General features: G+C 33.4%; 375 protein-coding genes, 27 pseudogenes, 1 riboswitch and 5 other annotated features (1 of these 408 cut by a window edge). Of the genes and pseudogenes, 105 read left to right on the forward strand and 297 right to left on the reverse strand.

Annotated elements, in window-relative coordinates:
• Both CQ058_RS00325 and CQ058_RS00330 read right to left on the reverse strand, forming a co-directional pair.
• Positions 1-226 carry the 5' portion of a DUF4180 domain-containing protein gene (locus CQ058_RS00325; RefSeq protein ID WP_002141909.1) on the reverse strand. 143 nt of this gene lie to the left of the window's left edge, so the window shows 226 of its 369 coding nt (coding positions 1-226); its start codon is at positions 224-226; the stop codon falls past the left edge of the window.
• A gap of 171 nt (positions 227-397) precedes the next feature.
• The gene (locus CQ058_RS00330; RefSeq protein ID WP_002189717.1) at positions 398-1,072 is read right to left on the reverse strand and encodes an HAD family hydrolase; all 675 of its coding nucleotides are present in this window, start codon (positions 1,070-1,072) and stop codon (positions 398-400) included.
• 534 nt (positions 1,073-1,606) lie between these two features.
• Here CQ058_RS00330 and CQ058_RS00335 point away from each other — a divergent pair.
• Together CQ058_RS00335 and CQ058_RS00340 are read left to right on the forward strand one after the other, a co-directional pair.
• Positions 1,607-2,272: a response regulator transcription factor gene (locus tag CQ058_RS00335; RefSeq protein ID WP_000800741.1), complete on the forward strand. Its 666-nt coding sequence runs from the start codon at positions 1,607-1,609 to the stop codon at positions 2,270-2,272.
• Positions 2,265-3,737: a sensor histidine kinase gene (locus tag CQ058_RS00340; RefSeq protein ID WP_002189716.1), complete on the forward strand. Its 1,473-nt coding sequence runs from the start codon at positions 2,265-2,267 to the stop codon at positions 3,735-3,737. The genes CQ058_RS00335 and CQ058_RS00340 overlap by 8 nt, the downstream gene beginning before the upstream one ends.
• 57 nt (positions 3,738-3,794) lie before the next feature.
• Here CQ058_RS00340 and CQ058_RS00345 read toward each other — a convergent pair whose 3' ends face one another.
• The gene (locus CQ058_RS00345; RefSeq protein ID WP_002189715.1) at positions 3,795-5,087 is read right to left on the reverse strand and encodes a hypothetical protein; all 1,293 of its coding nucleotides are present in this window, start codon (positions 5,085-5,087) and stop codon (positions 3,795-3,797) included.
• Between the two features lie 469 nt (positions 5,088-5,556).
• On the opposite strand from CQ058_RS00345, the gene bla (CQ058_RS00350) reads away from it, so the two are divergent.
• Positions 5,557-6,489: a class A beta-lactamase gene (bla, locus tag CQ058_RS00350; RefSeq protein WP_002192881.1), complete on the forward strand. Its 933-nt coding sequence runs from the start codon at positions 5,557-5,559 to the stop codon at positions 6,487-6,489.
• A 257-nt stretch (positions 6,490-6,746) separates the two neighbouring features.
• Here bla (CQ058_RS00350) and CQ058_RS00355 read toward each other — a convergent pair whose 3' ends face one another.
• Positions 6,747-7,424: an ABC transporter ATP-binding protein gene (locus tag CQ058_RS00355; protein ID WP_002189713.1), complete on the reverse strand. Its 678-nt coding sequence runs from the start codon at positions 7,422-7,424 to the stop codon at positions 6,747-6,749.
• A gap of 11 nt (positions 7,425-7,435) precedes the next feature.
• Positions 7,436-8,866 carry an ABC transporter permease gene (locus CQ058_RS00360; protein WP_002032327.1) on the reverse strand — a complete coding sequence of 477 codons (1,431 nt, stop codon included), beginning with the start codon at positions 8,864-8,866 and terminating at the stop codon, positions 7,436-7,438.
• 511 nt (positions 8,867-9,377) lie between these two features.
• Here CQ058_RS00360 and CQ058_RS00365 point away from each other — a divergent pair.
• From CQ058_RS00365 to CQ058_RS00375, 3 genes are all read left to right on the forward strand, one after another.
• A complete protein-coding gene (locus CQ058_RS00365) occupies positions 9,378-9,839 on the forward strand; it encodes a GNAT family N-acetyltransferase (RefSeq protein ID WP_002189710.1) in 462 nt (153 codons plus the stop codon).
• A 394-nt stretch (positions 9,840-10,233) separates the two neighbouring features.
• Positions 10,234-11,235, forward strand: coding sequence for an alpha/beta hydrolase (locus tag CQ058_RS00370; RefSeq protein WP_002189709.1), 1,002 nt, complete (start codon positions 10,234-10,236; stop codon positions 11,233-11,235).
• An 814-nt stretch (positions 11,236-12,049) separates the two neighbouring features.
• Positions 12,050-13,006: an alpha/beta hydrolase gene (locus tag CQ058_RS00375; protein WP_002127565.1), complete on the forward strand. Its 957-nt coding sequence runs from the start codon at positions 12,050-12,052 to the stop codon at positions 13,004-13,006.
• An 88-nt stretch (positions 13,007-13,094) separates the two neighbouring features.
• On the opposite strand, the gene CQ058_RS00380 is transcribed toward CQ058_RS00375, so the two are convergent.
• From CQ058_RS00380 to CQ058_RS00410, 8 genes and pseudogenes are all read right to left on the reverse strand, one after another.
• Positions 13,095-14,549, reverse strand: coding sequence for a pyridoxal phosphate-dependent decarboxylase family protein (locus CQ058_RS00380; protein WP_002189707.1), 1,455 nt, complete (start codon positions 14,547-14,549; stop codon positions 13,095-13,097).
• Between the two features lie 55 nt (positions 14,550-14,604).
• A complete protein-coding gene (locus tag CQ058_RS00385) occupies positions 14,605-21,618 on the reverse strand; it encodes a non-ribosomal peptide synthetase (protein ID WP_142396322.1) in 7,014 nt (2,337 codons plus the stop codon).
• 32 nt (positions 21,619-21,650) lie between these two features.
• Positions 21,651-22,628 carry a SagB/ThcOx family dehydrogenase gene (locus CQ058_RS00390; protein ID WP_002189705.1) on the reverse strand — a complete coding sequence of 326 codons (978 nt, stop codon included), beginning with the start codon at positions 22,626-22,628 and terminating at the stop codon, positions 21,651-21,653.
• A 527-nt stretch (positions 22,629-23,155) separates the two neighbouring features.
• A pseudogene (locus CQ058_RS33025) lies at positions 23,156-23,233 on the reverse strand (DM13 domain-containing protein); the annotation flags it as partial.
• A gap of 266 nt (positions 23,234-23,499) precedes the next feature.
• Complete coding sequence (pulA, locus tag CQ058_RS00395; RefSeq protein WP_105589369.1) at positions 23,500-26,070, reverse strand: type I pullulanase; 2,571 nt, start codon at positions 26,068-26,070, stop codon at positions 23,500-23,502.
• Positions 26,071-26,587: 517 nt separating this feature from the next.
• Complete coding sequence (locus CQ058_RS00400; RefSeq protein ID WP_105589371.1) at positions 26,588-28,291, reverse strand: M4 family metallopeptidase; 1,704 nt, start codon at positions 28,289-28,291, stop codon at positions 26,588-26,590.
• Positions 28,292-28,972: 681 nt separating this feature from the next.
• On the reverse strand, positions 28,973-30,919 hold the full coding sequence (locus CQ058_RS00405; protein ID WP_002189702.1) for a bifunctional metallophosphatase/5'-nucleotidase: 1,947 nt from the start codon (positions 30,917-30,919) through the stop codon (positions 28,973-28,975).
• A gap of 556 nt (positions 30,920-31,475) precedes the next feature.
• Positions 31,476-31,991 carry a DinB family protein gene (locus CQ058_RS00410; RefSeq protein ID WP_001091627.1) on the reverse strand — a complete coding sequence of 172 codons (516 nt, stop codon included), beginning with the start codon at positions 31,989-31,991 and terminating at the stop codon, positions 31,476-31,478.
• A 538-nt stretch (positions 31,992-32,529) separates the two neighbouring features.
• Between CQ058_RS00410 and secY the strand changes: the two genes are divergently transcribed.
• A complete protein-coding gene (gene secY, locus CQ058_RS00415) occupies positions 32,530-33,834 on the forward strand; it encodes a preprotein translocase subunit SecY (protein WP_002141891.1) in 1,305 nt (434 codons plus the stop codon).
• 81 nt (positions 33,835-33,915) lie between these two features.
• Positions 33,916-34,359, forward strand: a complete 444-nt coding sequence (locus tag CQ058_RS00420) for a carboxymuconolactone decarboxylase family protein (RefSeq protein WP_002189701.1) — start codon at positions 33,916-33,918, stop codon at positions 34,357-34,359.
• A gap of 215 nt (positions 34,360-34,574) precedes the next feature.
• Here the strand turns inward: CQ058_RS00420 and CQ058_RS00425 are convergent, their stop codons facing one another.
• Positions 34,575-35,492 (reverse strand): DMT family transporter, encoded by a 918-nt coding sequence (locus CQ058_RS00425; protein WP_002189699.1) that lies wholly within the window; start codon positions 35,490-35,492, stop codon positions 34,575-34,577.
• Between the two features lie 148 nt (positions 35,493-35,640).
• Here CQ058_RS00425 and pdxR point away from each other — a divergent pair, with 148 nt between their 5' ends.
• On the forward strand, positions 35,641-37,080 hold the full coding sequence (gene pdxR, locus CQ058_RS00430) for a MocR-like pyridoxine biosynthesis transcription factor PdxR (protein WP_105589373.1): 1,440 nt from the start codon (positions 35,641-35,643) through the stop codon (positions 37,078-37,080).
• Positions 37,081-37,420: 340 nt separating this feature from the next.
• Here the strand turns inward: pdxR and CQ058_RS00435 are convergent, their stop codons facing one another.
• The 4 genes from CQ058_RS00435 to CQ058_RS00450 all read right to left on the reverse strand — a co-directional run bounded on the left by CQ058_RS00435 (position 37,421) and on the right by CQ058_RS00450 (position 39,505).
• Positions 37,421-37,843, reverse strand: coding sequence for a DUF3995 domain-containing protein (locus CQ058_RS00435; RefSeq protein ID WP_002032296.1), 423 nt, complete (start codon positions 37,841-37,843; stop codon positions 37,421-37,423).
• Positions 37,844-38,010: 167 nt separating this feature from the next.
• Positions 38,011-38,544, reverse strand: coding sequence for a TetR/AcrR family transcriptional regulator (locus tag CQ058_RS00440; protein ID WP_002032294.1), 534 nt, complete (start codon positions 38,542-38,544; stop codon positions 38,011-38,013).
• A gap of 198 nt (positions 38,545-38,742) precedes the next feature.
• Positions 38,743-39,240 carry a DUF421 domain-containing protein gene (locus CQ058_RS00445; protein ID WP_002189697.1) on the reverse strand — a complete coding sequence of 166 codons (498 nt, stop codon included), beginning with the start codon at positions 39,238-39,240 and terminating at the stop codon, positions 38,743-38,745.
• Positions 39,224-39,505 (reverse strand): NmrA family NAD(P)-binding protein, encoded by a 282-nt coding sequence (locus tag CQ058_RS00450; RefSeq protein WP_002189695.1) that lies wholly within the window; start codon positions 39,503-39,505, stop codon positions 39,224-39,226. The genes CQ058_RS00445 and CQ058_RS00450 overlap by 17 nt, the downstream gene beginning before the upstream one ends.
• A 127-nt stretch (positions 39,506-39,632) precedes the next feature.
• Here CQ058_RS00450 and CQ058_RS32150 point away from each other — a divergent pair.
• Positions 39,633-39,874 (forward strand): annotated as a pseudogene (locus tag CQ058_RS32150) (hypothetical protein).
• A gap of 35 nt (positions 39,875-39,909) precedes the next feature.
• Here CQ058_RS32150 and CQ058_RS00460 read toward each other — a convergent pair.
• Positions 39,910-40,113, reverse strand: coding sequence for a hypothetical protein (locus CQ058_RS00460; protein ID WP_033709141.1), 204 nt, complete (start codon positions 40,111-40,113; stop codon positions 39,910-39,912).
• 398 nt (positions 40,114-40,511) lie between these two features.
• Here CQ058_RS00460 and CQ058_RS00465 point away from each other — a divergent pair, with 398 nt between their 5' ends.
• Positions 40,512-41,165 (forward strand): CPBP family intramembrane glutamic endopeptidase, encoded by a 654-nt coding sequence (locus CQ058_RS00465; protein WP_002013319.1) that lies wholly within the window; start codon positions 40,512-40,514, stop codon positions 41,163-41,165.
• Between the two features lie 174 nt (positions 41,166-41,339).
• On the opposite strand, the gene CQ058_RS00470 is transcribed toward CQ058_RS00465, so the two are convergent.
• The 3 genes from CQ058_RS00470 to CQ058_RS00480 all read right to left on the reverse strand — a co-directional run bounded on the left by CQ058_RS00470 (position 41,340) and on the right by CQ058_RS00480 (position 44,383).
• The gene (locus tag CQ058_RS00470) at positions 41,340-42,218 is read right to left on the reverse strand and encodes an SDR family oxidoreductase (protein ID WP_002032284.1); all 879 of its coding nucleotides are present in this window, start codon (positions 42,216-42,218) and stop codon (positions 41,340-41,342) included.
• Between the two features lie 134 nt (positions 42,219-42,352).
• Positions 42,353-42,769, reverse strand: a complete 417-nt coding sequence (locus tag CQ058_RS00475; protein ID WP_002127537.1) for a VOC family protein — start codon at positions 42,767-42,769, stop codon at positions 42,353-42,355.
• A gap of 243 nt (positions 42,770-43,012) precedes the next feature.
• Positions 43,013-44,383, reverse strand: a complete 1,371-nt coding sequence (locus CQ058_RS00480) for an aminotransferase-like domain-containing protein (protein ID WP_002189692.1) — start codon at positions 44,381-44,383, stop codon at positions 43,013-43,015.
• A 124-nt stretch (positions 44,384-44,507) separates the two neighbouring features.
• Here CQ058_RS00480 and CQ058_RS00485 point away from each other — a divergent pair.
• A pseudogene (locus tag CQ058_RS00485) lies at positions 44,508-45,445 on the forward strand (DMT family transporter).
• A gap of 17 nt (positions 45,446-45,462) precedes the next feature.
• On the forward strand, positions 45,463-47,154 hold the full coding sequence (locus tag CQ058_RS00490; protein ID WP_002189691.1) for a M3 family oligoendopeptidase: 1,692 nt from the start codon (positions 45,463-45,465) through the stop codon (positions 47,152-47,154).
• A 70-nt stretch (positions 47,155-47,224) separates the two neighbouring features.
• On the opposite strand, the gene CQ058_RS00495 is transcribed toward CQ058_RS00490, so the two are convergent.
• Entirely contained in the window at positions 47,225-48,301 is a 1,077-nt protein-coding gene (locus tag CQ058_RS00495) for a helix-turn-helix domain-containing protein (RefSeq protein ID WP_002189690.1), read from the reverse strand.
• A gap of 397 nt (positions 48,302-48,698) precedes the next feature.
• Between CQ058_RS00495 and CQ058_RS00500 the strand changes: the two are divergent.
• Positions 48,699-48,773 (forward strand): annotated as a pseudogene (locus tag CQ058_RS00500) (aminoglycoside phosphotransferase); the annotation flags it as partial.
• A 71-nt stretch (positions 48,774-48,844) separates the two neighbouring features.
• Here the strand turns inward: CQ058_RS00500 and CQ058_RS00505 are convergent.
• From CQ058_RS00505 to CQ058_RS00525, 5 genes are all read right to left on the reverse strand, one after another.
• On the reverse strand, positions 48,845-49,552 hold the full coding sequence (locus CQ058_RS00505) for a phosphotransferase family protein (RefSeq protein ID WP_002189689.1): 708 nt from the start codon (positions 49,550-49,552) through the stop codon (positions 48,845-48,847).
• Positions 49,553-49,668: 116 nt separating this feature from the next.
• On the reverse strand, positions 49,669-50,463 hold the full coding sequence (locus tag CQ058_RS00510) for a VOC family protein (RefSeq protein WP_002032275.1): 795 nt from the start codon (positions 50,461-50,463) through the stop codon (positions 49,669-49,671).
• 117 nt (positions 50,464-50,580) lie between these two features.
• Positions 50,581-51,414 (reverse strand): alpha/beta hydrolase, encoded by an 834-nt coding sequence (locus CQ058_RS00515; RefSeq protein WP_002032274.1) that lies wholly within the window; start codon positions 51,412-51,414, stop codon positions 50,581-50,583.
• A 136-nt stretch (positions 51,415-51,550) separates the two neighbouring features.
• Positions 51,551-52,303 carry a class I SAM-dependent methyltransferase gene (locus CQ058_RS00520; RefSeq protein ID WP_002189688.1) on the reverse strand — a complete coding sequence of 251 codons (753 nt, stop codon included), beginning with the start codon at positions 52,301-52,303 and terminating at the stop codon, positions 51,551-51,553.
• Between the two features lie 288 nt (positions 52,304-52,591).
• Positions 52,592-52,939 (reverse strand): winged helix-turn-helix transcriptional regulator, encoded by a 348-nt coding sequence (locus tag CQ058_RS00525; protein WP_002141868.1) that lies wholly within the window; start codon positions 52,937-52,939, stop codon positions 52,592-52,594.
• 186 nt (positions 52,940-53,125) lie between these two features.
• Between CQ058_RS00525 and CQ058_RS00530 the strand changes: the two genes are divergently transcribed.
• Positions 53,126-53,842, forward strand: coding sequence for an SDR family oxidoreductase (locus CQ058_RS00530; RefSeq protein WP_002032271.1), 717 nt, complete (start codon positions 53,126-53,128; stop codon positions 53,840-53,842).
• 42 nt (positions 53,843-53,884) lie between these two features.
• Here CQ058_RS00530 and CQ058_RS00535 read toward each other — a convergent pair whose 3' ends face one another.
• The 12 genes and pseudogenes from CQ058_RS00535 to CQ058_RS00590 form a co-directional block, all read right to left on the reverse strand.
• Complete coding sequence (locus tag CQ058_RS00535; protein ID WP_002032270.1) at positions 53,885-54,460, reverse strand: NUDIX hydrolase; 576 nt, start codon at positions 54,458-54,460, stop codon at positions 53,885-53,887.
• Positions 54,461-54,682: 222 nt separating this feature from the next.
• A complete protein-coding gene (locus CQ058_RS00540; protein WP_002189687.1) occupies positions 54,683-56,134 on the reverse strand; it encodes a serine hydrolase domain-containing protein in 1,452 nt (483 codons plus the stop codon).
• A 1-nt stretch (position 56,135) separates the two neighbouring features.
• Positions 56,136-56,651 carry a DUF1129 domain-containing protein gene (locus CQ058_RS00545; RefSeq protein WP_002189686.1) on the reverse strand — a complete coding sequence of 172 codons (516 nt, stop codon included), beginning with the start codon at positions 56,649-56,651 and terminating at the stop codon, positions 56,136-56,138.
• A complete protein-coding gene (locus CQ058_RS00550) occupies positions 56,648-56,989 on the reverse strand; it encodes a PadR family transcriptional regulator (RefSeq protein ID WP_002032268.1) in 342 nt (113 codons plus the stop codon). The genes CQ058_RS00545 and CQ058_RS00550 overlap by 4 nt, the downstream gene beginning before the upstream one ends.
• Positions 56,990-57,443: 454 nt before the next feature.
• Positions 57,444-60,614 carry an ATP-binding cassette domain-containing protein gene (locus CQ058_RS00555; protein WP_002192888.1) on the reverse strand — a complete coding sequence of 1,057 codons (3,171 nt, stop codon included), beginning with the start codon at positions 60,612-60,614 and terminating at the stop codon, positions 57,444-57,446.
• Between the two features lie 79 nt (positions 60,615-60,693).
• On the reverse strand, positions 60,694-61,173 hold the full coding sequence (locus CQ058_RS00560) for an SRPBCC family protein (protein ID WP_078177077.1): 480 nt from the start codon (positions 61,171-61,173) through the stop codon (positions 60,694-60,696).
• Positions 61,174-61,618: 445 nt separating this feature from the next.
• Complete coding sequence (locus CQ058_RS00565; RefSeq protein WP_033728073.1) at positions 61,619-62,182, reverse strand: class I SAM-dependent methyltransferase; 564 nt, start codon at positions 62,180-62,182, stop codon at positions 61,619-61,621.
• A gap of 192 nt (positions 62,183-62,374) precedes the next feature.
• Positions 62,375-63,223 (reverse strand): GNAT family N-acetyltransferase, encoded by an 849-nt coding sequence (locus CQ058_RS00570; RefSeq protein WP_002189682.1) that lies wholly within the window; start codon positions 63,221-63,223, stop codon positions 62,375-62,377.
• Positions 63,224-63,250: 27 nt separating this feature from the next.
• Entirely contained in the window at positions 63,251-63,991 is a 741-nt protein-coding gene (locus tag CQ058_RS00575; protein ID WP_002192889.1) for a class I SAM-dependent methyltransferase, read from the reverse strand.
• A 48-nt stretch (positions 63,992-64,039) separates the two neighbouring features.
• A complete protein-coding gene (gene mtnN / locus CQ058_RS00580; protein WP_002189680.1) occupies positions 64,040-64,750 on the reverse strand; it encodes a 5'-methylthioadenosine/S-adenosylhomocysteine nucleosidase in 711 nt (236 codons plus the stop codon).
• Between the two features lie 24 nt (positions 64,751-64,774).
• Positions 64,775-65,449: a DUF3885 domain-containing protein gene (locus CQ058_RS00585; protein ID WP_002189679.1), complete on the reverse strand. Its 675-nt coding sequence runs from the start codon at positions 65,447-65,449 to the stop codon at positions 64,775-64,777.
• Positions 65,450-65,474: 25 nt separating this feature from the next.
• Positions 65,475-65,597: pseudogene (locus CQ058_RS00590) on the reverse strand (HD domain-containing protein); the annotation flags it as partial.
• A gap of 197 nt (positions 65,598-65,794) precedes the next feature.
• On the opposite strand from CQ058_RS00590, the gene CQ058_RS00595 reads away from it, so the two are divergent.
• The 3 genes from CQ058_RS00595 to CQ058_RS00605 all read left to right on the forward strand — a co-directional run bounded on the left by CQ058_RS00595 (position 65,795) and on the right by CQ058_RS00605 (position 68,835).
• Positions 65,795-66,490 (forward strand): response regulator transcription factor, encoded by a 696-nt coding sequence (locus tag CQ058_RS00595; protein WP_002016575.1) that lies wholly within the window; start codon positions 65,795-65,797, stop codon positions 66,488-66,490.
• Complete coding sequence (locus tag CQ058_RS00600; protein WP_002085430.1) at positions 66,480-67,637, forward strand: sensor histidine kinase; 1,158 nt, start codon at positions 66,480-66,482, stop codon at positions 67,635-67,637. Before CQ058_RS00595 ends, CQ058_RS00600 begins: the two co-directional genes overlap by 11 nt.
• Before the next feature lie 181 nt (positions 67,638-67,818).
• Entirely contained in the window at positions 67,819-68,835 is a 1,017-nt protein-coding gene (locus tag CQ058_RS00605) for a D-alanyl-D-alanine carboxypeptidase family protein (protein WP_002141854.1), read from the forward strand.
• 57 nt (positions 68,836-68,892) lie between these two features.
• Here CQ058_RS00605 and CQ058_RS00610 read toward each other — a convergent pair whose 3' ends face one another.
• From CQ058_RS00610 to CQ058_RS00625, 4 genes are all read right to left on the reverse strand, one after another.
• The gene (locus CQ058_RS00610) at positions 68,893-69,351 is read right to left on the reverse strand and encodes a DinB family protein (RefSeq protein WP_033728072.1); all 459 of its coding nucleotides are present in this window, start codon (positions 69,349-69,351) and stop codon (positions 68,893-68,895) included.
• A gap of 70 nt (positions 69,352-69,421) precedes the next feature.
• Complete coding sequence (locus CQ058_RS00615) at positions 69,422-69,976, reverse strand: nucleoside/nucleotide kinase family protein (RefSeq protein WP_002192892.1); 555 nt, start codon at positions 69,974-69,976, stop codon at positions 69,422-69,424.
• Positions 69,977-69,998: 22 nt separating this feature from the next.
• A complete protein-coding gene (locus CQ058_RS00620; protein WP_105589376.1) occupies positions 69,999-70,538 on the reverse strand; it encodes a GNAT family N-acetyltransferase in 540 nt (179 codons plus the stop codon).
• Between the two features lie 124 nt (positions 70,539-70,662).
• Complete coding sequence (locus CQ058_RS00625) at positions 70,663-71,019, reverse strand: hypothetical protein (protein ID WP_002032241.1); 357 nt, start codon at positions 71,017-71,019, stop codon at positions 70,663-70,665.
• A 461-nt stretch (positions 71,020-71,480) separates the two neighbouring features.
• Between CQ058_RS00625 and CQ058_RS00630 the strand changes: the two genes are divergently transcribed.
• On the forward strand, positions 71,481-71,783 hold the full coding sequence (locus CQ058_RS00630) for a hypothetical protein (protein WP_012260953.1): 303 nt from the start codon (positions 71,481-71,483) through the stop codon (positions 71,781-71,783).
• Positions 71,784-71,890: 107 nt separating this feature from the next.
• Here the strand turns inward: CQ058_RS00630 and CQ058_RS00635 are convergent, their stop codons facing one another.
• Positions 71,891-72,271 carry a hypothetical protein gene (locus CQ058_RS00635; RefSeq protein WP_002127497.1) on the reverse strand — a complete coding sequence of 127 codons (381 nt, stop codon included), beginning with the start codon at positions 72,269-72,271 and terminating at the stop codon, positions 71,891-71,893.
• A gap of 166 nt (positions 72,272-72,437) precedes the next feature.
• Positions 72,438-72,608 (reverse strand): hypothetical protein, encoded by a 171-nt coding sequence (locus tag CQ058_RS31650; RefSeq protein ID WP_002189675.1) that lies wholly within the window; start codon positions 72,606-72,608, stop codon positions 72,438-72,440.
• 346 nt (positions 72,609-72,954) lie between these two features.
• Here CQ058_RS31650 and CQ058_RS00640 point away from each other — a divergent pair, with 346 nt between their 5' ends.
• Positions 72,955-73,323 (forward strand): FtsB family cell division protein, encoded by a 369-nt coding sequence (locus CQ058_RS00640; RefSeq protein WP_002189674.1) that lies wholly within the window; start codon positions 72,955-72,957, stop codon positions 73,321-73,323.
• A 197-nt stretch (positions 73,324-73,520) separates the two neighbouring features.
• Positions 73,521-73,577, forward strand: a pseudogene (locus CQ058_RS32155) (exosporium leader peptide-containing protein); the annotation flags it as partial.
• Between the two features lie 17 nt (positions 73,578-73,594).
• Here the strand turns inward: CQ058_RS32155 and CQ058_RS32160 are convergent.
• On the reverse strand, positions 73,595-73,825 hold the full coding sequence (locus CQ058_RS32160) for a hypothetical protein (protein ID WP_002189673.1): 231 nt from the start codon (positions 73,823-73,825) through the stop codon (positions 73,595-73,597).
• Between the two features lie 45 nt (positions 73,826-73,870).
• The gene (locus CQ058_RS32165; RefSeq protein ID WP_002085442.1) at positions 73,871-74,086 is read right to left on the reverse strand and encodes a hypothetical protein; all 216 of its coding nucleotides are present in this window, start codon (positions 74,084-74,086) and stop codon (positions 73,871-73,873) included.
• A 317-nt stretch (positions 74,087-74,403) separates the two neighbouring features.
• Here CQ058_RS32165 and CQ058_RS00650 point away from each other — a divergent pair, with 317 nt between their 5' ends.
• Complete coding sequence (locus tag CQ058_RS00650; RefSeq protein WP_002189672.1) at positions 74,404-74,601, forward strand: hypothetical protein; 198 nt, start codon at positions 74,404-74,406, stop codon at positions 74,599-74,601.
• A 443-nt stretch (positions 74,602-75,044) separates the two neighbouring features.
• On the opposite strand, the gene CQ058_RS00655 is transcribed toward CQ058_RS00650, so the two are convergent.
• The 13 genes from CQ058_RS00655 to CQ058_RS00715 all read right to left on the reverse strand — a co-directional run bounded on the left by CQ058_RS00655 (position 75,045) and on the right by CQ058_RS00715 (position 88,150).
• Entirely contained in the window at positions 75,045-76,985 is a 1,941-nt protein-coding gene (locus CQ058_RS00655) for an AMP-binding protein (protein WP_002189670.1), read from the reverse strand.
• 49 nt (positions 76,986-77,034) lie between these two features.
• Positions 77,035-78,576 carry an acyl-CoA carboxylase subunit beta gene (locus CQ058_RS00660; RefSeq protein ID WP_002017014.1) on the reverse strand — a complete coding sequence of 514 codons (1,542 nt, stop codon included), beginning with the start codon at positions 78,574-78,576 and terminating at the stop codon, positions 77,035-77,037.
• Positions 78,577-78,578: 2 nt separating this feature from the next.
• Positions 78,579-79,367: an enoyl-CoA hydratase gene (locus CQ058_RS00665; protein ID WP_002017012.1), complete on the reverse strand. Its 789-nt coding sequence runs from the start codon at positions 79,365-79,367 to the stop codon at positions 78,579-78,581.
• Positions 79,368-79,371: 4 nt separating this feature from the next.
• Positions 79,372-80,283, reverse strand: a complete 912-nt coding sequence (mvaB, locus tag CQ058_RS00670) for a hydroxymethylglutaryl-CoA lyase (RefSeq protein WP_002017011.1) — start codon at positions 80,281-80,283, stop codon at positions 79,372-79,374.
• Positions 80,284-80,304: 21 nt separating this feature from the next.
• Entirely contained in the window at positions 80,305-80,520 is a 216-nt protein-coding gene (locus CQ058_RS00675; protein WP_001985297.1) for an acetyl-CoA carboxylase biotin carboxyl carrier protein subunit, read from the reverse strand.
• A gap of 26 nt (positions 80,521-80,546) precedes the next feature.
• Positions 80,547-81,884: an acetyl-CoA carboxylase biotin carboxylase subunit gene (locus tag CQ058_RS00680; RefSeq protein WP_002189666.1), complete on the reverse strand. Its 1,338-nt coding sequence runs from the start codon at positions 81,882-81,884 to the stop codon at positions 80,547-80,549.
• A 15-nt stretch (positions 81,885-81,899) separates the two neighbouring features.
• Positions 81,900-83,045, reverse strand: a complete 1,146-nt coding sequence (locus CQ058_RS00685; RefSeq protein WP_002189664.1) for an acyl-CoA dehydrogenase — start codon at positions 83,043-83,045, stop codon at positions 81,900-81,902.
• Between the two features lie 216 nt (positions 83,046-83,261).
• Positions 83,262-84,230 carry a YbgA family protein gene (locus CQ058_RS00690; RefSeq protein WP_002189662.1) on the reverse strand — a complete coding sequence of 323 codons (969 nt, stop codon included), beginning with the start codon at positions 84,228-84,230 and terminating at the stop codon, positions 83,262-83,264.
• Between the two features lie 4 nt (positions 84,231-84,234).
• On the reverse strand, positions 84,235-84,888 hold the full coding sequence (locus CQ058_RS00695; protein WP_002065518.1) for a TetR/AcrR family transcriptional regulator: 654 nt from the start codon (positions 84,886-84,888) through the stop codon (positions 84,235-84,237).
• Positions 84,889-84,912: 24 nt separating this feature from the next.
• A complete protein-coding gene (locus CQ058_RS00700; RefSeq protein WP_002189660.1) occupies positions 84,913-85,932 on the reverse strand; it encodes an ABC transporter permease in 1,020 nt (339 codons plus the stop codon).
• A complete protein-coding gene (locus CQ058_RS00705; RefSeq protein ID WP_002189659.1) occupies positions 85,929-86,654 on the reverse strand; it encodes an ABC transporter ATP-binding protein in 726 nt (241 codons plus the stop codon). The genes CQ058_RS00700 and CQ058_RS00705 overlap by 4 nt, the downstream gene beginning before the upstream one ends.
• A gap of 185 nt (positions 86,655-86,839) precedes the next feature.
• Positions 86,840-87,091 (reverse strand): hypothetical protein, encoded by a 252-nt coding sequence (locus CQ058_RS00710; protein ID WP_002017002.1) that lies wholly within the window; start codon positions 87,089-87,091, stop codon positions 86,840-86,842.
• Between the two features lie 216 nt (positions 87,092-87,307).
• On the reverse strand, positions 87,308-88,150 hold the full coding sequence (locus CQ058_RS00715) for a metallophosphoesterase (protein WP_002189658.1): 843 nt from the start codon (positions 88,148-88,150) through the stop codon (positions 87,308-87,310).
• Positions 88,151-88,750: 600 nt separating this feature from the next.
• On the opposite strand from CQ058_RS00715, the gene CQ058_RS00720 reads away from it, so the two are divergent.
• Complete coding sequence (locus tag CQ058_RS00720; RefSeq protein ID WP_002189657.1) at positions 88,751-89,320, forward strand: hypothetical protein; 570 nt, start codon at positions 88,751-88,753, stop codon at positions 89,318-89,320.
• 421 nt (positions 89,321-89,741) lie between these two features.
• A complete protein-coding gene (locus CQ058_RS00725; RefSeq protein WP_002189656.1) occupies positions 89,742-91,157 on the forward strand; it encodes a phosphatidylinositol-specific phospholipase C in 1,416 nt (471 codons plus the stop codon).
• Positions 91,158-91,310: 153 nt separating this feature from the next.
• Here the strand turns inward: CQ058_RS00725 and CQ058_RS00730 are convergent, their stop codons facing one another.
• A complete protein-coding gene (locus tag CQ058_RS00730) occupies positions 91,311-92,687 on the reverse strand; it encodes a lytic polysaccharide monooxygenase (protein WP_002016996.1) in 1,377 nt (458 codons plus the stop codon).
• Positions 92,688-92,975: 288 nt separating this feature from the next.
• Positions 92,976-93,551: a TetR/AcrR family transcriptional regulator gene (locus CQ058_RS00735; RefSeq protein ID WP_002189654.1), complete on the reverse strand. Its 576-nt coding sequence runs from the start codon at positions 93,549-93,551 to the stop codon at positions 92,976-92,978.
• A 147-nt stretch (positions 93,552-93,698) separates the two neighbouring features.
• Between CQ058_RS00735 and CQ058_RS00740 the strand changes: the two genes are divergently transcribed.
• Complete coding sequence (locus CQ058_RS00740; protein ID WP_002189652.1) at positions 93,699-94,826, forward strand: alpha/beta fold hydrolase; 1,128 nt, start codon at positions 93,699-93,701, stop codon at positions 94,824-94,826.
• A 179-nt stretch (positions 94,827-95,005) separates the two neighbouring features.
• Here the strand turns inward: CQ058_RS00740 and CQ058_RS00745 are convergent, their stop codons facing one another.
• Complete coding sequence (locus CQ058_RS00745) at positions 95,006-95,233, reverse strand: ArsR family transcriptional regulator (protein WP_050551317.1); 228 nt, start codon at positions 95,231-95,233, stop codon at positions 95,006-95,008.
• A 1,085-nt stretch (positions 95,234-96,318) separates the two neighbouring features.
• On the opposite strand from CQ058_RS00745, the gene CQ058_RS00750 reads away from it, so the two are divergent.
• From CQ058_RS00750 to CQ058_RS00765, 4 genes are all read left to right on the forward strand, one after another.
• Positions 96,319-97,362, forward strand: a complete 1,044-nt coding sequence (locus CQ058_RS00750) for a Fic family protein (RefSeq protein WP_002016992.1) — start codon at positions 96,319-96,321, stop codon at positions 97,360-97,362.
• A gap of 828 nt (positions 97,363-98,190) precedes the next feature.
• On the forward strand, positions 98,191-99,699 hold the full coding sequence (locus tag CQ058_RS00755; RefSeq protein ID WP_002085466.1) for a spore germination protein: 1,509 nt from the start codon (positions 98,191-98,193) through the stop codon (positions 99,697-99,699).
• Positions 99,686-100,789 (forward strand): GerAB/ArcD/ProY family transporter, encoded by a 1,104-nt coding sequence (locus tag CQ058_RS00760; protein ID WP_002189651.1) that lies wholly within the window; start codon positions 99,686-99,688, stop codon positions 100,787-100,789. Before CQ058_RS00755 ends, CQ058_RS00760 begins: the two co-directional genes overlap by 14 nt.
• On the forward strand, positions 100,786-101,913 hold the full coding sequence (locus CQ058_RS00765) for a Ger(x)C family spore germination protein (protein WP_002189650.1): 1,128 nt from the start codon (positions 100,786-100,788) through the stop codon (positions 101,911-101,913). The genes CQ058_RS00760 and CQ058_RS00765 overlap by 4 nt, the downstream gene beginning before the upstream one ends.
• A 502-nt stretch (positions 101,914-102,415) precedes the next feature.
• Here CQ058_RS00765 and CQ058_RS00770 read toward each other — a convergent pair.
• Both CQ058_RS00770 and CQ058_RS00775 read right to left on the reverse strand, forming a co-directional pair.
• Positions 102,416-103,852 (reverse strand): MBL fold metallo-hydrolase, encoded by a 1,437-nt coding sequence (locus CQ058_RS00770; protein ID WP_002141829.1) that lies wholly within the window; start codon positions 103,850-103,852, stop codon positions 102,416-102,418.
• 66 nt (positions 103,853-103,918) lie between these two features.
• Entirely contained in the window at positions 103,919-105,118 is a 1,200-nt protein-coding gene (locus CQ058_RS00775; protein ID WP_105589378.1) for an NAD(P)/FAD-dependent oxidoreductase, read from the reverse strand.
• Positions 105,119-105,641: 523 nt separating this feature from the next.
• Here CQ058_RS00775 and CQ058_RS00780 point away from each other — a divergent pair.
• Entirely contained in the window at positions 105,642-105,896 is a 255-nt protein-coding gene (locus CQ058_RS00780) for a DUF5065 family protein (protein WP_078177185.1), read from the forward strand.
• Positions 105,897-106,577: 681 nt separating this feature from the next.
• On the opposite strand, the gene CQ058_RS00785 is transcribed toward CQ058_RS00780, so the two are convergent.
• The 6 genes and pseudogenes from CQ058_RS00785 to CQ058_RS00810 form a co-directional block, all read right to left on the reverse strand.
• Complete coding sequence (locus CQ058_RS00785; RefSeq protein ID WP_105589379.1) at positions 106,578-109,187, reverse strand: putative mucin/carbohydrate-binding domain-containing protein; 2,610 nt, start codon at positions 109,185-109,187, stop codon at positions 106,578-106,580.
• Between the two features lie 511 nt (positions 109,188-109,698).
• A complete protein-coding gene (gene hblA / locus CQ058_RS00790; protein WP_002016983.1) occupies positions 109,699-110,832 on the reverse strand; it encodes a hemolysin BL binding component B in 1,134 nt (377 codons plus the stop codon).
• A 31-nt stretch (positions 110,833-110,863) separates the two neighbouring features.
• Positions 110,864-112,093: a hemolysin BL lytic component L1 gene (gene hblD, locus CQ058_RS00795; protein WP_142396323.1), complete on the reverse strand. Its 1,230-nt coding sequence runs from the start codon at positions 112,091-112,093 to the stop codon at positions 110,864-110,866.
• Between the two features lie 62 nt (positions 112,094-112,155).
• A pseudogene (gene hblC, locus CQ058_RS00800) lies at positions 112,156-113,475 on the reverse strand (hemolysin BL lytic component L2).
• A gap of 699 nt (positions 113,476-114,174) precedes the next feature.
• Positions 114,175-115,101 carry a class A beta-lactamase Bla1 gene (bla, locus tag CQ058_RS00805; protein ID WP_372421631.1) on the reverse strand — a complete coding sequence of 309 codons (927 nt, stop codon included), beginning with the start codon at positions 115,099-115,101 and terminating at the stop codon, positions 114,175-114,177.
• A 282-nt stretch (positions 115,102-115,383) separates the two neighbouring features.
• Entirely contained in the window at positions 115,384-117,519 is a 2,136-nt protein-coding gene (locus CQ058_RS00810; RefSeq protein ID WP_002189644.1) for a peptidoglycan D,D-transpeptidase FtsI family protein, read from the reverse strand.
• A gap of 410 nt (positions 117,520-117,929) precedes the next feature.
• On the opposite strand from CQ058_RS00810, the gene CQ058_RS00815 reads away from it, so the two are divergent.
• Entirely contained in the window at positions 117,930-119,690 is a 1,761-nt protein-coding gene (locus tag CQ058_RS00815; RefSeq protein ID WP_002189643.1) for a peptidoglycan D,D-transpeptidase FtsI family protein, read from the forward strand.
• Positions 119,691-119,701: 11 nt separating this feature from the next.
• On the opposite strand, the gene CQ058_RS00820 is transcribed toward CQ058_RS00815, so the two are convergent.
• The 27 genes and pseudogenes from CQ058_RS00820 to CQ058_RS00955 all read right to left on the reverse strand — a co-directional run bounded on the left by CQ058_RS00820 (position 119,702) and on the right by CQ058_RS00955 (position 150,853).
• Positions 119,702-120,529 (reverse strand): SH3 domain-containing protein, encoded by an 828-nt coding sequence (locus CQ058_RS00820; RefSeq protein ID WP_002141814.1) that lies wholly within the window; start codon positions 120,527-120,529, stop codon positions 119,702-119,704.
• A complete protein-coding gene (locus CQ058_RS00825) occupies positions 120,519-121,052 on the reverse strand; it encodes an RNA polymerase sigma factor (RefSeq protein ID WP_002127457.1) in 534 nt (177 codons plus the stop codon). The genes CQ058_RS00820 and CQ058_RS00825 overlap by 11 nt, the downstream gene beginning before the upstream one ends.
• Positions 121,053-121,255: 203 nt before the next feature.
• On the reverse strand, positions 121,256-121,936 hold the full coding sequence (locus tag CQ058_RS00830; RefSeq protein ID WP_002189641.1) for a lipoprotein BA_5634 family protein: 681 nt from the start codon (positions 121,934-121,936) through the stop codon (positions 121,256-121,258).
• A 35-nt stretch (positions 121,937-121,971) separates the two neighbouring features.
• Positions 121,972-123,909, reverse strand: coding sequence for an FtsX-like permease family protein (locus tag CQ058_RS00835; protein ID WP_002192901.1), 1,938 nt, complete (start codon positions 123,907-123,909; stop codon positions 121,972-121,974).
• On the reverse strand, positions 123,884-124,654 hold the full coding sequence (locus tag CQ058_RS00840; RefSeq protein WP_105589381.1) for an ABC transporter ATP-binding protein: 771 nt from the start codon (positions 124,652-124,654) through the stop codon (positions 123,884-123,886). Before CQ058_RS00840 ends, CQ058_RS00835 begins: the two co-directional genes overlap by 26 nt.
• Before the next feature lie 128 nt (positions 124,655-124,782).
• On the reverse strand, positions 124,783-125,769 hold the full coding sequence (locus tag CQ058_RS00845; RefSeq protein WP_002017026.1) for a sensor histidine kinase: 987 nt from the start codon (positions 125,767-125,769) through the stop codon (positions 124,783-124,785).
• Positions 125,770-125,771: 2 nt separating this feature from the next.
• Positions 125,772-126,476, reverse strand: coding sequence for a response regulator transcription factor (locus tag CQ058_RS00850; protein ID WP_002085493.1), 705 nt, complete (start codon positions 126,474-126,476; stop codon positions 125,772-125,774).
• Between the two features lie 395 nt (positions 126,477-126,871).
• Positions 126,872-128,845, reverse strand: a complete 1,974-nt coding sequence (locus CQ058_RS00855; protein ID WP_002189639.1) for a penicillin-binding transpeptidase domain-containing protein — start codon at positions 128,843-128,845, stop codon at positions 126,872-126,874.
• 450 nt (positions 128,846-129,295) lie between these two features.
• Positions 129,296-129,889, reverse strand: coding sequence for an SGNH/GDSL hydrolase family protein (locus tag CQ058_RS00860; protein ID WP_002141809.1), 594 nt, complete (start codon positions 129,887-129,889; stop codon positions 129,296-129,298).
• 169 nt (positions 129,890-130,058) lie between these two features.
• Complete coding sequence (locus tag CQ058_RS00865; protein ID WP_002189638.1) at positions 130,059-131,090, reverse strand: VanZ family protein; 1,032 nt, start codon at positions 131,088-131,090, stop codon at positions 130,059-130,061.
• 162 nt (positions 131,091-131,252) lie between these two features.
• Positions 131,253-131,384, reverse strand: a pseudogene (locus tag CQ058_RS32170) (Fic family protein); the annotation flags it as partial.
• An 89-nt stretch (positions 131,385-131,473) separates the two neighbouring features.
• The gene (locus CQ058_RS00870; RefSeq protein ID WP_080019327.1) at positions 131,474-132,631 is read right to left on the reverse strand and encodes an acyltransferase family protein; all 1,158 of its coding nucleotides are present in this window, start codon (positions 132,629-132,631) and stop codon (positions 131,474-131,476) included.
• 142 nt (positions 132,632-132,773) lie between these two features.
• On the reverse strand, positions 132,774-133,289 hold the full coding sequence (locus tag CQ058_RS00875; protein WP_002141806.1) for a transglycosylase SLT domain-containing protein: 516 nt from the start codon (positions 133,287-133,289) through the stop codon (positions 132,774-132,776).
• 754 nt (positions 133,290-134,043) lie between these two features.
• Positions 134,044-135,357, reverse strand: a complete 1,314-nt coding sequence (locus CQ058_RS00880) for a D-alanyl-D-alanine carboxypeptidase family protein (RefSeq protein WP_002189637.1) — start codon at positions 135,355-135,357, stop codon at positions 134,044-134,046.
• Positions 135,358-135,805: 448 nt separating this feature from the next.
• Positions 135,806-136,108 (reverse strand): annotated as a pseudogene (locus CQ058_RS00890) (SDR family oxidoreductase); the annotation flags it as partial.
• 165 nt (positions 136,109-136,273) lie between these two features.
• Entirely contained in the window at positions 136,274-137,356 is a 1,083-nt protein-coding gene (locus CQ058_RS00895; protein ID WP_016101995.1) for a sensor histidine kinase, read from the reverse strand.
• The gene (locus tag CQ058_RS00900) at positions 137,353-138,039 is read right to left on the reverse strand and encodes a response regulator transcription factor (RefSeq protein WP_002189634.1); all 687 of its coding nucleotides are present in this window, start codon (positions 138,037-138,039) and stop codon (positions 137,353-137,355) included. Before CQ058_RS00900 ends, CQ058_RS00895 begins: the two co-directional genes overlap by 4 nt.
• 347 nt (positions 138,040-138,386) lie before the next feature.
• Entirely contained in the window at positions 138,387-139,553 is a 1,167-nt protein-coding gene (locus CQ058_RS00905; protein ID WP_002189633.1) for a hypothetical protein, read from the reverse strand.
• Between the two features lie 322 nt (positions 139,554-139,875).
• Positions 139,876-141,723, reverse strand: a complete 1,848-nt coding sequence (locus tag CQ058_RS00910) for an FtsX-like permease family protein (RefSeq protein WP_002189632.1) — start codon at positions 141,721-141,723, stop codon at positions 139,876-139,878.
• 16 nt (positions 141,724-141,739) lie between these two features.
• Positions 141,740-142,501, reverse strand: a complete 762-nt coding sequence (locus tag CQ058_RS00915; protein WP_002189631.1) for an ABC transporter ATP-binding protein — start codon at positions 142,499-142,501, stop codon at positions 141,740-141,742.
• Positions 142,502-143,145: 644 nt separating this feature from the next.
• Positions 143,146-143,298 (reverse strand): ATP-binding cassette domain-containing protein, encoded by a 153-nt coding sequence (locus CQ058_RS32660; RefSeq protein ID WP_002189630.1) that lies wholly within the window; start codon positions 143,296-143,298, stop codon positions 143,146-143,148.
• Between the two features lie 1,081 nt (positions 143,299-144,379).
• On the reverse strand, positions 144,380-145,123 hold the full coding sequence (locus CQ058_RS00930; RefSeq protein WP_002189629.1) for a lipoprotein BA_5634 family protein: 744 nt from the start codon (positions 145,121-145,123) through the stop codon (positions 144,380-144,382).
• Between the two features lie 31 nt (positions 145,124-145,154).
• Positions 145,155-147,125: an FtsX-like permease family protein gene (locus tag CQ058_RS00935; protein WP_002189628.1), complete on the reverse strand. Its 1,971-nt coding sequence runs from the start codon at positions 147,123-147,125 to the stop codon at positions 145,155-145,157.
• On the reverse strand, positions 147,100-147,870 hold the full coding sequence (locus CQ058_RS00940) for an ABC transporter ATP-binding protein (RefSeq protein WP_002189627.1): 771 nt from the start codon (positions 147,868-147,870) through the stop codon (positions 147,100-147,102). Before CQ058_RS00940 ends, CQ058_RS00935 begins: the two co-directional genes overlap by 26 nt.
• 143 nt (positions 147,871-148,013) lie before the next feature.
• Positions 148,014-149,000 carry a sensor histidine kinase gene (locus CQ058_RS00945; protein WP_002189626.1) on the reverse strand — a complete coding sequence of 329 codons (987 nt, stop codon included), beginning with the start codon at positions 148,998-149,000 and terminating at the stop codon, positions 148,014-148,016.
• Positions 149,000-149,704 carry a response regulator transcription factor gene (locus tag CQ058_RS00950; protein WP_002085517.1) on the reverse strand — a complete coding sequence of 235 codons (705 nt, stop codon included), beginning with the start codon at positions 149,702-149,704 and terminating at the stop codon, positions 149,000-149,002. Before CQ058_RS00950 ends, CQ058_RS00945 begins: the two co-directional genes overlap by 1 nt.
• A gap of 489 nt (positions 149,705-150,193) precedes the next feature.
• A complete protein-coding gene (locus CQ058_RS00955; RefSeq protein WP_002189625.1) occupies positions 150,194-150,853 on the reverse strand; it encodes a CatB-related O-acetyltransferase in 660 nt (219 codons plus the stop codon).
• 454 nt (positions 150,854-151,307) lie between these two features.
• Between CQ058_RS00955 and CQ058_RS00960 the strand changes: the two genes are divergently transcribed.
• Together CQ058_RS00960 and CQ058_RS00970 are read left to right on the forward strand one after the other, a co-directional pair.
• The gene (locus CQ058_RS00960; RefSeq protein ID WP_105589383.1) at positions 151,308-151,778 is read left to right on the forward strand and encodes a DUF5065 family protein; all 471 of its coding nucleotides are present in this window, start codon (positions 151,308-151,310) and stop codon (positions 151,776-151,778) included.
• Positions 151,779-152,693: 915 nt separating this feature from the next.
• Entirely contained in the window at positions 152,694-154,004 is a 1,311-nt protein-coding gene (locus tag CQ058_RS00970) for an exosporium leader peptide-containing protein (RefSeq protein WP_105589385.1), read from the forward strand.
• 664 nt (positions 154,005-154,668) lie between these two features.
• Here CQ058_RS00970 and pepD read toward each other — a convergent pair.
• Positions 154,669-156,138 (reverse strand): beta-Ala-His dipeptidase, encoded by a 1,470-nt coding sequence (gene pepD, locus CQ058_RS00975; protein WP_002189621.1) that lies wholly within the window; start codon positions 156,136-156,138, stop codon positions 154,669-154,671.
• A 217-nt stretch (positions 156,139-156,355) separates the two neighbouring features.
• Here pepD and CQ058_RS00980 point away from each other — a divergent pair, with 217 nt between their 5' ends.
• Positions 156,356-156,745, forward strand: coding sequence for a YxeA family protein (locus CQ058_RS00980; RefSeq protein WP_002189620.1), 390 nt, complete (start codon positions 156,356-156,358; stop codon positions 156,743-156,745).
• Positions 156,746-156,763: 18 nt separating this feature from the next.
• Here CQ058_RS00980 and spoIISB (CQ058_RS31655) read toward each other — a convergent pair whose 3' ends face one another.
• Positions 156,764-156,940 carry a stage II sporulation protein SB gene (gene spoIISB / locus CQ058_RS31655; protein WP_002189619.1) on the reverse strand — a complete coding sequence of 59 codons (177 nt, stop codon included), beginning with the start codon at positions 156,938-156,940 and terminating at the stop codon, positions 156,764-156,766.
• Between the two features lie 321 nt (positions 156,941-157,261).
• On the opposite strand from spoIISB (CQ058_RS31655), the gene CQ058_RS00995 reads away from it, so the two are divergent.
• Both CQ058_RS00995 and CQ058_RS01000 read left to right on the forward strand, forming a co-directional pair.
• A complete protein-coding gene (locus tag CQ058_RS00995; protein ID WP_002189617.1) occupies positions 157,262-157,792 on the forward strand; it encodes a hypothetical protein in 531 nt (176 codons plus the stop codon).
• A 26-nt stretch (positions 157,793-157,818) separates the two neighbouring features.
• A complete protein-coding gene (locus CQ058_RS01000) occupies positions 157,819-158,094 on the forward strand; it encodes a hypothetical protein (protein WP_002141783.1) in 276 nt (91 codons plus the stop codon).
• Positions 158,095-158,137: 43 nt separating this feature from the next.
• On the opposite strand, the gene spoIISB (CQ058_RS31415) is transcribed toward CQ058_RS01000, so the two are convergent.
• The 5 genes from spoIISB (CQ058_RS31415) to CQ058_RS01030 form a co-directional block, all read right to left on the reverse strand.
• Positions 158,138-158,314 carry a stage II sporulation protein SB gene (gene spoIISB / locus CQ058_RS31415; protein WP_002141782.1) on the reverse strand — a complete coding sequence of 59 codons (177 nt, stop codon included), beginning with the start codon at positions 158,312-158,314 and terminating at the stop codon, positions 158,138-158,140.
• Between the two features lie 75 nt (positions 158,315-158,389).
• A complete protein-coding gene (locus tag CQ058_RS01010; RefSeq protein ID WP_002069312.1) occupies positions 158,390-158,515 on the reverse strand; it encodes a hypothetical protein in 126 nt (41 codons plus the stop codon).
• Positions 158,516-158,627: 112 nt separating this feature from the next.
• Positions 158,628-159,368 (reverse strand): type II toxin-antitoxin system SpoIISA family toxin, encoded by a 741-nt coding sequence (locus CQ058_RS01015; RefSeq protein ID WP_002189615.1) that lies wholly within the window; start codon positions 159,366-159,368, stop codon positions 158,628-158,630.
• Between the two features lie 238 nt (positions 159,369-159,606).
• Positions 159,607-160,344 carry a 2,3-diphosphoglycerate-dependent phosphoglycerate mutase gene (gene gpmA / locus CQ058_RS01025; RefSeq protein WP_002189614.1) on the reverse strand — a complete coding sequence of 246 codons (738 nt, stop codon included), beginning with the start codon at positions 160,342-160,344 and terminating at the stop codon, positions 159,607-159,609.
• A gap of 153 nt (positions 160,345-160,497) precedes the next feature.
• On the reverse strand, positions 160,498-160,974 hold the full coding sequence (locus tag CQ058_RS01030) for a MarR family winged helix-turn-helix transcriptional regulator (protein ID WP_002017049.1): 477 nt from the start codon (positions 160,972-160,974) through the stop codon (positions 160,498-160,500).
• Between the two features lie 273 nt (positions 160,975-161,247).
• On the opposite strand from CQ058_RS01030, the gene CQ058_RS01035 reads away from it, so the two are divergent.
• Positions 161,248-161,880 carry a type 1 glutamine amidotransferase family protein gene (locus CQ058_RS01035; protein ID WP_002017047.1) on the forward strand — a complete coding sequence of 211 codons (633 nt, stop codon included), beginning with the start codon at positions 161,248-161,250 and terminating at the stop codon, positions 161,878-161,880.
• A 176-nt stretch (positions 161,881-162,056) separates the two neighbouring features.
• Here the strand turns inward: CQ058_RS01035 and CQ058_RS01040 are convergent, their stop codons facing one another.
• From CQ058_RS01040 to CQ058_RS01075, 8 genes and pseudogenes are all read right to left on the reverse strand, one after another.
• Entirely contained in the window at positions 162,057-162,470 is a 414-nt protein-coding gene (locus CQ058_RS01040; RefSeq protein WP_002012925.1) for a VOC family protein, read from the reverse strand.
• Between the two features lie 118 nt (positions 162,471-162,588).
• Positions 162,589-163,299: a class I SAM-dependent methyltransferase gene (locus tag CQ058_RS01045; protein WP_002189612.1), complete on the reverse strand. Its 711-nt coding sequence runs from the start codon at positions 163,297-163,299 to the stop codon at positions 162,589-162,591.
• A gap of 106 nt (positions 163,300-163,405) precedes the next feature.
• Positions 163,406-164,167, reverse strand: a complete 762-nt coding sequence (locus CQ058_RS01050; protein WP_033728066.1) for an ABC transporter ATP-binding protein — start codon at positions 164,165-164,167, stop codon at positions 163,406-163,408.
• Between the two features lie 12 nt (positions 164,168-164,179).
• Positions 164,180-166,519, reverse strand: a complete 2,340-nt coding sequence (locus CQ058_RS01055) for an ABC transporter permease (RefSeq protein ID WP_002189610.1) — start codon at positions 166,517-166,519, stop codon at positions 164,180-164,182.
• 6 nt (positions 166,520-166,525) lie between these two features.
• Positions 166,526-167,788 (reverse strand): MFS transporter, encoded by a 1,263-nt coding sequence (locus CQ058_RS01060; protein WP_258169442.1) that lies wholly within the window; start codon positions 167,786-167,788, stop codon positions 166,526-166,528.
• 46 nt (positions 167,789-167,834) lie between these two features.
• A complete protein-coding gene (locus tag CQ058_RS01065; protein ID WP_002069302.1) occupies positions 167,835-168,470 on the reverse strand; it encodes a TetR/AcrR family transcriptional regulator in 636 nt (211 codons plus the stop codon).
• Positions 168,471-168,726: 256 nt separating this feature from the next.
• Entirely contained in the window at positions 168,727-170,079 is a 1,353-nt protein-coding gene (locus CQ058_RS01070; RefSeq protein ID WP_002141774.1) for a DEAD/DEAH box helicase, read from the reverse strand.
• Between the two features lie 73 nt (positions 170,080-170,152).
• A pseudogene (locus tag CQ058_RS01075) lies at positions 170,153-170,417 on the reverse strand (hypothetical protein).
• 18 nt (positions 170,418-170,435) lie between these two features.
• On the opposite strand from CQ058_RS01075, the pseudogene CQ058_RS32175 reads away from it, so the two are divergent.
• Positions 170,436-170,624 (forward strand): annotated as a pseudogene (locus CQ058_RS32175) (hypothetical protein); the annotation flags it as partial.
• A gap of 211 nt (positions 170,625-170,835) precedes the next feature.
• On the opposite strand, the pseudogene CQ058_RS32180 reads toward CQ058_RS32175, so the two are convergent.
• From CQ058_RS32180 to CQ058_RS01095, 3 genes and pseudogenes are all read right to left on the reverse strand, one after another.
• Positions 170,836-171,037 (reverse strand): annotated as a pseudogene (locus CQ058_RS32180) (N-acetylmuramoyl-L-alanine amidase); the annotation flags it as partial.
• A 66-nt stretch (positions 171,038-171,103) separates the two neighbouring features.
• Positions 171,104-171,859 (reverse strand): exosporium leader peptide-containing protein, encoded by a 756-nt coding sequence (locus CQ058_RS32665; RefSeq protein ID WP_033728230.1) that lies wholly within the window; start codon positions 171,857-171,859, stop codon positions 171,104-171,106.
• 42 nt (positions 171,860-171,901) lie between these two features.
• Positions 171,902-172,910: pseudogene (locus tag CQ058_RS01095) on the reverse strand (N-acetylmuramoyl-L-alanine amidase); the annotation flags it as partial.
• 429 nt (positions 172,911-173,339) lie between these two features.
• Between CQ058_RS01095 and CQ058_RS01105 the strand changes: the two are divergent.
• Positions 173,340-173,669 (forward strand): YkvA family protein, encoded by a 330-nt coding sequence (locus CQ058_RS01105; RefSeq protein ID WP_002141768.1) that lies wholly within the window; start codon positions 173,340-173,342, stop codon positions 173,667-173,669.
• A 247-nt stretch (positions 173,670-173,916) separates the two neighbouring features.
• On the opposite strand, the gene CQ058_RS01110 is transcribed toward CQ058_RS01105, so the two are convergent.
• Complete coding sequence (locus CQ058_RS01110; RefSeq protein WP_000416118.1) at positions 173,917-174,129, reverse strand: hypothetical protein; 213 nt, start codon at positions 174,127-174,129, stop codon at positions 173,917-173,919.
• 343 nt (positions 174,130-174,472) lie between these two features.
• On the opposite strand from CQ058_RS01110, the gene CQ058_RS01115 reads away from it, so the two are divergent.
• Positions 174,473-174,610, forward strand: a complete 138-nt coding sequence (locus CQ058_RS01115; protein ID WP_002127410.1) for a DUF3956 domain-containing protein — start codon at positions 174,473-174,475, stop codon at positions 174,608-174,610.
• Positions 174,611-174,737: 127 nt separating this feature from the next.
• On the opposite strand, the gene CQ058_RS01120 is transcribed toward CQ058_RS01115, so the two are convergent.
• The 7 genes from CQ058_RS01120 to CQ058_RS01150 form a co-directional block, all read right to left on the reverse strand.
• Positions 174,738-176,321 (reverse strand): aminotransferase class V-fold PLP-dependent enzyme, encoded by a 1,584-nt coding sequence (locus tag CQ058_RS01120; protein WP_002141767.1) that lies wholly within the window; start codon positions 176,319-176,321, stop codon positions 174,738-174,740.
• Positions 176,322-176,390: 69 nt separating this feature from the next.
• Positions 176,391-176,939 carry a glycerol-3-phosphate 1-O-acyltransferase PlsY gene (plsY, locus tag CQ058_RS01125; protein WP_002085555.1) on the reverse strand — a complete coding sequence of 183 codons (549 nt, stop codon included), beginning with the start codon at positions 176,937-176,939 and terminating at the stop codon, positions 176,391-176,393.
• Between the two features lie 135 nt (positions 176,940-177,074).
• A complete protein-coding gene (locus tag CQ058_RS01130) occupies positions 177,075-177,974 on the reverse strand; it encodes a BadF/BadG/BcrA/BcrD ATPase family protein (RefSeq protein ID WP_002189607.1) in 900 nt (299 codons plus the stop codon).
• Between the two features lie 18 nt (positions 177,975-177,992).
• On the reverse strand, positions 177,993-179,144 hold the full coding sequence (anmK, locus tag CQ058_RS01135; protein WP_002189606.1) for an anhydro-N-acetylmuramic acid kinase AnmK: 1,152 nt from the start codon (positions 179,142-179,144) through the stop codon (positions 177,993-177,995).
• 32 nt (positions 179,145-179,176) lie between these two features.
• Positions 179,177-179,425 (reverse strand): hypothetical protein, encoded by a 249-nt coding sequence (locus CQ058_RS01140; RefSeq protein ID WP_002189605.1) that lies wholly within the window; start codon positions 179,423-179,425, stop codon positions 179,177-179,179.
• A gap of 78 nt (positions 179,426-179,503) precedes the next feature.
• The gene (locus CQ058_RS01145; protein WP_002136305.1) at positions 179,504-180,787 is read right to left on the reverse strand and encodes a PTS sugar transporter subunit IIC; all 1,284 of its coding nucleotides are present in this window, start codon (positions 180,785-180,787) and stop codon (positions 179,504-179,506) included.
• An 11-nt stretch (positions 180,788-180,798) separates the two neighbouring features.
• Entirely contained in the window at positions 180,799-181,104 is a 306-nt protein-coding gene (locus tag CQ058_RS01150; RefSeq protein ID WP_002189604.1) for a PTS sugar transporter subunit IIB, read from the reverse strand.
• Between the two features lie 226 nt (positions 181,105-181,330).
• Between CQ058_RS01150 and CQ058_RS01155 the strand changes: the two genes are divergently transcribed.
• Entirely contained in the window at positions 181,331-182,890 is a 1,560-nt protein-coding gene (locus tag CQ058_RS01155) for a glycoside hydrolase family 10-like protein (RefSeq protein ID WP_002035110.1), read from the forward strand.
• Between the two features lie 56 nt (positions 182,891-182,946).
• Here the strand turns inward: CQ058_RS01155 and CQ058_RS01160 are convergent, their stop codons facing one another.
• The 3 genes from CQ058_RS01160 to CQ058_RS01170 all read right to left on the reverse strand — a co-directional run bounded on the left by CQ058_RS01160 (position 182,947) and on the right by CQ058_RS01170 (position 185,859).
• The gene (locus CQ058_RS01160; protein WP_002035109.1) at positions 182,947-183,780 is read right to left on the reverse strand and encodes a DUF3974 domain-containing protein; all 834 of its coding nucleotides are present in this window, start codon (positions 183,778-183,780) and stop codon (positions 182,947-182,949) included.
• 24 nt (positions 183,781-183,804) lie between these two features.
• Complete coding sequence (locus CQ058_RS01165) at positions 183,805-184,917, reverse strand: toxic anion resistance protein (protein WP_002085564.1); 1,113 nt, start codon at positions 184,915-184,917, stop codon at positions 183,805-183,807.
• A 348-nt stretch (positions 184,918-185,265) separates the two neighbouring features.
• Positions 185,266-185,859, reverse strand: a complete 594-nt coding sequence (locus tag CQ058_RS01170) for an O-methyltransferase (protein ID WP_002085565.1) — start codon at positions 185,857-185,859, stop codon at positions 185,266-185,268.
• 305 nt (positions 185,860-186,164) lie between these two features.
• Between CQ058_RS01170 and CQ058_RS31660 the strand changes: the two genes are divergently transcribed.
• Positions 186,165-186,323 carry a hypothetical protein gene (locus CQ058_RS31660; protein WP_002085567.1) on the forward strand — a complete coding sequence of 53 codons (159 nt, stop codon included), beginning with the start codon at positions 186,165-186,167 and terminating at the stop codon, positions 186,321-186,323.
• Positions 186,324-186,358: 35 nt separating this feature from the next.
• Here the strand turns inward: CQ058_RS31660 and CQ058_RS01180 are convergent, their stop codons facing one another.
• The 3 genes from CQ058_RS01180 to CQ058_RS01190 all read right to left on the reverse strand — a co-directional run bounded on the left by CQ058_RS01180 (position 186,359) and on the right by CQ058_RS01190 (position 188,916).
• Positions 186,359-187,228, reverse strand: coding sequence for a sigma-70 family RNA polymerase sigma factor (locus CQ058_RS01180; RefSeq protein ID WP_002141760.1), 870 nt, complete (start codon positions 187,226-187,228; stop codon positions 186,359-186,361).
• Complete coding sequence (locus CQ058_RS01185; RefSeq protein WP_002141759.1) at positions 187,206-188,516, reverse strand: phytoene desaturase family protein; 1,311 nt, start codon at positions 188,514-188,516, stop codon at positions 187,206-187,208. Before CQ058_RS01185 ends, CQ058_RS01180 begins: the two co-directional genes overlap by 23 nt.
• A gap of 94 nt (positions 188,517-188,610) precedes the next feature.
• Positions 188,611-188,916 carry a luciferase domain-containing protein gene (locus tag CQ058_RS01190; protein ID WP_002035104.1) on the reverse strand — a complete coding sequence of 102 codons (306 nt, stop codon included), beginning with the start codon at positions 188,914-188,916 and terminating at the stop codon, positions 188,611-188,613.
• A gap of 205 nt (positions 188,917-189,121) precedes the next feature.
• On the opposite strand from CQ058_RS01190, the gene CQ058_RS01195 reads away from it, so the two are divergent.
• Entirely contained in the window at positions 189,122-190,510 is a 1,389-nt protein-coding gene (locus CQ058_RS01195; protein WP_105589386.1) for an HD domain-containing protein, read from the forward strand.
• A 293-nt stretch (positions 190,511-190,803) separates the two neighbouring features.
• Entirely contained in the window at positions 190,804-191,436 is a 633-nt protein-coding gene (locus CQ058_RS01200) for a cupin domain-containing protein (protein WP_002189603.1), read from the forward strand.
• A gap of 619 nt (positions 191,437-192,055) precedes the next feature.
• Here the strand turns inward: CQ058_RS01200 and CQ058_RS32670 are convergent.
• Positions 192,056-193,358: pseudogene (locus CQ058_RS32670) on the reverse strand (exosporium glycoprotein BclB-related protein).
• Between the two features lie 477 nt (positions 193,359-193,835).
• On the opposite strand from CQ058_RS32670, the gene CQ058_RS01210 reads away from it, so the two are divergent.
• Entirely contained in the window at positions 193,836-194,126 is a 291-nt protein-coding gene (locus CQ058_RS01210; RefSeq protein ID WP_002189596.1) for a DUF4183 domain-containing protein, read from the forward strand.
• 65 nt (positions 194,127-194,191) lie between these two features.
• Here CQ058_RS01210 and CQ058_RS01215 read toward each other — a convergent pair whose 3' ends face one another.
• Positions 194,192-195,247 (reverse strand): DUF4183 domain-containing protein, encoded by a 1,056-nt coding sequence (locus CQ058_RS01215; protein WP_105589388.1) that lies wholly within the window; start codon positions 195,245-195,247, stop codon positions 194,192-194,194.
• Positions 195,248-195,570: 323 nt separating this feature from the next.
• Here CQ058_RS01215 and CQ058_RS01220 point away from each other — a divergent pair.
• Positions 195,571-196,021, forward strand: a pseudogene (locus CQ058_RS01220) (BclA C-terminal domain-containing protein).
• 322 nt (positions 196,022-196,343) lie between these two features.
• On the opposite strand, the gene CQ058_RS01225 reads toward CQ058_RS01220, so the two are convergent.
• On the reverse strand, positions 196,344-196,901 hold the full coding sequence (locus CQ058_RS01225; RefSeq protein WP_002031987.1) for a helix-turn-helix domain-containing protein: 558 nt from the start codon (positions 196,899-196,901) through the stop codon (positions 196,344-196,346).
• A 117-nt stretch (positions 196,902-197,018) separates the two neighbouring features.
• Here CQ058_RS01225 and CQ058_RS01230 point away from each other — a divergent pair, with 117 nt between their 5' ends.
• Positions 197,019-197,603: a LysE family translocator gene (locus tag CQ058_RS01230; protein ID WP_002189594.1), complete on the forward strand. Its 585-nt coding sequence runs from the start codon at positions 197,019-197,021 to the stop codon at positions 197,601-197,603.
• Between the two features lie 174 nt (positions 197,604-197,777).
• Positions 197,778-198,638 (forward strand): hypothetical protein, encoded by an 861-nt coding sequence (locus CQ058_RS01235; protein ID WP_002031983.1) that lies wholly within the window; start codon positions 197,778-197,780, stop codon positions 198,636-198,638.
• Between the two features lie 709 nt (positions 198,639-199,347).
• On the opposite strand, the gene CQ058_RS01240 is transcribed toward CQ058_RS01235, so the two are convergent.
• Positions 199,348-199,878, reverse strand: coding sequence for a hypothetical protein (locus CQ058_RS01240; RefSeq protein WP_002031980.1), 531 nt, complete (start codon positions 199,876-199,878; stop codon positions 199,348-199,350).
• Between the two features lie 272 nt (positions 199,879-200,150).
• Positions 200,151-201,176, reverse strand: coding sequence for a YheC/YheD family endospore coat-associated protein (locus tag CQ058_RS01245; RefSeq protein ID WP_002012876.1), 1,026 nt, complete (start codon positions 201,174-201,176; stop codon positions 200,151-200,153).
• Between the two features lie 194 nt (positions 201,177-201,370).
• Here CQ058_RS01245 and CQ058_RS01250 point away from each other — a divergent pair, with 194 nt between their 5' ends.
• Positions 201,371-202,591, forward strand: coding sequence for an ATP-grasp domain-containing protein (locus tag CQ058_RS01250; RefSeq protein WP_002031975.1), 1,221 nt, complete (start codon positions 201,371-201,373; stop codon positions 202,589-202,591).
• Positions 202,592-202,853: 262 nt separating this feature from the next.
• Positions 202,854-203,141 carry a tyrosine-type recombinase/integrase gene (locus tag CQ058_RS01255; protein ID WP_206703300.1) on the forward strand — a complete coding sequence of 96 codons (288 nt, stop codon included), beginning with the start codon at positions 202,854-202,856 and terminating at the stop codon, positions 203,139-203,141.
• 65 nt (positions 203,142-203,206) lie between these two features.
• Here the strand turns inward: CQ058_RS01255 and CQ058_RS01260 are convergent, their stop codons facing one another.
• From CQ058_RS01260 to gabT, 6 genes are all read right to left on the reverse strand, one after another.
• Positions 203,207-205,003 carry an ABC transporter ATP-binding protein gene (locus CQ058_RS01260; RefSeq protein WP_105589389.1) on the reverse strand — a complete coding sequence of 599 codons (1,797 nt, stop codon included), beginning with the start codon at positions 205,001-205,003 and terminating at the stop codon, positions 203,207-203,209.
• Positions 204,996-206,750 carry an ABC transporter ATP-binding protein gene (locus CQ058_RS01265; RefSeq protein ID WP_002168397.1) on the reverse strand — a complete coding sequence of 585 codons (1,755 nt, stop codon included), beginning with the start codon at positions 206,748-206,750 and terminating at the stop codon, positions 204,996-204,998. Before CQ058_RS01265 ends, CQ058_RS01260 begins: the two co-directional genes overlap by 8 nt.
• A gap of 262 nt (positions 206,751-207,012) precedes the next feature.
• A complete protein-coding gene (locus tag CQ058_RS01270) occupies positions 207,013-207,609 on the reverse strand; it encodes a DUF1349 domain-containing protein (protein WP_002127357.1) in 597 nt (198 codons plus the stop codon).
• A 33-nt stretch (positions 207,610-207,642) separates the two neighbouring features.
• Positions 207,643-208,527 (reverse strand): GNAT family N-acetyltransferase, encoded by an 885-nt coding sequence (locus CQ058_RS01275; protein ID WP_002031966.1) that lies wholly within the window; start codon positions 208,525-208,527, stop codon positions 207,643-207,645.
• A 262-nt stretch (positions 208,528-208,789) separates the two neighbouring features.
• Positions 208,790-209,479 carry an MOSC domain-containing protein gene (locus tag CQ058_RS01280; RefSeq protein ID WP_002189591.1) on the reverse strand — a complete coding sequence of 230 codons (690 nt, stop codon included), beginning with the start codon at positions 209,477-209,479 and terminating at the stop codon, positions 208,790-208,792.
• A 14-nt stretch (positions 209,480-209,493) separates the two neighbouring features.
• A complete protein-coding gene (gabT, locus tag CQ058_RS01285) occupies positions 209,494-210,819 on the reverse strand; it encodes a 4-aminobutyrate--2-oxoglutarate transaminase (protein WP_002189590.1) in 1,326 nt (441 codons plus the stop codon).
• Positions 210,820-210,948: 129 nt separating this feature from the next.
• Between gabT and CQ058_RS01290 the strand changes: the two genes are divergently transcribed.
• Positions 210,949-211,851 carry a LysR family transcriptional regulator gene (locus tag CQ058_RS01290; protein ID WP_085960904.1) on the forward strand — a complete coding sequence of 301 codons (903 nt, stop codon included), beginning with the start codon at positions 210,949-210,951 and terminating at the stop codon, positions 211,849-211,851.
• Between the two features lie 307 nt (positions 211,852-212,158).
• Here the strand turns inward: CQ058_RS01290 and CQ058_RS01295 are convergent, their stop codons facing one another.
• Complete coding sequence (locus tag CQ058_RS01295; RefSeq protein ID WP_105589391.1) at positions 212,159-212,452, reverse strand: heterocycloanthracin/sonorensin family bacteriocin; 294 nt, start codon at positions 212,450-212,452, stop codon at positions 212,159-212,161.
• A 596-nt stretch (positions 212,453-213,048) separates the two neighbouring features.
• Here CQ058_RS01295 and CQ058_RS01300 point away from each other — a divergent pair.
• Positions 213,049-213,288, forward strand: a pseudogene (locus CQ058_RS01300) (hypothetical protein); the annotation flags it as partial.
• A 107-nt stretch (positions 213,289-213,395) separates the two neighbouring features.
• Here CQ058_RS01300 and CQ058_RS01305 read toward each other — a convergent pair.
• Positions 213,396-214,439 carry an aspartate-semialdehyde dehydrogenase gene (locus CQ058_RS01305; RefSeq protein ID WP_002189587.1) on the reverse strand — a complete coding sequence of 348 codons (1,044 nt, stop codon included), beginning with the start codon at positions 214,437-214,439 and terminating at the stop codon, positions 213,396-213,398.
• Positions 214,440-214,568: 129 nt separating this feature from the next.
• Between CQ058_RS01305 and CQ058_RS01310 the strand changes: the two genes are divergently transcribed.
• Positions 214,569-215,441 (forward strand): LysR family transcriptional regulator, encoded by an 873-nt coding sequence (locus CQ058_RS01310; RefSeq protein WP_105589393.1) that lies wholly within the window; start codon positions 214,569-214,571, stop codon positions 215,439-215,441.
• Positions 215,442-215,546: 105 nt separating this feature from the next.
• On the opposite strand, the gene CQ058_RS01315 is transcribed toward CQ058_RS01310, so the two are convergent.
• From CQ058_RS01315 to CQ058_RS01325, 3 genes are all read right to left on the reverse strand, one after another.
• Positions 215,547-216,152: a PRK06770 family protein gene (locus CQ058_RS01315; protein ID WP_002141740.1), complete on the reverse strand. Its 606-nt coding sequence runs from the start codon at positions 216,150-216,152 to the stop codon at positions 215,547-215,549.
• 268 nt (positions 216,153-216,420) lie between these two features.
• A complete protein-coding gene (locus CQ058_RS01320) occupies positions 216,421-217,080 on the reverse strand; it encodes a chloramphenicol acetyltransferase (protein ID WP_105589394.1) in 660 nt (219 codons plus the stop codon).
• Positions 217,080-217,976: a CPBP family intramembrane glutamic endopeptidase gene (locus tag CQ058_RS01325; RefSeq protein ID WP_105589396.1), complete on the reverse strand. Its 897-nt coding sequence runs from the start codon at positions 217,974-217,976 to the stop codon at positions 217,080-217,082. Before CQ058_RS01325 ends, CQ058_RS01320 begins: the two co-directional genes overlap by 1 nt.
• 382 nt (positions 217,977-218,358) lie before the next feature.
• Between CQ058_RS01325 and cspD the strand changes: the two genes are divergently transcribed.
• Positions 218,359-218,562 (forward strand): cold-shock protein CspD, encoded by a 204-nt coding sequence (gene cspD / locus CQ058_RS01330; protein ID WP_002012849.1) that lies wholly within the window; start codon positions 218,359-218,361, stop codon positions 218,560-218,562.
• An 86-nt stretch (positions 218,563-218,648) separates the two neighbouring features.
• The gene (locus CQ058_RS01335) at positions 218,649-218,834 is read left to right on the forward strand and encodes a cold-shock protein (protein ID WP_000286202.1); all 186 of its coding nucleotides are present in this window, start codon (positions 218,649-218,651) and stop codon (positions 218,832-218,834) included.
• A gap of 43 nt (positions 218,835-218,877) precedes the next feature.
• Here CQ058_RS01335 and CQ058_RS01340 read toward each other — a convergent pair whose 3' ends face one another.
• On the reverse strand, positions 218,878-219,429 hold the full coding sequence (locus CQ058_RS01340) for a GNAT family N-acetyltransferase (protein WP_002141737.1): 552 nt from the start codon (positions 219,427-219,429) through the stop codon (positions 218,878-218,880).
• A gap of 230 nt (positions 219,430-219,659) precedes the next feature.
• Here CQ058_RS01340 and CQ058_RS01345 point away from each other — a divergent pair, with 230 nt between their 5' ends.
• Positions 219,660-220,208 (forward strand): hypothetical protein, encoded by a 549-nt coding sequence (locus CQ058_RS01345; RefSeq protein WP_002127343.1) that lies wholly within the window; start codon positions 219,660-219,662, stop codon positions 220,206-220,208.
• 65 nt (positions 220,209-220,273) lie between these two features.
• Here the strand turns inward: CQ058_RS01345 and CQ058_RS01350 are convergent, their stop codons facing one another.
• The 5 genes from CQ058_RS01350 to CQ058_RS01375 form a co-directional block, all read right to left on the reverse strand.
• Complete coding sequence (locus tag CQ058_RS01350; RefSeq protein WP_002141735.1) at positions 220,274-221,674, reverse strand: protoporphyrinogen oxidase; 1,401 nt, start codon at positions 221,672-221,674, stop codon at positions 220,274-220,276.
• Between the two features lie 60 nt (positions 221,675-221,734).
• Positions 221,735-222,463, reverse strand: coding sequence for an alpha/beta fold hydrolase (locus CQ058_RS01355; RefSeq protein WP_002189571.1), 729 nt, complete (start codon positions 222,461-222,463; stop codon positions 221,735-221,737).
• Positions 222,464-222,577: 114 nt separating this feature from the next.
• Entirely contained in the window at positions 222,578-222,727 is a 150-nt protein-coding gene (locus CQ058_RS01360; RefSeq protein WP_002012842.1) for an aspartyl-phosphate phosphatase Spo0E family protein, read from the reverse strand.
• A gap of 241 nt (positions 222,728-222,968) precedes the next feature.
• On the reverse strand, positions 222,969-223,919 hold the full coding sequence (locus CQ058_RS01365; RefSeq protein WP_002189570.1) for a hypothetical protein: 951 nt from the start codon (positions 223,917-223,919) through the stop codon (positions 222,969-222,971).
• A 486-nt stretch (positions 223,920-224,405) separates the two neighbouring features.
• A complete protein-coding gene (locus tag CQ058_RS01375) occupies positions 224,406-225,023 on the reverse strand; it encodes a helix-turn-helix domain-containing protein (protein WP_002031957.1) in 618 nt (205 codons plus the stop codon).
• 114 nt (positions 225,024-225,137) lie between these two features.
• Here CQ058_RS01375 and CQ058_RS01380 point away from each other — a divergent pair, with 114 nt between their 5' ends.
• Positions 225,138-226,028 carry a DMT family transporter gene (locus tag CQ058_RS01380; RefSeq protein WP_002141731.1) on the forward strand — a complete coding sequence of 297 codons (891 nt, stop codon included), beginning with the start codon at positions 225,138-225,140 and terminating at the stop codon, positions 226,026-226,028.
• Positions 226,029-226,229: 201 nt separating this feature from the next.
• On the opposite strand, the gene CQ058_RS01385 is transcribed toward CQ058_RS01380, so the two are convergent.
• The 5 genes from CQ058_RS01385 to catA all read right to left on the reverse strand — a co-directional run bounded on the left by CQ058_RS01385 (position 226,230) and on the right by catA (position 230,521).
• The gene (locus CQ058_RS01385; RefSeq protein ID WP_002141730.1) at positions 226,230-227,135 is read right to left on the reverse strand and encodes a DUF2935 domain-containing protein; all 906 of its coding nucleotides are present in this window, start codon (positions 227,133-227,135) and stop codon (positions 226,230-226,232) included.
• Positions 227,136-227,440: 305 nt separating this feature from the next.
• The gene (locus CQ058_RS01390) at positions 227,441-227,953 is read right to left on the reverse strand and encodes a GNAT family N-acetyltransferase (protein ID WP_002168410.1); all 513 of its coding nucleotides are present in this window, start codon (positions 227,951-227,953) and stop codon (positions 227,441-227,443) included.
• A gap of 186 nt (positions 227,954-228,139) precedes the next feature.
• Complete coding sequence (locus CQ058_RS01395; RefSeq protein ID WP_176112605.1) at positions 228,140-229,084, reverse strand: GNAT family N-acetyltransferase; 945 nt, start codon at positions 229,082-229,084, stop codon at positions 228,140-228,142.
• Between the two features lie 37 nt (positions 229,085-229,121).
• Positions 229,122-229,646: a GNAT family N-acetyltransferase gene (locus CQ058_RS01400; protein WP_002127332.1), complete on the reverse strand. Its 525-nt coding sequence runs from the start codon at positions 229,644-229,646 to the stop codon at positions 229,122-229,124.
• 224 nt (positions 229,647-229,870) lie between these two features.
• Positions 229,871-230,521: a type A chloramphenicol O-acetyltransferase gene (gene catA / locus CQ058_RS01405; protein ID WP_002189569.1), complete on the reverse strand. Its 651-nt coding sequence runs from the start codon at positions 230,519-230,521 to the stop codon at positions 229,871-229,873.
• Positions 230,522-230,722: 201 nt separating this feature from the next.
• On the opposite strand from catA, the gene CQ058_RS01410 reads away from it, so the two are divergent.
• A complete protein-coding gene (locus CQ058_RS01410; RefSeq protein WP_002012828.1) occupies positions 230,723-230,905 on the forward strand; it encodes a DUF4021 domain-containing protein in 183 nt (60 codons plus the stop codon).
• A 48-nt stretch (positions 230,906-230,953) separates the two neighbouring features.
• Here the strand turns inward: CQ058_RS01410 and CQ058_RS01415 are convergent, their stop codons facing one another.
• Positions 230,954-233,185: an MMPL family transporter gene (locus CQ058_RS01415; protein ID WP_002189567.1), complete on the reverse strand. Its 2,232-nt coding sequence runs from the start codon at positions 233,183-233,185 to the stop codon at positions 230,954-230,956.
• A gap of 122 nt (positions 233,186-233,307) precedes the next feature.
• On the opposite strand from CQ058_RS01415, the gene CQ058_RS01420 reads away from it, so the two are divergent.
• Complete coding sequence (locus CQ058_RS01420) at positions 233,308-233,931, forward strand: TetR/AcrR family transcriptional regulator (protein ID WP_002127328.1); 624 nt, start codon at positions 233,308-233,310, stop codon at positions 233,929-233,931.
• 126 nt (positions 233,932-234,057) lie between these two features.
• Here CQ058_RS01420 and CQ058_RS01425 read toward each other — a convergent pair whose 3' ends face one another.
• Together CQ058_RS01425 and CQ058_RS01430 are read right to left on the reverse strand one after the other, a co-directional pair.
• Positions 234,058-234,711, reverse strand: coding sequence for an MBL fold metallo-hydrolase (locus CQ058_RS01425; protein ID WP_002012823.1), 654 nt, complete (start codon positions 234,709-234,711; stop codon positions 234,058-234,060).
• A gap of 82 nt (positions 234,712-234,793) precedes the next feature.
• Positions 234,794-235,186 (reverse strand): GNAT family N-acetyltransferase, encoded by a 393-nt coding sequence (locus tag CQ058_RS01430; RefSeq protein WP_002189565.1) that lies wholly within the window; start codon positions 235,184-235,186, stop codon positions 234,794-234,796.
• 673 nt (positions 235,187-235,859) lie between these two features.
• On the opposite strand from CQ058_RS01430, the gene CQ058_RS01440 reads away from it, so the two are divergent.
• Together CQ058_RS01440 and CQ058_RS01445 are read left to right on the forward strand one after the other, a co-directional pair.
• Positions 235,860-236,300, forward strand: a complete 441-nt coding sequence (locus CQ058_RS01440; RefSeq protein ID WP_002189564.1) for a MarR family winged helix-turn-helix transcriptional regulator — start codon at positions 235,860-235,862, stop codon at positions 236,298-236,300.
• A gap of 45 nt (positions 236,301-236,345) precedes the next feature.
• Complete coding sequence (locus CQ058_RS01445; RefSeq protein WP_002189563.1) at positions 236,346-237,167, forward strand: class I SAM-dependent methyltransferase; 822 nt, start codon at positions 236,346-236,348, stop codon at positions 237,165-237,167.
• Positions 237,168-237,543: 376 nt separating this feature from the next.
• Here CQ058_RS01445 and CQ058_RS01450 read toward each other — a convergent pair whose 3' ends face one another.
• From CQ058_RS01450 to CQ058_RS32195, 6 genes and pseudogenes are all read right to left on the reverse strand, one after another.
• Positions 237,544-238,047 carry a GNAT family N-acetyltransferase gene (locus CQ058_RS01450; RefSeq protein ID WP_002012819.1) on the reverse strand — a complete coding sequence of 168 codons (504 nt, stop codon included), beginning with the start codon at positions 238,045-238,047 and terminating at the stop codon, positions 237,544-237,546.
• 205 nt (positions 238,048-238,252) lie between these two features.
• On the reverse strand, positions 238,253-238,672 hold the full coding sequence (locus CQ058_RS01455) for a DMT family transporter (RefSeq protein ID WP_002192921.1): 420 nt from the start codon (positions 238,670-238,672) through the stop codon (positions 238,253-238,255).
• Between the two features lie 19 nt (positions 238,673-238,691).
• Positions 238,692-239,373, reverse strand: a pseudogene (locus tag CQ058_RS01460) (Crp/Fnr family transcriptional regulator).
• An 18-nt stretch (positions 239,374-239,391) separates the two neighbouring features.
• A complete protein-coding gene (locus CQ058_RS01465; protein ID WP_002127319.1) occupies positions 239,392-239,817 on the reverse strand; it encodes a DMT family transporter in 426 nt (141 codons plus the stop codon).
• A 181-nt stretch (positions 239,818-239,998) separates the two neighbouring features.
• A complete protein-coding gene (locus CQ058_RS01470) occupies positions 239,999-240,448 on the reverse strand; it encodes a DUF2798 domain-containing protein (protein ID WP_229180808.1) in 450 nt (149 codons plus the stop codon).
• Positions 240,366-240,602, reverse strand: coding sequence for a hypothetical protein (locus tag CQ058_RS32195; RefSeq protein WP_232301881.1), 237 nt, complete (start codon positions 240,600-240,602; stop codon positions 240,366-240,368). Before CQ058_RS32195 ends, CQ058_RS01470 begins: the two co-directional genes overlap by 83 nt.
• 111 nt (positions 240,603-240,713) lie before the next feature.
• Here CQ058_RS32195 and CQ058_RS01475 point away from each other — a divergent pair, with 111 nt between their 5' ends.
• The 3 genes from CQ058_RS01475 (at position 240,714) to CQ058_RS01485 (ending at position 243,078) form a co-directional block, all read left to right on the forward strand.
• Entirely contained in the window at positions 240,714-241,316 is a 603-nt protein-coding gene (locus CQ058_RS01475) for a DUF2441 domain-containing protein (protein ID WP_002185893.1), read from the forward strand.
• Between the two features lie 33 nt (positions 241,317-241,349).
• On the forward strand, positions 241,350-242,291 hold the full coding sequence (locus tag CQ058_RS01480) for a nucleoside hydrolase (protein WP_002189555.1): 942 nt from the start codon (positions 241,350-241,352) through the stop codon (positions 242,289-242,291).
• 136 nt (positions 242,292-242,427) lie between these two features.
• Positions 242,428-243,078, forward strand: a complete 651-nt coding sequence (locus tag CQ058_RS01485; RefSeq protein WP_033728062.1) for an SMI1/KNR4 family protein — start codon at positions 242,428-242,430, stop codon at positions 243,076-243,078.
• A gap of 97 nt (positions 243,079-243,175) precedes the next feature.
• On the opposite strand, the gene CQ058_RS01490 is transcribed toward CQ058_RS01485, so the two are convergent.
• Together CQ058_RS01490 and CQ058_RS01495 are read right to left on the reverse strand one after the other, a co-directional pair.
• On the reverse strand, positions 243,176-244,042 hold the full coding sequence (locus CQ058_RS01490) for an MBL fold metallo-hydrolase (protein ID WP_002189553.1): 867 nt from the start codon (positions 244,040-244,042) through the stop codon (positions 243,176-243,178).
• 383 nt (positions 244,043-244,425) lie between these two features.
• Positions 244,426-245,739 carry a hemolysin family protein gene (locus tag CQ058_RS01495; RefSeq protein WP_105589397.1) on the reverse strand — a complete coding sequence of 438 codons (1,314 nt, stop codon included), beginning with the start codon at positions 245,737-245,739 and terminating at the stop codon, positions 244,426-244,428.
• A gap of 525 nt (positions 245,740-246,264) precedes the next feature.
• Between CQ058_RS01495 and CQ058_RS01500 the strand changes: the two genes are divergently transcribed.
• Both CQ058_RS01500 and CQ058_RS01505 read left to right on the forward strand, forming a co-directional pair.
• Entirely contained in the window at positions 246,265-246,612 is a 348-nt protein-coding gene (locus tag CQ058_RS01500) for an ArsR/SmtB family transcription factor (protein WP_002109853.1), read from the forward strand.
• Position 246,613: 1 nt separating this feature from the next.
• Positions 246,614-249,115 (forward strand): heavy metal translocating P-type ATPase, encoded by a 2,502-nt coding sequence (locus CQ058_RS01505; protein WP_002141707.1) that lies wholly within the window; start codon positions 246,614-246,616, stop codon positions 249,113-249,115.
• A 166-nt stretch (positions 249,116-249,281) separates the two neighbouring features.
• Here the strand turns inward: CQ058_RS01505 and CQ058_RS01510 are convergent, their stop codons facing one another.
• Positions 249,282-249,740: a DUF7003 family protein gene (locus tag CQ058_RS01510; RefSeq protein WP_372362670.1), complete on the reverse strand. Its 459-nt coding sequence runs from the start codon at positions 249,738-249,740 to the stop codon at positions 249,282-249,284.
• A gap of 191 nt (positions 249,741-249,931) precedes the next feature.
• Here CQ058_RS01510 and CQ058_RS01515 point away from each other — a divergent pair, with 191 nt between their 5' ends.
• Entirely contained in the window at positions 249,932-250,669 is a 738-nt protein-coding gene (locus CQ058_RS01515; RefSeq protein WP_002141706.1) for a ZIP family metal transporter, read from the forward strand.
• An 81-nt stretch (positions 250,670-250,750) separates the two neighbouring features.
• Entirely contained in the window at positions 250,751-252,451 is a 1,701-nt protein-coding gene (locus CQ058_RS01520) for a pyruvate oxidase (protein ID WP_105589399.1), read from the forward strand.
• Between the two features lie 45 nt (positions 252,452-252,496).
• Here the strand turns inward: CQ058_RS01520 and CQ058_RS01525 are convergent, their stop codons facing one another.
• The 5 genes from CQ058_RS01525 to CQ058_RS01545 form a co-directional block, all read right to left on the reverse strand.
• Entirely contained in the window at positions 252,497-253,498 is a 1,002-nt protein-coding gene (locus CQ058_RS01525; RefSeq protein WP_002141703.1) for an ABC transporter permease subunit, read from the reverse strand.
• 1 nt (position 253,499) lies between these two features.
• Entirely contained in the window at positions 253,500-254,366 is an 867-nt protein-coding gene (locus CQ058_RS01530; protein ID WP_002141702.1) for an ABC transporter permease subunit, read from the reverse strand.
• A 224-nt stretch (positions 254,367-254,590) separates the two neighbouring features.
• On the reverse strand, positions 254,591-255,622 hold the full coding sequence (locus CQ058_RS01535) for an alpha/beta hydrolase (protein ID WP_105589433.1): 1,032 nt from the start codon (positions 255,620-255,622) through the stop codon (positions 254,591-254,593).
• Positions 255,623-255,856: 234 nt separating this feature from the next.
• The gene (locus CQ058_RS01540) at positions 255,857-257,740 is read right to left on the reverse strand and encodes an ABC transporter permease (protein WP_002141700.1); all 1,884 of its coding nucleotides are present in this window, start codon (positions 257,738-257,740) and stop codon (positions 255,857-255,859) included.
• A 13-nt stretch (positions 257,741-257,753) separates the two neighbouring features.
• Positions 257,754-258,521, reverse strand: a complete 768-nt coding sequence (locus tag CQ058_RS01545; RefSeq protein WP_002189549.1) for an ABC transporter ATP-binding protein — start codon at positions 258,519-258,521, stop codon at positions 257,754-257,756.
• A 389-nt stretch (positions 258,522-258,910) separates the two neighbouring features.
• Between CQ058_RS01545 and CQ058_RS01550 the strand changes: the two genes are divergently transcribed.
• Both CQ058_RS01550 and CQ058_RS01555 read left to right on the forward strand, forming a co-directional pair.
• Positions 258,911-259,393, forward strand: a complete 483-nt coding sequence (locus CQ058_RS01550; protein WP_002127302.1) for a DUF2975 domain-containing protein — start codon at positions 258,911-258,913, stop codon at positions 259,391-259,393.
• A 10-nt stretch (positions 259,394-259,403) separates the two neighbouring features.
• Positions 259,404-259,622, forward strand: coding sequence for a helix-turn-helix domain-containing protein (locus tag CQ058_RS01555; RefSeq protein WP_002127301.1), 219 nt, complete (start codon positions 259,404-259,406; stop codon positions 259,620-259,622).
• A gap of 165 nt (positions 259,623-259,787) precedes the next feature.
• On the opposite strand, the gene thrS is transcribed toward CQ058_RS01555, so the two are convergent.
• The 4 genes from thrS to CQ058_RS01580 all read right to left on the reverse strand — a co-directional run bounded on the left by thrS (position 259,788) and on the right by CQ058_RS01580 (position 264,864).
• A complete protein-coding gene (gene thrS, locus CQ058_RS01560; RefSeq protein WP_002192923.1) occupies positions 259,788-261,707 on the reverse strand; it encodes a threonine--tRNA ligase in 1,920 nt (639 codons plus the stop codon).
• Positions 261,708-261,751: 44 nt separating this feature from the next.
• Positions 261,752-261,974: a binding site (T-box leader), on the reverse strand.
• A 37-nt stretch (positions 261,975-262,011) separates the two neighbouring features.
• Positions 262,012-262,235, reverse strand: a binding site (T-box leader).
• 37 nt (positions 262,236-262,272) lie between these two features.
• Positions 262,273-262,496 (reverse strand) — a binding site (T-box leader).
• A 121-nt stretch (positions 262,497-262,617) separates the two neighbouring features.
• Positions 262,618-263,325: a pseudouridine synthase gene (locus CQ058_RS01565; protein ID WP_002141694.1), complete on the reverse strand. Its 708-nt coding sequence runs from the start codon at positions 263,323-263,325 to the stop codon at positions 262,618-262,620.
• Positions 263,326-263,769: 444 nt separating this feature from the next.
• Positions 263,770-264,135 carry a VOC family protein gene (locus CQ058_RS01575; protein WP_002031902.1) on the reverse strand — a complete coding sequence of 122 codons (366 nt, stop codon included), beginning with the start codon at positions 264,133-264,135 and terminating at the stop codon, positions 263,770-263,772.
• 99 nt (positions 264,136-264,234) lie between these two features.
• A complete protein-coding gene (locus tag CQ058_RS01580) occupies positions 264,235-264,864 on the reverse strand; it encodes a DUF4937 domain-containing protein (protein ID WP_002141692.1) in 630 nt (209 codons plus the stop codon).
• 428 nt (positions 264,865-265,292) lie between these two features.
• Positions 265,293-265,412: riboswitch (glycine riboswitch) on the forward strand.
• 107 nt (positions 265,413-265,519) lie between these two features.
• Here CQ058_RS01580 and CQ058_RS01585 point away from each other — a divergent pair.
• Positions 265,520-266,887 (forward strand): alanine/glycine:cation symporter family protein, encoded by a 1,368-nt coding sequence (locus CQ058_RS01585; RefSeq protein ID WP_002189544.1) that lies wholly within the window; start codon positions 265,520-265,522, stop codon positions 266,885-266,887.
• A gap of 48 nt (positions 266,888-266,935) precedes the next feature.
• Here CQ058_RS01585 and CQ058_RS01590 read toward each other — a convergent pair whose 3' ends face one another.
• Together CQ058_RS01590 and CQ058_RS01595 are read right to left on the reverse strand one after the other, a co-directional pair.
• Positions 266,936-267,466, reverse strand: coding sequence for a DinB family protein (locus CQ058_RS01590; protein ID WP_002189543.1), 531 nt, complete (start codon positions 267,464-267,466; stop codon positions 266,936-266,938).
• Between the two features lie 14 nt (positions 267,467-267,480).
• Complete coding sequence (locus tag CQ058_RS01595) at positions 267,481-268,248, reverse strand: DUF3891 family protein (RefSeq protein WP_002085720.1); 768 nt, start codon at positions 268,246-268,248, stop codon at positions 267,481-267,483.
• 204 nt (positions 268,249-268,452) lie between these two features.
• On the opposite strand from CQ058_RS01595, the gene CQ058_RS01600 reads away from it, so the two are divergent.
• Positions 268,453-268,725, forward strand: coding sequence for an HU family DNA-binding protein (locus tag CQ058_RS01600; protein ID WP_002012780.1), 273 nt, complete (start codon positions 268,453-268,455; stop codon positions 268,723-268,725).
• A 50-nt stretch (positions 268,726-268,775) separates the two neighbouring features.
• Here CQ058_RS01600 and CQ058_RS01605 read toward each other — a convergent pair whose 3' ends face one another.
• The 10 genes from CQ058_RS01605 to CQ058_RS01655 all read right to left on the reverse strand — a co-directional run bounded on the left by CQ058_RS01605 (position 268,776) and on the right by CQ058_RS01655 (position 285,416).
• Positions 268,776-269,318: a hypothetical protein gene (locus tag CQ058_RS01605; protein WP_002141688.1), complete on the reverse strand. Its 543-nt coding sequence runs from the start codon at positions 269,316-269,318 to the stop codon at positions 268,776-268,778.
• A gap of 36 nt (positions 269,319-269,354) precedes the next feature.
• Positions 269,355-270,104 (reverse strand): 4'-phosphopantetheinyl transferase Sfp, encoded by a 750-nt coding sequence (gene sfp, locus CQ058_RS01610; RefSeq protein WP_002141687.1) that lies wholly within the window; start codon positions 270,102-270,104, stop codon positions 269,355-269,357.
• A 64-nt stretch (positions 270,105-270,168) separates the two neighbouring features.
• Positions 270,169-271,611 (reverse strand): MDR family MFS transporter, encoded by a 1,443-nt coding sequence (locus tag CQ058_RS01615; protein WP_002141686.1) that lies wholly within the window; start codon positions 271,609-271,611, stop codon positions 270,169-270,171.
• The gene (locus CQ058_RS01620; protein WP_000184075.1) at positions 271,611-271,835 is read right to left on the reverse strand and encodes an MbtH family protein; all 225 of its coding nucleotides are present in this window, start codon (positions 271,833-271,835) and stop codon (positions 271,611-271,613) included. Before CQ058_RS01620 ends, CQ058_RS01615 begins: the two co-directional genes overlap by 1 nt.
• On the reverse strand, positions 271,832-278,992 hold the full coding sequence (locus tag CQ058_RS01625; protein WP_105589401.1) for an amino acid adenylation domain-containing protein: 7,161 nt from the start codon (positions 278,990-278,992) through the stop codon (positions 271,832-271,834). Before CQ058_RS01625 ends, CQ058_RS01620 begins: the two co-directional genes overlap by 4 nt.
• Positions 278,993-279,025: 33 nt before the next feature.
• Positions 279,026-279,919, reverse strand: coding sequence for an isochorismatase family protein (locus CQ058_RS01630; protein ID WP_002012770.1), 894 nt, complete (start codon positions 279,917-279,919; stop codon positions 279,026-279,028).
• A gap of 24 nt (positions 279,920-279,943) precedes the next feature.
• Positions 279,944-281,560 (reverse strand): (2,3-dihydroxybenzoyl)adenylate synthase, encoded by a 1,617-nt coding sequence (locus tag CQ058_RS01635; RefSeq protein ID WP_002192926.1) that lies wholly within the window; start codon positions 281,558-281,560, stop codon positions 279,944-279,946.
• Positions 281,561-281,572: 12 nt separating this feature from the next.
• Entirely contained in the window at positions 281,573-282,772 is a 1,200-nt protein-coding gene (gene dhbC / locus CQ058_RS01640; RefSeq protein WP_105589402.1) for an isochorismate synthase DhbC, read from the reverse strand.
• 26 nt (positions 282,773-282,798) lie between these two features.
• Positions 282,799-283,584: a 2,3-dihydro-2,3-dihydroxybenzoate dehydrogenase gene (dhbA, locus tag CQ058_RS01645; protein WP_002189539.1), complete on the reverse strand. Its 786-nt coding sequence runs from the start codon at positions 283,582-283,584 to the stop codon at positions 282,799-282,801.
• A 629-nt stretch (positions 283,585-284,213) separates the two neighbouring features.
• Complete coding sequence (locus CQ058_RS01655) at positions 284,214-285,416, reverse strand: L-lactate MFS transporter (protein ID WP_002085734.1); 1,203 nt, start codon at positions 285,414-285,416, stop codon at positions 284,214-284,216.
• A gap of 693 nt (positions 285,417-286,109) precedes the next feature.
• Between CQ058_RS01655 and CQ058_RS01660 the strand changes: the two genes are divergently transcribed.
• Complete coding sequence (locus tag CQ058_RS01660; RefSeq protein WP_002012762.1) at positions 286,110-286,295, forward strand: YkvS family protein; 186 nt, start codon at positions 286,110-286,112, stop codon at positions 286,293-286,295.
• A 63-nt stretch (positions 286,296-286,358) separates the two neighbouring features.
• On the opposite strand, the gene CQ058_RS01665 is transcribed toward CQ058_RS01660, so the two are convergent.
• A complete protein-coding gene (locus CQ058_RS01665) occupies positions 286,359-286,658 on the reverse strand; it encodes an ArsR/SmtB family transcription factor (RefSeq protein ID WP_002012759.1) in 300 nt (99 codons plus the stop codon).
• Between the two features lie 336 nt (positions 286,659-286,994).
• Here CQ058_RS01665 and CQ058_RS31665 point away from each other — a divergent pair, with 336 nt between their 5' ends.
• Positions 286,995-287,168 (forward strand): hypothetical protein, encoded by a 174-nt coding sequence (locus CQ058_RS31665; protein WP_002157923.1) that lies wholly within the window; start codon positions 286,995-286,997, stop codon positions 287,166-287,168.
• A gap of 160 nt (positions 287,169-287,328) precedes the next feature.
• Here CQ058_RS31665 and CQ058_RS01675 read toward each other — a convergent pair whose 3' ends face one another.
• From CQ058_RS01675 to CQ058_RS01690, 4 genes are all read right to left on the reverse strand, one after another.
• On the reverse strand, positions 287,329-290,418 hold the full coding sequence (locus tag CQ058_RS01675) for an AAA family ATPase (protein WP_002189537.1): 3,090 nt from the start codon (positions 290,416-290,418) through the stop codon (positions 287,329-287,331).
• Entirely contained in the window at positions 290,415-291,572 is a 1,158-nt protein-coding gene (locus CQ058_RS01680; protein WP_002012752.1) for an exonuclease SbcCD subunit D, read from the reverse strand. The genes CQ058_RS01675 and CQ058_RS01680 overlap by 4 nt, the downstream gene beginning before the upstream one ends.
• 15 nt (positions 291,573-291,587) lie before the next feature.
• Positions 291,588-291,827 carry a DUF2584 family protein gene (locus CQ058_RS01685; RefSeq protein WP_002085739.1) on the reverse strand — a complete coding sequence of 80 codons (240 nt, stop codon included), beginning with the start codon at positions 291,825-291,827 and terminating at the stop codon, positions 291,588-291,590.
• Between the two features lie 184 nt (positions 291,828-292,011).
• Positions 292,012-292,269 (reverse strand): hypothetical protein, encoded by a 258-nt coding sequence (locus CQ058_RS01690; protein ID WP_002012747.1) that lies wholly within the window; start codon positions 292,267-292,269, stop codon positions 292,012-292,014.
• 350 nt (positions 292,270-292,619) lie between these two features.
• Here CQ058_RS01690 and CQ058_RS01695 point away from each other — a divergent pair, with 350 nt between their 5' ends.
• Together CQ058_RS01695 and CQ058_RS01700 are read left to right on the forward strand one after the other, a co-directional pair.
• Positions 292,620-293,672, forward strand: coding sequence for an enoyl-CoA hydratase/isomerase family protein (locus CQ058_RS01695; protein ID WP_002065275.1), 1,053 nt, complete (start codon positions 292,620-292,622; stop codon positions 293,670-293,672).
• Between the two features lie 162 nt (positions 293,673-293,834).
• A complete protein-coding gene (locus CQ058_RS01700) occupies positions 293,835-294,464 on the forward strand; it encodes a LysE family translocator (protein WP_002189534.1) in 630 nt (209 codons plus the stop codon).
• 106 nt (positions 294,465-294,570) lie between these two features.
• Here CQ058_RS01700 and CQ058_RS01705 read toward each other — a convergent pair whose 3' ends face one another.
• The 8 genes and pseudogenes from CQ058_RS01705 to CQ058_RS01740 form a co-directional block, all read right to left on the reverse strand.
• Positions 294,571-296,031, reverse strand: a complete 1,461-nt coding sequence (locus CQ058_RS01705) for a CoA-acylating methylmalonate-semialdehyde dehydrogenase (protein WP_105589404.1) — start codon at positions 296,029-296,031, stop codon at positions 294,571-294,573.
• Between the two features lie 39 nt (positions 296,032-296,070).
• Positions 296,071-296,961: an NAD(P)-dependent oxidoreductase gene (locus tag CQ058_RS01710; RefSeq protein WP_002189532.1), complete on the reverse strand. Its 891-nt coding sequence runs from the start codon at positions 296,959-296,961 to the stop codon at positions 296,071-296,073.
• Positions 296,962-296,977: 16 nt separating this feature from the next.
• A complete protein-coding gene (locus CQ058_RS01715) occupies positions 296,978-298,687 on the reverse strand; it encodes an acyl-CoA dehydrogenase family protein (RefSeq protein WP_033709052.1) in 1,710 nt (569 codons plus the stop codon).
• Between the two features lie 155 nt (positions 298,688-298,842).
• A complete protein-coding gene (gene prpB, locus CQ058_RS01720) occupies positions 298,843-299,751 on the reverse strand; it encodes a methylisocitrate lyase (RefSeq protein WP_002031847.1) in 909 nt (302 codons plus the stop codon).
• 18 nt (positions 299,752-299,769) lie between these two features.
• The gene (prpD, locus tag CQ058_RS01725) at positions 299,770-301,206 is read right to left on the reverse strand and encodes a 2-methylcitrate dehydratase (RefSeq protein WP_002031844.1); all 1,437 of its coding nucleotides are present in this window, start codon (positions 301,204-301,206) and stop codon (positions 299,770-299,772) included.
• 98 nt (positions 301,207-301,304) lie between these two features.
• Positions 301,305-302,426: a citrate synthase gene (gene mmgD, locus CQ058_RS01730; protein WP_002127276.1), complete on the reverse strand. Its 1,122-nt coding sequence runs from the start codon at positions 302,424-302,426 to the stop codon at positions 301,305-301,307.
• Between the two features lie 415 nt (positions 302,427-302,841).
• A pseudogene (locus CQ058_RS01735) lies at positions 302,842-303,068 on the reverse strand (HesB/YadR/YfhF family protein).
• Complete coding sequence (locus CQ058_RS01740; protein ID WP_105589405.1) at positions 303,049-304,203, reverse strand: MFS transporter; 1,155 nt, start codon at positions 304,201-304,203, stop codon at positions 303,049-303,051. Before CQ058_RS01740 ends, CQ058_RS01735 begins: the two are co-directional and overlap by 20 nt.
• Positions 304,204-304,438: 235 nt before the next feature.
• Between CQ058_RS01740 and CQ058_RS01745 the strand changes: the two genes are divergently transcribed.
• The gene (locus CQ058_RS01745) at positions 304,439-304,717 is read left to right on the forward strand and encodes a hypothetical protein (RefSeq protein WP_002085760.1); all 279 of its coding nucleotides are present in this window, start codon (positions 304,439-304,441) and stop codon (positions 304,715-304,717) included.
• An 82-nt stretch (positions 304,718-304,799) separates the two neighbouring features.
• Here CQ058_RS01745 and CQ058_RS01750 read toward each other — a convergent pair whose 3' ends face one another.
• Positions 304,800-307,316, reverse strand: a complete 2,517-nt coding sequence (locus tag CQ058_RS01750; protein WP_033726853.1) for a PBP1A family penicillin-binding protein — start codon at positions 307,314-307,316, stop codon at positions 304,800-304,802.
• Between the two features lie 466 nt (positions 307,317-307,782).
• Here CQ058_RS01750 and CQ058_RS01755 point away from each other — a divergent pair, with 466 nt between their 5' ends.
• The gene (locus CQ058_RS01755) at positions 307,783-307,992 is read left to right on the forward strand and encodes a KTSC domain-containing protein (protein WP_002035375.1); all 210 of its coding nucleotides are present in this window, start codon (positions 307,783-307,785) and stop codon (positions 307,990-307,992) included.
• Positions 307,993-308,059: 67 nt separating this feature from the next.
• On the opposite strand, the gene CQ058_RS01760 is transcribed toward CQ058_RS01755, so the two are convergent.
• From CQ058_RS01760 to CQ058_RS01775, 4 genes are all read right to left on the reverse strand, one after another.
• Positions 308,060-308,281: a YqaE/Pmp3 family membrane protein gene (locus tag CQ058_RS01760; RefSeq protein WP_105589407.1), complete on the reverse strand. Its 222-nt coding sequence runs from the start codon at positions 308,279-308,281 to the stop codon at positions 308,060-308,062.
• Between the two features lie 300 nt (positions 308,282-308,581).
• Positions 308,582-309,241, reverse strand: coding sequence for a DUF6944 family repetitive protein (locus CQ058_RS01765; RefSeq protein ID WP_002035373.1), 660 nt, complete (start codon positions 309,239-309,241; stop codon positions 308,582-308,584).
• Between the two features lie 158 nt (positions 309,242-309,399).
• Positions 309,400-310,110: an SDR family oxidoreductase gene (locus CQ058_RS01770; RefSeq protein WP_002085764.1), complete on the reverse strand. Its 711-nt coding sequence runs from the start codon at positions 310,108-310,110 to the stop codon at positions 309,400-309,402.
• Between the two features lie 325 nt (positions 310,111-310,435).
• Positions 310,436-310,774 (reverse strand): hypothetical protein, encoded by a 339-nt coding sequence (locus tag CQ058_RS01775; RefSeq protein ID WP_002031841.1) that lies wholly within the window; start codon positions 310,772-310,774, stop codon positions 310,436-310,438.
• A 212-nt stretch (positions 310,775-310,986) separates the two neighbouring features.
• On the opposite strand from CQ058_RS01775, the gene gerPF reads away from it, so the two are divergent.
• A complete protein-coding gene (gerPF, locus tag CQ058_RS01780) occupies positions 310,987-311,202 on the forward strand; it encodes a spore germination protein GerPF (RefSeq protein ID WP_001141569.1) in 216 nt (71 codons plus the stop codon).
• 285 nt (positions 311,203-311,487) lie between these two features.
• Here gerPF and CQ058_RS01785 read toward each other — a convergent pair whose 3' ends face one another.
• The 4 genes from CQ058_RS01785 to CQ058_RS01800 form a co-directional block, all read right to left on the reverse strand.
• On the reverse strand, positions 311,488-311,823 hold the full coding sequence (locus CQ058_RS01785) for a YolD-like family protein (RefSeq protein WP_002085766.1): 336 nt from the start codon (positions 311,821-311,823) through the stop codon (positions 311,488-311,490).
• Between the two features lie 707 nt (positions 311,824-312,530).
• Complete coding sequence (locus tag CQ058_RS01790) at positions 312,531-312,752, reverse strand: hypothetical protein (protein ID WP_105589408.1); 222 nt, start codon at positions 312,750-312,752, stop codon at positions 312,531-312,533.
• A 532-nt stretch (positions 312,753-313,284) separates the two neighbouring features.
• Positions 313,285-314,136, reverse strand: coding sequence for a peptidylprolyl isomerase PrsA (locus CQ058_RS01795; RefSeq protein ID WP_002031835.1), 852 nt, complete (start codon positions 314,134-314,136; stop codon positions 313,285-313,287).
• A 143-nt stretch (positions 314,137-314,279) separates the two neighbouring features.
• The gene (locus CQ058_RS01800) at positions 314,280-315,275 is read right to left on the reverse strand and encodes a glycoside hydrolase family 25 protein (RefSeq protein WP_002031833.1); all 996 of its coding nucleotides are present in this window, start codon (positions 315,273-315,275) and stop codon (positions 314,280-314,282) included.
• Positions 315,276-315,842: 567 nt separating this feature from the next.
• Here CQ058_RS01800 and CQ058_RS01805 point away from each other — a divergent pair.
• Positions 315,843-316,037, forward strand: a complete 195-nt coding sequence (locus CQ058_RS01805) for a hypothetical protein (protein ID WP_002085768.1) — start codon at positions 315,843-315,845, stop codon at positions 316,035-316,037.
• A gap of 350 nt (positions 316,038-316,387) precedes the next feature.
• Here the strand turns inward: CQ058_RS01805 and CQ058_RS01810 are convergent, their stop codons facing one another.
• Positions 316,388-316,891, reverse strand: a complete 504-nt coding sequence (locus CQ058_RS01810; RefSeq protein WP_002012628.1) for a MepB family protein — start codon at positions 316,889-316,891, stop codon at positions 316,388-316,390.
• 220 nt (positions 316,892-317,111) lie between these two features.
• Here CQ058_RS01810 and CQ058_RS01815 point away from each other — a divergent pair, with 220 nt between their 5' ends.
• The gene (locus tag CQ058_RS01815; RefSeq protein WP_002031831.1) at positions 317,112-317,324 is read left to right on the forward strand and encodes a hypothetical protein; all 213 of its coding nucleotides are present in this window, start codon (positions 317,112-317,114) and stop codon (positions 317,322-317,324) included.
• Positions 317,325-317,416: 92 nt separating this feature from the next.
• Here CQ058_RS01815 and CQ058_RS01820 read toward each other — a convergent pair whose 3' ends face one another.
• The 4 genes and pseudogenes from CQ058_RS01820 to CQ058_RS01835 all read right to left on the reverse strand — a co-directional run bounded on the left by CQ058_RS01820 (position 317,417) and on the right by CQ058_RS01835 (position 320,430).
• Complete coding sequence (locus tag CQ058_RS01820; protein ID WP_002031830.1) at positions 317,417-317,974, reverse strand: C1q-like domain-containing protein; 558 nt, start codon at positions 317,972-317,974, stop codon at positions 317,417-317,419.
• Between the two features lie 136 nt (positions 317,975-318,110).
• The gene (locus CQ058_RS01825) at positions 318,111-318,686 is read right to left on the reverse strand and encodes a C1q-like domain-containing protein (protein ID WP_002031829.1); all 576 of its coding nucleotides are present in this window, start codon (positions 318,684-318,686) and stop codon (positions 318,111-318,113) included.
• Between the two features lie 820 nt (positions 318,687-319,506).
• Positions 319,507-319,692 (reverse strand): annotated as a pseudogene (locus CQ058_RS01830) (hypothetical protein); the annotation flags it as partial.
• 516 nt (positions 319,693-320,208) lie between these two features.
• Positions 320,209-320,430 carry a hypothetical protein gene (locus CQ058_RS01835; RefSeq protein WP_002189525.1) on the reverse strand — a complete coding sequence of 74 codons (222 nt, stop codon included), beginning with the start codon at positions 320,428-320,430 and terminating at the stop codon, positions 320,209-320,211.
• Between the two features lie 76 nt (positions 320,431-320,506).
• Between CQ058_RS01835 and CQ058_RS01840 the strand changes: the two genes are divergently transcribed.
• The 4 genes and pseudogenes from CQ058_RS01840 to CQ058_RS01850 all read left to right on the forward strand — a co-directional run bounded on the left by CQ058_RS01840 (position 320,507) and on the right by CQ058_RS01850 (position 322,971).
• On the forward strand, positions 320,507-321,115 hold the full coding sequence (locus tag CQ058_RS01840; protein ID WP_002012636.1) for a hypothetical protein: 609 nt from the start codon (positions 320,507-320,509) through the stop codon (positions 321,113-321,115).
• Positions 321,116-321,290: 175 nt separating this feature from the next.
• Positions 321,291-321,395 (forward strand): annotated as a pseudogene (locus tag CQ058_RS32840) (sunset domain-containing protein); the annotation flags it as partial.
• A gap of 134 nt (positions 321,396-321,529) precedes the next feature.
• The gene (locus CQ058_RS01845) at positions 321,530-322,540 is read left to right on the forward strand and encodes a WXG100 family type VII secretion target (protein WP_105589410.1); all 1,011 of its coding nucleotides are present in this window, start codon (positions 321,530-321,532) and stop codon (positions 322,538-322,540) included.
• Positions 322,540-322,971, forward strand: a complete 432-nt coding sequence (locus CQ058_RS01850) for an SMI1/KNR4 family protein (protein ID WP_033709048.1) — start codon at positions 322,540-322,542, stop codon at positions 322,969-322,971. Before CQ058_RS01845 ends, CQ058_RS01850 begins: the two co-directional genes overlap by 1 nt.
• 291 nt (positions 322,972-323,262) lie before the next feature.
• Here CQ058_RS01850 and CQ058_RS01855 read toward each other — a convergent pair.
• A pseudogene (locus CQ058_RS01855) lies at positions 323,263-323,682 on the reverse strand (N-acetylmuramoyl-L-alanine amidase); the annotation flags it as partial.
• Between the two features lie 5 nt (positions 323,683-323,687).
• Positions 323,688-323,783, reverse strand: a pseudogene (locus CQ058_RS01860) (DNA (cytosine-5-)-methyltransferase); the annotation flags it as partial.
• Positions 323,784-323,914: 131 nt separating this feature from the next.
• Here CQ058_RS01860 and CQ058_RS32675 point away from each other — a divergent pair.
• Positions 323,915-324,121: pseudogene (locus CQ058_RS32675) on the forward strand (exosporium leader peptide-containing protein); the annotation flags it as partial.
• Here the strand turns inward: CQ058_RS32675 and CQ058_RS01870 are convergent.
• Together CQ058_RS01870 and CQ058_RS32215 are read right to left on the reverse strand one after the other, a co-directional pair.
• Positions 324,105-324,542 (reverse strand): hypothetical protein, encoded by a 438-nt coding sequence (locus tag CQ058_RS01870; protein WP_105589414.1) that lies wholly within the window; start codon positions 324,540-324,542, stop codon positions 324,105-324,107. The pseudogene CQ058_RS32675 and the gene CQ058_RS01870 sit on opposite strands and share 17 nt — an antisense overlap.
• Positions 324,523-324,657: a hypothetical protein gene (locus tag CQ058_RS32215; protein WP_256491187.1), complete on the reverse strand. Its 135-nt coding sequence runs from the start codon at positions 324,655-324,657 to the stop codon at positions 324,523-324,525. The genes CQ058_RS01870 and CQ058_RS32215 overlap by 20 nt, the downstream gene beginning before the upstream one ends.
• A gap of 611 nt (positions 324,658-325,268) precedes the next feature.
• On the opposite strand from CQ058_RS32215, the pseudogene CQ058_RS32680 reads away from it, so the two are divergent.
• The 3 genes and pseudogenes from CQ058_RS32680 to CQ058_RS01885 all read left to right on the forward strand — a co-directional run bounded on the left by CQ058_RS32680 (position 325,269) and on the right by CQ058_RS01885 (position 327,406).
• Positions 325,269-325,592, forward strand: a pseudogene (locus tag CQ058_RS32680) (site-specific integrase).
• A 43-nt stretch (positions 325,593-325,635) separates the two neighbouring features.
• Entirely contained in the window at positions 325,636-325,950 is a 315-nt protein-coding gene (locus CQ058_RS01880) for a thioredoxin family protein (protein ID WP_105589415.1), read from the forward strand.
• A gap of 574 nt (positions 325,951-326,524) precedes the next feature.
• Positions 326,525-327,406 carry a cation diffusion facilitator family transporter gene (locus CQ058_RS01885; RefSeq protein WP_002189522.1) on the forward strand — a complete coding sequence of 294 codons (882 nt, stop codon included), beginning with the start codon at positions 326,525-326,527 and terminating at the stop codon, positions 327,404-327,406.
• Here CQ058_RS01885 and CQ058_RS01890 read toward each other — a convergent pair.
• The 5 genes from CQ058_RS01890 to CQ058_RS01910 all read right to left on the reverse strand — a co-directional run bounded on the left by CQ058_RS01890 (position 327,396) and on the right by CQ058_RS01910 (position 330,139).
• Positions 327,396-328,031, reverse strand: a complete 636-nt coding sequence (locus tag CQ058_RS01890) for a phosphatase PAP2 family protein (protein ID WP_002127255.1) — start codon at positions 328,029-328,031, stop codon at positions 327,396-327,398. The genes CQ058_RS01885 and CQ058_RS01890 overlap by 11 nt on opposite strands.
• Positions 328,032-328,108: 77 nt before the next feature.
• The gene (locus CQ058_RS01895) at positions 328,109-328,864 is read right to left on the reverse strand and encodes a sporulation protein (RefSeq protein WP_002189520.1); all 756 of its coding nucleotides are present in this window, start codon (positions 328,862-328,864) and stop codon (positions 328,109-328,111) included.
• Entirely contained in the window at positions 328,846-329,667 is an 822-nt protein-coding gene (locus CQ058_RS01900; RefSeq protein WP_105589417.1) for a serine/threonine protein kinase, read from the reverse strand. The genes CQ058_RS01895 and CQ058_RS01900 overlap by 19 nt, the downstream gene beginning before the upstream one ends.
• Positions 329,667-329,849: a hypothetical protein gene (locus CQ058_RS01905; protein ID WP_000473368.1), complete on the reverse strand. Its 183-nt coding sequence runs from the start codon at positions 329,847-329,849 to the stop codon at positions 329,667-329,669. Before CQ058_RS01905 ends, CQ058_RS01900 begins: the two co-directional genes overlap by 1 nt.
• Before the next feature lie 110 nt (positions 329,850-329,959).
• Positions 329,960-330,139 (reverse strand): YozD family protein, encoded by a 180-nt coding sequence (locus CQ058_RS01910; RefSeq protein ID WP_002012644.1) that lies wholly within the window; start codon positions 330,137-330,139, stop codon positions 329,960-329,962.
• 149 nt (positions 330,140-330,288) lie between these two features.
• On the opposite strand from CQ058_RS01910, the gene CQ058_RS01915 reads away from it, so the two are divergent.
• Positions 330,289-330,444: a DUF3930 family protein gene (locus tag CQ058_RS01915; RefSeq protein ID WP_002018281.1), complete on the forward strand. Its 156-nt coding sequence runs from the start codon at positions 330,289-330,291 to the stop codon at positions 330,442-330,444.
• Positions 330,445-330,448: 4 nt separating this feature from the next.
• Here CQ058_RS01915 and CQ058_RS01920 read toward each other — a convergent pair whose 3' ends face one another.
• From CQ058_RS01920 to CQ058_RS01965, 10 genes are all read right to left on the reverse strand, one after another.
• A complete protein-coding gene (locus CQ058_RS01920; RefSeq protein ID WP_002012647.1) occupies positions 330,449-331,111 on the reverse strand; it encodes a hypothetical protein in 663 nt (220 codons plus the stop codon).
• A 273-nt stretch (positions 331,112-331,384) separates the two neighbouring features.
• Positions 331,385-331,600 (reverse strand): YozE family protein, encoded by a 216-nt coding sequence (locus CQ058_RS01925; protein WP_002085796.1) that lies wholly within the window; start codon positions 331,598-331,600, stop codon positions 331,385-331,387.
• A 72-nt stretch (positions 331,601-331,672) separates the two neighbouring features.
• Positions 331,673-331,945 (reverse strand): YokU family protein, encoded by a 273-nt coding sequence (locus tag CQ058_RS01930; RefSeq protein WP_002085797.1) that lies wholly within the window; start codon positions 331,943-331,945, stop codon positions 331,673-331,675.
• Positions 331,942-333,360: a lysine 2,3-aminomutase gene (gene kamA / locus CQ058_RS01935; protein WP_002012651.1), complete on the reverse strand. Its 1,419-nt coding sequence runs from the start codon at positions 333,358-333,360 to the stop codon at positions 331,942-331,944. Before kamA ends, CQ058_RS01930 begins: the two co-directional genes overlap by 4 nt.
• 210 nt (positions 333,361-333,570) lie before the next feature.
• A complete protein-coding gene (gene rocR / locus CQ058_RS01940; protein ID WP_087955290.1) occupies positions 333,571-334,956 on the reverse strand; it encodes an arginine utilization transcriptional regulator RocR in 1,386 nt (461 codons plus the stop codon).
• Between the two features lie 178 nt (positions 334,957-335,134).
• Positions 335,135-336,034 carry a putative beta-lysine N-acetyltransferase gene (ablB, locus tag CQ058_RS01945; RefSeq protein WP_002189517.1) on the reverse strand — a complete coding sequence of 300 codons (900 nt, stop codon included), beginning with the start codon at positions 336,032-336,034 and terminating at the stop codon, positions 335,135-335,137.
• Positions 336,031-337,299, reverse strand: coding sequence for a peptidase (locus tag CQ058_RS01950; RefSeq protein WP_002141659.1), 1,269 nt, complete (start codon positions 337,297-337,299; stop codon positions 336,031-336,033). Before CQ058_RS01950 ends, ablB begins: the two co-directional genes overlap by 4 nt.
• Before the next feature lie 15 nt (positions 337,300-337,314).
• On the reverse strand, positions 337,315-337,977 hold the full coding sequence (locus CQ058_RS01955) for a CoA transferase subunit B (RefSeq protein ID WP_002127246.1): 663 nt from the start codon (positions 337,975-337,977) through the stop codon (positions 337,315-337,317).
• Positions 337,962-338,660, reverse strand: a complete 699-nt coding sequence (atoD, locus tag CQ058_RS01960) for an acetate CoA-transferase subunit alpha (RefSeq protein WP_002085805.1) — start codon at positions 338,658-338,660, stop codon at positions 337,962-337,964. Before atoD ends, CQ058_RS01955 begins: the two co-directional genes overlap by 16 nt.
• On the reverse strand, positions 338,657-339,967 hold the full coding sequence (locus CQ058_RS01965; RefSeq protein WP_002136137.1) for an aspartate aminotransferase family protein: 1,311 nt from the start codon (positions 339,965-339,967) through the stop codon (positions 338,657-338,659). The genes atoD and CQ058_RS01965 overlap by 4 nt, the downstream gene beginning before the upstream one ends.
• Before the next feature lie 801 nt (positions 339,968-340,768).
• On the opposite strand from CQ058_RS01965, the gene CQ058_RS01970 reads away from it, so the two are divergent.
• Positions 340,769-341,518 (forward strand): DUF4397 domain-containing protein, encoded by a 750-nt coding sequence (locus CQ058_RS01970; RefSeq protein WP_002012659.1) that lies wholly within the window; start codon positions 340,769-340,771, stop codon positions 341,516-341,518.
• A 33-nt stretch (positions 341,519-341,551) separates the two neighbouring features.
• Here CQ058_RS01970 and CQ058_RS01975 read toward each other — a convergent pair whose 3' ends face one another.
• A complete protein-coding gene (locus CQ058_RS01975; protein ID WP_002085809.1) occupies positions 341,552-342,670 on the reverse strand; it encodes a BA2291 family sporulation histidine kinase in 1,119 nt (372 codons plus the stop codon).
• 253 nt (positions 342,671-342,923) lie between these two features.
• Here CQ058_RS01975 and CQ058_RS01980 point away from each other — a divergent pair, with 253 nt between their 5' ends.
• On the forward strand, positions 342,924-343,316 hold the full coding sequence (locus CQ058_RS01980) for a YueI family protein (protein WP_002085811.1): 393 nt from the start codon (positions 342,924-342,926) through the stop codon (positions 343,314-343,316).
• Between the two features lie 120 nt (positions 343,317-343,436).
• Here the strand turns inward: CQ058_RS01980 and CQ058_RS01985 are convergent, their stop codons facing one another.
• A complete protein-coding gene (locus CQ058_RS01985; RefSeq protein ID WP_002085816.1) occupies positions 343,437-344,861 on the reverse strand; it encodes an aldehyde dehydrogenase family protein in 1,425 nt (474 codons plus the stop codon).
• Between the two features lie 143 nt (positions 344,862-345,004).
• Positions 345,005-346,360 (reverse strand): hemolysin family protein, encoded by a 1,356-nt coding sequence (locus tag CQ058_RS01990; protein WP_002127238.1) that lies wholly within the window; start codon positions 346,358-346,360, stop codon positions 345,005-345,007.
• A 363-nt stretch (positions 346,361-346,723) separates the two neighbouring features.
• Between CQ058_RS01990 and racA the strand changes: the two genes are divergently transcribed.
• Entirely contained in the window at positions 346,724-347,266 is a 543-nt protein-coding gene (racA, locus tag CQ058_RS01995) for a chromosome-anchoring protein RacA (protein WP_002189514.1), read from the forward strand.
• Between the two features lie 101 nt (positions 347,267-347,367).
• Here racA and CQ058_RS02000 read toward each other — a convergent pair whose 3' ends face one another.
• The 14 genes from CQ058_RS02000 to CQ058_RS02065 form a co-directional block, all read right to left on the reverse strand.
• The gene (locus CQ058_RS02000) at positions 347,368-347,964 is read right to left on the reverse strand and encodes a hypothetical protein (protein ID WP_002085820.1); all 597 of its coding nucleotides are present in this window, start codon (positions 347,962-347,964) and stop codon (positions 347,368-347,370) included.
• Positions 347,965-348,281: 317 nt separating this feature from the next.
• A complete protein-coding gene (locus CQ058_RS02005) occupies positions 348,282-350,132 on the reverse strand; it encodes a hypothetical protein (RefSeq protein ID WP_002189511.1) in 1,851 nt (616 codons plus the stop codon).
• Positions 350,122-351,939, reverse strand: a complete 1,818-nt coding sequence (locus tag CQ058_RS02010) for an AAA family ATPase (RefSeq protein ID WP_002189510.1) — start codon at positions 351,937-351,939, stop codon at positions 350,122-350,124. Before CQ058_RS02010 ends, CQ058_RS02005 begins: the two co-directional genes overlap by 11 nt.
• A 107-nt stretch (positions 351,940-352,046) precedes the next feature.
• Positions 352,047-352,307 carry a hypothetical protein gene (locus tag CQ058_RS02015; RefSeq protein ID WP_002085825.1) on the reverse strand — a complete coding sequence of 87 codons (261 nt, stop codon included), beginning with the start codon at positions 352,305-352,307 and terminating at the stop codon, positions 352,047-352,049.
• Positions 352,308-352,383: 76 nt separating this feature from the next.
• Complete coding sequence (locus CQ058_RS02020) at positions 352,384-353,811, reverse strand: basic amino acid/polyamine antiporter (protein WP_002189509.1); 1,428 nt, start codon at positions 353,809-353,811, stop codon at positions 352,384-352,386.
• 213 nt (positions 353,812-354,024) lie between these two features.
• Positions 354,025-355,536, reverse strand: coding sequence for an ABC transporter permease/substrate-binding protein (locus tag CQ058_RS02025; protein WP_002085827.1), 1,512 nt, complete (start codon positions 355,534-355,536; stop codon positions 354,025-354,027).
• A 3-nt stretch (positions 355,537-355,539) separates the two neighbouring features.
• Entirely contained in the window at positions 355,540-356,487 is a 948-nt protein-coding gene (locus CQ058_RS02030; protein WP_033709046.1) for an ABC transporter ATP-binding protein, read from the reverse strand.
• Between the two features lie 102 nt (positions 356,488-356,589).
• On the reverse strand, positions 356,590-357,147 hold the full coding sequence (locus CQ058_RS31670; RefSeq protein WP_002127228.1) for a YdcF family protein: 558 nt from the start codon (positions 357,145-357,147) through the stop codon (positions 356,590-356,592).
• Between the two features lie 63 nt (positions 357,148-357,210).
• Positions 357,211-358,440, reverse strand: coding sequence for an MFS transporter (locus tag CQ058_RS02040; protein ID WP_002189507.1), 1,230 nt, complete (start codon positions 358,438-358,440; stop codon positions 357,211-357,213).
• A 1-nt stretch (position 358,441) separates the two neighbouring features.
• On the reverse strand, positions 358,442-358,978 hold the full coding sequence (locus CQ058_RS02045) for an NADPH-dependent FMN reductase (RefSeq protein ID WP_002031805.1): 537 nt from the start codon (positions 358,976-358,978) through the stop codon (positions 358,442-358,444).
• 142 nt (positions 358,979-359,120) lie between these two features.
• Complete coding sequence (gene gnd / locus CQ058_RS02050) at positions 359,121-360,017, reverse strand: phosphogluconate dehydrogenase (NAD(+)-dependent, decarboxylating) (protein WP_002189506.1); 897 nt, start codon at positions 360,015-360,017, stop codon at positions 359,121-359,123.
• An 18-nt stretch (positions 360,018-360,035) separates the two neighbouring features.
• The gene (locus CQ058_RS02055) at positions 360,036-361,385 is read right to left on the reverse strand and encodes a GntP family permease (protein ID WP_002165883.1); all 1,350 of its coding nucleotides are present in this window, start codon (positions 361,383-361,385) and stop codon (positions 360,036-360,038) included.
• A 14-nt stretch (positions 361,386-361,399) separates the two neighbouring features.
• Positions 361,400-362,938 (reverse strand): gluconokinase, encoded by a 1,539-nt coding sequence (gene gntK / locus CQ058_RS02060; protein ID WP_105589418.1) that lies wholly within the window; start codon positions 362,936-362,938, stop codon positions 361,400-361,402.
• 491 nt (positions 362,939-363,429) lie between these two features.
• A complete protein-coding gene (locus CQ058_RS02065) occupies positions 363,430-363,891 on the reverse strand; it encodes a hypothetical protein (RefSeq protein ID WP_002189504.1) in 462 nt (153 codons plus the stop codon).
• A 209-nt stretch (positions 363,892-364,100) separates the two neighbouring features.
• Here CQ058_RS02065 and CQ058_RS02070 point away from each other — a divergent pair, with 209 nt between their 5' ends.
• Entirely contained in the window at positions 364,101-365,003 is a 903-nt protein-coding gene (locus tag CQ058_RS02070; protein WP_002012684.1) for an ABC transporter permease subunit, read from the forward strand.
• A complete protein-coding gene (locus CQ058_RS02075; protein ID WP_002189503.1) occupies positions 365,000-366,019 on the forward strand; it encodes an ABC transporter permease in 1,020 nt (339 codons plus the stop codon). Before CQ058_RS02070 ends, CQ058_RS02075 begins: the two co-directional genes overlap by 4 nt.
• A gap of 152 nt (positions 366,020-366,171) precedes the next feature.
• Here the strand turns inward: CQ058_RS02075 and adhP are convergent, their stop codons facing one another.
• The 5 genes from adhP to CQ058_RS02100 form a co-directional block, all read right to left on the reverse strand.
• Positions 366,172-367,209: an alcohol dehydrogenase AdhP gene (gene adhP / locus CQ058_RS02080; protein ID WP_002141642.1), complete on the reverse strand. Its 1,038-nt coding sequence runs from the start codon at positions 367,207-367,209 to the stop codon at positions 366,172-366,174.
• Positions 367,210-367,586: 377 nt separating this feature from the next.
• Entirely contained in the window at positions 367,587-368,441 is an 855-nt protein-coding gene (locus CQ058_RS02085) for a MurR/RpiR family transcriptional regulator (protein ID WP_002012688.1), read from the reverse strand.
• 276 nt (positions 368,442-368,717) lie between these two features.
• Positions 368,718-369,353: a response regulator gene (locus CQ058_RS02090; protein WP_002189502.1), complete on the reverse strand. Its 636-nt coding sequence runs from the start codon at positions 369,351-369,353 to the stop codon at positions 368,718-368,720.
• A 14-nt stretch (positions 369,354-369,367) separates the two neighbouring features.
• Positions 369,368-370,486 carry a GAF domain-containing sensor histidine kinase gene (locus tag CQ058_RS02095; protein ID WP_002141640.1) on the reverse strand — a complete coding sequence of 373 codons (1,119 nt, stop codon included), beginning with the start codon at positions 370,484-370,486 and terminating at the stop codon, positions 369,368-369,370.
• Between the two features lie 151 nt (positions 370,487-370,637).
• Positions 370,638-371,531, reverse strand: coding sequence for a mechanosensitive ion channel family protein (locus CQ058_RS02100; RefSeq protein WP_002141639.1), 894 nt, complete (start codon positions 371,529-371,531; stop codon positions 370,638-370,640).
• Positions 371,532-371,807: 276 nt separating this feature from the next.
• Between CQ058_RS02100 and CQ058_RS02105 the strand changes: the two are divergent.
• Positions 371,808-371,927 (forward strand): annotated as a pseudogene (locus CQ058_RS02105) (NUDIX hydrolase); the annotation flags it as partial.
• 35 nt (positions 371,928-371,962) lie between these two features.
• Here CQ058_RS02105 and CQ058_RS02110 read toward each other — a convergent pair.
• The 10 genes from CQ058_RS02110 to asnB form a co-directional block, all read right to left on the reverse strand.
• A complete protein-coding gene (locus CQ058_RS02110; protein ID WP_002141638.1) occupies positions 371,963-372,511 on the reverse strand; it encodes a cysteine hydrolase family protein in 549 nt (182 codons plus the stop codon).
• A gap of 239 nt (positions 372,512-372,750) precedes the next feature.
• The gene (locus CQ058_RS02115) at positions 372,751-372,933 is read right to left on the reverse strand and encodes a hypothetical protein (RefSeq protein ID WP_235713853.1); all 183 of its coding nucleotides are present in this window, start codon (positions 372,931-372,933) and stop codon (positions 372,751-372,753) included.
• 151 nt (positions 372,934-373,084) lie between these two features.
• Positions 373,085-373,573 (reverse strand): putative periplasmic lipoprotein, encoded by a 489-nt coding sequence (locus CQ058_RS02120; RefSeq protein WP_002141637.1) that lies wholly within the window; start codon positions 373,571-373,573, stop codon positions 373,085-373,087.
• A gap of 260 nt (positions 373,574-373,833) precedes the next feature.
• The gene (locus CQ058_RS02125; RefSeq protein ID WP_002012699.1) at positions 373,834-374,481 is read right to left on the reverse strand and encodes a nitroreductase family protein; all 648 of its coding nucleotides are present in this window, start codon (positions 374,479-374,481) and stop codon (positions 373,834-373,836) included.
• Positions 374,482-374,579: 98 nt separating this feature from the next.
• Positions 374,580-375,455: a D-amino-acid transaminase gene (gene dat, locus CQ058_RS02130; protein WP_002189501.1), complete on the reverse strand. Its 876-nt coding sequence runs from the start codon at positions 375,453-375,455 to the stop codon at positions 374,580-374,582.
• Between the two features lie 131 nt (positions 375,456-375,586).
• Positions 375,587-376,549, reverse strand: coding sequence for an ABC transporter substrate-binding protein (locus CQ058_RS02135; protein ID WP_105589420.1), 963 nt, complete (start codon positions 376,547-376,549; stop codon positions 375,587-375,589).
• Between the two features lie 233 nt (positions 376,550-376,782).
• Positions 376,783-377,784, reverse strand: coding sequence for an N-acetylmuramoyl-L-alanine amidase (locus CQ058_RS02140; protein ID WP_002141633.1), 1,002 nt, complete (start codon positions 377,782-377,784; stop codon positions 376,783-376,785).
• Positions 377,785-377,890: 106 nt separating this feature from the next.
• A complete protein-coding gene (locus tag CQ058_RS02145; RefSeq protein WP_078176649.1) occupies positions 377,891-378,226 on the reverse strand; it encodes a hypothetical protein in 336 nt (111 codons plus the stop codon).
• Between the two features lie 45 nt (positions 378,227-378,271).
• Positions 378,272-378,631: a GNAT family N-acetyltransferase gene (locus tag CQ058_RS02150; protein ID WP_002031711.1), complete on the reverse strand. Its 360-nt coding sequence runs from the start codon at positions 378,629-378,631 to the stop codon at positions 378,272-378,274.
• A gap of 91 nt (positions 378,632-378,722) precedes the next feature.
• The gene (gene asnB, locus CQ058_RS02155) at positions 378,723-380,624 is read right to left on the reverse strand and encodes an asparagine synthase (glutamine-hydrolyzing) (protein ID WP_002012706.1); all 1,902 of its coding nucleotides are present in this window, start codon (positions 380,622-380,624) and stop codon (positions 378,723-378,725) included.
• Between the two features lie 217 nt (positions 380,625-380,841).
• Between asnB and CQ058_RS02160 the strand changes: the two genes are divergently transcribed.
• Positions 380,842-381,309: an Hsp20/alpha crystallin family protein gene (locus tag CQ058_RS02160; protein WP_002012708.1), complete on the forward strand. Its 468-nt coding sequence runs from the start codon at positions 380,842-380,844 to the stop codon at positions 381,307-381,309.
• Between the two features lie 36 nt (positions 381,310-381,345).
• Here the strand turns inward: CQ058_RS02160 and CQ058_RS02165 are convergent, their stop codons facing one another.
• Entirely contained in the window at positions 381,346-381,933 is a 588-nt protein-coding gene (locus tag CQ058_RS02165; protein ID WP_002141632.1) for an SCO family protein, read from the reverse strand.
• Between the two features lie 323 nt (positions 381,934-382,256).
• Here CQ058_RS02165 and CQ058_RS02170 point away from each other — a divergent pair, with 323 nt between their 5' ends.
• The gene (locus CQ058_RS02170; protein ID WP_002189499.1) at positions 382,257-383,231 is read left to right on the forward strand and encodes an MBL fold metallo-hydrolase; all 975 of its coding nucleotides are present in this window, start codon (positions 382,257-382,259) and stop codon (positions 383,229-383,231) included.
• Positions 383,232-383,419: 188 nt separating this feature from the next.
• On the opposite strand, the gene CQ058_RS02175 is transcribed toward CQ058_RS02170, so the two are convergent.
• The 4 genes from CQ058_RS02175 to CQ058_RS02190 form a co-directional block, all read right to left on the reverse strand.
• Positions 383,420-384,262 (reverse strand): DegV family protein, encoded by an 843-nt coding sequence (locus tag CQ058_RS02175; RefSeq protein WP_033733157.1) that lies wholly within the window; start codon positions 384,260-384,262, stop codon positions 383,420-383,422.
• A gap of 153 nt (positions 384,263-384,415) precedes the next feature.
• Positions 384,416-384,667 (reverse strand): DUF2535 family protein, encoded by a 252-nt coding sequence (locus CQ058_RS02180; protein ID WP_002012715.1) that lies wholly within the window; start codon positions 384,665-384,667, stop codon positions 384,416-384,418.
• Between the two features lie 328 nt (positions 384,668-384,995).
• Positions 384,996-385,736 (reverse strand): twin-arginine translocase subunit TatC, encoded by a 741-nt coding sequence (gene tatC, locus CQ058_RS02185; RefSeq protein ID WP_033708120.1) that lies wholly within the window; start codon positions 385,734-385,736, stop codon positions 384,996-384,998.
• Between the two features lie 57 nt (positions 385,737-385,793).
• Positions 385,794-385,973: a twin-arginine translocase TatA/TatE family subunit gene (locus tag CQ058_RS02190; RefSeq protein ID WP_002012719.1), complete on the reverse strand. Its 180-nt coding sequence runs from the start codon at positions 385,971-385,973 to the stop codon at positions 385,794-385,796.
• A 209-nt stretch (positions 385,974-386,182) separates the two neighbouring features.
• On the opposite strand from CQ058_RS02190, the gene trhA reads away from it, so the two are divergent.
• Entirely contained in the window at positions 386,183-386,839 is a 657-nt protein-coding gene (trhA, locus tag CQ058_RS02195; RefSeq protein WP_002189496.1) for a PAQR family membrane homeostasis protein TrhA, read from the forward strand.
• 37 nt (positions 386,840-386,876) lie between these two features.
• Here the strand turns inward: trhA and CQ058_RS02200 are convergent, their stop codons facing one another.
• From CQ058_RS02200 to CQ058_RS02220, 5 genes are all read right to left on the reverse strand, one after another.
• Positions 386,877-387,596 (reverse strand): lysophospholipid acyltransferase family protein, encoded by a 720-nt coding sequence (locus tag CQ058_RS02200; protein WP_002189495.1) that lies wholly within the window; start codon positions 387,594-387,596, stop codon positions 386,877-386,879.
• A 111-nt stretch (positions 387,597-387,707) separates the two neighbouring features.
• Positions 387,708-388,343, reverse strand: a complete 636-nt coding sequence (locus CQ058_RS02205) for an FMN-dependent NADH-azoreductase (RefSeq protein WP_002189494.1) — start codon at positions 388,341-388,343, stop codon at positions 387,708-387,710.
• 238 nt (positions 388,344-388,581) lie between these two features.
• The gene (gene pbpC, locus CQ058_RS02210; protein ID WP_002189493.1) at positions 388,582-390,567 is read right to left on the reverse strand and encodes a penicillin-binding protein 3; all 1,986 of its coding nucleotides are present in this window, start codon (positions 390,565-390,567) and stop codon (positions 388,582-388,584) included.
• Positions 390,568-390,722: 155 nt separating this feature from the next.
• Entirely contained in the window at positions 390,723-391,211 is a 489-nt protein-coding gene (locus tag CQ058_RS02215) for a dihydrofolate reductase (protein ID WP_002031690.1), read from the reverse strand.
• 19 nt (positions 391,212-391,230) lie between these two features.
• Positions 391,231-392,187 carry a thymidylate synthase gene (locus CQ058_RS02220; RefSeq protein ID WP_002189492.1) on the reverse strand — a complete coding sequence of 319 codons (957 nt, stop codon included), beginning with the start codon at positions 392,185-392,187 and terminating at the stop codon, positions 391,231-391,233.
• Between the two features lie 198 nt (positions 392,188-392,385).
• On the opposite strand from CQ058_RS02220, the gene CQ058_RS02225 reads away from it, so the two are divergent.
• Together CQ058_RS02225 and tnpB are read left to right on the forward strand one after the other, a co-directional pair.
• The gene (locus CQ058_RS02225; protein ID WP_105589422.1) at positions 392,386-393,843 is read left to right on the forward strand and encodes a serine hydrolase; all 1,458 of its coding nucleotides are present in this window, start codon (positions 392,386-392,388) and stop codon (positions 393,841-393,843) included.
• A 265-nt stretch (positions 393,844-394,108) separates the two neighbouring features.
• Entirely contained in the window at positions 394,109-395,236 is a 1,128-nt protein-coding gene (tnpB, locus tag CQ058_RS02235) for an IS200/IS605 family element RNA-guided endonuclease TnpB (RefSeq protein ID WP_002189490.1), read from the forward strand.
• 150 nt (positions 395,237-395,386) lie between these two features.
• On the opposite strand, the gene CQ058_RS02240 is transcribed toward tnpB, so the two are convergent.
• From CQ058_RS02240 to CQ058_RS02280, 9 genes and pseudogenes are all read right to left on the reverse strand, one after another.
• Positions 395,387-395,668 (reverse strand): phosphatase PAP2 family protein, encoded by a 282-nt coding sequence (locus tag CQ058_RS02240; protein WP_002189485.1) that lies wholly within the window; start codon positions 395,666-395,668, stop codon positions 395,387-395,389.
• Positions 395,669-395,676: 8 nt separating this feature from the next.
• Positions 395,677-396,786, reverse strand: a complete 1,110-nt coding sequence (locus CQ058_RS02245; RefSeq protein ID WP_002136080.1) for an alpha/beta hydrolase — start codon at positions 396,784-396,786, stop codon at positions 395,677-395,679.
• A gap of 132 nt (positions 396,787-396,918) precedes the next feature.
• Entirely contained in the window at positions 396,919-397,800 is an 882-nt protein-coding gene (locus CQ058_RS02250; protein ID WP_002189484.1) for an AraC family transcriptional regulator, read from the reverse strand.
• A 139-nt stretch (positions 397,801-397,939) separates the two neighbouring features.
• Positions 397,940-398,872, reverse strand: coding sequence for an aminoglycoside phosphotransferase family protein (locus tag CQ058_RS02255; RefSeq protein ID WP_002193007.1), 933 nt, complete (start codon positions 398,870-398,872; stop codon positions 397,940-397,942).
• An 11-nt stretch (positions 398,873-398,883) separates the two neighbouring features.
• Positions 398,884-399,032 (reverse strand): annotated as a pseudogene (locus CQ058_RS33030) (VOC family protein); the annotation flags it as partial.
• A 43-nt stretch (positions 399,033-399,075) separates the two neighbouring features.
• The gene (locus CQ058_RS02265; RefSeq protein WP_181150751.1) at positions 399,076-399,711 is read right to left on the reverse strand and encodes an HAD family hydrolase; all 636 of its coding nucleotides are present in this window, start codon (positions 399,709-399,711) and stop codon (positions 399,076-399,078) included.
• 104 nt (positions 399,712-399,815) lie between these two features.
• Positions 399,816-400,403, reverse strand: coding sequence for a YpjP family protein (locus CQ058_RS02270; protein ID WP_002012605.1), 588 nt, complete (start codon positions 400,401-400,403; stop codon positions 399,816-399,818).
• A gap of 282 nt (positions 400,404-400,685) precedes the next feature.
• A complete protein-coding gene (locus tag CQ058_RS02275) occupies positions 400,686-401,885 on the reverse strand; it encodes an ABC transporter permease (protein ID WP_105589423.1) in 1,200 nt (399 codons plus the stop codon).
• Positions 401,878-402,588: an ABC transporter ATP-binding protein gene (locus CQ058_RS02280; protein ID WP_002012603.1), complete on the reverse strand. Its 711-nt coding sequence runs from the start codon at positions 402,586-402,588 to the stop codon at positions 401,878-401,880. Before CQ058_RS02280 ends, CQ058_RS02275 begins: the two co-directional genes overlap by 8 nt.
• A 171-nt stretch (positions 402,589-402,759) precedes the next feature.
• Between CQ058_RS02280 and CQ058_RS02285 the strand changes: the two genes are divergently transcribed.
• Complete coding sequence (locus CQ058_RS02285; RefSeq protein WP_078176659.1) at positions 402,760-403,287, forward strand: HAD-IIIA family hydrolase; 528 nt, start codon at positions 402,760-402,762, stop codon at positions 403,285-403,287.
• A gap of 55 nt (positions 403,288-403,342) precedes the next feature.
• Here CQ058_RS02285 and CQ058_RS02290 read toward each other — a convergent pair whose 3' ends face one another.
• The 6 genes from CQ058_RS02290 to CQ058_RS02320 all read right to left on the reverse strand — a co-directional run bounded on the left by CQ058_RS02290 (position 403,343) and on the right by CQ058_RS02320 (position 409,169).
• Positions 403,343-403,783 carry a GNAT family N-acetyltransferase gene (locus CQ058_RS02290; RefSeq protein ID WP_002085894.1) on the reverse strand — a complete coding sequence of 147 codons (441 nt, stop codon included), beginning with the start codon at positions 403,781-403,783 and terminating at the stop codon, positions 403,343-403,345.
• Entirely contained in the window at positions 403,780-404,253 is a 474-nt protein-coding gene (locus CQ058_RS02295) for an SAM-dependent methyltransferase (protein WP_002189477.1), read from the reverse strand. Before CQ058_RS02295 ends, CQ058_RS02290 begins: the two co-directional genes overlap by 4 nt.
• 88 nt (positions 404,254-404,341) lie before the next feature.
• Entirely contained in the window at positions 404,342-405,040 is a 699-nt protein-coding gene (locus CQ058_RS02300; RefSeq protein ID WP_105589425.1) for an aspartate/glutamate racemase family protein, read from the reverse strand.
• A gap of 147 nt (positions 405,041-405,187) precedes the next feature.
• Entirely contained in the window at positions 405,188-406,390 is a 1,203-nt protein-coding gene (locus CQ058_RS02305) for an iron-containing alcohol dehydrogenase (protein ID WP_105589426.1), read from the reverse strand.
• Between the two features lie 304 nt (positions 406,391-406,694).
• Entirely contained in the window at positions 406,695-408,134 is a 1,440-nt protein-coding gene (locus CQ058_RS02310; protein WP_105589428.1) for a GntP family permease, read from the reverse strand.
• Between the two features lie 369 nt (positions 408,135-408,503).
• Positions 408,504-409,169, reverse strand: coding sequence for an HAD family hydrolase (locus CQ058_RS02320; protein WP_002189474.1), 666 nt, complete (start codon positions 409,167-409,169; stop codon positions 408,504-408,506).
• 191 nt (positions 409,170-409,360) lie between these two features.
• On the opposite strand from CQ058_RS02320, the gene CQ058_RS02325 reads away from it, so the two are divergent.
• Together CQ058_RS02325 and CQ058_RS02330 are read left to right on the forward strand one after the other, a co-directional pair.
• The gene (locus CQ058_RS02325) at positions 409,361-410,158 is read left to right on the forward strand and encodes a lipid II flippase family protein (RefSeq protein WP_002189473.1); all 798 of its coding nucleotides are present in this window, start codon (positions 409,361-409,363) and stop codon (positions 410,156-410,158) included.
• Between the two features lie 33 nt (positions 410,159-410,191).
• Positions 410,192-410,767 (forward strand): nucleotidyltransferase family protein, encoded by a 576-nt coding sequence (locus CQ058_RS02330; RefSeq protein ID WP_105589430.1) that lies wholly within the window; start codon positions 410,192-410,194, stop codon positions 410,765-410,767.
• A 39-nt stretch (positions 410,768-410,806) separates the two neighbouring features.
• Here the strand turns inward: CQ058_RS02330 and CQ058_RS02335 are convergent, their stop codons facing one another.
• The 3 genes from CQ058_RS02335 to aspS form a co-directional block, all read right to left on the reverse strand.
• Entirely contained in the window at positions 410,807-411,682 is an 876-nt protein-coding gene (locus tag CQ058_RS02335) for an alpha/beta fold hydrolase (RefSeq protein WP_258169443.1), read from the reverse strand.
• 75 nt (positions 411,683-411,757) lie between these two features.
• Complete coding sequence (locus CQ058_RS02340) at positions 411,758-413,098, reverse strand: sodium-dependent transporter (protein WP_002189470.1); 1,341 nt, start codon at positions 413,096-413,098, stop codon at positions 411,758-411,760.
• Between the two features lie 116 nt (positions 413,099-413,214).
• Positions 413,215-413,463: a binding site (T-box leader), on the reverse strand.
• 168 nt (positions 413,464-413,631) lie between these two features.
• On the reverse strand, positions 413,632-414,930 hold the full coding sequence (gene aspS / locus CQ058_RS02345) for an aspartate--tRNA(Asn) ligase (RefSeq protein WP_002189469.1): 1,299 nt from the start codon (positions 414,928-414,930) through the stop codon (positions 413,632-413,634).
• A 105-nt stretch (positions 414,931-415,035) separates the two neighbouring features.
• Positions 415,036-415,247 (reverse strand) — a binding site (T-box leader).
• Positions 415,248-415,499: 252 nt separating this feature from the next.
• Here aspS and CQ058_RS02355 point away from each other — a divergent pair.
• A pseudogene (locus CQ058_RS02355) lies at positions 415,500-415,941 on the forward strand (hypothetical protein).
• Positions 415,942-416,082: the final 141 nt, after the last annotated feature.

Here is a 416,082-nt window from a genome sequence, read left to right on the forward strand (position 1 = left end):
CTCTGTAGTTTATAAACTTTTGAAGAATATCACCCGCAAGCCGTGTTTTTAAGTCAAAGAAGCTTTCACTTATTAATGATTTATTGATAGCAATCCGCTTTGAATCCACTTCATATTGAACTGTTGCCATGAGATCTAATGCAGATTGAACGTCGGATATTAATACTGTATCGTTTCTGACGACGGCAATATTTATTCCGCCAATTACTACTTTCTTTATTTCCATAGTCTCACCCCTCTATAATTTATAAAGTATATATTAAACACGCTGTGTAGCTCTTCATTAACACACATAAATGATTTGCCCCTGGCCCAATATCCTTTATATCCTCGTAAATAAATATTGTTTTAAAACTTCTCATACGGTCAATGAAATTAAGGGTAATCTATCTTTTTACTATTTTTGAAAATTTATCTCTCCACAATAACTTAATAAATTATCAAAAGAAGTAATCTCGGCATATGGTTTAGTGTCGGTATTATTCTTAATCACATTAGGATTGAACCATATGCCCTTTATATTTGCATTTTGACAACCGGCAATATCCTTTTCTAAGTCATCTCCAACAAATAGTACATCTTCTGATTGTACATTTAGCTTATTTAATGCTAGTTCGAATATACGTTTATCAGGTTTACTAAATCCCACTTCTTCAGAAATAATAATCGTATCAAAATACTCATTTAAACCCGTATCCATTATTTTAGCTTTTTGCCTCTGAGTTGAGCCATTTGTAATAATTCCAACTTTAAAGTGCCTCTTTATATGATTTAAGAAAAGAATAGTATTTTGGTCAATTGAAAAACATTTAGGCAAGTTTTCATTCCAAAAATCTTGGATATAATTGCGTGGCAATCTATATTTCGGCGCGAATTCATCAAATAATGATTCTAAAACTATTGTTTTATCACTAATGCCATATTCTCTTTTATCATATTCTTTGAATTTCTGTAACATATTGTTTTTGACTGTATCACTAACATCCTCATAACACTTCTCTAAAACTAATAAAAACAAGTTATCTACTGCCTTATCCCTATCAAGTAACGTATCATCTAAATCAAATAGCATCGCTTTATAACCCCTCAAATAATTTCACAACCTTTCTCGCATTATATAAATAATCCCTAGTTCGTACCTTTAAACTTTTGGTTTACCAAGAGAGTTGTTATTTATGTGAGAATAACGATCAAACAGAGTAAAGGATTTATTTTTACCTTCCAGGAGAATTAATTCTAGCCTTAGAATCCAGTTGTTTCTCTCCAGATCAATTAAACGCTCAACTACTTCGAATGTATTTCAAGTTCCTTCCTCTTCATTACAATGTAGCCATTCGCCGGATAAACTAGATAAAAAAACTCCAAAGCTTCTTTTATATTGAAATTCATTTCCTTTTCTCCTCTTGGTAAAGAAGTAAAAGTATATTTTCATACAATTCAAGAAATTACACCCATTTTACATTATTATACATTAGTTTCACTTAAATATTAATCGTTCATTTTATTGAACGTGGAGCTAACACAATAATCGCCTTGTGGAATCTCCTAATTTATCTCCACATAAACTCCAGATAGTAAGGCTATAATGACTACCAGAGGTGATATTATGAAAAACTATCATATCCTCGTGGTTGAGGACGATCAAGAAATTCAGGAATTAATTAAACAATTTTTAATGACACAACAGTATACAGTGGTAGTCGCATCAGATGGATTAGAGGGTATGACACAATTTAATAAGCAATCCTTTGATTTAATTCTTCTAGATGTAATGATGCCCAATCTTAATGGATTTGAAGTATCCAAGATGATTCGAAGTCAGTCAAACGTACCAATTATTATGCTAACTGCATTGGAAGAAGAGGAAGATCAAATGAAAGGGTTCGATCTTGGAATCGATGATTATATAACAAAACCCTTTTCGTTTCATGTTTTGATTAGACGAGTCGAAGCTGTACTTAGAAGAAGTTATGATAAAAATGTAAATAATCATTTGGTATTTAAAGAAGTGCGTATCGATGTTGATGCATATAGAGTATATGTAAATGACGTTGAAATTTTATTAACGACAAAAGAGTTTGAAATTCTACAACTACTATTTCAAAATGAGAGAAAAGTACTCACAAGAGAAAATATCGTAGAAAAAGTTTGGGGGTACGATTATTTTGGAGAAACACGAATAATTGATACACATATTAAAAACCTACGTAAAAAGTTAGCTATCCCTTATATTAAAACAATAAAGGGTATTGGTTATAAAATTGATGAATAGTATTGTGAAAATCATGAAGATGAAGCAAATTACTTATAAACTCTTTATGACTACCTCTCTCATTTTGTTATCCTTTGCAGTATTGATTTATTTAACTTTATACTTCTTTCTCCCTACGTTTTATGAGCAATACAAAACAGATCAACTTCAAACAGGGATAAAAGAAATCATTGATAAATCTAAAGATCTTACGTTTCAAGATGCGATACCACTTTTTGATGAATATGCAAAAAAAAATAATGCGATGCTTTATCTTCAAAATAATGAGGGAATAATTAAATACTCTCCTTCATTTTCTTTTACTCAAAATGGTTCGCAAACAACAGTAGTTACTAGAGCCACACGGTTCGAGAATGCAGGTACCCTTAGCAATTCATATAACGTTACGAAACCAATTCAATTCCAAGATGGTAGTTTAACGCTTATAGTCTTTGCTACATTTCAACCAATTGATGAAGCTTCACAGGTTTTAGTACGCTTTCTCCCCTATATTAGTATCATTGTACTCATAATTGGTGTAGGGAGTGCTTATTTCTATTCCAGGTTTATTACAAAACCACTTATTTATATTAATGAGGGTGCACAAAAGATGGCAAATTTAGATTTCTCCGAAAAAATTGAGGTTCGCTCTACAGATGAGTTAGGAGAACTATCTAATAGTTTGAATGACATGTCTATTAACTTACAACAAGCTATGTTTGATTTAAAAAAAGCAAATCAACAATTAAAAAATGATATTGAAAAAGAACGAGAAATAGAAACAAAACGCAGAGAGTTTTTTGCGATTGTAGCACATGAATTAAAGACCCCTCTTACTGTAATGAAAGGATACTTAGAAGGGATGATATACAATATTGGCCCTTATCAAAATCGTGATCAATATTTAAAGAAAAATCATCAAATTATTGAAAGTATGGAACAATTAGTTCGTGAAATTTTAAGCATGTCGAAATTAGAACAACACACCTTTAAACTAAAAGTAGAAGAAGTTAATCTTTCGAAGTTAATAGATACAATCACAAAAGATCTCGAATTTTTTGCTTCTCAAAAAAGCATCCAAATAATAAAAGAAATTGATTCTGATCTTTCTGTTTATACAGATCGTGTTCTTTTTGAAAAAGCATGTAAAAATATTATCCATAATGCGGTTATGTATTCACCACATAATGAAAAAGTCTATATAAAGTTAAGTGAGGATTCTAAACAAGGTCAAATCAAAATGCAAATTATGAATACAGGTGTCAATATTAAAGAAGAGGATATACAACAAATTTTCAAACCATTTTATCGAATTGAAAAATCAAGGAATCGAAATACTGGAGGAAGTGGTTTGGGGCTATATATTGTTAAACAAATTCTTGAAACGCTAGATATAAAATATTCTATAAAAAATATGGAACATAGTGTACAATTTTGCATGAACATTCCATTATCTAAACAAAAAACAAACAAACTCCCCTCTTAGTAGGACGAGTTTGTTTGTTTTTTGTAGTTTTAGTATTGATATTTTTCGAGTTACCTTTTAAGCAATATTGGGATTAGCTTTTTTACCAATCCACATACCTAAGCCCACCATGCCAAGCCAACAGCAAATTGCTAACATAAACATCAATCGTTGTACGGATAACCCTTCAATCTGCATTTGCCCCTTCCCAACAATTGTTTGGAAAAGTTGCGACCATTCGACATCGTAAAACACCCCTACTCCCACAATCACAATCAATATAAAAAATTGTAAAAATATATTCCCCATATTTCTCCATGTTGTGTAAATGAGTAAAGAAAGCTCTCTATGTGTAGCATTCACCATATATACTTTCATATTATTTTGAGAAGAAATACTATTAATGGCATAGCTCCCAAATGTAACGCTAAGGACTATAAATATTGGAGAATAAAACCCGAATATCATGATTAAAGTACTTACTAAAAACAAATGGATTAGATTAACTTTCTTAGCAGCTTTGATATCTAAAAATATGGACATCAAAATCCCTAATAGGTATGGTCCAACTACAATGAAAATACAGGTTAACATGTTATAGAAAGTAAAACTATAAAAAATACCCATCAAAAATAAATATCCATTTCCTAATCCAAGTAAAAATGATTCTGCCTTTAAGCGGATTGGTAAAGAAGATGAAAGTTTATGAAAGAACTTTCCTTTCAACAAACTCAAAAACATGAAACAAATAAGCGCTATAGAAAGTAGAAAAAAATAAAAAATATATTGTTCATTATTTATGTTACGACTTGTTCGAATCAAAAGAATAAGCATTGAGACAAAAAGAAACTTTCCTACAACCGATACGATGGAGATAGGTAAAAGCCCTTTGGCTAACTCTGTTCTCGGCATTTTTTTTATAGCAAAAAGGATACTGATTAAACAAATCCCATATATGCATGTTATCAGCGGCGGCGATAAAAAACTAATCGCTAACAATACGATTATTAGTAAAAGAAAAACGATACCAATAATAATCGCTTGTTGATTTTTATTATAAACCTTTCCCCCGCCTTCCACATGTAGAAACAATAAAGTACTCGTCATGGTAGAAATTGTACTAACTGCAAAACCAGAAAATAACGCACTTATTTCTAGCCATCTTGAACTCCATCCAAAGAAAGTAACACTAAGTAATGATACTATCAGAATAGAAACAGTCCAATATAAAGAGCGGTGAATCCCAGCCTTATTCACAATAGGTATCCAGATAAACACACCCGTCATATAAGTTGTATAAAACAAGATTGATGGCCAGTATCCCTCAAAGCCTTTCGAAATCTGTAATCCATAAACAATGTAAATAAGCATGGGTGTAAAGATAGTCGTTATTAGTAGACTAAATGTAGTTATACTTTGCACCACAAGTCTTTTTTGCTTTGTCGTATGTATCGTATAACACCTCACTTAAAATGAAATCAGTAGTTGTTATTACTTATTCTGTCCGGAACGAGGTTGTTATATATACGCAATCCAATTGAAATTCCCATTACGAGGTAAACTCAATCTAAATCCACATTAAATTAAGTGGCGTGCAGAAAAGGTGGATTTTGTGATTCTTATAAATAAAATTAATGGATATATTCAAAACCTTAATCATAAATGGAACAAATGTGTTACTTAGATTGTCTATTACGTATAAAAAAGGTGCTTTTGGTAGTTCTCTCATTTTGTAATGCAAGAAACACAAGATGAGTGCTATCTGGTACATTTGTTAATTGTATCGGTATGTAAAATACCTAAACAAAATCCATATATTCTTGAAAGAGGTTGAAAATGTATGCTAGTTTCAAAGAAGTTTTTTCACATCGCACATTATAAAAAGATGCTCCCTGTAGTATTACTTTCATGTGCAACGCTTATAGGCTGTTCCAATAGTAATATTCAATCCGAACCACCGAAACAAACCAAACAAGAAAATACAGGTAATCATTCTTTTGTAAAGCTTGAAAAAGAATATGATGCTAAACTTGGTATTTATGCATTGGACACAGGTACGAATCAAACTGTTACTTATCGTTCAGATGAACGGTTTGCATACGCATCTACCCACAAAGCCCTTGCTGTTGGAGCACTGTTACAAAAGAAATCAATAGAAGATTTAGATCAAAGAATTAAGTATACTAGCAAAGATCTTGTGAATTACAATCCAATTACTGAAAAATATGTAGATACAGGTATGACTCTTAAAGAGCTTGCGGATGCTTCCCTTCGATATAGCGATAATACTGCACAAAATCTTATTCTTAAGCAATTAGGTGGGCCAAGTGAATTCAAAAAATCACTGAGAGAAATAGGAGATACTGTCACAAATCCTGAACGTTTTGAACCAGAATTAAACGAAGTGCAGCCAGGAGACACTCGTGATACTAGTACCCCAAAGGCGTTAGCTACTAGTCTTCAAGCATACGCGCTAGGCGATATACTTTCCATTGAGAAACGGAACTTTTTAATAGATTTGATGAAAAGAAATACTACGGGGGACAACTTAATTCGTGCTGGAGTTCCAGGAGAATGGGAAGTAGCCGATAAGACCGGCTCTGGGTCTTATGGAACAAGGAATGATATTGCAATCATTTGGCCACCAAATAAAAAGCCAATTATTCTTGCGATACTTTCTAATCATGCGAAAGAAGATGCGAAATACGATGATAAACTTATTGCAGATGCAACTAAAATAGTGTTAGACAATTTAAAAGTAACGAATAAATAATTACTCCAAAGAATGACTTAGTTAAAATTCATATTTCATTTGAAGACCGTTGATATTGAAAGAGCACAAAAAAGAACCTGTAGAATATACTTCAAGTTCTTTTTCAAAAATTGTTAAAAAGGGAATAACAAACTATCTTAACAGTCAATACAGGGAGACCATTTTGATTATGGCTTGGTTATATTGTATATCAAATATAAACATTTGAAGAAACTGATTTCGAAAATTATGTGAATTAAAAAACTAGGGTGTTTATATTAAATTTCGTTTACTACCAACTTCTTCTTACTTAAATAGACTGCACGGTCTGATTTTTTAGCAACTTCCTGTGAGTGCGTCACAACAATAATACATTTATTTTCTTTATGTGCAAGTTCTTGAAACAGTTCTATTATATCCATTGCCGTTTCTTCGTCGAGGTTTCCTGTCGGCTCATCCGCAATCAGTAAATCAACATTACAAGATAACGCTCGAGCGATTGCAACACGCTGCTGTTGCCCGCCACTTAGTTGCAGAACATTTCGTTTCGCTTCTACTTCTGTAAGTCCTACTTTCTCTAATAATTCTAACGCCCTTGCCGTTTTATTTTGCACTTTAACACCTGTAATTTCCATTGCTGTTAAGACATTTTGAAGAGCAGTCATATAGGTAATCAAATTATAAGATTGGAAAATTACCGATACATTTTGATTACGGTACCGATCCAAACCAATTTTTCGAATATCCTTTCCATTAAATAGTACATAACCATTTTTAGGTATATCTAGCCCACAACCTAAGCTAAGAGTAGTGGTTTTACCAGATCCGGATGGTCCTAGAATCGTGTAGAAATGTCCTTTTTGAAAAGAAAAGTTAACATTTTCTAGTATCACTACTTTTTTTCCGTTACTTTCATAATAATAATCTAAGTTTTTAAATTGTAAAATCGTCTCCATATCGAGCCTCCTTATTCATCTTTTAAAAGAATTTGTTTTGGATTCAGGCGTAGAATAGATAATGCTGGAAGAAGCGTTGCTAATATAGCAATAGCTAGTCCAATCCCCCCCATTTTCCCTACATCTTCGCCTGTTACACTTACATTAATTTTATCAATTGGATCCTCTTTTTGATTTTGTACAGTTCCACCAGGTCCAGCTACCATTACAGTTCCATTTTGTGAGGTGTTTGTTTCTTCTCCTGCTGTAGCAATTTCACTCGAAAGTAAATTATTCCCTATGAATTGAGAAATTTTTGCTCCTGTTGTTATGGATAATCCAAATGCTAAAATAGCGATACATACTACTTCTACTACGAACTGCGCCATCAGTTTCCACTTTTTCTCTCCAATGGACAATAGAATCCCCATTTCCTTACGACGTGCTTTAATCGATAACATAATGATTAACCCTAAAATAATCGCACCTGCAATTGATACAATATAAATAATCATTTGAGAAGTAGATGAGATATTTTCGATAGGCCCAATCATTTGTTTGTACAACGAATCATGTGCATCTAATTTATAATAATTAAAATCAATATCAGATTTTTTTGCTTCTTCTTTAAATGCTTCAATGTTTTGTGGATCTTTCAAGAAATACACGACTTGAATGCTACTTATACCTTGATCTATTTCTAATTTTTTCATAGTTGAATGCGGCATATAAAGTTTATTAGCTGGATCCATTATAGGAGGGGCCTGTTGACCCATTGCTTGCTCATTCGTTTCGTAAATGCCGATAATTTCAACCTCGAGGGTTTCCTTCTTATCCCCTGATTGCACTTTAACTTTGTCTCCTACTTTCAAATTGTTTAATTCCGCTAATCGTTTTTCCATTAAAGCTACATTCTGATCTTTCATCTGTTCTGTAATTGGTTTCCCATCAATGATTTTACTTTTTCCATTCTTAAAGCTTTCTTGTAATGCAGTTTTGCGAACTCCCTCAATCATAAAAGAAGAATTCATATCTATTTCTGTACCGGAGCCTGAACCGCCTCGTACAGCCGCCATTCCCGCCTTACCTTTTCCTTCTTCTTCTCCTTCTGAAGCTCCTACTAGTTTAAGTCCATCAGAAATTCCGAGAGTGCTAGTTATGTAATTATAGTCTTTTACATACTTTGACTTCGCTAATTGATCTGCTTCTTTTGTATTAAGCTTCGGTGGATTAGGCATCTCTCCAGTTTCCCTAGCTTGTTGACCTAATTTGTCAAAATCAAGACTTAAAGTAACATCTGCACCGAGTTTTTTTCTTGCTGCATCAGCAGCTTTTTTTGATGCATTTTGGATTGTGAATCCTGCCAACACTAAATTTGTAACAATTAGGAAAACTGCCATCAAAATTAATGATGTTCCTACTCTTTTTTTCATACTGAGAATTGCTCGTTTCATAAAGTTCATTTTTTCTTACCTCCTTGATAACTTGTATTCTATATAGGTTATCTAGAGTCTATATGGAGCTAATCGGTAGTTTATCTAGAGATATAAGGAGTTTATGTGTAGTTATTCATTGACCTGGTCAAGAAAGACCGGAACACATATTCAAAAACGTAATCGTTTTGAATATTGGCAAGGAAGTTATGGCTTTAGATAGCATTGAATGAGAGCATACAAATCCATGCTTATTTCGTAATTTCTATACAAAAAATAAAACCACCCTATTTGGATGGTTATATGTGTGCTTGTTAAATATGAAAATTCATTAAAGAATATGGACTTTTATTGAAGTTGGTCGGATTCTCTAATAATAATATTGTGTTAAAAAGCCTAACTTATAATTTTATAAGTTAGGCTTTTATGCTATCTATAAGAAAAAGTTATAGAGACTCATAATATTTTATAATTTAACCTTTTGTATTTAAACAAGTAAAATAAAAGTAACAAGTGCATACATTAAGGAGGTTTTTTGATAGTGACAGAAACTATAACATTTAGGATTGCAACGGCAGATGATTTAGATGTAATTGTAAAAATGCTTGCTGATGATGTTTTAGGAAATAAAAGAGAGCGCTATGAAACACCACTCCCTGATAGTTATATAAGAGCATTTCATGCTATTGATTGTGATCCAAATAACGAGTTGATTGTAGCGTGTGATGGGACGGAGATTGTCGGTATTCAACAAATTACATTTACGCCTTACATTGTACGTCAAGGGGGGTGGAGAGCTACAATTGAGGGTGTACGGACAGCCTCATCAAAACGTGGTAAAGGTATAGGAAGTAAACTTATTAAATGGGCTATTCAACGTGCTAAATTACGGGGATGTCATTTAGTACAGTTAACAACAGATAAAGAACGACAAGAAGCTTTACACTTTTATAAGAAATTAGGTTTTAAAGATTCTCATGAAGGATTAAAACTCTTTCTCTAATGAATATAGCTATTTATATACCAAAAAGACGTATATTGTAAGGTTAATTAACTATAGGCTTCGAAAATTATGGTAACTATCACTGTATTAAATATACAAATTGACACCTTGTCTTTCATATAAATTACGTCACTTCAAAAGGTGTACCTTTTGATACGAAAATAAGCAAGTTAATGTTCTCTTTTATGAATGAGAATATTAACTTGCTTTTTAGGTTTTTGTAAAAGATATTTATAGTTTTATTTTATTGATAGCTTTATAATATAATATACAAATTCCCCACCTGTTTTATAATTCAAGCATCTACTATTAGGAAAAGAGAATATTTTACAATTAATTTACAGCATAAATTTTGTCCATCTTTTAGACGATATGTATTTTGGAGGAGGTTAATTTGATTTTTTCAAAACTCATTGATCGATACGCCTTGTATGATTTGCACAAAAAAAGAAGTGTAAAGTTTCAGTATACTTCTCTTTCTAACACCTCACTATATATAAAGGACATAGAATTTTTTTATAAAGTAAAACCATCTCATATTCATTTTAACATTAAGCATTTAAAACAAGAAAAGGAATACATGGTTGGACAATTCAAATATAAAAGCTCGGTTCAATCTGGTGATTCACGCAACGATTCTGTCACTGGGGAATTATTTTTACATAAAAGTGAAGATGCACCTCATGTCATCTTTGTTCATGGTTGGAGAATGGATTCTAACGAACGTGTAAAAAAAATATTCCACGACCATATGACCAACTTGAAGTGGAATATGTATTATTTCACTTTACCATATCATTTTGACAGAAAACCGAACCAATCCCTATACAGTGGAGAGTGCATGGTAAGTGCCAATGTTGAACGAACTGTAGAAGCAACTAAACAAGCGGTAGCTGATTTACGAACTTTGATCAAATGGATTAAAGCAAATAAAAATGGTCCCTTGATTTTAATAGGAATCAGTTTAGGTGGAGTTATTACTAACTTAACATCTCTTGTTGAACCAGAAATTGATGTGTTAGCATCCATTTTCTACGCGAATCGACTCTCTTATTCAATTTGGAAGACAAATCCAGGTAAATTTATTAGAGAAGACTTGGAACATCATGGTGTTACGTATGATGATTTAATAGCTTATTGGAAAATCACTGAACCGAGTCAAGCATTACCAAAAGTAAAAAAAGAAAATATTTTATTAATTTCAGGCAAGCATGATCTTTATGTGCATTCTGAGGATACGGACTATTTGTGGGAATCCTGGGAAAGACCTACGCGATATATTTATACATGTGGACATGCCGGGATTGTTCTTAAACGTAAAAAAATTGCAACTGATACTATCAATTTTATTCAGAATCGATTGAACTCCTCACACTTCCCCAAAGACATACCTTAAAGTGAGGGATTACTAAGTATAGAATCTTATACTTGTAATCTTTCATTTTATACCAAGTTCATTTCATATAGAAAAGGGTTACTCATCATTTTCACCAGGGGCTTATTTTTATAAAAAGAAATTATTGTTGTTTACCCTTTATATGCAATATTACATATAAAAATCTTTAATTGTTCTGTTATAATTTTAAGAGTAAATTATTCATCCATTAATTTACACCATCCATATCTACAGTTATGGAAACCCTAATTACATATAAAAAAGAGAAGAACCTTGGTGAGTTCTTCTCTTTTTTATATTTTTTTAAGATTACTATCCAAAGTAATTATTGCAATTACTTTAAGCTGGCTTTTGAATTATAAATTCTGATTTTCATACTTCTTCATGAGTCTAGATAAGAAAAAAGAATCTACTCCTTTTCTAGCCAAATAAAAGGAATTTTTTTAAACAGTTATTTTAATTTGTACTGTTCTCCTATATTAATGCCTGCCCATGAGTATTTCCCTGAATTATATATTAAGGAATGAAAATGTATTAATTCTTTCCGAGTATGAATTCGAATAGGTATCACTTGGTTTAATTAGAAGACTAAGTGTACATACATACAACGACATGAAAACACTTTGCTCCTAAATCCACTACTTGTATTATTGGTTGCGTGAAACTCCTTCTTGAGAAAGGCTTTAATTTCCGAATATTCTGTTGACTGTTATCGCATATCTAATTTACAATTCAATTGTGATATTTTTTCACAATTAAACTACTTAGAATACACTTCATTTATTCAAAAACAATTACAAATAGAGGTGCTAAAATGAAAACAAGAGTAAATCCAGAGTTATTACAAGGGTTAGAGATGTTTCCAAATCTCGATTTACACCCGGAAAACTTGCAATCAATCAGAGAAGGAATAGCTCAAATGAGACCACCTACCGTTGTTGATGAATCCCTTTCGTTAACAGATGAAGTCATTGTTGGACCTGATGATAATCCGTTACCATTAAGAATTTATCGTCCAAAATCAAATAATGAACCTTTACCTGTCTTATTATGGATACATGGTGGTGGTTATATCTTAGGGTCTATAGATGATAACGATGATACTTGTATGAGGTTTGCAAAAGAAGCTGGCTGTGTGGTCGTGTCTGTAGACTACCGATTAGCACCTGAACACCCTTACCCAGCACCAATTGAGGATTGTTATTCAGCTTTAAAATGGATTGCTGATAATGCGAAGTCATTAAACATTGATTCGAATCGAATTGGGGTTGCAGGAGTAAGCGCTGGAGGTGGACTAACAGCAGCATTATCATTATTAGCCCGAGATCGAAAATATCCTTCAATTTGTTTACAGATGCCACTCTATCCAATGATTGATGACCGAAATAATACACCTTCAGCGAATGAAATTAAAGAAGGATTTGTTTGGAATCAAAAGGCAAATGAAGCTGGTTGGAAAATGTATTTAGGAGAAATGTATGGAACAGATCAAATCCCTGTCTATGCAGCGCCTTCTCGAGCAGAGGATTATAGTGATTTACCATATACTTACACATTTGTTGGTCAATTAGATCCATTCCGCAGTGAAACATTAACCTATGTAAGCAAACTAGCGCAAGCTGGTGTTGATGTCGAGTTTCATTTATATCCAAATGCCTATCACTGGTTTGAAGGGTTAAATCCAAATGCCGATGTATCTATTTACGCTGTAAACGAAATGGTACAAGCAGTAAAGACTGGTTTCAAAAGAGTCTCTAAGGTTGAGGCTTAATCCCTTTACAAGAAAAACACTCGTAAATAGTATAATAGCCGATTCTCATTTAGAATCGGCTATTAATATGTAAAATTCACCTAATATATCAAGGTTGAGAAACAGATATAAGATGTTTAGGCGATGTGTTTATTTCCTCTGCCAACGCCTTAATGCTCATCATGATTTGAAGTATTTCTTCTAATGTTGTCCTCGGGTTGATAGAGCAAAGTCGAATTACTACTTTTTCTTTTAATTTAGTCGTACTTAGCATAGCAAATCCTCTTTGATTAATTTCTTCCACCAGTTTTTTGTTTATTTCATGAATTGTTTCTCTAGACGTTCGCTTACAAGGAATATAACGAAAAGTAACAATTCCTAATTGGGCAGGTGTTACTACTTCCCAATCTTTTTCTTTCCTTAAAAACTCTTCAACTTGTTCAGCCAACATAATGCCATGATCTATTGCCTCACGAAAAGCTGTGACTCCAAATGCTTTAAAAGAAAGCCATACCTTTAATGCCCTAAATCTACGAGAAAGTTCAATTCCACGCTCCCCAAAATTCACTTTTTCTTCTATATTAGTTTCCGTATCCTTAATATACTCTGGGATCATACGGAACGTTTTACTTAAATATTGGCTATTGCGAATGAGTACACAACCAACATCATAAGGCTGAAAAAGCCATTTATGCGGGTCTAACGTCAAAGAATCAGCACGATGAATTCCTCTTAACACCTCCCTTCCTTTTTCACTGAGAATTGCTGCAGCCCCATAAGCACCATCCGCGTGTAGCCATACATCTTCATCACCACATAGATCAGCCAATTCATCGAGGGAGTCCACCGCTCCGCAATTCGTTGTCCCTGCATTAGCAATAACACAAAATGGTTTTTTCCCTTTTAATCGATCTTCTTTTATTTGCTTTCTTAAAGTACTAACTGAAATTCTTAAATCTTCATCTGTTTCAATTCGGCAAATTTGATGATGTTTAAAACCTAATACTTTAAGTGCTCGATCTACAGAAAAATGAGTTTGGTTAGAAAAATACACAACCGCATTTTCTATGTCATTATTCAGCTTGACCTGTCTCGCTACAGTAAGTGCAGTCAAATTAGCCATGGAACCGCCACTGACAAATAGCCCTTCAGCTGAATCAGGGAATCCTAGCATTGATTTTAACCAGTTGATTGTCGTTAATTCAATTTGTTCAGCACCTGCACCTACTATCCAAGCCGTAGGAAATACATTAAACCCACTTGCTAAAAAATCTGCTATTACACCAACATAATTATTAGGACCTGGCACAAAAGCCATAAAATGAGGATGATCCACATGAGTAATTTGATTAAACACATTGTTATTAAGAAAATGAAGTAACTCTTTTGGATTAGATCCGTTTTCTGGAATCGTTTCAATTAGCTTGTCTCTAAAAATATTACTATCAATCGTTTCCGAAACTGGTTTACTTTTCAAATGATTCATATGATCAACAATCAAGTCCACCGCTTGATATCCTAACTGACGCATCTCTTCGGCTGATAACTGCAAGTTTTTTGTCATTTGGTTTACTCCTACTCTATTTAAAAAGGCGAGTTCTTGCTCGCCTTTTCATTTTTTATAATTTGTAATCACCGATTGCCTGTATTGGATTTTGAAGAATCATGTTGATTAACTGATGGATGTGATTCAATATTTCCTGTATTTTCTCCGCTTCATATACGGTTTGATCATATCCAAACTTTATTGTAAGTTTCTCTTCAGGGAAGCACATAATTCCATACTTTACATGAGGCTCATCAACAACTTCGTAATCTGTGATGGCAAAATTTCTGTTTTCATTTGAAGAAAAGATAGCTGAGTTAGTCGGATAGTTTTCAAAAACCCAAAGATGGTCAGTCAACTCAGTTTTTAATTCACTTTGTTTTTGTATATCAACAAATGAATAGTATGCATACTCATTACATTTCAATGTTTCTAGTTGTACTTTTTGCAGGAAGTCCACAAAAGATTGCGTTTCTGTCCATGCTAGTCGGATAGGCAAAACATTTGTGAACAGACCGAACATATTTTCAATCCCTTCTACTTCGGGGGGTCTAACTGATACTAGATTAGGTAATACTACTTCTCTCCTTCCGTTGTATTTGCCAAGCAATATTCCCCATACAGCTAGTAATGCCGAATTCATAGTTATATTGTTTTTAGTTACAAATGTCTGTAACTGATTAGTCAAATCCTTATCTAATGTTAAATCCATAAATGTAAAATTTAACCCTTCACTTTGAGTTGGTACTTTCTTTTTAGGAATACTAATTTTCCGATTGTATCCTGATAAATAATCCCGCCAAAAATGACGTGCTTTCTCATGATCTCGTGCTACAGTCCAATCTATGAATGTCTCAAAAGGTTTCACCATAGGTAACTCTGCCGTAGTTCCCGCATTTATTGTTTCATAGAGCTGGAATAATTCGTCTATCAAAATGCTGACGCTCCAACCATCACATAATAGATGATGGGAACTCCAAACCACCTTATGCTCGTTATTTTCTAGTTGGAATATACAGAGACGGGTCATGAGTTCATCATTTTTGAATCCTTGACTTAAATTTTCATTCATCCACTGGTCTAGGAATTCTTGCTGTTCTTGTTTCGTCATCTCAATCAAGTTTTTTATCTCTGAAATCATTTGAACATCATGTAGAACAGCTTGCCAAGGTTGTGCTTGTTCATCTTGCACAATTATCGTTCTTAAAGAATCATGACGATCAACTAATTGTTGGAAACACTGAATAAAGAGATTAATATCCAGCTCCCCCTCAAGTGCCCAAATTGTTTGTTCGAAATATGCATTTGTATCAGGTTCAGTCGCAGCATGTTCATAAATAACTTCCTGGAAAGGTGCCAATGGGTAAATACGTTCTATTTTTATTTTTGGCATTTTTTCTTGTATTTTGATAAGTGTATGTTGATTAAGTTGTTTATCTTTAACATTTAGTAATGTAACTTTATTATCGTTCATTTTGTTTACATCACTTGTTTGCGAATTTGGAAGATGATCAAGCTTTTTAACAAATTGAACCATGTCTCCTAATATAGGAAATGAAAATAAATTTTTTGGCTCCAGCTCAAATCCTTGTCTATACAGTCTGACGGAAACTTGAATCGCTTTTATCGAATCTCCACCTAAGGCAAAGAAATGATCATTTACTCCAATCCGATTTACTTTGAGTACTTCTTGCCAAACACTAGTTAATATTTTTTCCATTTCCGTTTTTGGAGCAATAAATACTTCATTTGTTTGTTTCTCCGGAGTAGGGAGCGCTTTTCTATCTAATTTCCCGTTTGGAGTCAAGGGCAATTGTTCCAAATAAACAAAATAAGAAGGAATCATGTAATCTGGCAAGTGATCTCGCAAATGCTTTCGAAGTTCTGTTGTGCTAATATTTTTCTCAGTTACCACATATGCGACTAAAAATTTTATACCATACTCATCTGTCTGATCAATCACTACTGCATGTTCGACTTGTTTGTAAGTGAGAAGACAATGGGCGATTTCTTCTAACTCTACTCGATATCCTTGAATTTTGACTTGATAATCTTGGCGGCCTAAAAATTCAATATATCCCTCAGGATGCATTTTTCCACAGTCTCCTGTCTTGTAAATAAGACCAAAATCAGGATGTGATACAAATGCTTCATTTGTTTTCTGTTCATCATTTAAATATCCTTTAGCAAGGCCCACTCCCCCGATATATAAATCTCCAATTACACCAACAGGGCACATTTTCTTTTCATAGTTCAACACATAATACGTTTGGTTTGCCAAAGGTATCCCGTATGGAATACTCTTCCAATGCGATTCCACCTGTTTGACCGGATAATAAATTGACCAAATCGATGCTTCTGTTGCTCCTCCGAGTGAAACTACTTCCGCAATCGGAAAATGTCGTTTTATTTTTTCTGGTAAAGAAAGTGGAATCCAATCTCCACTATGTAAAACTAAACGCAAGGAAGAATGTTCAAAATGAGAACCTACTTGATCTAATACCAAATCCATAATTGCAGGTACTGTATTCCAAATTGTAATTCCTCTACGTTCGACAGTACGGATTAATTCTTGCATGTCTCTTGGGTCACGAATCATTACCAACATTGCACCTGTGCTTAACGTTCCGAAAATATCGTATACAGATAAGTCAAAACACATAGAAGAAATACCAATAATACGATCATCTTCATTTACCTGATATTTTTGATTAATATCTTGAATGGTATTTGCAACCGCTTGGTGAGTAATAATTACTCCTTTCGGTTTCCCTGTACTTCCTGAAGTGTAGATAATATAGGCAAGATCTTCCGGACCAGCAATAGCAGGCATATCTTCTGTTGTGTATAATGACAAGTGGTTTTCTGCATAAAGACTAGGTTCTAATAAAAGTTTGCATGAGCTATTTTCTAAAATATATGTTTGGCGATCTGAAGGATGGTCGGGATCAATCGGAACATAAGCGGCACCTGCTTTTAAAATACCTATCATATTAGCAATTGTGTCAACTCGTCTTTGTGCTAAAAGACCAACCTTGTCACCTAGACCAATTCCTTGTTCTTTTAAAAAGTGCGCAACTTGATTGGAGCGCTTATGAAGCTCCGAGTATGTTAAGTAGTCTTGTTCAAAAACTACTGCTACTTCATCCGGTGTACGTTTTACTTGGTCTGTAAATAATTGATATAAAGTAGTCGACGGTATTTTTTCTGTTGTCTCATTGTATTGCTCAATTAAAGCGTGGTCTAACTCTTTCATCTGCAAAGATGTTACGTCACTTTGTTTCACTAATTGTTCCAATAAGTCAACAAATTGGTGAAACATCGCTTCTATCACATCAACATCAAACAATTCTTCAACATAGTTCCAGCTAATTAATAACTCTCCATTTTTTTCAATTACCACATTATCCAAATACACTTGTGGAGTCCGAGCATGAATATGGCGAAGTGAACCAAGTTGTTCCCAAGCAAAAGCCCCCGCACCTGCTAGCATCGAGGTGAAAACAATTGGCATAACTGCTTTTGGCGTCATTTGATGATATCGAGTAAAATCTCGAATGAAATTAACTCCATCGTAATGGCGATGTTCGAGACCATCTAATAAAGTAGATTGCGTTTCTTTTACTCTAGTAAAGAAAGATTGATCTGGATTCACATCAACATCCAACAAGATGAGTGAAGTGAAATCTCCCACAATTTGCTCTACTTCTTCATGAACAGGATAACGGTTAAATACAGTCAAATTAATTGCCAATCGACGTTGATTACTCCAATATGCCAATACATCACCATATATTGTACAAAGCAGAGCCGAAGGAGTTACTTCTTTCTCTTGTGCTAACTTTCGTAGCTTTGTCCATATTTCATTGTCCAGGATCTTATTAAGTGATTGAAACTTAGGAGTAGCAATCTCTGCTGGATCCTTTTTTAACAGCAAAGAAGGCGCAAACGGAAAGTCAGGAAGCTTACTTGTCCAATAATCTTTTGCTGTTTTATATTCTGTACTTTGTTCCAGTTCATCATAGATAAACATGTAATCTTGAAAATCAAAAGATAGAGGTTCTAACCTTTGCTCTGGTTTATAATAATAATGAAACAAATCCTGTCCAACGATGTTCATGCTTGCTCCGTCCATTAATAAAGCATCGTATCGAAAACATAATAAATACGTGTCTTCTTTTAAAAGAAAGGCTTTTAATTCAAACAAAGGCCATTGCCCTAAAGGAAATACATGATTAGTCATTCGAGAACGTTCTTCTTGTAAGCGAGCATTTTGATTCCTATCATCTAAATCTATGAGACTTACTATTTCAATCTCGTAATCAGGAACGCTTTGTAATATTTGCTGTTCTCCCTCTGGTAAAATTACAGCTCGTAACATCGGATGACGTTGAATTACCTTTTGAAAACTTTTTGAAAGACGATTGATATTCAATTCTGTTTCATATTCAAAATAAGTTTGAGGTGAAATACCACTTAATTCAAACTGTGAATTCCGTCCTAACATGTACGCTGTCTGAACCTCTGTTAAGGGAAATGGCTTAGACAAATCTTTAACATGGGTTGGTCTATTTTCAAAGTTTTCCGTTTTATGCTCTAACTTTACACAAGTACTAAGTTGAGCAATCGTGGGATGCTTAAAAAAATCTGTTGTACTTATTTTTAAGCAGTCTTTTCTTAATAAATTAATTACCTGAAGTGCTTTAATCGATTCTCCTTTTAAAGCAAAAAAATTATCATGAATACCGATTCCCTCAAGCTCCATAACTTTTTCCCATGCATGCACCAATTTTTGTTCAATTTCATTGTGCGGGGCAACGTATGGAATTGATACATAATCTGTTTGTGTTATATCTAATAACCTTTTCCTATCTACTTTCCCATTTGGATTCAACGGAATCTCTTCCACCTGAATCATTTTTTCAGGAATCATAAACTCAGGTAATTTATCACTTAAATATTTTCTGATTTCATCAAAAGAGACCTTATTATCCGATACATAGTACGCAGCTAATAATTTCCTATTTCCATATACTTGATCAACAACGATAGCTTGGTTTATTTCTGGATATTCCCTTAACTGGCTTTCGATCTCTCTTAATTCAATCCGATATCCCCGAATTTTTACTTGATGATCCATTCGACCTAGATATTCAAGTTCTCCATTAGGCAACCAACGAACGAGATCACCCGTATGATACATCATTTCTCCTGCCGTAAAGGGACTCGGTACAAACTTTTCATCTGTCAGTTTAGATTTCCCAAGATACCCTCGTGCTACCGCCACGCCACCAATGCAGAGTTCACCCGGAATTCCAAATGGTTTTAATTGACCATACTTATTCAATATATAGGAATGATAATTCGGGTTGGGACTTCCAATCGTAACTTCTTTGGCAGAGCTCAAATCCTTTACTGTTGCACAAATGGTTGTTTCTGTAGGACCATAAATATTTAAAATTGTCGCTTCACTGATGCATCGAATTTTTTCAACCAAATCAATGGAAAATGCTTCTCCCGCTAACAAAATAGATTTTAAATCTTTTAGAAAATTTGCCCCTTCTGGATCACTCAAAATCACTTCCATTCGCGATGGCGTTGATTCCCATAAATCCACCTTATGTTCTTTGACCAAATAAGCTAATTCTTTTGTTGCGAACTGATCCTCTGTAGCAATAACTACTTTCGAACCTTGTGTTAAAGGCAGACATATTTCTAACAAGGAGATATCAAAAGATACACTAGCAAGAAACAAGAATGACTGATTATCTTTTACTTTTTCTCTCATTACACTTAAAAAATGGACAAGAGATTTCTGTTCTACCATTACCCCTTTTGGATTCCCTGTCGATCCCGATGTGTAAATAACATAAGCTAAATCATTAGGATAACTTTCTCGAACTAAATTACTTTCCTCATCACCTTGGAAGAGATATTCCTCATCAAGATACAGCACTTCACCCGCAAATTGCGGCAATTCTACTTCTGTTCGCTTGCTCAGTAAACATTTCGCTTGACTATCTTGTAACATATATTCAATTCGTTCATTTGGATAGTTAGGATCGATTGGTAAATACGCTGCTCCTGCTTTTAAAATCCCCACCATGCCAATGATCATTTCCAATGACCGATCTACCATAACCCCAATAATACTTTCTTTGGAAACACCTTTACTTTGAAGAATAGAGGCCAATTGATTTGCTTTCTTATTCAATTCTCTATATGTCAAAGATTGATCATTACAAACAACAGCAATTTGATCTGGGGTTTTTAACACTTGTTCCTCAAACAAATTTTGAAATGATTGAGACAATTCTATGTCCGCCTGACCTTGATTCAATTCTTCTAGCAACTCTTTCTCTTCTTCTGAAATGATACAAATATCTTTCACAGCCAAATTCGAATTTGTTGACACTTGCTTTAAAACATAAAGATATGAATTTGCAAACTGTTGCAAAGAAGAGAATGAATGAGACTTGAAAGAAATTTGAACTTCAAATTCATTATGTATTTCATTCCATTTTCTTTGTATCCAGATGGCTAAATTATTCTCTGCATATTCTTCTATCGAATTTTTATTATGTAATCCTTCCATCCCAATAACAATTTGAAAAGGAGTTAAATGGTGTTTCGCTAATAATTCAGAGAGTGGATAACTCTGATTGTCATACCCGAATAAAGTCGTTTGTTCAATCTGATTTACTACTTGTTTAAAGCTGTGATGCGGATGGATTTCACTTCCTAAAGGAATCAACTTATTAAGATTCTCGCTTTGTTCAATATTCTTTTCAATTACAGGAATACCAATAGTAATCTTTTCTTGATCTGTATAGTGTGCCAAACAAATCCTTAACGCGGCCTGTAACCAGCTAAATAATAATAAATCTTGAGACTTAATTACTTTTTGTATACTTTTACTAAACTCTACATTCATTATGACTTGAACGTGCTCGCAAGGATTTTCTTTATTTAGTTGGTAACCGCTATTAAATACAGAAAAATCGAGAACCTCGGAAGATAACTGCTCCTTCCAAAAAGCCTCTACCCCTTTATTTTCATGAATCGAACTTCGATCTTTAATGTGCATTTTTATCTTTATCCCCCTAATATTCATTTCATCTATTCGTTAATTTCCAAGCCAACTTCAAGCCCATGGAGAAATACTTGATGGTTATCCAAACATAAAAATTGCTGAATCTCTTCAAATTTCATATGACCAACTGAACAAACGCCTAAATTCAATGTCTCAGCCACCATATTTAAGGTAGCAGTGATAATACCAGACTCAATACAAGCAAATAAATATCCATCTGAACCGTATTTCGGGATGGAAGCGTTCGCATTATAAACCAAATAAACTGAAAAGGCAGACTGAGTAAATAAATCTTGGTTAATTGACTCATGATCACTTTTGATTACTTGATCAATATTATTTACAATAACAAGACAGTTTTTTGATGGGTTATAATAATAAAACCCAGCTTTCATACCTTCTATACGTTTTGGTTTTATATAAATAAAGATATCAATAGGGTAGAGTCCGCCTGCACTTGCGTAATGATAGTATATATTTTCTTTCCTAACCTGTTTTAGAGTTGATATGAATTGGGAAAATTCTAAAAAACTAATATGTTTTTTCATATCAAATTGGCGACAAGACCTACGTTCCTTGATTATAGTGGGTAACTCATTTGTTGTTTCAAGTTGAATTTCGGTTGACCGCACAGCATGGTGTGTTCGATTCAATTGTTCACTCATATACTTATCTAAATCTTCTTTAGAAAAGCGAATCTGGTTGCTATATGGATTCGGAAAAATCTTTTCTTGTGTGGAAAATACTTCTCTTGGGGGTAATATGTTACTTACTAACACACGATTTTTTATCATAAGCTCTATTGTTTTTTGTGTCTCTTCTACATTTCCTAACGAAAAGTGCTCTACTAGTTCACTAATTTTCACACCTTTTTGAGTCAAAAAATAAAACTCAGGAAACCATTCAGACAGAACGCCTGCAAATCTTGTTTCTCCTATCAAAATTTCATTATGCAACTTCTCCCAATGCTTAATAGGAGACCAGTAATAAATTTGCTCGCTCATATAACCCTCCATAAATGTTTTACTTATTTTCAAAATACAATTTTCTAATCTACAAAAATAATCTTTAGATTCTGCCCCTTGTCTCATAGTGATTATAAATACATGTACTTCAACGAAGCTTGAGAATAATAAAATAACTTTTTCTTCATTAAATTTTTTTATTTCATCATAAAAAATGATTTTTTATTAGACATTTCACATCCTTTCCCATAGTAATCCTATAAGGTATAAACCATTTAGAACATTAAGAATTTTCATGTATTTCCAATGTGAAATTATTGTAATGGATTGGAAAGCAGATGGAAATAGTTATTAAACAAAATAATATTGAGAAAGTTTTATTTGTTATAGCGATAAAATTTTCTAATGAGATTTATTACAAATAGATTAAGAAAAGAATTTGAAATTTTCCTTTAGAAGTTAGTGTAAAAATGCACATACTATTACATACAAGTGAGTTACTAACATATCGTATTTAAAATAGAGAAAAGACACCATTTAAGGTGTCTTTTCTCTATTTTAATTCCATATACTTTTGCATCTTTGCTATTTTTTAAACGATTTGTAGGAATTAATACAACTCGAACATCTAGCCCGTTAGATGTTCGAATATATAATAAAAATTATATAAATTAAGAATGTGCTTCAGATAATTTTATAAATAAATACAAAGATATCTTCTCCTCCTACTGTAACAATAGCAATAATCTCTTGTCTATTTTCGTTATTAAATTGTAATATAATTACAGTATGTGAAATTATATTACTTTAACTTTAAAAGCGAAGTGAAAACAACCTTCACTTCGCTTTTTTCATTTGCAATCCCTATTCAATTTGCTCAATTCAGTATATACTTTCACATTATTTGCTTTTATTTAATCGGTTTCTCTGTTTTTAAAACTAGTGAACTTAATGCAGGAACTTTAATTTTATTGTCATGGACAACGTAAAGTGTTTTACTTCCCGCCTGATTCTCGTTTACTAGCACTTTCCATGGACCTTTCGATGGAAGTGTTATGTCAACGGCTTCCCTATTTGCATTGTGAGCCACCATAAAGTATTCGCTTTTATTCCCACTTCCCTTTCCATCTATTGTATAAGCTACAACATTTTTGGGAACATCGATAAAAGCTACATACTTTTTAATTTGCTCTGCAGAAGTCATACGAAAAGCTGGGTATTTTTTGCGTAAATCTATTAAGCCCTTCATATACTCTCCTTCATTATTAAATGCTGCACGGCGTAACCAATCCATCTGGTTAATAGAATCAGGAGATTTGTAACTATTATGATCACCATATTTTGTGCGCATAAACTCTTGTCCTGCATGTAAGAATGGAATACCTTGTGATGTTAATAAAATAGAAGAAGATAATTTATGCATTTGTTTTCGCATTTCTTCACTGTCACCTGAATTAGTCAACTCAAGTTTATCCCATAAAGTATGATTGTCATGTGCTTCCACATAAGTTAGCACCTGCTCCGGATCTTGATAAGTAGACGAATTTGTATCATAGTCAATACCAGCTGTAATGCCTTTTTTAATACGGTCTTCCATGTTTTGCTTTCCATTTACAAAACCATTTTCTTTCTCCTCAAATACACTACCTTTCAATCCATCACGAATATTATCGTTAAAATGAGCAATCCCTTTCATTTTCTCCGCATTTTTTTGATTTGCTTTCAATTCAGCTGCAAGAGGTGTATTTAAATCCCAGCCTTCTCCATGCAGAATAATAGAAGGATCAATTTGATTAACAGCTTTACGTATCTCATTCATCGTTTCATAATCATGAATACCCATTAAATCAAAACGGAACCCATCTAAATTGTATTCTTTTGCCCAGTATGTGACGGAATCTACCATAAATTTTCTCATCATCTTTCGTTCTGAAGCGGTATCATTCCCTACTCCAGTTCCATTTGCTAATGTTCCGTCTTCATTGTAACGATAATAGTAACCTGGAACTAACTTATGAAAATTTGATTCAGCAGCATTATACATATGGTTATATACTACGTCCATCACAACACGAAGATTATTATCATGCAATGTTTGAATCATTTGCTTTAATTCAGTTATTCGAACAGTTGGCTCAAAAGGATTTGTAGAATAGGAGCCCTCTGGGACGTTGAAATTTTTCGGATCATATCCCCAGTTATATTGTGGTTCATTTAAATTCTCTTCATTTACTGAAGCATAATCAAATATCGGTAAAAACTGAACGTGAGTAACACCAAGATCTTTCATATGATCAAGTCCTGTTTTTACACCTTCAGGCCCTTTTGTTCCTTTTTCTGTTACACCTAAATATTTTCCTTTTTGCTTAATACCACTTTCAGGTTGAATGGAAAGATCGCGTACATGTAATTCATAAATAATAGCATCTTCCGGATTTTTAAATTTTGGCTTTTTGTTTGCTTTCCATTTTTTCGGATTTGTTTCTTCTAAATCAACAACTGCACCTTTATCTCCATTTACAGAAGCAGCACGCACATACGGATCAACCACTTCAGTCCACTTATCCCCAATTTTCACCTTATACGTATAAAAGAGACCTTTTTGGTTCCCTTTAAGTTCTGCTTTCCAAGTTCCCTTTTCACCTTGTTGCATGTTTATTTCAGTACCTATTTTATCGCTCCATTTTTTATATGTAACTAACTTCGCTTCACTCGCAGTAGGAGCCCATAAACGGAACTTTGTATGTTGCGGAGTATATATATTCCCTAAATCATTACCACCATAATAAAATAAATTATCAAATTCCTCGCTACGAATGACTTTACCGATTTCAGTATTCGCATCAGCTAAGTTTGCTATTTTAACTTGGTATGTTTGTTTTAAATCAATTTTCTGTTCCGTAATTATTTTAACCTTATTAGTAATATCTCCACTATTTTTATCATAAGGACTAATTCCCTTAATTTTAACGCCTTCAATTTCAATTTTCTGTTCCTTACTATTAAACGGAACATTAGTCGTTACAGTAATTTCATTAAAACTATCAATAGTAGCTTTTTGAATTGAGAGATCCGAAGAAGGCTTAGAGTTATATATTTTTTCATCACCCGAAAGGATCCATACTTCAGCACGACCATCCCTTATATTTTCAACCCAGTGATCACCTCCATCTTTTTCCCATTCATTGGTACGAACTATAAATCCTACACGATTATAGTCACCATCTATTTTTATCTTAGCGTATTTTCCAAATTCATCTTCACCAGTAAATTCATAAGATTTACCGTTTGCATTTTCTCCCCATACCCAAAGATTCCAGTCTTTTGTATTTCCAGATTTCTCTTTGTAATGAATGATAACTTCAGTTGTTTTCGAATTTGAAACTGCCTTCACACTCTGAAAAGAGAAAACAGATGATAACATAACGATTATGGCAAGTAATAAAAATGATTTGTTAATTAATCTTTTTGTCATTTGCACCACATACACCCTTTCTTTAAATATTACGAAAAATTTATTATGCTCATACTACGAAACACGGTTTAAATTAATCTAGGAATCTCTTTTACTTCACCTCCATATTGGCTATTTTTACGTATGTATTTCAATGATCTTTTAATACGAAAATCAAATATAAGATGGAAATAACCCTTACGAAAACGTTTGCATTAAAACTCAAAAAAATAGATTTGTTTATTCCTTCTTATAGTTGTAAATACTAAAAGATCAGGGAAATCATTTTAAAGCAATCGTTTGTTATCGCTTTCATTCTATAGCACTTACTATTAAAAGGTCAATATATTATTAATATTCTGTTTTTATATCCTTGAAATCTTATATATTTGTCGTAACTTATTGAAGATAGATGCCTGATTATTGCTTAGTAATTTTATTTTCACTAATACATTGCTACGTAAAAAATCAGCTAATATCCTTAAAATGACATTAGCTGATTTTCATAATGTATTAATATACGAATGGAAACTATATTTCTAACTTACTTAATTTTTGCTGCATCAAATGCCTTTTGAACTGCTTGAACTTCAGCTGTATTCGCACCATATTTATTAGTTGCCACTCGAATACATGCTGATTTCAATTCTTTGAAATTAGATGTCATGTTTAACTCATCTGTATTTGCATAATAGAAAATATCAAACATTTTATCTTCACCAATTCCTTTAACAGTTACTCCGTTATGAGTTCCGCCTTTTGCAATGAGATACGCAACTTTATTAATAATACTTGAATTAAAATGAACGCCACCTTGATCCCATCCATTAAAATCGTTAAATTCACTGTAATCATCTGGATACGGTACTCCAAGTGAAGATGGAACAGAAGCTGGGTTTTCCATATCACGGAAAACAGATCCAGTTTGTTCGCCCATTGTCCAGTTAAAGCTTCCATTATTTACGTATTTCTCAATAGATGTTCCCATAATATCAGATAGCGCCTCATTAATCGCACCAGATTCACCGTAATATTCAAGATTAGATTCGCTAGAAGTAACAGCATGTGTAAATTCATGTCCAGCTACGTCATATGCCTTGACAATAGGATCGCCATATACAAGCATACTTCCATTATTAGCACTTAATGCATTTTGCCAATTTTTCGGATCGTTCGTATCTTCAGAATCCCAAGCATGTACAACTGAAACTACCTTTTGTCCCTTATTATCAAAACTATTACGCTTATATTTATCTTTATAAAAATCAAATACCTTTGTTGCTAAGTAATGAGCACTTACTGCTTTTGAATCGTTAAATGTTGTTGAAGTGCTGGTTGCTAGTGTACCAGGATAATAGCTTTCTTCTTTAGTAATATCTCTGTAATTCACATCATATGTTTCAATTCCTTGCCCTCTTGTATAATCAGCAAGTGCATATTTGCCATTACTTTGTTTAGAAATACCAAATGAACGAGATATACCTAAATCATCTTTTCCTGTTCCAGTTAATGATGTAAGACTACTTTTTTTACTTTCCTTTAAAGCTCCAACTAGTTTTTCACTTGTTTTTAAGTTAGATTCTTGTACCATATTTTTTAACATATCACCATTTTGTGCATTTACTAAATAAGTTCCGGAAACATAGTTTGGTGTTGCCGCTTCAAAGGTAACTTGGTATGCATTGCTAGCTTGTCCATTATTTTCATCAACAAAAATAACTTCCTTAACTTCTGGCTCAGAAATAAACTTGATATCGTTCCCGTACTTCGTATAAATATATTGTTTCGCTCCATCTTTTGATAGATTAATAGGCTTTTTCAATTCTTCTTGTTTTAAATTTTGCGCGCTATCGCCTGAAACACTTTTAATAACACCCTTATTATCTACGTGTGCAGTTAATTGATGGCCATATACTTCTTTTCCTTCGTATGTTTGCTGCATACGCACAAGTGTTGTTCCATCATACGAACCACGTTTTTGAAGAACTTTATAATCTACTCCTGTTTCTCCATTGACTTGATTTGGAGAAAGAGCTTGTTCAGCTTTCTCCTTAAGAGCATCTTTTACTACATTCTCTGGTGTTTTTTTTGACGGTTGTGTAAGTTCACCTGAACGGAATGAGTCCTCCTGAATTTGAACTTGAAGTTGATCTGTTTCCTCTGCATGACCTATTCCGTATGGTGCCACAGCTGTTAAAGCTAATCCTGTTGTTAATGCTACCTTAGTTAATGTCTTTGTGTTTTTCATTTTTTCACCTCGTATAATTTTTGAAATAGAAAGCTTGTACAAAGTATACTGTCTATTTATGTCGAAAAAAAGAGAAAATACAAAATTTATGTAATATTATGCAAAATTACATATATGTGGTCGATAAAATAAAAAATGAGCCCTTTTAGGTGCTCATCCAATTGGTTAGTCGTTAATTATCTATATTCATTCTAATCAAAGTACACTTATATCTTATTAACAACATAAAAAACCACTCTTTACTATTTTAAGAATTGTAGTCAAATACTTTAGTGAGGTGAGGCAACGCATATACAAGTTAGATTTTTCAATATAATTTTGTTATTTATGTCTATAGCTGCATGGATTGTAACGTTTTGAGACTGCTGAAGTCTTATATGAGTTTCATCTTGTCAAAAATATCTTTCAAAGATAAATTTGTCTCCCCATTTAAATATAGAAAAGGACATATCTATTGCATGTTATTAACTTAAGGTATGTTCTTTTAAAGCATATTATAAATATACATAGTGAGAAATGAAACAATAATTATTCAAATGAAAAACCCCCTGAATTTTTAAAACAATCCAGGGGGTTTTTTACCGATGATTCTCTATATTTCCATACCAATCACAAACTTTTTTAGGATAATGGTATGTCCAAGTTTAATAGTTTTTTGCACGAGAGCCATCTTTTTTATATTTATTTAATTATCCTACTAAGTTTTTTGTAAAATTCACCTTTTCTTTTTACATGATTAAACTGATTTGGATTAATATTAGCTTTTTGTGAGAGTGCTACAATCTCTTCTTTTGTAATTGAATCTTTAGTATTTATAGATGCTATATTTGTATATTTTCCATCTTCTGTTTTTGGGATTTCTAAAATCCCTTTATTTACAAGATCAACTACAGCCTTATGCTCTGAAGAATGTGTATCTACACCAGTAATTTTCCAATTATGCATAACTTTTGGCGTGTATACACCGTTCTTTACCTCTTTTAAATATGTAATAGCAAGGTTACGAATGGTTCCACCTGTTTCTCCGAATGCATTCTCTTGTTTAGATGACCAAGTTTGTTCAAATTTACGTCCCTCTAAAGCTCCCCCTTTTGCCTGAAGAGCCTCCATTCTATACGCATTCATTCCTAGCGTCATAACATCGCTCATTTTGATTGGTTTATTTGTACGAATAGAGCGTAAATTTGTAATTCTACTACCATATGGTTTTGTTAAGTCAATTTCGTATTTTACGCCTCCAAAGAAATCGTTCGTACTGTATTTAGACGCACGACGGTTTTTATCAAAGCTAACTGTTACATCTCCGGCACGAGATGAGTTAAAATATCCTGCTGCCCATTCCATATAGTTTTTTAAATCTTTTCCAGTTATCTTATATACTGTAATTTCTCCCAAAGCATATTGATAATTATAAGCAATATCTTTCTTCTTTATAGGACCTATATCCAAACGGGCATAATCATTATCAATTTGATGGGCTACTACATCCGCCTTACTGTAATGGAGCATGACTTCATGAAAGAAATCTGATAAAGGTGTCTCTTGAATCTGCACACTTGGAATACCCTTTATTTCATTTTCAGGAACAAGGTTTCTACCCTTTAATCGGGCGACTACAACATTTGCATCTCCTCTCGCATACTCATGAAACGGTGTTAGTGTTTCTTCAAGTGTAGAATCAGATAATACTGTAGTTCCATCAGCATTTTTTACAGGTATAGCGGTAGCTGTTTTATCTTTTAAAACAAGCTTCCCATCTTGCTTTGTAAAAGTAAGGTCAATACGTGAAATATGCGTTCCGTATTTATCTGGTTCTGTAATAATTACGCCATTTACAACTTCTTTTTTTACAAGTTTATGCATATGAGCCGCAAAAATAGCGCTTAGTTCCGGACAAGCATTCGCAATATCTTGAACACCAGTACCTGGGATTCCATTCTCATTTTCTAGTCCCATATGCATAACCCCTACCATTACATCTACTTTATCTTCTAATTCTTTAATAGCCTTTTTTGTCTCTTCTACTGGATTTTTCACTACTAAACCATCCAAATGATCTGTCCCTTTTTCAAAATCACTAATCATTGGTGTATTCATACCAATAATCCCGACTTTAATTCCACCTTTTTCAACAATCGTATATGCAGGAAGAAAATGCTCTCCATTTTCCTTATAAATATTTCCTGCTAACGTCTTTCCCTTGTATTGCTCACTAACTTTTTTCAATGTATCTAATCCAAAGTTGAATTCATGATTTCCAAATGCCCAGGCGTCATATCCCATTGTATTCATTGCTACCATCATTGGCGATTGTGGCTTATCGTTGAATAATTCTACTGAGTTTCCTTGAATTGTATCCCCGGCATCTACTAATATGGTATTTGGATTTTCTTGACGTACCTTCTTTATAACCGTATAAAGCTGCGTCAAACTTCCACTCATATTTGCTCCGTCAAGCGCATAATCCCAAGGCATAAATCTACCATGAATATCTGCAGTACCTAACAATGTAATATTAACATTAGATTCCTCAGCCTTAGAAATAGCTGGTTTGACTGTTACTGCTGTTACAAGAAGCATAAGAATAATAAAATTGCATACATAGTTCTTCCATTTCATTTTTTGCATAATAACAATATTTCTCCCCTTTTTGTACTGTCATAAAGTTGCTTGAACTTTAAAAATGTAACTTATTATTCAGAGAAATTCAACTACAAAAGATAATTTTGGAGGTGGTTTTGCTGTGAAAATATAGAGAATAAAATGCATATATCCCCTAACAGAATAGTATTTTATCGTTTTCTAATAAAATACTTCTTCCTCCAACGTGTGAAGAGCGCTAAACCCACGGTAGATGTATATGTACTTTCAAAATTTTGGACATACAACTCATTTCCGGATTTTATTTCTAATTTTTTCCTTCTATATGAAAATACTGAGATCACTTCCAAAAATAATAACCCCGCTCTTCATTTAAGACGGGGTTACACTTATACAGCAAATCGGATTCAGATTTTTTTCAAATGTTCGTTTCCTCTTCAGGAGTAAAATCTGCTAGTTTCGTATTTTTTTCTGCTTATTGGTTGCTTTCAACTAAATTCATCATAATTTTAATCAGGACTTGTATTTTATCACTCGAACCCTTGATGCTATCCCAAATCGCTCAATAAATAGATAATGATTTTTACTTTTCAACTCCACAAAGCAATTTTATCTCTTTAATTTGTTCTATATGACGCTGTTCATGCAAATAGATCAGTTCTATCCACTGATCAAGAAGTAATTCTCCAAGAGCTGGATGCGTCACTGATTTTTTCGCTAATATAGATTCATCTTCTATTGTACTCAGGAAACGCATCAATTCTTTTCTAGAGTCGTTTAACAAATCAACCATTTGCTGCACTTCAAATGGTTCTATACTTGGTTCAATCATTTCTGGGGCTATAAATTTTATCGATCTATCTAATAAAATAGTGTGAATTTCTTTACGCTCATTTAAGATACTATCCATCTTTTTTAATCCCGATGAAATAACTGTTATAACTCTCTCATCTAATAAAACTAAGTGATGACAAACTTGTGCTATACTCCATTTATCCTTATCTGGTTTCCTATTAAATTGAGCATCACTTAACAAAGTAATTTCCTCAAATAATTGATTTCTAGTTTCATAAAACTTGTCATTTACAAATGTATTCATGTGAATTCTCCTTTCGCTAGAACCTACATACTTAAATTCCTACGCTAGAAATATTCTCTATGGAAAAAAGATTTTCCTTCACTATTATTCCAATCCAATCTTTTCTTTCTTTAGTAGGTTCTCTAATTCATGCTGAAATGTATGAGTTCTCTCAACATCCTTGAAGATTTCCTTGAGGTTATTATGCGCTACAGCTACATCATAATACTTTCAACGGAATCCTTTCAATATAACTACATAAAACGTTCCTAATTATCAATCTAGCATTAAATATATGTAAAAAATCACTCTATTCATTCATTTTTAATGCTTATGTATGTACATTTGTTAATTTATTAGTTATATTATGGGTATTGAATGATTACGAAAAGTTAATAAATCGCTTGTATAACACCTTATATTTTTTTATATCCGTGAAAACTACAAAATGTATAAAATTCCATTTGTCAAATGAATTTAATGCGGAAGGAGGTTTGTGGTTACTTCATCGGGATATAATAATCAGTTTTGAACTGATAAAAATATAGGAGGCGACATAATGTTTCGTACGATTTCAAATTTCATGAGAGTAGCTGAGATAAGAAACAAAATTCTTTTTACACTAGCGATGCTAATTGTTTTTCGAATTGGCACGTTTATTCCAGTTCCTCATACTAACGCAGAGGTATTAAAAGTACAAGATCAAGCCAACGTTTTAGGTATGCTAAACGTATTTGGCGGAGGAGCACTGCAACACTTCTCAATCTTTGCTGTAGGTATCACACCATATATTACAGCTTCTATCATTGTACAATTACTACAAATGGACGTTGTACCTAAATTTACAGAATGGGCAAAGCAAGGAGAAATGGGCCGTAAGAAATCAGCTCAATTTACTCGCTACTTTACAATCATTCTCGCATTCATACAATCCATTGGGATGTCTTATGGTTTTAATAATATAGCAGGTGGACAATTAATTACAGATCAAAGCTGGACTACATACTTATTTATTGCGACAGTTTTAACTGCTGGTACTGCATTTTTACTTTGGTTAGGTGAACAAATTACCGCTAATGGCGTTGGTAATGGAATCTCAATGATTATCTTCGCAGGACTTGTTGCGGCGATTCCAAATGTCGCTAATCAAATTTATTTGCAACAATTCCAAAACGCAGGCGATCAGTTATTTATGCACATAATAAAAATGGTTTTAATTGGACTCGTAATTTTAGCGATAGTTGTTGGTGTTATTTACATTCAACAAGCTGTTCGAAAAATACCGATTCAATATGCAAAAGCTGTTTCAGGAAACAATCAATATCAAGGAGCAAAAAATACTCATTTACCTCTTAAAGTAAATAGTGCAGGTGTAATTCCTGTTATCTTTGCTTCAGCCTTTTTAATGACGCCGCGTACAATTGCGCAGCTCTTCCCTGACTCGAGCGTATCTAAATGGCTAATTGCGAATCTTGATTTTGCACATCCGTTTGGAATGGCGCTTTATGTTGGTCTTATCGTTGCTTTCACATACTTCTATGCATTTATTCAAGTAAACCCTGAACAAATGGCTGAGAATTTGAAAAAGCAAAACGGATATGTCCCGGGTATTCGCCCAGGTAAATCTACAGAACAGTATGTAACAAAAATTTTATACCGTTTAACATTTATCGGTGCGATTTTCTTAGGAGCAATTTCAATATTACCGCTCGTATTCACGAAAATCGCAACATTACCACCTTCTGCCCAAATCGGTGGCACAAGCTTACTTATCATCGTAGGTGTAGCATTAGAAACGATGAAGACGCTCGAAAGTCAGCTTGTGAAACGTCATTATAAAGGATTTATTAAAAAAGTAAATTAATTATGAAAACACACTAGAAGTCCCTATCGCGACCTAGTGTGTTTTTATTATAAAAACTTATAATAACGGAGGTTTTGTCTTATGAGTCAAAGAATGTCTTATTATGATATTTCGCCTGATGGTATGAAAATTATGATGGATATGGAGAAATACACGAAGAAATCTTCAATTAATCGAGCTGTTAGAGAGCTTATAAAAATTAGAGTCTCTCAAATTAACGGCTGTGCTTATTGTATCGATATGCATACTTCTGACGCCCGAAAATTGGGTGAAACCGAGCAAAGAATTTATTGCTTAAATGCTTGGGATGATTGTGATTTTTATACTCCTGAAGAAAAAGTTGCTCTGGAACTATCGGAGCATATTACTCTCATTCCTACTAAAAGAGTTCCTGAAAATCTATATAACCGAGTACGTGAACACTTTGACGAAAAACAATATGTTGACCTTGTGTTAATCATTAATCAAATAAACAATTGGAATCGAATTTCTATCGCAATGGGCAATACCGTAATAAAAAAATAACACTTATCCACCAAACAATATGCGACCGATTTAGTTAAGTGTAAAATAAAATACACCCTATATAAAAACACAGTTGGTTATTTCTCCAACTGTGTTTTTGATTCTACTATCCCTAATCTATATTCTAATGTGTTAATCACTTTCTCTAAATTAACTATTTTTCCTTCTAAAGTTTGAATACGTTTTCCGCTGTTTTCTACATCATTAAACTTTAACTACATCTCTTTTTTTAACAACCTTCCTTGCTTAAAATAAACTCCAAGTGTAGAACGATTCGCTAAAAATACACCAATCAAGATTAAACAAGCTCCAATTCCCATTGCAGGATTTAATGGTTCTCCTAATACAAAATAACCTACAATAACAGCGATTAATGGGGATACATACAACCATGTTGATGGAAATATTGGATTTGTTTTTGATAAGAGCCAATAATATAAACCGTGCCCACCGATTGATCCTACAAATATGAGATATACAATTGGCCATTGTACATTCCAAGATGTTAAGACTGTTAGATTAGGCTGTTCCATTATAATAGATACAATTAATAACAAGATTCCCCCATAAAACATTTGAATACCGTTAATCAGAAAAGGTGATACGTCAGGCGAATTTGAAAGTATTTCTTTTGAATAAATAGAACCTATTCCGTAAAATAGTTGCCCAACTATTATGACAAGGCATGCAATACTCCATATGAAAGTAAGTTCTTGATGCATGCCAGGTAAAGATATAAATAAAACTCCTGTAAGTGCTATGAATAAAGCCAAAAACTGTTCTCGTTGTAATTTTGTTTTATTTTTCTTTGATTGTAGCAATAAAATCATCATTGGGGCTGTTGCAGAAAGCACTGCTGCTAATCCAGAAGAAATATGCTGTTCTGCCCAATATAACGTTGCGAATGTCATAAATGTTAAACAAAAGCCAGCGCCCATAATACGCTTTGATAATAAATAAGGCATAACACGCTTTTTCTTTAACTTAAAAATAGTAATGAGAATAAGACCGGCCAAAAAGAAGCGAATTCCAGCTGAAAATAACGGCGGTGCACCTGCCTCAATTCCGATTTTTATCGTTAAAAATGTTGTTCCAAAGATGATACATACTAAAATATAATTTAAAATGACCATTTTCCTTCCTCCTTTTTACTCTTGAAATGAGTATAGAGGATATGGTGTATAACAGTGTATCCGAGCATATAACAGTTGAATGAAAATATAGTTGATTGTCAGACTATTTTTCGCTTTAATTAAATTAAAAAGAAAAACAGGTGATTCTATGAAGATAGTACTACGTAAAGAATCCAACATACCATATTACCAACAAATATATATGCAAATTGTTGAGAGAATTCAAAGCGGGATGCTTTCGCATGGCGATTACCTCCCTTCTTTACGTGCTATGGCCGATGATTTGCAAATTAGTTTATTAACTGTTCGTAAAGCTTATAAACAGTTAGAAACGAAAGGTTATATACGAATTGAACAAGGAAAAGGTGCCTATATACATAAACGTGTGAACAAAGATTTCAAACCAATTCCATATCAATGGCAACAAACGAAATCCATTAATGTTATGCGTTCTCAATATGTAATGAACCAACATCGTAAATATTTTGATTTTTCACAGGCTGTCCTTTATCCACGTTTATTACCAAATCCGTTTCTTTCAGATGAAATGCACAAATTACTTAATAAGGATCAAATGATACTGGCAACATATGGACCTGTTCAAGGTGACAAAGAACTTAGAGTGGAAATAACAAACTACTTAAAAGAACACCAACAAGTAGTTACAGATCCATCTCAATTATTAATTACAAGTGGTGCCCAGCAAGGAATTGATTTAATCGTCCAAACATTATTAAAACCTGGAGACATAGTGTTAGTAGAAAGTCCGTGTTACGGAGCGGCGCTTGATGTATTTGTTAATAAAGGAGTTCAAATTATCCCTGTTAGTTTTGATAACAACGGCATTCGCTCAGATTTAATCGATGATATTTGTCAAAGAAAGAATCCTGTTTTGTTATATGTGAATCCTACTTTTCAGAATCCAACGGGCACAGTAATGAGTAAAGAAAGAAGAATGGAACTTGTAGAACTAGCAGAGCTTTATCAATTTTTCATTTTAGAGGATGATTCTTTCGGAGAGATATATTTTGAGGATTTTAAAATTCCCCCTCCAATAAAAAGCTTTGATACAAATGGTCATGTTATATATTTAAAAGGATTTAGTAAAACGTTAGCACCAGGTCTTCGCATCGCGGCACTTGCAGCTGAAGGTCCTATCTTTGAATGGTTATACGCCGTTAAGGCTTCGATGGATATTGGTAGTCCCTTATTGACACAAAAAGCACTACTTCCTTTTTTACGCGCGGAACGAATGAAAAATCATTTAGAAAAATTACGGACTGCTTTACAAATTAGACGCGATTTAACAATTGATATATTATCTCCATTAAAAGAATTAGAATTTGAAATACCTAATGGAGGATTTAACTTATGGGTTACACTCCCTCAGTCAATCGATCCTTTTACATTATTACAAAAAGCGAATGAAGTAGATGTTTCTTTTTTACCCGGCACAGCTTGTCTGATAAACCATGAAAATCAATATAATCATTTACGAATTAGTTATTCAATGTTAAATGAAAAAGATATGTTGATTGGATTAGAAAGATTACATGATACAATTGCCAAGTTTAAATCAATGATTTAAACTCTAAAACAACAACTAACCTCTTATTCACACAATAAAAAACCAACACTTTAAAATTTTATTAAAAGTCAAGATATAAGCTGAACCTATTATTAATAGTGAATTCTTATCTAATGTCATACATTATATGTATAAAAATTAAAAGGATAGAAGAGCTTGAATAAATTCGCCCTATCTATCCTCTTTTTAAACACAAATGACTAATCATAGCGGACTTCGCTGTCAACAGAACCTGTATTGCTCTATTGCTATGCTCAAACTTCTTTTTATTACTACTTGTTCAATAAGAGGTGTTTTCTTCCTGCATAAAATTTATTTTATAGGGAATTCATTATACTTATTAAAACAACAACATGATATAGACAAAACCAAAGAATAAACATAATGGACTATAGAACCAAGTGTCATATCTAGCAAACTGAGAATGTTTAATTTTTTTGAAAAATCCAACAAACTTAAAATCACCAATTGCCCTAATAATGAAAACTAAAGCACAGACAGTACTTCCGATTTTAGATAAACTATTTGCTTCGAACCCCTGCAAATAACCTACTTGAACAACAATAATGACACTAGCTAATAGAATAAGAATGGCTACGAATAATGTTCCCCATATTCTCGGAGTAAAAGCAGGCTTATGTTCTCCCTCTTTTACTGGGATAACAGCAGCAGAACCCCATCGACCTCCAAAAGCCCAATAAATATGCAAAAAACTGATAAACCACAGAAGCCCCACAGCTACTACTATTAATAGTAATTTCATTTATTCGCCCCCAATTTCGTAACTTCAAAGATAACATACACTACCGTATGTTATAGTGAAAATTTTGTCCCTTCAGGTTTTATAACCATATTAGGGACATTTATTATCGAATAATCAATTATGCCTCAGCATAATTCTGTGACATCCGCCGGAGGCTTTCACTTCTTTCAGTGGATGTTTGGACACCCGCTGAAAGAAGTGAAAAGCTCAACCATTTTATCAATATCAAAATTAGGATTTGCTTCAAACCTTGTCATCCATCCTACATACGTTAAATAGGCAAGTCTCGCTCGATCAATTGATTCAGTTTCGTCTACGCCCATTTTTTGATACAATTTTGCAACACAAGAAATTCTTTGTTCTTCTATATCTACTAAACGTGTTGCCACAACAGGATCATATTTAGCCCAAGCATAAATACCATTCTCAATTTTTTTATCTCGATTAAAACTAATCTGTAATAGCTGTTCTAAAGAGGCATCCTGTTGCTCCATACTTTGAACAATCAGCTTTGTTGCATGCACTTCCCAAAAGTCGAGCATAGAATCTAAAAGCTCTTGATGGTCACGAAAATAGTGATAGAAGCTTCCTTTGCTTATTTTTAGCAATCGAGCAAGTGCTTCAATGCGAACTTTATGTATACCTTCATTAGCTAATTGTTGTAATCCTACTTTTATCCAGTCTTCTCTCGTTAATTGCATATTATCTCTCCAATAAAATACGCTAGCGTATGTTTTACGTTAGATTACTACTATTCTCATTTTTTGTCAATTATTCATTCTGTTTATTTTTATGAACTTTAACGTTGTTGTTAATCGTAATATTGATCGTCATCACCCTCGATAAATTAGATAACACGAAAGTCCCTTTATGTACAAGAAGCGCTTTTTAGTCTAAAACTATTTTTTCAGATTACATTGCTCTAGAAGCTTTTCTAGCATTTCCAAAGTAACTGGTTGTGCCTTGGTAGTTAGTTGATACCCAATCCGTCCATTCGTTTCTACAGTTGCTTGTTGTAAATTCTTGATTTCATGTATGCCTTTTTCTCTCAGATGCATAAATAATTGTTGTTCTGACATTTTCGCGCGTAATAAATTCTTTTTTAAGATTTCTCCGTTTTCTATAACAATAATGCTAGTTCCATTTAGAAACTTTTCTACTTTTCGTGATTTCAATTCAAAAAAATGAATAATAAGTAAAACACCCGCAAAAATAAACGCAGCAAAAATAGATGGGCCTACTTTCCTACTTAATATAGGTTCTACAATAATACGTCCTATAGAAACCACAATAATAATTTCAGCTCTCGTCATTTGGCTAACAGATTTACTACCTGTCAATTTTAAAACAATAATTCCAGTGAGGATTAAAATAATGCTTTCAAAAAGTATATTCATTACAGCCCAATCCTTTAATAGTGAATGTTACTAGTATTCCCATTAAAGGATTTTTATGATATTTTAAAGTATCCATTCTCTTTACGTGCCTTATTCTTTGAAGCACCTCTCTCCCAGCTAGTACTGGTAAAGCATCAACTTTCTTCATTGCTTCTACTTGTGATTCGTTACGAATCATTGCATACACAGTATGACCTTCTTTTATTAGCATTGGTATTAAAGAACGTGCTATTACACCTGTTGCACCTGCTACAAAAATTTCCAAATGTGTTTCTTCTTATTTTGAATATCATAATTGATACGAGACATATATAAGCTATGTATAATAATCAATATGAAAGATTCATCCAAAATTAAAGCTATAATGTTGGCTAGCAACCAATAGTGATAACATGATAATTGAATTTGATGGATATGGAATTAATGAGTATGTTATTGGTCATAACTGTTCTATCAGTAAGTTAAAAAAATGTATTTTAACGTAAAAAATGAAGAGTTATCTAATGAGGAGCTTATAAATTTATTTTGTGTACGTTATCATTTTGAAAACATTCCAAAGTCATTACAAGAAGACATTAAGAGTGATGTCGTCATTGACTTAGATACGGGCTATATTTATATCCCTAATAGATAACAATAATCCAGTAAACTAAAATGGTTTAATGTAACTTACGATTCAGACAAAAATTTAATACAATAAGTAATTGCCCAAATGGAAGTCGCGAATTGAGTGACAAAATACATTGTCCATTCAAAAGAAGTCAGTTTTCTCTCTCGTTTAATTTTCTTTAAGTATCTGTAAAATATTAATGTACTCAAAAACATAAGTAATAAAGAGAATTGTTGTAAATCATCGACTATACGTACCGCCATAGACTCCATCACTCTCCTATACAAAATATAGACTATACTTTAAGGATATCATTTTTTTGGTAATGATTCCCTATATATTTAATGAAGTTAAAAAGTGTTTTATGCGATATATGTGTAAAGATAATAAAGTTGTTTAATTTTGTTCTTAGAAATACATTAATCGCCTACTCATAAATTTGATGGGCGATTATTATTTTTGTTTAATAATTGCTTTATTTCAATCACGACATTAATAATAGGTTTTGGTCTAAATGATTCTTGCAAGGAATCTCCTAATCTTGGACTTACTGATTTGGAAAAATAAAATTATTATGATCGTCTCAATTACCATTATTTTGGAGAACAATGTGCTATTATATATTCGTAATCAATGAAATAATAAGAAAGAAGGGGCTGTTGTGGAAACAAAGATTATAGAAACAGAGAAGAAAATTGATTCAAAATCCCTTTTGGCTTTGGGATTATTAATTATTTCCGGGATTGTATATCAACTTTTCGCAGTGTTAGGAGATAATATACCTGAAGTATTGGGAATGATTCTTGAAGCTTTATGGAATCTTGTATTATGTGGAATTATAGGATACTATTTTTTAGGAAAAATATCATTAGAGCAATTTAAACATTTTAATATCAAGACATTACTTTGGGGTTTGCCTTTAACAATTATCGTAGGTATGGCTTCCAACTTAATATTCAGTTACATTTTTGAACCTGCAACTAAAAATTCCGTTGCTGAAGTAATAAGTATTTCTATGATTTTATTCCGTGTACCCTTTATGTTAATGGGTGAAGAGTTGATTTGCACTAATATAATTATCGCATTACAAAAATTAGGATTAAAATTTGGCACTGCATCATTAATATGTAGTTTGTTGTTCGCTTTGTGGCATATTCCAGCTTATGGTTTTGTGCCAATGCAGTTATTAATAACTATAATCCCAATTAGATTAGCACTAAATTATATATGGAAAAATTCAAAAAGTATTTGGGTAAGTTGGATTTGTCACTTTATTTTTGACTGTATTTCATTTGTACCAATGCTTTTTAAATAACTATTTTATCCCTCTATTTGTGGGCAGTAAACGCCCAATTGGTGAAGGCTAATAATCAGTGGAGAATGGACACCTCCACACTGATTAAAGTTTCACTTTATTTTTAAGAGGACTTTATTATTTATGTACAGTATAAAGAAAAAGAGCACTCAGCTATTGAGTGCTCTAAAAACATTAATTTTGATTCAAAACATTCTCCTCAAAATATTTCCCCCAATCTGGGCGTCTTCCATCCATATCTGTAAATCCATACTCTCTTCCTAATTCCCATGAACTTAACGCTCGTCCCGTTTTTTCATGAACATTTGGATCACTTGCTAAAGCTGCTACTGCTCTTCCAACAAAGAAAGGAGTTTCTGATGCGATAAAATGAGGGTCTTGTTTAGCTCCTTCTCGCCAATTCTCCTCTGTTACACCAAATATATCTAACATCGCTTCTGAACGAAGGAATCCTGGACTAACTGCGACAGCTGTAATATTGTGTTGTTCTAAATCTTTCGCCATAGCTTCTGCTAAATGAATTGTTGAGACTTTTGCTAAACTATAGTACAAATTACCTCGATATTGATAATCGACTCCATCTGTAATTTCAATAACAAGTCCCATTTTATTTTTCACCATTAATGGTACACCGTAATGGCTTGTCATTATATGAGAATGAACAGCTCTTTGTTGCATAAGTAGTCCGTTATGTAGATTGTGTTCCCAGAAAGGTTTCTCCCATTCCGTTAAAGGATCGCCGCCCCAAACATCGTTTACTAAAATATCAAGCTGTCCATTTTGTTCGTCTTGAATCTTTGTAAATAATGCTTTAATATCTTCTTCTACCGTATGATCAACACGAACTGCGATTCCTTTTCCGCCTTGCTTTGTAACAAGCTCTGCCGTTTCTTCAATCGTTTCAGTTCTTCCCATACAGGATAAATTCCCTTTTGTACTTCTTCCTGTTACATATACAGTTGCACCGGCTTCACCAAGCATCATCGCAATACCTCTTCCGGCGCCTCGTGTTGCTCCGGCCACAACTGCTACTTTACCTTGTAATGGTTTCATGTGATTCTCCTTACTCTTTATAATCAAGTATAATTATTTTCGGTACCCCGTTCTGATTTTAAGAAGGGGTTAAAATAATATTAATTAAATTTGATTAGCATTGCACCCTATGCTTCGTTGTGCAGCAGCGAAGTTCATGCTTTTTTGTTCGAAATCAGCACATCTAAATAGTGCTGATTGTACATAACGCCTAATATGTTTCCGAAGGGATCAACTACGGAAGCCGTGATGAATCCCACGCCGCGCTCTGTAGGTGCCTCATACTCTTTTGCTCCCATAGACAGTAGCTTATTGAAAGTTGCTGTTACATCATCAACATGCCAGTACACTATAGAGCCAGATGGGCCGGTCACTGAATCAGCTGGCGCATAACGGCTATCGATTAAACCTAGCTCGTGTTGGTAGTCGCCAATGCGAAATTCGGCATATCCTGGACGTTCAAAGTATGGTTCACTTCCTAATAGGTCAGCGTACCATTTCTTTGCGGCTGCTAGATTATCTGTCCAAAAACTAACTGTGGTTAGCCCTCGTAATGTCTGTGTATTGCTCATAATCGATCTCCTCCATAATGTTGAGTAATATTTCCACATACTAAAACGAAATAACACCTTCTGAATTACCTTTAATTCACATATAAATAACCCATTCTCTTATCCACATTCAAGAAAATGCCCTTTTAATGGAAGATCATGAACGTAACGATTTTTTTGTAATTAAACAATAATATTGTGAATCAATAAGAGCAATACATACAAACAAGGCTATTCTATTCAAAACACGCCCCCTCATAATTTTTATTCTTTTTTGAACTGAAAATCTACACGGTTCATTCGCTTTATTTCCTCACTTACTTTGCGAATCCCTTCTTCAATCTTGTCTTCTTTTACATTTGATACATTTAACTTTAACAATCTCTCTTTATGAAAGTTACTTAAATAATTTTTATCAATAGAATCTATACTTATTTGACTCTTGCTTAAATTTTTAATAAATGTGTCCGTGACTATATTTTTTTTCAACTGTAAACAAGTGTGTATTCCAATTGGATCTACTGTTCTAGAAGTAAACAAATGTGGATTTTCATTTTGAACACCTTCTACTACTGCCGCTAGTTTTTTTGACCTATTGTAGTAAGATGCTTTTATTTTATGTTTATGCCGATCAAACATTCCGCTCTTTATGTAAATTTCTAAAGCAGCTTGCGAAATCATAGGACTATCGATATCTAAAATCTTTTTATACTTATAAAAGGCATCTGCAATGGATTGCGGGATGACTGCAACACCGACTCGCAATCCAGGAAAGATGATCTTCGAATAACTTTTTAAATATATAACATGATTACAATTATCTTGGCTGTAAAACGGATCTACTTTTGAATCAGTTTCTAAATCTGCTAAATAGTCGTCTTCTACTATAAATACATTATATTTCTTCGCAAGTTTAATAATCTTTTCTCTCTCTTTTTTAGAATACGAAGTTCCAAGTGGATGATGAAATCTTGGAGTTGTATAAAAGAATTTAATTTTTTCTGTGCTGAATATCCGCTCTAGTTCATTTAAATCTATCCCCTCATGCGTACGCTTAATTCCGATTACAGGAATGTTATTTGTTTCTACATATTCAATATATAAATGGTAACTTGGCTGTTCAATTAGAATCATATTATGTTCATTCGGAAATGGTATTGAAGTTAATATAGCAAGCGCCTGCTGCACACCTGACGTTATAAATATATTATCTTCCTTCGTGAAAACTTGATAGTTTGCTAACTGTTTTTGCACAACCGAAATTAAAGATGGTAACCCTTTCGGTGTTCCGTATATAAACAAATCATTCTTATAGGTATCAATCGCTTTATTAATGCAATGCTGAAAATCTAAGTATGGAAAAACATCTGGATCTGGGGCCGAAGAAGCGAAATCAATAATCTCGTTACTTTCTATGTAACTTCCAGATTTCTTAACAACGTAGTATCCACTTTGAGGTACAGAATAAATAATATGACGCTTTTCCAATTCATGCAGCGCTCGTATTACAGTCGCCTTATTACATTCATATTGTGTAACAAGCGACCGTATAGACGGTAATTTCTTTCCTTCTTTTATCTCACCATTTTGAATCATACTTTCTAAGTCGTTCAAAACATGTAAATATTTATACATCATTACACCTCCTATTTTTTTGTACCGGTACAGTTTGTATTTGTTCACATTGTAGCACTAGATCAGAAGGATTACTATGTACGTATACTGGCCAGTAAGAAATCAACTACTATGAGGTGGAATTATGACAAATACAACAAAAGCATATATATCAGCATTACTCTATTCATTTATTATTGGGTTTTCATTTATGTTTGTGAAACTAGCACTAACCATTACGAGTCCTCTTGATACTCTGGCTCACCGTTTTACAGTTGCCTTCATAGCAGCAACCATTCCGGTTATTTTCGGTTTTGTAAAGTTAAATATATCATTTAAAAACATACTTACACTTTTACCACTCGCAATATTTTATCCAGCATTGTTCTTTGCTTTCCAAGCATTTGGCTTAGTATATACAAGTTCATCTGAAGCTGGAATTATACAAGCAGCGATCCCTATATTTACGATGATACTAGCTTCCTATTTTTTAAAAGAATATACGAATACATGGCAAAAAACATCAGTATGTATTTCTGTCATAGGTGTCATTTATATATTTGTTATGAATGGTATAGGGGCTCATGAAACGAGCTTTATCGGTGTTATTCTCATTTTATTATCGGCATTATCATCTGCTTGCTACAATGTATTAGCTCGAAAAATGACAAAGAAATTCAAGCTGATGGATTTAACATACACAATGACAGCAATCGGTTTTATTAGTTTTAATTTCATCGCAATCATTGACCATATGAACAAAGGTACAATAACTGTATACTTTAAGCCATTTACGAATGGAACATTCCTTATCTCCATTTTATATTTAGGATTACTATCTTCCTTACTGACAGCATTATTATTAAACTATTCATTATCTTATATTGAAGCAGCCAAAATAAGTGTTTTTAGCAACTTATCTACACTTATTACCATTATCGCAGGCGTTGTATTCTTACACGAGCAAATTGCCTACTATCATATTGTCGGTACACTTATGATTGTTCTTGGAGTAATAGGCACAAATTTTCTAGAAAAAAAGGAATCATAGCGAAAAAGAAGAATACCTCCTTGAGTAAATAAAAAGTGAGGGGTAAATAATGCAGAACTCTAATACGATCGATATCCGTAATATACATGAGCTAGAGAACGAATTATCTACTTTATTAAGTAAACCCATTTCTTCAGGAGAAGATTTAGAAAATTGGCTGAAAATACAGTCGAAATTAATATGGGAAATCGAAGAACAATTGAGATCACACTATATTGACTTTCAATGTAATACAGATAACAAAGAAATAAAAGATACGTTTGAATATGATCAACAATATGTAAGGCCTCTTTTGAAACGTTATCAAAATTCCTTTGATAATAAATATTTAGAGTCACCATTTCGAATGCAACTTGATCCAAAAACTTATAGCTTACTAGATAAAAAAATAAAAAATGCGCAAACATTATTTTGTGAAAAGAACATTGATTTAGAAGTAAAAGAAGACAAATTAGTAACCGAGTACTTCGAAATTACAGGCAGTTTGACTGCACTATGGGATGGCGAAGAAAAAACAATTACTGAACTACAGTCTTACTTACAAAATCCGAATCGTGATATACGAAAAAAAGCAAAAACGCTCATTTCTGAAAAATTTTTATCTGTTGAAAATAATTTACAACATATTTTAAATGAATTAATTGCAATCCGTCACCAAAAGGCAAAAAACATTCAATTAGATAATTATCGTGATTATATGTTTAAAAAACATGAACGTTTTGATTATACGGCTGATGATTGCTATGAACTTGCAGAATCCGTTCGTAAATACGTTGTGCCACTTATTGATAATATATTTAATGAGAAAAAAGCTGAACTTCAAGTAGATACACTTCGTCCGTGGGATCTAAAAGCAGCCGCACCAAATCAAAAAGTATTAAAACCCATTGAAGACGAGGGTGATTTAATCGAAAAAAGTTCTCATATTTTACAAAAACTAGACCCAGAATTTTCTGCATTATTGAGCCGTATGCATAAAAATGATTGCTTAGATTTAGAAAATCGTAAAGGAAAAGCACCTGGAGGATTTTGCGAACACTTACCTGCTTCTCAATTATCTTTTATTTTTATGAATCTCAATCATACACATTATGATGTTACTACTTTCCTCCATGAAATGGGCCATAGTATTCATAATGAATGTATGAAGCAGCTAAAGCTACAAAAATATTTAGAAATCCCTTCAGAATCAGCTGAGCTAGCCAGCATGACAATGGAATTGTTTTCGATGGAGTATTGGGATACATTTTATGAGAATACAGAAGAATTTATAAAAGCAAAATTAGATTTCTTTAAAGATATTGTTAAGTATTTACCACAAATGCTTATCGTTGATCAATTCCAACATTGGATGTATGAAAATCCAAATCATACTGCTAAAGAAAGAAATGAAAAATATTTAGAATTACATAACACTTACCAATCGAATGTGGTAAATATTGAAGGTTATGAAAACTGGATAGCAACTGGCTGGTTACCTGTACTACACATATTCGAAATACCATTCTATTATATCGAATATGCAATCGCGCAACTTGGTGCATTGCAAATGTATAAACAATATAAAGAGAATCCTAAACAAGCACTACAAAATTACAAAAAAGCATTATCTCTAGGTAGCTCTGAATCCTTACCAGAGGTATATGAAGCAGCTGGAATTCGTTTTGATTTTTCTAGTGAGACAATAAAAGAATTAATGGCATTTGTAGAAGAGGAATTAAATTTACTTGAACAAATATAAGTAAAAAAGATGCACCTATACTTTTAGGTGCATCTTTTTTACTGTATTCTCTTCTAATTAGTTTCAATTTTCATCTCGCTTTATTAATAAGCTCTATATATTGTAGGTCCCCATATCCTATTGTTGGAAAAAGATTAAACAACCTTTTTAGTAACTCTTGTGTTGGTAAATCTTTATTTTTGGAGATATACTTTACTACTACATTATTTTCTTTTAGCATCTCTAAATATAAATCTATCGCCTGATACATTACAGGTAGTATCTCATGAGATGGCTTTTTATGATTTACTAGAACTTCATTGTAAACAGAAAAATAGTTCCCTAATTCAAGTTCAATTTGACTTACTTTAAATTCATCCTCTCTGAAGCTATTTAAGTATACTTTTCCCTTATAATCAGACTGTTCAAGGTAAGAAAGTACGGTAAGTAGATTCATTTGGCAAAACATATCCTCACCAAACCATAAAACGATACATTTATACTCTTTTTTAAAAAGATTCTCTAAAGGATGAATAACCTTTTTCATATAATTTTCTACAGTACCTTGATGTCCTTCTGCCCTTGTTTTAATAAACTCATCATCAAAAATCTGTGCAGTAGTCGCATTTACACACATAGCTTCATTAAATGGAGCGTAATCAGACTCTCCCATTAGTCTTTCACTTTTAAATTCTTCATACATAAATTGACCATTTAATATGTTTAGTACATCTTTATCAAACAGCTCACTCTTCGCATTTCGTAACTGATTAACTTCAATTTTTCTAGAAAAATTCATTCTATCCCACTCCTTTCCATCATTGATTGAGAGTTTAATAAATGATTGAACCGGTATTTTGTTAAGTTGGAATTTTCCTGGGGTTATACCAAAAACAGTTTTAAATGCTCTACTATAAGCCTCTTGCGAAGAGTAATCGTAATCAAATGCGATATCAATTATCTTTCTATCATTCGTCAAATCTTCCGTTGATAAATACAATCTTCTAAGAAGAATATATCGTCTAATACTTATCCCTGTTACTTGATGAAATTTAAACGAACAGAAGTAAGGAGAATACCCCATATAATCAGATAATTCATCTAATGAAAACTCCTTTTTTAAATTGCCCTCAATCCATTCAATCATTAGCTGTATATGTTCATTCATTTATCTCCCTCCTCACTAAATATTATAAGAAGTATCCTCTTCTTTCTTTTGATATTTCTTGTGGTTTATAACATTAACCACCCTCTAGAACCTTTAAATATCATATGTAATTACTCATTTCATATTTTTTCAGCTATCTTATTTTGTCATACATTTACTTAACTTTCCAATAAAGTGAAACTTTAATCAGTGGGGAGTTTGTTCCTCCCCACTGATTATTATCCCATACTAATCGGACTTTTACGGGATAAATCTTTTTTAAAGGATTCTACCAAATAAAACACGAAATTTGTAAGTTAAGGAACTAGTAGTTTTGTGAGTGGAAAATTTATGTTTGGAAAGAAAGTTAAAATGAATAATATAGAAAAAGAGATACTTAAACTAATTAATAAACTATATCCAAATGATTGATTTTCAAGACTGTGAAAAACATTTTTACATATTCGATTTAGCTGTTCCAGTCTATAGCGCGAAATGAGTAAAAAAATAAATGATCCACTATTTTAATAGGGATCAAAATAAATACTTGAAAACATCTTTTATTTACAGAGGTGTACTCTCTGCCAATCTAGCTGCGCTAATAATAGGAGCCCACTGGAAAATTTCATCTCTTAATAGACCTGTTTTTTTGCAATACATATGTAAATACATTTCAGCTAATTCCACTGAATTCTGTGAATACAATAAGTATGTCCGAAACACATCTGCACGAATATCACCTGAACTAGCATCAACCCAATCTATAATATTCACATCACCATTACTCATAATTACATTAAACGGATGAAAATCACCATGACATACTCTAGGTTCAAATGTGATTGAATCTAACTTTTTTAATATATTTCCCTTTTGTTTTTCATCCAGATCATGTACGGAGTTAATTTGACGATAAAGCCTTTCTTCCATCGGTTCTATTTCATCCGAGCTCACAGATATAGCATGAATTTTTTGTTGTATACTTACACAAATACTTATGAAATACTCCGCTTTACTCAAATTATTAAGCAAAAGCTCACCAACACTTTCCCCTTCTACATATTCCATAATAATAGCTTGTCTACCTTGTATCTCTGTAACTTCAAATACTTTAGGAACGTGTAAACCACATGAATATGCATACTTTTGTTTTCGTGCTTCGTATAGAGATTCTGTATTAGGGAGGTATTCTTTAAACAATTTCACAACTTTATTATCACAAAGATAAATTTCAGCCGTATTTCCTTTGGCTATCGGATTTCCTAGATTCAATTCATTTCTCTCCTTACAGTAAATTAGAATAACGCCTTATAGTCCTCTATAAATTCAATGTAATTATACTGAAACCCTTCTTCATGAAAATGAAAAAAACTTACCCCTCCCTATAATTATATAGAAAGTGGTAAGTCTAATTTTCTAGGAATATCGGAATGAAACTCCGGTGTATGCAAAACAGAAAATGAATACCCTTGTTGAATAAACAATACTTCAGTATGTTTACTTTCAAATGGAACACCATTTTTCTTAAAGTTATTTTGGATTTGTTGTAAAAACGCATGATCCGGTGTTCCGAATGAAACATGTACTTTCGGTGGTAAAGCTTTCATCGCGATTGGAATCCACGGTCGCTGCCACCAGGTTGCAACGATATATGCAGTGCCACCTATAACAAAGTTGAAAATATCCCCATCTTCCTTCGTTTTCATGTCTAGATTTGATTTCAACCATTCCGTAAATACAGGTACACTTTTAACCGGAAGACCAATTTCCCTTACGTATAAAATGTTTAACGGTGAATGCGGGACTATTACCTCTTCTTTAACATAACTATGTGCGATAATTTCGAGAAGATTTCCATCACCATCTTTAAAGTATAAATTGAATAGACCGCTCTCCTCACCAATTGTATGACCATCTTTCCATTTCACAATGAGTAATCCAGACTCTTTAAGCCATTTTGCCGTTTCATGAAATTTTGAATATGGGATCTCAAAAGCGAAATGCGCAGGTGCAATTGCTTCATACACTTCTTGAAAACTAATTGTTGTATACGGTGTTACTTCAAATTGAATATATGATGCGGTTTCTTTTTTTATTGGAAAAGATAATATGTCTTTATAGACTTGTTTTACCCCTTCTATAGAAACCGTTTGTAGTTTTATATCTGATATATGTGTAATCACTTTACATTCCCCCTTGTTTCTTATTATCTATTCTTATTGTATTACACTTATAAATAGATAAAATCAAACCGAAGGGTGGATTTTCCGTGTAAAAACTACAACTTTAGTATGAATATGTTAGCTCCAATTACTTTTTATTTCCTCTATAACAACTTCTGGTTTATCCCAGTGTAACAAATGTGTAGTATCAAAGATTAATTTTACTTTCGCGCCAGTTTTTAACTTGAAAATTTTTACTGTCTTTTCTCTATAATCATCCCATATCTGCGGTAGTGTAGCTCGAAGTAATACAATATTAGATGGTAACTTCTCGTAAATATCTATCGTTTCATCTTTATGCATACCTCTTATTATATTACCAGCTGTTGTACCTCTCGCATGCCAACATACTTTATTATCCATTTCAATCCCTAGATCTTTTACAGCAACTTCTAATAATGGAGACCACCTAGTATATGCTTCTTTTTCACTTTTGAAAAATCCATCCCAATTATTAAAAATATATTCTTCAAAATCTTTTTCGTAATACGCGATTTCCTCTTCAAGCGTTTCTTCTTGAAGCCTTTTTGTTTGATATCCTCCATCAATAAGAATGCTTCCTAGTACTTTTTCTGGATTATTTAATAAATAAAATAGTGCTACAAAACTTCCCCACGAATGTGATAAAAAATAGAAATGTTCAATTCTCAGTTCATTTATTATTTCATTTAACCAGTTTGCTAAATTCAGCATCTCACAATCTTCCGTTCTTTCAAAGGGCGGTGTTTTACCATGCCCAGGTGCATCAATGGAGATAAATCTATACTCTTCCTTTAATTCCTCTGCAATTTCTATAAAACTTAAACTCGTACTACCTAACCCATGTAAACAAAAGATAACGGGCTTTTCATTATTTCCCCACTCAGTAATATGCGCGTTTATTTTTTCGTTGTTAATATAGTAACGTTTCAAAATAATTATCCCCTATATTTCAATTTTTAGATTACCACTTTACCTATTTCTATGATTTTTAAGTTTCCCCTGCATTCTTTTCCACAAAAAAAGCTGATTTTCTTTTAAAGAAAATCAGCTTTTACGTTAAAATACACTATGATTTAACAGCAATAATCATAAACCTTTTTGAATTCGTACGAATACCTTTTTCGGAACTATTAGCGTCAATGAACTTTTGTAAAATATTAAAGTCCTCTTCTTTTTCTCCAAATCTAGGAATAATAGGCGTATGTTTTAATAAGAAAATAAGATCCTCAGGAGTACTGTAATAATCAGTAACATCATATTCACGTACTTGTACGAGTTCAAATCCTGCACTAATAAGTTCACCTATATAATTATCTTTTAACGTACCATCTCTTTCACCTAAACATTGCCCTCTACCAAATGCTTCTTTAAGATTTAATTTATCATGTTCGCTAACTTGTTGTGTTAAGAAAAAAGCACCTTTTTTCATTACTTTTGCCAATTCAGGTGCTACAAACGGCGCATGACAACTTGAAGTAATATCAAAATGAGCATGCGGAAACGTTAAAAATTCCGAATCCATTTGAAGAAATTCAACATTTTGTACACCTGCTTTATTCAAATTGGAATGTGCTGTTTTGATCATTCCTTTAGAGTTATCTATTCCAATCAGTAATGCAGCTGAAGATGCTATTTTTAATATATTCTCTCCTCCACCTGTGCCAACATCAAGTAGAATATCTGATGGTTTACATCTTTCTTGCACTTCGCCATAAAAGTCCCAAGTGTCACCTACAGTTTCACACTTTAGCTTACTAAAGTCCCACCCATTTAATCGTCCCACTTTATCATAAAAACTTTTATACTCTAATTCATTCATGTTATTATTTCCCCTTTGTAAAAATGCATTAACTGTTTAGATGATTCTCGAAATAGACTCATAGTTGATATTATCGTGAAAGGGCCTACGTCTTCTTTTATATCTGCTACGCATTTTTTCAGCCCCGAACAACTAGTTACTTCGAACGATACAGCATTTCATCTATATTACTTCATCTGGAAGACTGCATATATAATAACCTATAACACTATTTAATTATATATTATAAAATACAAATTACTAAAACGATATGTTTCGACAAACCCCCATTTAGTTTACATAATAATATTATAGTTTGTTTTTATCGATATATTCTAAATGTCCTCTTCCCCAACCACACATACTATCCAAAACAATACTGACTGTTTTTCCATGCTCAGTTAAGCTATATTCCACTTTAGGTGGTATTTCTTGATAAATTTCGCGTTTTATTAGTTGATCGTGCTCTAATTCACGAAGCTGCTTCGCTAATGTTCCTTGAGAAATGCCTGGCATTAATCGCTTTAATTCACCAAACCGTTTCGTTCCATCTGTTAATAATATAAATAAAATGAGTGGCTTCCATTTCCCACCGATTATTTGTAATGTCGCTATTACCCCTTTTAATTTCGGTTCCTCTAAATTCACTTTCCTCACCACTCCCCTCAAATCATAAATTATAATGAGTAATTTTTTATATTATGTATCCATATAACAAGCGATTAGTACGAAATTTGCGACTATGTACATATAAAGTGCGTACTTTTCACTTGCAATCTTTTAGCGAATAATAAAAGCATAGCAGTTTTATTTTAAAGTTTTTATTAAAGGAGGGGCTAAAATATGTCTATTACTACATTAAAAGATACTCGTATCGTTATCATTGGTGGAAGCTCTGGTATTGGATTAGTAACAGCAAAACAAGCAATCGAACAAGGCGCACATGTTATTATTGCAGGACGCTCGGAAGAAAAATTAAAAATTTCTCGAGAATTAATAAATAACAACCATCTTCAAACTTATGTATTGGATAATCAAAATAAAGAGCAATTACAAGATTTTTTCAAGACAGTTGGGAATTTTGATCATTTATTCACACCGGGAGCCTCTTACACACTTGGACCAATAACCGCTACAGAGGAAATTGCTGAAAGCAGCTTTATCGGAAAGTTTTGGCCACAATATTACGCCGTAAAATATGCGATTCCTTTTCTTTCAAACTCTGGATCTATCGTGTTAATGTCCGGTGCATTTAGTCAAAGACCACTTAAAGGTGCACCTGCTTATGGCGCTTGTAATGGTGCTATTGAAAGCTTAGGGAAAGCTTTAGCTGTTGAATTAGCTCCTATTAGAGTTAATGTTGTTTCTCCTGGAACGATACGAAGAGAGAATGAACAAAGTGAGAAAAGACTAGCTGCTTATGAAGATTATAAATCTCTTTCTCTTGTACAGAGACCTGGGTATAATGATGAAATTGCACATACTGTCCTGTATTTAATGCAAAATGGTTTTACTACAGGTAATGTATTATTTCCTGATGGAGGATACACATACCATTAAATTATTAGCAACAAAAGCCCCTTATTAAGGTGGCTTTTGTTGCTAATTTAGAAACTGCTGAAGTAATACAGGATCCTTTTTTAAAAGTTCTGCTAAAAACAAAAGTTGAGGAAAAGGTTGTAAGATTAACTCCTTATCCATTTTTTCTTTCAATATAGCCATTCCACCTTGCTTAATATAATCGTTTAGTGTTATTTCCTTACTACAAATTAGCCTAATATCACTTACTGAAAGTAATAATAGTCCGTTTGTTTCAGAAGATGGATTTGGTTCATTTTCTGAATGTGCAATATACATAATAGATAAAGTTTCATATGGACTATCAATAATTAATATTGGAGCGACTTCATTTTCTACTTTTATTTTCTTTGATTGTGCATTCCAATTCTCTTTGTAGTATGTACTTGGTGAACTCAATATAGTAATATCAATAGCAGCTTCTTCTTTCACTTCTCTTTTAGCGGTTTCTACTGCTGTCTCATTGTTTTCTTTATGGCCTCCCAGCCTTACTACACCTAATGTATCGCCTTTTCTTGTTGGACCAACTTGAAAAATAAATAGATTATTATAAAGAACATACGCGCCAGATGTTCTTACTTCTCTATTAATATCTATCAAAATTTCCCCTCCAAATCATTAAAACATTATGAAACACTACTATTTAGATTTGCATGTCTACTAAGTTTAATTTATGGTCTGTTGCAACCTTTAAAAGGAATGCAATTTTTAGATTTTGGGATTTACATCTACTTCGAAACTCAACTTTATCTTAAATATTGACATTGTGTGAGAGTCAACTATTTTTAACAACTTTAATTATATTTCTTTAATTATTTATCCTTATACTTTCTTGCTCCTCAGGGCTATAAATATTGATATTAGTCCGTTCACAGCTAATAATATTACTGTAATACTAGCGAGTAAAGCTACATCTGCTGCAAACAATTTAATCGTATGCCACGGTGAATTTGTGCAATAAATAAGAAGTGGGATCAAAATACTAGATAATAGTAGAAATATACTCCCAACGAACAGCCAAGTTTGTTTTTTACAAGTTTTCTTACGTTTATACTTTTTCATTAACATAATTGATGTAATAATGAGTGAGAGTGTGACTATCGACATAACAATTTGTGTGAATGGTATGTTTTTAGGGATATCACCAGGTTTTTCCCCATTCAAAATACTAATAATCCCCTTTTTCAATACCGTTAGTGCTGTTTCTTCTAATACATGATTTTTATTCGTTAAAATCACACCAGCCCAGCCACTTTTATTTAAAGTAAACATTTCTGCACGAGCATCAGGCGTTGATCCTGAATGCCAAACCATCGTTTCGCTTACATTTATATTTGTTGTTCTTAATCCAAACCCATAACTTTTTTCTGAATTTATTTTATAAAGCGGTGATAGATAAAGATCCATGCTTTCTTTCTTTAAAAATCGAGTGTGGTCTTGGTGATTCAAAAACATTATAAATTGAATCATATCTTCCAAATTTGCGGTAATATAACCATACGGTGCTCCAGCATTATCATAAGACACTACACTTTTTCTTGGTATACCAAACAACGACTGATAACCTGTTAAATAGCCTTTTTCATATGCACTTTCTTTATTTGCCGCTGCGCCATTCATTTTTAAAGGCTGAAAAACATGCTTTTCTATATATGAAGAATATGTTTCATTTGTGACTGCCTCAATAAGGGCACCAAGTATCATATAATTTGCATTACTATATTGATATTCTTCCCCTGGTGGGGCATTTAATTTTACTTTTGAAAGTTTCATTACATTTTCCTTTAATGCTTTAGAACTCTTCAATTGTTTATCTGATAATGCTAAGCCTTCATATGTGTTTATTCCACTTGTATGAGTTAGTAGATGTTGGATTGTTATATTTGAAGTTGATTGTGTATCTTTTAGTTTAAACGAAGGAAGATGTTGTTGAACTGAATCCTCTAATTTTATTTTTTTATCTTCTATTAACTTGACTATAGCTAAAGCTGTTAAAGATTTACTTATTGAGCCAATCGCAAATGGGGTTTTACTAGTTACCTTTTTTTCAGACTCCCCAGTAATCCCCCATGTTTTTGTAAAGAATACATCTTTATGATGTACAATTGCAACGGAAGCTCCAGGAATGTTCTGTTCCTTTATAAATTTTTCAATATACTTATCTAATGTAACTTTAATATTTTGCTGAGCATAAACTTTTGGATGTGCAATACATAACATTAATACATTACAAACTATACAAATTAGAAACAATTTATATTTCGATATCTTCATCTTAATGTACTTCGGATAACTTTCTTTTTTTATAAATTACTAAAATTATAGATATTAATAAAGAAACCATTAAACTAATCATTATTAATATAGAGTTCCACCATTGATTTTCTGCTATTCGATATAAAAGATTAAAATTAAAGTTATTTTCACTGTTGGTTGGATTAAGGGATTCAGTTAAAAATATTGAAAGTGTAGTTTGTGAAATGAGGTATGTAATAAATGCGACGAATATGCCAATTATGATTAATGTATTAGATTTTTTATTTATATTTTGAAGTTGTTTCATTTTCACTCGCAGATCAATTTCATTTATCTCCAAAAAGTCTTGAACAAATAATTGAGGCGTTCCTAGGTCATTTATACTTTCCTCACCATGTTCACGACATTCTTGAATATGCTCTAATATTTGTTGCTTAATATTTTCCCTTTCTTCTAAGCTGATATCGTATTGCTTTAATTCCTTAAGTACATCAGTTAAAAATTGATTTTCTTTACCGTTTAATTCATTCCTCATTTCAGAAGGTCTCCTTTCAAACCACTTTTTAATAATGTTTGAATATCAGATTGCAATTCTAACCACTCATTAATTTTCTTCTCAAGACGTATTTTCCCGTTTTCATTAATTTCATAATAGATTCTAACTTTACCACTGTCTGTTACTTCTTGATAAGTATTTACCCACTCTTGATTTTTTAACTTAGTTAAAATAGGGTAAATACTTCCTACTCCTTTCAATTTTAAATTGTGTACTTCAAGTTCTTTCATAATTTCATAACCATAACTTTTCTTTTTCGACAAAATAGATAACACACACATTTCTAAATGACCTTTAATTAAACTTGTTTTGTCCATAGGATAAATTTAACAGAAATATATACTTCATTCAAGTATATATTTCTGTTAAATTTAAAAATTCTAATAATTATACAATCACTAAAAAAGTAGCATATTCCTTTTGCTATTATCCAAATAACCTAAATTATTATCCCGAAAAAACATTTTTATACGTCAATAATTATATAATAAATGATTATAATTAACGATTTAAAACTAACTCTCGCAGATAAATGTATTTACATCTTAGAAAGACTAACAAAACTTAAACATAAATGCCAACCTGTAATACCTTTCAGTTTAAAATTTAAGAATAATTTATATTGGTATTACAAATAGATTTTTCTTGCTCTATTATCTATCTACCTTAACACGTTTAAAGAAACTCTTCTTCAACATAAAAACTCATTTGCAGATTATTGCAAATGAGTTTTTAATCCCTAACTGACCACTATTTTTTATTCTTCTTAATTTAATTATTTTTCTCAAGACATTCATAAACTGCCATCATTTCTCGCTTATTCAACTCACGAATTCGATTAAATATTAGAATGTCTGCAACATCCTCAGTTCGTAAGCTTTCATCCACAACATCACTAACTTTTCCGGTTAACCATGTTTGCACATCTATTCCATCAACGATTTCTTTAAGCCCTTCATCATTAATACCACTTGCATTACAAGTTATACATGGAATTGTTAATTTAAACACGCCATCATGTAGATTATCTTCGGTTATAACTTTCTTACCGTTACAGAATGGACACTGGTTGCTTTTTTTAATTTTATTAATTTGGGTAACTAATTTTTTGTAACCAAATGCTTCGTATACATATGTTAGTTTTTTATATTTACCATTTGTGAAATACTTATCTATAATGGTTTCTCTTGTTTCATAAACATTAGGAAAATCACAAATAGTTACTTGATTGTTGAAGCAAATGGATTCTATATTTCCTTTTATTTCATCCCAGAATGGTAAAACATTTTGTAACACCATTTCATAATTTGAAAAGCTTGCTTGTTCTAATTCAAACATTTTCAGTGCGACTTGTATATTTCTAGGTAATAAAGAAACATCTTCTGTCATAATCATATCGTCACCTACGATAGATTTCAATTTGACGAGTACAGGCAAATCTCCTACAATTTTTAATACTTCGTTAAGCGGCTGATTAATAATTTCACGAATATCTGTATCTCCAAAATTAAGTGGTTTGTGGTGATTTAATAAAGTCCCCTTACAAATTGGACATTTCATCATTTCTTTAGAAGTCTTAATATCTTCTTTAATAGCTGCTTTTGAAATAACAATATACCCGCCAATAATCGTATTAAATCCTACCCATGTTCTACGTGTCTTTCCTTTCTTATCATAAAAGGACTTATCAAAATAGCCGTACCAAAATGTATGTTTTTCTTCCTCAGACATATCATTATAGCTCTTTGACAAATCATGACCAAGCTCATTTTTAATTTCTTCAAATAGAAATTCTATTTTTTCATATTGATAAAATTTTAATACTTTCATGATTTCCGGATCGAATAGACCATCCCAAAATGGAACATTTTTATCTTGAATTGTAATTTCTTTATCAAAAACTTCAATTTGAAGACGTCCCGAACATGATGGGCAATGATTATCCTGAGAATAGAAATCGAAGCTTCTCGTATCTTTATTAGTCGGATGAGCAGCTACAATATGATTGATCAATCCACCAATTTCATATAAGAAACTATATTGACTATACAAATGTCTTTCGAGATCAATAGCAACAACAGCTGCCATTGTATCAGATTCATATTCACCATAAATTAATCGTGCCATTGATGATAAGCTTTTTAAAATACCACCCTTATAAACGTTTTCAGCATTTTTAAAATAGTTAATATGATTTTCTTTTAAATAGTGAACTCCTTCTTTACGCTTAAGCGTTGAAGAAATGTGTATTTGTTCAGCATTATTCACACTTCTTTTTTGACGATAATAATCCTCATGACTTACTACATCAAGATGCTCTATAGATTCAAGCTGTCTTTTTCCAAAATCGACAATATAATCAGAACTTTCTAGCATGTAACTGTTATGCTCAATCATTATGATAGAGACTGATTCATCTTGTAATATCCCTCTAACACTATCTATAAATTGATTTAAAATATTTTGCGATAAACCTTTTGAAGGCTCATCAAAAATAAACAATGTATGTGGATTTCTTGTTTTTGCAAATAACTCAGAAACTAAATGAACACATTGAAACTCACCCGTTGATAATGTTTGTGTTTTTCGTTCTAATGTTAAATAGCCCAGTCCTAATTTGATTAGTAGGCTCAAGCGTTTATACGCAATATCTTCGTTTGGAATTTCATCAATAATATCCTCAATTGAGCGCTCAAAAATATCATCAATTTCTTCACTATACTTTGTCAGTTTCTTTTTAATATCTAAGAAAGTTGCTACAGTTGATCGACTTGTAATCGATTGGTTTCGATCTTGCCCTACCATAACTAGTTTATCTTTTGGATATCGTTTCAAGAAATCTGTAGCTAAACACTCATTGACAAGTGTAGATTTCCCGCATCCAGACTCTCCTGTAACAGTTACAAGTCTATTTTTAGGAATCTGAAACTCAGTCATTTGGATATTTCGGCAATATAATTCATGGAATGTATAATATTCTGTTGGCATTTTGTAATTTCGTTCCGATAGTATTGGCTTTGGCCTTGGTGATTCTTTCACGATTTGTCCACCATATTTTCCGCTACCAGGTCCGAAGAACAATTGCTCATCTGTTGTATCCAGTACTGTATCTGAATGATCAATGAGCCAGATTTGATTTTTACACCCTAATTGCTTGATCTCTTCTAATATTTGTAACAATGTTTCATTATCAAGCCCCACGGAAATCTCATCAATAATAATTACAGCATTTTCACTTACTGCCATGAATTCAGCTAAGTAAAGTCGTGTTAATTCTCCACCTGACAACGTACCCATAATTCGATTTAATGTTAAATAACCAATGTTCATATTGATAATATTTTGCAGTATATGTTGTTTTGCTTCACTAATATTTAATTCTTCTGCTAGTGAAAGAATAGATTCAACACTTAAATCGTTAATATCCGAAATTGTATGTGATTCAGCAAATAACTCAATAGTACGTTGTTCAACTTCTTCACTATAACGTTTCCCCTTACATTTTTTACACTCAATATTTTTAGTAGTACCACGCCCTTTACAGCCAGCACACCAACCTAATTGATTATTAAATGAAAAGACTTCAGGAGAAAGATTAAATTCTTCCGCTAATTTTTCACGAATCTCTTTAAAAACACCTGTATGAGTACCAATCGTCGAACGCGGATTGGAAGAAATTGATGATTTCCCTAAAAAAAGTACTAAAGGCATTTCTTCCATTTTAATTGCACTAAAATTAGTTTCCATAATATTAGGAAATAAATATTGATATTCAGCCTTTGGCAATAAGGAAACTAGACGCTTCTTTGATTCTTCACCAATTGTTTGACAAAGAGTTGTTTTTCCAGATCCAGATAAACCAGCAATACCAAGTGATTTATTAAACGGAATAACAGTATCAAGTTTATTTATGTTATTAGCAATTAATTGATTTACTTTCATATTAACCTCTATTCTTATTGTTTTTAAAAATCATTTTTATAAGATAATAATTACATAATAAATACCATGAATTTAATCCCTAATCTTTCAACTCATCAACCTTAACCTTATAATTATCAAACCAATATTCCCACTCATCTTTTGAAAACACCTTCTCTTCTCCTTCTAAAACGGAAGAAAAAAGATCTAAACAAATATGCCAACCAGCTATATCTTTTGGTGTATGATCAGTTAATTCATGAATGTATTCTTTAAGTAGTAAAAGAGCACCATTTTTCTCTTTATGTATTTCAAATCGGACACGATCTTTATCCCATGTGAATTCAAGTACTGAATTTAGTTGGCACTCTAAAATATCAATATTTAAAAATGAACCATCCATCATGTCGAACTTTATAATTCCACCTGTTTTAAGGTTTTCAATCTGTAAATTAGACATCCATTTTTTAAGCTTGCTGTTTTCAGTTAAAACAGACCAAACTTCCTCTATTGTATTGGGAAATTGGCGTTCAAATTTTATAATATAGCCATCAATTTGTTTCTCTATTTCAGCCAACATATTTATTTCCTCCTACTCTTGTACAGAATGTATGTTCCTGTTTTATTTTACACGAACTTATGTATAAAAGAAATCTCTATGGCAATGAAATATTAATTTAATGTGTGAATGGTATCTTGAACATTGATTGATTTATTATATATTCTCTCCATGTGTTTATTACAATAGGCGTACCTCAACATTTCCGCAAAAAAATTCAACATGAGAAAACGTTGATTTATTTACTTTATATGATATTTCCATTAAATATTTAAAAGCAATTTTCTTTAAGATAAATGGTGTTAATAAGAGCTAATATAGTATTCAAATCAAGTTATGTAATGTTCAAAATCACTTATTATGTATGTCTAATTCCTTGCTAAACGTAGGTTTACAAAGCAAATAAAAAAAGCCGCATTTGCGACTCATGAACTGATAGAACTAACACCTATTTTAGGTGAATGACTTACCTTTTAATCGCGTCAACAATTAGCGATGGAAAACCAAGTTTATCGCCTCTATTTCTAGAATCATACCTTTTCGAACGGAAAATAACGCCGTCATTCGCATCCCATTCTGTGTAATAAAATTGACCATTTTCATCACAATATTCAAGTAAAACTACCTCAAATCCAGCAATTTCAAACATTTTCGTTAATGTTTTATAATTATGTACGATTTTATGGCTTGCAGCTGGGTGGTCTTTCGGGCCAGGGCCGCCTATTTGAACTATATTTTGGTAGGTTTCATCTCGGAAAAATGCATCAGGCACTCCGCACCGAATATGACCTGATGGCTTTAAAAATTTATAGCAAATTTCAGCTGCTTTTACACCTTCTTCAAAAGTAAGATGTTCCCATACATGCTCTGCTAAAATAGCTGAAATGGAATTGTATTCAAATCTTTCTTCCCAAGTGGTATTGTCTAGTAAATTAAGTTCATCTTCTTGCGTTTGAACCCAACCTGGATTATTATTAAATACTCCAGCTCCGACTACTACTTTAATTTCGTCTTGCTTAATTGCCATCACTTTCACCTCATAAATCTTTTAATGTATTAATATATTCTATGTTTACTATACATTTTCCTTTTTCAACTAAAGTGCCAGTTAGCTCAATAAGATAGGTAACAAAACTTCTGTTGTTTTTACTTATCCTCCCACATACAGCAAAAACGTTTATAGTGCAAAATAAAAAGCGAAAAGAATAATTCCCTCCGCTTTTTATAGCAATAAATACATTTCATATTGTGCTAAAGAATTCTTTTCAAATCCAGATTTCTTTAAAAACCCTTCCAGTAAATTGTTGTTTGGGAACCCAATTGATAAACTTGATAACTTTAATTCTTCACTTGCTACCTGTAATAATTTCGTCCCAACACCAATATTTCTATAATCTTTGTCTATGAAAATAAAACTAATTTTTCCTTGTTCATTTACACATACAGAACCTTTTATATCACTATCAACATATGCACCGTAAAATGTATGATTTGTTTTTTCGATATAATCAATATCATTTTGCCAATTTATATGGAAGCTTAGCCATTTCTGAATTTCAACTTTAAATGTTGGAAATTCTAATTGTTTTACTTCAATACTTTTATTACCTTTATTCATTATTTTAGTTAAATCATTTAAATTATAATAAGAAAGATCATATACTTTTTCATAACCTAATTTGTTATAAAAATGAATCGCCCGATCGTTTCCTACAATAACTTCAAGAAAAAGCTGCTTACATTTATTTTGTGTCGCTTCTTCTTTATGTAACTCAAATAACTTTTGACTTACACCAATGCCTCGAAATTCTGGATGAACAGCTAATGTTCCGCAGCGCATTGTTTTTATACTTTCATATACCTTAATACCACCAAGTATTACACCAACAGATTTGTCACCGTCTAAAGCAAGAAAGGAGTGTTCTAGCGAATTCCCTTCTGGCCCAAAAAATCTTTTTATAAAATCTTCTTTTGAAACTTCCAGTTTAATGATGTAATCTGAAAATCCATCCTTAAAAGCTTTATACACTAAATCTATACTTACTTCACTACATCTTTTGTATTGAATCATATAAGTATAATCCCCCGCTTTGACTTGTTATAAACTGCATTCAAATACATGAAATGAATTACCTTCACCATATCCATCTTTTATTTCATGAACAACAATTTGACTAAACCCATTAGTAATAAGTATATTTTCAAATTCTTTTAAATTATATAGTCTTATAGGAAAATCCATAATCTCAGTTTCTTTTATTTTCTCATCATGAATGATTTCATATTTCAGTATAATATTTAGAAGTTTTTGCGCCTTATCATATGAAACTTTTCTATACTCAACAATTAATTCATTGTTAATTTCTTTTCTATTTGTCTCTATCCAATCTAAAATTTGTTCTGTCTCACTTCCACCTTGTACAATTGTCAGAAGTAATTTGCCATTTTCCTTTAAGTTGTTTTTCATATTTTGAAGACTATTGTCTACTAAATTATTTGGTAAAAGTGAAAATGAACCGATAGGAATCATAATAAGATCGTATTTTTTATCACTATGATATTCTTCTATTCTTCCTTGTGACACAACCGGTTTTAAGTTTAATTTTTCTGCTTTATCTTTACAAACTTTAAGCATATCTTTCGAAATATCGAACCCTTCTATATTCACACCATTTTGCATAAAGGGAATTAACATTCTACCATTTCCGCACATTGGTTCTAACACATGTATATTTTTATCTTTTGCAAAAGAAAGATAAAAATCCAATTCTTTTCCGGCTGCAATTGATTTATCACTTTCATATATCTTTGTACAAAGTTCTCCATAATACGTATGCAATTATAATTCACCTCTTAATTTGAAATGAGCGGGATATTCCCCCTCTTGTTATCTATTGTTAACTACAGTAATCTCATAAACACGTACAAAAGTAATTAAATGCTCACACGCTCGTTCACATGCTAACATTTTAAAAACCTTTTGTTCTTCTTTCGTTTTGTCATTCGCTTGATCTGAGGCAGCTTTTAAACATAGAAATGGTTTGTTATTTACACGACATACATAAGCAAATGCTGCCACTTCTTGATCAACGGCTAAAGCACCGTATACAGTATGAAGTAAATACCTCATTTCTGAACTTCGAATACGTTGATCTCCAGATAGAAATGTACCAAAATGGACCGGGTCATACGAACGCAATTTCTTCATTCGTTTTACGAGTGATTTAGTTGTTTCAATAGGTGCTGTTCTACCATCATATAGATTAAAACTATCTTCTCCTGAACCAGCCGCTGTAACATCATGCTGCAAAGTATTAAGAGCTACAACGATGTGTCCATTTTTCACCTTATCTGATAAACTCCCGCAAATCCCTGTCATAAATAACTGGTCTGGCTGGAATTCACTTATTAATAGTTGTACACAACTAGCACAACTTACTTTACCGACACCAGTTACAACTGAAATAACTTCTAATTCATTAATAGAATGAAAATGAAATTCCCAAGCTGCTATTTTTTCTACACGCTCACTTGGATAATGTTGATGCAAATACGTAAGCTCTGGTTCCCATGCAGATACAATTGCGATCCTTTTCATTACACACTTCACTTCCTCCTATTTTCATGTAAATAAGTCATCTATACTCTCTCGTTCATATTCTGGTATCCACTCTTTATACTTCACATATAAATCCCGTATCTTTTCTTTATTCTTCGCAATTACTTCACATCCTCTATCATCATAAATAAACATGATAATATCCTTTGTTACATTTATAAAAAATACATCTGGATATGAAATTTCTTTTTTTCGCCCTAGACGTGGACGTAGGTCAGGGAAATCTTCATGATTAGCTGCTTGAATAAGCGGTTCATATTTAATATCTTCTGCAAAACATTGTAAAGAAAATTGATATGTACAATATAAGTCAGCTTCTTCATCTTCAAATAGAAAAGGTAATGTTTCTTGTCTAATATGAAACTTTAAACCGCTCTTTTTAATAAATCTATTGTATACATTTATTTTCTGCAGATTTTTTATATTTTCCTGTTTAAATCGATAAACATTTGTGATTAAAAAGACGGTATCTTCTTTTGAAAATATATCTTTAAATAGATTTTTATTATACCTATATAGTTGTGTGAAATATTCCATATTATACGTGTTACCATCTTCTTTGAATTGATATTTATCTTTCCCAAAATCAAAATGAAGATGATTTTCCCACTGAGAGTATATGTACGGTACTAAAGTAACTCCTGGAAATATTTGATTCATATATTCTTTAAATTGCATTTTCATACCCTTTCTACTCTACAATTTCTTTTAAATTCCGAATTGAATGTTTATATGTAAATTCTTTATTGTATTTTAATAGAAAAGCTTTAATATCATTTTCTATTTTTCCAGTTGGAGTAAATGAATATATATCATTATATAACATAGCAAGTCCCCCTTATAACTATCTTTCAGTATAATGTGGAGTTTAAATATCCTTCTTATTTTATATTCGTTATGAATGTTTTAATTCCTTTTTAATACGATACATGAAATTTTATGTAGAAACATTACTACAAAATACATAAATGTTTGATATTATAGTAATGTTGATTAATTGTAAGGAAAGGAACTAACTATAAAATGAATAAAAACATATTAATTATTGATGATGATAAAGATATTGTAGAATTACTGGCTGTTTATTTACGAAATGAAGGCTATAACATTTATAAAGCTTATGATGGTGATGAAGCATTACAAATGATATGTACATATGAAGTTGACCTTATGCTTTTAGATATTATGATGCCAAAACGAAACGGATTGGAAGTTTGTCAAGAAGTGCGTGAAAATAATACTGTACCTATCCTTATGCTTAGTGCAAAGGCTGAAGATATGGATAAAATTTTAGGACTTATGACCGGCGCAGATGATTATATGATTAAACCGTTTAATCCACTAGAATTAGTGGCTAGAGTGAAAGCTTTATTACGAAGATCCTCTTTCCAAAATGCTACTTCCCAAAAGAATGAAGATGGTATTATTCGTATTCGTTCTGTTGAAATACATAAACATAATCATACTGTTAAAGTAAATGGAGAATATATTAAACTCACCTCTATCGAATTTGATATTTTATATTTACTAGCGAGTAATACTGGAAGAGTATTTAGCTCTGAAGAGATATTCGAACGAGTTTGGAATGAAGACGGTTATGGTTCTAATAAAACGGTAATGGTCCATATTAGTAATTTACGCGATAAACTTGAAACCGTAATGAATGGTGAAAAACTAATTCATACGGTTTGGGGAGTAGGATATAAAATTGAGAAATGAAGCATTTGATATATTAAAAGATATACCAAAGTGGAAGCTTATTTTTTGGCTTTTATTAGCTATCACTCTTACACCAATTACCGAATTAATTATATTTCGCCTCGTAACGAGTGTAATTGAGAGTTCACTTACTCTAAGCGAACTAGGAAAAGAATTCATTAGAATTTTTGGCCATGAAAAATATATTGGATTAAAAGAGTCTTTATGGATGATGATTGTATCTTATTTGTTTTTATTTTCTATTTTCTCATCCTATTTATACATTTTTTATCGTCATGAAAGAAAGGTTTACTATGAAACTTGTATAAAAAAAATGATTGAAGAGATTCGGTATATTGCAAGTGGAAACTTTAATCATAAAGTTTCCATCGTACACCATAATTATTTAGAAGAACTGGCAACTGGGGTCAATCAAATTATTGAGCAATTAAAAGTATCAATTGATGAAGAAAGACAGGCAGAACAAGCAAAAAGCGAACTTATTACAAATGTATCACATGATTTACGAACCCCTCTTACATCTATAGTTGGATACGTAAATTTAATCCATCATGATAATTATAGAGATGAAGTAGAATTACGATACTATATTCAAGTCATTTACGATAAAGTAACCCGTCTTAATGCATTAATGAATGACTTGTTTGAATATACACGTGTTCAAAATAAAGAGTTAAGTTTATATTCTGCTCCCATTGATATTGTAGAATTGCTTGGACAATTAACTGTCCAATTTCGGATACAGCTTCAAGAAGCTAATATTGAATGTCGCCCTTCTTTCCCATCTCAAAAGCTAATGGTACTAGCTGATGGGGATAAATTAGTACGTGTGTTTGAAAATCTAATCATAAACGCTATTACTTATGGAAATGATGGAGATCATATTGATATTACCGCTTACGAAAGCAATAACATGATTACAATTGATATAACAAATTACGGACAACCTATCCCTAGTACTGATTTACCTCATATTTTTGAACGTTTTTATCGTGTTGAAAAATCACGTTCAACAAACACTGGTGGATCTGGGCTCGGATTAGCAATTGCAAAAAGTATTGTTGAATTGCATAAAGGAACAATTGAAGTATATAGCGATGATAAAAAAACAACTTTCACTGTAAAATTACTCCCTTATAAAGCTTAATACCACATATTTATAGGTTCAATTTTTTATCATATAAGAAATTGAACCTTTTATATTCCATTAATATCCAAAATTTAATAATCCTTTATAATTCTTTAGAAATTCTTTACCTTTTCTTTCTTCCTAATTAAGCATTCCTTTTTACAATAATATTATTGATGTAATATTAGGAGGATCGCTAATGCAATTCTTGAAAAAAATAACAGTTTTATTATTATCTTTTCTTATTACTGCACTTATCGTTTTATATTTTTATCTTTATGTAAATGGTCCAATTATTCAAGCTAAATCAGCTATTTTAATAGATACTAATTCTGGTGAGATTGTTTATAAAAAAAATGAAGAAACTCCTATACAATCAGCTACTTTATCTAAATTAATGACAGAGTATATCGCACTGGAACAACTGAATGAAGGGAAAATACAGTTAGATGAATTAGTAAAAATAAGTAACGAAGTTTTCCGAGCAGAAACGAGTCCTATACAAGTAACTTCGAAAGATAAAACGACGGTTCGTGATTTACTTCATGCATTGTTTTTGACAGGGAATAATCGTTCCGCACTTGCCCTTGCAGAACACATTGCTGGAAACGAAGATAACTTTACACTTTTAATGAATGACAAAGCAAAACAACTAAAGTTATCACAACCATCCCCGTTTCTAAATGCTACTGGAATTAATAACGATACGAATAAACAATCAACTACAACATCGATAGACGTCGCTAAACTAGCAACACAATTAGTAAAAGACTTTCCAGATGTATTGAATGTTACGAAACTAACCTCTTACCAATTTACCTTCAAAGATTCAAAAGTTTTCAATACAAATAAAATGATATATTCCCTTAATAAAAACATTAAACTCCAAGGTGTTGACGGCTTACAAACTAGTTTTTCAACTAATGGTAATTATAGTTTTGTCAGTACAGCCACACGAGGAGATACTAGACTTATTTCAGTAATATTAGACGCCGGTGATGAAAACAGTACTTTTATTGAAACAAAAAAGTTACTTCAGTACGGTTTTGATCCTTCCTCGTACTCTGCACTCCAAGCTTTTAAAGATGCTGTTACATCTTGGACAATATTGTTTCAGTTTAAAAATTTAATCATACAAACGATTATGATCTTTTTCATCATTACAATCTTAATGTTTTTATATATACGTCAAAAAAAAGCCGAGGATTTTAACTAAAAATTCTCTTTAATATAAAAACCGACTTGCAATACAAATGCAAGTCGGCCTCTAAATTTATAATCCCCTTCCAATTAAATTTGCTGAAACAGGCTGAAGATTTAGTTCTCTCGCCCATATAGATAGCTGGCCAATGTGATGAATTTCATGCACAATTACATGTCGTAACACTTCTCCGTATGTATATATTTTGTCTGTCCACGAAGCTTTTAATATCTTATATTCTAGGTCACCAGACCATATTTGCAAAAACTCTTCTAATTCTCGTCGATATGAATCAGATAGCGCTTTCACTTTTTTGATTGATTGATAATCTTTAAACTGTGGTTCGTTATCCTCTTTTTCTTGAAGCGCACTAATCCAGCTATACTCAACATCTACAATATGGAAAAGTGTTTCTAAAATACTCCCAACACCTCCAACACGTTTGCGAAGCAATTCTTCCTTTGTAAGTTGTTCACACCATTTAAACCAATCATCTCTTACTTGCCAATTGTAATAAAATAGCGTTTTCAAATTGAAGCACCCCACTTTTTTATATAGCCATAAATGTTCCATTCGTATATGATTCATTTTTCAATCAACTTTACAAAATCACATTTCTTCTACTGAATTCCTCTACTATTTGCACAACTATTTCATTTACACATAAAGATCCATCCAAAACGATATCTGAATTCGGCTTTACTGTATTAATCGCCTCTAAATAAGCTTTTCTCGCATGTGTTATATAGTGTTTTAGATCATTATGTATTTCACTAATTTTATCTTCTGTAAAGTCACGCAAAATCCTCCTAGCCATCGCAATATCTAAAGGGGTGTCAATAAATATAGTTATATCTATTAATTCCCGCATTTCACTATTTAAGTAAGCAAAGGGATAATCTACTATAATATAGTCTAAATTACTATTTTGTAGTAGATGCTGAATATCTGCAATTAATGGTGTTAGTACCCATTCATCGTAATTAGCTCCATCATCAATCCATTTGCAAATATCAACCGGACAGTTATCAAATTTATATCTATCAAAATATAGAGCCTTTGATTTTTTCAACTCATGAGCTAAACTTTCTGTAATGGTAGTTTTACCGCCCCCTGAAACAGCTGCAATTGAAATTATTTTTGTTTTTTTATTCACGATTCCCACCAAACCCCTTTTGTTAACATAATATAATTATAAAACACTTTTTTTTATTGTTCCATTCATATTCTAACATACTCATTTCCCATAAATTCCAATACGTTTCTCCTACTTTTTTTGACTCTCTTAATAAACCTTCTTTTACAAAACCTATTCTTTCGTAACAAGAAATAGCTGACTTATTAAAGTCATAAACACCAAGAGTTACTCTATGTAGTTTTAATTCTTCAAAAGCAATACGAAGTACGGCTTTCATCATATGTTTCCCTATAGAACGCCCTCTCATTTTCGTATTACCAACTAGCACTTTTCCAATTCTAGCAGACTTATTTATATTATCTATTTGTCCAAGAGAAATATGACCAATAACTGCTTTAGTCTCTTCATCCATTATTTTGAATGCCAGTGTGTTTGCACTTTCTGTATATTTCTCTAATTGCTGTTCATTTAAAGGATATGTACATGCATTTCCCGACCATTGTATTAAAAATTCTTCGGAATTAATCCAATTTATTAATTGTTTGAAATCAGATCTTGTAAATTGTTTCAGCTTGATCACTCTCATTCTCCTTTCACACAAACTTTTATACACCTTCAAATTTATTTCTATATGAAAAATATATTCCCTTTTAAACAAAATAAAAAGCCATTCATAAGAATGGCTTAGCATCAATAAAGTATAATTAATCTTTATTTGCTACGTCAACACCGTTAAAATCAAACTCATCAGTAACAGTTGTAGCAGGTGGTAAAATTGCTTCAATTTTACAAAGAGATATAATTGCTGCAACTGAACCAGGAATAGCAGCTAGCTTAACAACATCGCAAGTTACCGAAGAAACAGTACCTATATAAGTACGTCCTTCAGTGTTAATTCGCACTGTTTTATTAATTAATTTTTTAAGCTCATCTCTAATTCCTTGTACACAAGAGCTGTCACATTTCTCATTCTTTTCCTTTTTACACTCTTCAAAAATGTCCCAACAATCATCATGCTTACACGTACATTTCTTTCTACAATTATTAAATCGAGAACCCAAAACCTCACCCCCTAATCCTTTCTACTAGTAAAGTATGTCCAATAGCTTAAAAGTGTACGAGACAAAAGCATAGAAACAAAAAAACAAACACTTGTACTAAACCTTCTTATTTATACTTTTAATAAGCCGGCTCCTTGAATAGGGACCACCTTTTCCTATTACTTCACATATACATAGGCTTTGTTCGCAGTGATATGGTGTATTTTTCCTTTACCATTGTGAAATATACATTCAGAAAAGCGTACTCCAAAATAAGATATTATTTAAAATCTTAACGTTTCCTTCAACAAGTGTTTGTTGATTAATATCATAACCAGTAGTTCTCTCAACTATCTCTTGAAAATTAGCATAGTTTGTATGAATTCTATATCTAGTAGAAAGCACTCTATCATATAAAGGTAAAATAATAGGTTAATAAACAAGCCATTCTTTTACTAAAACATAGAATAGTATGAATCCTATTGAAGGGAGGTATAAAAGAATGTCCTGGAAAAATGATTGCTGGAGTTCTAAGAAAAAGCATTGTTGTGATGACTGGTGGAAATCTAAAGAAAAGAATCATTGTGATGATGATTGGAGTTCTAAGGAAAAGCATTGTAATGATGATTGGTGGAAATCTAAAGAAAAGAATCATTGTGATAATGATTGGAGTTCTAAACGAAATAAGTGTCGTTGTAAATGTTTCTTTATTTGTTGTCATTGTAAAAGAAAAAATTGGTAACATTTTCAATATCGACTTAAAAGAGAGAACATGTCTTTTGTGACCGATAAATACTAGAATGTAATATACAAAAAGCTGACTAAGTATAGTCAGCTTTTTGTCAATGAACACGTAGAGATTTATTTTAATATAGTTCTTATTAGAAAAGGATTATTTTATATAGATTACTATAAGCATCCATAAAGCCAAGGCGCCAATGATAGCGAGCGCTATACGTGTAGATAGTACCCTTAATTCAAAGTCTGTTTTCTTGGAGGGTTCAGGATATGCAATTATGTAGATTCCCTTTAATAATGCAAGCCATGCAATAACCGTTAGGAACCCCTGCCAGTTGAATACCCATACATTATGTAGGATTACACTACCTAACCCTAGGAAAATCGATAGAAAACCATACATAATACCAAATCCTCTGTCTTCAACCACTAATTTTTTCAATTCACGTAGTACCGATGGACGTACGAAAAGTATTCCCGATACGATAACCGTTATCCATCCCCAAAACAATCCTAAAAAAGTACTAGTTTCCATTATTAGTTCACTCCCCTCAATTATTTATATTTCAGATATTCCCCCCTTTAGAACAATTCCAACATCTTTATATATAGGCTAAATTCTGCTCTTTTTTAATACAATCATGGCATATTCTATGCCCATCCTTAATCACCTCATTTCTCTACAAAATGAAATTTTTATATCATTCTTCATCATCATCTATCCGAATCAACCGAAGTCGCTTTGTACTATTACCGTACACTTTTTCATAGCTTGGAGCTAACATGCACCAAAGCCAATATAATGATTGATTCGCCTTTTCACTAACCTCTAAAATTGTCCCCTCTGTAATAAAATGATCACCTTGATACAATGTATACTCGCTTGTCCCATGGAATCATCATTATTCCCCTCCCTATTAAAATAGCGTTTTGTTTCAAATAATGCTCTCATTAATTTGGACGCATTTACCAGTATATTTACCAAAAAATTCATGATATCGTTAACTAGTCGAGTACGTCATTACTTGACGATTACCCTTAGGAGCCCCCGCAGACAATCGGGGTTCCTTTTATTTAAATAAGGATTTTGTTTAAATAAGGATTTTGTTTAAACTTTACAAAACTCACCTATATTAAACTATCTTCTAAAATTCCCATTGAACATTTATAATACTTTTAAACGGTTTAAATTCTACAATCAGTAATGGAGGCATTTTAATGGGAAACATCCCAAAAATATCATCACAACAATCAAATCCTAAGATACCCTCACAGCAAGTGAACGCTAACACCAAACAAGGTAATAATAAAAAAACAAGACGCCGTATTATAACTACTTTAGCTTTTATATTACCTATAATTTTTGTCCTTCAATATTCTCTTAATAACCAGCAAGAAATGATTAAAGAGAAACAAATCACGGTTAATACGGAGCAACAAAAATTATCTTCTTTAAAGAAGGATGGTCATACCCTTAAAAATGATGTTAAAGTTTTAACAGGTAGTGAAGAAGAAGTTTTAAAATTCGCAAGGAAGCTGTATGGATTTTCCAAACCGAATGAAACTATATTTCAAATAACTGAATAAAATTACACTGTATTATCCAAAAGGCGATATGAAGATAATCGCCTTTTTATATTTAATTTCTAAAGTAATCATACTAATCTCTCTTTCTATCAAATAACTATTTTGTTTAATTTATTAAAATACAACCGCTTGTCCATTTCACTTTGCTCTATCATTACATTTACTATTAGTAATACGATTTTTAGAGGTGATATATAATGGACGAGTTTTTATCTTTTGCTGCACTTAATCCGGGTTCTATTGGGCCTACACTTCCACCTGTTCCACCCTTTCAATTCCCTTCCGGTCCTACTGGTTCTACTGGATCAACCGGACCAACTGGACCAACTGGACCAACCGGACCAACCGGACCAACTGGACCAACCGGACCAACCGGACCAACTGGACCAACTGGTTCTACCGGATCAACCGGACCAACTGGTTCTACCGGACCAACCGGACCAACCGGATTTAATCTTCCTGCTGGGCCTGCATCTATTACTTTGACTTCTAACGAAACCACAGCATGTGTATCCACTCAAGGAAATAATACTTTATTTTTTTCGGGTCAAGTATTAGTAAACGGTAGTCCTACTCCAGGAGTAGTGGTCAGTTTTTCATTTAGTAACCCTTCTCTTGCTTTCATGGTTCCTCTTGCGGTCATTACCAATGCTTCAGGTAACTTTACCGCTGTATTTCTAGCCGCTAATGGGCCTGGAACAGTAACCGTTACTGCTTCACTTCTTGATTCTCCTGGAACAATGGCTAGCGTCACTATTACCATTGTGAATTGTCCGTAACGGTTTTATTTTTAAGGACTAAGCAATATCTAATAAGATGAGCACTGATTTACAGTGCTCTTTTTTATCATTGGGATGTTCCTTTCAAATGAAATTTCGTAACACCCTACTAAAATAACGCTTTTATTAAGAACTAATGATCTTTATATTTCTTAAGCTTGTCAGCACAAGTAATTTTTATAATTAGTTAAATTCTCAATATAGTTTGTGTATATAATTCCATTCAAAGATACATAATACCCACGTAACTATTTAAAAATACTTTGTTTTTATATCTAAGTTCAAAAAGGAGCTACATAACATGGATAAAAAAGATTTATTAAGTCAACAACTTGATTCTGTGTCATTAGATGCGCTGAATACCCCTAGTAAGGCCCAAGAACAACTGCAAGAAACCTCTCAGGAGGCACATAATTCAAACAAAAAGGACAGTACTCAAGCTTTACATGGCGAAGATTTACCAATTTCAGATGTATATAGAACAACGAACAAACAGTAAATTTAAAAGGGAAAAAATCTTAAGAACGAGTGAACTTAATTCTTTTCCCTTTTCCTATTTAAATAACACTTTTATATGAAACCCGTACACATTTTTGACACATCCACTATCACAATCTCCTAAAAATTCGTGATAATATTAATTTGTCGGATACGCCAAATTTCGACATTGAACGACAATAATATCTCCCTTATTGAATCCCTGTCCCCCAGGGATTTCTCCTTTTATTCATTACTTTTTTCTTCACTAAATTTTCATTCTTAACAAAATTCAATCACTCCATTGAATAGACAGCTATAGTATCCTATTTTGATAAAAACTAAAAACAAACAGATATACTTAACACTAATAGTAGATTTTTTAACTTCAAATTTACTTTTTCTCTCTTATCTTTTTGTAAACATTAAAAATGAGCTCTATTTACATAGAGCTCATTCGTAATTTTATAGTTTGCTAGACTGTAACCCCTGAATAAACGGAACTACTTCAGGATTTACAAGTGACGATAAATCTCCTAACTCTTTTCCTAAGTAAGCTGCTTTAATAACACGTCGCATTACTTTAGAATTTCGTGTTTTTGGTAAATCTTCTACAACGTGGATGTCTTTTGGACATAAAGCTTTACCAATATGAGAGTTTACTAAACTCATTAATTCTTTCTTTAATTCTCTTGAGAATGTTACACCATCTCGTAATACAACAAAACAATGACAAACTTCTCCTTTTACATCATCCGGTACACCAACTGCCGCTGCTTCTATTACATCATTATGTTTCACAAGAATAGATTCATATTCAGCAGGCCCAATACGTTTCCCTGCAATATTTAGCGTATCGTCTGAACGTCCTGTGATGATGTATTGCTCACCGTCATAAATGACCCAGTCACCATGAACCCACTTATTTTCAAAGCGTGACCAATATGTGTTTACATAACGTTCATCATCTTCCCAGAAACTTTTCGTCATACCTACCCAAGGTTTTTCTAAACATAATTCTCCGACTTCATCTCGAATTGGTTTACCTTGATCATCAAGTACAACCGCTGCCATTCCTGGTAAAGATGCGTTAAAACTAATCGGTGCGATCGGCTTAATTAGGACATTCCCGAAAATCCCACCTGAAATTTCAGTTCCACCTGAATAGTTACAAATTGGTACTTTACCTTTACCAACTGTATTAAATAACCACATCCATGGGTCTGGATTCCAAGGTTCTCCTGTTGATGCGAATACTTCTAAACTCTTTAACGAGTGTTTATTTACATATTCATCACCTTTTGCCATTAATGCACGGATTAACGTTGGTGAAATACCGAGATGAGTAATTTCATATTTATCGACTGTCTCCCATAAGCGGTCTGCTTCTGGAAAATCTGGGACACCTTCATACATAACCATTGTTGCGCCATTAATTAAAGAGCCGAATAGTAAAAATGGTCCCATCATCCAGCCCATATCAGTTACCCATAATACTCGGTCGCCTTGTTTTATATTCATTCCAAACCCTGCATCAAATGCAGATTTTAGCGGGAAACCAGCATGTGTGTGTACTGTCCCCTTCGGCTTACCAGTCGTTCCAGATGTATATATAAGCATTAATGGATCATCACTGTTCATTTCTTCAGCATGTATAAATGGTTTTTCTTTTTCTAACGTACTCCATGAAAAATCATAATTATGCGGTGTAAAATCATTTCCTGCATGACGAACAATTACCACCTTTTCAACAGTTGGACAATGTTCACAAGCTTTATCTACTTCATCTTTTAATGAAACAATTTTCCCACGGCGTGAAAAGCCATCTGCGGTAATAACCATTTTTGAACCAGCCGCTTGTACACGTGTCATTACTGCATCAGCAGCAAAACCTGAGAATATTGGTGAAATAATCGCTCCAATTTTCATTACCGCTAACATAGCAACAACTGTTTCAGGAATCATTGGCATGTAAATTGTTACACGATCACCTTTTTCAATACCAGCATGTTTCAAACCGTTGGCAACACGGCTTACCCAGCTGTCAAGCTCTTCATATGTAAATGATTTCGAAGTTCCGTTTTCCCCTTCATACATAAGTGCTGCTTGTGTTTTCGTTTTATCGTCTGCAAGCCAGCGAGATAAAGCAGATTCTACAACGTTACAAGTTCCCTCAGTATACCACTGTGCAAACGGTGTACCATTTTCTAAATCTAACACTTCTGTATATGGTTTCATCCACTGATAGCCAACTGCTCTCTCAGCTTCTCCCCAAAACCAAGCTGTTTCTTCAATTGACTTATTATAAAAAGCTTCGTAATCTTCATAGCCTAATGATTTCATCCAACCAAATAAACGCGTTTTTTCTTTATATTCTTCTGCTGGAAACCAAACTGCTTGTTTCAATGTTTTCCCCTCCTTGATTTTTTGAGCAAGAAAGCCCTAAATAGGGCTTTTAAACTGGATATACAGGATGTTTACGATCCGTGAATACTTGATATTTACTCATATACATTTCGAATCGTCCTTTTAGCTCTTCACGTAAATTGTTTGGATGAACAATACCATCAATCACCATCTCAGATGCTAAACGGTAAATATCAATATCTTTCTTATACTCTTCTCGTTTTTCAGCAATAAAGCTTGCACGCTCTTCTTCTGGTAAAGCTGCAATCTTATTTGCATATACAGCATTGACCGCTGCTTCTGGACCCATTACTGCAATAGAAGCTGTTGGTAATGCTAAGCAGCAATCTGGTTCAAACGCTGGACCTGCCATTGCATATAAGCCAGCTCCATATGCTTTTCGAACGACGATAGAAATTTTCGGTACAGTTGCTTCACTCATTGCAGAGATCATTTTTGCACCGTGACGAATAATTCCGGCACGTTCTACTTTTGTACCAATCATAAATCCAGGTACATCTGCAAGGAATAATAATGGAATATGGTATGCATCGCATAAATTTATAAACTTCGCTGCTTTATCAGCTGAATCGTGGAATAATACGCCGCCCTTCATACGCGGCTGATTTGCAATAATGCCAATTGGCTTACCATCAATGCGTGCTAAACCTGTAATTAGTTCTTGAGCAAATAATTTTTTCACTTCAAAGAAAGAACCTTCATCAATAATTCTGTTAATGAGATCTTTCATATTGAAAGGAGCATTTTGATTTTCTGGAATGATTTCTTCTAACGTTTTATCGAACTGTTTCGGTTCTTGAGGTGTAATCAAAGGAGTCTTTTCTAAATAGTTACTTGGAAAATAAGAAATATATTGTCTTGCTTGCGTAATTGCATCTTCTTCTGTTTTACATAAAACATCTCCGCATCCTGATACTGAGCAATGCATACGTGCTCCGCCCATTTCTTCTAAAGTTACCTTCTCACCGATAACCATTTCAGCCATACGCGGAGACCCTAAATACATAGAAGCATTTCCTTCAACCATCATAACAACGTCACAAAATGCTGGAATATACGCACCACCAGCTGCTGAAGGTCCAAATAATAAACAAATTTGTGGCACTTTTCCAGATAATTTCACTTGGTTATAAAAAATTCTTCCCGCACCGCGGCGTCCAGGGAACATTTCAACTTGATCTGTAATACGTGCCCCAGCAGAGTCAACTAAATAAAATAACGGTACACGTAATTTCTCAGCCGTTTCTTGAATACGCAAAATCTTTTCAACTGTACGTGCTCCCCATGATCCAGCCTTAACAGTTGAATCATTTGCCATTACGCACGCAGTGCGACCATGTATTTTACCAGTTGCAGTTACAACGCCGTCAGCTGGTAACCCGGTTTGTTCACAATTTGCAAATAATGCATCTTCCACATATTCACCATTATCGAATAAAAGAGCTAAACGATCTCGAACAAAAAGTTTTCCTTTTGCTTTGTTTTGTTCATGATATTTCGGTGCCCCGCCTTGCTTAATTGTTTCAACTCGTTCTTCAAATGAATTAGATTGTTGTTTTTGATCTAACATATTTACTCCCCCTTATACATTGGTTTGCGTTTTTCCTTGAATGCCTGTAATCCTTCTAATCTATCTTTCGTATGGATTACGCCCTCATACGCCTGTTTTTCCATTTGTAAGCCGGTATGTAAATCTACTTGAATACCATTTGAAATTGCTTCTTTTGCTAATCGAACAGCAATTGGACCATTTTTAGCAATTCGATCTGCAATTTCAATTGCTTTCTCTTCTAGTAAATCAGCTGGTACTACGAATTCTACTAAACCATATTCTTTCGCTTCTTGCGCCGAAATACGTCTTCCTGTATAAATTAATTCTTTTGCTCTACCGACTCCAATTAATCTCGGTAAACGCTGCGTACCACCTGCTCCAGGTATAATTGCAAGAGAAGTTTCAGTAAGACCTAGACTCGCAGTGTCAGAAGCAATTCTAAAATCACAAGCTAAGCTTAATTCAGTACCTCCACCAAGTGCGATTCCATTAATAGCAGCAATAACTGGTTGTGGTAATTGTTCCACCATCTCCATAGTAGAACGAATCATACCCACAGCATGGCGAACTTGTTCTTCACTCATGTTGGCACGCTCTTTTAGATCAGCACCAGCGCAAAATGCTTTTTCGCCATCCCCTGTTAAAATAACAACGCGCGTATTTGATTCTTCGTTTATTTGAGTTAATATAGTTTGTAATTCTTCTAATAATGCCAAGGATAATGAGTTTGCTTGTCTTTCACGATTTAACGAAATCTTTACAACGTGCGGTGTAACATAGTCAACTGAAATGTTTTGTAATTGTAGCATCTTCTCACCTACTTATCGTTTTATGTTGAAGCGCTCTATACACATGACTCGGTAATTGGATATTCAACTTACTTTGAATAAACTGACTCGCTCTCAATAACTTTTCTTCATCAATATTAGTTTGGACTCCCAGCTTATGGAGCATATGCACTAAGTCATCAGTAGCAACATTACCCGATGCTCCTGGTGCATAAGGACATCCTCCGAGTCCACCACAAGAACTATCAAACGTTGTAATACCATATTCTAAAGACTTAACTACATTCGCCAGAGCCATTCCATACGTATTATGAAAATGCATTGCAAACTGCGAAGCATCATACTTCTTTAATAGATGTTCTAATACTTGTTCTACTTGTAATGGATTCGCTACACCAATCGTGTCACCGAGAGAAACTTCATAAATGCCGTATGAAAATAGTTGATTACATATTTCGTCAACTGCTGTGGCACTTATATCCCCTTCATAAGGACATCCAAATACAGTAGAAACATAGCCTCGTACCTTTTTACCTTCGAACGTTGCCTGTTTTGTTATATCTTCAATTACAGCTAATGCTTCTTTAATAGATTTATTAATATTACTTTTATTGTGAGATTCACTTGCTGATAAAAAAACATTCACCTCATCTACATTTTGCAAAAAAGCTCGTTCCAAACCATTTTGATTTGGAACAAGCGCTGCATATGTAACATTTGGATCCCTTTTTAGCTCAGAAAATACATCACTTGCATCTGCTAATGCAGGAACCCATTTAGGGTGAACGAATGAGGAAACTTCAACGTACGACAATCCCGCTTCTGTAAGTAGTTGAATCCATTTTACTTTATCTTTTGTGCCAACAATCTTTTTTTCATTCTGTAAGCCATCACGTGGCCCGACTTCTTTAATGACAGCAAAATTAGGTAGTTTCAATTCGCTTCCCCCTATATCTCCCTATTCAATTTCTAGTAATACATCTCCTTCATTTACAAAATCGCCTTCTTGTACGTTAATTTTCATAACAGTTCCGGCTTCTTCTGAAACGATTGGAATTTCCATTTTCATAGATTCCAAAATGACGACATCCTGCTCTTCCTCTACTGTATCTCCTACTCCTACAACAATCTTCCAAACATTTCCTGCCATCGATGCATATACTTTCGTCATCATTTTTTCCCCCTTAATATTCATAAATCTTACTTTTTAACAAGTTGTTTCGTTACAAAACCCGTTGTATAAATACCACTTTTGAACACATCGTCTCCGAGTACTTGCAGTAACATTGGTGTGTTTGTTTTAATACCTTCTATTTTTAACTCTTCTAGAGCAATTTTTAATTTTGAAATCGCTTCTTCACGAGTTTCACCATGTGCGATTACTTTCGCAATCATTGGATCATAGAAAGGTGTAATCGTTACTTGATTCTCCAAAAAGTGATCAATACGTATATTTGTCGGTAACGTTAAATCTGTAATTTTCCCAGGTGATGGGAAGAATGTTTTCGGATCTTCTGCGTAAATACGAGCCTCAATGGCATGACCACTACGTTTTACATCATCCTGTGTAAATGATAGCTTCTCACCATATGCGATAAGTAATTGTTGTTCAACTAAGTCTAACCCAGTAATTTCTTCTGTAACTGGATGTTCTACTTGTAATCTTGTATTCATTTCTAAGAAATAAAAGTTCTTTTGATCATCTACAAGAAACTCAACTGTACCTGCATTTGTATAACCAAGTGCTTTAGCAGCTTGTACAGCAACTTCTCCCATAGCCTTTCGTGTACCCTCATCTAAAAATGGTGAAGGTGCTTCTTCAATTACTTTTTGATTTCGGCGCTGCACTGAACATTCGCGTTCCCATAAATACACTGTATTACCATGTGTATCTGCTAAAAGCTGAATTTCAATATGATGTGCATCTGCTATATAGCGCTCTAAATACATTTCTCCGTTACCAAAGAAATTTTGCGCTCTTGTTTTATTACTTTCAAATGCTTTGGTGAGCGTTTGCTCAGTTTCCATCAACTGCATTCCAATGCCTCCGCCGCCCGCGGATGCCTTAAGCATTAATGGATAACCAATTTGTTTCGCAATTTCAATTGCTTCTTCAGCAGTTTCAATATTTGTAGTAATGCCTGGAACTACTGGCACATCTGCTGCTTGCATCGCTATACGTGACTCAATTTTACTTCCCATCTTAGTAATGATTTCTTCTGAAGGACCGATAAATACGATTCCTTCTTCTTTACAGCGAATCGGAAAAGATGGATTCTCTGATAATAATCCGTACCCCGGATGGATTGCTTCAGCATGTGTCTTCTTAGCTATTTCAATAATTTTTTCAAGGTTTAAATAGCTTTCTTGGACACGCGGACCGCCTACTAAGTAAGCTTCATTTGCCAATTTTACATGAAGGGCATTTTCATCAGCCTCAGAATAAATAGCAACGGTACGAATGCCAAGTTTTTGACAAGTTTTCATAATGCGAACTGCGATTTCCCCGCGATTAGCAATTAATATTTTTTGAAACATAGTGACTCCTCCTTTTTATCTACATCCTAAATGTCTTGCAATTACGAGACGTTGAATTTCAGAAGTTCCTTCACCAATTTCTAAAAGTTTTGCATCACGAATATATCGTTCAACTTCATATTCACGCATATAGCCATATCCACCATGAATTTGTACTGCATGATTTGCTATACGACTTGCAGCTTCAGATGCAAACAACTTTGCCATAGCCGCTTCTTTACCGAAAGGTTTATCGTTATCTTTTAACCAAGCTGCTTTATGTACTAAATTACGCGCTAATTCTACTTCAGTCGCCATATCAGCCAATTTAAATTGAATCGCTTGGAAATTAGAAATCGATTTTCCAAATTGTTGACGTTCTTTCGCATATTGCAATGCACGTTCAAATGCAGATTGTGCAATACCTACTGCTAATGCTGCAATTGAAATACGTCCTCCATCAAGTGTATATAAGAATTGTTTAAATCCTTTATTTACATCACCAAGAATATTTTCTTTCGGTACACGTACACCATCAAGTACGATTTCACAAGTATTAGAAGCACGAACACCCATCTTATCGTAAGGGCTTGAAATCGTTAATCCTTCACTAGTAGTCGGTACGATAAATGCAGAAATACGTTTTTTACCATTGTCTTCAAAACCGTTGATAGCGGTTACAATAATTGTATTTGCATACTCTGCGTTTGTAATCCAGCACTTTTCACCACTAATAACATATTCATCGCCATCTAAAATTGCTTTCGTTTGTGTGCCCCCTGCATCAGATCCAGCATTTGGCTCCGTTAATCCGAAAGCACCTAACGTTTTACCTGACGCCATTGGAACTAAAAATTTCTGTTTTTGTTCTTCTGTACCGAAATAATAAATTGGAGAAGCACCTAATGAAATTGTTGCAGCATAGCTTAAACCTGTTCCACCACAAGCACGACCAATCTCTTCAACAGCTAACGCGTACGATAACGTATCGCCACCTGAACCTCCATACTCTTCCGGGAATGGGATACCTAATAATCCCAGTTCGCCCATTTTTTGAAATGTTTCATATGGAAATTCCGCAGTTTTGTCATAATATACAGCTTTCGGTGCGATTTCCTTTTCAGCAAAATCACGTACCATTTCTTTAATCATTTGTTTTTCGCGAGTTAGAGTAAATTCCATTCCGCTACACACCCCTTATCGAATATTGAGTTTCGACAGCGTGCGAGTTTCTACTACAAACATTACTTCTTAAAAGACACGAATATTAGTTAGACAATTGCTATAATTCTGTCATAACTTAATTTTAAAACAGATTCTGTACCAATGCACAAAAAAATTCCTACATTGTTCTACAACAACATAGGAGGTTTTGTGTCGAATTATGTAATTTATTGTTTAATAATCTCTACCTTTTCCCGAATCAGAAATTTCTACTAACCCTTCAGGGTATGGTTCGAAATATGTTTGTCTTAATAAATACTTTTCATCAAATCGAATGGCCCATGTTTTTAAAATTACAAGTAAACTACTAAGTGGGATTTTCTTTTCAGAATACTTCTGTAACAGCTCTAAAAAATGATCTTTTTCTTGTTTTTTTAGCTTTGTTTTAAAATATCCGAAAATGTGCTCACATACATTTACATTCGATGTATAGCGAGGCGCGCGAATAAATAATTTATATAAAGTCTTCTCATAGTTATCAAATACGACTTCAATTGTTTCATTTTTTTGATTTGCAATAATACGCCCTAATTCTTTTTGTTTCACCTGATTATATGCCATAAATAAATACTTATAATCTGATTGAAACGCTACGAGTTCTTTTATGTTTTTAGTATGTTTAATCATTTTGTAATGCGCGATTGTAAACAATCTTGTAAAGAAATGCTCTCTAATAATAAAATTCGACAATCTACCTTCTTCTTCAATTGGAAGATGCGAAAATTTTTTTATTACTGCTCCGCCAAATAATCCAGTTCCTTTTCCTTTTACTGGTCCTTTTTCAAAACCAGAATAGATTTTCACATCACGAGTTCCGCAACTTGGCGAACGATTCTTCAAAATAAAACCGTCAACTTCAGGTAATGTTTGTAAAAACTCATTTGAAAATTGCTCCATTTTTTCAGTTACGTCTTCTCGTGTTGACGGTTGCACAAGCCTATTCGTACCGTTTTTTTCTACAATACGTATCGTTTCACGAGGAGTCCCTAAACCAATTTCTACTTCAGGACATACAGGTATAAATGTAACAAATGGCTGCAAGTTTCGAATTGTTAAATCTGGAACCATCTCTCCATTATAACGACAGGCATCAAATTCTAAACATTTACTTACAACAATTATCGGTTTAGCAAATTGTCGCATCACATTACCTCCGTGGCGTTAGTCCATACAAAATAAATTGAATCGTATTTTCAATTTCCACTTCATCGTCCCATTTCTCTTCCGGCAATAATAAAAACCTCGTTAAGAGCAACCCTAATACAGCTGATAAAGTAAGACGTAATACAGAAGAAGGCGGAAGTTCAATAATTTCCCCTTCTTCTTGAAACTTAGCAATCAGCTTTTTAAAATGTACAAGCAGTTCTGTTTCTATTAATTGTTGTATTTCACTTTTTAGTTCTGGCTGAAATGGTACTTCTTGAATTAATATTTTTATCATTGGAAAGTGCTTTTTAGCAAATTCAAATCTATTTTGAATTATTACTCTTAAAAGCACTTCATACGATTCATACTCTGTTTTAAATATTTCTTTTGCAAAGGCTTGTACGAAAAATGGTGCAGCGAACTTTGTTAAGGTCGGCATCACGACTGCAAACAATAAATCTTTTTTCGTTTTATAGTAGCGGAAGATTGTTCCTTCCGCTACACCAGCTCGCTTTGCAATTTCACTCGTTGAAGTTGAGGCGTACCCTTTTTCTCCAAACATATCAACAGCTGCCTCTAATATACGCATTTGACGTTCATTACGTTTATCAGTATTCGTTGCGGCAACTAATTCTTCCAGCCAATCCTTCTTCATTTATTGTGCTCCTTTTTATCATCATTATATTTTGCGATGTTTCTTTAATGCAAATACATTTCCTACTGCAAATAATAGTGAAAAAAGTAGTAATACAGTAAGATCTAATGCAATCTCTGTAAACCCTTGATTCCGAATCATTACTTGTCTCATAGCGTCAGCACCATATGTGAGTGGAAATAATTTACCTAACATTTGTAACCATGTATTCATGGATTCCATTGGAAACAACCCAGAAAAGAAAACTTGTGGCACGATAACAAGCGGTATAAATTGAATCATTTGAAATTCATTATTTGCGTATGCCGATAAAAATGTGCCTAATGTTAGTGCAGTTAAAGAAAGCATACATGTTATAAGTAGCGTTAGCCATATTGAGCCAGCTACATATAAATCTAAAATATAAACTGAAAAACTTACAATTATAATAGATTGTATAAATGCAAAGATTCCAAAACCAATAATATATCCTACAACTATTTCCCATCTTCTCACTGGTGTGGACAATAATCTCTCTAATGTACCACTTAAACGTTCTCTTACAAAAGATACTCCGGACAATATAAATACAAAGAAAAATGTAAAGAAACCAATTAATACGGGACCAAGCCCATCAAACATCGTAATGTCTTTAGAGCCATGTAAATAATCCACTTCAGGCTTCATCATTGATACATTATTCTTCTCTGTACTCTTTTGCAATACTTGAAGTACCGCACGGTTTTTTGATGAATCACTGCCTTCTAATAGAAGATTCATTTTTCCATTTTCTAAATGAATTACTGCATCTACCTTTTGCTTTTCTAATTCCGAAATTGCTTTGTCTTTACTATATTCATAAATTGATGCTTCTTGATTTTTCATTGCTTTTACTATAGGAGCAGGTACATCGACTACAGCAATATGCGGTATATAGTCTTTTTGTGTAAATACTAGCGACAATAACCAAAGTAATAACATTGGTGCCCCAAACATCATTGCTAAAGAACGCTTATCTCGAAAAAATTGACGAATGATACGGATGACTACACCATTAACTCTCATGATTCAATCACTCCTTCTAACATAAAGACATCTTCAATTCGTCCAGAAGATGTTTGTTTTTTCAATTCCTCCGGTGTGCCAATCGCAACTAAATTCCCTTCTCTAATTAGCCCTAGACGTTCGCAAAACTCAGCTTCATCCATAATGTGCGTTGTTACAATAATAGTTGTTCCTTTCTTTTTAAGGTCATAAAACTTCTCCCAAATCGATTTTCGAAGTAGAGGATCTATCCCAACTGTTGGCTCATCTAAAATTAATATTTCTGGTTCATGAAGGAGTGCTATCGCCAATGATAAACGTTTTTTCATTCCACCTGAAAAATGCTGTACTTGCTTTTTCATATGCTCTGATAATTGCACAAGTTCAAAAACTTCTACGATTCTCTCTTTCTTACGCTTACCTTTTAACCCATACATCGTTGCAATAAAATCTGCATTTTCATATGCCGATAGTTCTTCGTATAATGCATCAGCCTGAGCCATATAACCAATTATTTTCATTTCATTTAGATTAGGCATGTTTGTATTAAAAACAATTACATCCCCTGTAGTTGACTCATTAATACCTGCAATCATTTTAATGAGTGTTGTTTTCCCTGATCCGGAAGGTCCAACCAAGCCAAAAATTTCTGCTTTTTCTACTTGCAGCGAAAGGTTATGCAAAACTTCTTTTTTCCCAAAACTTTTTGATACATCTCGTAAAATAATTGAAGGTTGGTGCACTAAAAATCCCCCCTTTTCTTTAAAATGAGTGAGTACTCACTTTTATTTTACTCTCGAATTATTATATGTCAAACTTTTCAAACATATATTTTTTCTGTTATTTACTAAATCAATGAAACAGAGTCGACATTAGAATATCTTTTCTTAAAGTCGACTCTGTTTCATTGTGAATTATTCGATTTTTGTTATGTTTTTAAATTTAAATACCTTCTAATTCTAGCAACATCTAATGAATATTCGATAACTATTTGCTGTATTGGTAATATAACCGTTTCCGGATATAAATGTGCATATTGTAACGTTTCTGCATACTTTTCCAACCGTTTTTCTAAATACTTTACAATTTGCTCAGGATGACTTACTAATAAAGACGTACTATAATAATGAATTTGCTCCTCAATCGCCGTATATTCTTCAATTTCAAATTCTTTATGCATTTGTACACCCCTTTATATTTTTAATATTGCTTAATAATAACTATTTTAACTCGACTAATTTTTAAGTTTTTTGATTATTTACACTATAACAAACTCAATAGGTCAAATTTTGTTACTTTATGTAACGTTGAAAAATTTTAACAAAATTGTAATGGAAACTTGTACTCAAGAAAAACTACCTTTAAATTATTCTCCTGAACAAAAAAGCCGTACAGATTAATTTAACTGCACGACTACAATCTCAGGTCTATTAAAAACTCTTTGCGGAATGATACTATTGCCTAATCCTCTACTAACTATCATAGACGTATTTTGTTGTTCATATAAACCCGCTGTATATTTGGGCAGTATTCCTTGATTAGGAGCAACTAATCCCCCGATAAAAGGTAACCGAACTTGTCCCCCATGTGCATGACCCGATAACACTAAATCTACTTTCTCCTCAGCATACTCTTCTAGAAATTCAGGCCTATGGGATAATAATACATTATACCTATCTGGCAGCGTTTCAATTTTTGCTTTTACAATTGCATCTTTTACAATACTTCCTTCATCAATATCTCCAGTATTAAATTCCGGATCATCAATTCCTAACAAGTTTATTTCGTGTCCTCCCTTTTGTATTATTACATGTTCATTTCTTAAAACAGTGACATGCTGTTTCTTTAATTTTTTTTCTAAACTGTTATATTTTCCTGACCATTTTTCATGATTTCCTGTCACAAAATATACCGGATATTCCTTCACAAGTTCTCGTATTACTTGCATACTCATTTCTGCATCGTACGATTTACTGTCTATTAAATCACCCGTAATAGCAATAATATCTGGATTTATGCTTTTTACTTTTTGAATTAAAACGTCTTGATTATCACCAAATTTTTTATTATGTAAATCTGAAATTTGTAGTATTTTATATCCTTTAAAAGAAGAGGGAATTTTACTAGAGGTTATTTTAACCTCAGTTATACTTATTAAATTGTTTTGTAAATATAAAAAGATACTAATGCCTACTAATATACCAATAATTAATATGATTCTTTTAATCTTCTTGTTCATACTTCCTCCTAAAATCTTAATCAGTACTACAGTTCACAATAAATATTACGTGCCCTTCGCATTCAGAATAACTGAAATTTTTTAATTGATTTGTAGTATTTGTTATAGTTTTATACGCCACTTATAAAATTTTTCAATCGCATGCGTGTATGATGTCATGCTCATTTTTCAGTAATTTTATAGCAGATCACTGGAATCTCTTCATAATATTAACATTTATCTTACTTAGTTTGATAACTATATCATGATAATTCCTATAGTTTTTTATAAAAATATTGTGTACTTTTCTCGAAGTATATACGACATTTGATTACAAATATATTATTACCACTACGATTTTAATTTGTTTAAAACGTACAAAGAGAGAATTGAAACACTAAATTGCCTTATGAAAAGGTATTACTGTATTATTTATTAGAAAATTGAAAAAATATGTGTAGATAGCTATCATTGTAAGTGCATATATAATTAACTTTAATTTCCTGACATAATTTCACATAATTCTTAAACTAGTTTTTTGCGTGCATTATGAAATAAAATATTGCCCCATGTCAGTCTTTAAAAAATTATATATCATAACTTTAAGGGAGGAAGAAAACTATGAAGATGAAAAGAAAAATCATGATGACGACAGCACTTGCAGCTACATTGGCTACAGGTGCACTACCAAGTACATCAGTGTTTGCTGCTGAAAAAGAGGCTCCTATCCAAAAAGAAGAGACACAGATGAGTATTCAACCATTTGCACAAAATAATTTGGAAACAGCAGTTAAAGCTGCCTTAAATGGTCCAGAAGTTAAAAAAATTAAAGTATTTGAGCATGAATTTAATGTAAAACCAATTGAAGTAGTAAATTTAGGTGGCGGTAAAACATATGTTAAGGGACAAATTTCTCATCATTTAAGTTTTCGTCCAGATGATCAATTTTATTATGAGTTTACAGTGCAAGATGGAAAGGTAATAGATAAGCCTGTATTTAATATTGATAGAGGTGGTTGGACACCTTTTGCCGCTCCACTTTTATCAATTCTTGCTGCGTATAATGGGATTCCAGTTAATCCAAATGATTTAAATACACTTGGTCAACAGATTGGAAAAGTGATAGATGGAAGCTGGGAACATGCAGCCCAATCTATCGCAACTGTAGTTAGTTTAAGTTTTAATGAGTAGAATTTCTTAATTTTTGTTAGCCTAACAGAGTCCCATTTTTCATAAGTAACCTTGTTATAAAAAATTCTGAAACAGCTATAAATAGATTTTTACCACTCAGTCACATTATCTTGATTTGTTAACCACCTTATCATTCATTATATGTCACAAAATAGAAGTCTTTTTTAAGACTTCTGTTTTGTTTGTATACAGTACAGCGGAAAGTTTGTTTTTTACCTATCTATGCTTCAATTCTTTAAGAATCCGTTTGACTATTAGATACAATTTATTACAACAAACTATTAAAATCTCAAATAACTTCCTACCCTATTTTGATTTTTTCAAACACAAAAATTCATTACTTTAAGAATGAAAACAATAGATGTAGTAAAAAATCATCTTGTTTTATTATATCTATTGTTTAAAAGTCAGGAGAGATAAAATGAACAAAATAAAAATGAGGAATTTTTTTAAAATTAGTATCCTTACTTGTTTCACACTAGCAAGTTTAAGTACACCATCTACTATTTTTGCTGATAGTCATCCAGGTTATTCCTATGAATCCAATATAGGCTATCAAAACCCAGCATGGATGTCGAAAGTAGCAGATTCAACAAAATTGAGTGAAATATCTATTCCAGGGACTCACGGTACAATGGCTTTACATGGAGCAAGTTTTCTTGATGAAAATTTGACAAGAAATCAAACTATGAGTCTACCACAACAATTAAATTCCGGAATTCGATATGTAGATATGCGTGTTAAACGTGTAAAAGATTCTTTTGCAATGTACCATGGGATTGTAAATCAAAAAGCAATGTTTGAAGATGTATTAAAAGAGGCAATTCAATTTTTAAAAGATCATCCTACAGAAACAATTTTAATGCGCTTAAAAGAAGAAACTACTCCTGAAAGTGGCTCACTATCATTCGAGGAAATACTTAATAAATACAAAGACCTTAATTCTTCCTATTTTTGGGATCCGAGTTCTGTACCAACTTCAAAAAGAAATAACCCTACTCTAGGAGACATCCGAGGGAAAATTGTAATCTTACAAAACTTTACAGCCTCTCAGCAATATGGTATTAATTACGATAGCTTAAATATACAAGATACATTTGAAATTGAAAACGGACCAGACGGAATGTATGAAAAATGGAATGCGGTGAGAACCCAACTTCAAAATGCAAATAATAATTTTAACAATGATAAAATCTATCTTAACCATTTTAGTGGCACAGGTGGTGCTGCTGCATTATTAAATAATGTTTATCCTTGGTTTGTTGCAAGTGGTAAAGAGAGCAGAAATACTGATAGTAACCCCAAGATGATTCAAAAAGCTACAACTAATGCGTGGGAAGATTTCCCTCGTGATATAAATGGTCAAGTATTTTATGGTGGAATGAATACACTTGGGACCGAACTCTTGCAACAAGGTGGAATTAAACATTCTGGTATTATCGCAGCTGATTTTCCTGGTCCAGGTTTAATTGATAGTATCATTAAATTAAATGGTATACATTCGAATGAAAAAGAAATATTAATTTCGCAAATTTCATCCGAATCTAGCCCTTTGTCCGGACAACAAAATCGATCCAGTCAAAACTTTAAAATTGATAGTTTACCTGTAGGTACTAAGGAATTAAAATGGATTATTGAGCCTTCAGAAAAAGATCATCCTTCTTCTATCTCTTTCAATGTAATGATTGACGTTTCTCTAGGTACAGATTCTACTCGTTGGAAAAATATTTCACATGGATCTAGGACTGAAGCTTATACGAATACTAAATATTATATTGCAAGCCCACTTGGTGCCACTAACAAATTTACAGTGAAAATATACGCTATTACAAATTAAAAAATAAAGAATCCCAATGGAATTCCTTTTTGATGGAATACCATTGGGGTTCTTTAATAATTTCATTTCGTATATATTGGGATGAAGAGTAAAAATTGCACCCCTGTTCCGGTATTGCACATAGAATAAGTGATAACTACCCTTTTCCACTGATCATTTATTTAAAACTGGCTTCCAAAGCGATAGTGCAAAAATCCAATTTGGATCGCCGTTCCCTTGATAACTTTGAATCGCTTCATACACTTTTCCCTCATGTACTACTTTATCACCTTTATTGTATGCTTTTCTTGCATCCCATTTTTCATAAGTAGAGTCCTCTAGTTTTGTTGCTACAGTTAAAACATCACTTCTACTAGACTCATTTCCAGCTAAATCAACCGCCGTCACTACATATTTATACGATGTATTAGTTTTTAAATCTTTATCCATAAAGGATGTATTATCCGCTGTCCCAATTTTATTCATAACCCCAGTGCTTTCTCTATATACAACATAATGATCAACACCTACATTATCTTCAGACGCACTCCACATCAAATCAACAGTTGTCGCTGTTGTACCCATACTATGTAATCCTTTTGGTTGAGTCGGAGCCTCTTTATCTGGAGTTTCATTTGTTGTCTTAACCTTTAGTTTTTCACTTTCTTTTGATATGTTTCCAGCAGCGTCTAATGCCTTTATTGTATAGGTATATTCCGTATTTGCTTTTAGTTTTTTATCAGTAAAAGTTGTACCTGGTACCGTACCAATTACTTCTCCATTACGTAACACTTGATATTCTTTTACGCCTATATTATCATTTGAGGCCTTCCATGTTAGTTCAACACTATTGGCAGAAACTTTAGACGCATTTAATCCAGTTGGTTGACTTGGAGCTACTGTATCGGGAGCTTCATTATTTACTAGATTTACATCAATTACATTATAAAACGCATTTGACGTATCTGCTACATCCCATACAGCTAAAATAACATGATAACCATTGCGATCAGTTGGTACATTAATTGTATGTGTTAAATTATTTGATGCTGCCGAACCGTCATGTTTCACAGTTCCAATTGGTTCTAATTCAGCACGTGTTAATGGTTTATTAGGATCCCATCCCTTTTTGGTAATGTAATAATGCCATTTACTTGTAGAATGTGCCGCTGTGTATTTCCATGTAAATGTATTTGCTCCCCCCTTTATTGTGTTTTTGAACCAGCGATTTGATGTTTGTTGGTCAAGAATCCCTCCAAACAGTCCTCCTGCCGAAGCGATTTTCCCATCAATCGGTCCACCATCTGGGAATCCTTTAGGTGCTTCTAGACTTTGAGGTTCGTACATTACATTTCCACAATTTAAATTTAATGCTCCATAATTCTGACTACATAAAGCAGCACGACTACTCGGCTTTTCAACAAACCCATGTGCATATGCACTTTGAGGAATCATTGTAATTGCCGTCACCCCTACAGCTAAAACACAAGCACCAATTCCTTTTTTACTTTTTCTTAATCTTTCTAACTTAGATGTTAACTTCAAATTCATACTCGTCCCCCCAATATATTGTTTATGCTAATATAATAGCAATATAGGGATAAACGAACAAATCACCTACTAATATATTAATAGTTCAATAACATAAACACATTTAGTTTATTTATTAACCTGATATGGGGCTAAATTAAGCAAATTAATTCTATTTTGTAACATTATGTAGTAAAGAGTTTATTAAAAACCAATAAAGATTCACAAAAAATCCAAATATCGATTACTTAATTTTTTACAACCACACCCCACACGATAACTACATTATTAAGCAGGTTTCATGATTTATTACATTCTCTCGCCACCTGACAAAATCAGATCAAAAACATATCCCTGCATATTATCGATTAGTTCAACCACATCTGGATTTTTATCGTTGCTCAGCGACCAATTGATTGACACCATTGCGTTTGCTGTATACAACTGAGCTACAAAGTCAATCGGCACACTTACTTCAACCTGCTGCTCTTTCAAATAGGAATAGCAGGCATTATATAAAATGGATTCTAATTCTAAACGTAAATCCGCTGAGGGAACACGTACATGGAGTAAAGTTGCAACCTCTTTTTTTCGCGCTGAGATCTTATCGGTTATCATATTAATAGCTTGAGCCACATTTCCATTCTCTATTAATGCGAAACGAAATTCAATTTCTTCCTTGAACCAGCAGACATAATTTTGCACTAATTTTTCCAAAAGATCATATTTATCTGCAAAATGGCTGTAAAATGTGGACTTACTCACCATAGCATGTATGCAAATATCTTTAGTTGTAATTCGCCCAAACTCTTTTTCGTTCAAGAGGGTAATAAGTGTATTAGAAATATTTTTCTTCGTTTTATAAACGCGAACATCCTCTTCCATTAATAATCAATCTCCTTCCCAAAGTTGCTTATCAAACCATTTATATCCTTATGGTTCGATTTCGTACTTCTTACCCTTTCCTGCTTGTTGTTTCTTTAATATACTTCTCTTATCCTTACCTTGTAGTCAAATATAAGGAGGGATTTTATGTTTAAACAGTATGTAAACAACGAACAGTTCAATTTGCAAATTAACCGTTTTTTCAACGATTTCTATCAAGACGATGAGCGGGCAAATCAGGATTTGCAAGCCATCATCCCAAGACTTACAGACACGGACAGCTGGTATAACACTTGGATAGAATATGCAGCAATGCGGGAGCATCAGAAAGACTTCGATCTGGCTTCGGTTTATTATCAGGCTGCCGAGTTTTATATGGAATCATCCGATCCAAAAAAAGAAAAAGTGTACCAAAAATACCGTGAAACTTTTTATAAGGGCTTTCATGACTTTGAGTATGAAACCTATCAAATTCCTTATGAAGATTCCTATCTTCCTGCAATCAAATTCATGACACCAGGCGCATGTAATACACTACTTTTCTTTGGAGGCTACGATTCCTACATGGAGGAAATGATGAAGATGATGAACTACCTCATAGGAAGCAATTATAATATTATAGTTTTTGATGGACCTGGACAAGGAACAGCACTGAAAAACGGCTTAAAATTCATCCACAACTGGGAGAAGCCCGTTTCCACAGTCATTGACTATTTCAAACTTGACCGTGTTAGTATTCTCGGAGCTTCTTGGGGCGGCTACTTGGCAATGCGTGTCGCCGCTTTTGAAAAACGAATCGACAAAGTCATCGCCTTTAATATTTTTTATAGTGGCCTTGATGCACTCAAGATGCGCATGCCGGATAATATCTGGAATAAATTGACCACGCTTCTGGCTACTAATGAAGCTGACAAAATTAATACCATGTTTAAACAAATGATGGCTACCAGCATCGACCTGAACTGGAAAGTTAAAAAAGGTATGGAAAATACAGGTGAAAAAACGCCATTTAACTTACTTAAAAACTTTGAAAAACATACGATGGCAGGAATCGGTCAGTTCATAAATCAAGAAGTATTGCTCCTGGCTGGTGAAGACGATCAGTACGTTCCAATTAGCCGATTACCGCAAATCGAATCGGAGCTATGTAATGCAGCCTCCATCACTTCTGTAGTTTTCACTAAGAAAACTGGTGGTGAACAACATTGTCAGGCTGGTCATCGTCACTTAGCTTTTGATGAAATTAAAAGATTTTTGCGACATAAATTATATTGAAAAATATGAAGCGTTTTAGCACTTTCAAAATTTTTCTTTTATTAGCACATTAGAACATGGTGACCATCGTGTCACTACTCAAAAAGACTGATATTATTTTCATAAAAGAAATCCCCCACGTATTTGTGGGGGATTATTCTGCGTTTTACTTATAATGAAATATGTGAAGTTTTGTTTATTTACAAACCTAAAATTCCAACAATCTGACTCGCCTTTAGATTAGTAATATAATAGTACATCTCTAAACCCTTTTTTTCAGCCTTTAGCACCTTACCCCTCATTTTCGATAAATGTTGGGAAACAGTGGATTGTGGAATTTTTAAAAGCTTCGTCAATTGTGTAACATTACATTTTTTATACTGAATTAACTCGTTTATAATTATTCTTACTAAATCAAACAAAAAAATTTGAGTAGCCCCCTATTTATTGCACTAATTATAACTAGAGCTAGCCCTTTCCTTTTCTTTAAATTCCTACTTTAACTAGAACATACAGACGTTAAGTGATATGAATTCATTTTATAATGGGGGAATTTTTCACCTTTTCTAAACAACTTATTATATTATTTTTATCTAATAAGGCACAGAAACAAATTAAAAAACTTTAGTGCTCCTGAAAATCTTCTTGAGGAAAAACGTTTTTAGGGTGAAACGTTTTTCAGGATACTTTCATACTGACTCTTTTCCTTAAAATGTTTCTGTACCTAATATTTAAATTAACTTATGTCAAAATATTTCGCAATACAAGCGCTAAATGCTACATGGATATATAGAAAATGACACTTTTTATGAGCATACCCCATCAAATACTTATATTAAATATAGAAAGTCACCTTAATATTATTAAATTTGTTAAATTAAATAATGAAAATGGAGAATACTAACTTTATAATTGTCACAATTTAATTTATATATCTACTCTTTTATTACTCGTAAAAACCATTTGATAATTCCTTCAATATTAATTTATGAAATGCAGAGACCATCTAAAGCAACAATTTTCTTACATTAGATTGTTTTTCTATTTAATTTATTTTGTCGAAAAAAGTCGATATTTTCATATTTTTTTCATTTAATTATTGTACATTTGCACATTTAATGTTAGGATTATGCCTATTCAAATTAGATCCTATTGATTCCTCTTTAAGATTTCTTTATTTTATTTGTGAAAATTAGTTACTTTCTAGTAAATTCCCAGCAATAATACAGCAAACTACACTAATAATAATTCTAAAATTATATTTTCATCTCGTAAATTCATAAAAATGAATTTAAGTCAAACTATATTTTCTATCTGTGTATATTCATTCTTTATTCAAACATGATTAATCATAAGTTCTAACTCGTTAATCAAATTTAAATAACAATTTTGATTCTAAAATAAGTTCAAAATCAAAATAAATATATTGTTATTTCAAAATAATGTTGTAAACTATCTTTAGAATGGAAAGATTTATGTAACAGCATGTTAAGGGGTTACAGGGGGAATAAAAATGAGAAATTTTTTCGATGACAAGTATAAAAATATTGAATTAAAAAGGAGACTATTAAATATAATCAGTGAAATTAGTGAATTAAAAGGAAAATTAGCTGCTTATCAGGAACAAAATCCTGATATATTTACTAGCTTAGAAAAAACCATACCACTTCATTACATAAAAAACTTTACTACTACCTATGAAGATATAAAAGTCCCAAATAAAAGATTAAAAGAACTTATATTAGATGATATAGTACCTCAAAATATTTCGGAAGATGCTATCTTTTGTTTTTATCAAACACTTACTTTTGTACATAAGAATTCCTGTGATTTATTAATCAATCCAGAGACTATACAGGAATTACATTTTCAATTAATACATTACATTACCTCTGACAGTGCCAAATGGCGCGAAAAACCGTTTACTATTCCAGGTATTCCTGAAAACGGAATGCACTTAAATAGTTACCGCATTCTTCCACATGAGCTTATTCCACAAGTAATGGAACAATTATGTGATCAATATAACTCATTAAATTCTAGTAAGGGCCATCATTCACTTTTATTAATAGCTCGTTTTATATTTAATTTTTATTGCATAGTCCCTTTTAATCAGGGTAACGGCAGATTGGCACTTATGTTAATGCAATTGCTATTAATTAAGAGTGGAAATACATTTGTAAAATATGTATGTCTGGATAAATACATTAAGAAAAATGAATCTGAATATTACAATTCGATTTATAAATCTTCGGTAAATTGGTACTGCGAGGAACATAATAGTAGCTTTTGGTTAAAAACGTTTTTAACTATTATATTAGAGGCGTACAAAGATCTTCATAATACAGTTCTAGATTCTATATGTAAGCATACTAAAGTGGAGAGAATTCAGGATTTTATCCTTAAACAAAAACAACCCTTTACTAAGGAGTGTATTCGTAACACATATCCAGACATAGCAGAGAGTACAATCAGTAAGGCTTTAAATTCCTTGCAATTGTTTGGCCATATTAAGCTAGTGACAAAAGGAAGAAATGCTAGTTGGATTAAAGTTTAACTATACTTGTAAAACACTTACAGTTCAAAAAAGAAAATTATAACTTTATCATTTAAATTCATGCCTTTGGACTCTTATTCATTGAATTTCACTTTAATATATTAAGCTATTATTGCTAATTCCTACAAAACGTTTTATAGGAATATTTGTCGAAAAAAGTCGTATTTTACTATTTTTTCTTTATTTTCTGGTTGTAAACGTTTTATTTTCATGTTACCATCTTAATCAAACAATAGATGGTAATAAAAATGAAAATATTTCTTTCCCTTAGAAACATATAAACGTACGGTCATATCAAGAAAATAAGGCCAAAGAAATATTTGATACCTATCCAAATTACCAATAGGAATTTTGCCGCATTAACTTTCTGTTATTTCAGAATAAAACTTCACATTTTGTCCCTAAACAAAATTTGTTAGCGTGCAAAATTCAAATACACTAAAACACCCAAATAAATGAAATGTCCTTTTTTATTGAGCATTGAGGTATGAAAAAATAATTCTTCCTACAAAATTCAGCTGAGTAACATAAAGACATCTAAATTACTACCTTTATCGCCATCTATTGTTGAAAACAGATTTACCAACTATTAAAAAGAACCTATCAAGGGTTCTTTTTTATTATAATCATTCAAATTTCACTTCTATCTTGATACTTAGATTTCTACACAAATTACATCTACTTTTTTACTCTCAATTATTGAATTTATAATATAGTACTTCAATTTTAGTTATTCTTGATCTCAATCCGTTTAAATTAGTGAATAAAATTCAAACATATAAAAATAATAACTACAACTAATCGTTATATATTAAAGAGGTGTCAATTTTGTCCTTAAATGAAAAGACCCTAGAAACAAAGACAGATAAAACCATTGAAAAAATCCAAACAAGTAACTTAAAAGAACTTAAAAATACATTAGATAACATCTTTGATATTAGTGCAGATTTGATTGAACATCCTTTGCAATTAAAAACAAACACGAATATTTTACTATATTATTTTGAAGGCCTTACAGATGGTGTTGCATTAAAAGGAAATGTTGTTACACCATTATTACAAGAAGTGAATGAAGACAGTCAAATATTTAATTCTAATATTATTGCTACTCATACCAAAATAGTATATACGTGGAATGAAATTAAAGAAGGATTACTTGAGGGACAATGTGTACTGTTTATGGAAGGAGAAAAGAGGTCCCTTCTAATAAATACAAAAGGCTGGGCAGAAAGAGCGATTCAAGAACCCATTTCAGAAGTTACTATTAAAGGCTCACATGATGGGTTTATTGAGAATGCCACAAAAAACATAGGCTTAATTCGTCGATATATTCCTTCTACTGAATTGAAAATTAAAAAAATGACAATTGGAGAACGCGCCACTTCTTTAGTCTATTTAATTTACTTAGGGGATGTAGCAAACGAAGATGTGGTCCAAGAAATAGAAACTAGAATCTGTAAAATTAAAACGGATGCGGTATTGAGCATTGGAGAACTATCTAATTTTACAAAGGATCAAAATTGGACTCCTTTTCCACAGGCTTATTTAAGTGAACGCCCAGATGCCATTTCTAATCATATACTTGATGGAAAAGTAGCAGTGTTAATTGATAGATCTCCTGGTGCGATGATTGTCCCAATGAATTTAATTGGATTTTTTCAGACTCCAGATGATTATAATATACATTGGCTCATTGCATCATTTTTTCGCTTATTACGATTTGCAGGATTTATTATAGCTATTTTTTTACCCGCAATTTATATTGCTATAGTCTCTTTTCACTTTGAAATCATTCCTTTAGATCTATACACTTCTATTGCAACGTCAAGAGTTAAAGTCCCTTTCTCTCCTTTATTGGAAGCTTTTATAATGGAAATCACACTAGAAATGCTACGTGAAGCTGGTATTCGCTTACCACAACCAATTGGACAAACAATTGGAATTGTTGGAGGGATTGTAATTGGGCAGGCGGCTGTTCAAGCTGGTCTTGTGAGTAACGTTATGGTTATTATCGTATCTATTACCGCCATTGCATCATTTATTGTTTCTAATTATGATTTATCAAGTTGTATTCGGCTTATTCGTTTTCCAATGATGTTATTAGCCTATTTTTATGGGATTGTAGGTATTGTTAGTGGATTAATGCTCTTATTTGCTCATTTTGTTTCATTAACTTCCTATGGTTCACCATATGGATTGCCAATTGCACCATTTCGTCTCCAAGAGTTAAAAGATTCTTTTGTAAGATTTCCTATTTCCATGATCACCACCCGCTCGAGTACAGGACAGCCGGAACAAAAAAAGAAAAAAGAAGGTGGTTCGCATGGGGAATCTTAAATTTCAAAACATAACTTTATTTGAATTTATTGTTTTCATCCATTCACTGCAACTTGCATCGGGTATGTTAATTATGCCAAGCCCACTTGCTACTACCGCTGGCACAGATGGCTGGATTTCTATCATTCTGGGATGGATGGTTACTTCTATAATTGGCGTATTTATTGTATTAATGTTACAAAAAAGTCCTAGCAAAAATTTCTCACAGATTTTAAAAACATACTTTGGTAAATGGCTAGGAACAATTTTTCTTCTTTTATATGCCTTTTATCTATTTTTTGCTGGTTTTAATACTTTATTAAAGGCAACTGACATTATAAAAGTGTGGATATTCCCTTCCACTCCTGCTTTTCAAATCGCCATATTATTACTATTGCCTTTTATTATTTTATCATTGAGTGGGATAAGGGCTCTTACTAGTTATTCTATGCTTGTTTTCTTCTTCACTGCTTGGATGCCACTATTTCTTCTGTTTTCATTAAAGAGTAACTACAATCCTTTACACCTACTACCTATTTTTAAAGATGGCATATCCCCTATTGTAAAGGCAACAAAAGAAACAATTACCCCTTATGCTGGCTTAGAAATTGCATATTTTATTTATCCGTTCTTACAAAAAAAACAAAAAGCCATAAAAGGAATACTAATAGCGAATACTGGAACCATGTTTTTCTATCTATATGTGACTATTCTTTCTTATATATACTTTAGTCCGGAGGGGATAAAAGACGTAATTTGGCCAGTATTTCATTTGTTAAAAGGGGTTCGTTTTTCATTCATAGAACGATTAGAAATTATATATATCGCTTACTATTTGATTGTATTTTCTACTACAATATATCCGTATTTATTTTTCAGTTTTGAATCTGTGACCATTTTACTTCAAAAAAATGCTCGCAATTGGGTGCTCGTTAGTTTTATGTTTTTAATAGTCGGCTTATTTATTTTTCTAAATCCCGACGTGGATCAATATTTGTTTATATATTCTCTTATGGATATCTTAAATATCATTTTTTTTATTCTATTACCAATCTTTTTTTTCGCATACAGCATTCTTTTCACTTGGTTAACTAGGAGGAAACAACTTTGATTCGAAAATGGATATGGATTGTAACTTGTTGTGTATGTTTAATCGGTTGTAGTCAAAGAATCCCTCTTGAACAGGTTTCATTAATCCTGTTAATCGCCTTAGATAGAACTTCTAATGGAGACATAAAAGTGGGCACAAGCATACCACTCTTTCATCATAAACAGCAAAGAAGTACTATAGAGCAATGGACGCGGGCATCCACTGTATATAATGGATTCAGTAAAATAGATACGAAGTTAACGGGCTATATGACAGCCTCAAAAGCTGAAATCATTTTAATTGGGAAAAAATTGGCCCAAGAAGCAAATTGGATGCAGGAGCTTGATTCTTCTTACCGTGATCCTTACGCTACCATTAATGCTAAAGTAGTACTTGTTGATGGACCTGTAGAAGAAATTTTCACAATTAATAAGCCCGATAAACCATCACTACCATCTTACATAAGTAGTGTAATCGAATCCTCCATTCAAAATAATCAATCCGTTTCTTCCACGATTCAACAATTAATGAGAGAAAAAAATGAAGAAGGAATGACACAAGCTGTTCCAGTTATAAAAAAAACAAAGAATGAAATCGACACGGTAGGAATTGCACTTTTAGATCGACAAGGTAAATATTTAAGCCGTATCCCTAAAAAAAATGTTAAGTTCTTCAATCTTTTAAATAAGCCCAAAAATAAAGGCCGGATGATACTACACCTTGTGCTTCCACCTAAAAAATCCAGCCAAAAACCAAACACTTCTATATTAATACAGAATGCGACTAGGAAAATAGATGTTAATTTTCAAAAAGGAAAGTTTGTATTTAATTTCGATATAAACGCTAATGTAGCTGTAATAGAAAAAACTAACGCACATTTAATTAAGGAGCATTATGATAATAAAAAAAACATACATAATTTAGAAAATGAGGTTCAAAAAGAAATTAATGAGAAATTACAAAATATGTTGTATGAATTACAAAAGAATAAAATTGATCCTATCGGATTATCGTTATATGCTAGAGCTTTTCAATATAACGAGTGGAAAAAAATAAAAGGAAATTGGTTGCAAGCGTTAGCAGAGGCTAAAATAAATGTAAAGACACACGTCAAAATAAAAGATACTGGGACCATTAGAAATTAGATTAGCCTATTCTTTTATTTGACAGCATTTCTCAGTCGAATTTCCCTTCCTCAATAATTATGATATAAAAGACGCTAATTCAAAGAAAAATCTTTCGGTTAAATGCTAACCAATAGATTTTTCTTTTTTCTCTAACCAGTTCTTTTAAAAGGGCAACAATTTAACTACGGTAATCAAGTACAAGTTTCTAATTTAAGGAATTTAAGAACTTATAACTCTATTGCAGTAAACATGCCAGATACCATTATCAAAGCCGAAATTCCTAAGTTAAGGGGTTTCGGCTTTTTGAGTTCGTTCGAATATCTTAGTTTTAGTTTTATGTACTTTGATAGAATAGATACACATCAGCATATTTGTGCTTAATTTTATCGTTTAATGCGGCTTTAATAAATCATTTTTAGTTTATATATCCCATACTGATAGCAATTGAATTTTATTATTTATCCCCTTAGATTATTTCAAATGATTCTATTTTCTTTCCATTTGACTCTTTTGATATATTTCAAATTTCTTGATTACATGTTGTATAGGGGAGCCCTTCTTTTTTCCACGTAAGAAATCCTCCCTTTAAATTAACTACTTTCTTTATATCAGCTTTTTGTAAAATGCTAGCTGCTATAGCGGAACGTAACCCCGTTCGACATTGTAAAACTATTGGACAATTTTTCGGTACATCATCTAGCCGTTCAAGTAGATTACCTAAAGTGATATGTATTGCATCATGAAGATGTCCTTCATCCCACTCTTTTTTACTACGCACATCGATAACCTTTACACTTCCATCTTTTATTAACGGATATAATTCATTTGATGTTTTTTCCTTATAAATCTCTAAACTATGGAATCTTTGAATTACCTTTGAAGGTGCAAAAGCAATAATATTATCTAAGCCAATGGACTCAAAGTCTCTAATAACTTCCTCCACTTTAACATTTTCCGCATCTAAAATTATTAAAGTTTCTTTTTTATAATCTAATATCCCCCCACACCAAGTTGTGAAAGAATTGTTATAAGGTATGTTAATTGACTTCTCGATGTGGCCAGCAGCAAAACACTCTACATCCCTTATATCAACTATTTGCTGAACACCCCTCATCACTTCTTGAAGTTCTTCTATTATATAAATAGCAGTAATCTCTCTCTTCTTACGAGTTGGTGGACCATACTTATTTAAATGCTTCATTAATGGAAAATACTTTGGAGGCTCTGGCTGTCCCGTCAATAAATTCGATATAAAATTATCTTCATCATTACATTGAAACGCCCAATTAAACATCTTTTCATAACCTAATGTGGAAGTTGGAATTGCTCCTAATGCTTTTCCACATGCACTTCCTGCACCATGTGATGGCCATATTTGCAAATAATCGGGGAATATTTTTATTTTTTGTATAGAATCAAATAATTGTTTCGCTCCTATTTTTGCGGTATCTTTAATACCAACAGCAATTTCTAATAAATCGGGTCTACCTATATCTCCTACAAATATAAAATCACCTGTGAATATTCCTATCGGTTTATCATTCATATAATTATTTTGACTTGTATCGGTTACTAAAAAGGAAATACTTTCAGGCGTATGCCCTGGGGTATGAATGACATTGAATTTTATATGACCAACCTTAAACTCTGTTCCCTCTCTAACCAAATTGTATCGGCCCTCGTTAAGATTTTGATATTTCCAATCACTATCTCCTTCATCTGATACATATAAATTTGCATTAAAAAGAAGGGAAAGTTCTCTAGACCCAGATAGAAAATCTGCATGAATATGAGTCTCAGCCGCAGCAATTACTTCCATTCCCTCTTTCTTAGCAAATTCTATATATTGTTCTATATAGCGGCTGGGATCAATAACAATTGCTACGCCTTCCTTCTGACAACCAACTAAATAGGAAGCATGAGCTAATTTTTCATCATAAAAATATTTTAAAAGCATAGCTATTCCCTCCAAATGCTTATTTCAAATTACTTCTCGGTTGTTACAACAACTCTCTATCTTTCCTTATAGAATCCCTTTCAACATTAAATTCCAATACATATAGGGCAACATATACCTTTTAAGTAAAAACATACTATACCGTTCTTTCGCTTGATTAAACGGAAACGTTTCTTGAGGCTCATGTTCATAGTTAAATTCAGCGAGTATAAGACTTTTATATCCTGTAACAATCGGACAGGATGTATACCCATCATAATTAGCCTGCAAATCTCTTCCATTAAGTACGTCCAAAATATTTTGTTTTAAGACAGGTATTTGTTTTCGAATTGCCGCTCCAGTTTTAGATGTAGGTAAATTGGTACAATCTCCAATTCCAAAAATATTCTTATATTTTACATGCTGCAAAGTATAAGGACTTATATCTACCCACCCCTGATAATCACTTATCTCACTTTCTTTAATAAAGTTAGGTGGCCCCATTGGTGGAACAACATGTATCATACTATATGGTACTGTTTCTCGTTTCAGTGTTTGCGTATCTTCAAAAATTGCTTCTCTCTTTTCAGCGATAATTTCTACTAAGTTTTTATTATAGTTCGTTATAATTTGCTTTCTTTCTAGTACTTGTTCTAATGTTTCAGCATAACGCGGTACCTGAAATATGTTAGCGTTCGCAGAATAAAACATTACTTCACTTCTGTTTTTCAAACCGCCATTACAAAAATACTCTTCTGCTAAATACATAATTTTTTGTGGGGCGCCACCACATTTAATAGGAGTATTGGGGTGGGTAAAAATCGCATTTCCTCCTTTGAATTTTTCAATTTCTCTCCAAGTAGAATCAACATATTTATAAGAATAATTGCTACAAACCCCATTGGTCCCAATAGACTCCTTTAAGCCTTTAATACCACCCCAATTTATTTGTATACCGGCTGCTACAATAAGAATCTCATATTCAAGTAGCATTCCATCATCTAAAAGTATCTTATTTTGATCTGGAAACAACTTAACAACACTTTTAGGAATCCACGTTGCTCCTTTTGGAATAAGTGATTCTTGATCACGCATCGTACATTCCTTTGAAACAATTCCTCCCCCAACTAAACTCCATAGTGGTTGGAAGTAATGTTTTTTAGATGAATCGATAATAGCTATACTTTCTTTCAATAGGGATACATTTCGTAACAAATGTGCAGTAGAAGATAGTCCTGCAGTCCCAGCGCCAATCACAATAATTTTATAATTATCTCTGGTCTTCATTATCCTCTTCCTATCTGAATTTAATTTTTAAGTTAACTAATTATTAGCCTTATTTCATCGTAGTAACAATATTATAAGATAAAAATACTATTATTTTATCTTATTAAAACGAATATTCCGTTAACTTCATCCGTCGACATTACTATATGCGTAAATCCCTTATGTTACTTCTTTAATTTGTTTCAAACTCTACAAACTTTACATTTCTCAATATTAGCCTGTATCCTATCTCACTTTAATGACATTACACTTCTATAGATAATGAAATGCAAGTTTCTTTGGTATGGTTTGTCCATCCTCCTTTTCAGGAGATAGACAAAAACAATCTTATTCCAATAGCTATATTACCTATTCTTTTTTGAATCTTTGTTATAAATATCTATACATGCATTTGAGAACGTCTTTGTTGTTTTTCCAGTCCCTCAATAATGTGAGAATTGCTATTACCATATTTCCCGTAGCCTTTGATTTATAGGGAGCTGAAAATAGTACATACCAACCCGACTGGAATATTGAACACCTCATAACAGGAGATACTTTCTACTTAACTCAACGTTTTGGTAGAGCGCATTTTGGTGCCAAAATGAAGATTTTCAAGGTTCACCCTGACGGTACTTTACAACGCTTTATTACAATTGAACCAGAATTTATTACTACGCCTAAAGGGTTAGAAATTTGGAGAACACCAATTACAAATGTATATACTAAAGGGACATATATTGCAGTAATTAAGTATAACGGAGAATTTACCTACTCAAATCATTTTCAAATTAATTAACTCTTTCCTACTCAATAGCTAGAATTGATTAATTAGGTAGCTATGAAGAATTAAGATCTTAACCAGCTTTAATTGGATTTTACCTTTTTTAATATAAACACATTTTACTTTTAATAGAAGTAAGTTAACTATTATATCCACCTACTCTTCGTATGCAATATTGCATACGAAGGGCCTTAAATATTTTGGTATACTATGCATGTGGATTTTTCATCCAAAATTCCACTCAAACGCATATTTATGTATATGCCGACCCTAATTGCTAAAAGTGAGAAGAATGTTATTCATTCTTCTCACTTTTTTTATTTAAAATGTGTGCTTGTACTTAGGTCTTTAGATATTTTACATTTTGAATCTTAATACTAATCCACGTATGTGAATTTCCTTATAAAAATAAACTCCAAAATAGAATTAATCTTCCAAATTCCACCTATGGAGTCAGTTGTTTTCTAAAAAACATTCCAGCGTTTTTATCAATTGATTTTAGAATAGTTAAATAATAATACCGTATACAAGCTCTGCATAAATTATTCATTTTCTTTTATATAATACCTACCTTTTTACTTCTAATAAATCATTAAACATTGGATTATATTTCACTTTTATATAAATAAAAGCCAAATAGCCGTTCATAATGAACGACTATTTAGCATCTTACTAATAATTTGAATGTTCTTCATGTTAATCTATTTTGTTTAATCCCGTAGAAGTAACTTGATAGGTTCTTTTTTTACCTATATATTCTTGTTTATTATTCTCAAGGTTAATAAGTGTAGCCCGTGTCTTTTCCTTTACTGCTTCCCCTTCTATATGGGTAAACTCGATATAATCTCCCACTTTGACTGGCACAGTTTGTCTTTCAGCAGTTTGCTGTCTATTTCCCACTATTTCCTTATTGTACACAACACTACCGGATGAATTCTGTACTTTGATACTTGCATACGTATTATTAAAATAAGAATGTGGTACGCCTGCTTCTAAATTCACCTGCATTTTCTCTGTTACCCTATTATAATCTACTTTTGCGATTTCTCTATCACTATATCCCTTTAAAGACCAACCAAATTGATTTCCGTCTAAAACCGTTGCTTCTGGCATCTTTTCTACTTTCTTCAGACCTTCTTTTGTAACTTCGTACATTGCTTTTTTTCCAAAGCTCTCTTGTTTACTGTTGTCTACATTTGTGAAAGTAGCTCTATGCACACCTTCTAAATGTGTTAACTCAATATAATCGCCTACTTTAACTGGAACTTTTTGCAATTCAGCATTTTGTTGTTTGTTTCCATAAATGTCTTTCTTGTATACTACTTTCCCTGATGCATTTTGTACTTTAATACTCGCATATGTTTCATTAAAATAATGATGTGGTACGCCTGTTTTTAAGTCAACTTGCATTTCTTCTGTCGACTTATTGAAATTGATTTTAGCAAACTCGAAATCACTAATTCCTTTTAGTGACCATGCAAATTGATTTCCATCTAAAATTGTTACTTCTGGCATTTTTTCTACTTTCTTCAAGCCTTCTTTTGTGACTTCATACATTGCTTTTTTTCCAAAGCTTTCTTGTTTACTGTTGTCTACATTTGTGAAAGTAGCTCTATGCACACCTTCTAAATGTGTTAACTCAATATAATCGCCTACTTTGACTGGAACTTTTTGCGATTCAGCATTTTGTTGCTTGTTTCCATAAATGTCTTTCTTGTATACTACTTTTCCTGATGCATTTTGCACTTTAATACTCGCATATGTTTCATTAAAATAATGATGCGGTTCGCCTGCTTTTAAGTCAATTTGCATTTCTTCTGTCGACTTATTGAAATTGATTTTAGCAAATTCGAAATCACTAATCCCTTTTAGTGACCATGCAAATTGGCTTCCTTCTAAAATATTATTTTCATTAGGCACATCTGGTTTAATTGGATTAGAATCCGTACCCTTCCAAATCTCTGCTGTTAAAATTGGATATCCTAATGCAGCCACTTTTTGAATGGTATCGTTATTTGGACGCAATCCCCACTTCTCAAAGAAAGGTATCAAATTTTGTTTGGCTACTTTTGATGCCGAAATCATAAATAATTGTTTTTTATTTTCATCAGTTTGTGGAAGTTCACTTGAAGACATGTCTCTATACAATTGATGCAATTTAGGATAGAAGTCCTCTCCATATGCTAACTGTAGTTGCCAAAGCATAACAAGCTTAACAAAAACATCACTAACTTCGTCATAATTTTTATTAGGTTGTTCTAAGTATTGAAATGCCTTAGTATAAGCGCCCTCCTGTTGCAATCTAAAAGATTGATTAGATGTAAATGCTTTTTCTACAGAAAGGCTGTAAATATTATTTTGTACTTCTGTCATATTATAAAACTTCCAAGGTGATTGCTGTCTCAAATGCCCTGCCTCATGCCAAGGACCCCAGCCATCTTTTATAAATTTATTAATATTTAACACGTATTGGATTGCATCTCCTACATATGCGGTTCGATAAGAAGTTGCATACATATAATAATCGGGAGAATGATTTTCTTCTACGTAATGAATATAATGTTTATCTACTTGTTCCTCGGATAAACCAGCTACTTTGTCTTGAATTCGAGTAGCTTCATCCATCTTTTTTAAGAGTTGTACAGGATCTGTATTAGAACCTAACAAATATTTCTTAACACGTGCAGGGCTGGCCGTAATTAATACACGTTCTCCTTTTAACTCCACTGCATGTGCATTGGGATATTGGTCCAGCATGTTTATTAAATCTTGTTTCGTATGCTTTCCTAGTTCAAAAAAAGGAGTAGTCGTTCCACCTGTTGTGACTGTTGTTCGAATGGTACCACCTTGTTGTTTATTATAAAAATAAATCATCCCCCCATTTGGAGATTGGATTGTGTTTATACCAGGTTTTAATGTAAATGATTTTATTTTAGAGTCTTCTCTCCAAGAAGCATCATACGAATACGTTCCAATGTATGCTTGAATATTTTGATTTCCTTCTACATTAATCGTTATTTGTTCATTTGGCTTTGCATATAAACCAGTGGGTTCATATGGACTAAATGCCATACTTTTTCTTTCCTGTTGTTTCAGTACCTCAACATCCCCTTTTCCTGGGACTGTATATATTCTGTTTTCTGATTTAACTGACTTTTCCTCTTGCAGTGATGTCGATATTTTTTTTTGCTGCTTTGTTTCCTCTGCAAAGACATCTGATGAAGAAACCATTCCAGTCGTAAGCATAGTTACTGTAGCGGTAGCTGCAAGTATTTTTCTAGTTTTATATTTTGAGTTATTCCCCATATTATCTCCCTCATTTTCCCTTAGTACATTTAAGGATTATTATTTTATTTATTACGTTTTTACACCAAAAATTTTTTACGCTATTTATGTTGTATCTAATACTCTATTTTTTCTCATAATAGTCTCCTTTTCTTTATTTCTAATTGTTTATAAATGTTATTTGATGACACATAAAATAACAACTTTACGATAAACTCATCAATAACAACCTATTATGTTTTGATTTAGTATTCTTAACTTCCATCTAATTGTATAAAAGTATTCAATTAGGAAAATAAGAATATAAAGCTCACTAATCATAGATTAGGTTTTATGGAAAAATTCATAAAAATCATTCACCTTAAAAATTCAAACTTGTATAACTACTTTCTACATATAGGATGGAATTATAAAAATATTTCAATAAAATAAAAGACAGAGGCCTGATGATACCTCCGTCTTTTCAATTTATAAAGAACAAAAAATCATTTTATAACTGTATAAATGCCCTTGCAACAAATACTGTATTCCGCTATTTTTTTGAAGAAACAGGATCCATTTTTAATGTTTTTATCCCTTCTTTTAATGTAAACGCATCCGCTCTCAATGTTTTCCAACTATCTTTCGCTGCATTCAAATTAGGTTTTAGGAATTTGAATTTATTTTGATCCGCTTTTTGGGATGCTTTATCAATATGACTAAGCACTCCCGAATATTGAGAATCTAAATCATGCCATTGTGCAGACATATAGGTAAGTGCATTAATAGCCGATCCAATCGCATTGTGCATTTCATTAATATTATTATACGCAACACCAACTACACGATTTAATGTTACTTTATAATCTATAGTCTGACGTAATTGTGCTAACAACGGCTCTAACGTACCTAAATTATTTCTTGCTACCCCTATCATTACACCACCAGCAATCCACGTAGGAATTGAGGGAATTGATACAGTTATTATTCCATCTGATTCTACTTGTTTAAAATGTCTTACTTGCTCTAAAACTTCATTTAGGCGCTTTTCATCTTCATCAATTCCAGATGCTTGGTTTTTCAGAATCGAATGCAAAATATCTTTATGACCTGCAAATGCTCGGACATCTTCTCCAATACTATCTCTTAACTTAGCCAGTTCTTGTATTAAATTCTGTGTATATGCTTGATTTTGTTTAATCTCACCTTGTAAATCTGTCATGCCTTCTTTTAATGTGTCTGCATCCCCTTCATTAATCGCTTCTACTAATGTGTCATAATAATTGTCGAATTTAGTATCATACTCTACAATCCCCGTCAGTGTATCTAAAAGTTGTTTTTTTATGTGTGAATCCCATTTCGTAGCATGCTCTCTTGCATTCTTTTGATCTTGTAGAATTTGACTAGGTAGATTTGTATATCCTTTAATGTCAATGCCTTCAAAGTTAACATCTGGGTTTTTAATTAACAAATAAGAGTAATCATTCATGGATTTTGCAAATACCCCAGCATCTTGCAAAGCTTTTTTCATCTTTTCGCTGTTTACAGAAAGAGATATATCTTCGGTACTAGTTTGTTCCATTTTACTTTCACTTGCGAAGGCTGCCACTGGAGAAACTACAGTAGTTGTTGTCAGAGTTAAAAACGTCGATACAGCAAGTAGTTTATAAGGAAAGTTTTTATTCATTTTAATTCCTCCTATACATATATATTGATTTTTAATTTGTTTTTTCTTGTTTAAAAGCAATGTCTTTTGAAATGAATTCTGCATCCTTATGAATATCATTCCAACTTTGTTTTGCAGCCTTTAAATCATCAGGTATTAAAGAAAGTTTATGTTCTTGCATTTGGTCGATATTATCATATAGATCTTTATAATTCGCTCCCATCGTATTCCATTGTTGCTGAATACTTGTTAGAGACATAATTGCTTGATCAACTGTTTGATACAAATATGTTAAAGTGTCTTTTGTATTAGTAAGTGAAATAACTGCTTGGTTAGCTAAATCAGCTTTCATACTTAATTCTCCAATTTTATTCGAAATTTCATTATAGGAGTTCATATGATTAGATGCCTCAACACCAGCTGCTGTTCCTAAACCGATACCAGCTGCCCCTAGAGCTGTTAGACCACCAACAACAGCTGGTGTCGCTGTGCCACCGGTCACAACAATTACTACCGCTCCTGCAATCGTTCCAATAACTAAAATAGCTGCTCCTAATCCACCACCAATTGACCAGGCTAATACATTATCAAAATGTGCTTTCTGCGTAGAACGTAAATTCTCAATTTCGGCCTGAAGTTGTGGGAATAGTGCTTGTTTTCCCGCTAATATAGCCGTTAATCCCCCTTGTCCATCTGGACCTCCAACATTATTTTTAAAATCTACAGTATTTGTATACAACTTTGTTTTGAAAGCTTCTAACATCTTAATAACTTCCGTAACTTCATTTGAATTTGTATGAATTGTACCGATTAAATCCCCTATTCCTTCTTTGAGGCCCGCCTTATCTTTCTTTTTTACAGTATCTACTAGTGTGTCGTAATAATTTTGAAATTGTTCATCATAATTTACAATATTACGTGCTGTCTTTTGAATGTTTGGCTTCGCTGTATCTAGCCAGTAATTTGCATTGATTCGTGACAGTTCCTGATTCAGGTGAATGTTTTTGATTAATTCTCCCCCTCCTGAACCTAAATCAATGTTGGATAAATTTACATTCGGTTGCTTAATCATTGTTTTTGCGTACAAATCCATTACAAGAATATGAGAGCCTGTTTCAGCCAACACTTTCTTTAACCCTTCAGGTCCTAACGCATAATTTTCTATTTTCTGTTCTTGTGCTGTCTGTTCTTGTGCAAGTGCGTGAATAGTACTACCATTCGTAGCAGTTATAACTGTTGCTAAAGTGGCCAAAGTTATGACCTTAAATGGAAATTTCATTATTTGATTCTCCTCCTTATTTTCAATTGAGTTATTATCTTTTTATTAAACCTAAATTCTTAATATTAAAATTTATAAACTTGTTCTTCGAGTTGATTTGTTACATTTTTTAGTCGTCTTAATGTATCTTTTTGAGACTGAGTGTTACTAGTATCAACTTCAGTCACTAATTTTGTAATACTATTATTTATTAGATTCAAATCCTCTTTATAACGTTTCATTAGCTCAATTTCTCCATCTACTTGATTAGCAAATGTATGCAAATCATTTTGCATGAAAAGAATCATTGATTTTTGTAAATCTGCTACTGTTAATTTAGTTGTTAAGTCATATAATTTCTGATTTTGTTTCTCTAAATCATTTAAATATACTCTTTGCTCTGCTGTTAGTTTATTAATTTCGGCAAAGGTACTATATGTTTTTTAAATTTTTTCAGGATCAATCACTTTCATAAGATCATACTCTTTCGTTTTTGTAACTGCAGCTGCAGCAATCTCACCTTTTTTACTTTTCTCTATCGCTTCACGTGCTTCTTTTTTTGCAGCTTCAATTTCTATAGCTGATTTTCCCTTTTCTGTTGCTTCCTGCTCTGCTTTCTTCTCTGCTTCTACAATAGTATTATTTATTTCTTTTCCTTTGTTATACGCTACTACCGCTGTTTGAGCAGCCGGTTCAATGATATCTTTTGATAGGCTATAAATTTCTTGGAATACCTTTAGCCCTTGTTCATTTAAAGCTCCTGGTAATAATGCTATTTGCTCTAAATCATTTTGAATTGATTTTTTTGTATTTAGCATTTCATTTTTTAACTTGTCTATTTTTCCTGTTCCCTCTGAACTAAGTACACTCTGTGCTTTTACCACATCTGTATCAAGATTTTTCAGTTTCTTATCTACCTGTAGTTTAAGATCTGTTAACTCATTAATCTGACGTTGCACGTTTTCTTGGTTTGTTATAGTCATATCTTGGAGAACTTCCAGTCTATCTATAAACCCTTCTTTATCTTCCTTATTATCTACAAATCCTTTTAATGTTGGATAATAGCTATTAAATTTGGTTGCAAATCCTTTACTTTTTGAATTTAGTAGAATTAATTTTGGATATAGTTCTGATGACCACTCTTTCATATCTTGTTTAATTAGAAATTGAGTTGTATTTAAAGATGGAACTTCTTCAAGTTGCACATTCGGACTTGCTAAGGCTCCATCTATAAAGGTTTGTGTTAATTTGGAGTGTGCACCTATTTTTCGTAATGCTGAGGAAATATCTATATTTTCTTGTTTCATTTCTGCCTGAACGATTGGCGTTGCGAGAGTATTGATAGGAATAGTCGCTCCAGTAACGATTGATGTTATTAAAAATCCTGTCATAATTTTATTCTTCATTCCGTACACCTCTTCACTATTGTCTTTTACAGTTTTAATCGTAAATGTTGTACAACCTAACGTTAGGATTTCTTCACATATACTTGAGGATAAAGATTTTTCCAAAAAAGTAATTACATCTCGTTTTTTATTTATTTTTGATAGAATATAAGGACCTTACTTCCCCCTCATTTTAAACACTATGTTTTTCATAAGTAAACCAGAAAATCGCTTTGATTAAATTTGATTTTTCAGATATTAATTATTCAAATTATAAAATATTATATTTAAAAAAGTTAAATCCAAATTTCATTTCATAAAGTGAAATAATTATACTATGATAATTAAACATAAAAATCCTTTTATTCCCCAAATCCTATATGAATCCCTCATCCGGAAATGATTTTAATATAATTTAATAGTGATTGACGCATATGTGTCTTTTATATGGATATGTAAAATTACATATTCATATAGGAGTAACTAGCATATATACGCCAAAATATTATTATCGTATATATAATAATCATGTTACTACGAACACCACAGGAGAAAACTCCCCTCATGCACTTTAGAGGATAAATTATCCATGAAATAATAATTTTTGCTTGTATACTTACTATTATTATAGGAATACAAAAAAGCGATTCTTTTCACAGTAAAAGAATCGCTTTCTAGGTTCCTATTTTCAATTACATTACATAAAGAATTGAGAAATTATCATTTAAGAGCCTTAACTATCACTTCAGTTGCCTCTGCAATTAGTTGATTATCATAGGCAGCCTCTTTTTCATCTTTACTAGATAAAATTGCGATGATAATGGGTGCTCTATTTGGCGGCCAAACGATAGCAATATCATTGCGTGTCCCATAACTTCCAGCTCCTGATTTATCTCCAACTATCCAGTCAGTTGGTACGCCTGCACGAATAAGTTTGTCTCCTGTAGCATTTCCTTTCATCCACTCTGTAAGAACTTTACGTTTATCAGCTGGAAGTGCATTTCCGACCGTAAAAGCTTTAAGATTCGTAGCAATGGCTTTCGCTGTACTAGTGTCACGAATGTCTCCTGGAGTAGCTTCGTTTAACTCTGGCTCAAAGCGATCAGCCATAGTAACCCGATCACCCATCTGTCTAAGTGCTTTTTCATATCCTTTAGGTCCGCCTATTTTATTAAATAAAATGTTCCCGGCGGTATTATCACTGGAACGAACAGCCGCCTCTGCAATTTCCCCAAGTTTCATGCCTGTATCTACATGTTTCTCTGTAATGGGTGAATATTCAACTAAGTCGTCTTTCGTATAAGTGATAACTTCATTTAATTTATCAATTGAGTTTTGCTGTAGCAATACTCCTGCCGCTAATGCCTTGTAGGTTGATGCAAAGGCAAATCTTTCGTTAGGTCGATAAGCAATTGTTCGATTTGTACCAGTATCAATAGCATACACACCTAATCGAGCATCAAATTTTTTCTCAAGTTGAGAGAATTCTTTATACGTCGCATGATTTTTATGTTTAACTGGTCCGGTCTTTTCTTTCGCTTCAACTTGCAATGCCCCTCCTGTAAAAACTTCTAGGCTTGTAAGACTTAAACCTAATATACCAACACATAAACCTATTTTTAACATCCTCTTGTTTTTCAAAATCATCATTCCTTTCAAATTTTCAATACTGAAAACAAGTAGTAAATTCAATACACTGTATCCTATTTGAAAACCTGTTTTTATACGTACACATAATAGACCATCTAAGAAACAAGTTTGTTCCATAAATTTAAAACCTTTTTAACTAGTAGCCAAGATATTAACAAAAGTAAGAGATAGCAACTATGATAGCCGCTATCTCTTATTTCAAATCTTCCTTTTTCTTTAACTTATAAAGGCTTTTATATAAACAGGGTCTCTTCCCCTGAGAAAAGTGCACAAATTTTACTAATTTTGATTCGAACTATCTATACTAGCAGCTTCACCATGTATACGTTGCTTTTTTAAATCAAAGTATACATCTAAAATTTCCTTTCCAATTATAGAATTAATTCCATTTTTATCATCATGAAGCCATGGGACTACTACAGAAAATGCTACTTCTGGATTATCATATGGAGCATATCCAACTAATGTTAAGTTATAACATTCCATACGTTCTCCTTTTGCATTTCTACCAATTGGATCATCTCCACCATATACAGTTTGAGCTGTCCCTGTCTTTCCTGCTGGTTTATATGGCGCATTTTTGAAATACTTCACGCCAGTTCCATCACCTTCTTGGAATACCCATCTAAAGCCTTCTTTTATCCGATCAATATGTTCTTTCTTCATATCAACTCGATTTAATACGACAGGCTCTATAGAGCGTATAACTTTACCGACCTCTTCTTCTTTTATTGATTGCTCTCGTATTTCTTGTACAATTTGGGGTTGCATTCTATATCCACCATTTGCAATAGTTGAAATATATTGTGCCAATTGCAATGGCGTATACGTATCATACTGACCGATAGAAAAATCTAGTAAAAACCCAGGTTGACTATCTACTTTTCTCGTTTGCCCAATTATTTCATTCGGTAAATCAATACCTGTTGGGACACCTAGACCAAATTGTTTAAAATAATAACGCATTTTATCAAATGCTTCTTGTTTAATATCCAATGAACCATTTGGTACGTAATTAACTCCCGCAATTTTTAATGCTGTCTGGAACATGTATACATTCGAAGATACTTGTAAAGCTCGTAAATCATTAATATTACCAAATCCGGATACATTCCATGATTTCTTGGCTTGTGTACCTTTAAATTTCATCGGTGCATCATAAAATTGATCTCCTGGCTGTATTGCCCCTGTCTCATATCCAGTTAATAACGTTGCGCCTTTTACAGCTGATCCTAGCTCATACGAAGTTGTCATGTTACCTAATGCCAAATCCTCAATCTCTATTTTCCCTTCTTTTTCTACAATCTTTTTGCCTGCCATAGATAAAATCTGTCCGTTATTTGGATTTGTCATGACGACAAACGCTCGGTCCAACAATGGCTCTGAACTCTTAAAAGCCCTCAAATTTTTCTCTATACTTTCTTCCACTTTCTTTTGTAATTCCATATCAATCGTTAATGTTAAACTACTACCACTTTTTCCTTTAGAGATTATTTCTGTGTTTATAATGTTTCCTGATTTATCAGTAATGTTTTTCACTTCTTCTTTTGTGCCGTGTAATACATCTTCATATCGTTGTTCAATATAACTTTTTCCTACACGATCATTACGGTTATATCCACGTACCAAATAAGAATCTAAGTTTTCTTTCGGTAATCCTTCTTCACTACTTGTAATATTACCTAACACGGAACGAAATAAATTACCATTTACATAATTACGTTCCCAATCAACTGTTGTATCTACTCCTGGAAACTCCGCAAGTTTTTCACTTATCCGCGCATATTCTTGATCTGTCACATCTTTTTTTATAATTTGTGGTGTCAGTTGATAACCTGAACTCATTTTACTTTTAATAGCTAACACCTTTAAATCTTGTGCTGTTAATTCTGCCAATTCTACTTCTGTAACGCGACTTCGTCTTAAGTCTTGAATTTTTTTGTCTAGTTCTTTTCCCTCTATTCCCTTTTCTTTAAACTTTCCTATGTCGTTTTTAGTAATCTTTGATTCCGCACGTTTCATATTCAATTGCATCCAGAAATCTTTTTTATCGATATCGGTTAATTTATTTATATCTTGCTCAGGCATTTCAAGTACCTTCGCCAAGTCTTTTGCTGTTTTTAAAATATCTTCACTCGTAATCCCCTTCACCCTTGTATACGTAATTGTGCGAAGAGATTTATTATTAACGACCGTTTTCCCTTCTCGATCTAGAATCTGTCCACGTGGAACTGGTATACTAGTTGTTTCATTTTGACTGTTTTCCACTTGGTTCTTATAAGCCTCTCCCTCAACGATTTGTACTTTTCCTAGCTGCATAATAATAGCTGAGAATAGTACAAATATGCAAAGGAACATTATATTCAATCGAATAGATATATATGTCTTCTGTTTCTTTACTTTTTGTTCTTTCATAAATCCTCCATATAATTCTTCAGGAAATCCTCACTAATACTTAGTAAATAAATATACTAAAAGCGTTCCCTATATATTAGAAACCACTATTCAGTTATAATAGTGTCTTATCTTTTTTGTTAAATCCTTGTAAGCATCCATTCCTTTTGGTTTAGCCGCGTAATTGATAAATCTCCCTTCCTGTTTTTTTCTCTATTTTTTTGTCGCCTGCATTAGAAATGCTAAACTGTATAATGACTCATATTAAACTTACACATAGACTTACTATTAACATGTACTTTTTTTCATACTGATTGTTCCTTTCTTCATGCTGTAATACTTAATAGACAACCTAAGTAATAAAGTTGTTCCACATTTACAAAAAAAATAATTAACTATAAGATGGAATAGGCTACATAAGGGAGGGTTATATGTTACATACGAAAAGATGGAGATTTTTTGCGGTTCTTTCTATTGTAAGTGTGATTTTACTAATTTTATTAAAAATCAACTTCATTTCAATTACTATCGCAACTTCTTCAGCTGAAAGAGGAAAAATTCTTGATCAAAATGGTGTAATACTAGCTACAAATAAGAAAGTTAAGTCTCTATATTGCACTTCTAATGATGAAAAACTATCGAATAAAGATACATCAAACACATTAGCTTTTTTCAATCAATTTTCAAACGAGTTTCAAGATGACATTTCTACAGAGGACATAAAATCTCAATTACAACAATCCTGTAATAAGCAGACTATGAATGAAATATCCTTATACTCTGATATAAATGAAAATGAAATTTCATTCATAAACAAGAATAAACCTAAAAATGTAGTGATCAAAGACGAATTCATTCGATATTATCCAAAGAACGAAATTGCTTCACAAGTAATTGGGTATGTAGAAAATGACCTTAATTCTAAGTATGGACCTGTTGGTAAAAGTGGGATTGAGCTTCAATATGAAAATGATTTAAAAGGAAAACCCGGAAAAACTCTGATTTTTAAAATTAACAATAAGAAATTCTTATGGAACATCCAAACAGTACAACAGGGAAAAGATGTCAGGCTAGCTTTAGACTCTAAATTGCAGCAAAAAACAGAGGAAGCACTAAGATCTCAAATTAAGAAAGTACCTGATGCTAATGCTGGTTATGCAGTAGTAACCGATGTAAAAACTGGCGCAATATTAACTATGGCCAATTCGGCAGTTTTTGATCCAAATATATTAAATACACATGTATCATCTAAAAAAGAAAACATTAAATCCCTTTCGCAAAATAAAGCAATTCAAAAATTAAAGTATGGTGAATCTTACGTAAATATGGCCTCTACTATAAAGCCACTTACTATTTTAATCGGATTAAACGAAAAGCTTTTTCAACCTGAAGATACATATTTGGATAATGGTAGTTTTCAGTATGATAATCAAAATAACATCACTAATGCTCCTGGAACACCAACAGGTGAAATTACACCGAGTCAAGCTATCATTAATTCATCAAATACATTTATGACAGCAAAAGTAGCTCTCCCCTTATTCAACCGAAATAATGGGAATATAGAAAAAGTAGCAAATATATGGACAGATTATTTAAAGCAATTTGGCCTCCGCTCTAAAACTGGTATTGATTTACCCTTTGAAGAAGACGGAGAATATGAATTTCATCCATCTAATAAGTTTGAAAATGGAATCTCTGCTTTATTAAATGCATCTTGGGGAGGAAATGAAGTACACACCCCTCTTCAACTTGCTCAATATGCAGCAACTTTGGCAAGTAAAGGTGATAAATATAAACCTCAAATCGTAAGTGCTATTATTGGTCAAGACGATAAGGAAACAAAAAAGTTTAAACCACTCTTAGAAAGTTCAAATCGTTATCCTATGAAATTTTGGGGTGTCGTGCAAGGTGGGATGAGTCAAAATATAGAGGAGATTAAAAACTTGCCCTTTCATGTCGCGGGTAAAACAGGGATAACTGGCTCTCCGAACGAGCAAGAAAGAATGATAAATCATTCTCTTTTCATTGCATATGCTCCTACCGAAGATCCAAAAATTGCTATTTCTGTCGTTATTCCTGGTAGTAATTCGGAAAAAAATATTGCTGCTCTCGTTACATCAGAAATTTTAGAGTGCTGGAATTCACTTCAAAAAGAGGATAAAGATAAAGAGGAAGGTTCATTAAAGTGAACCTTCCTCTTTTACCATATAGAATCTATATTCGTTATTTCCCATATACCTTCATCATTCTTTTCAAATATGAAAGAATATTTAATATCAGTTAAAACATACTCTTTTTGTACATATCCAGTATAACCGTTAATTGTCGATATTTTTATATATCCATCATTCTGCGCTTTTTCTGGAATCAAAGCTTTTACCATTTCATTAGATACTTCATATAAAACTTGTGATTCTCGTTTTGGTTCAGCTAAAATTTTCGTTTTATTTCCAGTAACAGTTGCATATATAAAATGCGATTGCTTTGGTTGGTTACTTTCTGTCAATCCACTTGGTACTTTGTATGATTTCTTTGTATCATTTGCAAATTCTCCCCCCATTGTAAGAGCGACTTGCAACTCATGAAAAATATCCTCATCAAACTTCAATTCATCCTTCTGATAACTTTTCCCTTTAAATAGAACTTCATCATTTAACGCTCTATACAGGTCATTTTCATTTTTTGAATTTGTACTTCGATATAACTCATTCATAAATTGTTTTAATGATGGATCTTGAGCAGACTCATCTTTTGTTTTAGGCTTAATTTGAGTACTACTTTGTACCGGTGATTTATTATCATCAAGCCAAGGTTGTTGAACAATAAAAAATAACATTGTACAAACCAAAACAACTACAATAGGCAATGCTTTTTTACGAAATGGTCTCTTGTATGGTACAGAGTCTACTTCACTATTTTGGTATATCGATTGCTTTATTTTATAAATAAATGCTTCTTCATCTTTACGACGCTCCATTGGTCCATTTTTTAATTTGCTATACCAGTCAGGATTTTTTTTACTGTTCATCACTTCTACCCTCCCCTATTAATTTTGAAACTTTACTTCTTGCTCTGCTTAACCTAGATTTGACTGTTCCAATGGATACACCTAATGTTTCAGCCATTTCTTCATAAGATAATTCATATTTCGCGTCCAATATTAGTATTTCGCGGTGTTTTTTAGGTAGTTTTAATACAACATCCCACACATCATTCATTTCCTCTTGATTAAAAAATTCTTGTTCTGCCGATGGAGATTGCTTATCGTCACTAAAAAATCCCACTAAAGATATCCTTTTAAAATAAGAGGATTTCAAATAGTTTATTGCCGTATTTCTTGTAATTTTTAATATCCACGTTTTAATAGATGACTCCTTTCGAAACGAATTCCAATGTTTAAAAACCTTAATAAATACATCTTGTGTGATGTCATCTGATAAGTGTGGATCTTTCGTAATAATAAATGAATAATTCCATACATCTTGCCAATAGTCTTTTATAACATAGTCAAGCTCATCATGATTACATTTTTCAATAAACTTCTGTTCCATTTCCACACCTCAAACTTATTTGAATAAACATAAAGCTGCCCTCACTTTTAATATGGTTTCAATATATAGACATGATACAAGTTTCATTTGTTCCATTGTTTATCTTTTTTTTCGACAGATGATATTTCTAAAAAAATGTAATAAAAAAGACCAGGATAAATTCTTAAAATCATCCTGGTTTTTCTGTATTAAATATATTTTCATTATTTTTTTATAATAGAAACCGCATCTAATACATCCACTTGACTCCCCATAGTTTTAGTTAGTTTTTTCCATTCAGTTTCTGCTTGTACAGCCGTAACATCATCTGTGTTATATGGTCTATCTTCACCATACGATTTATTGAAATGAAGGATTTCCATTGATGTTTCATTTACAGGGATTTGATTGAAAGTTGCATTATCAACAATTACAATCAATTCCTCGTAATTTGGATTACGATAGTGACCAAACCAAGTATCACTAGCATACTGGACATCTATTTTCTTTTCATTAATTGTTAATTCTTTGATTTTTTTATTTTTCTTACTAGCTAGTAAGACAGCTTTATCTTTTGGAACTGAAGGTACTGACTTAATTGGGTCTGAACTCCATACTTCATCATCATTATCTGACTCTCTTAATACACCTAACCCAACCATTTTTTTCGCTGTTTTTTGATCCATCATTAATACTTGTTTACCATCAATTTCTGCTTGCTTCACTTTATACAAAGTGTTGGTCTTAAGTTCACTTTTATGTTGATTTACTATTCCTTTTAATGATTGTTCTCCTCCAATTAATAAAGCGGCATTCCTTGGTTCTTCTTTCTTCCCAAAAGAACAAGCTCCTAACATAGAAATAGATACAATCCCTGCCACGCACACTTTCATTACTTTTTTCATTGCTTTTTCTCCTCTTTGCTTGTTTTATCAATACGCTACATAATTTTTTTATATAACCGTTGTAAATAACGCCAACGGACAGTGAAAAAGTACACACTTTGAATGGATATAAAGGCTAGTATAATTAAAATCGAAATCTTTAAAACTGAGTAGTCAATTAGCTGTTGCAAGGCTATAAAAGCGACCCCGCTATGAATAATCGCTATAATGATAGGCAAGAAGAACATTAGTATAAGCTGTCGTGTTACGATTTTCTTTAGTTCTTTTCTACTTAGACCGACCTTCGCAATCATTTCGTATTGTTGTTGTTCTCTTTCTAAATCTGCATATAGCCTGAAATATAATAGGCTGGCTGCAAACGTAAAGAATACGATCCCTACTAATACACTGACAATAAGTAAAATACCGTTCTCTTGTTTCGAAGAAATCCATTCAGAATACAACGCTTTAAAATAATGATGTGCTTGCCCCGAATTATGATTACCCATTGTTTCTTCTAATTTTTTTGTAACCACTCTTGATTTCTCCCAATTTTCCACGACAAAACCATATTGACTTTTCATTACGTAAGAATCATCTTCCGTCTTTCTGTTAGGGATTTTATCGTACAGAGAATCCGAAACAACAATAATGGCTCCAATTGAATTTGGGAGAACTATATGTGGGACCGCCTTCTTGACCCGGAGGGACATTTCTAAGTTTTCCTGTACTACATCTATTTTCTCGGGTATATCTTTTCCTCTTGCATACTTTTCTTTTTGCGAAATGATTGAGGGTACTATAATCGCTTCTTGATCATTATCTATCTTTTCCATTTCATATCCGAAAATTTTTGCAAACTTGTTATACTCTGATACTTTGATTAGCACTAAATTATTTTCCGTGAATTTAGGATTCGTAACCGCTACCTGATAAGAGAAATTTGAGCGAGTAAGTTGTTTTTTCATTTCTGTAATGTGCTCTTCTTCTTGTGCATTTTCTCCTAACGAAGTATAGGTAAATGCAAATGGATTGGTCATTTCGGTTAATCCCTTATTTCCCATTGCTAGGCATGTACCAATCCCTGTGAAGGCCACAGCGGAAACAATCGCTAGCATAAAGAACATAGTTGCATTATCCTTCATACGATAGGCCAATTCAGATATAGTAAGAAGGTTTGTTTTATTAAAAAACAAAGTGTCTTTTTTCTTTAAGACACGTATTACATACACGCTCAACTGTGAAAATAGAAAATATGTCCCTATCACTACAAAGACTACCCCTCCAAGTAAGTAAGGCATAATGAAGTTTCTTTCTAATACGAAATAGAACACACATCCATACCCTAATCCAATGAAGAATACGGAAAGAAATGCTAATGCTTTTGATGCCTTTGGCTCTGGTTTTGGCTTTTCCTCTGATTTCATCAAATCAATTAACTTGTTTGCTTTTACCATTTTAGAAGTAAACAACGAAATGACTAGAAACAGAATCAAAAATGCGCCAGTTGTCGTAAAGACAGCTTTTATAGGAACGTAAAAAGGAAGACCCTTATCAATCGCTAATATATTTTCACTTGCCAATAAATTGAGCTTTGAAAATATTAAACCAATTAAGATACCAAATGTAATTGAAGCGACTCCAATTAACATATTTTCTAAAAAAATTAATTTATTTAACTGCGCCGGTGTCATACCATGCATGATTAAAATTCCAAATTCTTTTTTTCTTGTTTTAAAAAAAGAACTCACCGAATATAAAAGAAAGAAGAATGAAAATACAAAAATGAGATATTGAGAGATTTGCATCCCCATTGTTCCTAAAAGGCTCATTGTTTTACTTGTGGAGGCTAGTTCTCCTTGTAAATCAGGATGAAAAAGTAAGAGTGAATATGTAAAAAAAACCATAACTGAAAATGAGCTACTTAGAAAGTGTGCAGCATAAGTCCGCTTACTTCGAATGATATTATTAAAAGCGAATCTTTGAAAAGTCATGCTTACGACCTCCTAGTAATGCAAGTACATCTATAATTTTTCGATAAAATATTTGTTGGTTTTCTCCGTTATAAATTTCGTTATATAATTTTCCATCTTTAATAAATACAACGCGATCACAAAAACTTGCAGCCACTGGATCGTGCGTAACAAGCATCATTGTTGCATCTTGTTCTTTATTTAATCGTTTTAATAACTCCATTACATCATTAGCCGCTTTTGAATCTAAGTTTCCTGTCGGCTCATCTGCAAGTAATAATTTAGGTTTATGAATTAGAGCACGTGCAATTGCTGTTCTTTGTGCTTGTCCGCCCGATATTTCATATGTTCGTTTATTTAATATATCTTGAATGCCTAATTTTTCTGCAATACCTTCTACACGCTGATTCATATCCTCAACTTTAGTACCATCTAACGTCAGAGGAAGAACAATATTTTCTTTTACAGTTAATGTTGTAAGAAGATTGAATGCTTGAAACACAAAACCTAATTCACGTCTTCGAAATAATGCCAGTTCATTTTGAGATAATTGATATGGATTTTCTCCATTAATCAATATTTCTCCTGATGTGGGAGAATCAATAGTAGAAACCATGTTCAACAAAGTAGTTTTTCCACTTCCTGATGGTCCCATTATTCCTACAAACTCCCCTTTTTTCACACTCAAATTAATGTCGGCGAGCGCTTCATAAGATACCTTTCCTGTATAGATTTTACTCAGTTCACAGACCTTTAATATTTCCATATCGTTTTGCTCCTTTTTATCTTTTAATAACCTAAGTTTATCTAAGCATCCCTTCTTCTCATATCGATTAACCTTTCATATATCTAACAGGTCTGTAATATTTCTGAAAAGTCAAACTAAATACCATTCTAACGATTTGCATAAGGGAAAATAATACAGATTGTTGTTCCTTTTCCTACTTCCGACTTTATTTCAATATCATGTTCCAATCTTTTTATAATATTTTTCACAAGATATAATCCCATCCCAGTAGATTCCTTAAATTTCCGACCGTTTATTCCCGTATAAAATGGGCGGAATACTCTCGGGAGGTCTTCTTTTGGGATTCCCACACCATGATCGTGTATTTCAAGGATTACTGAGCGCTCTTCTTCTAATGTAGTAATAGTAACGTTTTTTCTACTTCCTGCTGAATACTTAATGGCATTGGATATCACTTGATGAATAACAAACCGAAGCCACTTTCTATCGGTTTCTACCATAATAGTTTGTTTTACTTTTACTTCTGGATAAACATAGCTACGGATAAACAGACGTTTATTTTCACGGATTACTTCTTGAACGATTTCCTGTAACGAAACTCTTTCCACATAAAAATCTTGCTCAAACGTTTGTAATCGCGCCATATATAAGACCATTTCTAATCCGTACTGCATTTGATCTACTTCTTCCACAATACTTTCAAAAACCTCCCCATTCTCTTCTTGTGTGATCAGTTCAATAACTGATAGGGGCGTTTTCATCTGATGCACCCATTGATTAATAAATGTAAGGTGCTCTTTTTGTTTATATTCCCAAGTCTTTAACTGTTGATGATATTGACTGTATTGTGTCTTTAACACACGCTGAAGTGCTACTGATAATGGAGTGGAATCGAGTTCTTCTAAGGAGTCCTCTAATGTTTCAGAAGGGTTGGATAATTTGTTATAAAATCTACGATGGCTAAAGTAGCGATAAAGTAAAAACGCAATTAAAAAGCATCCTCCTAAAAACACACTATATAACGCAGTAGATAAGTGGTTATATCCATCCAGCCAATAAACAGTTAGAACGACAAATAGCTGAATGATTGAGAAACAGATGAAAGGGATATGTTCACGTAAAAATAAATTCATTATTATACCTCATCATTCTTCCAAGTTATTTTCAAACGATATCCAGCACCACGAACTGTTTCTAATGCATTTTTTATTCCGATTTCCTCTAATTTTTTTCGGACACGTGTAACATTTACACTTAACGTATTATCATCTACATACGTATAGTCATCCCAAAGTTTTTCTAAAATCTTCTCTCGACTAACAATACTAGGAGATTGTCGTAAGAGAGTTTCTAGTAAAACAGTTTCTTTTTTTGACAGTATACACATGCTATCATTTAGCTTTAATTCCATTTTTTCTGGATAAAGTATTAAACCGGATTGCTGAACAACTCTTTCTTCCGCTTTCGGTGCGTATTCTCCGTAAATTCTTCGAAGATGACTTCGGATTTTTGCCATTACAACTTCATAATGAAACGGTTTAGTGATATAATCGTCTGCACCATGTTCAAGTGCCATAACTTGCTCCATCTCTCCACTACGTGCTGATATAAATATAATGGGACAAGTAGAGACCGTTCTAATTTGTCTGCACCAGTAGAAACCATCAAAACTCGGTAAATTTACATCTAATAAAACTAAATCAGGTTGAATTTTTTCAAAGTTAGCCAAAATATTTTCAAAATCCTCTGTAATATTCCCTTCATACCCGTACTTATTAATATGGGATTGAAGTAGTTTAGAAATTTTTTGGTCATCTTCTACAATCATGATTTTATACATATATTTAGCTCCTTTTATTTATGTATCTATTTATTATCTAGAAATATCTAATTAATACTTTTATCTTTTAGTATAAAGAAATTCCCCTCTTACTTATATTGAATAACCTTACTTCAAACTAACAGTTTTGTAATATTTCTGAAAATAAAGTTAAGTATAATAGCTCTTATTTTTTAAATTTCAATTATCTAATTTAACATTTTAAAATTTGTTGTTTTATAATTTTTAAATAAAAAATAATCGTATTTAATTGTGTAAAAAACACGTAATTAAATACGATTATTAAAATCATAAAATCTGCGTTTAGACATAAATTAACCGATTCCTAATATAATCTTGAATCGGTAAGGTTTGTATATTTACTAAAGAAGTAAATTTCACCTTCTAATTAAGTATTATTTCTGAAAAACATGTTTTATTTTTTCACCTGGAACGTTGCTCCCGCCTCTTCCTTTTACATCTTCAATCATCATGGTAACAATCATATTTGGCGCGCTTGCATCGAAAGCTGCAAACCATCCAAGTTCTTTACCCTCTGCTTCTTTCGATTCTTTCAGTTCTGCTGTACCTGTCTTACCAGCGAGAGTTACACCATCAACTTTAGCAATTCTCCCAGCACCATCAGGATCATTAATAACCTTTATTAACGCACTTTTTAATATCTCTTGATTCTTGGTAGAAATCACATTTTCTTTCCAATTTCCCGCTTCTTTTGTTTTTTTTATAAGATGCGGTGACGGAATGTTACCCTCATTGACAATCGGTGCATAAGTCAATGCTAAATGAAGAGGTGTCATTAATACTTGTCCTTGTCCGTACCCCGTGTCTGCTAGTTGAATATCATTTTTTATCCCATCTTTTGCAATGATTGAAATAGGGAATTCGTATTCAATTGGTAATTTTTCATGAAATCCGTATTTCTTAAATTCATTTACATACTGATCTTTTCCTATTTTCAAAGCTTGTTGAGCAAAATAAATATTATCAGAGTACTTCATTGCCTTATCAAAATCAACTGGACTAGCATCCTTCACACGTGTTACATAATAATTTCCCCAAGATGAATCTTTTGTCCACTTTAATCCTTGAATTTTAAATTCTTCCTTAGGATTTATTGTGTTTGTTTCCAAACCAATTGCACCTGTTATCGTTTTAAATACGGAACCTGGTACAAATGCTTGTGTGAAGCGATTCATCATTGGCAGTTTCGAGTCATTATTCCATGCTTCCCGTTGAGCTTTTGATGCTCCTCTAACTATTGTATTTGGATTATAAGCAGGGCTACTTACAAGTGCGATTGTTTCACCCGTTTTAGGATTGACCGCTGCACTAGATCCTGCTTCATTTTTCATCTCATTAAAGATTTTTTCTTGAATTGCAGCATCAATAGTTAACGTAACATTTTCCCCTTTTTTTGCTTCTTGTTTTGCTACGTTTTTAATCTCTTTCCCGTTCTCATCTTCCATAAATACGCGTCCACCCTTTTCACCACGCAATTTATTCTCTAATACTTTCTCTAAACCTGTCTTACCCACTAAATCATCTGCTTGATAACCTTTTTTTTGAAGCGATTTTAACTCCTCTGCATTTACCTTTCCTATATATCCCGTTAAGTGTGCCGCTGCTTCTCCTAATGGATACGTACGAATATTTACTGGGCGAGATGAAACTCCTTCTAATTCAATATAATCATTCTGTCTCGTTCCCTCTTTTAAAATACCAATTGGTACAAGGGAATCTGGTTTTATCCATTTCGCTGCGAGCTTTTGATTGATCTCTTCTATAGACATATCAAGTAATTGTGCTACTATTTCTTTCGTTTGCGCTGCCGTTTCACCTAGTTTCTCTGGAATAATTCCAACTTCAGTCGCTTTACCATTCGTTGCAAGCCCTTTTCCATTTCGATCATATATTTCTCCGCGTTTTCCTTGCTCTGTTTGCATACGTACTTTGTAATCTTTTTTCATACCTGGGAAAATGAAGTCTGGTGTCCAATCTATTTTCCAAGATTCCTTATCTTTATCTTTCACGAGTTTTGCTTCATGGATGAATGAAACTGTTCCTCCATCCGTATCCATATTAACTTCAAAAAGAAAAAGTTCTTTATCTTTAGTATTCGCTCCTTTCGTTTTAATTTTTAAATTCTTAACTCCAATACCCTCATAAATTTTTTGATATTTCTCTGTGAACTCCTTTTTAGAAATCGTTTTTTTTGCATGTTCTGATAAACAATCATACATATTTGTAAATTTTTTATCATTCCATAAATTGATATATTCTTCAAATGCTTGTTTTGGCGGCTCATCTTTATTGCATCCTACCAACATAACTCCAAAACAAAAGAAAAGCAGCATCCATATTTTTTTCAATTCAATCTTCTCCCTTAATTAAAAATGATTATTCCTTTCTAAATATGTTAAATAAAAAATGTTTTAACGCTTAATAGACAGTGTAAGTAATGAAATAGTTCCACATTTACAAAAAAATTAAATTTATGGGTAAGCTGCATCCAAAAGGGAGGATTTTAAGATTCTTACAAACGACGAATATATTTTGCGAACGTTATCATTATTAGTGTTGTTTTAACAATTCATTTAAAATACCTTTTAGTTCATTTCCGCCAATTTCATCTTTTTTCTTTATAGATTATTGATACAAAAAAAGAATCCTTATACTAAGGATTCTGCAACAGAAAATAACAAAAATATAAACAATAAAAAGAATTACTTAAAGTATAATTTATAGGCACTCTATATCCTTCTTTTTCGCACCAAAAACCCCTGTACAGCATGCGACAGGAGTTTAGGTCATTCTACAGCTTATTTAAAAGAGTCATGTACAGGCAAACTACTAAAAATCAATTCAGCAACTTTTACATATCCTTTTGAGTTTGGATGAATTAAATCCGTAGACCAAAGCGTATTGTCATTAACTAAATGATGATTCCAAAAGTCAACATGATGTAGCTTATACTCTCTACTCAGTGAAAGTATAACTTCATTTGCCTCTAATAATTGTTCTTTTAATACTTGTTTTTTTTCAGAAGGAAACGGAAGCCGAACTGTAAAATCTGGAAGGTTTGCTATAATAATATCAGCATCTGTTTTACTTAATGTATCTATCATAAATTCCATATCGTTCTTATATGCATGATGATTCCAACGTCCTTTTAAAACATCGTTTGCACCTGCAATTAGACTAACCAAATCTGGATTAAAAGTTAATGCCTGTTCCAATTGCTGTGAGCGAATTTCTTTAGTTACTAACCCACGTTTTGCAAAATTAGCATATTTTAAATCATCTACACACAGTTGAACAAAATGATCTACCCAGCTTTTTAATGCTATTCCCTCAACTTCATCCCCTATCCCCTCTGTAAAACTATCACCAATCGCTACAAATCGCTTCCACATATATAGTCCCCCTTTTTTGTTATTCATATCTACACTATACAATAGCCCACAGCGTAATTGTTCTTCTTAAATGTTTTTCAATTTCAATTAAATTCCATGGGAGATTTTTCAAATGAGCAAGACAACTCGATTAAACTATTTCACATGAACAAAAACATGAAAATCTACGTTATCTTCTCGCAGAAATAGGTTGAGACCAACTATCTTTCCCATTATCATTTAAGCGTACTTGAAAAACATATATAGGTTGAGAAAAGCCTTTTGTATCAGCGTAGTAATCTATATTATAATCTGTAATGACTAATGTATCACCTGCTTTGAAAGATATTATAGGATCAAAGTCTCCTTGTTTTAGTTTTTGAAATACTTCTTTGGGAGACAGAATTTCGACATCTCGAATATGTGATTTTTTTGTAACTGGCTCATTGTCATTAGGCATTTTTGTAATTTCCTCTTTGTAAACAGGCATTTTATTACCTTCGTCTTTTAACTCTATTGATGTTTTTATAGTGACATCAGTCATGTCTGTTTTTGTAATGGGATCTAAAGGCATATTCCCAAATTCCTTCATTTGATACGAAATCATTATTCCAAGTGCAACAAAACTTACTGTAATCGAAAGAAATAAATATTTGGTCATTTGTGTATCTGTTTCTTTTTTCTTCAACAATATAAGAACTATATTTAACATAGAATATCCTAGCATCATTCCTAAAGTATTATGAAGTAAATCGGCTAGTTCCATACTTCCACGTTGCATTGTAAATTCAAGGATTTCAATCAATAAACTTGCTATAATTGAGCTGATTAACATCCATTTTGTTTTTTGAAAAACATTACTAAATAAAGGTAATAAAATTCCTAACGGAAAAAGCATACCTATATTCACAATGATATGGAAAAAAGAAGAAAATGAAAAGGTATTCCATGCTTTTTTATAAACACTAAGTACATCAAAGTCAATTGTTCTTGCAAAAGTTATATCATCTGGACGACCAAATGAAGTAGCTGATAATACAAGGGAATAATATCCTATTATCAATATAAACAATATAACTTGTTGTACGGTAAATTCCCCCCCTCCTTTACATACCTTTTTGTATACTAAAAAGTAGCTAAAAACAAAAATGAGTAGTAACAAGAATGTGAGTTGTATTGTAGGAATTGCAAAGGTAACAAGTAGTTCGGAAATAAAATTCATTTTACACCTCTGTTTTTACGAATAAAATATTCAATAGTTTTATATAACATTTTAGATATAGATAGCGATATGTTGTTACCCCTAATAATTATTAATACAGAATTAAACCTGTATACATTGAGCATTTCTTCCTCTTGAAACCAGCTTTATTTGACCAAGCAGCTACAAGGAAACTAGCGTTTTACTAATTGTACTTTCGGCTATGTCTGGAAAAACGTTACGAAGATTCTCTTTAGTAAGAGGATTTTGGGAGTTAAGTATAAAATTAAAAATTTGTTCAATTTTAGTATATTTATATAGAATCCGTAATTGACCGATTCCTAATATACTTAGGAATCGGTCATATTCGTATATTTACTAAAGAAATAAAATTCCTTCAAGCATTACACTTTTTTTCGAAAATTTGTTGTTCTTTGTTTTGCCCAGTTGATACATTTCTTTTCAATTAAATGATACGAAACTATAGAAAAAAGTATTGTCATTGAAATACACAAAGCAAGAAGGAAAAAGATAGGTATCTTTGTATACAAAAGTTTAAATAGTACCATCATGATTGGAAAATGACACAAATAGATACTGTATGAAATTTCTCCTAAGTATACAAATACACTCTTATTTAAAAATGCTTTCACTTTTAGGTTACTCATGGCCATTATTATAAATATACTAACACCGATTACGACACCCCAATCTTTTAATAAGAAAGTAGTATCATTACGGGAAAAACCATAAATTAAAATGGAATATAAATATAGAATAATCCCTAATGCAATAAGAAATCCTTTATTAAATTTTTTCATATTCCTATATAAGTAGATAAGCTTTTCCTGATGCTTAAAAAGTAACATTCCAACCATAAACATCGATGTGAAATGCAGTGTATCGGCATAACCATTATAAAATCCCTCTGCTTTCCCTATATGCAACATATTAAGGAAAACACTAATTAAAGAAAAGCTCAAAGCAAATAGTATCGTTTTCTTCCAACTCAGTTTATAAAAAAGAAGGAATAACAACGGAAACACAATAGATATACGCATTTCTTGAGCCAATGACCAGATAACTGGATTATAATTTTCCGTAAAAAAGTTATTAAGAAGCACAAAATGGTTTATAATATCTATTTTTGTTATAGACCCTTGCCACCTATCATAGAACCAATCCCGTAGTCCAGCCACTTCATACGGCGAGAACAAAATAAATAAAGCAAAGGTACTGATTATCCAAAAATAATAAGGAATATAGATTCGTACAAATCGCTTAATTAAATATCCCCAATAATTTGTTTTTGAATGATAAAGTGCCATAGATAACACAAAACCACTGAGTACATAAAAAACGATTACAGCTTCCCCGCCAGCCCATAAAAACCTAAGCGGAGAAAATTTAATAGAATTAGGCAACGATGGTAGCATTAAACAAAAATGTCCAAATACCACTGTCAGTGCCGCTAACCCTCGTATGGAATCTAATTCTTTTATTCTCTTACTCATAAAATGTTCTCCTTGTAAATTGTAGATTTTGCTGTTAATAAAGGCCACTATACTATTGTAGTGGGAGAATTATACATATTGTTTCTTTAAATTCCTAATATAAGCAGTACAAAGTCAATCTATGTATCTGTTTTAGGAAACTTTCGTATTTAGGCATAAGTTATATAATAATAGAAAGAAAAAAGAAATTTCATTCTATAAAATCATATTGTCGTTTAGAAAACATTTTAAAACTGTTTTCTAAACCCTCGTTATAGTCTGTCTGCTTATTTGTCCATTGAACACCCTTATTCCCAGGCCACCCTGAGGTATTAGCAACATATTTTAATAGCTCTGGTCCTTTTAAATTTTGCTGTAAACCACGGTTATATGCATTTATCATATTAGATATTGCAATTCGAGTATTGGTTTCTGCATTTTTCAAATCTTCGTTCGTTAAATCTTTAGGTGCTAGTCCACCTCGATGAAGCTGAAACAGTCCAAATGATGTGCCCTGATCTCCAATTGCGTTTCGATCAAACTTACTTTCATGGAATGCAATAGATAAAGGAATCCATGGCGGTATACCATGCTCTATTGATATTTGTTGAATCGTGTCTCTTACTTTAACTCGGTTAGTATGATGGTCATATGCGTATTTTGTAAGATATAGCCCTCCTGTTAAAACTAAAATAAATACTCCACTTTTTATTAATGTCCCTCTCATCGACGTCACCTCACTTGTCAGTATCAAAGATTGTCACTAGTAATCCTATCTTTTGGGGATATTAACTCGTAATCATGTATCATTTTGTTATTGTTTGTTTCATTAATTACCGATTTTTAGGTGAATTTATTAGGGAGTTCCCTCCATATAACATTCGCTTTTATCACTTTCGGTACAATTTACTTTTGTATGGGAGAGCGTTTTCTCTGTATGGTACCGTACTTTTTTCTCGAATACCTTGCTTTTTTATTCGATTGAAATTAAAGAATAACTATATACATAGGGATAAACACTATAAAAAGATACTTAAATTTCTTTAAAAAATTCATTTTTCGGCCTCCATTTCTTTATATAATTAATTTAAAACAAAATATTTAATAAGAAGAAAAGATTTTATTAAATTTTTATAAAATTTAATAACAGGAATAAGTACCAGGTATTTATTTTTATTGTCACTTGATGGAATAATGAATGTATTTTCATCATGTAACTTTATTAAACTAGCCTTGCACCAGAACCCTTTGAATCGAACAATTCATAATAAACGCCATCCTTTCTGTATATTTCTACAAAAAGAATAGCGTTTTTTGATTATATGGATACAAATTTATCTTAGCTTGATTGCAATACCGAAAGTTCCGAAGAACCAGATTTGAGAATTAATGCAATCTTCCATTCCAAGCCATCCACATAAGAATCTATAATACTTTGAAACCTTTTATTTCAGGCTAATATTTAGTTTTATCCTACAAAGTTAGCCTTTTACTATATCAACCGCACTATTCCACATACCGCTAAAGAAAGATCCTATTTCGCGCATTAAACGTGTAAACCAATTTGCTTGTTCTACTTCAGATTTTGTTACAAGGTCTACTTGTAATGATTTACCTGATAAAAATCCAGGATCTGTACTATCTTTAGGTGATATAGTCATTTTACTAATTGTTACATCTTTTTTAATAGGCGCTTCTTGTTCTTTATTCGATACTTTAAATTCTTTTTTATAAACGTCTTTGTTGCCCTTTGGCATTGGAAGTGAAACAGCTTGCTTCGTTTGAACAACTACATCTTTGTCCTTTGCATTTGCTACTCGCACTGTTTCATGACCTTTTACTACTGAATCTTTTCCATAGACCTTCTTCACTTCAAAATTTGCAAATCCATAATCATATAATTTCTTTGTTTCATCAAAACGTGCTGTATGAGAGTTTGCTTTTATAACTACAGAGATTAGACGCATACCGTTTTTTTCTACTGTACCAGTAAAACAATCTCCGGCTTCTGGAGTAGTTCCTGTTTTTAACCCATCTACACCTTCGTATTGCTTAATTAAGCCTTTTAACATCCAGTTAAAGTTCGTCATATCAATCGGATACTTGCCACCCTTTTGGAATGTTTTTTTAGGGATTTTTGCTGTATCTAATATTTTCGGGAAATCTTGAATAAGACGTTGTGCTAAAATCGCACAATCTCTTGCGGACATTTTATTTTTCTCGTCTGGAGTTGTCCCTTCTGGGTGATGTCCTTTTAAATCATGGTTTGTTAAACCTGTAGAGTTTACAAATTTATAATTTTCCATTCCAAACTCTTTTGATTTATCGTTCATCATTTTCACGAAATTGACTTCTTTTCCAGCAATCTCTTCAGCTAAAGCAATTGTTGCACCGTTTGCAGAGTAGATTACCATTGCCTCATATAACTCTTTGACCGTATAAGAGCCACCATTTTCTAATGGAACGTTTGATAATGAGCGATCTTGCGAAATCTTATATGCATATTCAGAAATTTTAACTTTTTGATCCCATTTAAGTTTTCCTTTATCCACCGCTTCATGAACTAAGTATTCACTCATCATTTTTGTCATACTAGCAATTGCTAATAATTCATCTGCATTTTTTTGATATAAAATTTTTCCGGAATTTGCTTCTACTAAAATTGCTGACCCTGCTTCTACGTCTAAAGCAGGGACTGTTTCCGCTGATGCACTCCCAGATGTAACAACTATGCTACAAAATAGTGTAAGCACTGTTCCTATTGCAATAAATCTCTTGTAAAACATACCTTTCACTTCTGTTACCTCCAATATCTTTGTACTCAAAAAAACGTTATTCTAACATGATCCCCCAAAAAATAGACAGTGTTATCAAATTCTATATACATATAAGACATTAGGATCGCTTTCATATAGACCATCTCATCACACCCTTTTAGGCGCACTGACACTTAGTATTCCCACACACATCCCTATTTTTAATACCCTTGTATTTTTCAAAATGATCCGTACTTTCATATTTTTTAGGATTACACTTAATAGACAATCTAAGTAATACATTTGTTCCACATTTACAAAAAAATAAAACCAGTGTACCCCGATTAAATATCGAAACACACTGGTAGCTTAGCCGTTTTCTTATTATCTACTTGACAGAGTCTGTCAGTCACTTTTCAAAAATTACTATATTTGCACCAGAACCACGTATTACTATGACTTTTGCTATTCTTCTCTAATTACATCTTTAGCATTTTCCTTCACTTGCATCAATTAACTCACCAGTTACCCAACGACTGTCTGATGAAGAAAGAAAACCTACAATATCAGCTATATCCTTAGGTTCTCCCCACCTATTAAAAGTCGATAAATCTGCAGCATATTTCTGTCCATCTCGATTCCCCAATGTCTCGGCATTCATTTCTGTATTAATTATGCCCGGGAGAATTGCATTTACTGTAATACCAAGGGCACTAAGTTGTTGTGCTAAAGTACGAGTGAGTGTATTTATTGCCCCCTGAAATATACTGTAGGCAAAAACACTCGGAGAGATATCAATGAACTTCCCCTTCATTCCAGTATTCACCTTATAGTAATAAATAAAATAATTTGTCAGTATCATTTCTACTATGAATGGCCTACTTGAATTATTAACTTAAGAAGTTTCTTAAGTTTTAAAAAAAAGCTTATGGAACCTTTCATTCCATAAGCCATTCTATTTAATTGGATGTTCAACAATAAAGGACATCCAGCCTACTTTATATTCTGCATGTATATTACCATTATGAAGTTCAACAATTCTTTTTGAAATAGCGAGTCCCAGTCCATTTCCTTGATCATCTTTTCTTGCCTTATCACCCCTGAAAAACCTTTCAAATAATTTATTAGGATCGCTAACAGGCGGCTTCTCGACTTTATTTGATACTTTCAAAATTGCTTTGTTACCTATTAGTTCAAGACATATTGATAATTCGGATGGTTTCATGCTGTACTTTATCGCATTCATAAACAGATTTTCATAAACACGTACCATTTTTTCTACATCCATGAAAATAGGTATTGTTTCTTCCGTTATTGATTTTTGAACACTTAAACCTGCCTTTTCAAATATAGGAATATATTCTCCAACTATTTGCTCCAACAAGCCTGATAAATCAACTTCGTTAATGTTTAACTTAGCATCGATGTCTGATAAACGGGTGTACTCAAATAGTTCATCAATTAGATATTTCAATCTCTGTGATTTTAAATAAGTGGTTTCGAGATACTCCTGTAATTGTGCTTTACTGTCGTATTGCCCTCTTTTTAATAAATCTACATAGCCGATAATAGATGTCAACGGTGTGCGTAAGTCATGAGATACGTTGGTTATGAGTTCATTTTTTGTACGTTCCAATTGTCTTTCCTGTTCAAATGTATTCTCCAATTCCTTGGACATATAATTAATATTTTGAGCAAGATGAGTCAATTCATCCTTTCCCTCAATCCCAATTGTCAAACCCAGCTTTCCATTGGCAATATCATTAACACTATCAGAAATGAGCTTTAAATATATTATTTTCTTTCGAACCAATATCAAAAAAATGATTATAAAAGTAAAGATTGCTAACGCGAATATAAGAAATGTAAGCATATTATTTTCAAATGTACTAAGATCATCAAGATAGTGATTTAGATTTAATGGTATTATGACATATAGAAAAGTGAGGATTGTTAAACCAAACGAAACAAAAAAACTAACTGCAACAGCACCAAGAAGTTTTATAATTATCTTATTTCTAAAACTAACCTTCTTCATATTTTGTACCCAATTCCCCAAACAGTTTTAATATAAATTGGATGTTTAGAATCCTCTTCAATTTTGTCTCTTATTTTTGTAATATGCACCATGACAGTATTATCCGATTTATAAAAAGCATCTTTCCAAACTGCTTCATATATTTTTGCAACACTGAGAACAATTCCTTTGTTACGAGCAAGTAGTTTGAGTATATCGAACTCTTTTGGAGTTAGCCTTACTTCCGTTCCTCTTACCCATACTTGACGTGTATCTGTATTCACGGTTAAATCACCAATTTCTAAGATGCTTTTATTATTATCTGTATGCATATTGTATTTTTTAAACCTTCTTAATTGGGATTTTACTCTAGCGATTAACTCCAACGGGTTAAACGGTTTTGATAAATAATCATCGGCACCAGAAGCTAGACCCTGGATTTTGTCTATATCCTCTGATTTTGCAGATAGCATGATAATAGGCATATTTCGTTCTTCCCTAATCTTCATACACACTTCAATACCATCCATATTAGGCATCATGACATCCAAAATAATAAGATCGAACTTCTTTTCTTCTAACAATTTTAAAGCTTCAATAGCATCTTCTGCCTTTTGAGTTTTCAGACCTTCATTTTCCAAATAAACAGAGATAAGATTTCTAATCTCTTTATCATCATCAACAATAAGAATTTTTGACTCCATCATATTCCTCCACATTTTTCTCGTATTGAACAACTAAAGGCAAAAGCAGGTGGTACATTTCTATCCTCTCTTTAGTATATACTTGCAATTAAAAGCGCCAAAATAACATAATCGGTATAAAAGATAATGTCTTAAATATTGTTCAAAATTTTCTTTAGATCCATTTACAATTAATAAGTTTTCTTCTTCATTAAATTTAGCTTTTAATAAAAAATAATTATTTTGAGATTCCTTCTTTTAATTAAACTTTTTTGATTACACCTGTAGTTTATATAACTTATAAAATGAAAAAAGAATCCTCTTCAATACGCTCATTAAAGGAAATTCTTTTTCAAATCTTATTTTCTTTAATCGTTACTTATTTTAACCAGTTTTTCTCCTTGTTCTAAAAGTGTTTCATAGTCATTGTTCTCTTTAATTTCTTTGATTTTATTTTCAATTGTGGGCGTATTATTTATATTAAAGTACGTATTTAATACTTCATATGGTGTCTTTCCTTGTTTGGTTGCACTATCTTCAATAGCTTCTTTCCATGGAATATTTGCTTTGTCCATGCTTAATTCAAGGGCTGAACCAGTCTCATATCTCATATTCCGCTCTAAAAACTTTGGAGATTCTGCCTGTCCATTAGCAACGAAGTTGAACGCCTCCATAAAAGTAACATGATATGGCTTCTGTTTCTTTGCAAGTACCATAAGATTTCCACCAGTTAACTTACTATAACGATACTCTAAGTATCGTGCTGAACCTTCTATTGCTTCAGTTTTTGTTTCTCCAATTAATTGAGGCCATTTTTTATAGCGATAGTTACGTACAATTGTCCAATCATATAATGCCTGATTAATACTTTCTGGGCTTGTATCAATCATTGCTTTATCTAATAGCTTAAATTCTAATCCCATTAGCGCGTAATTTTCTTTATTAATCGGATATTCGTGAATAAACTCTCCACCATTTGCATCATATGTCCAATCTTTTTGTTTATAAGCATGAAAACCTTCATGTAATAAGAAAGATGAAAAATCAAAATATAAATCTGGATTACTAAACATTTTAGGATGATATTTTAAATAAAATACATCCATATCATTAATATTTATTGTCCCAAAATTCCAAGGAATCCAGGTAGAAATAGTTCTAAAATCAAAACGAGTTAAGCGATAGACTTTAGGTAGATGCAGAGAATTTGAGACTTTTATTTCCTTTGCAAAAATACTATTTTCTAATCCCGTTACATTAACTGCATAAGCTTCTTGTCTAAAGAATCCCCCGTCTTTATTACTACGTATCAGAACCAATGGCATTTTTTCGAAGCGATAATCTTCATTCCAAAGTTTATCACTCGATTCTTCAAAGCTCTTATAAATAGTAGCTAATTCTTTTAACATCTTTTGATCCGTATTATCTAAAGACTTAAACTCTGTATGATATGTTTTATTTAAAATTATGCTTCCCAACATAATTCCTATAAATATTACTAATAAGATTAAAATTACCTTTAAAAATTTTTTCAACACACACTCCTTTTCTAAAACGATAATCCTTATGATGAGTAAGGTTTACAAGTTTTATGTTTATTTACACTCTTTTGGTGCAGACACAATTTATACAAGATATTATTTTGATAATTGTTCCATCCTGTCAAAATTCCGGTTATAGTTAACAATTAATATTGGATGATTATTCAATTTTATTGTAAGGGGATAGTGCAAGAGTTCCTACAAATAAGGTTAAAGTAGTACTCAATGTAGGAACGATGCTATTTTTCCTCTTCCTTTCCCTTCATCATAACGGGGGCCAATTATGATGATATTTAGTATACATAACATTATTACATTAACCTTCTTTCGGAAGTACAATTCTTTTATACAATTGAACTGTAATCCAGTAGTAAATCGAGTAAATCACTATGAAAATAACAATTGGTAACCAAATTCGAAAATACGGATCGATTAAAAGAGGGCCAAACATATTCATACCAACTAATATGTGAACAATACCGATAATTGCTGGGACTAAGAATACGAAGGATAACTCCTTATAAATCGATTGTGTTAATAATTCCCGGCGAACACCAATTTTACGAAGCATTTGATAACGTATACTATCTTTAGATGCGCCAGATAGAATTTTAAACATTAAGCAACTTGCCATCATTGCTAAAAACGCAATTCCAACGAAGAACCCCATAAACATTAGTCCGCTGGAAAAACTTTGATTCGCCTTATATGTTTGATACTTACTATCCAGTTCTTCCACTTTCACATTTTTATATTTAACTACCTGCAATTCATCAATTTTTTTCCATTCTTTTACGTATGCTCCAAAAACATCTGTTTTCCCAATAAACACCGTATTTTCTGTATCTTTCATACTATCGTATATGTTTTGATCTACAATTTTTATTTTATGATCAGGATGTATATAATTTGGCTGAATTGTTTCGAAAGCTTCTCTCCATTGTTTTGATTCCGCATCCTCTTTACCCCATTGTCTTGACAATGCAAATGCATCCATGGGAATCTCTTCTGAAACTTTCATTATCTTCTCATTTTTTCTATCTTTTACTAAAGGACGATTGTTCTCTAGCTCTTCTTTTATATAATAAACATACTTATCATCTACTTTGTAACGATATTCAAGTTTCTCTTGAAATAAAATACTACTCAAAATGTTCTTTTCTTCTGCTGTTGGATTATGAACTACCGAATCGTAAATTGTTCCTTTATCAGTCTGCTTTAAAACGTCATTTTTAAATGCCATACCACACGCAATTCCACCTGCTCCAAGGGCTACTAAGATTGCTACCGTCGCAAGCACATTTGTTAGGCCATTAATGCGGAAGTTTAATTGAGCAAAGGTAAAAGCATTAAGCCCTTTTTCACTACGCTTTTTATTACTTTTTATTTTTTTTATCATGACTGGGAGAAGTGATCCAAACAACATGTAAGTACTAACAGTTGCTGCGATTAATCCAAGAGCCATTAATGTAGGAACGGTTCCTAGATTTTTTGCCTGTGGTATATAGAGCAGTGATGCATAACCAATACCTAACAAAATCAGACCAAGGAATGCAACTACAACTGTCATTTTTCCTTTTACCGCGACACGCTCTGTTTGTGCATCTGCATGTACAAGTTGTAATACAGAAATACGTGATAATTTAATACTATTCATACTTGCTGATAGTACAAATAATGCAAAGAAGAAGATGCAAGTAGCAACCATAGATGGAATGTACAAAGCTTTGTAACCTTCTCCAGTTAACTCCAATTGTTTCATTAATAACTGTCCGATACCTTCTGCAAGTCCTACACCAATTGTGATCCCAATTACAAGTGATGCCGCACCTAATACAATTGTTTCAAGGAACATCAGTAATGTAACTTTATACTTTTTTGCTCCTAACATCATATACATACCAAACTCTTTTTGGCGAAGAGATAATAAGAAAGAGTTTGCATACATAATGTAAAAAAATGTTACAATCGCTAATAAAAAGGAACCTATTTGGAATATTAATACAATAGGACCAACGTTTGCATTAGATTCAAGGAACGTTTTATTTAGTGATAGCGTTTGAAACATATAGAAAGTTGAAATAGATACAATTAGACCAATAAGTAATACAATATAATCTTGTAACTTACTTTTTAGCCCTGACATGGAAAGTTTAAATAACATGCCCAAACCTCCTTTCTTATGCTTTTTGTGTGCCTAAGTCTGCAAGCACGTCTAAAATTTCTTTGTAAAACTCTTCACGTGTACCATTACGGTGAATTTCTTTATATAACTCACCATCTTGAATGAATAAAATACGCTGACAGTAACTTGCACTGTATGGATCATGTGTAACCATCATAATAGATACACCTTGTTCTTTATTTAAATTTGTCATTGCATTAAGTAAACTAGTTGCATTTTTAGAATCAAGAGCTCCTGTTGGCTCGTCCCCTAAAATAATTGCAGGCTCATGCACTAACGCACGTGCTGCTGCTGAACGCTGTTTCTGTCCACCAGATACTTCAGATGGGTACTTTTGAAGTATTGCTACAATCCCTAACATATCAGCTACCTTTTCTACTTTCGGCCCAATTTTTCGTGATGGGACACCTTGAAGAGATAATGGAAGTGCAATGTTTTCGTAAATAGATAAATTCTCTAATAAATTAAAGTCTTGGAAAATGAATCCTAACTTTTGCGAACGGAAATCAGAAAGCTCACCTTGCTTCATTTTCGTAATATCCGTTCCTGCAATTTCAATAACGCCACCTGTCGCTTTATCAAGAGTCGAAATTACATTTAATAATGTTGTTTTGCCAGAACCAGATGGCCCCATAATCCCAACAAACTCACCATCTTGAATCGAGAATGAAACACCTTTTAATGCGTGTGATTGATTCTCAGCTTTTTTACCGTACACTTTTTGAACGTTTTTCACGTCTACAACTGATTTCGTCATATATATCCTCCTACGTTTGTATGATTGATAAGCTACTGTTTGAGTTATGTCTTTTTCGTTTCCACTTGCAATGCTTCATCTGTAAAAGTATTAAACTTGTCCACCACGAATACACATCCTTTTATTTTTCAAAATAATAAGTCCTTTCATACTTTTGTAATACATAAAAATAGGTATCAAACGGGATTTATTGTATTTAATTTGAATATCTATTTTTAGTAATACACATAATAGACAATCTAAGTAATAAATATGTTCCCCTTTAAGATAAGAAAGCACTAGGTGTTTTGTTAAGAAAACAGAATGAATTGCACATAAAAAATCCCTTTTCGCCATCTCACAAAAAAAGAATTATTGCTGCAGCCTTTATAAACTTTATAATGGCCGGCTCATGCACAAGTGCACTACTGCTGAACGCTGTTTTTGTCCACCAGATACTTCAGATGGATAATTTTGAAGTATTGCTAAAATTCCTAACATATCAGCTACCTTTTCTACTTTCGGCCCAATATTTCGTGATGGAACACCTTTAAGGGAAAGTGGAAGTACAATGTTTTCGTAAATAGATAAATTCTCTAATAAATTAAAGTCTTAGAAAATGAATCCTAACTTTTACGTACGGAAATCTGAAAGCTCATCTTGCTTCATTTTCGTAATATTCGTTCCCCCAATTTTAATAACGCTGCTTTATCAAGTGTCGAAATTACATTTAATATTGTTGTTTTACCAGAACCAGATGGCCCCATAATTCTTACAAACTCGCCCTCTTGAATTGAGAATGATACAACTTTTAACACATGTGATTGATTCTCACCTTATTTACCGTACACTTTTTGAATGTTTTTTACATCTACAACTGGTTTTATCATATATATCCTCCTACGTTTGTTTTTTCATTATCCGTTTTACATTTCTTTAAAATAAACTGCTATTTAATTACTTTGCATTTACCTTATGTAATAAAGTGAACTTTTACATTAAAATCAATTTCCTGAGTCTCTTCCATGTTCGAATATAAAATATTATTCAAATTATTTTAGTCCCATAAGCTAATAACACCCTTGTACACTTAGAAATTTAAGGTTTTAGAATGAAGAAACGATTTTGTGCAATCATTTGAATTATAAATAAAACATATTAAGAACCACTGATTATATTTCTTAAATTTTCTTAAGATAATTTATAAAAACTAAACCCTAATGGGGGGATTATTTCATAATTGATTCTAGTACAAATAATAAAAAACAAAATTAGATATTGATTCCTATTAGAATCAACTCTAAAGCAGTTATGCCATGCCAATCACCTGATATATAGATTGAGACATACATTCTGCTTTTAAAATTGCAACTTAGAATGTGTAAAAAACATGCTGTAGGAATAGAGGAAAATACGGAGTTAACAAAGGACATTTTCAATAAGTGAGCATATATGGTGCTCTATAAAAGTATAAAATCTGATTCATAATAAAACTAAATCTATAACATATTTTTACACGTATCTCGCTTGTCCCCCAATTAAATCCGTATCCATTGAGCGTTTCGAATATCGTGTATTATAAATTTTTTTGATTGAGTATAAAATTTTGAATTCGTTCTATTTTGATATATTTAGATACTCTTTAAAATTTCGTTTTATATTCCGATGAACAATATTAAATAATATTATTTGTTATACCAACAGAAATACTAAACATCACATCCATGATCTGTTGGTAAAATTATTTGTGAGATACATCTTAACGATGTAATTCCGTATAAAGTAGTAAATCATAAAAAGTTATTTGCTAGAATAATTCTATTGCAAAATTTTAAATTAAGTAAAACGAATTTCATTTCATCTCCAAGGTGCTGGTTCTATCCATATAGACGTAATTTTTTACTTTTCTGTAATATTTACAAAATTGATGGCTCTCTTGTCCTCAGTGCCTAAAGCCGTATTCACTTTATCTATTTCCTTTCTTAATTCTGGTGCTTTCCCTTGATTGACTAAATTAAGATTTCCAAAAGATTTATTAAAAGATAGAAATTGTCTTGTTTTTTCTTTCCCATTTATTCCTTTAAATAAGGTATCATCTACAATTAGTAGAATCTCATTGGATCCGCTACGATATGGAGATAGCCATACATCTCCTTTGTATTGAACATTTATTCTTTTCTCATCAAATTTTATTTCTTTTAAGTCTTTATATTCTTTATTGGCAAATAAGATAGTTTCATCTTTTTTTATTTTGGGTAAAGAATCAAGAGGAATTGAAGATATGAGTCCACTATTATTATCTCTCTCACGTATAAGCCCTTTTTTATTCATTTTTTCAGCAGTTGTACTACTAATAAATAGTAAATTACTAGTAGTACTACCCCTAGAATCCCCGAGATTAGTCGGGAGCTTTATGTTGAGATTGTTATTATCTATAGTCCCTTCTTTTATTTGATACAGGTCTTGTGAGGTTGTTATATCTTTGTACAAGTCTATTATAGAGTTTCTTGCTTGTTCGTTTATCTTTCCTACTTCTATTGAAATTCCATTTGCTGGAGAGTTTTTTGTACCAAATAATGAACATGCTCCTAACATGGTGATAGAAATACCTGCTACTATTAATAATCCTAGTCTCTTTTTCACTCTAAATTCTCCTACTATTTATTATTTTGAATTAAAAAATCGTTTTATACATCTTTTTCAAATATTGGGAACGAACAAAGTAATAATATATGATTTGCATAACTAAGAAACAAATCAATACCATAACTGAACTACCCAAGACTGAAAAATTAGCTAACTTTTGTAAGGCCATAAAAGCAACCGCACTATGTGTAATAGCAACTATAATTGGTAAAAAGAATAACAATGCCAGTTGTCGTGATACAATTTTCTTTAATTCTGGTTTACTTAAACCAACTTTTGCTATCATTTTATATTGCTGCTGATTTCGTTCTAAGTCTGTGTATAATCGGAAGTATAAAAAGCTTGCAGCAAACGTAAAGAAAACAATCCCTATTAATACACTCATGATAGATATAAGTCCAAAACCTTGCTTCATAGTTATCCATGTAAAAATTAAAGCCGAAAATTGATATGATTCGTTGTATACCCTAGGATCATTTATATCTTTATTCTCTTTCTGTAAGGAAGCCAAGATTTTCTCAGCAACTTTTTTTGTTTTCTCCCAATCTTTCACAACAAAACCATTGATAGTGAATTGACCGTAGTGACTCTCTGGATCCACAATCATTTGATTATATACAGTATCCGGAATAATAATTGTCGTTATGTTTGTATCTTGTAGTTCTTTTGACGTTAGTATTTTATTTACATGCATAGCTTTTTTTATATTTCCATGCAACAATTGAAAGTTATTTTGATTAGATTTTGTATTAGTAACTTTTCTTGATGGTATGACAAAACTATCATTTTCATCTTTTAAGCTTTCTTTTTCAAAACCAAATGCCTCAGCTAACTTATTATAATCACTTATTTTTATAACACTTAATAAAAAATTACTGTTATAAATGGTATCCGAAATTTGTTTGATTGAATAAGTCACCCGTTTGAAATTAAACCCGCCATCATTGAGTTCACTTTCAATCCTTTTTATATGTTCTTTTTCTAAATTGTTATTATTATAAGACCGATAAGAAAATGCAAAAGGGCTATCCGATTCAGCCATGGATGAGTTACCTAACCCCATACAAGTCCCCACTGCAGTGAAGGCAACAGCAGAAATAATCGTTACCATAAAAAACATTTTTGCATTATCTTTTAATTGATACACTAAATCTGAAATGGTGAGTATGTTTGTTTTCTTAAAGAAAATATTTTCCCTTTTCTTTAATACACGTAACACATACACACTGAGCTGTGTAAATAAGAAGTACGTTCCGAGGACAACAAAGCTCACCCCTGTCGCCATCATGAATAATACATATTTCATATCCTTGTAATGAATTGCGTTAACACTATGGAAAACAGCTGTATATCCTAATCCAATACAAATAAGCGCAAATAAAGATAGCCAAAAGGATGCTTTTGGTTCAGGCTTTGGCTTTTCTTCTGCTTTTATCAATTCTACTAATTGCTCTACATTTACTAGTCGAGAAGTGAAAAGTGAAATAAATAAAAACAGTAATAAGAATGCTCCAAATGTTATCCCAATTGCTTTAAATGGCATGTAAAATGGGAGTCCTTTATCAATCATTAGCAGATTGTTGCTCATAATTAAGATAAACTTAGAGAACGCCATTCCAATTGTAATTCCTGTTAAAATAGAAGCGATTCCAATTATTATATTTTCAATAAATACTAATTTATTCAACTGTGAACGTGACATCCCATGTAGCATTAGAATTCCAAAATCTTTTTTTCTTGTTTTTAAAAATGCACTTACAGAATATAGGATAAAGAAGAATGAGAAGAAAAATATTAACCCCTGCGATATCTGTAATCCTGATTTTGCAAATGTATTAATTGTTACACTGGTAGCAAGATCACCTTGTAAGTTAGGATGAAATGCAAGTAATGCATAAGTAAAGAAAATCATAATAGCAAACGTACTACTTAAAAAATGGGCCAAATATGTTCGTTTACTACGAATGATGTTATTAAATGCGAACTGTCGAAAAGTCATTTGCATTTCCTCCTAATAATGCTAAAACCTCTAGAATTTTTTGATAGAATACTTTGCGATTATCTCCACAATAAACCTCATTGTATAACTGTCCATCTTTGATAAACACAATTCGATCACAATAACTTGCAGCCATTGCATCATGTGTCACTAACATCATCGTTGTGCTATTTTCTTTATTAAGCCTTGTCAATAATTCCATCACATCACTAGCAGATTTTGAATCCAGATTTCCTGTAGGCTCATCCGCAAGTAATAATTTCGGATTATGAATAGTAGCTCGTGCAATTGCTGTTCTTTGTGCCTGCCCACCAGAAATTTCATACGTACGTTTATCCAATATTTCAGTTATCCCTAGTTTTTCAGCAATACCTTCCACTTTACCTTCCATTTCTCTAGGGCTTACACCATCAAGCGTAAGTGGAAGAACAATATTTTCTTTCACTGTCAGTGTATTAAGGAGATTAAATGATTGAAAAACAAACCCTAATTCACGTCTTCGAAATAAAGACAACTGATCTGGAGATAACAGATATGGATTTTCTCCATGAATTAATACTTCTCCAGATGTTGGAGCATCTATAGTAGAAACCATATTTAATAGCGTTGTTTTACCACTCCCAGATGGTCCCATAATTCCTACAAATTCACCTTTATTTATTTTCAAATCAATATGGGATAATGCTGTATAAGAAATTTTCCCAGGATAAACTTTCCCTAAATCTGAAACATGTAGTATCTCCACAAGTATTTCACCTTCCATTTCTCTTTTCTATACATGAAGTGTAGCCTATATATAGTATGTCTCATATCGATTTCCCTAACATTTATCTAACAAGTTTGTAAGATTCAAAAGAAAAAACCGATGAAAAGTTTACCTTTCATCGGTTAACGAGATGCATATGGGAATACGATTTTAACTTTTGTTCCCTTACCTACCTCAGATTCTAACTCAATCTTATGATTTAATTTTTCACATACTTCTTTAACAAGATATAAGCCCATTCCCGTAGACTCTTTGAATTTCCTACCATTTTCTCCAGTATAAAATAGATTAAAAACACGTGGTAAATCAGCAGTAGGAATACCCACTCCATAATCTCTTACTTCCAAAATAATTGCTCGTCCTTTTGCATACGCCGATACCATTACTTTCCCTTTCTTACTTGATGAATATTTAATTGCATTTGACAGTACTTGATTGAGTATAAATCGAAACCATTTCTTATCTGTTTCTACAATAAGACTCGGATCTACTTTTAATTCTGGATACACATAACTACGTATAAACAGACGTTTATTTTCATGAATAACAGAATCAACCATTCCCAATAATTGCAATCTTTCTACATGAAAATCCTGTTCAAATGTTTCTAAACGAGCAACATATAAGACCATTTCTAATCCTTTTTTGATTCTTTCCGTTTCTTCATTAATACTGTCAAATTGAGAGTCATCTGCATCTTGTGTAATTAACTCAATAACAGAAAGAGGTGTTTTCATTTGATGAACCCATTGATTCATAAAAATCATTTGTTCTTGTTGTTTTCGTTCCCATTTTTTTAATTGGTTTTGATAATATTGATATTGAGTTTGTAGTAATTTATCTAAGGCCATTGATAATGGAGTCAAATCACTATCTTTTATTGACTCATTTAAAGTTTCTATTGGTGTTGATAGACGCTTATAGAATGAACGATGACTATAATAACGATATATTAGATAACCCATTAATAAAAAAACACCCAAAAATACAGAATATAATGCTGTCAAAATATGTGGATAACCATCAAACCAATATATAAAAAGAATGATAAGCAATTGAGCAAATGTATAACAAATGAGTGGAATATGTTCTTGTAAAAATAATTTCATTATTCCTTTCCTTCCTTCTCCCAAGTAGCATGCAAACGATATCCAGCACCACGAACTGTCTCCAGTGCGTTTTCAATACCTAAATCTTGCAACTTCCTTCTAATTCTCCCTATATTTACACTCAATGTATTCTCGTCTATATATGAACTATCCCATAGTTGTTCCAAAATCACTTCACGTTTTACAAGAAGTGGAGACTTTGTTATCAATATTTCCAATAAAGTTGTTTCTTTTTTAGTAAGTATAATTGTCTTATCTTCTAGTTGAAGTTCCATTCTTTCTGGGAACAGGAATAGTCCTGATTGCTCAACTATTCGTTCTTTTACTTTAGGAGCATATTCACCGTATGCTCTTCTGAGTTGACTACGGATTTTAGACATTACAACTTCATAATAAAAAGGTTTTGTAATATAGTCATCACCACCATTTTCTAAAGCCATAACTTGATCCATCTCTCCACTCCTTGCAGATAGAAATACAATTGGACAAGTAGAAATAGCTCGTATTTGGCGACACCAATAATAACCGTCAAAATTAGGTAAATTTACATCTAATAGCACTAAATCTGGTTTAATCTTTTGAAATGTATCTAAAACATTTTCAAAATCCTCTATCATAACACTTTGGTATCCATATTTTTCAATATGCGTTCCCAGTAATTCAGCGATTTTTATATCATCTTCTACAATCATGATTGTATTCATATCTTTCTCTCCTCTAATGGCAGTGTGATTTTTAAAGTTCGTTTGGCTTTTTATATTTAATTTATTTAATAGAGTTGATATATTACATACATCCTTAAATGCAATTAATATAAAACAAAGCATGTATTTGTTGTTTTTTTCAAAAAATTTTAATACTTAGTGCGTTGATATAAGAAACCATAACACAATATTTTAATGACTTTTATCTTCGTGACTTTGGAATAATGTTTAATTTAACATAACTTGCTACTTCATTTCAATTTCACAAAAAATATATTGTAAGTGCTATATTAATCAGATATTAAAATTGCCAACTATTTTATACAGATTTTACTACTAGCGTTAGTTTATTGGATATTAAGAATTTCAATTATTAAATCCAACTATTTGCTAGACTCATACCAAATATGAATTCTTCTTCATCTAAACTATTAGTTTTTTGTAGTAAAAAAACTACATCCCATATAGAATGTAGTTTTTCTAGCTGATTTATTTATTTTTCACTTCATTTTTATAAAAAGTAAATAATGGTTCAATGGCAGGACTAGATAAAAGAGGAATTGCCTTCTCAATCAATTCTCTATCCCAATCAAACCAACGCATCTCCATTAGCATATTCAATTCTGTATCAGTGAACCGCTTCTTTATTTCCTTAGCAGGATTTCCACCAACTATTGTATACGGCGGAACATCTTTACTTACAACAGATCCTGCTGCAACAATTGCACCTTCACCGATTGTAACGCCAGGCATTATAATAGCATTCATTCCAATCCAAGCATCACTTTTAATGACTGTATCACCCTTCGGTTCATATGATTGTTCAATTTTCTCAGCGAATGGATATACTGTAATCCATTCTGAGTGATGATTATGATTACCACCCATTAATATGACTACTCCACTGGCAATACAAACATAATTCCCAATTATGAGTTTATCAAGATGCCATCCCATCTGTTCAATTGGATTGAAAAGTACTCGGGACTTAGCATCCCCCCACAAATACCTTACACAGCCATCTTCAAAATTTTGATGACCATAATACCCTGAATAATAGGAGTACTCTCCTACCTCAATGAGTGGATTTGTTACTATATCTTTTAAATACTTCGTTTCTGACCAATGATTATATAATGGATGCTTCATAACTTTATTCCTCGCTTCTAAGTATTGTAGATCTTTGTAATTCACTTAGAAGCTTAATACGACTGCTACATTTTTTAGCTTTCTCAAACGACGAATCATTATATTCAAGCCCTTCTTTTATAATAAAAAAATCATAACGTGATAAATTATATAAGTCAAATTGTAAAATTATGTGTTCAAACTTAACGCGTGCATTGAAATTTCAGTTTTAAAATAATCATGTTTTCAAATAATAAATCGCAATTACATATAATAAAGATTTATTAGCTATATCTCTAACTTCTTTCTTATATTAGCCTTCACTCCCTCGATATAATTTTATTATTTATTAATTTGTCTGATAAGTCAATAAATGTTAATATGATTATAGAAGATATTATCATCCATTAGATTTCACAGCTAGTTTTTCACAAATACGATTTCTGAATCCTTAAGTAAATAGGAGGTTTAGAACATGAAACTTTTAAGGCAATCAACAATTATTGGCGTATTGACTGTTGGAGGATTTTTATTTTCGAATACAATTGGTACACTCCCACCCGTGTCTGCTGAATCGCAACTTACACAAAAAGAATCACAACTTTTAGATAATTGGCGGTGGCAAAACTATTTTTTATTACATCATAATGCAGATTTTTTAGAAGAGTTAGCAGTTGGTGACTTAAAGCATGGAGATACATTCGATGTTAATATATATACTGGTGGTAAGGATACTGGTATTGTAAAAATATATCAATTGAGTGGAAATGAAAATGATGAAATAAACTTGCATAGATATAAAACCATTTACGACTCAGGTATAACACATAATTATGGTAGATTTGTAACACCTATTACTAAGGTTTATAATCCAGGAACATATGTAGCTGTTATGAAACTTGGAGAAAATTATTATTATGGGGGCAGCTTTAAAATCTCAAAATAATTAACGTAAATTCGCCATTAATTAAATGTTAAATACTATTGTTATTAGACAAAGACCATTTTAAAAGCCCCCTTATATAAGGGGGGGATTTTTTGATTGTTTCCCCTTTTTAGGGCTAGAAGAAATCCTTACTTTCTTTATAAATTAGCATTTTTATTCACTAACCGTTTTCACTTCTTTATGTTCTACAATCCGATATGCAATATTGCATATTCTATATGTTCACTCTTTAAACATTTGATAATTTATTTATACAAAAGTTTAAAATTAATATTGAAAGGAGAATATTAAATGTCTTTCTTTTCTTGGTCTCCTCTTATTTTCTTAATAGGTGTTGCAATTATCATTTCTATTCAAAGGGCTAAGAAACAATAATTTATTATTTGGAGGTGTAATAATGTCATTTGCAGCATGGAGTGCAATTTTTATGACTTTAATTGGAGCAATATCCGGAGCAATCTTTGGTACAATTCCCTCTAGAAATAAGAGAAAAAATACTAACTAAAAAAAACTAATAATAAAAATTAATATCTATTTTAGTGACAGCTAATACGCCCCAAACATTTCAGCTGTCACTTTCTATTCAAATATCTTCCTCTTCAAAACTCCATCCACCATCAATATAATTTGCTGACCATTCTTTTCACTCTTGCTCGAAGAAAGCTCCCAACTCTTTCTGGATTTTTGGGTCGTATTCTAATTGTTATAAAGTAAGTTCATCTTTATGATTAGACCGTGATATCCAATTCCTAATATAAAATGCCCTTTTATTTTTTGATCCATCTTCATTCTCCTTTTCTTTCAAATAACGCTTTTATGAAAATTCCATTGTCTAATTCTTCACTTGTCCATTTCGCTTTTCTCTACTTCTGCATTTATTATTAGTAATACTAATTTTTCAGAGGTGAAATTAGTATGGACGAGTTTTTATCTTTTTCTTCAGTAAATCCTAATTTAGTCGGACCTACTTTACCACCTATTCCACCATTCACACTTCCTACTGGGCCTACTGGCAACACCGGACCTACTGGACCTACTGGGCCTACTGGGCCACCTGATGGACCTACCGGGAGCACTGGACCTACTGGACCTACTGGACCTACCGGGCCCACTGGATCTACTGGGGACACTGGACCTACCGGGCCCACTGGATCTACTGGGGACACTGGACCAACTGGACCTACCGGACCCACTGGATCTACTGGGCCCACTGGATCTACTGGGCCCACTGGACCTGGATGTATAGAGCCACTACCAATATTCACTCAAATAGTCTATGTAAACAAAGCTGGTAATGACGTTACCGCTGATGGTTCTGAATGTGCACCGTTTTTAACAGTTACTGCAGCAATGGCATCAATAACGGATGCAATAGCGCCATTTCCGGATCCTTTAAATATAACTAAACGTTATGCTATCAAAATTGGACCCGGTACCTATATTGAACCATTAATTCATTTAAAAGCTAACATTCAATTGATTGGGACTAGTACTTTATTAACTAGATTACAAATTCCTTTTGATATAAATGATCCGACTTGGTTTGATTTGAATTTTTCACAAGATCCTAGATCTGGGTTTGTCAATCTGTCATTAATAAGTGGGCCACTTGATTTTAACTTTCAAACAGCGCAAAGTATTTCAGGTAAATTATTCTTTGTTAGCGTTAATATAACCCCTACTCCTATATTCACAGCTTTATCTACTTCTGTGAATCAAGTTAATATCCGTGACTCAATGTTATCCGCTGGTTATACTCAAAATGGCATTAACATGGTGATGTTTGCTTCATTCGTTTCTAGTGGGAATATTACTATTAATTCACAAGCAACAACAGATACCCAAGTCAATTTAGTAGGTGGCGGAATAAATGGTAATGTCATCATTAATGTGCAATCTGGTCATATTCCAATTGACCCTTTAAATTTAACCAGTTTTGCTATTACAGAAAACATTTTTAATCCCAGTCCTAATTCAGGTAATTTAAATGTCAATGGCGTTAATAACATTATTACAAGAGTCAGAGCGACAGTTGATTCATTACCTATTCGTTCCCGAATAACTCTTATAGGAACAAATACTTCTTTAATTAGAGTTGATGACGCTTTCGATTTAGCTTATGCACCTATCAATCCAATAAATTGGGCTGCTCCTCCTCCTACAACAGTACAGGAAGCTTTAGATAGAATTGCTTCATTGCTCGCAGGAACTATCGGTACTCCATAAATACCTTAGAAAGAACTTAAACCCTGTTTCTATACAAGCTAAGTTGTTATGGTATATGAGAGAAAGTCTCTTCAAATCTTATTGGAGAGACTTTTTTCGTTTCTAAGTAAATCCAATATTCAAAAATGAATCTATATGATAAACAAAGTAATTATTTCTTAACAAAATTCAAATTCCATTGAACTTTCTTCCCATTATTCTTTATCTCCGTCAGTGGCTCCATTTCCTTTTTTACAAATACATCTATCATTTTTCTTTCTATATCTTCTTTTTGTTCTTCCTCGGATCTAAAACCAAAATAAAGTAATGCACTTGTAATAACCAGTCCTACAATGTATCCTAAAATACATCCTAACCAAAATATAATGTACCATCTCCCTATGCATTAATTCGGATATATATTAATACATTAAAATGTAACATATGACGATTTTGCTATAACACAAATAAAATATAAAATATAAAATATAAAATATAAAATAAACAGAAGTATATATACAATAAAGTATATTTTCCCCTTCATAAGTACTAAAAAAACAGCAATTAATCATTATTAACTGTAAAACTTAATATTACATACTGATGAAAAATGAATTTCTAATAAAATTCTATACAAAAAAAGTAGCCTATAAAGTTTTATAGGCTACTTTTCATTTCATCATTATTACTTAACTAATTCTTTCGTTCCCTTCATTACATCAACGAAGAATCCCCAGTTATTCACAACAGAAGAAATACTAATATGCTCATCTGGAGTGTGAACGTTGAATATATCTGGACCGAATGAAATTGCATCTAATTCAGGCATCTTTTGAACGAATACACTACATTCGATCCCTGCATGCACAGCAAAGATTTCAACATCTTTATTGTATTTTTCTTGATGCACTTTTTCAAACAAATTACGAATCTGTGAATTCGGATTGTATGGCCATTCTGGATACTCTGACTCTATTTCAAATGTTGCACCAACTAATTCGGCAATACATTTAATTTCATCTGCAACATGTTGTTTTAAACTACTGACAGAACTTCTCACTTCGTTACGTAATTTAATTTCATTTTGCAACGTTTCAATAACGCCTAAATTTGTTGAACTTTCTACTAGACCTTTAATATCCATGCTCATACTTTGAATGCCATTCGGAATTAAGAATAATGATGAAATAAGTTGCTTTTGTGTCTCTTTAGCAAATACTTTTTCTACTTTCTCATCCAATTTTGTAAGAGTTACATGAACATCTGGATCAACAGCACGCATTTCTTCTTGTAATACTCTTGTCCATGATTCTAGTTTTTCTTCTACTTTCTCTATATCTTCCGTACGCAATACAATTGTAGCCACACTTTCACGCGGAATTGCATTTGTTTTTAATCCGCCGTGAACCTCACTTACATCAAATTGGATATTTGCTGATAAATCACGTAATACTCGTCCTAATACTTTGTTCGCATTACCGCGTTGTTTATCAATTTCCATACCAGAATGTCCGCCTTTTAGACCACCAACATATAGACGGAATGCATCCATATTCACTGGCGCTTCATCCCATATTACTGGAATTGTTTCTACAGCTTTCGCACCACCTGCACTACTTACAAGTAATTTATGATCTTCTTCAGAATCAATATTTATAAAAATCTTTCCTTCAAAGTGATTTGCATCAACAGCGAAAGCCCCGCCCATTGTTGTTTCTTCTTCAGTAGTAATAACTACTTCAAGTGCTGGATGCGAAATGTCTGATGCATCTAATAAAGCCATTGCATACGCAACTGCGATACCATTATCCGCTCCTAAAGTCGTTTGATTTGCATATAACATGTCCCCAATAATTCGTAATTCAATTGGATCTTTTTCAAAATCATGTACGGTTGCTTGATTTTTTTCACATACCATATCCATATGACCTTGAATGATAATAGCTGGTACATTTTCATAGCCAGCAGTTGCTTCTTTTTTTATAATGACATTCAATGCTTCATCTTGAATCACTTCTAAATTACGCTCTTTTGCAAAGCTCACTAAATAATCACTAATTTCCTTTTCATTACCTGATCCTCTAGGAATCTTTGAAATTTCTGCAAAATGATAAAATACAGGGTGCTTTGTTAATTGTTCTAAAGTAGAATACATTTTTCAAGCTCCTCTCAAAATGACAAAATAATATGTAAGTCTTTAATCATTATACCATGATTCATTATTTTACCTTTCTTTTAACTTTTTAATATATTATTCATTTTATGTACAACACTCTTACAATATTGTAAGGGTGTTGTAAGCTATATCGATTTTCCTCATTTCATAATAGCCGTATACTGTGTAAAGAAACAAATTTAAGGAGATAAACAAAATGAAAAAGTTTTTATCAATTATTACACTATGTTTATTATTTTCTAGTATTACTATTGGGTGTGAGCGAGCATCACTAAATCGAATTGGTAAAGATGTGTATTATGTGCAGATAAAAGGCGAAGGGACTATCGAAAAAGTAGAAGGTAAAAACTTACGAAACTACACGTTGCCCGCCTATGACGAAGACGGAGTAAAAAAACAAATTACATTTAGAAGTAAGAAAGCATCAAACGAACATAAATTAAATGAAAAGGCATTTTTATGTCTTTATGTAGATCAAGATGATAAGAGCAAAAATGAAATATCATCAATTGAAGTGAAGTCATATGAAGAGGTTCAGGAAGCTGAGTTACCTGCAAAAGTAAAAGAAAAGTTAAATGCTAAATAAAAAACAAAAGAAAATGCACTATGCATTTTCTTTTGTTTTTTTCACTCGTATATATTTCGAACTGTTTCTATTCATAAGTTTTTCTAAACGATTTATATTTTCTGTTAGTGCACCTTTCACAAGAGAGAAATCTGTATTCGATTCTTCCTTTTTTTCTTTAAAAAACGAAGATTTTTGTACATTTATTTCTGCCATCTCTTCTCCCCCTTTTATAAAAAAATACAACCTTTTATTTATATTATATAGCAAATGCAAACAGAGTGTACATGTATCATTTTCTTTTTAATTCTTCTACTTGCTGCATAGTATCTCCTTTTATTAAAGAGAAATCTCTTGTATCTTCAACTTCTACCTGGCATTCTATCTTTTGTATTTTTGTTAATTATCATAAAATTACCAATATTAATCTACTATTTAATAATAATATTTGATATTATATAAAAGTAGATTTTAATGGGATTATCACCTAATATATTTTTGATTAAAATAATTTCTCATATAAGAAGGTTAACCATATTGAATATTATCGTGACTCCAGAATTATTAGAAGCTACTGCTAACATATATATTGATAACACTTCAAACGTTACATATCAGAGCTTAGATGGTATTGCACATAAAATTGAAGCAATTTCAGACGATAGTTTATTTTTAGAATCTAAAAATTTATTGCAGATAGTATTTCAAGAAGGGGAAAAAGAAAGCAAAATTGTAGGAACTCTCCCAAACCGTCTGGTACAAAATATCGAAGAATTATTCCCACTGTCTATTCAAGAAGGGAAAACAATGTTAATAGAGAATGGCTTTAATTCCTTATATGCTGAGAATTTTATAAAGGATTTAAAAACAACGCAGTCTATCTATACTATTATGCGTCTAGATACAACAGAAAAGGATGAAGTTATTTCTGATAATGGATTCTTTGTTATTGAATCACCAAACACTCAATGGCTATTAACTCGAAATAGAATAAATGATTCCTTTGATATAACTTATTTAACCAAAAATCTTTTCGAAAATGAAATAGAAAAACTAATAAAACATTAATCCTTTAAGACGGGAGTATATTTATATTGAATAAACAACAGAATTCTAATAAAAAAAAGGAAAGCCTTTTTGAAAATAGGATATTACCTATCATCACTGTTCTTTCAGGTGTAATTCTACTAGTGTACAAAGGATTAGAATTTATTTCAAAGTATATACTACTTTTAATATTATTTGCCCTAATTATTGCTTCGTTATACTTATTGTTTATGAAAGAAGTAGTTGGTGCTACTGTCGGATTTATTTTTGCAGCTCTTGGGTATTATATGTATAAAATCATTTTTAAACAAAAAAAGAAATAGTGCATAAACAAATCATAAAAAGATAATTTAAAAGAGAATGCTTTTACGCATTCTCTTTTAAATTATCTTCTTTTATATACTTATATGGGGTGTCCTCCATAAATTTTTCTAATCGATTCACATCTTGAGTCAATGCACCCTTCACAAGAGAGAAATCTGTATTTGCTTCTTCTTTTTTTTCTTTAAAAAACGAAGAATTTTGTACATTTATTTCAGCCATCTCTTCTCCCCCTTTTCAAAAAGATACAACCTTTTATTTATATTATATAGCAAATGCAGACAGAGTGTACACGTATCATTTTCTTTTTAATTCTTCTTCTAACTCTTCTACTTGCTGCAAAGTATCTCCTTTTATTAAAGAGAAATCTGTTGTATCTTCATTATTTTCTTTAAAAAAATCATTGTCATAATCTTTTATCACTACAATCACCTCTACGTGCTAGTGTAGGAATGATTGTCCAATTTTATACAAGCTTGTCTGAATTTGTTCTCCCTTTATGTATAGGTGAAAAGGACAGAAAAAGATTCTGTCCTTATTTACTAAAATAACTATGATGAATTGTTAAATTATATACATTTTCAAAATCTCGATCTTGAAGGTTATTTTTCTTCCCATCAATAACAATGAAAACATCACTAACTATTTTTGCTGGTATAATTCCGACATTTTCTACTTGCACCGCTTTCTGCTCATTCAATTGCTCGATGTGTTCTAATGGAACAATAATACTAAATTGAGAGCGGATACCACGAAAGTTTGTATTTAATTCCTTCACCGCTTCAAATACAACAATTTTCGCTCCAATTTTTTCCCCATATGAATCTAAAAATGCGTTTAAGCTTTTTGTATATTCCTCTTCCGTATGCCATTCCATCGTCCCAAATGCTGCTGGATTAATATTTTGGATAATGTTCGTATATATTTCTCCTCTTGCTTTTGAGGCGATTAATGACCGCTTTATGGATTGAACAGTTTTACCGATATCGCTAAATTTCGCTCCCCATATTTCAGAAATGTTAGGTGTTAAAATAAATGCAATATCAACGAAAATGACCATCGCAGTAAACATTAATAAGTTTTTCCAGAGGGTTAAATCGATTCCTTTTATCATGAAATAAACTGTGACTGATGTTATGAATAATCCATACCAAGTTTTTCGAATTCGCTGCTTTTTCTCTTCGTATAACTCTTCATTTCTCCAATAAAAGAAAACAAGAACTACAAAAATGATCGCTAAAATAAATAAGCCGATTCGAATGTTAGAGATTACCAATCATATCACCCTCCATTCAAAAACTACTCACGATATCATTACATGCACAAGCAGCTCTCTTTATGACAAAAGACGTGGACAAGCTTCTAAATTTAGCTACATCGCATATACATTAGAAGGAGGCCGCGTCTTTTATCCCGCATTAACGGGCAGTAAGACCCCCTCCACTGATTAAAGTTTCACTTTATCATGAATCTACATTGTATATGTAGACAAGCATGCGTTTCAAATTTTCATGTTAAAAAGAAATATGTTTCGGAATTTCCCCTTCAGGTACTTCTCCATCCATACTTAAGTAATAATGACGAATCGGACGTAATTTTTCATCTAACTCATAAACAAGCGGAATGCTAGTTGGAATATTTAATGAAGCCACACCATCACTTGAAAGGTTGTCTAAGTATTTCACTAGCGAACGAATTGTATTACCGTGCGATGAAATAATTACTTTCTCACCACTTTTTAATGACGGTGCAATTTCTGAATGCCAATAATCAACTACTCTTTTCTCCGTATCCTCTAAACATTCAGTCAATGGGAATTCATCTTTTTTTAACGTTTTATATCTTGGATTGTTCGCCTCATGTCGAGGATCATCTTCAGTAAGTGCAGGCGGTCTCACATCTATACTTCTTCTCCAAATATGAACTTGTTCATCTCCATATTTTTTTACAGTTTCGTCTTTATTCAATCCTTGTAGTGCACCATAATGGCGTTCATTCAACTTCCATGAGTTATGTATAGGGACCCAAGTGAGATCCATTTCATGCAGTACAATCCATAATGTACGAATTGCTCGTTTTAGTACCGAGGTATACGCAACATCAAATGTATATCCATTCTTTTTTAATATTGTTCCTGCTTCTCTCGCTTCACTTAATCCATTCTTTGATAAATCCACATCTGTCCATCCTGTAAATCGATTTTCAAGATTCCACAAACTTTGTCCGTGACGAATGAGTACAAGTTTTATCATTATAATTCCCCTCTCGGAAATATGAATTTTAAAATTTCAATACGTACACATATAAAGTTTTTGGCAATGTGAATTTTTTATCCATAGTTGCCAAATATACAGATAAAAATTTATGATTTTTCAAACTACAAAACAAGATACTGTTTCTATCTTTTATTCTACTGGTATTTCACGCTTAGACGTCCATGCATCAAATCCTGAACGGCTATTTGCCATTTCATTCATAACTTGATGCCAATTTTCTTCACATGATTCGCCAAACTGTGAGAAAATAGCTCCCATTTGTTCTCTTTGAACATCGCTCAGTTTTTTCTCTAAGTCTGTTCCTTCTTCTGTTAAAGACAGCTGTTTCACACGACGATCATGTGCAGCTTCATTACTCTCAATAAGTCCTTTATCTAACAGTTGGCGCAACGGTCCGTGAAGAGCTTGTTTACTTATTTCTAAAAGTGATAGCAGTTCATTTACACTAAGCCCTGGAAAACGAGCGATAAAAAACAGAATTCTATGATGTACACGCTGTATACTATACTCTTTTATTATTTCATCTGGTTTTTCTGTAAAAGTTTTATATGCAAAGTAAAATAATGCTAATGCCTCATTCATTTGCTCTTCTTTATGTTGTGTCATCTACTTTCCCCCTGTATGTAAATTATACCACAACTCAATTATGAATAATTAAGTTGGTATATTGAGCCTAATTTCTTCATTCTAAAACCAACAAATTTCAACTATTATATTTTTTGAAGGTTGTTTAATTCGTAAATCATACCTTCAAATAAAGTATCCAAATTATTTTTTAAAGAATTCTTAAGGAAATAGGTTAAATTCAAATGATAAATATTGTAAAATTTATTTATTAATATTTTTTTAAAAACTCAATTGTGATTGGAGTGTTATTGTATGCAAACAAAAAAAGTTTATCTTTATGTATTTAATACGATGTCAGACTGGGAATATGGACATTTAATTGCAGAACTAAACTCAGGAAGATATTTCAAAAAAGAGTTAGCCCCTTTAAAGGTAGTTACAGTAGGAGCTAATAATGAAATTATTACTACGATGGGAGGACTGAGCATAAAGCCAGATATTTCCCTGGATGAATGTACTCTTGAGAGTAACGATCTTTTAGTTTTACCTGGAGGGACTACTTGGGGGGAAAGCATTCATCACCCTATCTTAAAAAAAATTGGTGAAGCGTTAAAACTCGGCACTATTGTTGCTGCCATTTGTGGTGCAACTGAGGGGTTAGCGAATTTTGGATACCTAGATTCTAGAAAACATACAAGCAATGATTTAGAATATATTAAAATGGTTTGTCCTAATTATAAAGGAGAACAACTTTATAAGATGGAACCTGCAGTATGTGATGAAAATTTGATTACTGCATCAGGAGTAGCTCCTCTGGAATTTGCAATGGAAGTATTGAAAAAAATTGATGTATTTGCACCAGATACGTTACATTCATGGTATAACCTAAATAAGACTTATAAGCCTGAATACTTCTTCCAGTTAATGAATTCAATTACTAGATAAGCTGAAAAATTAAATTAGCAGTTTTATATTATATAAAAAACTTAAAAAGCACCCCTAAAGTCGTTATAAATACAACCGATGACGGTTGTAAAACAAAAAATAAAAGGGATGATACATATTTATCTTGTATCATCCCTTTTATTTTTTATAACATTAATATCACCATATTATTTTAATTATTCATCTCCAGCAAGAGTTAACTGCCAAGACACACCATACTTATCATTTAACCAGCCAAACTTTTTACTAAACGGATATGAACCTAAAGGCATAAGAACTTTTCCATCTTGTGCTAGTTTATTAAAAACTGTTTCGATTTCCTCTTCCGTATCACAAGTTACATAAAGAGACATAGCTGGAGTGAATGTAAAATCATGCTTTACATAACTATCAATACACATGAACTCTTGTCCATTTAGCGTAAAAGTTGCATGAATTACAGTTCCCTCTTTACCTGGTCCATTCTCATCATAACGAGAGATACTTACAATTTCTGATTGATTAAATAGCGATGTGTAAAAATTCATCGCTTCCTCAGCTTTGCCCTCAAACATTAAAAACGTAGTGATTTTTTGATTTGTGTTACCCATTTAGAGACATCCCCTTGTTATGTATTTATGCAAAACATACATCGGACAATAAAACCGAACGTATATTCTCATAAGTGTATTGTCTATAAAAACGATGAGTTTGTCAATTATCTATGTTTTATTTCTTCTTAAATAATGCTGTCCAAAGAAATGATTCTCCAAACATATTATTTGGTTGTTCAATTTGCTGCATTTTTCTAATTTCAATTACTTCAAATTCTTTAAATATCTCTCTTAACTTTTCTTCTGAATATGCAAGACCACCTTGCAAACTCCATCCTCTATACACATCCCAGTCCGTTATTTCCGATCCATTTCGCTCATTCAAATCACCTGCTGCAAAACATGTTAATCCGAAATAACCACCCGATTTTAATGAGTTTTTAACTAGATCAACATAATTCATTCTTCTATGTGGTGGAATGTGATGCAAGCAACCGGAATCATATACAAAATCATATTCATCTTGAAAATCCAAATTAAAAATCGATTCACAAACAAATTGTATTTCTATTCCATTTTCTAACGCCCTCTCTTTGGCCCAATTAATTCCTTCTATAGACAAATCTACGGCTGTTACATCAAACCCTTGTTTCGCTAAATAAATTGCATTTCTTCCTGGACCACATCCAAGCTCTAACACTTTCTCTTTTGAAATCCATTCTGTTTGTATATATGAAACTAAATTCTCATCTGGAACATTTGCAAAAAAAGGAACATCCTTTTCTCTATTCGTGTAAAATTCATTCCAAAATGGTACTGCGGGTCTTAATAATAAATCAAGCATTTTTAATATATCTTCTTGAGTGTGTAACGTTTCACTTTTCATTTATACCCCTCCATAATCAATAGTCAGAAAATTATTATATCTCTTTTTAAACTTTCAAACAAAGAAAAAACTCCTATATTCAATAGGAGTCAAAAATATTATCTCTTTAAAATCCAAGTACAGTTAACCATTTTAACAACTGCTCTTCTCGCACCTTCAAATCATCGTTTCTATACTTACCCATCTGTATTTCGCTAACAATTTCTCCGTCCACCATAAAAAGAACTCTTTCTGTTTTAGCTGCTACCTTTACGTCATGAGTAACTAGCAAAATTGTAGTTCCCATGCGGTTTATATTTGCTAAAATATCCATTACTTCTTCTGTCGCTTTTAAATTCAAAGCACCCGTTGGTTCGTCAGCAAAAATAATATTAGGTTTATTTATGAGTGCTCTACAAATAGATACCCTTTGTAATTCTCCTCCTGATGCTTCAGTTATATTATTAGTTGCAATTTGACTAATCCCCATTTTTTTCATCAATTCAAGTGCACGTTTATTTATTATTTTCCTGCTCTCAAATTTTGCTAAATACGCAGGTAAAACTATATTATCAAAAAGATTCAAATTTCTAAGAAGATTGCTCTGTTGAAAAATAAATCCCATTTCGCTGAGTCGTAATTTTGCTAACACCTCTTCTTTCATACATGTTATTTCTTTACTATCAACTTTCACACTTCCTGATGACATTTGATCCATTCCGCTAATATTATATAGTAACGTCGATTTCCCTGAACCAGAAGGTCCCATGACCGATATAAACTCTCCCTCATAAATCTCTAAATTTATATTTTTTAACATATGGTAAGTTTTATTTCCATCCATTGCGTATTCTTTATTTAATTGTTTTACTTCTAAATTTTTTTTCAAATTACACATCTCCTACTCCCCATTTAGCTTTAAATCATTTGTTTGTTTCACTGTAAAACTACTGAAAATTGTTGCTACGGTCACAGATATAAATAAAATAGCTGGACATATTACATAAGAAATGATCGGATTAACAACAAACTTTATGTGAGCTGCTCCCATAAATGAACCTAACCAGCTTATTAGTGTTTCTCCAAACGTAGCAGCTATAAATGTCCCTGTTAAAATACCTACTAATACTATAGAAATAGAACGAGTAACATATTGTATACGAATATCTTTGTATGAAAAGCCGATACTTTTCATAATTAATATTTGCGAAGAATCTTTTACCAATAACATTTTAAAAAACATCGCAGTTATTAAAACCGATATCAATATAGCAATCAAAATTGCCACTTGTGTCACGAGTCTTAATTGTTTAATTGTCTCTCCTAAAGTTTGAGATAAATAATTATCCGTATCTGTTATTTTTGCAGAATTAAAATTTTGTTTATACTCCTTCACTTTTTCTTGTAGATTCACTTTGGGTTTCATATCTACATTTACTACGTACCATAATATATTTTCTTTATTATAAGAAAAACTCGCTTTAGCTGTTTTTCCTCCATTCGTTACATCTTGATATATACCACTAATAGTTAGCATTTTCTCTTTTCCTTCTACAAATAAAACGATTTCATCCCCTATATTCTTTTTTAATTCATTTGCGTTCATATAAGAGAGAGCGATCTCATTTTCATTTTTTGGTGCCATACCTTGAACATATTCTATTGGAAATTGGGCGAAATCTCCCACTTCTACATTTAAGTTTTCATGTGTACCATCAGCTTTCACCATTTTAAATGTACTCGTTACAAATGCTGCATATTTTTCTACCTCTTCATCGTTTCCGACATACGATATAACGTCATTAAACCGTTTTTCTATATTTTCAGATTGCTGTAAATCTATTCGTATATCACTCTTTCCTGTTCCCATATAATTAACAAATTGCGGTGACTGAATCGTGTACAAAAAGTTAACTGGTACAACAATCATGAACACTGCAATAATTAAAACGATACTTAATACTCGATATAACTTAAATCGTTTCACTACATCTTGTATACCAATAAATATATTTACATTTGTAATTTTAGTTTGATAGAGAGAAAAAAATCTTCTAATCTTTCTTTTTCCTAGTTTATCTCTTGATCGTAAAGCGTCTATTGCTGTAATTCTTCTAAAATTCCGCAAAATGATGCGGCAAAAAAGGATAACGGCTAGAAATAACAATGTTGTGACTATCAATGGCACAACATAATAAAAAATACTTTTATTAGCTGTCCCCATATAAAGTGCGATGTTAGAGGTAAATATTTTTGTAACAAATAACGAAAGGATATATCCACATATACATCCGATAGCGGAAATAACAACATATTTTGTTACATATAGTTTTTGAATATCTTTACTTTGAATGCCGATAGCTTTCATAACACCAATTTCCCGATAATCTTCTTCCATTGAAGTCATAATCGTAAATCTAATACATAAAATCGCGATTAGCATTAATAATGCACTTATTATGATAAGTACTGCAGCTATTATTCCATCTGTTAATGAATTGAGTGTTTTAAAGAGTGAATACGTAATAGAGGGACCTTTTTGAGGTAAGTTTGATGACTGGTATAAAGTTTCAAATTCATTTATTTTAGTTAAATCTGTTAGCTGGAATTCAATAAGATATTCACTTTCTCCAAAATTCCCCTTTATTCTTTCGAAGTCTTCATCGCTTATTACAAATCGTTTTGAACTAACAAGTGATGGGTTCATTTGAACATCACGAACAAATGCCGAAATAGTAAATTCTAGCTCATTATTATTTTTAACAACCCAAATTTTATCTCCAATACGCAAATTATATTTTTGCATATAATAAATTGGTACACCTATTTCCCCTTTCCTAACATCGATCAATTCATTATTTAAATCTAATAAAAAGTCAAAAATAGTATTTTGCTTAACGAAGCTAATGTCCATTACACTATTATGTTCCGCTTGATTTTTCTTCTTTATAAAAATGTTAGATCCGCCTATTTGAACCATCTCTGCTGTTTGTTGTTTTTTTACAAAAGGAGTTTGCGCTACAAATGAATCAATTGACTTTTGGTTTATTTCTCCGGCATGCATTTGTACGAAGTGCGGTGCGTTTGATACTTTAAACAATTGATCCGTTGAGTTCAATAGATTTATAACGTTACTTGAAGCACTTGCGATTAAAAGACTTGATAACATGATAAACATAAATAGAATGGTAATTATCATTTTATTTTGAGAGAAATCTCTTTTTAACATTCTCCTAATCATATGGAGCTAGTTCCCTTCATTCCATAATATTTTCTTCGTCACCATCGCTATTATTATCATTATGAAACTAATAACTAATATAGGTAAATAAATTTTCATACTGAATCCTTCAAACATAAAACCATAAATGACTTGCCCAATTGGTGCCATACATTGAGATACCGCTGTTATAATTGCCATTACTTTTCCTAGGTTTTCATTTGGTGTTTTCTTTTGGACTACAGTAATCACATAGATGGATACAATTGTCACGATCATTGCAATTAGAATAGAAGAAAGTATAAAGAGGATAAATGGTGGATAGTATCCTAAATTAAGAATAACTGGCGTAACTGATAGTGCCATTGGTAGTACTAATAAAGCTATTAAAAGCATCCAGTAATACAATGTTTTCATCTGTAGCTTTTTCGCAAAAAAACCTATCGATAATGCACCTAAAATAGTAGCAAAATCGATCAATCCCATTCCAATTCCATATAACGTGTCGCTACTTTCCATTGTTACTCGTATAATAATTGGAGCGCCAACAACAAATAGCGGTGTAAGTATTAAATTTAGTAATGCAGCTAAAAGCATAGATTTCAAAATAAATGGTTGTTTTAAAACATATATAAATCCTTCTTTCATATCCTTTACAATTGTCGGTATTATATGGCTTTCTCGTGCTCTTTTTATAAAAGGTATTTTAATAAACATTTCTAAAATCGCAGATAAAAAGAAAGCAAGACAACTTATTATTACAAGCATTTTCAAACCAATTATGCCGTACAATATTCCTCCAAATACAGGAGCAACTATATTTGACAATGATTGCACACCATTTACGATACCGTTCGCTTGCTCTAACTTATTCTCTGGAACTAATTGCGGAATACTCGCCATTACAACAGGTGAATACATTGCACTAACGACTGCTAGTAAAAACATAATTGTTCCAATCAATATAATAGATACAGGTCCAGTAAATAACAAAACTATAAAGCTTAATACAATCGCAGCGTTGATGAAGTCAAAAATAACCATTAAATCACGGCGATTGAAACGATCTGCTATCGCTCCGCCGAGAGGAGCTAGTAAAAACGGAATACTCGTTACCGCATATAATCCTGCGAATATATCAGCACGCCCTGTTATATCTAGCACATATAATGACAGGGCAAAACGTAAAAGTGTTGAACCTAAAATAGTAATAATTTGTCCACTCACCATTAAGTGAAAATCTTTCATCGAAGACCTTATACTAGCTGACATCCTTATCACACCTTTCATTCGATTCAGACCGACTGTCGGTCGATAATATCCAAACAGAAAATTACTATTTCTGTTTGATTAAAACCTCCACCATGTAATCAAAGGCTCCCTCTTTCGCTCCAACAGATGCTTCCATCATTTTGATATAAGCTTTAGCCCTCCTCATCATTTCTTCCGGCTTCCACTGGAATAAACCCTCATCAAATATGACTTGTGCTGAAGAGAGTAATAATTCAATCGTTTCTTGTGGGTATGGAGTAGAAAATATGCCTTCAGCGATTCCTTGTTCTAAAATCTCTGCTAAAACAGGAGATAAATGAATAATTGATTGTACTATACTTTTTTGATGCATTTCCGCATTATTTGGCTGATGAAATTGTTCAATCATTTTATCTTTTACATCTCCTGATTTTGGTGATTGTTCCATTAAAACTCGAAATAACTTATCCAAAACTGGGATATTAGGGTTAGAGACAATTGCTTTCGCTTTAGCAACATCCGCTTTAATAATCCTCATAATAATTTCATCCATTACTTCTTCTTTCGACTTAAAATAATGATAAAACGTCCCCTTTGCTATACCAATCTCTTTTAAAATGTCATTTACTGTAGTTTTCGTATACCCTTTTGTAACAAACAAACGTTCAGCAGTTTCTAAAATTTCATTTCTACGTTCCCCATATTCTTTTACGATCCTCATTCATGTACTCCTTCCTATGGACCGACTGTCGGTTTATTTAAAGTATATGTTTAGTATGTGAAAAGTTTCCTGTTATCGTACATATACAACAACCTACTTTATATTTCCTTTATGAATTTTAAAATTTATTTTTAATACGGTGAATGAAATTTTAAAGGTTGTTTCTATGTAATCACCCTTGTACTTATATCGACTTCGTTGTATAAAAACAAAAAAGAGCCGCAACACTTTGCGACTCTTTTTGAATAATAACTATTTAACGGCCACGTCTTTGCTGACCTTGTTTTGTACTACTTTTCTTATTACTTGGCTTATTAAATGATCGATTGTTATCATTTCTAGAACTATTTCTTGAATCGTTTCTTGGACCACCTTTTGAACCACTTCTTGAACCTTCACGGCTATCTCTTTGACGATATTGACCTGATTTCTTTGGAGCCGGCTTTTGTACCGGTTTTCCATTTTCATCTACATTTTTTATCATCGGTTGTTCGATTATTTGTCTTTGTATTGGTGCACCAAGCGTTTTTTCAATTTCTTCTAAATGTTTTTCATCTTTCGCTGCAACGAACGTAATTGCAAGACCTGATCCACCTGCACGTCCTGTTCGGCCAATGCGGTGAATATAACTTTCTACATCTTCAGGGATATCAAAGTTAAATACGTGCGTTACACCATCTACATCAAGTCCACGAGCTGCTACATCCGTTGCGATTAAGTACTGAATTTTAGCTTCGCGGAAACTCTTCATAACTCTTTCACGTTTCGCTTGAGGTATATCACCATGAAGTTCAGCACAATTATAACCAAGTCCCTTTAAATCATCATAAAGCTTACTTGCTCTAACCTTTGTACGACAGAAAATAACTGCTAAAAATGGCTGATCACGATCCATAACAAAACGAAGTGCATCTGGCTTTGCACGATCTGTCGTCTCAATGACACGCTGCTCAATTGTATCTACCGTTACTTCTTCACTTTGTACTTGAATCATTTGCGGCTCTTCCATATAACGTTTCGCCAATTTTTTAATATCTTTTGGCATCGTTGCTGAGAATAACATCGTTTGTTTACTATCAGGTGTCTCATCTAAAATATCTTCAATATCATATAAGAATCCGAAATAAAGCATTTGATCTGCTTCATCTAGTACAATCGTTGAAAGATTACTTAAATCAATTGTTTCACGTCGTATATGATCTAATAATCGTCCTGGTGTCGCTACAACAATATGTGTATTACCTTTTAATTTTCTCAATTGTTGTGCTACATCTTGTCCGCCATATATCGCTAGTACATTAATATCTTCTCTTTGAACAAGCATTTTTTTAATTTCAGTTGTAATTTGCAGTGCTAGTTCCCTTGTTGGTGCAACAATTAAAGCCTGAACATCACTAGACTCTGGATCGATTTTTTCTAAAATCGGTAACACGAATGCTAACGTTTTACCCGTTCCTGTTTTCGCCTGCCCAATAATATCTTTACCTGACATAATAACAGGAATTGCCTTCTCCTGAATCGGTGTTGCTTCTGTAATTCCATTTTCACGTAATGTATGATTAAAAGTTTCACTAATTCCTAATTCTAAAAAGTTTTTCAAATAGACCACTTCTTTTCCTTATTTTTCACATTAGCTTTCATTGTACCATTTGTTTCGCCAAATATGAAAAATAAAAAAATTCTTATCTTCTTTTTTTATATTCATCCTGTACTAGATGAACAAATTCTTTTTGTTTTTTCTCGGATTTTATTAATGCTTCCATATTTGCAGAAGTCAAAATATACTTTTTAATTTTTCTATTACTCCAAATTAAACTTGTATACTTCGGATCTTCATGTAGATTTCGAAACCACTCTAATTCACTTAATTTTGCGATATAATGTTTTAATTTCATGTCATTTCGAGGATAAAATAACATCTGCTATTACATCAAATAATGAGCCCAAGTTATTCCCTCCTATAACTTCTTTAATGAAGATATTAACGTAATTTTAAAAATCATTGTTTCACCAATTCAAAATAAATTACACCAATATGTACATCAAGGAACTAAGTTCTACAATTTAATATGTAATACGAAAGCATTATATAACCTTCATTTTGATTTAGCATATGAGCTTATCTTTCAGAAAGATGGTTTGCAATATAAAATGGAAAAATCCTAATAGTGCATTAGAGATATTTATTATTTTTCATTATAATTTTTATAGCCTTACCATATCAATTTGGGGATTTTGTGCGTTTAGAAAACCATTTAGATACATTTAGTATTGTACGCCAATAATATAGTAGTAATAAATTTACAAATGAAGGATATAGAAAGAGTAAGGGGGCATGGTTAATTACTCATGAAGGTATAGTGCATTAGATGAATAAATAGGCTTCATTTGCAATAACATAGTATGTTTTCCCTTTACTGCTGTGTGCTTTGTACTGTGGCGAACCATTGACACTCACTTTTGCATCAATCATAAATCCCTGCATCTACAGAACCAGCTCCATCTTTATATTTCCAAGGTGGAGCATCCTAGAAACGTAGATTGTCCACTTTGAAAACAATACGTTTTCAAGGTGGACAAATAAACTGTGCTTTTCTTATCGAGTAGCAACAGATACTTCTGAAAGAAATAGACTACATCGTAATAGGGGTTATATTCACAGCTGTAATTTTACAAGTTGAAATTGCAAACCTAACGGTTGTAGTTGGATTTATAGGTAATGTCCCTAGTACTATCCCAAGTCCTGTTTGTTCCACGCTAAAATCTGCTGCAATAGAACCATTACTTGCTAAAAGACTTACTGTAGATCCGATAAACGCATCCAGTAATTGTCTAATTGGTCGTTCACGACATTCACACTCGCATCCTACATCGGTAGGTGGAAGTAATGTAATAGGTGGTCCTGGTGGTAAAAAACCTACCCCTGTTACATCAGATATATTGACCACAAAGGTTGTGGTGCCATCTGTAACTGTAACTAAAAAATCATTCACAGAAGTGATAGTAAATAGAAAGAAAAGCGGGGGCGTGTTGGGTGTGTCTGCAATAGTGCCAAGAATAACAGTTTCTCCAATAAGTTGTTGTAAAACGCTTTGCATAGGTAAAACACAGCAATCACAAAGACAACCTTCAGTTCCTCCTGTTGGGCCTGTCTCTCCTGTTGGACCCGTTACTCCCGTTGGACCCGTTACTCCTGTTGGACCCGTTACTCCTGTTGGACCCGTTACTCCTGTTGGACCCGTTACTCCCGTTGGGCCTGTCCCTCCTGTTGGACCTGTGGGTAAAGTAAATGGTGGGATTGGGGGAAGTGTAGGGCCAATTAAATTTGGATTTAATGCATTAGCTTGAAGTATCCCATTTATCTTTTGTATTTCATTTTTATCAAACACATAACTACCTCCTATGAGTGTACTATACTGTAGTAATACAGTTACAAATACATAAACTTCATTGATCGTAATATAATATGTTTTCCCTATACTATTGTGCGCCTTAAATTGTACTGAACCTTCCATATTTAACTTCCTGAAAATTGTAAACACCTCACCTACATCTACAAAACCATCCACGTCTTTATCCTGCCAAGATCGAGCATCATAGAAACGTAGAATGTTAACTTTAGAAACAACACGCTTTCCTACAATAGAAGAATCTACTGTACTTTTCTTACTAAACTTCACATAGGATGGATTGTTCTTAATCCATTGCTCTCCACCAAGGTTTAACCAACCAGGCTTTTCGCCCCATTCAACATAAGCTTCTGATTTATTTAGTTGACGAATCTTAGAATAGCTTGTGTCTGGTCCTTTACGTAAATTAACGTTGTAGCCTTCAATATAAGCTATACCATCGGTTACAGCTGTTGGTACTTCTGTTGGTTTAGGTGGCTTTCAGGTACAGAAACATCCACACTAGAATTATTGTATGCCCGTTGTACATCAGCACGGGATTGAGCTCCTGATCCCCCATGAGATTTTAAATAATCAAGTTGATCTTCATGATCTGTACTGCCAAGATATTTAATCACATCGTAGTGAATCCACAATCCTTTTCCTAAAGATAACTTGTTATCTTTTAAGATTTCCGCTAAAAGTTTTACGTATTTTTCATATGAACGCTCGAGCTTTGTATGGTCTGCTGTTTCACATAACTCTACATGTACAAATCGTTTATTAGCAGCAGGTCCACCGCCATATGCAATGTATTTTATATTAGCGATTTGGATTGTTTCATCTCAATCAACAGCATATTGAACAAATGCGTTTCTTCATGTACGAGATTCATACTTTTGAATATTTCAGAAGTCGCTGTACTATGAGCTACTACGCCCTCATAAACACCTACGCCAAAACGATATGATTGTTTTGGTAAATTAGGGATAAAAAACGTTCTATTAGCAAAAATACTTGTAGCAAATGAACCAGCAAGTACTAGAATCATAAGGAACGAGGTAATTAGCTATATTAAAACCAGCTAAAATTGGAATGAATGTAAGTGATTGATTATTTATTTATATCCTTAATTCCTTTCAATATTATTGTTGTATTCGGATTCATATACGCTATAAACAATCTAATAATTATTGTCAAGATAGCTGATATTAAGAAATCAAAAGTTTTTTCTGCCTTCGTTGCAGAACGCAAATAATTCATTGAAACCTCTATCGGAAACTTATTTGCTTTCCAAAATAGATTTTCTCTTCATCCATCTCCATAATCGTATCCGCTTAACAAGCATTGTTTTATTTTGAACAGGTATTCGCTTATAAATATCGAAATATACAATAAGAAAAAACAATAAAATTGATTATTCTTTCGCTTCTTTGTCCATCCTTTTAAAAAATCTATTTTTTGGAAAAGGAGTGTTTATATGGAGAAACAGACACTTTGGAAAAAATTCAAAAAAAGCTCAGCAAACCTCGGGAAATCAAGCGTATATGAAAGTATTATTTTATACTACACAATGAGAAAAAAAGGGTTACCTACTAAAGCTAAATTCATAATATTAGCCGCTTTATCTTATTACGTATTAGCAATCGACTTCATTCCAGATATAGCTGCTATTATTGGGATTGGCTTATTAGATGATGTTTTAGCAATCGCTGTAGCGCATAAATTTGTAATGCGACATGCGGATGCTGAAATTCGAGAGAAGAGTAAAATAAAAATGGAATCATTATTTACTTCAGCACACATTTAACGAAGAAAGATAGGCTCTTACTTGTCTTTTCTCACTGCCTAACCATCATCTATAGCTTTTAAACAAATGATTTGAACAGTGTTAATACAGAAAAAAGAACTAAAATAATCTTTTAGTTCTTTTTTGTCAACTCAATTTATTTTTGAACAATAGTTAAAAGAGCCTATTTTAATTTACCAACTAAAACAGGCTCTTTACTAATTTAAATTTACAAGATCATCATCATTTTACGCTATAGTTTGCTACTTCAACAACATTTCTCTTTCATCGCTTTCATCATAGACATAGTAGTCTTCATCATTTCATCACATTCATTCATTTTCACCATCATTGCCTTATCCATTTCTACATCCATTTGCATCATGTTATTCATCATCATTTTCATACACTTCATTTCACACATCATTTTTTCCATAGACATCATCATGTTTGTTGTTTCTACCATCATAGTTTTTTCCATATTAACATCCCCCTAGAATTTTTATGTTACAAGTATAAAAATTCCTTTTCGTTTTTCTAAAACCTTCTTAGTTTACCTCATACAAATATTTATCAATATATTTCCCTCTCAATTCGTCATTGATTAACTTTATTTATTGTCACGCTGAAACGTAAATATAATAAAAAGCATCTTATTATAGATGCTTCCTTGTCTAACAATTAAATTATTAACACTATGAAACTCCATTTGTTTCGTAAACATAGGGTAAATCTATTATTTTTATAAAATTCATAAATCCAACTATAACGTATTATAGTTTTATTCATATACTGTAGTAGATCACTAGAAAGGAGGCGTATATATGGAAAGTTGTATTGTGTTCGTAAACGGCCAACCTTTTTTAGTACTCACAGTTGCTGGCATCGAAATTGCTAGATTGGAAATTACTCTTCAAGTAGCACTAGCTTTGAGAGTTCTCGGTATTCCAATCTGTGGGTAATTCATTTAAGTAAGTTTAAAAGAGAGCTTTCGCTCTCTTTTAAACTCTTGTCAAAAAATGCACTTCTATACACTTAGCAAGTGTGACTCATAGCCTTGTAGAAATTATATAATAAATATACAAGCATTTACGTTAAAAGAACTTTCTTTAACACACACATCTGCAAACAATTTAACATCCTCTTCATATCACGTTCTTTATAGTGATTCAGACATGCTATTTGAATCCAGTTATTCTTTTGTAAATACGCTGATTCATAATGAACAATATATCCTTGTAACGCTAACGCATCACCTAGCGCCTTAGAAGACCGATCTTCATTTAATTGAATGGTAACTATAATTGGCGCGGCATGTTCTTTAGGTGAAACAAGATTTAAACCCATATTAGTAATAGCTTGTTCAATATATGTATACGTCTCTTTTATTTTTTCAAATACCATTTCATCTTCAAATATTTTTAATGCTTCTTGCAATGCATAAATTAAATTCCATGAATGGGAGTATGGGATACTTTCATTTTCTTCGTACATACCAATGTCCATATAAGCAGGTACTGCCTCGTTTACTTTTACAATGTGGTTATGAAAAACGAAAGATAATCCTGTATATGATTTAATCGCTTTTCCGCTAACACCACTTGCAAAATATACATCCTTCAAATTTATTGGTATTGCTCCAATTGAGCTTATACAATCTACACATAGTTTCATTTGATATTTTTTACAAAGAATGTTTAGTTCTTCTAAATTATTTAACATTCCAGTTGATGTTTCATGGTGAACAAACCAAAGCCATTCATAATTTCCAGTTGCCATTATTTTTTCTAATTCTGTATAAATAAACGGCTCTGCCATTTCTTTTTTATACGTATCAAAATTTAAATGTGCACGTTTTGCCTGCTCAATTAATCTATTACCGAACTCCCCGTTCGCTAAAACTAGTCCTTTACCTTTTAATGAACGTAACTGTAAAGCAATTGCATCATTCGCTAACGTTCCTGTTCCTAACATAAGTTGTACACGTTTTGCTTTCGTTATTTGAAGTAATCGTTTTTTTACATTTTCCATCGTCACTTGAAATGACTTAGAACGATGCGAAATAGGCTTAGTAGAAAATGCCTTTCGAACATTTTCTTCAATATCCACTGGACCAGGTAAAAACGTATATTCTTTCGTCATAATACCTCCAACACTCGACTCTTCAAACATAGCTGGGGTAACATACATTGGCTGGAAGGCTGCTTCTTCAGTACCAACTAACGTATGGAAAGATTTGAATCCCATTTGCTCATATAAAAGTAGTTCACGTGTTGTAGCAGAAATGAGTGCCAATTCATATCCATTTAGAAGCAAATAACGATGTAAAAAGCGAATTAAACCTAATAATGCTCTTCCATTTCGATATTCACGTTCTACTGAAAGTAAACGAATTTCATATACATTTTCTCCATGTTCTTGCAAATAAAAATCTAGATTTGGAATTTTATAATCTAACGAGAATGGTCGTTTTCCTCGCAATGCAACCATACCTACTAACTTATCGTCATCTAAACAAATTAAATATGTATTTTCTTCATGGAAACGATCTATACGAACACGATCTTTCGTTTCTTCATGTTGCGGAATTTCTTCTACAAATGTTTTATAATTCAATTTATGTATACTTTCAAATTCCCAAGCTTGATCAGCAACTTTATAAATTAACCCCATGTTGTATCTCCTTTACGTATTTAATAAAAATTATAAGTGGAGATTAACTCCACTTATAAAAAGTTCATTTCATTCTCGATTTACATATAAAATAAGTACAATGATAAGTGCACTTAAAATAGTCGTAACAATAGAGTAAGAATACAAAATCATGCAAACTGGTAAACAAGCGATTGTAATTAGTCCGGGCTTAGTAAATCCTTTAAAGATTAAATAAAATATAATGAAAACAGCAATAAGAGTAAGCGCTATCAAATAATCAAATGCAATTAACCCTCCAATAAATGTTGAAATGCCTTTTCCGCCCTTGCCTTTAAATAAAATTGGGTAAATATGTCCAAGTATAACAGCCAGTAAAGCTAACATTACAAATGTAGAATCTTCGAAAAGGTATTTTGCAATAGAAACTACGATTGCCCCTTTGATCGCATCACCTAAAAATGTAGCGACGAAATACCCTTTTCCATATACGCGCCCCATATTTCTTGCGCCAGGATTACCACTTCCTTCTTCACGAATATCAACATTATGTTTCCATTTCGTTACTATATAAGCGGTCAATATGTTTCCAAATAAATAAGAAGCCACCAAATACAAAAATTGCATACTATTAATCATGTAATCATTCACTTTCTACATGGGAGTACTTATACAATATTCAATGACTATGTATATTGTACTTTTTCTTGCTTTACATCCCTTTGTATATTTTAACATCATATTTTTACAAATCATACAAAAATTCTCATACTTCTATTTTATAAAATATACACCCTTCATTAAATGATATGTTCCTTTCACTGCCATTTCTGATGGTGATACGAATATAACTTCTCCCATACTTTTCTCACAGCATTTCTTAAATTCAGCATATATCTCAGGAACGAAACGCAATATACTGCCACTTACTGCAATTAAAGGTGATAAATCAAACTGCATCTTGTTGTAAATATTCACCGTAATTATCGTTAATTCCTTAGCCGCTTGCAGAATAATTTTATGTGCATCATCATTCCCATTCCTCGCTTCCTCTATAATTAATGGTGCAATTGCTGCAACTTTATCTTTTGAAGAACTATATACTAGTCTTTTTATATGAGATGATGTTAAAAGTCGAAACTCGTCTTGAATCCTTAAGCTTAATGGACAAAGTCTAACTCCTTGATCAAATTGATTTGCCATTCTCTTTAAACCTTGTAACGCAATCCAATAACCGCTTCCCTCATCCCCTAAAATATGTCCCCATCCACCGCTATACTCGTACACTTCGTCTTTCTTTCCTATACAAATTGCACCTGTACCACCTATAGTTAATATTCCATTCTTACCTTTTAAAGCAGCTGCATGTGCAATCATTGCGTCATTTAAAACTTCAATTTGTGTTTGGTACTTCTTTTTTAGACGTACTGTTAATTCATTTGTATTTGCTCCACTTACACCCGCTAACCCTAAACGAATACAAACGCAGTGCCCATCTATTAAAGCTTTCTTGCATTGATCGATCGCCTCCATAATATGCGAAACTGCTTTTTCATAATCTATTAATATATTTCCAAACCCACTCGTACCTCTTACAACTTCGTTTCCGTCTTGATCAAATGCAATTGCTTCTGTCTTCGTGCCCCCACCATCTACTCCAATCATATACTTCATATGTTCGCCTCATTTTCATCATCTTATTGGAGGGAATGTTATATTCCCTAAAACTACAGATTGCTTTGCACCTGTTGCGCTTGGCACATTACTCGGATTACGATGATGCGTTTCGTTTGCTAATATCGCAAAGGCAATTGCTTCTTTCGCCTCTGAAGAATAGCCTATATCTTCTTGAATGAATATCGCGCACTTTTCTTCCTTCAATCCATTTCGTATCATTTCAACAAGTGTACGATTATAACTGCCCCCACCACCTAAAATTACTTCATCGATTTCATAATACGGCAGAATAAACTCCTTATAATGATGAACAATTGAACTTGCTGTAAACATCGTGACAGTCGTCAAAAGATTTTCTTTACCATGCTTTTCAAACCGCTTCAATAATTCACTTACAAACTCTTCTCCAAACTGTTCTCTACCAGTTGATTTCGGTGGATTCATTTTCAAAAATGGATGGTTCATACAATATGTCAAAATTTCATCTACAACTACTCCTTGTTTTGCAATCCTACCATTTTGATCATATGGCAACTGAAATAATCTTTGACATACATCATCGATTACCATATTTCCTGGGCCAGTATCAAAAGCAATAACACTCTTATCACTTAGATGACTTGGTACTACTGTAACATTACCGATTCCGCCAGTATTTTGTAGTAATCTATTTTTAGTTTGATGACGATACAAAATGACCTCTGAATATGGCACAAGTGGTGCACCTTGTCCCCCTGCTGCCATATCCATCGTTCGAAAATTAGAGATAACCGTAGTGTTCGTTTCATATGCTATAACTGCTGGTTCTCCAATTTGCAATGTCGAAGAAATACTATTGCCTTCTTGCTTTGGCTGATGATAAATCGTTTGTCCGTGAGAACCTATTAAATCTAATTGTTCCAATGACAAATCAGCCTTTTTACAAACTTCCTCCACAGCATTGGCAAAACATAAACCAAGCTTAAAGTTCAAACTGCATATCAATTGAACATTAGATGTATCAATTGATAAAGCCTGCAGTATCTCATTTTTTATATCCTTACAAAATGGAACAGTAGTAAAATGAATGAGTTCGACTTTAGAATCTACACCGTTTCCTTCTACATGAACGAGCGCTACATCTATTCCGTCTAACGATGTACCGGACATTATCCCTGCAATATACATAATATGCATGCCCCCTATTCACTAAAAAACAATTATGTAAGTAAACAACGTACAGAAAACAATATAAATCTAAAAAACAACTGTGCTTTCGATGCAAACGATCCATCAATGAAAGAAACAACTACCGTAAGCAAAATACTTGCCGCAAAGCTTGTAACGAGCCATATACTATGCATTTGTGATAGATTTAGCATTCTGAATAAAGGTACGAAAAGTAAATTTGCACATATCACTCCAAATAACAATAAAAATACACCTTTATAGCTAAATTTTATATTCATTCTATTTCACCCTCTCTGGACTTAATGTGAAAGAAGTGATAGACAAAATGCCTATCACTCAAAAATAAAATATAAAACTTACGGATTAACAGCTTCCCCATCACCATTTTTCTCAATTTCAAGCATGTTTTTGTCGTACATTTTAAAGAATGGTAGGTAAATAAGGAATGATATTGCTATATTTATAAAAACTAATACCACTGCACGCCAATCTCCACCTGTGGCTAAATACGCGCCAATTGGAGCTGGTAATGTCCACGGCGGCATAATATGTGTTGGCGTTACAAATCCCATCGCAGTTGCTGAATATGCAACAGTTGCTGTTACGAGTGGTGTAATGATAAACGGGATAATTAAAATTGGATTTAGTACAATCGGTAATCCGAAAATAACAGGTTCATTAATATTAAAAATACCAGGAACAATACAAGTTCTTGATAATGCTTTCGAATATTTTGATCGACCAAATACAATCATAGCTAATACAAGCCCTAACGTCGCACCAGAACCACCAATCCATATAAACCATTGGTATAACGGCTCTGGTGATATGAATGGCAACTGATCTGCTCCACTAGCAACTGCTTCACCATTTTTCCCTAAATATACTTCCCATAATGGCCGGGCAACAGTTCCAACAACCGACACACCATGGATTCCGAATGACCAAAAAAATGTAATTAAAAATACTGGAATGATTACACCGAAGTAACTATCACCAGCTTTTACTAACGGTGCCGCTAATTTATCAACTACATGATGTAAATCAATACTAAAAACGACAGTTACTAAACTCATTAAAATAATTACGAATGCAGCAGGTATAAGTGCTTCAAACGAACGTGAAACAGACGGCGGTACTTGTTCTGGCATTTTAATCATTACATTTTTCGTCTTACAAAATCTTAAAATCTCTACTGATAAAATAGATACGATCATCGTTACGAATAATCCATGCCCCCCGAGATTTGTCATCGGAAGCATAAATCCTTTTTTATCGATTAATTCGGGCGTCAATGTTAAAAGTAGTGAGCATACTGCTAACTGTGCCCCTGATAAAGCATCTAACTTATAACTTTTCGCTAAATTGTATCCTATACCAAATGCTATATATAAAGACATAATAAACATCGTTAAACGATATGGTATTAATATACTTGTTTGATTTTTCAATGCCCAAACTGATATGAAACTATCTTTCGGTAATGGTGGAAATGCTACTATTAAAAAGAAACTCCCTACGATAATAAATGGTAACGCCGAAATAACTCCATCACGGATTGCTTGTAAATGCCTCTGTTCAGAAAGCCTTGCCATCGGTCCAGATAAGTTTTTATCAAGAAACGTGACAAACTTATTCATAACGCTTCCCCCTAACTAATTAATTCATTTACAGTTTTTAATAAAGCCGGTCCACCAAGCGGCGTGTATGCTTGCGGCGGAATAATACCGCACGGAATAGATTCTTGTTCTGTAAGTTTTTTTACAGCGTCAAATCGATGTCTAACTTGAGGTGCAACCATTACAACATCCCAACCATTCTTTACTTCTTCCTCCACCTCACTTGTTCCAATAGCATGCACTTCCATGTTCATACCTTTTTTCTCTGCTTCTTTTTTTAAAGCGTTTACAACAATTGCGCTGGACATTCCTCCAGAACAAACGAATAAAACTTTCATTATTGAATCCTCCTATACTTATAAATTGTTTCTTTCAAATGAAAGAAAGTTTCACTTTACTAACAAGCATATGAAGAAATGAAACGATTTAGTTATACTGAAAGTAAATTTCACTAAAAATATTTTTCCTATTAAATTAATGTTTCAATGTTTATTTTTCTCAATTGCAGGGCCAACCTAACATCATATATTATTTTAAATAATCGTATAATAGGGAGGCGTATAAATGATTATGAAACGTTTAGTAATGATGTGCTGTATCGTCATATTGTTTACTCCTTTCTCTTTCATTTCCCCTCACTCTACTTATGCTGAAGTAAATACTACTTACAAAAAACATGAATTACGCGCTGTATGGCTAGCATCTGTTCTCAATATTGATTGGCCTTCAAAAACTGGCTTACCTATTGAAAAGCAGAAACAAGAATTTATAAGACTATTAGACGATGTAAAAAACACTGGTATGAATGCAGTCGTTGTACAAATTAAACCGACTGCTGATGCTTTCTATCCTTCAAATTACGGTCCTTGGTCTGAATACATTACGGGTACACAAGGAAAAGACCCTGGATACGATCCGCTCGCATTTATGATTGAAGAAGCACATAAAAGAAATATAGAATTCCACGCATGGATTAATCCATACCGAATAACGATGAATCACACTGATATAAATCGATTATCAAATAATCACCCTGCAAGACAACATCCCGATTGGGTTGTACCTTACGGCGGGAAGCTATATTACAACCCTGGTATTCCAGATGTGAAAAACTTTATAACGGAAGGCGCTTTAGAAATCGTAAAAAATTATGATGTTGATGCAATTCATATGGACGATTATTTTTACCCTTATAAAGTAGTTGGCGAAGAATTTCCTGATCAAAAAACATTTGAATCATATAATAATGAGAATTTTTCAACTATCGAAGATTGGCGTCGCAATAATGTAAATGAACTCGTAAAAGGTTTAAATACTGCTATAAAACAAGAAAAATCATACGTGAAATTTGGCATTAGTCCATTTGGCGTATGGCGAAATATAGCTGACGATCCAACTGGCTCTAATACAACCGCAGGTCAAAGAAACTACGATGACCTTTATGCTGACACACGTGAGTGGATACAAAAAGGGTACATTGACTACATTACACCTCAAATATATTGGAATATAGGTTTCACACCTGCTGCATATGATATATTAGTAGATTGGTGGGTAAAAGAAACAAATAACAAACCGATTCACCTATACATCGGTCAAGCGGCTTATAAAATAAATAACAACTCTGTGCCTGCTTGGTCTGAGCCAGAAGAATATCCAAAGCAAATCGCTTTAAACCATCAATATCCACAAATAAAAGGTAGTATGCATTTCAGTTTAAAAGATATAAATAACAATCCACTTGGAATTAAAGATAGACTCTCAAAAGACATATATAAACACCCTGCATTAATTCCACCTATGCCTTGGCTTGATCATGATCCGCCAAAACAACCTACTTTAAAAGGTGCCATTCCAAGAGATGAAGGTATTGCCGTAGGAATAATTGACAATAGAGATAATGACTCTTCTTATTACGCCATTTACCGTGTGAATGGAAAAAATGAAGTGGATATACAAAACCCAAAACATTTACTTACTACTGTAAGAAAAACAAAACTTGGAGAAATTTACGTAGATAAAACGGCTATTTCTGGAGAAACGTATACGTATGTGGTAACTGCAGTTGATCGATTGCATAATGAAAGCATTCCTTCTAGTTTTACTACCGTTAAGGCAAAATAAAATCTCAAAAAAAACGCCTTAAAGCTGAGAAATACTTAGCTTTTAAGGCGCCTTTTTTATTTATTCTTAAACTTCTCAGTCGCTGCTCTCATCTTCACATTCAAATCATGATCAATGGAGTCGCGAATATCACGCTCTACTACTTCCATTTCTTTTTGGAAATTTTGCAAGTATATTTTTAGTTCTTCTTCTTTTTCAGGACGTTGTGAAGGTGGTAATTGTACCACTAATGATAACATCGCTGTTAAATCTTTCATTAAGAACGTTTCAAGTTTATGTTGTTGTTCAAACATGCGTTGTTCTTGATAGTACGGCAATGCATTTAATACTGAAATTGTAATGTCATCAACTGTTCTTTGTAGTGAAGGATTAATCGAGCGTTTATATGCTTGAATTGTATTTAATGCATCTGGATATCGATCATAGAAATACAATTTATAAAACGATAAGTCTGTCGGTTTTACAGTTTGCTGCGTTTCTTGTCTTAAGAAATCTTTCACTTTCATCGCGGCCACATCGATATCTTCATTTGTAAGCTTTTTCGTTGTTTTTGCCATTACATGCACTTTTTTCTGTTTTTCTTTCGGTAACATTGAAAATACTTGTTCTCTCGTACGTTGACCTGATGTACAGAAAAGAGTATTCAATGTATGTTGTTCTTTCTTTCCTTCCGTACGAATCCAGCGATAAAAGAGTGGATGTTGCGTAAACTCTTGTAAAAACGGTGTCGATTTGTTTGATAATTTCTCAATGGAATCTTGTGCTCTCTTATATGGTTTCGTCCATGAAAAATAAAGTTTACGTCCGAAGTATACAACTAAAACAACGACAGTAAATGCGATTAAAAGTAATGATCCTAATAGTAATAATACTCCTTGAATGAAACTCATTTTTTCACCTCCTCTAAAAGTCTGTTATTTCCTTGGACGCTGAATGAGTTTCTGCTTCATCTCATCATTAAATGTATCTAGTTCAATTACAAATTTCTTACTAGACTCAATAATACGTTCTGACGATTTCTCAGATGCTTCAATAGCGGCAAATACATTTTGGAATGATTCACGCAATTTATCCATGCTAATTGCAGGATTTTCTAGGAGTTTTGTTGTTTCTTCTGTATTTTGTTTTAATGCTTGTGAATTGCTTAATACCATTGATTCAATCGCTTCATTTGTTGCATTAACAGCATCAATTGTTTTACGTTGATTTGTTAATGCGAGCTGAATTGCAGCTGAAACCGTTATAACGTTTTGCGTCATCGTAATTGCATTACGAATTGCCTCTGATAGCTTTTCATTATTTTTCTTAATGATGTCTACAGATGCGATAGATTGTAATAATACACTTTTTGCTTGTTGCATATTACGAGTACGCACAAGTATCTTTTCTAATGCATCATTTATTAACGGAATATCCCTTTGACGTTCTGGATTTTGTTTCTCAGCTTCAAGCATACCAGCAAGTTTTCTTCCTAAGTATACTTGTTTATCAAGAGCGTGAATTTTATCGTGTGATTGCTCTTTTAACATTTCAAGACCAACCGTATCCTCTTGCAAGTTATCACGGCCAATGAGAAGTGATCTTATAATCTCCTCGATTTGCTTATCTATAGATTGATATTTATGCACGTAATTTTCAAGCGGATTTTTCTTAAACACTTTAAACATAAGTTTCTTCATACCAGTTGCTTTTAATGAGTTTGGATCAAGTTCTGATACCACTTTTCGTAATTCTAACAATGTATTTGGAATTTCTTCATTCTTTCCATTCATCATCGCTGTCACAGGACGTTTTAAAGCTGATAGCGTTTGTCCTGCCGCTTGCTGCTCTTTATCCCCTAAGTCTCCAAGCTGCGACAATACTTTTGATAAATCTGTATTTTGCTCGCTATTTAACTTTTGTACATAAAGATCTGCTTCTTTATTCAGTTCTTCAAGTTCTGCATCTTTTATTACTGTATCCACTACTACTTCTACATTATTATCTTTCACAATCGATACAGGTTCTTTTTTCTCGAGTTCAGTCAACAAAATCGCTCCTTTATTTATATGTGCGAATTTATGTGCACTATATTTCATCTAATATATCGTATTTCATATACATTTTTGCTTGCTTGAAATCGATTTTTCAAGAAATACCTGCTTATGCAGTCATTCCCTGTTTCATAGTATAAGTATACCTGTTCTCGTCATTATTTTCCTCAGACTTAAGACCTAGAGAACAACATACTGAAGACGGATTCTTCATAGCTTACCTTACTTATCACCACTGACTATTAATTTGAAATTCCATTTAGTTACCTTCTTAAATTCATACAATGCTCTATCTTTTGACATATACTATCTTTCAATGTGATAATTATTTTAGGTCCACTTCTAATTATTCTTCCGCGCAACAAATGCTCCCTTTTGAAAAGCTAATAACACGGTTTCAAACGTAACGTCTTCTTCAATCATCTTTATAAATCCAGCTAATTCCCCCGCATGAGAAGTTGCATTATCAATTACAAGAAAACCTTTTGGCTCTAAAATACGTTTTATATGTTCCCACCACCACATGTATTGCGTGCGCTCTGAATCTAGGAAAATAAAATCAAATGAACGATCTACTTGCGAATCTAAAAATGCCCCAGCCTCTTGATTATGAATATCGATTCTCTGTGTAAGATTTGCCCTTTCAAAATTTCCAAGTGCCTCTCCAACCCGTTCTGAAGAAAGTTCTACAGTTATAACATTTCCATTTGTTTCTTCTACCGCATTTGCTAGCCACAATGTAGAATAGCCATTTGAAGTTCCAATTTCTAAAATTTTTTTTGCATTGCAGCCCTTTACTAATACTGATAAAAACTGCCCCATTTCACGAGAAATATTTCTTAATTTTTCTTCTCTTTTTTCTTTATGTCGATCATGCTCTTCTCCATATTGTTCAAGTTGCAATAATAATGAATCTAGAGTATTCATTTTCTCCATCGCCTTTCCAAGCAATATGATGAAAAAGTACATGATGCCCGTCTACTTTTCATTATATGCGAAATGCACACCTTTTTCCTGTTATACGACAAAGAATTAAAATTTTTTATAGCATATTGTTTCGTTTTTTGGTAAAGTTAATTTCTACGTGCAATTATTTAATTCACATTATTTTACAATCAGTTTTCAATTATAAGATAATCTAAACCCCATTTAAATGAATCGGTATTTCTAATTCAACTAAGCGCCCTTTTCGGACGCATTTTCTTTTGTTTATATATTTCTGTAAGAAAGGATGCTTACACATGAACGTGATTAACTTAGATGCTGCTAGAAGACGTAAACAGCATAAAAAACTAATGATAACTATACCGATTATTAAACGCATTTATGAAGAAGACGGGGAAATTAAATTCGAGGTAGCCGGCGAAAAAGATGTACCTCTTGAAATGTTAGAAAAATAAAAAAAAAGACGCACTTCTAAAGAAATGCGTCTTTTTTATACTATTACATTTAAGTGCATAAGTTTTTCTGGATTAACCATCATATAAATGTTTGAAATTTTCTCATCCTCAAATATGAATGAAAGTACATACGTCACTTTATTATTTATTGTAACTATAACGCCTGGTGCACCATTTACTATTTTGAAATCAACACTATACTTTTCTGGCAATCGTTTTGCAATTCCAAAGAACAAACGTATAATTTTATCTGCAGAATAAATCGGATTAATTGCAGTTGTAACTTTACCACCACCATCTGCTTTAAATATCGCATCTGTTTTTAAAACTTCTAACATGCCTTGCGTATCCCCACACTGCAATGATGATACAAATTTCTCCACGTAAGCAGCCATCTTCTTCGTACTTAATGTTGACTGCTTCGGCTTATCTAAAATACTTTTTCGTGCACGTTGAAAGATTTTTCGGCAATTCACACTACTCTTTTCTACAATCGAAGCGATTTCTTCGTAGTCATAACTAAAAACCTCTCTTAATATGAAAACAACCCTCTCTACCTCAGTCAGTTGTTGTAAAAGTAATAAATATGCCGTAGAAATTGATTCTTTCATTACAAATGACTCTGATGGATCATCAATCTCTTCCACAAATGGCTCTGGCAACCACATTCCGACATATACGTTACGTTTATGTGCTGCCGAACGTAATTTGTCAATTGAGCGATTTGTTACCATTTTACATAAATAGGCTCTCATATTTTCTATAGATTGAACGTCCTCCATATTATTAAACGATATAAATACGTCATGGACGATATCTTCAGCATCCATAACACTCCCAAGGATTCTATATGCTAACGAAAATAATAATGGTTGATACGCTTCATATAACTGCTCCGTTTCCATGATGAACTGCCTCACTTTCAAATTTCTTTAAAATGTGTAACGCTGCACGTTTCCCGCTTGCTACCGCAGCATCAGCTAATATTTCATCATGCCCAGCCCAATCTCCTGCAACGTAAACACCTGGCATTTCAGGTATACTAGGGCCTGGTTTTTCAACACGGTCAATACGAGGAAAATCATGTACTACCGTAATTTTCGGTAAATATTGCTGTGCAACAACTTCTCTTTTCCAATTCGGATGTAACAATTCCATCATATTTTCTAACTGTTCTTTCTCTTCTTGAATATGATTCAGTTCTAGTACAGGGTTATGGTATTTAATTAGACTCACTACAATTGATCCATCTTCACTCAATTTAGCTGCTCTCGATTGATTCGTGAAAAATATAGGTTGATCCAATCCCAATGCAAAATGATGCAAAGGATTCGGTAATTGTTTTAAACCAATATCTAACGCTGCCACGGTCACTTGTGTAGATTGTTCACTCCATTTTTGCAAACTTGTTCCTTCTGTACCTTTTATAATTTTACATGCCTCTTTCGGTGGAGTTGTTACAATAACTGCCCCAGCTTCAAATACTTCATCGTCAAAACAATGTATTCTTTGTTTTCCTTCACAATGCTCTATTTTTAAAACATGCTTTTTAGCCAGAAATTGTACACCACTAGTATTCGCTATTCCTCTTAAATTTGTTATTATCGTCTCCCAACCACCATCTACATAAAGTACTCCTTCTTTCATAGAAAGCTGTATTTGCTTTAGTACGGAAGATGCTAATTGTATTGTAGGAGCATACGTATATGTTGTTGTTCGGCATAATGCATAAAATATATTTCGAACCATTGGATCTTTAATTTCATTTTCTGCCCATGTAGTTAGGCTTATTTTCGGAACTTTTTCTAAATCTAAGTTTCCTAAATGAATCATAAGACGAGCGAACTGTACTTTTGCAGACCATGAAAGTAACGGTGTTGATAAAATAGAGCGAAAATCTGTTGGAATGGTATAAATATCCCCTTTCCATATTCCATGTGCTTTTGTAGATGGGATTCCACCTGGAAGATTTACTCCTAGCTCATTAAAAGTTATAAACGCTTCTCCACCTCTATATAAAGCATGTGCACCAAGATTCATACAAATGCCGTTTTTATTTATAGTCATCCCTCGACCACCGAAGTGACTGGACTTTTCTAATACAATAACTTTCCTTCCAGCTTTCGCTAAATATATAGATGCTGTTAATCCAGCAAGCCCACCACCAACAATTGCTACATCAAAATGTTTCATAATAAAATCCTTCCTTATCCGTTCTACATACAAGACGAACGATTAAGGAGGGATGTGACATGAAAATATATTTTTCCTTATCTATTTTATTTCATTATTTTTTTATTCTGTCATATTGCATACGAAATAACTCAATTGCAAATGGAATATCCTCTTCACTCTTTATATAATAACTTATCCATCCTGATTCAGGTAATACGTGATGTGGTTTCACCAATCCTTGGCTCACTAATTCATCCCGCTTTACCTTTGGAAATGGTAAATCAACTAACTTATCGCCATGCAAATGACCAAGTTCTTTCTTACCATAATTTATTTCAATACCACCAAATCGATGCGGTTTTTCAGAAACACCTGCCCAGCCAAGTACTTCATTTCTAATCATTTCACTAAATGACATGAACCTTCACCCCTTTTTAATGATTGATGTAATATTAAATTAACATGTTCATTACTTTTTTCCATCAATCCAAAGTATGAATGGATATACGAATATAGTTTAATCTCAATATCTTTATTTTTTTACACACTTAAAACAATTTCAAAGGGTATTTATTCTATTATATAGAATTATTATTAAAAATAAATTTAAGGGATGGATATATATGAGCAAGGTATTATTACAAAAGGCAAATTATCTACGATCTGATGAATTAAAGCTTTTGAAAAAAGCTATACATTTTGCAGAGCAAGCACATGATGGACAATACCGTCAAACTGGAGAACCATATATTATTCACCCTTTCGCGATTACAGAAATACTGCTAAATTATAAAGCTGACATTACAACATTGATTGCTGCTTTATTACACGATGTTGTAGAAGATACCGAATACTCTCTAGAAGAAATTGAATCACATTTTGGTGCGACTATTCAATATATTGTAAATGGATTAACAAAAGGAAAAAAACTACAAGATCAAAACAAAGTATTATACGAAGCAATTAATTTCAAAAAATTACCAGTATCCTCTCAACAAGATATACGTGTTGGCATTATTAAAGTTATAGATCGCCTTCACAATATAAAAACATTGAGTGTTAAAAAACCCGCAAAACAAGTAGCTTATGCGAATGAAACATTAACACTATTTGCGCCACTTGCAAAGCGATTAGGGTTATATACAATCCAGCATGAATTAGAAAATCTTGCTTTTCAATATCTACATAAAGAAAGATATACTGAAGTACATAAATTTTTAACCGAATATGTGCCACACCTTCAAAAAAATATAACTCATTTAAGAAAAGGAATACATTCTTTTTCTAATACAAACCTTTCATTTGAAATAAACTATGAGTTTCCCCCAGTATATACTGCATATTCACAATTACAAGAAATACAAAATGTATCAGGTATTTCACAAATTTGTATTACAACTACAAGTGTACTAGATTGCTATAAAATTCTTGGAATAATACATCAATTATATAAACCAACTATAAACTATTTCGAGGATAATATAGCACTTGAAAATAGCCATTTTAATAACAACTTAAAAACTAAAGTCAATATGAATGATGCTGAACAAACAATTATCATTCAAACACAAATAGCAAAAACGTTGAAAGATAACGGTATTTTTTCTTTATTGAATGATAGAACTGCAAATATTCAAGCAATATCTTATAAAATAATGGATGATACAATTGTGAATAACAATTTATTAACTACAGATCCAATCACTTTCCGTAGTTTAGTATCGTATGAACTATTTGAAAATACTATTACAGCTTATACTACAGATTTACAACCAGTTTATTTACCTGATGGTGCTACAATCATTGATTTTTCTTTCTCTGCATTTCCAAAAATTGCACATAGCATGAAAAAAGTAAAAGTAAATGGGATGCCTGTTCCACTTAAAACAAAGATATCTCATTTAGACGTAATTGAAATCCATTTTGATTTAAAACAAAACTTGGCAATAGAATGGCTAAATTACGCCAATACTGCTAAAGCACAATTAATGATTCATCAAAAACTATCTTAAATAAAAGGCCAATTCCTTTCTATAAGGCATTGGTCTTTTCATATAACGTAACCATTAAAATATACGAAATAAATTTCAATATTTTTACTCCTAACCTAACATCAATAATTCCGACTTTCATTAGTTCGCTCTAATTTTTATCCGTATTTACATTATGAGAAATAAGAAGCACAACCTATATTCTTTATAAAACAGGTGAATTTATTATGATACAGACAAATACACATAACTAACGCTAGGCACATATCCTAAAGTTGTATCCATACTTACCTATAGAAAGGCAGGTAATACGATTGACTTCTACTATTGACTACACCTCTCCTTCAACGAACTTCACTCATGATTTAAGTAAAAGTAATTTTTTTAAGAAAGATGCCCAAAATTATATAAATGTACTTGGCATAAAACAATTAAACACTTTAGAAAATACTTCTTTATTAGATATTTATTTAAGTACAGGCAACGTTGTAGAACCACATATTCATCAAAATGCAGCTGAACTTGTCTACTGTATTTCAGGATCTGCTGTTGTTTCTTTACTTAATCCATTTACGAATCAAATATTAAACTTACCGATAAAACCAGGGCAAGTTGCCAACATTCCACAAGCGTGGTGGCATTATGAAATTGCTTCAGCAGATAATACTCATTTATTAGCTATATTCGACGCCCCAACCCCAGAAGTTATTTTTGGTTCTGATATTTTAAGATTAACTCCCGCTAATATGATGGCTCATACTTATTGCCTCAATGAACAACAATGGAAACAAGCAGTATCCCCAATTCAATCCACTACGGTAATTGGTCCTCCCGGAAACTGTAATCAAAACCGCGACATGATAAATCAGTCAACTCAGCCCCCTACTCAACAACAAAATCTATATTACCAAGATTCTTATTACTTCCCTCTATACTGGGGGTATTAATTAGTATCATTTTAATAGAACCACCATTTATCTCCTCGGAAAATATCGAGGAGATTTTTTATCGTAACAATTAATAGAGTACATACATATAATATTTATATATTTAATTGGAGGTGATAGTACTATGAGTAATTATAACTATCGAAAAAACTACTCTAATAATAAAAATAGTAGCTCTTCAGCATCCTCTCAATCTTCGAACTCTCAATCTTCCGATTCCCAGTCACAAAGAGATTTAGCCGAGCAAGGCTATGTAAAGAAAAAAGGATGTAACTGTAATAAAAATAAATAGTTTATTACTAATTTGAGCAATGACATTTCACCGCTCATGATTAACAATTTAACCCACTAGTATATAGTTTATTTAATGGATGAATTCTGTTTTTAATAGAATTCATCTTTTTTGTTTATATGTAATTTTTCAAACCATATAACTTATTCCATAAACAATAAAGTGTAAATCATAAATTTTGATTTTTCTTATATACCAACTTAACAAAGAGTAACTTTTCAATTGATTTATTTCTAATTTCCCACAAAAAATATAGCCCCACCTAATAAAATTAGGTGGGGCTATATACAAATGCCTGTTTAAATTTCAAACAAACATTGTAACAAGTTAGACGATATTAATACCTGCACTTACAAATCCAGCAACTGCAGCTATTGGACTAGCAGCTGTTAATGAAACATATAATAATACTTTATCCCCAGCGGCTACCGGAATTGCTTCAGGTATGATACCTGATGCTGTAGCACCAATCGCTATTACAGCAAATGCTGGTGCTAATAATAAAGGTGCGCCCTGTACTGTAAACGTATTACTTGCTGCAGGTGCAGTTAATATTTGTATCTGCACTTGAACAGGTGTTAATGGAGCTAATGCAGCTGTTGCACTAAAGAAACCTGCTAACGATGTAATAGTCCCTGCGCGTGGTGCTACAAATGCATAATCACCTATCCCTAACGCTAATGTGATACTTGTTCCACCCGTTAAAGCTATGCCAGGCTGACTAAATCCAAATCCAAGAAGAGTTCCTGTATTAGCTATTATCGCGTTAACTAACGCAGATGGTGTTGTACCTGAAGCAAACGGAATAATAGCTCCGCCACCAGTTGCTCCTGTTGCTCCTGTTGCTCCTGTTGCTCCTGTTGCTCCTGTTGCTCCTGTNNGCTCCTGTTGCTCCTGTTGCTCCTGTTGCTCCTGTTGCTCCTGTTGCTCCTGTTGCTCCTGTCGCTCCTGTTGCTCCTGTTGCTCCTGTTGCTCCTGTTGCTCCTGTTGCTCCTGTTGCTCCTGTCGCTCCTGTCGCTCCGCCTCCTGTTGCTCCTGTCGCTCCTGTCGCTCCTGTTGCTCCTGTTGCTCCTGTTGCTCCTGTTGCTCCTGTCGCTCCGCCTCCTGTTGCTCCTGTTGGACCTGTTGGACCTGTTGGACCTGTTGGACCTGTCGCCCCTGGAGTAGCATTGATTAATTGAATTAATAAATTAAAAAGAAGTTGTAAAGTTGCAGAATCAACATTTGAGTTGCAGGATATAGGGATAAGATCTAAAGCGAAGAAGAATTGTGCAAGGGCGCTATAAAATTGTTGCAATAATGTTGACAATTGTCCTAAATTAGGTGCTGGAGATTGTAATAAAACTATAATACTTTGAGTTAATTGTTTCAAAAAATTAACTTCTGGAGAAGGTAATAAGGAATTTAAGAAAATTAAAAATTGATTAAATAAATCGAGTAACGCTAATCTGTTTGCATTACTTGGATTTGCAAAAAATGCTGAAATAGCTGATACTAATGAGTTTAGTAAAGTAATTAATTGACTTAATTGTTCCCTAGTAATAGGAACTGACTGTGGATTTTTACAACAATCTGCTGAAAAAACAATTGGATTGCAGTTATTATGACCAAAACAATTATTATTTGACATTTATTTCCTCCTTACTTTTCTTATAGTTGAGTGTTTTCCTATTCTAAGAACTATAAAAGATGCGATTGTAAAAAGTAGTTGAGTTATATGTTTCTCTTAAAATAGGAAACATGAATTAGAATCAAACTTGAAAACGTAATTTAATTATGTTCATGACTCACATATTAATTATATGTTTTTAATAATTGACTGCTTAGATTAAACACCTAAACTTAAGAGTTTATTTTATTTTTCCACGTTTATCTATTAGGTCCAAAAGCACATTTTCATTTAAAAATTAAAACATAAATAAATCATTAGCATATATTCCACAAGTAACAACATCATTCTTTCAACTAATTAAAAATGATACCTTTACTAATATTGTGTTCCTTCTATAATCATGAAGCCGTTTCTATTATAAAAAACTTTCATACAATATAGTGGACAAGTTATTCTATACTTCGTTCAAAAAATAATTAAAGGAGTGAAATTTAATTGCCAATTATTCAACCATTTATCGCTTCTAGAAGATTTACATCTACACTAGGAGCTGGAACAGGAACAGGTGCAGCTTTTGCAATTACTGCAACAGCTTGTTTAAACGATGCCGGTACTACTGCAACTGCCTTTCCGACTTTTACGTATTACAACCTCTATGTAAACGGGATAATTCAACCTAGCGTGAACTCCAGTGTCACCACAGGTCCTACTGGTGCTATTACAATTCCTGGCGGAGATGTATTAGACGGTGGAATCCCAATAACAATTGAATTTATCGTCACTTAATTTTAACTAATGTAATTTAGAACAAAAAAAGACAGATTCCTTTTTCCATTAAGAATCTGTCTTTTTTAATTAATAATAATAAATTGTAGGATAATTGAAGATCCTTGTGAGGGTGGTTCATCATCTAATAAAGTTAACTGACCAGCTGTAACTTCATAAAAAGGTTGTGGTTGAAGAATTCCATTTATAAATAGATTAATATAAGAAACTTCACTTGGTGATAAGATTTGTGTTGTACCGTATTGTGCTATACCATCTGCATTAGTATATATAAGTTTTTCCCCATCTGAAAAAGTAAAATATAATAGGTTTGTTGTTGGGATTATTCCCGGTATTCCCGTTGGGCCGGTTATTCCTGTTTCTCCTGTTTCTCCTGCTGCCCCTGTTTCTCCTGTTACTCCCGTTATTCCTGTTTCTCCGGTTGCCCCTGTTTCTCCTGTTGGGCCGGTTACTCCTGTTATTCCTGTTTCTCCCGTTTCTCCGGTTGCTCCGGTTGGGCCTGTTTCTCCTGCTGCCCCTGTTTCTCCGGTTGCTCCTGCTACTCCCGTTATTCCTGTTTCTCCTGTTATTCCTGTTTCTCCGGTTGCCCCTGTTTCTCCGGTTGCTCCTGTTTCTCCTGTTGCCCCTGTTTCTCCGGTTGCTCCTGTTTCTCCTGTTTCTCCGGTTGCTCCTGTTGCTCCGGTTGCTCCTGTTTCTCCTGTTTCTCCTGTTTCTCCGGTTGCTCCGGTTGCCCCTGTTTCTCCGGTTTCTCCGGTTGCTCCGGTTTCTCCGGTTTCTCCGGTTTCTCCGGTTTCTCCGGTTGCTCCGGTTGCTCCGGTTACTCCGGTTTCTCCGGTTTCTCCGGTTGCTCCGGTTGCTCCGGTTGCTCCGGTTGCTCCGGTTGCCCCTGTTTCTCCGGTTTCTCCGGTTTCTCCGGTTGCTCCGGTTGCTCCGGTTGCTCCGGTTTCTCCTGTTTCTCCGGTTGCTCCGGTTTCTCCTGTTTCTCCTGTCGCTCCGGTTTCTCCTGTCGCTCCGGTTGCTCCGGTTGGAAAATTAATAGACGGAAGAGGTGGAAATGTAGGACCAATATTTTTAGAATCCATAACTTCCTTAGACATTGGTAATTTGTCATATCGATTCAAATTTGCATCTCCCTTCTATAGTATTTATTAAATGTTAGATGTTCCGAAATGTTAAAAGAATTATCTAAAAAAATACTATTAATCTCTCGATTAAAATCTTTGTACAAAATCAAATTTAATGTAATTTACTAAAAATGAATGTATTTTAAACAGCATGCCGTTACTATAAAAAATATTATTAATAGAATATATGAAAAGTATCTCCTTTATCATAAAAATGAGGTGATTTTAATTAAAAATAAAGATAGAGAAAATCCCCAAAATAATGACATACAATTATCCTTCCTTATAGACTAACTAGTCCTACTGGTAGTACTGGACCCATGAGTAATACCGGACCCACGGGTAGTACCGGCATAAACGTTACAACAAATTCTATGTTTGCAAATAATACAGTGGATGGAACAGTTTCAGTTGTACTAGGGTGGTACTAACATACTACTCTCAAACAATCAAAGCCTTGATAGCTTTGCAGTCAATAGTGCAAATGATTTATTTACAGTCCCTGTAACGGGACGTTATTATCTTTCTTATCAAATTAATACTACAATTGCACTTCTTGCGGGTTCAAGACTACTTTTAAACGGATCTACATCACTTCTGAGCTCAATTCTATCTCCTGCCCTATCTACTTCAAGTTATAATAATAATTTAATTACAATATTAAATGCAGGTAATACTATTTCTCTTCAATTATTCGGTCTCTTATCAATTGTCAATTTAATCGGTGGTGGATCAACTGGCGCCTCTCTAACAATTATACGAGTTGATTAATAAATGATTCATTTTTTCTTCTTAGCTTTAAATGCCATTCCCCTATATAGATAGTAGAAACTATCTATACTAAATATTCCGGATAAACATTATCAATTTACTCTATACGCTATCAATGTTAAGTTATTTATGAAGACGGTTTCTCCTTTACGAACCATCTCAATACGTATTTGAGAAATATTCTCCAATCCTATACGCGAGAGCAATACTGTGTTGACACTCAAATGAGTGTCTTTTTTTTAAAATTGTAATAAATAAAACCATCTCTTATAGATGGTTTTATCAAAACATATCTCTTTATATTCTAAATAAAATAGCAAGTTTATGAAGCTGGATAATAAATGGTCATACTTAACCGAGTTAGCGTTCGTCCGGAATTATGATAAGAGTGCGGTCTATCCGCCTTAAAGCGAATTGAATCTCCGCTATTTAATGTATATTGACAATTATTTATTTCAATTGTCAATTCTCCCTCAAACACCGTTATAAATTCTTCGGTCCCTTCTTTATGGCCTTCCGAACTTAATTTTCCTTCCGTTTCAATTTCAACCGTATAGATTTCAAAGTTCCTATCATCTTGAAAAGGAAAAGAAGGATACACTTTATATCTCCCATTGTCTTCTGATAATACTTGAACATCGTTTCGTAAAACCACTTTCGTATCAGGCTGTGGATTATTAATTAAAGACGTAAAAGACACTTTTAAACCATTCGCTATCTTCCATATTGTTGTTAGTGTCGGGCTTGAATCTCCTCTTTCAATTTGTCCAATCATCGTTTTACTCACACCTGTTAATTGGGAAACCTTTTCTAAACTTAATTTTTCTTTCTCACGTATTGCCTTTATATTTTTCGCCAAAATAAGTTGAATTTCTTCCATAAAAAAACACTCCTACACTATATACAATATAACGACCGTTATGTATAATAAAAAGCACACGTTATATTGTTCTTTTCGGTCATTATAACACACGAAAAATACTTAGGGGGTTTTGAAATGCCTTTATTTTCTTTTTTATTATTTGTTTTTATTAGTAGCTTCACACCCGGTCCTAACAATTTTTTAGCTATGACATACGCAAATCAACTTGGTTTGAAAAGGAGCATGCAATTTTGCTTTGGAGTAGCTTTCGGTTTTTTCCTCCTCACTTCTTTATGTAGTTTCTTTAATATAGTACTAATTAATATTTTACCTAAAATCGAATTACCTTTAAAAATTTTAGGAGTAGCATACATGCTATATCTAGCTATTAAAATACTTACTAGTAAAGGCAGTACAGATCCCGATGAAAAAGATAATAAAAACTTATTTACAGTGGGGATTTTTCTTCAGTTTGTTAACCCTAAAGGGATATTATTCGGACTGACTGTAGTTTCTACTTTTACTCTCCCTTACTACAATTCATATTCCAGTTTTCTACTTTTTTCATTATTTTTAGGAGTAGTCGGTTTAATGAGTACATTTAGTTGGAGCCTATTCGGTTCAATGTTCCAAAAACTTTTATTAAAACATACTCAATTATTTAACATCATTATGGCTGTTTTATTGGTTTTCAGTGCTATATCAATCGTTATAAGCTAGCTCTATACTCATTCTAATTCTTATATTTTGTTTAACTGAACCAAACGCTACAGTACGTATATCTTAAGCTTTTTCTCTTATTCTCCTAAATAAAACTTTTTTCTACCTTGTACAAACAGTTTTTATCCTCATTAAATACAATATATAGACAAATAAAAGATAGGAGATTAAAGAATGGCTGATTTTTTTTATAAACATGGTAAAAAGTACTATAAAAACTATTCATATTCTCACAATAAAAAAGAGAACTGTTTCACTAAAACGCATACGATTGCTGGCTCAAATATACCGTTAGATATTATTGTACCAGCTAACACTTCAAGAATAGTTTTTGAAGATGCTACTAATAATCACAATAAAACATTACTGCAGTTTCATGTTCCTGGTACTTCTGCACCAATTGTTGTAACTATTCGTACAAGAAATTCTCGTAGACCGATTACCGCTACAATAGCTTCAGGTGAAACAAGAATTCTTCAAGTAGAAAATTTTGAAAGCCTCACTCTCACAAATAATAATAATACAAGTAGCGACATTGGTATTTTTATTCAAAAAACGTTTTGCATCTGCTGTGATGACCAAAATGATTACTATGCAGAACAATCACATTCTCTTAACCAAAAGAGTAACTGTTTTATTGAGACTCATACCATAGCCGGTTCGGGAACTTCCTCAACTGGAAATGTACCTCTAGATATTATCGTACCCCCTAACTCTTCAAGAGTGGTTTTTGAAGATCTTACTATTAATCACAACAAAACATTACTTCAAATATCTGTTCCTAACGATTCCGGTCCCATTGAAGTAACTATTCGAACAAGGATTTCTAACACACCAATTATCGCTACGATAGTTCCTAATGAAACAAGGATTTTTCAAGTAGAAGATTTCCAAGAACTTACCCTCACAAATAATTCCGATTCCTTTGATTTTATTGATATATTTATCAATAAAACGTTTTGTATTTGCTGTGATGACCAGAACAACCCTTGCGATGAATGTAACCATGAATACGACAATGATTATGATTGTTAATTTTAATGAAAAAGAAACCTTTTTATAAAGGTTTCTTTTTCATTAAAACAACTAACATCCGATAATATACGTACTTACTTATCTACCGTTTCTCGTTTCTTAATAAAATAGCATTTTTGTTTATAAATTTTACACATTTAAAGTAGACAAGCATATGTTATTATATGGAGATTTCCTCCACTCATAAGTTTCTTATCTTTCTAAGAGTACGCTTATAGGCGTGCTCTTTTGATTTTTTATCCAATAACGATTTTTATATCCACACGCTTCTTACTAAGCTTCATTGCTAAATAAGGTTGGATATATTTTTTCTATTTTTGAATGTATAATCCAAAACTTATTACTAGAAACTGTACAAATACTAATAGCTCTTCAAAAAAAGAAGCACATGCTTCTGTGGCAAAAGACAATTCGAGTTGACGAATTTGATTTTTCGCATCATCAAAATCAGAAGCTACAACTTTTTATTAAATACAACTTCAGCCTTATGACCTTGCAGTATATATTGACAATACTTTAGCTAGTCATAGAAAACCTTATAGATCAATCGCAGTATATAAAAATCCAAATACTTCTCAACGGATAGGATTATGGACAGTATATGATCCATCAAGATATTTAATATATTCCTAATTTGGTTGGGTAAGTAATAGACCAATTAATCCATAATAAGAAAAAGAGGCTGCGAAATAATTACAGCCTCTTTTCTTTAATCGCATTTTTCTATTTGGTCGCCTTCTTCACCTGCATTTTCTGCCGAACTATCCGTTCCGCCTCCTACTGCATGTTGCTGTTTAGTATTAGAGCTTTCGATGGCAGCGTTGGTTCCCGCTGCACTGTCTTCTCCACCACCACTTGCCACTTGAGTAGCACCAGCCTGTTCCTTACGGGTTTTATTAATTTGATTATTGATGATAAGTACAAATTCTGCCTCTTCATCCGAAGTTTCTTTTTTCATTTTATGCGGCTCAATCTGGTCCCCACTAATTCCTTTATTTATGGCTTCGCCTCCAGCGCCCACCGTTTCTTGCTGTCGGGTATTCGATGAATCGATTGCTGCATTACTTCCTGCTGCACTATTTTGTCCGGCTCCACTGGCAATTTGTGTTGTATTCGGTGCAAATGTAATCTGATTATTAATGACAATGACAATTTTTCGTTTATCAGCAAGATTTCCCAAATTAATTTCTTCTCCATCTTTTTTTACAAATCGAAACGTGATTTTTTCATTGTTTTCCATATTCTCCCCCCTTTGTAGTATTAAATGACTGGAGAATGATAATGGATTGGACAAGCGTATTTTTTTTATAAATATGTGACCCCGCCCACAATGAAGGATGTATTACCAGGTTCCGGTATTTACCTCGTATTAGGTACGTTGGCTTGGCGACAGTCCCGCATCCGCCGAATTTCGGAATGCATGGAGAAAAACCTTATAGGAGATATAGAAAGAGAGATTAGTAGAAACATTGGTATATAAAGGTTTCTAGGTTTCATTATATTTTCCTTTTCTTATTTATATTTATCAGCCAAATATCTAGCATAGTGAACTAAATTTCTAGCTACATCTAATTCAAGATTAAATATATTAGGTACCCCTGGTCTCCAATTCACCTCAAATAACCACAATTTTTGATCCTTATCAATCCCTACATCAATTCCTAACTCATCAAATAGTATATCCTTATATAAAGAATTAAAATGGTTAGAAAAAGTTACTGCAAATCGTTCTAAATACCTTTTAATATTATACCAATCGTTATCAAACTCCGCTTTTAAAAAAACATCTAAATAAGTACTATAACCACCCTTAGCCATATTTGATACAATACTTCCTAATGGACCTATTCTCGGGAATATAGAAGTAACAACCCACCTGCCTTCCCCATTTCTTTGAACATGCAATCGAAAATCATAAACATGACCAGATTTCATTTGACATGAAATAAACTGTTGAATTATGTAACCTTGCTCTTGAATCTTATCAGATATAAAGCTCCGTAATTGTTTTTTATTAATAGATGAAATTTGTTCTGACTCATTCATACTGTAATTCATCCCATTTTTTTCAATGAAAATAATACCACTACCTTGATGTCCAGAAATTGGTTTAATAATAAGTTTTTCATAACGATTAATCATGTCAAAAAACTTATTAACATCATTTAATTCATAAAAAGGAATAAGATATTGCTTAAATTTTTTCGCTCTATTTATTCTGTTATATACACTTAATTTATTTCCAATTGAATGACTTGTAAAAGGAACTTTTTCATGTAGATAATCATAGATTTGCTGATTTTTATCACTAACATGAACACTTGCATTGTAAATAACATCTGGAAAAGAAAATTCTTGTTCAATCCACTTACCATTTTCATAAGTTTTACCTAAAATCTTCTTCGTTTCTATATTTACTTTTCCTAAAGTAAAATAAAAAAATTCCACACCTTCAGCTTTAGCTACAGCAGCATAAGTATATGCTTTCTTTACGTCATTCGGATCTTTCCGATGATGAAGCATACCAATTATAGTCATGTTAGTTCTTCTTCCCTTCTTTCTAAAGATTTTTTCAAAACAAATATCAAATTCATTATATATATATTCATGTTCTTCCTCATTCAACCATTTTTCGAAAAATCCAGAACAAGCTAAACCTCATTTTAATATTCTACCTATAGAAATAATAAACCTGAGATTTTATAAAATGATAAAGGTTAAGGTGACATAAAATGGATACTATCGTTTTCATTGAAACAAATAAATCTGGATCAAGTAGGGAAGCAATCAAAGCAGCTGAAAAACTTAATTTCTTTACTGTTTTATTAACTAAAAAAACAAAATTTATTAATGAACGCACTATATTCCCTGATGTACATCAGATGATTTTCACTGATATAAATGATTATGATAATATAATTACAACAATTGAAAAATTAAATAAATCAGGAAAAAACATAAAAGGGATCTTTAGTTTTATTGACCCTTTTGTTTATGTGGCTGCACGTTTATCAGAAAGATTTTGCTCAAATATTGTATCTACTAAAGCTATCCATCATATGGAAAACAAAATATTAACTCGTAATGTACTTAAAGAATTACCAATCTCACTCAACTATTTAATTTACAAACCAACAGAATCATTATCATCTTTTCTTGAAAAAACTAAAGAGATAAATTTCCCTCTTATTGTAAAATCCCCTAAATCAACAGGATCCAAAGATGTATTATTAGTAAAAAATAAAGATCAATTAATCTTATCTATACAAAGTCTTTTAAAAAAACTACCTAATGAAGAAATTCTACTTGAAGAATATATAGATGGACCTCAGTACTTAGTTGAAATTTTAGTTCAAGATGGAAAAGTCCATATTATAGCAGTAATTGAACAAGAAATTACACTTTTTGAACGTTTTATTGTTACTGGTTATTCTTTACTAGGACAGGTAGACAAAAGACTATATAATAGTCTTTTCAATGCAGTTAATTCTGTTATTCAGGCCTTTAATATGAAAAATGGAGCGTGTCATCTAGAACTCCGGAGAATAAAAGATGTTTGGAAATTAATTGAGATAAATCCCAGAATATCAGGTGGAGCAATGAATGACATAATTGAAATTGGACATGGAATCAACTTAGTGCAAGAGACTATTCAGTTAATGTTAGGAAATAAACCTTCACTAAATAAAAAACATTATAAATATGTGTACGCTCATTACCTAACAGTTAAATCTAAAGGAAAACTAATTCGAGTTACAGGGAAAAACCGTAGTTCTAAATATCCTGGTGTAGAGAAAGTTTATATAAAACCTAAAAAAGGAACTATCTTAAAACCACCTACATCAATGGGACATCGATGTGGATACGTTTTAGCTGCAGCCTATTTTAAAACAGAAGCTAAAAAAATAGCTTTAGAAGCAGCTAAAGAAATTTCATTTGAAATCCAAAAATAATAAATACGACATATATACACCAACTGATGAAAATATACTAAAAATCATATTTCTTATAATTTTAATTTCTTTACTAAATAGACGACTCCAAAATGTTTTAATTTATATATGATAAAATATATCCATCGCCGATATGTCCAAACATGTAATTTTCATAGCAGCAAAATTACAAATATACTTTTACAACATGATTCAAAAATCAATGAAGGAATGTTTTAAGTGAAAGGACATATTCGAAAAAGAGGAACAAAGTGGTGTATTATTGTCGATATCGGAGCTGATTCAGAGACAGGAAAAAGAAGACAAAAGTGGTTTTCGTGATACATTTAAAGCCTATTTGAAAAAATCCGAATTAAAAAACATTAGATTTCATGATTTACGCCATACTCATGCAACGCTTCTTTTAAAACAAGGAGTACATCCAAAGATTGTAAGCGAACGATTGGATCATAAAGACGTTTTCATAACCTTAAATCGCTATTCACATTTTTCACCTAGTCTGCAAAAGGACGCTGTTAAAACATTTAGTGAAAGGCTATTCGGATGGTAATGTTTGCAAATATAAAAAATGAGGTTTCTCTTTTCTAGAGAAACCTCACCACATCAATGTTTTTGTTAAAATTTAAACTGACTCGTATACAAATCAAAGTAAAACCCACCATCTTCCATGAGAGTTTCATGATTTCCTCTCTCTAAAATACTTCCATCTTTTATTACAAGTATTTGATCTGCTTTTTCAATCGTTTTCAGCCGATGAGCGATTACAAAACTTGTTCGCCCTCTCATTAAATTATTTAATCCAGATTGAATTTGTAATTCTGTTCTCGTATCAATATTAGATGTTGCTTCGTCGAGAATTAATATATCTGCATCTGCTAAAATCGCTCGTGCAATCGCAAGGAGTTGTTTTTGTCCTTGACTTAAATTCGAACCTTCTGAAGCAATTTCCGTTTCATATTGATTCGGTAGATGTTTTATAAAAGAATGTGCTGATGCTGCTTTTGCTGCTGCAACTACTTCTTCATCACTTGCATCTAAACGTCCATATCGAATATTTTCCATAATCGTTCCTGCAAATAAATACGTATCCTGTAAAACAACCCCTATTTTACTCCGCAAAGAATTAATATCATAATCCTTTATATCTTTTTCATCAATGCTAATTTGCCCTTTTTGAATGTCATAAAAGCGAGTTAACAAATTAATAATTGTTGTTTTTCCTGATCCAGTTGGACCGACTAAAGCGATTGTCTCCCCAGGATTCGCCTCGAGACTCACATCTTTTAAAATCATGTTGTCCTGTGCATATCCAAATGAAACTTTCTCAAGCCTAACATGTCCTTGTAAATTTTGTACAAGTACTGCATCTTTTTTATTTTGAATTTCTGGTACTTCATCCATAATTTCAAAGACACGTTCTCCTCCAGCAACTGCCGCTTGAATCGTATTCATTAAAGTTGCAAATTGACTAAGTGGTCTTGAAAATTGTCGAGAATAATTAATAAAAGCTGCAATGACACCTACTGTTGTCATTCCGTTTAATACCATTACCGATCCAGTTCCAATTACAAGCCCCATTCCTAAGTTATTAATAAAGTTCATACTTGGAAAAATAAATGCTGAAAACGTTTCAGCCTTCGTTGCTGAAATTCTTAGCTGTTCGTTAATTTCATTAAAGTTATGTACGGTTTCTTTTTCTTTTCCGTATAACGTAGTTACGTCTGCACCTGTAATAGCTTCCTCAATAAATCCATTTAATTCTCCTAAATCCTTTTGACGCTTCGCAAAGTTTTTCCCACTATAAGCAACTAGTTTTTTCGTAACGAAAAACATAATAGGTACTGTAATTAAAGTTACAATCGCTAAAATCCAATCTAGTGAAAACATCGCAATTGTTACACCTATAAACGTTAACGCTGATGAAATGATTTGCACAACACTTTGTGTCAAAGCTTGATTTAAGTTATCAATATCATTTGTCACACGGCTCATTAAATCACCTTGAGAACGTACATCAAAGAATCGTAGAGAAAGTGCTTGGATTTTTTCAAAAATATCTTGTCGTATTTTTTGTATAGTCTTTAATGCAACATTAATCATTACAAATGTTTGTAACCATGTTAATAATACGGTTATCCCATATATTGCAATGAGTAGCATGCACATTCTGGCTGTCCCGCTTAAATCCTTCGGTACAATGTATTCATCAATGATGACCCCCATATAATATGGCCCAAGTAAACCTAGTAATGTCGTGATAAATACAAGAATAATAACGAACATAAGAGATGCTTTTTGATACCCCATATAGTTCCATACTCGCATTATAGTTCCTTTAGTATTCTTAGTTTTTCCCGTTTTCGGATTGTTACGTCCACCTTTATTTCCAAATTGTCCTTGAAAATTACGCACGCTCTTCCCCTCCTTCTTGCTGCAGGCTACCACCTTGGGAAAGATAAATTTCCTGATACACTTCACAAGTTGCCAATAAATCCTCATGCGTACCATTTCCAACTAATTCACCGTTATTCAAAACGAGGATTTTATCAGCATCTATAATAGAAGATATTTTTGATGCAATTAAAAATGTCGTTGTGCCACTATATCTTGTCCTTAATGCTTCCTGTATTACAGCTTCTGACTTCGCATCAACTGCCGATGTAGAATCGTCTAATACAAGAATAGATGGCTTTCTCACTAGGGCTCTTGCAATAGATATACGTTGTTTTTGACCACCAGATAGATTGGTTGCACCTTGTGTTAAGTTATATTCATAAGAGTCTTCCAGCTTATTGATAAACTCAGTCGCACAAGCAGATGAAGATGCTAATTCCAATTCATCATAAGTTGCATCTTCTTTGCCATAACGTAAATTCTCTTCTATACTGCCTGAAAAAAGAAGTGCCTTTTGTGGAACGAAGCCAATGGAAGCACGAAGTTTTTGCAAATCGTATGCTTTCACATTAACATCATCTATACATATTTCACCTTGATCAACATCGTAAAGTCGTGGCAATAGTTTCGCCAATGTAGATTTACCACTTCCGGTCGATCCAATAATCCCTATTTTTTCACCTTTACGTACAGTAAAGGAAATATCTTTTAAAACATATTCATTATTTTTCGTATAACTATAGCTAACATTTTTAAACTCTACATTACCACCCACTTGTTTTGGTTCATATACGTCGCCTTCAGTTGTAATATCAACTTCAGTATGTAAGACTTGTTGTACACGATCAGCTGATGGAAAAGCACGGGCAATTTGAATAAATACCATACTAATAGACATAAGTGACATTAAAATGATATTTAAATAGTTAATAAAAGCTAAAATGGCCCCTACTTGGAGTGTACCGTTAAAAACTTTCTCGCCACCAATCCATAAAGTTGCTACAATTCCGCTATTTACAACTAGCATAATAATTGGCATCATCAATGAAATAATTTGTATTGCACGAATATTTATTTCAGTTAAACTTGTATTAACTTTCTCAAACTGTGCGATTTCATATTTTTGTCTTACATATGCTTTTATAACACGTACACCGGATAAATTTTCTTGTAGCTTTGTGTTTACTTTATCTAATGCTTCTTGTACTCGCTTAAATGAACCGCTCGATTGACCTGCAATCAATACAATTGCAACTAATAATACGGGTACCACAACAAGTAAAATTGGAAATAGGTCTCTCGCTGTTACAAAGACTATAATGATACTTCCAATAAATAATAACGGTCCACGGACAAGTACACGTAACGTCATCGTCATTGCCGATTGAATAGATGTAATATCATTTGTCACGATTGTTAATAATTTACCTGTTCCAAATGAATCACGATTTTTGCTAGAAAATGTTTCTATTTTCGCAAACACATCTTTTCGTATGTCTGTAGCGAAATTAACAGCAGCTTTTGTAGAATACATCATACAACCAAGTCCTCCAATTAAACCGATTGCTGCTGCTCCTATCATAAGAAGCCCCATTTTTATTACATAATTCAAATCCCGATTTGCAATTCCAACATCAATAATATGTTGCATTATTGTCGGTTGAATTAAGTCCATCGCAACCTCAAGTACCATAAATAGCGGTCCAATAATAGCGAAGAACATGTATGGTTTTAAATACTGTAACAACTTGCGAAATGATTTCATACACAATCTCCTTTTTTCATGAAATTACCATCGAATAATTTATAGTCCTCCTTATTTGAGCGATATAGTCTGTAATTTCTCCATTAGTCCTATTATATTAGGCAAATTAATATTTAACATTATTAAATGATAAGTTTTAAATCATTTTTAGTCAATAAAATGGAACTTTAATCTACCAGGCATTTTCACTGCCAGTTGATGTGAATACTCTTTAACTTAATAAAAACCGCATTCTCATTTAGTAAGAATGCGGTTTTCCCATCTATATTTGTTCAATTTTAAAATCGAAAACCTCGGTCTCGAATCCATTATTTTCAGAAGGACTACACGTATAAAAACCAATTTTAACAGGCTCATTACCTATGTCCTCCATCAAATGAGCGATTCTTATTTGTTCCCATCGCTGACTCGTTTTCACATATATTGTATAATCGCCAAGTTTTCGAATAATTCGAAAACGTAATTGTTGCTTAGCAAACTCATTTGGATAGTCTTGCGTTGACCAATCAGAATAGCCATTATTCGTTACGACAGCACCTAAATGTGATGGGCCCTCAGGAATATATTCTAAAGATGTTTTTAACCAACACTTCTCAGAAATCATAACAAATAAACCCGCTTGATCGTATGTCGCATTTGGATTCATGCGCAATTGAACCTCAGCCTGAAAATCTGTCATTATCTCATCATAAAATACATGGCCATTCATTACTTCAAAACCATAATGGGTTTTCAGCCAAAAATCTGTTTCTTCTTTCGAATGGACAATGAATGTATCATTGTCTTCAAGTTTGTAAAATTTAGGTGCGTTCATTACAGTAAGTTGCTCAATATGATTTGGTATATATGATGTTTTCATAATTCCTCCATAAAAAAGCATTTAAATTAATATTTAAAACTCAGTTAATACCGGGAATTTATAACCTTTAAAATCTAATTCTTTATTACTTCGAACCATTAAATACTTACTAGTCTGTAATTCTGTATATTGTACATCATCAATTCCTAATTGATCTGGGTAGAAATAAAATTCAATCTCCGTAAATTCCCCAGAGATTTCCTCACATAATTCATCTAAAATCGGAATTACCGGCGCAAATACTCCAAATAATTTTAGTTTTTGATTTTCTACTGTAAAAACAATCAGCGCATCTAATTTCTCTGAATAATAAAGGTTTTCATTCCATGTTGAATCATACATATTTAAATAAAACGAAGAGCGGTAATTTAACGTTGAAAATTTATTAGAAAGCCTTTGGCCATTTTCAATAATCTCATGTATTAATTGTCTATCCTCTTCATTATAAAAATCTAACTTTTTAAGTTGAGAATCTTTGTAGCCTTTATTTTCGTATGATACTGTCATCAAATATTCTTGCACAATTTGAAAACCAAATGGTTTATATAGTTCCGGATTTTCAGTAAACAAGACCGCACACTCGCATTGCTCATCAATTTCCTCTATCATCTTACTAAACAATTGCTTCATTAATCCTCGTCTACGATAATTCGGATGTGTCATTACTGATTGAATACCCGTTGCATTTATTTTTTCACCATTAATTAAAAGCGGAAGTGAAAATGCCGCAACATTTGCAATCGCATTATCATCTTGTAAAAATGATAATGCTTTATATGTATAATCCCAATACCCTTTCTCTGAAAAATCCTGCAATGTTTGGCTCGTAATCCCAAACACTTCTTCAAATAAAGGAAATAACTGTTCTCTTCTCGGTTCTTCTAATAGAAAGTTTGCCATTTTTTCAACATTGCCCATGTTGTCCCTCCATACGTCGATTCCATTAATTTAGATATACTTATATGACCTACTCTCAAAAAATAGGCCTTTCAAATCAATATAGTATCATAAAACTTTTAAAAATGGTTTAATTTATTTTATGTTTTGATTATTAAAAAACAAGTCGAATAAACTAGTATTAAGATTTTTGAATAATATCATGTTTATTATATAACAAATGGTGCTTCCTACTTATCTTTCCGATAATAGAAATACACCATTTTATGCAAATATAATTCACCTATTCTTTGGTTCCCTCAAGTCGCTCCTTCGTACTAATTTCTTCTCCCTTCACTCGCTTTTCAAACGTCTTTCTCCAACTAGTAGACAGTGCATTTACTTCTAAAATCCTTTTTAATCCTTCAGAGTTTTGTTTTTCTTTATGCATTATGCGATTCGCAAACGAAACTGACACACCTTTTGGATCAGGCTTCAACAATTTCAAAGTATCTACCGGTAATATCCATCCTTCTTTTAATACTCGAAAATAAAAACCTGTGTATCCTGTATCTTGAAAATATAATGGTAGCTTTGGAATATTATATTTCTTTGCTAATTTAAAACAAGGTTGTCTTGGCTGCGTTACTTGTACAATCGCTTCTCCGAGGTGAAACGTGTCACCAATACAAACATCTTCTTCACACATTCCGCTTACTGTTATATTTTCACCGAAAGCCCCATATACAAGTTCCTGATTCAATTCTTTTTCCCAGTACGGATAGTGATCACCAGTATAAACACAAACCGCTTTATCTACCCCTCCATGATGAACTAAATCCGCCTGTCCATCTCCATTAAGCTTTAAAAATGATAAAAAAACAGGTTCCTTTACTTGCTTTTTATTTATCCCTGTTTGAATTAACTTCCCACCATACATAACCTCTTTTGGTAGTCCTATATTTAAAGATAGGATTTCATATACTTTAGTCATTCAAATTCCTCCTCTTACTTGCGGCACAACTTTTCAAAAGACTCATTTATTATTTCAAACCCTCTATCTATTTCTTCGTTTGAGATAACTAGAGGTGGTAAAAAGCGTAGTACATTATCAAATATCCCCGCTCCAATACTTATAAGCCCATTCTTCCAAAAATCTTCAATTAGCTTTACTGTTAGTTGTTTTGCAGGTTCTTTCGTTATGCGATTCGTTACAAGTTCTATTGCAACCATCGCACCGATTCCACGAACATCACCAATCACTTCGTACTTTAATTGCATTTGATATAGATGTAACATTATTCTATTTCCAATTTGCTGAGCCCTTTCAACTAGATTTTCTTCTTCCATTATTTCAAATACAGCAAGCCCAGCTGCACAAGATAACGGACTACCTGCAAAAGTTCCACCAATTTGTCCTCTCCCAGGAATGTCCATCAACTCCGCACGACCGACAATAGCACTTAATGGTAAACCGCCAGCAATTGATTTTGACAAAGTCATTATGTCAGGCTCTATATGAAAATGTTCTGTTGCAAACCATTTCCCTGTTCGGCCAAATCCAGTTTGCACTTCATCCATTATCATTAAAATACCGTATTGATTACAAATTTCTCGTAATCGTTTTACAAATGTAATAGAAGGAACAATAAACCCACCTTCTCCTTGTACTGGTTCCATTACGATTGCTGCTACTTTTTCAGGTGATACTTCTTCTAAAAACTTTTCAAACTGATAGATGACTTGAGAATCCACTTCTTCAGTAGAAACTCCTTCTTCAGCTCTGTAATAGTACGGATACGGCAATATATGCATGTCTGAAACGAACGGACCAAATCCTGCTTTATATGGAGTTTCTTTGGTCGATAGAGACATTGTCATTAATGTTCTCCCATGAAATCCTCGTTCAAACGAAATTACTTTACTCCTCCCTGTTACTTTACGTGCGATCTTTACAGCATTTTCAATCGCTTCCGCACCACTATTGGCAAACATCGTTTTTTTCTTACTTGTACCTGGCACTTTCTCATTAATTTTCTCCGCTAAAGTAATATAATTTTCATATGGAGTTACATGAAAACAAGGATGTATAAATGATTCTGCTTGTTTTTGTACCGCTCTTACAACTTTCGGATGACAATGTCCAACATTTTGCATACCAATTCCACCAGCAAAATCAATAAACTGATTTCCATCTACATCTGTTATTATCGCTCCCCTTGCTTCTTTTACATATAAAGGCGTTAAATGATATATTCCTGTCGGTACAGCCTCCTCATACCTTTTTTGAAGTACTTGTGAATAACTGCCCGGTAATACACTAGATTTCAACAATTCTTCTTCACCTCATCTAATTTTTTAATCAATCCATTTCTGATAAAGTGATTATATATCCCACAAAACCATTGTTCAATTCAATTATTTATATAATAATGATAGGTATATCCTATGATTAAACTTGAGGTGATTTCAATCGAATTACGACAATTAGAATACTTTTTAGCTGTTTCGAAAGAATTACATTTCACAAGAGCAGCCGAGAAATTAAATATTTCACAACCTTCACTAAGCCAACAAATACGTGCATTAGAACATGAAGTAGGCATGCCACTTTTCGATCGAATTGGTAAAAAAATATCTTTAACTGAAGCAGGCAGAGTTTTATTATCGCACAGTAAAACAATCTTTCACGAAGTCGAACAAGCTCGTTCTGCCATTCAAGATTTAAATGGATTACATCATGGTTCCTTAACAATAGGATCTTTGTTAACCGTAGTAAATTATTTACTACCACCAGCTATATTAGATTTCAATAAGCAATATCCAAATATCGAACTCTCTGTGTTGGGGCTTCGTACAGGAGAAATTCGTGAAAAATTATTACAAAATGAATTAGATATTGGTATTACATTTCTCCCGGTGCAAGATAAAGAGATTGTTTCTATCCCACTATATAAAAGTGAACTTACATTAGTTGTGCCAACCAGCCATTCTTTAACTGAACGTAAGTATGTATCTATTGAAGAATTACAGGACTATCCTTTAATTCTTCTACCTAAAAATTTCTATTTAACAGAACTAATTACATCTCATTGCCAAAACTTTAACTTTAAACCAAAGCCAATTTTAGAAATTAGTACAATGGAATCTTTAATTCAAATGGTCGCACAAGGTATGGGGATTACCGTGTTACCAAAACCGTATATAGACTTTTTGCAAAATGAGCACATACAAGCTATTAAAATTGAAAACCCCACTCCAACAATAGATATAGGACTTATTTATAGAAGAGATAAATATATGTGCGCTGCTACCCGGAAATTTATTGAGCAACTCAAAATAACAGTACATTCTTTACAAAAATAAGCATAAAAAGAGATTATCCTATGCAGCCGTTACACAACGACCTATTAGAATAATCTCTTTTTATTATGATATAAACATTACATTTTATGGTTTCTTTTCTAATAACCTATTATTCATTATAAGTGCTAAATTATTATCGTATTATTAAGCTACACATCAGCGATATTTTATGTCTATTTCGTATAGGTGTTAGCAAGTCCGTTTGCAAACTTGTTAGCACATTTTTATAAAAATTATATAATGCTTCACAAAGTAGGAATCCGTTTCGATCAATCTTTTTTCAAAATGGATTCCTTTTTGTCTCTTATCAATATTCAAATGTTACAGTAGTACCATTAAAACCATCAAAACAATTAGAGCAATTAGAGCAACCACCACAACCAAAACAACTAAAGCAACCGAAGCAACCAAAACAACGGAATCCACCACAACGACCACCGCCACAACCACCACAACGACCACCGCCACAGCCGCCACAGCGACGAGCATCATCTGTAATATAGTAATATGGATATTGGTTTTGCTGGTCCCAATACACAATATTTCCAGGCTGATAATCATTAAGGCTTAACGCTTGTAGTTCTTGTTGAAAATTATTCATCTTCATGACCTCCGTTTATAAACTAAAACCCCATCGATACTTTCCTATATTTCTGTTCGTTAAATCTAAGTAGAAATAGCGCTATAAAGTGACACTTTAATCAGTGGGGAGTGTTCATCCCCCACTGATTATTAGCCCGACTCCCACCTAGCTTCTTTGCTCCAGTCGAATTTTGAGGTGGGAGTTTTACTGCCCACAAATAGCGGGTTAAACTAAGTTCAATACGTACACCTACAAAATATGACCTATCACTAGATGATGTACCTTGTTCATATGCCTATTTTTAGGTTGTTTTTACTATGGGCTCATTTTTACAAATGGAAATTATAAAATATGAATTTAAACAATAACATTTAGATTTATGTTATCATTTTCTAGTTCTATAGTCGTATATTCCATAATTTTGTTTGGTCATCTTCGTATTTCCAATATGCACTCCCATCATTATTTTTCTTCGCTTCAATAACTGCTAAATCAGAGCTAATTTTATAAGTATTTATAATTAGTGCTTTCTGCTAAGAAAAGTCTATTTTTATGAATGGCAAATCAGCGATGTTTTATGTCTATTCCGCATACGTGTTAGCACTTTTTTATATGAGAAATTCCCTATGATGTGTAGTATTGATATTGAAAATAACGAGGTATTAATTAGTTCCATTTTTTTTTATAACGAAAAAGAAAATGAGTATTTTGCTATAGAAGATGTAGTGAAAAAGGTTGAGATGCCAATTTCAATTAATATTTATCTCACAATTAATGGAGAGCCTAGATTTTTAAAATTCTCTGCAAATAAAATTGATATTTATAGAAACACTATAAAAACTAACTTACATTAAATTCAAATTGAAGTTAGGAGAATACTCATTAAGTAAAAAATGGGAAACCATTATAATTAACGGTTTCCCATATATCCTCCTATTTTCAATGTTTATATAAATTTATACTAAATAATCCCCTTTTCCACCAATGTCTCTGCGATTTGAACTGAGTTCCAAGCCGCACCTTTTAATAAATTATCAGAAACAATCCAAAGATGAAATCCTTTTGGCGTATCCGGATCTTTGCGTATTCTACCTACAAATGTATCTCTTTTACCCTCTGCATATAATGGCGTTGGATAAATTTGTTCACTAGGATTATCTTGTAAAATAACACCTGGTGCATTCAGTAGTACTTCTTTAATTTCTGCAACGGTCGCTTCTTTTTCAAGTTCAATATAAACTGATTCAGAATGCCCCGATACAACTGGAACTCTGACGCAAGTAGCTGCCATTTTCAGATTTGGATCTTCTAAAATTTTCTTCGTCTCTTGAATCATCTTTACTTCTTCGAATGTGAAATCATTGTCTGTAAATATATCCACTTGCGGCAATACATTAAATGCAATTGGATAATGTTTTTTATCTTTTTTCACTGGTAATATAGTGCTCTTCACTTCTTCACCTGTAAGCATTGACTTAGCTTGTTCTTTTAATTCATGAATCGCATGAATTCCTGAGCCTGATACGGCTTGATACGTTGAAACAATAATTCGTTCTAAACCAAATGATTTTCGAATTGGCTGAAGAGCTGTTACCATCTGTAGTGCTGAGCAATTCGGAACTGCAATGATCCTTTTATGTTCCCTTAAAGTATGTGCATTTACTTCTGGAACGACAAGTGGTACATCGTGTGCCATTCGGTATTCACTTGTGTTGTCAATTACGATTGCACCACTAGAAACTGCATGATTTACATATTGTCTAGAAACTTCTCCCCCAGCGCTAAAAAAGGCAATGTCTACACCTTCAAAACTAGTTGATTTTGCCTCTTGTATTTTAATCTCTCGTCCTTTAAATTGTACTATCTTACCAGCAGATCGTTTTGACGAGAGTAATGTAATTTCTTCTATATTAAATTTCGTTACTCTCTCTAACAATGCAATGATTTTTTTCCCTACTGCGCCTGTAGCTCCAACTACAGCTACATGATAGCTCTTTTCACTCATTTTTTCTCCTCCATTTTCAATTGAATGAATTTCTCCACAACTTAATTTTAAAAGAAATTTAATGATTTGAAAAATTGAAATACATGATATAATCATTCACAAATCATGATAATAAAAGAGGTATCATTTATGGAAATGAGACATGTTAAAACATTTTGTGCCATTGTTAAATATGGTAGCTTTTCTAAAGCTGCTCATGCATTAGGTTATGCGCAATCTACTGTGACAGCCCATATTAAAGCATTAGAGAACGATTTAAACATTCCCCTATTCGATCGATTAGGAAAAAAAATACTTCTTACAAAAGCAGGTCATCAATTTCATCCGTATGCATTAGAATTACTTACTATTTATGATAAAGCGCAAGAAATCCCTCAAAACAGTGACCATTTAGAAGGAACATTGGCTATTACATCTAATGAATCATTGGCAGTGTATCGGTTACCACAATTATTACGTACTTACAAACAGGAAAATCCGAAAGTAAATATCGTACTTGAGACAAATACCAATGAGCAAGCATTGAAAAAATTACATGAAGGAGAAACCGATGTTATCTTCATAATTGGAGAAAGTATAGAGCATAATGATTTTATTACGTGCAATTTATGTAATGAAACATTTGGATGGATTTTCCCTGCTCATTTCCCTTCAAACACTGATCCACTCCTTTTATTACAAGATACTCAATTTATATTTACAGAACAAACCTGTGGCTATAGACCAATGGTAGATCGTTTTTTACGTCAAAGCGGAAGAAATCCTAATAAAACATTTGAGACTTCCAATGTTGAAGTCATTAAACAATCCGTTATGTGTGAGTTAGGAATTTCTATTCTCCCTTACATCGTTGTACAAGAAAGTAATCAAAAAGAACAACTCTGTTTTCAGCCCATCGAAACTCCAGCCGTCATTCAAAGCCACGTAATCTATCATAAATCTAGATGGATATCCCCAGTTTTGCAATCGTTTCTTACATTATTAGAGAGAATAGAAAAGTAAGCGAGTAATAACAAAAATGAGTAACTGCTCTAAAAAGCAATTACTCATTTTTGTTAAAACATTTGTGTTCATAACAATACAGGTGTTTCAAAATCAATATGTATATTATTTATTAGCTTGTACCTCACCTGCAATTAATTTACTACCTGAATATGTACCTTTTTGTATAAAAACTTGATTAATTAATTCTTTTTGCTCCTTTTCTGACATTACTCCTTTCCCTTCTCCTAAATTCCCACTTTGTAATTTCCAAATCTTGTTGTGGTCTACATCAACCTTTTCATATTTTCCTTGTTTCCATCGTTCTAAAATATCCACATATGTACTTTTTTGTGCAACATCATTACTATTTATAATTTCAAGTAAACTTTCAATACGTTCTTGTGTAATAAAAATATAGCCCCATTTTTGATCAGCTTTCGTTTTTTGATGTGCCATTTCATGTAGTGCTGTCTGTATGTTCTCATCTGTCCATTTGAAGTTTTTATTAAAACCACTATTCGGCAATGAGTGATTTCCATTTTCTAACATCTTTGCATCTTCGGCTTTTACATTACTATCAGCTAGCACTTCTACTGCCGGAGCGGCTGGTGATGCCTTTTTCGCAGCTGGTTTACTATTATTCAGATAATACAGCATACCATACGTTACACCTACCCCGATTACCGCCATACCAGCTATAATTCCTATGATTTTAAATAATGTTTTCATCTTGCTTGTTTCCTCCCAAATATCTCTGTTCTTACTACCTCATTATTTCTTATATAAAACAGTTCCTTCATTCAAAATAGTTCATCCCATCCCCTATCATATTATTTATATATATTTCCTTATATTGTATTTCTTTTTTTGTGAAATTGAAAGATTATTCTGTTAAAAAATAAAGATATTCTACAAAATTTCCCTTTATATTTATATTTATATTTATATGGAAACAAAAAAACAACGAGCGCCTTCTAAAACACTCGTTGTTTTTACTTTATGCATGATTTTCTTTTAACCACTTCGTAATAGCATCTAACCTCGAAACATCAAAACGTCTTTCTTCACATACTTTTAAGCTGTTTAAACTTTTCACAATTTCTAATTCATTCGACTTTATACTTTTTGCTTCAATCAATTTACAGTACCCGTCTGTGACTGTATTGAGATTTTCATGATAACGCTGAAATGCTTTAGATATATGTAAATGTTTTTCAAAGTTTCTTCTTTTTTTCGTCCCATCAGACTCTTTCCGTTTTCTAAGCTCTTCATCACTTGTATATAAATAAAAATATTGATCCGGAAAACCAATTTCTCTATTTATCATCTTTTCTTTATAAAAGTTTTCTATTAAAGATAACGGCTGATTAAATATATCAAAATGAAAACACCAATTATAACTAAGTGGCTGATATATATCCCCATCGAGTATTACTAATTCATATTGCTGCGACTTCTGCACTGCTATATTCCAGCGCTCTACTTGTTTTTCAAAATACCATGTTCTATGTTCATTTTTTGGTCTTTCAAATAAAAAATTCACTTCAGGTATAATGAATGCTCCATAATTGTTTTCTAGTTCACGGCATGTGCTACTCTGACCAACAGCACTCGCTCCCTCAAACGCTATAATCCCCATAGTTTCTCCCACTTTCATTAACTAAAATCTCGTTGTTTCGCTCTTCTCCCCCATAACTGTCTCCATAAAACGATTGAAGCGATAGAAAGCATTATTGTTGTAATGATACTACCTTCAATACCAAATGAGCCTCCATGAAGGAATTCATTGCCATTTGTTACAGGTTTAAATAGTGGTGTTGAATATATCGTCATGCCACTAACTGCAAAACCATAGACATTATATTGTGCCCAATTCCAAATGGAATGCCATGCACAAATCCCCCAAAGACTACTGTCCTTTAATACGTAAAAAGCTGCAAATACACCAACTAATATTATATTCGATATTGAAAGGATTGTAATACCAGGATTAAGTAAATGCAGAAAACCAAATAAAAAGGACGTCACTATAATCCCAACCCATATACGACTTCTAACAGAAATAACTGGAAATAACCAGCCTCGTACAATAATTTCTTCCGTTGCACCTTGTATTAAAAAAGCAATTAAAGATCCTACAATACCAAATATGGCGGTTGCCGTAATTTGTTGCATTTGTAGTTTTACAATCCCTGTTAATATAAGCACAATTACTGGTATTGAAATGAAGACAAATCCTATTAACGCACCTCTCAAATACTTTCTCATCCATTGCACTTGCCAAAAACCAATGGATGAAAATGACCTTTTCTCTACAAACCTAATCCATAAAAAAATAAAAAATATAGCCCCACCAAACGTTAATATCATCTCAATATTATTATAAATTGCCTTTACAAATGATGTATCCGCTTTCGGTAAAAACAGCATAAACAACATGAAAAATTCACCTAAAGTTAAAAATACAATTGCAAGTATAACAGCGAAAATAGGATGAACTTTTCTTCTTCCTTCTTTTGCTGCTTCAATTATTTTAAATTGTTTATTTAGCAATATTCTATCCTCCTTATTATTGTAATCATCTGTATTCTTAAAATATATATCGTTTCCATTAAACATATTTTTTAAAATAAATGATTTCTGTTTGGAATAAATTCAGATTAGGAATAATATATAAATAAAAGAGATGTCTTCGTGCCTTTTACCAGTATCGCCCAATTCATTCACTGATATTACCAGCACTTGCTATTTCCCACCATTTGTTGTAGGATAGTAATTAAGGTCAATTTAGCACTATATTTTCTTTGCATATTATCAAGTATCAATCAGGAATGTTTTGTACTCCTTATGGATTTTTGATAATATGTGAACTTTTATTTTCAATCGAATAAGGCCGATCATATTGTAATCTTTTTAAATTTTAGGAGGCATTACCATGACATTAACAGGTAAAGTAAAATGGTTTAACAGCGAAAAAGGTTTCGGTTTCATCGAAGTTGCAGACGGTAGCGACGTATTCGTTCACTTCTCAGCTATCACTGGCGACGGCTTCAAATCTCTTGACGAAGGTCAAGAAGTTAGCTTCGAAGTTGAAGACGGTAACCGTGGACCTCAAGCTAAAAACGTTGTAAAGCTATAATTCAATCAATAAAAAGGTTGTTACCAGCTCGGTTAACAACCTTTTTAATATATAACTAAAAATTTTTACATAAAAGGAGTGGTTACATGTATCGCAATCGAAAGAACGATGTAGCAGAAGTACCACCAGAACAAACCCCTGTTTGGGAATGTGAATCAGAGGATTGTTTAGGATGGATGAGAAAGAACTTTTCATTTGAAGAAGAGCCTAAATGCCCTTTATGTAAAAGTAGTATGAAAAGCGGAGAACGTTTATTACCTAAAATAGGTTGATTTTTACAAGCCCCTCTTATTTTAAATAAGAGGGGCTTTTTTATTAATAATGAATATCCTCTACATCTGTTCGTACAATAGAATACATTAATGCATCGTGTTGTTTATTTCCTTGATGAATGTATCCACGTAACAGCCCTTCTTGTTGAAAACCTAATTTAGATAACATATTACACGAAGTTATATTTTCAGGATATGTAATAGCTCCAATTCTAAATAAGCCTAAATCTCGAAATCCATAAGTAATAATTTCTCGAGCAGCTTCAGAAGCATAACCATTCCCCCAATAACGAGGATGCAAATCATATCCAATCTCTGAGCGTTTACTCCAAATTTGTAAATTATTTAATCCAATTGTTCCTACTAAATTATTTGTGTCTTTTAATACAATCCCCCAACGCATTGCTTTTTTCTCAAAGTAATTTTTTGAAAAAGATTCAATCATACGTGAAGCTTGTCCAAACTCAGTAAAAGAATTCATACCGTAATAACACGTTACCTCATCTAATGAGAATATTTCATATATTTTTTGACAATAAGATTGTTCTATTTCAACTAAGCGCAAGCGTTCTGTTTCTAACATAGGAAATACCATAGGATCACTCCTTTCTCTCTACTCATTTATTATAGCAGAAAAAGTATTTATAATTAGGAAAGTCCTTAATGTCCCACAAATCAAATATTTCTAGCGATGTTTATCCTCTTAATAATATATAACTTCGTTGTATTTATTAATTCCCCTCTAAAAACCACCCCTAATTTACACCCTCTCATGTTAAAATATAGAAAAACAGTAAATATTTCTTACGGAGGTGCTTAAACTTTATGTATATTTTCATTGGCTTATCCCTCTTGCTCATTTTACTCATTTTTTTATTCGCAAAAAAATTCACACCAAACTCATTTATGATGACAAGTTTTAAAGGAAATAGCTTTAAGACATTTTCAGTTGGTATATTAATCGCTGCCACACTCTCTCTTTCATACGGAATGTATCACGCAGCAACATATCAACCTAGATATTTAGATATTAAATTGCAAAATCAAAATTTCACTGTTTTTGGTAATGTTGGTGAGTTTGGTTATTTCTCAGAAGAATTACTAAAAAAAGATGCAGAAGTTGAACTGTATTTTGTCTCTTGGGAAACAATACAATTAAATAATCCAGAAATAATAGTAGACTACCCTTCAGGCAAACAGGAAACATGGAAGCCTAATATAACATTAATTCCTACAAATAAATTAAAAGAAAAACATAGTATTAAAGAACTTTATCGGCTCTCACCGTATTCCTTTGAAGAATCTGGAAAAATAACATTAACTATTAAAGAGAATAAAGCCAATCATAAAAAGATTGTAATTAATGTTAAATAATTACAAATAAAATGTCCCTCCATTATGTTGGAGGGACATTTTATTTACATATGTATTCAATATTATTATTTTGACTGTTCATTCAATGTCGTAATTATTTCATTGGCAGTATTCTTTCCGTTTCCAATACAAGCACCAATTCCTACACCGTAATATGAAGCACCAGCTAAGTATACATTAGGATAAAGCACGGCCAATTTTTCTTGTAATGATTGAACAGCTTGATTATGTTCTAAATGATATTTCGGCATTAAATCTTTCCAATTTGTAACTTCAATTACTTCCGGTTCACCTTTAATTCCGAGGCTCTTTTCAATATCATATAAAGCAACTCGTACTAATTCTTCTTCACTATAACTTTTGATCGTTTCATATACTGGATTAGTGCTCTTATAAAACATTCTTACTAATAGCTTTTGTTTACCAGATGTATGTTTCCACTTCCTGCTTGTCCATGTGCAAGCATCACAATGTAAATCACTGTTTTCCGTTACGATAAAACCTGTGCCGTCAGCCGGTAGTTGTTCATCTAGTATGTCAAAACCTAAGTAAATACTTATAAGCGATGAATTTTTAAATTTATTAAAATGCTCATTTAACTCATTAGACTGTAATAACGTTTGTGCGATATCATGTGGAGCTGCTAAAACGACATAATCAGCTTGTATTGTCTCATGATTTGCAAAAGAAACCTCATACCGATCCCCTTTTTTACTTATCACTGTTGTTACAGCACCTTTATTAATGACAGTCTCCGTCAGCACTTCTTCTAAGCGATTAATAATCGTAGATAGTCCACTTTTAAATGATACAAACTTTTTATTTCCTGCTGACTGAAATTGTTTTTTATTCTCTTCAAAACCTTTAATAATACTTCCATATTTATTTTTATACTCAAGTAAATATGGTAACGTAGATGCCATTGTAAGCTCATTCAATTTACCAGAATATACACCTGACAGCACAGGTGCAATTTGTCTTTCCACTAATTCTTTCCCTAAAAAGCTTTCTAAAAATACAGCAAGTGATGTATCCTTTGTAAACTCCTTATTTTTCGTAATAAAATCTTTTAAAGCAACGATTTTCCCTTTTTTTGAGACTAGCGTACTGCTAAATAATGATTCAACACTCATAGGAATCCCAAATATAGTGTCAGCAGGAATTGGATGTAATATGTTATCAGAGTATATGTAAGAAATACCTGTTTCGTTATATACCATTTCATTTTCTAAATTTAAATCTTTTACAAGCGGCAAAACATGTTCATTACGAGCTACAATAGAATCTGCTCCAGATTCCATAATAAAATCATTTTCTTCCACACTGTGGATTTTACCACCTAAATACTCTTCTTTCTCAATAAGGATTAAATTTAAATCTATATTATAATCCTTCTTTAATTCTTCTAAATAAAACATAGTAGAAAGTCCAGTAATACCTCCACCGATGACAACGACTGTTTTCATATTTGCTGCGCCCCTAACCGATACAATTAATAATTCCTTTATTATTATAACCAAAAATTATCATAGTCGACTAGCAGCTTGCGCATTCTGTAAGAAATTAGACAATATATATGAATATATTTTAGGCTGATCATTATGCACTAAATGAGCTGCAAACGGAATAACAGCAATATGTATATTGTTGTTTAATTGTTTAAACGTTGTAGCGGCTGTAACTTCATCTGCTGAATCTCCCCCAACAATACACTGTGTAGGTACTTGAAGATTAGCTACATCACCTGTTTCATGAAATGGGTACCACTCCTTAACTTGCCACGATTTCAGCAACCCTTTCCAATCACTTTTTACATGAATTTGATTCATATAAGTTACAACTTCTTCATTTTCCATCAACTGTTGATGACACTTTACTTCATACTCCTGAGACTCTTCCCAATTATCTCGCTCAATAGGAAAGATACCTGAAAAAGTTAATGTCCTCACTTTATCTGGATATTTTTTTGCAAATAATAAAGCGGCTATCCCCCCTAGTGAAACACCCGCTATATGACAACTATTAATTTGCAAATGTTCTAGTGTATCATTCAAATCATCAGCAGAGCAAAGAAAATAATTATCTAATGTACCTCCTGATTCTCCATGTCCCCTCAAATCAGGACGAATTACTTTATATTGTTTTTCTGTAAAAAATTCTACCTGTTCTTCAAACTCTACTAAACCTGTCATACCACCAGAATGTAAAAGCACAATTGGTTCCCCTTCACCTGAAATATGCGTATGTAGTATCATTTATCCCCCTCCTTTAAAACTGAATATTCTATTTATTGATAGTATATCGAATATATTTCTAAATTACCAATTAAAAAAGAACTATAACATATTCAACTCACGTCATAGTTCTTTCTATTTTAAAAACATAAACCAGTTTATTAATTTGTCAATTTCTTGGCTGAGTGCTATTACTTTTTCATGTTGAAGTCCATAATTTGAGACTAGATTCAATAATTCTTCTTTTTTCAATTCAATTATTTTTTCTAACTTCACTAATTCCATGTCGTCTTTATTCGCTCCAATTTCAAAATATATGTATTTTAGTATAGCCTACTTACATAATAAGTAAAAGTCTCATGCTAATGTAAAATCTTACATATTTGAAAAAACAACATACTACTAACAAAAAAAGAGACTTAAACTAAGCCTATTATTACAGGTCATTATAATTTTCTACCATTTTTTATAAATATGTTAGTTTATGAATGTGTACCATTTACTATTAATTTAAAGTTAGACACTTTTACTCATTAATAATACAACAGAATTTCTCAAATGTTTTATCTTTATATTCTGGAATCCTTGTTAAGTGATCAAAATAACTATATGAAAATTTAAATATGTGTCCAAAATCCCAATTAAATTCGCTGTAGTCTTTAAGCCAGAATGCATTATCTAGCGGAAGTGTATCAACTTGTTTTGCTTTTGTAAGAGGTAAACGATCTACAGTAGAATTCAATATTATTTGGGCATTCGGCATTAAATTGCGACTTTTTCTAAGTACATAAACTAGCTTTAATAGTGGTTTTATTCCTCGTTGAAATAATTCTATATGCCCTAAGTCATATAATATATTAATCGCATGTGAGAAGGTAAGTATATGACCAATTAAATCGTGATGTGATTCTGCCTTATATATAACACTGAATTCAGATAATTCATTTAAAATAAATCCAGATAATTGCTTCGGGTTTTTAATTTCGCTTTGAATCTCCTCATTATTTATAATGAGTTGCTTTACTTCTTTAGTTGTAAAACCAATCCAAGATCTACCGGGAATTGTTTTTTGAAACGATAATATAAGGTTTGCTATATTATTAATATCTTGCTCACTCCCCCAATGACTTAACTCCTTAATGGCTAGTAAACTTAAAGAAGCGTAAATTACATTATGACCAACCCAATGGAGTTCATCAATCGTTTGTTCCAAAGATTTAATTATCGTTTCTTCAGCACTTTGATAATCGACACCTTGTTTATTATCAATTGTTTCGCCTAACCTTTGCTTATGGAGCATCATTTTCGCTTGAGAATAAATGTTACAGGCAGTTTTTTCATCAATGTTATTGTTTTTCGTAAAAAAATAACTAGCAATGGCAGCTGCTCCGAAATGTGCATGCCAAATATCATTTGTTTCTTTTTTACATTGAGATATAATTGAAAGCCCATCTTTTAATACACTTATATTTTCCATCTCTCTTATCCCCTCTAAACCCTAATAAAAATGGTTTTTTAGCATCTACAAAGTCGGCAAAAAGCCAGGTGAAAACTCTTGAAAGGTTTCCTCCTTTACAGTTATAAATTAAAATTGCCCCTGTCGCTCAACAAGAATTAAATTTGCTTCTAATAATATTTTGAGATGATACTTATTCATCCCTAATGCAGTCTCAATCTTCCACAATTTTGTTTGTTTTGATTATGAAATAAATAACGAACAATCTCTCGTTTTACTCCTGCCAAAGCCTTAAAAATTTTCACTCTTTTTTTATCTGAATTATTTGGTTTGATAGTCATGGAACTATCTTATTTTTTTGTCAAATCTCTCATCTTCTTAAACATACAATGTGAAAATCAAATGTGTATGTATTTATAGATAGTTGTTTTATTATACACGCGAATCTTTATGTAATTGATACTTTCTATTATGTTACCACTTAGTATGTATCCTTAAGCTACTTCCTTAGCTTAAGGAAGGTGTTAATACAAATAAGATGTGATTCATTTCATCACTTTTATTCAAAAATCTATGTTTCACGTTCGGTGGAATACGCACAACATCTCCTTCTTCTAAAAAATATTCATTCCCTTCCAATTCCACATACACTTCCCCTTTCATTACAACTGCAATTTCTTCCTTATCTTCGTGGGAATAGTGACTTTCTGTTGTATTTGCATATCCGTTTAAATCCATCATTAACATTTCAATGCGAGCTTTCATAAAATCTGGTGTTAACACATCATAAACAATATGATCATTATTTTCTCGATATACTTTTTTCCGATCTTTCTTCTTAGAAATAAGTGAGTCTGTATCAATATCATTAATAAAAAGAGTAAACAGCGGTACATTTAATGCTTTCGCTATTAATTCCAATACATTTAAAGAAGGATTGGCATGTCCTCTTTCAATTTGACTAATAAGTGAAGTACTGATTCCTGCATAATCAGCAAATTCACGAATTGTCATATTATTTTTCTTACGATAACTTAAAACAGTTTGACCTAGCCGATAATGAATCATTGTTACAACTTCCTTTCGTCCATCATAATACATCTTTTGTCCCTTTTGTGCTGACATACTAAACAGTGGCAATTAATCCTTCCTTATTTCATCTTAGGCTTATATACTAGCTTTTGTACATTATATTATATACAGTTCATTATAATAAACAACCAATCGGAGGGACAAACTTTGAAATCACCTATTCTTTCATATTTCATCTTATTTTTTGGCGTGTTCGCTTTATCTACTTCAGCTATCTTCGTAAAAATAGCCGATGCCCCTGCAGCAATCACTGCTTTTTATCGATTATTGTTTGCTACGGTAATTCTTTTACCGTTTCTAATATTTAATACAAACAATCGAAGCGAACTTCGCTCATTATCAAAAAAGCAATGGGGATTTGGACTCTTATCTGGATTATTTCTAGCAGCTCATTATGTACTATGGTTTGAATCATTACAGTATACTTCCATAGCAAGTTCTACAGTTATCGTAACGTTGCAACCTTTATTTTCAATGGTCGGTGGTTATTTTTTATTTAAGGAACGGTTTACGAAAGGTGCGATTATAGGCTGCCTTATTGCAATTTCAGGAAGTATCGTGATTGGGTGGCAAGATTTTCAAATTAGTGGTGAGGCTTTATACGGCGATATTTTAGCTTTTATTGCTGCTGGCGTCATAACAGCTTACTTTTTCATCAGTCAATATGTTCGTAAAGACCTATCCCTAATACCGTACTCGGTAATTAGTTATGGCAGTAGTTCACTCTTTCTCGGTATATTTGCTTACACACAGCAGTCATCTTTCTTCAATTACACTGCACAAACATGGTGGTCCTTTATAGGTCTTGCATTCATTGCAACGATTTTAGGACAAACAATTTTCAATTGGTTATTAAAATGGATGAGCGCTACTGTTATCTCGATGAGTATTTTAGGAGAGACAATTGGAACTTGTATTTTAGCCTATTTCATTTTAGATGAAACAATTTCTTTACAGCAAGGACTAGGAATTCTACTTATTTTCATTGGATTAGCAATATTTTTATTACAACCGAAACAATTGAATCACAATTTATAAAGTGAAACTTTAATCAGCGGGGATTTTATTCATCCCCCACTGATTATTAGCCTTCACCAATCGGGCGTTTACGGGCAGCCCGACTCCCACATAACTTCTTTGCTCCAGCCAAATTTTGAGGTGGGAGTTTTACTGCCCACAAATAGCGGGATAAACAAGAAAAGCATGACATTAGTTTGCCATGCTTTTCTTGTTTATTTATTATTGCGGAGATTGTTCCACTTGCTTTTGCTTTAGCCTTTGCTCCAATACATGAATCATGAAGAGGAAATGCTCTGCCTCTCTTGTAACATGATCAGCAAGCAATGGATTTATGACATTTCGGATTTGACATGTTTGAATTAACTCTAATCCTGCTTTTTTGAAATCCCTTAACTCAACAGTGGCATTTTCACTATCTTTATTCATTTTTCCTATAATCGGGTATGTCGGTTCTTTTTGATATAACATCGATTCAACATCTCTAGCTTGGTTAAGCAAAATTTCGAAATCATCACCGAATTTCAACGCTGTATGAACAAGATTTCTTTCCGATTGATCCAGTAATGATCCAATAAAACGTGAGTGTTCCATCATAATACGCAGCCAGAAAACATTCTCACTAATAATCGCATCTTGAATAGGATCCATTTTCCCTTCGTTAAACTTTTGAAGTGTCCGCATAAAATATTCTGCTTCTCGTGCAACATGATCCACTAAAAGTGGGAAATTAAACCCTTTCACTTTACAATTGATGATTAAAATTAGTAAGTTTCTTTTATAATTACGAAAAGCATACACTAACTGAATGCTCTCTTCATTTAATTGCCTTACCGCTTGAACAGTTTGTGGAATAGTAAATGCTTTTTGCAGCTGCCTATCAAACTGATTATAAAACTGTTCTACTTGCTGAATTAAATTTTTATCGTTACGATTAAACCCCTCACCAAGAAACAAAGCATGCTCTTTCATAATACGTAACCAAAATCTATTTTCAGTTATAGATCGTTCAATAAATAATTGTTCTGTTAATGATTCAGATGGAGCTGCTTTCAATTCCGGTGGCAACAGCATAGCTCGCTGTGGGTCCATAATAAAATGTCCAGGAATAGGTTGGTCTGTCGACATTACAATCACTCCTTGTTCCTTGAATGCTCAATTATACTGTGTATGAAAATAAATAAAATTCAAATATACTTATGCAATCGTTTTTTCAAGGTTTTTGAAATTTCCACATATGCATTCCCCTTGCACATAGAAATAGATTCTATTAAGTCATATGCTTTCCGGATTAAGATGATTCCTAATGCTTCATCCTTTAAAACATCCTTTAAATAAAAGTTGCTCTTTATTTTTAATAAACTAAAAAAGCATGGTGTCCTTTTGCCATACTTTTTTCAAAACAAATCGATATTTCTGTTCAATTTACACCCCTATTTATTATGTACAATCAAACCATTTGGTCTAAAACGACTCATCATGATTTCGTTAACAAAATTCCCATGAGCCTTCAAATTCCCAACCTTTACACCCTCTTCGATAAATCCAAATTTTTCATATAATACTTTGGCTCTAGGATTCGTTTCTAATACACCAAGTTCCACTCGTTCTAACATTAGCCAATTATCAGCTAAATCAAGCATTTTTGTAAGAAGTGCTTTTCCAATTCCTTTATTGTGATACTCACTATCTACTCCGATGAATAAATCACCCGAGTGAGATCTTCGCCCTGGACTTTGGGTTAAACCGACAAATCCAACAACTTCTCCATCATATTCTGCTACAAATTCAAATTGATTCTGTGCTAAATTTCGAATTCTATTCTCCATTGCATCTACACGCATACTAGGTAAGAAAACCATATAAGGTAAAACATCATCTTGTATGCATATACGATGAATTGCTCTAGCATCTTGTATTTCTACTGCTCTAACGTTAATCTCCATCTTTCTCCCCTCCATTCAAATATTCATATTCTAATATCCCATATTAAAATCCTGCCAACCCTTATTTCTTTGTGTTATTTTTATATAATTATTTCGATATAATATTCGCTTTTTGAACATCATCTCTTATATTCCCTCTCGTTCAAAATGAAAAAATCACTTAGAATATGCTAAGTGATTTTTTATTTAATTTTTCACCCTATTATACAACTCAAGCAGTTCTTCTACTGAAATACCATTTATTTTCATACCGGTAATATCACAATTTTCTATTTCAATATTTTTCAGATTACTACTACGTATTGTAGTACTTTCCAAATCACATCTATCAAATGAAATAGGATCTTTATCCTCTCCAAGGCTTGTATCTCTAAATTGAACTCCACCTAAAGTCACAAAATTAAATTTACTGCCAGAAATATTTAAATCTGCATATGAGGAATTTCTAAAATTAATATTTCTAAAGGTTGATTGACTTATATTACAATTACTCATATTCATATGCATTATATTACTACCAACAAATGCACTATTTTTTAAATTTACTTGATAATATTCTGTATTAACCAAATTACAGTTTTCGTATTGACCATTTTTCATATCTTTATTTTTAATTAGGTTCTCTCCAACTGCATCTACATTTTTTCTTTTTACATAGCAATACTCATCTTCAGATTTAAAAATTATTTCATAGTCCATTTTTTTATAAAAATGATGATTATTAATTTGTCTACTAGATGTTTCAAGATCCCAAATCCTTATGTTCGGAAATTTTTCTTCTATTAACTTAATAACCCGCGATCCAATTCCTTTTCCTTGAAGAAAAGGCTCTACAAAAATACGATCGATTCTTCCGTACGATTTACCAGAGATCGTAACTATAATTCCCCCGATTACTTTTTCATCCATTATCACTTTGTAAGTATCCAATTCTTCAATTGAATATTTCATCATTTCAACTGAAGAATATCCTGGCGGTTGAATGTTATAATCAATTACATCACCTTGGCCGTATAACCATCGCTTTGCTTCTTCATCAAATGTTCTTTTCATTATTTCTGTTAACTTTTCAGCATCTAAAATTGTAGCTTTTTCTATAGATATTATTGTCATTTTTGTTTTCCCCTTCATTGTTATAAACCGATAACTTTTGTGAACGATATAGTTATTAATTTACTTTTGTCTTTAATATTTTTCCCATTATTGCATATGGGGCATCACTTTTACTTGGGTGAAATGGCTCTAATACATCCACCCAATCCAATCTTTTATATAAAGAACGCGCTTTTTCATTGTTTATTTGTGTTGTTAAAATACTCGTTCTATTTGAAATCCCTTCTAATAGTTCATTATGTAATTTCATTCCAAGACCTTCATTTCGATATTGTGGGTGAACTGCTAACTCTACAAATTCAAAACAATCTTGTAACCATTCGTCTGCTTGTTCTAGATTTAACGCTTCTCTCATTAATTGATTATAGTACTGCCCTTCTAATGAGCGATAACCATAAGTAAAACCAACTACCTCATTTTCATCATTTATTGCTACTATACCTTTAAAATCTGCATATTCTATATGTCTTTTCATTCTCTCAATCATTTCAGTAAAATTTGTTTTCTCAAATGCTTTACAATACAATTTTGCCATATTATTAATTAGGATTTCATCTTTTTCAATACGTATGAATTTCACTTTACCTTCCCCCTATTAAAACATTTGAACCCTTAAATAATTATAAAATAAAGAAATTTAAAACTAATCACTCTCTTTACTATTAAACTACAAATCAACCTATATTTTCCACTGTTACTTAATATGAATGAATAAAAAGAAGAGAACATGTAATATACATATGTTCTCTTCTTTTTATTTTAACGCTTATTCATTTTCAATTTTATATAATTAATAATTAGATATTACTTAAGCCACTCGTTACAAGTATTAGCTAGCTCCTGTAAATCCTCTATAAATCGACTCGCATGATATCCATCACAAACCGCATGATGTACTTGCAATGAAACAGGTAGCATAACCCTGCTTCCATCATTGAAATATTTCCCACAAGTAATAATTGGTAATAAAGAATCACCATCATTATTAATATTTAAATTAAATCCTGTAAAACTAGTCCAAGGTATACCAGAAATCGGAAAAATATTTGGCGGAATATTTTCTTTCGTGAAGAAACCATGAACATTAGCATAACATCTCATATCCTCTTCATAGTTTTTATAGAAAATGTGGAAATCGCTAGAATAATCCGTCCATATACTTGAAAAAGATTTATCATCTTTATGAAAGATTGTATAACTAGGTATCATTTCCTCCCAATACCCTAAAACTCCTTCATCATTAAAACATGTTCGAAATTCTGTATGTTTATTTATCACTCTAGAAATTACATAAATAGAAGTCGGATAAAATTTAATTTCCTTTTGATGTATTTCCTCTAGCATCATCGTAATATCAACATTCGCTGTCATACTAAACGAACACTTTAATTTTAAATAATGTTCAAAATACTGCTCTCTATTCCAATTTTCTCTGTCAATTACATGAAACTTCATTTTAATAGCCTCCTAAAATTTTATTTTTATTTTAGAAGGCTAACTTTCTTGTTTTCACCACACTTGTTCACTCCTTACAGTTTAAATTTAATACTAAGCTTTTTATTTAACTATATAACATCTGCAGAAATTCGTTCACATATTTCTGGAAATCCATCCACATACTATTAATAAATCAAATGACGTTTGGAGGATTCAAACATGAATGACAAAAATGTAAATAAAAAAGAAAATGTTATCGAAAACACTACATCTATTCAAAATAATAATACTGCAAATCTTAATATCGAAGAACAAGCAATGAACGGCTTATATGGAATGCCCGAAACAACCATTGAAGATGCTGATCACGTTGTAACTGATGATTTGACTTCAAAAAATTAATGAACTACATAGAAAAGAGCCAAGGAAAATATCCTTGGCTCTTCTCTATTATATATCCAATTTTTTTACTTTTTCTCTCTTTTCAGAAAGTTTCCCTGGCCAAAAAGCAAAGCGGCCTAAAACGACTGTAATCGCAGGTACAAGCAGTGGTCTTACAATAAATGTATCTAGCAATACACCGATTGCTGTCACAATACCGAATTGAACTAAAACTTGAATTGGCAATGTACCTAATACTGCAAATGTTCCTGCTAAAATTAAACCTGCGGATGTAATTACACTACCTGTTTGTATAACACCATTTTTAACTGATTCTAAATGATTTTGTTTCTTTTTATTCTTCCATATTTCTGAAACCATAAAGATATTATAATCTTCCCCTAAGGCAACTAAAAATACGAATGCATATAACGGTATCGCACCTTGTATCGCGGGAGCTCCCATACCGAAATGCAGTAAAATCCAGCCTGCTCCTAATGCAGAGAAGAAAGATAAAACGACAGTTACAATTAAGTAAATCATCGCAACGATTGAACGTAAATACACGAGTAAAAGTAAAGCGATGATACTAATCATAACCGGAATAATAACCGCTTCATCCCGTTCAGTAATTTGCTTTGTATCATATAAGGAAGCTGTTTCTCCGCCAATCCATAAATGATTCTCAGCTTGACTAATTCCTTCATCTTTTAATACCTTTTCTACACTATTTTTCAATTTAGGGATTTGATCTAATGCTTCAATTGAGTATGGGTTTTCCACTAAAGAAACTTCATACATTTGCAATTGATTATTTTCTTTTCCCTTCATTGGCTCTTTCACTTTATTAACAAAAGATAATTTCTCTATTTCTTGTTTAATAGGTAAATCTTTTCCCTTTGAATCAACTACAATCTTTACTGGCGCTAATTCTCCAGCTGAAAAATGATCCGTAATTAATGTAAATCCTTCGCGTGATGGCATATCTTTCGGGAATGATTCTAATAAGTCGTACGTGTATTGAATACGCGGTACAAATGAAGCCAAGCCTCCTAATAAAAATACGGTTAGCATAATAATTGTCCACGGTTTACGTACAACAATATCCCCAAGTTTTTGACTAAAGAACCCTTTAGTATTTTTTACTTTTACTACTTTCTTTTTCTTTCTTGCAAACTCTTCATTCATTTCAGCTGTTCTCGGTATGAACGGGAAAAATGCAACTCTACCGAAAATTAATAATAATGCTGGAAGAATCGTTAAAGCAGCGATTCCCATAATGAAAACAGCCACACTAAATGGAACTGCGAATCGATGAAAAGCTCCATAATGAGCAAGTAATAACGTTCCTAACCCTAATACTACAGTAAGTGCACTCATTATAATTGCTCCACCTGATGCTTTTATCGCAAGTTGCAATGCTTTATACTTACTTTCTTCTTCTAGCAAGTACTCTTTATATCTTGAAATAAGAAATAAACAATAGTCCGTTCCTGCTCCAAACAGTAAGACAGTCATAATCGATATAGCCTGTGCATCTACTTTAATCCATCCATTGTCTGCTAAAAAGCCCAGTGTCGGACTGATAATTCCGTATGCAAAACCAACAACGAGTAAAGGTAAAATTGCTAAAATTGGTGAACGGTACAGTAAAATTAATAAAACCAATACTAGTAGTACAGTAGCAACTAATAATTTCACATCAGCTTGACTAAATAAACTTACCGCATCCGTTTGAATACCTACAGGTCCAGATAATCGAACATGTAAACCAGAGTCGGTAATTTTTTGTTTGAACGGATCTTCATCCACTTTACTATTCACTATTTTTCGTAACTCTTCTAAATTACCTTTTAATATATCCGTTCCAGCAGATTTATTAAAAAATATTGGTGTGACAAATGATGTACCATCTTTTGATCCACTTTTTGATAATACTTGCTCTGGAATTGTATCAAATGGTGGTAACAATGATTGTTCTTTTAAAGGGTCCGTTTTTAACTCTTTATAAACGTCCTGTATTAATTTGTAGTCTTTTGTCTCTAATCCACCATCCCGATGCCATACAACTAACAACGGGTTTCCTGCATTATTAGGAAATTCTTTTTTCATAAGTGCTTCAGCTTGCTGTGACATAGCTGTTTCAGGTAAATTTTTCGGATTCGGTTCTTTCGTACTGTTTACTTGTGGTAACGTAAATGAAAGTACTAATGTAATAAGAATCCATACCGATAAAGTTATCCATTGCGTATTCTTCCCTGCTACAAGCCTCCCTAACATATGTAACGGGTGCTTTTTCATAAAACCCCACCTTCCTTTTTTCCTCCAATATTAATTATATATACTGGTCGGTTAATTAATCAAGAATGATTAAAAAATTATGTTATAATTATCTCAATAATAAATGTCAGGAGCGAATGTATTTGGATCAAAAACAACGTCCTCTCGGAAGGCCTCGTCAAAATAAAAATACAAAGTCTACAAAAGAAATCATTTTAGAAGTTGCAACTAGGTTATTTCTCACTCAAAGTTATCAAGTTGTTTCAATGGATGAGGTCGCGAAAGAATGTGGAGTTACAAAAGCAACTGTCTACTATTACTACTCAACAAAAGCTGATCTATTTACCGCTACTATGATTCAAATGATGGTGCGCATAAGAGAAAATATGGATCAAATACTCTCTACGAATAAAACTTTGGAAGAAAGATTATTGAACTTTGCTACAGTATACTTACACGCAACGATGGATATTGATATGAATAATTTTATGAAAGATGCAAAACTTTCTTTATCTGAAGAGCAATTAAAGGAATTAAAAAATGCCGAGGATAACATGTATGAAGTGTTGGAAAAAGCGCTAGATAACGCAATTCTCCTTGGAGAAATTCCTAAAGGAAATCCTAAATTTGCTGCCCATGCTTTCGTCGCTTTATTATCAATCGGGAATTTTAAAGATGAGAATCACAATCCTACTCTTGCAAATATAGATGAATTAGCAAAAGAAATCGTTTCGTTTTATTGGAATGGATTAAGTCATCAAAATTAAATTGATTATATTTAATAAAGAGCACATTTGAAATTCCTTCAAACATGCTCTTTATTAATTTAAGGGTTTTATTTATATACTAGCAATTAAATTATACTTTAGCACTGATTAACAAAAAATTCTTATCTATAGCTCTTGAATTTGTGCATTTATATTCCCCTTACTTAATCCACCATGGTAACAAACTACAGAATCAATTTCTAGATTTAAATACTTCTTCAAAGAATTTTGCGCTTCTTTTATATCCAAAGTAGTTGGGGCATGAATTCCACCTAAAATTCCGTTTACGCTATACATTGAATCCCCAGCGATAAGAGTTTTACTTTGTCTCAAATATAAACTAATATGACCAGGAGTGTGCCCTGGGGTATGAATAATAAGAATACCACCGCAATATGGAAGTTCTTGACCGTCAACCAAAGTATCATCCACTTTTCCTTTCGGAGGATTCTGTACTTGTGCATCCTTCAACAAAGGTAACTCCCCCTCGATATACGGCTTATCTAGATCGTGAGCATAGACTTTTATATTACTTCCACAGTTTTGTAATAGTTCAGGAAGACTACCTATATGATCTATATCTTGATGCGTCAAAATCACGGCTTTTAGTTTATCAAACGATACTCCAACCTTCCCCATCTCTATTCGTATATCTTCAATTTGTCCAGGAAATCCAGTATCTATTAAAACTGCCATTTCATCATCCCATAAAAGAATTGGGTGAATAATATACTCTTGAAATTCAAGATGTAACATCTCTACCCCTTTAGCAATCTCCATAACATTATTTTCCTTTATAACGAAATTTTTGAAATCTAAAAATTGGCCTGATAAACAAGTAATTCTAAATTACAAAGCCCCGCTATCGTTTAATATGTTTCGTCATACCAATCGAAAATCCCTCAAATCCAATTGATTCATAGTAAGATTTTAAATCTTCAACACACATAAGTTGTGGAATAACTCGTTTTTGTTCACAGTGCCGGATTAATCGTTCCACTATTTCCTTTCCAACACCCATGGACTGATACTCTGGCATTACACATACACCGCAAATAATGCCTGATATTACTCGTCCCATCCCAATTAATTGTTGCTCTTTAAAAGCATATATCACATACCAACTTTGTTTACACATTTGCTCTAACTCATTAACCGATAATTCAAGAGAATTCCATCCTAAAGATTCATACATAGTTAATAATTCATTGAAATCTTTAGGGGGTTCAATTGTATACTTTAAAATAGTTTTCATGTAAATACTCCCTATTATCCTTTTTGTTTTTATGCCAAAAAATTTTTGACCGTCGTTAAACTAACTAGAACAATACTTCAATAAGAAAAAATGAAACTCCTTCTCTTTAAAAACATAAGGAACTTAATAAGATTGGTACCATATATATTTCTCTATTTAATATTTGTTTAATATATCAACTAATGGTGAGTATAAAATATATACATTTCAACCATCACCAAATACTGAATCTAAATTACAATTATAAGAAAAAGAAGGTATCTCATCTTTGTGAGATACCTTCTTTAATATCAATCTATCATTATATTATCAACCGAAAATCATACAGCTACATACGATAAGAACAAACAAAACTAATAAACTATTTGAGAAATAACCCATAGAATACTACCCCTTTATTTCATTATGTAAAAGATTTTACCATAAAATTATTTACAGCATAATATCTGAAAAAGACATTAGCTTCATTAGTTTTTTATGTATAAAGTAATATTTTATAATCTTTCTACTCACCGCTCATAAAAAACTTTAACTTTTCCTCTACTGCATCTCTCACGATTTAAATAACATTGATATTAGTAAATAAACAATTACTAATATCAATGTTATTATTTGATTTTAAGTAAAAATAGTAATAAAATAATTACTAAATTGATAAAGGACACGAAAAATAATGACTAATAAAGAATTAATAAACGAATACATGAATTTATTATTAAATATGTCAGGTACTTTCAAATTATTATCAGAGAAATCCACTGAATTTACACATTTAGAGCAACACATAATTGAGTATATTGCCCAGCAAAAAGTCGCTGTAAATTTAAAAATGATTGCTAGTTATTTAAACATACCTAAACAACAATTAAGTGTAACCGTTCGTAATTTAGAGCAAAACGGATACATTGTAAAAAAACAAGATACAGTAGATAAACGAGCTGTTTTAATTTCCTTAACAGATAAAGCTGAAAAAGTACATTATGAAAGATGGAAACAAATTTATAATAATTTCACTAATAATCTTGAAAAACTCAGTGAAGAAGATCAACGTGATTTAACTTACGGACTGTATAAAACAAATAAAATGCTATCAAAAATGCTAAATAACGACTAATCATATATATATGATATTTTTTTATTATTAAATGGAGGACGTTTCATGGTTAAAGAAATAGATTTACAATCAGTTCAAAGTACTATGCTTATTCCACTATGGGGACGAGCATATGGTAGTGAGAAAAACAAGGATATTTTAGATGATACGGAAGCTATTCGGATTATTAAAGAATGCGACTTTGATTTCTCTAAAATAGCAGATACATTTGGCGAATATGGATGTATCACTTACATTACCCGTGCAAGAAAAATAGACGATACTATTAAACAATTTATTAGAAAACATCCGAATGCTACTATAGTAAATATCGGTTCTGGACTAGACACTACTTTTTCAAGAATTGATAACGGTACCCTACAGTGGTATAACCTTGATTTGCCTGATGCGATCGCTTTCCGCAAAACATTAATTGAAGATACACCACGAAATATAAGCATTGCCAAATCATTTTTTGACACTTCTTGGTTCAACGATATAAAATATGATCCAAAAGACAGTATTCTTTTTATATCAGCAGGTGTGTTTTATTACTTTAAAGAAGAAGAACTGAAGGAGATATTTGTCGCTATGGCAAAACGTTTTCCTGGAGGAGAGTTATATTTTGATGCCGAATCAAAGTTCGCACTGACACTTTCGAATGCTACTGTAAAAAAATCTGGTAATAACGGCGCTATGATGTATTTTTACGTAAATAATCCAAAGACAATAGAAAAGTGGTCTTCTAACATAAAAATATTAAGCTGCTCCCCTTTCTTTAAACATATACCTACAAATAAAGATTGGGATGGAAGTACACGAATTATGATGCGGATTGTAAATTTAATAAAGATGTTGAAGTTCGTTCATATACGGTTTGAAAAATGATAAATCTATAGCTTATATATTAATCATATATAAAAGAAGACCTCGATTTTATTAAATTCATATAATAATCTATAGGATAGTTAGTCCATTATGAGGGCTAACTATCCTTTTTTATTTACATAATGAATGAAATAAGTAAACAATAAATATTTAGTTTAATCAGTATAATAAAGATATATAACTTGAAACGTTCGATTGGTTTTTGGGGGAGGGCATAGCCTCGGTGCGAAGGCAACACTCCGCTTTCGAGGACATGCTTCAGTTATAGTTTGTCACTATTTGAATTATAAATCAGTTATTTTATCTTTATCTGGATTCTTGCCCAAACTAATGACCTCTTCTCCTTTTCAATAGTTTCGAGTTAGGTCCGGGATTTCTAAAGGTCGCGTACGTTCCAAACAATCTCACCGCGCTCGTCCCACGTACTGTGATGCCTCTTAAATCCTATCTTTTCTAACACCCGGAAGGACGCAACATTCCAAGCGCCTACAGTCGACCAAAGTCTGTGGCGCCCCGTAGCAATCGCAGCGTCCAGCACAACAGATGCTGCCTCAGTCGCATAGCCTTTGCCATGAGCACTGCGGAACAACTCGTATGCGATCTCCGGCTCTTCCAGTGTGGAACGACCGATAATCAAGCCACAGTATCCGATGAAATCACCTTCGTCTCGTCGGCGAATAGTGAGAAGGGAAATGCCATTTTCGCCTGCTCTCTTACGCATCTCTATAAGCATGCTACGAACGGCGTCAAGGGTTGGCATATCCACACCACGTTCGCCAATTAATTTTCTCATCCAGACTGAATCGGATTCCTCCCACATACTCAGATCAAGTCGTTCAGTTTTCAGCTGGAACTCCATAGCTTTAAATAAAGCTGTCATAGTGGAAACCTCCTAGTTATGTCACTGCACTCATAATATAATGTACACCATCTTCCAACATGTACTGAATCACTTATTTTCTCTCCTTATCGCTCATTTACTACCACCTAAATGTATATGTTCTAATTATTAACACCTTTTTCCTTTAAATTCTTTAGGCCCTATCCTCATTTATAGTAATAGCTTTCTTATTCGAAAAAAATTTTTAAAAAATTCCTACCCCTACAATTAATAGACCTATACCAATTAATTTATTTATTTGTATAGGTACTCTCTCCATTCCAAACAATCCAAATGTATCAACACATAATGCAACAACTAATTGAGTAATAAGGCTAATGAGCACCGTATAAGCTGGACCTAAACTCTTTATTGCACCCATTATACAAATAATTAATCCGATACCAAACAATCCACTTATATAAAATAAATAATTTGCAGTATAAAAGTTAACGCTTATACTTTTCTCTGTAATGATATGAAATAAAACAGAACTTATGAGACCTATTCCAAGAACACATGCAGTTGTTAACCACTGTCCTACAATTTCATTCACTTTCGTATTAAAAACAGATTGTAAGCTAATTAATATTCCAGCTAATATAGCTAAACTAAATCCAATCATAACCCTTCTCTCCCTTTCATTACTCATATATATTATCTTTAGTAACTTCCTTCATTCTAGAAAAATCTTTAATTACAATAACTCCATTATTCTTTTCAATTAATTTTTCACTATAAAATTTTTGTAAAACTCGAATTACATGCCTATAACTTACACCTATAAAATCTGTAATACTTGATACAGAAGTTGAATCTAAATCCTCTTTATACATATTCCCATTACTATCCGTTGAAATCGAAAGTAAATAACTAGCTACACGTACTTCTACCGGATAAAGTAAATTTAGAGCTGTAAAACGAGTCGATATTTTTAACGTGTTCGCAATGTTTTCAAGCAAGAACTTCATAAATATAGGATCATGTAATAACTTATTTCTAATAACTGTATTAGAAATGGAGATTGCTACAACATCTGAACAAGCTTCAACAACATTATGTGCTTTGCTATTTTGTATTAATTCAATATCACCAACAATTGATAAAGCGAAGGATTAGTTTCTTTCCTTCTGGTGTAATCGTGTAAACTTTTACTTTTCCTTTAATAACAAAATATAAACGATGAATTTCATCATCTTTATCGCAAATAAGCTTGCCTTTTTCAAAATGATTTACTTGAAAATTGTCAGTACTTATTCCTGAAAAAATTTCAAGTATATTATAAGCTTTCAAATATTGAATAATTAAGTCTGATTTATTATCCACTTACAGTCCCTTCTTTCCTTACATATTAAACACAAAAATACCTAAAATCATTACTATTGTCCCCACAATATGGTATCTCTCCATTTGTATCTTTTTTATATGAAATAATCCTTTCATTTCAATAACAGTAGCTGTTAATAATTGAGCAACCATAAGTGTTCCAGCTGTTAATGTAACTCCCATTGAATATATTGCCATTGTTTCCGCACAAATAATCAACCCACCAAGTGCGCCAGCTGCTAAATATACTTTTTTTACACCCTTTAAATCCGTTACTTTCTCTTCTTTCTTTAACAAAAATATAGTTGTTGCAATAAGAAACCCAATTAAATGCGTCATAATACTCGTCGACCATATACCGATATCTGAACTAAGTTTCGCATTAAACGTACCTTGAAGTGTAATGAATACTCCTCCAAAAACTGAAAGTAAAATACCTTTCAAAAAAATCATCTCCTAATCTTCTATCTATGATTTAATTAAAAGCTACAATACTACAACGACAAAAGGACAAATGTCACATCAATATGAAAATAATTAGTAATGTACACGAAAAAACACATCTCAAAATATGTGAGATGTGTTTAAAATACTTCATCCGTATATAATATTTTAGTAATTAAAACTATGCTACATTAACAGCTTTATTCTTCAAAACAAACTTTCCAAATAAGAAACGTACAAGAGGTCCCATTATTATTAATTGAAGTGGGTACGCCATAATGAAATTTTTAATGAAAATCGAGAAATAAATTGAAGCGAATGAGTCACCATGTAACCCATTATGTAAATACATCATAGCCATTCCGTAAAATGACATAAAGAATACCATTCCGATTACCATTGTTGTTGCCATCGCAATAATCATGTTTACTTTTTTTGATTTATCAAATGGTAATGCAAATACAATCTTTTTCGCACACGGTCCTACGATACATATTTCAATTAATAGCGCAATAATAAATCCAATTATTAGTTCTAATGCGATCTCCTTAATATGAATTGGCCCTCCTGCTCCATTCATTAATAAATTGTAAAACGTCATAACGATAACCATCCCGAGGCACATCATCATACCAAATTGGAGGTTTTCCTTTCTTGTTGTTGGCAATTTTCATCATCCCTTCTCTTTGAGTCTTTGTCATTATATCGATATTGGAAACTCCTTCGTAAGTGAACATTTTGTGAACATTTTTAAAGCGTTTACGTGCATTTCTTCCACTCTTCACTCCAATCCTCCCACTCTATAACTTTTTACTTACAAAGGTTTTATATATTTTGATGTTGAATTATTAAATTTAATATTGAATTATATGATAATTACTACTAGGAGGATAACCATGAATAAAGCAGAATTTTACGCATATCACATCGTTACAAGGAAAACAATGAGTATCGGAAAAATCATTCACTTTGACAAAAATCAAACTAATACCCTCTATCACTTCTTTTTTGAAAGAGAACAATTAAATTCTAATGATGAAGACTCCATTCAAATTTTAAAAAGGCATTATATCAATGAAGAATTACATATAAATAATGAAGATGCTAAAGTAGTTCTGAATTATATAGATCAAACAATTAGAGCAGTTAGAGAAACGATTGTGGAAATGGTTAGGCTGCAAGAATTTCCTGAATACCCGTCAAGGTTGTCTTGCTTATATGCTGCCAAAAGCTATGAAGATGCTTTGAAATGGAAAGCTTTATTTGATTCTTATAATCGAGATGTTTTACAGATTGTTAAACTACGAGTGATCGGTAGTTCTTTTGAAGGTGACGGAAATCTTTTACCGAAAGAAGATGGTATTCCTTTCGCTCAAAAAATGGAACAAGCTAGAGAGTATTGGAAAGGAAACGTTAGAAATGAACTTCCTGAGTTACTGATTAATGGGAGAATTGAAGTGGTGGAAATTATTGATGATTTTTCATCAATCAAAATTTAATTCCTGGTTAAATATTAAAGAATGGAGATTAAAATGATGAAAAAAGTGTACTTCAATCATGATGGTGGTGTAGATGATTTAATATCACTATTTTTACTACTCCAGATGGAAAATGTAGAACTTACAGGTGTTTCAGTTATTCCTGCAGATTGTTATTTAGAACCAGCAATGTCTGCCAGTCGTAAAATTATAGATCGCTTCGGCAAAAATAATATTGAGGTAGCAGCGTCCAACTCTCGTGGAAAAAACCCATTTCCAAAAGAATGGCGGATGCATGCATTTTATGTAGATGCTTTACCAATTTTAAATGAGTTTGGGAAAGTTGTTACACCTGCATCAAAAAAACCTGCACATCATCATTTAATAGAGACTCTCCTACAAACTGAGGAGAAAACTACTTTGTTATTTACCGGCCCTCTTACCGACCTTGCCCGCGCATTATATGAAGCGCCTGTAATCGAAGAAAAAATTGAACGTCTCGTTTGGATGGGCGGCACATTTCTTACTGCAGGAAATGTTCATGAACCTGAACACGATGGAACAGCCGAATGGAATTCATTTTGGGATCCCGAGGCAGTAGCTCGCGTATGGGCAGCAAAAATAAAAGTTGATTTAGTTACGCTAGAAAGCACAAACCAGGTTCCGCTGACATTAGACGTACGCAAACGCTGGGCAAAAGACCGTAAATATATTGGTGTCGATTTCCTTGGTCAATGTTATGCGATGGTCCCCCCTCTCGTTCACTTTTCAACTAACTCTACCTACTATTTGTGGGATGTATTAACTGCTGCGTTTGTTGGGAAAGCTGATCTTGCAAAAACAAAAACGATTATTAGTATCGTTCATACATACGGACCCAGCCAAGGACGTACAGTGGAAACTGCTAACGGAAGACCAGTAAATGTCATTTATGATGTAAAACGTGATGCATTCTTTAAATATATTACTGAATTAGCTAAAAAAGCTGCTACTTGAAACCTCAATTTTACGAAAAATAACTTTTAAGATTACAATACATATATTCTGAGAAATCACTCCTAAAAGTTAGAAACCCAAACGAAAAGTATATTAAGAATGATATACTTTAATTAATATAACATGGGGTGATATGATGGATTACGAGTTACTAAAAGAAAGAATAGAAATAATAACTTCTAGAATTAAAGAAATAGGCGGTGAAGTTCAAGAAGTTTGTATAGATGAACCATCTTCTCTTGAAAAGATAATCCAAGTGGAAAAAAAACTTGGTGTTAAATTACCAAATAGTTTCAAAAAAGTACTTTTAGAGTTCTCAGGAAATTTTAGCTTACGCTGGTTTTTACCTGACGATATGGAGCTACCAAATGAATTTCGTGAAATTTTTTGCGGAACACCCCACTGGAGTTTAGAAAGTCTTTCTGAGTTTGAAAAAGAACGAAAAGACTGGATTGACACGGTTTTTCCAAATCCTGAAGATGAATATGATATAGTGTGGCATAATAAATTAGCATTTTGTGAAGTGGGCAATGGGGATTATTTAGCATTTGATATGCAAGATAATATAGATGCTCCGATAATTTACCTAAGTCACGAGGATGGAGAAGGACATGGATATAAGATTGCGAATAATTTCATTGAATTCATTGATAATTGGTCAAGAATAGCTTTTGTAGGATGCGAGGATTGGCAGTGGTTACCGTTCACAACCAGTCTTGAAAGTGGTGTAAACCCAGATGATGAGCCAGCAAAAAAATTTAGAAATTGGTTGGGACTAAATATTTAATTATTAAAAAGAGTATTGAATTAACTTTCAATACTCTTTTTGTACAGTTTAATTATATTCAAATCAGAATAAGCTTCAATCTGGTTTGAGTTAGGTTTTACAGATTAACCATTTCATAACCATTTACAAAGTACGTTATTGTTTCTAGCTCATCTTCATTTAATTCTCTATCTAGTTCTTGTTTATATGCTGCCTTTATCTTCTCTTCATCGCCTTTATGAGTTTCCGTATAAGTTCCTACTGTTTTTAATAAACGAATCTCTCGCAAAAATTCATTTCGATCTATAGCTTCCCCATGTGAAAGAATATAGGTCTCGGCATCAAATTTCTCTAACTCTTGTATCAGTTTAAACGTTCGTTTCGTCGTATAGTTCCACTTAGAAGAAAAAATATCTGCATAAATACAATCTCCTAAAAATAAAATCTTTTCTTCTTTAATATAAATGACAACAGAGTCATGTGAATGGTTCCCGCCCACATGCTCTAACACACATGTCACATCACCAAGGTCTAATTCAAGTTGTTTCTGAAAGGTTAAGGACGGCGGAAGAATTTGAATATTTCTTGGTTTTTCACTGAACTCTTTTTTTATACAGTCCGCACAAAATTCAATTTCTGTACCCTCTTTCACTCGTGCGTCCAATGCCTCATCCGACCACTCATAAGAAACAAGTGTGTTCATCTCTTTTTTTGTTTCAAAATGTGCGATAGACAATGCATTTTGTAATACAGGCAATCCAAAAATATGATCCCAGTGCCAATGCGTTAATGCTACAAAATCAGGATTTGAGATATTTTTCTCTTTTAGCATTTCTAAAAACAATTGTGTATGTGCTTCTGAATTACCTGCATCTATCATCAAAGTCTTTTCTTTTCCAACTACCATTCCTAAGATAGGTCTATCAGTCTCGGAAACAGGTGTCATATACCAAAATGCGTTTCCTATTTTTTTAATTTGCTGCATAACTATTGCCTCCATTTTATGACTGCGTAAAAATTTCCAGCCGAGAATTTCCTTTATTTTGATTACTAGTAAATAACAATGTCAGAAATGAAATCATTCTACATTTTTTATTATCTAGTGAAATACAAATACTAATTTTGATAAAGGCATCCTTTCTCAACATTTGTTACTTTTAATCAATTTTACGCTACGAATTTACATTTAAATTATATTACAATCTGTATAAATGAGATACAGTTTACAATATCGAAGGAGTGTTGAACCTTGAATACAAAGGAAACAATCATTCCCTATTTCGGTAATGTGTTAACAGATAAAGAGTTGATTAATCAATGAATTTAATGAGGAAGGCTACCATGTTATCAGCTGAATAAAAGCAGCAACTATACAGTTGCTGCTTCCAACATTTCTTTTTGTATTTCAACACGTTTGATTTGGTGAGGATCTTTAGAAAGAATTTTAAATGCATATCCTTCGCTATTTACTGTTTGCCCTTCCTGGATATCGTAATTCTGCATCAGAATCCAACCACCAATCGTGTCAACATCACTATCATTCATATGTAATCCTAGTAAATCATTTAATTCACTAATTAATACTTTACCTTCTACGACAACATGACCTTCCTTCATTTGTTGGATGGGAGGACGCTCATCTTCATCGTATTCATCACGGATTTCTCCTACAATCTCTTCCAGAATATCCTCAATGGTTACAATACCAGCCGTACCGCCGTATTCATCATATAACACAGCCAACGGAATACGTTTCTTTTGCATTTGTAGTAAAAGATTATGTATTGGTATGGTCTCAATTACTTCAATTACTGGACGCGTATACGATTGAATAGAACTGAATTCTTTTGCTTCCTTATTCATATAACGGATAAAGAAATCTTTCACATTCACCATACCAATGATTTCATCTTTATCTTCCCCAAATACTGGGTAACGTGTGTACTTTTCATCACGGATTATTTTCATATGGTCTGCTAAAGAATTATCTACATGTAGCCCTATGATTTCTGTACGAGGGACCATGATTTCTTTCGCAATACGATTATCAAATTCAAAAATATTATTTACATATTTGTATTCAGCTTGATTAATTTCTCCACGTTCATAACTTTCAGAAAGAATCAATCGTAATTCTTCTTCTGTATGTGCTACATCATGCTCTGATGCAGATTTTAAGCCGAACATTCCTGTTATCATCCTTGCAGAGCCATTTAACAAGCGAATAAACGGATACATGATTTTGTAGAACCAGATAAGCGGAGCCGAAAGTAATAAAGTAACCTTCTCAGCCTTTTGAATCGCAAATGTTTTTGGTGCTAACTCACCAACTACAACATGTAAGTACGTCATTATAGTAAAAGCAATTCCTAAAGATAATACACCTGCAATAGAAGGATTAATGTTCCACTTATCAAATAAAGGATGTAAAAGTCTCTCAATCGTTGGTTCACCTAGTGCCCCGAGGCCCATTGCTGTAACTGTAATCCCTAATTGACAAGCTGACAAATATTCATCCAAGTTTGATGTCACTTTCTTAGCTGCCAGCGCACCCTTCTTTCCTTCTAATACAAATTGATCAATCTTTGATCCTCTTACTTTTACAATAGCAAACTCAATTGCCACGAAAAATGCAGTACATGCGATTAAAACCGCTACCATGATTAAATTAAATATGTCCAACTAATTCCCTTAGCTTCCTTGAAACTAAAGGATTCACCTCCTGATATATTTTCTCTTTCCATACCTACAATTTCATACACATTAACATGAGATTGTATACAATCTACATTCTCAAAATGATGAGGGGTACTCTGAGAAAATCGAGGTCATTTAGCCACCTATCCGAGTCAACATCTGAGTCCAATATATTTCCACCGCCTTGATTAAATTATCTATATGTTAGCATGAGAAATAAATCCCAGTCAATGTTTACATTTGAAATACCCTGAAAATTAAACAAAGAACTTCTCTCCCCTGTTTCCTAAAATTTCTTAATGCGTGCACCAAACACTATAACATACCCTTCGCTTCCACTAACTATATTATTTTTTATTCATTATTTACATTCCTTCTCACAGCAAAAAACAAAGCTCAGTAATTTTTATCAGACTTTTCGAAAACATTTTGACACACATATTAGCCAATGCTAATATGAATAAAGAATAAACATATTAGTTATTACTAATACGAATGGAGAGGATACGATTGTGTAACTCAAATGACTTAGATATAAAAGCCAAATTTATTCGAGGCTTTGCTGATAAAACTAGACTTCAGATTCTTCAATGTATGTTAGATGGTGAAAAAACGGTATCCGAAATTGTAGAAATCACTAAAGGAAATCAGTCAAATATCTCACAACACCTAAACTGTTTAAAAGGATGCGGCATCATCCTAGGTAGACAAGAAGGAAAGTATGTCTACTATTCTTTACGCAGTACACAAATTGAACAGTTACTTACAATGTTCGATGTTGTCTTTCATGAGGTGCAAAATGAAGTAGCATCATGTGATAAAAACGATGGTTGTTTATCTCAAAAAGGAGAGAACTGATATGACAGATAAAAAGGAGAGCGAAAAACAAACAAATTGCTGTGAAAATTCTTCCATAGCATCCACAAAAGAAGAATTAGCAACGGAAACTGCATCTTGTTGCTCTTCCAAAAAAGAGATTCCTATTGTGCCAATTGTTAAAAACACTTCTTGTTGTAATGGTGAAACCAAAACTGAAAAAGAAAAAACTACAAAAGAAACATCGTCATGTTGCTCTTCTAAAACAGAGATTCCAATTATCCCTATTACTAAGGAAACCTCTTGCTGCAGTAGTAACAACAATTCTATTAAAACTGAAACTTGTTGTTCAGCTGAATTAGCCCTACAAAAAGAATCAATGACATCAAAATCTTCTTGCTGTAGTGATAGCTCATGTGAAGATCCATCACCTCTTCTTAATACTCAGAAAATATCAGGAGATGGCGTACAAACTTATCTTGTAGAAGGTATGGATTGCGGTGCATGCGCTTTAACAATCGAAAAGCATCTACACAACGTTTCTGGCGTAGAGGAAGTTCGAGTAAACTTCGCTACTGGAAAAATGCATATTCGTCATGACCGAAATGTGGATGACATTATAAAAGAAGTATCTAACGCAGGCTTTGAAGCCACTTTAGCTGGAGCTCGTAGAGGATCAACACCTGTTTCAAAATCAAAAAATACAACTTTGATTCTCTCAGGATTATTTTTAGCTTTAGGATTTGGAGGAAACTTTACAAACATATCCCCTCTTCTTATTACACTTCTCTATGCGGTGAGCATTGGTATTAGTGGTTATAAACCTGCTAAAAGTGCCTTTTATGCAATTAGAAGTAAATCACTCGATATGAACGTTCTCATGATATCAGCCGCTATTGGTGCTGCATTAATTGGTCAATGGCTAGAAGGCGCAACAGTTGTTTGGCTATTTGCATTAGGGGCAACGCTACAAAATAAATCTATTGAACGCACAAGAGAATCTATTCGTGGATTAATTGATTTAGCCCCATCAGAAGCTTGGGTAAAAATTGGAACTGAACTTATAAAAAAATCTGTTGATGATATTGCAGTGAATACAACGATTGTTGTAAAGCCAGGTGAAAAAATCCCATTAGACGGCACAGTTATAGGAGGTACTTCTACTGTAAACCAAGCGCCAATAACTGGTGAATCTATCCCAATCGATAAACAAATTGGCGATTCCGTATATGCAGGAACAATCAATGAAGAAGGTTCGATTGAGATTACAGTAACTAAACTTGTTGAGGATACTACATTATCTCGAATTATTCATCTTGTAGAGGAAGCACAGGAAAATAAAGCACCGACAGAAGCATTTGTAGATCGTTTCGCAAAAATCTATACACCTATCGTTTTTGTATTAGCAATTGGTGTCATGATTATCCCACCCCTTCTTGGTATGGGCGAATGGATGGAATGGATTTATAAAGGTTTAGAACTTCTTGTTGTTGCGTGTCCTTGCGCTTTAGTTATCTCAACTCCTGTTGCTATTGTATCTGCAATTGGAAATGCAGCAAGAAACGGTGTACTCATTAAAGGTGGTACAGCTTTAGAAATTGCAGGTTCTTTAAATGCTATTGCGTTTGATAAAACAGGAACATTGACTGAAGGAAAACCAAAAGTAATGCATGTACGAAGCGTAGATTGTACTGAAGATGAGTTATTATCCATCGCAGCAACAATTGAAGAATACTCTAATCATCCCATTGCAAAAGCCATTACAGCATATGCGAAAGAACACCAAACTTCTATTCAAAGTGGAACCGACTTGCGCGCCATTGTAGGAAAAGGTGCGCAAGTCACGATAGATGGCGAAACATACTACGCTGGAAATAAAGTATTATATGAAGATTTTGGAGTTTCGCTTCAAATGTGGAACGAACCAATTCAGGAAATGCAAAGAATTGGTCAAACCGTGATACTTGTCGGAACGAACAAAGTCATTTTAGGTATGATTTCAGTAGCAGATTCCATTCGTTCTACTACTTATGGAACAATTCAAGAATTAAAACGATCAGGTATTCAGGAAACTATTATGTTAACAGGAGACAATGAAGGAACAGCTGAACATATTGCACAGAAAGCAAAAATAGATCGTTATTTTGCTAACTTACTTCCAGAAGATAAAGTTCATTCTGTCAAACAACTTCAATCTGAAGGAAAAACAGTGGCTATGATTGGGGACGGCATAAATGATGCCCCTGCCCTCGCTACTGCAAACCTAGGGATTGCAATGGGCGGTGCAGGAACTGATACCGCAATGGAAACGGCAGATATTGTATTAATGGCAGATAATCTTGAAAAACTTCCTTATACAATGAAACTAAGTCGGAAAGCATTGCACATCATAAAACAAAATATTTGGTTCTCATTGATTATTAAATTTATCGCCCTTGCCTTTATCTTCCCAGGTTGGCTCACTCTTTGGATGGCTGTCCTAAGTGATACAGGCGCTGCACTTATTGTAATCCTTAACAGTATGCGTTTATTACGGAACAAATAATAAGATAAGAAGCTACTGAGTAGCTCCTTATCTTATATACAAATTGAATTAGGATGTAGAAATGTTATCATTTAGTGGGCGTTTACAAAAATAAGCGTTACTGCGAGAACAGCTGAGTTACTATGAACCTATGCCAACACACTCTATCTTTTCCTCATCTTCTGATTTAAAGGTCATCCTCTTCTTGTTTTTCAAAATCACTCCATGTCCAATTGGTCCAATCATTATTTACTTTCCCTACAGTTATCAAATTCACATTATTTAATTCAATCGCTTTAGCTAAAATTTGAAAGAATATGCTCTCACTCGGTTTTTGATCATCACTAATATTAGGATGTTCCCATTCTTCTGTTTGATAAAATAGATTTGGTTTAAATTCTGCATTGATTTCATCTAATATGTCCGAGGGCTGTATCCAGAATTTCTCCTTATATATAGAAGTTAAAAAACGAATAAGTTTGGTAGGATGAAATGAATCTGTTTCAATTCCTAAACGCTTATACTCTTCTACCATTGGTGTTAAAGTAATATGTTCTCCTTTCAAAAGTAGCTCCATATGAAAAGGATCTACAAGGAAACAATCTTCATCATCGTACCAATACTCTTCATTTACCAGCGTTAAGATTTCATCGAAACATGAAAAGAATCCTTTTTGTTTGCAATCTTATTCCCCATTTCACATCTTCTGTTAAATTCGATATATAGATTATAACGAATTGATAGATTTTTCTCCATAATCAAACACTATCATTTGGACTAATCTGCCTCGCCTGTTAGTAAGCTAAAAACAAGGGTATAGAATCGGAGTGTGATAATATGGAACGTTTATGGATTCCAATAATCGTTACGTTTTTTTCGTTCGGCGGATTACTATTAGGAGGTGCTGTTGGAGTAGCAACACGCCAACTAATTGAAGAAAAGATGCATCGCTTATACGCATTATGTGGTGGGATTTTGCTTGGGCTTTTATCACTTGAAATTATTCCTGAAACATTTTCAAGCTATGAAATAATTGGGCCTATGCTCGGTATAGCTATCGGTATTTTAGTTATGAGCTTATTAGATAACTATTGTCATCATCCGATTATACATAAGAAAGATCAACAAGCATGGCAAACCTTCCTTTTTCTTTCTTTTGCTATATTCATTCATAATATGCCGAGTGGGTTTGCGTTAGGTACAGCGTTTATAAATCATAATGACTCTGCCATTCCTTTCTTACTTGCGCTTGTCATTCACCATATTCCAGAAGGATTAGCTTTAATTATTCCATTTCTTTTTACAAAACATAAATATATTTCATTTTTATTAACAACTTTATTACTTTCTCTCATCCTAGGGACCGGTACTGTTTTTGGCATTTTGATGGACGGGAAAGCTCTCCATTTACAAGGACTTATTATGGGAAGCGCAATTGGTTCTCTTGGCTATGTCACAATTCACGAAATGCTTTGGAAAGCAAAGAAACAGCTCTCTTTCCTTACATTTCTCATGTGGGCAACTAGTGGTTTTTTACTAATAACAGTGTTTACTTTATTCGCTGGTCATCATTAAAGCGAAAAAATTTATTATTTGTATATTTTTCCTTTTTCTCCAAAACATAATGTTATCTACCTATTATAAGGAGGAACGATTATGTTTGGAAAAACAGCCGGTGAAGCATTAGTGGATCTTTTAATTGACTGGGGTGTAGAACACATATATGGTATGCCTGGAGATTCCATTAATTCTATTATTGAAGCTTTAAGAAAAAAACAAGATAAAATTAAATTTATTCAAGTTCGCCATGAAGAAGCTGGTGCGTTAGCAGCGGCAGCCTATGCGAAATTAACAGGAAAACTTGGTGTTTGTATGGCTATTGCAGGACCTGGAGCGATTCATTTATTAAATGGTTTATACGATGCAAAACTCGATCAAGCTCCTGTACTAGCAATTTCAGGACAAGTAGAAAGCGATTTACTCGGAACGGATTTTTTCCAAGAAGTAAACTTAGAAAGAATGTTTGATGACGTTGCGGTTTATAACCAACGAATAATGTCAGCTGAACAGTTACCTGCTGTAGTGAATCAAGCGATTCGAATGGCATATACGAAAAAAGGTGTCTCTGTTCTTACAATTCCAGATGATGTTCCGAAATTTGAAATAAAAAATGGTGCACGTATTACAAACTCTTCCTTTACATTACCAGAAATATTTCCGCGAGAAGAAGATTTAGCTGTAGCGAAACTCGCACTTAATGAAGCGAAAAAACCTGTTATTTTAGCCGGGAAAGGAGCTAAACATGCGAGAGAGTCTTTACTTGCATTTGCAGAACATATCGGTGCTCCAATCGTACTTACATTACCAGCTAAAGGGATTGTTCCTGATGAACACCCTCTTTGTATCGGTGGATTAGGATTAATCGGGACGAAACCTTCTTATGAAGCAATGAAGCATGCAGATACTTTAATTATGGTTGGTACTTCTTATCCGTTCACTGGTTTCTTACCCGAAAAAGCAAAAACACTTCATATTGATACAGACCCCGCACAAATTGGGAAACGTTATACGACAGATATCGGCTTAGCTGGTGATGCTGATAAAACATTAAAATGGTTAATTGAAAATGTAGAAAAACACGAGGACCATTCCTTCTTAGAGCATCATCAAGAAATGATGAAAAAGTGGGAAGAAAAATTACACAATCAAGAAGAAGATTCTTCGACTCCAATTAAACCACAGCGAGTTATGCACGCTCTGCAACAAGTAGCAGAAGATGACGCAATTCTTTCGGTCGATGTTGGAAATGTAACAGTATGGACAGCAAGGCACTTCCGCATGACAAACCAGCAATTTATCATTTCTAGTTGGCTTGCAACACTTGGCTGCGGTTTACCTGGTGCACTCGCTGGACAAATTGCTTTCCCGGATAAACAAGTGTTTGCAGTTTGTGGTGACGGCGGATTCGGAATGACAATGAATGACTTCGTAACAGCTGTTAAATATAAACTGCCAATCGTTGTCGTTGTATTAAACAATAATAAAATTGCTATGATTAAATTTGAACAAGAAGTTATGGGAAATATTGAATTTGGTACAGACTTAACGAATCCTGATTTCGCAAAATATGCTGAGGCGTGCGGTGGTATTGGATACCGTGTAGAACAGTTAGATGACTTACTTCCCGCCTTTGAAAATGCAGTAAAACAAAGTAAACCATGCATTATTGATGTAGTTGTAGATGTAAATGAAGCACCAATGCCAGCAAAAATCACATTTGGTCAAGCAGCCGGTTATACGAAACATATGATAAAAGAATTATTTGAAGAAGGTAAGATTGATTTACCACCACTTTAAAGAAAAAAAGATAGCTGAAAACAATTTGTCTTCAGCTATCTTTTTTTATTTTTGCACCTCACTATGAAATGAAAAATCATTCATGGTAGGCTGTATTTGTTTCTCTACTTTCACTTCTTCCTTCTTCCGATTCGCTCTTCTAACATTCCCTAGCTTAATCGCATCTTGCATACTATTACTAACTAGATTTCCCGCTAAAATTGTCATGCTATAAAAAGCAATTGGTATAAGTACAATCCATGTATGTGTGGTTAAATGACGGAAGTTTTGACCAATTAGGCCAGTCCATTCTTTTGTTACACTATCTGCTTCTGTACCAAAAATTATTGTTCCGCCAAAAAATAATTCTAACAAACCAAGATGCAAGAGGAGTAATAAAGTACTTACAAATTGCTGGGCTACTAATAAAAGAAATGATGGTAACATATGCGGCCATACATGGCGTTTCAACCTCTGCCACTTACTTCCGCCGAGCACAGTGGCCGCCAACATAAATTCTTCTTTCTTAATACGCTTGACTTCTTGCGCTACATACAACATAACTGTCGGTACTGCAAGACATGCAAGAACTATAATTTGAAACGCAACTCGCAAATGAAACGGAGCAGCTGCCTCTCCACTGTCGAACATTAAAACTCCCCTTAATATAAAATAGGAAATCATAACCATTGGTACAATGCTGAATGGGTCAAAAAAGGACGAAATAATTGGAAAAGAACGCCGACTATACATACCGAGAAGTAAGCCTATGCCCCCTCCAATAATTACTCGTAAAATCGCTATAATTAAACTCGCACCAACCGTCCATTTCGCTCCCTCTATTATTAGTTGAAAAAGATCGCGGCCTTTCGCATCACTTCCGAACCAAAATTTACTCGATGGTGAAAATGGAGCAACCTCTAATTCTCCTTTTGCGTTATACATCATCGTTAGTTCACGAATATTCCCATCGAAAAACAACGTATTACCAATACTAACAATCATAAGGACACTTAAAAAGGTTACACCAAACCAAAACCTTACATCTTTTTTAACAACTTGCCACATATTACGCACGCTCCTTTATAACATTTTGCAAAAGCGTATGTAATAAACGAAACAAGATAAAAATCGGTACATATAATATAATTAAACTTACTGTGAAAATTTCTATGTTCGAATGTTCTTTTACAAATACAAACATTCCATATGTGTTAAAAATCCATTCAATAATATATAAATTGGATAGCATAAATAAAATATTTGTTTTCGCATAATAAACTGTCGTCAATAAAACATTTCTTGAAATATGATGTGTCAAAATATGCCGTAAGCTTAACCCTTTACTCTTGGCAAACATACTATAATCTTTCTCTAATTCTTCTCTGAACCTTAATAACAAAAGTTTAATAAACAATAACGTTGTTGGTATTGTAAGACATATAATCGGTAACAAACGTACTCTTTCTTCCCCTAATCCAGCCAGTTTGATTGGCATAAACCCTGTTTTTTGAAAAATAATTACGACAAGAAGTTGCGATAATAAAATAAGTAAAATATCTGGTATGCTCTCAAGGGTAAGAAAAATCCCATTCCATATTCTTTGTTTCATATGAGTTCGCTGCAGTACAAAAACAACAAGTACATACGCTATACATAAAGAAAGTAAAAATGCTGAAAGAAATACTATCATCGTTTCAATATAATGGATCCAAATTTGCGGAAATAATTTTCTCGGCGCTTGAAAACCATATGTAATTTCAGTTGGGTGAAGTACTTTCTCACCAACATATATAATTGCATTCCAAAAACCGATTAAATCAATTTGTAATCCCTTAAATAACCGAGGGAGCGCACCTAGACAGATTATACATAAGATTGCAGCAAATAATTGTAAACAAGTAACCCCACACCACTTACCAATTCGAATGAACATAACTATTACCCCTTCTATTTAAATGAATATTCAGAAACTAAAACTATGTATAGTACCTATATCTTTTAATAAAATAACTCCTCTCTCGACAAAACATATCGATTCTCGTCATTTCTCTGAAGTTGTATTATATCTTTCGACTATTATCCAACATTTTCCTTCTTGATCGATTATATACTATAAAAAAGCACTTATTTTTAAAATAAGTGCTTTTTTATTTAATTTCATTTTACGAATGTATCACACAACCACTCATAAAACTTTTCCTTCTCTTCAAATTGAGGGTAATGTGCTGAGTTTTCAAAAGCTATAAATTCTTTTTGATTCGCTTCAATCCTATCAAAATACTGTTTAGCTGCATGAAATGAAGTATTATAGTCATATTTACCCATAAGAAAATAAAGCGGTAACTTCAGTTTAGTTACTTTAGTAGGTAATGGATTCTTTAAATCTTTTTCTAATAAAACTGTTTGAGAATAGGATAATCCATAGTTATAACGAATTACGTCAAACAAGTTATATTCATTACTGAATAACATCCCTATGTTATCACCATCTGGATTTTCAATAAGTCTTGAAGTTCCACCATATTTCGCAACATAATTTCGCGGGGTATATGTATCGCCATTTTTAATTTGTTCAGTTAACCCTTTTAAATGTGAAACCTCATCCGCATTCCCAGCATTTTGTGCCTGTTCAATAACGTAGTTTAAACTATCCATCTCACTTTCTACTGTATCGCTCATCTGTCCAATGCCAATATATGCTTCATATTTTTCAGGAGCTTTGTTGGCAGCCTGTATTCCAATATATGTACCATAAGAATGGCCTATTAAAATTACTTTTTCTTTGCCTAGACGTTTTGAAACGTAATCCGTCATAGCTAATAAATCCTCCACGAGTAGATCTGATGAAAGGTTAGAATAGTCTTCAAAGAAATGATACGATTTTCCACTTGCTCTTTGATCGTAATTGACAACCGTGAATTTCTCTTCCAATAAGTCTTGGTATTTTTGAGCATATGGTATTTCCGAAGAACCTGGTCCACCATGAACAAAGATAATAACTGGATTACTCTTATCTTTGCCTCGTATCATAATTTCATGACCAGTTCCATTTATCTCTACTTGTTCTAATGTACTTATACTGTTTTTGACCTTTATTTGTGAGGTCCATGTAGGAAATACCAACGCCATAATTATTAATAGTATAATAGTGACTGCAATACGTTTTACTATTTTTTTTATCTTCTTCATAAAACGTTTCCTTTCTTTTAAATTTATAAGAATATCAATATACATCAATTGCACTTTCCAATTTCATCTTGATTTTTTGTACATTCTTAATATCCCATACACTTCTTAACTTTCCGCTATATAAACCCTTAATATTTTCTTAATTTTCAATACATTAATCATAGGAAGGCTTGGTCACAATGTATTACAAATAAAAAGAGTCCTTGTTTTCAAAACAAGGACTCTTTTCTTAAACTATTTCGCTACTTCCTCTTTCGGCATTACCATACCTTTATAAAGTTGGACAGTAATCCAATAATAAATGAAATAAATTACTATGAAGATTCCTATTGGCATCCACACTTTTACAAACGGGTCAACTAATATAAAGCTGAATAAGTTAAGCCCTACTAACACGTGGGAAATTCCAATAATTGCTGGGAATATAAATAAATATGAGATTTCTTTATATATACTTTTTGTTAACATACTACGTCTCACACCGATTTTTCGTAGCATTTCATAACGGCGTACATCACGAGAAGCTCCTGTTAATATTTTGAACATAAGAGAACTTGCCATCATTGCTAAAAACGCAATTCCAAGGAAAAATCCCATAAACATTGTTCCGCTCATGAAACTGTTCATAAACTGATAAATTGTCATTTTCGTATATAATTCTACTTTTGTATCTGTTGTTTTTTCAATTTGTTCTTTTTGCCTCTTATCAATTTCTGTCAATAACGGTTTATATTTTTTCATATCATCTACTTTTGCTAATGTTACAGTATGTTCTGTTCCTTGAATTCCTTTGTAATGCTCTTCATCTGCAATTCTTACCGGTTTTCCGTTAAATTGATTATGTGTAATTTGTATCTCTCTTACAACCGCATCTTCCCAATCTTTTGGCATACGAGGAAGCTTATTCGCTACTTCAGGAGCTTCCAAAGCAGAATAGACAGGTTCAGTTAAAGGTGTAGCCACACGTTTACGAGCAGGTTCTTTTAAAGTCTTTGTATCAAAATGATCTGAAATAAGTGGTGGTTTTTCAGTTAAGTCGTTACGTAAATAATAAACCGCTTCTCCATCTACTTTATACTTATACTTGCTTTCTTCAACAATTTCCATTTCTTTTAATGCCGCTTTATCTTGTTCATTTGGATCATGAATTACGACATCATATACACGTGAGAAGTCTGTCATAATGCCTACATTCTTTTGAAACGCCATACCTGCTGTCATTGCACCTGCACCTAATGCAATTAACATCGCTACAGTGCCTAGTACCCTCGATAAACTAGTTACTCGAAAACGTAACTGTGCATAAGTAAAACTATTTAATCCCGTTTCATTTCGTTTTTTATTTCCCTTAATTTTTATTACAAAAAGTGGGAGCAACGAGCTAAAAATGAAATACGTTCCTACTGTCGTAACAATTGTCGCTATTATAAATCCTAGTTCAGCAAACATTTTTATATTCACCATAAAATAGTATCCTGTACTTACTAGCAATACACCTAGTACTGTCATAATAACAGTGCGAGTCTTACTTTTCTTCACCTCATCTTGCGTTTCATCTTCACGTATTAACTCTAATTCTGTTTTACGTAATAATCGGAAACTATTCATTAAACCAGTAATGAAAAATAATATTAAGAAGAAAATAGATGTAACTAATATAGCTGGTGTGTACACAGATGCGTAATTACCTTTTGCTGAAATTTCCATTCCATTCATTAAAAAATTTCCTGCTACACTAGCAAGTACTATTCCTACTAAAATACCGATAATAATACTGACAATCCCCATACCAAAAGTCTCAATAAATAATAATTGCGCTACTTTTTTCTTTTTCGCTCCAAGCATCATGTACATACCGAGTTCTTTTCTTCTTAATGTAAGTAAAAAAGAATTGGCATATATGATGTAAAAAACTGTAATGAAAGAAAGCAATATTGCACCAACCCAAAAGACGAGCCTAATACTACTAATGAGACTATTATCTTTTGTAAATTCACTATTCATCGCCATCGTTTGGAACATGTAAAAAATACTAATACTAATGACTAGACCAATAAGTAAAACCATATAATCCTTTAACATTTTTTTCATACTATGACGTGATAATTTGAATAACATAGTCTCGCCCCCCTTACTTCGACTCAGTTGCTGAGCCCATTTGGGCAAGCACACCTAAAATATCTTGATAGAAATTTTCTCGTGTTCCTTGACGTTTTAACTCTTTATAAAGAAGTCCATCCTGTATAAATAAAATACGTTCACAATAGCTCGCACTAAATGCATCGTGTGTTACCATCAAAATACTTACATTGTGATTTTCATGTAAATCTTGCATCGCTTCTAATAAACTTTTTGCATTTTTACTATCAAGTGCTCCTGTCGGTTCATCTGCTAATACGATTGCCGGATTATGTACTAAAGCTCGTGCTGCCGCTGTTCTTTGTTTTTGTCCACCAGAAACAGCAGTCGGATATTTTGTTAAAATTTCAGTAATCCCTAATTTCGTCGCAACCCCATTTACTTTTCCAGTAATCTCACTTGACGGTACGCCTTGCAGGGAAAGTGGTAAAGCGATATTTTCATAAATTGATAAATTTTCTAGTAGATTAAAGTCTTGAAAAATAAATCCTAGTTTTTGAGAACGAAAATCTGATAATGCATTCCCCTTCATAGAAGTAATATTTGTGTCAGCTATTGTTACACTACCACCTGTCGCTTGATCAAGTGTACTAATCACATTTAATAATGTCGTTTTACCAGATCCAGAAGGACCCATAATCCCTACAAACTCTCCTTCTTTAATACTTAATGAAACACCCCTTAATGCTTTTGACTGATTCTCATTTCTTTTCCCATACGTTTTTTCTACACCTTCTACAGTAACTACATTTGTTGACATCTCTTTCACTCCATCCCTTTTGTATAGTATAAATTTCCCATATATTTCTTATATTTTTCTCATAAAAATTCTTAAGAATTTTTAAATTTTCCAAATGCAGATTGAGATACATAAGAAATACAAACGATTTCTCTGCTTAATATTCTCACTTTTCTAAAATCCTTTCATTCGATTTCCCTTACATTTACCTTACATTTTTGTAAGGTTAAAAAAAACAAACCACTTCATAAGAGCATTTCTTTGGAATGAGAAATGCTTTTTATTGTTATCAAAATTTAAAAGATATTTCAATAAAAATAATAACACAATAAAAAACAATACATTTTTATTGCAAAACGATAAATCGCATGATAAAATCATGTTGTTATTACATAAGTGAGGTGCTTTTTATGAAACAAGTTACGACACTCTTTTTAAAGCTAGCTATTATTTTTATAGGATTCCCAGTTCTTGCATTGTGCATATTTTTGGTGCCTAAGATTGGGAATTTCGCTGGAGAATTGTATCCAGATATTGCTTATATGAAATCTCTCGTTTTAATCGATATGTACGCGGCAGCGATACCTTTTTACTTTGCTCTGTATCAAGCTTTTAAACTTTTAAGCTATATTGATAAGAACCAAGCGTTCTCGGAATTATCGGTAAAGGCTTTAAAGAATATAAAATACTGTGCCATCACGATCAGTACCTTGTACTTGCTAGGTATGCCACTCTACTATCTCATGGCGAAAAAAATTGATCCTCCAAGTTTCATACCAATCGGATTGACCATCATTTTCGCCTCTATGGTGATTGCCGTTTTTGCTGCTGTTCTCCAAAGGCTTTTACAAGAAGCTATTAATATAAAATCAGAAAATGATTTAACGGTCTGAGGTGGAGAATATGACAATTATTATTAATATTGATGTGATGTTAGCAAAACGAAAAATGAGCGTAACGGAGCTTTCGGAGAGGGTTGGGATTACGATGGCGAATCTTTCCATTCTGAAAAATGGGAAAGCAAAAGCGGTTCGTTTTTCAACATTGGAAGCGATATGTAAGACTTTAGATTGTCAACCGGGTGATATTTTGGAGTACAAAAGCGACGAATACACTCAATAAAAACAAATAACAACTTTCTTCAACCAATGGGATTAGATTGTGAAATTAAGATGAAGGGATAGCAATTAAGCTATCCCTTCTCTGCGTTTATTATTGTTATTTAATATATCTTTAATTACTTTAACTTCAGTATTACATATTAATGGTGTGTTTTATTATCAATCTCTATTTCCTATTTTTAATTTCCTCTTTCATACTTTCCACAAACGCATCTAGTTCAACAACTTCTGACTTCTCTTCACCATATTTCCGTACATTTACAGCTTCGCTTTCCATTTCCTTATCCCCAATAACAAGAACATACGGAACTTTTTGCATTTGCGCTTCTCTAATTTTATATCCTAACTTTTCATCTCGTATATCTCGTTCGACACGAATTCCGGCTTGTGCTAATTTATCTGCAATCCTATTTACATATTGTTCATGCACTGCATTTGAAACTGGAATTACTTTCACTTGAACTGGTGCCACCCATGCTGGGAACGCGCCTCCAAAGTGCTCAATTAATATTGCTAAAAAACGGTCTAAAGATCCTAAAACTGCTCGGTGAATGACAACTGGTCTTCTTTTTTCATTATTTTCATCTATATAATTTAAATCAAATTTTTCTGGCATTTGGAAATCAAGTTGGACTGTTCCGCACTGATGACTTCTATTTAAAGCATCTTTAATATGGAAATCAATTTTCGGACCGTAGAATGCACCGTCACCTTCATTTAATCTATATTTATAATTTAATGACTGTAATACATTTTCTAATGCCAATTCTGCTTGCTCCCATAATTTATCATCACCCATTGAATCTTCTGGACGAATAGAAAGCTCTACTTCATACTCGAAACCAAAAGTTTTATACACATAGTCAATTTGCGCCAACACTGATTTGATTTCATCTTCAATTTGTTCTGGTGTTACAAATAAATGAGCATCATCTTGGCAGAAAGTACGAACTCTTAATAATCCGTTTAAAGCGCCACTAAATTCATGTCGATGCACTTGACCGAACTCACACATACGAATCGGTAATTCCCGATAAGAATGTAATTTATTTTTAAACATAAGCATATGGCCTGGGCAATTCATCGGTTTTAACGCAAAACTTTTATGATCTACTTCTGAGAAATACATATTGTCTTTGTAATGTCCCCAGTGTCCTGACTTCTCCCATAATTCTTGATTCATCATAAATGGAGTACGCACTTCTTGATAATTGTACTCATTTTGAATTCCTCTTAAAAATGCTTCTAATTCATTGCGAATAATCTGTCCTTTTGGCAAGTAAAAAGGCATTCCCGGAGCCTCTTCCGAAAACATAAACAATTCAAGTTCACTACCTAATTTCCGATGATTTCTCTTTGCGGCCTCCTCAACAAAATGTAAATACTCTTCTAATTTTTGTTGAGAAGAGAAAGCAACACCATATATACGCTGAAGCACTTGATTGTTACTATCACCTCGCCAATATGCACCAGAAACATGAGTTAATTGAAATGCTTTCAAATAACCAGTAGATGGCAAATGTGGTCCTCTACATAAATCTACAAATTCACCTTGTTTATACAGTGTTACACTTTCTCCATTAGGAATTGCTTCTAAAAGCTCTAATTTCAAACTATCATTCATTTCTTGAAACAATTCTTTTGCTTCTTCTCGAGAAACCTCAACTCGCTCTATCTTTACATTTTCATTTATAATATTTTTCATTTCTTTTTCTATTTTCGGTAAATCTTCTACGTTTACACTACTTGGAAGATCCATGTCATAATAAAATCCATTTTCAATGACTGGCCCTACACCAAGGTTTACATCACCATAAATTCTTTTTACAGCTTGCGCTAATATATGTGCCGCAGAGTGTCTTGCAATTTTTACCCCTTCATCTGAATCCATAGTAATGATTTCAACTTTCGCACTTTCTTCAATGTTTCGTCGTAAATCAAAAGACTGATCATTAACTTTTCCTGCGACTGCTTTCTTTTTCAAGCTACTACTAATTGCCCCAGCAATTTCTTCTAAAGTAATGCCTTTCACAAATTCTTTAACGCTACCATCTGGAAATTTAATTTCGATCATCTGTTCTTTCATTTTTCATCTCTCCATTTCATAATAAAAAGCACACTCATCCCTAAAATAGGGACGAGTGTGCTTTTACCCGTGGTTCCACCCAGATTCCCATCGCAAATATACAATGGCTTCTTTTACGGTAACGTCGTTTACACGGCACTAGATACTTGATTTCCCCAGTGCAGCTCTAAGGTGGTAAGTTATTTTACTGCGTTAGGAAGTTCTCAGCTTTTCTTCCTTCTCTGTATAACCGTTTAAAATAACTCGTGTCCTTTTCTTCGCTTATTATGAAATTAAATATAAAAAAGCATATTCATCCCTAGTAAATAGGGACGAATATGCTTATATTCGTGGTTCCACCCAGATTCCCATCACAAAAAACATAATGGCTTCTTTTGCGATAACGTCGCTTACACGGCACTAGATACTTGATTTCCCCAGTGCAGCTCTAAGGTGGTAAGTTATTTTACTGCGTTAGGAAGTTCTCAGCTTTTCTTCCTTCTCTGTATAACCGTTTAAAATAACTCGTGTCCTTTTCTTCGCTTATTATGAAATTAAATATAAAAAAGCATATTCATCCCTAGTAAATAGGGACGAATATGCTTATATTCGTGGTTCCACCCAGATTCCCATCACAAAAAACATAATGGCTTCTTTTGCGATAACGTCGCTTACACGGCACTAGATACTTGATTTCCCCAGTGCAGCTCTAAGGTGGTAAGTTATTTTACTGCGTTAGGAAGTTCTCAGCTTTCCTTCCTTCTCTGTATAACCGTTTAAAATAACTCGTGTCCTTTTCTTTGCTTTTGTAACAAATACATTTATTGTTATTTAATATATCCTATTCATTTTATTTTTACAAGTGTTAAAAATATATCTTTTATTCAAAAAAAAGAAACCAAAAACATTTTTTGGTCTCCCCTTCTCTTTTTTACCAATCTTGTGGTTCGTAATTTAAGTCTGAAAATAGGCGTTTTTTCTCTTTTTTCGATAAATCTCTCCACTGTCCGACTGGTAAATTATTCAACTCAATATTCATAATTCTCGTACGTTTTAACGTGTATACTTGATAACCCAAAGCTTCACACATACGGCGAATTTGACGATTTAGCCCCTGTGTTAAAATAATTTCAAACTCATATTTTGATAACTGTGTTACTTCACAAGGAAGTGTTTTTGTATCTAAAATTTTAACACCTGCTGCCATTTTTTCTAAAAACTCCGGTGTAATCGGCTTATCTACTGAAACGATATATTCTTTCTCATGTTTGTTTTCAGCACGTAAAATCTCATTAACGATATCGCCATCATTCGTTAACAAAATTAAACCGTCTGAGTCTTTGTCGAGACGTCCGATGTGATTAATTCGTAAAGGATGATTCACTAAATCGATAATGTTACCTTTTACGGCTTTTTCACTTGTACATGTAATACCTACTGGTTTATTTAAAGCGATATACACATGGTCTCGAGCAATACGAAGTTGCTCTCCATTTACTCGTACGTCATCACCTGGATTTACTTGGTCACCAATTTTTGCAACCTTACCGTTAATAATTACTTTTCTCTCGTTAATTAACTTATCTGCTCCACGTCGAGACGCTTTTCCAGCTTCACTAATAAATTTATTGATACGCAAGTTAGGCACATCCTTTTCATAAAAAATTTCAAGCTCACACTGCTTCTACCGTACAATACAAAAGGGTAAGCCTCCTATTATAACTTAAATATATTAACATGAAAGGGTATATGACGTCTTCACTTAATTACATGTTTACAAGAAAATAAGTGGTCCTCTTTTCCTTTTCACCTCAAACTGTTTAGCAGTCAATAGATTAACCCTTGAATATAACATCATTTATTTACTTTTTTCATAGATAATATACCGATATAAGTTTGATTAATCATGCCTAAATAACTCACAATATGTGAAAAACAAAAAAGAACCCTTTTGAAAATAATCAAAATGGATCCTTCTTCAACTAAACGAATACTAGTTTTTATACAAAAGTGTTCAATAATTATAATCTTTGATAGAAAACATCGTTCAACAAACAAAATAATCTCGAACTCCCCTAATTTTTTACGCTTCACTATTTTCTTCACATACTCCAAAAAGAAGCCCTTGATTATCTATACAATAAGCAAAGTAACCCATATTAGGAATAGCAGTTTTAGGTACAACTACTTGTCCACCATTTTCAATAACTTTATTTATGTACTCATCAACTGAAGGTACTTCAATCGAATTAGTTGTCCTAGTAGCACCATCAGGTGATTTCATTAATCCACCATCGATACCAGGTCTATCACTCTCACCTGTAATTATGAACCAATAGTCATGTGGCCCAGGCATTTTTTCAAACTTCCATCCAAAACTATTTGTATAAAATTGAATAGCTTCTTCAGGGTTTGGGACTTGCAATTCAAATCTTAAAACTCTACTCATTTAAATATCTCCCCTCTTATTCTTGTACAAAGTAATTATACAAGAACTAATGTTCTGTATCAAATTTTTCGAAACTAGCTACTTTAATAAGTTCTAACTTTATTTAGAAGCGGCAACAGACCATTCTTCCTTCCGAATAACTCTCTTCCCATTTATATTTTCAACATACTCATTTACATTTGCTAACTGATATAACTCTGGGAAAATTTCTTTCATATAGAGTTCATGTGCTATTTCATCTTGCCAATACGTTAATACTATGTAACGATTTTCAGTCTTTAAAGACTTCCCAACAACTCCACCTAACATTCCTTTTGCATTTTCCATTCCTTTATTCCAAATTGTTTCTTGCGTATGTAAAAAATCCTTTTCTTTTCCTTCTTTCACATCGCAAATTGCAACTCTTACAAATGACCCTTGTGCAGTTACGTCTTTCAAAGGAGTTTCTGTTATATCATACAACGTTTGAAACATTTCAATATTACAGGAAGTATATGTGCCTTCTTGATTACTATTTAAAAAAATTGTATCATGAGCATCATTCATGAATGATTGATATGCATTTCTATCTTCCCATAAAGTATATACACATGCTTCCCCTTCATTCCACCCACCAAATTGTCCATAGAATCCGTCTAAATACTGTAAAACACGCCATTTTTCTTGCGCATCAGAAAACAATTGCCTTTTCTCTTCTTCCACCTTGCAAAATATTGTTTTTAATAGCATTTCTAATCCCCCTTATGATAAGATCCATTTCCCTCTTGTAACAATTTGTTTACATAATAAAATTATGTAAACAAATTGTATCTGCTGTTATACTCCATACACAAATAACCATTTTTAGTTACTCTAAATCTATCAAACCACCAAATTGATTTTATTTCAAATAATTCGGAATTTAAAGGGAGTGTAATCCTAGATTACATCTCACTATTAACTCATTTACTATTTCAAAATAAAAAATGATTGCATTTCACTAATTGTATATCTATAATGTTTTTATTGATTCTATACATAATCAATGCGTTTACGTTTTTAATTTTATAATTCGGATGAACCATTCAGGAGAAGGTCTATTGATCTACCGACGGGGCAAAAGGTTGCTGAACCAACTTTGAAACTCTCAGGTCTTGTTTACAAGTAGAACTGCATGGGGACGAATCTCTGGAGAGACTCCCTCTCGCTTAATATAGCGCGGAGGAAAACGAGCACCGAAGGAGCAAATCCGCTAATCTAGCGGATAATCTCTCAGGTAAAAGGACAGAGACAAGCGAAAGAAAATGCCGATTTGTATCGGTTTATTTTTCTATCCCTTGTTTCTCCAGAGACCATTTCATTTCCTTGAAGTGGTTTTTATTTTTTCTAAAAAAGGAGAATACAGATGGAGACAGTAAGTAAAGTATTAGAACAAATTAATCAGTATGTGTGGGGGTTACCAACTTTGTTGCTACTCGTTGGAACTGGTATCATTCTCACAGTGCGCTTAAAAGGTTTACAGTTTAGTAAACTAATATACGCTCACAAGCTAGCTTTTAAAAAATCGGAGGATACATCATCTTCTGGAGATATTAGTCACTTCCAAGCACTGATGACAGCTATGGCTGCAACGATTGGTATGGGAAATATAGCAGGTGTCGCAACTGCTGTGACAATCGGTGGACCCGGCGCAATCTTTTGGATGTGGATTACTGCTTTATTTGGAATGGCAACAAAGTATGCCGAAGCAATCCTTGCGGTGAAATACCGTGTTAGTAATGAAAATGGTGAATACTCCGGTGGACCAATGTATTATTTAGAACGTGGTTTAGGAAAAAAATGGCTGGCTGTTTTATTCGCTATATTCGGCACAGCTGCTTCTTTCGGTATCGGTAATATGGTTCAATCTAATTCAGTTGCAGAGGCAATGCGAATCAATTTTGCTTTCCCTCCTGCATTAACTGGTATACTCATGTCATTCTTAATCGCCATCGTTATTTTGGGCGGTGTAAAAAAGATTGGTAGAGTTACTGGATATATCGTTCCTATTAAAGCATTCTTTTATATAATCGCTGGCCTTATTATTATTTTCTATCACTTTGATCAAATTCCAGAAGCATTTTCACTTATTTTTTCTGGTGCATTTCAAGGTACTGCAGCTGCTGGTGGTTTTATCGGAGCAACAGTTGCATCTGCAATTCAAATCGGAATGGCACGTGGTGTATTTGCTAACGAGGCTGGTTTAGGAAGTGCTCCTATTGCTGCGGCTGCTGCCAAAACAGATTCACCTGCAAAACAAGCTTTAGTTTCTATGACTGGTACTTTTCTAGATACATTTATTGTATGTACAATTACTGGGCTAGTATTAATTACTACAGGCGCATGGAAATCAGGTAAAACTGGTGTTGAGGCTACAACATTAGCATTCCAATCCGTATTTGGTACTGCTGGTAGTATGATTCTCGGTATCGCCATTATATTATTCGCCTACTCTACTATTTTAGGTTGGTCGTATTACGGAGAGAAGTGTGTTGCTTATTTATTCGGGCAAGGTGCTGTACGATATTATAAAGCAATCTTTATCGTTATGATTGCAATAGGTGCTAATTTAAAGCTAGGTGTCGTATGGACATTTGCCGATATTGCAAATGGACTTATGGCGATTCCAAACTTAATTGGTCTAATCGGATTAAGTGGTATTGTTGTCGCTGAAACGAATCGCTTTTTACAAGCAGAGAAATTGAAAGAAAGCAATAAAAAACAGGCAAGTTAATCACTAAAAAAGGAATGGCTCATTTATAATAAGCCATTCCTTTTTTCTCTATTTCAATTCCTTTCCCTCCTGAACCATATGTAAATAAAGTACAAAATCCATCATTGTAGATGAATAACCAAGTTGACGGATCATTGCTGTTATATTCCCTCTATGATATGTACCATGATTTACGACGTGTTGCACTAACTCTAAAATGGAAGTGTCTAATGCACCTGCATATGGGTTCTCAATAACAAATACAGTATTTACGTCTTGTATTCTACTTAAAAATTCTTTATATTGATTTGCCATGTTTTCAAACATTTTTTCTAATTCATGTAACGATTTAGTTTCGATTTGTTTTCGTAATTTTTCTCGGTCTTGTATTACTTCATTCATACTTTTACCATGCAATATGTGTAACCACACTTGATCTGTAATATAAATATGTACAAAAGTATCCTTAATTGATGGGAATACACTCTGTATCTGTTCATTAAAAATTGTCTCATAGTTTGGTAACTCTTTTAGTCGGTTGAATAATCGTGTATTAGCCCAAGCATGGTAATCAAACTGTTTTAACATGTAATCTTTCAATCTAAATCTCCTCCTTATTGTATGAAACGAATGTTTTGCTTCTTCATTTCCGATTCTCTATCAGCTTTTACAATCCCTTTTTCTTTAACTTCATGTTTATTTATAGTTTTATATTTTACATATGTATAAAATTCCGTTTTAAATGGAAACGATGTAATTTGAATTGTTTCTTCATCCACCCATTCAGCTTGAATAGGCTTCTCCCCCTTACTATTAAACATTTCTGTTCCTTCAAAACCCTCTTTAAATAAATCAATTTCATCTTTCTTTTTTACACCAGGTTTATTCATACATACATATAAAGAAAGTTCATCACAAAACTTTAATAATCTATAATGTTTATCAAACATCGCATATTGTTCTTTTGTTAACGTTTTCAAAATTCTTTTTTGTCGTTCCAATTCATTTTTATAAAAAGACATCATCTCTTCATCTTCCTCATTTAATGAAAATGATAAAAAGTGCTTACTACAAAGTAGCGCCCCGTATGGATTTGACTCTTCAATTGCATTCAAACCAATCGTATAAAAAACAAAGCGTAATGAACTTGGACAATCCATAAATGTATATGGAATATTTTTAGTATCATTCAAAATTGGTACTTTATCAAGCTCTATCCATCCTCTATCATGCTCATATATAGCATCAATTGTCTCTTTTAAGTATATTTTATCTTCAAAAAAATCTTCTATTATATGTCTTGCAATTTCACCAGCTAAAAAACCATGATCATGTTGACGAATTAATATACTTTCTTTCTCATTCTTTTCACGAAAAATCATCCGTATATTCCCCCTCATCCTCATATTACAGCTTGTTGTATGCATCAATTCTTAATTAATCCCTAAATATTAGCAGGGATTCAGTTTCTTTCAACGAAATTAACATAAATATACAGCATTCTTTCTAATCACAAAGTTAGCTTTATCTTTACTAACCATTATACTAAAACATTCATTCTAAAAAATTTTTTATGAGGTGAAAACATGAACAAAACAGAATTAGTTAAAAATGTAGCACAATCAGCTGATATTTCTCAAAAAGATGCTTCTGCAGCTGTACAATCCGTATTTGACACAATTGCTAATGCATTACAATCTGGCGATAAAGTGCAACTAATCGGCTTTGGAACTTTTGAAGTGCGTGAAAGATCTGCTCGTACAGGGCGTAATCCGCAAACTGGAGAAGAAATTCAGATTGCTGCTGGTAAAGTTCCAGCATTTAAAGCAGGAAAAGAATTAAAAGAAGCTGTTAAATAAACAAGAAACCAGCCATTTTATAGGCTGGTTTCTTGTTTATTGTTTAGTTCTTATTTAAGCAGTTCCTTTATATTCTCTGCATGATACACTTCACAAATATAAAATACACATTTGCAGTTACTTACAATTTGATATTTTCTAGTTGGATAAACATTCGCCGCAACAGAACATCCATCAAACAATTCGATAATATTTCCAGATGGCTGATATCCTTCATATAATACATTTCTTCTTACTTCCATCTTTTCTATAAGGTTTTCAACAGGAATATTTCCACTCTCTAATTCACTCTTTATTGTATCCGGTAAAAACGAAGTGTCTGCAAAAATTAGATTTTCAGATAACACCTTACCTTTATAACTAACATTAGATACGCGATAAAGAAATGTTCCGTTTTTATCAAAGAAATTCTGTGCTTCTTTCGGAATGTATTGTCTATCGAGCGCTTCCTGTTCAAGTACATCAAATTGAACTGTATCTTTTACAAGTTTTTCTAAAGCTAGAATAGATGACGTATTTCTAGAAAACAACATATCTTTAATTGCCTGTACATTATAAGTTAATTCAGTTTTTCTATTTTCCGCTACTAACATGAGGAACACCTCTTCTATAAGAAATTTTATTAAAAATTAACGATGATTTAATAGCAATCCCGCGTCTAACTGCATAATTTCAGTTACTTCTTTACTAAATATTGCAATGGAAGCCATATAATCTAAACTAGGTCTTACATCTTCCATCATTGTATTTTCTGCTAACTCTTGTCTATCTTTAAAAATCAACAATTTTGGAGGGTCATTTGGAGCTGATACTGTAATTTCTACTGGTGGGATCAATAGTCCTTCACCTGTCGCTTTCAGCACTGCTTCTTTTCGAGTCCAATATGTTAAAAACCCTTCTAGTCGCTGCTCATCAGGTAACTTCATAACTTGTGCTATTTCAATGTCTGTTAATACGCCCTCTGCCATTTTCATAACATCTACATTTGGATTCATTTGCTCAACATCAACACCAACAGGTGCAGATTTAGTAAATGCAACAACAACCCACTCACCCGAATGTGAGACTGATATTTGCGGCATACCTTCTGGTAACTGTGGTCTGCCATGTTGTAATTTACATACTGGGCACATTCGATCAATTGGCACTTGGACTGGCGACATAGAAAGTACCTTTCCAAGTACTAATCTACTAATTACACACCCTATTATAAAACGCGCACGGTCTGCCGAATGATGATATGAATTTGCTTTCTCTCGCTCTACATCATTTAGTAAATTGTAATGCCATGATTGTAAATCTGAAATTCTTGCCCACCATATTTGACAACTATTCTCATTAAGAGTTGGTACAGAATCTACAACTTTACTCTCTATCATGTAAACTCTCTCCTTTTAAATGCCAATATTACTTTATTTCAAAAGAGTATTAGCATGCTGCAACTCATTCATTTACAACTTCTTTCTCTTTTTGTAATACAGATAACAGCTTTTTATTCTTCTTTGACATTACCTCTTTATCAGAAATACGTAAAGAAAATAGTAATGCTATGAGTAAAAATATTGCTGATCCAATTAATGCTGCTTGATATGGTAAGAAATCTGACTGTGCATTATTCTGTACGTTATTACTTCCAAAACCAGATAGTATACTAGCTAAAACAGCAACTCCTATTGCTGATCCTAATCGGTTTTGCACATTGAATATAGTAGTTGCTCTACCCATAGAAGGTGGTGCAATATTGTTAAAAGCAGAAAATTGAACCGCACCGACAGATTGGCCTAAGAAAATACCAATGCCAAACAATAGTGCCCGAATTTGCCATGGATTCGTATCATGATTTACAAAACTTAATAAAATAAAGATAACCGCCGTACTTACTAATCCAATAGAGATTACCTTTCGAGCTCCTAATTTCTTATATGACCATGGTACAATCTGCGAAGAAATCATTAATCCAATCGCCTCTGGGAATGTAGTAAGACCCGACTCCAGCGCGGAAACTCCTATTACATTTTGATACATAAGCGGAAAAATAAATAACATTCCTAGTAAACCAGCTGATGAAAACAACGAAATAAGACTCATTTTTCTAAAGACCGGTTCTTTTAATAAGCGTAAATCTAACATCGGTTGCTTTACTTTAAGTTCTACAATAATAAACAATGTAAGTAATACAATCCCAGCTATCCCAATACTAATTATTTCTGGAGAAACCCAACCTTTTGACGGGCCTTGACTGAGTGCATAGATGAGCATCGCAAAACCTGGTGCTGAAAGAACAAAACCGAGAGAATCAAAACGACCAGCCGATTTTTCAATATGCTCTGCTAAAAATAGAAGTCCAAATAGCAACGCAATGATGCCAAACGGCAGATTAATATAAAATGCCCAGCGCCAAGACATTTGATCTACAAAGAAACCACCAATAATTGGTCCGATCGCTGGTGCTACAGCAATTGGAAGTACAATAAATCGAGAAATTTTTGGTCTTTCCTCTGGTGAAAATGTTCGGAATAACATCGCCATCCCGACTGGTGTTAAAAGTCCGCCACCAGCACCTTGAATGATACGAAAAATGTTTAATGAAGTAATATCATTAGCAATTCCACATAGTGCAGATGCAATTGTAAAAACGAAAAGGGCAGTTAAAAATACTTTTTTCGTACCAAAGCGATCTCCTAACCAACCAGAAATCGGAAGGAAAATAGCTAAGCTAACTAAATACCCAACATTTACAGTCCCCATTGCAGATGGGGGCACTTGCAGTTCTTTGCTTATCGTTTGCAGTGCTACATTCACAATCGTTGCATCCATCGCAGCCATAAACATCGCTGTTATATAAACGATGCTTACAACTACTTTTGGATTTATTTTTACTTTCATTATTGTTTTCCTACTAATATTTTTTCGCTAATTTGATTTTTTTTCGGCTCTAAATCATTCCAGTTAACTTCAACGTATTCTAAGCAAACTTGTCTGCTAGCTTCTTCATGTACGACATTCCATCCAATTGGTACATCGAGAAAGGCAGGCCAGAGAGAATACTGGCCCTCCTCATTCATTAATACTTTATATGTGTAATTATCATTTTCAAATGGATTCGTCATACTTTACTTACCCCTTTCTTATTCTGCAAATATTTCGCTAGCACTTGTCCAATTTCTGTAAGTGGACCTGGCTGACATAAATCTTTATGTCTACAATCAATGTCATGCTGCACGATTTCCCCGTCTAAATAATTTAGCCACGTATTTGGAGAAATAGGATCAAACCAGTCTGGTATAACAGTAGATCTAAAGAATAAAATATCCCCGTTATAAACTTTTGGCACATATTTCCCTAACAACCCTACTGAATTTACATATGTTTCTTTCAAGTTTAAAATAGTCTCTTCCTCAAGACTTGCTAATGCACTTCCATCTTTGCGAAGTATTGCAACCGCACTTTCCATAGTAAGTGGTTTACCATCCATGTTATCTGGATCATATCCACCTAAAGCAAGTAATGCGATTAACGCTTCTTCTTCAGTAGGTGCTTCCGTATTCGGTAAGAAGTGACCAGGATACGAATCAAGCATAACGAGTAATTCTACTTCTTCCCCTTCATTTTGAAGTTGCGCCGCCATAGCATGAACAACATTTCCTCCAAGCGACCATCCGAGTAAACGATATGGTCCGTGAGGCTGTATTTCACGAACGTGTTTTAAATAATCCGCCGCCATCTCCTCTAAGCTTTTTGGAAGTTCTTCATTTTCAGCGATACCACGTGCTTGTACACCATAGATTGGATAATCTGTTCCTAAAGATTTCATAAGTCCTGCATAGCACCAACTTAATCCACCTGCTGGATGTACACAAAATAGTGGTAATTGATCTCCGCTTGCTCGTAATGGAAGCAACACATCAAGTGCACTTTGACCATTCCCCATTTCAAGTCTTTCAGCAAGCCCTGCAACAGTAGGTGCTGCAAATAAAGTTCCGATATTTAGTTCAACTCCAAGTGCCTCTTTAATGCGACTCATCAGCTGCACTGCAAGAAGTGAATGACCACCAAGATCAAAGAATCCATCATCAATTCCAATTTGAGACACACTTAAAACTTCTGTAAACAAGTCACATAACATTTCTTCTTGCGGTGTTCTCGGTCCGCGGCTAGAAGATGATGCAATAAATTCTGGAGCTGGCAATGCCTTTCTATCTAATTTACCGTTTGGGGTTAAAGGTAACTCATTTACTACTACAAAAGCGTATGGAACCATATAATCTGGCAAACTACCTCCAACATACTGACGCATTTCATTCGTATCGATCGTTTCATTATTTGATGCGACGATATAAGAAACTAATCGTTTATCCCCTGGTTGATCTTCCCGTACAATAACAGCTACTTGTTCAACTTTAGGATGTTTCATTATTACCGCTTCTATTTCCCCTAATTCAATTCGGAATCCACGAATTTTAATTTGATGATCTGCACGTCCTATATAATCTAACGTCCCATCTTGACGCCAGCGCGCTAGGTCTCCTGTACGATACATTCTTGTACCTGGCTTACCAAATGGATCTGCGATAAAACGTTCAGCAGTTAATCCTGCTCTTCCTAAATATCCATGAGCGAGCCCTGCACCTGCAACATATATTTCTCCAACTACTCCAGGTGGCATCGGTTGTAAATAGTTATCTAATACGTATACTTTAAGATCCGGTATACTGCACCCGATTAAACTATTTGCTCGTAAAGATACGATACTTTCATCTAATTCAATATAACTAACATGTACCGTCGTCTCCGTTATTCCGTACATATTAATAAGCTTCGGTGCGTTATAAGGATGACGACTATACCAATCTTCTAATCGACTTAGTTCAAGTGCTTCTCCGCCAAAAACAACATATCGTAAAGATAATTTTTGACCAACCTCTTCATTTTCACGATCTGCTTGCATCAATTGATAGAACGCTGATGGAGTTTGGTTTAAAACAGTAACCTTTTCCTTAACAAGAAGCTGTAAAAATTCTTTCGGCGAGCGACTTACAGTATGTGGTACTACAACTAAACGCCCTCCATATAATAAAGGTCCCCAAATTTCCCAAACCGAGAAATCAAAAGCGTATGAATGGAACATCGTCCACACATCGTCTGCGTCAAATTGGAACCAATGATCAGTTGCGCCTAAAAGTCTTACTACATTTTGATGAGGTATCATAACCCCTTTCGGTCTACCTGTTGAGCCTGACGTATAAATAACGTAAGCAATATGTGAAGGAGATAACGGCTTCATGCGCTCCATTTCATCTATATTGTCTTCACTATATTTCTCAATTTCTTCTATTACGTTCACATCATCAACTAAAATCTTTAGTGCCTCATCACATTCAATTTCCACATCTGAATTTGTTAAAACACATGATGGTTTCGCATCGTGTAGCATAAATGAGATACGATCTGACGGATAATCCGGATCTAACGGAAGGTATCCCGCACCAGCTTTAAGAACAGCAAGTAAGCTTACAACCATATTTAAAGATCTCGGCATCGCTAAAGCAACAAGTTGATCAGGACCGATTCCTTTCGCTATTAACAAACGAGCTATTTTATTCGCTTTTCTATTTAACTCTTCATAAGTTAGCTTTTCATCTTCAAAGACAACAGCAATAGAATTTTGATTTACATGAGCCTGCTTTTCAAATAATTGTGGCAATGTCATTTCAGGTACAATTTGAAAACCACCATTCCACTTTTCTAAAACTGTATTTCGCTCTGCTAAAGTTAATATTTCTAATCTACCAATTGATTGATCCGGATGTTTCTCTGCATCATCTAATAATAGAATGAATCGTTCTATTAGTTTTTGAACCGTTTCACGTTTATATAAATCGGTACTAAACTCTAACAATCCGTGTAAGCCGTTTGGAGTACCATCAACTCTGTTACTCTCGCTAATTTCAAATGTTAAATCAAATTTTGCAGAACCAACACTTTGAATTTCAAGGCTCGCTTCTAAATCCGGTACATTAAACGTTGCTTCTGGCGTATTTTGGAAAGCTAACATAACTTGAAACAGCGGATGACTATTTCGAGTTCGTACTGGGTTTAACACTTCAACAAGTCGTTCAAATGGAACATCTTGATTTTCATAAGCTGCAAGGTTTACCTGTTTCACTCTATTTAATAATTCTTTAAAACTTGGATCTCCTGATGTATTTGTGCGTAACACTAATGTATTTACAAATAAACCAACTATATCCGTGAGTACATCGTCGTTTCTTCCAGCAATCGGACTACCTAATGGTATATCAGTTCCAGCACCTAATCTTGTAAATAAGGCACTTAGTCCTGCTTGCAACACCATAAACAAACTAACTCCATTTTTACGAGCGAGCTCCACTAACCTACTATGCATACCTTCATCTAAATGAAAATGAATTGTTTCCCCGCGATAACTAGTTTCAATTGGGCGCTGGTAATCTGTAGGTAACTCCATTTGATCTGGTAAACCTTTTAACTCTTCTTTCCAAAAATCTAATTGTGTTGAAATAATACTGTCTGGTTTTGTTTCATCACCTAATAGCTGTTGTTGCCATAGTGAATAATCTGCGTATTGAACTGGAAGGGTTTCTAGTTGAACACTATCACCTTGACATCGTGCTTTATAAGCCGCTGTAAAGTCTCTCGTTAACGCTTGTAATGACCATCCATCTCCTACAATATGATGCAAAAGAATTAGTAAAACATGTTCGTTTTCACTCACTTTAAAAAGTTGCAAACGAATTGCTGGTTCGGTATCAAGATTAAAGCTATATCTTACAGCTTCAGACAGTGTACTTTTTAATTCATCCTTACATGTATTTGTTATAATCATTTTTAAATTCAATTTATCCATTTCTAGAATTCTTTGATATGAACTGCCAAGTGAATTCGGGAAAATCGTTCTAAGTGTTTCATGTTTCTCAACTACATCATAAAAGGCACCTTGCAGTGCTTCCTCATTCAATTTTCCAGACATACGAATGACTAACGGAATATTATAAGTAGGACTTGGACCTTCTAAACAATTTAAGAACCATAACCTGCGCTGTGCAAATGAAAGTGGAACTTCATTTGGCCTACTTACTTTCTTAATAGCTGGTCTTGCGCTTTTTGCACGATCCAACTGGTTCGCTAATTCAGCGACAGTTGGTGATTCAAATAGCTTTCCGATTCCTAATTCTACACTTAACGTTTCACGAATTCTTGCCATTAAACGAGATGCAAGAAGCGAATGGCCACCCATTTCAAAGAAATTATCATCTATACTAATTCGCGAAACACCAAGTACCTCAGCAAATAAATCACATAATATTTCTTCTTTCGGATTTCTAGCAACTCTCTCATTGTTCATTCCATTAAAATCAGGAGCAGGTAATTTCTTTCTATCAACCTTACTATTTGGTGTTAATGGTAATTCTTCTAGCACAACAAATGCCGATGGCACCATATAATTCGCTAAACTTTCTGAAACATAAGAACGAATTTCCGAAAGATTAATTGGTTCCTTCTCTTCGGCAACGATATACGCAATGATTCGTTTATCATTTGGACGATCTTCTCGTACCATTACCACTGCTTGTTGTATATTTTCATGTCGTTGTAATACCGTTTCAATTTCAGCTAATTCAATTCGGAAACCGCGAATTTTAATTTGATGATCCGCGCGACTAATGTACTCTAACACACCATCCTTACGCCACTTCACAAGATCACCTGTGCGGTACATACGTGCTCCATCTTTTCCATAAGGATTTGCAACAAACCGTTCAGCCGTTAACGCTGGTTTTCCTAAATATCCGTTCGCAAGTCCTTCTCCTGCAATATATAATTCACCGATAACTCCAGGTGGAACAGGCTGTAACCCTGCATCCAAAACGTACACTTCTGTATTCCAAATTGGTCTTCCAATAGGAGGTATACCATTTTCACTGTCATCAATATTTATGAAAGTAGACCAAATAGTCGTTTCAGTTGGTCCATATAAGTTAGTTATAGAGCAACCTAATTCTTTTAATTTATTTGCTAAATGTGCCGGAAGAGCTTCACCGCCAACGAGTACGTTTAGCCTTTGTAACCTCTCTGGATATTCAGTTATTAAAGCCTGCCAGAGCGTCGGTGTAGCTTGCATAATTGTCGCTCTTTCTTCTTGTAACAATGTCGTTAACGCAGAAGGCTCTTGGATTACCTCTTTTTGTGCAATTGTTAAACTTGCACCACTAATAAGAGGTAAATAAATTTCTAGAGCAGAAATATCAAACGCAAACGTTGTAACTGCTAATAAATGATCGTTTTCATTTAATGAAAACATATCTTTCATAGCTAATAAGAAGTTACTTAAACCTTTCATAGGAACAATTACACCTTTTGGATTTCCAGTTGATCCTGAAGTGTAAATTGTATAAGCTTGGTTTAAAAGTGATTCATCATTTTTAAATGGTAAATTCATATGAGAATATGTTTTTAACGCTATTTTCGTTTCTTCGCTATCTAATATGATTTTTTTAATATCATTTTCTATAACTAAAGTAGATGAAACAGATGAATGTGTTATGATACAAACTGGATTTGCATCATTTACTATATAATGAATTCGCTCGGCTGGGTATTCTGGATCTATCGGTAAATACGCTGCACCAGCCTTTAGAACTGCTAGCATACTAACTACCATTTCTATTGATCTTGGAAATACTAAGGCTACAAACTGATTTACTTCTATTCCTTCTTCTAATAAATAGTGTGCTAGTTCATTCGCTCGTTCATTTAGCTCTTTATACGTAAGTTTTATCCCGTTACAAGTAACTGCTATTTTATTTGGATTTTTTTGTACTTGTTTTTCAAATAATATAGGTAGATTAATTAGCTCTTCAGCTTTCTTCGTTTCATTCCATTCCAATAAAATTTTATGATTTTCTTCAGGAAGAGTAATGTTTATTTTTCCAATCGGCTCGTCTTTATGATAATTATTTATCACTAATTCTAATAGATTCATAAATCTTTCTTTATGCAATGCTAGTTCCGCGCCGTTATATACTTCCGGATTCGCATCAAAATGAATCATTAACTCATTTTCATCGAAGCGCTTATATACATTAATCGATAAGTCATCGACAGGTCCTGCTGATAAATTATGTGTAATACCACGATTTCCAGCAAAGTTAAGCCCGTAATCAAAAGGCATAACATTCACTAACGGCCCAAACAACCTTTGATTTTCACCTAGTAACTTTAAGTCTCTTCTTAATTCCTCATGACGATATTTATGATGACGACGTACGTCTCGAATTTCTTTAGAAACTTGCTGTATTAATTCTACAAAAGTTATATTTGGAGTTAACTTTAGACGAAGTGGAACTAAATTCATTACCATGCTAGGTGTATGAATAGATACAGAACCAAGACGCCCCATCATCGGTAAACCTAAAACAATATCATTTGCACCTGTTAATTTATGCATATAAATACTTGTTACAGCTACAACAAATTCGGGCCAACTCGTTAACGAAATATTAATATCTTCTAGTAAAGTTTTCGTACTAGCATTTGATAAATAAGCAGTTTCTCGTAAAAATCCATTTGATGTTCTCGGCGCTCGTTCTGCTAAACTTATAACTTCCGGTTCATCTGCAAACTTTTCTAGCCAAAAAGTACGATTTTCCTGAAATTGTTTAGATTCACGATACTCATTATCTTCTTGTACAATTTTGGCAAGAGAACCAAATGGCTTTTCATTCTTATTTGTTTCTTCTATAAGTGATGTATACTCATTCGCTACCTTTTGGCTAAGAAGTGAAAATCCATAGCCATCCATCACAATGTGATGGATGCGCTGATACCAAAAGAAACGATTATTTTCAACTTGAATAAGTGCTTCAGTAAATAATTTATCTTCTTTTAAATCTATCGGTACAGATAAATCATTTTTCATCCATACTTTAGCAGCTTCTTCAGGATTTCCCTCTTTACGAACGTCAATAAAATGCATATGAAACGTTGACGATTCCTCAATAACTTGCCATGGGCCAATTTCATCCTCTTCGAAACGAACATGAAGTGCTTCTGCTTCTTTTACCACTTTACGTACAGCTAACTCGAAAATTTCATGATTAATATTTCCGTTTATTTCTATATATTCCCCAGTATTATAAATCGGATTAAGCGGATCTAATTGTTGCGCAAACCACATACCAGACTGCGCAGATGATAACGAATGGCGAATCTTTTGACTATTAGGCATTCTTTACTACCCCTTTATTATGTAGTCTATTTGTTACAGCACTTGTGCTGCTTGTGAAGATAGTAAACGGTACCAATCATCAACAGTTGGACGTTCTGCTAAATCTGCAAAAGTGATTTCTTTCCCTTCGCGGCGCCACTTCTCTACTAAACTCATAATTCTGACCGAATCAAGTCCTCTATTTAATAAGTCTTCATCAACTTCAATACTCTCTACTGGCTCACGGAGTAGTTGTGCAACTAGTTCATGTACTTTCTGTAAAGTGATTCCTTCACTCTCATCGCTTTTTACACTTTGTAAATCTTTTAATAGTAAGTTTGTTGATGTCGTTACTGCACATCTATTAGATGCATACTGCAATGCTTGTTTATGATGCTCTAGCGAAAAATCAGCAACTGCATCTGCTACAAAAAATGGCTCTATACCATCCATAAATGCTTCACAAGCTGTTAAAAGGCAGCCAATATGCGCATAAATACCGCAAATAATAAGTTGATCTCTTCCCTGCTCATTTAAAATTTCTAATAGATTCGTCTTTTTAAATGCACTATATCTCCATTTGGTTAGGAATATATCATCCTCATCTGGAGTAAGCTCATCGACAATTTTCTTTTTATCTGGTCCAGCAGGAATACCGTCACCCCAAAAGTCTTGTAATAACCCTCGTTGTTCTAACGTTTGTCCACCAGGTTGTGCTGTATAAACAACTGGTATACCAAGTTCCTTGCATCTTTCTCTTATCACCTTAATATTTGAAATTAGTTCTACTTTTGGCGATTCTTTATCGCTATATGCATCAAGAAAATATTCTTGCATGTCATGGATTAGAAGAACCGCACGTTTCGGATCTGGCGTCCAATTCACTTTATTTTTTGGTAGTTCTGATTCAATTGGCATTTTATATACTGAAATAGATGGGATAGCCATCTAATCACTTCCTTCCGATTTTTATTATTGTTTTACTGTAATAAGTTTTTCAGCAATGACTTTACGTAATTCTTTTTTGCTTACTTTTCCAACACCTGTTTGTGGGAATGATTCAATAAATTCAATTCGATCTGGAATCTTATAAGCTGCTATACCACGTTCTCTTAAGAACATTTTTAATTCGTTTGCAGTTAGGACTTGTCCACGAGCGATAACAAAAGCGCAAGTGCGTTCTCCTAAATAATCGTCAGGCATAGATACAATTGCTACATCATGTACTGCATCATGTGCTAATAGATGATTTTCAACCTCTTCCGCAGCAACCTTCTCACCGCCACGATTAATTTGATCTTTATCTCTTCCTTCTACAATGATGTAACCTTGTTCATTTACTTTCACAAGATCTCCTGTACGATAAAATCCATCCTTTGTAAATGATCGTGCATTATGCTCTTCCGCTTTATAATAACCACGAATTGTATATGGCCCTCTTGTTAATAAACTTCCTACTTCACCGGGTTTTACATCGTTATCATTTTCATCAACAACCCTTACTTCATCGAATGTAGACATCGGTCTACCTTGCGTATGAATAATGATTTCTTCAGGATCATTTAATCTTGTGTAATTTACTAACCCTTCTGCCATACCGAACACTTGCTGTAACGTACATCCAAATGTAGGGCGAATACGCTTCGCAACTTCGGCACTAAATTTCGCACCTCCTACTTGAATAACTTGCAGGCTCGATAAATCGTCGTTACGGGAAGATGCTGCATCAAGCCAAATCATTGCTAATGGTGGAACGAGCGCTGTAATCGTAACTTTTTCTTTTTCTATAAGAGCAAATGCCTCATCTGGACTACCTCCAGTTGCCAATACTACTTTTCCACCCGCATAAAAAGTTCCAAATGTCCCTGGAGAACTCATCGGGTAATTGTGTGCTACTGGAAGAACTGCCATATAGACACTTTCTGCATTTAAATTACAAATGTCAGCGCTAACACGTAAACTATAAATATAGTCATCATGTGTTCTAGGAATTAATTTAGAAAGTCCTGTCGTCCCTCCTGATAATTGGAGAAACGCAACATCACTTGGCTGAACTTCTGGTAACGGAATCGGATCCATATAAAGATCAGTTATGTTCACGAATTCTTCTTCTTCCCCCACTACGATTACATGTTGTAAAGCGGGAACTTTCTCTTTCACTTCTCTTGCTAGTTTTCGGTAATCAAAGCCGAGAGCCTTATCTGAAATAATGTAAGCACTCGCCTCACCGAACTCGCAAAAATAACTAATTTCACTACTGCGATGAGAAGGTAGTGCAAAAACAGGAAGTGCTCCAATGCGAAATAGCGCAAAGCATATTTCGAAAAACTCTATAATATTAGGTAACTGGATTACAACTCGGTCCTCTTTCTTTATTCCTAAATTCAGTAAACCTGAAGCTAAGCGATCTACCTTTTTATCAAGTTCACTATACGTTATATGCGTATTACTACTTACAACCGCAATTTGATCCCCATATTTTTCAGCACGTTCTTTTAACATCGAACCAAATGTTTCTCCAAGCCAACACCCTTCTTCTCGATAGCGATTGGCAAATTCTTTTGGCCATTCCGTATAACCTATTAACATTCTTTCTTCCCCCTATTTTTCATTCAGCGAATTATCTCTTAACCCTAAAGCCTTCAACATTGTTTGGAACTTAGCTGATGTTTCTGCTAACTCATCTTCTGGCTTTGATTCAGCAACAACTCCAGCACCTGCATATAAGCGAAGTGTATTCTCTTGCACTTCAGCACAACGAATTGTAACAATCCATTCGCCATCTCCATCTAAATCGCTCCACCCTAACATTCCTGTAAAGAATTCACGGTCAAATGGCTCAATTTTTTGAATAGCCTCTCTCGCTTCTTCCATTGGAGTTCCGCAAACTGCTGGCGTAGGATGAAGAGCAATTGCTAATTCTAAAGAAGACGTATTTGGGTCCTTTAGTTCACCTTTCACTTCCGTAGACAAATGCCACATTGCTTCACTATGAATAACTGAGGGTTTTTCTGGAACATGTAATATATGACAGTAAGGGCGAAGCGCAGCGGCAACCGCTTCAACTACTACCGCATGTTCATGTAAATCTTTTGGAGAAGAAAGTAATTCTTCTGCCCTTCTTTTATCTTCTACTGGATCCTCACTTCGTGGTCTTGAGCCAGCCAACGGATTAGAAATTACTTGCATACCATGACGTGAAACAAGTAATTCAGGACTTGCTCCAATTAACGTCTTACTGTACTCGTTTTCATCTTTCGGCAAATTAACAGCAAATGTGTAGCCGTGCTTATTATGTTCCGCTAATTCACGAAGTAGTTTTTGTTGATCAATTTTCTCGGAAGACTTAACATCCAATGATCTAGATATAACGATTTTCCTTAAATCTCCGTCCTGAATTTTTGCTATTCCTTGCTTCACACCATCCATATAAACTTCAGGAGCTGGAACCGGTGTCATTTCAAATGTCAGTTTCTCATTTCGTTTTATCTCATTTGTCGTCTCTAACTGTAAACGCTCAGTAATTCTACTATGTTCTGGTACGATAAGTTGAACTTCTTTTCTACGATCAAAGGGCAAAGCACCAACAGCGATAGGATTCGGATTTCCGGCTTGTTTTGCATTACTTAATACCGCTTGTACAAGTTCTGGAAAGCTTTCAATTTCACGATGTTTTACTGTAGTAAACTCTCCTTCTGCTAATATTGTTCGAGTTGGTGAAGCGAAAAAGAATGAAGATTCTGTCTTATAATCTTCTAAAAGTTTTTCTGACAGTTCCTTTACGGCTGTAAGTTCATTCATAGTATAATAACCTCCTGAATTTTTTATTAAACTCCTAATGTAGCTCCGCCATCGACACATAAATTGTGCATTGTAATATGACTCGCTTTATCAGAAGCTAAAAACAATACTGCTTCAGCAATTTCTGAAGGTTGTGCAATTTTTTGTAACGGAATACCGAGTCTATATGTATTTTGAGAACCAGCAATTATATTTTCAGCTCCATTCTCATCAGCCCATAGTAATCTTTGCATTTCAGTTTCAGTAGAACCAGGAGAAACTAAGTTGCAGCGAATATTGTATGCTGCAAGCTCTAACCCTAAACACTTCATAAACATTGTCGTTGCGGCTTTTGATGCAGCGTACGCAGCCATTTCCATTCTCGGAGTATTTGCCGCATTTGAACCAACTGTAACAATTGCCCCTGACTTTCTTTGCATCATATGTTTACTTACTGCTCGAGACATATAGAAAACTCCTGTAGAATTTACAGAGAAGGTTTTATTCCAATCTTCATCACTTAAAGAGTGAATTGGTCCCATACGTAATATCCCTGCAACATTTATTAATATATCTATTGGTGCTATATCATTTTCAATACCGTTTACCATATCTTCAACAGCGGTACTATCACTCACATCTAAATGAAATATTTTCATACGTGTTTCATTTAATTCATTTTCATTTAAGAGTACGTTTAACCCCTCTTCATTTTGATCAACCGCAATAACTGTAGCTCCTCTTTCTAAAAACATTTTGGCAACAACACTGCCTATACCTTGAGCTGCACCTGTTACTAAAACCGTTTTTCCATCAAATTCCCCTAAGTTCATTTCCTCTATCCTTTCATTTGAAAATTAATCTAATTAAACAAATAGCAATAATGATAACGATTATCACTATCAATGTAAAAAATAATACACTTACTAAACTAATTGGTCAAGTGTACTTTTCATCAAAATATTATTCATTGATAATGTTTTTCATTTAATATTCTTACATCGAAATGATAATCTTTCTCAACAAACTTGTCAACCTATTTTTATTTTTCAGATAAAATATTTTAGTACTTCTCAATACAATTACATCTAAAAGCATTAATAAGTACTTACATTAAAAAATTTAATTCGTACTCCTCTTTTTAAAATTGAAGAAGATAAACTTTAGATACCTTCATTTACAAAGCCTTACCAAAAACTCAAGTATATATTTTCTCAACATTTTTCTGAAAATATCAAGAAAGTATATCTTGCAATTACCGATGCATGTCGTGTTTATAATTTAAGATTTAATAAGTATTTCGAATATAATATATCAATTTATGATATTCCAATATAATCCAAACGGATACTTTACTCATTTTTTTGCCTCTAGAAAATTCCACATGTTGTAATTCATAAAAAAGCACCCTATTAAATAGGGTGCTTTTTAGTAAACATAGTGTTAAAGAAGATTTATATACTTACGCTACACTGCGATACTCTTCTTCTTTTTCTTTTTTCTGCTTAGGCACTTGGATTAAAAGTGCGATAATAAATGATACGACACATAATACGCCGATCACCATGAAAGTTGGTTTGAATCCACCTAGAACTGCACCGATAAAGGAACCAGCGAGCGCTCCAAATCCAAATCCTTGATACACAATTCCGTAGTTCTTACTATGGTTTTTCATACCGTAGAAATCACCAACGATAGCTGGGAAAATAGTGATATTTCCACCAAAGCAAAACGCTACACTTGCTACACATACGAAGTAGATACCATAATTTAAATCTACGAAACTTAAAACCAAGACTGACGCTGCCATAACAACAAATGTACCAGTAACGATTTTTAAACGGCCGATTTTATCTGATAACGGTCCTAAAATAATACGACCTAATGTATTGAAGATTGCAACCATAGCCACCGCATTAGCTGCTGTCGCTGCGCTAAGCCCTACAAGTTGAACACCAATGTCTTTTACCATACCAATTAAGTATAAGCCACTCATACATGATGTAAATAACATAATAAATAATAAGTATACTTGTTTTGTGCCCAACATTTCTTTCGTTGTATATTCCTGAGTTTTTGTTTCATGAACTGCTCCTTGATCTGCAGCTTGATGGATTAAACAAGCGCCAAGGACAATCATAGCTGTAACAATTAAACCCCAGTATATAAACGCTTGTGATACACCAACTGATTCAATTAACTGTGCGTTAATATATTTAAAAATTAAGCTACCTGAACCATATGCAGAGACAGAAATACCAGCAATTAAACCTTTACGCTTTGGAAACCACTTTATTAAATTGGATAATGAAGTGATATATGCTGTACCATCTGCATAACCTACAACAACCCCTGCTAGTACATAAAGCAATATTAATGAGGAAGCTTGTGAACTAAGTATTAATCCAATTCCTAATGCTAGTCCAGCTATCATAATAAGTTTACGAAGTCCCCATTTTTCTTGCAATTTACTCGCAAACAAAGTTGAAAACGCTAAAGACAGGCTAGTAATTGAGAAAGTTATAGCAACAGCGTTAAGACTCCAACCGTATTTACTCACTAAGGGCTGATTGAATAAACTCCATGTATATATCGTACCAAGCCCCATTTGTACTATGACTGTTCCAAGGACAACAAGCCATGGATTAACCGATGATTTTTTCATACCATCTCTCCTCCTCTTTCTATTTCAATGCTATTCGCTAAATATGCTTTTTTTATTTTTATTTTCGCCACCTCATTCGACTTAACAACTTCATTGTATAGGATGTTTTCGCTTATGTAAGCACTTACAAGATGGAGCGTCAAAAATATGGAATCAGTTACAGAAAACGAAGGGTGAAATACAAAAAACTACTTGTTAAATACGTAGTAGTTTTTATAATGTTTTACATCAATACGACTTATGTGTGTTTTCATATCCTCTTTTATACAAAGTTATGCGCCCTGTTACACCATGGCTGGACTTCAAAATTTTGATTATCCTATATAAACAAAAAAACACCATATTCTTTTTAACTCCCCAGCTTTATAACATGTTGCGTCTATATTTCTTAATACAAATCATTTAATAGTCTTGTAATCTGGCTTCTCGTTACAATGCTTGTAATCAAAAATCCCACCATTTCCACTTCCGTATATCTTGTTTTTCTAACGAAACATACAAAAGTACAACGTTTTTTACAATTTTCTACATAAAAACAGAAAATATATAATTCATTTACATAATTTTGCACTTTAATTTTTATTAAACAACAAATATTTTATTGATAAATAAAACTAAACATTCACTAATATATCTATACGTGGTTTAATATATATAATAAACAAACATTTCTGACTTTTATAAGGAGGTACTATGAAAGCAAACGTAGGCGATACTATACTATTTCAACGAAATAACTTAAAGATCACAGCATCTGTACTAAAACTATACACTGAATCGGTCTTAGTTGAAGTCACAGATGTAAGCGGTGGTACTTTTGAATTTGACCGAACAATTGTAAATCATAAAAACTATAAAATTTTAAATGCAAATAAATAAAACAATACAATACAAAATAGCCCCTGCTTAACAGCGGAGGCTATTTTGTATAATAACAATTCATTAATTTACATATCCTAAAACACTAACAATCTTGCTTGCTTTTAAATTATTAATATAATAATAAATTTCTAACCCTCTTCTCTCAGCTCTTAGCACTTTACCTTTCATTTTTGATAAATGCTGCGAAACAGTCGATTGAGGAATATTTAATATTTCTGTTAATTGTGTTACATTACAAGTTTTGCGTGCACTTAATTCATTTACAATTTGTAATCGTATTGGATGCGCCATTATTTTTAAAATATCCACATCTTCTTCAGTTACTAAACTTTTTTTTATCTCGCTCGTATATGTTGTCATAAGACATTCCCCTTTTATTTGAATTCCTTTTTATTAAAATCTGCTTCTAAATAAAATATTATCTCTAAATATACAATTAAGACCCTTATATAGAAATAATAGGATTTTGATTATTTAAAAACAGCAATACTATACAATTTCATCTATTTGGTACATATACATAATACAATTTCAATTTGTGCTCTATGTGAAGTTAGCATAAATTTATAATGAAGATTTTTCAAACAATTCACATCTAACTATATACTTCCTCATAACACTATCCAGTGATTTTAACATATTTTAGGCGTTTGTATATACTATTGCAAAACACATTAATATTGAGGGGGACTTTATATGCCAACACCGTCACAAGAACAAGTTGAAGAAGCTCGTGAAACATATGTCAGTCGTATTATTTTAGTTGGTGGTTCAGCTTTATTTTTAACAGGTGGTGTTATATCTGCAATTTCAGCCTTTAAAAGTTATAATCGTTTGGCAAATACGCCACCTTCTTCAAATGATTCATAATTGCATCATTCATTCCTTTAAATAATAAAGATGCCGCCTCTACTATAGAGACGGCTTTATATAAAAACATTATTAAATTCATTTGAACTTAATTGAAAAAACGTTATAACAATTTGGTACAATGTTCAAAGTAAGGATAGATACTTTCAATTTGACAAGCTTATTTCACCACAAACCTCGTCTGACTACACCCATCCTTCTGCTTCGTTACTTCTAATACAGCTGGCATTGCATTTTTCAGTTCTTGAACGTGTGAAATTACACCGATAAAGCGACCTGATTTTTGCAAGTCGATTAGGGCGTCAACTGCTTTCGTTAATGACTCTTCATCTAATGAGCCGAATCCTTCATCGATAAACATCGTTTCGATGGAAATACCACCCTCATACGCTTGAATTACATCTGCCATTCCAAGTGCTAAGCAAAGTGATGCGTTAAATTTCTCACCGCCAGATAATGTTTTTACATCTCGGGTTTGACCTGTATATGCATCATATACATCTAATCCTAATCCACTTTGTCGATTCCTCTTTTCAACTCGTTCGCTTCGTTTTAAATAAAATTGTCCATTTGATAATTTACGTAGTCGTTCGTTCGCAATTTGAACAATTTGTTCTAAATACTCAATTAAGATGTAACGTTCAAAGGATATACGACTATCGTTATCCCCTTTCATTACTTCATATAAATCAACAAGTTCTTGGAATGCTTTTTCTTCCTCATGAATTTGTTCATCAATTCGTTTAATATTTTCATGTAAATCCGTAATATATGATACGGCGTTTTGAGCACGTTGTCGTTTTTCTTTAATAATATCAAGGCTAATTTCCAATTCTTTCACTTGCTCATCTAATGAAGAAATGTCCATATACTCTTTATCTTTTAAGTCTGCTTTTAATTCTTCAATTTGTTTTGTAAGTACTTCTAGAGATGAGTAATAACTTTGGATTTCTTGTTGTAACTTATCCATCTCAGCATCATTTAATTTGGATTCTTTATATGTTAATTGATCTGTAAATCCGCTTTGTTCTAGCTCTTTCATAAAGCGTGTGAACGTCTCTTCTTTCTTCTCTTTTGCACTATTAAATTGATTAGAAGCATTATCATGTTCTGCTTGAATACGTATATTTTCATTTTGCCAATGTTGATACGCCTCTTGTACTTTCTCCCATTCATCTTCCATTAACCTAAGTTCTTGCAGAGCTTGGTCAAACTGTACTTTCCAAGCTTGTACCGTTTGCAAGCTTTCCGGAATATTTTGCTTATCATGTTCATATGACGTACGAAGCTGCATACACTCCATTTCAGTACGGTGCTGCACAGTTTCTACTTCACGCTTTTGTTTCTGGAGTTCTTCTACTTTTTCTTCTACGCTTTTTATATTCACAGCAATTTGCTTACGCGTTTCTTCACTTGCTTTTAACGCATTAACTTCTGCTGCTAATTGCTTTCCTTTTTGAACGAGCGCACTATATGTTTCTACTAATTCTTCTGAGCGATAGCCTCGCTTTAGCACTTCTTCTATCACTTGTTCATATTGAACTCGATAGAAATTCCACTTTTCTTCTAATTGAACATGTAATTTTTCCGCAATAGTTTTCTTTTCTCTTAGCTCATTTAACTCTTTTTCATCAATTGCATTACTTTGCTCTGTAGCTTTTTTCGGGTGGTCCATACTACCACATACTGGACAAGATTCACCATCATGTAAATGAAGAGCTAATATACCAGCTTGTTCACTTAACCAGCGGCGTTCCATATTTTCATATGTACTAACTGCCTGTTGCATCTTATGAAACGCACTTTCTTTTTCTAGCTCGTATTTTTGTTTTTCTTGCCATACATCATATGCCTGCTTTAATACTTTTGCATCTTCTCGCATATTCGTTAGTTCTTCTACTTTAGCTACATATTGTTCAAGCGCTGCTTCTAATTGCTGTAATTCGCCAGACATTCTTTGTTTTTCATTTTTATACGCTTCTAGTTGTTCATCTAACTTTTGCATACCTTCTTTTAATTTTCCTATGTGAATTTCAGCATTTTGCAAATTTAACTTTTTCTCAGCTAATGATGCAATAATTGGCTGTAACTCTTCTAGTCTTTGAACTTGTTTTTTAGCATTTTCTCGCTCGGATGCCTTATTCTTTAATGCTTCATATTTCTCCTGAGCAAGTGCAAAACTGTTCATTATATGCTCTTTTTTTGCGATTATCTGTTTTAACAAACTTTCAGACTGCTGTTCATATTGCATCGCTTCCTCATGCCATTGCTCAAATGGTAATAATCGCTTCGCCTGTTCCGCATGTTTAAAAGATTTTTCTTTCATTTCGATTACGGCACGGTTTTCTTGTAAAATACTGTACTTCTCATTCTTTTGTTCTAAATCTTTGAATTTCTCATTTACAGCTTTTGCTGCATGAAAACGTGCCTCTGCTTCTTTTAATTGTTTCGTTTTGTCATTTTGTTCTAAGTGTAATTGCTCAACCTCTGCATTGTACCAATTTGTTTCTTGTTCTAATGCCTCTACTACTTGATGTGTATTTACATGCTCTTGCTCCACTAATGTCTCTAATAATGCCCCATCACGTATTGGTAATTTAAATACATTACGGAAATATAGCTCACGTTCTTTTTGTTTTTCTTGTAAGACGTCTTTCCATTGTTTACGCTTTTGATCTAATATCTCACGCATTAATTTATAACGATCTGTTTTAAAAATGCGGCGTAGTATTTCTTCTTTATTTTCCGTTTCAGATGTTAATAATTTTCGGAACTCTCCTTGCGGTAACATGACAATTTGGCTAAATTGATGTTTACTTAATCCAATTAAATCTTCAACTTTTTTATTTACATCCGTTACATGAAAACGATCGACACATGGAACTTTCTCCTCATCAATTACTTCATATAATTCGACTGCATGTCCTGTAATTGTTTTATTTCCTTGTTTTTTATGGCCCAGTTGTCGTTTAATTTCATAACTTTTTCCTTTTAATTGAAAAGTTAATTCCACACTTGTATAAACATCATCATCAGCAAATTGGCTACGAAGCATGTTAGTATCACTGCGCTCTTCTCCACTAGCTTCTCCATATAATACATAACAAATTGCATCAAAAATCGTTGTCTTTCCAGCTCCTGTATTTCCAGAAATAGCGAAAATACGATGCTCACCAAGATCTTTAAAATCGATTACTTCTTTCTGTTTATATGGACCAAACGCGGTCATTATAAGCTGAATCGGTCTCATCCTCGCTCACCTTCCCGTTCTTGCACTGTTTGCAAAACATCTAAAAATAGACGTTCTTTCTCTTCTGATAGATCTAGCCCTTTCATTTCTTTATAAAATGCTTTTAAAAGAGATAAATCATCCGTTTTATGTCTTGAAACAGTTACTTCATTTTCATCTGTGAACTCTCGTCTTTGAATAGATCTTTCAACATGCATTGCATTTGGGTATACAGAACGTATTTTTTCCATTGGCTGCAAGACAGGATTTTCATCTAATAATTTCACAAATACATAATCTTCACTCACTGGATGAAGCAATAAATCGTCTATTTTCGCTTCTACTGTACGCATTTTACGACGTGGTGTAAGTAAACGTTTTTCAATTGTTGTTTCACCTTTTTCATCCAGTTCCACAATATAATATCCTTTTTTATGCTTTTCTTCAGAAATAGAATATGCAAGTGGTGAACCTGAATAACGAATTGTCTCATTACGTACAAAATGCGCTTGATGTAAATGGCCAAGCGCCGTGTAATGAAATTTATCAAAATAATGGCTATTTACATATTCAGCACCACCAATTGAAAGTGGTCGTTCCGCATCACTCGTATTTTCCTCTGCCTCTCCTGAAGAAGTTACAAATGCATGTCCTACAAATATGTGTCTCGCTTCTTTATCCATCGTTTCAGAGAGTTCGTTCATAAAAATACGCATCGCATCATCATGAGAACGAACATCTTCATTTTTCAATATATGTCTAACAATACTTGGATCTGCATACGGAACGAGATGGAAATGAACCTCTCCGTATTCATCATTTAAAACAACGGGATTGTATGGAAACTGGAATTGTCCAACAATATGTAATCCTTGTTTTTTCATTAAATTACTACCAAAATGTATGCGGTCCGGACTATCGTGGTTTCCTGCAACTGCGATTATTGGTGTTTGTAAATCAATAACTATCTTTTGTAATACATCATTTAATAAGTCTACTGCTTCTGTAGGTGGAATTGCTCGGTCATATAAATCTCCTGCAATAATTACAGCATCCGGTTTTTCCTCTTCAACAGCTTGTACAAACTGATCTAACACAATTTTTTGATCTTCAGTCATATATACACCATGAACAAGCTTACCTAAATGCCAATCCGCTGTATGAAAAAACTTCATATTACCCTTCTCCTTTTAGTTTACTGATTGTAGTGAAACAAGCTGATAGTTTAGTGTAGTTTTTCCGTTCTCCCATTCTAACTTTTGGACAATTGCACTACCGATTCTTTCTTCGTTTGATTTATATAAAGGCAATATTTCTTGAATAGTAAATAGATGATAACCATCTAAAATTAATTGAAATAAATTATCTTCTATATGTAATCTTACTTCTTTTTCATTTGAAATAATTTTTGTATGCATCTCAAATTTCATGCTAGATACAACCCCTTTTTTCTAATCTCTACATTTTAATAGTATAGTGGTCATGCAAGATTGACAAGTAAATACACCGGGATGCACATACTTTTTTAATTATAAATATTTTATGTTTTTTTATATGAAATACGGTATGTGAAATTATTAATCTACAAAAATAAAAATGCCCTTTCAGGCATCCTTATTTTTGTAAGTACTCTTTCATAACGTAGTACAATACAGTTATTAAGACAATCGCTACAAAAAACGCAAATACGGCCACAACATACCCATCTTTATTTAATAAAAAGCATATGGAAATAGATATTATAAAAATCGGAAACACGAGACGTACCTTAGCCTTCACTTCTTCTGTCGTATCTGTATGATGAAAATACTGTGTAATTCCTACCATAAGAGATGACAAAATAATAACCGACAATAGTAAAGGTCCTGGCATTCCGATCTCTCCTTTCTCTATTTCTAATTATATACAAACCCCGCGCTCTTTAAAAGTTAGATAATTCAGCCTTTTAACTTTTTCTACATCCACTCTTTAATTTACACCACGTATACTAACTCAATATAAGTTATACATATAATAGCGCCTTCAACACGACATTTTCAAATAATAGCACTTACAGTAATGTTGTAATATTCCTCTTCATTCTCTGAAATCCTGCAAATATAACTCGTCAAAATATGCGATAAGTACTAACACTAAGCACCTAATTTAGACAAAAATTATAGAGGACATTTCAGCATGTATCAAGAAATAAGAATAGAAAGATAAGTAAGGGAGGATTTATAATGACTGAACACGTTTTATTTTCTGTTAGCGAAAACGGCGTTGCATCTATTACTTTAAACCGTCCAAAAGCACTTAATTCTTTATCCTATGACATGTTACAACCAATTGGGCAAAAACTTAAAGAATGGGAGCAAGATGAGCGTATTGAACTCATCGTTTTAAAAGGAGCTGGGACGAAAGGTTTTTGTGCAGGTGGTGATATTAAAACGCTATACGAAGCACGTTCTAACGAAGTTGCATTACAACATGCAGAGCAGTTTTTTGAAGAAGAATATGAAATTGATACATTTATTTATCAATACAAAAAACCAATTATCGCTTGTTTAGATGGAATTGTAATGGGCGGTGGTGTCGGTCTGACAAATGGAGCGACGTATCGAATTGTAACAGAGCGTACGAAGTGGGCAATGCCTGAAATGAACATCGGTTTCTTCCCGGATGTCGGTGCTGCTTATTTCTTAAATAAAGCGCCTGGATATACTGGTCGATATGTTGCTTTAACGGCATCTATTTTAAAAGCTCCTGATGTATTATATATTAACGCTGCTGATTACTTTATGACATCAGATTCATTACCAAATTTCCTTACCGCACTTGAAAATGTAAATTGGAAAAAAGAAGATGTACATACTCATTTAAAAGAAGTTATTCGTACATTTGCAACTGCTCCAAACTTAGATGGCAATCTTTCTTCTTCAGTAGAAGAAATTAATTCGCATTTTGCATTCGATACAATTGAGGGAATCATTCAATCGTTAGAGAAAGATCAAAGTCCATTTGCCCAAACAACGAAAGAAAAGCTATTATCCAAATCCCCTGTTTCATTAAAGGTAACATTAAAACAGTTTATTGATGGCCAAGAAAAGTCAGTTGAAGAATGTTTCGCGACAGATCTTATACTCGCTAAAAACTTCATGCGACATGAAGATTTCTTTGAAGGAGTACGCTCCGTTGTAGTTGATAAAGACCAAAATCCAAATTATAAATATAAACAATTAAGTGATGTTTCAGAAGAAGATGTAAATCGATTCTTTAACTTACTTAACGCTTAAGCAAAGAGGCCATATATTGTAGCACACTCTCAGCTACTCTATATGGCCTCTTCTTTTTAGTTAAATAATTTTAAATATAATTTAATTTTATTTAACTAAAATGTATGTTAAACTAACGTTAATCGAATTTTCTAAAAACAAAAAAGGAAGGCGGATAACATTATGGAAGATTTTTTTCTGTTTATTATTATGTCTATATGTCTTATTATTCTACCCGGTCCTGATACAGCAATGGCTACGAAAAACACATTGATTGCCGGCAAAATCGGCGGCGTAAAAACTGTTTTTGGTACTTGTGTTGCGCTTTTAATTCACACTTTAGCTGCTGTAATTGGTCTTTCAGCACTTATTGTAAAGTCTGCTCTTTTATTTTCTATTTTTAAATATGTTGGTGCTGTATATTTAGTCTATATTGGTATTAAAGCCCTTTTAGCAGTAAGAAACACAGAAGACTTAAATACAAATGACGTTCCAATAAATAATGACAATAAACATACTTCTTGCTTTCGCCAAGGGTTTCTTACAAATTTACTAAACCCTAAGATTGCAGTCTTCTTTTTAACTTTTTTACCACAGTTTTTAAATCCAAATCATAATACATTTATACAACTTCTCGTTATGGGACTTACTTATCTCATTTTAACCGTCATTTGGTTTGCTTTTTATATATTTTTAATTGATAAAATTAGTGCTTTTATGAAAAAACCGAAGACACAGCGTTATATTCAAGGGATTACAGGAATCGTCTTAATTGGGTTTGGTATTAAATTAGCCTTTGAAAGAAATAGTTAACACAATACAAACGAAAATACACTACTCGATTATGAGTAGTGTATTTTCGTTTGTATTATTTTTATAATGAGTGGGAATGCACCCCACTCATTATCATTTCACTTTATTAAAACCAGCGCTCAGTTACAACTTTTTTACGTGTATAAAATTGAACGCCATCCGTACCATTTGTACCAAGATCTCCAAAGAATGAAGCTTTGTTTCCTGCAAATGCGAAGAATGCCATTGGTGCTGGAACATTAACGTTTACACCAATCATACCAGCATCAATATTGTCTCGGAATGTTTGTGCATGTTTTCCATTTGATGTATAAATAACAGCACCATTCGCAAATTTCGATTGATTTGTCAGCTTAATACCTTCTTCTAAATCTTTTACTCTTACAATACTTAATACCGGAGCGAAAATTTCATCTTGCCAAATTTTCATTTCTTGATTTACACCATCAAAGATTGTTGCACCAACAAAGTAACCTTCTCCAACTTCTTCATTGATTTTACGGCCATCTACTAGTAAAGTTGCTCCATCTGCTACACCACTATTAATATAGCCTAAAACACGTTCTTTATGAGATTCACGGATTAATGGTCCAACATAATTATCTTCGTTGAAACCGTCACCTACTTTTAACTTCTTCGTTTCCGCTACTAATACATCAATGAATTCATCAGCAATTTCATCAACTACTGCTACTACTGAACATGCCATGCAGCGCTCTCCACTACTTGCGAACGCAGACCCAATTACACCTTGTACTGTTTTCTCAAGGTTGCAATCTGGCATAACAACCGCATGGTTTTTCGCACCTGCTAACGCTTGTACACGTTTACCATTTTTTGTACCAGTTTCATATACGTAGCGTGCCACTGGCTCAGAGCCAACAAACGAAACTGCTTGAATATCTTTATTTTCTAAAATACTATTTACAACATCTTTTCCGCCTTGTACTAAATTTAATACCCCTTTTGGAAAACCAGCTTCATAGAATAGCTCTACAAGTCGCTCAGCTAAAAGTGGCGTTCTTTCAGATGTTTTTAATACGAATGTATTACCGCAAGCAATTGCAAGTGGGAACATCCATAATGGAATCATCATCGGGAAGTTAAACGGTGTAATACCAGCAACAACTCCGATTGGGTAGCGCCAAATCGATCCATCAATTCCACTAGCAATATTCGGAAGGGCTTGTCCCATCATTAAATTTGGTGCTGATGTTGCAAGTTCTACCGCTTCAATACCACGCTGTACTTCACCAGTTGCATCCGTTAGCGTTTTACCGTTTTCTAGCGTAATGATTTTTGCAAGCTCTTCTTTATTTTCTTGTAACAGTTGTAGATATTTGTATAGTTGTCTTGAACGATTTGGAACTGGCACTTTAGACCATGTTTTGTATGCCGCTTTTGCCGCTTCAACAGCTTTTTCAACATCTTCTTTTAGAGAAAGTGGAACGTAAGCGATGATTTTTCCGGTTGCCGGATTCGGAACCGCTTCTACTTCCGTACCAGTAGATTCTACCCATTCGCCATTAATATGATTTTTCACTCGTTTAATTTCAGTTGTAATCATTATATTCTCTCCTTTTTTATCATGGTTTTTATAAGTGCACTATTTTTGATTAGAAATTAATTGTTCGCTAACTTTCTTATATAAAGCAGCCATATCGTTTTCACCATATCCTGCCTCACTCGCTTCTTCATATACGTTTAATAGCATCTCACTTACTGGTAAGTGAAGTTCGCTTTCTTTCGCTAAATCTACCGCAAATCCTAAATCTTTCTTTAATAAATTCACAGTAAAGCCTGGCTCATAATTTTCTGATGCAATGAAACTTTTATAATTACGCTCATAAATTCTACTCTGACCGTAACTTACATTTAAAATTTCAAACATTTTATCTAAATCCATATTGTTCTTTTTCGCTAATGTTAAAGCTTCACTCACACCAGCTGTATAAAAACCAATTAATAGATTATTAATTAATTTAACAGTTGTACCACTATCAATCTGCTCACTAACATGGAAAACATTCGCTCCAAGCACTTCCATGACAGATTCAGTTTTCTCATACACTTCTTTCGATCCACCAACCATAAACGTTAATGTACGGTTTTCTGCACCAATTACCCCACCGCTAACAGGTGCTGCTAAAAAGTCTACTTTCTTTTCCTTCGCCGATTCCTCTAATTGTTTGTTTAATTGTGGAGATACTGTACTTGTATCAATTAAAGCTACATTCGAGTGGCTATTTTCAAATAATCCTTCTTCCCCAAAATATACCGCTTCAACAGCACGAGGTGATGGTAAGCTTGTAAAAATCACATCGCATGTCTCTGCTAGTTTTGAGATTGATAGGCCGATAATTCCTCCTTCTTTTTCAAAGGAAGCTTCCGCCTCTTTATTCAAGTCCACTCCATATACTGTGTAGCTAGATTTAACTAAATTTTTAGACATTGGAAGACCCATGTTACCTAAACCGATAAAACCAATCTTTTTCATATCGCTTTCCTCCTATTTACACAATATATTTCCCGCGATTTATAATAACTTTCGCAATATCTCTCTTTTTCGTAAATAAGTTTGAGTATAAAGGCACTAATAATTGACGGATTTCAGCTAATATTTCTTGTCTATTTTGTTCTTCTGTGACAGCTGCTGAAAGAATGGAAATCGCGGATTCTTCTACTTTACGATATCCTTCTTCACAAATAACATCTGTTATCATTTGTTTCGTACGCTCTTTTTCCTCACCATTTTTACTAACTGCTTTCCTCGTACGTAAAAATGCTGATTCCATGACGTACACGTCCGTCAACATATTTGATAATACGCGTGAATATTCTTGCTCTTGCTCAATTTTTAAACCTGGAGTTTTAGAGAGCGTTTTCAAAGATTGTTTCAACAATTTTTTCGCTAATAAAATGTAACGATGGTTTCTTTCTACATTTGCCACATCAATTTCTACTTCAGCATCTTCTATTTGCTCGATTTGCTTCATTAACATTTTTGCAACTGTTAATCTATTAATTTCATTCGTTCCTTCAAAAATACGACTAATCCTAGCATCACGATATAATCGTTCTACTTCGTATTCTTGCATATAACCGTAACCACCATGAATTTGTACAGCTTCATCTACGATATAAGCAAGTGTTTCAGAAGCGTTTACTTTATTCAGTGCACATTCAATTGCAAATTGGGACATTTTTTTCATAAGATCTTCATCACTCTCATGAATTGCTTCATCAATTACACCCGCTGTACGGTAAGCTGCACTTTCTGCTCCATATGTAGAAATAATCATATTGGCAATTTTCTCTTGAATCATCGTAAAATCTACTAATTCCGTTTGGAACTGTTTTCGCTCTTTTCCATATTGAACCGATAAACCAATTGCTTGTTTTGCTGTTCCAATATTTCCAAAAGCCAGTTTTAGTCTAGCAAAGTTAAGGATATTAAGAGCTACGTGATGCCCTTTCCCAACTTCCCCTAAAACATTTTCAGCAGGGATGACAACATCTTCTAAAATAAGCGTCGCTGTTGAAGAACCTTTAATCCCCATTTTCTTTTCTTCTAGTCCAATGGATACACCTTCACATGTTCTTTCGACAATAAACGCTGTCATTCCTTTATTTGTCTTCGCAAAAACAACGTATACATCTGCCATATGAGCATTTGTAATCCACTGCTTCTCACCATTTAACTTCCAAGCAGTTCCATCTTCATTCAATACTGCACTCGTTTTTGCACTTAATGCATCAGAACCAGCATTTGGCTCAGTTAAAGCATAAGCCCCAATCCATTCTCCAGACGCAATTTTCGGCAAATATTTTTCTTTCTGTTCTTTCGTTCCATAATATATGTAAGGCAACGTACCTACACCGGCGTGTATATTAAAAGAAACGCTAAATGCACCAGCGTAACCCATTTTCTCTGCTACAAGACCTGAGACAGCCTTTCCTAACTCGAATCCGCCATAATCTTCTGGTACCTCAATGCCTAATAATCCAAGTTCCCCAGCTTTCTCAAATAATTGACGAGAAACTTTATAGTTATGTTGTTCAATATTCTCAATTTGCGGGACAATTTCTTGTTTAACGAATTGTTCTGTCGTTTTTGCAATTAAATCTTCATCCCCTGAAAAATCTTCTGGTGTAAAGAAAGTATTATTCACATCTTTATTGAGTGAAAAAAATTCATCCCATGGTAACTTCGTTTTCTCCATCTGAATCCCCCTATCATTTCGGCCTTCGTTGATTTTTGCATATGCTCGTCTACGATGAGTGGAATATCTTATTATTGAAAACAGAAGGCGATGATTTTTCACATCAAGCAGTTCGTTTTGCCAAAGATGTATTTTCATCGCCTAAATCCTTCTACCTATTGATCTTCAGATAATACTGTTTTTGCAATTCCAGTATCTAACTCTTCAAAGTCATGATATGAAATTGTTTCATATAATTCACTTCTCGTTTGCATATTAGAAAGTGCATCTTTTTGAGAACCCGTTTCCTTAATTAGCGTGAACACATTCTCATATGCTTTTGCAGCAACACGAAGTGAAGTTACAGGATAAATTACCATTTGGAAGCCCATATTCGCAAATTCCTCTGCACTATAATATGGTGTTTTTCCGAACTCAGTCATATTTGCTAGTAAAGGTGCATTCACTTTGCTAGTAAATAAACGGAATTCTTCTTCCGATTGAAGCGCTTCTGGGAATATTGCATCTGCCCCTGCTTTTACATATGCATTCGCTCTTTCAATCGCTGCATCTAATCCTTCCACGCCGCGAGCATCTGTGCGTGCTACAATATATAAACTTGGCGCAACTTCTTTAATCGCTTTAATTTTTTGAACTAATTCTTCTGTAGTAACAAGTTTCTTACCATTTAAATGTCCACATTTCTTTGGTAATTGTTGATCTTCAATCTGAACAGCCGCAACTTTCGCTTCCACCATTTCTACAGCTGTCCTCGCTACGTTTAGTACTCCACCAAATCCTGTATCAATATCAACAAGAACTGGTAAATCTGTAGCTCTAACTAGATCCCTTGCTCTCTCTGCTACTTCAGTAGACGTCACGATTCCTAAATCTGGTAGTCCTTTACTTGCAGTGTAAGCAGCTCCCGATAAATATAGAGCTGAAAAACCTGTGTTTTTCGCAACAAGAGCCGCCATTGCATCATGAGCACCTGGAATTTGCAAAATTTCATTTGCTTCTACTAAAGCTCGGAAGCGATTCGCAAGCTCCTCTTGTGTTGACTGTTTATTCACAACCCAAGCCATTCTAAATTCCCCCTATTATTAAATTAAGAATAGATCTACAAATTCGTTTACATTCATATTTTCTAGTTTTTCTTCATTTAGACAAGCATCATGGATTTTTTCTTGTTGCTTACTAGAATAATGACCTGCCATATTTGCAGTGAATTTTCGAACAACTTTTGGAATTGCTTCGTCTCTACGGAAACGGTGGCCAAGTGGGTATTCACATTCCACATTTTCTGTTACAGTACCATCTTTAAAATGAACTTGAACAGCGTTGGCGATTGAGCGCTTGTTCGGGTCAAGGTAATCTAAACTGTACTGTTTGTTTTCAACAACAACCATCTTATTACGTAATTCATCTACACGTGGATCATTCGCTACTACATCCTCATAATCATCCGCAACGATATCTCCTTTTAATAAACCTATTGCCGTAATGTATTGTAGGCAGTGATCGCGATCAGCTGGGTTATTTAATGGACCTTCTTTATCGATAATACGAATTGCTGACTCATGAGTTGTAATTGTAATACGATCAATTTCATCTAATCTTTCTTTAAGTTCCGGATGTAATTTCACTGCACATTCTGCAGCTGTTTGTGCATGGAATTCTGCTGGGAATGACACTTTGAATAATACATTTTCCATTACATAAGATTCTAGCGGTCTTGCTAATTTTAATTCTTGCTTGTTAAATAACACATCTTGGAATCCCCATCCTGGTGCAGATAATGCCGTTGGGTAACCCATTTCACCTTTTAATGCAGTCATTGCAAGATGAACACCGCGGCTCGTCGCATCACCTGCTGCCCATGATTTACGTGAACCTGTATTTGGAGCATGACGATATGTACGAAGACTAGAATTATCAATCCACGCATGTGATAATGCATTAAAGATTTCCTCACGCGTTCCGCCAAGCATTTTTGCAACTACTGCAGTCGTCGCTACTTTTACGTATAATACGTGATCAAGACCAACACGGTTTAAACTGTTTTCTAAAGCAAGTACACCTTGAATTTCATGTGCTTTAATCATCATTTCTAGTACTTCACGTACTTTTAATGGTTCTTTTCCTTCTGAAATACGAACGCGGCTAATATAATCTGCAACTGCTAAAATTCCGCCTAAGTTATCCGATGGATGTCCCCACTCTGCTGCAAGCCAAGTATCGTTATAGTCTAACCAACGGATCATACATCCGATATTAAATGCGCCTTTTACTGGATCTAGCACATAAGATGTTCCTGGTACACGTGTACCATTTGGCACGATTGTTCCTGGTACAACTGGTCCTAATAATTTCGTACACTCTGGGTATTGTAGTGCTAAAATTCCACATCCAAGTGTATCAAGTAATACGTAGCGAGCCGTACTGAATGCCTCTGCACTTGTAACCTCTTTATTTAATACATAGTCCGTAATTTCTTCTAATAATGCATCTTTTTGTTTAATTTCATTTGTTTTAATCATGCTATTCTTCCCTTTCTGTCGAAAATTCGTTATTATTAATGATGGGTGTCGGTCAAACACCCATCTGGCGGGCGGCGCTAACAACTCCCCAGTTGTTTTTATTTACTAAATGCATGTCGCTCGCCAATATAATTTACACGTGGACGGAACAAACGATTGTTCGCATGTTGCTCAATTACGTGTGCACATAGCCCTACTGTTCTAGAACTAAAGAAGATTGGTGTGTAAAGTTGAATTGGAATACCAAGCATCCAATATACTGGAGCAGCATAATAATCAAGATTCGGATAAATTCCTTTTTCCTTCTCCATAATTTTTTCTCCAGCTTCACACATTTCATATAGTGTATAATCGCCTTTCACATCACATAACTGCTTTAATGCTTCCTTCATCATAAGTGCTCTTGGATCCATCTTTTTCATATAAACACGGTGTCCAAAGCCCATAATTTTTTCTTTGTTATATAGTTTCTTCTGTAATAACTCTTCAAATTTCTCAACATTACCAGCTTCTAAAAGCATGTACATAACCGCTTCATTCGCACCGCCATGAAGACTTCCTTTTAAGGATGCAACTGCTCCTGTTAAAGCGCCGTATAAGTCGGATTGCGTTGATGCAATAACGCGTGCTGTAAATGTAGAGTTTGGCATTTCATGTTCACTATATAAAACAAGGGAACGATCAAAGATTTTCTCTTCAAGTTCAGTTGGTTTCTTTCCAGTTAACATATAGAAGAAATTCGCACTATATGACAATTCTTGAAGAGGCTCAATTGGTTCCTCATTATTTAAAATATGGTAGCTATTCGCTACAATATTTGGCACTTTACTTAAAAGCTTGTATCCTCGACTTTTATTCACTTCTAACGAGCGGTTTTCGATATCACTATCGTAACCAGCTAATGCAGACACACCTGTACGTAGCCCATCCATAGGATGCGTTTCCTTAGGCAATGCCTTTAGAACATTGAATACACCTTCTGGCACTGCATATTCTTCTTTTAATTTCTTTTCAATTGTTGCTTTCTCATCCTCATTCGGTAAACGTTCTTCTAATAAAAGGTGCACAATGTCTAAATACTCTTTTGTTTTTGAGAGTTCGATTAAATCATACCCTTGAATTACAATTTCACCTTTTACTGTGTCAAGAAACGAAATTTTCGTTTCCGCTGCTACTACACCATCTAATCCCGGGGAAAATTTTTCTTCAGCTTTCATCATTATTTCCTCCAATCCTAATAGATCTTCGTGCACATAACTGTAAGCCTTTACAATAATATGAAACTACATTTCTATTTCAATGTATCAGAGTTTTTAGAAGATTTCAATTTATTTTATAATGATAAGTTTCCTATACTTTTACCGATGTAATAATACAATTTTTCAAAAATAACTTTCATCTTTTATAAAGAAAGGACAGACATCCTTTTACAATGTTTTAAAACGAAATATAACAATTATCCATATAATCCCACTAAATATACCTTTAATCCCTTTTTCTTCAACAAACATAAAAAACCGAGCTGCACTCATGCACAGCTCGGTTTTTTATAATATTTATTTCATATTCCCATAAATATAATTCTTATATAAAATTTATTTATTTTTAATAAAATTATTATTTTACATAATTAAATTAAATTTCTTCCGTTTCTTTACGATAGCTTACAACTAATTCATAGTTTTGAAAGTACGAAAGATCATCAAAATCTATAAAAATAAACTACCGTCTTTCTCAACTGACACTATTTCCCGAACTGATTTCTCAGAAACAATCCCTAAAGAATATCCGGGCTGAATTGAGCTATTTCCTCCGTACCTTACAATACATCAAATAGATTCATCATGCTTTATACGCAAAATCTTTTTTGCCTAATCGTTGTTTTACAAAAATGACAAATATAATTAAAGCTATTAATCCTGAAATTGCACTACCTGCAAATAAAATACGGTAACCAAACATTTGTGAAACTACTCCAAGTAAAATCGCACCTAATCCAATCCCTAAATCAAAAGCGGTAAAGAATGAAGCGTTAGCAACTCCTCTTTTACTAGGATCAACAATTGTCAGCATCGCTGCTTGTAAAGCGGGCTGTGCTGAACCGAATCCAACACCATATAATGCCGCTGCAATCATTACACCTATCAAACCATTTGAAATCGTTAGTACAACTATCGCTAAAATAGTAATACATAGTGCCGGAAGTATGATAAAAACTTCTCCATACTTATCTAATAGTTTTCCTGAAATAGGTCGTACAATTGTTAAAGCAATTGCATATACAAGAAAGAATGTCCCAGGATTCACATCAATTGATGACGCGAATAACGGTAAAAATGTTGTTATTCCTCCATATGCAAATGATAAAAAGAAAACAACAACCGTTATTGATAAAACGGATTTTTCAAACAGCTGAATTTTCCCTTTTTCTTTTTGTGGCGTGAATGGCATTTTCGTTATTAACGATAATACGACTGCCATAAAGGATAAAAGAGTTGCTAACAAGAATAGACCATGAAATGAATAATTTTGTACAACCCATAATCCAATCATCGGGCCAATTGCCATCGCGATTGTTATCGCCATGCCATACCAGCCCATCCCTTCACCACGACGTGAATCTGGAATAATATCAGTTATCGCTGTTCCAACTGCTGTTGTAGAAACAGCCCACGTCACTCCGTGAATAACGCGTAAAACAGCTAAAAGGACAATAGTCGATGCTAAATTATACGAATACATCGTTATCCCAAAAAATATGAGTCCGAAAATAATAAAAGATCTTCTACCATATTGATCTAGCATACCTCCAATAATCGGTCGTATTACAACTGCCGCTATTGTAAACATTCCCATCATCAGTCCAACTTGCGATTCATTTCCACCAATCTCTTTAATAAAGAGCGGGAGCGTTGGAACAAGTAAATAAAACCCCGTAAATAAAAATAACATCGCGATAGTCATTTGTATAAATGATTTCGTCCATAATCGTTCCATTAAAATCCCTCCATAAACACGTAAAATATTACAATCAACACATCAATTGTATATTTTTCATGTTCCCTTGCCCTCCGCTAATAGACGTATCTTTTCATAATAAATGGTCTACCATCAATTTAAGTTGGTCTTACGACTTTATGCCTATGTTTTAAGCAAAAAACCTATATATGTACCTTTATATGTTTTAGAAGAATATACTATTTTATTATTAAACTTAGGAGTGATCGTTTTCATGTGGGTATCACCAAGAATAACCGCCGTTGTCCCATCAGCTCCCTCAATACATGTTCCTGTCGTTCATACAGCTAGTTCTGATGTTGGTATCGAACTTCCTGCCGCTTGGCAACAATATCAATCGACTGACCAAGTCACCCCTTCATTTTGGCATCATGGTACACACCCGAGTAGTACTACTTTTTATGGCCCTAGTTATCCAATACCGCCAACTCAAATTTTTTATCATTTCCCATCAATTTACTTTCAAAATTTCTATGGTACTTTTAATATTTAAAAATAATATTACTCTTTATAATACAAAAAGCACCAAAGAAACCGTTTTTCCCGGTACCTTCGGTGCTTTTAAAATGCATTATTTATTGTCCATTATTGGAAGGAGCCTCTCCTGTGTTCCCGCCAGTAGTTGGTGGGGTTGGAGTTTCTTGGCCACCTCCAGTGGTTGGTGGATTTGGAGTTCCTTGGCCACCTCCAGTGGTTGGTGGATTTGGAGTTCCTTGGTCACCTCCATTAGTTGGTGGATTTGGAGTTCCTTGACCACCTCCAGTGGTTGGTGGATTTGGAGTTCCTTGGCCACCTCCAGTGGTTGGTGGATTTGGAGTTCCTTGGTCACCTCCATTAGTTGGTGGATTTGGAGTTCCTTGACCATTTCCATTGTTTTGTTCATTTTGCTTATTCTGTTCATCTTGTTTCTTTTGCTCTTCTTGCTTCTTAAGTTCATCTTGTTTCTTTTGCTCTTCTTGTTTCTTTTGCTCTTCTTGTTTCTTAAGTTCTTCCTGTTTCTTTAATTCCTCTTGATTTTTCTCTTCTTCAGTTTTTTGCTGTTGATCTTGTTTTGGTTGTTCCGTTGTATCCGGTACGCTCGTATTTGGAGATGAATCACGTTTTTCACCTTTTATACGCAATTCACTACCTTCTTGAATAACACTACTTGGCATTTTAAAGCGTGATTTATCTGTAGCCATCTCGCTCATCATTTCTTTAAAGATCAACTGTGCAATTTTCGTATTTTTACTACTAATATACTCGTCTTTACCATCTTTCGTATATCCAGTCCATACTGCCATCGTATATTGCGGTGTATATCCTGCAAACCAACTATCACGAGTTGCACTTTCTGGAATTCCATATTGTGCTAGTTGTTTTGAAGAATAGTTAGTTGTACCTGTTTTACCAGCTACATCTAAAGAGGCCACATTTGCCGATGTACCAGTACCTGATGTAACTACAGAACGAAGCATATCAGTAATCATATATGCTGTAGAATCCGCCATAACTGATTTTGGTTTTTGTCCAAAACTTTGTGACTTGCCGTCTGGATAAACTACTTTCTTAACAAAATGCGGCTTCGTATACTTACCGTCATTCCCAAATGCCGCATAAGCACCTGCAATTTCAGTTGGTGACGCTTCATTTGTACCGATCGCTGTTGATTCTGTCGGTGCTACATTAAATGTAATACCTAATTTCTCAGAGAACTCTTTCGATTTACTAATACCTACCTCTTTAGCTGTTTTAATAGCTGGGATATTACGTGACTTTGTTAGTGCTTCACGCATTGAGATTGGCCCTAAATGACTTCTATCTGCATTTCTAACTTCTTGGCCAGTTGAATACTTAAATGGAGAGTCATCAATTTGATGATAAGTAGCCCATTTTAAATATTCAATTGCAGGAGCGTAATCAAAAATTGGTTTCATCGTTGAACCAGCTGCACGATCTAATTCAATCGCCATATTATGCCCTTTAAATACTGCTTTATTTTCACCGCGCCCACTACCTATAGCGCGAACTTCTCCAGTTTTCGTATCCATAAATGTGAAAGCACCTTGGAATTTATCATTTGGATAATTAATAATATTTGTATTCAAAATATTATCAGCTAATTTCTGTGCTTTCGGGTCTAATGTTGTATAGATTTCTAAACCATCTGATCCAATATTAACATCTGGTATTTCCTTTTCTACTTCTTTCACAACTGCATCCATAAATGCAGTATGAGGCATTGCTTGAACAGTTGCAGTCTTAAGTCCATCTGTTACTTTAACTTTCGAAGCTTCTTCCATTTCTGCCTTTGTAATATAACCATGTCTATTCATTAAGTTTAGTACAGTATTTCTTCTTTCTGTTGCCCTTTGAACATTTTCTTTTTTCGTTGGGTCATAGTTATTCGGTGCTTTTGGTAAGCCAGCTAGCATCGCAACTTCTGGTAATGTTAAATCTTTCAATTCTTTACCGTAGTAGTTTTGTGCTGCTGTTGCGATTCCATATGAACGGTTTCCTAAATTAATTTTATTTAAATACATCTCTAATATTTCATGTTTTGAATATTGTTGTTCTAGCTTATACGCTAAATATATTTCCTGAACTTTACGTTTTGACGTTTTTTCCATCGATAAGAAGTAGTTTTTAATAACTTGCTGCGTTATCGTACTACCACCTTGAGAGCCATAATCTCCCTTAAGACTAACTAAAACTGCACGAGCAGTACCTTTAAAATCTACTCCGCTATGCTCATAAAAACGCGAATCTTCTGTTGCTAAAAATGCATTTTCTACCAATTTAGGGATTTGATCATACGTAACATTCGTCCGCTTTTCTTTCCCATATTCATATACCAAATTCCCGTCTTTATCATAGATTTTTGAGGATAACGGATTAACAAGTTTTGCTTTCTCAAGTTTTGGTGCATCCTTAATCATTACGAAAAAGGTAGCAACCCCTGCCACTAAACCTACAATACCAAGTAGTAAACAACTGATTAAAAATTTACGAAAAAACGATGTTTTACCTTTTGGTTTTGTTTTTTTAGAAGCTGGCTGTTTTTTCTTTTGAACTTGTCGTCGCTCCTCTCGAGAACGATAATTTTCTGACATGTTACTTTCTCCTGCCTTTCAATTCTCCCGTTGATTTACTTGAAAATATTGAGGTCACTTTCCCAAATACATTTAATCAAGAAAGTATATTGACCTGGAGCATTCAATATTTTCCCAATTCACAGATTATACATTTTAGAATACTTCTTATACAAACTATTTTCACTTCTATTTTTTCTAATAATACTGCCCCTTAAAGCATAGAATGTAAGAAGTGAATTTTTAATACCTCGTATAAATAATATACCTTTTTTTCAAATGGTCAATATTTTCTTATTTATAAATCAAAGGTGAAATAAAAATAGCACAACGATATGTACTTCGTGTGAACTTCCTTATAATTACGTATAACAAACATTTAATATATTGCATATAAGTATAATACTCCTTTAATTATTAGGATTTCAACACGACAATCCCCTTCTCTACAAGAAACCATCTAAAATGAAAAATAAGGAGTTGCGTAATGATGGAGCTATCTCCCGTTATTTCAAAAAAATTAGTTGCTGTTGGCTATAATCCTTTTTCTATGATTTTACGTATTCAACTAAAGAATGGTATGTATGATTTCTTTAATGTGCCAGAAAGCATTTACACCGGTTTATTAAACGCACATTCTAAAAGTTATTATCATAATACTTATATTAAAAATTCTTACCGCTATACTAAAATTTAAACTTGATTGGCATACAAAAAAGAAAGGCGAATCAAATCCCCTTTCTTTTTTGTATGTCAATCGCAATTTACCTTCTATTTCTTCTATTTCTTTTATTAATTTCATCATACGCCTGAACTTGTTTTTTAAGTCGCCTGTCGGCTTTTTTATCATGTACGACAAGAACTGCGTGTATCGCTCCTGGAACCCAAAAAATTAAGGTTAAAATGAAATTAATAATCGCTTGAAACGGCTTTCCGCAAAATAAAACAGCTACCGGCGGAAGTAGAATTGCTAATAAGTACATCATGTCTGAAAAACTCCTTAATGTTTATTTTTCGATTCTTCCCCATCCATCTCCTACACTATCAAACCTATGAAATCATGTTATTTCTAAAAGCGTATATAAGAACTCATCATTACAAAAATCACATATAATAGTATAACTAAATGAGGAACCTCTCACTAACGTTAACAAGTTATTTTCACCTGTTCGTTTATATGTATATTCTACGCCTATATGAAAAAGCCTACAAAAACAATTAACACATCCATCTTGTCCTACTTCTAAAATTGAAATACTCCAAACTTCATTGAAATGAGTATTTCATCACCTTTTCTTAGATTCCAATCGTTGTTCCTCTACTATTTCGGTTAATCCAATTGCTGAAATTACAGTACCTATTGCCTGTATCCAAATACCTATTAGCCCTATTATACGTTGATCTTCTTTATCTATATTACTGTCTTCTTTTCCCTTTTCTTCTTTTGGTATATTTTTAATACCTTCATATGCTTGTAATCCCGCACCTAAACTTTGCATTGAATTCCCTAATACGATAATCCACTGTATTCCATTTATCTCATTCAATGCTACTTCTACTCCTAAAAAAGCGCCAATTGATTGCAAACTATTTCCAGTAATTATAAGGAAATCATTTTCTTTCATTTGTTCATTGAGATTAAAATACGTTCCTATTACATTTGAAATATTACCTAAAGCTAATAACTCAATCCCCGTTTTCGCTAGCGCTTTATTTTTATTATCTATAGTTACCTCTTGCTTCTCACATTTATCTTCATCTTTCGCATCATTAGTTGCTATAATTTGTAATATATATCCGAGAGCTTGTAATGAACTCCCTACAATAACGAGATCCGACTCAATCTTTTCTTCCCCTGCAAACCCTCTAGTTGTTCCAATTGCTGCTATAAGATTTCCTCCTACTTGAAACCAGGCACCTGTCAATTCTAAATCGCGTAGGTTCATTTCCCATCACCTATATTTAAATTTTCTAATACATTCAAAACAAACAAATATCACCTTTAATTCATTATTCTATTTTTCATATGTAATTTTGTGCATCACATAATGTACTAATAATACAAAAGAGCACCTTTCAGGCGCTCTTTTTGACAAGGAGTTTCTCAATGAATGTATGCCGGACATGTCAATGACTCACCGTTTTTATCTATTGATATATTTAATATATAATGAATTGCTTTATGTGACCACATTTCAGGTGTAGGAGATTCTTTTACATATTGAGGTGCACATAAGTGAAGCATTGGAGTGCTAATACTGCCACCTGGATCTAAAGCAACTACTGCCATACCATTTGGCAGTTCCATTGCCATTGACTGCGTGATACCTTCAACAGCAAACTTCGAGGCACAATATGGCGCAAGTTCAGCCTCGCCTTCTCTTCCCCAACTAGAGCTCATGTTAATAATAATTCCTTCTTTCCTAGCTATCATCGCCGGGACGAACGCCCTAATGACATTTACTACCCCGTTCACATTTACACTCATTACACTTTCAAATTCTTGTGCGGTAACTTTCCATAGAGGTGCATTTTGATTAACAATCGATGCATTATTTATTAACATATCGGGAGCCCTATACTTATTAAGAATACGACTTGCCCATTTACTAACTTGGTGATGATTTGAAACATCAATTATTTGAAAATCATGTGAAGCACCGTAATATTTATTAAGTTCTTCAATTTTATTTTTTGAGCGTCCACACCCTGCTATGTTCCACCCCAATTCATGAAACCTATCAACCATTGCACGTCCTAACCCTTGCGTTACTCCAGTAATAATTACAAGTTTCCCAATGTCGTTTCGCTCCAACTTCATCTCCTCCTTTCCATTAATATTACTCTTTTTATTCTTATTCAACTTCTCACTTAAGTATCAATTCATTTCATACTTTAGAAGTATTTTTGATATTACATATTACAAACAAAAAGAGTAACCATCATAGTTACTCTTTTTGTTTGTATCGTTATTATTTTTAAATTGTATCTTCTATTCCCTACATTTCTCACATCGATAAATATAGGTTACACCTTAATGAAAGTATATTTATGTTTACGGTTCGATTTATCCAAATACTTTTCAATCCACTTTTTCAACTTAACAGAGCCCACCTCTATCAATAAATTTCCACCTAGTCTTATAACATACTTTTATTTAAATTCTCAATCTCATTTTGCAACTTTTTAAATTGCTCAAAATGCATTGTTATAGATTGAATACTATTCCTTTCAACATTTTGCTTTACTAATAAAACGCCTGTATCGTGAAAAATTGCTTCAAGTTCTTTCCTTATAGATACTTTCGTAATATATGCGGTTTTAATTGCCGATAAAATTGCTATTTCATTAAACTTTAATTTTATTTCATTAGGACAAAATGCTTTTTCGATCAATGTGACATCATTACTATAAATATAAGCAATAAGTTTACTTGATTCTGCATCTGTTAAATCCACTGTTTTTATAACATTATCCATTACATTTCGCCTCCTTTAATTCCGTATATATTAATTATTCGAATTTATTCTTTTTAAAATTCAGCTCTTCATTAATTTTAACATACTTTTTGCTCGATTGATTAAACAAAGCTTCAAACATTTTTCTATTCCGGAATATTTGTCAAATGAACCAATTAGACTATACCTTCATATAGTAATGCAAACAATTACTTATAAAGCAGGTGAAAATTATGCCCTCAGTTGTTGGGAATTTAGTTGTACAAAATAGTAACGGATCTTTCAACTTAGGTGATTTCTACAATGTTTCTCCAAAAGAGAATACGAAAGCTTATAACGGCTCTGGCGCATCTAACGTTGGTTTCGTAGTGAACACTTTTAGTGGGGTTAGCGCGACTAATACATTTGATTCTGATCTAGCAGATCAAAACCAAGTTGGTACGGCCTAACCAGATCTGTAATCATTTTTGTATAACATTTTAAAATTTGTCTATACTATACTCAGGCTGATACACAGCTATCATTGATTTTTTGAGTGCCAATCTTTTTCTCCCTTTCCCTGGGACTAAGCAGCTAGCTTGCAGCTAGCTGCTTTTTCATTTAGTTCTTCACCTCTTCAAAAAATTAGGTCTTAACAGGTAGCCTGACTCACAGCCGAATTTTGAGGTGTGAATCTGCCTGTCCGTAAATAGCTAGATAAATTAAAGAAGCTAAACTTCAAAATTCAGCTTCTTTTAGGTTACATCAATTATGTCCATTGCAGAAAATATATATGTTTTATAAAATGCATCTGTACATTTTACAATTTGTTGAATTGGATTTATATGAACCACTGTCATATAACTCGTAAGTATGTATCCTTCTTCAAAATATGTCACTAACATCTCTTCTTCAGACAATAATGAAGTTAATAATTTGTCTGAAATGCTGTCTTTCGCTTCATTTGTTATTAGCGGTCTTTGGACTTTTAATTTCTCTCCAATAATTTTTTTCATACTTAATAATTGTTCCGACATTACTGTAAACGGAACCCACTCTCTTCCTTTTTCCTGTATCTTTACATAATTCATTTTCTTTACTCCTCAATTTTCTATATCTATCCATTCTTGAACTACCCCACTTTCACTTCGTTTAGAAGTGGGGGATTCCTAAGTAAAGAGTTCTATCGAACTCTAATTTATTAGGCTATCTCCGCAGCCCTTGCGGTTAGAAGCCTTATCGCTTCATTCTTTATCCATCTCTTATTTATACGTAGCGTAGCTTTCCAATTCAAAACTATTTATGAATTTGTAGACATCTCCACTCCGAAAGAACATTCGTTCTAATTATACACGAACGAATGTTCTTACGGAAGTGCAACATGTAAATTTTTCAAACAAAATGCAACTTTAATATATGAAGTTTATTCATACTCATTTATTACTCCCTTTTATTAATCAAATTTCTTTGCACTTCCTATCGCATCATAGAATACGTGTAGCAACAATAAAAGCGACTCCACCTAATGTGAAGTCGCTTTTATTGAACTAATTATATTTCTAATTTTACTTTTCTATCCTAACTAACGTTCTTTCTGTAATACAAATTTCAGCTACATCTCATTAACCATCCTTCAACAAAAGCATACACTTTTATTATGAACGAACTCACAAAGCTTTAGAAACTTATGATGTAAAACAATTCATTCCTCATAAGTTTCATACATATCGACAATTACTACCATTTATCCTGCTATTTGCAGGCAGTAAGATTCACACTCATCAATTTTTCACTTTCTTTATTGACTATGCTTGGGTTGCATTATAATATGTAATTCTCTCTCTGTTTCTGTTTTTTTCGGATTCCGATAATATTCCAGTTTATATTCTAATACTTCATACTCAACCATCCCAATCTTTATCCCTTTTGTTTCTTTTAATACAGCTAATAGAACGCTTATATTTTCATTAGATGATTCAAAAATTTTCCCTCCGCCTTCTCTCTTAAAAATAACTTTCATATATTCTCCCCCAAATTAATTTAATAATCTAGTAAATATAAAAATATTCATCCTATTTTAATAAAGTGAAGGCTAATAATCAGTGGGGGTTTTACGAGCAGTAAGACTCCCACAAATAGCGGGATAAATAATTCTTATCATCATTAAGAACATCTTTTTGTACTAAATGTTCAACATGTCACTTCCTATAAAGTTAATTTATACTCCAATAAATATGATATGTACCATTCTTTAAATTATGTCCTCAATTCACTCTCCAAGAAAATATATTTAGTTTATATTTAACAAAATTAATTAACTAAAACATTATCATTTCAACATTTTGCGAATTTAATTGCTTATTCCTTTTATCTACATCCAAATTTCCCTATTGTAATTCTTAATATTTAAATGTAATATTGTATTGTCTTACTATCTATTTATAACTCACACACTAACGCGAAAAGGGAACTCTATATGAGTTCCCTTTTCTATTGAAAACAAAAAAACAGAAATATAGCATTATGCTAAATCTCTGTTTTTCTTCTAAACCTTATTTCTCATCTAAGAATTTAAATGTATCTTTAAATTCTTTATCTGTTACTTTAATATCTGCTTCTTTCAATAGATCATTGATTACTTGTTGTTTCCATTTACCTGTCGCATCTTGCAGTCTTTGTTGTTCTAAATCTTTTCGAATCGTATCTTTTACTTCATCAAATGGTTTCAATTCTTTTTTATCCGTCACTTTTATTATATGATAACCATAAGATGTTTTTATTGGCTCACTTACTTGTCCTGCATCTAATTTATACGCAGCTTCCTCAAACTCTTTCACAGTTTGACCAGGAGCAAAACCAGCGATTTCTCCGCCCTGTTCCTTTGAACCAGTATCTTCCGAATACTGTTTCGCTAAAGCAGTAAAATCTTCACCATTATTTATTTTCTCTTTTACTTCTTTCGCAGTTTTTTCATCTTTCACTAAAATGTGACTTACCTTCATTTCAGGTTTATGGTTATCTTTCACATCTTTATCTGTGACAGTCGCTCTAATCGCTTTCTCAAGTGCAATTTCTGGCTTCATTCTCTCTTTTAATTCATCTTCATTCTTTAATCCTACTTGCTCTAAAGCCACTTTAAACTTGTCACCCATTTGTTCCTTCGCTGCTTCTACTTGTTTTTTAGCTTCTTCATCTGAAACTTTATATTTATCTAGCAATGCCTTATTTAACATCATTTGAGATAAAGTACTTTTTCCATATGTTTGCCTTAATTCTTTACTTAACTCTTTCTCTGTCACGTTTCCTACTTTTGATGTTGCAACATTTTCTGAGGAACCACACGCAGACAATGTTAGCGCCACACATGCAATAATAGTTCCCATAAATAGCTTTTTCTTTTTCAATTCAAATACCTCACTTTGATAAATGTATATTAGGAACTATACAGCGCTATTGTGAAATCAATGTGTTTTCTGCAAGTATTTCTCTTCATGCCAGAGACAAGCTTTATTAAATAAAAAAGCCGGCATAAATCCGACTTTTAACATCATTTAATCTGCACATGTTCTTCTTTGATCCATTTGTTCCCACCTATATCTATATATCCATCTTGACGATTCCAAATACGATAAGGAACCCTCCCATCGACCGCACCTGTATCATTCCCGTTTGGCCCATCGTACGTTCTAATTTCATATCCAGGTGTATACTTTGAATATGCATAAAACCATTGTACATTAAAATGTTCTAACTTAGCCCACTGTTGTTCACCACCTAAACAAATCATATCTTTTTCGCCACCTCCCCAATAACCTTTATAGATTAAATATGGGATTTTTTTCGTAAGTCTTCCTATAAATTGCGGATTCGCAGGATTTTCATATAAATTAATTCCGTATCCATCATCATATTTTGAAACTGCAATACCAATTCCATTTGGTCGCTTACTGTCTCCAATACTAGATTGATTTGTTTGATTTGAACCTATAAACCAAGAAAGATTTTTATTCCCAATTAATTGATTCAAATCACATTTTCCAATACCAGGAACATTTCCTGAATCAGTATATTGCCAAATATCACAAGGATATGCTGGTTTATTCCCTCCATAACGAGGAATCCAAATAAAATCAGCATCAATATTGCGAGCTCCAAATGATACATACGTGTGATGTCCTACATATAAACCAATTTTTTTTGCACCTAATCGGCGTAATTCATCAATAAATGCTTGAGTCCCGCCTTGCATATCTATCATTGTTTGAACTTCTACATCTGCCACCCAAAATTTAGCGTTTTTATCGCCACGATTCCAAAAATCTTGTGCTTCTTTTTTTGCATCTGAAATAGATATAAAACGGCAAAATGCATAATTCCCAAATGGGATACTACGTTTCTTCATTTCTTTCACATAACCTTGATACATAAAATCGATCGTATTCGAACCATCTTGAACTCTAGCAATAACTAAATCTAGCTGAGACGCTGCAATATCCCAATTAATATTTCCATTCCATTTCGAAATATCTACAATATAACCCATTACTAATCAACTCCTTTTTATTATCTTATTCAAAGCTTGTTTTATTGCTAGACCCATACGCCTAATAGCAAGCTTCTATAAGACAAATAAATATATTTTCATCATTTTTTAAAACTAAATAATTTCTTTTTATCCATAATAAATAAGTCCTTCTTTTTTTGCATTTGTAAACGATAAACTTGCGTTTATTTCATACTAAATATTGGAATAAAACTATAAATAATGTACATACTACATATAAGCAATTTTTGCTTATACTCATGAATGACCTCCAAGATTTTTCAATCTCCCTGTAAAAAGGCAGCTAAAAAAAGCTGCCTTTTTACAATTTATTATATAGAGACAAGTTAATTAACGCTTATTCCCTCATATTAGTCTGTTTTTAAGCTTTTTATAAACATGATATATATTTTTTCACAACACTATTTTGATACGTAATAGAAATTACATCAACTCATACAGTATATGTAATAATCAACTACAATAAAAATTACATATTATATTAATATGTCTTCCTAATTAAAAGGAAATAAACATATAACCTCTGTTATGTAAGGAGTTTATTTAATGAAAAAAATCCCTATCGTATTCAAAGTTCCCCCGAATTCAAAGCTAAAAGTTACATTCTATGGTCCTTGTAACGAAGTAATTACAAATGTATCTTTAATTAATCAACTACTCACCCCTACCTGCCAAACTGTATCTCAATATCCAGACTTCAAGAAATATATAACTGAAGTCCGATCATTATCAAATTGTTAATCGTATAATTTTATGATTTATCATTTCGAACAGTACGATAACAAAATAATAAAAAGAGCCGCATCTTTCAAAAGAAACGGCTCTTTTTCATTTCACAAAACATGACTTCATTAAAAAACTAAAATAACTCATTAATTGATATTCTGTTGATATTTTATTGATATTTTACACATATTAATGAAATGCGCATATATTATCGTATGGAGATTCTCCACTCATAAAACCTATCTTTTTTTGAGCATACTTTATTTGTATGCTCCTTTTTTATTCTTTACTTAACGGCTTACCCTGTTAATATTTCCAAATATCATCTGAACGAACATTGAATATTTCAATTTTTTTATTATGTGCTATGAATATAAGTTTAATAATTTATCTGTAGCTACATTTTCAGTATCACTTAAATCGACAAAATAATGAAGTTGCCACAATTGACTCTTCTTAGCTTGATTACTAATAGGTTTATCCCAAATAGGATAAACCCTCATAGCCATTTTCCCTTTTTGATTTTGAGTTTTTAATATTTTTTCTTTTAGAAGAATCTCTTTTGGAAAAATAAATTGTCCTAGTTTATTATCCGCTATACAAGTGATAACTAAAAGGTTAGGAGCTGAATCATAAGAAAATGCCTGATTGCTCATAGAGGCATTCTTCTCCCAAAAAGAAACAAATTGTCCAATCTTATTAGGCGTAATTTTTGATACCCTAAATCGGATGCTTCTATTATTTAGCTGGAATACCCCTCCTGCATATTCTGAATTTTGCTTTTCTTCTTTTCGTTTAGTAATTAATAGATTATTAGGTTTGTAAATCATTTCATCTAGTTTTTCAATTATATTACTAAAATTTGTCATGTAAACGCACCTTTTTTATTTTCCAGTATACCAAGAACATTCGTTCTTGTATATTAAACTTAAACAAATGTTGGCTTTGAATAGTCTTTCAAAGATTATTTTATCTACTCCATCCATAACTTCAAATTTACTTTTATAGTATTTATTACATTACTCTTCCAATTCCTTATATTCTTCATTATTTCATTAATATATTAATAAAAAACGAGGTACATATTACATGAATCCATCCAAAATTGACTTCGGCTCCATAGAGCAACCTTTATTCCTATTAATTTTATATCTTATCGCAATTCTTTTAACACTCGGCATTACATTTAGTATATGTCATTCCCTTTTACTAAATTTAAATGCACCGAGATGGGTAGCAAAACTGTTAGCTATCATATTAACTCTAGGTGTTGCTTATCAAGTGTTTATGAACTTATTTTAATATATTACCAATTTAACACCTTTAACTAAAAGGCCCTACCATAAGGTAGGGCCTTTTTTAAAAAAATAGTCCATAAATCACAAACATGTCTTTTATTTTATTGGAGATGGGAATCTTGCAGCTTCAAAATGCGTACTAATAAATCCTGGATCATTTTGTATAATCAGTCCATCTACATCACTCTCAGCAAAAATTTCAACTACATCTCCTGCATGTAATTGAAGTATTGTTGAAACAGCTACGACATTTGCAAAATTGGGTGGACCAAAAAAGTCATTATCTATCGCTATAGCTGGATTATCATTTACCCGAATTTCTACACGCGCTCTATAATTCGTATTACTATCATTAGGTGCAAAGCTGATTGTACCAATAATAGAATAAACCCCTCTAGTCTTCGGAATAAAATCTGATGTTACTGGATTATATTCATTCGCTAAATCAAACTGTTCATTTTGGAATAATACTTTAACAAAAGTATTTGCAGTGACATTTTGATTTACTGTACTAACCGCTCTAAAAGCAGATGCCCTTACAAGTTTATCTTTCTCATTATCACAACACTTATCGTAATAATCTGTACTCTTCTTACAACAAGTATGCTTTGTCTTTTTATAGCCATTGCAATGCTTACAATAATAATAAGACATATTTATATCCCCTTTCTAAATCTATTGTTGTATACTATGCAAAATAAATTTAAAAAGTTTGGACGAGCTATTGCTATTATGAAATTAAAAAACTCCACCGAAAAGCAGAGTTAATAAATTTTTTCCTTTTTAATATTTATACAATTGGAGATGGGAATCTTGCAGCCTGAAAATGAGAACCGTCTTCTGTACTACTAATAACCCCATCTATACTACTTTGTGCAAAAATCTCGACAATATCACCTGCATGTAATTGAAGTATTGTTGAAACACTTACGACATTACCGAAATTTATCGGACCAAAAAAGTCGTTATCTATAGCAATTGCCGCATTTCCATTCACTCGAACTTCTACACGCGCTCTATAATTTAAATTTGTATCGTTCGGAAAGAAACCAATCGTCCCAATTACGGAATAAACTCCTCTAGTCTTCGGAGTAAAATCTGATGTTGCTGGGTTATATTCGTTCGCTAAATCAAATTGTTCATTTTGAAATAATACTTTAACAAAAGTATTAGCTGGAAGGTTTTGATTAACTGTATTTACAGCTCTAAAAGCAGATGCTCTTACAAGGTTATTCTCCTTATGATCGCAAGAACAGTCATCACATCTTTTACCGCACTTATTATAATAATCACTTCTTTTTTTACAGCAATCATGATTTTTCTTTTGGTAACTCTCACAATTCTTACAGTAGTAATAACAAGACATATATAGTGCTCCTTTCTAATCTACTACTGCATAATATGTATGCTAGACTTGAAAAGTTTGGACAGGTTATTGCGATTACAAAAATAAAAATGCTCCACCATAAGGCAGAGCGAAGAGAAAGTATAACTTTTAAAAACAAAGCACTCATGTAATATTCTGGTTAAATCAGTAATACAAATTATCTAGTTTCATCAACTCGGATTTTCAGAAAAAACTCCTCTGTACGATTTTATTATTATTGAATAGATTATATTGTTAAGTGAGATATGCAATATTTCATATTTTATCATTTCAATATTCCTTTATTATCGTTGAGTTGTAAACATCCTCTTTAAAACACTTTAAAATCAACACTTACTCTATAACAAATACTTTTTCATCCTTTAGAATTACCTGTAAGCATTATATTCAAATATTATTATTGTAAATTATTGACCTGTACAAACGTATAATTTTTGTGTATTCTATGGACAAGGAGTAAGGTAAGAGTTACTCTTTGCCATTTTAGGAAAGGCCCTGTTGGAGACAACAGGGCCTTTTTTCATAAACTAAATCGGTAAGATCCCCTAACTAGTAAGCTTTCTTTACCTAAACATCATGCATTTCTTTTTGCATACACCGCTACTCTTCTTCAACTGTTTCGTTTACAATCATCAGACACTATTTAACAGTACATAGTTCATTTATCCAGCACTTTCAAAACAGCTTGTACACCGTTAAAATACTTCATGCACTACAAATAAATTATCCGTTCTTGTACAGGATGAGTATAAATTTTGGAATGTCCTGATATTAAATTACTTACAAGGTTTCATACCACTTATACTTTTGGAGACGGGAATCTTGCAGCTTCAAAATGCGTACTATCTTCTACATTACTAATAACTCCAGCTACGCTACTTTGTGCAAAAATCTCGACTAAATCCCCTGCACTCAATTGAATTATGGATGAAACAGCTACAACATTAGCAAAGTTTATTGGACCAAAAAAATCATTATCTATTTCATAGACACCATTTATCAAACACTCCATGTTTCTTCACCTCTTGAATATTTTTTAAATAAAAATACATACTATTTTCAAGCCGTCGTATCCACGGCTAGTACTTCTTTCTTTTGTTACAGTAGTAAGCAGGCAGGTTCTTCACCTATCTGCTTTCTCTGTATATTTTTTTAGATATCGAAAATACTACCTACAAGCTGTTTGAACTAGCAGCTTCACTCTTCTTGTAATGGGAAAGCAATTTATCACAATTAGCTAACTCATTCAACTCACAGGCAGACAACCAAAATTGTTGTCTGCTTTTTGTATGGAATTTTTCATTTTGCATATACTACTTTTGAGCCTGTTTACCAACGCAAGCCATTTTGGTGTTTTGAATTCCGACTAAGCTTTTATGTTGCATAGATTATTACATCTTTGACAACACTGGTTAAAAGCGCGTTTTCTGGTTATTCGTAGTTCTAGTCCAGAATAATTTTCCTCCTATAAAGGACAGCAGGTACGACTGCTCGTCCTTTTTTATTTCCCCAAATACTTTTGTAACAATTCCAACGCTTCATTAATGCTCCCATTTAAATCATCAAGTTCAGCATCTTCTGGATACTCCTGCAAAATCACTACCGCTCGACTTATGACATCTTGTAACTTTTCGATATCGATAAAAGTTGTAATAATTCCCTCTTGTTCTTGCGGATCAGCTTTGCCGTAGCCATTGTGCATGGATATCGTGTTTTCTAGCATCTAGCTCACCTCCTTAAAAAATGCAGGATTTTCCTTTCCATTATCGAATTAGTAATGTTTGAAAAGGGGGTGTAATATGGCAGAAATTAAAGTAGGACTTACACAATTTTTAGACTTCACACTGAAAAGTAGTGCAGCTAAAACAAACTTTGTGAAAAATCTAAAATCTCAACCGGAATACCAACCAGCTTTTGATTACTGGAAACAATTACGAGACACTGTTATTAAATTTCATCAAAACGAACTACCTTTTGAATGTTTCGAAACATTAGTGCAAACGGTTGATCAGAAGAAAAAGCAAAACTACATTGATGTCATAAAACAGTACAAAAAATTTATTAAAAACAAAGACGTCTCTTGGTTCGATCCAGGTAAATCACATTGGATATCAGATGATTTAATCGTCCGCTCATCACCTGAACTCGGTTTGCTCATTAATGATGAGCCGCATCTTATCAAACTGTTTTTCAAAGGAAAAAAAGAGCGAATTGATAAATACAACATCAACTCAACGCTGACATTATTAAACGAATCGACATTTTCAAATGAACATAACGATGTGAATTATACGGTTCTTAACATCCAAAAGAACAGAATGTATACGAATAACTCTATTAATAATGATCATTTAATAGCGCTTGAATCAGAAGCTAACCAGCTTTGTTATATATGGAATAAGATGTAAAGAGTACTATTCATCTCTTTCAATACCTTTTCCATGCATAATTTGGGCACAATTTTCACAGATCCTATCAGTTTAGCCCACCCTGCATTGTTCCTCACGAACAATGCAGGGTGGGCGTTTTTTCGAAAATAGTTTCTTTCACCATTTCCGCATCCTAACTCACCTCCTCCGAAATTATCATATGCCTGGTCAACAGTTCTATGATAAAACAAATGCTGAAGAAACGTTTTGTTCAGCAGCTGAAGCACAAGCTGCTGGATATAGAGCGTCAAAAAGATAAAACAAAAAACCGACTCTTATGAGCCGGTTTCTTTTGTTATTTCACATATACATAGGTTACGTTTATCTCTAAATTAGATATTTACATTTTTTTCTTCTTACCCCATAATTTTAATTGGGAATGGGAGGAAGAAAATGGTTCAAATCAAAGTAACACCTGAAATGCTAGAAGAAGTTGCTAATCGTGCAAGTAATACCAGAATCGCATTAGAATCTATACATAATAATTTATGTAATGAAATAGATCGTTTGTGTTTTCAATGGATTGGTGCCTCTAATCAACAGTTCATTCACATGTTCAATGATGCGAAACCAAAAGCTTTTACATCTATCAATTCAATTATACAAGTAGAAGAAGATTTGAGACGAATTGCCGAAAAATTCCGCAATACAGATAATCAAGATGTTACAATGGAAGAAGGTGCAATGTGTGGTAAACCTTCTTCGGAGGAACAAGGATTTGATGGTAAAAAACTCGCTAGGGATATAGCGGGTGAAATAAGTGGTGAATATGATGTTCGTCGTGTTTGGGATGGTATTGATCCATCTACTGGCGAAAAACTTTCGGGGTGGGATCGTGCTGGGGCAGGTGTCATGGCTGTAGCCGGCCTTACACCCTTTGGAAAGATAGCTAAAGTAGGAAAAGGAGTTAAAATGACTGCTAAGGCTACTGAGGCTGCAAATACAGCTAAAAAAGTCACTGCTGGGACAAACAGCGGAGCTAAGGGTACGGGTGAAATTAATTATGTTCATTTTAATAAAACACATAAAGATTCCTTACCTAAGCCAAAAGGAGATGGGCCAAATGGTGGGCGATTACAATCTCATCATGGATTACAACAAGAATGGGCAAAAAATAATTTCAGTCAGTATGGGTATGATTCGAAACTTGCTCCAACAATAACTGTCGAGACTGGAAAAGGACTACCACATACAATCATTACTAATGCTCAAACTGCGAGACGAAATGAACGGGTGGCTTCAGGGGTAGGGAAATGGAGTACTACTTTACAAGAAGAAATGCAATTCATGGTGGGTGATTTAACTAAAGCTGGTTTTTCACGTGATACTACTAGCCAAGTTCTTGAACAACAATACAAGATGCTAGATAAACTAGGAGTTAAATATGAAAGGATTGATTATTAATGAACAGATTAGATAATATCAGTAGTGTGTATAGAATTGATGCCAAAAAATCTCCTTCGAAAGAAGAAGAAATTAAAGCGCTTCAGGATTTTTCAACAATAGATGTACCTACAGAATATATAGAAATAATTCAGCTAGCTTCAGACATTGAAATTAATGTTAACGACCAAATTTATATTCGAATTTGGGGAGCTTCGGGGTGCATTGAAATGAATGAAGCTTATGAAGTGCAGAAATATCTCCCGAATTCACTCGCAATTGGTGATGATGAAGGAGGCGGTGCATTAATCTATCTACAGGGTAAAGATGGTTTTGGAATATACTATAACAGATTCGCAGATTTGGATATTGAGGAGGCAGTGAAAATTGCACCATCGCTAACCGAATTATTAGAAAATAATGTAGGTGTGAATACTTTATTAGACATTTAAAAAAATTTAGAGACCTTGATTGGCTTGCCTTTCAAGGTTTTTTATTGGTAACGATATAGGTTTTGTAACAACTATGCTATTTTTTACAAATGTTTTAGATTCCAGTGTATGGGGGTAGTGACAGAGTTGTTGTCATAGACCGCAAAGTATGATTCGATAAAATTATAAAAAGTGCACCGTACACTTTTTGAAAAAGGTTTACCGATGAAATATGATGAAATAAATGAGTACTATAGAAAACAGGCGGAACAAAACGCCATAGAGAAAACTAAGGAGACTCCAGAAGATGGATTGCACATCAAAATGCTCTAATTTCGCCCACTGCTTCTCGCTACCTAAACAAATCATATCCTTATCACCGCCACCCCAATATCCTTTAAAAATAAGATACGGGATTTTTTTCGTGATATTTCCTGTGTATTGCGAATCAGCAGGATTCTCATATAAATTCACGCCATAACCATCTGCGTATTTTGAAGTTGCGATTCCTTCAACTTTCTCATTATCTTGTTGCGGTTGTTCTTTTACCTTTTCAGTAGTTTGTGATTGGTTCGTAAACCAAGCTAATGACTTGCTACCCACAAGATAATTCAAATCACATTTACCGATACCGGGTACATTTCCTGTTTCCGTGTACTGCCAAATATCACAAGGATATGCTGGCTTATTACCGCCATAACGTGGAATCCATACAAAGTCATATTTCACGTTTGCCATTCTACATAATCAATTGCTTTATGATCTATCCCTAAATTAACAAGTGCCTTTCTTGGCGCTCCGATTCCTCCGAATAATTCAAGTATTTTAATCAAAGCCACCCCTCCCTTCTTGCTATTAAAATAGCGTTTTTATTAAATTTCCTAAATACAACCGCTTGTCCATTACACTTTGCTCTATCATTGCATTTACTATTAGTAATACGAACTTTTAGAGGTGAATTATATTGGACGAGTTTTTATCTTCTACTGTATTAAATCCGTGTTCGATTGGGCCGACACTTTCACCTATGCAACCCTTTCAATTCCCTACAGGTCCCACTGGTTCAACAGGTGCTACTGGACCGACCGGATCAATCGGGCCAACTGGGAATACGGGATTGACAGGGAACACCGGACCTACTGGTATTACTGGACCTACTGGCGACACCGGTTGATTTCCCGCATTATTGTTGGTCCTCTCCATATACCAGCTTGCTTCCATTCCTTTTTCATTTTCCCGACATAAGAAGGACTACGATCATACATAATGCTAATATCTTTATCTGGAATGCCTTGTTGATTCAATTCGCGCACACGCTCCAGAGTAAGTCCGATGGGTTTGTCTTTTCGTTTTCCACCGTGCTCTTTCGGTTGTGTATCAAAATATCTACCCAACTGACGTAATTCTTGACCAGTCGGGCAGTTTTTACAAACACTAATACTAAAACAAGCATTATCTGAACGATTGTAATAACAACGTCTGCATTTCTGCTCTATGATATCGCCAATTTCGTATGTGATTTGGATGCGTTCTACTTTCGTTTCACTCATTAACCGAATTATTTCACATACACTATTCACTATCGATGCCATTCTTCTCTTCCCCCTTGAATAATTTTTCCAAATCAATACATACTATTTTCAAGCCGTCATATTCACGGCTAATACTTCTTTCTTTTGTTACAACAGAAGCAGGTAGATTCGTCACTTATCTGCTTTCTCTGTATATTTTTTTAAATATCTAAAAGACTACCTACAAGCTGTTTGAACTAGCAGCTTCACTCTTCTTGTAATGGGAAAGCAATTTATCACAATTGACTAGCTCATTCGACTCGCTGGCAGACAACCAAAATTGTTGTCTGCTTTTTGTATGAGATTTTTCATTATACATATACTACTCTTGGGCCTGTTTACCAATGCAAGCCATTTTGGTATTTTGAATTCCGACTAAGCTTTTTTATTGCATAGATTATTACATCTTTGACAACACTGGTTAAAAGCGCGTTTTCTGGTTATTCGTAGTTTTAATCCAGAATAATTTTTCTCCTATAAAGGACAGCAGGTACGACTGCTTGTCCTTTTTTACTTATACTGCGTACTTTCCTTTTGGGTAGCCTCGAACAACATTGCTCACGCTGCTCCCCTTTTCCCATTCTGCAAACCTTTGTAACCAAGCTCCCCAACGTTCTTGTATGGAAGGATATTGATTTTGACAGACGTACCTTATCTGTTAATCATTCCCTCTCGCATATTACCAAAGAGTTTCATGAGCCTAAAACATCTTCAGGAAAGAGATTAATTGTTTTACCTGAAATTACTCTGCTGGCTCTTCAAGGACATCTTCAAAAAATCAATGAAGAAAAAGAACGGTATGGCGATGGAAATAATAATTATGATTTAGTTTGCCCAACCTATAATGGTAACCCGTGCAATTTCAGAAGTTTGACACAGCTCCTGAAAAAGCTTATAAAGAAAAGTGAGGTTCCTAATATTCGTTTGCAGGATATAAGGCGTAAATCCGAAAATCGTAAGTAAACGATTAGGACATAAAAGAGTAGGGATCACATTAGACACCTACTCATATGTATACCAGACCTACAAGAAAAAGCAGTCGAAGATTTTGCAGTTACGGATTTTGCATAAAAAATACTAGCTTATCCGTGTGACATTGAGAGGAGTCAAAAACATGAAAGAAATCAAATCTGAACAAGAATTCAAAGACATCATCGCAAGCGAGGAGCCAGTAGTTGTTAAGTTCTTTACAACATGGTGCCCGGATTGCGTGCGTATGGACAACTTTATCGGAGATGTAAGGGAAGAATTCAATAAGTTTGAATGGTATTCTATTAATAAAGATGAATTCCCAAGTATCGCGGAAGAGTATCAAGTAATGGGTATTCCAAGCCTGCTTGTTTATCAAAATGGCGAGAAGCTTGGCCACTTACATAGTGCTAACGCAAAAACTGAAGAGCAAGTTACTGAGTTTTTAGAAGCATACTAAGAAACGAAAAACCTCTGAAAATATTTTCAGAGGTTTTTTCGTTTTCAAATTGTTCTTTGCCTTTGTCTCTTTCTGGAAAGTGAATATTATAATGCTTTCTCCTCTTCTTATTGAAGAGTTTTGTTATCATTTCTTATATATTACTCACATGAGGAATTACAAAGAGTCATTTTGCGAAAAATATATATGAAAAAAATTTTGAGAATCATTATTCTCGCCCTCTTTCCATTTGCCATAATCATCATTAATTGTTTAATAAAGTGAAACTTTAATCAGTGGGGTTTTTGTTCATCCCCCACTGATTATTAGTTGAACCAATCGAGCGTTTACGGGCAGCCCGACTCCCACCTAACTTCTTTGCTCCAACTGAATTTTGAGGTGGGGGTCTTACTGCCCGTTAATGCGGGATAAATTTCCACTTTGTACTTTTCAACATATTTTTCCTTAACGAAACTTTGTTATCCCCTTCTTAAAAAGCTATAAAACGTCAACAATGTTTGTATAGACCCACACGAGTTTCGTTTGATACTCTATGTATAGAAAGAAATTCCTTGTAGAAAGGCGAGTGATTAAAATGGATTCTCTTTCTCATAAAGAAGCTGATAAAGGTGCTATTGTCAGCATTATAGCCTACATATTTTTATCCTCTATGAAAATCATCATCAGTTATATTACCCTCTCTAGCGCATTACGTGCTGACGGTTTGAATAACTTAACGGATATTGGTGCTTCTTTAGCAATATTAATTGGCCTGAAAATTTCTCGTAAGCCTCGTGACCCAGATCATCCATATGGGCATTCGCGTGCAGAACAAATCGCATCACTTGTTGCTTCCTTTATTATGGCAACGGTCGGATTAGAAGTTGTTATTAGTGCAATTCAGTCGTTTTTCAATCCGAAACATGCAGCACCTAATGTACTTGCTGCATGGGTGGCTTTATTTTCTGCTGTCGTTATGTACGGTGTATACAAGTATACGAAAAAGATTGCAATGCGAACAAAAAGTAAATCATTAGAGGCTGCTGCAAAAGATAATTTATCAGATGCTCTTGTAAGTATTGGTACAGTAGTAGGTATAGTCGGAGCACAGTTCCAAATGCCTATTTTGGACCCTATTGCAGCTTTACTTGTCGGTCTTATTATTTGTAAGACCGCGTGGGAAATTTTCGTAGAAGCTTCTCATATGCTAACGGATGGAATTGATCCTGAAAAAATGGATGAATACGCTGATGCTATAGGGCATATTTCAGGTGTAGAACATATTGTAGATATTCGTGCTCGTATGTATGGGAACCAAACGTATGTGGATATTACAATTGAAGTAGATGCTCGAATGGATGTTAGCGAAAGCCATTGTATTACTGACAATATTGAAGATATGCTTCGAAAAAAATTCGGAATTTACCATGCTCATATTCATGTGGAGCCCATGCAAAAAGAACCTATTATGACATAGGTTCTTTTTTAATGAACGCCTTATGAAATATAATACATAAAACGAGCCAGCTACCGCCCGCTGCCCATCCGGCTAATATGTCAGATGGATAGTGCACGCCAAGATAAATTCGGCTAACTGAAATAGATAATACAACGAAGCTTGCTATAAAAATAATCAGCAACTTTTTATGCAATGAAATACGATCTTCTGTAATTGTGACGTATGCAATAAATCCTAAAAAAGCAGTAGCATTCATCGTATGACCGCTCGGAAAGCTATATCCAGTTGCTGTAACAAGCTGCGTCACATCAGGTCGTGCTCGTTCATACCATAGTTTGAGCATACTGTTCAAATAACGTGATCCGTAATAATTAATTGTTAGAAGTAATGCACTTAATATTTTTTTTCTAAGAAGAAAATACATTACAAGTATAATGAGTAACGGGAAATATATTCTTTTTGAACCGATAAAGGACACCCAAGTAAAATAGGTTGTCAAATACTCGTTTCGGAAACTTTGAATAAAGTGTGCGACTACATTATCAAATTTTTCAATACAAGCGGTATGATACGAAAGTGATAGTGCGACAAAACAAATGAGTAGTGTACAACTTAACAAGTATAAATGTCGGTATCGTTTCACATACATAACCTCACTATGCAAAAAAATGGAGCGGTTGTTTTAGTTTTCCTCTCCATTTCTTTTTTATGCATAGTTTATTAAAAAATATTATTGTTAATTTTTTGCTGCATCGTTGGAATATCTTCGTTTGTTACTGTAAAGCGAATAACCTTCTCATCAAGATCAAGTGCTTCTGCGAATAAACCAGCCAATCCACGTGATTTTCTATCTACTTCCATAATAATTTCTAATCGGTCGTGGGCACTTGGCAAAATTAATAATTCTAATTCATCTAATTTCCCATAATACTCTCCGGAAACTGGAATAAACTCAAATTCTTGCGCGAATGGAACTTGCTTACGTAATCGATACGGTAATTCTTCGCATTCTACATGACGCGCTTTAAAACCTAATTGATTTACACTATTTAATACACTGTTCAATAGCGCATTCGGCAATACTTGAATATAATCACGGTCACTTGGATCAATACTACGTTTAATATCAAGACCTGTATGAACCCAAACCGTTTTCATTCCAAGTGTTAGTGGTGCTTCAATTGGCATTAAAAACGAAAATGGAATTTCCACTTTTTCATTTGGCTCTACAGAAAATGGATCTGTTAAACGAACTCGCTCTAAATCATACGATGCAGTTACTTTTTTATCATCCACTTCTCTTACATATGACGTCGACAACGTTAAGTAAATGCTTTCAATTTCTTGGCTAACTGAACCTCCAGTTATATGAACCTTCCCTACTATCTCTTCTCCAACTGTATACTCATCTCTTTCAAGAACAGTATCTACTTTTGCACTTCCAATTCCAACGCTTGCTAAAAACTTTTGAAACATGGGGTCTCCATCCTTTCTAAAGCGTAAGCTACATCTTTTTTCAAATTTTGTACATTTTCATAGTATGGCGCTTTCATTTGTAACATTCGCATCAGCATGTCGCGATTATATTCTTCCAGCACTAACTCTTCATACCAAGGTTTTTCCTTTTTTTCAGTCGATTGATAACTAGCATACAATAAAAATAATACGAAATGACCGAGCGCATAAAAGTCGCTACGAAAGTGAACTTCTCGCATCAAAGCTTGTTCACCTTCATAAGTTATAGCTCGCTCATCACCCTCACCTTTCAATTTAGCCAATCCAAAATCAATAATACTAATCTGATTTTCTTTCATTAATATGTTTGGAATACGTAAATCTCGGTGAATGATACCTTTACTATGAAAATACGAAACAATTCCTAGTACTTCATATAAAATTTCAAAAACTTCACGTTCATCATATACTTGCCCATCTAAGAAAATATGATCTTCGAAATTTTCCCCCGGCATATACTCCATCACAAAAAAGTTCTTTTTCTCCCATATGAAATGGTCATGTAGCTTAGGAATTGACGCATGATTTAATGTTTGTAAAATCACTTTCTCTTGCTCAAATGATTTTCTACCAGACTCATATCTTTGTTTACTTTGCCTTAATTGTTTTAAGACTTTATATTTATTTATTTGTAAATCATTAACGACATATGTAACCCCATAACTGCCCATTCCAATTACTGATTCAATCTTATAACGCTCTGCAACGATTGTATTTTTTCGCAGTGGTCTATCAAATAAAGCTAGTATACGACGCCATTTCATCAGCTACTTGAAAAGAAGCTACGGCTTTTACGTTTTCTTTTATAATGCTGATGCCCATAACCAGATGAACGTCGTTTATAGTCGCTACTTGAATAAGAGCGCCCTCTATGACGATAATCACTACTTGAATACGAACGATGTTTTTTCTTCCCTAATAAAGAATCAATAATTTTTTTGAACATCCCTTCACCTCTTGTATAAAATTTTCTTTTAATTATACCAACAATTCTTGTCTATATTTGTGACAAGTTTGTAAAGAGTAAAAAACGACGAGTTAAGCCCGCCGTTACTTTCAATCTTCCTCTTCATCAAAAACTTCATCAATCATGCATTTCTCTAATAAATACTCAAATGTAATATCTGCCAGGTCCTCAATTTCTTCTCTTTTTGGAACGTACCCTCTTTCAATTAGTCGCTCATAAAAAAACTCCGCAATCTCTTCCGTGTCAATTACGACTTCAATTTCCTTCATGAGCATCACTCCTTTATTTCTGTTTTATGAAAAAATCTCAAAATTATGTATATGAGATTAGAAAAATAGTTTTTCTTTTTTTATAAGTCATATCATGTAGGTAAAGGGCATACGATGTTAGTACAAGCTATCCAAAGGGGGAAATAATAATGGAATACCAATACGAAGTAGAGCAAACAAAAGAAGAGTTCATGCATGAAGATCAATGGGCAGACTCTCTTATTAAATGGCTTTTTATTTTTTTAATAATTGTAGGCATACCTTATACTGCATATGTTGTTGTTCAATTTATTCTCTCTTTCTAGTTAACTATTTTTTCTCTGTCAATTTAACTAAATAATTTTGAACAACATCCATAACAATTTTATATTCTTCATCTTTAAATGTATCGAATAATAAATGATAATCATTATAAATATCTAATAACCCATCAATAATTTCTTGGCGATTCGTCTTTACACTTACTTTTTTCGAATTGTTAATTGACTTCAATTTTCCTAAATCTAATTTATTCATACCCGCTTTATCTTGTTTCATTTTCTTCAAAATTGCATTTGCCGTTTGTGCATTGGCAAGTAATGTTAAATCCGATTCATCAGCTTCTAACCATTCACCATCAGTAATTCGTGACAATTCATATATAGTATCTTCCCATGCATCATTTTTATATCTCCATACTTCTGTACGAAAACCAACAATACGAAAAACATCTTTATCATATCCAGTTACTTGCACGAGATCACCAAACGTAAAGTTATAATTTAATTCAATCCACTCTGTGTCGCCCTTTTTCATTTCTTGCTCTGTAACATGCTGCAAAGTTTGTTCTACATAAAATCCATCGTGATTATTTACTTCGTATACGTAAACTCCATCTAAAACTTTCATATTTGTAACTTTCCCAACGGTTCCATATAGCGTAATCACGACTATGTCTCCTACGTTATATTTAGGTTGTTTTTTCCTTGCCATCAATATCTCTCCTTTTTTAAACGTCGTGATTTTGATAACAGTATATGCAACCTACATAAAAACGCTTATCACAGAAGCTTATATTCATAAATTTTTTCAATAAAAAAGTAGAATTTGTATATAACTTAAAAAAGCTAGTATTTAAACTAGCTTTCACTTTTCATTTATGTTCTAACAGCAAGACGTATTGTAAATAAAAAAGCATAATGAATACTTCACTTCTTTCAAAGTAATGTATTCATTATGCTTTCATTTCCCTAAAACTTCATATCGTTATCTCTCTTGTATATATAAATCCCATGCATCATCAAATATAGACATACTTTCTAGCATTCCACTTAACTCTAAGTATGAACTAATTACATCATAGTCTTCAGATTGCTTCGGAAAACTTAAATCATCATACATCGCCTCTGCTAAATCTGATATTTCATTTTTAAATAAAGCTGCACGGTGCTTCATCATATAATGGTAAAATGTCTTTTTCAAAAATATTCCCTACCTTTCTAACTTGGGTACATTATACAAGGCAAAAAAGAAAAAAACCAGCATAAAAGCTGGTTAAAAGTCGAAATAATTCCTTTTTAATAAACGTGGTCTTCCCATCAACTCTTCGTATGTTAGTTGTTTTGGCAAATCTTTCGTATAAATTAAAAACAACTGATCTTCAATTTCTTTTACAGTATGGTCTGCTTGATAGTCCATTCCACATGAGGAACAAGTAATACATGGTGTCTCTTGGATTTCAATGGCTTTCGTACCATCTGGTAATTCCCAATATACAGTATTCAAGCTTTCTTTCGCTTCTGTACTGTCACACCACATACAATTCATACTACGTCACCCTCATTTTTTTTGTCATCATCTAACTTTGCTATTTGTGCTTGATATTTTTTATCTTTTAATTGATCACGCTTATCACGTTTATCTTTTAAAGAAGCATGCGTTTCATTGACTTCATAATCTTTGCGGCGATTCATACGTTGTAAATCATCTGGAACAAGATTAAATTTCTTATCACTCATCAATCCTGCAACGCCGATATCAGAGCGTTTCTCTTCATAAGTCGGATAAATTTCTTTAAAGTAGCCTTCTGCTCTTCCTGGGATATAGTTTTCTGGTTCTGGATACGTTGTAATAACCCCTTCAAAGTTACGAAGAACAACTTTATCCGCACTTTGTGAAATTAAATAGTTTGGCTGAAGCGCAATTTTTCCGCCTCCACCCGGTGCATCGACAACGAAAGTTGGTACTGCATAACCAGACGTATGTCCACGTAAGCCTTCAATAATTTCAAGACCTTTCGAAACTGGTGCACGGAAATGACCGATACCTTCTGATAAATCACATTGATAAATGTAATATGGACGAACACGAATTTTCACTAAATCATGCATAAGTTTTTTCATAATTGGAACGCTGTCATTAATTCCAGCTAAAATTACAGCTTGGTTTCCAATTGGAACACCTGCATTTGCAAGCATTTCACATGCTAGTTTCGATTCTTCTGTAATCTCAATAGAAGTGTTAAAATGAGTATTTAACCATACTGGATGGTATTTTTTAATTATGTTACACAGGTTTTCTGTAATACGCTGTGGGAATACAACTGGTGCTCTCGTTCCGATACGAATAATCTCAACATGCGGGATTGCTCGTAAATTCTTTAATACATATTCTAAAATTTTATCATTAATTAGAAGTCCATCACCGCCAGAAATTAAAACGTCACGTACTTGTGGTGTTTCACTAATATAAGCAATCGCATCATCTAATTGCTTTTTCGGTACGCCCATTCCAATTTGTCCACTAAAACGACGACGTGTACAGTAACGACAATACATAGAACATTGATTCGTTACTAAAAATAGTACACGGTCTGGATAACGATGAGTTAATCCTGGAACTGGTGAATCTTCATCTTCATGAAGAGGATCTTCTAAATCATATTTTGTTTTATATAACTCTTCCGAAATCGGTACTGATTGCATCCGAATCGGACAGCGTGGGTCATCAGGATTCATTAGCCAAGCATAGTACGGTGTAATGTTTAACGGGATCGTTTTCGTTGAAATTTTAACGCCTTCTTCTTCGTCAGGTGTTAAGTTAATTACTTTCTTTAAATCATCTAAAGTTTTGATCGTATTCGTTAATTGCCAAACCCAATCATTCCATTGTTCTTCTGTAACATCTTTCCATAATTCAATATCCTTCCAGTGACGATTTGGTTTGTATACATCATGTAACATTGCTATTCCCCCTTTTTATACGCTCATCCTTTATATAAGCAATAATTATGCCAACTTCATATTCTTGATAAGTAAATGCGAGAAATACCCTATTATATAAGAGAATAAATATTTTTAAGTGCTGTACTAAAATGATATTTACTATCATATTCATTACTTGTTATATATGTAAACGCTCTTTTATTGGTGCAAACACACAAAAACCGCCGATTATTCGGCGGTTTTGTCGTACTTGCTCAGTTTATATTGAAGCGTTTGACGCGGAATACCTAACATTTTTGCTGCTTGCAAAATATTCCCTTCCGTTTCAATTAACGCTTGATCTATTAATTCCTTTTCCATTTGATGAAGAGCTTCCCTAAGCGGTAATATACTTTTCTTCTTCGGAAGTTTCTCTTTCCGAAATGTTCGTGGCAAGCAATTTGCTGTTAACGAATTCCCTTCTGTAATAATGACAGCATGTTCAATCGTATGCTTTAACTCACGAACATTTCCAGGCCATTGATAAGCTTGTAATCTTTCTTTCGCTTCCTTATCAATTTGAAGTACACCTTTTCTATAACTTTTATTATATTCTTTCAAAAAGTAAGACGCTAATAACAGTACATCCTCAGTTCTTTCGCGAAGCGGCGGGATATATAATGAAAACACATTTAATCGATAGTATAAATCAGTGCGAATTTTATTTTCTCTTAAACATACTTCTGGAGGCTGATTCATTGCAGTAATAACGCGAACATCTACTTTTCTCGTCTTATTATCACCAATGCGACGAATAACTCCATCTTCTAATACACGTAGCATTTTTGCTTGTAAATCAAGCGGCATTGAATTCAGTTCATCTAAAAATAATGTCCCTCCATCTACAAGTTCAAATAATCCTGCTCGTTCAATTGCCCCTGTATAACTACCTTTTGTCGTGCCAAACAGCAAACTTTCTAATAGCGACTCTGGCAAAGCTGCACAGTTTTGTGCAATAAACGGCTTATTTTTTCGTTTAGAAGCTTCATGAATCGCTTGCACAAATAGCTCTTTCCCCGTTCCAGTTTCACCATATATTAAAACATTCGCATCGGTTGGCGCTACTTTTTGTGCTAACTCTTTCGTCTGTTTAAAGCGGGAATCATCAGTTACAATTGTCTCGAATGCAACATGCTTTTTCACCGTTTTTTTGCTAGTCGATCGTTTTATTTTCGATTGTAGATCTACAATCGTATCAGTAAGCTTTTGAATAGTAGAATAATCTTTCGCAATTTCTACAGCACCAGCAATATTTCCATCTATTAAAATAGGTAACGTTGTATTGACCGTACAAACGTCTTCCCCATTTAAATTTTGGTAATGTTGAACTTGGTGTACGATTGGTTTTTTTGTATCTAATACTTTCATCAACGTACTTGTTTCTCTGGATAATGACGGGAATGCTTCTAATAAATGCTTTCCTAGCACATTTTCAATTTTAGATCCATCATGTTTTGCAGCAACTGTATTATAAAATATTGTAATCCCATTTTCATCTACTGCATGTATGGCCTCATCTATACTGCCCAAAATCGCTTCAATGACTTCCTGTGTCGAAACTGCTAGCAATGTCATCCCCCCTTTTGCCGAAAATCCAGCAAATTCAACGCCGAATTTCCGGCACCCTCTGCGCGATTATAAGCATGACGATTCCGTTCTATTATTTTGATGAAATGTATATATATTTTTATTGCTTATTTATGGTTAAGTGAAACTTTAATCAGTGGGGCTTTATTATTAACCCGACTCCCACCTAACTTCTTTGCTTTACAGTCGAATTTTGAGGCGGGAGTCTTACTGCTTTCGAATAGCTGGATAAATCTTTCACCCATATATTCATATCTTCCAACTTATCAAAAATGTAGCAATTATTCGCAAGCCTTCCCGTATATGTATAGCCTAATTGATGAAAGGCTGCATTCATACCGAAAGATAGCGAGCGAGCAATTGTATAAGAACAAAAAATAGATTTTTCTTGGAGCTCTTCCTCCAATTTAATTAACAGACTTTTCATGAAACCATGTTTTCGATATTCAGGTAATGTAGCACAATTCGTTAATTCTGCATTACCTTCTTTCACGTTCATTTCAGCAGATGCTGTACTAATAATTTCCCCCTCGAATTCATAAACATAGTAAATTGTATCGTCTTCCTTCATCGTCTGCTTTACATAATTCCCATCATTTAAAGGTGTCGGATAAACTTCAAATACTTTTCCAAAGACAATTGCTAATTCTTCCGCATCCTCTTCTGTCGCTTTTCTTAACACAAATTCCTCTGGGACTATTTTTTCTTTCACTTCTTTTTCTTTTACACCACTTAAAATAGTATCTTCCTCAGTCCAATGAATACTATTTCGTCTTTCATCATTATGATATTTCACGAAGAAGTGCGCATCGTGCCCTTGAAAATAATGAGGTATCGTTGCTTCCAGTAAGAAACCGAAAGAGAGCCATGTTGAAACATGCTCTCCCTTTCCTTTAATAATACATTTAGTGAAAGAATGTTTCTTTGCTAATTCATCGATTGTTTGTATGATGCTTTCAACATTTCCTGTATAGTGATCAACTCTAATACGTTTATTAAAATAATCTAAAACCCCTTCTACTGTATAATGCTTTGTCTGTTCACTAAAAGATTCATAGTATTTCATTTTTTCACCTCACACCAATCTAGTAATGTACATGCAATTATTTTTGCGGCAGCAATCATTTTATCAACTTCTATATATTCGTTTGGATAGTGTGCTACTTTCGTCTCTCCTGGACCAAATACTATCGTGGGTACGTTAGCTATTTGTGTGAACAAACCTCCATCTGTTCCCCATGGCGAAGCTTCTATAATCGGCTCGTTCCCTTCGATTTCAACAAAGTTATGTTGAAGCGTTGTAATAAGTGGATGATTTTCTTCTAGTTCACCAGGAACCCATCTAGCCCCAAACCATTCTACTTCTACAGGATTTTTTACAAACCAACTATCCACATCTTTTAATTCACCAATCCAGCCCTCAAACTCTTCTTTTGCTGCCTCTATAGTCTCATTCGGCGCAATACCACATCTTCCTTCTAAAATTAATGAATCGGGAACAGAACTTGGCCAGCTTCCCCCTTCAATTTTCCCAACGTTAATTGGAATTGGAATCGGAATCCCCTTAAATAACGGATCTGTAATTCGACCATTTCTCTTCTCTTCTAATTTTCTCAAATGCTCTACAACAAACATACTTTTTTCAATTGCACTTACTCCTTCATAACGTGTACCACCGTGTGCTGCTTTTCCTTTTATATGTAGACGAAACCACATTGATCCTTGTTGTTTCGGAAAAAACTTCATATTCGTCGGCTCAGGAATAATAACGCCATCTGCCTTATATCCTCGTAAAATAGTGGCTAATGTTCCTGCCCCACCGCTCTCTTCTTCTATTACACTTTGAAAATGTATATCACCTTTTAGTTCAATACCAGATTCAATAATCGCTTCCATCGCAAGCATAAGTGAGACATTGCCGCCTTTCATATCTGTTGTTCCACGTCCATATATGCGGTTTCCTATTTTCTCTCCACTATATGGATGATGGGCCCACTGATTTACATCCCCTTCTGGCACGACATCAATATGCCCGTTTAAAATCATAGATTTCCCTTCGCCACTTCCTTTTAAAGTCGCTACAATATTCGGGCTATCTGTAAAACTTGTACGAGGTGATACGAAATAAGGGTGATCTTTCATTTCATTAAAAGCAGGCTCCCAAATATCAAGATCTAGACCTAACTCACGCAACTTTTCAATAACAATTGCCTGCGCACCACTTTCATCACCAGATACGCTCTTTTCTTGAATTAATCGTGTTAAAAATTTTACACTCTCTTCTTCATGACCCTCAATATAATCACAAACTTGTTTTTTTAATTGCTCCATATATTACAACTCCCCTCATTCAATTACTAGTAAATTTGAGCTTATATGAAAATCAGCTGTCGTATGTCGTTTTACATCTTCTACAGTATATGGACTCATTAATTCTTGTAAGACAAGTCCTCTTTGGGTCACTTCCATGACAGCCATGTCTGTAATAATTAAATCTACACATTTTTTCGAAGTTAATGGCAATGTACATTCCGAAACAATCTTTGCATTTCCGTATTTATCAACATGATTCATCACAACAACGACCCGCTTCGCTTTTTGCGCTAAATCCATCGCTCCTCCAATACCTGGAACGCGTTTTCCTGGTACAATCCAGTTCGCTAAATCACCATTTTCACTTACTTGTAACGAACCAAGTATCGTAACATCAAGTAATCCTTTTCGAATCATGCCAAACGCCATGCAGCTATCAAAATAACTTGCTCCTGTAATAAGAGATGTTGGTAAACCAGCTGCGTTACATAAATTCTCATCTTCATTCCCTTTACTTGGCGTTGGTCCCATACCAACAATACCGTTTTCCGCATGAAACATAACATTCATATCTTCTGGCAAATGATTCGGTACAAGCGATGGAATTCCAATACCTAAATTTACAAGCATACCATTCTGAATTTCTTTCGCTGCACGTCTTGCAATCTTATCTCTTACTTCTACGCCCATACCCATTTCCAATTCACTCCTTCCGATGGCACGATATAATTTACAAATACACCTGGGACGACAATTTCTTCTGGATCTAAACTTCCAAGCGGAACAATTTCTTCTGCTTCTACAATCGTTATGTCACCAGCCATAGCTACGTGTGGATTCATATTACGAGCGCTTTTATCAAATACAAGATTGCCAAACGGATCCGCTTTTTTCGCATATACAATTGCGACTTCAGCCGTTAAAGCTGTTTCAACTAAATATGTCTTTCCATTCATTTCAACTGTACGCTTTCCTTCTTCTACAATCGTATCAACACCAACGTCAACTAAAATACCACCAAGCCCTACACCACCGGCGCGAATACGCTCTGCGAGTGTTCCTTGCGGAGAGAATTCAATTTGCAATCTTCCTTCATTTAATTGTCTTCCCGCATTTGGATTTGACCCAATATGAGAAGTAACTAAAGATTTAACCCTTTCATTCGTAACAAGACGACCGATTCCTACATCAGGAAATCCAGTATCATTTCCTATTAAATTTAAATTTGTAATTCCTTTATCTAAAACAGCTTGAATTAAAGATGGAGGGGATCCGATTCCTCCAAATCCCCCAAACATTAATGTCATATCATCATGGAACAAAGAAATTACTTCCTCTATTTCTTTTAATTTACCGAATGTATTTGTAATAGTTGTCATGCGATACTATGCCCTCCTTTTTGCATCATCTCTTCCACGCTCTTTACAAAAATTGAAAGTAATTCATCTAACTCGGAATATGTAGTTGTCATTGGTGGTGCAACAAGCAGTGCACTATCCTCTTTTCCTGCTTGCCCTGAAACAGCTTGGTATAAGAGCAGTCCATTTTTAGCAGCAACTGAAATAAGCTCCGACGCTTTTGTAAACGGTTGCAATTCTATTCCAATTAGCAATCCTTTTCCACGCACATCGGCAATGATTGTCGATTGTTGCTGAACTTTCTGCAAACCTTTTAATAAATACTCTCCCTTTTCTGCTGTTTTTTCAGGTAAATTATGTTTCTCCATATATTCAATAACAGCTAAAGCCGTTGCTGCAGACAATGGATTTGCACTAAGCGTATGCCCGCTCATTACAGAACGTGATCCATGTAAAATCGGCTCCATAACACGGTCACTTACTATTGTCGCTGCCATTGGTGTATAACCCGCTCCTAGCCCCTTACCAAGGGTCATAATATCCGGTTCTACACCCCAGTGCTCCATAGCAAACCATGCACCAGTACGACCAAGTCCAGTCATTACTTCATCCGCAATAAATAATATATCGTAATGACTACAAATATCTTTAATTACTTTATAGTATTCTTTCGGCGGGACAACCGCTCCTCCAGCAGCTCCGATAATCGGTTCAGCAATAAAAGCTGCAATATGTTCTGCACCAATTCGATCAATCGCTCTTTCTAGTTCAGTCGCACAAGAAAGTTGACATGTTGGATATACCTTTTGTACAGGACATCTAAAACAGTATGGAGCTGGAATAGTCGGATAATCTTCCAAAATAGAAACGAAACGTTGTCTGCGCAGTGGATGCCCAGACATAGATAAAGCTCCCATTGTAATCCCGTGATAGCTCATCCACCGTGACAAAATTTTATGTTTCCCTTGAATGCCACGCTCCTGAAAATGCTGAATTGCGATTTTCATAGCTGTTTCATTTGCTTCCGTACCACTATTCACAAAAAAGCTCCAGTTCAAATCTCCTACACATAAATCACTTAACTTCTTCGCTAATTTTTCAGCTGGTTCACTCGTAAACTGTGATCTATAAACGAAAGCGATCTCCTCTGCTTGTTTTTTAATAACTTCTGCTATCTCTGCTACGCCATGTCCAATACCTGCCGTAATCGCTCCAGACGAACCATCAAAATATTTATTTCCGTTTTGATCATACAAATACACACCTTTTCCATGTGAAATCATCGGATACGGCTGACCAACAAGTGGTTTAATTAAGTAATCGCGCATAGCGCTCCCCCATTTCTTCAATTTGTATATGTATATGAAGAAAATTGACGTTTCTTTCATAAAAAAGAATCCTCTGCAAAAGCAGTGAATTTATCAAAAAACTATTATAAAATATACAAATGACTGCTAAATATTATTTTAAAAACAGAAAATTCAGAACTTAAAACGAAGACCAACCTTACCTGTACGCTTAAATACCCCTTCCTGATTTAAGATAACAGCAAATTGAATATTTTTTTAATATAATATCAACTTCCCTCAATTGCTGACATTGTGTAAACTTCGACGGAACTCCCGTTATTCTCCTTCCTATTATCCTACTTTATATTGCATATTTTCAAACAAAATTCGACATTTCACTTCGCCTCATTTATCATAACTATTTCTTAACAAATAGTACCACCTGTTTAGAACAATAAAAAAAGAACCGATTAACCACATTAATCAGTTCGGCACGACGCTCTTTTATCGGTATTACCTTATCCAACGTATCACTAAAATTAATAGAAATACTCATAATACAAATCCATAATTCGTCCCACAGCCTATAGCACCAAATCCTCCATAACTTTATTCCCAATAACTATGGGGATATCCCCATCCCAATGGTTCCACTCCTTCCATCAAAGTCAAACTACCTTTCCTTTATAATTTATGTAGGACAATTATCGATTTGTATGTGTGTTTGCCTATAAATAAAAAAATCCCCATTTTAACTTTTCCTTCTAGAAAGGCAAGTTTTTTGCATAACCTCTTTCTAGCTTCGCATATATTTGTAATGATGATAAAGGAGGAATGTTCATGACTCAATCCGAAATTGAAAAATACGGCCAAGAAGCTGCACGTTACGAACAGCTCGCTCGTTACTATCAATATAGCAATCCTAAAAGATATGTAGAACTCTATATGAAATACTATGATGCAATTACAAAACTTGTACAAGCATATGAAAAGAGAGATTCACAAGAAGCGACTTTACCGTCACATATGAGAATCTTCCACACAGCTCCCCATACACCAGCAGTTGATATTATAATAAACGGACAAAAGGTTATTAAAAATATTTCTTTTAAACAATTCAGTCCGTATTTATCATTAGTGCAAGGTAAATACCGTATTGATATTGTCCCTGTTGGAAACGAAACTCCAATATTTTCAGCATTAGTACCAATAATGGGGAATCACACTTATACCCTTGCAGCGGTCAATAGCGATAATCATCTCCAATTACAACCCATTCTTGATAATACTCATTTACCATCTGGTCAAGCAAAAATACGGTTTGCACATTTTTCACCAGACACTCCAGTTGTAAATGTAAATTTAAAAGATGGGGATCATTTATTTGAAAATGTACTCTTTAAGCAAATAACAGATTTTTTACAAGTTAGCCCTGGTACAGCAGATATTGAAGTTTCACTTGCTGATACAAAAAAAGTACTATTAACCATTCCAAAATTCAACGTTGAACCAAATACAATTTACACAATTTCAATAGTTGGTTATTCAACTGAGGATCCAAAATTAGAGACCGTTATACTTACAAATTAAAACAGTCTACACCATTCGCATGGTGTAGACTGTTTACTTTTGAAACGTAATTTGAAATTCTGTCCAATCGTTATCCGAACGACACAATATGGATCCGTTATGTTTTTCTACAATTTGTTTACATACAAATAGTCCAATACCAGTTCCTAGCTTTTTAGTAGTTACAAATGGCTCAAAAATGGTCTCTACATTGTCTGCTGGAATCATAGGTCCATTATTTTTTATAACAATGCGAACAGCCTGATCCTCTTCAAATACATCAATGATAATTTTCCGCTCTTCTTTCACCGATTCAAGAGCATCAATCGAATTCATTAAAATATTTAAAACTACTTGCTTCACTTCACTCCGGTAACCAACGAGTGGAATAGGATACGGCAAATTCTTTTCAATCAAAACATTTGCATTAACTAAACTTGGATATAAGAATTGTATAATATCTTGAAATAAGTCATTTACCAAAAAACGTTCAGATTCATTCCACATTTCTTTTTTCGATACAAGTAAAAATTGCGAAATCCTAAAATTTAATTGATCTAATTCATGTGAAATAATATCTAAATACGATAGATTAGGGTGATCTGTCTTCAATAACTTTACAAATCCCATAATCGAAGTTAGCGGATTACGAAATTCATGCACAAAACTAGCCGACATTTGCCCTAGAATCGTAAGCCTTTCTTTATGTGTTTCATTTATATATTGCTGTTTTTCTTCTAAATTTCTCGATATAATTTCTGAGTATTTTAAAACGGTATAATAAATTAATTTGTCAAAACAAGTATGTATTTTGGCCATAATCGGTTTCAGTTCACGAGCACTTACATCCAATTCGCACATCGCTTCAAAAAGTTCATTTCTTCCCACATTTGCATTGTAAACAAAATCTCCAATATTCGCATCTGCCCCTGCACGCTCAATGGCAATTTTCTCACATAATGGCTGAAGATAATTAATGTCTTTATCTTCCATAATAAGTTCGATAATTAACTCTAATAAATTCGCTCCATTTTGAACTACCTCTTGTTTAAATGGATCTTTTTCGGAAATTATCATTTTGTTTTTCCAGTTCTCTACGAATTGGTGCCTGTTGTTTTTCAAGTGCGAACAAAATACTTCTTTAATATCCTTATCGATTGGAAAAACCTCCATTCCTCCATTTCCATACGACGAATACCCTTTATATTTTGAATATTAACACAAAAAATACATTTCGTTAATAGATTTTTGTCACATTTTGTTAATTTCTGTTGATAAAATTTATTTTTCCTTTCTTATTTAAATAAGTTGTATTCCTATATCCCTTTCCCTTCTCATTTTTTAAATTATTTTCCTGTTCAAAACTACTTTTTTTTGCATCCTTTTTAATTCTTGCGTACAATAAGAAGTGAAAGGTGTGAAAAATATGGTAAATAAAAATGTGGAAGACTATCTCCAAGAAGGCATATATGGCCAAAAGCAAAACAAACCAGAAGAACGTAATATGTACTTAACTACATTACGTGAGCGTGTAGAAATCGCTTTAACAATCGGTCAAGTAATGCAAAGTAATGTGTATACAGAAGTAACGGGTAACATACGTTCTTCTCAATCATTACAACTATTCCTAAATGGAAGCATTGCTTACCCACATTTATCAAAATACATTAAATTAGCAACTGAAAAAAATATTCCTTTTACAATTGTTCAAAATAAAGGTACTGAAACACCAATCGGTTTAGTACTCTCTCATAGCACTGCTGTAGATAAAGAACATATTTATGTCGAAGATGATATTTTCAAACAAGAAATGAAGTAAAAGGTACACTTGATTAAATGTAATCGTTCCGAGAAACGTAAAACAAACAATAAAAAACGAGTATGGAATCGTAAACATTTCCTGCTCGTTTTTTATTGCGGTGTTTAAGCTCGATCTACTTTATTTTTTAATACACACTAATTTCATTTCTGTCATTTCTTCTATTGCATATTTAATCCCTTCACGGCCTGTTCCACTCTCTTTCACACCGCCATAAGGCATATGATCTACTCTGAACGTTGGAATATCATTAATCATGACACCACCGACTTCTAATTCATCAATTGCACGCATTGCCTTACATAGATTGTTTGTAAATACACCTGCTTGTAATCCATAACGTGAATTATTTACTTGTTCTAAAGCCTCATCAAATTCTTTAAATGTATTTACAGTCATAAGTGGACCAAATACTTCTTGGCACTGAACAGATACATAATCTGGAACATTTGTTAATACAGTTGGTTCAAAAATCCTTGCATCACGTTTGTTACCACCGTATACAACATTAGCTCCTTCCTTAACTGCCTCTTCCACCCATGAATTTATACGTTCTACATCTTTTTTTGAAATAAGTGCTGATACATCTGTTTCTTCATGAAGCGGGTCTCCTACTACAACGTTTTCCATTGCTTTCGTTAATTTTGTAATAAACTCTTCCATTTTGCGTTCATGCACAAAAACACGTTGTACTGAAATACAAACTTGTCCATTATTCACAAACGCGCCCCATTTTACACGTTCAATTATTTCGTCTGTCAATTCAACATCTTCATCAATAATTACTGCAGCGTTCGATCCTAATTCTAACGTCACTCGTTTCAACCCGGCTTTTTCCTTAATTCCAATACCTACTTTCGGACTTCCTGTAAAAGTAATACTAGCAACGTTCTCATCTTTTACTAATGCCTCACCTACAACAGATCCAGGTCCAGAAATTATATTGAAAGCTCCCTTTGGTAAACCAGCTTCTTCAAATAATTCTACCAATGCATACGAAGAAAGTGGCGTTTGGTCGGCAGGCTTTAGCACAATAGTATTTCCAGCCGCAATTGCTGGGCCTACCTTATGTGCTACTAAATTAAGTGGAAAATTAAACGGTGTAATAGCACCAATAACCCCGATTGGTTGTCGAATTGTATACGCTATACGGCCACCTGCTCCTGGTGCAGCATCTAATGGTAACGTCTCACCATATATTCGCTTCGCTTCTTCAGCTGCAAACTTATATGTTTGAACAGTGCGATCTACTTCTCCCCGTGCAGCACGAATTGGTTTTGCAGCTTCTTTTGCGATAATCTCTGCAAACTCTTCTCTTCTCTCATCCATTTTTTGTGCAACCTTTTCTAAAATAGTTGCACGGTCGTATGCGGATAATTTTTTCATTTCTTTCATTGCATTTTTGGCCGAAACTATTGCTTCCTTAACGTCATCTTCTGTACCTTGCGCAATCTCCGCTAATGTTTCTTCAGAATATGGTGCATACAATGGTTTATACGTCTCTACTGATTTCCATACCCCATTTATATATAAATGTTTTTTCATAGTGGTTCTCCTTCCGAATATATGTATACAATAATACATTTCATTTATTTCACCTGGTGAAAGGTCTGACTTGTGTAATTGTATCATAGCCCTAATACATCAAAAAACATTTTGCTCAAAAAAACTCTGCTACAAAGCAGAGTTTACGAACTAATTTGTTCTTGGAGCGAAATCTTTTTTTCATCTCCTACAATAACAATCGATTCTGAAGGTTTCGTTACTTCTAATCTCTTAATATAGTGTCCATCTAATTTTTTTACGCAAAATTTATAATTTTCAATCTCAATGGTATCACCCTCGGAAATCTCAATATTTTTTGTTAGGATCCAACCGCCAATCGTATCGACATCATCGTCGTCAATAGTCAAACCTAATAATGCGTTCACTTCACTAACAAGTACTTTTCCCTCTAAAATCGTTTTCGTCTCACTAACTTGTTGGATTTCCGGTTGTTCATCAGTATCGAACTCATCTTGAATATCCCCTACAATTTCTTCTAAAATATCTTCAACGGTTACAAGACCTGATGTACCACCATATTCATCAATTAATATAGCGATATGTGTTCTTTCTCTTTGCATTTTTAAAAATAGATCATGAATTGGGATAGATTCAATAACTAAAATAATTGGCCTAATATATTGCTCCACTGTCTTTTCACTAACAACTCGGTGCTTCACAAAATCTGTAAATATATCTTTAAAATTCACAAAGCCTATTACATGGTCCTTATCACCATCAACAACCGGATACCTCGTATATTTTTCATGAGACATTTTTTGTAAAGCCTCTTCAGCAGGCATTTCTTTATTTAAAATATTCATCTCTGTTCGTGGTACCATTATTTCTTTCGCAATACGATCATCAAATTCAAATATTTTATTCACATACTTATATTCAGATTGATTAATCTCACCATTTTTATAACTTTCTGAAACTAACAACCGCAATTCTTCTTCTGAATGCACTTCATCATGCCCTTTTGGTGGTTTCAACCCAAGAAACTTTGTAATTAACCGAGCTGATCCATTTAAAATCCAAATGAATGGGAATGCAATACGATAAAACAAAATGAGTGGCTTAGCAACAAAGAAACTCACTTGTTCTGCTTTTTGAATCGCAAATGTTTTTGGAGCTAACTCTCCTACTACCACATGGAAAAATGTGATAAACAAAAATACTAAAATTATAGCTAAAATGTCTGCGAGTTGAGTAGGGACGTTCCAATTTGCAAACAACACATCAAACATGTGCTTTAGCGCAGGTTTACCAGACCACCCAATCCCAAGAGCTGTAACAGTTATTCCTAATTGACAAGCTGATAAATATTCGTCTAAGTTTGTAATGATTGTTTTGACAGATATTGCACGATTATTTCCTTTTGCAATTAAATAGTCAATTCGTGAACTCCTCACTTTAACAATTGCAAATTCTGCTGCAACGAAAAATGCCGTTAAGGCAATTAAAACAATCACTATACTTATACTATATATGTCCAAATACTTTTCCTTACTTACAGTGTAAGCAAGGAAGCCACCTCCTACTTAAATTTATTCAAGTGAAGTAAGCATTCTTATACTCTAATAAAATTCTACATTAGTAACCACCTTTTTATATATTATATGCATACATAAAAAAGATATTTATAATTATGATAATCTAATTAGCTTATTATCGTCAAACTATAATAAGCCCAATTTTCCGATAACTAAAAATGATTTATATAAATAGTATGTGCTAAACAGCTGAACTTCGTGAAAAAACACTTTCTTTGCCGATTCCACACTTCTTTTGTCACACCTGAAGGGAACTTGCTACATAACTAGAAATCATTCAACAGGATATATATAGGAGGGATTATTTTGGAATATAAAACACCATTTATCGCAAAGAAATTAGGTGTTAGCCCAAAGGCTGTTGTCCGGATTGCACAACAATTAAATCTTACGATTAAAAAAAATAAATATGGTCATTTTATTTTCACACAAGGTGATTTAGATCTAATGTTAGAATACCATCGCTCTCAAATGGACCAGCCTCAAAACTCTCAAACTACTCAAAAACCATCTTCAAATGATGTAGAAAAATTAAAAACTCAAGTAAACACAATTGCTCAAAACACATCATCGAATGATTTTGAGCAATTAACAGCTCAATTTACCACAATTACGAGAAGACTAGATCGAATGGAAGAACAAATGCAAGATAAAGCAAATGATGTCGTTACATACCAACTTTTACAACATCGCCGCGAAATAGAGGAAATGTTAGAACGAATTCAAAAACTAGAAGCTGCCCTAAAAAAAGAAGAACCAATATACATTACTCCTGATGCAAAACCAACATATGAAAGAGAAAAGAAACCGAAGCGTCGTAAAATGATTTTTAGTATATTTGGACTATAATATTTTAGACCCTTATTCTGAGAATAAGGGTCTACTTTTTGTATGAAAACAGATGCCTGTAATAAGTAACTCTTCTTCATACTATACATATTCATATATTTTCATTTTGTTAACATAATATTTTTACTGTATTCTGCAATAAGTGCCTGCGCATGAGCATTCCCTTGAATAATATCACGGAATTCTTTCAAGGAATACAGATGTGTAGCCCCTTTTCGAGCATGAATTCGCACTGGTACACCTTGTAAAGTATCATGAAACTGGAATGGACTATCTATCGGTTCGATTGGAAAACCGAGTGTAAGTAAATACATATACATTCTTTTTGTAACTGCTGCAATATACCATTCCGCTTTCGTCTCTAACGCATGCATAAATAAAATAGCTGCCAGCCTTTTGAAATGTCCTCTCCCCCGAGACGTTTTCGCAATACTTAACTTTCCTATTTCATACACATTTTTCAAATCTTTCACTAAATCATTTTTAGAAAACGGATAGAAAAACTCAGAATTTGATTGTTCAGGTACTGTAAACTTAATACATTCTACTGTACCAATATGATGTTCATCTTCTATTAATAAAAATCGTGATGGATTTAAATTACGTTCTACAAACATTAAGTTTCTTTCTTCACAAAAATCTCCCCACAGTTGCTCGAACCAAAAATGCTCTTCCTTTGTTTGAACACGCTGGAACATATTTAACCGCCTTTCCCATCGCCGCTCTGTTTTTGATAACGCTTTCACTTACTATCATATAAGAACAAATCTTCGTATGCAACTAAAAATATTTATGTCTTATTATATTCTGCAAAATGAATTAAATTCCTACTTATTAGTCATTAATACACATGCAAAACCCCTTAATTCCCCATACTGTTACAAACATAACAAGATTCAATTACTCTAATAAAAAAATGATAATCACTATCAAGTTCGAACCGTATAATGTGTCTTTCCGTACTGCATATAATTCTTCTTAACCTAAAGAAATCCTTCATTAAAAAGGATTTCTTTTACATTTTATTACTTTTTAACCATTTCTCAAAAATTTGAATCATCCCATGCTTCCCAGCCAACTTCTCTTCTCCTTGTTTCGTTTTATATGGATATAATTGTAAAAACACTCCACATCCAGATTCAATTTTTTTACTATGCATATGGCTACCTGGATATACACAAATCACTTCATAAATCGCTCTTCGCTTAAAAATTCGTTTACCATTCTGTTCTTCTACATACTTAATAGACCAGTATTTATACATTTGCTCCGTTGCTTTCGTATTACCGACAGGCTGAAAAATATTGTACATAGGGCTGTATTTCACTTCGATAATAATAGAAGATTTATATACATACTTCTCTTCTTCCTTTACATAACAATCTAAACGAATATCCGGCTTCTTTGTGTCCTCTCCGTTATAAAAATTACTTCCTTTGCTTAGTGCAATAAGAGGGTGTGTTTCAATTAAATCATTAAACGCGACGTGCACTTTTATATCATCTCGATGTAAAATCACTGTCGTTCCATCTTGTAATCCGTCTAAATAAAAATGTTCTTGTATTTGTTCACGAATAGGATTCTTATCTTCAAATCCGATTTGTTCTAATATAGAAATAACGATAAAAAAAGCGTAATACTCATACACTAAAAACGTTGGTTTATATACGAATAATAAAGATGGGGGTTGCTCCGTAAGTTGCGGTAACAATTCTAAATGGTGGATTAATTGTTGATGCGGTATAGATAAAGTGTTCGAATTAATGGTAGCTGTTTCAGAAACTTCCCTCCAAAATGGAGAATACAATAAATTTCGAAAGTATTGCACACTTTCATATACGATATGAGCTAATATTTTATATTCTTGTATTTTCACAGAACTTTTCCGTAAATCTGCTTCTTTCAGTAAATGTAGATTTCTATATTTTTGTTTTTCCCTATCCGTCACGGATCCATTTCGTTCAATCGTTTTCATAATTGTTTTAACAGCTTGAAATTCATCTGACTTTTTCTTCTTTTCTCCTTCTAGTATTTCAATAGTTTTACGTACAAAAATTTCTGCTTCAAGTAAATAATAATAGAATTGCATCGTTTTAAATTTAAGAAATGCATTTTCAATACTATTTTTTTGCTCCTTAAATTTACGGTTGTAATATTTCGCATAAAGCTTTCTTTCTGTCATAATGGCAGTTTTTCTCGTTGCCTTCCGCGCTTTCGTTTCCCATTCATATTCGTGTACAAATTCCGCATTCGATTCTACTTTCTTAAAAATTTGTTTTATTCTTTTCATTTTTTGTGGCAACTTTCTTAACAATACCAAATAAGAAGAATCTTCAATATCGCTAAGTGCTGAGAAAGTTTTCTTGTAATAACCTCTATCTAAAATTAACTCGTTTAAAATTGACTTCACATAATCTTGAATCATTTCAAATTGGTCATCAAAAAAGTTTTTAGGAACAACTTGAAACGCACCATAATAAGTTTTATCTTCTATACGCACTTCAAAATGGTATAAGCCACAGCGCCACGGATAAAAAAATTCAGTTTTTCCATGTTCATACACTAATACTCTTTGTTTTTTTTCATTTAATTCATATTGTGACTCTTTTATATTCTTTTGTCCCTCATATACTTTATTCCATATGAATGTAATATCCATTGGATTTTGATAATGGAAATGTAATTTCAGTGGTTTTAATTCCTGTACTTTATAAATACATTGAACTAATGCTGTAGTAGACGTACAAAGCCGGTTTAAAAGGATAAAATCGCCTTTCCCCTCAGTACCAATAATTAGCTTCAATACAAACGGGAGCGTTTCTTTCGTATCGACGATTGCTGTTTCATAACGCTCCTCATTTTGCATAGCCATACAGCTCCAGTTCTCTACGCTTTTGTCTTATATAAGCTAAAGAATGTTCAAATGTAGATACACGATTTGCAAGCGGAGACTGTAAAAGTGGTATCAATGTCGCTCCCCTTTTTGCTTCTTCAGAAAGTAGAGGGCCCACTGTCATTTCTGTCCCCCTTAATTTCGTTAATACACGCTGCTTTATTTGCAAATCAAACCCTTCTTCCCTGCTAATCATATAGGACTGATTATTTTGGAACGGTATATTTTGCAAATACGTAGCGATTGCGCTTGCACATCGGAAAGAAATTCCTTTTGATATATCGTGTGATGATAATACATCATGTAACTTATCCAATAACTCTAATTCCTCTTCAGTATACACTTCGATCATCTCTTTATTCCTAAACCAATTGAGTCGAAATTCTCCCGTTGTTACTTTCAGCGGGGGTTGCTGAACAACTTTCTCATGTTCTATACTCATCTCGCAAAACGGAATTTTTTGTAATGTAATCAAATTTGTTCGATCTAATAATCGATCGGAAAGCTCTTTCGTCGTTTCATCAAAATTTACAGTGCCTACGAAAATAATATTCTCACCAATTTCCACTGAAGGTGGAATTTGATTTTCTATTTCTTGTACTTTCTCATACAAACTCAAAATACGATTTTTCTTTTCAAGTTGAAGAACGGATAGAAACGGAGTAAACCAATGCTCAATATGTGACATGTTCATTTCATCGAACACAATTATATACAATTGATTTGGATTTTCTTTAGCCTTTAACAATGTCCGAACTAACTTCGTTTCACTTTCAATAAAATTACCATTCGGATGAAGGTAACCGAGAATATCATGTGGTTCTTGATACGATGGTGAAATCGGAATCCAAATTAATTCTTCCCCATAACGTAACCCAAGTGATTCTGCATAAGCTTGCACAAAGCGTGATTTCCCAACACCTGGTATACCACCAACAATTGTTAACATATTGGTTTTAATACTAATGTGAAAATTATATATATCTGTATCATCCAAATATAACCCTTTATTACGAACCATACTTTGTACATACTGCAAAAAAGAGGATTCACGCTCATCCCATTCCCAGTCATCCTTTTGCATTTTAATATCTTCTATTTCAACTAACTTACCTTCTTCAGCAATTCGTTTATTTAGTTGGTCATACACATTTTCACTTACAAAATATAAATGATCATCTACTGCTATTTCTACATGTTTCATCCAATCGTTTATTTCAATATATTTGCATTCTTTTCTTTGCTCAAAATATGAAATTGAACTTATTGATGATTTTAACGATAAATTTCCATATAGCCTTCCTTCATGCCACAATAATTCTGGAGGCTCAAAGTCTTTTGGTAATTTAGGCATAAGAAATGATAAATAACCGTTGCTTAACTTCCGTTCCAATGACGCTCTCTTTTTATAATTTGAGACCTTTGGTGAAGGAATCACTTTATATGAAGATGCTATTTCCCGAGGCTCTTCTGTGCATATTAATTCCAGAAATAAATTTCCACGATCATAATAAAGACGAAACATAACCAGTTGCTTTTCTAATTTATGCTTCTTTAAATCAGTAAAGATTTTTTCATTCTTTTTATTACTGCATAATCCTTCAAACAAATATTTTCCAGTCGGAAATAACTCTTGTAAAGTTAAAGGTATTGAAGAAAGACATTGTACAAAGAAATTTTCTCCATTCTTCTCTCCCTCAGCTTTTGCAAACTTCCCAATAAACCTCATATAATACATTCGCTTTATAAAACTTGGATGAAGAGCTTTATGTAATTTCAACGTAGTCACCTTCTTTTTTTCATACTATCCTTATTGTATGAACTACAATCTAAAACTAGAAATAAAAAACCTGACGTCATCCGTCAGGTTCAAAATTAAAACGTATATTAATGAGAAGGAAATGCTTTTTTTTCTTGTAAAATGGCATTATGAGCGATTTTCATTTTAGCAAGTACGTACCGTAATCGATCTTCGGCATTTTCATCTTTATTTTGCTGCAAACTCGCCAAATTCTCTACAGAACTCGCTAAATTTTCAATCACGCCTCGAAGTTCAGGATGATGATTAAAAAAAGATTCTTGTACTAATACTTTCCTTAAATCACTAGCTAAATCCATAATTCTAGACAACTGTTCTTTTTCTTCCATTTTCATCCCTCCTGAATATCTTATGTATTAAATATTCTCTAGACAAGGAAAAAAGCCCTTTAAATTAAAAGGACTTTTACATTTTTATAGTTCCTGTCAGTAACATATAAAGTGATGTAATAGCTGCAATAACAATTGCCAACATCACATATCGCTCTTTGCCTGCAAAACAACGATTCCCTTTTTCTTTTCTTGCAAACATATACACGAGAATCCCAATACCATATACGATTGAAACAAGCAATAAATTCTTTAAACCAGCTGCATAAATTAACCATACAGAGTATAGGGAAGCAATTAATGCTAACAATCCATTTTTTACTCTCGCAACTTTCAGCTCTTTCGTGATGACTAATTTCAATTGAAATAGCGCTGATAATAAGTACGGCAGTAATATAGATGTTGACGCAATAAAATACATAATTTGATATGTCGATTGTGAAAACAAAACGATTATAAATATAGTTTGGGCAACGATATTTGAAATCCACAATGCCATATGCGGCGTTTGTTTCTTATTTGTTTTCGTAAAGACTTTCGGAAACACGCCGTCTTTTCCTGCTACGTGAGAAATTTCAGAAACAAGTAAAAACCAGCCAATTAATGTACCTACAAGTGACGCAACTAATCCAATATTAATTGCCATTGCACCCCATGGCCCAACAACATGTTCTAATACATGTCCCATTGAAGGAGTCTCTAATACTGAAAGTTCTTTTCTTGTCATGGCTCCCATTGACAGAACAGAAATTAAAATATAAATAGACATTACTAAAATAAGTCCAAGTACTGTCGCTTTTCCAACGTCTCTACTATTTTTAGCTCTTCCTGATAATACAACTGCTCCTTCAACCCCAATGAACACCCAAAGGGTTACGAGCATTGTATTTTTCACTTGACCTAGTACAGAGGAAACTGAGATAGTTCCTTCGCCCCAAAAGTCATGTGTAAATGTATCCCAGCGAAACGCTGTTACCATCACGACAATAAATAATAAGATCGGAACTAATTTCCCAATCGTTGCGATAACATTCATAATGGAGGCTTCACGAATTCCAAATAAAATTAGAAAATGCAATGTCCATAATAAAAGTGATGCACCTACGATTGACGCAACATTATTTCCGCCTTTAAAAATTGGGAAGAAGTAACCTAATGTACTAAACAGTAACATAATTGTTGCAACATTTCCTAAAATCCCTGCTAGCCAGTATCCCCAAGCACTGTTAAAACCAATATATTCACCGAATCCAGCTCGTGCATAACTATAGATTCCGCCCTCAAGCTCCGGTTTTTGTCTTGCTAACGTTTGATATACGAGCGCAAGTGGAATCATTCCCATTGCTGTAATACACCAACCAATTATCGTTGCACCACTATTTGCTCCTACTGCTAAATCATGCGGTAAACTAAAAACACCGCCACCAACCATCGTTCCAACTACTAATGCGATTAACGGAAAAAACCCTAACTTCTTTTCTATTTGTACCACCCCATCTGTCATTCTAGGTGTTATGTTCGTTCAACTATTAAAGTCACCTTTTTCTCTAATAGACGTTTCTCTTATATTTTTTCAGGAAAACATTACTTATTCTAAAAGAAAATGAAGAAAAATGGAATACTTTTTTGAAAAAATGTATAAGTATGCACAAAAAAACCGTTCATTTTGTAATGAACGGTCATTTCATACATATAAAATTGTATATTTATTGTAAAATTAACGAAGTAACTTCTCTTTTTGTAAAAATTGTTTTGCGACTTCTTCGCTACTTTTCCCATTCACATTTACTTCATAATTCATTTTTCTCATTTCTTCATCTGTAATCTTTCCAGATAATTTATTTAATACTTTTTCGAGTTCAGGATATTTCTGTAACGTCTCTTTTCTTAATAATGGTGCTCCTTGATAAGGCGGGAATAGTCCTTTATCATCTTTTAGCACTTTAAGCCCATATTGCTCCAATTCACTATCTGTTGAATATGCATCGATTACGTTAACATCTCCCGATTGTATTGCACTATAGCGCAGTTTCGGTTCCATCGTTTTAACATTTGAAAACTTATAGTTATATAATTTTTGCATTCCTTTATAACCATCTTCACGATCAGCAAATTCTAATGTAAATCCTACTTTAGCTTCCTGTGCAATTTTTCCTAAATCAGAAATTGTATTTATGTTATTTTGATCTGCTATTTTTTTCGGCATGGCTAGTGCGTATGTATTGTTATACTCCATTGGCTTTAACATAACCATATTATATTTCTTTTCCATTCCAATACGAGCTTGTTCATATACTTCATCACGATTTGTACTTTTCGGTTCTTCTTTCACGAAAGTAGATAAAGCTGTACCTGAAAATTCTGGGTATATATCTACTTCACCTGATTTTAACGCTTCGAATACAAATGCTGTTTTTCCAAGGCCTGGCTTTAATTCCACTTGTAAATCTGTATCCTGTTCAATAAGTTGCTTGTACATTTGAATTAATATTTCTGGTTCAGATCCAAGTTTACCAGCAATAACTATGTCTTTCTTTTCGGTATTCCAAAGAAATGGAGCAGCTATCATTACTACAACTATACATATCGTCAATATAACGCGCTTAGAAGAGCGTTTCGGGCTCTCAAGTATGCGAAGTACTATATCAAAGAATAAAGCGAGTAACGCAGCTGGTACGGCCCCTAAAATGATAAGCGCATGGTCATTTCGATCTATGCCTAATAATATGAGCTTACCGAGCCCACCAGCGCCTATTAAAGCAGCTAATGTAGCCGTTCCAACAATTAATACCATCGCTGTACGAATACCAGCCATAATAATTGGCAATGCGAGTGGAAGCTCTACCTTCCATAATCTTTTCCAGCTATTCATCCCCATAGCTCTCGCCGCTTCTATAAGTGATTCATCTAATTCCCGTATTCCTGTATATGTATTTCGTAAAATAGGTAATAGTGCATACACAACTAATGCGATTATAGCTGGCAGTTTTCCAATTCCTACTAACGGAATTAATAGTCCAAGTAAAGCAAGTGAGGGCACTGTCTGCATAACAGCAGAAGTCCCTATAATAAATTCAGCCATTCGTTCTTTTCTCGTTAATATAATGCCGAGCGGCACTGCAATAATTACTGCAAAAAATAGTGAAATAAGCGATATTTGTAAATGCTCACTTAATGCACTTAGCAATTCTACTTTTCGTTCTTGGAACGTTTGAATAAAATCAGTCACTGTTTAGCCTCTTTCCTTCATTTGTTCAACAATGTAATTGACAATATGACGACTTGTTAACGCTCCAACATATTGACCATGCTCTTCAACCGGCACTGACTCTTCAGTTTGTAAGCGGACTAGTGCTTCTTGTAATGACGAATGTAAAGATAAAGCATTCCCTTCAACTCGTATACCCTCGTCTAGCGGCAATACCTCTTCTATACTCTTCCCCTCATACCAAGGTCGTCCACGATTTCCAATGAACTCCTCTACAAACTCATTTTTCGGGTTATGTATAATTCCTTCTGGTGTATCTAATTGAACAACTTTTCCTTCTTTCATTACACAAATACGATCACCAAGTGATAAAGCCTCTTGCATATCGTGCGTTACGAACACGATTGTTTTTTGAATCTTTTTTTGCAATTGTACGATATCCTTCTGAAGCTGCTCCCTACTTAACGGATCTAACGCACTAAATGGCTCGTCCATAAGTACAATTTTCGGGTTTGCGGCTAATGCCCGTACAACACCAACACGTTGTTTCTGCCCTCCTGACAATTCATCTGGCATGCGATCACGATATACATCTGGATCGAGCCCAACCATCTGTAGCAAGTCATCGACACGTGCTTTTATTTCCTTTTTGGTCCATTTTCTCATTTCAGGGACAACTGCAATATTTTCAGCAATTGTCATATGTGGAAACAGCGCAATCTGCTGCAACACGTACCCTATATTCCAACGTAGTTCGTTTATGTTATATTGTTGAATATCTTTTCCATCGATTAAAATTGATCCTTCCGTCGTTTCAATTAAACGGTTAATCATCTTCATTGTCGTTGTTTTCCCGCAACCACTCGGACCAATGAGAACAAAAAATTCTCCTTTTTTAATTTCTAAATGTAATGAATCCACTGCTTTTGTGCCATCTTCATACGCTTTTGACACATGATTAAATTGAATCACAGACACAACTCCTTTCATGTTGTTTCCTTTATTTTGATGGAATATAACATTCATTTCAAATGATACGCTTTATTATACAAAAAAAGAGCTCTCATTTGAGCTCTAACGGTCGAACAATATTGTTTTCATAATTGCAGCATATTCACGCACATACGCTTTTTTCTTAGAGCGTCTCGGTGTTTCAGCAGCCAAAGCTTCCATCTTTATCCCTAAACGCTTTGCAATTATTTTCGTTCGATATAAATGATACGTATTACTTACAACTACCGCATGCTTTACATCATATAAATCCATACTAAACTTTAAATTTTCATACGTATTTGTAGAGCGGTCTTCAATTAAAATACGATTCTCATCTATACCATGTACCATTAAATAGTTTCTCATACTGTGAGCTTCCGGTATATCTTCATCTTCCCCTTGACCACCTGAAACAATTACTTTCACCTCAGGGTGAGCATGTAAATATTCCAACGCTATATCCAAACGATTTTGAAGAGATAAAGACGGTCTATCTCCAAATAACTTTGCACCTAATATAAGAACGTATGGAGAGTGATTACTCAATGTTTCACGAGCAACTTTATTCATTCGAAACGTCATATAAATGATGTATAGCGGAGGTAGTAATAAGATTATAAGCAATATCCATTTGTTCATAAATAAGTTAACACTCCCTTTCTTTTTATTATATAGAAAAAGAAAAGGAGGCAGAAGTATTTTTTAAACAATTGATTTATTAGACACATTCGCTTCCGTTTTACGTTTTGAAATTACATAATAAAAAGCAATCCCTAATGATAGGATCAATATACAGCTCAGTACGTAAAACGGGATCATTACCCCTGCTTTAGATACGCCTGCCGTAAACAACATTAATAATACAATTCGAATTCCTGTGCCAATTAATCGAAATAAGCTGTCCACACGTCCCATTACTTCGTTTGGGATTTCTTCCATCATCAATACATTTCTCGCCACTCGTGTTCCAGCATTTCCAATCGCATGGAAAATCGCTAGTCCATATAATAACATAATGGAAGGCTCAATAATCATTGCGGTAATTGAAATTACATAAATAACCATCGTCATAACGATTGAAATTTCTATTTTGACATATTTCATCATGATTGGAATACTTATTCCTGCAAGAACCGCTCCGACACCGTACATCATACCTTCAATTGCGTATACAGAGGCACTAGCTGTGAGTATATCTGAAATATATACTGGGATTAAATAATTTGCCATCATGACACCGATAAACGGCATATAAGTCGCTAGTAAAAACCAAAATAACTTAGGGCGCTTTTTCATAAAGTGAATTCCTTCGAACAATTGCTTCTTAAATGTTGCTTTCCGTTTTACTTCTTTTTTCTTTACATACGGTATACATAAGAAAAGAAAAAATGCTCCTGCAAAAGTTAACATATCCACTAACAAGATCCATTCCAAAGAAATAATCTCAATTAAAAAGCTAGCAGCTGCGCCTGAAATAACTTGCGTTAATTGTCCTTGTATTTCCATTGTGCCACTTAAACTTTTATAATGCTCTGATTGAAATATTTCTTGGTTAAATGCAAATATTGTGGGATAGAATAATAGATAATAGAAAGAACCTGCTATATAAATAATAATGTAATGAATAGAATTGTATGATTGCCCAGCAAATCCCCAAATGGCCATCATTCCTATAATGGCTATCCCGATACCTTCGTTACATAACAATAAAGATTTTCTTGAAAAACGATCTATGCTTTGCCCAATGAATGGTGTTAGTAAAAACATGATGAGAGTTGCAACGATAGAAACATAACCAAATGTTGTCTCTCCTCCACTTTCCTTAATTAACAACCACGGAATCGTTATCATAACAATCCCGGAACCAATAGCGGATAAACTATTGGCTCCTAGAATGTAATACAAGCGAGAATCATGATAAAGAGAGGACATATCACTCAACTCCTAATTGTTTTTTCACCTCTTTATATACACTCATATATGCTTTTAATTCTTTAACTAAATCATGAATTAATGGTTTTGCATCTTCTCCAAGTTCACTATCTTGCACATGTAATCCATCAAGCACGACTTGTTTTGGAATTGCATTTGCGTAAACGCCTCTAGCGACAGTCCGCATACTATTTAATGCGTTTATTCCCCCTTTACCTCCTCCAGCAACTGCTAGTAATGCGACAGGCTTATGGATGAATTCACTGCTACTTAAGTAATCTAACGAATTTTTCAACGCTCCGCTCATCGCGTTATGATATTCTGGTGTACATAGTACTACTCCATCCGCAGCTTTCACTAAAGCTTTTAATTTTTTTACTGCCTCTAATTCACGTTGTGATTCTTCTCCATTATATAAAGGCAATTCCGCTACTGCTAAATCGTATAACTCCCCTTCAAATTGCTCTGCAATATATTTTGCCACAACGCGAGTTCTACCGAATTTTCTTGGTGTACCGTTAATAACGACTAGTTTCATAATTATTTCTCCCCTTTGTTTTCAAGTTATATTTATATATTATCAGAAATTTCTATACAAAACACAGTAAAAAGAGGGAAAAACTTTCATTAAATAGTATGAGAAATAAAAAAACTCATACTTTCGTATGAGTTTCACAAAACTATTTTTTCACAACCTCATGTCCACCGAATTGATTACGAAGTGCGGAAACCACTTTTCCGTGGAATGTATCATCTTCTTGTGAACGGTAGCGCATAAATAATGACATAGCGATAACTGGTGCCGCTGCTTGTAATTCAAGCGCAGTTTCAACAGTCCATTTCCCTTCTCCTGAAGAGTTCATAACACCTTTAATGCCATCAAGTTTCGGATCTTCTGCAAATGCTTTTTCAGTTAAGTCCATTAACCAACCACGGATAACCGATCCGTTTGCCCATACTTTTGCAACATCTTCATAATTGAAATCAAAATCACTTTTATCTAGTACTTCAAATCCTTCAGCGATTGCTTGCATCATTCCGTATTCAATACCGTTGTGAACCATTTTTAAGAAATGCCCACTACCGACGCGGCCTGCATATGAATAACCATTTTCTACTGCTAAATCTTTAAATAAAGGTTCTAGTTGATCATAAATTTCTTTTTCTCCACCAACCATTAAGCAAGCACCGTATCTAGCTCCTTCCACACCACCTGATGTACCGATATCTACATAATGTAAACCAAAGCTTTTCGCTTCTTCAGCACGGCGTAACGTATCTTTATAGAATGAATTTCCGCCTTCAATAACGATATCGCCTTCCTCTAATAATGGATATACATCTTTTAGTACTGACTCGACAACTTCTCCTGCAGGTACCATTACCCAAATTGTACGAGGTGCTTCTAGTTCAGCAATCATTTCTTTTAACGTATGACGAGCAGTAATCCCTAATTCCCCTGCCTTTTCAACAAGCTCATTATTTACATCGTATACAACTACTTCATGCTTGTCTTCATGTAAGTGTTCAGCTAATGGGAATCCCATTTTTCCTAATCCAATTAAACCTAGTTTCATATTAATCAATCTCCCATTCTATACAAATATATTTAATAACGAAATTAGCCCAAGTGCTACAACAGATAATATTGTCTCCATTGCAGTCCATGTTAATAATGTTTCTTTCACAGTCATTCCGAAATACTCTTTAATCATCCAAAATCCAGAATCATTTACATGCGATAAAATTAATGACCCTGCTCCTGTTGCAAGTGCCAGTAACTCTACATTCACTCCTGGTGTACTTGCCGCAATCGGTGCCACTATTCCTGCTGCTGTCATCATGGAAACAGTAGCAGAGCCAGTCGCGATTCGAATAAGTGCAGCAATTCCCCAACCTAATAATATCGGTGAAATATGTGATTCTTTCGCCATCTCCGCAATTGTAGTTCCAATTCCAGAATCTAATAACACTTTATTAAAGGCACCACCTGCACCGATAACTAACAGTATGTTTGCAATTGGGCCTAAACAATCATTTGTAACTTGTAAGACTTTGTCTTTAGAAAACCCTTTTGCATAGCCAAGACTAAAGAAAGAATATATCGTTGCAATTAATAATGCGACTATTGGATCTCCAATAAAATGCAATACTTGTGCAAGTTGGCTTGTTTTATTTAATGCTACTTCCGCTATCGATGCACCTAGCATAAGAAATACTGGAAGTAAAATAGTAAACAATGTATTTCCGAAGCTAGGAAGTTCCTTCTTCTTATCTCTTTCAATAAATTGCTCCGCTATATCTAACGGTACTTCTTTATGTATACGAGCACCAATCCATTTCCCGTAAAGCGGACCTGCAATTATTGCAGTTGGAAGTCCGACAATTAATGCATATAAAATTGTCTTCCCTACATCTGCTTTAAATATACCTACCGCTGCCATTGCTGCTGGATGCGGTGGAACAAGTCCGTGTACAACCGAAAGACCTGCTACTAGCGGAATACCGATTGTAATAAGTGATACCCCTGTTTCTAACGCAATTGTAAATACTAACGGAATTAATAGTACAAATCCAACTTGGAAAAATACCGGAATCCCTACTATAAATGCAACGAACATCATTGCCCAGTGAACACGCTTTTTCCCAAAACGTCCAATTAATGTGTTAGCAATTCGTTCAGCACCGCCAGACTCAGCCATCATTTTTCCAAGCATTGTTCCTAAAGCTAAAACAATCGCTAAAAACCCTAACGTATTACCAAGACCTAATTTAATAGAATCGATAATCCCCGGATGTTGTGGTGAAGTTCCAATTAAGGGCATCCCCATTGCTAGCCCAACTCCGATTGCTGTTAAAATTAACGCGACAAATGGATGCCATTTCACTACCGTAATTAGTAAAAGTAATATAACAACAGCCGCTAGTACGATCCCAACTACCATTTCTCCCAATCCCCCTATTGTTTACGTTGGAAAGCAGCTATACAATCAAATTCTTCTTTCAAACGATTGTAAAGTCGTTCATACATATAAAACATCTCTAAATATAAAGCCGTATTTTCTTTATTCGGTACATGGTGATGGACAATATCAATCCAATCCTTCACCTCTTCAAGAGAATCAATTTTCCCAATTGCATACAAAGCAAGTGCTGCTGCCCCAAGCGCAGATGCTTCATGACTTTCTGGAACAAGCAATTCTTTCCCCATCATGTCAGATAACATTTGTCTCCAAAATGCAGATTTCGCAAAGCCTCCTGAAACACGTATTTCAGTAAGTGGCCCTGTACAATCTCGAATGGCAAGTGCTACTGAATACACACTCATACAAACACCTTCCATAACTGCTCGTATGAAATGTTCACGTTTATGCTGAAGGTTTATCCCGAAGAATGTACCTCGAGCATTTGCATTCCAGTAGGGTGCACGTTCTCCAGATAGAAACGGTAAAAATAGTAATCCATCTGCTCCAGCTGGTACACTTTCTGCATACTTAATTAATAAATCATAAGGATCAATTCCAAGCTTTCTTGCTACCTCTTGCTCTGGGCTACCAAATTCATCACGTAACCATCTAAGTAATATTCCACCGTTATTCGTTGGTCCGCCGATCACCCAGTGCTCATCTGTTAATGCGTAACAAAAAGTTCTTCCTTTTTCATCTGTATTAACACTCGATGAAATTGTTCGAACCGCACCACTTGTCCCGATCGTAATTGCAGCTGAGCCAGGTGATATTGCACCGACACCTACATTTGCAAGAACACCATCACTTGCACCAATAACAACCGGAGTATCCTCACTAATACCCATCTTTTGTGCTAATTCCGGCTTCATTCCCGATAAAATATATGTAGTTGGTACAGGTGTTGATAATTGTTCTGGTGACATATTTAACATAGTTAAAACATCTTCATCCCAGTTTAATGTTTTTAAATTAAATAACCCTGTAGCAGATGCGATAGAATAATCAACTACATAGCGTGAAAATAATTGATAAATGACATACTCTTTAATGGAAATAAATTTATGAGCAGTTCTGAATAACTCCGTTTCTTCTTCTTTCATCCACAATAATTTAGAAAGTGGTGACATCGGATGAATCGGTGTACCAGTTCTTCTATAAATGTCATGACCATTCATTTGTTGTAATAGTTTTTCTGATTGCTTTGTGCTTCGATTATCTGCCCAAATGATAGAACGCGTTAACGGCGCACCGTTTTCATCTACTGCAATTAAGACATGCATCGCTGTACTAATACCGATTGAAGAAATATCCTCTGCTGACACATTACCCTTTCCAATGGCAACGCTTACAGTTTTATATACAGCAGCACATATTACATCAGGATCTTGCTCAGCCCATCCGACGTTCGGTTGAATAATTGGATAATCAATTGCATGTGAAGCAACGACTTTTCCTTTTTCAGTGAATACAACCGTTTTCGTACTTGTGGTACCGATGTCAATCCCGATTACTCTCCCCCTTGTTTCCATGCGAACCTTCCCTTCGTTTCTAGCAAAATACGATCTAGTAAACCGTTTACATGAATTAGTATATAAAATATTTTTTCATAAATCAAGTTACAAGAAGAAAATTTTTTTCAATTCAAAATGTAACCCCCATTTTATTTCACTTATCCATACACATAGATCGACTAAATCTTTTGTTTAGTATTTGCTGGTTCGTTGCACGAAACCAACATCTCTCGTAAGATATTTGGAAATAAAAAGCTTTGAATTTCTCAAGCAAATAATTGTAATTCATTGGATACAGAAATAGACATACAAAAACGCCATCCTTTCCTGTGATTTTACAGAATGAATAGCGTATTTTGTAACGGGAACATAAAGTTTGATAAATTAATATAGATAAACTTAATAAATGAACAAAAAGAAAGAGCGTTTTAACAAAGGATTAATTATTATTTGTATTTCTTGTTCAACTACATAACTCGTTAATTAAACGAGAGACTAGTATACATTAATTATTCAATTAATGTTTGTAAAGCTGTTTCAATGTCTGTTTCTAAATTATTTCTTGATGTATCATATAAAGTCCCAGTACCTTTAAAATAACCACCATAGTAATACCATAACTGTATGAAATCTGCATATTCATCATCTTCAACAGTAACATCATTAAAATCTATTATTATTTCAGAACGATATTCTTTTTCTAGACATTTCTCAGAATTTAAGTCTTCTATTTCATCTCCGTCAATATCCCTATTAACCCATATTTTTAGGTTTCGTTTTCCTTTTCTCTCAAATTCATTTATATATTTTTTTTGAAGAACTTTACTATATTCTGATCCTAACCTTTCTAATTCAACTATCTTTCTTTTTAATTCTTCATTTATCTCACTTTCAGAAATCAAAATGTACCTCTCATCTTCTAAATCATTCTCTTTATCTTTTTTAAATAACCTTTTTAATTTATCAAACATTCTTTCCCCTCCACCTAAAGATAATAATATATAAGTTCTCGTTTTCTTAGTTTGATGGACATAGGGCGTGGCTGCCTACTATCACTTTTTTACCTTGTAAATATATGTTCCATACTATAAAATCTAATAGTATTTATATTTTTCTGAAAAATCAAAACAAAATATGATCTTTATTGTATAATGTTGTAAAAAGATGTCGGAGGGATTTAATGTTATATAAAATATCTCAATTCACAATAAAACTTTCATCAATTCTTTTATCACTCTTACTATTACTAAATTTACCTTATTTATTTATCACTCAACAGGGATTCACTTTTCAACCAATTCATTTTTTTAATCAGATCGTTACTATGTTAAAACAGGTTTTCTCCCCTGAATCATTAGTAGTTATGGGATCAGACCCGAAATTTGGTCATTTCAAAAAGACACCATTATTTCCAACTGTTTTAGAACCTTACCTATATTCATTTACTGTATTATTTATAGCCTTTTTGCTTGCACTCTTTCTATCATCTAGTATGGCATTTTTTTATTTTTTAGCAAAAGATTATATAAAAAAATGGATAAACCGAATTGTGTTCATATTAGAAGCTGTCCCTGATATGATGATGATGATTTGTTTGCAAATATTTTTCATATGGGTACTTCAGAAATTCGGGGAATCTCCTGTCACCATTATTTCTTTTAATGAAAATCGAGCTTATTTACTCCCTATTTTATCTTTAGCAGTCTTACCTACATTACAAATGTTTCGGATGATGGTGTTATACATAAAAGAAGAACATGAAAAACATTACGTAGAGGTTGCATATGGAAAAGGACTTTCATCAAGTTATATACTATGCATTCATTTATTCAAAAATATATCTATCCACTTCTTTCATCATTTAAAAACGATTTTTGTTTTCTTACTTTCTAACTTATTCATTTTAGAATTTGTTTTTAATATGGAAGGCATTATTCAATTTTTATTTAAGAAGGCGTTTATTTCACCTCCAGCTGCATTTATCATACTTGTTATGATTATTTTACCGTTTTATGCCATTTTTCAAATAATCTCATTCATGATGAATAGATGGAAAAAGCAATTGAAAGGAGCAGCATTATGAAATCTATTTGGAAATCAAAACGATTTTTAATCGGCTTTACTTATCTATTCATACTTGTTTCAGCTAGTTTTATTTATAGTTGGTTCTTTAAAGATAACATCCCAAAACCTCCTCAGTTACTTTACAATGACAATAACGAATTACTTGGAAAGGCCCCCTTTTCGCCATTGTTAATGCCGCCTTTTGGATCTGATCGTTTTGGAGAGTCTGTTTTCTTACAAATTGTAGAAGGAGCAAAATTCACCATTTTATTAGCCGTGGCAATTAGCTTCTTTCGAATTTTATGCGGAACATGTATAGGAATCCTCTTGAGTTTATACGCTCCAAGATTCAAGAGATTTTTCCAGGCATGCTCAGAAGTTTTTTACTATATTCCTACTTTATTTATCGCATTTATACTCATCACGCCCGTTAATATTGTAATCATATCAAATGCTGATAGATTAGATCCAAATATTTCATTTGCGTTTTATCAAGTTCTCGTACTTATTTTCGTCGCTCTACCTACACTTTCTTTATATATCTCCTCAGAGGTTGATGAATTTATGAAACGAGATTACATTTTAAGTTCACAATTACTGGGTGCTAGCCGTTTTCATATTATCAAAAAACACTTACGAGTCTTATTACTTGATCGCTTATTTGTGTTATTTATGGAACATATCGTCCAAACACTCATACTCGTTATCCATTTAGCGTTGCTTGATATTGTAATTGGTGGGATACAAATGCGTGAACTCTATGACGGAGTACTCAAACCTGTTTCTCTATCGAATGATTGGGCAGGCCTTATTGGATTAAATCGTTATGAAATGAATATTTCATGGTGGATTATTTTGTATACTCTCGTTTCATTCTTTATTACGATTCTATTTATTAAGCTTATGACAATCGGGATTCAAGATGCACTGAAAGCAAGAGATTCGCAAGTTGTAGCAATTCAAACCGTTCCAAATCATAAAAAATTTGTTAAAAGTAAAGATTCTTTTTCGTTTGTAGATAAAGTGAACCTTTAATCATGTCTCATCAATCAAGTATTAATTGGCATTGATATTAGTAGAATATAAAAAAGATGATCCCTATTGAATACGAGGGATCATCTTTTTTATGCCGTCTAACTTTTTTAAATGACCTTTGCTAGACTCATGCTTTTTATATTTAAAATGAATTATTTACACTCACAATTATGCTGTTTAAAATCGATTACCATACGCCCTTGAATTCTACCTTGTTCCATTTCTTCGAATACATTTTGTACTTTATCTAGAGAACACGTTTGAACAACTGGCACTACTTTTCCTTCTGCGCCGAACGTAAATGCCTCCTCCAGATCCTTACGAGTACCAACTAGAGAACCAACTACTTCAATTCCGTCTAATACAAGTCGTGGAATGTTTAAATCCATAGTTTCTACTGGTAAACCTACCGCAACTACTTTACCGCAAGCACGTACTGCATCAACTGCTGAGTTGAAGGCTACTTTAGAAACTGCTGTTACTACAGCAGCATAAGCACCACCAAACTCCTCTTGAACAATTTTATCAGCAGGACCTTGAGAAATTGGATTGATAGTCATATCAGCGCCAACTTCTTTTGCTAAGGCTAATTTGTCGTCATTGATATCTACTGCAATTACCTTTGCACCAAATACGTTTTTAGCATATTGAATAGCTAGGTTACCTAATCCACCACAACCATAGATTACGATAGGTTGACCAGGTTTAATGTCTGATACTTTTATAGCTTTATATGTAGTTACGCCCGCACATGTGATTGATGATGCTTGAGCAGGATCTAATCCTTCTGGTACCTTCACCGCATAATCAGCTGTAACAATACATTGTTCAGCCATACCACCATCTACTGAATAACCAGCATTTTTCACTTCACGGCAGAATGTTTCTCTCCCCGTTACGCAATATTCACAACGTCCACAAGATTGGAACATCCATGCAATACTTACACGGTCACCTATCTTTAGTGAAGTAACATCATCAGCAATTTTAGTAACAATACCTACACCCTCATGACCAAGGATGCGGCCATCGGTGTTTCCAAAATCATGATTCGCAACGTGTAAATCAGTGTGGCAAACTCCACAATACTCTACATCTACTAGCGCTTCACCCGAGTGTAACGGACGTAATTCTTTTTCAATAACTTCAATATTTGCTTTGCTGTTTTTATTAACTACTACTGCTTTCATATGTGATCTCCCCTTTAGTGTTTTAGAGTTTTAATGAGTTTATCTCACAACTACTGTCCTCACTATTTTGGCTAATTATTGTACCAAATTTAAGTGTTCAATCATCATTACAGGTTCATCATAACATGGAATTCCATAAGCTTATTGTAAAATATTGAACAATATTTGAATTATTACCCAATACGTATTTTGATGTATCAAGCTACTTGTTAAATTTCATATGCAAAATATCGAGGTTTAAAAAATGAATGGTCTAAAAGATGAGAGATTATTATAGGTAATTGGCATATTTCTATAGACACTTAGAACAAGTAGATCTAGAGGGTATATCAACAGACTACTCGCGAATATAAAAAGCTCTTCATTTGAAGAGCTTTTTATATTCGCTTCATCGAAATAGTTTCACGTATACTTTGTAAATTTTGTAGTGTTTCCTCTTGTCGCTGCAATGACAATCCCACATACAAAGTATCTAATAAACTAAGCTGCGCTAATCGTGACGAACTTGCTTCTGTACGAAATTCCGTCTCACGCGTCGAAGTATATAATGTTATATGAGCAAGTTGGCTTAATGCCGATTTTTGATAGCTCGTAATCGCAATAATTTTGGCCCCTCTTGCTTTCGCTACTTCTAACGCTTCAAGTAAACCTTTATTACTGCCCGAATGAGAAATTGCAATGACCACTGCTTCTTTTGTCAGCAAGCCAGCTCCCATAATTTGAAAATGTGAATCCGTATGAGCAATACAAGAAATACCCGTTCTCATAAACTTATGATAAGCATCCATCGCAATAATACCTGAACCACCATTTCCATAAAACTCAATTCGTTTCGCTTCATTCAGCGCACTTACTGCCTGTTCCAACGCGTTATCGTTTAACAAATGTAATGTATCTTGCAGTCCTGTAATATGTGAATGAAAAACTTTTTTAGCAACAGTGACAATATTATCTTCTACCGATACTTCCTCATGAATATTTTGCATCGGGGTATGTACAATCTCACGAGCTAATGTAATTTTCAAGTCTTGGAACCCTTGAAAACCTAAGTGTTTGCATAAGCGGAATATCGTTGCTTCGGAACTATTCGTAACTTCCGCTAATTCCGTAATCGATTTATGTACAACATCTTGTGGATGTTTCAAAATATGTTCGGCAATACTTCGTAATTTCGGTGATAAACCATTTAACGAAGCCTGAATCTTTCCAATCCCACTTTTTGTACCAGGCATAGCGTATCTTCCCCTTCCATAGTAGCTTTATCCCGTATTAACGGGCAGTAAGACTCCCACCTCAAAATCCGATGAATGCAAGGGAGTTAGGTGGGAGATCAACTGCCCGTAAAAACCCGATTGGTTCAACTAATAATCAGTGGGGATAGCCCCCCACTGATTAAAGTTTCACTTTATTGTACCTAATAATCGAAAGAAGAAACACCTTTATTTAGCGATTTTATTTGCTCCTATGTATTCTACCGTAACATATGACACAATTATTCATACTTATTTCTAGTTTTCCCCATGCTTTACTGCGTATAATGCAGCTTGTGTACGATCACCTACTTCTAATTTAGCCAATACGTTAGAAACGTGTGTTTTCACAGTTTGTTCTGTAATATGAAGCTCTGCTGCAATCTCCTTATTGCTTCTTCCTTTCGCAATTTCACGAAGTACTTCTTGTTCCCTTTTTGTTAACATAGAAAAAGGATTCTCTTTTTCTTTCTTGACTGCTGATCGTCCTAATAGTGCTGGTGTTACTTTCGGGTGAAAATTTGCATTTCCTTGATATACCGCAACGATTGACGCAACAAGTTGATCTGGCTGCACTTCTTTTAATTGATAACCATCTGCCCCAGCTTCTAATGCTGGTAAAACATAATCTTGTTCTGAAAAACTACTGAGCATAAGTATCTTTATCGTCTCATCGTATTGTTTTATACGTTTTGTCGCTTCAATACCATCCATTTTCGGCATTGATAAATCCATTAATACTACATCTGGCCTTTCTGTTTGGACGAATGTTAATGCTTCTTCACCATTTTCTGCTTCCCCAATAATTTCAAATTCTTCTCTCGTCTTCAAAAAAAATACAAGTCCCCTTCGAACGATATGATGATCTTCTACAAGTAATAATTTAATTTTCACAGACGTTCTCCCTCTCAAACCGGTAATTGAATTTCTATCTTCGTTCCCTTTTCTGGTTCTGCTTTTATTCGAAAAATCCCCCTCATTAATTCAATTCGTTCTTTCATACTTTTCAAGCCAAGTGCGGACTCTCTTACTTGATCCTGTATAAATCCTATTCCGTTATCTTCTATGTAAAAGTGCAGCTTATTATCTTCAATCCTTAAATGAACACATACTTTTTCACACGAAGCATGCTTTTTACAATTATGTAATGCCTCTTGGCTTATACGCCATAAAACTTCTTCTATTTCATCTTCAATTAAAACCATTCCATCAATTCGAACTTCCACTTGAATCCCTAACAGTTTTCCGTAATTTTGTATCGCTTCTGCTAAACCTTTCTCTAATCCTTCAGGCCTTAATTGCCAAATCAAAAGTGTCATCTCTTGTAATGCTTCCTGTGATAATTCTCCAATATAACTTAACATCTCTTGCAAGTCTCTATCCTTCGTCATATTTAGAGTCCCTTTCGCTGTTAGCATAATTGAAAATAACAATTGTTTAACGGAATCATGTAAATCACGAGCCAATCGATTTCTTTCAGCTACAACTACATATTTCCGTTCTTTCTCAACTAATTCAATACGTTGTATTGTCGTTCCAATTTGAAATGCAATCGCTTCTAATAACGCTAACTCTTCCTCAGAAAAATGTGTTTTATGGGGCGAGGCAACATTTAATAGACCAAATTTCTCTGATCCAGATCTTAGTGGGATTGTCGCATGATGTGTAACATCTTCGGTCTCTCCCCAATTACATTCAATCGCATCCTCTATTCGTTTACATTCAATAATATTTGTCGCTTTTTCCAATCTTCCGTTCACAAAACGTTCTACACACCAACAATCTCCTTCACACATCGGCTTCTTTTCTTGCCACATAAGAGCTGGTGGTAAGTTTTGGTCTACAAGCATACGATGCTTTCCACTTTTATCAATAAAGAATATCCAGCCTGTTTGTAAATTCATAACTTGTAATAATGTATGTAACACTTTTTCTAACATTTCCTGTAAGTTTGTCGCTTCATTTAGTAACTCAGCAATTTCTTTTAATGCTTCTAAACGATGCATCTCTTTTTCATCTATGTTCATTCTCATCACCAACTACCATTATAACATTAAGAAATTTCTAAATACTACAAACAAAAAAGAGCTGAATTCCTTCAACTCTTTTTCAGGAGATATCCCCTACAGTTCATTCAAATCCAAATTCTAAATAAAAACAGAAATTAGCTAGTTTTCTTTAACTGTCTGATAAAGATTGTCCCCCATGAATATGCTGTAAACTTTCAGTGTTAACGAACATATTCGCTGCTGGCATTTGCACTTGATTTTTATGGAACATAGACATTAATTCAAATCTTACTTGTCTGGAAGTTTCAAAATAATCTTCAGGTTTAATCAAACCTGTAATACAAAATTCATATCCAACATATTTAAGGTTAGGATTTAAGTCTGTAACTCCAACATATTTAAATGGTTCAACAGCTTCATCATCTACTCTATAAAGATTTTGGTCCAATTTTTCATTACAAATAACACATACTTCTTCTAACAATTCCTTAACTCTTGTAGGATCTTCCTGATAACTTACCGTGATGCGTTCAATAACTCGCATCCACCCTTTATTAAAATTCTGTATCGTTCTAATCTCTCCATGTGGTATGGTAAGGAGCTTCCCTGACCATTCACGAATTTGCATAAAACGAATACTAATTTCCTCAATAGTTCCTGAATTTGTTCCGTTAAAAGTTACAAAATCGCCAACACGAAACTCTTTGTCCGCTAATCTTGCGAAGCCTAATATGACATCTTTTAGCATCTGTTGTGCAGCAAAACCGATGACAACTCCCGCTATCCCTGCACCTGCAATAATACTTTTTATATCTACAAATTGACTAATTAAATATATGATCAGACTGATGATAATGATATATCTAAAAATAGATCGAATAACACTTTGAATCGTCTGCTCTACCTCTTCATCAAAAAAGCTTGATTTTTTAAAAAACCAATCAATAATGCGGTTTATGACAAAAGAAATAATGATAAGAACTAAAGCAAATAGTAAAAATCTTAAAAGTAAAAACTCCCTTACATAATTAAAAAACTCCTCAGTATACGTTAATAAACTCATCCATCCACTTCCTTACTAATGAAAATTTCATGCAAAGCTGCTTTATTGTAAATACGCATTTATCATCTCAACACTTGTTTTCAGAACATCTTTTCTCCTGACCTTAAATCATACTTTCTTAACTATGTATTTGTATTCATTGTTCATCTTCAACAATATAATCCTTTCATCAATCTTTCAACTTCAGTATTTACTATAACCCTTTTTAATCCTCTAAAGGGATATTACAATAGAATTTTTTATAAAGGACTTTCTTTTAAGTTCGCAATACTCACCTCGTTAAAAGCAGGCGAAGCTGAATCATTACATGTACAATTTTTTGATTTAAATGGGCTACCAGAAAAGATTAGCCCGTTCATTAAAAAGTTAATTCAACAGCAAGTCGTCTCTATTTAAATGTGAAAAAGAGACCTTTTGAAGGCCTCTTTTTTTCACTTCACTTCTGCATTTAAACAAGATTTAAAATGTCCAAGTGCATATTCATGCCCTTGCGCATTAAAAGATGCTACTGCTTTTTCATAAACGACAATTTGAAACCCTTTGTTATAAGCATCTACTGCTGTATGAAGGACGCAAATATCTGTACATACACCTACAAGATGCACTTCCCCTATTCCTCTTTCTCTTAGCTTCATTTCTAAATCCGTTCCTGCAAAAGCACTGTAACGTGTTTTGTCCATGTAATATACATTTTCAGCATTTTTATATTTTTCGTATACTTCTTGTAATTCACCGAATAAGTCTCTTCCATTTGTATCTGCTATATTATGAGGTGGAAACAATTTCGCTTCTGGATGATATACATCATTGTTTTCATGTTTATCGATCGCAAATACTACGTAATCACCTTTTTCAATAAATTGTTTCGTTACACTTACAAGTTCCTTCTCAATTTCTTGACCTGGTTTCCCGCATGTTAAAGCACCTTTTTCAGCTACAAAATCATATGTATAATCAATATTTATAAGAGCTCTTTTCATAACTACAATCTCTCCTTCTTCTGTTTCACAGTAAACAATAGAAAATTTGTTATTACGACATCGTATGTACTATTCGACATTTCAAATGAAATCCCTACATTTCCAAATCAATACTTACCTTAATCCGAGTTTATCATAAAGTGAAACTTTAATCATAGGGGGTTATTATCCTTCACCAATCGGGCTTTTACGGGCAGCCCGACTCCCACCTAACTAACTTCCTCGCATGTGCCGAATTTTCAGGTGGGGTTCTTATTGTCCGTTAAGGCGGGATAAAACCGATACACAATGACAAAACATACAGCTCCAATTAACAAGTCATGAATGTGATAATTGAGCGTAACTTCAACCGCCTCTTGTAAAGTAAACCAAATGACCGAAAACATTATAATAAATAAGAAAATACGAATAACTCGTTTCAAACTTTCAATCCCTTCCTCTTACATGATAGTAAAGAATAAGTTCTTCCTATTCATTCGTACTAGAAAGTGAAACAAATTATTCTCAACAACCTAATCCTATCCAAATTAAAAAGTACACTACCACTTTAAGTAATGTACTTTTTATCCATAATTAAGACGCAGGCTTTGTTTCAAACGTTGCTTGATTAAAGCTAATGACTTTTCCTTTCGGGTCATTGTTTTCAAACTGAGCTGCGGTAATCGTATGACTACCTGTCTCAAGCGTCTTTTCTTTTAATTGTACTGTTGTCTGTGTTGTACTAGTTACTTGATGTTTATCTGCAAATATTTGATCTACAAATACAAATGTTTCTTTATCATTTTGAAAATTGGAAAGTTCTAATTCGACTTGCTGAATTAAAGTATCCTTTTTTATGAATACAGTTGGTATATTGCCATTTTCAGAAGTACCATCTGGCGTAGTTACTTTTACTTTCCCTTCTCCGACTGGCACTGCTCCTTCAGGATATACGACCATATTCTCATCACTTGCATTTACAACTTGTTCTTCTTGATTTGACTGTGCATCTTCTTTTTCCTTTGGAGCACCACAGCCTACTAATAACAATACAGACAATCCAGCGATTATGAATTTCTTCAAAATTCATTCCCCCTGTTATTTCATTATAATTTATTATACAAAAATAACTTCTTGATTTTAAAACTAGTTTTTAACACTTTCATGAACAAATATTAGCTTGCTCACGATTACTGTACCATACTTTCATTTTAAGAACATTAATTTTTTAAAAGAAATAAATAGTAATTCCACTCTATTCATCATTTTAGCCCAAATCACTTAAAAAATATCCACTCAAAATAAAAAGACATTGCTATTTCAATGTCTTTTCCACATAACATTTAGAAAATAAATGTTGTAATCTCATCAACTTCTTTTCGAGAAAGTTTCTTCGGCTTATCTTTCGGAAACCCGAGTGAAATTACCATATTAATTTGTTTTTGAGGCTCAATTTGTAAATATTGTCGCAGTTCATCTTGAGCTAATAATACAGGTCCTGTCATTGGACAAGTACCCAGTCCTCTCGCATGTGCAGCCAACATTAAGTTTTGTGCTGCTAAACAGCTACTCTTAATTCCTTCCTCTTCCCATACTGAATCAGGAACGAAGGCAATTGGATCAAATATCTTTTCGCGAAACTTTGATTCATATGGTGTTGCCAAACATACGATTAATACTGGCGCCTCAGAGAAAGCTGTCGCATATGGACCGAAAGAACGTGTAAGTAATTTCCCTGCTTTCTCTTCTCCATTTTCTGCTGCTTTTGCTGCAAGTTTATGTAATGCATCCCATGTCATTTGTTCAATTTCTTTAATTTTCTCTCGGTTCATAATGACCAAGAACTCCCACGTTTGTGAGTTCGTATCACTCGGTGCATAACGAGCACAATCAATAATTTCTTTTATATCACTAGTGGATACTTCTTGTTCTGTAAACTTTCTAACACTTCGTCTACCGTGAATTACTTCTTTAAAATCTTCATAATTCATACATTAAATCCCCTTTTTACAGCGTTTTCAAAACTTGTCCTATGGTTGAATTATATCATGAAAAAAAGCTGGGGGAATACCAGCTTTTTTCCTCATTATTAATTTGTCACTTTAAACAAACTAATACTTTCTTCATATGCAGCTTGTAGTTTTTTCGTAATTGGTCCTCTTTCGCCACTTCCAAACTTCTCATCACCAATTTGAACAACAGGGAATATTTCAAGTGGTGTCGCTGTGAAAAAGCACTCATCGGATTCGTACACTTCCTGTAATGAAAATTCACGCTCTTCTACCTCTATATGTAACGCTTTCGCTAATGTAATAACGTAGTGACGAGTAATGCCATGTAAAATAAAATGATCGGCCGGATGTGTAATTAATTTATTATTTTTCACCATAAAGAAATTCGAATGACACCCCTCTGTTACAATTCCATCTCGCACCAATATCGCTTCTTGGTAGCCTTGTTCGTTTATTTTATTTTTAATCATGATATTAGGGAGCAGATTTAATGATTTTATATGGCAGAACTTCCAGCGTATATCCTCTTCGACAGTCACCTTTATTCCTTGTTCCATAGTAGCAGTAGGTCTTGGAAACGAAACGATATTCGCAAAATATGTTGGTTGTAAATCTTTTTCATACACATGATTTCGTGCTTGAGCACCACGTGATATTTGAAGATACACATTCCCATCTTCTTGAAATTGATTTCTTTCAATCATTTGATGTAACTCTTCCACTAACTCTTCTTTAGCAAACGGTGGAATTAGTTTTATTTCTTCCATAGAATTAAAAAATCGTTCCAAATGTAAATCCAATAAATGTGGCTTCCCATCATATAACCTAAAAACCTCATATATACCATCACCAAATTGAAAGCCCCTCTCCTCTAATGGGACCATCGGCTGTTCTTCCTTCGTATTCACAATTCTTCCGTTAAACAAAATCCAATCTTTATGAGTAGCTTTCATTCCTTCCCACTCCTTTATTCCATGATTGGTTTTATTGTACAACTTATCCACACTTAAAAGAAGGAATTTTCTGTATTTAACTAAATTAAAAAGTACATCACCTATTTAAAGTGATGCACTCAACCATTCATTTATTTCAGAAAATATTTTTCAATATCATCTAACATTAAATTTGCTGCTTTAATACCGCCTGCTGTATTCCAAATTACTTCATCCACTTGGAATACTTTATTGTCTTTTGAAGCTTGTAGCTGCTTAAAGAGTGGATCTTCTGTCCATTCTTTTGCTAACGTATTTCCTTCGTTATTCTTATCTGCATCTTTATCAGATGTAAAATAGAATATGTAGTCCCCATCCATATTCGGAATTTGCTCTTTTGTAATTCCTTTTATCGCAAATTCATCTTTATCTTGTAGTGGTGGTCGCTTAAATCCAACATCATTTAAAATAGCACCTGAGAATGAGTTTTTCTGATAAATCCGGACATCACCTGGTACGAAGCGAATAATAGAAACTGCAGAATTCAATTTATCTCCTAACTTCTCTTTCATTCCTTCAATACGTTTTTTATAATCTTCAAGAGCCTTTTGCCCTTCTTTTTCTTTATTTACAGCTTTTGTATAGAGTGTAAAGTTTTCCTTCCAATCCCCGCGCAATGTTTCAGCGTATACAGTTGGCGCTATTTCGTTCAATTGCTCATATATTTTTTCATGACGCATTTTATTCCCGATAATTAAATCCGGCTTAAGCTTCATAACTGCCTCTAAATTAATATCACGCTCAGTTCCTACAACTTTCGTATCTTTTAAATCTTTCGCTAAATGAGGATACCATTCATCACCAGCACGTGGTTTTGTAGTTCCAACTGGCGTTACTCCAACAGCTAAAAGTGCCTCCGCACCCTCATTTGTTAAAACAACTACTTTTTTAGGTGTACCATTTACTGTTGTTTCACCCATTGCATGCTTTACAGTATACGAATCTTTTGCTTTAGCTGATGGATCATTTCCTTTTTTCTCTTCTTTGCTACACCCTGCGATTATTACCATAAGTATCATAATGCATAACATAAATATTTTTTTACTATGTACCATATGTCCTCCTAGATGAAATTGATTATCATTAACAATTAAAGGTTAATGTATATTACATACATTGTCAATGTATATCAGAAAACTTTTTTAATATATACAATTTAGATTCTATCCGCTATTCAAATGTTTATTTTTAAAATAAAGTGTATAAGTATGAAAACAATAAACGTTCTTAAAATGCGTATCTACGTTATACATAAATACGCATTCATATTACATCATAAATTCATTTCCTAATATTGATTATATTTAATATATGATGGATCATTATACACCCACTGATTTCCACCAAGGTTCAACCAACCGTTTTGATTAATATATACTAAATAAGATTCCGGATTATTTAATTTACGAATAACTGAAGAAGATGTTGATGGACCACTTCTTAAATTCACATTTGTTCCTTGTATATATGCAACACCAATTGCGCTTCCATCACTATTGCTCGTCTTTACAAAATTAATATACGAAGGGTCATTATACACCCATTGTCCATTTCCTAAGTCTAACCATCCGTTACTTTCCTGATATACGACATACGATTCTGGGGAGTTTAGTTGACGAATAACCGAAGAAGACGTTGATGGACCACTTCTTAAATTCACATTTTCCCCAAGGATATAAGCAATCCCCTTCGTTTGTGGTGTTGGCTGAGGATTTGGAGGTTGTGGATTTGGAGGATTCGGATTTGGAGCTACTCCAAAAATAGCTGCTATTCCGTTTGCATATGCTTGACTTAGATCTTCGATAAATTGTGGATTTTTCAATAAATTAGCATCAAATGTTGTATCAATAAAAGCAGTCTCAGTTAAAATTGCATCCATTGCAGTCTCCCTTAGTACCGCATAATTTGCTTTTTTTGCCCCTCGATCACGAAGACCATATTTTGTTAATACAGGATTGACTGCTGCATGCATTTTTTGTTGCTTTTCATATGCGGAACTACTATTAGATAGCGCATTGTAAATATAACTTTCAAATCCAGTGCCACCGCCACTATTAATGTGAAATGAGATAAAATAATCTGCACCAAATGAATTAGCAATATTAGCACGTTCTGATAAAGAGATAAACACATCACTATCACGTGTCATTTTAATATTGATTGGGTAATTTGCAGATAAAATATCTCGCACACGTCTAGCAATTTGAAGTGTTAACTCTTTTTCCACTAACCCATTACCAACAGCACCAGAATCATATCCACCATGCCCTGCGTCTATAACAAGTTTCATATATCTTTTTCATTCCTTTCTTTATTGTAATAAGCTTTCATTTCTACTCGTCCTATTTTATGTTAATTGTACAAGTTCCGTTACAAGTACAAATAAAAAAACCCCCTTATGTAAGGCGGTTTCTATCGCTTTGCTTTAGCCAATTTAAAATGAATATATACGATTGATAATGGATGTAACGTATGCAAAATAAAAGAAATAAAAGAAATATCCCACCGCCGCTATATAGCAACCCAAACTTCAAAAAGATGTTCAAAAGAGGTGGGAAATACGTTATGTTTTGCAATACAAATAGCATACAAAACAAAATTACAAACACGGGTATATATTGTAATTCATATGGTCTTCTCTTCTTATACATTCTTTTCCGAATAAAAGTCTGACATAGTTCTGCTACTATAAAACAACCTCCAACTAATACAAGACCAGAAGTTATCGTCATACGTCCACCTACCTTATATTCATATCATCACCTAATCAATATTCACTATATTTTCTTTACATATATTCCATTTTCCTCAATAAAACCAGATCCCTCTATGAAAGATTTAGCTTGTTCCGTAAACATCTCTTGCAATACTTTTATTTCTTTCATATTTCTCTGTTTCATCATTTCTTCAAATGTAAAATACGTATTTGTCCCGTATCCATAACCTTGATAATCAAAATGAATAATTAACTGTGACAAAATAGCACTCTCTTCTTGAACGCTATAATCTATTACACCAATATATGTATCATCAGCCTTTACACAATACTGAACCTTTTTCTCATCTAAGCTGTGTGAGTGAAACATTTCTTTTACAGCGCTTTCATTTTCTGTATTTACTTTCTCAAACGTAATCATATGTTGTCCATCCTTTTACTATTATTGTATCAATAATAAATGCAATTTATGAAAAAAACCTTAAGATCGAATGCGACCTTAAGGTTTTTTATTAAACTAAGCTATACGCACGCTTTGTTTCTTCGTGGAACTTATTCGTATCGTATTTATGCTCAACATAAATTTGATGCCATACCATAAACGCAAGTACAGTCCAAATTTTACGGCTATAATCGCCTTTATCTGCACAATGTGCTTCCAGTAAGTTTAATACATACTGTTTTTCGATTAAATGCTCAGTTTTGCTTTCTTTAATAATATTTACAGCCCAATCGTGCATTTCATCTTTTAACCAGTGACGAATTGGTACTGGGAATCCAAGCTTTTTACGATCTAACACGTGATCCGGAACAATTCCACGAGCAGCTTCACGTAATATAGCTTTCGTTGTTCCGTTTGCAATTTTAAATTCTGTCGGAATTTTAGATGCAACGTCAAATACTTCTTTATCTAAGAACGGTACACGAAGTTCTAATGAATTTGCCATCGTCATTTTATCAGCTTTTAATAAAATATCGCCGCGTAACCATGTGAACATATCAATGTACTGCATTTTACTTACATCATCATAATCTTTAATTTCGTTATACAATGGTTTCGTGATATCCATATAGTTAACACTTTCATCGTAATACTTCATTAATTCAGCTTTCTCTTCTTCACGGAAGATTTTCGCATTTCCATAGTAACGCTCTTCGATTGGCGTACATCCACGCTCTAAGAAGCTTTTTCCTTTAAACCCTTCTTTAAGAGCACCACTTAATGCCTTTAGAACACTCTTTCCTGGGCTAGGAATGTAAGAGAACATTTTTAACGAGTTTGGCTCACGATAAATGTTATATCCACCAAATAGCTCGTCTGCACCTTCACCAGAAAGAACAACCGTTACATGTTTACGCGCTTCTTTCGCAACGAAATACAATGGTACAGCTGCTGGATCCGCTAAAGGATCATCCATATGCCAAATGATTTTTGGGAACTCATCCATAAATTCTTGCGCTGTAATGAATACGTTATGGTTTTTAACTCCTAATTTCTCAGCAGTTTCTTTCGCAACATCAACTTCACTGAAACCGCGTTGTTCGAAACCAATAGAGAATGTTAATAGATTTGGATTCATTTCTCTTGCGATAGAAGCAATAATAGATGAATCGATACCACCAGATAAGAAAGAACCTACTGGTACATCACTACGCATATGTACTTTTACAGAATCGTATAATACATCACGAATTGCTTGGATATGCTCCTCTTTCGTTGCGCTTGAAGCGTTGAAATAAGGATTCCAGTAGCGATGGATTTCCATCTCTTTACCGATTTCTTTTACGAAGTAATGACCAGGCTCAATTTTGTTAACATCAATTGTTAATGTTTCTGGCTCTGGACCATATTGGTACGTAAAGTAGTGTTGTAGTGACTTTGGGTTTACCCCTTTGTCTTCCATTACATGCATAATACTTTTCTTCTCAGATGCGAAGAATGTAGTATCACCTTGTTGTGCGATGTATAAAGGCTTAATACCGAAGTGGTCACGTGCACCGAAAAGTGTCTTTTCTTCACGATCCCAAATCATAAATGCGAACATACCACGAAGGTAGTCTACACATTTTTCTTTCATATGTGCATACAATGCAATGATAACTTCTGTATCAGATTGTGTAGCAAACGTTGCACCTTTTTCAAGTAACATTTCACGTAGTTCTACATAATTGTAAATTTCACCATTAAAAATAATTACATATCGATCATTTTCATAAGTTAACGGCTGATGTCCTGCCTCTAAGTCAATGATACTTAAACGGCGGAAGCCAAATTGTACATGTTCATCACGAAAATATCCTTCGTCATCTGGACCGCGGTGGAAAATCATCGTGTTCATATTTTCAAATTGATGTTTTTCTGTTTCTGAAAACTCTCTAGGGTTTTCACATAAACATCCTACAAAACCACACATACTTCTTACCCTCTTTCAGTTTTCATTCTGTCTCAATACTACTATATCAACCCTATTTATACTAGCATAATCAACTGAATATGGCGACCAAAAACTATAAAAAACTCACTCCATTTCACATTTTTAACATTTTTTTATGAAAACATGAAAACTAGGCACTCACCTTTCTCCGCTTTTGTCATATGATATTGCAAATTGATTTCTAGGAGGTAATACCATGAGTGAAGAAAAAAAAGATTCTTCTCGCCCACCAGTTCGTAATTATTTAAAACAAATTGATGATTTTTTCGAACAAACGCCTCTTCGTGGCGTAATTGCTGATTTAAATCATTTTTTCCAAAAAGGAAACCGTTTATTAACATTCCCAGTAGATTTATACGAAGTTGGTGACGAACTCGTCGTTACAGCCGAACTACCAGGTATACAAAAAGAACAAATTCAAATTGAAATACAAAGCGAATACTTAAAAGTCTCTGTAAAAGAAGATATACTTGAAGAGACGGAAGAAGAACAAACATCTCATAACTATTATCGCCGAGAACGTTCCATTTCAGAAGCGTCAAGAATTATTAAGTTACCATATTTAATTAATAAAAAAGCAACGAAAGCTTCTTATCAAAACGGTGTATTAGAAATTCGCGCACCGAAATTACCACAACAGCATGACATATTATCCATAGACTGAATACTAATAAAAGAAGGGTGCTAAGCACCCTTCTTTTTAATCAGCTAATCGCTTCATATCACGTATAATATCTTCGTATGGCGTATTGCTAATGCCGCTATATTTTTTCATTACTTTTCCATTTTGATCGACTAAGAAAAATGATGTACCGTGTATTACTTGCCCATTCTCTGGTTTATCTACAAGCGACTGGAAGTTATCTTTTGAAAACTTTGTAATATCCTCCAGTGAATAACCAGTTAACAAGTTCCAGTTACTTGTATCCTCTGTAAACTTTTGAATGAATGCTTTCAAATTTTCTGGTTTATCAAGTTCAGGGTCTACACTAAACGAAACAAACTGAACGTCTAATTTCTCTTCCTTAGCCATTTTCTGTAATTTCGCCATATTAGCAGTCATTGGCGGACAAACTGTTTGACAGTTTGTAAACATGAAATCAGCTACCCAAACTTTCCCTTTTAAATCTTTTGTACCAAACGGCTTTCCTTCTTGATTTGTAAATTGGAAAGTTTCTAAATCCCAGTTTAACGGTTTACGGAGTTTTGCCCCTGAACTACTACAACCTGCAAGTACAAAGAGACAAAATACAACCATAAGACCAATTAACTTTTGATAACGCTTCATTATTAAACCTCTTTTCTCTATCCTTAATTTATGTAAGTTATGTATATCATAACAAAAGTAAACACTATGAGAAAATTGTTTACATCATTTGTTCACGAAATCGTACGAATTTACGTATGTTACTTCTTTATTTCAAGCGAATTACTAGACAAAATATATTTTACTACTATTATTTCTCTAACCATTATTTGCGAAACGAAGTTCATTGTTAAATTTGTAAATAAATCCCCAATTACTTAAACATTAATCCATGTTAAACACTGTATTCCTTAACAACATTTCGGTACAATACAACTACAACGATTTTAAATGAGGTGATGTTCATGGCAAAGCGCTATGAAAATATGGATAATGCAAGTACAAAAAAATCAATTCGCTCCTTCTTACGTTGGCGTAAAGAGAGAAAGCAAAACAAAAAAGACTTTTCTTTTCTAGTAGAACAATCACCTGTTAAACAAAGTAAATTTCTACTAAATAACTTTGAAAAAACGACTGTCACATGGATTGGTCATTCAACTTTTCTCATTCAAACGAACGGCTTAAATATTTTAACAGATCCAGTATGGGCAAATAAATTAAAGTTAGTTCCACGACTTACTGAGCCAGGGCTCACTATAAAAGAACTACCTAAAATCGATATCGTTCTTATTTCACACGGTCATTACGATCATTTAGACTTTTCATCTCTTCGTCAACTAAATGATGATGCCTTATACCTTGTTCCTATTGGGCTAAAAAAATTATTTACTCGTAAAAAATTCACCAATGTAGAAGAATACAACTGGTGGGAAAGTACAACAATTGATGAAGTCTCTTTTCACTTCGTACCTGCCCAGCACTGGACGAGAAGAACATTATTTGATATGAACACCTCTCACTGGGGAGGATGGATCATTGATAATATGACTTCTTCAGAAACCATTTATTTTTGTGGTGATAGTGGTTATTTCCAAGGATTTAAAGAGATCGGCAAACGTTTTTCAATCGATATTGCACTTATGCCAATTGGTGCCTATGAACCAGAATGGTTTATGAAAGTGTCTCACGTTTCACCAGAAGAAGCTGTGCAAGCCTATCTAGATATAAAAGCTACACATTTCATTCCCATGCACTACGGTACTTTTGCGCTAGCAGATGAAACGCCGAGGGAAGCTGTAACACGGCTTCGTAATAACTGGAATTTACGCATGCTACCGTGGGAACAACTTCATGTTCTCTTTTTGGGCCAAACTTTCACTTATAGCCCTATTGTCTCAGTTAAAGAACCAGTAAAAATCACAGAAACTTCTCATGTATAATAGTACTAATTTTTGCGAGTAATTTATCATATACTTTAAAAAATTGAAAAGGGTGTTTTCCATGAAAGATTATTTACAGACTCGCTATATAATTAGCGGTAGCGCCTGTATTGCCCTTCTCATTTATTATTTTCTGTCCTGAAATAATAAAAAAGCTACTTGAAAATTCATTTCAAGTAGCTTTTTTATTACTCTGCTAAATACATAAAACCAATTGCTCCTGGTCCTGTATGAGTACTGATAACTGGTGTTGTATAGAAAATCTCTGATTGAGTGAATCCATTCACTTTTTCAACAGCAGCTTTTACACTTTCTGCTAAAGGAATTGCTTTAGCATGTGGAATCGCAACAGCTTTCACTACTTTTCCAGCAGTATCTTCCTCGAATATTTTAGCCAATGTTTTTACAATCTGCCCTTGGCTACGTACTTTCGTTACCGGATTATATACGCCGCCTTCTAAACTTGCGATTGGTTTAATATTAAGTAAAGAACCAATAAGTGCCTTACCTTTACCGATGCGTCCACCTTTTACTAAGTTTTCTAATGTATCTACGACAACATATAAACGAGTATTCTTTCTTACTTCATCAATACGTTTTAAAATATCTTCTAGTGAGCATTCTTCTTTTGCCATTTTTGCCGCTTCAATTACTTGATATGCTAAAGCATGTGTAATAAATTGAGAATCAACAACTGTTACTTTTGTATCTGTCATTGATGCAGCGCTATTCGCTGTTGCGACAGTACCGCTCATTCCACCTGTCATATGAATGGAAAGTACTTCACTTCCATCTTCGCCTAGCTTGTCATACATTTCTACAAATGTACCCATAGCCGGTTGTGATGTTTTTGGTAATTCTTCTGATTTAATCATTTCTTCAATAAATTCATCCGGTTGTAAATCTACACGATCTAAGTATGTTTGTCCATTTACAGAAATAGATAATGGTAAAACATGAATATCATACTTCTCAATTATATCTTTTGATAAATCTGCCGTTGAATCTGTTACAATTTTAATTTTTTGCATATTATATTCTTCCCTTTCCAATACGCTCTCCCTGTTATTATACTAGCATTCCCGATGCTTTCAACAATTTCGAATGAATTTCACCAAATTAATTATATTTTTATACCTAAAATAAAAAAGACAGAGCCTATCTAACTCTGTCCCTGCTGTGTATTATGCATTCTTTTCAAGAGTATTTGTCTTATATACATTTGAATAATCATTCCACTTCAAACAACTTTGTAAATATTCACGGAAAGAGTACGAGAATCTTGGGTTTTTATGTTTTTGAATTTTCGCAATAAACAATTGAAGACGAGACTGAATTAGAAACGCTAATGGATGCTGTGTTTGTAGGACAGGGATTTCAAATATTTTAATACAATTCCCTGTTGCATGAGTGAAATAAAAACTTTTCGTAATCACAATATCAATCCTCTTTTTCGTTGGATTTTTGAACTTCCTCCACTTTATTCTTTAACACGTTTTTTAGTGTAGGTTTCCTATGAATACTAAAATATCCTTAAGCTGCCCCATTTAGAAGTTAATACTTCATTTATATCCACCTAATTCGAACCCTGTCCTATATATCCTTTGAGACGGGAGTCTTATTATCCATATATAGCTTGATAACTTCAGTATAAACTTATAAAAATGAAAAGTTTGTCTAAATTTTGGAGATTCTATAATTTTTTCCTTCTATATATTGTATACAATTATAGCTAGAGTATAACAAATAAATTAAAAAGTGCCTTTATAACGAGGCACTTTTCGACTGTATTTCTTCTCTTTTCTGTTTTCGTTTACTAACTATCTTTGATAAAGCGATACTGATTTCATAAATACAAATAAGCGGTACCGCTACTAAACTATGTGATAAAAAATCTGGCGGCGATATACATGATGCAATTATAATCAACACGACATAAGCATATCTTCTTATTTTTTGAAGAAATTCTGCAGTTAGAAGACCTATACTCGTTAAAAACATAACAACTACAGGTAATTCAAATATAACAGCAAACGGAACTGTTAAATTTAATACGAAATGAAAATATTTTTCCGTTGTAAACATCGTATTAAACATCTCATTACCAATTGTAGTTAGGAAATGAAATAAAAATGGCATGACGATAAAATAACCAAAAGATAGGCCTGCTATAAATAATATAGACAATACCGGTATATACATTAATGTCATTTTTTGTTCATTGGGATGTAAACCTGGTTTTACAAATAACCAAATTTGTATCGCAGCAAAAGGAATTGTACAAACGATAGCAAATACTGTAGCAATCGAGAAAAAAATCCACAACACATCACTTGGACCGAGAACAGTTAATTTCATTGGTAAATCTTTTACAAGCCAAAAATAAATATCCTTCGTAAAAGTAAATCCAATAATTAAAAATAATACAAAGGATAATACTGTATATATTACTCGTTTGCGAAGCTCAACAATATGTTCTACTACGCTCATTTCCCGATCTTCCATCTCGTTCACCACACTTTATTTATCCATTCCGAGAAAAACTTCAGCATATTCTTTTATTTATTTATTTTTTTCTTTCTCTTGAAATGCCTCATCAGTCAATTCTTTTGTTGATTTTTTAAATTCTTTTAACGTTTCCCCTAAAGCTTTCCCAATTTCCGGTAACTTTTTTGGGCCAAATAAAATTAACACTGCTACTAAAATTAAAATTAACCCTGGAAAGCCAATATTTGAAAACATTTCCCCATCCCCTTCATAAGTAGATTCCTTGTCCTACTATTCCATAAGTTCATTTTGTCAAAAAATTTCGTAAACGTCAATGTATCCGTTGTCTTTTGTCAAAAAAATTCGAAAATATAATCAATTGAATATCATTTTCTATTCCTTTTGTATATGATATGGTTAAGGAAAATATAACTTATCTCAATACAGTGAAAGGAATTAACATTATGACGCAAAAAATTAAAAGAATGACCCAATTTGTAAAAGAAGAAATTGCGAATGCAATTACCCATGGTATCGGTGCCATTTTAAGCATCCCTGCCTTAATCATATTAATTATTCATGCTTCCAAACATGGCACAGCATCTGCTGTTGTTGGCTTTACCGTTTATGGTGTAAGCATGTTCTTGCTATACTTATTTTCTACACTGTTACATAGTATCCATCATCCAAAAGTAGAAAAGTTATTTACCATTTTAGATCACTCCGCCATATATTTATTAATTGCCGGCACGTATACACCATTTCTACTCATTACACTGCGTGGCCCGCTCGGTTGGACTTTACTCGCAATTATTTGGACCCTTGCGATTGGGGGCATTATTTTCAAAATCTTCTTTGTTCGTCGCTTTATTAAAACATCAACATTATGTTATATCATTATGGGCTGGCTCATCATCGTTGCCATTAAACCCCTTTATGAAAATTTAACCGGTCACGGCTTCTCACTACTATTAATAGGCGGCATTTTGTATTCTGTGGGAGCTATATTCTTCCTTTGGGAAAAGCTTCCGTTCAATCATGCCATTTGGCATCTCTTCGTACTAGGCGGTAGTACAATGATGTTTTTCTGCGTACTGTTTTATGTCTTACCCACAGCATAAAAAAAGTTTCAGCTTGTTTAAGCTGAAACTTTTTTTATTACTTATGTAATTGAGATGCAATAATATCTTTTGTATGCTGGGTTAACTCTTTAGCATCCATACTTGCATATTCTTCAGGTGTAATTGGCTTAGAAATTGTTAATGTTGCATGAGCTGGTTTCATACGATTTCCATTAGCCTCAAACATCTTATATGTACCATCTAAAGTTACTGGTAATATAGATACGCCAGATTTTACAGCAAGGTGAAAACTCCCTGCTTTAAACTCACCAATTTCGCCACCCTTACTTCTCGTTCCCTCTGGAAAAATCACGATAGAATGCCCGCTCTTTAACAGTTCAATTCCATCTTTAATTGCCTTAAGAGATTGACGACGATCGCTGCGGTCCATAAACACACAATTCATTAGTTCCATCCATGTTGGCACAACCGGAAACTTTTTAATTTCCGCTTTTGAAACGAATCCAATTGGCTTATTTAAGTAACCTAGTAACACAGGAATATCCATATTACTTTGATGATTACTTACAACTAGCACCGGCTTGTCTTTCGGAACATTTTCAAGTCCCTTTACTTCTACAGTCGATCCAGTTACACCCACCATTTTCTTACCAAACCAGTTTGTTGTTTTATACACAACACTATCTTTTTCTTGCGGTGACATCGCATTTGCTTTTCTTTTTATACGCCACAACCTTGGTGTAATCGCAATTACGATTAAAATTAAATAAAAGATTTTAAAAAACGTTTGAATCATACAGAACCCCCACCTATTATCATTCCGACCTTCATTATACTAGACAAACGAAGGAAAAAGAAGAAAAAATGTCCAAACAACAAGTGTTTGGACATTTTGAAGTTTTCTATATTAGAAACGTTTTGCTAATTCGCGTGCATTTACAATTGCTGCTTCTTTAATGTCTTGTGCTTTTTCAGGATTTGCATTCATTCCTTCAACTGCAATATATTCAGTGTCTGATACACCCATGAATCCTAATACCGCATTTAAGTGATTGCGACCGAAGTCCATAGATGCGTATGCTCCTTCAGAGTAAACGCCGCCTGTAGCTTGAATATGAAGTGCTTTTTTGCCTTCTAGTAAGCCAACTGGACCATTTTCAGTATATTTGAATGTTTTACCTGCGATTGATAAGTTATCTAAGTATGCTTTCACTACTGCTGGGTAGCTGAAGTTCCACATTGGAGTCACGAATACATAACGATCTGCATGCATAAATGTTTCTAAGTTATTGTTCATTGCTGCAACTTTTTGTTGCTGATTTTCACTTAAAGCTTCGAATCCTTCACCTGCTGCAAATTTACCCCAAGCAGCGAATACGTCTGCATCGATTGCTGGTACAGTTGTATTGAATAAATCAATTGTTACAACTTCGTCTTGTGGATGTTCGTTTTTATATGCTTCGATGAAAGCTTCCCCTACTGCCATACCGAAAGAACCTTCTGCTGAATTTGGATTTGCTGTAATAAATAGTACTTTTGTCATTGTATTATCTCCCTTTTTCTAATTTATCTTTAATTCGAGATTTATTATTTTATAGTAAATAACTTACCTTATGTAAGTATAATACAAAAAGTTTCAATGAATGTCAATAAAAATAGCTACTTTTTTTTCGTAAGTTAATAAGTTATATTATTTCAGTTAGTTTTTGTATATAAATATTAAGGTTTTAATCAAATAAAAAACTATCTCCATATTTCATGGAGATAGTCTTCTTCAATTACTACTTTTGAAAAACATGTTTCACTTTTTCAGCTGGAATATTACTTCCACCTCTACCTTTTACATCTTCAATCATCATTGTAATGACCATATCAGGTGAATTTAAATCAAACGCAGCAAACCAACCTAGTTCTTTTCCTTCTGCCTCTTTTGATACTTTTAATTCTGCCGTTCCTGTTTTACCAGCAAGGGTCATACCATCAATTTTCGCAATTTTCCCCGTACCATCTGGATCGTTAATTACTTTCGTTAAAGCCGTTTTCAATATATCTTGATTTTCTTTAGAAATCACGTTCTCTTTCCAAGCTTTTGGTTGTTTATCTGTTTTAATAAGATATGACGATGGAATCGTTCCATCATTTACAATCGGTGCATACGTTAAAGCTAAATGAAGAGGAGTCATTAAGACTTGTCCTTGTCCATATCCTGTATCTGCCATTTGAATATCATTTTTTATGCCATCATTTGCGATTTTAGAAGCTGGGAATCCGTATTCAATTGGTAATTTCTCATCAAATCCGAATTTTTTCGCCTCAGCCATAAATTTATCTTTTCCAATTTTCAAAGCTTCTTGTGCGAAATAAATATTATCCGAGTATTTCATTGCCTTATCAAAATCAATCGGATTTGCATCTTTTACACGTGTTACGTAATAATTGCCCCAAGAAGAATCTTTCGTCCATTTCAGTCCTTCAATTTTCAATTCTTCTTTTGGATCGATTGTTTTTGTTTCAAGACCAATTGCACCTGTAATTGGCTTAAATACAGAACCTGGTACCGATAATTGTGTAAATCGATTCGTCATCGGTTTTTTCGGGTCATTATTCCAAGCCTCGCGCTGTGCTTTTGATGTTCCTCGTGCAATTAAATTAGGATTATAAGCTGGACTACTTACAAGAGCAATTGTTTCTCCACTTTTCGGATTAATTGCCGCACTTGAACCAGCTTCTCCTTTCATTTCATTATACGTTTTTTCTTGAACAACACTATCGATAGTTAAAGTTACATTTTCTCCATCAACAGCATCTGTTTTCGCTAAATTTTTAATTTCTTTTCCTTGTGCATCCTCCATGAAGACACGGCCACCTTTTTTCCCGCGTAGCTGTTCTTCCAATACTTGCTCTAATCCAGCTTTACCAACTGGATCATCGGCTTGATAGCCTTTCTTTTGAAGCGTTTTTAAATCTTCTGCATTTACTTTTCCGATATAACCAGTAAGATGCGCTGCTGCTTCCCCTAACGGATATGTACGAACATTTACAGGTTTTGCTGCAACACCAGGTAAATCGATGTACGTATTTTGCGTTGCTCCCTCAGGCAAAATTCCAATTGGTACGAGATACCCTGGTTTTACCCATTTCGCAGCTAGTTTTTGATCAATCTCTTCTACAGACATATTTAACAACTTCGCTACTGCTTCTTTCGTTTGCGGAGCAGTTTCATCTAATTTTTCTGGAATAATTCCAATCTCAGAAGCTTTCCCATTCGTCGCAAGACCTTTTCCATTACGATCGTAAACTTCACCACGTTTTGGTTGTGTTGCCTGCATACGCACTTTACTATCTTTTGTCATGCCAGGGAAAATGAAATCAGGAGTCCAATCTATTTTCCAAGATTCTTTATCTCCATCTTTTTCTTTCACCATTTTTGCTTCATGACCAAAAGTGATTTTACCACCAACTGTATCCATGCTTACTTTAAAAGGAACAGGGCCTTCATCTTTTTTATCTTCTTTTACTTCCCCTGTTTCTACCTTTAAGTCTTTCACTTCAATACCAGAATAAATTTTTTCATATTTCTCAGTAAACTCTTTCTTTGAAATATCTTTTTTTGCATTTTCTGATAATTGATCGTACATATCTGCAAATTTTTGTTTATTCCATGCTTTTACATATGTATCAAACGCTTCTTGTGGTTTTTCTTCTTTACCACATCCAACTAACATGAATGTTAAGCAAAGAAAAAGAATCCCCCATATTTTTCTCAACTGATTCTCCTCCTCTTTCTATATTAATACTTTTGAAAATTTCAGCATTTTTCACATGCTACCTTTCATTATAGCACTATTGAATATCATCTATAAACTTATATTAATGAATACAAATAAAAAGATTGATGTGAATTTCACATCAATCCTTCTTATTATTGTTGCTTCTCATATACATGATAATAGTACGTATACGGATTCTTTTCATCCGTTAAACCTTTTTCAACAAAAACTTCTTTCCAATTTGTCATATCCATTTCTGGGAAGAATGTATCTCCTTCAAATGCATGATGGATTTTTGTTATATATAACTTGTCTACGTAAGGTAAAAAGAGATCATAAATTTGTGCTCCGCCGAAAATAAAGATTTCCTCTTCATTTTTGCATAGTTCAAACACTTCTTCTACAGAATGTGCTACTTCACAACCTTCAACACGATACCCTTCATTACGTGTTACAATAATATTACGTCTTCCAGGCAGTGGTCTACCAATTGCTTCATAGTTCTTTCTGCCCATAATAAGTGAATGGCCCATCGTTGTTTTCTTTACATACTGCAATTCACTTGGTAAACGCCAAGGTAAATTATTATCTTTGCCAATTACTCTATTCTCGTCCATTGCGACCATAAATGAAACAATCATTTTTTCATCTCCTCTACAATTATACTGCAACCGGTGCTTTAATTGCTGGGTGTGGATCATATCCTTCAATCGTTAAATCTTCCATTTCAAAATCAAACACAGATTTCACATCTGGATTTAATGTAAGTTTCGGGAATGGACGTGGTTCACGTGCCAATTGCTTTTCTACTTGTTCAAAATGATTCGTATAAATGTGTGCATCTCCAATTGTATGAACAAATTCTCCCACTTCAAGACCACATTCATGTGCAATTAAATGTGTTAAAAGTGAATAGCTTGCAATGTTAAATGGAATTCCAAGGAATATGTCACCGCTTCTCTGATATAACTGACAAGAAAGCTTTCCATCTGCTACATAAAATTGGAATAGCGTATGACAAGGCGGTAAAGCCATACTTGGTACATCTTCAGGATTCCAAGCAGACACAATTAGACGGCGTGAATCTGGTGTTTTCTTAATCATTTCAATTACATCTTTTAATTGATCAAGTGTCTCACCAGCTGTCGTTTTCCAAGCACGCCACTGCTTTCCGTATACGTCTCCTAAATATCCAAATTTCGTTGAGAATTCATCGTCTTCTAAAACGTTCTTTTTAAACAATTCCATTTGCTCATCGTATCGCTTCTTAAATTCCTCATCTTGTTGTGAGCGGAGACCGAAATCTGTCATATCAGGGCCAGTATACTCATCGCTTTCTACCCAGCTCTTAAATGCCCATTCATTCCAAATATTATTATTATGCTGCAATAAATAACGAATATTTGTATCACCTTTCATAAACCAAAGCAGTTCACTTGCTACAAGGCGAAACGGCACTCTCTTTGTCGTTAATAAAGGAAAACCATTACTTAGATCAAAACGCATTTGATATCCAAATACAGATACAGTGCCTGTCCCTGTACGATCTTCTTTCTTCGTACCATGCTCCATTACATGGCGGCATAAATTTAAGTATTCATATTCAGCATGTTTCATATGTAAGAAAACCTTCTTTCAATCTTATATGAGATTTATCATAACATGAAAAACAGCGAATTTAATAATCCAAATTAATAAAAATTCTTTCAATATTTCTTACAAAATTATTAACTTTCAATATTAAAAAAGGTTTTCACTTTTCTATTACAGAAAGTATAGTGCGGAACATAAAAATTATATTTGGAGGTTGGAAGCATGTCTAAAATCAAAACTCCTGTTTTAAGTACGTTACAACATAAGGTTGAGAAGATGATGAAGGATTTACACGTTCCTGGAGCGGCTGTAGCTGTTATAAAAGATGGTGAGATCATTATTTCAGAAGGTTTCGGCTATCGTAACATAGAGAAAAAAGAGGCTGTTACTCCGCAGACACGATTCGCAATCGGTTCTGCGACGAAAGCATTCGGTACGCTTTCATTAAGCTTATTAGCACAGCAAAAAAAGTTTAATTGGGATACTCCTGTCCAAACTTACGTACCTAACTTCTCTCTATCCGATATGCTCGCTAACTCGCAAGTTACAGGACGAGATTTAGCTTCTCATCGTACTGGGGTAAGTCGTCACGATGCTCTTTGGTACAGTTCTTCCTTAACTCGAAAAGATCTTGTTGAAAAAATAAAACATTTATCACTTGATGCACCGTTCCGCACAGCATTTCTTTATAACAACTTAATGTATGCGACAATTAGTTATATTGTAGAAAACATTACGAATCAAACGTGGGAGCAATACGTTGCAGAACATATTTTAGAACCTTTAAATATGAGGCATACAAACTTATCTGTTACAGACTCACAAAATACAGATGATTACGCATTACCTTACACTGAAGATAATGGTGAAATGAAAGAAATTCCATTCCGAAATATTGATACAGTTGGAGCGGCTGGATGTATTAATTCTACCATTGAAGATATGGCAAAATGGGTTTTGCTTCATTTAAACGAAGGAAAAACAGAAAATCATGATTTGATTTCTACTGAACTACTCCAAGAAATGTATACACCACACACTCCAATCCCGGATCAGCCAATGTTATCAACAAGTGAATCACCATTAAATAGCTATGGACTAGGTTGGTTTATTAGTGCTTACCGCGGTTATAAACTTATTCATCATGGTGGTAATATTGATGGATTTTCTGCACTTGCGTCATTTATGCCCAACGAAAATATCGGTATTATCGTATTAACAAATTCAGGGCAAACTGTACTCCCTACTTATATTACAAAACATATTTACGACGAACTTCTCGGACTAGAATATATCGACTGGCATGAACGCGCTGTAGAAGATAGTGAAAAAATGAAAGAAATGATGAAAGAGGCAACTACATCACTTCCCGAACCAATAAAAGGGACTACCCCTTCTCATGCATTAGATGACTACACTGGAACTTTTGAGCATCCCGCTTATGGAACACTGAAAGTATACAAACAAGATGATTTCCTACATGTACAATTTATGGATATGGAATTTCAGCTAAAACATCATCATTACAACATCTTCTCAGCATCAATTAGTTTGTTCCTAATGAAAATGAGGCTTTTATTCGCTTATGATATGAATGTAAATGGTGAATTCCCGACTCTTCAATTACACGTACCTGCAACTTTAAGTACTCAGCCTCTTACATTTACGAAAATTAAATAACAAAATAATAGAGGGAAGATTACTCTTCCCTCTATTATTTCGGAATTAGAAATTCACCTTGCAACCAATCCTATTATTGAATTTAATAAATGAAATGAGGATAACCCAAATGCTAAATTATTTATCGTTTTCTGACAGAAGACTCCTTCCTCAAAAATGTGAAGGTGTGAAACACCAATTTTAGGTGGGAGATGAATGTCAGTAGGCGTAAGCCTACGTTTTTTTGTATACTGTAGATATACGATGAAAAAGTGAGGTGCAACCTATGTTAGTAAATAAAGCATATCAATTTCGTATCTACCCGAATAAGAAACAAGAAATATTAATTGCTAAAACAATCGGTTGCAGTCGCTTTGTATTTAACTATTTCCTTGCTCTTTGGAATGATACGTATAAAGAAGCAAGAAAAGGGTTAACCTACTATTCTTGCTCTGCCAAGCTTACTCAATTAAAGAAGCAACAGGATACGATTTGGTTAAAAGAAGTAGATAGTATCGCTCTTCAATCCACATTAAAAAACCTCGCAGATGCTTTTTCACGTTTTTTCAAGAAACAGAATGATATGCCTCGATTCAAGTCTAAAAAGAATACAGTTCAATCCTACACAACTAAGCAAACAAACGGAAATATTGGAATTGTAGGCAACACAATAAAATTACCGAAACTTGGCCTTGTTCGCTTTGCTAAAAGTCGTGAAGTAGAAGGGCGTATCTTGCATGCAACGATTCGTCGTAACCCAAGTGGTAAATACTTTGTATCTATCTTTGTTCAAACAAGCGTACAAGAAATGCCTAAAACTGATTCCACTTGTGGAATTGATGTTGGATTAAAAGATTTTGCCATTCTTTCTGATGGCACAACATACAAGAACCCTAAATTCTTCCGTACATTAGAAGAGAAGTTAGCGAAAGCACAACGTATCCTTTCTAGAAGAACAAAAGGTTCTTCGAACTGGAATAAACAACGTGTGAACGTTGCACGAATCCATGAACATATTGCAAATGCAAGAGCTGATTACTTACATAAACTTTCTACTGAAATCATCAAAAACCACGATGTTATCGGTATGGAAGACTTACAAGTCAGTAACATGCTCAAAAATAGAAAGCTTGCAAAAGCGATTAGTGAAGTATCTTGGTCACAATTTCGGACTATGTTGGAATATAAAGCAAAATGGTATGGCAAACAAGTTGTTATAGTATCTAAAACATTTGCTTCTAGTCAATTATGCTCCAATTGTGAATACAAAAACAAAGACGTTAAAAATCTAACTATTCGTGAGTGGGATTGCCCTTCTTGTGGCGCACATCACGATAGAGATCGAAATGCAGCACTCAATCTTAGAAATGAAGCAATTCGTCTCTTAACCGTAGGAACTACGGGGATAGCCTAATGAATTAGAAACCGTTAGGTTTCTGTACTTAGGAAACTCCCACTTCAAACAGTCCGTGAGAATGTTAAGTGGTGAGTAGTTCAACAAAACAGCTTAATGAACAAGCCATGCATTAATTATTATATTCCCTCAAAGGAAAAGACTTTCTTATTACCGATTCAATGAATGTGGAAGAACATCATTATTATTTGTGCGTTTATTTTTCTTATCTTTCCATATAAATTTTTTCAAACACATAAAAACAGTAACTGAAATAGCGACTCCAACTTTAACATCTGAAGCAAAATGGGCTCCTACCACAATACGACTCATTGGTACTAGTATCTTATTAGTTGGTTCATATAAACTATTGGATATTTGTAAGTCTGTAAATGCAAAGATACATAGTAAAATAGCGAAGCTGGAAATTAATATCACTTTTCTATTTCCCATCATTTCTCCTACTTTCCACTATGCTTTAATATAAAATTCCCCATCTCAATTGCTAAATCTTCACTTTGGGGATAAACACCTACATTATCTCCATAAGCGTGCCCTAAACCACGATAAAGGACTGTTTCAGTATCCACTCCTTTTTTAGTCAATTTAGCTGCATACGCTAAACATTCTATCATTAAAAAATCATGCTCTCCTACCGTAATAAATGTACTTGGATAGTCTGGGGATACATCAACATATGGACTTAAATACTTCGAATGAATTTCTTTCGTACCAAGTACTTCTGACATACCTCCAACCATTGAATGCATTATATTAAGCATTTTTTCTAATCCTTTTTTATACTTAGGAGCAATTTCATATTTATCTATACTCCAAGAATAAAATTCATCTTCATAATCACACATATTAAGTGTAGGATACAGAAGCAACTGTCCCTTCACGTACTTCCTACCATCTTCCATATCTTTAGTTGTACAATACTGTGTTAAGTTCCCTCCTGCACTATCACCTGCCACAAAGATATTATTCTTATCCCCGCCTAATGTATCAGCATTTTCATAAATCCACTTTAAAGTAGTGTAGCAATCTGTATGCCCAGTTGGAAAAGGATTTTCCGGAGCTAATCGATAATCCACAGAAACGGCTAGTATATCCGTTTTTTCTACTATCAATTTCACAAGTTCTTCTACTACATCTGGTGATCCTGCCATAAATCCACCACCATGAATAAAGTATAAAACTGGCGCATTCTCTTGTTTAGAAACACTGTTATAAATTCTTATCGGAATATCATATCCATCTTCCGCTTTCACTGTTTTATGCGTAATATTAACGTCTTTAGTGACAATTGGAACACTCTTAATTCCATTAAATTGTTTTCGCATATTCCTTACCGATTTTTCAGAAGCGTCCATTTTCATCATATTTTTAGGCATAAACCTCATTACATTCATTTGAACCTTCGTGTCCTTATAAAGACGTGGATCCATCGCTCCTTTTTCATCACAATCTGGTATGTTTTTTACTAAAACTTTCGCCCCCTGTACATTAATGATTTCTTGTTTTTCTTGAATTTTTTCTAATAGGTTTAAGTCATATTTTCTAGTCATCTAGTATTCATCCTCCCTTGTTTTAAACGCTTTCATTTCTTCAGATTAGATAAATCTCTATTGAATCTCACTTCATTTACTATTACTAAATAAAAAACGTTCCATGTACAAAATGTAACATGAAACGTTTTTTTATTGTTGTTCATATTTGATTCGATTATTGTCATTTTTTGATATGATATTTTTCCTATACTGTAATGGTGTATATCCGTATTTTTCTTTAAACTGTGAAATAAATGATTTTACATTTGGAAATCCGTGTTTCACTGCTATATCTTGTATAGAATTTGTACTATTAATAATATCTTCATACGCTTTATAGAGCCTGTATCTCGTTAAAAAAGTGGTGAAATTTGATCCGAACGATTTTTTGAACATACGGGAAAAATGTTCTTCACTTACAAAAAAATGTTTAGCTACATCTTTCAGTTTAAGTTCTTCATCATAATGTTTATAAATATACGTAATCATTTCTTTCTGTTTATTTCCAAGTTGATAATTATTGTCTATACTCTCTCCTTCTTTGCAATATCGCAATAGAATATAAACAATTTCATAAATTAAACTATTAATTTTTATGTAACTTAAATCATCAGAATTTGTGACTAACTCCTTTAATTCATAAAATATTTGCTGGAGGTTAGTTTTCTGAACAACTGATTCTTTTATATTAAATCTATATTTATCAAAATCTCCATTTACCTCTTTAAGAAATTCATAAGAAATAATTAACATCATTACTGCACAACTTGTATTTTCAACTTTTTCGAATTCATGAACATCGCCACTATTCACAAAAATAAATTCGCCAGCGGATACTTTCTTTTTTTGCCCATTCACATACAAGAAAACCTCTCCATATACGACTAGGCTAATTTCAATACTTCTATGCCAGTGAGGAGGAATATAATAGTGAAAACCAGTAGGCAACATCGTATCATCTATATATTCAACCATCCCTGGAATTCTATCGCGTACTTTTATTTCTTCATATTTACCTTGCCTGATTTTCAATAGTCCACCCCCTTTTTATATTATAAAGTAGACGTCAAGGTTTTCATTCCTTCATAAAAAACTACATATATAGTATGTAAAGAGACCGTCTCATGAGTTATTTACAAATAGCAGGTGTGAGATTTCCCACCTGCTATCCTTATTTTTTATTCATCATTTCACTATCAAACCAGATTGGCTTTGATAATTCAAAGTTTTTATGATCCTCTAAAACTATAGTAAGACGTTCTAACGTATCATCTAACATATGCGGTGCTGCTCGTAAGGACCAGACAACTGATGAGAAAACTGTCATGCCAACGTACACCGCATATAATTTCCAGAACTCCTCTGGTATTCTCCCATTAAAGTATCCTTCTATTTGTCCGATTGAATATGGAATACTAATGTCCCTTGCAAATAGTGCTATTTTTACGAAATCATGAAGTGGGTCGCCCCAGTCGTAGCCATTAAAATCAACAACACCTACATATTTCGCATCACGTACAATTATATTTTCTAAATGAAAATCATCGTGTTGAAATCGATTTGGGCGGTTCTTTAAATATTTTTCATTTTCATCTATAAACTTTATGATTTTATCATCATTTTTAATTTGTATTCCGCATGTTTTATATGCCTCTACATATTTTCGATGTTTTTTCATTGCTCTTTCATACCATGGGAGTATATCCTTAGGAGCTTCATGTGTATGCATTTTTGCTAAGTCTTTTCCTGCTGCTATACCAATATCATATTGTTCTCTTGGCGTATATGTAGTCAATAGCTTCTTAGCATCTTCTCCTTCTAAATATGAAAAAATACTATAACATAAATCTTCTTCCTCCAATATACCGAGTTCAATTGGTCTTTGAGCCTGCACGTTACGTTTTACCATTTCATTTAAAATTTGAAACTCTATTTTTTTCCTATCATACTCTTTTATATCACCTGTCCGTAATAAATATTTTTTATCATCACTAGTCGTAATAATATATTTTTTATCAGGTGAGAAACCTTTAGAGATTTCTTCAATATTTGCAGCATCTTTTACTATTTGTATATTGTTTTTCCACGTTGTAATTATCTTCATGTCTATTCTCCTTACATTTCTGTATTCGGTGTATACGCAACCTCTACAATAAAGCCCTTCGGGTTATAAAAGTCTATTGTATAGTAACATCCGAATAATGATTCATTTCAATTGGGCCACGTATAACCTTCACCTTATTGCCAGTAAGAAACTTTGCTACCCAAAATTCAATATGATGAATACCTGCTCAAAGTTTATTTATATTAAGAATGTGCCGCCTGTACTACTTGCACAATTTCCCCTGGCGTATTAACCATATAATCTGGCGCGTCTCCTTTTACTGTCTCAATTACGTCATACCCCCACGAAACCCAAATGACATTCACACCAGCTTTTTTACAAGCTGCAATATCACGTTGTTCATCACCGACATACAACATATCTTGTTCTGTTAGCTTTTTCGACTTTAAAAATCTTTTAATCATTTTATCTTTACCAAACAAATTTTTAGAACAATACACTTCTTGAATATTTTCTATGCCATTACTATGTAAAAATGCCCTAATATGCTCTTCTGAGTTCGAAGATATAACCGCAATCCCGTAGCCTTTTTTATGTAATTCATCTAATACATCCTTCATCCCATGGAATAAAACGAGATCTTTTATGGCAGGTTGATATAATTTATAAAACTCTAACGCCAATATAGGAAGTTTATAAAGTGGTACATCGAGTTTTTTACATCTTTCAAAAATAGTCAATTTTCGTAAAGGCTCAATTTCTTCCTCACTAACTGTCTTATATCCATGCTTTTCAGCAAGTTGATTATAAATTGGTACAAATATATTTTGTGAATCTACTAATGTGCCATCAAAGTCAAAAACGATATATTTTTGCATCCCCATACTCCCTTTTTTCTTTTTTCCTAAACATATGTTATTCAACAACATAAATGTCGTATCCTTTCATAAAGAAAAAAAGAACAAGATTTCTCTCGTTCTTTTTAAGACAACCATTTCGGCGGTACATTCGTATTCCAATAAATATTTCCTAACTCATGGTGTCCTGAATATCCATCATCAAAACGATGATAGTGGAAATTAAAATAATATCCATCTTGCGGTGGATGATCTCTCCTCACATGAAATCGCAGTAAGTCATTTCCTGATTTTGTGTCATAAACATGAAAAATCTTTTCATTATTTCCACCAGCTGGTTTTTGAGAAATCGCTAATGATTGTAACGATTCTTCTGGCACATCATTTGCAAGTTCCGCAATTGCCTCTTCAATTTTAGGTAATACAACATCTTTAAATTCATCTTCAATTACAGGCCCAATTTTAGAGCCGAATTTTTGCATAGATTGCTTCTCTGCTTCTTGCATCGCATAGTTAACAAAAGTATCGGTGGTTAACCTATCATTTGTTTCTTCATATGTATAGGACGTACTCTCCAAATTTTGTTGCCCAGCTGTGCTCGTAGGCTTGTCCGCAGCTTTGGCATTATCAAGTAATATGGAAGGAGGCGTCACTAAACCAAACGTAAATACGGTAATTAATGCGACTAAGGTTTTTCTAAACCAATTTGGCATTTATGTTCCCTCCCCTTTCACTCATTATATTTTATATAACGGTTGTTTCTTCTATTATACAAAATGATTGTAATTTTTGCACTTTACAATTTTGTTAACGTTCACATATTTTTCACTTGAATATGAAATTGTAAGATTTCATACACTATAAATACAACAACAATGAGGGGGCAATCAGATGACTTTAGATGTCGTGTACTCAGCCGCAAGCATACTCCTTTTAGTATATTTTATTTACCAGTGTGTTACAGACTAGAAAAAGAGCCATTTCCGGCTCTTTTTCTATGGTAAAAATACAATCCAACCAATGAATACTATAAAAATAACTCCAATAATTATTGCTGGCAATAAATAAAACTGTGAGAGAATGACTGTTCCGTACATAAATACGACTGGAAGGAGCAAATAACGATCCGCCTTCCACCTTAATAATAGTAATTCTCCTTCATCACAATATAAATGTAGAAACATTTTCTTCGTAAATTCATTCCAATAATCACGCGCATAGCGAGAAATAGCAACTATAGCAAATACAAGAATAATAGCTGTTATCCACTGCGGAGTCACGATAATACTTACAGTGCTTATACATACAATTTGAACATAAAACATTAAAGCACTACTTGTACGCAAAAATTCTTTTAAAAAAGCTTCTACAATACGCGAATCAGAATTTTTTCCTAATATCTTTTTAGACCGAGGGAACATCCACGGTTTTTTATTCGAACTACTCGGCTTCGCAGCATGACCACCAACTTGCATAATCCCTACAGTCCAGCGCATACTTTCTTCTTTTTCTTTCTCAACTTCTTTAAAAAAGAAATTTTTATAATTCATCTTTTCTTTTACTAAGACTACAGTAAGTACAGCTACTAGGCCGGTAAATAATATGAAATACAATGGATTTTTAAAAATGAAAAATACACTCATTCCAAAATAGACTAAACTTAAAGAAAATATAACATCTTTTATAATCAATAAAACCCATCGTTTCCCCACACGTACATTTATGAATCTCGTCAACAACGATAGCATAAATCGAAAAACAGTAAAGAACATCCAGAACAGTACGATTTGTATAATTGTCGCTCCCGTACTTTTCATCAGTATAGGCAGCATAATGAATACTACAATTGCGTTCGTTATTGCAATCCGAATTAACGTATATATAATTCCAAGCTTCATTAATTTTCGCATATGATTTGGGTACGAAATTAAAAATAAACTATCTGCTTGTTCAAAAAATGAGCGAACTCCTCTTGAAAATGTGACAAAATAAAACGCAAGTAAACCTAACCCAAAATAAATGGTCTCTTCCATCGATAATTCTTTCATCCATAGTGAACGATAATAGATCCCCGCAAATATAAGTGCTGGAATAATAATATATAATGCTACTGTCCAATCTGTTACAGAACGAATCGCTTTCCATTTTCTTTGCAATTCATGACGTAACCTTTTATTAAACTGTTGTTTAATCATTTTGTTCCCGCCTTACAATTGCATCGAAACAATCTAACAGTGTACTTCCTGGCATTTCTGCTAACGATTGGATCGCCTCTAAATGCCCATCTGCTACTAATGTACCTTGCGAAATGAGTAAAAATCTTTCACAAATTCTTTCAGCTGTATCCAGCACGTGCGTACAAAGTAATATACCTGCTCCTCGCTCTTTTTCTTTATATAAATAATTCAAAAAGTCTTTCGTGGCTACTGGATCTAAACCGATAAAAGGCTCATCAATAATATAAAAATCTGGCTCTGTTAAAAATGCTAATATTAGCATCGATTTTTGTTTCATACCTTTTGAAAATTTTGATATGTATTCGTGTATATGTTTTTCCATTCGAAACGTATGTAATAATTCCCTTGCTTTGTCCTCCCAATTTCCCTCTTCATTTCCACGGGCAGCCATTAACAATTCAATATGCTCCCATAAAGTTAAATAATCATAATAAGTGGGATGCTCAGGTACATATGCATATGGATTTTTCTTTTCACCAAACGAGATTTCACCATCCATATTGACAAGCAAACCGAGTATCGACTTAATTGTCGTACTCTTTCCTGCGCCATTTGCACCAATAAGAGCCACTAACTCTCCTTTTTCAATTGCAAATGCAATATCATGAACTGTCTTTTCACCAATTTCATATCCGGCTGAGCGGATATTCACCTCTAACATAATACTTACCTTCTTTCCATTTACATTACAATCAAGGAAAATGATAACATATCCCTCTTAATATAGTATTATATCACTTCTGATATATTTATTTCTGTAGCAGGAAAAAGCATATTTCAAGAGAATACTTAATGTTTGTGGATTTTAATTTAAATTGAAAGGACTATAACTATGACAAACATTGAAGCAATATTCATTGATCGTGACGGAACAATTGGCGGTGATACTACAATACATTATCCAGGTTCTTTCACGTTATTTCCTTTTACAAAGGAATCTTTACAAAAGTTAAAAGCTCAAAATATTAAACTATTCTCTTTTACGAATCAGCCAGGTATCGCGGATGGAAAAGCAACTGCGAATGATTTTACGAAAGAATTAAAAGAGTTTGGTTTTGATGATATTTATCTATGTCCTCATAAACATGGTGATGGATGTGAATGCCGCAAACCGAGCGCAGGTATGCTCCTGCAAGCAGCGGAAAAACATAGGCTTGATTTAACAAAATGCGCTGTAATCGGTGATCGCTGGACGGATATTGTTGCTGGGGCAAAAGTAAATGCAACGACTATATTGGTTCAAACTGGCGCTGGATATGATGCTTTACATACATTCCGAGATAAATGGGCACATATTGAACCAAACTACATCGCAGAAAACTTTGAAGATGCTACAAATTGGATTTTAAATCATCAATAAAAAAATCAAATGAGACGTCTTCACATTGAAAACGTCTCATTTAACTATATATATTTCAAAAAGTTAATTCATAATGGAAATAACGATTATCTCTCAAGTATCCATTTTCAGCGTATAATCGCTGAGCTGATAAATTATCAATCTCTGTTTGTAATTTCACACCTTTTGCGCCATTTTCTAAGGCGAATTCTTTAGCAGCTTCTAACAATTTTTTACCTGTTCCGGCTCCGCGCTTCGCCTTTTGTACAAACAGATCATTTAAAATCCATAACTCTTTCATCGAAATAGAAGAAAATGATGGATATAGTTGCGTGAATCCGATATATTCTCCATCTTCAACTGCCACGAAAATAATGGATTCTTTTCTCTCGATTCGATTTCGTAAAAATACTTTTGCTCCTTCAATATCGGAATCTTGTCGATAAAATACGCGATAGTTATTAAAAACAGATGCTAGTCCATCTAAATCTGCAATTGTTGCCTCATATATTCTCATTTTGTTTTATTCCCCTTCCAATATTGTTTCATAATATCCGTTACCCATTTAGGCTGTAGAATTTCTTCTTTCGGCATAAACTCTTTCATTATCGGCTTTATATCCAATATAGGGGTGCCATCAATAGCATCTAACCCCTCAACAATAATTGATTTACCTTCTCTTTTGATCACCTTTACAATTGTAGCTCCTATGCGATTCGGACGATTTTTCCCGCGCTGTGCAAAAATGCCTACTTTAGGATAATCATTATTATTTCTAGGATGTCTAGCAAAATATTGAATTTGTTCATCAGTTACTTTATGAAAATAAAAGACAACTTCAACATGAGAAAAATCTTCAATCCCTTGTATACTTTCCTCTGTATACATATCAGTTAAAGTAATATAGGATCTTACTTCTCCCCACTCATCATCTTTTATTTCCTTTCTTTCATTATGTACAAATGCGATTGGCTGAACTGAAAACATCCGCATTCCCCCTTAAATGTAACCACTTACATTATAAAATATTTTCTGAATGTTTTCCAGACAAACGAGTTAAGTTTACATAATATAATTATAATCTATTATCTAAAGCGAAATTGACTGCTTCAATCGCATGTATATGCGTTGTATCAAATATCGGAACTGATATGTCTTCCTGCTTTATTAATAACCCTATTTCTGTACACCCTAATATTATTCCTTGCGCCCCTTTTTGCACTAACTCTTCTATAACTCTTTTATAATACTCTCTAGATTGAGATGTTATCTTTCCTAAACATAATTCTTTGTATATTACTTCATTTATTTTTTCTCTATCTTTTCCTAATGGTACTATTACTTTTATATCATTCTCTTCTATACGTGATTTATAGAAATCTTGCTCCATCGTATATTTTGTTCCAAGCAGACCAACCGATTGAATACCTTTTCTATTTATTTCTTTTGCAGTTGCATCCGCAATATGTAATACTGGAATGTTAATATTCTCCTTTATTTTCTCAACTATTTTATGCATTGTATTTGTGCAAATGATTATAAAGTCTGCTCCTCCTTTCTGCAATGAATACGCCGTATTCCCTAATACTTCTCCTGCTCCCTCCCAATCTCCGCTAGACTGGAATCGTTCAATCTCTTCAAAATTCACACTATTAATCAGACATTTTACTGAATGTAATCCACCTAATCTACTTTTTATTTCTTCATTTAAAATTCGATAGTATTCAGAAGTTGATTCCCAACTCATACCACCTATAAGACCTATCGTTTTCATAGTAAAACACCTACCTAAACTATTTTTATAAAACTAATAACAATATTTTATTATGTATATTATACACAATAAAACAAGACTTTAAATTTATAATATAAAGTCTTGTTTTAACTATTTCCAAGGAAATTTTATTATAATATTCTGAAATTAAAGCCCTGATGTTTTTATAGAATCTTCATATTGATAATTAAAACACTCTCGATACAACTGTTTGATTTCATCATAAGAAGGAACTCGTGGATTATTTCCTGGGCTACCACTTGCAATTGCATCTTTCGCCATTTTAAAAATAGCATTTTCAAATTCAACTTCGTCAATTCCGTATTCTCTTAAATTAGGAATACGAAGATCAAAACAAAGTTTCTTAATTTCAGCAATCGTGTAGTTCGCTACTTCTTCATCAGAATGAGAATACAAATCTTTGTTTAAGCTACGTCCTACTTCTGCTAACCTTTTTATTGCACTCATTTTTGTAAACTCTAAAACTGTAGGTAATAGTATTGCATTCGATATTCCATGTGGTACATGGAATATTGCTCCCACTGGACGGGACATACCATGCACTAATGTAACAGATGCATTTGAAAAAGCAATCCCAGCTTGTAATGAAGCAATCATCATTGCTTCCCTTGCTTCCATATTATCTCCATCTTCATATGCGATACGTAAATATTTCATAATGCTTTCAATAGCTGAAAGAGCAAGAACATCTGTAAGAGGTTGTGAAGCTTTAGAAATATAAGCTTCAATTGCATGGCATAATGCGTCTACTCCCGTTGCTGCAGTAATATGAGGTGGTACCGAACTTGTAAAAATCGGGTCTATTATAGCAACATGAGGGATAAAGCTTGGATGTTTTATCATCATTTTCACATCTGTTTTTTTATTTGTAATTACTGCTACACTTGTTACTTCCGATCCAGTACCAGAAGTCGTCGGGATTGCGATTAGCGGTAGTGGATTGTATTCTATTTCTATATCCTTTTGGACGTAATCTTCAATTTCTCCACCATTTGTATATAACACTGCTACTGCTTTCGCAGCATCAATACAGCTTCCTCCTCCAATACCTATGATAAAATCGCATTTTCCTTCTTTACAAATAGATAACGCTTCCAATACGTGTAAATTTGTAGGCTCAGTGTTTACTTCATTGTACGTAATAACAGTAATCCCTTTCGCATTTAAGTGATCCACACATCTTTCAACATAACCCAAACTCTCCATAATTGTATCACTTACAATAAAAGCCCTTTTCCCTAACTTTCTTGATTGATCCCCTAGTTTTTTAAACGAATTTCTTCCATATAATACAGACTTCGGCATACGAAACTCAGCAACTTCTTGCAAGTACTCCACCCCTTCTATCTATAATAAATATTTGCAACTACTCAGCCATGCATTTCATTCAGAAGTTTGATAAAGTCTATTATTCCAGTTAAAATAAGCCCCCTTATTAACTATACTTTGTTTTAAAACTTTTTGCGTGGCAGGAAAGGCCCTGACCGCTCCTATAAATAGCCAGGTCCTCTCTCGACCAACTTAAAAAACTTTTCTGCCGATTTTTCATAGAGTGACTGAGTAGTTACAATAAATATTTTATTATGTAAAATATCAATCTAATAAATATTTTCTTTTCGTATATTAACTAGTATTAATAGATCCCTGTTAAAGTATAGAATGCGATGACTGCAAATACAGCAATCGTTTTCAAAATTGTAATAGCGAATATATCTTTATACGACTGTTTATGTGTTAATCCTGTTACCGTTAGAATAGTAATAATTGCACCATTATGTGGTAATGTATCCATTCCGCCTGATGCCATTGATACAATGCGGTGCATAACTTCTAATGGAATATCATATTGATTGGCCGCTGCAATAAATTTATCCCCCATCGCACTTAACACAATTCCCATTCCGCCTGATGCTGAACCTGTAATTCCAGCTAAAATATTCGTCGTTACTGCCCCATTTACTAATGGATTCGTGAAAGTTGCAGAGATGCTATCTCTCATAATTGCAAAGCCTGGAAGTGCTGCAATAACACCACCAAATCCAAACTCCGCGCCTGTATTCATTGTTGCAAGTAGCGCTCCACCAATACTTGTATTCAATCCAGCTTGAAATCCAGTTACTACTCGTTTCCAATATAATAAAAGCGTTGATAAAATCCCTATAATAAGTGCCAATTCTACAGACCAAATCCCAACTACCGCACTTAATTCAACTTTTCCAAATGCTTTCATACCAATAGCTGAGAAATCAAAACCATCTGGATACCACTTTGGTATCATGATTGTGAAAACTTTATTCATTACACCTACTAAAATAAGTGGTACAAACGCAATTACTTGCTGTACTCTTGTAATTTCAATACTGCTTAATATCGGCATATCTTTTTGTTCTAACTGCAAAGATGCTGCCATTTCAGAATTCCCATCGTTAGAACCAAAATACCCTTCTCCTGCTGCTTTTGCCTTCTTACGCTTACTCTCTAAATAAAGTAAACCTAACGTTAAAACAAAAATTGCGCCTAAAATACCAAGTATCGGTGCTGCATAAATATCAGTTTTAAAAAAAGTTGTAGGTATTACATTTTGAATTTGTGGTGATCCAGGAAGCGCATCCATTGTAAATGTCGCTGCTCCAAGAACGATTGTGCCAGGGATTAAACGTTTTGGAATATCCGCTTGTCGAAACAACTTAGCCGCAAACGGAAATATAGCGAACACCACTACATACACACTAACACCGCTATACGTTAAAATAGCTCCCATTAAAACAATCGCTAAAATGGTACGTTTTTCTCCAACTAACTCTACAATCGTCTTTGCGATGGAATCAGCGATTCCTGACATTTCTACTACTTTCCCAAATATTGCTCCAAGTAAAAACACAGGGAAATATAATTTAATAAATCCTACCATTTTCTCCATAAAAATATTTGAAAAGAAAGGTAATACAAAACTAGGCTCTGTCAAAAATACCGCAAATAATGCAAAAATCGGTGCGAATAATATTACAGAAAATCCTTTATATGCTACAAACATGAGTAAACTAAGTGCTAATAAAATAATAACTAGCTCCAATTATAACCCTCCTTTTAAACTGAAAATTCAATCTTTTAACAACGAACTTTTACTCGTATTTCGAACCCTTTTATTTCATGACATTCCTCCTCTTTTTATCCCGCTATTTGCGGGCAGTAAGACTCCCACCTTAAAATTCAGCAAATGTGCAGAAGCTAGGCGGGATATCAACTGCTCGTAACAGCCCGATTGATCAGGGCTGTTAATCAGTGCTGGATGGACAGAACTTCCACTAATTAAAGTTTTACTTTATTACAAATTTTTCATGCTAAAATTGTCTAATTATAGTATTCGATTACATATGTAAAATCCCTTTAAACAAAACGATTTCATCGTCATATGTTATAAAGGGATTTCTAGGTTCTATTTCTATAGTTTTATCGTACTATTCTCTATACAAAAGCTTTGTAACTCTTCGACATCTTTCACTATATGAATCGCCCCAGCATCACCCAATTCAATCTCACTACCATATCCATACAATACACCTATTGAAGCAATTCCGTTACTGTTCGCACCGATTACGTCATGCTTTCTATCACCAATCATCACCATTTCTTCTTTTTGAAGTTCTTCATTTGTTTGTAAAATATGAGCAATTATTTCTTCCTTTTTTATTCTTGTCCCATCTAAATTACTCCCAACAATCTCTTCAAAAAAAGATGTTAACTGAAAGTGCTCTATTACTTGTTTCGCAAATACAGTAGGCTTTGAAGTTGCTACAAACAAACGATTGCCAGCATCCTTTAATTCTTGCAATAGGGCTGTAATTCCATCGTATACTTTATTCTCTAATAAACCACTTTGCTTTAAATATTCCCGAAAGTAAAACACCGCTCGTTCTACTTCTATTTCATTCATATTATATCTATCTGCAAAAGATTGTTGTATTGGTGGACCGATAAATGAATCTAACTCAATTATATTCACTTCTTCAATCCCCATTTTTTCTAACACGTATAGAACAGCATTGATTATCCCTTCTTTCGGATCAGTTAATGTTCCATCTAAATCAAATAGAAATGTTGTATACATATTTAATTCCCCCACTGATTTTATATGTACCCCATTAAGGCCATTCTCCTACTTACCCCTTTACTATACTATCACCATCTAACTTTTCAGAAAATTACTTTTTCTAACCCTTATACTTTCAGTTACAAAATCACAAAAGATATGATAAAGTAAAAAAGTTATACTTAATTTAATAGAAACTGGTGAATCACATGTCAATTACGTTAATTTTTATAATGGCTTTCACAATTGTTATCCACGCAGTTGAAACTAGCTCTTATAGTATTCGATTAGCTGGTGTCCGTTTAAAAAAGATTGTCGTTGCCTTATCCATCGTAGGAATGGTACTACTTATTTCAAGAACATCTAACTTACTACAAGCTTTTTTAATTGGTGGTATTGTCGATGAAGCAAAGCTAGATTCTTCTATTGATTTAGAGCATATTATACGGCTCGTTCTATTATCTGCTTCTGTCGGTACATTGCTCGCGATTATACTCTATCCAACTTTGACAAAGCTATTTGGATACGTCATTCAAAACTTTGAAACAGATGGTTCATTCATTCGAATGATGAAGACGAATAACATTCAAAAATTAAAGTACACAAAAAAATATGTACGCTTTCCAAAGTTTGAGATGATTCATCGAATGCGTATTGGCGGAATTCCGAAGCGAATTATGCTTATTAATATGTTTGCCACTGCCATTTATACAGCTGGTGTTCTTTCCGCACTATATGCTTCTTTTTTAAATCCGACTTATGCAACAAAGGCTACTACAGCTTCTGGTCTTGTTAATGGTTTTGCTACTATTTTATTAACAGTTTTACTAGATCCACGTATCGCACTTTTAACAGAACGGGCTCTTCAATCAGAAGAAGGTGCTGAAGCAATGAGTAAGATGTATGGTTGGCTCATGATTTCTAGACTTCTCGGTACATTATTAGCGCAACTATTATTCATACCAGGTGCTTACTGGATTACATGGATTATTAAGCTTATGAATTAATTCACTCTCTAAAAAAAGTAGGTGTACTATCAAATGACTATTAAAACCGAACAAGATATTATTCAATTGATCCAAAATGATCCGTGGATGATGAATGTATTACAAATGGCAAAATCACTAGAGCTACCTGATTGGTGGATTTGCGCTGGGTTTGTCCGTTCTAAAATTTGGGATACCTTACATAACTACGAAGTAAGAACGGCTACGCCAGATGTCGATGTCATTTATTATGATCCATTACATAAAGATGAAGTGTACGAACAATCATTAGAACAGAAACTAATGATTATGGATGCCTCTATCCCTTGGTCAGTAAAAAATCAAACTCGCATGCATGTAGTGAATGGAATGCCGCCATACTCTTCTTCTGTTGATGCTATTTCTAAATTTCCTGAAACAGCAGCCGCTCTTGGTGTTTCTTTGGACGAACAAAACAAAGTCATATTAACATCCCCATGCGGAATAGAAGATGTACTTTCATTACAAGTGAAACCTACACCTCATTTTCTTGAAACGAAAGAACGAATACATATGTACAACAAAAGAGTTAATCAAAAGAAATGGCAAAGTAAATGGCCTAATATTACAATCACTTATCCAGAAATTTAAAATAGAGCGCTTCGCATTATACGAAGCGCTCTTTCTTTTTTAGTTCAAAAAATGAATGACTGTTTCAGCAAATCGATCAGCTTCCTCATAATGTGGTGTATGGCCACTCTCTTCGAATATGATATGCTTCCCATTTGAAGCATCATTATTAAATATTTCAATTTGTTTTTCACACGTTACTACATCGTATTTTCCTACAATTAATAACATTGGATTTTGTATATCTTTTATTTTAGATAATAATGACGTATGACATGCTCCCTCTAATTTTAATCTATCAAAATGAATTTTGGAGCGATTTGAAAATACTTCCCACTCTTCATCACTATATAAACTATCGTCTGTCTCATCTTTTTTATAATTGTAAATCTCCATTCTTTTTTCTTCTAATTCAGCACTTAATCTTATATAAGCTTCTAACAACTCTTCTGAACTAGCATTATTAGATGAATAAGCAAAGCAGTCTTCTGCTGCCGCTTCTTTTCCATACTTTTTTAATAACGTTCCTGTCTTTTGTAATAGAGCCCTACTTGTTAATGCAAAATCGAAAATCGGACCTTCAAATATTATTTTCTCTATTGAATTTGGATATGCCCTTGCATATAACAATGCTACATATCCACCGAAAGAGTGCCCGATTACAGACCATTTCTCAATTTGTAGTAGTTTTCTTATTTCCTCACAGTCTTCAACTAAATCATTTAATCCAAAAGATTCTTCCTCAGTAATTCCTTCTGATCGACAAACTCCTCTTTGATCTATCATAATTACATATAAGGAATCTTTTAATCGTTCCGCTTGATGAAATGAAAAATCATAACAGCTTTCACCTGGACTACCGTGTAAAAATAATACTGGTTTATTTTTAGGACTTCCATGTGTTTCAACGTATAGCTTTTTCCCTCTCATGTTCATATATTTCCCAACTTCAATCAAATTCGTTTTTATGATCATCACCTTCTTTTTTACCGAATATTATAACATTTAATATTAAATAATCCCTATTACATTTAAAAATACGATAACTATCGCAAGTGGTGCTACAAATCGAAGTAAAAATGCCCAGATAGTAAATACTATCTTTCCGTAATTTCCACCTACAAAAAATTCTGCTTCTAGTACTTTCTTTTCCATTTTGAATGAAACGAAAATACTAATAAATAGCGCTCCAAGTGGCATTAATATATTACTAGATAAGAAATCTACTGCATCAAAAATATTCTTTCCAAAAATCGTAATATCACTCCATACTCCAAATGATAACGCAGATGGTATACCTACTAAGAAAATGCAGAAACCAATGATCCATGATAGTCTAGTTCTTCTTTCTTGTTCACCATTTGCTAATGCTGAAACAACCGTCTCTAGTAGAGAAAATGCCGATGTTAATGTCGCAAATGTAAATAGCGCAAGAAATACCGTTAAGAACAATCCTCCTAATGGAATTTGACTAAATACAGATGGTAATACGATAAATAGTAAGCCTGGCCCTTCTGTCGGCTCCATGCCTAACGAAAATACTGCTGGAAAAATGGCAAGACCTGCAAATAAAGAGACGAATAAATTCAATCCAACAATTGTTATTGCTGATTTTGGTAAACTTTCTTTTTTATTTAAATACGAGCTATACGTAACCATAATCGAAATCCCTATACTAATCGCAAAGAATGATTGGCCCATTGCGAACAAAATACTTTCTGAAGTAATCTTTGAGAAATCTGGTTGTAAGAAAAACTTTACACCTTGCATTGCATTATCCAATGTTAATGAACGAATAATAAGGGCGACAAATAAAACGAACAATGCTGGTAGCATATATTTACTTGCTTTTTCAATTCCGTTTTGTACACCTTTTGATACAACCCATATCGTAATGAACATAAAAGCGAAATGTCCAGTAATAGCCCAAAGCGGATTTCCAATTGTTTCAGTAAATAACGAACCGTAATTTTGTTCCGGAGTAATAAGCTGTCCTGTTACTCCCCTGAAAAAATATATTAAAACCCATCCACCTACAACGCTATAAAATGAAAGTAGTATAAAACAAGTTCCAACGCCAAGACGTCCTATCCAGTGCCATCCTGTATTTGGTGCGATACTTTTAAATGCTCCAACTGCTTGTTTCTGTGTACTGCGTCCAATCATAAATTCAGCTATAAGTAGCGGTAGTCCAATTAATACAGTAAATAATATAAAGATTAAAAAGAATGCTCCTCCTCCGCTCTTCCCAGCGATATAAGGGAATTTCCATATTGCGCCAAGTCCAATTGCTGATCCTGCTGCTGCCATTATAAAACCTAATTTCGAAGTCCATTGCTCCGTCTGTTTCATCCTATTTTCCTCCCGTTAAAATCATTTTATATTAATAAATAAATATTATTGATCAATCTGAATAAAACCTCCATTTCTTTTTCTATAAAATAAAAAAATGGCCCAACGTCTCTATATAAAGAGACGCTAAGCCATTTACTTAACGCGGTACCACCCTTATTGATTCCATTATGAATCCACCTTAGTAGTAATCGTTTGATTACAAACCTAATATCGAAGGTTAACCGTTAAGATTTACTAAGAATGTGATTCCGTTCCACCTTACTGCTCCTAGGCGAGTTCAGGATGTCATTTGACTATGTCGCACCAACCCATAGCTCTCTGTACAAATACATGACCTTACTACTCCTATTCAACACATTTTAATATTTAGAATATATTTTCTTTTGAAATTAATATGAAGTATATCGGTTATATTTATAACTGTCAAGGGATATATTATTTTTTTGTCGAAAAGGATTTTTATAAACTTTCAATGTAAAAATGAAAGAACAGTAAAAAAGCATCTTCGCGATAATCGCGAAGATGCTTTTTTATGGTATAAGACGTGTACAATCTCTCGGAAAAGCACTCGCCTCTCGTACGTTTGTTAATTCTAAAAGTTTATATACAACTCTCTCTAATCCTATCCCAAAACCACCATGTGGTGGACAACCGTATCGGAATGTATTTAAATAAGATTGAAATTTCTCTGGATGTAATCCTTTTTCTTTAAAAGAAGCAAGTAACATGTCATAGTTATGAATTCGCTGTGCACCTGATGTAATTTCTAATCCTTTATATAATAAATCGAATGAATCAGTAATAGTTGGATTTTCTTTATTCGGTATCGTATACATCGGTCGCGCTTCTTTCGGATAATGTGTAATGAATACAAATTCACTATTATATGTTTCCTTCACATATTTCCCTAATAACTTTTCACCTTCTGTATCTAAATCCCCTTCAGGAGATTCTTTCCGATACTTCATTTTCAAAATTTCTTGCGCTTCTGCCAATGTGATTTTAGGAATTTCTATAATGACAGGTACTTCTATTTGTAGTAGCTGTAATTCTTTTTCACAGTTTTTTGCTACTTGTTGAAACATATATCGTAAAACATCCGTTTCTAATTGCATCACTTCATGAAAATCATGAATAAATCCAAGTTCTACGTCTAACGATATATATTCATTTAAATGTCGTGACGAGTTATGATGTTCAGCCCGGTACACAGGAGCAATTTCAAAAACACGTTCGAGTCCTCCCGCTACCATCATTTGTTTATAAAACTGTGGTGATTGAGCTAAATACGCTTCTTTTTGGAAATATGGAAGCTTAAAAACATTCGCTCCTCCTTCTGCGCCTTGCGAGACAATTTTCGGAGTAAATATACGTGTGAAATCGTTCTCTATTAGAAACTCACTAAAACTTTGAACGAGTGTAGATTTCACTTTAAATATCGCCGCGATTCGCTCATGTCTTAACGACAATACTCGCTCATTCAATAATTGATCTAGGCCAACTTGTAACTTTTTTTTATTTATTTCAAATGGAAGTGATTCTGCTCCATTTAATACTTTCACTTCATGTGCAAGTATTTCAACACCTAATTCTGTTTTCGATGTCTCTACTATTTCTCCAATTATTTGGACCACACTTTCAACATCAACTTTGTATCCGGCTAACTCGTTTTCTAATACACATTGAATAACTCCCGTTCGGTCCCTTAATAATAAAAAACTAACATTCCCTAGATGACGAATCTTTTTTACCCATCCTTGTAGTAATACAACCTTCCCGCCATGTTCCGTACATTCTCGTGTGAGTGAACGCTTCATTATTTGATCCATTACATTTCCCTCCAATAGTTTTATTTTTATTTACATTATTGTTGTCATCGTCGTCATCCACGGTCACTCACCTCCTTTCAAAGAATACAAAAATCCGCCCCTATAAATAGGGACGGATTTTTCCGCGGTACCACCCAAATTGTCATAATGACCATCTTAGCCCTGATAACGGTAGGTACCGTTTGCTTTTACTAATTATCACGTTCAAAGCAACACTCACAGGTGTCTTTCCATCATGCGGTATCGCAATCTTCCCAGCAATCGATTGCTCTCTGTAGACCCTTGCATCATGTACTTTTCCTAATCATCACTTTTTATATTTACAGAGTATTCTATCTTTTTATTTTATAAAACGCAAGCCTTTTTAGAAAAATATTGCGATTTCTCACTAAACAGACCCCTTCTAAAGGTATGTAATATGAACATTGAACTCTATACAATTATCATTTGACAGCTTAGAAATGTTTTATCCTTCTCAAATTCTTTCAATTGAATTTCTTTCCATTTCATTACATATTTTGCGCATTTCCCACGCATATTATTATTAAAGTTTTATCGGAGGTGTACATATGAAAAAAACAATTAGTTTCTTTCTCCTATTATTATGCTTAGTTGTAGTTAATGAAGCATATGCCTATTCACCAAAATCTTTACCAATCTCTCAAAATTCTGATCAATGGCAAGTAAATATTGATGAAGTAAAAAGAACGAGTGAAAAATTGTTACAACCAAAAAAAGGTGTATTTCAAACATATCATTTCTCTGTAAAAAATCTTGGGAAAAGTGAAGTGTATAATGTACAAGTTGAAGTCTTCCGCAATGAACCAAATACGAAAACAAAATATGAACTCTTTTCCCTAAAAGAAAGTCGTCTAGCGGGCGGAAAAACTGGATAAGGTTGATGTGATCATTACGTGGCAAGAACATCCTTTCCGCTCCATGAGAAACGGTCAAAAAGTTGAATCTAGAAAATTTAAAGAGCATTTTGTTTTTAAAGAAGCAGTAAAGTGAACTTATCGGTATATGTATATTATTACCGCTACCAATAAATTTTCCAGTACCAGTTCTTAAGCAAATAAAAAAGTCGTGGCTTTTAATGAAGTGCACCCCAATTGTTAGACACGGTCTAACAATTGGAGGTGCATTTTTTAT

The sequence above is a fragment of the Bacillus sp. MYb56 genome (assembly GCF_002976445.1).
GTDB classification, from domain to species: Bacteria; Bacillota; Bacilli; order Bacillales; family Bacillaceae_G; genus Bacillus_A; species Bacillus_A mycoides.

Bases quoted from the DNA above. Each gene is read 5' to 3' on its own strand.
- CQ058_RS00960 (WP_105589383.1), top strand. From the start codon at position 151,308: ATGAAACTTTTAAGGCAATCAACAATTATTGGCGTATTGACTGTTGGA.
- CQ058_RS00355 (WP_002189713.1), bottom strand. From the start codon at position 7,424: ATGGAGACGATTTTACAATTTAAAAACTTAGATTATTATTATGAAAGT.
- CQ058_RS01745 (WP_002085760.1), top strand. From the start codon at position 304,439: ATGTGGGTATCACCAAGAATAACCGCCGTTGTCCCATCAGCTCCCTCA.
- CQ058_RS02175 (WP_033733157.1), bottom strand. From the start codon at position 384,262: ATGCAAAAAATTAAAATTGTAACAGATTCAACGGCAGATTTATCAAAA.
- CQ058_RS01705 (WP_105589404.1), bottom strand. From the start codon at position 296,031: ATGATTACAACTGAAATTAAACGAGTGAAAAATCATATTAATGGCGAA.
- gpmA (WP_002189614.1), bottom strand. From the start codon at position 160,344: ATGATAAAACTTGTACTCATTCGTCACGGACAAAGTTTGTGGAATCTT.
- CQ058_RS02270 (WP_002012605.1), bottom strand. From the start codon at position 400,403: ATGCCAAATTGGTTTAGAAAAACCTTAGTCGCATTAATTACCGTATTT.
- CQ058_RS02290 (WP_002085894.1), bottom strand. From the start codon at position 403,783: ATGAGAATATATGAGGCAACAATTGCAGATTTAGATGGACTAGCATCT.
- CQ058_RS00680 (WP_002189666.1), bottom strand. From the start codon at position 81,884: ATGTTTCAAAAAATATTAATTGCTAATCGCGGGGAAATCGCAGTTCGC.
- CQ058_RS01710 (WP_002189532.1), bottom strand. From the start codon at position 296,961: ATGAAAAAGATTGGTTTTATCGGTTTAGGTAACATGGGTCTTCCAATG.
- CQ058_RS02150 (WP_002031711.1), bottom strand. From the start codon at position 378,631: ATGATTACGTTTGAGAAAGTAAATACAGAAAATGAAAGCGCTGTAAAA.
- CQ058_RS00400 (WP_105589371.1), bottom strand. From the start codon at position 28,291: ATGAAAAACACAAAGACATTAACTAAGGTAGCATTAACAACAGGATTA.
- adhP (WP_002141642.1), bottom strand. From the start codon at position 367,209: ATGAAAGCAGTAGTAGTTAATAAAAACAGCAAAGCAAATATTGAAGTT.
- CQ058_RS01595 (WP_002085720.1), bottom strand. From the start codon at position 268,248: ATGATTTTTCGTGAAAAGAATGAGAAAGAAAGTATATTAATTCGTCAA.
- CQ058_RS01480 (WP_002189555.1), top strand. From the start codon at position 241,350: ATGATGAAAAAAGTGTACTTCAATCATGATGGTGGTGTAGATGATTTA.
- CQ058_RS01680 (WP_002012752.1), bottom strand. From the start codon at position 291,572: ATGAAGTTTTTTCATACAGCGGATTGGCATTTAGGTAAGCTTGTTCAT.
- CQ058_RS00830 (WP_002189641.1), bottom strand. From the start codon at position 121,936: ATGAAAAAAGTAATGAAAGTGTGCGTGGCAGGGATTGTATCTATTTCT.
- CQ058_RS00785 (WP_105589379.1), bottom strand. From the start codon at position 109,187: ATGGGGAATAACTCAAAATATAAAACTAGAAAAATACTTGCAGCTACC.
- CQ058_RS01180 (WP_002141760.1), bottom strand. From the start codon at position 187,228: ATGGAAACGGAGCAGTTATATGAAGCGTATCAACCATTATTATTTTCG.
- CQ058_RS01765 (WP_002035373.1), bottom strand. From the start codon at position 309,241: ATGAACCTACGCGATTTAGAATTGACAGGTGCCTGGTTTCAAGTAGGA.
- CQ058_RS00570 (WP_002189682.1), bottom strand. From the start codon at position 63,223: ATGATTCAATACAAAAGATGTAGTGAAGTAAGTATAGATTTAGTGTAT.
- CQ058_RS01410 (WP_002012828.1), top strand. From the start codon at position 230,723: ATGAATGACAAAAATGTAAATAAAAAAGAAAATGTTATCGAAAACACT.
- CQ058_RS01930 (WP_002085797.1), bottom strand. From the start codon at position 331,945: ATGAATTGTATGTGGTGTGACAGTACAGAAGCGAAAGAAAGCTTGAAT.
- CQ058_RS01110 (WP_000416118.1), bottom strand. From the start codon at position 174,129: ATGGAAAAAACTATGATGGTAGAAACAACAAACATGATGATGTCTATG.
- CQ058_RS00850 (WP_002085493.1), bottom strand. From the start codon at position 126,476: ATGTATAAAATCATGATTGTAGAAGATGACCAAAAAATTTCTAAACTA.
- CQ058_RS01230 (WP_002189594.1), top strand. From the start codon at position 197,019: ATGCCTTTATTTTCTTTTTTATTATTTGTTTTTATTAGTAGCTTCACA.
- CQ058_RS00760 (WP_002189651.1), top strand. From the start codon at position 99,686: ATGGGGAATCTTAAATTTCAAAACATAACTTTATTTGAATTTATTGTT.
- CQ058_RS00560 (WP_078177077.1), bottom strand. From the start codon at position 61,173: ATGTTGGCTGAAATAGAGAAACAAATTGATGGCTATATTATAAAATTT.
- CQ058_RS01320 (WP_105589394.1), bottom strand. From the start codon at position 217,080: ATGAAAGTGGGAGAAACTATGGGGATTATAGCGTTTGAGGGAGCGAGT.
- CQ058_RS01505 (WP_002141707.1), top strand. From the start codon at position 246,614: ATGACAGATAAAAAGGAGAGCGAAAAACAAACAAATTGCTGTGAAAAT.
- CQ058_RS00435 (WP_002032296.1), bottom strand. From the start codon at position 37,843: ATGAAATTACTATTAATAGTAGTAGCTGTGGGGCTTCTGTGGTTTATC.
- CQ058_RS02280 (WP_002012603.1), bottom strand. From the start codon at position 402,588: ATGTTAGAGGTGAATATCCGCTCAGCCGGATATGAAATTGGTGAAAAG.
- CQ058_RS00860 (WP_002141809.1), bottom strand. From the start codon at position 129,889: ATGTGGAAGCGATTTGTAGCGATTGGTGATAGTTTTACAGAGGGGATA.
- CQ058_RS02165 (WP_002141632.1), bottom strand. From the start codon at position 381,933: ATGAAGCGTTATCAAAAGTTAATTGGTCTTATGGTTGTATTTTGTCTC.
- CQ058_RS01140 (WP_002189605.1), bottom strand. From the start codon at position 179,425: ATGAATATAAAATTTAGCTATAAAGGTGTATTTTTATTGTTATTTGGA.
- CQ058_RS01810 (WP_002012628.1), bottom strand. From the start codon at position 316,891: ATGACAAATTTTAGTAATATAATTGAAAAACTAGATGAAATGATTTAC.
- CQ058_RS01515 (WP_002141706.1), top strand. From the start codon at position 249,932: ATGGAACGTTTATGGATTCCAATAATCGTTACGTTTTTTTCGTTCGGC.
- CQ058_RS01740 (WP_105589405.1), bottom strand. From the start codon at position 304,203: ATGGAACGATTATGGACGAAATCATTTATACAAATGACTATCGCGATG.
- CQ058_RS01695 (WP_002065275.1), top strand. From the start codon at position 292,620: ATGACTGAACACGTTTTATTTTCTGTTAGCGAAAACGGCGTTGCATCT.
- CQ058_RS01105 (WP_002141768.1), top strand. From the start codon at position 173,340: ATGGAGAAACAGACACTTTGGAAAAAATTCAAAAAAAGCTCAGCAAAC.
- CQ058_RS02085 (WP_002012688.1), bottom strand. From the start codon at position 368,441: ATGCCTGGTACAAAAAGTGGGATTGGAAAGATTCAGGCTTCGTTAAAT.
- CQ058_RS00845 (WP_002017026.1), bottom strand. From the start codon at position 125,769: ATGAATTTATTTTTACGTGAACATATCCCTTTCATCTGTTTCTCAATC.
- CQ058_RS01920 (WP_002012647.1), bottom strand. From the start codon at position 331,111: ATGGCAAGGAAAAAACAACCTAAATATAACGTAGGAGACATAGTCGTG.
- CQ058_RS01375 (WP_002031957.1), bottom strand. From the start codon at position 225,023: ATGTCAGCACAAAAGGGACAAAAGATGTATTATGATGGACGAAAGGAA.
- rocR (WP_087955290.1), bottom strand. From the start codon at position 334,956: ATGACATTGCTAGCAGTTTCGACACAGGAAGTCATTGAAGCGATTTTG.
- CQ058_RS01310 (WP_105589393.1), top strand. From the start codon at position 214,569: ATGGAAATGAGACATGTTAAAACATTTTGTGCCATTGTTAAATATGGT.
- spoIISB (WP_002189619.1), bottom strand. From the start codon at position 156,940: ATGGCAGAAATAAATGTACAAAAATCTTCGTTTTTTAAAGAAAAAAAG.
- CQ058_RS01155 (WP_002035110.1), top strand. From the start codon at position 181,331: ATGATTATGAAACGTTTAGTAATGATGTGCTGTATCGTCATATTGTTT.
- CQ058_RS02070 (WP_002012684.1), top strand. From the start codon at position 364,101: ATGTTATATAAAATATCTCAATTCACAATAAAACTTTCATCAATTCTT.
- mmgD (WP_002127276.1), bottom strand. From the start codon at position 302,426: ATGATGAAAGCTGAAGAAAAATTTTCCCCGGGATTAGATGGTGTAGTA.
- CQ058_RS02065 (WP_002189504.1), bottom strand. From the start codon at position 363,891: ATGTTTGATAAATTAAAAAGGTTATTTAAAAAAGATAAAGAGAATGAT.
- CQ058_RS01340 (WP_002141737.1), bottom strand. From the start codon at position 219,429: ATGGTATTTCCTATGTTAGAAACAGAACGCTTGCGCTTAGTTGAAATA.
- CQ058_RS02125 (WP_002012699.1), bottom strand. From the start codon at position 374,481: ATGAATTATGAAGATTTTAAAGAAGTAATTCACGGTAGACGAAGTGTT.
- CQ058_RS02240 (WP_002189485.1), bottom strand. From the start codon at position 395,668: ATGGGAAATAGAAAAGTGATATTAATTTCCAGCTTCGCTATTTTACTA.
- CQ058_RS00750 (WP_002016992.1), top strand. From the start codon at position 96,319: ATGAGAAATTTTTTCGATGACAAGTATAAAAATATTGAATTAAAAAGG.
- CQ058_RS02160 (WP_002012708.1), top strand. From the start codon at position 380,842: ATGAGTGAAGAAAAAAAAGATTCTTCTCGCCCACCAGTTCGTAATTAT.
- CQ058_RS00725 (WP_002189656.1), top strand. From the start codon at position 89,742: ATGAACAAAATAAAAATGAGGAATTTTTTTAAAATTAGTATCCTTACT.
- CQ058_RS00595 (WP_002016575.1), top strand. From the start codon at position 65,795: ATGAATAAAAACATATTAATTATTGATGATGATAAAGATATTGTAGAA.
- CQ058_RS01315 (WP_002141740.1), bottom strand. From the start codon at position 216,152: ATGAAAACATTATTTAAAATCATAGGAATTATAGCTGGTATGGCGGTA.
- CQ058_RS02340 (WP_002189470.1), bottom strand. From the start codon at position 413,098: ATGAAACAGACGGAGCAATGGACTTCGAAATTAGGTTTTATAATGGCA.
- CQ058_RS01120 (WP_002141767.1), bottom strand. From the start codon at position 176,321: ATGGGGTTAATTTATAAAGTTGCTGATCAAGCTTGGGAATTTGAAAGT.
- CQ058_RS01550 (WP_002127302.1), top strand. From the start codon at position 258,911: ATGAAACAAGTTACGACACTCTTTTTAAAGCTAGCTATTATTTTTATA.
- CQ058_RS01630 (WP_002012770.1), bottom strand. From the start codon at position 279,919: ATGGCTATCCCATCTATTTCAGTATATAAAATGCCAATTGAATCAGAA.
- CQ058_RS01915 (WP_002018281.1), top strand. From the start codon at position 330,289: ATGGAATACCAATACGAAGTAGAGCAAACAAAAGAAGAGTTCATGCAT.
- CQ058_RS00605 (WP_002141854.1), top strand. From the start codon at position 67,819: ATGCAATTCTTGAAAAAAATAACAGTTTTATTATTATCTTTTCTTATT.
- CQ058_RS01755 (WP_002035375.1), top strand. From the start codon at position 307,783: ATGATGGAGCTATCTCCCGTTATTTCAAAAAAATTAGTTGCTGTTGGC.
- CQ058_RS31660 (WP_002085567.1), top strand. From the start codon at position 186,165: ATGAACGTGATTAACTTAGATGCTGCTAGAAGACGTAAACAGCATAAA.
- CQ058_RS00700 (WP_002189660.1), bottom strand. From the start codon at position 85,932: ATGAGAGTTAATGGTGTAGTCATCCGTATCATTCGTCAATTTTTTCGA.
- CQ058_RS00895 (WP_016101995.1), bottom strand. From the start codon at position 137,356: ATGAAGAAGGTTAGTTTTAGAAATAAGATAATTATAAAACTTCTTGGT.
- CQ058_RS01170 (WP_002085565.1), bottom strand. From the start codon at position 185,859: ATGGAGAAAATGAATACTCTAGATTCATTATTATTGCAACTTGAACAA.
- CQ058_RS01535 (WP_105589433.1), bottom strand. From the start codon at position 255,622: ATGAAGAAGATAAAAAAAATAGTAAAACGTATTGCAGTCACTATTATA.
- CQ058_RS02265 (WP_181150751.1), bottom strand. From the start codon at position 399,711: ATGCAAAAATATATCGTTTTTGACTTTGATGGCACATTAGTAGATTCA.
- CQ058_RS00490 (WP_002189691.1), top strand. From the start codon at position 45,463: ATGCAGAACTCTAATACGATCGATATCCGTAATATACATGAGCTAGAG.
- CQ058_RS01955 (WP_002127246.1), bottom strand. From the start codon at position 337,977: ATGGGTATGGGCGTAGAAGTAAGAGATAAGATTGCAAGACGTGCAGCG.
- CQ058_RS01675 (WP_002189537.1), bottom strand. From the start codon at position 290,418: ATGAGACCGATTCAGCTTATAATGACCGCGTTTGGTCCATATAAACAG.
- CQ058_RS02170 (WP_002189499.1), top strand. From the start codon at position 382,257: ATGGCAAAGCGCTATGAAAATATGGATAATGCAAGTACAAAAAAATCA.
- CQ058_RS00440 (WP_002032294.1), bottom strand. From the start codon at position 38,544: ATGCAATTAACGAGAGAAGACTGGATAAAAGTAGGATTACAACAATTA.
- CQ058_RS02255 (WP_002193007.1), bottom strand. From the start codon at position 398,872: ATGAAGATAATTACAACGTGGAAAAACAATATACAAATAGTAAAAGAT.
- CQ058_RS00695 (WP_002065518.1), bottom strand. From the start codon at position 84,888: ATGAAGAAGGATTGGCTGGAAGAATTAGTTGCCGCAACGAATACTGAT.
- CQ058_RS00335 (WP_000800741.1), top strand. From the start codon at position 1,607: ATGAAAAACTATCATATCCTCGTGGTTGAGGACGATCAAGAAATTCAG.
- CQ058_RS01415 (WP_002189567.1), bottom strand. From the start codon at position 233,185: ATGAAAAAGCACCCGTTACATATGTTAGGGAGGCTTGTAGCAGGGAAG.
- CQ058_RS01575 (WP_002031902.1), bottom strand. From the start codon at position 264,135: ATGAGTAGAGTTTTAAGATTTGAATTGCAAGTCCCAAACCCTGAAGAA.
- CQ058_RS02095 (WP_002141640.1), bottom strand. From the start codon at position 370,486: ATGAACATAGATGAAAAAGAGATGCATCGTTTAGAAGCATTAAAAGAA.
- CQ058_RS01030 (WP_002017049.1), bottom strand. From the start codon at position 160,974: ATGACACAACATAAAGAAGAGCAAATGAATGAGGCATTAGCATTATTT.
- CQ058_RS02020 (WP_002189509.1), bottom strand. From the start codon at position 353,811: ATGACAGATGGGGTGGTACAAATAGAAAAGAAGTTAGGGTTTTTTCCG.
- CQ058_RS01540 (WP_002141700.1), bottom strand. From the start codon at position 257,740: ATGTTATTCAAATTATCACGTCATAGTATGAAAAAAATGTTAAAGGAT.
- CQ058_RS00825 (WP_002127457.1), bottom strand. From the start codon at position 121,052: ATGGAACAGAAGTTTATTGAAAAATGTAATCATGATGAGCTTGACTAT.
- CQ058_RS01440 (WP_002189564.1), top strand. From the start codon at position 235,860: ATGACTAATAAAGAATTAATAAACGAATACATGAATTTATTATTAAAT.
- CQ058_RS01425 (WP_002012823.1), bottom strand. From the start codon at position 234,711: ATGGAGATTGCTAAAGGGGTAGAGATGTTACATCTTGAATTTCAAGAG.
- CQ058_RS00640 (WP_002189674.1), top strand. From the start codon at position 72,955: ATGGGAAACATCCCAAAAATATCATCACAACAATCAAATCCTAAGATA.
- CQ058_RS00380 (WP_002189707.1), bottom strand. From the start codon at position 14,549: ATGACAAAAAACTTGCAGTTATCAGCCGAAGAGATGCGTCAGTTAGGA.
- spoIISB (WP_002141782.1), bottom strand. From the start codon at position 158,314: ATGGCTGAAATAAATGTACAAAATTCTTCGTTTTTTAAAGAAAAAAAA.
- CQ058_RS01605 (WP_002141688.1), bottom strand. From the start codon at position 269,318: ATGTTAGTAGCGGAAAATAGAAAAACTGAATTAACTTATAATGTACAG.
- CQ058_RS00660 (WP_002017014.1), bottom strand. From the start codon at position 78,576: ATGTTAGATCAAAAACAACAATCTAATTCATTTGAAGAACGAGTTGAA.
- CQ058_RS01700 (WP_002189534.1), top strand. From the start codon at position 293,835: ATGGAAGATTTTTTTCTGTTTATTATTATGTCTATATGTCTTATTATT.
- CQ058_RS01545 (WP_002189549.1), bottom strand. From the start codon at position 258,521: ATGTCAACAAATGTAGTTACTGTAGAAGGTGTAGAAAAAACGTATGGG.
- sfp (WP_002141687.1), bottom strand. From the start codon at position 270,104: ATGATAGAGAGTAAAGTTGTAGATTCTGTACCAACTCTTAATGAGAAT.
- CQ058_RS01625 (WP_105589401.1), bottom strand. From the start codon at position 278,992: ATGCCTAATAGTCAAAAGATTCGCCATTCGTTATCATCTGCGCAGTCT.
- CQ058_RS00540 (WP_002189687.1), bottom strand. From the start codon at position 56,134: ATGAAGATATCGAAATATAAATTGTTTCTAATTTGTATAGTTTGTAAT.
- CQ058_RS01455 (WP_002192921.1), bottom strand. From the start codon at position 238,672: ATGATTGGATTTAGTTTAGCTATATTAGCTGGAATATTAATTAGCTTA.
- CQ058_RS01055 (WP_002189610.1), bottom strand. From the start codon at position 166,519: ATGATTAGGAGAATGTTAAAAAGAGATTTCTCTCAAAATAAAATGATA.
- CQ058_RS01250 (WP_002031975.1), top strand. From the start codon at position 201,371: ATGGATACTATCGTTTTCATTGAAACAAATAAATCTGGATCAAGTAGG.
- CQ058_RS01985 (WP_002085816.1), bottom strand. From the start codon at position 344,861: ATGAAAAAACATTTATATATAAATGGGGTATGGAAATCAGTAGAGACG.
- CQ058_RS00915 (WP_002189631.1), bottom strand. From the start codon at position 142,501: ATGACGAAATCAGTTGTAGACGTGAAAAACGTTCAAAAAGTGTACGGT.
- CQ058_RS01660 (WP_002012762.1), top strand. From the start codon at position 286,110: ATGAAAGCAAACGTAGGCGATACTATACTATTTCAACGAAATAACTTA.
- CQ058_RS01485 (WP_033728062.1), top strand. From the start codon at position 242,428: ATGGATTACGAGTTACTAAAAGAAAGAATAGAAATAATAACTTCTAGA.
- CQ058_RS01980 (WP_002085811.1), top strand. From the start codon at position 342,924: ATGGTAAATAAAAATGTGGAAGACTATCTCCAAGAAGGCATATATGGC.
- CQ058_RS01245 (WP_002012876.1), bottom strand. From the start codon at position 201,176: ATGACTATAATTGGTATGCTTCATCATCGGAAAGATCCGAATGACGTA.
- CQ058_RS00935 (WP_002189628.1), bottom strand. From the start codon at position 147,125: ATGACTTTTCGACAGTTCGCATTTAATAACATCATTCGTAGTAAACGA.
- CQ058_RS00710 (WP_002017002.1), bottom strand. From the start codon at position 87,091: ATGCATAAAGAATTTGAAATTGAAGAATATACGGCGATTGAGGAGCAA.
- CQ058_RS00420 (WP_002189701.1), top strand. From the start codon at position 33,916: ATGAGTCAAAGAATGTCTTATTATGATATTTCGCCTGATGGTATGAAA.
- CQ058_RS31670 (WP_002127228.1), bottom strand. From the start codon at position 357,147: ATGAACAAATGGATATTGCTTATAATCTTATTACTACCTCCGCTATAC.
- CQ058_RS00375 (WP_002127565.1), top strand. From the start codon at position 12,050: ATGAAAACAAGAGTAAATCCAGAGTTATTACAAGGGTTAGAGATGTTT.
- CQ058_RS01390 (WP_002168410.1), bottom strand. From the start codon at position 227,953: ATGGAGATTAACGTTAGAGCAGTAGAAATACAAGATGCTAGAGCAATT.
- prpB (WP_002031847.1), bottom strand. From the start codon at position 299,751: ATGGCTTGGGTTGTGAATAAACAGTCAACACAAGAGGAGCTTGCGAAT.
- CQ058_RS00390 (WP_002189705.1), bottom strand. From the start codon at position 22,628: ATGAGCGAGCAAATTTATTACTGGTCTCCTATTAAGCATTGGGAGAAG.
- bla (WP_002192881.1), top strand. From the start codon at position 5,557: ATGCTAGTTTCAAAGAAGTTTTTTCACATCGCACATTATAAAAAGATG.
- CQ058_RS02015 (WP_002085825.1), bottom strand. From the start codon at position 352,307: ATGGAAGAAAAAGAACAGTTGTCTAGAATTATGGATTTAGCTAGTGAT.
- CQ058_RS00385 (WP_142396322.1), bottom strand. From the start codon at position 21,618: ATGCACATTAAAGATCGAAGTTCGATTCATGAAAATAAAGGGGTAGAG.
- CQ058_RS01190 (WP_002035104.1), bottom strand. From the start codon at position 188,916: ATGTCATTTAGTGAAATGATTAGAAATGAAGTACTTGGCTGGGCAGGT.
- CQ058_RS01295 (WP_105589391.1), bottom strand. From the start codon at position 212,452: ATGAATAATTTTCAACAAGAACTACAAGCGTTAAGCCTTAATGATTAT.
- CQ058_RS02045 (WP_002031805.1), bottom strand. From the start codon at position 358,978: ATGAAACTAGTCGTTATTAACGGTACACCAAGAAAATTCGGTAGAACT.
- CQ058_RS02225 (WP_105589422.1), top strand. From the start codon at position 392,386: ATGTCTAAAATCAAAACTCCTGTTTTAAGTACGTTACAACATAAGGTT.
- ablB (WP_002189517.1), bottom strand. From the start codon at position 336,034: ATGAAATACTATGAATCTTTTAGTGAACAGACAAAGCATTATACAGTA.
- CQ058_RS00720 (WP_002189657.1), top strand. From the start codon at position 88,751: ATGAAGATGAAAAGAAAAATCATGATGACGACAGCACTTGCAGCTACA.
- CQ058_RS01150 (WP_002189604.1), bottom strand. From the start codon at position 181,104: ATGAAAGTTTTATTCGTTTGTTCTGGAGGAATGTCCAGCGCAATTGTT.
- CQ058_RS02320 (WP_002189474.1), bottom strand. From the start codon at position 409,169: ATGTATACAACATTTCTATTTGATTTAGATGGAACATTAACTGATCCG.
- CQ058_RS00865 (WP_002189638.1), bottom strand. From the start codon at position 131,090: ATGAATTTTATTTCCGAACTACTTGTTACCTTTGCAATTCCTACAATA.
- gnd (WP_002189506.1), bottom strand. From the start codon at position 360,017: ATGAAACTAGGTTTAATTGGATTAGGAAAAATGGGATTCCCATTAGCT.
- CQ058_RS01840 (WP_002012636.1), top strand. From the start codon at position 320,507: ATGGCAGAAATTAAAGTAGGACTTACACAATTTTTAGACTTCACACTG.
- CQ058_RS01800 (WP_002031833.1), bottom strand. From the start codon at position 315,275: ATGGGTTATATTGTAGATATTTCGAAATGGAATGGAAATATTAATTGG.
- CQ058_RS00495 (WP_002189690.1), bottom strand. From the start codon at position 48,301: ATGAATGAACATATACAGCTAATGATTGAATGGATTGAGGGCAATTTA.
- CQ058_RS01880 (WP_105589415.1), top strand. From the start codon at position 325,636: ATGAAAGAAATCAAATCTGAACAAGAATTCAAAGACATCATCGCAAGC.
- CQ058_RS02100 (WP_002141639.1), bottom strand. From the start codon at position 371,531: ATGAGTTTATTAACGTATACTGAGGAGTTTTTTAATTATGTAAGGGAG.
- CQ058_RS00740 (WP_002189652.1), top strand. From the start codon at position 93,699: ATGTTTAAACAGTATGTAAACAACGAACAGTTCAATTTGCAAATTAAC.
- CQ058_RS01195 (WP_105589386.1), top strand. From the start codon at position 189,122: ATGAGCAAGGTATTATTACAAAAGGCAAATTATCTACGATCTGATGAA.
- CQ058_RS01430 (WP_002189565.1), bottom strand. From the start codon at position 235,186: ATGAAAACTATTTTAAAGTATACAATTGAACCCCCTAAAGATTTCAAT.
- CQ058_RS00675 (WP_001985297.1), bottom strand. From the start codon at position 80,520: ATGATGACGAAAGTATATGCATCGATGGCAGGAAATGTTTGGAAGATT.
- CQ058_RS01160 (WP_002035109.1), bottom strand. From the start codon at position 183,780: ATGAGTTTCATTCAAGGAGTATTATTACTATTAGGATCATTACTTTTA.
- CQ058_RS00835 (WP_002192901.1), bottom strand. From the start codon at position 123,909: ATGACTTTTCAAAGATTCGCTTTTAATAATATCATTCGAAGTAAGCGG.
- CQ058_RS00775 (WP_105589378.1), bottom strand. From the start codon at position 105,118: ATGAAGACCAGAGATAATTATAAAATTATTGTGATTGGCGCTGGGACT.
- CQ058_RS01035 (WP_002017047.1), top strand. From the start codon at position 161,248: ATGCAAACAAAAAAAGTTTATCTTTATGTATTTAATACGATGTCAGAC.
- CQ058_RS02325 (WP_002189473.1), top strand. From the start codon at position 409,361: ATGTCAATTACGTTAATTTTTATAATGGCTTTCACAATTGTTATCCAC.
- CQ058_RS01270 (WP_002127357.1), bottom strand. From the start codon at position 207,609: ATGAAAACATCATATATACCAAATCATATTGAGCAACTTACTGTAATG.
- CQ058_RS01760 (WP_105589407.1), bottom strand. From the start codon at position 308,281: ATGATGTACTTATTAGCAATTCTACTTCCGCCGGTAGCTGTTTTATTT.
- CQ058_RS00910 (WP_002189632.1), bottom strand. From the start codon at position 141,723: ATGTTATTTAAACTTTCCATGTCAGGGCTAAAAAGTAAGTTACAAGAT.
- CQ058_RS00330 (WP_002189717.1), bottom strand. From the start codon at position 1,072: ATGCTATTTGATTTAGATGATACGTTACTTGATAGGGATAAGGCAGTA.
- CQ058_RS00820 (WP_002141814.1), bottom strand. From the start codon at position 120,529: ATGAACAGTAAAAAAAATCCTGACTGGTATAGCAAATTAAAAAATGGA.
- prpD (WP_002031844.1), bottom strand. From the start codon at position 301,206: ATGATTAAAACAAATGAAATTAAACAAAAAGATGCATTATTAGAAGAA.
- CQ058_RS01870 (WP_105589414.1), bottom strand. From the start codon at position 324,542: ATGGCATCGATAGTGAATAGTGTATGTGAAATAATTCGGTTAATGAGT.
- CQ058_RS01665 (WP_002012759.1), bottom strand. From the start codon at position 286,658: ATGACAACATATACGAGCGAGATAAAAAAAAGTTTAGTAACTGAAGAA.
- CQ058_RS00550 (WP_002032268.1), bottom strand. From the start codon at position 56,989: ATGGACAAAACAAGTTTAATTAAAGGTCATTTAGAAATGTGTGTGTTA.
- CQ058_RS01305 (WP_002189587.1), bottom strand. From the start codon at position 214,439: ATGAGTGAAAAGAGCTATCATGTAGCTGTAGTTGGAGCTACAGGCGCA.
- CQ058_RS01635 (WP_002192926.1), bottom strand. From the start codon at position 281,560: ATGTTAATAGGTTATACGGAATGGCCAAAAGAATTTGCCAATCGCTAT.
- CQ058_RS02005 (WP_002189511.1), bottom strand. From the start codon at position 350,132: ATGCAAAATGAGGAGCGTTATGAAACAGCAATCGTCGATACGAAAGAA.
- CQ058_RS01690 (WP_002012747.1), bottom strand. From the start codon at position 292,269: ATGCCAGGACCTTTACTATTGTCGGTTATTATTTTGTCATCTCTTATG.
- CQ058_RS01600 (WP_002012780.1), top strand. From the start codon at position 268,453: ATGAACAAAACAGAATTAGTTAAAAATGTAGCACAATCAGCTGATATT.
- CQ058_RS01750 (WP_033726853.1), bottom strand. From the start codon at position 307,316: ATGTCAGAAAATTATCGTTCTCGAGAGGAGCGACGACAAGTTCAAAAG.
- CQ058_RS02000 (WP_002085820.1), bottom strand. From the start codon at position 347,964: ATGTTCCAGCGTGTTCAAACAAAGGAAGAGCATTTTTGGTTCGAGCAA.
- CQ058_RS02110 (WP_002141638.1), bottom strand. From the start codon at position 372,511: ATGAAAAGAGCTCTTATAAATATTGATTATACATATGATTTTGTAGCT.
- CQ058_RS00345 (WP_002189715.1), bottom strand. From the start codon at position 5,087: ATGCTTATTTACATTGTTTATGGATTACAGATTTCGAAAGGCTTTGAG.
- mtnN (WP_002189680.1), bottom strand. From the start codon at position 64,750: ATGAAAAGGATCGCAATTGTATCTGCATGGGAACCAGAGCTTACGTAT.
- CQ058_RS01385 (WP_002141730.1), bottom strand. From the start codon at position 227,135: ATGTCGACAGACCAACCTATTCCTGGACATTTTATTATGGACCCACAG.
- CQ058_RS00815 (WP_002189643.1), top strand. From the start codon at position 117,930: ATGTTACATACGAAAAGATGGAGATTTTTTGCGGTTCTTTCTATTGTA.
- CQ058_RS01620 (WP_000184075.1), bottom strand. From the start codon at position 271,835: ATGACGAATCCATTTGAAAATGATAATTACACATATAAAGTATTAATG.
- anmK (WP_002189606.1), bottom strand. From the start codon at position 179,144: ATGTATATTGCAGGGATAATGTCCGGTACATCGTTAGACGGAATAGAT.
- CQ058_RS02215 (WP_002031690.1), bottom strand. From the start codon at position 391,211: ATGATTGTTTCATTTATGGTCGCAATGGACGAGAATAGAGTAATTGGC.
- trhA (WP_002189496.1), top strand. From the start codon at position 386,183: ATGACGCAAAAAATTAAAAGAATGACCCAATTTGTAAAAGAAGAAATT.
- CQ058_RS00955 (WP_002189625.1), bottom strand. From the start codon at position 150,853: ATGAAGCATCCATTATATAATCATTGGTCAGAAACGAAGTATTTAAAA.
- CQ058_RS02140 (WP_002141633.1), bottom strand. From the start codon at position 377,784: ATGAAACTTGTTATAGACGCAGGGCATGGTGGATATGATTCTGGTGCT.
- CQ058_RS01350 (WP_002141735.1), bottom strand. From the start codon at position 221,674: ATGAAAACAGTCGTTGTCATCGGTGGAGGTATTACTGGACTTTCTACT.
- hblA (WP_002016983.1), bottom strand. From the start codon at position 110,832: ATGAATAAAAACTTTCCTTATAAACTACTTGCTGTATCGACGTTTTTA.
- CQ058_RS01555 (WP_002127301.1), top strand. From the start codon at position 259,404: ATGACAATTATTATTAATATTGATGTGATGTTAGCAAAACGAAAAATG.
- CQ058_RS02275 (WP_105589423.1), bottom strand. From the start codon at position 401,885: ATGATTAAACAACAGTTTAATAAAAGGTTACGTCATGAATTGCAAAGA.
- CQ058_RS00690 (WP_002189662.1), bottom strand. From the start codon at position 84,230: ATGCGACAATTTGCTAAACCGATAATTGTTGTAAGTAAATGTTTAGAA.
- CQ058_RS01900 (WP_105589417.1), bottom strand. From the start codon at position 329,667: ATGAAATGGCGTCGTATACTAGCTTTATTTGATAGACCACTGCGAAAA.
- CQ058_RS02285 (WP_078176659.1), top strand. From the start codon at position 402,760: ATGACAAACATTGAAGCAATATTCATTGATCGTGACGGAACAATTGGC.
- CQ058_RS02220 (WP_002189492.1), bottom strand. From the start codon at position 392,187: ATGAAACATGCTGAATATGAATACTTAAATTTATGCCGCCATGTAATG.
- thrS (WP_002192923.1), bottom strand. From the start codon at position 261,707: ATGAAAGAACAGATGATCGAAATTAAATTTCCAGATGGTAGCGTTAAA.
- CQ058_RS01615 (WP_002141686.1), bottom strand. From the start codon at position 271,611: ATGAAAGTAAAAATAAATCCAAAAGTAGTTGTAAGCATCGTTTATATA.
- CQ058_RS00470 (WP_002032284.1), bottom strand. From the start codon at position 42,218: ATGAAACCATTACAAGGTAAAGTAGCAGTTGTGGCCGGAGCAACACGA.
- CQ058_RS02330 (WP_105589430.1), top strand. From the start codon at position 410,192: ATGACTATTAAAACCGAACAAGATATTATTCAATTGATCCAAAATGAT.
- CQ058_RS01825 (WP_002031829.1), bottom strand. From the start codon at position 318,686: ATGTCTTGTTATTACTACTGTAAGAATTGTGAGAGTTACCAAAAGAAA.
- CQ058_RS00460 (WP_033709141.1), bottom strand. From the start codon at position 40,113: ATGGCGGTACGTATAGTCGATGATTTACAACAATTCTCTTTATTACTT.
- secY (WP_002141891.1), top strand. From the start codon at position 32,530: ATGTTTCGTACGATTTCAAATTTCATGAGAGTAGCTGAGATAAGAAAC.
- catA (WP_002189569.1), bottom strand. From the start codon at position 230,521: ATGAAGTTTCATGTAATTGACAGAGAAAATTGGAATAGAGAGCAGTAT.
- CQ058_RS01815 (WP_002031831.1), top strand. From the start codon at position 317,112: ATGAATCCATCCAAAATTGACTTCGGCTCCATAGAGCAACCTTTATTC.
- CQ058_RS02335 (WP_258169443.1), bottom strand. From the start codon at position 411,682: ATGAACATGAGAGGGAAAAAGCTATACGTTGAAACACATGGAAGTCCT.
- CQ058_RS00445 (WP_002189697.1), bottom strand. From the start codon at position 39,240: ATGAATATACTTTTTGAAAGCATTATTTTAATCCTCACTGGAATTATT.
- CQ058_RS00475 (WP_002127537.1), bottom strand. From the start codon at position 42,769: ATGAGCAATACACAGACATTACGAGGGCTAACCACAGTTAGTTTTTGG.
- CQ058_RS02200 (WP_002189495.1), bottom strand. From the start codon at position 387,596: ATGATTCAAACGTTTTTTAAAATCTTTTATTTAATTTTAATCGTAATT.
- CQ058_RS00810 (WP_002189644.1), bottom strand. From the start codon at position 117,519: ATGAAAGAACAAAAAGTAAAGAAACAGAAGACATATATATCTATTCGA.
- CQ058_RS01360 (WP_002012842.1), bottom strand. From the start codon at position 222,727: ATGGAATTAGTGAAGTTAGAAAAAATAATTGAATTGAAAAAAGAAGAA.
- CQ058_RS00405 (WP_002189702.1), bottom strand. From the start codon at position 30,919: ATGCAAAAAATGAAATGGAAGAACTATGTATGCAATTTTATTATTCTT.
- CQ058_RS00530 (WP_002032271.1), top strand. From the start codon at position 53,126: ATGTCTATTACTACATTAAAAGATACTCGTATCGTTATCATTGGTGGA.
- CQ058_RS01775 (WP_002031841.1), bottom strand. From the start codon at position 310,774: ATGGATAATGTTATAAAAACAGTGGATTTAACAGATGCAGAATCAAGT.
- CQ058_RS01585 (WP_002189544.1), top strand. From the start codon at position 265,520: ATGGAGACAGTAAGTAAAGTATTAGAACAAATTAATCAGTATGTGTGG.
- gntK (WP_105589418.1), bottom strand. From the start codon at position 362,938: ATGGAAACAAGGGGGAGAGTAATCGGGATTGACATCGGTACCACAAGT.
- plsY (WP_002085555.1), bottom strand. From the start codon at position 176,939: ATGATTAATAGTATGCAATTTTTGTATTTGGTGGCTTCTTATTTATTT.
- CQ058_RS01450 (WP_002012819.1), bottom strand. From the start codon at position 238,047: ATGACAGCTTTATTTAAAGCTATGGAGTTCCAGCTGAAAACTGAACGA.
- CQ058_RS00945 (WP_002189626.1), bottom strand. From the start codon at position 149,000: ATGAAATTATTTTTACAAGAACATATTCCACTCATTTGTTATACATTT.
- CQ058_RS01130 (WP_002189607.1), bottom strand. From the start codon at position 177,974: ATGAAGTATATGATTGGAGTAGATGGTGGGGGCACGAAGACAGAAGCA.
- CQ058_RS01895 (WP_002189520.1), bottom strand. From the start codon at position 328,864: ATGTTTCAAAAGTTTTTAGCAAGCGTTGGAATTGGAAGTGCAAAAGTA.
- CQ058_RS00875 (WP_002141806.1), bottom strand. From the start codon at position 133,289: ATGAGAGGGACATTAATAAAAAGTGGAGTATTTATTTTAGTTTTAACA.
- CQ058_RS01975 (WP_002085809.1), bottom strand. From the start codon at position 342,670: ATGGAGGTTTTTCCAATCGATAAGGATATTAAAGAAGTATTTTGTTCG.
- CQ058_RS01950 (WP_002141659.1), bottom strand. From the start codon at position 337,299: ATGGAGCAATTAAAAAAACAAGTTTGTGATTATATTGAGGGTCATGAA.
- CQ058_RS00685 (WP_002189664.1), bottom strand. From the start codon at position 83,045: ATGGAATTTACTCTAACTCGCGAAAAACAAATGATTAAAGAAATGGTA.
- tatC (WP_033708120.1), bottom strand. From the start codon at position 385,736: ATGGAAGATCGGGAAATGAGCGTAGTAGAACATATTGTTGAGCTTCGC.
- CQ058_RS01785 (WP_002085766.1), bottom strand. From the start codon at position 311,823: ATGAATTATGTAAAGATACAGGAAAAAGGAAGAGAGTGGGTTCCGTTT.
- pdxR (WP_105589373.1), top strand. From the start codon at position 35,641: ATGAAGATAGTACTACGTAAAGAATCCAACATACCATATTACCAACAA.
- CQ058_RS01850 (WP_033709048.1), top strand. From the start codon at position 322,540: ATGAACAGATTAGATAATATCAGTAGTGTGTATAGAATTGATGCCAAA.
- CQ058_RS00950 (WP_002085517.1), bottom strand. From the start codon at position 149,704: ATGAATACAATCATGATTGTAGAAGATGATATAAAAATCGCTGAATTA.
- CQ058_RS00770 (WP_002141829.1), bottom strand. From the start codon at position 103,852: ATGCTTTTAAAATATTTTTATGATGAAAAATTAGCTCATGCTTCCTAT.
- bla (WP_372421631.1), bottom strand. From the start codon at position 115,101: ATGATTTTGAAAAACAAGAGGATGTTAAAAATAGGTTTATGTGTTGGT.
- CQ058_RS01520 (WP_105589399.1), top strand. From the start codon at position 250,751: ATGTTTGGAAAAACAGCCGGTGAAGCATTAGTGGATCTTTTAATTGAC.
- dhbC (WP_105589402.1), bottom strand. From the start codon at position 282,772: ATGAATGAACTTACAGCCGTAAAGGAACTGTCAGAAAAACTTTTAGAA.
- CQ058_RS01715 (WP_033709052.1), bottom strand. From the start codon at position 298,687: ATGGAGAAAACGAAGTTACCATGGGATGAATTTTTTTCACTCAATAAA.
- CQ058_RS01655 (WP_002085734.1), bottom strand. From the start codon at position 285,416: ATGAAAAAATCATCGGTTAATCCATGGCTTGTTGTCCTTGGAACAGTC.
- CQ058_RS01345 (WP_002127343.1), top strand. From the start codon at position 219,660: ATGTATATTTTCATTGGCTTATCCCTCTTGCTCATTTTACTCATTTTT.
- CQ058_RS01685 (WP_002085739.1), bottom strand. From the start codon at position 291,827: ATGAAATTTGAGATGCATACAAAAATTATTTCAAATGAAAAAGAAGTA.
- CQ058_RS01470 (WP_229180808.1), bottom strand. From the start codon at position 240,448: ATGATGATGTGCCTCGGGATGGTTATCGTTATGACGTTTTACAATTTA.
- CQ058_RS02205 (WP_002189494.1), bottom strand. From the start codon at position 388,343: ATGACAAAAGTACTATTTATTACAGCAAATCCAAATTCAGCAGAAGGT.
- CQ058_RS01335 (WP_000286202.1), top strand. From the start codon at position 218,649: ATGTATCGCAATCGAAAGAACGATGTAGCAGAAGTACCACCAGAACAA.
- CQ058_RS02300 (WP_105589425.1), bottom strand. From the start codon at position 405,040: ATGAAAACGATAGGTCTTATAGGTGGTATGAGTTGGGAATCAACTTCT.
- tnpB (WP_002189490.1), top strand. From the start codon at position 394,109: ATGTTAGTAAATAAAGCATATCAATTTCGTATCTACCCGAATAAGAAA.
- CQ058_RS31665 (WP_002157923.1), top strand. From the start codon at position 286,995: ATGCCAACACCGTCACAAGAACAAGTTGAAGAAGCTCGTGAAACATAT.
- cspD (WP_002012849.1), top strand. From the start codon at position 218,359: ATGACATTAACAGGTAAAGTAAAATGGTTTAACAGCGAAAAAGGTTTC.
- gerPF (WP_001141569.1), top strand. From the start codon at position 310,987: ATGCCCTCAGTTGTTGGGAATTTAGTTGTACAAAATAGTAACGGATCT.
- CQ058_RS01395 (WP_176112605.1), bottom strand. From the start codon at position 229,084: ATGAAGGGGAAAACAAAAATGACAATAATATCTATAGAAAAAGCTACA.
- CQ058_RS00480 (WP_002189692.1), bottom strand. From the start codon at position 44,383: ATGTATAAATATTTACATGTTTTGAACGACTTAGAAAGTATGATTCAA.
- CQ058_RS01835 (WP_002189525.1), bottom strand. From the start codon at position 320,430: ATGCTAGAAAACACGATATCCATGCACAATGGCTACGGCAAAGCTGAT.
- CQ058_RS01275 (WP_002031966.1), bottom strand. From the start codon at position 208,527: ATGGGCAATGTTGAAAAAATGGCAAACTTTCTATTAGAAGAACCGAGA.
- CQ058_RS01045 (WP_002189612.1), bottom strand. From the start codon at position 163,299: ATGAAAAGTGAAACGTTACACACTCAAGAAGATATATTAAAAATGCTT.
- CQ058_RS00520 (WP_002189688.1), bottom strand. From the start codon at position 52,303: ATGAATGAATTAGAGTATAAAAGTTTTTATGATAAAGTGGGACGATTA.
- CQ058_RS00900 (WP_002189634.1), bottom strand. From the start codon at position 138,039: ATGGAGTCAAAAATTCTTATTGTTGATGATGATAAAGAGATTAGAAAT.
- CQ058_RS01525 (WP_002141703.1), bottom strand. From the start codon at position 253,498: ATGTGGCAAGTTGTTAAAAAAGATGTAAGGTTTTGGTTTGGTGTAACC.
- CQ058_RS00360 (WP_002032327.1), bottom strand. From the start codon at position 8,866: ATGAACTTTATGAAACGAGCAATTCTCAGTATGAAAAAAAGAGTAGGA.
- kamA (WP_002012651.1), bottom strand. From the start codon at position 333,360: ATGTTACATGATGTATACAAACCAAATCGTCACTGGAAGGATATTGAA.
- CQ058_RS01910 (WP_002012644.1), bottom strand. From the start codon at position 330,139: ATGAAGGAAATTGAAGTCGTAATTGACACGGAAGAGATTGCGGAGTTT.
- CQ058_RS01475 (WP_002185893.1), top strand. From the start codon at position 240,714: ATGAATAAAGCAGAATTTTACGCATATCACATCGTTACAAGGAAAACA.
- CQ058_RS01065 (WP_002069302.1), bottom strand. From the start codon at position 168,470: ATGAGGATCGTAAAAGAATATGGGGAACGTAGAAATGAAATTTTAGAA.
- CQ058_RS00650 (WP_002189672.1), top strand. From the start codon at position 74,404: ATGGATAAAAAAGATTTATTAAGTCAACAACTTGATTCTGTGTCATTA.
- CQ058_RS00730 (WP_002016996.1), bottom strand. From the start codon at position 92,687: ATGAATTTGAAGTTAACATCTAAGTTAGAAAGATTAAGAAAAAGTAAA.
- CQ058_RS00340 (WP_002189716.1), top strand. From the start codon at position 2,265: ATGAATAGTATTGTGAAAATCATGAAGATGAAGCAAATTACTTATAAA.
- CQ058_RS32165 (WP_002085442.1), bottom strand. From the start codon at position 74,086: ATGGTAATAGTGACGCTAGCCATTGTTCCAGGAGAATCAAGAAGTGAA.
- CQ058_RS01280 (WP_002189591.1), bottom strand. From the start codon at position 209,479: ATGACTAAAGTATATGAAATCCTATCTTTAAATATAGGACTACCAAAA.
- CQ058_RS00585 (WP_002189679.1), bottom strand. From the start codon at position 65,449: ATGCAATTTAAAGAATATATGAATCAAATATTTCCAGGAGTTACTTTA.
- CQ058_RS01580 (WP_002141692.1), bottom strand. From the start codon at position 264,864: ATGCTATTAAAAACAATATTTTGCAAGGTGGAAGAAGAGAAAAGGCAA.
- dat (WP_002189501.1), bottom strand. From the start codon at position 375,455: ATGAAAGCTACTCATAAAGATTGGATTTTGTTTAACGGAAGAATTGTG.
- CQ058_RS01185 (WP_002141759.1), bottom strand. From the start codon at position 188,516: ATGAAACATTTTGATGTAGCAATTGTTGGTGGTGGGCTTGCTGGATTA.
- CQ058_RS01235 (WP_002031983.1), top strand. From the start codon at position 197,778: ATGGCTGATTTTTTTTATAAACATGGTAAAAAGTACTATAAAAACTAT.
- CQ058_RS01115 (WP_002127410.1), top strand. From the start codon at position 174,473: ATGGAAAGTTGTATTGTGTTCGTAAACGGCCAACCTTTTTTAGTACTC.
- CQ058_RS00545 (WP_002189686.1), bottom strand. From the start codon at position 56,651: ATGAGGAATGAATTAAACGGTAAAGAAAATCAATTTTTAACTGATGTA.
- CQ058_RS02245 (WP_002136080.1), bottom strand. From the start codon at position 396,786: ATGACTAGAAAATATGACTTAAACCTATTAGAAAAAATTCAAGAAAAA.
- CQ058_RS01265 (WP_002168397.1), bottom strand. From the start codon at position 206,750: ATGAAATCATTTCGCAAGTTGTTACAGTATTTAAAACCATACATGTTC.
- CQ058_RS01820 (WP_002031830.1), bottom strand. From the start codon at position 317,974: ATGTCTTATTATTATTGTAAGCATTGCAATGGCTATAAAAAGACAAAG.
- atoD (WP_002085805.1), bottom strand. From the start codon at position 338,660: ATGACAACTATTACAAATACATTCGGTAAATTAAAAGAAATAGAGGAA.
- CQ058_RS01060 (WP_258169442.1), bottom strand. From the start codon at position 167,788: ATGAAAGGTGTGATAAGGATGTCAGCTAGTATAAGGTCTTCGATGAAA.
- dhbA (WP_002189539.1), bottom strand. From the start codon at position 283,584: ATGAACTTAGGGGAATTTGATGGAAAAACGGTTTTAGTAACAGGTGCA.
- CQ058_RS00715 (WP_002189658.1), bottom strand. From the start codon at position 88,150: ATGAACAAGAAGATTAAAAGAATCATATTAATTATTGGTATATTAGTA.
- CQ058_RS01240 (WP_002031980.1), bottom strand. From the start codon at position 199,878: ATGGAAAACAATGAAAAAATCACGTTTCGATTTGTAAAAAAAGATGGA.
- CQ058_RS01530 (WP_002141702.1), bottom strand. From the start codon at position 254,366: ATGTTCATTCGAATTGGTAAGTGGTGTGGGGTTACTTGTTTACAATTA.
- CQ058_RS00665 (WP_002017012.1), bottom strand. From the start codon at position 79,367: ATGCTACAATTACAAAACATTTCAGTTGACTATGTTACACCGCACGTT.
- asnB (WP_002012706.1), bottom strand. From the start codon at position 380,624: ATGTGTGGTTTTGTAGGATGTTTATGTGAAAACCCTAGAGAGTTTTCA.
- CQ058_RS02135 (WP_105589420.1), bottom strand. From the start codon at position 376,549: ATGGTACATAGTAAAAAAATATTTATGTTATGCATTATGATACTTATG.
- pepD (WP_002189621.1), bottom strand. From the start codon at position 156,138: ATGTATTCTACTTTAGAACAATTAACAAAGCACCCTGTATTTTATCAT.
- CQ058_RS01445 (WP_002189563.1), top strand. From the start codon at position 236,346: ATGGTTAAAGAAATAGATTTACAATCAGTTCAAAGTACTATGCTTATT.
- CQ058_RS00555 (WP_002192888.1), bottom strand. From the start codon at position 60,614: ATGAAAGTAAATCAATTAATTGCTAATAACATAAATAAACTTGATACT.
- CQ058_RS01490 (WP_002189553.1), bottom strand. From the start codon at position 244,042: ATGCAGCAAATTAAAAAAATAGGAAACGCATTTTGGTATATGACACCT.
- CQ058_RS00840 (WP_105589381.1), bottom strand. From the start codon at position 124,654: ATGGAAATATTAAAGGTCTGTGAACTGAGTAAAATCTATACAGGAAAG.
- CQ058_RS02040 (WP_002189507.1), bottom strand. From the start codon at position 358,440: ATGTCCTCTCTTTATCATGATTCTCGCTTGTATTACATTCTAGGAGCC.
- CQ058_RS01965 (WP_002136137.1), bottom strand. From the start codon at position 339,967: ATGCGCGATTACTTAATTAAACCACTTGTTGGTCAGCCGTATCCGATG.
- CQ058_RS00635 (WP_002127497.1), bottom strand. From the start codon at position 72,271: ATGGAAACTAGTACTTTTTTAGGATTGTTTTGGGGATGGATAACGGTT.
- CQ058_RS01790 (WP_105589408.1), bottom strand. From the start codon at position 312,752: ATGAAAGTTATTTTTAAGAGAGAAGGCGGAGGGAAAATTTTTGAATCA.
- CQ058_RS01225 (WP_002031987.1), bottom strand. From the start codon at position 196,901: ATGGAAGAAATTCAACTTATTTTGGCGAAAAATATAAAGGCAATACGT.
- CQ058_RS00425 (WP_002189699.1), bottom strand. From the start codon at position 35,492: ATGGTCATTTTAAATTATATTTTAGTATGTATCATCTTTGGAACAACA.
- CQ058_RS00980 (WP_002189620.1), top strand. From the start codon at position 156,356: ATGAAAAAGTTTTTATCAATTATTACACTATGTTTATTATTTTCTAGT.
- CQ058_RS02055 (WP_002165883.1), bottom strand. From the start codon at position 361,385: ATGGTAGTTGGGATCGTACTAGCGGCTGTTGTTATATTACTTTTACTA.
- CQ058_RS00970 (WP_105589385.1), top strand. From the start codon at position 152,694: ATGGACGAGTTTTTATCTTTTTCTTCAGTAAATCCTAATTTAGTCGGA.
- CQ058_RS01355 (WP_002189571.1), bottom strand. From the start codon at position 222,463: ATGATACTACATACGCATATTTCAGGTGAAGGGGAACCAATTGTGCTT.
- CQ058_RS00735 (WP_002189654.1), bottom strand. From the start codon at position 93,551: ATGGAAGAGGATGTTCGCGTTTATAAAACGAAGAAAAATATTTCTAAT.
- CQ058_RS01365 (WP_002189570.1), bottom strand. From the start codon at position 223,919: ATGGAAAATATAAGTGTATTAAAAGATGGGCTTTCAATTATATCTCAA.
- aspS (WP_002189469.1), bottom strand. From the start codon at position 414,930: ATGGATCAAATAATGAAGCGTTCACTCACACGAGAATGTACGGAACAT.
- CQ058_RS00410 (WP_001091627.1), bottom strand. From the start codon at position 31,991: ATGAATACATTTGTAAATGACAAGTTTTATGAAACTAGAAATCAATTA.
- CQ058_RS02145 (WP_078176649.1), bottom strand. From the start codon at position 378,226: ATGACGATAACTTCTGGTCTTGTATTAGTTGGAGGTTGTTTTATAGTA.
- CQ058_RS02075 (WP_002189503.1), top strand. From the start codon at position 365,000: ATGAAATCTATTTGGAAATCAAAACGATTTTTAATCGGCTTTACTTAT.
- CQ058_RS01040 (WP_002012925.1), bottom strand. From the start codon at position 162,470: ATGGGTAACACAAATCAAAAAATCACTACGTTTTTAATGTTTGAGGGC.
- CQ058_RS01805 (WP_002085768.1), top strand. From the start codon at position 315,843: ATGAAAAAAATCCCTATCGTATTCAAAGTTCCCCCGAATTCAAAGCTA.
- CQ058_RS01970 (WP_002012659.1), top strand. From the start codon at position 340,769: ATGACTCAATCCGAAATTGAAAAATACGGCCAAGAAGCTGCACGTTAC.
- CQ058_RS01845 (WP_105589410.1), top strand. From the start codon at position 321,530: ATGGTTCAAATCAAAGTAACACCTGAAATGCTAGAAGAAGTTGCTAAT.
- CQ058_RS02190 (WP_002012719.1), bottom strand. From the start codon at position 385,973: ATGTTTTCAAATATTGGCTTTCCAGGGTTAATTTTAATTTTAGTAGCA.
- CQ058_RS01145 (WP_002136305.1), bottom strand. From the start codon at position 180,787: ATGAATAAGTTTGTCACGTTTCTTGATAAAAACTTATCTGGACCGATG.
- CQ058_RS01885 (WP_002189522.1), top strand. From the start codon at position 326,525: ATGGATTCTCTTTCTCATAAAGAAGCTGATAAAGGTGCTATTGTCAGC.
- CQ058_RS01905 (WP_000473368.1), bottom strand. From the start codon at position 329,849: ATGTTCAAAAAAATTATTGATTCTTTATTAGGGAAGAAAAAACATCGT.
- CQ058_RS02295 (WP_002189477.1), bottom strand. From the start codon at position 404,253: ATGTTTTCAGTTCAGCCAATCGCATTTGTACATAATGAAAGAAAGGAA.